This is a genomic window from Pseudomonas jessenii, assembly GCF_002236115.1.
Lineage (GTDB): Bacteria > Pseudomonadota > Gammaproteobacteria > Pseudomonadales > Pseudomonadaceae > Aquipseudomonas > Aquipseudomonas jessenii.
In genome coordinates this window covers 398,788-858,449 of the sequence record NZ_NIWT01000002.1, presented here as the reverse complement: position 1 = coordinate 858,449, position 459,662 = coordinate 398,788, and the positions used below count along the sequence as shown (strand labels likewise).

Sequence of the window (459,662 nt, the reverse complement as noted above, 5' to 3'; positions counted from 1 at the left end):
ATTCAAGGAATGGAGAAGCAGGTTCATGAAAAACCCACTACCGAGAGCCGTTGGCTGTGCGATGTTGTTGCTCGCCTCATTTACATCCACCTTCACCCACGCAACGGACATCACACCCGCCGAAACGAAAGCCATCGCCGAGGAAGGCTACATCTACGGTCTGCCCATCGTGATGAACTATGCGACCATGTACGACTATGCCGTGGACAAGAACTCCGGCCAGTACAAGGCGCCGTTCAACCACATTCACAACATGCACAATGTCTTTAGCTACAAGGACACGGCCATCGTCTCGCCGAACAGCGACACGCCGTATTCCTTGATGTTTATGGACCTGCGTAGCGAGCCGATCGTGCTATCAGTGCCGACGGTGGAGAAACCGCGGTACTACTCGGTGCAGCTCATCGATAACAACACCAACAACTTCGGTTACATCGGCAGTCGCACCACCGGCAGTGAAGCCGGCAATTACCTGCTGGTCGGCCCCGATTGGAAGGGTATGACCCCGCCGGGCATCAAGAAGGTGTTTCGTTCCCAAACACAACTCCTCTTCGTGATCTTTCGCACCCAGCTCTACAATCCGGCGGACATGCCAAACGTCGAAAAGATCCAGTCCGGTTATGCGACCCAGCCGCTATCGGCTTTTCTCAAGCAACCTGCGCCGCCTGCCGCGCCGGCGATCGACTTTCCGAAGTTCGACAAGGACCTCGTAAAGACCGACTTCTTCAAGTATCTGGGCTTTGCATTGCAGTTTGCCCCGGCCACACCGGAAGAAGTGGCGATCCGCGCGAAGCTGGCCCGTATGGGCATTGGCGCCGACAAGGACTTCAACTTCCAGGATCTCTCCGCCGAGCAAAAGACCGCCGTGGTTGAGGGCATGCAGGCTGGACATACGAAGGTCCTGGATGCGGTCAATCATCTCGGCACGCAGATCAATGGCTGGAACATCGTGAGTTCCGGCGGTGATGCAGCGTTCTACGATGGTGATTGGCTAAAACGTGCCGCCATCGCACAAGCGGGCATCTATGCCAACGACGCCGAAGAGGCTACGTATCCGATGGCCAAGATCCTGTCCGATGGGACGCCGCTTGACGGCAGCAAGCACAATTACACCATCACCTTTCCCGCTGGACAGCTCCCGCCGGTCAACGCCTTCTGGTCGGTGACGATGTACGACGGCAAGTCGCAACTGCTCATCAAGAATCCGGTCAATCGCTACCTCATCAACTCGCCGATGCTACCCGACATGAAGAAGAATGCAGACGGCTCGTTGACGCTCTACGTCCAGAAGGATTCACCCGGCACGGACAAGGAAAGCAACTGGCTGCCCGCACCGAATGATCTGATCTACATGGTGATGCGTCTGTATTGGCCGAAGACGGAAAACCCTTCCGTCCTGCCTCCTGGCAAAGGAACGTGGAGTCCGCCCGCGATCCTTAAAATCAATTGAACACCTGACGACCAGTGCAGCGGACGGCGCTCTACCGGGGGCGTTAGGGTTTCGCAGAGGCCTTGACCGTCCGCTGCGGGTCGCTTTCTGCCTCTCGCGATGGGCAGAAGTCGGCCAATAGCTGCCGATCAGCAGAGGCAGAAACCTGCCATTAGCGGTCATTGCTCACCTTAAAGAAACTGCGAAATATTCGCCATCGCACGCGTTATGTAAATGTCCTTCTCCCCCACTGGGGCAACGTAATGAAGCGCACTGCGTGCGGCCTCCTCACCTGCAAGACGCGAGATGAACCAGGCGGCCAGATACGGCGACGACAAGCACCCACCAGCGGTTGCGACATTGCCCTTGGCCACGAACGGTTGATTGAGCACCGCCACGCCAGCCTCCTCAACCCATGGTTTGGTGATTAGATCCGTGCAGGCCGGAACGTCGTCCAGCAGGCCCAGCTTTGCAAGTATGAGTGCGCCCGAGCACTGGGCGCCCAGGAGTTGGCGCGCAGGATCAAGCTTCAGGCGAGACATCAGCGCGGCATTCGCGACGACATCCCGGGTCATTCTCCCACTACCCACCAGCACAGCGTCCGCGCCGCATGCGTCCTCCAACGACATCTGCGCCTCGATCGTCAGGCCGTTCATCGACAGCACCTTGTCCGTGGGGCTGGCGATAGACACTCGCCAACCAGGCTGTTGAACCCGGTTGAGGATGCCGAACGCGATGAGCGAATCAAGTTCGTTGAAACCTTCGAAAGTAAGGATGGCGATGTGCATTGTGAGCCTCATACCAGAGAAATCTTGTGGCCCATCGTAGGATCTAACAACCAATATATTCAAAAAATTGTCATGGATACACTCTGACCCACTACCGCAATATGGCAGTAACAATCTGCATCACCGACTCCCGATAAAGATCTAGGCTTTGTACTAATTACGGACGTGGGCACAGGCGAATCTGATGGCATTCATCGACACATACGTAAAAGAAATTCTCGGCCTTGAGGTCGCTCTGTTCCATGCACGTAGTCGTCTGGAAGCAGAGACAGACAGCGAGGCCTTGCACGATTTAAGGATCGCCGTTAGACGAATCCGAAGCCTGCTAACGCCATGGCGCTCATTGAAGGAAATGACCGCACTTCGCGAGGCTGCCGCCGAGGTGGGTCGGCTGACGACACCGGCGCGGGATCTGGAAGTAATGGCCAGCGAACTTGAGCTTCGGGGCATGCCTGAAGCGGCGGCCACCAGGCTTTCTCGCTTAAAAACAGATTATCGAAAAATACTCAATGATCCCGCGCTGGATGGATTGTTCGCAGCCTTGGATCAATGGCCTTCTGCATTCAGGGCATCAGAACCAAGTAATGATTCAAGGGTAATGAAACAGGTCATCGTCAAGGCGCTGACCAAGCAAATCGACAAGCTCCATTGCGCTTTGGACGATGAGCAGTATGACCGGCACGAATTGAGAATTTTGGTAAAGCGCACTCGCTACCTTACCGAAGCATTCCCGCAATTGTCCCCGCTGTCGACGAAGGCGGCGAAATCCTTGAAGGCGGTGCAATCGGCACTGGGATCCTGGCATGACCATTTCCAGTGGTGTCTCAAGGTAAAACTTGAGCCTGATCTCAAGTCGCTGGAGCACCTGTGGGCGGAGGCTTCCACCGGTGAACTTCGACAAGCCGAGGACGAAATGCAAAAACTGAAAATGCTGCTTCCAAAAATCTCTGGCAAAAAAATGGCCGTCCCAAAGGTGGCCAGGAAAACAGGAGCTGATTCGAAGTAAGAGCTATCGATTGCGCGCGAGTTATCGTACTGGCATTTCGATTTCAATTTTATGTTCAGCGCACGAAATCAGATGGGGAGCCAAGGCATGCTATCCCATCGTCAAACGCTGAAATTTCAACCTTGCTCTTACGATCAACCGGCTCTTTCCAAAGCGGAAAACAGGCTGACGAATTCCAATGAAAGCTTATGGCGTGGCGCCAGGTGGATCATGGGCACCGACGCTTCATGGGACTCCCGCATTTTGACCGTGCTGCTCAAATAAACCGGCAACACGGGCAAGCCTTCGGCCACCAACTCGTCGATCAGCAGTTGGTGCACGCTGGCACGCGCCACAAATTGGTTGACCACCACACCTTCCACGATCAACGACTCATTATGGCCTGCTTGCAACTCGGCCACTTGGGCGATGACGTTGTAGAGCGCCTGACGAGAAAAGCTGTCGCAATCGAATGGAATCAACACGCGGTCGGCGGCGATCAGTGCGCTGAACGTATAGAAACTCAGGGACGGCGGCGTATCGATATAAATGCGTTCGTAATCTTCAGAAAGCTCCACCAACAAGCGACGCAGCTTGTTGATCTTGAATTTTGACTCAAGCTTTGACTGCAGGTCGGCAAGCTCGTGGCTGGCCGTGACCAGGTGCAGATTGTCGTAGCGAGTAGCAGTGATGGCCACCCGATTCTTTTTGCTGGCCGGGCCGCTAGATAAGGTTTGCTTGAAAAAATCGGCAATCCCCATGGGGATATCATCGCCGGTCAGCCCTGTCAGGTAGTGGGTCGAGTTAGCCTGAGGATCGAGATCTACCAGCAACGTCCTGCAGCCTTCGGCAGCACTGACAGCCGCGAGATTGCAGGCGATGCTGGATTTGCCAACGCCCCCTTTTTGATTGAACACAGCTCGACGCATGAGGGAGGTAACCTGAAAAAGATCTCCCTTGATCATAGGACTGAAACATTTCAGTAATATTTCTACGCGACAATTTTATTTCAGTTTTAAGACAGCGGCTGCCATGCCCTGACTGCGTCACCCGACTGCAGTTAATGAGAAATGTGTCTGTACTTATGGCATTACAAGGAGGTCGACAATGCAATGCTCGCCGGATGAAATACGCCACCAGATCCTGGACGCCGAATCTGTGTTGAAACGACTGGATATTGAGATGGAAGGGATCGAATTCGATCCGCTGGTGCCTTCAAGCGTCACTGCGGCCTATGCCAAGGTCGATCGGTTGAGCGAGCGCTGCCAGCTCCTGATGAGCGAATTGCGTTTCCTGGCGGACAGCAGCAAGCTTCCCTTTTTCTTCCTCGATCAGGCTCTGGACTTCCAAAACCTCCATGGCGCCGATCTTCTTAGTGAGCAATTGCAGCTCCGCATGGCGCGCCTGAAGGTCCGTAAGCTGGGCGTCCAGTTCATCCGCACGTTGCCGATGCGCTGGGCCTTTCCAATAGTCACTAAAAGACATAGGTTCCTTCCTCTTTACTGAATCGAATGGTTGTTCAGTTCCAACCGCTTAGATGCCTTTATAGCGTAATCCAGCGTCCACAACAGATTGGCAATCGCCTACGGCCAATTACAATAATTCGGTGAGTGCTGGAGTCTTGTGATTCCACGACCATTAGATGCACAACGGATCACACACCCTGCGTCCTCTGCTGACGACAGCCTAGGGTCGCTTGAAGACATTCGGGTATGGGCAAAGCGTGGCACAGTTTCCGGGGATATTTCGACGTCGTAGCGTCGCCGCGGCAAGGAATTTTATTGAGTTGGCATGGCTGGGGAATAGCAGTTGCGAGAGAAATAAATCTCATTCGCCATTTATCTGACGCTCGTCTGAAAAACGTCGGATAAATGGCGTTTCGCGTTGAGCTTTTACCCTCCTGACCTAGGCTCAAGCCATGTGGGGAGGAGGTGCAGTCCATGCGCAAATTATTGATTGGCTCGTCGATGCTGGCCTGTCTGGTGGTGCTGGGCGGCTGGTTGAGTCGACCACAGCCGTTGCCGGTCAGGCTGCTAGAGGTTGAGCGGGGGCCGGTGGAGACGCTGGTGGCCAACACTCGCGCGGGTACGCTGAAGTCCTGTCGACGCTCGCATCTGTCCTTCAATGTCGGCGGCCAGGTTGCCGAGTTGCTGATCGGCGAGGGCCAGCGGGTCCAGCCGGGTCAGGTGCTCATGCGCCTGCGGCAGGACGAGCAACAGGCCCGGCTGCAGGAGGCCGAGGCGCGGCTGGAGGCCCAACGCAACGCCCGCGAACAGCGCTGCCAGCAGGCCCATCTGGACCGACGCGACCTCGATCGCCTGGGCCATCTGGCCGACCGCAAGTTGGTTGCCGCCGATCGCCTCGATCAGGCCGAGACCAAGGCTCACCTGGCGAAGCTGATGTGCAGTGCCAGTGCCGTGCTGATCCGCGAGGCCGACGCCAGCCTGCAGTTGCAGCGTTCACTGCTGGAGCAGACGACCCTGCGTGCGCCATTCGCCGGCATAGTCGCAGAAATCAACGGCGAACTCGGCGAGTTCGTCACCCCTTCGCCGCCGGGTATTCCCACGCCGCCGGCGGTCGACCTGATCGACGACAGCTGCCTGTATGTCGAGGCGCCGATCGATGAGGTGGACGCTGCCCGGGTTCGCCCCGGAACCGCCGTGCGGATCAGCCTGGATGCCTTCCGTGGTCAGCATTTCGCCGGCCGCGTCAGCCGCATCGCGCCCTATGTGCGTGAACTGGAGAAGCAGGCGCGCACCGTCGATGTCGAGGTGCGCTTCGACCAGCCGCCGGCCGATCTGGTCCTGCTCACCGGCTATAGCGCCGATGTCGAGATCCTCTTGGAGCAGCGCGCACGTGCTTTGCGCATCCCCACCGAGACCCTGCTGGAGGGGCAGCGCGTGCTGCGATATGACCCGAGCGCCCGGGTGTTGCGGGAGGTGGAGGTGCAAACCGGGTTGAGCAACTGGCGCTGGACCGAGGTGCTCGCAGGGCTGGACGAGGACGCGCGTATAGTCGCCAGCCTCGAGCAGGAAGGGCTCAAGGACACCGTGGCGGTGATCCCGGTGGATGCGGCGGAGACTGAGCAATGATCCGCCTGCGCGGCGGCAGCCGCAGCTTCCAGTTGGGCGAGCAGCAGGTGATGGGGCTGGACGGCCTGGATCTGGACATCGCCGCCGGTGACTACATGGCGGTGATGGGCCCGTCGGGCTCGGGCAAGTCGACCCTGCTGAACATCCTCGGTTTGCTCGATGCGCCGAGCGCCGGCGAATACTGGCTGCAAGGCGAGGCCACGGCGACGCTGAGCGAGGCGCGGCGCGCTCAATTGCGCAGCCAACTGATAGGTTTCGTGTTCCAGTCCTACCACCTGATCGCACGGCTGACGGTGCTGGAAAACATCGAGCTGCCGATGGTCCTCGCCGGCATCGGCGCGGCGCAACGGCACAAGCGCAGCAGCCAATTGGTGGCGCGTCTGGGGCTGGGCGAGCGCATTGCCCACCGCCCGGCCGAGCTGTCCGGTGGTCAGCGCCAGCGCGTCGCCATCGCCCGGGCGATGGTCATGCAACCGGCGCTGTTGTTGGCCGACGAGCCCACCGGCAATCTCGATAGCCAGGCCGGCGCCGAGGTCTTCAGCCTGCTGGAGGAGCTCAACGGCGAGGGCCTGACCCTGATAGTGGTGACCCACGACGCCAGCCTGGGCGCCCGCGCGCAGCGCCAGTTACACATGCGTGACGGGCGGATCCACAGTGCTGCGCCGCAGCGGGCGCTGGCCTGATGCGCGCTGCCGATGCCCTGGGCTTCTGGCTCGGCGCCTTGCGTGGGCATCGCTCGCGCAGCCTGATGCTGCTGCTGGCCATCGCTATCGGGGTGGTTGCGGTCAATCTGCTCACCGGTCTCGGCGCGGGGGCGCGGGCCTTCGTCCTGAACGAGTTCTCGCTGCTCGGGCGCGACATCCTGATCGTTTTCCCGGGCCGCAAGGAAACCTCGGGGCGCATGCCGCCGCTCACCGGCCTGACGCCGCACGAGTTGACCTTGCAGGACTTCCAGGCCATCACCCAGTTGCCGGGCATCCGCCGGGTCGCGCCGCTGCAGGCCGGGCAGATGGAGGTGATAGTCGGCAACCGCAATCGTGAGGTGCTGACCCTGGGCACCACCCGGGACTTCTTCGCCATTCGCCAACTGACGGTCGTCCAGGGCCAGCCCCTGCCGGCGCTGGACCCTGAGCAGGCTGAGGCCGTCTGCGTGATCGGCGGCAAACTCCGGCGCGAGCTATTCGGTGCGCGCCCGGCCCTGGGTGAATGGTTGCGCGCCGGCGACCGGCGCTTCCGGGTGGTCGGCATCCTCGGTGAGCGGGGCGAATCCCTGGGGATGGATTTCGCCGAGATGTTGATCATCCCGGTGGCCAGTGCCCAGGCCTTGTTCAATCGCGAGGGGTTGTTGCGGGTGTTTGTCGAGGTGCGTGGTCCGAGCTTTCTCGACCGTAGCAAGCGGCTGATACTCGCCGCGCTCAAGGAGCGCCACGAGGGTGAGGAAGACATTACCCTGATCAGCCAGGACAGCCTGCTCAGTGCCTTCGACGAGATACTCGCGGTGCTGACCCTGGCGGTGGCCGGGATTGCCGCTATCAGCCTGCTGGTGGCAGGCATCCTGATCATGAACGTGACCTGGATTGCGGTGAGCCAGCGCAGCGCCGAGATCGGCCTGCTCAAAGCCATAGGTGTGACGGCGGCGCAGCTGCGCCTGCTGTTCCTCGGCGAGGCGGCGCTGCTCGCCCTGACGGGGGCGCTGGCGGGGCTACTTCTGGCCGAAACCTTGCTCTGGCTGGGGCGGCTGGCGTTCGATCTGCCGCTCTATGCACCCTGGTGGGCGCGGGCTAGCGCGGTGCTGCTGGCACTCGGCACGGCGCTGCTGTTCGCCTGGCTGCCGGCCGCTCGGGCCTCGGCGCTGGAGCCGGTGGCGGCGCTACGCCCGCCGGGAGCGCACTGATGCGCTGGCAAGATGGTTTCCGGCTGACCAGCTCGGCGCTGACCTGTCGACCCTTGCGCAGCCTGCTGACCCTGCTCGGGGTAGCGATCGGGATAGCCGCTGTGGCGCTGCTCACGGCCATAGGCGAAGGCGTGCGCGGCTATGTGCTGGAGAACTTCTCGCAGTTTGGTACGCGGATCATCACCGTGCGTCCGGGCAAGACCCAGACCAGCGGCCTCGGCGGTCTGCTCGGCAGCGTACGGCCACTGTCTATCAGTGATACCGACGCCCTGCGGCGCTTGCCGCATGTCGAGGCGGCGGTGCCGATCATTCAGGGCAGCGGGGATATCCAGTTCGGTCAACTGAGCCGGCGCAGCGACATTCTCGGTGGCGGCCATCAGCTGGCGCAGGCCTGGCGCATGCAGCTGAGCTTGGGCGAGTTCCTGCCCGTGGCCCGTGACGGTCGTTCGCCGCCCTATGTGGTGCTCGGCCATCAGCTGCGTGTCGAGCTGTTCGGTGCACGCAATCCGCTGGGCGAGCTGATCCGCGTCGGCGGCGTGCGTTTCCGGGTGATCGGCGTGATGGCGGAGAAGGGCCAGTTGCTCGGCTTCAACCTCGACGATATCGCCTACATCCCGGTGGATTGGGCCGAAAGCCTGTTCAACCGCACCGGGGTGGTCAAGGTCCATGTGGTGTTCGGCGCCGGCACCACTTCGCGGGCGTTGAGTCGGCAGATTCGCCAGGTACTCGGCGAACGGCACGGCGTGGAGGACTTCAGTCTGAGCACCCAGGACGACATGCTGCGCAGCTTCAACCGCGTTCTCGGCACCCTGAGCCTGGCCATCGGTGCCTTGGGGGGCATTTCCCTGTTGGTCGGCGCCGTCGGCATTCTCACCATCATGACTACCACTGTGGGCGAGCGCACGGCGGAAATCGGCCTGTTGCGGGCGATTGGTGCCAGTCCGCGGCAGGTGCTCGGGCTGTTTCTCGCCGAAGCGACGCTGCTGTCCCTGGCCGGTGGTCTGCTTGGTCTGCTGTTGATGGGCCTCCTGCTCGGGCTACTGCATCTGGCCATGCCGAGCCTGCCCTTGGCGCTGCAGCCGCTGTTTCTGCTGCTGGCGCTGCTGCTGGCGGCGGTGCTCGGCATTCTCGCCGGTCTGGCACCGGCACTGCGGGCGGCCCGCCTGCATCCGGTGGCGGCTCTGCGCAGTGAATAGCGGCCAGGCCAATGAGCCTGACGGGCTAGCTGTACGCTGCGTGACGATAACGAAAACGCCGGCGCTGGGCCGGTGATTTTAATTGGTTGGCGGCGGCAAAAACTGAGTGCAACACCTGACCGCTTCGGTAGGGTGTTGCCATGTATTATCACGAACTCAGCGTTGAAGAGCGCGTCACGATCCAGATCGGCCAACTGCACGACATGAGCCAGAGCGAGATCGTCCGTCTGTTGAACTTTGGCCCCGACTGGCGGGGCTTTCGTTAACCTGGGCGACATATCCTATTGGTTTGCCTTGTGGTTCGCTTCTTCGCGCCAGTTGCTTTCAGCGCTAGCCTTGGTGGAACCACGAACATCTATTAGGCCACCGCGAAATTCCGCATACGCACTGTATGACTTCCCATCCTTAACTACCCAACCCTGGATCTGCTCACCGTCAATCATGATTGAAAACTCAACTGCTGCGCTCATAGCCTACGGCCTCATGTGGTTACTGATGAGGCCAGCATGCCGTCACGACAGTGAGCAATGAGCTATTCCTCGAACTTCAGGCTTGGAATATTCCGGTGGTTCTGAGTCGATTGCGGTCCCACGCTCTATCAACAGCAGCTGGGAATTCATCAGATAAAATCCACAGGTCCCGATCGTCACGGCGGCGACAATCCCCATTGGGGAAACGCCAAGAATCGTTCTTCGCCACATACACGGGGTGCGCACCGTAGATATTCAGATGTTCAGCAGCCCCATGGGCACGCTCGGCGATGACGTAACGAACTCCGTCGACCAAGGCAGGCAATCGCGAGAAATCCCGCAACAAGTCCTCAGAATTCAGAGTGTCCATAGAGGATAAATTCCTACAGGTTTACGTTGATCGCGAACACCAGGACAGGCTCAGAGCCAAAGTGCGGGTGAGTGATAGTAGTCACGCGATATCCGCGCCATGGAGGAGACAATCGCCGGGTTTGATCACCACGCGCTGGGTAGCCCTTGGTCAGCTCGATGCGTTCATAGCTTCGGCCTTCCAAGCGCTTACGCCAATACGGCGTTAGCAGGCGAAATTCTTCAGGCTTGGTGCCCGCCTTGATCGCGTCGAAGTATTCGCCCTTGAGGGCCAGTGTCCGCGTAGCCAAGTGTGGATAGTTGATTAACGATTAAAAGTGGACCTCGGAAAGGCTCGCGAAAATGGACAGCAGCGTGCTAGCGCAATCCATCGTGCTTGGCTTTACACAGATCGTCATTAGCGTGAACGTCAACGCCCTGATTGCTGTCATGGCTGGCTCCATTTCGACATTCCTCGCAAGCAGGCCCGTGTGGCAGATCGTGCAGTGCTGACTGATGGGGACAGTTCTCGCGGGCTTGGCCATGCGCATGGCCGTCGAAGGGTGACGCTAAACCGGGCTGTTTGCGGTTAGCGCATCGGGCGCGCTAGAAAAAGATCCGCGCGGGTTTGCGTAAGCCACGCACTGGAGGATCGTCGCAAGTTCACCTTGCCCTCCTCCGGGATAAGCTATCAGGTGGGCAACGACGCCGTGGGAGAGCGCTCGTTCACCACCAGCGGTGCGAAGGTGTTCGTCATCGATTAAGCCAGGGCAACAGCGATGCAATCAGTGCGATCCGAATCGAATTGCCCTCTTTGGCTGTGAATTCTCAATACTGGTATCCAGCTTTTCTTCATACGCTGGATCGGGATGGGATGAGGACGACTAAATCTGTATCACCTATGTCGACACCAGCCTGTGAAAGCAGCGTAGTAACCTGGCCACGGTGATGGGTCTGATGGTTGAAGAAATGCATCACCAGGCCGTAAAAATCCTTGTCGGACACTACACCCTTCAAGCTGGCGTAATGGAGGGTATGGTCTAGATCGGACTCTGTAATAGAGTTAGCCCATTCGACGATTATCTGATCAAGCCTCTCTTGATATACTGAGAGTTCTCGAATAGTAGAGAACAACGCTTGGTCAAGGTTTTTCGGATCAGAAAGTCGCCTGACCGGCTCCAATGCCGAGTGGTTCGCTGGATGTTTGGCGAATCGCTTTAGCCACACAGTGTCTCCGGCTGCCACGTGGTTTAGCGTCCCGAGAATCGACCTGAAGAACGCTTTTCTATCAGCTGAGAGCTCATCATCGGACAAGCACCTGGCCGCTCCATAGATCTTTTCGTTCATCCATTTGTTATAGGTCGCCATCAGGCAGATATGGCCGGTACGGCTCATGTGCTCATCCTTTGAGTGGGTATTTGATAAGCGCTCCACGCTCCACGTTCATCGCAAAACCCAGTCTATTGCACGGTGACCCGTACGCAGTAGAGATCGTTATTGTTCCGATACTCACGGTTCACCCCCTAAGAGGCAACCTTCGACATTTTCTATGGATAGGGCTTCGAGAAGCACCTGCTCCAGGATGGCAAAAAAACATTTGATGTGGGCCTGCTTTAATGCCTGAGGCCGAGTCACCAGATAGACCTCCATATCTGGAAGGTGGAGATCCGGGAACAACCCGATCAGATCCTTCGCCAATATACGGGGCAGTACGGCCACCCCCATACCTCGCCTCACCGATTCGAGCTGCACGGCGAACGAGTTCACGCTGATCTGCGCGCGGTCCAGACCACCGGCCTTTGCCGCACGCATTTGCGGCAACATGTCCAGTGGGGGAAGCAAGGCAATATTGACCGCAGTGGCCGGGGTCACCCCCGGAAACCGCTTCAGATAACCTGCATCAGCGAAGACACCGTAGGCGAGCCGGCCTATTGGTCGATAAATCAGCGACGGCTCACCCAGATGAGCTGTACGCACAGCAATGTCTGCCACGCCGCGGACGATCTTGTGAAAGTCGGCTGTTACCATCAGCTCCACCGAGCAACGCGGGTGCAGAGAAGTGAAGCGACTCGCGGCCTCCAGCACACAAGACGAGAACCCCTCTCCTGCACTGACCAGGACACTGCCAGATAACTCTGTGTGCAGCTCGGATATGCCAGCAGCGGTTTGACGCCTCAAGCCAGCTTCCGCAGCCAGGGCAACTTCCACGAGGGATTGGCCCCGCGAGGTCAACCAGCATCCTTCAACGCCGCGCTCGACGAGTGGCTCGCCCAGTGCGACCTCAAGTTGGGTCAGGCGGCGGGACACGGTAGACGCCGCGATACCCAGCAACTGGCCAGCTTGAAGGAAGCTGCCACGCCGCGAGACTGCCAACAGCAGACGAAGATCGTCCCAATTTGCTTGCAACGCCATGCGTCCTGTCCTCCCTGGTCTGCATATGTGCAAATCCATTATGCAGTAGTCGCTGTTTTTCGGTAGAGGCCTCAAAGGTATATCTACAGGCCCTCGAAACGAATGGAATGGATTGTATGACTACTGGCCCCAACGACTATGCGGAGCGCGCCTCAAGAGCCTTCAATCACCGTGATGTGGAGGCGATGCTTGCGTTGGTTTGCGAAGACTTCATCTACCTCGATGGTATGGGGATTCAAACCGGTCGCGAATCCATGCGCAAACGAGAGACTGCGCTGTTCGAAGCGTTCCCTGATGCCCAAGTGACCTTCACCCCATTCATGGTCGCTGAAGATTTTTTGGCGCTGACTGCCTTACTGACCGGCACCTTCGCCGCACCTTTGGTGCTGCCAGGCCGGGTGATTCCACCCCACGGACGCCATATTACCGTGCACTACGCCGCACACTTCACCTTCAGAAACGGACTGGCCATCCGTGAAGAGGCCTTCTTCGACAGTGCGGTGTTGATGCCGTTAGCCGAACAGGGTGAGGGTTGAGCCATGCGTAGCGCATTTGTTACTGGAGCAACCGGCTTACTGGGCAACAACCTGGTGCGTGAATTGGTCGCTCGTGGCTACACGGTCAAAGGCCTGGTCCGCTCAAGAGCCAAAGGTGAACAGCAGTTCAACAATCTGCCGGGGGTGGAGCTGGTCGTTGGTGACATGGCCGATGTCGACGCATTCGCAGCATCGCTGCAAGGCTGCGATACGGTGTTTCACACCGCGGCGTTCTTTCGCGATAACTACAAGGGCGGCAGCCACTGGAAAGAACTTGAAAAGATCAATGTGTCTGGTACGCGGCGCCTGCTTAACCAGGCCTACCGCGCCGGTATACGACGGTTCGTCCATACGTCTTCCATTGCTGTGCTCGACGGCGCACCTGGTATGTCCATCGATGAGACATGTCTGCGGGCCGACGCCGACGCGGATGACTATTACCGCAGCAAGATCCTCGCCGACCGTGTCATCTTGTCGTTCCTGGAAGCACATCCCGAGATGCATGCCTGCATGGTCCTGCCCGGTTGGATGTGGGGTCCTGCCGACATTGGCCCGACCTCCTCCGGACAATTGGTCAACGATGTCGTGAACGGCAAGTTGCCCGGGCTGATCCCTGGCACCTTCTCCGTTGTCGATGCCCGTGATGTGGCAGGGGCGCTGATTGCTGCCGCCAAACATGGCCGACGAGGTGAGCGCTATCTCGCGGCGGGCCGGCATATGACGATGCGTCAGCTGGTCCCTGTTCTAGGACGTATCGCTGGCGTCAAGACGCCCGTTCGACAACTACCGCTGCCCTTTCTATACACCTTGGCGGTTGTGCAGGAGATCTATGCGCGCCTTACTGGCAAGCCCATTCTGCTGAGCATGGCCACGTTGCGCCTGTTGATACGAGAGGAGTACCGCACCTGCTTCAACCACCGCAAGAGTGAACAGGAGCTTGGCCTGAGTTTCCGGGCGCTAGAGCTGACCATCACTGACACCGTGGCGTGGTACCGCGATCACGGCTGGTTTGAAAAGCACAGTGCGCGCGCCTCGAAGAAAAAAAGCTCATCGGTCATGGTCGACAACTGACTTTCGCAGACGGGATTACCATCCAGTCCCAAAGCCGATAATCTCGAGCCTCATTGTGCGGTTTTATGCGGGTACGCTAGGCGTACCTTGAGCTCCCGAAACCGCACTTGCTGGTCATTTACCACACACCAGAACAAGGACGTAAAATGGTGAACAGGGAAATCATCCTGATGCGTCACGGCCAGCCAAAACTGGCCGCAACCGACAAAATCTCAGCGCTCGAGATGAATGACTGGATCGAGCAATACGACCGATCCGAAATTACCCACCACCCGGTCCCGCATGCCAGTATGCAACTCGCCGCAACCGCCACGGTGATTGTTTCAAGCAGCGCGCCTCGTGCGCTGACCTCCGTCCAGGCGCTCGGCCTGAAGCCTGCACTGGTCGACGCACTTTTCTGCGAAGCACAACTGCCTTGTGGTCATTGAAAACTGCCACGGCTATCGCCGTTTACCTGGGCATTTATCCTTCGAGTCTTATGGCTGTGCGGTTACTCACGCAACGTCGAATCCGCCGGCACTGCGAGGATCCGCGCCAGCACCGCAGCCAAACGATTGCAGTCCCTTGCCAGCGATGGACCGGTTCTGCTGCTCGGTCATGGCTTTATGAATCGAATGATCGCCAATCAACTGGTAGCCGACGGATGGGCTCGCCAAAAAGGTAACGGCAGCCAGTATTGGAGTGCGACCGTGTATCAGTACGGCGGTGTGTAATAGGCGGCAGATGGTCGGCGAACTTGGCCATCATGACGTGGGCTAGCAGACCCCCTGTCGGGAGGCCCTTGTCGATGACGTGCGCCGGTAGCGGCGCGTGGATATCGTAAGGGGCAGCGCGGTCGTTAGTGTTCATTGATAATCGGCACGCTGCAGCTGCATTAAGGGACGACTCATTCAAGGGAGAGAAGTCGTGTCGGCCACATCTGGGAACAGCAACATTTTTCGACTGGCAACCGCCCAGGCATTGGCGGGTGGTAACTCAGTCATCGTCTATGCAACCGACGCTATCGTGGGAGACATGCTTGCACCGGATAAAGCATTGGCGACGCTGCCTATCTCCATTTTTGTCGTGGGCATGGCGAGCTGCACGCTACCTGCCGGTGCCATTGCGCAGCGCTATGGGCGCAGTCTCGTGTTTATGCTGGGAGCGTTGTGCGGCATCCTGATGGGAGTGCTGGCTGCGATTGGCATTTATTTGTCTTCCTTCTTCATTTTCTGTACTGCGATGCTATTTGGTGGCGCTTATGCCGCTGTGGTGCTGACGTTTCGTTTCGCCGCCGCAGAATGCGTTCCAGAAAACAGGCAGCCCTGGGCGCTTTCAATCGTCATGGCTGCCGGGCTAGTGGCGGGAGTACTAGGCCCACAGACGGTCACCTATACAATGGACCTATGGGAGTCACACCTGTTTATCGCCACTTACGTTGCGGCCGCATTAATGGCAGTGGTTTCGGCGGCGGTGCTACTAGGTGTCAATTTGCCACGCCATGAGGCGGCTGTTCGTACTCCAGGTCGCCCGCTTGCGGTGATTGTTCGGCAGCCTCGACTCATCAACGCCATGCTCTGTGGCGTCATAACTTACACCTTGATGAATTTCCTGATGACTTCGGCCCCACTAGCGATGAAGCATGAGGATCTTTCACTGGAATCATCGAATCTGGCATTGCAGTGGCACGTAATTGCAATGTACGCACCCAGTTTTTTCACTGGAAATCTGATCCACCGTTTTGGGGCAAACCGCGTTGTGTTGATGGGGTTGATGTTAACCGGCACTTCTGTTGCTGTCGGGCTTGCCGGTGTGCAGTCCTACCACTTTTATCTATGTTTAGTGCTTCTAGGGATTGGTTGGAATTTCGGTTTTGTCGGCGCCTCTGCGCTCGTCCTTCAGAGCCATAAAACAAGCGAAAGAAACAGTGTCCAAGCGCTCAATGATTTCATTGTCTTTGGCGCCATGGTACTCGGCTCGTTTGCATCGGGAGGTATATTGAATCGATACGGTTGGACCGTTATCTGTGCGCTTGCCTTTGTACCTGTGCTGGTTGCTATAGCGACGTTGATGTTGAGCGAGCATCGCGTCAGGTATTCAACTAAGGAACGCACAAGCTAGTTCCGCGGGACTGGCTTAGCCTCCAGGGCTCACATGGGGCACTACAACTGACCGAGCCCTGGGGCATCCTTAGCGATGGCGTCAGAAAGGCGTGTTTGCCGAACGCTCCCCTCAATCGTCCGAAAAACTGGTCATGTACCCCTGTGAGTGATTGGTCAGCTGGGTGCATTGGGAAATGCCGCCCTATCCACTAGGCTTGCTTGCTTATTCGCTGTTTCAGTTTGACCCGTATTGACAGGACGAATCTTGAACCAGATGGAGTACATCGCTGGCAGGAACACCAGCGTCATGATGGTGCCGACGAACGTGCCTCCGATAAGGGTGTAGGCCAGCGTCCCCCAGAAGACGGAGTGTGTCAGGGGAATGAACGCCAGGATTGCCGCCATCGCAGTCAGTAGTACCGGGCGGGCACGTTGTACCGTGGCTTCGACCACTGCGTGAAACGGGTCCAGCCCTTCTTGAATGTTGTGATGGATTTGCCCAATCAGAATCAGCGTATTGCGCATCAGAATGCCCGAAAGGGCGATTAAACCGACCAGTGCGTTAATCCCAAATGGCTGCTGGAAAATGAGCAGTGTCGGCACTACGCCAATCAACCCCAGCGGCGAGGTGAAGAACACCATGATCATCGCCGAGATCGAACGGACCTGCAGAATGATGACCAGCAGCGTCATGGCAATCATGATCGGGAACAACGGCAACATCGCTTTACCGGCCTTGCCCGACTCCTCGATTGCACCCGCCTGCTCAATCCGGTATCCGCCAGGCAGCTTGTCGATGACTGGTTGCAGCTCCTTCATGATCACGCTCGAGACGTCCGGTGGCTGCAAACCTTCGGCAATGTCACCGCGCACTGTGATGGTCGGCGTGCGGTCACGACGTCGGAGGATCGGATCCTCCATACGCACATCGACCTCTCCTACCTGGGACAACGGAATCCGCTGACCCGCCGCGCCCACCAGCGTAAAGCCTTCTATCTTGGCGGGATCGAGCCGGATATCACCCGCTGCGCGACCAACCACCTGCACCGAACGAATGTCCTCACGAACCGCGGTGATCGGCACTCCGGCCAGCAGGAACTGCAGTTGCTGCGCGACTGAGTTTGACGTCAATCCCACCGCCTCCAAGCGATCCTGATCCAGAGCGAAATGCAGCGTCAGCGTCAGCGGTCCCCAATCGGTGTTGACGGTTCTCATCATCGGGCTCGACTGCAACACGTCCTGTACCTGGCCCGCAATCTCGCGCAACGTTGACGGATCAGGCCCCATCACCCGGTAGGCAACAGGGAATGGCGAGTACGGCCCAAAAACAAGCTGAGTCACCCTGACCCGCGCTTCTGGGGCAAGCCCCTCAGCAGCTGCCTCGCGGATACGGAACTTGAGGGCCTCACGCTCCTCCTGACTGTCCGTCAGCACCACAATCTTTGCGAACGACGGATCAGGGAGTTCCGGCGCCATCGCCAGATAGAAACGCGGCGCGCCTTGCCCGATATAGGCCGTGACGATTTTTGCCTCACCCTGCTTTTGCAGCCAGGCCTCTATCTTGGCAGTGGTGGCGCTGGTCTGCTCAATGGAGGTCCCATAAGGCATTTGCACTTCAATCAATACCTCGGGACGGTCCGAGGTAGGGAAGAACTGCTTCTTGACCAGGCTCATGCCGAGGATCGCCACGACAAACGAAGCGATGACAGTGCCGGCGACCAGCCATTTGCGAGCGATGACCCGCGTCAAAATCCGGCGGAAGCGGTTGTAGTTAGGGGTGCTGTAGATGGCCGCGTGCCCCCCCTCTACCTTCTTGATGTTCGGCAACATCTTCACCCCCAGGTACGGGGTAAAAGCGACTGCAACCACCCAGGAGGCGATCAGGGCAATGCCCACGATCCAGAACATGTTGCTGGTGTATTCGCCGGCGGTCGATTGCGCGAAGCCGTTGGGCATAAAGCCGATAGCGGTCACCAGCGTACCGGAGAGCATCGGCGCGGCCGTATGACTCCAGGCGTACGCGGAAGCTTTGATGCGGTCGTAGCCCTCTTCCATTTTCACCACCATCATTTCGATAGCAATGATGGCGTCGTCCACCAGCAGTCCAAGCGCCAGAATCAACGAGCCAAGGGTAATACGGTCAAAGTTCTTTCCGGTGGCCGCCATCACCACAAACACCACGGCCAACGTCAACGGCACAGCCGCAGCGACCACAACACCGACACGCCAGCCCATGCTGAGAAAGCAGACAAGCATTACCACAAGCAGCGCGACGAAGAACTTGACCATAAACTCGCCGACGGCCGAATCGATATTTACAGATTGATCGGTGACTTTGGAGAGCGTCATACCCAGCGGCATGCCTTCATTTATTTTGACTGTCTCCGCGTCCAACGCCTTGCCAAGGTCAAGACCGTTCCAGCCCTCACGCATCACGATCCCCAGCAACAAGGCCTCTTCACCGTTGTTACGCACGAGAAAGGTTGCTGGATCTTCATAACCACGTTCGATCGTCGCCACGTCAGAGAGTTTTAGCGTGCGCCCCTGGACCGCAATGGGTGTGTCACGAATCTTCTGCACCTTATCGAAGGCACCATCTAGCCGCAGGAAGACCTGAGGCCCATTGGTCTCGATGGAACCGGCGGGCGTGAGCACGTTTTGGTTATTCAGCGCGGCAAAGATGTCCTGAGGAGAGATGCCCAAGGTGGCCAACCGATCATGGGAAAAGGAAACAAAGATACGTTCGGGCTGCTCCCCAATGATGTTGACCTTCTTCACGCCCGGCACATGCAACAGTTGTTGGCGCAACGACTCTGCATCCCGCACCAACAGTCGCTGCGGCTCGCCTTTGGCTTTCAGGGCGAAAAGCGCAAATGTCACGTCCGAAAACTCGTCGTTGACCATTGGGCCGATGACACCCGCCGGCAGCTTCCGGGCCTCATCGTCGAGCTTTTTACGCGCTTGATAGAACTCCTCCTGCACTTGCGAGGGCGGCGTGCTATCGAGCAGTGACACCATCGTGAAAGCCAGCCCAGGACGGGTGTAGGTCTCCGTGCGGTCGTACCATTTCAGTTCTTGCAGGCGTTTTTCAAGTGGCTCTGCTACCTGATCCTGCATCTCCTGCGCCGTGGCGCCCGGCCACGCGGTAATGACCGTCAACTGCTTGACCGTAAACGGAGGATCTTCCGCGCGCCCCAGTTGAAAGAACGACAAGATGCCCGCAACGGCAATCAGGAAGATCAGAAACACCGTGATGGAACGCTCACGAACGGCGATCGCGGAAAGATTGAAGCGGCCCTCGCTCATGGACGACCCCCGGCAACTTTGGCGTCATCCTGTTGAGGCAGTCTCACCTCTTCACCCTCGCGCAACAGATGCGCACCTAACGCCACGATCTGCTCGCCGACCTTGAGATCGCCTGCGACTCGCGCTGAGTCGTCGCTCAAGCCCAAGACTTGAACAGGTCGCCAAGCCACCTTCGCAGGTGCGCCGACGATGACCCACACGCCAGTGCCTTTACCCGGGTCATAAACGGCAGCAATCGGCACCTGCATCGAATTTCCCTGCGCGGCGCTTTCAGCGATCCGAAGCGTGACCGTCGAACCTATCGGTGCATTGGCCAGCGCGCCCTCAAGCACATACCGCGCCTCAAAGGTGCGCGTCATACGGTCGGCCGAGTCAGACAGCAGCCTCAGCTTCGCTGTAACTGCACCCGTGGTATTGCCATAAAGCGTCGCCTGCGCGGTGGATCCTGCTGCGGGGCGCAACGTCTCGGGCAGGTGCACGATCGCTTCGCGTTGCCCTGCCCGCGCCAGTCGAACCACGGGCTGTCCCGGGCTGACAACTTGTCCGGGCTCGGCGAGCGTCTCCACCACCACGCCGTCGGAATCCGCAAACAGCACCGCATAACCAGAAGCATTGCGGGCTACATCAGCCTGCGCGTCTGCAGCGCTGAGCTGTGCTTTTGCCGTATCGGCTGCGGCTTTGATCTGGTCATAGGCCGATGCAGAAATAGCGCCTGCGGCAACCAGATTGCGGTATCGCGCCTCGTCATCTGCTGTCTGCTTGGCTCGGGCCCGAGCGGCTATGACCGACTCTTGCTGTGCTCGCGCCTGCAACCCCAGGTCGATTGGGTCGAGGCGCATGAGCGGCTGACCACGTTTAACGGTCTGACCGGTGTCAACCAGACGCTCAAGCACCTTTCCTGACACCCGAAAGCCAAGGTCGCCCTGAACGCGGGCAGCCACTACACCAGTGAAGGAACGCGAGACGTCGGACGAAGCCTGAACAGCAGCGGACCTCACCAAAGGGGCATTCGTGCGCGGATCTTCAGCGGTGGATGAATCACCACATGCCGTCAGGACGAGAGGCAACAAGCAAGCGGCAATGGGGAAAGGTAGAAGCCGGCGCATAGGTTCCCTTACTTAAAAATAGGACGAGCGTCATATTCTCGATCTAGTGACGATTTGTGTCAATGGTCACATCCTGTCAATCATTTTGGTTTTCAACCAAAGCTTATGAATCACCATGAACACGGAGAAAAAGGTAATCGCTTCAAAGAACGTCAATTGACAGGTCGTGACCATTACGTAATATGGTCACAAATATCCTCTATTGAAGGAATCTCAATGCCTCCCCTCCGTCCAATTGCACTTTTGGTCAGCGCCGGCTTAATGGCCGGTTGCGCAGTCGGTCCGGATTACCATCGTCCAGACGCTCCGCTTTCGGATCGTTACTTGGGTCAAGCTGCTGTCGAACAGCGGCCTGGAACGATGCCGGCCAGCCTTGTCGCTTGGTGGGAAGGCTTTGGTGATCCAGTGCTGACCGGGTTCATTTCCAAGGCACTAGAGCAGAATCTGGACCTGGCGCAGGCGTCGGCGCGAGTCACACAGGCGCAGGCCGGACTGGGTGCTGCAAATGCCGCGTTACTGCCTTCGGGGAATATCAGCAGCCAGGCTGCGCGCTCGTACCAGTCAATCGAGACGCCACTCGGCCAGGTGTTGAATTCGACACCTGGCTATGATCGGTACGGAAATTCCTACGAGGTTAACCTCGATGCCAGCTGGGAGGCAGATGTCTTTGGTGGCCTGCGACGCGGACGCGAGGCTGCTCTGGCCGAGTACCAGGCGTCCCAGGCGGGCGTCGCGGCCACACGACTGGCCATCGCCGCGCAGACCGCCGATGTCTACATCACTATTCGCGGATTGCAGACACGGCTGGACATTGCCAACAGGCAAGTCAAAACGCAGCAGGCGTTGCTAGAGAAAGTCCAATTGCTCTACAGCAAGGGACTCGCCGCCAACTATCAGGTTCGCCAGACCGAGGGTGAGCTATCACAGGTTCAAGCGACAGTGCCGGTCCTGCAAACCGGTCTGGATGCTGCGATGAATGCACTGGATGTCATGCTCGGCACCCCGCCAGGCACTCACCGCACACAACTTGCAATGGCAGCGAGCATTCCTGTAGCACCGCCGTTAAAAGCGATGGGAACGCCGGCCGATTTGCTGCGCCGCAGGCCTGATCTGATTATGGCCGAGCGCCGTCTTGCGGCCTCAAACGCACGCATCGGGGAGGCGATTGCCGAGTACTACCCGAAGTTCTCCCTTAGCGCATTGCTGGGCAGTGCCACGGCGGTGTCCGCCGGCAATCTTTTTACCGGCGGCGCCAGCCAATCGGCGGGCCTGCTGGGACTGCGCTGGAGGCTCTTCGACTTCGGTCGCATAAACGCCCAAATCGACCAGGCCAAGGGACAGAAAGCCGAAAACCTGGCGGCTTACCGTCAGTCTGTGTTGCGCGCCACCGAGGATGTCGAGAACGCGCTCTCCTCACTGGTGAATCGGGAGGCTCAAGCAACCACACTCACCGGGGGAGAGGCGTCTCTTACTCAGGCTCGCCAATCGTCGTTCATTGCCTATGAGAAAGGCACGGCCAGCCTGATTGATGTCCTGCACGCTGACGAGACGATGCTGCAGGCTTCCGATGCTCGGGCGCAAGCGCGAACGGAGTCGGCACGAGCGGCGGTAGCGGTATTCAAGTCACTCGGTGGTGGCTGGCAACCTCGGGATGTCACGGTGACGAGTCGATGAAGCTTGAGGGGAAAGGCCCGAGATGTGTGCTTGAAGGTCGGGAGGCAACGCGTGCTCCCGACAGGACACTTATCGTGTAACAGCACTCAACTAGAAGCGGTAACTCACAGAAGTACCGAGCCCGCTCGCACCGTTCTTATAGTTGGCACTGTATGCACCTCGGGTCGCCGAGGTGTCATTGACCTGAACGCTCTCCTCCCACAGGTAGGAGTAAGCCACATCGATCGTGACATTCTCTGCCGGAGTCCAGCCAGCACCGAAGCTGATCACCTTCCTGTCGCCCGTCGGAATGCGCGGTCCACGATTGATGTTATTGGTGGGTGACTGATCGACCGAAAAGCCTGCGCGAAGCACCCACTCATCATTCAGTTTGTACGCCGTGCCGATGGCGTGAGCCCACGTATCATGCCAGTTCTGCTCTTCGGTAATGGTGCCCAGCGCGCCGCTCAACGCAGGGGGTAAACCCGTGTTCTCGATGGTTAATTCTTTGAAGCGACTCCAGCGAGTCCAGGTGCTCCCCCACGTAAAGGGTCCAGTCATTATTAAGCTGATGAGTCACCGAGAGATCCACTGACTCCGGGGTATCCACATCCAGCGAAGCGTCATAACTCCGGCCGCTGACTCCCAACACGCTAAAGATGCCGTCAGTGACCTTGGTCTTGGCATCCAATTGATAACTGACCTTGGAATGGTAGGTCATGCCCAAACGGGTTCGGTCTGTAGCCTGCACCAGGATACCGGCGTTGAAACCGAGGGCAGTGTCGTCGCCAGTGCTTTTAAGTTTTCCGTCGTTGCGACCAGGACTGAGTGGGTTGGGCACCATACCGGACAACTCACCGCTGATACGGTTGATGGTCGGACCGAACCCGATCGAAACTTTGTCGTTAAAGGCATAGCTGATGGTGGGCTGGAACGTAAAAGTCGTGACCTCGCTTTTGTGGGCGTAGTAACGCCCGGCAAAACCGCTGCCATAGTCAGTGATCAGACCGAAAGGTACATAAAAACCCACACCAAACGCCCAATGCTCATCGATAGGTTTGACGTAGTACCCCATAGGTACCGTGGTGGTAGGCACCATGTCGCCGTCTTCCTGGCCTCCGAATGTACTGCGGGTATGGCTTATGTCGGACTTGGCAAAAAGAGTCGAAGCTCCCACGCTGACCTGCTCTCTTTTCAAGCGAGACATTCCCGCGGGATTACTGAATACCGTGCTCGCATCTTCAGCAGAGGAGGAGCGACCGGCAAACCCCTACCCCATCCCGCTGATGCTCTGTTCATTAAGAGCAAAGCCGCTTGCAAAAACGTTTGAGGATGCGAGCACGACAGCAAGGCCAAATGGGCTCTTGAGCACTATTTTTTTCATTGTTTGAACTCTATGGGATCACTGAGATGACGCAGTAGATGCGACGGACCACCATATTTACTCATGTGACAAAATCAGTCATTGGTCACGATACAGATAAATAAATGCCCTTCGCCGGATGGACGAAGGGCCAAGTGAAAAGCCGTTTGGAATCTGACGCGTACCGCCGTATGCATAAACCTTTAGCCAAAGGTCAAGGCATGAGGCTACGCAAGATGAGGTTGGAGGTGAGCGTGGGCGCCTCCTCGACGAAATCGAGGTTGTACTGCAGCAGCAAGGGGTTGACGAAGGGCCGTAGCGCGAGATGTATCGCTTCTACTGTCTCGTCCAGCGGAGTCTTGCGTTCAAATTCGCCAATCTCTCGCCCCTCCCGAACGATTTGCGACACGAAGCTTTTGATCTGTGCGTCATAAGCCTGCGTACTGGGCCAGCTTTCCGACGCCGCGAACGCTGCAATGTCATAGAGTTTTCGGTCGTTGAAGAACAGATTCACACCGGTGGCGATAACAGTTTTGACCAAACGTCGAAAGCGCTCCGTTGGAGACAGGCCTTCTACATTGATAGCCTGCTCCACTGCCGCGACGATTTCTGCCAGACAATTAGCGCAGATGGCCTCACCGATTGCTTGCTTGGAATCAAAGAATTTGTAGATGTAAGCCTTGGAAAACCCGATGGCCTTGGCCAGGTCGGAAACCGTGGTTTTGCTGTAGCCGTATTGACTGAAGTGCTCGTTGGCCGCCGCGACAATCTGGTCTCGAATGTCGTGATCGGCTGGGCCACGGGTGCTGGGCGAAGATGAAGATATTGATGGCTGATTCATGGAAATAGCTTACTCACCCTATCGAGGACTTACAAATTGTGACTAATTATATATATAGTCACAAATCGAACGTTTGAAAACCACAGTTGATCAGATTTGAAACGGGTTGACGTTTTGAGTAATCGCATATGGCGGATTAGCGTTCCAAAAGTTCCTTGTCGCTTACGCTAGACAGTCCCATCCCCTTCTCCTCGTGCTGGTGACGAAGCTCAGCCCAGTCTATAAGGGCAGTCATAGCCGGGCCGAGTGCATGACCCAGCACCGTCAGCGCGTACTCCACCCGCGGCGGCACCTCTGGGTATACGGTGCGTTGAACGATGTCATCCTGCTGAAGCCCTTTCAACTGCTGAATGAGCATCTTCTGCGTGACATCGGGAATGAGCTTTTCCAGTTCGGAGAACCGAAGCGGCCGGCCTTTAGCGGCCATCAGCTCATTGATGATCACAATTTTCCATTTGCCCTCCAAAACGCGAAGCGTAGCGTTTATAGCGGCTGACCAGGCCTGCCGTCGTAAAGGGTTCCCACATTCCCACTCGCGCTCCATCGATACTTACCTTTTGGTGGGTTACAGACTAAAACGTCGGTTCTTGCGGATCTTGCAGTGCTGATACTAACGTATCCGGACTTTGAATCCCTGGAGGCATTATGAAAATTGCGATCGTTGGTATTGGATCTATCGGCGGCCCCCTTACCCGAAAGCTTGTCACTGCTGGCCACGAGATCAGCGTCGCCAACTCTCGCGGAAAGGACTCGGTAAGCGCTTTTGCCAAGGAAGCGGGTGCTATTGCTTGCGATCTGAACGATGTCTTCGACGGCGCCGATGCTGTGATTATTTCCATTCCCCAACCAGCCATGGCGACTCTTCCCAAGAACCTTTTGGCCGCATTGCCATCCTCGGTTCCAGTGGTCGACACGAGTAATTACTACCCGGGCCTGAGAGACGAGCGCATCGCCGCTTTGGAAAATGGTCAAACCGAGAGCGTGTGGGTCAGCGAGCAGCTTGGCCGACCGGTAATCAAGGCCTTCAACAATATTCTTGCTTATTCGCTGGAAAATCTTGGTAAGCCAAAAGACGCCGAAGGCCGCCTGGGCGTAGCCGTTGCGGGGGACGATGAAAATCATAAGCGTCTCGTGATGCAACTTGTCGATGACGTTGGATTCGAGCCGGTCGACAGCGGCAGCCTCGAAGACTCATGGCGTCAACAGCCCTGCACGCCAGCGTACTGCTGCGATTACACCGCTGAAGAGATGCGCCCGGCGCTGAATGCTGCAGTCAAGGGAGCCGCCGCGCAGAAGAGAGAGGTGTTCAATGCGCAACTCCCTGCACTATTCGCCAAAAACCCTTCTCATCATGACGTCGTTGAATTTAATCGAAGCTTCAACGCGGCCAGTTGAACTCCTCGTAACCCACCGGCAGCTATCGGCCCAGGCACCCTGGTTGACCTTCCCGACGATCGCCAAGCGATGCTACGAAATCTAATGTCAGATCATTTCTACATCACCTCTGACGCCAGTCATCACCGCGACCACCTCGTGTAGGCAACCATAGCCCCTCATCATTCTGAGTGTCCGCAATGGGTTGTGGATTTAACCGGTCGATGTAGCCCCTTGTACGTACTGAAGGTCCTACCCCTGCCCTCGCAACGCCGAAATATCCCTCTTTGGGGGTACGCCAAACAGCCGGCTGTATTCACGGCTGAACTGCGATGGGCTTTCATAGCCGACCTTGAAAGCGGCACTGGATACGTCCTGGTGTTCATTGAGCATCAATCGCCTTGCCTCATTCAGTCGCAGCCACTTTTGATACTGCAAGGGGCTCATCGCGGTGAGTTGGCGGAAGTGGTGGTGAAAGGTCGGAGTGCTCATCTGCACTCGGGCCGCAAGTTCATCGACGCGAAGCGCCAAGGTGTAATTCAACTTCAACCAATCGATGGCTTTCGCGATCCGATAACCTTGGCCATCGACAGACGTTATTTGTCGAAGCCGGCTCGCCTGATCACTCTGCAAGAGACGGTAGTGAATCTCGCGCTGGATCAAGGGCGCAAGGACAGGGATGGACTCCGGCTCATCGAGCAGTGCCAGTAAGCGCTCAAATGAGGCCAGCATCGCTGGTGTCACGGCACCAATTCCTACCCCTTTCACAACTGATCGATCACGGGTTGGCGGCAGGTCACTTTGCGCTATCAGCTCAGCCAGAATGCGCAGATCGAGTTTCAACGTCAGCCCTAGGCATGGCTGTTCCGGGCTTGCCGCTAGCACTTCTGAATTGGCAGGTAAGTCCAACGAGGTGATCAGAAATCGCGACGTGTCGTAGGGGTAACCCTCGCCACCTACCCAGAGCTGTTTCTCACCCCGGGCGATGAGGATGATGCTTGGCTCGACCATGCAGACGATGGGCGGTGCTGGATGTTCGCGCCTGAAGAAGCCGAGACCTGTAATGGCCGTTCCGAAATCACCTGGTTTCGAGATCTGCGCGCAGATGATCTGCGCAAGCTTTTCTTGTGGCGATGTCTGTTGAGGAGCTGCGTCGGGGTTGTTGTTCATATTCGTCTTGTACCTCTTCACTGAACTCTAACTCGCCAGCTACCGACCGTCCTGCAAAAAAACAGAGACTCATAGAATCAGGCAAGTAATCCAGCGCAATGCACTACAGAGGGTCTGGGCAGAGCGGGAGAATGTTCATCCGACAAACCCATCGAGGATGCTCCCATGCTTGTCAAAGCCTACGGTGCTCACGCAGGCGAAAAACCCCTTGAGCCGATGCAGATCAACCGCCGCGAGCCGGCGGCCCATGATGTTCAGATCGATATCGCCTTCTGTGGCATCTGCCATTCGGATTTGCATCAAGTACGCGCCGAGTGGGCAGGCACGCAATTTCCCTGCGTACCGGGGCACGAAATTGTCGGCCACGTATCAGCGGTGGGCGCACATGTAGCGGATTTTAAAGTCGGCGATCTGGTCGGTGTAGGCTGCATCGTCGACAGCTGCAAACACTGCGACGACTGTGAGACTGGCCTAGAAAACTACTGCGACGACATGGTTGGCACCTACAACTTCCCGACACCGGACGCACCCGGCTGGACGCTGGGCGGCTACTCGCAAAACATCGTGGTGCATGAGCGCTACGTGTTGCGCATCCGCCATCCCGAGGCACAACTGGCTGCCGTCGCTCCGCTGCTGTGCGCGGGCATAACCACCTACTCACCTCTGCGCCACTGGAACGCCGGCCCAGGCAAGAAAATAGGCGTGGTCGGCATCGGTGGCCTGGGCCACATGGGCATCAAGCTGGCTCATGCGATGGGCGCCCACGTCGTGGCGTTCACCACCTCTGAATCCAAGCGCGAGGCGGCAAAGGCGTTAGGCGCCGATGAAGTCGTCGTATCGCGCAAACCTGAAGAAATGGCTGCACATACCAAGAGTTTCGACTTCATTCTCAACACCGTCGCAGCCCCCCACGATCTTGATGCGTTTCTGGTGCTGCTCAAGCGTGATGGTGCGCTGACGCTGGTCGGCGCGCCCGCCTCGCCACACCCATCGCCGAACGTATTCAACCTGATCATGAAGCGCCGAACGATTGCTGGCTCGATGATCGGAGGCATCCCGGAAACACAGGAGATGCTGGATTTCTGTGCCGAGCACGGCATCGTCGCCGACATCGAACTGGTTCGAGCAGACCAGATAAATGAATCCTACGAGCGAATGCTCAAGGGTGACGTCAAGTATCGCTTCGTGGTCGACAACGCCACGTTGGCTGACTAAACGCCTGAGTCAAAAACTCCAGTGAACAACCATTCAATCGAAAGGAATATCCAGTGAAAGGAATTTTGCTAGCCCTAGGGCTGCTTGTTATCTCTTTTTCTTCAAAGGGAGCCAACATGTCGAACGGCGCAGACAACTTCTACACCAGCGATAAAGTGATCGTGGAAAAGGTCAACTTCAAAAACCAATATGGCATGAAGGTGACAGGTAACTTGTTCACCCTCAAAGGACTCGAACCGCAATCAAAGAGTGCAGCGATAATCGTCGGACACCCTATGGGTGCAGTAAAGGAACAGAGCGCGAATCTTTACGCCACTAAAATGGCCGAGCAGGGATTTATCACGCTGTCACTGGACTTGTCGTTCTGGGGTGAGAGCGAAGGTACGCCTCGCCAAGCAGTTTCGCCTGATATTTACGCCGAGGACTTTAGTGCCGCCGTGGACTATCTCGGCACTCGCCCGATTGTTGATCGAGAGCGTATCGGCGTCATCGGTATCTGCGGCAGTGGCAGCTTCGCCATCAGCGCCGCCAAGATCGACCCTCGTCTGAAAGCCATCGCCACGGTCAGCATGTATGACATGGGGGCGGCCAACCGTAACGGTCTCAAGCACTCAGTCACGTTGGAACAACGCCAGCAAATCATTCGCGATGCGGCGCAGCAACGTAACGCGGAATTCTGGCGCGGCGAAGTTCGCTATACCAGCGGCTCACCACTAAAGCTGACCGGCAACGCTGTGGGTGACGAGTTCTATGATTTCTACCGCACTCCGCGCGGCGAGGTCACCCCCGCTAGCGCATCGCCGCAAACCACTACCATGCCGACGCTGACCAGCAATGTGAAGTTCATGAACTTCTACCCATTCAACGACATCGAGACCATCTCCCCGCGCCCACTGCTTTTCATTACGGGCGCCACGGCGCACTCAAGGGAGTTCAGCGAGGACGCCTACAAACGGGCGGCCGAACCCAAAGAGTTGCTGATCGTTCCAGATGCCGGGCATGTGGATCTTTACGATCGGGTCAATTTGATTCCCTTCGCCAAGTTGGCCACGTTCTTCAACAGTCATCTGAAGTAATCGGATCGGCGACCCACACGGGAACCGTTCCTCTCTCGCGGCTTCGCTTCTGGAGCCGCGACGCTTCACGCAATACAGGATTTTTCAATGCCCCATCTTCCCTCCTCCCATGAAGCTCAACATTCATGGGGCGCTGTCCTGGCCATGTCGCTCGCCGCCTTCGTGCTGGTGGCATCGGAGTTCATGCCCGTCAGCCTGCTGACACCAATTGCCGCCGATCTGCATATCACCGAAGGACAAGCCGGTCAGGGCATTTCCGTTTCGGGGCTGTTTGCCTTATTCACCAGCCTTCTTATCCCGCTGGTGGCGGCGCGGGTTGACCGTAAACCGCTACTTCTTTCACTGACGCTGTTGATGATCCTTTCCGGAACAGTGGTCGCGTTCGCACCGAATTACGGGGTATTCATGATCGGGCGCGCGCTGATCGGTGTTGCGATTGGTGGCTTCTGGTCACTGTCGGCGGCAACCGCCATGCGCCTTGTGCCTGATGACCAGGTCACACGCGCCATGGCAATCGTCAACGGCGGCAACGCTTTGGCGACTGTGATTGCAGCACCATTGGGCAGTTTTCTCGGTGCCTTGATTGGCTGGCGCGGTGCATTCTTGTGCGTCATCCCAGTCGCGATAGTCGCTTGTGTATGGCTGTCTGTAAGCCTTCCACCGATGAAATCGCAAAGCGGCTCAGGCACTGGAAACGTCTTCAGGTTGATGAAAAGCGTACCGGTCGCGCTAGGCATGGTAGCGGTCAGTGTGTTTTTCATGGGCCAGTTCATGCTGTTTACCTATTTGCGCCCATTCCTTGAAACGGTCACGCACGTCAGTGTCTCCATGCTGTCTTTTATGTTGCTCGTTCTGGGCCTGGCGGGACTTGCCGGAACCTTCCTGATTGAAGCGTTCTTGAAAAATGGCCTGCATCGAACCCTCATCGTCATCCCGATCTTTATGGCGATGATTGCACTGGCGCTTGTTTCATTCGGTAGCTCGACGGCCACCACGACCGTCTTGCTTGGCGCATGGGGACTGGTTGCGACTGCAGCGCCCGTGGGATGGTGGACATGGCTGGCAAGAACGTTGCCACACGCAGCTGAAGCGGGAGGCGGTTTAATGGTGGCGATCATCCAACTCGCTATTGCGTCTGGCGCAACCGTTGGCGGGCTGGTCTTCGACTCGAGCGGCTATCAAGCGACCTTCGAATTGAGCGCCACTTTGCTAGGCGTGGCGGCCGTTCTTGCCTTCCTGGCTGCACGCGCAGCATCGCGGGAGCCTGTTGCATCGGTAAGCATTGCTTGAAATAACCGCAAGACACGCCAAGGCATGTCTTGCGGTTTCGGTGGAGGAGACGCTCGAAAATTGGACGTGACCGTCAGCGTGCGCTGTCGATGATTTGCCCACCGTCCAATCCTATGAAGCCGCCACTGAAAAGGCGGCCTGCGAAAATCGCGAGGCCGCAATCAGGGGATCACCAGAGGGCGATGTCGTAGGTAAAGTAGATTCGGTTGCTATCTCGGCCACGGGAATAATCAGAGCGGTAAACGTAGTTACGCAACCGCACACCCAGCCCCTTGAAGGTGCCTTGTTGCACGACGTAAGCCAGTTCGGCATCACGCTCCCACTCCTTGACAGCGGTGTCGGACTTACCGTCGTTGCCGCTCAGATACCGGGTGGAAAACGTCAGACCCGGCACGCCGACGGCAGCAAAGTTATAGCCGTAATTAAGCATCCAGGTTTTTTCATCCTCCTCGACAAACTTGCCTATCCCGGCGTTGCTGAACGAATAAACCGTTGCGCCACTGATAAAAGGCAATCCGGCATCACCGCTGAGGGTCTGGTATCCGCCACCGAAGGTATGGCCAGAGATGGCGTAAGACAGTTGCCCGCTCAGCATGTTGTTGTCGATCTTGCCACCGAAGGCTGAGCCGGTATCGACACTGTTGAAGTAGCGTAAATCACTGGTCAGCACGCCGCCGCCCAAGGGCTGATCGTGCTGGATACCTGCAAAGTTCTGACGGTAAAAGTTTTCCAGTTCGCCGTAGAAGTAACTCAAACGAACGCTCTTTCCCAGCTTGTATTCGGCGCCTGCATAGCTGAAGTCGCCTGATTTATCTCCGCCGTAACCGTCGGGCACAATCGGCATGCTGTCGCTGGAATCACGCAGTTTGAATCGATCCAGGTAGCCCCCGGTGAGGGTGAGGTTTTCGATGTCGACGCTACTGATCTGAGTGCCTTGGTACGTTTGCGGCAACAGACGCGCGTCGTTATAGATCAGCACCGGAGTCTTGGGTAGCAAGGTGCCGTATTTGACCGTGGTCTTGGCCAGTTGGGCTTTGGCTGTCATACCCAGACTTGCGAATTCGTCAGCCGCACGACCGTCATCATGTACGGGCAACAAGCCAGTGCCGCTGCGGCCACGGCCGGAGTCGAGCTTGACCCCGAGCAGGCCAAGGGCATCAACACCAAACCCGATAGTGCCAGGTGTAAATCCCGACTGGTAATCCAACAGAAATCCCTGGGCCCACTCGGTTCGCTCGCTCTTCGCCGTCCTTGCTGATTTGGCACTCAAGCCATGCTCATCGCGGAAATTTTCATTGAAATAGACGTTGCGCAATTGCAGCTTGAGCTTGCTGTCGTCGATCAATCCTTCTGCACTGGCGCTGGCCAGCGGCAACAAACCAAGAAGTGAAAACAGCGCCCGCTGGGTATGCAAAGTGGTCATTGGCAAACTACTCATTGTTGTTATTTGGAGTGCAGAACAGCGCACGCCTCGCAAGCGAAGCGCGTCAGGAGAAACAGATGGTTGGGGTGAATCAGGAGAAGAGACTGATCGCCCCGGTCAACAGGGCTAGCGCGGTGACTACTAATGAAGTGAGTACCGCCCATTTGACGGTGGCTTTCTGGAAATCGCCGATATCACGATCGACCATACCCACCAGCAACAGGGTTGAGGCTACCAACGGACTCATCAGGTGTACTGGCTGACCGAGAATCGACGCGCGGGCGATTTCCACCGGGTCAATGCCATAGGCTGCAGCGGCATTAGCCAAGATGGGTACCACCCCAAAGTAGTAAGCATCGTTGGAAAGAACAAAGGTCAACGGCATGCTGGTGATCGCCACCACCAGTGGGAACAGGTGACCCCAGGATGGCGGAATCCAGTCCACCAGCGTTTGCGCCAGGGAGTCGACCATCTTGGTGCCCGAGAAAATCCCGGCAAAGATACCGGCGGCAAACACCAGCAGCACCACCGTCATCGCATTGCCGGAATGGGCGAGAATGCGCTCTTTCTGAATATCCAGTTGCGGGTAGTTGATCATCAGTGCCAGGACAAATCCGATCAGGAACAGGATCGCCGAGTGCATGATCCCCATTACCAGCGCGACCATGACCGCGATCACCAGCAACAGGTTCACGTATGCAAGTTTAGGCCGCTTGTGCGGGGTATCGCCCAGGATCTCGTCGATGTAGCAATTACCGCCACCGCTCTGTAGCTGCACATTACCGATGCGCTTACGCTCGGCACGGCCCAGGAGGAAAGCGGTGAACACCACCCACATCGCGCCGCCGATCATGGTCGGCAGCAAGGGCACGAAGTACTCGCCGGCATCCAGGCCCAGTGCCGCGATCGCCCTTGTAGCGGGCCCGCCCCATGGGGTCATGCCGCTCATGATGCTCAAGGACAACATGGCGATGGTCGCCAGAATCATCGGGTTCATGCCGATACGCTTGTACAACGGCAGCATTGCCGCGCAGGTGATCATGTAGGTGGTTGTGCCGTCGCCGTCGAGGGCTACCAGCAGTGACAGCAGCGCGGTGCCAATAGCGATTTTCATCGGATCGCCGTTTACACGCTTGAGGATTTTACGAATCAACGGGTCGAACAACCCGGCATCAATCATCAGGCCGAAGAACAGGATGGCGAACAGCAGAAGCGCAGCCGAAGGCGCAACCATCTTCAGGCCGTCGAGCATCATCTTGCCCGTAGTACCGCCAAAACCGCCAATCACCGCAAACACAATCGGCACCACCGTCAGGGCGACAATCGGCGATAGGCGTTTCGACATTATCAGATAGGTAAAAACCACCACCATGGCCAAACCAAGAAATGCGAGCATAGGTCAGTTCTCTTGTTCTTATCAGTAGCGTGGCCGATGCGCAGGCGCACGACCTCGAACCCGCCAGACGGTACGATCAGCCGTGCCTGGCGGGGAGTTGAATGAAATGTTTGTTGGGTGTTTCAGGCGTGTCCGGTCAGACGTGTTCCGTGACCTTGCGACCATCCCAGTTTTCACTCTGGGTTTGTGCCAGGGAGGGCGACGGTTCGCCGTCAAGAGTCCGCATCAGTGTCTCGCGATCACAAGCGTTCTCCGAGATGGACATCACCACGGTAGCCACGGCGTTGCTTGCCAGACTGGTCAAGGCCCGGGCTTCCGACATGAAGCGGTCAATACCGATCAGCAGTGCAAGGCCGGCCAAGGGAATGTCATGGATCACAGTCAGTGTCGACGCCAGCGCGACAAACCCGGCTCCGGTCACACCTGCTGCACCCTTCGAGGACAACAGCATGATGGCCAGCATGGTCACGGTCTGTGTCAGGCTTAGATCGATGTTGCAAGCTTGAGCAATGAATACCGCTGCCAGCGATAGGTAGATTGCCGTACCGTCGAGGTTAAACGAGTACCCCGTTGGCAGCACCAACCCCACCACGCCTTTTTTGCAACCCAGGGCTTGCAGCTTTTCCAACATCCGCGGCATCACCGGCTCGGTTGAGGAAGTCCCGAGCACCACCAGGAACTCTTCGCGGAAGTAGCGCAGCAACTTCCAGAGACTGAAGCCATTTGCCCGGCAAATGCTCCCCAGCACCACAAAGACGAAGAAGGCACAGGCTACGTACAAGGTCATGATCAGCTTGGCCAGCGAGCCCAACGATGTAATACCGTACTGGCCTACGGTGAATGCCAACGCGCCAAAAGCACCGATCGGAGCGAAGCGCATCAGATAGGAGAAAATCTTGAACACCATGTGCGAGGCGGATTCCAGTACATCCAGTACCGGCTTGCCACGCTCGCCGATGGCCGACAGTGCGAAACCGCAAAGCACCGCGATGAACAACACCGGCAGCACTTCACCCTTATTGAAAGCGCCGATGAAAGTGTCCGGGATGATGTGCATGAAAAACTCGACCACTCCCAGCTTCGCGGCGGAATCGGTGTATTGCGACAGTCCCTTGGTGCTCAACTGGGCGGGGTCAATGTTCATGCCCACACCGGGTTTGAACAGGTAGACCGACACCAGGCCTATGATCAAACTGATCACGGTCAGTGCCAGGAACAGCAGCATGGTCTTGCTCAACAGACGCCCGAGGGAGCGTTTGTCGCTCATGCCGGCAATACCGGTGACGATGGTGCAGAACACCACCGGAGCGATCATCATCTTGATCAACTTGATGAAGGCATCACCAAGCGGCTTCAAGGCGATGGCCTGTTGCGACCAAAAATGTCCGACCAGCACACCCAACAGCACGGCGAGGAGAATCTGGAAGTAGAGCGATTTTACAACTTTCATGGCATCACCCATTTTTAGAATTGTGCTGATGCAAGAACGGCAATGACCAGGGGAAATTATCCGGCAAGTCGTTGGGAAGCCGTGGCGTAGACAAAACCGGAGAACAGCCTGCGCGATGTACGCACCACTGAGGCACGAATTGTCTCACCCTGATCGCCGGTGTAGGACAATACGACATCTATCCCGCCACTTGGATGTTCAATGCGTACTTGCTTCAAGCGCGGCTCGCTAACCCCGCCGAGCAATTGCGTGACCACACTGCCTTCAGTGACACAAGCGGTGGCAAGGCCGATGGAACCGGTGATCGCCAAGGCCCGGTGGCAGTTGTGTGGCATGAAGTAGCGCACCTGAATTGTGCCGCCAGCCTTGGCCGGTGACACCAGTACAGGCTTGGGAATCACTTTGTCGCTGACGTCACCCAGGCCCATTGCCAAGCCGGCTTGCAGTCGCAAGGACTCGAGGCGACGCAGGAACTCTTTGTCGGCATCCAGTTCAGCAGGACTTTCATCGCCGCGCTTACCCAGTTGGCCAGCTTCGATGATCATCATCGGCATCGCCATGTCGATGCAGGTCACTGGAATACCGTCGATCAAATCCTGCGTTTGCCCAGTCGGGAAAAGCTTGCCGGTCTTGCTGCCCGCAGCATCCAGGAAGGTGAGTTGCACAGGAGCAGCGGTACCCGGCACACCATCGATGGCGGTGTCACCTTCATAGCTGACCTTCCCACCGGGCGTCTGTACCTCGGCGTTCACAAAAGTGCCCGTGTTGAGGTTGCGAATACGCACACGTGTCAGGTCTTTGGAGGCTTTTACCAGCCCCTGCTCGATGGCGAACGGGCCAACGGCGCAAAGCATGTTGCCGCAATTAGGCGCGGTGTCGACTCGACGCTGGGAGACCATGACTTGAACGAACAGATAGTCGACATCCGCCTCAGGATGCAGCGACGGGCTGACGATCGCCACCTTGCTGGTTTGTGGGCTACCGCCACCAATGCCGTCAATTTCCAGTTCATGCCCAGAGCCCATGAGGTTGAGCAGCAGTTCATCACGGTCTTCGATCGCAACAGGTAGATCCCAGTCGAGGAACACTGGGCCCTTGGAAGTACCACCGCGCATTAGCACACAGGGAATTCGTTGCATGAACACTAACTCTTGTTGATCAATCGGGGTAATTGATGTCTTGTGAGCAAGAGTCGCAGGCTTTAAAAATTGTTTCCAATGCAAATATCAGCCTGATTATTGCGTTTTACGAATGATGAATTTAGGCTGACTGGGCTTAACAACTCTCGGCTAGTGAGATAAAAAAGTGAATTATGAGCTCAATGACATCCGATCTTTCGTGAAGATCGCCGAACTTGGAAGCTTCCACGAAGCTGCCGATGCATTGCATCTCTCTCAACCCGCGCTGAGTCGGAGAATGAAAAAGCTTGAAGAGGGATTGGGAACAGCGCTTCTTGATCGCACGACAAGAAGGGTAAGCCTCACCAGCGTTGGGCGAGACTTCCTGCCCAAGGCACGACGCTTATTGGATGACTTCGACGACTCGATACTTAACATCCGAGAGTTGGCGGAGCGGCAGAGCGGCCGTGTAACCCTTGCCTGCATCCCAACCGCAGCCTTCTACTTCCTCCCTTCGGTAATCCGCCTCTACAACGAGCGCTATCCACAAATCCGCATTCGCTTGCTTGATCTCAGTGCGAACGAAGGGCTGGAGGCTGTTCTGCGTGGCGAAGCCGACTTTGGCATCAACATGATGAGCGGACAGCACCCAGACATAGAGTTCGTGCCATTGGTCAACGAGCCTTTTGTTTTAGCTTGTCGACGCGATCATGAGCTGGCCGAGCGTAGCTCGGTCACCTGGTCTGAACTTAGCAATTACCGCCTTATCGGGGTCGGTCGCCTGAGCGGCAACCGCATGTTGCTTGACCACGCTTTGTCCGGCTTGAGCTGGCGTCCACAATGGTTCTATGAGGTGCAACACCTGTCTACATCGCTGGGCCTGGTAGAAGCTGGCTTAGGAGTCTCGGCAATGCCGAGCCTCGCAATGCCTGCTGTGGATCATCCAACATTGGTAAGTGTCCCTTTGATAGAGCCCATAGTTAACCGATCGTTGGGACTGGTTTACCGGAGAGGTGCTTCACTCTCTCCGGCAGCGGAAAAATTCGTCTCAATACTGCTCGAACAATGGGAAAAATGACCTTACGCTCTTAAGTGCTGGTACGCGCACTACCCCACGAACGCCAACCTTCATCACGTGAACTGATCCCTGAATGAACCATTGGCTGCTAACTAACGTTTACCCTCAGAGCCCACTGACGACAGGGGAAATTGCTCATCTATTGGCGCGGGTAGGCGAGGATTGCCGAACCTGGTTGGCGGCAGAGTTACTGACCTTGGTGCGGGGTGAAATGCCGCTGGCTCAATGTACAATTTTCGCTTATCCGGAAGGCCAGGAGCCGCAGGTGTTGTCGTGTTCCGATCAGGCAAGACTCGTGCAGATATCGCGTATCTCTCGGGACTACGTCGAGCGTTTTCACAGCCTGGACGGCAACCGCCAAGCGATGCTCGGTCACCGGGCAAAATACGGCAGCGCGCGAATCCTGGCTCAGGTTCAGTCAGTTGAAGACATCACCCATCGTGACTATCGGCGGGTCTGCTACGAGCAACCGCAAATCTCCCAGCGCATGGCCTTGCTCAATCATCAGGAAGAGGGCGGGGCCTGGCTGTCGATCAACTTCTATCGAGGTCGTGAGCACGGCAATTTCAATCAGCACGAAATTGAATTTATCGAGTCGGTTGCGCCGTTACTGATTCAAGTCACGCGTTTGCACTATCGCGCTTTTATCGAAGCCAATCAGATGCCGTCCTTGTTAAGTCAACGCGTCGAGTTGCTCTATCCTGAACCGACTCGCCGGGACCGTGAACTGCTCAGGCATTTGCTCAGTGGCCTGGGGGCGGAAGACATTGCGCCCCTGATGGGCATCCAGCGCTCAAGCGCCGCTACCTACATCAAGCGACTTTATCGAAAGGTGGGAGTCAGCGGACATCGAGAATTGCTGGGGGCTGGTAGTGAGAGGTCGTTGGTCCTGAACAGGCGTTGAATACTGAGCATTGGCGAAAAACCGCGAGTCTTAGCATCTTTCATTCACCGCTAGCCATGGGTGGCTATTGCGACTTCGTAACTTGCGTGGCAAACGTTCAAGTATTTGAACAACAAATTCGCTGGGAGCAGCCACATTGGAATTGAGACAACTGCGCTATTTCGTAAAAATCATTGAGCTTGGCAGCCTGGGGCGTGCGGCACTTGAACTGGACGTTGGTGTGTCAGCCCTCAGTCAACAAATCTCCAAGCTGGAAAGCGAACTGTGCACCCGCCTCCTGAATCGAACCTCCACCGGTGTGACGCCCACTAGCGCCGGATTTGCGTTTTTACACCATGCCCAACTGACGCTACGCCAGGCGGAAAATGCCATCATGGCCGCCCATCGCGGGCGAATGAGCGGTTATGTCAGCGTCGGCTTACCACCGACTACCGCGACGGTGCTCGCGTTGCCGTTGATCAACGCAATGCGTGCGCGTTATCCGGACATACAACTGCATTTGGTGGAAATGCTTTCCGGCCACTTGGCGGCGCAGCTCAACGCACGGCAAATTGACCTGGCCATCCTGTTCCAGCTCGAAGGGGGTAAACGCTGGAGCGTGACTCCGCTGCTGGATGAAAAGCTGTTTGTCATTGCCTCGCCCAGCCTGCCTCAAGCGCCTTCTGGTGACAGCGTGCAGTTAGCCGACCTCGGCGGCCTGCCGCTGGTGATGCCCAGCGTGCAACATGGATTGCGCTCGGCATTGATGAGTGCGTTCGAGCGGGTCGGGCTAACACCCAATGTAATTATGGAAGTCGACGGTCTCGCTGTTTTGATGAACGCCGTTCGGGCCGGTCATGCGGCAACGATACAACCGGGGGCGGCCGCAGCATTGAAAGACGGGTCAGGGCTTTCACTGATCAGGATTGCCGATCCCCATGTGGGCCGGCGTAATCTTCTGGCGACGCTGGCTGACGACGAACTCTCTCCGGCGGCGCTGGCAACGCGGTTGGTCATTGTCGATGTGGCGCGACAGTTGGTCGTCGACAAACAGTGGCCTGGAGCTACGTGGATAGAAGGGTAGACGCGTAATCCTCGCTCAACCCCGGACATCTCCTGACGACAACGCCTTTAGAAAAACTAAACACCCCGCGTCAAAAGCAGCCTTTCGGCCACTCCTTCCCCACCCTATCGTTCTTCCCACTCGCAAGGAGCACTTCGTTCCCGCTTCCTTGCAAATCGAGGAGCGATAATGATCGATGTCTTAATCATAGGGGGTGGCAATGCTGCCTTGTGCGCCGCTCTGATGGCGCGAGAAGCGGGCGCCAGCGTGATGCTGCTGGAAGCCTCTCCGAAAATCTGGCGCGGTGGCAACTCCCAACACACCCGTAACCTGCGGTGCATGCACGACGAACCGCAGGGCGTGCTGATCGATGCTTATCCGGAAGAAGAATACTGGCAAGACCTGTTGAAGGTTACCGGTGGCCTCACGGATGAAAAGCTTGCACGCATTGCCATTCGGGCATCGTCTTCTTGCCGCGACTGGATGCGTTCACACGGCGTGCACTTTCAGCCACCGCTGTCCGGCGCGCTGCACGTGGCGCGGACCAATGCTTTTTTTATGGGCGGCGGCAAAGCGCTGGTCAATGCGTATTTCCGCAGCGCCGAGCGCCTGGGTGTAAAAGTTCGCTACAACACGCAAGTGACCGACATTGAGTTGGATGAGGGGAAATTCGTCGCCGCCCATGTGGGCGAACATGAGGTAGATGGACAGCGTTTCGCCGCAGAACGCATTGAAGCCCGGGCCTGCGTGTTGGCGGCCGGCGGCTTCGAATCCAACCGTGAATGGCTGCGCGAAGCCTGGGGACAGAACGAACGCGGTGAATGGCCATCGGATAATTTCCTGATCCGGGGCACCCGATTCAACACCGGCATTTTGCTACGGCGCATGCTCGAACTTGGCGCAGATGTGATCGGCGATCCGACGCAAGCCCACATGGTCGCGATTGATGCCCGCGCGCCGCTCTACGACGGCGGCATCTGCACCCGAATCGACTGCGTATCGCTGGGTGTGGTGGTCAACCGTGATGGCGAACGCTTCTACGACGAAGGTGAGGATTTCTGGCCAAAACGTTATGCGATCTGGGGGCGTCTGGTGGCCGGACAACCCGGTCAACAGGCGTATTCGATCATCGATCAACAAGCTATTGGCCGCTTCATGCCCCCGGTCTTTCCCGGAACCACCGCCAATACTCTGCAAGACCTTGCCCGCCAGTTGAAGCTGCCTCAAGAAAAATTCGTCAAGACTATCGAGGACTACAACAGCGCCTGCCGCGTTGGCACGTTCGATCACACGGCGTTGGACGACTGCCACACCCAAGGACTGTTGCCCGCCAAAACCCATTGGGCGCGGCCATTGGTGAAACCACCTTTCTACGCCTACCCGCTTAAACCGGGTGTCACGTTCACCTACCTCGGCCTCGCCACCGACGAAACCGCTGCCGTGCATTTCAACGGCAAAGCGAGCCCCAACCTGTTCGTCGCGGGTGAAATGATGGCCGGCAACATCCTGGGCAAGGGCTACACCGCCGGCATCGGCATGGCAATCGGTACTGCGTTTGGCCGCATCGCCGGTGTGCAGGCGGCCGCTTCGGTGGGCTTTGGCGTTTCATCTGCAAACACGGAGTCTCGACATGCAACTGTTTGATCCCCAAGCATCGGGCGGGTTGATCCCCGTGTTGAATCTTGACGAAAGTGAAGTCCAGCGGCAGATGACCATCTGTAATGCCTGCCGTTATTGCGAAGGTTTTTGCGCGGTATTTCCTGCGATGACTCGGCGTTTGGAATTCACTCAGGCCGACATCCATTACCTGGCGAACTTGTGCCATAACTGCGGCGCGTGCCTGCACGCCTGTCAGTACGCCGCCCCACACGAATTCGACGTCAACATACCCAAAGCCATGGCCAAAGTGCGCCTGGATACTTACGCCGAATACGCCTGGCCGCAAGTGATGGGCAGGTTGTATCAGCGCAACGGCCTGACCCTGGCGCTGGCTTCCGGTGGGGGACTGGCCTTGTTTTTATGCCTGACCCTGATGCTCATGGGCAACCTGTTCACGGCCATTCCCGGGGGCGACTTCTACAAGATTTTCCCGCATAACACCCTGGCGCTGATGTTCGGCACAGTGTTCGGCTTTGCGGTACTTGCCCTGACCATGGGTGTACGGCGCTTCTGGCGCAACGTTTCACCGGTCGCAGCGCCACTGCCGTTGAAAACGTCCGCTGCATTGGAGGCTACGGCCAACGTCGCGAAGCTCAAATACCTGGACGGCGGCCATGGCGAAGGCTGCAACAACGCCGACGATCAGTTCACCTTGTGGCGACGCCGATTCCACCACCTCACCTTCTACGGCTTCATGCTGTGCTTCGCCGCCACCGGTGTCGCCACGCTCTTTCACTATCTGCTGAAGTGGTCGGCGCCTTATCCGATCTTCAGCTTGCCGGTGATGTTGGGTATTGCTGGTGGCATCGGCCTGCTGATCGGCCCGGCGGGTCTTCTTTGGCTGAACCTGCGTCGCAACCCTGCGCACGGCGATGAGAAGCAAAAACCCATGGATCGCGGCTTCATCGCGCTGCTGTTTCTGGTCAGCGCAAGCGGACTGGCGCTACTGGCTTTGCGTGAAACCAGCGCCTTGGGCTTGATGTTGGCTATTCATCTGGGCCTGGTCATGGCGTTTTTCTTGACCATGCCCTACAGCAAATTCGCCCATGGAATATTCCGCAGCGCAGCGTTGCTCAAACACGCCATCGAGAAGCGTCAACCCAACCCGATCAACGCCGGCAGCGACTGACGGCTAAAGCACTCATTCCAAAAACAATAGTGAGCATAACGGTAGCCATGATGAAAACGACAACGGCAACAACCCGAGCCAAGGGGTCCAAATTGGGCGCCATTCTGCGGGTCACCAGCGGTAACTTTCTCGAGCAGTTCGACTTCTTTTTGTTCGGGTTCTACGCGACCTACATCTCCCAGACCTTCTTTCCAGCCACCAGTGAGTTTGCCTCGCTGATGATGACCTTCGCGGTATTCGGCTCCGGATTCCTGATGCGTCCGTTAGGCGCCATTGTGCTGGGGGCGTACATCGACAAGGTGGGCCGTCGCAAGGGGCTGATCGTGACGCTGTCGATCATGGCCGCCGGTACCGTATTGATCGCCCTGGTGCCGGGCTATACCGCCATCGGCGTGGCGGCACCGATTCTGGTGTTATTGGGCAGGCTGCTACAGGGCTTCTCCGCCGGCGCAGAAATGGGCGGTGTTTCCGTGTACCTAGCGGAAATTTCCACCCCCGGTCACACCGGTTTCTACACCAGTTGGCAATCGGCCAGCCAACAGGTAGCGATCGTCGTCGCGGCCGCGTTGGGCTACACGATCAATGCCACGATGCAAGCCGCTGAGATCGCCGATTGGGGGTGGCGAATTCCGTTCTTCATTGGCTGCGTGATCATCCCGTTCATTTTCATTATTCGCCGCTCACTGGAAGAAACCGTTGCCTTCACTGCGCGCAGCCATCGCCCAACCACTCGCGAAGTTTTTCGCTCGATGCGTGACAACTGGCGCACCGTGCTGGCGGGCGGCTTGCTGGCGTCCATGACCACCACCACGTTCTACCTGATTACAGTCTACACACCGACGTTTGGCAGGACAGTACTGAACTTGAGCACCACCGACAGCCTGGTGGTCACACTGCTGGTCGGCATCAGCAACTTTATCTGGCTGCCTATCGGCGGCGCCCTTTCCGACCGCATTGGCCGGCGCCCACTTTTGCTGGCGATATCGTTGCTGTGCATCTTCACCGCCTATCCCGCCATGCACTGGCTGGCAGAGGCGGCGAGTTTCGAACGACTGCTCGCTGTTCTGCTGTACTTCTCATTCTTCTTTGGCATTTACAACGGCGCCATGGTCGCGGCACTGACCGAAGTCATGCCACAGAACGTGCGGGTGGTCGGGTTTTCACTGGCCTTCAGTTTGGCCACCGCGGTGTTTGGCGGTTTTACCCCAGCAATCTCGACGCTGCTTGTCCAGGCCACGGGAGACAAGGCATCACCTGCCTACTGGCTGATGTTCGCGGCGGTGTGCGGATTCACGGCAACGACGATTCTGTATCGTCGGCAAAAAGCTTTGGCAGTCAGAACCGTTTAGTTCCTCAATCGCCGACGCTTGCCACGCGTCAATCCACGGCGGGAACCGAACTAATTTCGGCCGGTAACGTAAGGCAGAAACCGGCCAATAGCACCGTTAACATGCGACAGGGATTATCCCAAAAACAGTCGTCAATTCACTCATAAAGCAGGGACCATAGCCCTCCCCCAGGACACATTCCGGCCTTGATATCTGCTGAAGATTCCACCCAGAGCCAGTCGTTTTGTAGGGGTAAAAACGCAATAAAATAAAAAGGGGTCGCGAGATAAAATCTCGCAACCCCTTGAATTATATGGTCGGGACGGAGTGATTCGAACACTCGACCCCTAGCACCCCATCTCCTTTTTCATACTTCTTGAAAGACTCCGAAATTTCACTCTGGATTTTTCTAAGCTAGTATTTACTTGAGCTCCAGCGGTGTTCTGCTCTACGAGAGTCCAGTAACGTCCATCAAGAGCCGACGTTTTTGTGGGGGTAAAAGTAGGGGGAGTCCATTTCATGGCTAAAATCACCATCAAAGAACTCGAGTCGCTGACCGCCAATGATGCCGGCCGGATCCTCCGGGAGGATGGCAATCTCGCGGGTCGAATTTCCCTGCGTAAGGACGGCGTGTCGGTCAGCTTTTTCTATCGCTATCGGTGGGGCGACCAGAACAAAGAATACGCCTGCGGGTCCTGGCCACGCAAATCCCTGACGGACATCCGCAAGGCCCGCAACCAGGCTAGGGCGCTCATCGATGAGCAGATCAATCCCAACGAGCAGAAGAAAACCGCCAAGGCACAGGCATACGCCGCAGCTAACGTAGAGGCCGAACATGCAATAACGACGAAGGTGCAAACGCTGACCGTCCAGGATCTGGCCAGCGCCTGGCTGTTGGATGGCGTCGCGCGCAAAGACGGCAATGCCGAGTTGCAGCGCCGTTTTAACAAGGACCTATTCCCGGCACTTGGCAGGACCGCGGTGAACAATGTTTCCGAACACGATGTTCGGGCGCTGATCCGCACCGTGGTCAACCGCGGCGCTCACCGTCAAGCCATCAGCTTCTTCGCCGACCTCACCCAGATGTTCAGCTGGGCTAGAAAGCGCCAACCTTGGCGGGCGTTACTGGTTGAGGGTGATCCGACTGAGCTGGTCGACATCTCCCCCCTGATCCCTGCCGACTACGAAGCGGAAAGAAGCCGGATCCTTTCCCCGGCTGAGCTGTTGGAACTGCACACCCGCTTCCAGCAAATGACTGCCGATTACGACGCCCTCCCCGCGGGCCAAAAATACGACGGCATTCGACCGCTAAAGAAGGAAACACAGCTTGCGCTCTGGATCAGCCTGGGCACGCTATGCCGGATTGGCGAGTTGCTGCAGGCCGAATGGAAAAATGTCGATCTAGACCAGCAGACCTGGTTCCTCCCCAGCGAAAATGTCAAAGGCACCCGTGGCAAAAAACAAGACCACCATGTCTTCCTCTCCCCCTTCGCCCTGCATTTCTTTCAGGAACTCAAAATCCTGACGGGCGACTCGCAATGGTGCTTTCCGAACAAGCTGGATGATGGGCATGTGGATGTGAAAGTGGTGAGCAAACAGGTCGGCGATCGCCAGGCCCGGTTCAAAAACCGCAAGGCCCTCTCCAGACGGTGCCATGACGATACGCTGGTCCTTGCCGACGGCCAAAACGGCGACTGGACGCCGCATGACCTGCGCCGCACGGGCGCGACCATGATGCAGGCTTTGGGGGTCAACCTGGACGTCATCGATCGCTGCCAAAACCATGTGCTGGCCGGCTCCCGGGTGAGGCGCCACTACCTGCACCACGATTATGCCGAAGAGAAGAAGTGTGCCTGGAACCTGTTGGGCGATCGACTCAGTGCCGTGCTGTCCTCAACCTATAAGCACCCACCTTCCGAGTCGATGCTGTCTTTTCCAGCGTACGCCGCAACAGGATCCCTACCGCTGTTGGCGCCGACGCCGAATTAACCCCATTGCCGAGATGTCACTGACCCAGTCTATTCCACGCGAACTATTGCCTGTGCAGGATTTTTTCCGTTTTAGAGGTAGGTCAGTCTTGCGTCGGCACGTGGGTCAATTCGGCATCGGCGTCAACACCCTTGGAAATGATGCTTTGGTGCGTCATCTCCATGGCGTTTTTCCGGCGCATGTCGGCGTGGAATGTGGTCAGTCGCATGAACATCATGCTGCCCGGGCAACGTCCGCTGGTCGTGCCCAGCGCCGTAGTCCAGGCCCGTCAGCGATTGGGCAGCGAGGCCGTACGACAAGTCTTCGATCTGACGCAGAAAAGCTGGCATGAAGTAGCCAGCCAGCGGCAACAAACAACCCACAGTAGGTGCTTCATCAGTTACCTCCCCTCTCACGAACTGCTCCCACACCGCCCCGCCCACCTGGAAGAAACAGCAAAAACACTAACTTCAGAATAACCCGCACGAGCAGTTAGCTTGCTACAACAAGCAAAACGCTCAATGCAGCAAGCCATTTGCCAACTGGCACCTATGCATTGAAGGTGTAGCATTGAGTGAATAACACGAAACCAACTCCCCCTGCAAAAAAGTACTCAAAGGATGAAATAATGAAAACAACATTTTCTCACTTTGCCGCAGTAGGTCTCATTGCACTTGGCACTCAGGCTGTCGCTGCACCGCTGCTACAGGAGTACAACTTCAAGCAGGACGTAAATGCAACAATATCCCAAACAAACGCCTGGTTAGAGATCAGTAAATCTGCTTTCAAGCAAAATATCGAACTCGTAAAAAGCAGATTATCGAAAGGCAGTAGCTTGTGCGCTGTGATGAAAGCAGATGCTTATGGCCACGGTATCGCATTATTGATTCCGACGATCATAGAAGCGGGCATTAATTGCATCGGCATTGCGAGTAATGAAGAAGCGCGAATTGCCAGAAAAGAGGGCTACACAGGAAAAATAATTCGCGTTCGGCAAGCCACGGAGGGAGAAATCGTCAGCGCATTGCCTTATGACATTGAAGAGCTTATCGGCAATGCACAGGTAGCCCGAGCCATCAGCACGCTGGCAGAACACAATGGCAAGCCCATCAAAATTCATCTCGTTACCAATGCGGGCGCCATGAGTAGGAATGGCTTGGAGCTTGCCACCGAGCAGGGCAAAAAAGACGTGCTGGAAATCACCTCAATGAAGGGACTGAAGGTCACCGGGATCATGACGCACTTCGCCGTCGAGGATAAGGCCTTCGTCATGGAGGCCTATGACAAGTTCATGTCGGAGCAGGACTGGATCATCAAGACAGCACACTTGAACCGTGACGAAATTACCGTTCATTGTGCCAACTCGTTCGCAACGCTTGACGTCCCGGCAACCCACTTGGACATGGTGCGCGTGGGCGGAGCACTTTACGGCGATTTGATCGGCCGCGCCGAGCTGAAACGCGTCATGTCACTTAAAAGCAAGGTTGCTGCGGTCAACACCTATCCTGCCGGAAACACAGTGGGTTATGACCGCACCCTCACACTGACTCGAGACTCCAGGCTCGCCAACATCCCAGTAGGTTACTCAGATGGCTACCGCCGAGTGTTTACCAACAAGTCTTTTGTCGTTATCAATGGCGTGAAAGTGCCCACGGTCGGAAAAATCTCGATGAACACAGTTATGGTAGATGTGACCGACATAAAAAACGTCAAGCCCGGCGATACCGTAACGCTCTATGGCAAACAAGGCGATGCCGAGATTACACAAGCTGAATTGGAAGACATCAATAACGGTGCATTGCTCGCCGATGTTTACACCATGTGGGGCACCTCAAACATTCGAATACTGGTCGACTAAAGCAAGAGGCCCGTAGCATGTGATGAAAAGCCACCTCATCAGGGTGGCTTTTCATTGCGCAGTTGCACTGATCCGCCAGTTGGCCAAAAACCGCACCAGAGTTCAGTTGGCAACGGAGCTTCGGCCTGGGCAGCGGTCATGGTTTTTTCAGGACGTCTGTTCCGTCTTTCAGCTGGCGGCATTTTTATCCGATGCACGCTGCGGCGTTAGGGCATAAGCACCATCGCCACACAGCGCGATAGCAATCAGCACCACCGTCCAGAATGCCGGGTACTCCCAGCCCCCGCCGGTACTGCTGAACAACCAGCCATTACCCGAGTGCGCCCAGGTGGCACCCAATAAAACAGGAATGGCCGCCAAGGCCGCATAGCGAGTTTTAAAGCCCAGCACCAGCATTGCACCCGTGGTGACCTCAACTCCGAGAACCAGCCACGCCAACACACCCGGCAAGCCAATCGACTCAAAAAAACTTGAAGTACCTGACATTGTAAAAACGAAAACCTTTAAATATAGAGAGTGCGCCAGCAACGCAATACCAGCTGTCAGCCGAAGCAATAAAACACCATAGGAGATACCTTTAAAATCGTCCATACAACTTCCAAAATAACACTGACAGAGCACGTTGCGCTGCCTTCCGAATATATTGTTGCGAGTAATCAGCAACCCTACAATCTGCAATTTAGCTATTACGGACTGCATATATGCACACTTGGGACTGGGACGATCTACGCCTGATACTTGCCGTTGCCGAACACAAATCTTTTGCCGCTGCCGGACGCGCACTTCATCTTAATCACACCACCGTGCTGCGGCGTATCAATGCGTTCGAAAAACTTCATGCATTTCGACTATTTGATCGCCTCTCGACCGGCTACACAATGACTGACGCCGGAGAAGAATTACTGCAGACAGCACAAATCATGAATATCGCCGTCAGCGAACTGTCCCGCAAACTCGAAGGCAAGGATCTGCGATTAGAGGGCATACTCCGCATTACCACCTGCGATACTTTAATGGCATCCATTTTACCGAAGGCACTTGGAGGGTTCAGTGAACTCCATCCCGAGATATCACTTGAAGTGACCACCGGCAATTTCATCAGCGATCTGGCCCAACGGCATGCAGATGTAGCAATACGAACCAGTGACAGTCCTCCCGACGCATTGATCGGTAGGCGTATCGCCGATGTCGGGTTTGCCGTTTACGCTGCCAGGGGATTTTCTGAGCGTCATGGGAGCCTTGATCCAGCGCACTTCAATCGATGGCTTGCCCCGGATCTCGCACTTGGTCAAATGGATATTGCAAAATGGCTGCGTGCCAGCGTTCCTGCAACGTCCATTGTTTTCAAGGCCGACTCTTTGGTCACCCTTAGGCAAGCAGCGCTGGGGGGCTTGGGAATAGCCGCACTTCCCTGCTATTTGGGAGATTCAACCCCTGGGCTAGAGCGGGTCCCGTTCGTAGGACTCAACGCCCTCAAAACGGGACTTTGGGTCCTCACCCATCAGGACCTGAGACATACTGCTCGGGTGCAAGCCTTCACCCGCTTTTTGAATGAAGCACTTCAACGTTCCTGGCCTGGACCGACAACCACATGACCGTTGAGCGGAGTGACGTACTTCAGATGGAACGTAACCTTGCGTACCGTTCAATTGCGATTTTTCCGGACAGTTACTTTCTTTATTCATGGGGGGCTTGCCGGGGAGGCAATCCCTGGTTTTCACCAGTGCCGCAATCATTGCGCTGGTGACTGTGCTGCTGCTCCTGTCTCTCACTTACAAATGCTACTGGATCGGGTAAGTACTGCACCTGATCTCAACCAACTCAAACCAGAAACTGTTCAACTAACCGAACCCAGTAACTAGCCCCCGTCCCCAGGCAGTCATCGTTGAAGTCGTACCCAGGATTATGCACCATGCACCCCCCTTCCCCATCACCATTACCGATAAAGAGATAGCTGCCAGGACAATGCTCGAGCATCACTGCAAAATCTTCACTGGCAGCAATAGGTGCCATGTCTTGAATCACCCCCTCTTCACCCAACCAATCAACAGCGACCTGTCGGGCAAACGCAGTAAGCTGAGGATCATTGATCAAGGGTGGCAATGATTCTTCCCTATCAACCTCCACACTGACACTGGCACCGAAGCTAAGCGCCTGAGCTTGGGCAACCTGGACAATCCGCTTGAGAAGGTCGGCACGAACGTTAGGCTTCAAGGCGCGCACACATAGTTGGAGTAGTGCATGCCCCGGAATGACATTGGGCGCCTCACCAGAATGAAAGGAGCCCACAGTGATCACCGCCGTCTCCAGAGGATCCGTATTGCGCGACACAATACTCTGCAGTGCCATGACAATTGCCCCTCCAGTAAGTATGGGGTCAATGGCTTTATGTGGCATTCCGCCATGCCCGCCCGTACCATCAATTCGAATTTCAACCGTATCGGTGGAGGCCATGAACGGTCCGGCCCGAAAACCCAACTTCCCTACTGGCAACCCAGGCATGTTGTGCATACCGAACAACGCATTACAGGGAAATCGCTCCAGGAGACCATCATCCAGCATTTTCTGCGCGCCCCCATCGCTTTCTTCGGCGGGCTGAAAGATGACCACCAGCGTACCGTTGAACTGCCGGCTGTTGGCTAGGTGCTGCGCGGCAGCCAGCAGCATTGCAGTATGGCCGTCATGACCACAGGCATGCATAGCGCCTGGATGCTGGCTCGCATAAGGCAATCCGGTCTGCTCCTGAATCGGCAGCGCATCCATATCTGCCCGAATACCAATGACCTTACTTCCACAACCTTGCTGCAAACGCCCTACAACACCAGTCCCCCCAAAGCCACGATGCACCTCAAACCCCCACGACTCGAGCTTGGCAGCAACCAGATCTGAGGTTTTGAACTCCTTAAGGCTGAGCTCCGGATAAGCATGAAGCTGACGGCGCAACTCAATCATTTCAGCTTCAATGGCACGGATACCTGGCAACATGGGTCGAACGGTCATGGACTTCACCTTTTTCATGTAAGGGAGGCTCGCCTGCAAAGTGCGAGGATATAAAGCACATCAACGTTAAGTGCTGCAAACTCTGCTCAATCACAGGCAGGCAGCTGTATTGTCTCGCGAGTCGTGAAACGCATCATGACGCGCCTACCTCGAGCGAGTTTGTAGCGCGCAATGGTTAATACCTGAGCCGTCGCTGGTTGATCTGGGAGGTACGTTTCGCGCCTGCTATACACGGCCAAGAATGTTTCTTGTAGCAAGTCCTCGATTTCACTTGGTTAACGCTGAAGTCTATTACGCAGAAATCCACGCGCATGAACACTTAGTTCAGTATCAAGAACTCAGGGTTCCCACTGAGCAGGAAAAACCATTAATAATCAGCAGCGTTCGATGTATTCAACTTAAGTACGGAAGCTATCCACCAGATGTTTGAGTCGGCTGGCTTGTTGCTCAAGGTCATCACAGGCGAGCAAGGTGGCCTGGAGATTCTCCACGCCTTCTTGGTTGAGGGATTTGATCTCGGTGATGTCCATATTCAACGAGTCGATTACAGCGGTCTGCTCTTCAGTAGCAGTGGCTACAGACTGATTTATGCCATCAATTTCGCCAATACGCTGAGTAACGCTCCCTAGTCGCTCGCCAGCCTGGTTGGCGATAACCACACCTTCATGGCTATAGCGCTCGCTTTCGCTCATAGTGCAAACCGCCTCACGAGCGCCGACCTGAAGCTCCTCAATCATCGTATGAATTTCTTGTGCCGATGTCTGAGTGCGGTAGGCAAGACTGCGTACTTCATCCGCCACCACAGCGAAACCGCGACCTGCCTCGCCCGCGCGCGCAGCCTCGATAGCGGCGTTGAGCGCTAGTAGGTTGGTCTGTTCGGAAATGCCCTTGATCACTTCAAGGATCCGACCAATGCTCACCGTCTTACCATTCAGCGTCTCTATGTTGCTGCAGGATGCACGAATTTTTCCTGACAACTCGTTCATGGCGTTGATCGTCTGAGCTACCACTTGCCGGCCACCCTCAGCCTGAAGGCGTGCATCTGACGCCTGAAGTGAGGCATCACCGGCATTACACGCGATTTCCTGAGCGGCTGCACCCAACTCGTTGATCGCTGCTGCAATGCTGTTGGTGCGATTGGCCTGTTGGTCGGAGTTTGCTATGGATGAGCTGGAGGCAAGCATCACTCGCTTTGCCACTTCGTTGACTTGTTCGGTCGCTGATGAGACTTCGCGTATTGAATGTTGGATTCGCTCCACGAAAAGGTTGAAGTCGCAGGCCAATTCTCCAAACTCATCTTGAGAATGCACGGCCAAACGTCGGGTCAGGTCCCCCTCCCCATGGGCTATATCGCGCATGGCTTTGCCCATTAACCTCAGAGGTTGCATCAGTACGCGGATTAGTATGCCCAGCAGAAGCAACGTGATTAGCACGGCAATCAGAGTGGCGAAAATAGCTGAAGCGCGGAAATCGCCTAACGCCTGATAGGCTTTTTTCTTGTCGATGGACAAACCGATATACCAGTTGACCGAGGGCAGCCCCTTGATCGGCGAGAACATCAGAATATAAGGAACACCCGCCTGCTCAGGCTCACTGAAATGGGTGCTGATAGCGGGTGTGTCTTGCGGATAGATATCGATAAGATTTTTCATCACCAAGTCTTTATCCGGGTGAGCAAGTATCTTGCCGTCGGCACTGACCAGGAAGGCATAACCGATGCCGCCCAGATCGAGCGAACTGACAATTTTCGCCAGGGTATCCAAAGTCAGGTCACCACCGACCACACCGAGAGGTTGGTTTCCATGGTGAACCGGAGTAGCGATGGTCATCATCAACTGGCCAGTGGATGCATCCAGGTACGGCTCAGTCAAAGTCGTACCACCAGCTGCCAAAGCATCCTTGTACCAAGGCCGGGTACGCGGGTCATAATCGGCGGGCAATTCGTCTTTTGGTCGCATCGCAAAGCTGCCGTCGATACCCCCAAGATAGGTGAAGTTAAATGTTGAAAGCAGCGTCTTCTGTTCCAGCAGGCGCACCACACTGTCCGGCGTATTGTCGTTGGCAACAGTCTGAGCGACGGTGTCTATTAGCAAAACACGTCCAGACAGCCAAGCCTGAACATTGCTTGCAGCAATTTTGCTCATCCCCTCAAGGTGGCTTTCGAGGTTTGTATGTATAGCGTCACGCTGAAAATAATCGTTGTATAGTGTGAATAATGAGAATGCTGCAATGACTACGAGCGATGCGGCGAGCAGAACTTTGTGGCTGAACCTTAAGTGGACAGTCATTGGAAATTTACCCGAGATTAAAAATTTCTGTTTTTATTATTTAACTCCAACGGCAGGCCTTTAAGACCTGCGCCAGCTCATCTCATGCGTAGCCCGTATCTTTTACACTACACCGCTAGTCGTGGTGTGTGGACGAATGTTTAACAACAGCCAATTCAGGGTAGGCAACCAGTTTGTCGATACACAGGTCCTCATTCTCCAACCAAACTTCCGTAAGCGCACGATAGTGCTTCATATCTGTACAGTGCATACGCAGGCTGTAGTCGAACGGACCACTGATAAGATGGCATTCCAAAACCTGAGAACAGCTATCTACACATGCTTCGAAGGCTTTTTGTGCAGTGCGCCGATTCTGGCTCGATATAGCGACCAATACCTGTAGTGACAATCCCGGTGAGACCTTTTGCACATCGATGAACGCACCATAACCGCGAATCACCCCTAGCCTCTCCAACTTGCGTACGCGTTCCTGGCAAGGGCTTGCGGTCAGGTGCACAAGTGTTGCTAGTTTCTGGTACGTGATGCGCCCGTCATGGCGTAATACGTCAATGATAGCCTCATCAATACGCCCCAATGTTCGTGAAAAATCGGGATTTTTTTCCTTCCTTTTCATTGTTGACTCTATTCACTTCAGTCCATTAGACAGAAATTGTTGAAGGCGCTCGCTGCGTGGATTATCCAGAATCTCTGCCCCACCCTGCTCCTCGACTCGGCCTTGATGCAGAAACAGTAACTGGCTCGACACCTTGCGGGCAAAGCTCATTTCGTGGGTCACCATGATCATGGTCCGGCCTTCTTCGGCCAGGCCCTGAATCACCTTTAGTACTTCGCCCACCAGTTCCGGATCCAGCGCCGACGTCGGTTCGTCGAACAGCAGAACCTCCGGCTCCATCGCTAATGCTCGTGCAATCGCCACTCGCTGTTGCTGACCGCCAGAGAGAAATGCTGGAAACTGCTCCGCAACACGCGCTGGCAGCCCCACCTTGTCCAGATAACGTCGGGCACGATCTTCAGCATCTTTTTTGCTGACACCCAGCACCCTGCGCGGGGCCATCGTGATGTTTTCCAGAACGGTCATGTGGCCCCACAGATTGAAGTGCTGGAAGACCATGGCTAGACGGGTGCGCAGCCTTTGCAACTCAGCGGCATCGGCCACCTGCATGCCATGATGTTTTTTGACCATGCGAATCTGCTTGCCGTCCAGGCTCATGGCTCCGTCATTGGGTGTTTCGAGAAAGTTGATGCAGCGCAGGAAGGTACTTTTGCCTGACCCACTGGCGCCGATCAAACTGATCACATCACCAGTTTTGGCTTTCAGAGATACGCCCTTGAGTACTTCGTGGTTACCGTAACTCTTGTGCAGTTCTTCAACAGTCAATTTGTACATGTGCGCAATCATCCTCTAAGGGAAAATGTGGCGTCGCTGTGCAGCTGTGCCAGCCGGCGACAAAGCCCGAGGCCTAATGAGCGGCCATATGGAGTACCAAGCCCTAATGAGCCGGACCAAGGAAAGCCAACCAACGGCGCTCGGCGATGCGGAATAGTCCGACAAGCGCGAAGGTAACCATCAGGTAAATAAGCGCGGTAACACCGAACGATTGAAAGGTCAGAAAGGTCGCCGAGTTGGCGTCGCGAGCAACTTTCAGAATGTCCGGGACGGTTGCAGTGAAGGCCACGGTGGTCGAATGCAGCATCAGAATTACTTCGTTGCTGTAGTACGGCAACGAGCGGCGTAGCGCCGATGGCATGATCACGTAGGCATAGAGCTTCCAACCCGTCAGGCCATAGGCCTTCGCAGCTTCGACTTCGCCATGGGCCATGTTGCGAATTGCTCCGGCGAAAATCTCCGTGGTGTAAGCGCAGGTGTTCAGCGCAAACGCAAGGATGGTGCAGTTCATCGCGTCACGAAAGAATGCATCGAGCACCGGTTGTGCACGAACTGCAGCCAGGCTGTAGATCCCGGTGTAGCAGATCAGCAACTGGATATAGAGCGGCGTTCCCCGAAACAGGTAGGTGTAGAACTGTACGGGCCAGCGCAGGTAACACCTGGATGAAACCCGGGCAATGGACAACGGGACCGACACCAAAAAGCCGATGAAGATTGAGGCACTGAGCAACCACAAGGTCATGGCCAGCCCCGTGATCTGGTGGCCGTCGCTATAGAGAAAAGGCTTCCAGTAATCTTGCAAGAGTTCGATCATCGTACAGCCTCCCGGGAACCTGCCGCATAACGCCGTTCCAACCAACGCAGGACATAGTTTGAAGTACTGGTAATTACCAAATAAATAAGCGCTGCCAAGACCAGAAAATAGAACAATTGATAGGTGCTTTTACCAGCGTCCTGGGCTGCCTTTACCAAGTCAGCAAGGCCTATGATCGACACCAGTGCAGTGGCTTTGAGGATGACCATCCAGTTATTGCCAATACCCGGTAAAGCAAAACGCATCATTTGCGGGAAGACCACAAAGCGAAAGCGCTGAGTGCGACTTAAGCCATAAGCGGTGGCCGCTTCCACCTGTCCACGGGGCACAGCTAGCATCGCCCCGCGAAAGGTCTCAGTGAAATAGGCCCCGTAGATAAACCCCAGCGTGATGATCCCGGCAACAAACGGATTGATCTCTATGTATTCCCAATCCAGTGCCTGCGTGATCCCGGTCAACCAGGTTTGCAGGCTGTAAAAGATCAGTAGCATCAGCACTAGATCCGGCACCCCGCGAATCAGGGTTGTGTAGAGCTGTGCTGGCATTCGCAGGAGTTTGACACTGGAAAGTTTGGCACTGGCCCCGATAAGACCAAGCAGCACGCTCAACAGCAGCGAGAGTATTGACAACTTGACGGTCATCCAGGCGCCCCCCAGCAACAGAGGACCGAACCCTTTCATGCTGTATGTGGAGAGCCCGAGGGCCTGCAACAGTACTTCGAACATAATTCAGGAACCTATCGCGATAATAAAGCGCCCGCCCCAAGGACGGGCACCTGGGCCTTACTTGCCGCTGTAGAGATTCAGATCACCGAAGTGTTTTTTCTGGATTAAGTCATAGGTACCGTCATCGTGTAACGCTTGGATGCCCTTATCCAAAAAGGCCTTGAGGTCTTTGTTACCTTTAGAGATACCAATAGCTGTTTTGGCTGGCAGTAACTCGCTGCCAACAGGCTTGCTGACTTCATAACCAGTGCCTTGGGGGGAATTCAAAAAACCCAGCTGAGCTTGCAGCATGTCCTGGATCGCCGCATCGAGGCGACCGGAAACCAGGTCGTAATAAACCTGATCCTGGTTCTGATAGGCCTGAGTTTTGACACCAGCCTTATCCAGAACCGCTTTGGCATAGGCTTCCTGGATACTTCCTTGCAAATAGCCTACGGTCTTGCCCTTAAGGGAAGTAACCTCTTCGCTCAGACCAGAATTTTTCTTGAACACGTAAGAGGTTGCGCCGGAGAACAGCTCATTAGAAAAGTCAATGACTTTCTCGCGGGCTGGGGTCACCGTCATGGAAGAGAGAATACCATCGAACTTGTTGGCCTTCAGACCAGGAATCGTGCCGTCGAAATCGCTCTCGACCCATGTACACTTGACCTTCAATTTGGCACAGATTGCATTACCCAGATCGATATCAAACCCCGTAAGACTACCATCTGAGGCTTTAGACTCGAATGGTGCGTAAGAAGCATCAACGCCAAAACGCAGTTCTTTGTATTCCTTGGCCAGCGCGACATTCGCGCAAAGTGGGAAAAGTGCTAACACGAAGAGCTTTCGAAGCGAAATCATATGAGAATCCCTAGATGTTGTAGTTTGATTAAGGGCAGTTAACGATTTGACGACTTTAACGATTCTTCTTTTGGCAACTACATTTCGGATATAAGCCTCCGTAATAGTTGCATTGCTGCACGCCCATTTAAGAGCTGTGACAAGCGTTACTCAATCAACGGCAATAGAAATTTAGCTATACACCTCCGAAGAAATTTTATACTCAGTCATAATCAAGACCTCATATCCTTGCACTGAACACTGATAGTACGCCGATGGCTCGCTCATCCAAATATGGCAAACAGATCAATATTATGAGCAAACTGCTCGTAACAGAGAGCAATCTGCTTGACTGAAAACCTGTTTTGCAAAGGTAAACAAAAAATCAGCGCATGAAACCCCTCAGGAAATGTTGAGGCGTCACTCCAACCCTTATCATTTATTTTCTAACCGAAACAGAAAAAATCAAGCTGAAGCCAGCTTCATCATTACAAGACCGCTGACAATTAAGACAGCTGCGACAACTCGCATAAGGCTGGCAGGCTCCCCTAGAAAGATGATACCCACTGCAAACGCGCCAACAGCACCAATGCCAGTCCAAATTGTATAAGCAGTACCAAGCGGTAGACTTCTCATGGAAAATGATAGGAGCGCAAAACTTGCCATTAGCATTACCAAGGTAACAACAGTCGGCCCAAGCTTGGTCATACCTTCAGATTGCTTCATGGAGAAAGCCCAAACAACCTCAAGTATCCCTGCAAATATTAAACATATCCAAGCCATGATAAGCCTCCATTGAAAGATCCGTCACGACCAAGACGAATACAACCTACATGTATTGGGGCCGCGCCCCTGAAAATAAAAACAATGGATCGGGCTCTTAAAAAAGCCCCCGCTGGTACGGGGGCAAAGGAGGGTTACCGACCAGACCATATTTTGAGCAATGCCGTACATCCAACGCTAAAGGTGCCACCAATTTTTTTGCGTTCAGATCATTTGAATGTCTCGTCCAAGGCCAGGGAAATATCTTTGATCAAATCGTCCGGATCTTCGAGCCCCACCGAAAACCGAAGGTGACCGTAGGTACGGAACTCTTCAGGGTACTTGTCAAAGCCGCCTCGACCTTCCGCACCCACATGAACGATGAGGGACTCATCGTGCCCGAGGGATACTGCAGAAGTGATGATGCGCAGATTCGAAACGAACCGATTCTGAGTATCTGGATCGCCCTTTACTGCAAAAGCCATCATCGCCCCATATCCCTTGCCTGCAAATTGCCGACGGGCTAGTTCATGCTGCGGGTGGGACGGAAGCCCCGGATAGTAGATATAGGCTATACGATCATCCGAATTGAGAAACTCAGCCAATTTTTCAGCCGTATTTAGAAGTTGTTTCAGTCGCAGAGGCAGCGTGACTGAACCGCGCATTATCATCCAGGCGTTAAATGGAGAGATGGTCGCGCCGAGGTCAACAAGAGCGTCATTCTTGATCTTGGTAATCATCTGAGTGGAACCGATAACCACCCCGCCCATGGCATCACCATGGCCATTGATATACTTCGTCAGAGAGTGGACGACCAGGTCGACCCCGTGCTGACTGGCACGGAAAAACGGAGGTGGAGTGAAAGTAGCATCGACGGAAATCAGTGCCCCGTGTGCATGGGCAATTTCAGCCAGCGCAGCGATATCTGCAACCTTAGTGGTTGGATTAGCGATCGTCTCGGTATGGATCAGTTTGGTATTAGGGCGGATCGCTTGGCGAACAGCCTCTAGGTCACCAACGTCGACAAATGTGGCTTCAATGCCATAACGCTCAGGCAAAAGCTCCGCGAAAAGACGCCATACAGCCTGATACGTAATATCACTGACAATGACGTGGTCACCGCTTTTCAAGAAAGAGAAAAACACTGAATGCAAAGCGGCTACGCCGGTAGCAAATACAACCGCAGCCTCGCAGCCTTCGAGTGCAGCAAGTTTCTTTTCAAGGCATACCTGGTTATGCCCCTGGTTCCGTGTGTACACAAGGCCGTCTGGGCTAGACCAGTCCATCGTGGCCGGATCTTCAGGCAAGAGATAAGAGTTAGCCATCACCAGCGGAGTGCGAACAGCGCCAGTAGTGGTGTCGGTTACGTTACCACCATGAACTGCGAGTGTAGCCGCCGAAAGTGTGGACAGATTCTTTTTGTCAGGACGCATGTCTATTTCCTCCAAAGTTACTTTGTTGTTTGGTGTCATTGATTCTGAAGGTGAGTGAAAGAAGGACAGTTGGTCTGATCTGCTCGGACCAACTCTTGATTTTCGTTAAAGACTAATTCACCACTCTCAATTGCACGAACACGCCCACGAACCATGTACCAACCAACAACAAGAGCGGCGGCATAAAACGGCAGCGAAGCAATCGAGTACGTACCTACGGGATAATCGAATGCAATCAGAACCAGAACCAAACCGAAGAACCCCAAAGTCGCGTAACCACTGTAAGGCGCAAACGGCATTCGAAACCCCGGACGCTCCAGATCACCTTGCTGGGAGTATTTGAAGAGCTTGATTTGACACAGGACGATTGTTGACCACGAACCGATCAACATAACGGCAGTGAGTGTCAGCGCGATTTCAAAGGCTTCCCCCGGAACAATGGCGTTAAGTACGACACCAATTAGTGAAGCAACGGTCGTCAGCATGATGCCAGCGAACGGAACACCTTGACGGTTCATCTTGGCCAGGAAGCTAGGGGCTGATCCGTTGATTGCCAGCGAGCGAAGCACCCGGCCAGTGGAGTAAATGCCAGCGTTCAGAGAAGACACGGCCGCGGTAATCAAGACCATGTTCATAATCGCGTCTGCACCCTTGATCCCCAACGAGCCGAAGAAAGTCACAAACGGGCTTACCCCCGCCGAGTACGCTGTGTGGGGGAGCAGCATTGCCAACAGCAATACAGAACCAACGTAAAAAACAATAATGCGGAAAACAACTGCCCGAATTGCTTTCGGCATGACTGTAGCGACGTCTTGGGCTTCGCCAGCTGCAGTACCAACCAACTCCACACTGCCATACGCAAATATCACTCCCTGGATCATGATTACGGCGGGCAAAAGGCCTGATGGGAACCAACCGCCATTGTCAGAAATCAGTTTGAATCCGACCTCATGGCCTGGCAGCGGAGTGCCGAACAACACCATGTAAATGCCGATCCCAAGGAAGGTCGTTAATGCAGCCACCTTGATCAGGGCAAACCAGAATTCAAGTTCACCAAAAATTTTTACCGAGACGAGGTTAATCGCAGTAACAAAACCCAATGCTCCCAGTGCCAAGGACCATTGAGGGATGTCGCCCATGAAAGGGACATAGGCTTTGAAGAAATTCAGGTAGAGCGCTGTCGCTGTGAGATCTGCAATGGCAACCATTACCCAGTCAGTCCAGTACATCCATCCCACGGCAAAAGCCCATTTCTCACCGTAGAACTCTCGAGCATAGGAGACGAACGAGCCCGAGGATGGGCGATACATCACCAGTTCGCCCATAGCCCGAATGATGAACCACGCAAAAAAGCCACAGATTGCATAGACAAACACAAGCGAGGGTCCGGCTTCAGCGAGTCGTGCGCCTGCGCCCATGAATAGACCACTTCCGATTGCCCCCCCTATGGCAATCATCTGAACCTGGCGAGGCTTGAGCACCTTTTGATAGCCCGCATCTTCTGCGCTGAAGTCTCTCTTTCGAGTTACACCAGACGATGACACGCGTGTGGGATTAAGATCATTCACACTCATTTTGTTACCTTTTATTGTTGTATTGGGCAAGGCTCTACCGACCAGAAGAGCCTTGCCGAGGACCCGATTTAATCCTAGGGATTCACATCGATCCTTTAATCAACTTCCGCCAACACCGTTTAAGCAGATCACTTTTGGTTGCGTCATATCTTCATACGCAAAACGCACACCTTCACGCCCCATGCTGCCGTATTTGGAACCACCAAATGGCATTGCATCAAAACGATAGTCAGATGAGTCATTAATCATGACGCCGCCGGCTTCGAGTCGTTTAGCTGCTTTCATGGCGACATTCAAATTGCTGGTGAAAATACCCGCATGCAAACTGTATTCTGGTTCATTAGCCAGTGTCAGCGCCTCATCAAGCGAGGCCACGCGTTGAAGAATGACAACCGGACTAAATACTTCCTCACACCAAACTTTACAGCTTTGACTAACATTCTCCAGGACCGTCGGAGAGTAAAGCGAGCCTTGGCGTACATTACCAAATAACAGGTTAGCCCCTTTATCCATTGCTTCGATAACTACTTCTTCAGTGCGTTTTGCAGCAGCTTCAGTAATCATTGGCCCAACATCCGTGCTTTCGTCAGCAGGATTTCCCACGACTAAAGCACTTGTCTTCACAACGAATTTCTTTTTGAACTCCTCATATATTGTCTCTTCAACAAGAATTCGTTGGGTACCGATACAATTTTGCCCGGCCGCCCAAAAAGCGCCTGATACACAGGACTCAACGGCTTCATTCAGATCACAATCGCCCATGACGATAACCGGAGCATTGCCCCCCAAATCCATCGCCAGTTTTTTAAGGCCTGCATTGCGAGAGATCTGCTCACCGGTAACAAAACCGCCCGTGAAGGAAACCATACGTACCGCTCGATGAGCGACCAGTGCCTTGCCCAGCGCAGCCCCCCCAGTTGCAATGGACACGACCGCAGGAGGGAGACCCGCAGCGTTCAGGCAAGCCACCAGCTTAATGGCAGATAACGGAGAGAGCTCGGAGGGTTTGAGTACAACAGCATTACCGCCAGCGATCGCAGGCCCCAACTTGTGAGCGACCAAGTTGAGTGGGTCGTTGTATGGGGTAATTGCAACAATTACACCCAAAGGCTCCCGAGTAAACCATCCCTGACGGGACTCAGATCCTACATAGGAGTCAAACGGAATCACTTCGCCAGCATTACGCTTGGCCTCCTCAGCGGACAGTTTCAGCGTATTGACGCAGCGTAAAACCTCCTTTCTCGCCTGCTTGATCGTTTTTCCCGACTCGGCAACAATCAGACTGGCAAACGCCTCCTTGTCGCTCTCAACCAAAGCAGCGGTTTTTTCCAGTATGCGAGCACGTTCGTGCCTTGGAAGTTCTTTGGCAATCAACGCACCAAGCTTCGCCGTATCAATGATCGCAGTGGCAAATGAAGCGGGTATGTCCGTCACCTCTCCAACTGCAGCGCCATCATACGGACTCAAAACTGTTATGGTTTTATAATCAACAGCGAGCGAAAGACTCAAGCTATTCATGATCACTTACCTATCTTAGTTTTGTTCTTGTGAATGCTGACGATATCCGAGAGTAAGGCGAATGCTGTTTCAAACCGACCTGCACCCGCTCCGACAACCGTTACCGGACCCAGAACATTTGTATTAAATGTAATTGCATTCGTTGCACCACTCACACCGGCCAGTGCGTCCCCCTGAGGCAACAATTGAGGACTAACAGATGCAGTGATGGAGCCATTGCTCATTTTTTCCGCGCTGCCAATTAGTTTCCACCGGGCATTGGCTTTCGTTGCTTCGGCGATATCTTTTGACGTGATCCCCGAGATGCCTTTGCAAAGGACATCGCTCGGAGTCAACTTCGCCCCCAGAAGCTCATTCGCCAAAATGACTACTTTAAGACGAACATCATGCCCTTCCACGTCTGCAGTGGGGTCAGCTTCTGCGTAACCGAGTTCCTGAGCCTTGGCGACTGCATCAGAGAAGTCAAGACCTTCTTCCATGCTAGAAAGTACGAAATTGGACGTACCATTCAAGATGCCCTTAAACCCGCTGATTTCCGAGCCGGCCAGCGACTCTTTAGCCAGACGAATGACGGGGGTGCCGCTCATTACCGAGCCTTCAAACTCGAATTGGGCACCGGTGCTTCTGGCCAATGCTTTCAGGCTTTCAGCGTGCAACGCCACCGGCCCTTTGTTGGTGGTGACCACACTGATACCTTTTTCCAGAGCCCAGCGACAGAAAGTCGTAGCTGGCTCTCCATCTACAGGGTTGGTGAACGTCGCCTCGGCGATAAGATCGGCCCCCGAGAAACGGATAACCGTCTCATTGGCAGGCTCAGCACTGCCCGCTGGCAATGTTCTAAACCCCCCTTTTACAGCAGGAACTGCGGCCAATTCGTGGGCATCCAACCCGTTCTTGTTGATAATGGAGCCAAAGTAAAGGTCACTGATACCAACAATTTTTAGCTTAAAACCAAATTCATTAGCCCAGTGCTCGTTCTTATCTGCAATGAGCTGCGTCAACGCACGGTTTACACCACCAAAACCAAGCAAAGCAATTTTATATTCAGTCACGACATGGGCCTCATTGTTATGTTTTCGGTACTGAAATACTAAACTGCAGCAGCGCTCATACGAATATGGCAAACCGATCATTGTTGCGAGCAAAATGCTCGCAGGAGAGAGCATTTTGATTTCCTAGCAACCTACTTCGTGCAAGACAATACAAATGACGTAACCGTATTCAGAACTCCTGGCAACGTGGATATGTCGCTCCAGACCCGATGAATACAATCCGAACTTGCCGCTTCAACTGTCACTACAATATCCAGGTCACCACTCATCACATTGCAGGACACGATCTCAGGCATTGAGACAATTGAACGCACTACTTCAGCACCGCGCATTCGGTCTTTTCGATACACAAAAATAAGGGCATTAATTGGCGCAACCTCGGAAGGTGGCGCACCTTTGATTATGGTGTAACCCCTGATATATCCGTCCCTCTCCAACCGTTCAATCCTGAGCCTGACAGCATTCCTAGACAAATTAACTTTCATGGCAATGTCGTTATGCGCAAGTCGAGCATTACGAGTAAGCTCTTCCAGTATTTTTTCATCCGTCTTATCTAAAACGCGTTTCATCTCTAACTCCAGGATTATAGCGAGCGAGACTTCGTGTCTTGGGATATCGTCTTGATGAGTTCCGTAAGGATGCCAACATCATTGGAAATTGAAATGCATTCGTCATTAGAGAAGGGGTGAGCACTCACCACACTCATTGGAGATTGAACATCGGCTTCAGCCAGAACTGAGGCAGAGCTTGAAGGATGCGTCGTGGCCAAGCAGATCATTGGTGTCAGTAAGCTACGCCTGTTAATTCGCGCAGCTCGTAATCCAATCGCGGTATTAGGACTGATCAAGTAACCACTTTTAACAAAGACTTCATGAATACAGGAAAATGCCTCTGCATCCTCTACCGCCAAAGAATCAAATAGCTTTCGCGCCTCTAACCACTCATCCTGTTCCAGTTGAATTTGGCCATCCGTCTCTAGTAGCTCCATATTTCTAGCCACTTTATCACTGCACCTATTGAGAATGCTCCATTGCAGCCGCTCGAAATTAGAGGCTAACGACACATTCATGCAAGGCGTGTTGGTAATACGAATCTCATTACGCCTATAGAGGTTAGACTGAAGAAAGTCATGCAAACCCGCGTTGGTATTCGTTGCTACAATTAGCTGCCTGATGGGCAACCCCATTTCCCTTGCAATATAGCCTGCATAGAGAGCACCAAAATTTCCGGTAGGCACACTGAACGCCACCTCTCTTTTAGGCGCACCTAATTGAAGCGACGAGTAGAAGTAGAAGGACAGATGCGCCAGCACTCTCACCCAATTCACCGAATTGAAAGATATTAATTGTTGACCTGTTTCGTTAATGCCTCTGTGAAATTTTTCGCACAGCTGATGACAATCGGCGTAATCACCCTCAACCAAGATATTTACAACATTTTCTTCGGCAGCGCCTAATAAGCGACGCCGATGTTCATCTGTTATTCCTCTGGAAGGATGCAGAACAATCACAGTCACACCTTCCATGCCATTGAAGGCTTTGATGGCCGCGACACCGGTGTCTCCACCAGTGCAGCCAACGACAAGCGCTTTCTTTCCGGACTTTAGTAAAGAGTATTCAACCAGACGAGACATCAATTGGAGACCGAAGTCTTGATAGACCCCTGCCGGACCATGGAATAGTTCTAATACCCACTCATTGGTAGCCGTCTGATAGAGCGGCGCAACGGCGTTACTTTTAAAACGGTCAAATGTCTCCTCAAGAATTCGAGACAGTTCATTTTGAGGGATATAGTCACCTAGGAACGGCTCGATCACATGACGTGCCAGTTCGTGAAATGGTAGCCATTCAAGCTTCAGGAGATCATCGCTTTTGAAGCGAGGAACCTTGCTAGGAACGAAAAGCCCACCATCCGGTGCGTACGCTCCCATGAGGACCTCGCTGAACTCGAATTCTTTACCAGGCGTCCGTGTGCTGACGTACTTCATGATTTGAGACACCCTCTCGCCTTTTCTGAGCCTTCCACCCGTAAGGCGGCGCCCTGCTGAAATTCAGTGCTGCAGTGAGCCTTTCCTGTGAATGTGAGGCCTTCTTCTGAAGCGTTGAGCGAGATCATCGTCATCTGCAAACGCAGATGGTGAGGGGTCGCACATCACCCGCGCCAGGCCAATCACCCATCACTCAGCTACCACATGGCCACTTTCGTCGCTTGCCGTTCAAGCTACCAACTATTGACTAAAAAAGTCAATATAGTGACTATCCCATCTATCCGACCGTGCACGGCTATCCCCCTGCGGGAAGGAGCCCTATCCGCATTCCCATCAGAAGGTCCAGGGCAGCCAGAAAATTAGAAATCCAGGAGAACGCCATGAGTGCCACGAACCTTCTTCATTCGCTTTACAAATACAAGGCATGGTCTGAGGAGGAACTGTTCAAGTGCTTGAAAGCCCCCGCGGCAAAAAAATTTCCAACCGAAATGGAGGAAGCACTCTACTGGCTAGCCCATATCAATATTGTTGACCAACTGTTCATTGCCAGACTGCAGGGAAAACCGGATGAATTTGACTCCATCCTGACCGAACAGAAACAAGACCTGGGTCGACTGGAAGAGTGCTTTTCTTCAGCGAATCAATGGTTTGTGAACTACACCCAGTCGATCACTGCAATCGAACTGTCTGATCCGGTTGCGTTTATTTTCAAGGATGGAAAACCAGGCAACATGACGAAAGAGCAGGTTCTTGCACACGTGCTATCACACGGATTGCAGCATCGAGGAAGTGTGGCGACTATCTTGCCTCGTGAGCTCCTGCTGGATCACAAGGACCATTTCACAACGTTTTTGAAGCTCTAGGCACTGATGGGCCGGCCCATGTATGGCGATGATACGTAATAGGAAATCTTTCGATGTTCTGCATACCCGATCAAGCATCAGTTGCCCCCAATATGACGAGCGCTGGATGCATAAAAGGAACCTGAGACAATTCCGCTCAAATGTCGAACGAGGCTTCGGTGTGATTCAAACTGAGTAAGCCGGCCTGCCGGCCCGAAGCAGCGATCTCAAAAAAATGCCTCAGCAAGCCACCTTCTGCTGAGGCGTCCTCACTGCAAAGAAAATTCATAAGTGCCTACGATTTTTATGAGGAGCGTGTCACGAATAGAAATGCTCCTTTATTTCAGTAGGCGCCTTTTTGTAAGTGGGAAGGAAGATGCTAAATGTCTTTATTATCAGCGCACTCAAGCATGGCTAATCCAATTCCTCGCTCATTACGCGAGACCAAAGCATCGCCAGCACCTCGGATATCACGGGCTTCCTCATCCTGACCGAGCTTGAATTTCCCCACCAGCCTCGTGATTTCGATCTCGACCCCTACAATTTTTTTCAGCATGGCATCTATGTACTCCTTGGGACTATCGGTCATTTTCCAAGGTGTGGGCTGAGTTGCTTCATGAGACTTGGTCAGCTTTGCTACGACACGACGCACGTACTGTGCATCATCGTGAAACGTCACACGACCAAATGCGTGCACGACCCGGTAGTTCCAAGTGGGGACTTGCTGATGGAAATCCTGTTTGCTCGGATACCATTGCGGCGATATATACGCATCTTGAGCTCGAAATATCACCAACACCTCACTGCCCTGGGCGACTTCATGCCATAGGGGGTTATTCCGCGCCACATGCGCCTGCAGCACCCCAAGCGCTCCGCTGCGGAGTACAAGCTCAAAAGGTAGGTGATTGGCGTCAATCCCATCACCCGAACAAGTGACAAGTGACCCAAGCGGATTTCGCATAATGACTTCTTGCAAAACGCCAACACGAGACTCTTCAAACTGAGGGGGGATGTACATTTACTTTGCTCCTATAACTGATCTGCTCGCTCAACATTAGGGCCACTGCGCCGGTCAAAGCCGACTAAACATCGGCCCTACCGCGCCTGCTGAGCTGTATCATTGTAAAGATGCAGCTTGGCGTTTCGGATGCGTTCGCAGCACTTACTGCTCAGCTCAGTTCGAGCTCGTCGATCACCGCAGCAATTTGCTGACGCCCTGCTCCACTGATGGTTCTGAGTGGCAATGGCAAGCTCGGAGAGTGGGTGAATCCACGAAGCTCGGCCGCCGTTGCAACAACGCGCAAGCTTCCCCCAAATTGTGTAAAGAGGGCCCATAGAGGCTTCAAAGATTCGGAAAGGCGAGTCGCTTCTTTGGCGTTACCCGACAACGCAGCACGCGTGATTGCCAGGGCTGTTTTCGGGAACAAGCCCCCAATGACGGAGTACCAGACCTGACAGCCTGCGTTCAATCCAGTAGCAGCAAATACATCCCCGCTTACCCCGATCGTTACGTGCTCCGGAATCAGTGCCCGAAGGCGATCGACTCGTGCCTTGGCCTGATCTGGTGTTTCAGGAACGCCAGGGATCTTGATCGAGTGCACATTCGGCAGGTGGGCAATGCGCCCGTGAAGCTCATCAGTAAATTCGAAATGGGTGGTGCCGGGGTTGTCATAGACGCATAGCGGGACGGAGATATTGGCGGTGACCGTTTCGTACAGAGAAAAAACATCTTCAGCTGTTAGCTTCTGATAGGAAACGGGTGGCAGCAACAATGCTTTGACTCCCACCTTCTGCGCATCCTCTGCCAGCAACAGCACATCACGCGTCCGCAGCGACCCAATACTTACCATGACGGGAACATTCCCGGCTGCCTCTACTGCCAACTGCGTAACTCGTGAGCGTTCAATCCGAGAAAGGTACGCATAGCTTCCTGTAGATCCGAGCGCACCGATAGAATCCACTTTCGCAGCCACCAGTTGCTCCACAAGGCGAGCAAATGCTCCTTCATCCACACCCTGCTCATTCATTGGCGTCAAAGGAAATGCACTAAGACCGGTAAACATAGTTCAGGACTCCATTGTGTGATTCTGCAATTAGATCACCACAGGACGGACGGACTCCGAAGCATACATCGCTCAATAATCGACACCATGCGCCATGGAGATTTCTTCGATTCAGCTGCAGGCTTTTTCAAGGTGATGTGGGGGGCATGAATGCCACCGATAAAAAGGCTGCGTGCGAGGCGAGATTGGACATAACCCCGTATGCATCCCCACAAGCAGCCCGTACCCTCTCGCTTATGTACTAATTGGCACCTGGACCGATAAGCACACTCTCAATCTGAGCGCCTGGCATCATCAGTTGCAGGCCTTCTATCAGCTTGTCACCTGCCTCAGTCAATGCCTCGAGCGGCATTGTCGGCAGACTTTCCAGAATGAACCACATGTGCTTCGCATCTGCACTGAGCCGCGTTCTAACACCCTGACGCCAATTCCAACGACGGCAAGTCACCCCTTTATCGTCCCGCCAAACAACTTCGCCGGCATCAGGATATTCGTGGGCTGGAGCACCTTCTTTCATGGTGTCGAAAGGTTCCGATCCATCTGCAACAGCGAGTCGCGGCGAGCCCACATAGGCTTCGACGTTCTCACCGCCGACCGGAACTGCGTATTCAATGCTGATGGCGTTATAGAGATCAACCACTGGATCGATACTCGGCAGACTGCCGTCACGCAGGACGCGTTTGCGAAGAGCTTCAGCTGAGCAAGGGGTGCGCTGCGGCTTGGCACCGAACTTTCGGAAGAGATCCGCCCAAGCGGTCAGGTGAGCGTCTGCCCACAGTGCACCACCCGCCGTGACTGATTGACAGGCTCGAGCCAAAGCGTCCTTGCCAATATCTGGATTGGCGATTGGTGCAGCTTCGACCACAATGCTGAGCGCTCTGAACTCAGGTGCCAAATTGATTACGTCTTGGTCGATTGACGGCAGTACGGACAGCATCAGAGAATCCCTTTAATCCTAAATTTCACTTCATACTAGCGATCAATGACCAAAATAGTCAATATACCGACCAACACCGGGGCCGACGTTCAAACCGTTAGCGAGGCAGTTTCCCGTAGGCTCAAACAGGAACGGAAGAAGCGGAAAATCACTCTCGACGAGCTTTCCCGTCGCTCCGGTGTCAGCAAGGGCATGGTGGTCGAGATAGAGAAATGCACGGCTAACCCAAGCATCGCGATCCTGTGCAAAATCGCTGCTGCTTTGGGCCTTTCAGTTGCTGATGTCGTAAACGTGTCCGACGCCCCATCTGCCCACCTCATCGAGAGCAAGGATATTCCCACACTCTGGACAGGAAACATGGGAGGGACGGCTCGGCTCCTGGCTGGAACCAGTGGTCCGAACATGATTGAGCTTTGGCGCTGGGAAATGTTTCCCGGCGAAAACTTTGCCTCCTCAGGGCACCCTCACGGCACAACTGAGCTACTTCACGTGGAGAAAGGGACACTCCACTTCATAGTAGGAGATACCGAACTGAGCGTTTCTGCGGGTTGCTCAGCCGTAGCAAAAACAGATGTACCTCATGTCTACTCGAATAAAGGCAAATCAAAACTGATATTCACCATGTCTGTAACGGAGATCCACCAATCCGGGCGTGAAATTTAACGTTCAGACAGCATCGCGCTGAAGCTTACAGAGGAGTCCGCCGGGTTGGCTCTTATGGTCGGCCATCATCGCCCCGTCATAGGGCTCCTAATAACGGAGCCGCTGACTGGCATAGAACTTCGTTAAGGGGCTTTTAATGTCATTTGATTACCACCATCTCTTCCTCGTATTCACGGCCTATATTGTTGGAGCGGCGAGTCCTGGACCGAGCAACATGCGAATAATGGGCGTCGCGATGAACCAAGGCAGGCAGCCTGCACTCCTGCTAGCGGCAGGTGTGATCAGTGGTTCGATTTTCTGGGGATCGATGGCAGCCACGGGCGTCTCAGCCGTCCTGGCGCAGTATGCGCAGGCGCTGGGTGTTTTAAAAACGGTTGGCGGTGCTTACCTGCTCTTCCTTGCCATCAAAGCAGGCCGCTCTGCTCTAACGTCCAATGAGCGACTCGAGAAAGAGATAGCTGCCGCGCCAAAAGTCTCGGGCTTCAGTCTTTATCAGCGCGGCTTGTTCATGCATCTCACAAACCCTAAGGCGCTGCTCGGCTGGATCGCTACCATGACCCTTGGCTTGGGTCCGCACGCTTCGCCAAAAACGGTCGGGATTATTCTGACCGGTTGCGCCGTGCTTAGCGTCACTATCTTCTGTGGCTATGCGATCGTCTTCTCCACCGCACCCATGATTCGGGGATATCGCCGAGCACGCCGATGGATCGAAGGTACCCTTGCGCTAGTTTTCGGAGCGGCTGGAGTAAAGCTGATGTTCTCCCACTCCTAGCCCGGATCTGGACTGTTTATGCATGTAGAGTCTATTGATTGTGTAAGCCACTTGACCGCGCCTTGGGTAACGTTCAGACCCAGCGCCGACTGGCTGAAACTGCGATTCCGTGCGACTTCTTCAAAGACTCGCAGCATGTTGAGCGAGGGCATTTGACGCATGAAAGGATGACTCCGCACCAGCCTCAGTTGTTACGTGGGGCAGGTTTATTGTTTTTCTTGGGGTAGTGATTGTTCTGTAGGGCCTATCTGACTATCAGTGGATGGGCTGATGTAAGTATTGTTTGGACTGGCGAATTCGCGAGCGGGCTCGCTCCCACAGGTTATGCGCTAAACCTGTGGGAGCGAGCCCGCTCGTGAAGAGGAATTTAGGGCTGTTGCCAAAAAATCCGGATCAGAAGTAATAACCGATGTTCATGTACAACTGGTTTTCCCACTGGTTACTACCTCCAGCCCCCAGACTCTGGGTGAGGCTGCCGCCACCGATGACCGGATCATTCTTGCCGTACAACCATTCCGTGGCGATCCACAGTTTGCTGAGGGAGAACGAGGTGCCGAAAATCATCCGTTGCGAGGTCTTGAAATCGTCCGCGGATTTATCGAAGGCGCTGTAGTTGGCGTACAGCTTCACACCGCTGATCTGATCGAACAGATACTTACCGCTGACGTCGTAGCTCACATCCGCCACGTACAAGTTGCCGCGACTGGCGACGTTGAAGGTGCCGTCGTAACCGCCGAAAGTCACCAGTTCATCGGTGCCAGGGTTGCGCGGGGACATCTGCTGTCGCGCGGCTTGCAGTTGCACGCCCCACGGACCGTTTTTGCCGATGTAGTGCACCGCCATGGCATTGCGCCGGCCATCGTTGTTGGTGTCGCGGTTCTCCAGGGACGAGGTTAGGCCGGAGATCCCGACTTCGGACTTCCACGGCCCCAGGTCCAGCGCCTTGGCCACCCGCAGGACCACTGTGTTGCGTTCCTGGTTGTTACTGCCGTCGGTGACATAGCTGTCCGCTTCGGAGACCACGGTGGAGTAGGTTTCACCGTTGCTGGTGCCTTTGCCCTGCCAGGCCGGGCGCAGGTAATAACCGACCTGAACATTCCAGTCGCCGCTTTGCTGGATGTACTTGGCACCGACTTCTTCGATGTCTTCCAGTCCTATGACGCTGCCCAGGGTTTGATAGAACGTGCTGCCGAAGTACGGCTGCAAACCGAACGGCAGCTGGTTCAGGCCGACCTGGACCTGCTGGTCGGGGTTGAACTTGTAGCCGATCCACGCCAACTCGGCGAACTGGACGTCACCGACATTATTTGTGTACTTGTAAGGGTAGGCTCGACCGTAGAAACGGTACTTGGCTTCGCCAATCCAGGTGTCGGAGTTGTACTTGGCGCTGAGGATCGCGGTGTCGAAGTTGAACGTCTGGATGTCGCGATCCGGGTCATAGTCCCAACGCGCCCGGACGGCACCACCGAGATCAAGGTTATCGGTAACCTGGATCGCCATCGCAGGGCTGGAAAGGGCGCCCAATAGCGCCAGTGGGGTCAATGAGCGCAAGGCCCGGGTTGTATTCAAGTTCATGGTCGCTCCGTCTCTTCTCTAGGTCTTATTTTTGGCAACAGCTATCCCGGCCACGGCAAAAGCGCGGTCTGGATAAAAGGGGTAAGGCCCGCCAGGACGAAGGCTGTTAACAGCGTCCAGGTGCGGGCCGGGAGGGTCAGCCGCCGGCGGCCTGCAGGGTCTGGGTGTAGCTATGCAGAGCCTGTATATGGCACCTCTTCATTAAGGCTGGGAGGTGTCTGACAAGCCGCGGTCATTCATACTCCCGCGTCAGCTGCGTTGCAGTTCTTCAACTACTGCCGCACAGGCACGGAAGGTATTCAACGTCCACTCTGGATTGATAAAGTCCGGCCAACTGGAAAGTTTTACGATTGTCACTTCAGAGGCCGGATCCCAATAGATACTCTGCCCAAATACTCCGCGCGCCGAGTAGGTACCTAGTTCACTGTCCAATACCCAGCACTGATTACTGTATGCCGCGCCAGGAAAGCTCTTGACGTAAAAGCCATAGAGAACTTCAAAAGCCGGTGTGGAACCACGGCCGCATTCACGCACAAACTCCTCTGGAACAATCTGCTGGCCGTTGAAACGCCCCCCCTGCAGATACATTTGGGCAAAGCGCCCCAGATCACGCAGCGTGGCGCTCATCCCGCCATCGGCCAATGCAGTTCCAACGCTATCGAGGGTGATATTCGCGTCTTGCTCTGTCCCCAGTCTTGACCAGATTTCCCGGCTCAGTAAAACGGGCAGCCGCTCGCCGCAAGCCCGCTCACAAACCCAGGCCAACATGTCGGTATCCACTGAGCGGTACTCAAAGTACTGGCCATGCTCACGGTCCTTACTCAGCGACTTCAACAAACCATAAATGCTGTCAGGTGACTCTCGCTCTCCCCGTTCACGCCAACCCGAGGCGATATCCAACTGAATGAATTCAGCATCAGGATCGGTGTAGTCCTCCCTGAATCTCACTCCCGTGCGCATATCCAGCAGATCCTGTACCCGGGCGTCGCCATAACCGCTTGCCGAAAGTTCGGGCACATAGTCGCTTACAAGCGCTTGGGGATCGATTCTGCCCTGGCCGATCAACCTGCCGACCAGGCTACCGACGACGGTCTTGGATACCGATTGCAACAGATGCAACGTGTGCGGCTGCATACCGTTGAAATATTGCTCCGAAACCACCTTGCCTTGATGAAGCACCAAAAAACCATCGGTGTAGCTATCGGTCAAGAAGCTCGCCAGATCGGTTTGCCCGCCGTCGACCCGCTGGAAACGTACGTCGTCCAGTGAGCGTTCGTTGCGCTCGAGTTCGGTGACCGTCCCGGGACTGCGATGAATAGCGGCCACCGGAAACAGCTGGCTCATGTGCTGAAACGACCAGCGGTTATAGGGCGGACTGTCCCAATTATGCAGGCCAACTTGCTTTTGCCGGGGCGGCGGATAGCCCTGCATTAGCCTTAAGTCCTGATAACCAATGCCGGGGGCAGTCATGTCTTTTTTATTGTACATAGGGGTTCAGCTCTCATCGTTCAGAGGGTGGTGGCAAGAAAAGCGGTGGCCGTGATCCTGGGTCTCGGCTGGCACCTCTCGGCGACAACGCTCACTGGCCCGCGGGCAACGGGGCGCGAAGTGGCACCCGGCAGGCCGGTTCAAGGGGCTGGGGATCTCGCCACTCAGGATTTGCAACTGGTCACGGCGTTCCGGGTCGATGGAGGGCACTGAATTGAGCAGCGCACGAGTGTAGGGATGACGCGGTCGGCCAAACACCTGCTCCACAGGCCCGGCCTCGACGATGCGCCCCAAATACATCACCAGCACCTGCTGCGCCAGATACTCGACCGTCGCAAGGTCGTGGCTGATAAACAGGTAGCTCAGGCCATTGCTGGTCTGCAGCGTCTTGAGCAATTGCAGCACTTGGGCCTGGACCGACACGTCGAGCGCCGCCGTAGGCTCATCGAGGATCAGCAGTTTCGACTCCAGCGCCAGGGCCCGGGCGATAGCAATGCGCTGCAACTGGCCACCGGAGAATTCATGGGGATAGCGCTCCATGTGCTCCTCGCCCATCCCTACATTTCCCAGCAGCGTGAGAATGCGCACGTGCAAGGCGCTACCGCGCAAACCAAAGGCAACCTTCAGCGGCTCGGCAACAATCGCCTTGATCGTCATTTTCGGGTTCAGCGAGGCGTACGGGTTCTGGAACACCATACTCAAGCTCCTGCCCCGCGCCCTGGCATCAGTGGGCAGCGGCCGACCTTCGACCAGAATTTGCCCACTATCGGCTGGCAGCAGACCGAGCAAGGTCGCGGCCACCGTACTTTTGCCACAACCGGATTCCCCCACCAGCGCGACCGTCTCACCGACCTGCACCTCCAGGCTGATGTGGTCAATGGCCGTCACCAGACCATCGCGGCTGGCGTAGGTCTTGTGCAACTGATTGACGCTCAACAGTGCGGGCTGTTTGTTGTTATTCATAGCCGTTTACCTTTCAAAGAAGCCTCACACCTTGACCAATATGTTGTGGCAAGCTGCCCAGTGCTCCTTGCCGATGACAACCCTCGGCGCAGCGTGATTGCAGCGTCCGGTGGCGCGTTCACAACGTGGGTTGAAGGCACAGCCAGCCGGGGGAGCCGCCATGTTCGGCACCTGCCCCGGGATGAAGCCCAGGGCTTGGGGTCCCTGCCCCAACTTGGGCACGGTGCCCATCAACTTCAGGGTGTAGGGGTGTGCAGGTCGCTTGAACACCTCGCCCACCGGACCGCTCTCCACCACTTCGCCGGCATACATCACCGCCACCCGGTCACAGAGCGAAGCCACTACCCCCAGGTTGTGGGTGATAAACAGAATCGCCAGGTCCTGCTCCCGTGCCAACTTGCGCAGCAGAGCGATGATCTGCGCCTGCACGGTGACGTCCAGCGCCGTGGTCGGCTCATCGGCAATCAGCAGTTTCGGCCGACAGGCCAGCGCCATGGCAATCACCACTCGCTGCAACTGACCGCCAGACATCTGGTGCGGGTACTTGGCTAGCGCCAGAGCGGGGTCGGGCATGCTCACCGCTTCCAGCGAGCTCAGCGCCTCGGCGCGGATTTCTGCCTTACTCAGTTGCCGATGGCAGCCGATGACATCGATCATCTGCCGCCCGACGGTGAAGAACGGGTTGAGCGCCTTCATCGGATTCTGGAAGATCATCGCCGCGCCACCGCCACGCAAAACCGCCAGCTGCGACGCCGACGCGCCGTTGACCTGCTGTCCGGCGACCCTGACACTGCCTCCCAGCCGAGCGGCCTCAGGCATCAATCCAAGGCAGGACATGGCCGTCATTGACTTGCCCGAGCCCGACTCCCCCACCAACCCGAGGATCTCGCCGCGCCTTATCTTAAGGTCGATGCCGCGTACGGCCTGTACGGTCTTGAACAAACCAGGGAAGGACACCGTCAGCCCTTCCACCTCCAGCACCAGGTCTTGAGCTGCGTCGTTATTCGCAGCGGCGAGACGCTCAATAGTCGAATACTGCAAGGATTCGTCGATCATCAGCGCGTCCCCTTCTTTGGATCAAGCACATCGCGCAGCCCGTCACCTACCAGGTTGACGGCCAGCACCAGGACAAAAATCGCCACTCCGGGAAACAGCACCGTCCAGGGATTCTCGAGTAACTGCGAGCGCGACGCTGAGGCCATCAGCCCCCATTCGATCATGGGCGGCTTGGCCCCCAGCCCGATAAAGCTCAGCGAGGCAGCGGCGAGAATGGTGTAACCAAAGTCCATGGAACCCTGCACGATCACAGGCGTGGTGGCATTGGGCAGTACATGGCGAAGCAAGATACGGCCGTGACTGACGCCCATGGAACGGGCGGCATGGATATAGGTTTCTGAACGAACCCGTACTACCGCACCGCGCATGATCCTCGCGTACCAGGGAAACCAAGAGACAGCGAGCGCTAACATGGCGTTGGCCAATCCCGATCCCAGCGCAGCGGTGATAGCGATCGGCAACAACAGCGGCGGAAAGGCCAGGAACACATCTGAGAAACGCATCAGCAGCGTATCAACTCGACCACCGAAGTAACCGGAAACAAGCCCAATCGGAATCCCGATCAGCATCGCAATCAGAGTCACGCTCACTCCGATGATCAGCGAGGTGCGTGCGCCATAAAGTACCCGTGAAAGAATGTCGCGACCAAACTCGTCGGTGCCCATCCAGTGTACCCAGTTGGGTGCCAGCAATTTCTGGGAAAAGACAATCTTGTTTGGCTCATAAGGTGCAAGCCAGGGGGCGAAGACTGCCGCCAGGATGATCAGCAGCAATAACAGCGCGCCGAATACAAACAACTTGTTATCGCTGGCAAACGCCAGGGCCTTGATACGCCATGATGGGGCTCGCGAGGGCATGGACAGGGATACGTCTTGGATACTCATTGGACTCGCAACCTCGGATCAACAAGGTGATACAAGAGATCAACGATCAGGTTGATCGACAGATACGTCGTGGCCAGCACCAGGGTGGCGCCCATCACAGCGGGGAAATCATTCTGGGCAATCGAAAACACCACAAAGCCACCCAGGCCAGGCCAATCGAAAATGAACTCAACGACTACCGCACCACCGAGCAGGTAACCGAAGGTCAGGCCCACCACTGTCAGGAGCGGAATCATTGTCGCCTTCAGGGCATAGGCGTAATGGATACGCCACTTGGGTACACCGTAAGAAACGGCCGTACGGATGTACTCCTCGGATAGCACCTCCACCATCATGTTTCGGGTGATCCGGGTGACAGTGGCCAAGGTCACGATGACCAGGGTGAGCACGGGTAGCGTCAGGTGTTTGATGGCGCTCCACAGTGCTACGAAATTACCGGCCAGCAGAGTGTCGATCAGGTAAAAGCCTGTCACACGCTCAAAAGGGCTATCGAGAAGAATGGAAGCATCGATACGTCCTTGCAGGGGCAGCCAGTTGAGCTTGCCGTAGAACACCAACTGCAAGCCCATGGCCAGGATGAAAACTGGAAACGCCGTCCCGGCGATGGACCCCGCTCGTGCCACATTGTCGACCACAGAGTTCTGCCGCGCCGCTGAGATGACACCGATCGGCACCCCCAGCACCACCACCCAGAACATCGCCAGGAATGTCAGTTCAAAAGTCGCGCCAACCCGCCTGACCACTTCCTCCACCACCGGCCGCCCGGTGCGCAGACTAGTGCCAAAATCACCTCGGAGAAGATCGCCGATGTAATTGAAGTATTGGATCGGCAGAGGCTTATCCAACCCCAGATTTTCCCGTGCGACGGCAATCTGCTCCACCGTGGGGTGATTCCCCAGCATCATTTCTACCGGGGAACCCGGAAGAGCTCGGCTCAGAACGAAGGTGATGGTCAACACTCCCAAAAGAATGAAGAACATCACTATCAATCGCTGAGCTATATACTTCGCCATTTGGAATACCCCTTGTGGCTAAAAAACTTGACCCTGACTTCTTACGCCCAACATAAAAATCCCAAAAGCGGGTTAACCCTTGAGGGAATAACCAGGCAAATTAACTAACTGCCCGGTTATCGATTTACATGGCAAATCAGGCGTTACAGGTACAACTTCATCAAGGACGACTCAGCATTCAGCGATTCAAGTTGTAATAGAGAATCGCCTCATAAGCAGGATTCAGGCTCTTTTCCATACCCTTAATGTCTTTGCGGGAGACGCGTATCTGCTGCACGTCGGCGTACCAGATCGCAGGAGCGTCCTTGGCCAGTAGCTGCTGGGCCTGCACGTATTTTTCAGTGGATTTGGCCCGATCACTGCCTTCTAGCGCCGCCGCCTCTTCGATCAACTGATCAAAGCTTGGGTTGCTGTAGTGAGACAGATTGAATAGCGTGGTTTTCTCTGTATGGAACTCACTGAAAAGACAATCGCTGGGTGTCGGATACGTCGGCCACCAAGCCATAGATTGCAGGTTGGGAGCGGTATCCAGCTTCTTTGCCTTATCCCAGATCACACCCCACTCGCCGGGGAGTAACTCCACCTCAACGCCAACCTGAGACGCCGTCGCCTGGAATAGTTCTGCAGCGTTTGCATAGATGCCACTGATGTACTGCATCGAGACCTTCCAGTCCTGCTTAGGTACACCGGAGGCTTCCAACAATTGCCGGGCTTTATCCAGATCGTAAGAGGCCATAGGCACGCTGGCATGCCCCCAGATACTGGTGGGCAAAGGCCCCTTGGGAACACTGCCGTAGCCATGCAAAATATCTTTGGTGACACTTTCATAGTCCCAGAGGTATTGCAGCGCCTGACGAAATGCCAGGTTGTTCGTAGGGTACTTCTGGGTATTGATCAAAAATTGGAAGTTCTTCCACGAAGGCGCGGTGCTCACCTTGATGGAGGGGTCCTCTCCCAACACCTTGAGCTGATCAAGAGGGATATCCCAGGCGACACCGGCCTCGCCATTTTTGATCATCTGGGTACGGGTGGAGGCTTCGGACACGACCTTCACGATGACCCGATCAAATTGCCCTTCTTTCCAACCTCCCCAGTAGCCATCGAATCGCTCAAGCACCACTTGCTGGCCCTGTTCGACCTGCCCAAGCTTATAGGGACCGGTACCGATGGCGTTGGGAGCCATCATCCAGTCATGCCCTTTCTCCACCGCCGCCGGGGCAATGATGTAAGCGGCATACTGGCCTGCCGCGATCAGATTGGCTGGAGTGGGACTCTTAAACTTGAGCACTACCGTATCGTCAGCGAGGGCCTCGACGGTATCCAGACCGTTCCATACAAATGCAGCGCCCTGTTTCAGCTGCTTGACGTAATCAATGGACTTTTTGACCGCTGCAGCATTAAAGGCCGAACCGTCATGAAATTTAACGCCGTGCCGCAGCTTGAAGGTCCAGGTCTTGCCGTTGTCGCTGCTTTCCCAGGACGTGGCAAGCCCGGGGGAAAACTCCTCAGCACTGCCTGGCGCGTTATATACGACTAGTGTCTCGTAGATATTGCCCAGTACCCGCACTTCCTCCGAAAAGGCCGAGGCTGGATCCCAATCCTTGAAAGAGGCTCGATCAGCGACAACCAAGGTATTGTTTGCCGCATACGCCAAACCACTGGTCAACGGCGCAGCAACGGACAGCGCCATCAACCCCGCCATTAATGTTCTTTTTAACTTCATCGGTGTTCCTCTTATTTTTATGGTGGGCGCAGCGGATCACTTGTAGAAACAGGCACTCATTCAACTGGAATGAATGATGTGATTGGCCGTTAACGAAACTGACTTTTAAGTGGTGTATGGCATTATTGATCTGACGCACAGCCAGCTCAATTTCGCGAGCACGAATAAAAAAACGCCAGGTGACACCCAAAAGCGTCACCTAGCGTCTATTTTAAAAAAGACTAAAACAGCGGAGGGACCAGGTTGAACTCACCTTCTGATGGATGTACCAGCAGCCGCGCCCTCACCTCGTCGGGAATCTCAGGGGCATCAATCGGAAAACAGCTGCAACTGGTGAGAGCGTTACGCAGGTCGATCGACTCGCCTAGGTACTCAAATACAATATGGGCACCAAAAGGACGGCGGAAATTGTCACCCGAAACGCCGAGTACCAAGCCGTTGAGAAAACGGAAACGACTGCGGTAGGAGGGATAAATCGCTGACCAGATATAGCCCCGGGACGAGAGGTACTCGCGCTCGACGATGTAAATCAGATCCGATGAGGCAAAGCAGAACCCACGATATTTATTGATGCCGAAACTCTTCAGCTGGTCATCGCCCAACCTCATCCGCTCGTAGGTTTTACTCAGGATCTTTTCGCCGGAGCGGGTCAAGCGGGTAATCGACTTGATCACCTCCCCCGGCGCGGAAGGCGACAACAAATAGACAAAGTAGTAACCCTGGTACTTCGACAACGCCTGCGCGGAGCTCGGGAAAAAACCGGCTGGTACCGCACTGTCCGGCTCTCGCGTCGTGCGTTGCCTGTTAAGCAGAGTGCGGAAGGATTCATGCTCGGAGAATATTTCCTCCTCATCCACCCCAAAAAAAGCGCAGATCTTGCGCAGGGTAAAGGACGAGGGAGTCGCTTGCGCCCCCAAGTATTTGTTGAACTGCTGGCGGTTGATATCAAGGGAGCGGCACACCTTCGCCACCGACTTATAATATCCGCAGAGAAGGCGCAAGTTTTGACTGAAGTCTTGCATCGACTGGGATGAACTGGAACTGACCATAAAGAGTATTCCTAACGCCAGAATTGACAACACGCTGAACTAATCGTCGCTTGGGGTCACGGTTTCAAAAGCTGAGTGCAAGACTGTGCCTGAAAGTGGCGCAGAAGCTCGGCATTGCCAACCGGTGATTGACGCGAGCATTGAGCCCGACCATAGCGTCTCAACAAATACACAAACTTATCCAGCGATTCCTGACGCCTCGGTAGAATTACCATCGGCTGCATATTTGTAATTCGCGACTATGGCTACCCAAGATGTCACCGCTGTGGTCTTCATTAGCACCACCGGTGCGGGCGAGGCGGGGCCGGCACGTTGCGCCAGTCACCTGGATTGGTGCGGCAGCATCCGCGCATCATTGGCTACGCATGCAACGCCATCGAGCCCATGCCAGGATGCGGCAGCGAAGCCTGTCGCTTACGCGAAAAAACTTGTAGAACACGTGATCCTACCTGGCTCGGCCCCAGCAACGCGCTCAGTCCGATGGCGGCTGCAAGCAAGTAACCCTGCCCCTGCAACAATGAAATCAGCTGGACCGACATCGCCGTCATGATCACTGCGCCTAACGCAAAAATCAGTTTGAGCAACAGGTAGATCCGCAGGTCGATTGAGAGGTTTTCATCACCCGTTGAATGGCTTTGGGCGAGTGGCCCTACGCCACGCGCCAGCACCCAGAGATAAAGCGGTGCCACGGCAATGACCAATAACACCCCATACGCCACGCACCAGCCAACGTAATCGATGACCAGCGCCACCGCGGGCCATGACGGCGTTGTGGCGAACCCTGAAATAAGCGTGACCCCGGTAATCGCAGTGCCGGCCTGCTCCCCGTATAGAGAACCTAAAGCTGCGAACAGGGCTTCATACAACCCCAGCGCCATGCCGACGCCAATCACTGCCCAAGACAAAAGAAACATCGGTAACGAGGTCGAGCTGGCCATCAGAAATAATCCGATGGCGACACCCAGGCCGCTACTGGCCAGGATGGGGCGACCGCCGTAGCGGGCGATCAGCCGACTGGTCAATGGCGCCAGCATCGCGGAAACCAGAATGCTCAGAGACAGCGCGCCATATAAACAGGTCGGCGATCGCCAGGCCCGGTTCAAAAACCGCAAGGCCCTCTCCAGACGGTGCCATGACGATACCCTGGTCCTTGCCGACGGCCAAAACGGCGACTGGACTCCGCATGACCTGCGCCGTACGGGGGCGACCATGATGCAAGCCTTGGGTGTCAGCCTGGACGTCATCGACCGCTGCCAAAACCATGTGCTGGCCGGTTCGCGGGTGAGGCGCCATTACCTACATCACGACTATGCCGAAGAGAAGAAGCGTGCCTGGAACCTGTTGGGCGATCGATTCAATGCTGTCTTGTCCTCAACCTACGAGCATCCACCAGCCGAGTCGATGATGTCTTTTCCAACGTATACCGCGACTGGATCCCTACCGCCTTCATAAGTCACTACCGGTTGGCGATTTTCTAGCAGTTGGTCAATACCAGCGCTCAGAAAGATGTCCCCAGAAGGGGACATCTTTCTGAGCGCTCGGGTTTAGAGTGGCTCAAAGACAAAATTTGTCCCCGATAACAATAAGCCGGGAGCCGCCGGACCATGCATCAGCCTCAAATCGCACCCCATCAATCTCTGTATTTTCCCTATCAGGTTTATCCTGCTTTCGTACCGTCCCCAAGCATCGTCAATCGCTCGCCCGTTGCGATTGTGGGTGCCGGACCTATTGGCCTGACGCTGGCGCTCGAACTGGCGCGCTACGGGATCAGAAGCACTGTTCTGGGCGCTCAACAGCAAGTCTGTGAAGGTAGCCGCGCAATTGTTTTCACCCGTCGATCCATGGAAATTTTCCAGCAAGTGGGGGTCTCCGGGGTGGTGTCAGAACAGGGTCTGCCCTGGCGTTTCGGCAATTCGTACTACCGCGGCCAGCGCGTTTTTCGCATGGAAGCCCCGGTCGACGAGCACGATCGTTTTGCGCCGATGACCAACTTGCAACAGCAGTACCTCGAGCAACATCTGGTAGAGGCTGCCCAGGCACAACCACTGATCGAATTGCGTTGGGGCAACAAAGTCATCGATATCGAGCAAGGCGTCGACGGTGCGGTGTTACAAGTCGATACCCCGGGCGATACCTATAGCCTGGAGGCTGATTGGGTGGTGGCCGCTGATGGCGCCCGATCCGGACTGCGCTCGTTGCTGGGGCTCAAGCTTGAAGGGGCGTCCTATGAAGGGCGGTTCGTGATTGCCGACATCCGCATCAAGCTCGATCTGCCGACTGAACGCCTGGCGTTTTTCGATCCCGCCTGGAACCCCGGCAACACCGTGTTGATGCACCGCGAGCCTGGCGATATCTGGCGCATCGATTACCAGTTGCCCGTGGACGAAACGCCCGAGCAGGCGCTGCACCCCGACTCCTTGTGTGAGCGCATTGATGCGCAGTTGGCGATGCTCGGCGTCGTGAACCCGGTATGGGAGCTGGATTGGAGTTCGGTGTACTCGGCCCGGGCGCTGACCCTGGCGGAGTACATCAACGACCGCGTGATTTTCGCCGGAGACGCGGCGCACCTGTTACCGATTTTCGGCGTGCGCGGGGCCAATACCGGCTTCCAGGATTGCCACGACCTGGGCTGGAAACTGGCCCTGCACATCAAAGGCCTGGCCGGTGCCGGACTGCTGGCTTCTTACAGTGACGAACGGGTCAAGGCTGCTCGTGAAATCATTGAAGAGGCCGGTAAGAGCACGCGGTTCATGGCGCCGCCTAGCCGCGGTTATCGACTGCTGCGCGATGCGGTGCTATCGCTGTCGTTGACCCGGGAGTTCGTGCGCCCGCTCTATCACTGGCGGACTTCAAGGGCTCACGATTATGCCGATTCGCAACTCAACGCGGTGAACGACGATAATCAATTGTTTACCGGCGGGCCGCGCAACGGTGCACCGTTGCTGAATGTACGTCTGGCGGAGCAGCACTATCTCTTCGATGAGTTGGCGCCCGCTTATCATTTGATTTGCTTCACTGACGCGGCGGCACTTGATGTCGAAGCCGTTGCCCAAGTCCAGGCGCTGCGCCGTCAGGGAGTGCCGATTCAAGTGATCGCGATCGCCATGAATGGCACCAGTCAGGTGCAACACGCCGACCTGACTCTGGCCGATTGCGACAATCTGTTCAGCACACGTTACGGCGTGCAGCACCCGGGTGCAGTCTATCTGGCACGCCCGGACCAGCATGTCTGCGGCCGCTGGCTGCAGCTGGATGGCGAGCGTTTGCGCCATGGATTGAAACAGGCCCTTGGCCACAACGGGAGTGACCACCCATGAGCCAGTCAATGAACGTAACAGACCTCGAGCGCGCCTATGACCGACTTGCCAAGGCGATTGATCGTACGGGTAACGACAGCGAGTTGTTTCTGGTCAAGCTGGCGCTGCTGGCGGCCGAGGCACTGAACGATGCCGAGCGCTTCGACGCACTGATCGAATGCGCCGGGCAAGACCTGTGAAACTTCGCATCAGCCAATAATTACAAAAACAGGATCACCCTATGCCATCCCGTCCTGCTGTGAACTCTGGCAAGGAGGCCGGCGCTCAGCCGCCGGTCATTGCCAAAGTCTCGAAACGCCTGCTGTGGTTTCTGTTCATCTGCTTCGTTTTTTCATTTCTGGACCGTATCAACATCGGCTTCGCCGGTCTGACGATGATGGACGATCTGGGTTTGAGCAGTACCCAGTTCGGTATGGCAACGACGATTTTTTACCTGGCCTACATCGCCTGCGGAATCCCCAGCAACATGGCCCTGGCGAAAGTCGGCGCCCGTCGCTGGATTGGCAGCCTGATGATTGCTTGGGGACTCGCGTCGACAGCCACCCTGTTTGCGCATGACGCAGCCAGTCTGTATTGGTTGCGTGCGTTGGTTGGTATCACCGAGGCAGGTTTTCTGCCCGGTGTGCTGTTGTACATGACGTTCTGGTTTCCGGCGGCGTACCGGGCTCGTGCCAATGCACTGTTCATGATCGCCATGCCGTTTACCGCAGGCTTTGGCTCGGTCTTGTCCGGTGCCATTTTGGGGCTGGATGGCCACTGGGGTCTGGCAGGCTGGCAATGGCTGTTTCTTCTTGAAGGACTACCCAGCGTCGTACTCGGTCTGGCGGTGTACGGTTATCTGGATGATCAGCCGCGCAAGGCACGCTGGTTGAGCGACGATGAGAAGCTGCAGTTGGCCGAATTGATCGAGCGTGACCGTCAGGCACCTTCCCCTCACGCTCACTGGGGACGTGAGCTGCTGTCGCCATCGGTGATTCTGTTCTGTCTGGTGTACTTTTGCCTGGTCAACACCTTGGCGATGATCGCAGTCTGGACGCCGTTGATCGTCAAGAGCTTCAGCACTGGCCAGAGCAATACGCTGATCGGATTGTTGTCGGCAATTCCGCAAATATGCACCATCATTGGCATGATCCTCTGGGGCCGACACTCGGACCTGACCCAAGAGCGGCGTTGGCACCTGGCGCTTCCAATGCTGCTGGCTGCAACAGGCTGGTGTTGCACGGCCCTGTCGAGTGAGCCGATCGTGCAGCTGGCCGGGGTCTGCATGGCGGCGACGGGTTCCTATACGGCCATGTCGATTTTCTGGACCCTGCCGGATCGCTCATTGAGTTTTCAAGCCAGGGCGGTGGGCATCGCGGTGATCAATGCAGTGGGTAATCTGGGGTCTGCCCTAAACCCCTTAGTCGTCGGCTGGCTGAAAGACCTTACCCATACCTATACCGCCGGTTGTCTGTACGCTGCGCTGCTGTTACTGGTGGCTGCCATGCTGGTACGCACGCTACCCCACGAACGCCAACCTTCATCACGTGAACTCATCCCTGAATGAACCACTGGCTGCTTACCAACGCTTACCATCAGAGCCCATTGACGACGGGGGAAATTGCTCATCTATTGGCTCGGGTAGGCGAGGACTGCCGAACCTGGTTGGCGGCAGAGTTACTGACCTTGGTACGGGGTGAAATGCCGCTGGCTCAATGTACAATTTTCGCTTATCCGCAAGGCCAGGAGCCTCAGGTGTTGTCGTGCTCCGATCAGGCAAGACTTGTGCAGATATCGCGCATCTCACGGGACTACGTCGAGCGTTTTCACAGCCTGGACGGCAACCGCCAAGCGATGCTCGACCATCGGGCAAAATACGGCGGCGCGCGAATCCTGGCTCAGCTTCAATCAGTTGAAGACATCACCCATCGTGACTATCGGCGAGTCTGCTACGAGCAACCACAAATATCTCAGCGCATGGCCTTGCTCAATCATCAGGAAGAGGGCGGGGCCTGGCTGTCGATCAACTTCTATCGAGGTCGTGAGCACGGTAATTTCAATCAGCGCGAGATTGAAGTTATCGAATCGGTTGCGCCGTTACTGATTCAAGTCACGCGATTGCACTATCGCGCTTTTATCGAAGCCAATCAGATGCCGTCCCTGTTAAGTCAACGCGTCGAGTTACTCTTTCCTGAACTCACTCGTCGGGACCGTGAACTGCTCAGGCATTTGCTCAGTGGCCTGGGGGCGGAAGACATTGCGCCTCTGATGGGCATCCAGCGCTCAAGCGCCGCTACCTACATCAAGCGACTTTATCGAAAGGTAGGAGTCAGCGGACATCGAGAATTGCTGGGGCTGGTAGTGAGAGGTCGTTGGTCCTGAATAGGCGTTGATTACTGAGCATTGGGGAACAACCGCGAGTCTGAGCATCTTTCATTGACTGCTAGCGATGGGTGGCTATTTCGACTTCGTAACTTGCGTGGCAAACGTTCAACTATTGGAACAACACATTCGCTGGGAGCCGCCACATTGGAATTGAGACAACTGCGTTATTTCGTAAAAATCATCGAGCTTGGCAGCCTGGGGCGTGCGGTACTTGAACTGGACATTGGTGTGTCAGCCCTCAGTCAAAAAATCTACAAGCTGGAAAGCGAACTGTGCACCCGCCTCCTGAATCGAACCTCCTCCGGTGTGACGCCCACTAGCGCCGGATTCGCGTTTTTACACCATGCCCAGTTGACGGGCGAATGAGCGATTGTGTCAGCGTCGGCTTACCGCTGACTACCGCAACGGTGCTTGCGTTGCCGTTGATCAACGCAATGCGTGGGCGTTATCCGGACATACAACTGCACTTGGTGGAAATGCTTTCTGGCCACTCGGCGGCGCAGCTCAACGCACGGCGAATTGATCTGGCCAGCCTGTTCCAGCTCGAAGGGGGTATACGCTGGAGCGTAACTCGCTACTGGATGAAAATACTTACGTGCGAAAGTGACCGACCGCTGCATTCAACTCCTGATCCACTTGCTGGAGTTCGAGCGTCAATTGCTGCAATTTCACACTTTCCTGGGCGCTTTCCTCTGCCACCTCGCGCACCCGCACTATGTTCTGGCTCGCCTGTTGTGCCAAAACTTGTTGTTGCTCCGCTGCCGCCGAGATTTGTTTGTTCATCTGCTCAATGCTTGATACCGCGCGGGTAATACGCGTCAATGCCTGAGATGCCTGACCAGCAAGGATCACTGTTTCTCCTGTTAGTACATGACTCCCTTGAAGCCGCTCAGTTGCCTGATGGGCAACCCCACGCAGTCGACTGATCAAGCCTTCGATTTCCGCAGTAGAACGCTGTGTGCGGCGCGCCAATCCACGCACTTCGTCAGCAACTACCGCGAATCCACGACCATGTTCACCCGCTCGCGCAGCTTCTATGGCCGCATTTAATGCCAGTAAATTTGTCTGCTCTGCTACAGCCTTAATAACGTCAAGTACACCGCCTATGGCGGTACTTTCCAGCAGCAAAGATTGCATGGCATCAGTGCAGCCGGTCATTTCCAAAGCTAATTGATCGATCTTGGAACCCGCTTGGCGTGCCAAATCGTCACCTTCGCGCGCCTGGCCATCGGCAAGAGTGACAGCAGCACTAGCCTCCTTGACATTATGCGCAACTTCGCTGGCCATCGCGGTCATTTGCTGCATTGCGGTTGCGGCGATTTCAGTCTCCAGTCGTTGTCTTTCAACACCCCGGCTGCTGCGCTGAATGACTTCTGCCAGACTCCCTGCCGTTCCATTGAGCAGGCCTACCCCGGAACCAATTCGACCCACCAAGCCTCTCAAACTACCTAGCATGCCATTGACCGTATCCAATAGCTGCCCAAGCTCATCATGGCGACCGCTACTACCGTCAAGCGCACAATTCAGGTCGCCTGCAGCAACCTGTTGCGCCAAATGAACAACCCGACGTAAAGGCTGCAGTATCAAGTGGCGTATTAATAGACTGGCGCCAACACCCAACGCTAATGCCAGCAGGCTGATAAGGCCAAGCTGAAGGAATGCGCTGCGACTATCGCGTTGAATCGCCTGGCTCTGAAATTGGTTGGCCTTATCCAGCAACCCGCTGACTTGCTGGGTTTGCGTGTTCATCGCTTCGCTACTAAGTGCTATTTGCTTGCGGCTAGCAACGAACTGTTCGAAGGCTTTTCGATAATCTCCCAAAGCATTGCTTGCAGCCTGCAACGAAACCTTTTCCTGATCATCAAGATTGAGCACCTGCATTGAAGACAGCAGGTCGCTCATGCTCATCTCCCAATCGCTACGGAAGCGCTCCTCACCATCCAACGAATAATAGAGTTCGCTGTCACGGAGCTTCGCCAGCTTGTCACGCAGAGCGGTGGTCTGTTCCAGCAACAACAGTTTCCCACTGCCTGGAGAGGCTCCTTGTTGTTGTTGCTCGCTCAATGCATCCAGTTGATCGAGAAATACCAAGGTGAAGCTCTCACCCGCTGTCTGGGCGAGTGTTTGCATGCGCAAGCGAGCCTCGCGTGCTCGCTGAAGCGACTCGGCATAACTCAGGAATTGCTTTAAATAGTCGCTGGACGCATCCCGCATCGCTAACTCAGCGCTGTTTTTCTGGGGGAGATCATCAAAATGGCGAATGAGTTGGTCAATTGCACCTCGCACTTGATCCTGCGCCAGAGGAGAAAGATTTAGCGCATATTCTTTTTCCGCGATACGAGCCTGCAGGATCAACGTTTGAATCCAGTCCTCAGTACGGAGTTGTTCACCGCGCGCCCCCAACAAACTCAAAGAATGAAACGCGGCAATTCCCACCCCGAGAGTGAATAGCAGCACCAAGCCAAAACCGATCGACAGCTTGGCTCCCACCGAGAGATTACCCAGTAACCGGTTCACCAAAGACATACCCATCCCCTCTTCATGCTAGTGGTGGTGCGCCAGGGGACAGGGAAACATGTCCACTGAAGGAGTCGCTACGGGCTTCCCAACGTAGGCAGCGTCAATGGCCAGAAAAACCTGAACCAGGTCCAGGATTATCCGCGCGCTATATTCCCCCGCCGCAGTTGTTATGAAAGCCCTTGATCAACCGTAATACGCCGTGGCGCAATGATCAGGAGATGGCGCGGTGCAGACGCGGTGGATGACCTGAAGTGGGTTGTTCACTCAACGCCATGGGGTTGGCCACCTTGCTGCTGGAAGCCTCGCTCCGGGGGGTGGAAGGCAAAAGAAAGTAAGCCAGTGCCGGCAGCAGGAGAAGAGCCCCCACCATGTTCCAGACGAACATGAACGCCAGGAGAACACCCATGTCAGCCTGGAACTTGATGGGGGAAAATATCCAGGTACCAACACCTATCGCCAAAGTTATCCCTGTGAGCATTACTACCTTCCCAGTGGAGACCAACGCACGGTAGTAAGCTTCCGAGAGGCTTTTTCCTTCGCGCAAGAAACCCAGCATGATGGTCATTACATAGAGCGCGTAATCAACCCCGATACCGACACCTAGAGCGATTACCGGCAACGTCGCCACTTTTACGCCAATACCTAACCCGACCATCAATGCCTCACACAGTATCGACGTGAGCATAAGCGGAATTACGGCACACAAAGTCGCTCGCCAGGACCTGAAGGTGATGAGGCAGAGCAAAATAACCGCGCCGTACACCCAAAACAGCATTTCGCGGTTGGCCTCTTTGACCACAATGTTAGTTGCCGCCTCTATTCCTGCAGAGCCGGCAGCAAGCTGGAATTTGACTTCATCGGTGTCATTAGCCGCTGCAAAAGCTTCGACGTGATTAACCAGGCGCGAAAGGGTTTCAGCCTTATGGTCTTTGAGAAAAACGTAAAGCGTCAGCAGGCTGCAGGACTCGTTGTAAAGTCCACGTGGCGCGCTGGCGGTAATCATGTTGAGCATTGCCTGGTTGTTTTGCAGCTCGTACCACTTCGAGTTGCCCTCAGACAGGCCTACCAACATACGACGATTTAGCAGCGCCATGGAGTTGGTTGAATCTACACCGGGCAAACTACGCAACTGCCAATCTAGATCATCGACCTTGCGCAAGATGTCGTAGCGAGAGCAGGCACTCTTCGGCGTCTTCACCATTATGGCAAACAGGTCACTGCTGGCCCCGTAGCTGCGCGTCATGAAGGCATCGTCCAGATTATAACGCGAGTCTGGACGTAGCTCTGGCGCTCCCGCATCAAGATCGCCAATTGCCAGATGCAAGCTGACCATAAAGCCCAGCACAGCAGCCACCAGGCTGACAACTACGCTGATCAAGGCCCATGGTTTTCGAGTAAATAGATCAAGGAATCGCCAAAAAACGTGTCGCGCTTGCCCACTCTGCTCGGCCCGTTCGCTCTTGAGGCTTAGCTCGGCTGCGCAGCGATTGACGCCGACATAGGAGAGCAGGACGGGTAGCAAAATGAGGTTGGTGAAAATCAGAACCGCAACGCCGATGCTAGCGATAATGGCCAAATCTTGAATGACTTTTATCTGAATGATCATTAACACGGCGAATCCCACCGCATCACAAAGCAGTGCAGTCAGACCGGCGAGAAACAGGCGACGAAACGTGAAGCGCGCGGCAACCACTCGGTGCATGCCGCGACCAATATCCTGCATGATGCCGTTCATTTTCTGGGCGCCATGACTCATGCCAATGGCAAACACCAGAAAGGGCACCAGGACCGAATATGGGTCAAGCTCATACCCCAGCAACGGCAGCAAACCAAGCTGCCAGACAACTGCCACTACCGAGCAAAGCACGACCAGAAATGTGCTCCGTAGACATCGGGTGTAGCCATAGAGCACTACTGTCGTGATAGCAATGGCGGCGGCAAAGAACAGCATGATTTGCCCCAGGCCATCTATCAGGTCCCCTACCTTCTTTGCGAACCCCGTGATGTGAATGTCAATGTTGTCGCTTTGAAACTCGGCGCGAAGCGCTTCCAACTGAGCAGAAAGTTTGGCGTAGTCGAGGGGCTGGCCCTCCGGCGTGCGTGACAGCAAAGGAATGGAAATGATGCTGGACCGCTGGTCGAAGGCTACCAGTTGTCCTATCTCGTTGGACAACTGCACATTGCTTCGTAACTCAGCAAGGGATGCGGGGCTGCCGTCGTACTTGTCAGGAATGACCGGCCCACCATCGAGCCCATCTTCCGTAACCGAAACCCAGCGTGTGGAAGGCGTCCATAGCGACTTCATGTACACGCGGTCCACGCCCGGCAGCAAAAAGATACGATCGTTCATGGACTGCAAAGTACGCAGGTAATCAGTGTCGTAGATATCCCCCTTCTTGTTCGCAACCGCAATTCGCACCGTATTACCGAGTCCGGAGAGCTCCTTTTGATTGGCTAGATAATTGGCAATATAGGGATGACCAGTCGGGATCATCTTCTCGAAACTAGCGTTCAATCCCAGTCGAGTGGATTGCCAGCCGAGCAGGACCGTTGTCAGCAGACATAGCAGAAGCACCCAGTGGCGATGGTTGAATAGAGCACGCTCAACCAAGGTCCCTGACCTTGGATCAAATATGCCTGACTCAGGCAGGGAAGGATGACGAGCGGAATTCATATGCTCACTCCGAAACTTCAGTGGCGGGATGTGAAAAACGTGACAAACCAGCAAAACCGGAGGTAATCAGACTACCGTCGACCGCCTCAACAATGCTGCTCACGGGAATTCCCAGCGGGTTGCCCACCGGGTTAAGTGCTAAACCATTTGAGGTAGAGCTACTGAACAAATCACCAGTTTGATTGGCTAGCAATACACTTCCATCTGGCAATCGAGCGGAACTACTGATTGAACTCGGCCTAGAGACCTTCAATTGATTAAAGCTGGCACCATCATCAGATGACAAATAGGCATGGCCTTTAAGTCCCGCGATTAGCAGAGCTCCGTCACCCCGTACATTCGCAGTGAAAAAGCTACCGTTATATGGGCTTGGCAATTGTTTGAAAGACTTTCCGTCATCTGTTGAGCGAGCTACATAACCTTGTTCACCGGCAAGGAACCAAAGGTGGTCTTTCCGAGCAATCGCGTAGATGTGCACAAGCGACGGATTTTCGATGCTGCCTATTAGCGATTGCCATGTTGCCCCACCATCCTGAGTAGAAAAAACCATTCCGTAGGAGCCGGCTACGAGGCCGTGGTTGGCATCAAGAAAATGCAACGCCAGGAATGGTTTATCCGGCCCATCTGCTACCAGGCGTTCGGCATTGGAAATGCGCATATCAGCCGCGTCGGCATCGACTGCATTAGCTTTTATATCTTGAGCTGCCTTTAACTCAATCTCTGCAGCCTGTATACCCGTAAGCTGGAGGCTCCAGCGCTCACCACCGTCCGCAGTGGCCAACACTGTGCCACCGTGTCCGACTGCCCAGCCATGTTCGTCATCGATGAACTGAACCGCAACCAGACTGACTGAGACCGGTACCTGCACCTGTCTCCAGGACTGGCCATTGTCATCGGAAAGTACAATGACGCCTCTTTCACCAACCGCAATCAGTCGATCACCAGCACGTGCCAAATCAATCAGAACAGCATGAGCGGGTGTGGCGATTTGCATCGCCGATGAGCTCAGGACAGAGCCTACGGCTCCACCCTCAGCACAAGCAAGCGAAGCTAAAGCAGACAAAGCCAAAGCTAACGCCAAGGCACTTAAACGACTGTTTATTATCATTTTTATTATCTCTTGAACCGCGTGTCGCAAAAGCACCGACAACTGAGATTGTCGGTGCTTTTCAGAGAGTCTTAGCGTTAACGCACACCCTGCCCCGCCATTACTGTTGGCGAGAAGTCAGACTTCTTGAAACGCTCGACAATCCCCCATTGCGAGGACTGTCCAGTGAGCAGGTCAAGTACAAACCAAGTACCGGACATAAAGTCATAGAACCCCGACGAGACAGAAGCCTGGGCAGGAATATCTGGCATGACTGCCGGTAGCGCCCACAGCGTTTTGGCCAATTGACCACTTGCATCCCAACGATCGCCCAACAGCGCTTGCCAGGTATCTTCATCCAGGTAGTAACGGCTCTTAACCATTTGATGGCGCTCGCCAGGCTTCAGATTTGCCTCGACAACCCACACACGATGCAGTTCCCAGCGCAAGACGTCTGGATTAAGATGCCGCTTACCAAGTACGTCTTCCGGTTTGCCTGCGGTAAAGAATTTATTGGTGTTATAGGGAATATAAAGTTCCTTTTTACCTACTAACTTCCAATTGAACCGGTTGAGCCGCCCTTTATAAACGGACAGTTCATCATAGGCCATCACGCCTGCTGTTGAAGGCGCTGGCGTGTCGCAGCAGGAGTTAGGAACCTTGCGCACTCGCCGTTGGCCGGCAAGGTAGATATGCGTCTGTGATTTATCGGCATTGAGATTGGCCCGATCCATCGCCTGCTCACCAGCACGAATCGGTGGACCAATATTAAGCAGGCGAATCATCCAGTAATCGCCATCGAAAGTCTGCGCCGAGCCATCCTGAAAGTAATACGGCATCTCTTGGATAGCCTTACCATCGGTAGTCATTACCTGTTGACCATCAGCAGTCATCAAATAAAAGCGAGCGTCCCGCGTAATGGAAGTACCGCTCCAACTCAGCAGATGGTTCCACATCGCCTCGTCACCATTTTTCGGAATCGGAAACGGGATACCGCCATAAGCCCCTTCGGGCATTGGACCCGCGCTACCCTCTACCAGCTTGGCATTAACCGCATTCTTGGCTGTATTGTCATATACCCACTGCGGAGCCGCTGCTGTTCGACGTGTTGGGTAGATATCCATTCGATAGGTGTCTGGATACCGTTTGAACATTTCTTTAACACCATCGCTCAGCTTATCTGCGTATTGAGCCATGTTCTTCGAAGTAATGCTGAACAGTGGTTTATCCGCGGCGAAAGGATCGCCACGCTTACCACCCTTCTGATAAGACGGATCAACGGTGGTATATCCACCCTCCCATGCCGGGATAGTTTTATCCGCGTTACCAGCCCGTTCAGCGCCAAAGGGGGTCAGGCTTTTGCCTAAATCATCCACTCCGGTAGCCATCGCGGACGCACTAAAAGCAATAGCACTCATTATGAAAAAATAAGCAGCACTGAATTTAATTCGAGAAATCATGTTCAAGTCCTCTTAGAAAGTGCTCTTGATAGAGAAGGCCAGGTAATCCCGATCTTTAAATGATTGCTTGTAATTAAACTGGCTGGCCTCATTGAGCGTAGTGTCAGATGGACCGTAATAATGTGTGTACGTCAAACCACAAGTGACACGATCAAGGTAGGTGGCGGTTACACCGATATTGAAATCACCACCTTTATCAGGACCGAAAGCGCCAACTACAGCCGACTTACCCATTGGGAAGTAGCTGACACCTAGCGGAACACCAAGATCGATGCCCGGGAAAACCTGACGATAAGTTGGTGTATACACCAACTTTAGCCCTACCCCGTCATCTGTAGCATTCGGATCCAGTGCTGATCGGTTTTCAGTAACCTTCAACAAACGGTTCCAGGCAATTTCACCGATCAAGCTGGCCTCATTGGATATGAAAGTTGGCTCGAGAGATGCAAGCACGTTCAAATTCACGTGGGCAGTCCGCCCGACCGCGTAAAGTGGATGATTGTCATTGTCAGCGTCTACATCTGGCAGTACGACCTGACCATTCGATACCAGGGGCATATTCCAGCGCATAGACGCTTCCCCGGCAAAGTTATACTCACCAACTGACGTGGTAAAACTTGCGCCCAGTGCGCGTATATCCTCCGGATACACCCAGAAGAACTCACCTACTTGTCCGGTTGCAAAATTAGGGGCGCCTACGCCAGGACGGAGGTACAACTGCGGGGTTTTATCATGGTATTGGATAGCATAAAGCCCGTAATCAACAGTTTCAGCTGCATAGCGTAACTGCAGGCCACCCTGTCCAGAACTCCGGGCTTTTTTGTCCTTACCATGAAAAAAGGCCGCAGGGCTGCTTGGATTACCACCGAGAAAATCAGGGAATGGCTCCCCGACAATCAGGCGCTCAGCCCCCTCTCCCATCATATCGAGGGTGGAAAAATAGCTACCCGCCGCAGGTAATCGTGTTTCCTCCCACTCAAACTGATAGAACGCACCCAACGAAAGCGCATCAGTAAGTTGGTAGGAAGTAGACAACTGACTAACTGGTCTGGTGATTTCCTTAAACTGGGTGTTGGGTACTGAAATAGCCTTTACCACGTCCACCGGGGCCATTCCGCCAGCAATCCCGTTGGCCCCGAAAAACAGACTTTCCCCCCAAATCAGGCCATGACGACCCAAACGAAAGGACAAAGCTCGATCCGCAACTTCACCATTCCAGTAGACGAATGCATCTAATAACTCACCATCACCGCCGTGCAGATGTCGAGTGTCATCAGTGAATTCGTCATAGGCAACCGACACCTGATTCGCGCGCGCGGGGTTGTTGTTATCGTTGTCCTTCTGGTATTCGGTGTCGAACCAGGCTGCCCCGCTTAGACGACCACCAAAATTACGGTAACCGATATCCATTTCCGAGAGCAGGTCAAAACGGTTAGAGATAAGGCCCTTATCAAAAGCACGGTCACCGTCATCCTGGTTCAGGCTGACTTCGCTTTTCGAAAGCTTGCTGCTTGGGTCCTTCAGACGCCATGCAGAACTGTACTTGAGGGTGTTATCCCAGCGTGCACTAAGATCATTGTCGCCCGTATCAATTTGAAATGCACTTGCACTCATCGATATCACACTCAGCGCACCGCCTGCTAGAACGCATGATAGGAACTTTGGCCGCCCTGAAGGCGACGGATATGAGTACGCAGTAGACTTTATTACACGCATATACGAACCTCTTTTGTTTTTGTATTAGGCTTCGCTTAACTTAAATTTTACGCTACTTAACCGTTCCTTCCGAAAACTCATATACCTATTCGGGTCTCACCGAGCATCAGCGATATGACTATCCCCATCAAATTATACGATACGGGACGTTTCGTATATTTACAGCTATCAACCAGGCCTGTCAAGCCCGGGGTGATGTGTTTTGCCTACGGTTCCCTGTTGGGGGGGGGCTGGCATCTCGTTACCCAGGCAGCGTCTAAATCCGAGGATCCACCTACAGAAAGCGCTGAAAGACAGATAGTTGTGATCTTTTGAGGCTTGAAAGTTGCCGACCCCTTTCCTGCCGGGTGAACAGACAACGCGCAGGCACAATCTCACCGTTCATCTACTAAGCGGCGAAAATTACAAAAAAAACAGAACGTACCGTTTGGTACGTTTCCATTTGTTATGTTCTGCAAGGTAACTGCAAGAAAAGTTGAGGTTAAGAGTTCAACCTGAAAGGGACAAAATAGCGTCATGTATCGATTCTCTATACCTAAGAATCGACACGCGCTGAATGGCAGATGGCGTCAGGGGCAATAAAGCCAAATCGCCACAATGATTTTTTAAAAAAAACGCTTGCACTAGAAGCCAAGCGTAAAATTGCAGCACCTAATTAAAATTTAAACATTCCATTGAGCATCACTGTGTCGCCTTCCGAAGCATTTCGAGCATAAACATCTTTTTGATAGCCGAGTACTATGCCAAAATCCCGACTTGCGTAGCCCACTTGCGGGCCGACCTTTATGGATCTGGTTCGATTACCTACATCATTCCCGTGGGACTGGTCATCATTTAACTGAGTCGACAAATATCCACCAATACCTGCCAGCCAGTTCTGGGTCAGTCGATAGTTAAATCCATAGTCTGCAACGACCTGCACTCCAGATTTATAGTCAGTCTTTGGATTTTCGTAACTGTAGTTGACACTGATCTTCGAGCTGACCTCAACTTGCGGCATTGGAAACCAGGTAAAGGCGTAAGCAGCATAAATTGCCTTACTATTGTTTCCTGGATTAATCAAGGCGTGGTCATCATATTTGCCCCAAGGCGCTACAAAATCCAACTCCAGGTTATGAAGATAGGTTGGAGACTGCCAGCTGACCAAGGCACCGAATAATGGGTCGCCCATTCCATTCGAGGAGTCTCTACCAAATGCTCCCAATGCAGGAATATCCAGGTGACCGGCAACGTAAGGAACTGCGAGCTGCAATGAAACGTTCCCGCCAAGTAGTGTTGGCCCATCAAGCGTATGTACTAATCTCAAAGCATGAGCGTGAACTCTTCCTTTAGCCTTTTGAAATACCTTATCTCCTTGCCCATCTCGAATTGAATCTATGGCAACAGTTTTATTGTATGTATAGGCGTGGGTTTCACCTGGAGCACCTACTGCCCCACTCATGACAGTTACAATACCCAATGGATAACTGGAAGCACCTCCTTCAAGCGCCATCGATTTGGCGGCAAACAGCAGTACACCAAAAAAAATCACCAGGCGAAAATCAGCTGGAGTCTTCATCACACGTTCCTTTCTTGTTTTTGTTTTTGGCAATGGAAATTGACGCAATCAAATAATATAGGGATCTGCCAAAAATCCTCTGGATGCTACTCTTCCAGTAAAAATATTTCTTTCATCTCGGTAATCTCCAAACTCACAGGAGTCAAACGCAAGCCAATACAGGGCCCTTTTATGCACAACCCCGAACTAATTTCAAACAACGCACCATGACCACTACAAACGATATGACTGGACTCGCTGTCGAGATATCGATTCTTGCGAACTGGCATAGTTGAACCGGGCCAATGGGGACAAGAATTTTTATAGCCATAGATGTTTCCGCAGTCATTGACTAAAAAAATGTCGTCGGGACCTGTGCTTTCCTTCCTGAACCCCAAAGATTGGCCTGGCGCAATTTGCTCGAGATGGCAAAGCCTGCGGCGATCAGATTTTGCCACCTTCAACTTACCCCCCCTTATTAATCAGGCTTGCCGCCAGGAGCCCACTTTTCACGCCATTGGAAGAGGAACACCTGGGAGTTATCCATGATTGCAGGAGCTACGCGCGGCGACCAGTCATCGTCGTGCTGATCCATATCAGCGTCGTATTCAATGTGGCAGCCCAACGGGGTGTTGAAGTACCAGAACCAGTTAGACCCAAACTTATGTCGCCCCGGCCCCCAATATGACTCATAACCTTTAGCTGCGAACGCATAGCCGGCTTGCAGTACTTCCTGAGGCCCCCCCATATGGAAGGTAAAGTGCTCGCATCCCTGCAAATGCGGCGGGGTTTGAATGAAGAAAAGGGTGTGGTGGTCGAAAGTACCCGCAGGACGCAGAAATGGACCCATCCCGACAAATTTGTCGGTGAGTTTGAAGCCCAGACGATCCGCATAGAAGCGCTCGGCCTTTTCGATATCTGGAACGAAATAGACAACGTGAGAGAGCGTTCGTGGCTTGGGAGCGAGCTCGGAACTTTCATCCACACCGGTTTTGTTCGCAGGACGGTGAATATCTCCCGGCGCGTTTACGCGCTCGGCGGGCAGTTTGTGCGGCTTTCTGATCGAAACTTGAAAGCCCAGAGCGAATCCGAGATCGTCCACTAACTCCAGTGAACCATCGGCCAGAACCTTGACTTCACGCTCGCCCTCAAATTCCTTCCGGATGCTCGCGAGAGTCGCGATATCTTTTACGCCATACATTGTCTTGCGCAACATGTTTGCGGTCGGCAAATTCCAGGCAGGTAGCGACGGATCGTCACGATGTTTGATAACTACACCAGTTCCATCCAATGCCTCAAAGCGTCCGCCCCCAACCGGCTCAAGGCCGTAATCTTCCAGGAAGCGCTCACTTAGCGCGACATCGTCAACACCAAAATACAAAGTGTCCGGGCCAAGGATGTTCATTTCAACACCTATCAAAGAATGCGTTTTTGTTATGTCAGGCCCGAACCATTGCCGGGCCTGAAATCTCTGATGCGCGCGTGAGTTTTAACTACGCGTCACATGAATGGCTTGCGTTCTTCGGGCCACCAAAGATCCGGGATCGGTTGCCCCATTGTGTTGCGCAGGGTGCCGACCCCCTCAACGATCATTTCGACGACATCACCTGGTTGGAGCTTACGATCAAGCTCCAAAGCTGAACCACCGCCCATGGTACCCGAACCGATCACATCGCCAGGAACGATAACTTCACCAAGACTGGCCCATGCGATGAGTTCGCCAACCGTCCACAGCTTATTGGAGCTATCACCCTTACCCCAAGTCTCGCCATTGACGCGAACTTCCATACCGATCCGGTCCAGGTCTTTGAATTCATCGACTGTGGTAATCCAAGGCCCTATACCGTAGGCGAAATCTTTACACTTGGTGGGACCCATCCCAATCGGCATTTCGACCGCCTGACAATCGCGGGCACTGAAGTCGTTGAAGATGGTGATGCCAAACAGATGATCAAGCGCGTTTTCAGGACGCAGACTTTCTGCACGCTTGCCGATGACGTAACCAAGCTCAAGCTCGTAGTCCATGTACTGAATGTATCCCGGCCAAGGAACTTCAGCCTCATGCCCAATGACCGTATGCGGGGTTCCTTTGAAGTAGCCAGGCACCTTCAAAAGATTTGGAGTGGGAGGCGCGCCAATCTTTTCATGGAAGCCCTTGATATGGCCAACGAAAGTCAGCCCATCCCGCACCACTGAGGGATCCGAGGCTGGCAACCAATTCACGCTATCGAATGAGATTGAATGTGCATCTGGCCGCTTTGCGTTGATCTTTTCAGCAGCCTGGGTAAACGGTGTGCCCAGTGCAATTGCCGCCGACATACTGCCAGGGAAAACAGCATTGGCATATTGCAGAGCGGATTCCCGGGAAGAGCCTTCCTTGACCAACTGTTCATGGAGCGCGCGTTTCAGGTCGATGACCCGATTCTCTTCAGGAACTACCAGCACCAAACGGGCTTCGGCGCCGTCGGGCCCGTTAACAGAAATTCGGCCGAGCTTCATGTGATCTTCCTCTTTTTATTGACTCGAATGAACCTGAACCAGGTTTTCAGGACTCAAAGCTATACGACACGCACCGTTTTGTAAAGATCAAAAATGAGCGCTTTTCTCGATAGATCTGCCTCTATGGCCCCCGTTGCTTGGTCTGTTCTATCGGAATTTGGAACCTAACACCGAATTGGTAATTTTGTCTTGCAGCAAATATACTGATCGTCTCGTTTTGTTTATAAATGCACGCAATGAATCAGCCAGAACATCCCCAGGCCGCGGAGCCAAGGAACCCATCAATGCAGCTTAAGAACACCTCATCGCCTGCTGGACGTCCTCGTAGTGAAGCGACGCGCAGACAGATCCTGGAGGCTGCTATCAGCCTCCTTCAAGACAAATCGATTCAAGCGATTTCTATTGAAGCGATCGCTCGAGAGGCAGGAGTCAGCAAGGCGACCATTTATAGATGGTGGGAATCCAAGGCTTCTGTGGTAATCGATGCGTTTATTGAGCAGCATTTGATTAAAACAACGTTTCCTCGAGGCATGCGCCCACGCGACGCTATAGCACACCATTTCCATTCTTTGGTGAACCAATATTCAGGATGGCCTGGCCGGCTCGTCGCTCAAATTATCGCCGAGGGTCAATCTGATCCAGCCATCCTTCGCGTCTTCCGTGAGCGATTTCATTACGGCCGTAGAGCAGTCGTCAGAGAGATGCTTGACGAATGGAAAAACAGCGGCGACATTTCAAAAGGTTCAAATGTCGAAGTACTTATGGATTTGATCTATGGACCGGTTTATATGCGCCTGTTGATAGGTCACGCGCCTCTGGACGAATCCTTTGCTGAATCACATATCAATTACATATGCGAGTTGTTGGGCTCGAAACCCTAAAAATCGCCATGATTTCCATACTAAAAAGCCGACCTAATGGCCGGCTTGTATATTTCACAACATAAGGTGCGACTCACTGGAAGGAGCTGCTGGATAAAGAATTAGAAGTTAGTATTTGCCTTTCCTTTTAGCGCGAGCATTTCCCTTGCCTCTTGAGGCGTAGCGATTTCAAACCCCAACTGCTCTACGATACTTCGGATTTTCCGCACTTGCGCGGCATTAGAAACCGCCAGCTCACCGCGCCCAATGTACAAACTGTCTTCTAGACCCACTCTGACGTTGCCGCCCATAATAGCCGCGAGTGTCGCCAGCGACATCTGGTCCTTACCTGCACCTAATACCGACCAGTGATACTGATCGCCAAATAAACGATCTGCGGTTCGCTTCTGATGCATCACATCTTCGATATGAGCCCCCATGGCACCACGCAAGCCGAATACTGTCTGAATGAACAAAGGCGGCTTAACCAGTCCTTTATCCAGGAAATACTTCAGCGTGTATAGGTGGCTGACGTCGTAACATTCGAACTCAAAGCGGGTACCGGTATCTCCAATGGTTCGCAGGATCCATTCGATATCGGAAAAAGTATTGCGGAAGACCAGATCCTTTGTGGCATTAAGATGCTCCACTTCCCAGCTGTAACGCCACTCTCGATCCTTGCTGGCCATTTCGGAAAGGTTGAGGTTTATAGACCCCATGTTCAGGGAACACATTTCCGGCTGTAGTGCTACACCCGCCGCCGCACGCTCGCCAATTGCCATTCCCGGGCCACCACCGCCCGTAGAAATGTTCACGATGGCATCCGTTTCGGCCTTAATTCTCGAGACGAATTGACGAAAGATTTCAGGATCGCCAGTGGGGCGACCATCCTCAGGGTTTCGGGCGTGAAGATGAACGATCGCCGCTCCCGCTTTTACCGCTTCGATCGCCTGATCGCCAATCTCCTGAGGAGTAACCGGGAGATGAGGAGACATCGACGGCGTATGTGCCCCGCCCGTGATAGCGGCGGTTATTATAATTTTTCTCACAGTTCTTCTCCTTCTTTCAGCGCTAACAGGACGAACAGCATTCGACAGTTACGCCCGGAACGATTCGACCAACTGTGGTTGGTTGCGCGCTGTACCAGTACGTCTCCTGGCCGCATAACGGTCTCACCGTGATCCATCATCGCGACAATCTCGCCCTCGAGTACCACGGCGTAATCAAGGGATTGCGTTTTGTGGAACCAGAAATGTCGAGGCTTTTTCTTGTCGCGCACACCTTCACTATCAAGAAATTCGACCAACTTTTCCTGGTCATAAACTTCATCTGGCGGGAAGTCGACTATTCGAAGAAGCGAACCCTCATCAGAATGAAAACCAAATTTGTGTCCGGCTGGCGCTGGATCCAAACCGTCCGCACGCCCAACACCCGTTGCCCAGACGACCTGTGCAACCGGCTTACCAGCTTGTGCCAGAACATTTGGTGTATTGGCGTCACTGGTGATAATCGACTCACCAGCTTCGTTGTGACCAGTGACAATCCTCCGTACTGGCTTATAAGCCACTTCGGTAATGTTATTCATCATGCAACCTCAAAAACGGTTCGTTTAGTTTCGTTATTAATCAAATTTTTTGAGTCATACCGCCTTTAGGCGACTCACTGGCATAACCACAAACGTTGCTGACGAACTGGCGATCAGCACTTCTCGCTGAGGGTCATGAAGTTCGGCCCTGGCGAACGCAATTTGACGACCCACACGTTCAACTGTTGCCTTTGCTTTCAACAACGATGGCTTCGCAGCAGCCTGCATATTCACCGTAATGCTGGTAGTGGCACAGGTTTGCCCACAGGGCAGCGTGCTGAGTACTGCAAAAGCCATGGCATAGTCGAGCATGGTCATCAATGTGCCACCGGATACAACGTCATTTCCCTGAAGGGATGTTAATGGCGCTTCGAAACTAAGTTCGACAATGCCAAGGCCGCCATTAATCAACCTCGCGCCAAGTGCACTTAATCCAGCAGTCAATTCAAACGGGATGTCAAATTGGGCCTCTGAAATAGCACGCTCCAAAAAAGCTCGGTCTGGGTTGTCAATGATTTTTTGCACAAGACGTTACCTCAACCTGAATGACTGATGCAGTTCTGCCGTTGCGCACCCAGTCCGGCAATTGTGCCAACCATAATGTCGCCGTCGCGCAAGAAACGATTGTAATGAGTTCCATTACCTGCAGGGGAGCCTGTACAAATCACATCGCCGGGCAATAGCTTTGCGTACTTCGAGATGTATGCGATTTGTTGTTCAATCCCAAAAAGCATATCTGCCGTCGTCTCATCCTGCATTGTTTTACCGGACACTGTCAGTTGCATCGAGAGGTTGTGGGGATCTTCAACGAACTGCTTGGGAACCAGATACGGACCAAGCGGAAGAAAGCCTGGCTGCCCTTTCGATCTGAGCCAGTCAGTACCGAGCATCTTGTAATCAGTGCGTGGAATGAGGTCGCGAGCCGAAATGTCATTGACGATTGTGTAACCGGCTACATAATCCATGGCATCTTCCACACGGATATTGTACCCCTCCTTGCCTATCACTACGGCCAACTCAAGCTCCCAGTCAGGCTTGCTGGTAGTGGGAGGAAGAACCAAGTCGTCATAGGCTCCCGAAATGGCAGAGACGGGCTTGGTGAATACATAGGGCTCTCCATTAGCGACCCTGTCATCCATCATGTCTTCAGCCCAAGTCCTCAATTCTTCCTTGCTTAGCCCTTCTGGACCGACATTTGAATCGACGGTCAAATCCACTACATGCTTTCGATAGTTTGCGCCTGTGCAGAACACTTGACGCGGCAGATCAACTGCAGGGCGAAACGTGAGTTGATTTTCATCATACCAGGACGACGTAATGACTTTATTGACAATCGATTCGAGCGCGGAGTAACTGGCATTCCAGTTTTCAAGTAGCGACAGCACACTTTTTTCTCGGAGAATATCAACTCCGAACTCCTCAGCCACGCGACTGACTGGGATCACCTTTGCGTCAATAACCAGGCCAGCAAAGCGTTGCTGTGGATTGGCTTTTAAAGAAAATGTACCGAGCGAGAACTTTTTCAAGTGTACCTCCGAATTATTGTAAGAATGAGCCGTCGACAATTTGCTCATAGGTAAAATCCGCGCCGGGCAACCCTAGCAACGCCCTCTGCCCAATAAGAAGCTCAAGACCCTCGCGAGAAGGCGTCAGCGTTTCAGGAAATGTATTCACCATTGCTTTTACTGCTTCGACAGGCATGCCAAGCAGCTCCAAAGCCTCTGTCAGCTTTACCGTGTCGCCAGGCATGGTCGTAAGTGTTGCGTTGAGGATGCGTACCCACGCTTTCAGGGCGTCATTCGCCTGACTCGCCGACTTCCTCACGACCAGTCCTTGACCAGGAAAATTGGTAAATACACCCTGAATCGTTGCAATAGTCTTGAGTCCCCGCTGAACCGCCATGGTGTCGAACGGCGGCCCGAGCAAGGTCGCATCACCCTCCCCCGCAACAAGAGCCGCAAACCGCTCACGCACCCCGCCAACGGGTGTCAGGCGATAATCGTCAGCGCGGAGCCCTGCTTCCTTGAGTAGCGCTCGAAGGGCAATGACAAAACCGTTCTCGGGGGCGTCCACCAGAATGTTGGCACCGCGCAAATCTGCAGGAGCGGATAGCGCCGAGGAACCGACCAGTTGTAACGGCGTGGTGGTTTCAATCTGAGCAATCACCACGAAGTCTTGTGGACCTTGCCGGCGGTTCCAGTGCAAAACGTTGTCGATTGACGTTACGACCGCGTCGACCTCTCCGGCACAGAGTGACGAGTACTGCTCATCAGACGATTGAGTCATCGAAGACTCGATACGCAAATCCGCCGGCGTTTGCCACGAGGCTGATACCGCAATAGCAGGAGGGACAAACCACATCACTCGAAGAGAGTCGTTGGACATTTTTTTATTCTCGTTGAAATTACCCCATATATAAAACTATACGTACCGTATTGTCAACGAGGCGACCATCGCTTGATTAAGCCGTCAGAAGGGGGGGTATTACAGGTCTAACACCATACGAGGTGTCTTGCTTCCCGAGCAGCAGACAAAGAGCGTCTTGCCTGCCTGCTTTTCCGCCTCGCTGAGAATTGAATCGCGATGGTCTGGCGTGCCCTCCAGTACCCGCACTTCACAAGCACCACAGATGCCTTCGCGACAGGAATGCATCATCTCAACACCGTTTTCAATCAGCGCATCGAGTATGCTTTTGCCCTGCTCCATCCTGAGAGTCTTCCCGGTCCTCGCCAGTACGATCTCATACCCACCCGACGTCGCGGCTTCCTGCAGCGGTATAAAGCTCTCGAAGTGAACCCTGCCATCAGAGATGGACAGCGCCTTTGCTTGCTCGGAATAGACCTGAATCATCCCAGCCGGCCCACAACAATAGTAATGTCGGGTTCCATCATCACCACGGAAAACCTCCTGAATGTGAGCGACGGTAGCCTCCACGTCGTACCCCAACAGCAACTGGACCTTGTCCTGGGAGATGTGGCCTTGCATCGCGTCGATCAACGCGGCGTGGTTAACACTACGAGCGAAGTAATGCAGCTCCCAGTCAATTTTTTTGCTATTCAAGTACTGCGCCATACACCAAAGCGGCGTAACCCCTATCCCACCCGCGATCAGCACAGAACGGTGCTCGCCTTCAGCAAGGGGGAATAGGTTTCTTGGCTCGCTGACCTGCAACTTGTCTCCAGGACGCAAGCGTTCGTGAATCATGATCGATCCACCACGACTTTTAGGGTCTTTGGCTACCGCTATGACGTAACGATTTCTCTCGGAAGGATCGTTCAGCAAGGAGTAACTACGCAGAGGAATACCCTCTGCAATGACGTCAATGTGCGCCCCTGGCGTAAATGCAGGAAGCGTCACACCCTCCAGCCCTTTTAGCTCATACGCCAGTACCCCATCTGCCTCATGGGTGACTGATTTGATGTACACCTGGAATGTGTTTGGCATTTCGCAACCTAGCCCGAACCATGGATTGTTAGTGGAGCGTTCGGCCGCCAGCTCATCGAGCTGACGGCCTGACGGGCTCAGAGATAAGTCATTCTGCGTTCTTGACGCTTCTGCTCCGTGTAGTCCTGAATGACGGTCCCAACAGGAATCATGTCAGCCAACGCTCTCAATGAACGGTAGTCGCTCGCCTGCGCCTGGACGCTGTCTTCATTGGCTTCCGATTGACGAATCCGCTCCATCAATTCACGCCGTAAACGGACAATTGCGAGATCCCCGCTACCCAGGAACTCTCGCGTCCGATCGACAATGGGAATGCTCTCGGCAACGGCGTAATCCTCAAAAATAACGCCCGGAACGCCTGTCCAGCTCCGACCGGCACGCATTGCTTCGCGATCTTGCCCATAGTTGAGAAGACCTTGGCGGGACGCTGCGAAGTTGTCGTCGGATTCATCAGTACCATCCAGCGCGAAATCCGGGAGGTTTTCATCGATAGGTTGGCGCGAATCCCAATAGACATACCACTGAAGACTGCGCGTATTGTTAACCGGCACTACGATGATCAGAAATCCCGCTTCTTGTTCGGTGGTACCAATGAACGCGCTCGCCGGTGCTACAAACTCGGTCACCCGAAGGTAGTCCTGCTCCTGACCCGTGGTGCGCAACGAATACGACCGTAAGCCATACGGCTTGCTCTCGAGTGTGTACTTGGGGGTGTCGTTGCCAGTGACGAGCTGGAGCCCGGCCTGGGGAAGCTCCGGGTTCGCCGTGGTGTCATGGTGCAGCAGTCCGATATGGGCCGAGTCCATTAACGTTTCGACGTTTTGCAACCAGTTCGCTTCGTTATAGGAAGCCCGCGGTCTGGCGTGCTTACGATCAAAATAGGTGAATGCATAATCAGTGAAGGCCGGCGCTTCGCCCTCACCCAAGTACACCCAGACAATACCGCCACCCTCTCGCACCTCGAACCCTTGCCCCTTTACCTTTTTGCAAAAAGCCTGGTCCTTCTCGGTTGGCATTTTGGTGCAGTTGCCCTGCGTGTCAAAACTCCAGCCGTGGAAGATGCAAGTCAGCCGGTTACCTTCATTTCTACCGAGCGCGAGCGAAACGCCGCGATGGGGGCATGCCTCATGGAGGAATCCGACATGACCATCATCCGCGCGAAAGGCGACATATTTTTCGCATAGCAATTCGACACGTTGTGGCGTTCCTCCCGGCTCAAGCGCCTCACTGCGCAGCGCTGGAATCCATTGTCTTTTCCAATACCTGTGCAGAGGTGTGCCAGGGGAAACGTCCGTCAGCAGGCGGTTCTGTTCAGCGGTCAGCATAGCGAGCCCCGTTCTTGTTTTTTAGAAGAGCCGCAGCTAGGCGGCCAAAACTATCTTAATAACAAAGTATCTCAGTATTTAAGATAGTTTTAGGCTATTCTCGCTTTTAGAGCTCGTCAAGAAAATTCGTTAGCATGTTAACGCTTTGCCGTGAGCGCTCCGTCGACTCCCGTGCACTGAGGTTCATCGCCTCAATGACAGCCCTGGCAGCGCCATAGCGGCAGGGCACACCCGGTTCACACTGAGGTATGATCACCTCAAAGCCACCCGATGGATTTTGCATGAGCGATTTATTGTTTCCTGCCGCCAGCCCTGAGGCCGTTGCGCAAGCATGGCGTAACGAACGTCCGGATCTGGATCACCATGGATTGGCGATTACACTCCGAATCCGAAGCCTCGCCATGTTGATCGATCACCACATAGAGGTAATCGCGGACGACCTTGAACTGGGGATGAAGGATCTCATGCTGCTGTTCGCTTTACGGCGAAGCGGCCCGCCTTACTGCATGCGCCCTACCGATGTCTTTCGTCTGCTGAAGGTGACGTCGGGCGCCGCCACCTATCGAGCGGACAAATTGGTAGAACGCGGCGTCGCCAACCGTATTCCCGATCCACGTGATCGCCGAGGCCAATTGATTCAATTGAGTGAGGAAGGAATGCGTTTGGTAGATGTCGCTATCACCCGTCTGGCGGAATCGAGTTCAAAATGCCTCGATTCGCTCGATAGCAAAGAAGGTGAGCTTGATCAGATTGGCCATCTGTTGCATTCGTTGGAGGCCGGGTGGATGGAGATTACTCCCCTTAGTGAAAACCCGCTCGCACGCTCTGACGATTCTGGTCTGTGATGAGCAGTCCAAAACGGTGGATGAGTGGATGTCGCCGATTGGAAAAGCAGACACCCCTTTCAGGGCTTGATCTTTTTAAGATCTTCGAGTAATTCGAGCAGTTTCTGCAATTTTTTCTCACCAAACTGCCGCTGGATCTCGAGGTAATTGCGCTCCATCCCTTCGCTCATCGACAAAAAGCATTCATACCCTTGCTCGGTCAGATTGAGGAAAATGCGGCGCTGATCTTCAGCCGATTTCCTGCGAATGACCAGTCCGTCGCGCTCCAGGCGCTTGAGCACACCACTCATGCTGGGCTTTAGAATACAAGCCTGATGTGCCAACTGATGACTTTCCAGTTCGCCCTGTTGGCGAAGAATTCGAATGACTCGCCACTGCTGCTCGGTCAAGTCATGATCGTTCAGGCCAGGACGGAAAAACGTCATAACCGCTTCGCGAGCCTGGAGCAAAGTGAGTGTCAGGGAAGGTCTGGGATTGGGCATATTGAGTGGACTATGTGAACCAGCCAACAGCTTACGGTTGGTGCTTCAGTAGCGCAACCGGCCGGAGGTCGCCGCGCACCTGTCCCCAGAAACAACCCCGCTGCAGTCCCCCCTACATACAGGTCATTAGCGAAACCCCGAATGTCGCAGGCGATACTCTCCTGGCGTCATTTGTGCGTTGCGTTGGAAAAAACGATTGAAATACGCCGGATCCCTGAAACCCAGCAGGTAGCAGATTTCATTTGCCGAGCTGCCCGTGAACAACAGCAAACGCTTGGCTTCCTGCATGACCCTTTCGAACACCAGGCGTTTGGACGGCAAATCGGCAATACGCCTACAGACATCGTTAAGCCGAGCTTCGGTAACGCCAATGGCCTGCGCATAACGGCCAAGCGCCCAGTGCTCCAGATAATGCTCTTCAATCAGTGCATTGAATCGATGAAAGATCTGCAAGTCTTCACGTCGCGTAGGCGTCGCTTCGAGAGGGTTTGCGCAAAGCCTTAATACGCTGACCATGATCAGTCGAGTCAGGCTTAGCACCGCTGCGCTGTGACCGGCGGCCCCACCGTTCATCTCCCCTCGCAGCTCTTCGAATAAAAATGCCAGACGCCGCGATTCGCTTTGCTGCTCAGGCTTGAGGTGATCAAGCGCCACACAGGCTGCGGGAAGTTGCGGCCCCAATGCCAGCCCAGGATCGCTTTCGATCAATTGCCAGATCAACTGCTGGCGAACGGTGAGCACGTGGCCATCGCTGTCCGCCTCCGTCACGAAGGAATGGGGAATCGTCGGTGGGGTGAGAAAAAACATGGGGCCAGACTCGACGTACTGCTGATCATCGAGATAAACCCTCACCGTTCCGCTCATGACGTAATGCACCTGAAAAAATCGATCGTGGCGGTGCACTGGCATGTTGCGACCAAAGAAACCCGCCAGGTTGCCGAGCTTGTCGTAATGCACTTCGCTATCGCTGTAACGCTGATCGTAGACCTGGCCGATGTTGATGTTAGGAATTGGATACCGATCGTTCATCACACATTTCTCATTTTTCTTATCCCGACATCCCCCGCCCCCATGGTGCACTCGTTGCGAGTAAATCGCCATGAACGATAAGGCGCTTGACGATCATTAACATATTAATTATAACGATAACATGTTAACAATAATTAGGCCGGACACCTCCCGTCCCGCCACTGCCAGGAGAGAAGCATGAGCCATGCCTTGCATGACATCGCGACCGGCACCTTGCTCGGTGTAGTGCTGAACTACCAGGGATTGCTGCTGAAGCGCCTTTCTGAATTCGAGCAATCGCCGTATCAAAAGCCGCCCGTCAAACCGGTTCTGTTCATTAAGACGCCCAATACGCGCAACGTACATGGCGGCGCCGTGGTGCATCCTGGTGCAGGAATTTCATTGCAGCCTGGGCCGGCTCTGGGGGTGGTGATTGGCAAAGATGCGAGTCGAGTCAGTGCTGACGAGGCTCTGGATCATGTTGCTGGCTATACCATCGTCAACGAATTCAGCCTTCCGGAAGAGAGTTACTACCGCCCTGCCGTGAAAGCAAAATGTCGCGATGGTTTCTGTGCCATCGGCCCGGAGTTCGTACCGCGTGAACAGCTTGCCAATCCTCACGACTTGACCCTGCAACTACGAGTCAATGGCGAGCTTCGACAAGAAGACTCCACCGCAAACTTCGTACGCAAGATTCCTCAGTTGATCGCCGAAATCAGCGAGTTCATGACTTTGTATGCCGGAGATGTGTTGATCACCGGCACACCTTTGGGTCGTGTCGATGTCCTGCCTGGTGATCGCGTAGACGTAGAAATCCAAGGTCTGGGATGCCTGACCAATGTCATCGTTGCCGAGCAGGAGGGCACCGTATGAAACACGCTCGTATCCGATTCGAAAGTCAAATACATTCCGTCACGGTTGATGCAGACAACATCGTGCATCTGAGGGACGGCCGCTCCCTCGGCGAAGACCAGGTCGAGTGGCTGCCACCGGCCAATGGCACTATGTTTGCCCTCGGCCTGAACTATGCCGATCACGCTGCCGAACTCGCCTTCGCGCCGCCAACCGAACCGTTGGTGTTCGTTAAATCAACGGGCACCTATACCGGCCACAATCAGATCACCTGGAGACCTGACAACGTTGCCTACATGCACTACGAGTGCGAACTGGTTGCGGTCATCGGCAAGCCTGCGCGCAACGTCAAGCGTGAAGATGCGCTGAGCTATCTGGCGGGTTACACCGTATGCAACGACTACGCGATCCGCGATTTCCTGGAAAACTACTACCGCCCTAATTTGCGGGTAAAAAACCGTGACGCCACGACCCCGGTCGGTCCATGGATTGTCGATGTTGCAGATGTCCCCGAACCAGGCAATCTGAAACTGCGCACTTGGATCAATGGTGAGCTTCGCCAGGAAGGCTCGACCAAAGACATGATCTTCGATATCCCTTACCTGATCGAATACCTGTCCAGTTTCATGACCCTGCAGCCAGGCGACATGATCGCCACCGGTACGCCCGAAGGTCTTGCAGATGTAGTTCCGGGTGATGAGGTGATCGTGGAAGTCGAAGGCGTTGGACGCCTCGTCAATCGAATTGTCAGCGAAGCGGATTTTTTCTCCGCGCGTAAAGAGGCTTGAACATTATGATCAAACATTGGATCAATGGCCGTGAGGTCGAAAGCAAAGACACCTTCACCAACTACAATCCGGCCACCGGCGAAGCGATTGGTGAAGTGGCCAGTGGCGGTGCCAAAGAAGTCGCACAAGCGGTGGCAGCGGCCAAGGAAGCCTTTCCTAAATGGGCCAATACTCCAGCCAAAGAGCGTGCACGACTCATGCGCAAACTTGGCGAGCTGATTGAGCAAAACGTTCCTCATCTGGCCGAGCTGGAGACCTTGGACACGGGCCTGCCGATCCATCAGACCAAAAACGTGTTGATCCCCCGAGCTTCGCACAACTTCGATTTTTTCGCCGAAGTCTGCACCCGCATGGACGGCCACAGCTACCCGGTCGACGACCAGATGCTCAACTATACCTTGTACCAGCCGGTGGGCGTTTGCGGCCTGGTGTCCCCCTGGAACGTGCCGTTCATGACGGCGACCTGGAAGACCGCGCCGTGCCTGGCACTGGGCAACACTGCCGTGCTTAAAATGTCCGAGCTGTCGCCGCTGACGGCCAACGAGCTGGGTCGTCTGGCCGTCGAAGCCGGTATTCCGAACGGTGTGCTCAACGTCATCCAGGGCTATGGTGCGACTGCCGGTGACGCGCTGGTTAGGCACCCGGACGTACGAGCGATCTCCTTCACCGGCGGCACCGCCACCGGCAAGAAAATCATGCAAACCGCCGGCCTGAAAAAGTATTCCATGGAGCTGGGCGGCAAGTCCCCGGTGCTGATCTTCGAAGATGCCGACCTGGAGCGTGCCCTCGACGCGGCGCTGTTCACCATCTTCTCGCTCAATGGCGAGCGCTGCACCGCCGGTAGCCGTATCTTCATTCAGGAAAGTGTTTACCCGCAGTTCGTGGCTGAGTTCGCGGCACGTGCCAAACGCTTGATCGTCGGGGATCCGCAAGACCCGAAAACCCAGGTCGGCTCGATGATCACCCAGGCCCACTACGACAAGGTCACCGGCTACATCAAGATCGGCATCGAAGAAGGCGCCACCCTCCTAGCCGGCGGTCTGGAGCGTCCAGCCAACCTGCCAGCCCACTTGAGCAAAGGTCAGTTTATCCAGCCGACTGTGTTCGCCGACGTGAACAATAAAATGCGCATTGCCCAGGAAGAAATCTTCGGTCCGGTGGTGTGCCTGATTCCGTTCAAGGATGAAGCCGAGGCCCTGCAATTGGCTAACGACACCGAATACGGACTGGCGTCCTACATCTGGACCCAGGACATCGGTAAGGCGCACCGAATAGCCTACGGCATCGAAGCCGGCATGGTATTCATCAACAGCCAGAATGTGCGCGATCTACGTCAGCCGTTCGGTGGAGTGAAAGGTTCCGGTACTGGGCGCGAAGGTGGCCAATACAGCTTCGAAGTGTTCGCCGAAATCAAGAACGTCTGCATTTCCATGGGCAATCATCACATCCCTCGCTGGGGACTCTGAGCAGCCGATAGCCGCTGCTGAAGGCTGCGATGAGGCGCGCATCGGCTCATCGCAGTTTTCACTGGCCGCTGAATTGAACTGACAAGAATAATTTCAGGAGAATCATCATGGGCGAAGTCGTCCTGGCTGCAAAAGTCTGTCATGTCCCGTCGATGTACCTGTCCGAGCTGCCGGGCAAACACCACGGTTGCCGTGCTGCCGCTATCGCCGGACATAAGGAAATAGGCCGTCGCGCGCGCGAACTGGGTGCCGACACTGCCGTAGTGTTCGACGTCCACTGGCTGGTGAACAGCGGCTACCACGTGAACAACGGTGAGCACTTCAGTGGTGTTTACACAAGCAATGAACTACCGCATTTCATCAAGGATATGGTTTACCACTACCCTGGCTGCCCGGAACTCGGACAACTGATCGCCGAGGAAGCCAACGCAGCCGGTGTGCGTACGCTGTCGCATAACATCCCGAGTCTGGAGTTGGAATACGGCACCCTGGTGCCCATGCGCTACATGCACATGGATGTACCTGCAGCCGAAAAACTCAAAGTAATTTCCATCGCGGCCTGGTGTGCCTGGCATCGCCTGGAAGACAGCTTCACTTTCGGCGCCGCCGTACGCCGCGCAATCGAGAAGAGCGACCGCAAAGTCCTGGTGCTGGCCTCCGGTTCTCTGTCGCATCGTTTCTCTGACGATCGCGAGGCGGAAGCCAATATCCACAACTGGACGCGTGAATTCGACAAGCAGGTCGACATGCACGTGGTCAAGCTGTGGCGTGAAGGTCGATTCAAAGAATTCTGCTCGATGCTTCCTGATTACGCCGAACACTGCTTCGGCGAAGGCAAGATGCACGACACCGCCATGCTCCTAGGTCTGCTAGGTGGTCCGGACTACAACAAGCCGGTCGAAGTCCTCACGGAGCCCTTTGGCAGCTCCGGAACCGGCCAGATCAACGCCATTTTCCCGCTCTGAATTTCGCTCAAGCGGCAGGGACGCGCCCGCCGCTCAGCGCAACTACCTCCCAGGAGGGCACGATGCCGCACTTTATTGCTGAATACACCGACAACATCGAGCAACAGGCCGACTTGCCGGGCCTTTTTGAAAAAGTCCACGCAACACTTGGGAGCAGTGGTGTATTTCCGCTGGGGGGAATCCGTAGCCGAGGCGTTCGGCTGGATACGTGGCGTATGGCCGACGGCAAACACGATTACGCCTTCGTTCACATGACGCTGAAGGTAGGCCATGGTCGCGACCTGGCGACACGCCAACAGGTCGCTGAAAAGCTGTTCGAAGTCATTACCGCCCACTTTGCACCGTTGCAGACAGAACGCCTGCTGGCGCTGTCGTTTGAAATGATCGAACTGCACCCCGAGCTGAACTTTAAGCTCAACAACGTGCATGCCTTCCTCAAGCAGCAGGCGAATTAGCAAGCCCTCTCCCATCGGCCTCTCTCACAAAAAGTACAAAATCATGAGCTTAGCCACTTCCGCTACACAGCCTTTGAGCGATGCCGCAACGTCGACTCACCGCACGGTGACCTGGCGGCTGATGCCGCTGCTGCTGGTGTGTTATCTGTTTGCTCATCTTGATCGGATCAACATTGGTTTCGCCAAGATGCAGATGGGCGCCGACCTGCAGTTCAGCGATACCGTCTACGGCTTTGGTGCGGGCCTGTTTTTTATCGCCTACGCGATGTTCGGTGTACCCAGCAACATCGCTCTGGACCGCATCGGGCCACGACGGTGGATCGCTTTGTTGATGGTCGTCTGGGGGACCCTGTCGACCAGCATGCTGTTGATCAACAGCGCTGAGGGTTTCTACGCGTTGCGCTTCTTGCTCGGCGTCGCCGAGGCCGGATTTTTCCCAGGCATTCTGGTGTACCTGAATCGCTGGTATCCGGCCAGCAGGCGCGCACAAGTAACCGCGTTGTTTGCCATTGCCGTGCCGCTGGCCGGGGTCATCGGTGGCCCTCTATCGGGTGGTATCCTGCAAGGCTTTCATGATGTCGGGGGCCTACGTGGGTGGCAGTGGATGTTCCTGATTGAAGGCGCGCCAGTCGTGCTTCTCGGCTTGCTGGTACTTAAGGTGTTGCCTGACAACTTCGAGTCGGTCAGCTGGCTGAGCAACGAGCAGAAAAACCAACTGCGCAACCAATTGGCTAGCGAAGAGCAACGCAAATCCATTCTCTCGTTTGGCGCAATCCTGCGAAATCCGCAGGTCTGGCTACTAGTGGGCATTTATTGCGCGGTCATGTTGGCGGTCAACACGCTAGCTTTCTGGATGCCTACCCTGATTCATAGCTCCGGGATTGGCAGCGACGGCAAGGTAGGCCTGCTCAGTGCCCTGCCCTATCTGGCAGGCTGCGGTTTCATGATCGCCTGCGGACGCTCATCGGACCGGCGTCGCGAACGCCGGTGGCACTTGAGTGTGCCATTGCTCATGTCAGCTCTCGGTATCGCCGTAGCCGGACTTTTGCCTGGCGATCCCTTCATGGTAATCGGCGGATTGGTGATTGCGGGTATGGGCGCGAGCGCCGCACTGCCGATGTTTTGGCAGTTACCACCCGCATTCCTGTCAAACAGTACCCAGGCGGCGGGCATCGCCTTGATCAGTTCTTTGGGAAGCATTGCCTCGTTTCTGACACCCAATCTGATTGGCTGGATGCGTGACACCACCCACAACGCCAGTCTTGCCCTCTACGTCCTCGCGACCTTGATCGTCGCAGGCGCCTTTCTAGTGCTGCGCACGCCCGCCGCCATCGTCAATCCTCATTAAGAGATCCACGTCATGCTTGATCAAGAACTCATCCAGCAAGCCGCTGCTCAACTGGACAACGCCGAACGCACTCGTGAGCAAGTCGGGCAGTTCTCCCTCGCACATCCACAGATCACCATCGAAGATGCCTATGCCATTCAGCGAGCCTGGGTGGCGCAGAAAATAAAAAACGGACGCAAGCTGGTGGGGCACAAGATTGGTCTGACCTCTCGGGCGATGCAGGTTTCATCAAATATTTCAGAACCGGATTACGGGGCGTTGCTGGACGACATGCTGTTCGACGAAGGCACCGATATCCCCTTCAATCGTTTTATCGTACCGCGGGTTGAAGTGGAGCTGGCATTCATCCTCGGCAAGCCGCTCAAAGGCCCCAACGTCACTATTTTCGATGTGCTGGATGCTACTGAATGGGTGATCCCTGCCCTGGAAATCATTGACGCGCGAATTCAGCAGATCGACCCCGAAACCAAAGCCACGCGCAAGGTCTTCGACACCATTTCCGACAATGCGGCGAACGCAGGAGTGGTCATGGGTGGGCGTGCTGTGCGCCCTCATGAGGTCGACCTTCGTAAGGTGCCAGCGGTTTTGTACCGCAATGGCGTGATCGAGGAATCAGGGGTTTCTGCCGCCGTGCTCAATCATCCCGCGAAAGGTGTCGCCTGGCTGGCCAACAAGCTAGCCCCATACGACGTCACGTTACAACCGGGGCAAATTATTCTGGGCGGGTCGTTTACCCGTCCAGTGTCTGCCAGCCCAGGCGATACCTTCCATGTCGACTACGACATGCTGGGCTCCATTTCCTGCCGCTTCGTCTGACTCCTGGAGGACTGATTCATGGATATGCCCATCAACACATTCAAGCAACGCCTGAAAAGCGGCAAAGCGCAGATCGGCCTTTGGCTCGGCCTGGCCACCCCTTACTGCGCAGAGCTGGCTGCCAATGCCGATTTCGATTGGCTATTGATCGACGGCGAGCACGCGCCCAATGACGTACGCAGCATGCTCGGCCAACTGCAGGCGATAGCGCCCTACGCAAGTCATCCGGTGATCCGCCCTGTCGCTGGCGACACGACGTTGATCAAACAGATTTTGGACATCGGCACCCAGACTTTGCTGATACCAATGGTCGAAAGCGCCGAACAAGCGCGAGAGCTGGTGCGTGCCGTGCACTATCCACCCAGTGGCGTGCGCGGTGTAGGCAGCGCGTTGGCGCGGGCGTCGCGCTGGAACAGCGTGCCCGGCTACCTGGACAAGGCTGACGAGCAAATATGCCTGCTGGTGCAGATTGAAAGCCTGAAAGGCTTGGAGAATCTGGATGCCATCGTCAACGTCGAAGGCGTTGACGGGGTGTTTATCGGCCCTGCCGACCTCAGCGCTGCGATGGGCCATCGCGGTAACCCGGGCCATCCCGAAGTTCAAGCAGTAATTGAAGACACCATCATACGAATCCGCGATGCCGGCAAAGCGCCCGGCATTCTCAGCGCCGACGAAAGATTAGCCAGACGCTACATCGAGCTCGGCGCGGCATTCGTAGCGGTCGGCGTCGACACTTCCGTACTGATGCAAGGCCTGCAAGCACTGACAAGCAAGTTCAGAAATACCCCGGCCACGATCAGTACCGGCGGTGTTTACTGATTTCAGGTTAATTGCAAATGCTCGCCGCTAGCAGACATCAATGCCAGCGGTGACCACTCCGCCTCAACGCTTCAGTGTCTTCAACTCATTGAGCAACACCAACAACGTCTGCAACTTCTCCGCGCCGTAGCGCTCCTGCAAGCGCTCATAGTTCTCTTCCATGCGCCCGCTCATACTTTCAAAGCAACGCTCTCCGGCAGCGGTCAGTTTCACCAGAACTCGGCGCTGGTCGTGTTCTGAGCGCCGTCGTTCGACCAACTTTGCGGTCTCCATCCGCGCCAGTACGCCAGTCATGCTGGGCTTGAGAATACATGCCAAGTCCGCCAAGCGATTGATCTCCAGTTCGCCCTGCTGACTGAGAATCCGCACTACCCGCCATTGTTGCTCAGTGAGGCCTATATCTTTCAGAGAAGGCCGGAAAAAGCTCATGGCCACTTCCCGGGCCTGGAGCAGGTTGAGTGTCAGAGACTGTCGGTGCTTGGGCATTTAGAAACGGCTCAAAAATCAGTTAGCATGTTAATTATCTTATCACGCCGAAATAGCGATGACGTTTCTAGCGTCCATAAAAAAACGGCGCATTTATGCGCCGTCCATTTAATCGCTAACCAGAGCACGTCAGAGCCTGATAACCGCTTTCAACACAGTCTTGAAGGTTTCCAATTGGTCGTCGCTGAATTGACTGAAGACTTTTTCCTGCTGTTCTCGGGCTATTGTCCATAATCCTTCTGTTTCATCGATACCTTTAACGGTCAGACGCAAGCGCTTATCTTCTTCACAGACCAGCCCCTTACGAGTGAGATTGGCGACGGCCTCTTCGATTTCCCGCTCGGGCATCGCCACCTCCCGTTGCAGATCCGTGAGGCTCAACCCTGCATCGTTTTCCAGCACCATCAACATACGCGCCTCACTTGTCCGCAAACCTGTCGACAATTGCCGCGGCTGATAGCTTGCCTGATACGCGCGCAATGCTTGGGTCATGAGGTAGTACAAATTGTGGCTCAGCCTTCCTTGGAAGTGGCTGCTAGGCGGCTGACCTTCAGCACTTTTTGTCATGCGCGTGTGGGGCAACACCATGGAGTATGCGCCCTGGTGGTACAGCAACGGCGAACGACCAAAATCATCGAAAGCCACTACCTTACCGATCATGATCCAATGATCACCACCGTCCACCTGCTGATATTTTTCGCACTGAAAACGCGCGGAGCAATCAGCAAGAATGGGCGCCCCTCCGTGACCTGACTCGTATTCGATGCCAGCAAAACGATCGTCTTTCGGACGAGCGAAATTGTTCGACAAATCAATTTGATCTGCAGCAAGCACGTTCACGGCAAAGTGGGTAGCGGCAGCAAATACATCATGACTGGTTGATCGCTTATCGATACTCCAGAGAATCAACGGCGGATCGAGCGACACCGAGTTGAAGCTATTGGCCGTCACCCCCACTTTTCGGCCATCGTGATCGGCGGCTGTCACCACTGTCACACCGGTGGCGAAGTTACCTAAGGCGCGGCGAAATGCACGCGAATCGAAGGCAGAAGAAGCTGCAATTTCATTAATATCGGACATGCAAGACTCCCGAGCACGCCCCCTGGGCGCGCTCTGATTATTTTTATGAGGGGCTTGTGGCTTGAGGGCGAACGGCCTTAGGCCATTGAGGGATCGGGCTCAAGACCCATCAGTTCGCGACCAAGTATCTGTGCACAAACGTCATAGTCGGTATAGGCGTGCGCCCCCGTAAGATGTGCGTCGCGGAAAAGGCGTTGCAACTCGTTGGTTTCAAACCAGGCGCCGCCGCCGGCCGCTTCCATCAGACGGTCCACAGCCTGGATACACATTTTCGTGGCATAGCCTTGATTGGTACGCCAGAACGTGAGCGTGGTGCGGCTAGGGTACTCGTGGCGCTCGCTGTATTCGGCAATCTCTTCCCAGCTTTTTTCCAGCAACGCTCGGGCAGCCGCAACTTGATGCGTGGATTCGGCCAGGCGCATCAATGCCGGGGTGGCTGCGCCGACAGCGGCACCGGTGTAGGCACGGACGCGGTTGCGGGTTTTCTCGCGAAAGACATCCAGCATGCGCTCGGCAATACCCAGGCTGACAGTCGAAAAACCGCTGGCGAAATAAGGCCGATAAGGGGCGAAGAAAATCTTGCTATCCGGATACAAACCAAAGCCCGCCGACTTGCCTTCGATCATGTCCTTGGCTTTCTGGATTCGGTGCTCGGGCACGAAAGCATTCTTGACGATCAGGGTTTTGCTACCGCTGCCACGCATACCAACGGCAAACCAGTCATCACGAATTTCGTAGTCACTGCTTGGCAGCACCGCAAAACAATAATCCCGAGTGCCTTCGGCATTCTCACGAAAGAACCCCATGATGGCCCATTCGGCATGATCACAGCCTGAACTCCATCCCATCTCACCACTGAAAGTGACGCCTCCCTCCACCTCCTCGGTGCGCCCAAAAGGCGCGATGCTGCTACTGGCAGTAGCATCGGGGTCATTTCCCCACATCTCATCCTGCAGCTTGCTGGAAAACATTGCGATTTGATGACTGTGAGTACATAGAAGGCTCATGGCCCAGGCCGTGCTGGCACAGGAACCGGCCAACAATGCGATGCAGTCGGCAAACTGAGGCAGAGAGATCTCCATGCCGCCGTACTTTTTCGGCTGCAACGCATGGTGCATACCAATACCTTTGAGCAAAGCGATATTTTCGGCGGGAACACAACGCGCGCGTTCGGCCTCGAAGGCATTAGCCGCGATAGTAGGCAGAACACCTTTCAGGTCTTCCAGCAGCGGGTTTGGAGTTTTCATGGGCGGTCTCTTTATTATTGGATAGTGGCGCTCCGCTTGGCAGACGCTTGCGAACAGCGCCAGAAGGCACCGTACGCTAGATGGCAAGCGGGTAAGCGCGTCAGCACCCGGTCAGTATGAGGTGCTGGGGCACTACGAAAAATGCACGTTACAAATAGAAGATTGCACTTTTCATAGAGTCTTTAAGCAACGAACAAAACGCGAAGAAGAATGGACCTGAAAGTGATGTTCATCGCTGACTGTTTAAAGATGGCCGCTGCCCTTCCCTCCTGACTTGCCCCCCGCGCCGCCGACTTACCGACTACAGATCCGAGCGAAAAACCTCATACAAACGAAACGCAATGACTTGTAGAGCGTCGACCAAGCGAAGCAATTTTCACTGCAACAAAGCCTTCTGCTTGAGCACTCTAGACCGCGCTAAAAACAACAAAACAAGCTTATTACGAGCGAACATTTTCCTGCTGGATTGAGCACAGCCAAGGTAGAATTTTTCACGCACAGGCAATATACTAAACACTGCGTATACTAATTATTTCCTTGACGAGAGCCATCCTGGGCTTTTGTTTTTTAGAAACAAATGTACCTGGGTAAGGGATCTTGAAAATGTCGACTAACAAACCTGTATCGACCACCAAATCGATAGTGGGTCGCCCACGAAGCGAAGCTACACGCCGTCAGATCCTGGATGCCACCATCAGGCTGTTGCAGGAAAAATCCATTCAAGCCATCTCAATCGAGGCGATAGCACGAGAAGCTGGCGTTAGTAAATCAACCATATACCGGTGGTGGGACTCCAAAGCGTTAGTCGTTATCGACGCGTTCATAGAGAACCAAATGTTGAAGACAGCCTTGCCACGAGAACTGGGTCCGAGAGAGGCAATTGCTCAGCACTTCCGCTCCCTCGTAGACCAATACTCTGGTTGGGCCGGTCGACTGGTCGCACAAATACTCGCGGAAGGTCAGTCAGATCCCTCTACTTTGAGAGATTTTCGAGAGCGGTTTCATTATGGAAGGCGCGCGATAATTCGAGAAACGCTAGAGGAATGGAGGGTGAGCGGCGAGATATCTCCCGATACGGATATCGAGATACTGATGGATTTGATTTACGGGGCCGTTTACATGCGACTCATGATTGGACACGCCCCACTTAACCAAGCGTTTGCCGAGTCGCACATAAACTTTGTGTACCACTTACTGGGTGTCAAGAGCACTGACCCCGAGGCCTAGTCGTTATTGATCAAGTTCAGTGCGCAGGCGTTGAGTTGATCGGATACCGACGTCGAGCCATTGGAAACGAACACCCCGCTCATCTCGCTATAAGACTGATCGAAGTGCTCGCCCCAATTGGGTCATTTCTTTTGCGTAGCGCGGACGAGCTTATCGGCAACGCCCATCAGCACATTGTTACCGGCTACCCAGACGCCCAGGTTCTGAACCGGACTGGAACGTTTGGCTTTCGGATCCTCGCGTCCCATCTCCGGGTTTTTATGACAGGCAACCGGCGCGTTGAGTATCAGCCTGCGTAAACAGGAATTGGCATGGTCGCACCACACGATCTCAGCCTCACGACCTTCGATTACCTTCACCGCATAATCAGGGTCGGCCAGCATCTGCCGTGCCAGCATGCTTGCATCGACATCGCCGTCCCAAATAGCCGCCGCCGCTTGCCGGGGATCTGGAGTACTGGAAAGGAACAGGAGCACCCCGCTACCCAGTGCCTTGCGGAAGGCCTGCGGCCCCCCGTGGTTCAGCATGTTGCCGGAAGTACTCGGCACATTGTCACGCATCGACTCGTAGTTGCCCTCGCTTAGCGAGATGAAGTCCAGGCCGACCTCGGCGATGTGCGCTGCGACCTCAGCGTAACCCTCCGGCCCCTGGCCGTCGGGCATATGGTCATTCACACTCATGCGCACCCCCACCGGATAATCCGGGCCGACTTCGGCGCGCACTGCTGCAACCACATCGCGCAAGGCTCTAGCTCGATTCGCAACCGAACCACCGTATTCATCGGTGCGTTGATTGGCCAGCGGGGACAAAAAGGACGAGTAGAAGTAGCACATGTGTGCGCCAATCTCGACACCATCGAAACCACTAGCCTTGGCCCGGCGTGCACCGGCGACGACGCTCGCCTCGATGTCCTTGATCTCCTGGATGCTGGCCTCGTGTGGCACTGGTGTTATTCGGCCACCGGGGATATAGAGATGGTTGGGCAAGCCGCCAGCCCCCAGGTTCACCGGCTTCGGGCTGGCCGCCAAAATCCACTGACCGTTGCGCGGCACGCCCATGCGGCCGAAGCTCGGAAACAGCTGCGCGAACACTGCCGCACCACATTCATGTACAGCATCGGACACACGCTTGAGGTCATCGACGAATGCGTCTTTGTCAAAGCGAAGGTTTGGCGAAAACGGCGACTCATTCCAGGCTCGTTCGCTGCATACCGATCCACCAACGATGACCAGGCCCACCCCGCCCTGCGCACGACGCTTGAGGAAAGCAATGGTCTGCTCACTTGGGCGGCCGTCCTCGGTCGGGCGAAGTACCGCCATCGGCCCAAGGATAATGCGGTTTTTAATCTGCGATCCATTGATCTGCAGCGGGCTTGCCAGCACCTTGGCTGCATTGCTTGTATTCATCGAAATGTTGGTCATGGTCAAAAACTACTCTTGCCTGTATTGGGTCGGCTTGCCGGGTTCAATCAACTGAATCCGAATCGACTTACATGATTGAGCTGGCGCCACCGTCCACGGGAATATTGATCCCGGTGACCCATTTAGACTCATCAGAGGTCAGGTAAAGGCCTGCCCAAGCGACAGCGATCGGCTCGCCCGGCTTACCCGTCAGGGTGCGCTCCACGATCGGGGCCACGGGTGCCTTGTCGCCAAACTCCCGATACATCGCCTGAACCGGCGGGGTGTTCATTACACCAGGGCTGACCGAGTTAACCCGTACACCAACAGCGATGCCTTCTGCGGCCAGTTGGCGCGTGAGGGCAAGGACCGCACCTTTCGCCGCGGCATGTGCAGCCTGCGGAAGCGCTCTCGCTCCCTGCATGCCAGCACCGGAGCCGATGTTGACAATGGCACCTTTGGACTTCACCAGATACGGCCAGGCAAGCTGGCAAGCACGCCAGACAAGATCGAGTTCATTCTGGATGGTGAAGACATAGTCGGCGTCGCTCTGCACCGCAAAAGGCGCAAAACGCGGCAGACTGGCATTATTGTAAAGTGCGTCAATGCGGCCATGCCGAGCGGCAGCACCATCGATCCAACGCGCTACATCGTCGCGGTCGCTGAGGTCAACAGGAGCAACCACGTCGATGGAATGACCATCGCTTTCTACCAGTTTCGCGGTTTCTGCGGCCGTCTGCGGATTGATGTCGCAGCCGACGACGATCGCACCTTCGCTAGCGAACAGCCGAGCTGTCTCGCGCCCCATTCCACTGCCAATGCCGGTCAGTAAAACGACCTTGTCCTGCAATCGCTTGCTCATACCAATCCTCTAGTAAGGGACTTCATACTGTTGTTGTTTTTCATCACGCCTTACGGGTACCAAGGCGAAAGCAGAGGGCGGACAAAAGCCCCAATACCAACGCCGCCCAGCCCAAGCTGCCATAGCCAACATGCAGGGCGAGCACGCCCCCCAGGAGTGGGCCAGTAGCCGAACCCGCCATGACCATCACCGGAGTGGCTGCGACCACGCGACCGGACGGATCCAGACGCGCAAGTACCCCGAATGCGAACACATGGGTGAATGTGACGACGGCGATGAGAACTGAGGTCGCTACGATGTAAACCCCGTAACCACTGAACTGGGTCACAGCAACTGCAGCAGTGGCTTGTATCAGAGGACCCGCAATAACTACGCCCGAGGCCGGCAAGCGGCGTTCAAGGAGACTGGAAAGGGCGACAGGAACGAGATTCACGAAGCCACTGATGACAAGCACTGTGGTGATCTGCGCCGCGCTGAATCCGTGCCAGCCTCCTACACGCTCGATGAATCCGAAGACCATCGAATGGCTCACCATCAATAGACTCACGCCAGCGATGCCGAACCATACTCGCGTAGGCAACTTGGCGAGCTTGGATTGATCGTGCTGGATCGCACGGGCTACCTTCGGAAAAGCCAGCAGTGCGGCGAGTGCGGCAGTAAACATGATGCCCGACATTGTGTAGAAGAATATGTTCGGGCCGTTCTTGCCCACTAGCGGAGGCAGCGTCGCCATCACCAGGATGGACAGCAGGCTCAGCGAGCTAAATGCCATTGCCGCTGTGCGGTGCGGATTAGCAGTGCTACCCATCGTCCCGTGAACGATCGACAGGCCGCAGCCGACCGCCAGACCTGCCACGACATGCGCCGAAGCCAAAAGGGTATAGCTACCACTTACGCTTGGCATGCTGGCGAAGGCCATACCCGCCACGGCATAAGCCGCCGACGCAATGCGCTTGCGGTTGAGTCGGGATAGTTTTGGTGCAATACACAGGCTGCTAAGCACGACCGACCCGAGGAACAGAGTCAGCAAGAACCCGGCACGCTGCGGATCAAGTGCCAGTTGCCCGATCAGGACGATTCCAACCCAGATCGGCAAAGTGGTGATATCCATCAGGCCAGCGCAATGTCCGATGACGAGCGCCGCGGTACCGTGGCGGGCTTCCTTCCGGTTACCAGCAGCCTTCGTCAGAGTGTCAGAAACAGAATGTGAGCTCATTGGTCTTTGGCCTTTAGGTAGTCGACAAGCAATTCAAGGTCGGCGTCGGTTATTTCGGTTTTACGAAATGCCGGCATGATCAGTACGCCCTTGCGAACGAAATGTTCGATGAAGGCCGGAGGCATATCAGTGCGCTCTTCCAATGCAGCCGGTAAGCTGCCGCCGTACTTGGCCGCCAGTGAAGCAGTGCCGGGCATGCGTGGTGATGCGGCGTGACAAATCCCGCACCACTGATCGAAAATCTGCTTGCCGCGATGGGCTGGTACTGCTTGCTTGGCCGGTTCGGAGGCGACTGCGAGACCTGCCAACATCATCAGCACGATGAGGCGATTCGTCTTCATTGGGCGCCCTTCCTCAAGTGCCTGGGCCAGATGCCGTAGCGGCCCGGCGAAAGAATCCCGTTGGGATCAATGGCGTCCTTGATGACCTCGTTCAAGCGCAAGAGACTGTTGTTGTTATACGAATACAGGCCCATGGCCTGGTCCTGGAATTCCGGGTGGCAACGGTATTCGCCCCAGCCATGCTGTGCGCCGATATCGAGCAGTGTCCGATACGCCTTGATGGAGGCCTTGTTCATCGACGCATCATCGGTGATCGGGAACCCCACGATGAAAAGGAAAGCACGCTCGAAAAACGGCGCAGGCAATGCAAAAGGCCTGAGGTTCCAGATCGGTACATTCTGCAGCGCAGGCAGCGTCCGGTATGCCTCTTCGAAGACGCGATTGGCTTCAAGAATGCCTTGCGCAGTCTGTGGAATAACCGGAGAGAACCACATATGGCCGCGCATCGGATGCGGGTTGCCTCCTGCACGTGTTCCCATGCCGAAGAAATCCATATTCGGTACACCCACATCCTGAGGGTAAACCGTCCACTCAGCGGAAGCTTTGCGCGGATCGCTCTGAATCTGGCCAGCCTGAAAGCGAACACCCTTGATCGATTTTTCCGCCAGCTCCTGTACCGCCTCCCACTGGGCCTGGATCACCTTCGGTGGTCCGTAGAACTTCAGGTTAAGCACCCAGTAAGGAATGTTGTTGTCCAGCCCATACTTCTGCAGTTCAGCCGAGTAACCAACACTGGCTTTCGCAATCAGATCAGCATGCTGCTTCTGCAGCTGCGGCGGACCTTCGTAAAAGGCGTCTACAAGATGTTTCGTGTAATTGCTGATGCCGAGCAGTGGACTGCCCATTTCCGGCGCACCAGAGGCTAAGCCGGTGTTCTCGACGTACTTGAGCAATTCCACTACGGCGTGCAGATCGTCATAACGCGCGGCCATCACCATGCCGTGCATGAAGGCCTCGGGTGCCGGCATCAACCAGATGCCCATCTTGGTGACAACGCCGAAATTGGACTGGGAAAAAATGCCGTCCAGGATCGGCCCCATCCCCATCTTGAATTGTCCCCACGTCTGGGAACCGGGTAGCGCTCCCATTCCTGTGCGAACCATTTCCCCATTGGCCAGCACCACCTCCATGCCGCAGTGCGAATCGAAATGGTTGCGAAAGCGCGACAGCGTGTGACCTACACCATGGTCAAGCGCATTGCCAACCACACTGCCCCAGCCCGGGTCGGCGACATCCAACCACACTTTCAGGCCACGTTCCTGGATGTAGTTATACAGATCGAAATAGCTGACGCCGGGCTCCACGATTGCGTAGCCGTTGCTTTCGTTGACCTCAATGATGCGGTTCATCCGCTTCAGATCCAGCACAACACTGCCGCCATGATTGGGCGCTGAACCGCCGTAGCCGAGGTTTTTGCCGGTGGAAATCGTATAAAGCGGTATGCGGTGCTTATCGGCAATGCGCACGACCGCCTGCACCTCTTCAACCGAACCGGGCGCCACGGCAGCTGATGCGCTTCGATCCTCGGGCGTGTCGCGCAGCGGGGAATAAGAATCGCGGTAGGGAAACAGATCCTCGTCCTCAACGAAGACCCATTCTTTTCCGACTACACCAGCAAACGCCTGTAGTGCGACGGAAAAAACTTCGGGGGAAACATTCGGGGGTGTTCTCATAATTCACGCGATGATCCATGAAACCAAAGGATTGGGTTGGCTCGCCGGTACGTCGTACTGATGCAGCACAACCGTACGGCGCGACTGGCTGCGTGCTTGTTCTGCAAGGCAATGCCAAACCTCGCGCGTAGTGAGTCCGGCGACAGCGCCACCTTGCTCACGCCAAAACGGTACGAGCGATTCCTGCCAAAGCCTCGTGAGTCCATTTGTGACTTCAAGCCGCGCACTATCTTTTTTGGCATGCTCAATGGCGAAAGCAAGGCTTTGCGGCAATCGGCGGTCCGTCACGACAAAGCGAACATCAAACTGATTGGGGTCGAATGGTTCTAGAATGATCTCTCGGGATGGCTTCGCGAGCACCGGTAGCGCCCCCAGCATGGCGAGCGTCGCGGCACTTGCGGTGGACACGAGAAACTGGCGCCGCCCAAATCTAAGATTGGAAATATTGGGGATCGACATGCTCACTCCCCGAAAATGTTGAGGAATGTAGCGGAGCTCTGAACTCCGATTAAGAGACTGGGATCGGCGTCGAGGATCGAGCCGGTGGTATAGCGCGTCGAAGCAGCGTTGATGGGGAAGTTTTGGAAATCAGCGGGCGCGAAGTGCTTGTCGCGTTCAGCCACCTGTTCACTGGTCGAGTGCCAGATACGGCCCACAATGGTATCGGTCGCAACATCGCCTTTCAGGCTCGAACCCTGATGCATGTTTGTCTCCTCCGCGCGTTCTTGTTGTTGTGCCCGTGACAGGCTTCATATGCGCGAAACAAACATATACGATCCGTACCGTTTTGTGCAAGCTAACTGTTTACTATTTCGTCAGCTGGCAGCCTTCATCTGCCTACGGAGTCAGCCCCCACGGGCCTCCCGCATTCGCCCGGCCAGACTCAAAGCGTTTTTTACATTGCTTCTTGAGTGGTCTGTTGGCTACGATCAGAAACGCCTCAGCTTGATTTCAGCAGGCAGCCGCCCACGCAGCAGAGTGAGCACATGCAGCATTACGCTCCTGTTAAAATTAGTCATTTATTAAGGAATACTTTATGCAGGAGAAGTCTTTAGGACGACCACGCAGCGAAGCTACTCGGCTGCAAATACTGAATTCGACCATAAAGTTGCTACACGAGAACTCTATTCAGGCCATCTCGATTGAGGCAATTGCAAAGGAAGCCGGGGTCAGCAAAGCAACGATCTACAGATGGTGGGACTCTAAAGCGCTGCTCGTGATTGACGCATTCATTGAAAACCATCTTCTCAAGACTCCACTGCCAATTGAACTCGGCCCAAAAAAGGCCATCGCTGCTCATTTCCGCACACTGGTAGAGCAGTTTTCTGGTTGGCCAGGCCGAATCCTTGCTCAAATCATAGCCGAGGGACAATCTGACCCTTCTGTATTACGAGCCTTTCGAGAGAGATTCCACTATGGGCGACGCGCGATAGTTAAAGAAACACTTGAAGAATGGAAACGCAGCGGTGAGATCCCAAGCGATACCGATGTCGAGTCGCTTATGGACATAATCTACTCAGCAGTCTACATGCGCTTGTTGGTTGGCCATGCCCCATTAAACGAGGAATTTGCTAAGTCGCATATCGACTACATATACCACTTGCTGGGAGTAACGAACTCAGAAAACTGAACAGCACTGTTTGGCTGCTGATCGTTATAAAAGTATGAGTTGACTTAGTCCCCATTCACCCTGAGAGGTGAATCGGGACTCTTTGATAGATAGCGTCAAACTGACGGTTTAGATAGGCTGCCCCAAATATTGATAGGTTTTCAGCAATAGAGCCGCCGACTTCTCTCTATTTTTCAGTGGATCTTCCTGCTCAAAGCGACAAAGTTGCAATGACGCGTCACAAATGATTTTGCATCGTTCAAATCGGCGCTCGCTATACATCGCCAATGCCTCGTTAACCGATTGGGTCTTGGATACGCAGTCTGCAAGCACCACGGCATCTTCGATGGCCATCCCACCTCCCGACGTCATATGCGGCGTTGGAGAATGTGCAGCATCGCCGATGAGCACTACGCGGCCACGGTACCAAGGTGCCGGCACCAGAGTGATATCCAGCGGACGGAAGATAACCTGCTTGGCATCGGTCACCTGGTCAAGAGCTTCCAATACAGCGGGCGCGGTATATTCGGCAAGGCGCTCGCGAATCATCGCGCTCGCTTGATCCTCTGGTACCCGCAGAGGCTCCACACTGTTCTCGAGATAAAACAGGTAGCAGGTGTCCTCCGATGTCGGGAATGAACCCACTGTTTTCCCTGACGGGCTGCGGTACAAACAGAACCCATCAATCTGAGCCGGACGCGGCGCATTGAAACGCCATACACTCTGACCTGCAAAATGCGGCCTGCACTCGGCACCGAAAACCTGATCGCGGAGCTTGGAGTAGGCGCCATCTGCAGCCACAACCAAGTCATAGGTAGCCTCGCGACCATCCGAGAATTTAACTTCGACGCAGTCCCCATGGTCGTCGAGATGTTCAATCGTCAACCCTTTATCCAGAACCGCCCCTGCCCCTAGCGCTGCCGACTCCAGGATTCGAGCAAGTTCTGGCCGACGGATGCCACAGCTGGGAGGTGCAGGATCCGAACGCAGGAGCTGACCAGAGGAATCAAACTGCCGAAACGCGTCGAATCGCATACCACTGTCAAGACAAGGCTCCGCCAATCCGATCATGTTCAATGCCCGGACCGTGTTGTGTAACAGGCAAATGCCCGACCCTGCCGAGGGAATCCCCGGTTTGATATCGATACAGTGGACGTCCACTCCTGCCCTGCGCAGTGCATAAGCTGCGGTGGCACCGCCGATTCCGCTGCCTACAATCAAAACGCGTTTAACTTGACTCATTCTTGTCTCCTCTCCGCTTCTTTGGCGGGTGGTAACTGTTATTCAATGACACAGCTTGTTTGGCAGATTGGTGAATCGAAGTACGCCTCGGCTAGAGACATCCGCGACCGAACAAAGCCCTCGTTGTAGTCTTCTGCGGTGAGCCGAAGGCGTCGTGCAGATCACACGCTCAGTCGAATACACGCACCTGTAACGCGGTCGCCGAATCCATCCGTTGGTTAGCACCCTCCAGCTCCTCAATCACCCACCCTCCCAGCGTCATAGCGCTCCTCAGGCATCAGGGTTGCTGAACTCATATCAAATCTATACGTTCCGTTTTGATTTCGCAACCATCTCAAATCGAACCGAGCTTCAGGCCTAAAAGCCGTTGACAATAGCGTTACAAGCCAACAATACTTTGTATACGCATCGTTTTGTTTATGTTGTTTGAGTTAAGTTCACAACCCTACTCGGAGCGCGCCTCACTAGGCCGGCTCGCGTTTTACTTCAACTTTCTCTGCCTTTCCGGAGCTCGTCGTATGACCGTAAATTCCCAGTCTCCCGTGTTCGTTTCAAGCGCTGCCGCGCAGGAAGTTTTCCGTTGGAAAGATGCGATCGCCGCGCTTCAGGCCGCTTACGGGCAACACTTGCCAGCTAGGGCTACTCCACCCCGAACCGTTGCAAGTCTTGAGAAAACCTGGCTACGCACCTTGCCGGCTATTCCAGCAGGAGGACGTTACTTCGGTGCCAAGCTGATGGGCTCGAACATGGGGGATGCGCCACCGGGAATCGAGTACGTCATTGTCCTCTTCGACCGGACGACCAATCGCATTGCTGCTTTCATTGACGCAAATCTGGTGACTGGATTCCGGACTGCAGCTACGTCGGCAGCAGCCCTTGACCGCATCGCTCCACAGAAACCTGCTCGTCTTGCCGTCATAGGAAGTGGGTTGGAAGCTTCGATGCACATCCGTGCTTTCGCCAGCGTCCGCGAACTAACTGAAATTGTCGTCTTCAGTCCGACTCCCGAACGTCGCGAAGCATTTGCCGCAGCTGCGACACGAGATCTCGGTGTGCCCGCACGGGGTGTTGGCTCAGCACAAGAGGCCGTGGAAGGCGCCGACATTGTGCTCACCGCCGCACGCTCGCGTGATGAAAAGCCGATTCTGTTTGGCGATTGGTTGAAGTCGGGGGCCACAGTCGTTTCGATCGGCTCGACCATCCCGGAGCAGCGTGAAATAGACATTTCCGTCGTAGAGCGCAGTGACTTGATCATCTGCGACACCCTGGAAGAAGTGCTGGAAGAAACAGGAGACATGCTTGCTGCCCATACCGCCGGGATCGAATTTCGACACAAAGCCTTCAGCCTGTCTGACCTGATGAGTGGTGCCTGCAGTGAGCAGTTGAAGCAAGCCAAGGCCCCGATGTTCAAGTCAGTCGGCGGTGGTCTTCAAGACATTGTGGTAGCGGAACTCATCTTGACCAAGGCACTTGAAGCAGGGCTCGCAACACCACTGCCAATCGATTTTGAAACAAAGCGCTGAGCGAACAGCAACGACTATCACCAACCCTGACTAACAGGAGCCTTACATGGCCAATTACAATAAGAAGGACGCTCGAGACTGGGCACGCGAAAAACTCGTTGGGGTCGCCAACGTTACGATTCCAACAATGACCTCCGACTTCAAACGCATCAATGAGAAAGCCATTCGCCACGACGTAGAACTAGCAATCAAGCACGGCTTCGTCGGTTCGCTGTCCTGCTCGGAGGTAGCCATCACCCAAGAGCAGTACGGTGAGTTCTGTCAAATCATGGCCGATCAAGCAGCCGGCCGTCTCGTGATCGTTCACCACGCGGTGTTCAACACGCTGGAAGATAACATTGAGGCCGTGAAGCGAGCCGAAGCTGCCGGCGCCGACCTTGTACTGCTTGGCTATCCTCCGTTCTTCTATCCGAAGTCCTATGACGAAGTATTCGAGTACACCAAGGCGATCTGCGACGCGACGAACCTGGGCGTAATCATCTTCCCGCTGCCCGCCTGGGGTTTCAGCCGCTTGCACCCTGCCGATATTCCGCTGGCGGTGCTACGTCGCATGGTCGACGAGATCCCCAACGTCGTTGCAATCAAAGCCGAAGGCGGACTGCCTTACATCATGTCGGCGATCGAAGTTCACCGCGAATTCCATGAAGAAGTCGTTATCTCATCTCCGCTTGAATATGAGTACGTGCCTTTGGCACAAGTGATGGACATCCCATTCTGCGGAACCAACTACTCCTCTTACTACGGCCCATTGCTACCACAGATCCACAAGTTGATCCGTGCGGGCAACTACGATGAGGCAACTCAGCTCTGGTACAAAATGGATCCGGCACGTAAAGCGTTTGCAAGCCTGCCAATGGCGGCAAACGGGCTTCTCAATCGCATGATGTGGAAATACCAAGGCTGGTTGCAGGGTTACAACGGTGGTCCTATGCCGCACCCGACCCAACGCGTGTACCAGCGCGACATGGCTGTGCTACGTAAAGGGCTGGAAGCTGCTGGATTGAACCCGACCACCGACCTCGATGAAGCCTTCTTCATCGGTCGTAACTCCATTTGAGGTCTGCCCGATGAATAGCACCGCAACCTTGAATCTGAAAGACCCCGACCTGCTGCGTCAGGCAATGTTGATCGACGGCGAATGGGTCCAGGCAGACAGTGGTCAGACAATCGAGATCCGCAATCCAGCCACTGGTGAATTGGTAGCGCGCGTACCAAACGGTGGAGAGACCGAGACTCGCCGCGCAATCGCAGCGGCCGAACGCGCCATGCAGGGATGGCGCAAGACGCTGCCAAAGGAGCGTGCAAAGGTCCTGCGCAAGCTCTATGAGCTAATGCTTGAAAACATCGAGGACCTGGCGGTCATCCTGACGGCCGAACAGGGTAAGCCCTTGGTGGAATCCCGTGGCGAAATCCTTTACGCCGCAAGCTTCATCGAATGGTTCGGGGAAGAGGCGAAGCGCGTGAATGGCGACATCATTCCGCAGAATGTGGACGGTCGGCGCATTCTCGTGCAGAAAGCCCCTATCGGTGTTTTTGCAGCCATCACACCGTGGAACTTCCCCTCCGCGATGATTACACGCAAAGCCGGTCCGGGCTGGGCGGTTGGTTGCGCTGGAGTTATCAAGCCGGCCAGTCAGACCCCCCTTTCGGCACTAGCTTTGGCCGTACTCGCCGAGCGCGCCGGTCTGCCGCCTGGTGTGTGTAACGTCGTCACGGGCTCGGCCCGCGCAATCGGCGGGGAGCTCACCGCAAACCCGGTCGTTCGCAAGTTGTCCTTCACAGGTTCGACCGAAGTTGGATCGCTGCTGCTGGCCCAGTGCGCTCCGACCATCAAAAAGGCGAGTATGGAACTGGGCGGCAACGCGCCGTTCATCGTCTTTGACGATGCTGATATCGATGCCGCAGTGAAAGGTGCAATTGCCGCCAAGTACCGCAACACAGGTCAAGCCTGCGTTGCCGCCAACCGCATGCTCGTTCAATCGGGTGTTTACGATCAGTTTGCGAAGAAGCTCGCGGATGCAGCCGCTGCGCTCAGGGTCGGCAATGGCATGGATGACGGTGTGGTACTGGGTCCGCTCATCAATGGGGATGCAGTGCAAAAGGTCGAAGAGCACATTGCCGATGCGGTGGAAAAAGGTGCACGCATTGCTACCGGAGGCAAACGTCACCCCTTGGGCGGTAGTTACTTCGAGCCAACAGTGCTCACCGATGTGTCACGCGATGCACTGATATTCAATGATGAGACCTTCGGCCCTGTCGCTCCCCTCTTCCGTTTCGAGACTGAGGACGAGGCAATTGCGATGGCCAACGACACACCTTTTGGCTTGGCAGCCTATGTGTACGCACGTGACGTCGGTCTGATCTTCCGTGTCGTCGACAATCTTGAGTTTGGCATGGTGGGCGTCAACGAGGGGATGATCTCCACAGAAGTTGCACCCTTTGGCGGCGTGAAGAGCTCCGGACTTGGCCGGGAAGGCTCAAAATACGGGATCGACGACTACCTGGAAATCAAGTACGTCGCACTGGGCGGCTTGTAAGCCGGCGATAGTAGGTGAGGAGGTGTATGTCTATAAAACATGCGCCCTCACCTACACGCATTCATCACGGCGCTGTAAATTTTGCTCAATGGCCTCACTGATAAGACGTATCAGTGGGGCTCCAAACCCTCGTCTCGCTCTACGAGATCGACACAAGTTACGCATCTGATACCACGGCCAAAAGCAGACACTCGCTAGGCAATCTGATGAGATGCGGCGTGTAATGACATCCAGTTCAATAATTGAAGTCATGCCCCAACTCCGCCTGCATCCACTCCAGAAATCTTCTGACCCTTGGGAAGTTGGAATGCGCTTTCGGGAAAACCAGGTGGTGTGCAGTGATTGCCGCACTCAACTGCGGCACTACCTCGACCAACGTTCCACGCGCTAGATAGTCCTGCGCAAGCAGTGTGCTTTCCAGGGCAAATCCAAGTCCGTGGCTGGCTGCCTCCAGCGTCATATAGGAACGGTCAAAACTCAGTGTGTAAGGCTTTTCAGGGCGCGATAGACCATGTTGTGCAAACAACTGTGGCCACTTGATGAGCGTCGCCTCCGACAGAATCAGGTTGCAGTCCAGTAAATCCGCAACGGCACGAATGGGTCGTTTTTCCAGGAGTTTGGGAGACGCCATGACCGCGATTTTTTCATTGCACACCGTGCGCACTTCGAAACTGGGCCAGTTGGGCATTCCGTGGCGGATGTCCACGTCGATCTTGTCCCGGCTGAAGTGCAGTGACTCATAGGAACACGAAAGGTTGAGCTGGATGTCAGGATGACTCTGGCGGAATTGCTCCAGGCGCGGCATCAGCCACAGCAGTCCGAAACTGGGCGATGAGTGCAAGCGCAGGCAATCGAGGCTGAAGTCACTAGTCGCGCGCTCGGTCGCCACGGCAAGGCTGTGCAGGATGCCGGACACCTCGGTCAGATACTGCTCGCCCACCGGCGTCAGGGTCACACCTCTGGCGGTTCGGAAAAACAGCTGTCGCCCGATCATCGCTTCAAGCTTGGCCAATTGGTGGCTGACCGCCGAAGGCGTTAAATCCAGCAATTCGGCAGCGCGGGCGACATTGCCAAAGCGCGCTGTCTGCTCAAAGGCCTGAATGGCTTTCAGGGGTGGCAGTGTCGGGGGTACTTCGCCGGTTGAACGCATGGTGATGGTTTTTCCGCTGTAAATAGCCTGAGCCGGGCATCGAGCCATTCAACCATCCAACTGCACAAATGACGAGTGCTGAATTTTTTTCAGCACCCAGTGAAGTTCGCGTTATTGCTCAGGAACGGAGTGGAGCACAAGCTGAGTCATCGATTCGCTGCGGATCGACCCAATAGCACTCTCCAATAAAAACAATGAGGTACTCCCATGCTTCTCCAAGGCAAAGTCGCGATCATCACCGGTGCAGCCTCCGCACGTGGCATTGGCCGCGCGACAGCGACCACCTTCGCGCAACAGGGCGCTCACATCGTGATCCTTGACCTGGATGAATCCGCTGCCCGTGATGCCGCTGCTTCCTTGGGCGAAGGTCATCTCGGTCTTGCGGCCAACGTTGCTGACGAATCGCAGGTTCAGCAGGCCGTTGCCAAAATCATCGAACACTTCGGCCGCATCGACGTCCTCGTCAACAATGCCGGCATTACTCAGCCACTCAAGACTCTGGATATCCGCCCTTCAGACTACGACAAGGTGCTGGACGTCAGTCTGCGCGGCACCCTGCTGATGTCGCAGGCCGTAATTCCGCACATGCGCCAACAATCTTCCGGCAGCATTGTGTGCATGTCTTCCGTTTCTGCTCAGCGGGGCGGCGGCATCTTTGGAGGCCCTCATTACAGTGCGGCCAAAGCCGGTGTACTGGGTCTGGGCAAAGCCATGGCACGCGAACTGGGGCCGGACAACATTCGCGTCAACTCCATCGCCCCCGGTTTGATTCACACCGACATCACCGGTGGCCTGATGCAGGACGATCGCCGCCACGCGATCATCGACGGCATTCCCCTGGGCCGACTCGGTGCAGCACAGGATGTCGCCAACGCCGCCCTGTTTCTGGCCAGCGACCTATCCTCTTACCTCACAGGCATCACTCTAGATGTGAACGGCGGCATGCTGATTCATTGAGTACACCTGGGCGGGCCTTTGCGGCTCGTGCGGTTCTGGATCGATGACGTAGCCGGGTCTCATGGCCTGGCAGTCAATAAAAACAAGAGATCAGACCATCATGACTACCCTGTCGCTCGAAGCGGTTTCGACCGTGCGTTCCAACGCCTACCGGAAAACGGCCTGGCGCTTGATGCCCTTCCTGATGCTGTGCTACCTGTGCGCTTACCTTGATCGCGTCAACGTCGGCTTTGCCAAGCTGCAAATGATGAACGATCTGGCGCTTAGCGAAACGGTCTACGGGCTTGGCGCCGGCATGTTCTTCATCGGCTATTTCCTCTGTGAAGTGCCTAGCAACATCATCTTGCACAAGGTCGGGGCGCGGGTCTGGATCGCGCGCATCATGATCACCTGGGGCATCGTTTCCGCTCTGTTCGCCTTCGTCGAAACCGCCTGGCAGTTCTACGCCCTTCGCTTTCTTTTAGGCATTGCCGAAGCCGGTCTCGCGCCTGGCCTGTTGCTCTACCTGACCTACTGGTTTCCATCCTATCGTCGCGCACGCATGACCGTGTTGTGGTTCATCGCCATTCCTCTGTCGGGGATGGTGGGTGGCCCCCTCTCCGGCTGGATCATGAATCACTTCGCCGGCATGCATGGCTGGGCAGGCTGGCAATGGATGTTCGTGTTGGAGGCTGTACCCACGGTCGTTGTCGGTCTTCTGGTACTGAGCTACCTCAAAGACGGAGTGCATCAGGCCACCTGGCTCAATGACGAAGAAAAAGCCCTGATCACTCGGGAGTTGGCTGAAGACGATCAGCAGAAAGTCACCCATGCCTCAGTCGGTGAATTCATTCGCGATCGTCGTCTGTGGTTGCTGGCTGCCATCTACTTCTGTGTGGTGATGGGACAGTACGCAATCACCTTCTGGCTGCCCACTCTGGTACGCAATTCAGGCGTTTCCGATCCACTACACATCGGCTTTCTGACCAGCCTGCCTTACCTCTGCGCCATTGCCGCCATGCTGCTGGTTGGACGCAGTGGTGACAAGCATCGCGAGCGCCGCTGGCACCTCATCGTACCGATGATTGCTGGCGCTATCGGCCTTAGCCTAGCGGCGCTAATGGGGGGAAATCCAACCCTGTCGATCCTCAGTCTTTGCCTGGCCGCATCCGGCATTTTGTCTGCGACCTCATTGTTCTGGATGTTACCGACCACGCTGCTTGGGGGCGTTTCTGCCGCCGCCGGCATCGCAGCGGTCAACAGCTTCGCCAACCTCGCAGGGTTCTGCTCGCCTTATCTGATCGGCTGGATCACCACAATCACCGGCTCAAGCGCCATCGGCATGTACCTGATCACTGGTGTGCTGTTCGCGGGGGCCGCTCTGGTACTGCGCATCCCCGCCGCCTTGGTCAATCGTTGAGTTAATGGAGTTTCACCATGACTACTAATCCTTCACTCGCTTCATCTACGACCCTGGTTGAACGCGCGCACAACATTCGCCGCCACGCGCTGCGAATGGGCCAAGTACAGGGACAGGGCTATGTTGGCCAGGCCCTCGGTGCTGCCGACCTGCTGGCAGTCTCCTACTTCCATGCCATGAACCATCGGCCTGCAGATCCTGAATGGGAAGAGCGTGATCGCTTCTATCTCTCCATCGGTCACTACGCCATTGCGCTGTACGCGGCCTTGATCGAAGCCGAAATCATCCCGCTCGATGAGTTGGAAACCTACGGAGCGGATGACAGCCGCCTGCCAATGTCGGGCATGGCCGCCTACACCCCGGGCATGGAAATCACCGGGGGCTCTCTGGGTCAGGGCCTGGGTATCGCGGTAGGTGCCTGCTTGGGTCTCAAGCGCAAAGACTCGCCCTCCTTCGTCTACAACCTGCTGTCGGACGGTGAACTGAATGAAGGCTCAACCTGGGAAGCCGTGATGTCGGCATCGCATTGGAAACTCGACAGCTTGATCGCGATCGTCGACGTCAACAACCAACAAGCCGATGGTTACTCCAGTGAAATCCTGTCGTTCGAACCCATCGTCGATCGCTGGCAAGCATTTGGTTGGTTTACTCAGCGCGTCGATGGCAATGACCTTGATGCTCTCGTCGCCGCCTTCGATGCCGCGCGCAACCATCCAACCGCCCAACCCCGCGTGATTATCTGCGACACAAAAATGGGCAAAGGCGTGCCGTTTCTGGAAACCCGCGAGAAGACCCACTTCATCCGCGTGGAAGAACACGAGTGGGATCTGGCACTGAGCAACCTTGAAGAAGGAAAAGACCAATGAGCAACACCGCTAACACGCCGACTTCGACTGGCGAGCCAATCAAAAAACGCCTGACTACCTCGGCGATGATCGCTTCCATTGCCTCAGAAGGCCAAGCGACTAAATCGGCCCCGTTCGGACACGCATTGGCTGCATTGGCGGATCAGCGTTCGGACATCGTCGGTCTTTCTGCTGACCTGTCCAAGTACACCGACCTGCACATCTTCGCCAAGGCCCATCCCGACCGTTTCTATCAAATGGGCATGGCCGAGCAATTGCTGATGAGCGCGGCCGCCGGCATGGCCCGAGAAGGCTTCGTGCCGTTTGTCACCACCTACGCGGTGTTCGCTTCGCGTCGTGCCTATGACTTCATCTGCATGGCCATCGCCGAGGAAAACCTCAACGTCAAGATCGTCTGCGGCCTGCCCGGCCTAACCACTGGTTACGGCCCAAGCCACCAGGCTACGGACGACCTGGCGATCTTCCGCGCCATGCCTAACTTGATGATCGTCGATCCGTGCGATGCACTAGAAATCGAACAGGCCGTGCCCGCCATCGCCGCGCATCAGGGGCCGGTGTACATGCGTTTGCTGCGCGGAAATGTGCCACTGGTGCTGGACGAGTACGGCTACAAGTTCGAGATCGGCAAAGCCAAGACCCTGCGCACCGGTAACGACGTTCTGATCATCTCCACCGGCCTGATGACCATGCGCGCACTGGAAGCCGCCAAGGCACTGCAAACCGACGGCGTCGATGTCGCCGTGCTGCACGTACCGACGATCAAACCCCTGGATGTGCAAACCATTCTTGCCGAGGCAAGAAAGCCAGGTCGGCTGGTGGTCACAGCAGAAAACAGTTCGATCATTGGCGGTCTTGGCGAGGCCGTTGCAGGGGTGCTGCTGCGTAACGGAGTGACGCCAACTTTCAGGCAGATTGCTTTGCCCGACGCGTTCCTTGACGCAGGTGCCCTGCCGACGTTGCATGATCGTTACGGAATCTCAACTCAAGCCGTTTGCGCACAGATTAAAGGTTGGCTGTAACCGCACTCCAAAGGCACCTGCCCCCAGGTGCCGTTCAACTCGATGCAAGTTAGTAAACTTCCTCAGCCTCTAACGTCATGACTATGAAATCAGACGGGCTTCCTGATCCGGTAGCTCAAAGCAATCACCTGCAACGAGAGTCAACCGCCAACGCCCCTTGCCGTACCAGCACCCCGTTTATGAAATTGACGGCAGCGGCGAGCGCCTCACGCCCCTCGGAGAGCACCGGCGCATATGCCTGCCAGACATGAAACATACCGGGCCATACCTCCAGCCTGGTGTCCACGCCCGCTGATCCTGCGTTTCTCGCCAGACGTACTGCATCATCAAGTAGGATTTCACACTCCCCCACTTGAATCATCATTGGCGGTAACCCCTGCAGGTCAGCCTCCAAGATAGCAGTCTCGACTTGATCTACCAGGTAGGCGTCAGCACTGGCTTGCAACTTCTGAGGTGTAAGAAAGCAGTCCACTGCAATCTTGGTATGGATGCTTTCTCCGGTAAGAGCCAGATCCAGCCAAGGAGAAAACAGCACCACGCAACCTGGCAATTCCATTCCCATGGTCCTGGCGTGAATCAGGGCGGCCATGATCAAATGGCCTCCCGCCGAATCCCCCACCAATGCAATATCGTTTGCTCCTTCACATTTAGCGAGTAACGCCGCATACGCAGTCAGAACATCTTGCTGTGCAGCAGGGTATGCATGTTCAGGTGTCAGTCGATAATCAACCACGTAAGCCGTGGAAGATGTACCGGCAGCAAGCGTGCCGGCGATTCCCTCAAAACCTTCAGCGCTGCCCACCATGAAACCACCACCGTGGACATAGAGCAAAGAGCGCTGGGAATCCACACAGGTTAACTTCCGCACAGGAACTCCACCGAGTGTCGACGCCGTGGAGCTGCAATCAGGCGGAGGCGAAAAACGCTTGCACAAGTGGTCAAAACCTATGCGAGCCTGCTGCAGCGATCCGGGTGGATTTTCTCGTCGAGAGAGCAGCTCATTACGAATAGCATTCAGTTCACAACTACTCATTCTTGCCTACTCAATCAAAGAGTGACGTGGAGTGTCAGTCAGATATCAAGCACCAGTCTTGATGACTTGGCACGTGAAACACACTGCAGAATGACCGCATTGGAAGCACGCTCCTCTTCGCTGAGGACATAGTCCCTATGATCAACTTCACCCGCTAGCACCCGGCACTCACAGGTACGGCAAAGACCCTCCCGGCAGGAATAAGGCACCATTATCCCCACCTCTTCGAGTGCATCTAGAAGGCTGGTATCAGCTGGCACGGTTAACTCCATGCCACTGCGAGCAAATTCCACTACGAAGCTTTTGTTCTGTTCCTTCTCAGGTGCATCCGACTCAGGTGCACTAAACAACTCGAAATGCACCTGGCCGGAAGGCAGGTAAGCCTGTGCGGCATCCCGTACCGCATTCATGAGCGGTGACGGCCCACAGCAATAGAGGTGGTCCGTTGCCTTTGCTTGTCGAGTAAACGCCTGCAGATCGGGACGACCAACCATTTCGTCATCCGAGTGAAATACTAATTTTCCGCCACGAGGAAGATGCTCGATGTAAGCAGCCCGGGACCGGGATCGGACGCAATAGAGAAGTTGCCATGGTTTGTCATTCGCATCGCACCAACGAATCATGCTAAGAATCGGCGTAATGCCGATACCGCCGGCGATGAAAAAATAGGTGCTTGCGTCGTGTGCCAGCGGGAAGTTATTGCGAACCGCGCTAATTTCGAGCAGGTCGCCAACTCGCAGATGTGCATGAATGAACGCTGAGCCACCCCGTGACGGCTCAGACAATCCGACCCCAATTGAGTAGCTTCCGTCCGAAGGATCGTACCGGTGAACGGAGTATTGCCTGATCAGACCATTTGGCAGGCGAATATCAATGTGCGAGCCCGCGTCGGCCACAGGAAGAGGTTGACCGTCCAAGGCCAGCAAGCAGATATCCATAATGGCGTCAGCAGCTTTCACTATCGCCATCACTCGAACGCGGTTCCAGTCGCTCATCTCAGACCTCCTGGATCTTGACGGGATTGCTTATCGCCTGCTCAGCCTTATAAGCATTCGCCACCAGCCATCTAAAATACGAAAGAGCAGCATCAGCTCCGATCGGAATCATTTTGAAATCGGAAGTCAACTTCAACATGCGATCTTGCGCATGAATCATATCGCTGTCCTCCTGGAACGCTGTGACGACCTGGTTGTGGATTGCCAGCGTCACCTCGGGGTCATCAATGGCGAAATTATGAGGCTGCGAAAAGAAGTAGTGCGTGGACTCGTCCGTCTCCGGGGTCAGCGCCTGAGTGCTGCGGAACTCTGCAGCATTGACTCGATTTCCCGCCTTGGCATTGTGGCCACTGGGCTGCATTCCCGAATCCATCAGGAAGATGCTCGGCAGCACGAAATCGTAGATATTCCAACGATCAACGGCCCCCGGATAATTTTTGATTTTCTGCACGAACGGTGCAGGTTTAATACCTTCACCCCAACGCGTTACTCGTACGCCGTTCTCCAGCTTTTCGACCTGAGGTATACAAGCCGCATAGGCCTCATCACCGCCCAGCGTGTTCGGATGAACGTAGGGCAAATGTGCGAGATCAAGCAGGTTGTCAGCGATCAGCAGGTAGTTGGTGGTGTAATAGGTGTAACCCTCCAGGCTTCGCCACTCGGGGTCATCCAGCCAATGTGTATCAGGGATCTGGGACGGATCCGCCAGGCTGGCATCACCCACCCAGATCCAGATCCACTTATGCTTCTCCACGACTGGGAATGTGCGCACCTTAGCCTGCGGAGGAATGCGCTCTTGTCCGGGTATTTCGACGCAGCGACCCGTCGTATCAAATAGAAGACCATGGTACATACACCGAAGCTGATCGCCTTCCAAGCGTCCTTTCGATAGTGGAGCACCTCGATGACAGCAACGGTCCTCGAAAGCCACAACTTTTCCGGAGCTTTCACGCCATAGCGCCACTGGCACATTAAGAATCGTTCTTGCGAGAAGCTCGTCGACCGGAATTTCACTCGACCAAGCAGCTACATACCAAGCGTTGCGAAGAAGCATGACCTCGACCTCATTTCTTATTTTTGTTTTTGAAACTTTCCTTGCTGACCCCCATGCTAGAGGCGGATCATGTATGCGCATAGATCATGGAGCTAATACAGAACATGCATACCATTCATGGTAAGAAATTTGATTTAAATCTGCTGCTCGCATTCGACGCGCTTCTGCGAGAACGCAATGTATCTCGAGCAGCAGAGCATCTTGGCTTGACGCAGAGCGCCATGAGCCACGCACTGCGACGTCTACGGGAGTTCTATGAAGACCCCCTCTTCGTCCGTATTGGCGATGCAATGAAACCGACGCCGTTCGCAGAGGAAATGGGGGATTCAGTTCTGGAGATCGTTTCTGCCGTACAACACAAGCTGTTGGCACAGGCCAGTTTCGATCCTATGACGTCCACCAGGGTCTTCAGCCTATGTATGACGGATATGGGAGAGTTGGTCTTTTTGCCAAGGCTGATTGCAGAACTTCAAAAAGTGGCCCCTCATTGCCGAATTCGAACGTCTCAACTGCCCAGCGAGCATATTGTGAATTCACTGGAGAGAGGTGATACAGACTTGGCTATAGGGTCCCACTACATCCAGAACCCTAACCTTTTTCAACAAGAGCTGTTCGTGCACTCTTTTTGCACTATTATCAGCCGCGCCTATCCGGCCGACGAACTGAGCCTTGAAGAATTTTTGGGCATGAAACATGTTTCCGTTGTGCTGTCAGACAGCAGCAGCCGCTACGACCAATTCATCGATGAGCTGGGTCATCGAAGAGAAATTTACCTTACGACTCCACATTTCATAACAGTCCCGATGATACTGGAGAAAAACCCGAGCTTAATTGCGACCGTGCCCAGTGAGCTGGGGCAAACTTTTCTACGCTACAACGCGATCAAAGTGATAAAAACGCCGATCAATTCCCCCAGCTTACACCTGCGACAGTATTGGCACCCGCGCTATCATCATGACCCCGGAAATATATGGCTCCGCCAGTTGGTTAAGCATCTTTTCGACCAATATATGAGCTAAGGCTCATAATTTTTTTGAACTATTAACTGTAACACTTGGTTGTCGACAAGCTGACATTAATTAATCATTGCAACACGAAGGCTTTACCTCCGCCACCCAAATCGCTCACTACAGGGCACATGTTTCGGAGCACTCAAACTGCCTTAATGCAACTCGATCTTGTCGCGAATCTGGGTAAACGTTAGTGGAATTTTATCATCGGCGATGCCACCCACCATCTGCGTCCACCAAAAATATCAGGCTGTAGCATGGAAGCATGAATGTAAGCAAGCAGTACGCTTAGGGTCAAACCTTTACCATGAGCATCGTGCATATTTTGTATTTGTCACATGATATTGGCACGTAGACAATCATGCTCTATTGTATTTTTTCAATACATTATTTTCGCAGATTTATACTCCATGCACAAATCCGCTCCATACATCACCACGAATCTCAGAAAGCTGTTGCCAACGGTGTGAGATTACAAAACATGCTTACCAGGCAACCATCGCAGCGATCTTAACCCTTTGAACCCCGAAATTGACCACTATGCACAAAAACTAATTAATGATCCAAAAAAATCATGAAAGTCGCCAGTTAGGCACCTTGGCCATCCACATTACAACTAGACACGACTTCGGCGACTTCCCTTAAAGACAGGAGGTCATATACGTGCCTAGCCCAAATAACTTTGAATCCACACCAAAAGTTTTTTATCGCCCCATTGATGTAGCGATCCGATGGTGCAATTTGATGGCATACGAAACAACCATTCTTAGCGCGACTTCATTTTCTCCCCCGACGCTCGCTAAGCTATTCCCACAGTGGCCTTGCCTGCACGAAACAATCGAAATAATCCGCGACGCCATTGTTAATCATGAACTCCCTTATGGAGTTTTAGGAATAACAGTTGCGCCCGGAACGCCTACCGACTGCAACCTAACGACTATACGACACACCGACCTTAAATCGTGGATGACCCATCATTATCCTGAACAACGCCCAGCTTTCTTATTTGGACCTTCCAAATCGGACGAAAAAACAATGAGCATTGGCACCTACTTAACACTTCGCGCAGATAAAGACGCACTTGAGATAGAGTTAAAAAATACTAAAAACACAATTCAAATAATGATGGACGACATCAGAAATTTAAAATCAGAGAGAGAAAATTTGAATACACTTATCGACTTAAACAGCCCAATCAACGAGCAAAACAAAGGCAGTCTTCTGATTATTATTGGTGCATTAATCGAAACGATTCTTGGCTCCACTCAATCAGGAAGAAGGCACTCCATTTTTGACAGTCAAGCAGCAATTGTCGATTCAATAACAGCTCATTATCATGGAGTACAGGGCCTGAGCAAACGAACATTGGATGCAAAATTCGCTGCCGCAAGACGTAGCCTTCCTAAATCCTGAATGCATTTACAATGCTTATATAATTTGTAACACCCAAAGGAACAGCCGATCATACCCAAACCAAAAGAAAATAGTTTGCAGTTCGACTGAGCAGGCCCAGATCTGCTTCGACAATGATATAGGATCTCGAGTGGCGAGTAGCCGTAGGGTTGAGCGGAGTAAATTGAGTACCTATCTTGCAATCTACGGCATTGCATTGCAATACCCTAGATTGCAATGCAATGACTCTCCACCTACTTCTGTTATTCAATTCAGGTCACCTCCCACCACGCGCCAATAGGCGCCAGGAATGACCATCATGTCCAGTCAATCCTCACCAATTGCTGAAACCGCTCAACAACAAATAGAACGTCACATCATGCGTCGTGACGAGGTGGAGCGTAAAACCGGCTTCAAGCGTGCACACATCTACAACTTGATGAAGGAAGGTAAATTCCCCCAAGCCAAACGCATTGGACTGCGCGCCGTTGGCTGGGACTCGCTGGAGATCGAACGGTGGGTCGTTGAACGCTTGGGTCAGGCCTGATGTTATGCGTGTGGTATCGGTGATTTCCACCAAGGGTGGCGTGGGCAAAACAACAGTGGCCGCCAATCTTGGAGGTCTTCTAGCAGATGCTGGTCTGCGAGTCCTGCTGCTGGACTTGGATAGCCAACCGACACTCTCCAGCTATTACGCATTGAGCCACGAGGCTATCGCCGGTGCGTACGAGTTCATTGCGCTCAATCTGACAGATCCTGCGCAGATAATTTCCACAACTACGATCGTTGGTCTTGACCTGATACTTTCCAACGATGATCAAGGCCGACTGAGCACCTTGCTACTGCATGCTCCAGATGGGCGACTGCGTCTGCGTAATCTTTTGGATGCTTTTCGCCCCAATTACGACCTACTTTTGATCGACACCCAAGGCGCACGCAGCGTGCTGTTGGAGATGGCCATCCTGGCCTCCGATTTCGCCCTATCTCCCATAACGCCAGAAATGCTCGCTGCCCGCGAACTGCGCCGTGGCACTTTAAAGCTGCTCAGCGAACTAGAACCATTCCGCCACCTGGGCATTCCACCTCCACCCTTGCGGCTGCTACTCAATCAGGTGAACGCGATTCAGGTGGACACCCGAATGATCATCCGTGGCCTGCGCGAGACCTTCGTTGGGGCTACCGACATCTCGGTTCTAGATACCGTCGTTCCAGACCGAGTGGCTTATCTCAATGCCGCCTCCCTCGGCCTACCGGTCCACCGAATCGAAACGCGCCGGTCACCTAAGCAACGCTCGCCATCGGCGCTGGAAACCATGCAAGCGCTGGCCATCGAGTTGTTTCCGGAATGGCCCGAAGCGATCTCTACGGTGAGCAGATGCGCAGAGGTTCGATGAGACGAATCGCCCAGCCGGCATTTCTCGCCAAGTCATTTTTTATCGACCTTAATGCCAACAGCGTTTGGCCAGGAGAATTCTGATGTTGAATCAACGTCCCATCATCGCTCAACCATCTATTCGACCACACCACCCACCTTGCGAGGAGTACTGCACTGTGGTCCTTCGCCTGCAGGGTGGACGCTCGGCCATGGGTTGGCTCCTCGCAGAACTGTCCCACCATTTCGAAGGTTCGGGGACCGCCGAGATCGTCAAGTTCGAGGTCGGTGACCATTTGCGCAGCCGGCGTTAATTGAGGATGTTCTGATGAAGAAGCTCAGTCAGGAGGAGATCTCCGACAAGCTACACCAGGACCACTTCCCTCGGGGTCCAGAACTGGAGCGGCTGTCCGATCCAGTGATCGACACACCTATGCTGGTTACCCTGGAGCAGTTGCGACCCTACGAACACAACCCACGTTTCATCCGTAATCCGCTTTACGACGATATCAAGGCCTCAATCCGTGAACGCGGGCTGGATCAACCGCCGCCGATTACCCGCCGCCCGGGCGAAACCTATTTCATCATCCGCAATGGCGGTAATACCCGCTTGGCGATTCTCGGCGAGTTGTGGCAAGAAACCCGTGACGAGCGCTTCTTTCGCATTCATTGCCTGTTCCGACCTTGGAGCAATGAACTCAGCGCCCTGCTCGGCCATCTGGCCGAAAGCGATCTGCACGGCCAACTCACCTTCATCGAACGTGCTCTGGCGGTAGCCAAACTCAAAACCATGCTCGAACCAGATGGAGCTGTGCTCTCGCAACGTGAGCTGGCACGCCGTCTTGCCGCCGGAGGCTATCCGATTTCGCAGTCGCACATCAGCCGGATGCTGGACACCCTTGAACACTTACTGCCCGCCATTCCACAAACCCTGTATGCCGGTTTGGGCAAGCCCCAGATCGAACGCCTGATCGCTCTGCGTAGCCAGGCTGAACGAACCTGGAACCGCTACCCAACCGCCACCGTTGCGTTCGCCGAGTTTTGGCTCGATACCCTGGGCTACTTCGATGCCGATCCAGAATCCTTCGATCTTGAGCAGATCCAGGATGAACTGCTCGAACGCATGAGCCGCTTACTCGGACAGTCCTACCGCATGTTGGCCCTGGAACTGAGCGATACTCAACGGGTCATCTCGACGCCTAGCGTTGTCGTCACCACGCCCTCAGAGAACAGCCATCTGCCGAGCGTTGATGAAGCCGCGGTAGGACCTCCCTCCTCCGAGTCCCAACCCCAATCAACCGAGACCAGGACCCAGACCGAAACAGCGCGAAAGGAACTGCTTACACCGCCTGAAACCAATGTCGTTTCAGCGGTCAGCCCTCCGTCCCGCGTTCATCAGATTCGCAAACAGATCGAGCGCGAAACTGCCACCGAAGCAGCACCGACGGACGACGGCTGCACGATCGACGACATCTGGATCATCGCACCCACACTGGATAACCCCGAACAACTGCGTTTAGCCATTGCCGGACTGGCGCGGGAAATGGCGACCTATGCCGGACATCCCGAGAGCATCATCGATCAGCAGCTTGGCTTGGGTTTCACTCTGAACATCGAGCGACTTGATCTTGCCGCGCCTCGCGCGACCGGCGTTCACCTAATGCTCCTGGCCCTGTTGCGCGCTCAAGACGACGTGAACTGGGAGGATCGCAAGCAACTGCCCTCAGCCCTGTTCGGCCAACTGTTGTTGGGCATCTATCAACTCCCCCTGACAGATAGTCCCGCTGTGGAAGTGGGACTGGAGCGACTGCCCGACAGCCTGTTAATCAAACTGTATCGCCTGATCCGTCTGGCCCGTCGCCTGATCGACTTAAAACTTGCCCCTGAAGACGACTCACCGAAGGAGCTGCTATGAGCCTGTCCTTCAATGTGCTCAACCAGGCCATGCTGACCCAGGTGCTGCATGAACTGCGCCTGGGTAATCTGCAACGCTGCAAGGCACTCGGACTGGGTGAGGATGATATCTATCTGTTGCAATCCTTACCGCCCACCACGCTGTCGCGCCTGGCCCATGCCACTGTACCCTGGGTTGAGGTCAAGATTGACTCGCCGGTGCTGCATCGGTTGATCGAGCAAGCCGAACGCGACGAGCAGAACGAACGGTTGATCAACCGAGCGCTCAAGTTAGGTGCCAGCAGCACCATCATGTATCAGTGCTTCGGCTTGGCGCATTCGGAAACCGCCTTGCGTCGACGTCTGCTCAAGATAGAAACTCGTAAGGGCCGTCCTCAGCATTTGAGCGAAGCGCAGGAACATGCGCTCTGGCAGCGATGGTGCCAGCTACGCGCTCAGGACGGTACCGAGGATCAGCTCGATGCCATGATGATGCTGGCGGAGGAGCAACAGATTAGCTTGACCATCGTTTGGCAGCAGATCGACCAGTACAGCAACGGAACATGAACACAGCCCCTTCCAGTCGCTGGCAGCGTGTCCTGCAGCAATGCATCCAGCAGTTGAGTGAACGCTGGCCCGCACGCCCTACCACCGAACAACCGTCCAACCAGGCTCTGCAGGCTGGTTTTCTGTTCAGTGGCCAATCACACGAAGTCGTGCCGCGTCGGCTGCTGTTGGATAATCGGCTGACTCCATTGGAACGCAATGCCTGGCAGGTGTTTCGACTCATGCTGCAAGGTCAGGGCGTGGTCACACCACGCTATGAGGATTTGCAGCCTTACCTGTCGAGCGTGCCCTACGGCGCGTCAGCCTCCCGTGAAACCATTGCTCGTGTCTTGACGATGCTTAGACTGACGCGCTGGCTCAGCTTGGTGAATCGCGGACGCGATCAGCTCAGCGGACGTCTTCAAGGTTCTCTGTACGTCCTGCACGATGAGCCGTTAACCCCCGCCGAAGCCATGGAACTGGATCAGGATTACCTGGAGCTAGTCGGACATGCCCTCGGTCATGCGGCGAAGGCTGTGCGCATTGTCGCTCAGCACATTGTGGAGGAAGTCCGCCAGGACACGAATATTGATCGGGATCGGTTACCGACGCGGCTCGACAGCTGGGGCGAACACTGGACGCTGCAAGGATTGGATCAGGTATCCGATGACGCGTTACACGATTCCGAACTGGGGGAAGATCACCTAGCTCGGTATCGTGCAGGCCCTAGTTCGGATTCCGAATCGGGCTTGAATTCCAATGTTTCCGGCACAGTTCGGAATCCGAACGCCGCCTGTACTGTATTAAAAGCAAGTACTTGTACTGTACCGCGCGAGACCCTGGCGGTGGATAACCTGCACTGGCCCGATCAGCTGCACCTGAGTCCAAGCGAGCGTCAGGCCGTCGCCGTAGCGCTGAACAAGCTCAAGCCCGCGGATCGTCAGGCAGTGCTCAACGAGGCGGGGGCACGCTGTACGTCAGGAGGTATCCGCAAGCCAGCGGCATATCTGATGGGCCTAATCCAGCGCGCGCTGAAAGGCGACTTTCGTCCTTGGGCAGGTCAGACAGCCCCCCCACCCGTTGCAGCCCCCCCCCCAACGGCAGCCTCACGCCCAATCCGAAAAAAGGGCGAACCCGCATCCGCCCTCGCCCAAGCGTGCCTGAATGAGCTACGCCAACTGAGTGGCAAACGCCCTGGACGTCAGTAGATTTGATGCCAGTGGCATCAAATCTACTGACCTCTAATGGGAGTTCGCAAAGGATCGAATCTGCGCAGTCTGACCGGTACGGCCTTCGCCACCCATGGAAAAGATGCCATCGGTGTCACTCGCGAACGTCTACGAAATTAACCGTCTCAAACCAAACCGAATAGACCGCATTCAGCTTTTTGGCTGCCCTTGACCCTTATCTGTCGCAACGTTCCCGTCCAAGCTTATGCGAGGACAACACCGTGGCCGATCACTATCAACTCAACCTGGGATCATTGCGCAGCAGCATCACCCTAACTCTGCACACTCACCACGCCGCCCGTATCTGGCAAGGTCGAACCGCACGCGAAGGCGTCCACTCGATCATGGGCATGGCTGGCTACATCAGTGTCACCAACCTGATCAAACAAACCGCGGCCCAGGACGATCCCTATGCCGATTGGGCCATCGTGCAACTCGAAGAAAAACTGATGCAGGCCAAAGCCGGGATGCTGGAACTGACCCAACAGCTGGATCGGATCAGGCAGGACCTGCCGACACAGATCGACATGAGCGACAACCTCAACATCCACCCCGTCACCTTGCCGTTGTACATCGGCAGCCAGCTGGGTTTTCTGGCGGTCTACTTGCTGACCGACTACGACACCCTGGTGCGTCGTACCCTATTGGCCCATCACACAGCCCTGATTGGCCGCGTCGACATGGAAGCCTGGATCGACGACGGTGCCCATCTGCTGCGCAGCCTGTTCGGTCAGGCACAGCGCTATCGGCATGCAGGCGTCACGCGTGATGACATGGCGGCGAATAATGCCCATGCCAATGCGGCCATCGAGAAGTTGGGCTTGCCCCCGATAGACATCCTTGAGGGTCATCGCCGCTCCCAGTTCGCGCCACCGATCATTCGTCGCGGCGCTGTGCCAGTGGATGACGCTGACGCGCTGGCCGAGGAAGCGGGAGAATCGTCTGCGAAAGTGGATGAGACAGAGGACGGAGTATGAATCCCCTGACTTCGGCTCAACAGATGCCCTTCGAAACGTTGACACAAGATGCCTATCGACAGCTCGAACACGCAGCCTCCCTAAAAGGCCTTTTAAAGCCCTTTAAGGGTAAGGGGGAGTTGGAGCACCTGGCGCAGATGGCGAGGGAAATCGAGGCGCAGTTATGTGACTTGATGGAGGCTGTTGTACAGCAAGCCGGACAGCCCCCTTACTCACTGCTGGATATCCGATTGGTGCTGCAGAACACCAGCGCTGGCAGCACCTTTTTGCGTTGGCGCACCCGTGACTTTGCCCGTATGGGGGTCTCGGTCTGGGAACGCCAGGTCTGCAACAAAGCCGTGCCGCAGGTCGTACGCGAGGGATTACGCCGTTTCGAATGCAATCGCATCGCACTGAACCTACAGATGAGTGTGGTGCATTCGCTCTACCGCCAGGCCACGACCTGCGCGATCAAAATGGACAGTGCCGAACGGCTGCTGCGCCAGTTCACAACCGCAGTGGAGATATCACGATGAGTACTTTTTTCGTCGGCGAAGGCAACATCGGCAGTGCACCAGAGTTCCAGGAATTCGCCTCAGGCAATGACGAGCCACGGCGTTTGCTACGGCTGAATGTGTACTTCGACAACCCCGTGCCACGCGATGGCAGCTATGAAGATCGAGGTGGCTATTGGGCACCGGTTGAGCTCTGGCACCGCGAGGCTGAACACTGGAGCACCCTGTACCAGAAAGGTATGCGTGTGCTGGTCGAAGGCCGCACCGTACGCGATGAGTGGGAGGACAGCGAAGACAATGCGCGGGTGACCTTCAAGATTGAGGCCCGTCGAGTCGGCATTCTGCCTCACCGGGTGCACAGCGTGGTTATGCGGGAACGATCCAGTGAACCCGCGGCATCTGCGACACACGTCGGGAAAAGTACAGAACAGGCCAGTTCACCAGCGTCGAAACCCAGAAAGCGCAGTGGGCAGCCGCCTGCGGACTGACAGACTTCAGGCATAAAAATTGCGCCTTTGCGCGAAGTTGCTGGCGTGTTTCTACACGCTGCTCGTGAAGATCCACACTGCCGTCCAACCGCAACGGGTTAGCAGCCTCGGCCCATTCAAGCCTGCCCTCACCTTCTAATATGAGGAACCTGCAATTCAGGTTTCTCATATCTCGCAACTGCTGTTTCCAACAACGCTGCTCCGAACTCAATCCGGAGCAGTTCTATGCGCCTCTTCCTCTGCGAAAAACCTTCCCAGGGTCGGGACATCGCCAAGGTACTCGGGGCCACTCGGCGTGGTGATGGTTGCCTGATCGGCACAGAGACAACCGTCACCTGGTGTATCGGCCACCTGCTGGAGACAGCATCGCCTGAAGCCTATGGCGAGCAATTCAAGAGTTGGTCGTTGGATCATCTACCGATCATCCCCGCGCAGTGGATGGTCGAGGTCAAACCCAAGACTGCGGCACAGTTCAAAGTCATCAAGCGCCTGCTCAGTGAAGCCTCTGCTGTCGTCATCGCGACCGACGCCGATCGAGAAGGTGAAATGATTGCCCGCGAGCTACTAGAACTCTGCAAGTATCGAGGTCCCGTTCAACGTCTTTGGTTGTCCGCACTCAACGAGGCGTCGATTCGCAACGCACTTTCCTCACTAAAGTCTGGTCAGGAGACCTTCCTGCTTTACCACTCAGCCCTCGCCCGCAGCCGAGCCGACTGGCTGATCGGCATGAACCTGAGTCGTTTGTTTACCCTTCTTGGTCGGCGGGCGGGCTACGACGGTGTATTGTCGGTTGGACGCGTCCAGACACCCACTTTACGTCTGGTAGTCGATCGGGATCGTGCGATTGCCAGTTTCGTCTCGGTGCCCTACTGGGAAGTGGAGGTGCACCTGTCCTCAATGGGGCAACCATTCATCGCGTCGTGGTTACCACCCAGTTCAGGGCAGGACGAGGCAGGTCGTTGCCTGCAACAAGCGCTGGCCATTCAGGCGATCCAAGAGATTTCTAGCGGTAAGACCGCCACAGTACTCTCGCTGCAGACTGAGCGTTTCCGAGAACCTCCGCCCCTGCCCTTCGACCTGAGCACACTGCAAGAAGTCTGCTCGCGCAAGCTGGGACTCGGCGTTCAGGAAACCCTGAACATCGCCCAAGCCCTGTATGAAACCCACAAAGCCACCACCTACCCACGCAGCGATTGCCGTTATTTGCCAGAGAGTATGTTCAATGAGGTACCCGCGGTATTCGATGCCCTGCTCAAAACGGATCCGGCGCTGCAGCCCACATTCGGAAGACTCGATCGATCACTGCACTCCCGCGTGTGGAACGATGCCAAGGTCACCGCGCACCACGGCATCATCCCCACCACCGAGCCGGCGAACCTGGCGCGGATGTCCGAACAAGAACGTCAAGTCTACGAACTGATTCGTAGCCACTACCTCGCGCAATTTCTTCCGCATCATGAGTTTGATCGAACTCAGGTCGAACTGGAGTGCGGCGGAGAGCGTTTGACTACTGTTGGCAAACAGATCCTGATCCAGGGCTGGAAAGGCTTGCTCTACGAAAACACCGAGGAAGATGAGCCCAGTCAAAAGTCCCAAGTCTTACACGTCCTGCAACAGGGTACTCAGTGCGCAGTGAACGACGTCGAACTCAAATCCATGCGCACTGCCGCTCCCAAACCTCTCACCGAAGGCGATCTGATCAAGGCGATGAAAAACGTGGCCAAGCTGGTCAACGACCCACGCCTGAAACAGAAACTTCGGGACACCACCGGAATCGGTACCGAAGCCACGCGAGCCGGCATCATCAAGGGGTTGATTGATCACGGCTATTTGCTGAAGAAAAAACGCGCCTTAATGGCCTCCGCAGCGGCCCATACTCTGATCGAGGCGGTACCCGCTGCTGTCGCGGATCCGGGTATGACCGCGATCTGGGAACAGGCTCTGGACGAAATCGAAGCGGGACGACTGACCCTGGATGCGTTCGTCGCCAAGCAGGCGAACTGGATTGCACAATTGGTCGAACACTGTGGCGCACTCACCTTGGCGGTACCGGTCGAAGCCGGCCCGACCTGCCCCATTTGCAACGTCTCAATGCGCAGGCGAAAGGGGAAATCAGGGCCGTTCTGGTCATGCTCCCACTACCCCGACTGTAAGGGAACAGTGCCGATCAGAAAAGATACGCGTCGCTCATGACGCTTCACTGGAGATCGGCATGAGTATGGGGGTGATCAGTGCATCATCAACGGCGGCTGATCCCTCTCTAAGTCGATAAAGTGTTGTCCGATTTCACGGGTCAAGGCAAAGAAAGTGACCGCGCCTTTATCCTGGCAACCGTCGAACAATTGGCCGCTCATCTCGGCAGTAAGTAACCTCTTTCATCGTGCTCAATGTAGTGGCTTATGCGGGATCGCCCACTGGCTTGACGTGATCCCACCCTCTCTGCTGTAGTGCCTCAGGATCATCGCCAACGGCGACCCAAGACCGAATCGCTCCGGGCAGCTCGGTCGAACTCCTTGAGTTCGGAGCCTTCTCTTTCTGCGGAATTTCATTCCTGATTTGTGCTCGACCTGATCACTGTGGCGGATGACCACTGTTGCCTCTACCAGGCAATAGCGGTCATCCGCTTCAGCGATCGTATTCAGTTCCGGAGCCCACCGGGGAAACACTGGGCACCCTTTGTGCGCGGATGCGTGCCAGCATGTTCCGACCCGGGCCACGACAAGGGTCGGTTGGCGAAGCGTGACGCAGTGAATAAAGTTTTGCGAGGAGCTTGTCGACTGCGTACGACCGTCAAAGGTGGCTTTTCTCTTCTTCGCCTGGCACCCCGCCAGGCGCACTCTTCACTTTCTTCAGTCCAGTGACTCCCACTATATTCCGGCCATAAAAAATCGGGTGGCAGCGTCTTGACGCGCCCCTATGACAGGCTTATACAAAGGGCGTGGTTCGCTGTCGTTGACAGCCCAGCCCAGGTAGCCAGAACCTTCAAGGCTACGCCACGTTCGTGGTGGTTTACCCAAGTGCGATCAGCGTTCGGAAGCTCGCGCGGTTACCGCTTCAGCGGTGATGAATGCCCACTACCCTATGCTTGCGGATCACCACCGCAGATGCTCCTCTGCTGCACCGCTATTTCCCCAGACGCATCGTTCTGATCGTCATCGGCTTGCCGGTGCCGAGTCGTTCATCGCTCGCCTTCACCTTACCCACCCTGACGGGGGCTCACTTGCCCGTCAGGGGCTGTGCGTCGCCGTTTTCCCTTGAAACAGGAGAACCACCATGGCCCACGCCAACCACTCCCAGGAAGCGACCACTTACTTCAATCTGCACACCGTCGGTATCGGTTATCTCAACCGTGTTCGTGAAGTACAAGTCCGCCGCGGCCAGCCATTCATGGCTTGCGATATCGCAGCCCTGCACGGTGCCACCGATGCGGTGGAGTACACCCGTTTCGACTGCAAAGTCGCTGGGGGTGAAGCTGAACGCTTGATTCGTCTCTATATGGGCGCCGTCAAAGCCGAGAAAAAGGTCTTGCTGTCGTTCCGTATCGGCGACCTGTGGATCGATCCGTTTCTCTACGAGAAAGGCGATAAACAAGGTCAACCGGGCGCCAGCCTGAAAGGTCGTTTGCTGTTCATTGACTGGATCAAGGTCAACGGCACGTTCGAATACAAAGCGCCCGCCAGGCAGGAAGTAACAGCACCTGCTGAGCAAGCGCCAAACAATGAGCCATCTCCTTCATCGGCTGATACCGAAGCTGAGGAGACCGCAAACCCAACAGAGGCTCGGGTCGAACCTGAATCTCCACCCACTCCCCGCACGGCCCGCCGTGATGCCACCCGTACCGTTCAGTCCGCCTGAACAGTCCACGATGTTCCTCATCAAGGCGCTCCGTCGAGCGCCTTTTCTTCAATCCGCACAGGAGAATCAACATGGAATCCTTCTGGCTTTGCGACGACTGCCTGTTTGCTACTGCTTACGAGGACTACAGCACGTTATCGCTCTATTACACGACGGATGAAATTGAGAAACGCATCGCCGGCATCCATCGAGGACTGGTTCGGTTAATGCCCATCAGTGCCGACTTTGATCCCGAAACTGGCTGGGGAATAAAAGCCTTTTCCCTATTGCCCTGCGACGGCTGTGGTTCACCCCTGCACGGCCAGCGCCATCGATTCACGCGGCTGTAAACAGCGCGCCATCTGCTAACGCCGGCGACTTCTATATCCACCTCGGGGACACCACTCCCCACGGGCGTGTACCCCTGATTGTTCCCTTCGGAGGTACCACCATGAGCACTCAACTCACGCTGATTGAAACCTCGGATGTCGAGGCTGATCGTATCGTCCACGAAAACCAGGTGATTGACGAAGCGCTGCACATTCTGGATCGTCGGCTGTTCGCCCGCGGCCCTAACCTGACGTCGCCTGACGCCGTCGCCACATACCTAAAGCTGCATCTTGTGCAACAAGAGCATGAAGTCTTCGGCGTGATATTTCTCGATGCAAAACACCGAGTGCTGGCGTTCGAAGTCCTCTTTCACGGCAGCATTGATGGAGCCAGCGTTTACCCCCGCCAAGTCGTTAAACGTTCCCTAGCGCATAACGCTGCGGCCGCCATTTTTGTGCACAACCACCCCTCAGGTTGTACGGAACCCAGCCAGGCGGATCGCGTCTTGACCGCACGGTTGAAAGAGGCCTTGGCCTTGATCGAAGTGCGCGTACTGGATCACTTCATCGTCGGTGAAGGTCGTCCTCTCTCCCTTGCCGAACATGGCTGGCTTTAACCCTCACAGGCGCCTTCGGGCGCCTTGTTCATTTTCATCTGGAGAACGCTCATGAACCCCACACCCCGAGCCCCAGCTCTGCTGGCGGCCGCCAACCCATTTGCTCGCGGCTACGACAACCTGCATATCGAACGACTGCTACTGATCACCTACGAAAACGACTGCCCTCCCTGCTTTCGACCAGTGCATGACGCACAAACCCATCTGCCCGACGACGAGCTGCAACTGTTCCCCTGCCTGTTCAATGACGATTTCGCCGTGATCAGCGAAGGCCACTCCATTCCGGATAATTTGGATGAACGCTGTCAGTCCAGCGGGCTAGTGCGCCAAGTGATCTACGCTGTGATGGGCGAAATGCTCAACGAGCGGCATCACCTCGGTGATCTGTACTCCCTGGAAGAGGCCCAAGCCATGGTCCATCGCTTGAGCTTCGAAACGGGACACTACAGTCGAGCCTGGGAAATCAGTACCGCGCACCTTCCCGAAGAAGCGATGCTTTATCTGGAGGAGTGGGTCAGTAACTTCGCTCTGCGGCAAACCGGCCTCTTGTTCGAGCTTTTTACGCTGCCAGATTGCTGCGGTATCGGTTGCAAACTGATCGGCACGCCATGGACGGACGAGAACTTGCTGAACATTGAGGGCAATCGTTATTCGAGCTTGAGACAGGAACAACTCGACGCAGGCACACCGGAAGCCTTGGTCAACGTACTGTATTTGGCGGCATTGGCGGATGTGCGATTGTTGATCTTCGACCCCGACGCTGCCGTCTTGGATGGGCTCGCCATTTTCGATGAATAGCAACGTGTTCAGCGTTAACACGACCCACCTTGAATCAACTTTCTCACTGAATCGCTCCTTCACCTCATGTCAGGTTCTGCACTGAATCTGACATGAGGTTTTTTCCATGGAGCGTTTTTTCACGCCTGTCTGCCTGCTGGGTTTGTTGAGCGCCTGCACCGCGCAAATCCCCAACCCTTTGCCGACCAATCCAGAGATCGACAGTGGCTCCAATCGGGCCCAGCACTCGAAGGGCATAGCCGAAGAAAGCCATCCGGCAGAGCTTCGTTATGGCCGCTACACGCTGGTCAGCACCGAGCCCACCACGGAACAACGCGATCTTCTTACCCAAATCATTGACGTGAGCATCCCGTCCAGCCTGAACCCTTCGGTGCAGGATGCATTGCAATACGTATTGCAGCGCTCGGGCTATGCGCTCTGCCCCGTTACCGCGTCGGTGAGGGTGCTGTTTACTCGGCCCCTGCCCGCGGCCCATTACCGGCTCGGCCCGATCTCTTTGCGCCGCGCGCTCCAAGTGCTCGCTGGCCCCGCCTGGCAACTCACGACCGACGAAGTCAGCCGTTCAGTCTGCTTCGAACTGCAGAAAACGGAGGCCGGCGTCGCGCTGATCACACCCGTCTCGCCCCATCTGTTGGAGGCACGCCCATGAGAGCCTCGACGTTTCAAACCCTCATCATTGGGCTGCTTTGCTTGGCGGTCGCCGGCCTGAGCGGTGGTTTGTATAACAAGTATCAACGCGTGGCCGAACTGCAGAGCACGAACACCCAACACCTACAAACCCTGGACACCCTGCAACATGATTCAAGCGCCCTCAAGGATGCCCAGGAGAAGCTGCAGTACGCGCTGAAAGACCTGAAGCAGATGGTCGATACTGGTGAGCAACAGGCCAATACCCTCGATCCGATGTTGGATCAGTGGGCGCAAGAGATACAGGAACTGCGTGATGGTCTCGCAGCCCGCGCCACCCAGGCAGACCTGACAGCGCTGCGCGCACGCCTTGAACAGGTCGAGCAGCAGCTCCTGGAGCACAAGACCCAGCCATCACCCCCATCGCCGACGCCTTCTGCGACCAAACCGAAAAAGACCGCTCGCCCCAAACCCACCCCGCTCTCGCCACCGTTTTCAGTATTGAGTGTCGAGTCCCGCGGTGGTGAGCGCTTTCTGGCGGTCGCACCTCATGACAGTCGCTCGCTCACGGATGTCCGGCTGCTACATAGCGGTGAGCAGCAAGGGGCTTGGCGCCTGAAAATACTGGAGCCGAACTCAGCTATCTTCGCGGTGGCCGCTCAGCCAGATCAGACCGTGCACCTCCCTTGAGTAGTGATCATGAACAGAGCGCTACTGCCCACCGTTGTCTGTCTCGCTTCGCTACTGGCCACGGGCGCTGCGGTGGGCAACCCCGTCGCGACACAGTCACGGATCCAGGACACGCAGTCCGCTCCCCTGGGGCGCTCTGACTCTGAACAGGCGGCGAGCTGGGGTCTGACGGAGCAGGAGTGGACGCGCTTCGAACAGATCCAAGCCGGCCCGCGCGGTTTCTGGAGCCCGAACCTCGATCCGTTGACCGCACTCGGGGTCGAAGCCCAGACCGACCAAGAGCGCCAGCGCTATGCCGAATTACAGGTAGCGCTGGAAGCCAAACGCGCCGAGCGCGAGTTGGCTTACCAAAACGCTTACACCGCGGCCTGGACCAAGCTGTTTCCCGGGCTGCTGCCGATCCAGGGCATGGCGTCCCCGCCCCCTGCCAGCTCATCGGTCATGCCGCGCCAGGCCCTGTTTGTGGAGGACCACTGCCCGGCGTGCACCGACGAAGCGCAGCGTCTGCAAAGCAGCGACACGGCGTTCGATATCTACCTGGTGGGCAGCCAAGGCCAGGATGAACGCGTCCGTAGCTGGGCTCGGCAAGCGGACATCGATCCGGTCAAGGTCCAACGCCAGCAGATCACCTTGAACCATGACCATGGTCGCTGGTTCAACCTGGGTGCCCCGGGGCCATTGCCTGCCACATTTCAACAGGTGAATGGACAATGGCAACGCCTCGACTGAGTGGTATTACGCTCATGCTGACAATGCTCGCCGTCCAGGCTGACGAACTTCCGCCTCCTGCCTACCAATTGGCGGCGCATGACGCCGACATCCCTTCTACGGTGCTGTTCGCGATTGCCCTGCAGGAGAGTGGTATCCGCGTCCGTGGTCGACTGCTGCCCTGGCCTTGGACCCTGAACATCGCCGGAACACCCTACCGCTTCGCCACTCGCCAGGCCGCCTGTCACGCCTTGCTTCAGGCACTCGCCCGACATGACGCCAAGCGGGTCGATGCCGGTCTCGGGCAAACCAACCTGGGTTACCACGGACAACGTTTTTCCAGCCCTTGCGAAGCCCTTGATCCCTACCGAAATCTCGCCGTGACCGCCGCGCTGCTGCAGAAGCATCACGCTGCCACCGGTGATTGGGTCTTGGCTGCCGGGCGCTATCACCGTCCGGCAGGAGGCGCGCCGGCAGCACGCTACCGTGCTGGCTTTTCCCAGAGACTCGAACAGCTGCTGATTCCCTTTGAACAGGGCACACCACCATGAAGCGAATCCCCCTTACCTACTATTTCACCCTGCTCTTGGCACCTTTCGCCCAGCCGGAACTGACCGTAGCCGGGGATCAGCCTAGCGACTTCACCCGACCCCATTTTCAAGTTGCCAGGCCGTCATTAAACAACAAGACCCAGCCTGATCGGACCATGCATGCGGACCTGTCCACATTTGCCGATGAAGCCTGGATATTGCCCGTCCGCAGCTCTCACTTGAGCCCCGGCCAGATCACGTCTCGCGCCCTGAACATGCCGGGCTTGCGACCATTTTTCCTGGTCGGGGAGGATCCCCAGTCACTGGCTTGGTTGCGTCAACGCGCGGCCGAACTGCACGAAATGGGCGCGGCCGGCCTCGCCGTCGAAGTGGCCGACACCGAAGCTTTGGCGCGGATTCGAACAGCCGCTCCGAACCTCACCATCCTGCCGATCAACGGTAACGACATCGCCACCCGCTTGCAGATCGAGCACTACCCCGTCTTGATCACTGCCACCTCACTGGAACAGTGAGTCCAGGTCATGGCCGAGCATGCGATGGAATCCAAGCTCCGGCCAGCGGTGGAGCTGTACACCGTAGCGATCTGCATCGCGGCCGCGGTGTTGTGCGTGTACTCGCCCTGGGCTGTGGCCCTATCACCCGAGATCGGGCTGGTTGCGGCGCTGGCCTATTCCCTGTTCGGCCTTATCCGGCTGCGACAAGCTTGGGAGGTGCTGCGTTATCGGCGCAATATCCGTCGGTTGCCCCGCTACGAGCTGACCAGTCGGCAGATTCCGGTCAGTCGTAAGCGTTTGTTCATGGGGCGCGGCTTTCGCTGGACCCGCCTGCACACCCAGCGCTTGGTCGAGGCCCAAGATCCGGCTGTTGCTCAGTATGTCGACCAACCGACCCGCTACCGTCTGGCCCGTGGACTCGAACGTCGCCTGGAACATGCACCGTTTCCGTTCTCGACACTGGCCCGTGTCACGGCCTGGGACAGTGCCTTCAATCCATTGCGGCCTTTGCCCCCGGTAGGTGGCTCGCCGCTGTTGCATGGGGTCGAGCCCAACGAAACGGAAGTCAGTTTACCGCTGGGCGAACGGGTCGGACACACCCTGGTGCTGGGCACGACCCGCGTCGGCAAGACACGACTTGCCGAGGTATACATCACCCAGGACATTCATCGCATCGAACATGAGGTGGTTATCGTCTTCGATCCGAAGGGCGATGCCGACTTGCTCAAACGGATGTACGTTGAAGCCAAGCGGGCCGGTCGAGATAAGGAGTTTTATGTTTTCCATCTAGGCTGGCCGGAGATCTCCGCTCGATACAATGCGGTGGGACGCTTCGGGCGTATCTCGGAAGTGGCGTCACGCATCGCCGGGCAGCTCAGTGGTGAAGGTAACTCTGCGGCCTTCCGTGAGTTCGCCTGGCGCTTCGTCAATATCATCGCCCGTGCCCTGATCGAGCTCGGCCGGCGTCCAGACTACCTGCAGATCCAGCGACATGTGGTCAATATCGACGCGCTGTTCATCGAATACGCTCAGCAGTTTTTCGCCAAGACCGATCCGAAAGCCTGGGAAGTGATCGTCCAACTGGAAGGCAAACTCACTGAGAAGAACATTCCCCGGCATATGGTGGGACGCGAAAAGCGTGTGGTGGCCATCGAACAGTACCTGGCGGTGAAACGGGTATTCGATCCGGTGCTGGATGGACTGCGCTCGGCAGTACGTTACGACCGCACCTACTTCGACAAAATCGTTGCTTCGCTGCTGCCGCTGCTGGAGAAACTCACCACCGGCAAGACCGCCCAACTGCTGGCCCCCAACTACACCGACCTAGATGACCCGCGACCAATCTTCGACTGGATGCAGATCATTCGCAAACGCGGCATCGTCTACGTCGGCCTGGATGCGCTGACCGACGCCGAAGTCGCAGCCGCTGTGGGCAACTCCATGTTCGCTGATTTGGTCTCGGTCGCGGGCCACATCTACAAACATGGCATTGACCATGGCCTGCCCCCATCAGGCAGCAGCAGTGACAAGCTGCCGATTAACCTGCACGCTGATGAGTTCAACGAATTGATGGGCGATGAGTTCATCCCCCTGATCAACAAAGGTGGCGGCGCCGGTATCCAGGTAACCGCCTACACCCAGACCCTCAGCGATATCGAAGCACGTATCGGCAACCGCGCCAAAGCTGGCCAGGTGATTGGCAACTTCAACACCCTGCAGATGCTCCGCGTGCGCGAAACCGCCACCGCTGAACTGCTCACCCAGCAGTTACCCAAGGTTAACGTGCTGACCAAGACCCTGGTGTCGGGTGCGACCGACACCTCCGATCCTGAAGCCAATACAGACTTCACCTCCTCCTCGCAGGACCGTGTCAGCAGCACCAGTGTGCCGCTGATCGAGCCGGCTCACATCGTCAGTTTGCCCAAGGGGCAAATGTTCTCCTTCCAGGCCGGCGGACAGCTCTGGAAAGTCCGTATGCCACTGCCCAGACCCTCTCCCGACGATGCGATGCCCAAGGATCTGCAAGAGCTCACCCAGCGGATGCGCGCCAGCTACAACGAACAGGCGGGTCACTGGTGGAGTGCAAGTGGCGGCGGCCCAACGCTCGACTTCGATCCAGATCGGGTTACGCCTCCACGCACTTCTTCAGCGGTGGATGCAAGTGTTCCTGCTCAGGAGGCCCCATGACGCCGTCGGCCCTGCAGTGCATCTCGCGGAGTCAAGAAGGATGACTTCAGCTCAGAACTCTCCACCGCAACCCATCCAGCGCCCAGGGCTAATCATCTCGGCGATTAACCTGGTCCTGCACGTCATCGGTTTGCTGATCGCCTCGTTGCTGTTCTCGATTCTGATCGAGTGGGCCGGTCTGCTGCTGTTCTGGGGTGATCAAGGCTGGCGACACAGTCAGGCGATGCTGAGCAGCGAACTGGGCTGGCTCAGTGAGCACTTCACATCCTCACTGATTATCCAACAGCCTGGACAGACGATTGTCCAGTGGCTGGATTTCCTCCAGCAGTGGTTACTGGTCAAGACCGGTTTTACGGATTTCGCCCAGCAGGCGCGGGCGTCGAGCCAGGACAACGGCTTCTGGAGCGGACTCAATCAGCTGTATGTGAGCATCGAGGATTTTGTACTGGCGGCGGTGTATGTCACTTTCACTTTCGTGGTGCGTCTGACCATTCTGGTCTTGGCGACCCCCCTGCTTCTGCTGGCCATGTTCACCGGCTTCATCGATGGTTTGATACGCCGCGACCTGCGTAAATTCGGCGCTGGGCGCGAAAGCAGCTTTGTCTATCATCGGGCCAAGCGAGCGGTCATCCCACTGCTGATCGTGCCCTGGATTTTTTACCTGTCCCTACCCTTTTCGCTCAACCCAATGGCGGTACTTCTGCCTTGCGCCGTAATGCTCGGGGTCGCCATGGCCATCACGACGGCGACATTCAAAAAATATCTCTGAGTGCGACACGAATGCTTATCTGCGGAAGTGTTCAGGAGGCTAGCTCATGAGAGACCCAAGCTCCCGGTCGTAAGGAGCCGCCAGTCCCGCGTTAGTGGACAACCCTCACATGTGTTTGGCTTCGAGAGGAGTTTGATCATGGCATCGGTTGGTAGACGAGATGAGCGCAATTTTGGCTATGGCCGACAACTGAGTTATGCCGGACCGCAAGCCTTGCGCGATCTTTTTGGCGGCGGGCATTACGCCACGGTCAAGGCGCACAGTGATCGCTGGCAGGCGTTTGTCCGCTGGTGTCGTTCGGAGGATGGGCCGGGGTTTAACGATGCGCGACAGATAGATCGGCAGACCTTGCTGGACTACGCAGGGCATCTGCGCCAACAAGTTGAACAAGGCGCTATCGGCATCGCCACAGCGCAAAACCGGTTGTCCAGCGTGAACCGGACTATGGCGGCGCTTCGCGGCGATCACTCTGTGGCGGTGCCAAGCCCGAGTAAGGCCTTGGGAATGCGGCGTACCAGTGTTCGTCGCTCGACGCCGCAAGGCCAAGACCATGAGCAGGTGAAGCGGATCGTCGACGTGCTCTGCGAACACCAAATGCCGCGCGCGGCGGCCATCGTTCAGTTGGCGCGAGCCATCGGCATGCGCTTGCGCGAGGCGATTTTGGCCGACCTACCGCGCCTAAAACATGAGACCGAACACTACGGCAAAATCAACATCCGAGATGGCATCCAAGGTGGCCGCTCACGTACGTCGGCGCTTCGTTGGATTACGGTAAATGATCCTATTCGTGACGCGCTGAAATTTGCCGAACAGGTTTCACCCAACGGTAGCCGCAATCTGCTTGCACCGAACGAAAGCTATGTCGATTTACAACGGCAAATCGTCCGCCCCGCACAAGAGATCCTCCATTCGCACAACCTCAAAGGCTTCCACGAGCTTCGGGCCGCCTATGCGTGCGAACGCTATGAGCAGAGCACTCATCATCTTGCGCCCATCAACGGTGGCCGTTGCTACCAACTCGACCGACGCCTAGATCAGGATGCCCGAGTGCAAATCAGCTACGAGTTGGGACTCGGCCGTATCGACCTGTTATCGACTTACATTGGTGGTCGAACATGAGTAAGCCATTCGATATGAAGCCGTTGCTACTGCTCGCGAACGTAGTCCGACATGATCGGATCGGCCGTGACGTGTGAATTGTGCTGGTGGATCTTTGGGAATGGCATGGTCGCTTCCTACGTAGCTCAATGAGCTGGGTACGCGCTGAGTCAACAATGGTTTTTTCGAGCTGGTTCATCTGCCGCTGACCCTCAACGATTTCGCTGACGCGAAAACCGCGCCTCTCCTACTGCCGAAGCCCGCAAGCGCGGGCAGTGAGTGGAAGTCATTTCCTATCGTCGTGGTCGCACATAGCATAGTGTGCTGATTGCTTTGAATTGGGTGATGCTCACTGGCTAACTTTCTCGTGGGGAAAAATGGCATTTGAGACTGATAGTGCTCAATCTGCGCCTGTCGAGGGTGTACTCATACTCTCTCAAATAGATGCTGTGAGCTGATGGGCCGGCGATTATTGAATTCGCAGTTCCAGTAGTTTCCAAGATCACACCGCCTCTGCCTTCCGCGTTCAACCCACTGGCAAACATCTTGGCTACACTTTCTTTATCAGTCCAAGCAGTACCAATTCTTCCGAGTTCGAATCGATCTAAATTTTCTCCACGATAGAGGAGCAACTCAGATCCGTTGTATCGAGGCAACCACTTCCAGAGCATGTCCATCAACAGGTCATCGTCATCAACAAGTGCTCGGATGTGATGGTGTCCGACATGCCATTGGGTATGAAACCGATCAACAAGTACAGAGTTTGTAGGCGCACAAGCGGCCAAATCCCTGATGAAAGCACGCCACTCACTTCTATGTCTGGCGACATCGGGCCCGTTCAGAAGTGGCCCGTATTCATTGCCATTGAGAATGTGGCTTAAGAGGGGCGGGTAATCTGCTAGCCCAAGGTCAATCTCTGGCAAGTTTTTTCGCCATTTTAAAGCGCTCAAATCGATGTCAATGTACGAGGGGGCATTGTCAGCCTTCAGCAGCCTCTTCATCGCTCTTTCCTATACGTCTGGTGTGGTGTCACTTACGCCAAGTGATTCTTGAGCAAGAACCAACACATATTGAGCGCAAATGACCGCCCGAGCCGTGTCATCTGATCTTCGGGAATCCCGACTGGCCGATGAGCGCCTGGGCTTAAAAAGCCGAATACACCAGCAAGCCCCTTCTCCTCCTCAACTGTGATCTCACCACTTATGCGTAAAAACTGGATAACCATCCCCCATTTTGAAGGATCGTAGGGAGGTGGGTTTGTCATCCGTGAAGCTACATGAGCGGCGATATCGACTGCCAGTGTTTCAAGTGCCACTCGCGCATTCACGAGAGAAGCGTTGAAATCAGGCGGCGTCGCACGAAATGCAGAGGCCGAATCATTAATCCGCGCAATAATGTCGTCTTTGCGAGGAGCCCCTGAGTTTTGAAGCGCTAAGATCAGATCGTCTTCTATCGGTGGTGCGCTGGTGATGGACGGGTCTCCTTTAATGAGCGTCTTGTTGCTTACGATGTAACCATCCAGCAACAGGCATTGCGTGAGGTCATGCATACGCTCGTCAAAGCGATATTTCGGGTTGACCCTTGCACGCAGATCGCCTGGGGTTGCTATGACCTCGGCAAGTACATGCATGATGGTCCGCTCGTCGAGCGAACGCAGGATGTTTAGTAAAGCTGACAGCAAATGGTCATGCGGCAGTGAAAGATGCTGAACCCCATACTTGCTTAAGAGAACAACTGAAACGGTTGGAGGTTGCAGTTCTAAAAACTGTGCAAACGAATGACGTGCTCGAAGTCCTATCATATTGCCGCTTCCTTTTTTCTTTCGTGTCGTAGCTGCATTGGTAAAGCGCTCAATGACTGTCCCCGGCCAGCTTGATTGGGCAATGAACGCTTTCCGATGCAGCCCCGTAGGGCTGTTTGGCAATTCCTAGATCACTGGCCGTTTTTGCCTGGATGGCTAAGGGACGCATCTCCTGGCAGGAGATGCTTTGAGCGCCACTCAGCCAAGATCTTTGATGCCTCATTTTTTTGCTCCGCAGTTAACCTGTCTTCCAGAACATCAACGGCCTTCCTCGAATCAGTGAGCGCCGCTTCAACGGCCTCGCCCCTTTGAACGGCAGTAGCCAGTTTCTCCGAAGCATCACGACAAAGCGCCAAGGCGACGGAGGAGTCCTGCGGAACGCCTGCGCCTTTGTAATACAGCACACCGAGGAACATCGATGCCTCACCGACGCCCTGAATTGCCGCTTTCCTGGCAAACACATAAGATTTTTCTAGGCTCTTCTTTTGAACCTTGCCGTCGTAGTAAATTCGGGCGAGCCGAAGCTGTGCGCCCGAGTCACCCTGATTTGCGGATGCTTCAAGAAGTCTCACTCCAACGTACACATCCTGTTTTACGCCTTGACCTTCAAGGTACATCGTTCCCAGATAGAACTGGGCTGCCGCGTTACCTTTATCCGCTTCGGGCTTTAGCTCTTTGTATGCAAGGTCATACTGCCCTTTTGCCAAATAGCGGTCGCCTTCGACTAGCCCTGCATTCGCTTCAACACTCGCCGCAAGCAGGACAGCAGCGGCAAGTATCTTGACCTTCATCTGGAAGTTAAGCGGCATATGAATTTTTCCGTGCTACTTCGGTTGATCGTCAGTGGTCGTGTTTTCAACTGCGCGCATGTACACCGCCATATCACCCATCTGCTCTACGATGGCGGCTTCGCTTGCTTCGTGCACGGCGCTGATCTTGGCTTTCATTCTCAGGCACGAACCGCAATCGACGTGCACCCAGTTACTGGTGCCGTTGCTGGATTCCCCGAGCCAAGTGCCGCATGGCGCCTGATCGGCTTCGTCAGGATAGGATCAAAGTGCGTGGCCATCGTCGCTTTCCGAAGCGGTAACCAATATCGAACACACCATTGATCAGCCGCACTCGTGCCGCGCTTTATAAGTCGCGGTAGTCCTCCGGGTATTCAATCCCATGCAAGAACCATAGACTTTTGGCATTGCTCTCATGAGGTGCCTGATTAAAGATGAAGGCAGGGCATTCCTCATCTGCTTTGTCGATCAGCTTAGCCACCAGATCAGCGTTGCGGCGCTGTTGCACTGACAGCTTTGCACTCGCTTCTTCCAGGTGATCAATGCTGCACTTCTCCATAAAGCTGAAATGTTTACCCAGGAGCCCGCAGAGAATGTCCGAGATCTGTATGGCAGGTTCATTGTGTGAAATTGCGAACCGGTAGCTTACGGGCTGGCCACCCCACGCAATTTCGTTGCGCTCAAGGCTTTCCCGGACCCGCGGTTCTTCGTCAAATACGTGAACCGATCTCACGAATGTGGCAAGTCTATGGATGAAGGCTGTATCAAAACCACTCACCAGCTCATCCTTCTCGTTGCCGCAAAGATACACCAGCGTAGTGACCCTGGAAGCCTCTTGGAGAAGGTCTGAGAGCGCCATTCTTGCCATGTTTCTGAACGTGAAGCCGCCACTGAAGAGAAACTGGCGTACAGCTTTTAGGAATTCGGGTATTCGCGCTGACGGTACGTTCGGGTAGTCGAAGGTCTTTAGTAGCCGGAAATACCCAAGTGGCTCTAGCCTCACTATGGCGTGCAGTTCGTTTTTCAGATCGTCCCGAATGGATGTGTAGGTCTCGAATTGATCATGATCTAGCAGCGAGTCAATCAGGTCGACTATCGACCAGTTCAAGATGCTGAAGTTAGAGAAGTGAATGTAAGCTGGCGACTCCAGAAGCCATGTGAGGAACTGCTCCAGCTTGTTGGAGCTGAGGCAGGTGATGTAATCCCCCTGGGCCAGGTGCTTTAGCTTCAACTCTTTGACTGATGGCTGAATTCTCAATTTTGCCCTCAGGGCATTAATATCAGGCAGGCTGGCCCCTGGCCCCAGCGCTACACCCCCGAGTACAAAGCAATCCAGAACCTCATGATTGAGCCCGGTTCCAGTCAAGGATAGGCTTCGGATATTGTTCGTTTCGTCGTAATACAGCGTGTAGGCCTTATTGATGTTCTTCATCAAGTCCTGCCCGGGAAATCTAAACAGGCCGGCATCGATCACTATTTTTTCGGAGCTGTCATCAATCATGGGTCTACCTGAGGTCGGTTCCGGCTGGAGGCGAAATGACACCCTAAGCCGTTTCGCGATACTGCGCACGTTTTCCGTTCTATTTGCGCTATGGTGAAATTATAATTAGGTCGCCCTATTATGTCTGACGTCCATTAGAGTTCAGAATGCCGTTAGAAACCTCGTTATCTATCTCCATCTGGTCCAGAAACGCTCTCTCAGCCGCACTTGGTAATTTGAACCGATAAATAATGTCAGTAACATCTTTGATGTCCGAAATGCTCCGATCAATGTTTACAGACGCCTCAACTAATTGCTCCAGGTGAGCAGTAGTCGATTGGAACCTTTGGCTCTCGTCAGCACTTATGTCGTGAAGAACTGCAGTGGTCTGAATGAGCGACGAAATTCCGGTCTTTACTTGGGATACGTTGAAGAGGATTCCAAACGCAAGGATGCATATCACCCCCAAGAGACCAGCAATGAGTCCTAGCAAAACTCCAACCATGAGATTCTCCTATCAATCATCGTGGGGGCGATCAGAGCGCCCTGATACTGCTAAAAGGCCAATCCAGGGCAGGTGGTATGCAGCGATTTTTACTCTAACTTTCGGTGCATCTAGCCAAGGCGAACAGCCTGGTTTGTCACATGTTTTGATGCAGCGACCAGCCAGGAAACCGAGCATTAAGGCATCGAGTAATAGCCCGCTGCTCTAGTAGATTAAACTCAGGCGACGACCTAAGCTGTACAAGATCGCCCTCAGCTACCGAGTCCAACGCTCGCTTAAATTCCCTATACCCGCTCCAGGTACGTTTCATAGCGACGATTGCTGTCGAAGCTACTAGCCAAAGCATAGCGAGCATCATCCCGCCTGAAATCAAAGCAGCGATCTCACCCGTCTTCCGTGGGAGAAGGTTCCAGCAGAGTGCTGCACCAAACGAAAGGAAGCCAAGTGCGATAAGCTTTTTTATCAGCGGTCTGATAGGAATAGGCTTCACAAATGTCTTCATTTTCTGAACTACTAATTTTCTAGCCATGTTCATTCCTTTGATTTTTCCTACCCAACTAAGCCGTTCTCATGAACATGGCAGTAACCGCCTAGCAGAGCTACCCATCTGCTGGGTGAGTCGATAGCATTCCCCCCTGTAATAATATTTCGGCAGGGATTGCCTTCTACTGTGGCATCTGCACAGTAGACGCAATAAGAAGAACGATGCCAACTGAGGTACTGACTTTTTGTCACACCGTAATATTTAGCGGTGTACTCCACCGGATCACGGGAGTAAGCAACAACGTCTTCGGCGGGCAGCGGGATAGATTTACTTCCATATGGACCTGCATGAGTCGCCTGAAAAGTCACTCCTTTCTCAGCCAGGCCCCCAATAAATAACTCGTTACTCAAAGTAATTTCCTCGTCAATTAACTACTTCAAGAAGGAACGCGTATGAGACTCCCGGCCAGTACGACGCTCAAAATCCTTCCGTTTGGCCACGGCCAACAGGTAGCACTGTGTGCATGCCGCATCAGGCGCTGCAGCCTTGATCGCAGCAGTGGAGCGCAGTACGTAGCATCCACATACGCATTTACAAACCCATCGAGCTTTTCTGTCGGCAGAAATCCCGATTACAACCAGCCGTCCCAGCCGAATGGATGTGAAGTCTTTGAACGAGGGATTCAATAACTGAGCCTTAGTCGGCGCCGTTATCGGTAACGGTAGCTCGGAGTCCTGGTCAGTCTCATTCGCCCTGAACTCAAACGACTCACCGCCTGAAATCACTCGAGCGGCAGTAGCATCAACTGGTATTTCGTTCCCTAATTTCAACTCTGATTCCTCGCGTTTTGCTATCCATGGCATTCAAACGTACAAAAGAGTCGTCGATATCACTATGCCAGCGCAAGTTCAAATGCACGCCGAACTGCCTGCATATCCACCGTTAGGTAAGGCTTGCTGTGATCCAAGCATGCATGCCCTAGCATGGTCTGCACTATCTCGACATCGCCGGTGGCGGCCAAGACTTTTGCAGCAAGCGAGCGCCTACCACTATGCGAGGAGCCCTGTTTGATACCCGCTTGTCGATATAACCTGCTGATAGTTTGCTGCAGTGAATCACAGGCTCGGTACACCTCCGGCCCGCTGTCCAGCTGGCGATGTTTGAATGCCAGTTCAAAGGCTTGCCCTTTGTGTGTCATGACCAGCTTTGAGCCTGGCCGGAATCCTCGATACTCATCTATGCCTGAAAGCCCCCAGCGGCGCCGAGCGCGCACGCCAAACCACGCATCAAGCGCGGCAAGGCATCGAGCATGAGTCAGATACACGTTTCGCGGCCGACAGCCTTTGGTGATGTCTGCGCGCAAGTAGACCTCGGGCTTGATAGCACCGCTGGCATACAGCACGTCGCCAATCTCCAGCAAGGCCAACTCGGTGACACGAATGCCGGTGGTATGCGTGAGCCACAACAACATCACATCACGCTCCGGCATGCGGCCAGTGACAGAGGCTACGCGGATCAGGTGTTTGAATTGTCCAGGACGAAGGGATGCAGCACGGCGAGGATTCATAGGGGTGGGCTCTCTGTCAGGATTAGACGGGAATCAGGATCAATCCAAAGAGAGTTGGCAGCAGGCCTCCAGCAAAGCCTACCACCAGTGATTTCGCAATGCTCACGGAAAATGGGTTGTGACGATATCGTCATCAACGAAGCTCATCGAGAGTGGAATTTCCCTATAGCCTCAACCACTCTCTCCATCAAAGATCGAAGGACCACATAGCTGTAAGTAAACACCTCCAGTACCTCCCCAGAAAAAGCGATTCATCAGACCTCAGGTTTCTTACGGAAAAATTCGACCTCTAACTTGATTCTGCTCCCAGATCCATATGGGCCAGCATCATGCCAACTACCATCTTTCGCTGCTTGTTACTGCTCTCGCTGGCTATCGTCGATGGAAACAGCTATGCCGCATCTGGTCATGAGCAGGATCAGCTCAGCCTAGTCCAGCAGCAGCTCGATATTATCGAACGCCTTGCAACGCAAGCTGAGGCAGCCAGCACGGCTGAACCAGTCGAGCGCTATCGCTTCGACTATCTCCGTCTTTCCCAAGACATCCAGCGCATCCGCCACGGTGTGCAGGGCTACCTTTCCCCCTCCCGTGCTCAACCTCGCGATCCCAGTGAACTAGTCGGCGAATACCGCCTCGACACTCCGTCCGCGGAGCCGTCGCCATGAGCATGACTGACGCTCAGATCTCAGCGTTCCAAAACGCCTCCGGCGTCGCACCGCAGAGCAGCTCGACGCTCTGGCTATCCCTAGTTCTGGTTCTGGCTTTGCTTTGGTGCGCCTGGGTGATGTGGACGGCTTACCGGGGTTGGGCCACCGGCAGTGTGCGCTTCGGCGCGCTTGGCGGAAGTACCGCACGCGTGCTGCTCACCTTGTTGGTCCTGATGTTCTTCACCCTGTCCTAACCCAGGAGATCGCCACCATGCTCAAGTGCTTTGCCCCTCTGAAAAACAATCTGCGAGATCGTGCCAGCCAACGCTTGATCGGTCTGCTGCTGGTACTCGGCCCAAGCCTAGCTTTCGCCGAGCTCCCCACCATGGAAGCCCCTTCGCGCGGTGAAGGATCCGGATTGATCGAGACGATTAAAAACTACGCCTACGACGGCGGCATCTTGCTCGGTCTGCTAATCGCCCTACTCGCTTTCCTAGGTGTGGCCTGGCATTCCCTGACTGTCTATGCCGACGTGCAGAACCAACGCAAGACCTGGAAAGACTTAGGTGCGGTGGTCGGTATCGGTGCTCTGTTGGTGGTGATCATCATCTGGTTCCTGACCAAGGCTGCCGCGATTCTGTGAGGTCGGCATGAACGACACAATCGAACATCTTGCCGACGGCACCTTGGTCTTTCTGCCGGAGCGGCTTAATCGCGATCCTGCCGTATTACGCGGTTTGACCAATGATGAGATGTGGGTAGCGCTTGGAACCGGTGCAATCATTGGGCTGCTGCTGGGCGTTCCTCTAGCGATTGCCACAGCTTCCATTGCCATAGCGCCGACCGGCATGATCGCAGGCATGGCGCTGGTGCTATTTGCCGGTGGCACACTACTGCGTCGGGCCAAACGGGCCCGGCCCGAGACCTGGTTGTACCGCAAACTCGAATGGGTACTGGCCAGCCGTTGGCGCCTGGGTCGCGGAAGTCTGATCCTCCACTCCGGCGTCTGGACGGTTCGCCGTTCGCGTCGACTGCGCCCTGCCCTGTCCCGGTGGCAGCCATGAGCCGATTTCGGAACAAGGTGGATGCCCAACAGGCCCACATTTTCAGCCTGCGTCTGGCGGTAGTGATTCTGGCCCTGGTCTGTGCCGGACTTTGGTATGGCTGGCGCTCGGCACCGACCGATCTGACGGTGCATGTCCCCCCGGATCTGCGCTCGGGCAGTACTCGTAAGTGGTGGGATGTCCCCCCAGAGAATGTCTATGCCTTTGCCCTGTACATCTTTGGCCAACTCAACCGCTGGCCTTCGGATGGCGAGCAGGATTATCGCCGCGCCATCTATGGCTTGCAGTCCTACCTGACCCCCGCCTGCAAGGCCTTCCTCGACGGCGACTACGAGTACCGCAAAGCCGCCGGAGAACTGCGCCAGCGGGTGCGTGGCGTCTACGAAATTCTGGGCCGAGGCTACAGCGAAGATCCGGAACTCAGGGTCAAGCAACTCGACCGCGACAGCTGGCTGGTCAAGCTCGATCTCAATGCCGATGAATATTACGCCGCCGAACCGGTGAAACGGGTGGTGGTGCGTTATCCATTGCGCGTGGTGCGTTTTGATCTGGACCCCGAACGCAACAAGTGGGGACTGGCACTGGATTGTTATCAGGGCACGCCGCAAAAAATCTCCCTGCCTGGAGTTGCGCCATGAAGCGGATTTCTACCCAGGGACTCACCGTCGCACTGATGCTATGGGGAGCTGCAGCGCAGGCCGTCGAGCTGATGCACTGGGAACGCCTCCCCCTCGCGGTCCCGCTGGTGATCAATCAGGAACGGGTGGTCTTTGTCGATGAGGATGTTCGAGTCGGCGTGCCCTCAACCCTGACAGGCAAACTGCGTGTGCAATCAACCGGCGGCACGCTGTACCTGCGCGCGTCAGAAGCCATTGCCCCGACCCGACTGCAACTGCAGTCGATCGGGACGGGCGAGATCATCCTGCTGGATATCGCGGCCACTCCCGGCGATCAACCGCTGGAGCCCGTGCGTATTCTCAAGAATGCTCAGGTGCAAACTACCGAGGCTGAATCTAGCACCGTCCCTGTTCCAGAACGTACGCCGATCCCGGTCGCTTTGACGCGCTATGCCGCACAGAGCCTGTACGCGCCGTTGCGCACCGTGGAGTCCCTGCCCGGTGTACGCCGCGTACCACTCAAGCTACGCACCGAACTGCCAACCCTGCTGCCGACCGAAAACGTGTCCAGCACACCCATCGCCGCCTGGCGACTCGGTGATTACTGGGTGACGGCGGTGAAGTTGCGCAATCGTAGTTCAGAGACGGTACAACTCGATCCGCGTCGGCTTCAGGCTACGCTGTTCGCCGCGGCCTTCCAGCATGCTTTCCTGGGACCGGTCGGCAGTGCTGAAGACACCACGATTGCCTACCTCGTCACCCGCGGTGCCGGCCTCGAACAAGCGGTACTGCTCCTGCCCATTGCGCGAGGTGAAGATGATGAAAGCTAACGCCTTGCTCAAATGGCTGGTACCGGCTGCACTGCTTGCCGTGGTGTTGATTATCCTGAAAACCTGGGTCGCGGGCAGCAGCAGTTCCTCTCCAGAGAAACCAGTTGAGCAGAGCAACATTCAGTTATCCGCCGAGCAAGCCAAGTCGCTCGGCATTGCGGGCGATACCCCACGCGACACGGTCGCCACCCTGGTCGGCCAGGTGAAGGCCATGCGCAGCGACATGTTCGGTTTGAAGAAACACAACGATTCGCTGCAGACGGAAAACAACCGCCTGCGTGAGCGGGAAAACAGTGTCGATTCGCGTATCAAGACGGCGCTTGGCAGCGTGACCCAACAGGTCGACGAAGGCCGCCGACATGCCAACGAGGCCCGGCTCAAAGCAGAACAAGACAGTCGCCAGGCTCGCGGTCTGCTAACGCAATTGCAGGAGCAGTTGTCGGGGCTGACTGGCAAAAGCAAGGACATGCCGATCGGATTGGGGCTTGAGCCGAGTGACGGTGCGCAATTCGAGGGGCAACACTCTGCCAATAATGCGCTGCAGTGGATTGAACCCGCGGACGCTCCGTCCACCAACGCCCGAGGCAAAACCACGACCGCCTCCGCACTGAGTCTGCCCACTGCCTTCAACTCACTGGAAGGCTTGAAAGATAACGCGATTGATCGCGGCCAGAAACAGTTACGTGCGGTCACCCATGGTGAGCATGACCTGACGCGGTCCGTTGATCGTACCGAAGGGGCGAAGCCGGTCTATACCATTCCCGAAAACGCGACATTGATGGGCTCGGTCGCCATGACTGCGCTGATCGGCCGAGTCCCGGTGGACGGTACCGTGAATGATCCCTACCCCTTCAAGGTGCTGGTCGGCCCCGAGAACCTGACTGCCAACGGCATCGACCTGCCGGACGTCGCGGGGGCCGTAATGAGCGGCACGGCGTCCGGTGATTGGACCCTGTCTTGCGTACGCGGACAGGTCGAATCAATCACCTTTGTGTTTACCGATGGCACCATCCGTACGGTGCCTCAGCCGAAGGCGGTAGCCAGCCGTAATGCCTCCACCCAGAGCTCGAACATCGACAAGATCCGCGGTGGGCTCGGCTACCTGTCCGATCCGTATGGCATTCCATGCATCGCCGGCGAGCGCCGCTCGAATGCCCAGCGATACCTCGGCAGCCAGAGCCTGATCACTGCGGCCGGCGCCGGTGTCGCCGCCTTGCTCGGGGATGAGCAGAACAACAGCAGTGTGATCAATTCGGGCGGCAGTACGCTCGGGGTTACCAACAGCACGGGCAACAGCGCGCTGAATTCAATTCTCAGCGGTGGGGTCAGCGACATCCGCGAGTGGGTCAACAAGCTGTATGGCGAGGCCTTTGCGGCCGTGTACGTGCCACCTGCCGCCCAAGTCGCACTGCACCTCGACCATGAAATCACCATCGACTACGAGCCCAAGGGCCGGAGCGTTCGCCATGAAAAAGACCCTGCCTCCCTGCCTGATCTGGATTAGCGTGCTCTGCTGGGTCCTGGCGGGGTGCTCCACCGACAAGGACACGCTTCTGCCCCATGGCGAGCAAACCATGCTGGACATCTGGAACGGTGCCGGTTCGCAAGGCACTCAGCAGCAACTGCTGGATGCTCGGCAGCAGTTACGCCGCTCGTTGGCTCAAGCAGATTTCTCCGTTGCTCTCCAGGAACCGTACACGCGTACCGCGGCGAACGAGATCCGCAACCTGTTCCCTCGCTTGCCCAATCCCGATCTAGTGCTGTACGTGTATCCGCATTTAAGTGGCACCGAGCAGGCACCGATCCCGGGCTACTCGACAGTCTTTCCGTTCTACCAACGGGTGCAGTACGCGTTGCCTGGTGAACGTCAGGAAGACTTGTAGTGCGTACCGGCGATTCGGGCAACCGCACTTCTGCGTGGAAAGCCTGGCGCCACCCATTGCGCCCTCGCGCCACCTTGGCCGATGAAGCTGCACTGTATGCGCACAACCCCAGCTTCACCGATCACCTGCCTTGGGTGGAATACCTCGACACCGAACAGTGTTTTCTACTCGATGACAACCGCTCGGTGGGTGCGGTGTTCGAGTTACTGCCCATCGGCACCGAAGGGCGCGAACCTGATTGGCTGATGGCGGCTCGTGATGCCCTCGAAGATGCCCTGCAGGATAGTTTCGATGAGCTGGATCAAGCGCCTTGGGTGGCGCAGTTTTTCTGCCAGGACGACAACGACTTCACCCCCTACCTCACCCGGTTCACCGACTATATCCACGATAGAGCACGAGGCACGGTCTTCACCGAGGCATATTTGGCGCTCAGCCGCCATCATCTGAAGGCCATAGCCAAGCCTGGCGGTCTGTTTGAGGATAAAGTGGTGACACGCCTGCCCTGGCGTGGCAATAACCGCCGGGTGCGCCTGGTGGTCTATCGCTGGCTTGAGTCTGACGCTGAGGAGACAGGACTCACCCCGGTGCAATCCCTGCATCAGGCTTGCGAACGTATCGCGGCTTCGTTGCATGCATGCGGGGTGCAAACGACGCGAGTCGATGGCCGAAGTCTTTATGCCTGGTTAGTGCCCTGGTTCAATCCTGCACCCACGCTCACCTGTGAAGCACCCGAGGATTTCTACCGCCGCGTGGCCTTTCCGGAGTCGGGTGACGGCGAGTCGCTGGAACTGCCCTTCGATCATGACTTCGCCGAGCGCCTATTTTTCAATGAGCCTCGTTCCGATGTGCGACGCGGAGTCTGGTATTTCGATGGTCAACCTCATCGGGTCATGGTGGTGGATAAGCTGCGCCGGGCGCCCTTGATTGGTCAACTCACTGGCGAAACCCGCAAGGGCGACGCGATGAATGCCTTGTTCGACCAGTTACCCGAAGGTACGGTGATGAGTCTGACCTTGGTGGTCAAACCACAGGATGTGCTCGAGGATCAGTTGAACCGCTTGGCGCGCAAAGCGATCGGTGAAAACCTGGCCTCGACCCAGACTCGTCAGGATGTCGAAGAGGCTCGTGCGATCATCGGCCGCCAGCACAAGCTGTACCGAGGAACCCTGGCGTTCTACGTACGCGGTCAAGATGAACAGCAATTGCACCAGCGCTCCGTCAGCCTTGCTAACGCGCTGTTGGGCGCGGGGCTGCAACCTGTACGTGAAAGCGATGAGGTCGCCGCCTGCAACAGCTACCTGCGATGGTTGCCGATGGCTTACAACCCAGCCCGAGACACGCGCAACTGGTACACGCGCCTGATGTTCGCCCAGCACCTGGCGAACCTGGTTCCGGTATGGGGCCGCAGCACGGGCACAGGTCACCCAGGCATCACTTTGTTCAACCGCGGTGGTTCGCCACTGAGCTTCGACCCTCTGTCACGCCTGGACCGAGCCATGAATGGTCATCTGCTGTTGTTCGGCCCCACCGGCGCCGGCAAGTCGGCCACTCTGGTCACCCTACTGATGCAGGTCATGGCCGTGTACCGCCCTCGCCTGTTTATCGTCGAGGCCGGCAACTCATTCGGCTTGCAGGGTGACTACTTCGCGACACTGGGCCTGTCAGTCAACAAGGTCCAATTGAAACCTGGCGCCTCGGTCAGTCTCGCCCCCTTTGCCGATGCGTGGCGCCTAGTCGAGCAGCCGGATCAGGTCGCGAGTCTGTCGATTGATGAGCTGGACGATGAGGCGGTAGCAAGTCGCGAAGACCAACGCGATGTTCTTGGCGAACTGGAAATCACCGCTCGCCTGATGATCACCGGTGGCGAGGCCAAGGAAGAAGCCCGCCTGAGTCGAGCCGATCGCAGCCTGATTCGCGAGTGCATTCTCGATGCGGCGCAGACGTGTGTCGCGGCGGGTCGCCAGGTACTGACTCGCGACGTGCGCGACGCCTTGCTACGCGTCGCTGCCGACACGCACTTGCCGGAGAAGCGTCGCGAGCGTGCCCAGGAAATGGGCGAGTCCATCGATCTGTTTTGCCAGGGTTTCGAGGGCGAACTGTTCGATCGCGAGGGCACGCCTTGGCCCGAGAGCGATGTGACCATTGTCGACCTGGCCACCTATGCTCGTGAAGGCTACGAAGCCCAGATGTCCATCAGCTACATCAGCCTGATGAACACCGTGAACAATCTCGCCGAGCGTGATCAGTATCTGGGTCGGCCGATCATCATGGTCACCGACGAAGGCCATATCATCACCAAAAACCCGCTGCTGGCGCCATTCGTGGTCAAGGGCACGAAGATGTGGCGCAAGCTCGGCGCTTGGTTCTGGCTGGCGACGCAAAACCTTGCCGACTTTCCCACTGCCGCGCAGACCATGCTCAACATGATCGAGTGGTGGATTTGTTTGAACATGCCACCGGCCGAAATCGAAGAGATTGCTCGTTTCAAGAAACTCACGCCAGCGCAGAAAGCCTTGCTGCTCTCCGCCAGTAAGGAGCCGGGTAAATTCACTGAAGGGGTCGTGCTATCGAAGAAGCTCGAAACGCTGTTTCGGGCCGTGCCGCCTAGTCTTTATCTCGCCCTAGCTATGACGGAGCCCGAGGAAAAAGCCGAGCGCTGGGCACTGATGCAAAACAACAACTGCTCGGAGTTGGAAGCGGCTTTTCAGGTAGCTGAACACATTGATCAGGCCCGTGGAATCGGAACGTAAGTATCGATTTGAAGCCCAAATAGCGTTACATCTACAAAAGGCCTGTGCTGGATATGCCCGAACTATCTGAGTAGATTACTCGTCACCATTCAGCCAGCAGAAGGAGTCATAAATGAATAAAAACGATCTCGTCGAGGCCATAGCGAGCTCCGCCGATCTCCCGAAGTCCACTGCCGGACGCGCGCTGGAAGCCCTCACAACCATCATATCCACTGCGTTGCAAAGCGGTGAGAACGTCACCTTGGTTGGTTTCGGTACCTTTGCGGTGAAAGCGCGTGCAGCGCGCGACGGCCGTAACCCTCAAACGGGGGCCACCATCAAGATCGCAGCCGCGAAGACGCCTAGTTTCAAAGCCGGTAAGTCGCTGAAAGACGCGGTTAACTAGACGCTGGTGGCAATTACCCAGTACCAACTCTGCGAGAGCACTGGTATTGGGCTTCAGCAGCCGAAACGCTTGCTGAACGCCAGGAGCCGTTCAAGCCATGAGTATGAACGCGTCTTAAACGTCGTTTTTCTCAGCTTTGATTTGGGCTGGGTGACACACTGCTTAGCCGCTGCTGAATCCTCAACAAGAATCCGGCTTCAAAGGCATCCTGGCAGTCACCGACAGGAAAGGTCTTGCGGGTTTGCGCCAGCTCCCACCACAGCGGAATCTCGCCGGGAGTATCAAGCCAAGCCTGAGCGCATTGCACGCCACGTTCGATCATCGGGGCAAACTCGCTGCCCCAAGGCGTCAGAAGACTTGGGCAACCATCCGCCGCCGGAATTGAAATGTAGTTTTCGTCCATATACACCCTAGATGTCTGATTTATTGGTAGACGTTGGGGACAACTTTGAAAAGCTTAACGACGCCAAATGAACGCTCGATAACAGGCATGAGCATCAAACGGCCTAGATCAATGCCAATGTAGACTATATCCCGTGGATTGAGAGTCCCTCAAGGCGCAATTTGCGCGCATGACTCAAGACTACGAACAGCTTCGTCTGCAGCTGGCGGAAAACATCCGCTTGATGCGACGCGTGAAAAACCTCACCCAAGAGCAGCTGGCGCTCATGGCCGAGGTGGATCGCACCTACGTCAGTCAAATCGAACGATGCACGGGCAATCCGTCGCTGTTAGTCCTGTGCAAGCTCGCCAATATTTTCGAAATTACCGCAGATCAACTACTTACAGAGCCGGACATCCTGCGCAGCTCCCTTCACGTCAAATAATAGTCTCACGTCTCGCAAATCCGATACATCCACCTTCATTTTTTCCACTGACAGTCTTCAGTCCCTAACCGAACCTGCCCAGGCCATACACCAAGAGCCTGGATCATGCCTGTTGCCTACTCGTCAGTCCCGCCCACAAAGCTACGGCCCTTGGCGCTGAGCGTCCTGCTGGCGTGCGGCCCAAGCGTGGCGCTGGACACCGGCAGCATCACCGCCTCCGTGCTATCTCCAAACTGTCTCGACTACAGGGTCGTCGGCATTTGTTTTTGGCTCCTCTGCACGCCCTTCGGCTGCACAGTCAAAACCTCGACCAAGGTTCGTCATTTCATTCCTGAGTTGGTGGTCTCGAGCTACGCCACCACGGGCAATAACCCCTGGACCGAGATGGCCACCCTCTCCGCTCCCATCAGTGGTGCGGAAGGCGGCGGTAACCTGATCACGCCGAACACCCAGCGCGACAACCTACCCCGCTTCAAGAACGTCGATGGCATCGGTCACCCCGGTGGCTGGGCCGCAACACAACTGGCTTCGCAATCCGGCTATGCCTGCGCCAGCGGCGCTATTGCGTTCATGCCCTACTACCTAAGTACCCTGGACTCACTGGCCTGGCGCCATGGCATTCCGGAAAGTCTTTACCCCGAGTCGCTCATGCCGGGGCTCCGTGAAATCGGTAGTCAGGCCTCGGGAAACATGTGGGGAAACGTTTATCCTCGGCAGGGATTTCTGGTACAGCCCGACGACTTCAAGGCGGCCGCAGTCATGGCGCAACGGGCCGGCGATGTGATTACCCGCAATTGGCAGCCGCATGTGTACGTACCACTGACGCCCGCCAAACGCGACGGTTACTGGCCGCCTGGCCCGATCATTGAAAACGACGCGTCGACCCACAAATGGCAATTGCTCTACCCCCAGGTGCAGCCTACGTGCGCCATCTTCCCCAGCGATCCGGAACAAAGCGCGGATGGCGGCTACGCCTGGTCGCTGTGGCGTCCTTATAGCTGCTGCAAACGTGAGGGACAGACCTTCCTGTTCAGCATCGACTTCGAAGGCGGTGCTTCATGAGCCGGCTTCGCGCGCGACCCTGGTTGGGCACGATGAGTCTGGTTTTCTACGGACTGCTCGCCATGGCCACTCATGCCCGCGCCGCCGAAGGCGAATACCGCCTGGGCACTCAAGGCGAAGTGCTCGACGACCGGGTGATGTACACCATCGGTGGCGGCTCGGCAGTCGGCTCACCGAGCTCGCTCTACCGACCCAGCGGTCTCGGTGTCGGCGGCTCCTGGCGGGCGAACATGATGTGCGGAAACATGAGTCTCACCAACACCCTGCAAAACCAGCTGAACGGCGTCACCGAAGGTTTCCAGCAGATCATGGGCAGCATCGTGCAGAACGCGACCCAAGCCGTAATGTCGCTGCCGGCGCTGATCATCCAGCGCGCCAACCCCGGTCTCTATGAGTTGCTCAGTAATGGGGTGATGCAAGGTCGGATCGACTTCGACCGTTCCAAGCTGACCTGCCAGGCCATGGCCGAAAAGATGGCGGATAAGGTCGGTCAAGCTGGCTGGGGCGCGCTGGCCAAGAACCAGGAGATGCAGGGCAATCTGGAGCAAACTGGCGGTGATGCGGTGGCCGCGGTGAAAAACACCGAGGCCCATAACGGCAACAACGGGGTGTCCTGGGTCGGCGGTCAGAAGGCTGGAGGTAGCGGGCAGACCCCCATCCGTGTGACCTCCGACGTAGTGCGAGCAGGCTACAACTTGCTGCATAACCGTACGGTGGATGACAGTGCCTCGATCAGTAGCAGTGATTGCCTGGGAGGGGCTATTTGTCAGACATGGGCTTCGCCCCAGGAGGAGTCCGAGTGGGCCGTTCGGGTGTTGGGCGAGAGCGAAGTCGCGACCTGCGACACCTGCGAAACCCTGCGTGCTACCGCTGGCAGTGGGTTAACGCCGCTGATCCAGGAGGCCTATAGCGAACGCCTCAAGGCCCTGCAAGGGTTGCTGTCGGGATCACTGCCGCCTACCCCTGGCAACCTGAGTAAAGCCTCCAGCCCGATGCTGCCGGTGACCCGTGGTGTGGTTGAAGCCCTGCGCGACGATCCCGACCAAGATCTGTTGGCACGGCGCTTGGCCAGTGAGACGGCCTTGTCCGGCGTGCTCGACAAGGCACTGCTACTAATGCGCACGCTGCTGGCAGGCAGTCACGAGCCGAACATCGCTTCCGCCGAGCCGGCCCAGACCGCCTTGACGAAAAACATCGACGCTCTAGAGCGCGAAATACGCCTACTACAAACCGAGTTGCAGGTCCGGCAGATGCTGGCCACAAACACCGCCAGCCTTGTGCTCGATCGGCATGCGGGTGGTGCCGATGCTTCGCGTACAGTCGAGCAAGGCGACCCCGAGCCCGGTCGACTCAATGATGCTGACGGCAGGCGCAAGTGAGCCATGAAACGCTCACCGCTATTCACTTTGCTTTCAACTCTTGGGATTGCCGCAGTGATGATCCTGACCGCTGCACTGGTCGCCTGGATCGGCCGCACTGCGCTGGGTAGTTTCGAGGTCTGGCAGCAGGCATTCGAATCCGTACGACCCTACCTGCGGGGGTGGCGTGCCCTGCTCTACGGCGCCCTCTTTGCGCTCTGGTGGGATCTGTTTCAGCGCTACCGACATCGACCCCTGGATCGATTGCGCGTGAAGCGCATCGGAGCATTAGGGCTCGTGCTCGTTACTTGCGTCGAACTCACCCGACTGTGAGGCCACCACCATGCTCATGAGCACCAACAGCTACCTCGAGTTTTACCTCTCTCTGCTGGCCTGGATCATCAATAACGGCCTCTGGAGTGTCCTGTCCGACACCGGGCTATTCGCCGCGCCCTTTGGTGCAATCATCTTGCAGGAATGGTTGTCGGCCCGTCAGCAAGGCGCGGATGAAGGCAACAAGGGCCTGCTCTCGGTACCGCGGATCGAGAACCGGTTGTGGCTGGCCTACATCGTCGTATTGTTCGGCTGCGCGCCGGTCTTTCCGTTGAGCCTCGCCTCAATGGCGTTCGATGATGCAGCGAGTCAGCGCTGCGGCGTAAGTGTGGCCAAGCCAGCGGAAACCGCCTGGGGGACGACCTTCAATACCATCGGCGAACGCTCCGCCAACGTACCGATCTGGTGGTTTCTGGTGCATGCCTTGAGTAAAGGGGTAACCGCCGCAGCCACCGCTGCCATTCCCTGCGCACCGGATATTCGGCAGATGCGCATGGAGATCGACAGCTCGCGTATCAACAGCCAGGTACTGCTGCAGGAAGTCGCCGACTTCACCCGCGACTGTTATGGCTATTCCCGTTCTCGGCTATTCACCAACCGTCCGCAGTTGGACAAGGCACAAAGTCACGACGCGTCCTGGATCGGCTCAAGCTATCTTCTCGACACGCCCGGCTACTACGACACGGATCGTTCACGCACACCGCGAATCAGTTGGCCGTATGACGAAAGCCGCGATGTTTCCTTGCCGCGGCTGGAGAATGGCGCGGGCTACCCCACTTGCAAGCAGTGGTGGAGCGACAGCGGTGTTGGCTTGCGCGAGCGGTTGATCCAGCAGGTTGATCCCTCGCTACTGACTCAGCTGAAAGGTTGGTTGACTGGCCGTTCGAGCAACGAGATCGAAGATGCCACCCTGCGCGAACTGATCAGCCCGCGCCAGCAAACGATGTCCATGTCACCTGGACAGGTGTACCAGGACTATGGCTCTAGCGCTCGTGGCGGCTCTATCAATCAGGGGCTCAATAACCTGGCCACCAACACCGGCTTGGCCCTCGGTTCCTTCAGTAACTTCCCGGCGATGAATGCGCTACGCGCCGCTCTGCCAATGGTGCAGGCCTTCCTGATCATGGGCGTCATCATCAGCTTGCCGCTGATTCTATTGGTCAGTACCTACCAGCTGAAGACCGTCATGACGGTGACGTTCGCACTGTTCACACTGCATATGCTGAGCTTCTGGTGGGAACTGGCCCGCTGGGTCGACTCCAGCATGCTCGATACCTTGTACAACCAGGTTTCGGTGTCCAATCAGGTGCTGTTGTCGCTGCCCACATCCGGACTTATGGATGGGACGGTCACCGCGCAGGTGATCGAGTACGTGATGGGGGCAATGTTCGTCGTGCTTCCGATGTTGTTTTTGGCTGCAATGAGCTGGGCAGGATATAGCGTTGGCTCAATTGCCGACGGCATGCTTAGCAAAGGAGCAGCTCAAGCGCAGGACGCTGGTGCAAGAGGCGCTGGAGCTCTGATGTCTGCTGGAAAGGCCTTAAGGAAGGGGTGAAGAACTCGACTACAGGTCTTTTAAATCAGGCTGACCGGGTGCGCGGCCATACTCATACTCACTATATGGGTCGCCATATGCCTTGTACCGGAGAGCATCCTTAGGTTTGATAGGCGTTCCATTGGCGATGGCCCAACACAAGACAATAAGGATCATCACCGACACTGTGAACCATAAGCTAACTAGAAGGAGTCCGGCGGCTATTGCCAACTTGATAACTAGAAAACTCCCGCGAACAAGTAATTTACCTGCGGGCATTCCTGCCGTCTCCGCACGCTCAACCACGCGGGACTCAAACGCTTTCAATTTGCGATAACCACGCTTTACCGACATGCCACATGCGTACGCCCAGCGGTGGCCACGTGAATTCTGAACAGGCTGCTGAGTCGGCATGCTCTCGCCCTCTTCTGAGCGTTTTCATGGTTGAGACAAGAGTAATAGCGTACTACTGAAATCGGCCCGTCCCTGACCGTTTATCAGTTTGCCCCAGCCGAAAAATCTTCATTGGAAGACAGAGGACAAGCTCCGTGAAACAGCGTCTTTACAGTCATTGACCCATACAAATCGTCCGGTTAAATACAAGGTACGGATCGCTGTTATCGACAGCACCCTGCCCAGGTAGCCAGAGCCTTCAAGACTACGTCACTTCGGTGATGGTTCTCCCCAAGTGCGATTAGCGTTCGGTAGCTCGCACGGTGACCGTTGCTACGGTGATGAACGCCTACTGCTCTCCTGAGCGCCTTTCGAGCTTTGCTCGCCAGACAAACCTTCTTGTTTTTCTTCAACCCACCGCGGGGAAAATCTTTCCCTCCACGGGACAGGTTTCTTCGCGTTTTCAACGGAGACATACCATGCCCGACTCACTGACACCGCAAACACTGAACACCCTTCGGTTGCCCATCGTGTTCACCCCTTGCGCGTGGCAACGCGCAGCACTGCTCGAGCAATCCGATCACGCTGAGAAGCTGCAGGTCGATCGGTTGAGCCGCGTATTGCGCGCAGCCATCGAAGCCCACCTGGCCTATCCACACAAGCCCTGCGTGCTGTTCGAGGTAATCCACATTGAACCAACCGATCACTTAGACCACGATCCGTTGCTGCAATTGAGTCTGAGCCTACTCCAAGAACCGGGTCAGCCTGGCGCCTTGCTGATAGCCCTTGCAGGAGAACACCAGCGCTAATCGCAATGGGCGGCGCCCACCTCCACATTCGGACGGCATGCAAGACCTGCATCAATCCGGTACATCACCCAACCGGGGAACCCTCCCCGACGGGCACGGCGTTCCTCCGTTTTTCTCTCGAGGAAAATGCCATGCGCGATATCTACCAAGACGTGACAGACAAGATCGTTAAAGCTTTGGACCAAGGCGTTCCCCCCTGGATCAAACCCTGGTCCTCAAGTGGCTCAGCTGACGTCGGTCATCATCACACCTTCCCCATTAACGCCATCACGCGTCGTCCCTATTCGGGGATCAATTTACCGCTGCTCTGGGCCGAGGCCAGGTTGCAAGGGTTCACTCGAGATCGTTGGCTGACCTTCAACCAAGCCAAAAAGGCCGGTGGACACATCCGTAAAGGTGAGCACAGCACCCTGGCGGTGCTCTACAAGCCAATGGAGCGAGAGGAACAGACCGAGTCAGGCCAACCCGTACTCGATGAAAACGGCCAACCCAAGGTCGCTCATTTTGGCATTCTCAGGACGCATTTTTTGTTCAACATCGAGCAAACGGAAGGGCTCGAAACGCTCAACGAAACCTTGCTCGAAGCGGGCCCGACCGCCCCCGTCCTAGCCAACAGTGCTGCAGAAAATCTGCTCTTAAGTACTGGCGCAAACATCGTTCATCGATCTGCCGACGAAGCCTGTTACCACCCGATCAGGGATCTCATCCAACTGCCGACAAAAGCGCAATTCCACGATGAAGGTGGGTACTACGCCACCGCACTTCACGAGCTGACGCACTGGACCGGGCATCACTCTCGGTTGCAGCGCGAGGGGGTGACGTCAGCCTGTCCGTTCGGGTCGCCAGGCTACGCGTTTGAGGAGTTGATCGCCGAAATGGGCGCTGCGTTTTTATGTGCCTACACCGGTATACAGGGAGAACTTAGGCACGAGGGCTACATTGACTCCTGGCTCGGCCTGCTCAAGGCTGACAAACGCGCGATCTTCCGCGCCAGTGGCCAGGCCCGAAGCGCCTCGGAGTATGTACTCAACCTGGAGCAGCAACTGAAGCAAGCGGTCTTGGATGACTCGCTGTGCATGAACGATGGAGCTTGATCGTTACCTCACCGCTGCAAACGCTTCACAGGGCCCAACGCGAGTTGAGCCTTTTTTCTGTGCCTAGAAAAATCCGCATGCCGCGGGACTCTGACGCAATCTACAAGAGATGCGCGCACACCCGCAGCATGCCGTTACGAATCCAGATTCTGCGCTAGAAAATCCACCAACTCGAGCGGACTTCGGCTGTCGATCACCTTGTAGATCAGATCGCGTTTACTGCGCGGTAACTTCTTCACCACGCTCTTCGCCGAGGCCCTGACGGCTTCGTCTGTCCCATGGATACGTGCCGCGAGCAGCAGCACGAGCGTGGCGTCAGTGAGGTTCATGGCAAGACCCAAGAATATTTGCGCCGCAGTGTACCCATTTCATTCAGAACCAATCCAGCACTTGAACTTCGCGCATACCATGATTCGCTAGCCGGACGACTCTCCCTCAAGAAACACTAGAGCAGGCCGATATAAAGGGAGGGCGAACAGTCGCCTTAATTAACTCCCCGCCCCCTACAAAGATTGAGAGATTCTCCTTGAAAATCAATGTCGAAGCGACTCCTTATGCTGAGCGTTGTTTCCTAACAAAAAATCGTACTGCACTCATCTGGCCTTTTATCAACGTGCCTAAACAAGCTGGACCGTATGAACTGTTTCTAGACACCAATGCGTTCAGCAAAATTTCATGGATTGATGAACTGCCGGACGAAATTCGCAACCAAGCGACTTTTAACCCATGGCCAGCCTTGATGGAGCAATGGCTGTCTAACTCCGAACTCCATCTGAACCCAGTCAAGTGGATTGAAGACACTTTGGCCCCACTAGCAGCTAAAGGTGTCCGCTTCCGAGAAAACTATGCCAAGGAGCAGGCCAAGCTATTGAAGAACAACGAGGCTCAGCTAAAAACTCAGTGGAGCCTACTGTTTCCGTATGTGGCCATCATGAAGGTAATGGTACAAAAAAAAATCACCCCAGCCGATGCTCTTGCCGATCTGGAAGCACTCGTAAGGGCTGACGTGCCCCGGTTCACCGGCAATCTAATGCTAATGGCACTGATCGCCCTACTTAAATCACAGCAGACACTGAAATTCGCTAATGACGAGAAGCCAGCCTACTCATACTTGGAATCTTTTCTGGCGTTTCAGCCCGGCAAAAAAGACGAATCGGATCGTATCAACCTTCCCTATCTGAGAAACCGTTCCGGGGATCTTTCGCTGTGGTATACCCTTCCGACACTCTTGCAGAAAGGTTACAAAACTATTGGTGAGCCAATAATTGTAACGGGTGATAAAGCTCTGCATCGAGTCATATTCCGAGCGCTCCCACCCGTTGCGCACGAAAGCGGAAGAACAGCATTTACCATAAGCCCATTTGAGCTTAGTCAGTCCATGCAAACTAATATCTTGGAGTTGGCTACTAGCGTACAGATTCGAAGCTCGACCACCGTAAAAGAACGAGCAGGACAAATGGGTACGCTTTTTGAAATAGCGAAGTCTTATTGCACGTTCTCAGAGGAGAAAGATGCGCTGGACGAAGGATGGCATGAGTGGTGCTGTCCTGGCTTCGGTAAGGATTTCGTATTCGATTAAAGCCATTGAGACTAGGGGGTCATGTGTCCTTAAGTACATTTCGCCCAAACTCCTTACCTAGTGGAACGTTGAGCCCTCGAAACCATCCATCATCAATGAGCCAACTTAACGGGGTTTGGTAGAAGAGTTTTGCAGATGCTTACATACAGCAAACTTCCAGGAAATGGCTACGAATGGAATCGGATTACCTCTTTGCCGCAAAGGGCTAAAAAGGTAAAAGGCAAGTGTCCTAACGGAAGGGGTAGCAAGGGTAAGAGCGCTATCCGAAACGGCTAAAAGGCCACTGACTCAGCCACTTCCCGGAGGTCAAGATGCTCAACCTGTTTCGCCGCAAAAGGCAGAAGCCCCCTCCGCCACCGACCGTCAACGTTGCCGAAGGTTACCTGCCCATCGAGTCGGCTCACAGCTTGTTAGCCGCAGAGCACCGCCGCCAACTGATCGATCGCATCTGGCAGTACACCGCCCTCTCCCACGCCCAATTCACCCAACTCTATTTAAATCCGATCCATCGCTACGCCGAACAAGTCCAGCAACTCCCGGCCAGCGAGACGCACCACCATGCGTATCTCGGCGGCATGCTCGACCATGGTCTGGAACTGGTCGCCTGTAGTCTGAAACTGCGTCAGTCGTATCTGCTTCCCACCGGCGCCGCGCCCGAAGACCAAGCCGCCCAGACCGATGCCTGGTCGGCTGGCATCGCCTATGGCGCGCTGCTGCATGACAGTGGCAAGATCGCCGTGGACCTGCAGGTCGAGCGTCAGGATGGCCGTCTTTGGCATCCTTGGCACGGTCCCCTGGATCAGCCCTACCGTTTTCGCTATGTCAAGGGTCGCGACTATCACCTGCACGGCGCCGCTGCAGGTTTGCTTTACACCCAGATTCTCGACCGTCCGATCCTCGATTGGCTCAGTGGATTTCCATCGCTGTGGGCCAGTCTGCTGTACGTCCTGGCAGGTCAGTACGAACGTGCTGGCGTGCTCGGTGAGTTGGTGATTCAGGCCGACCGCGTCTCCACCGCGCAGAACATCGGTGGCAACCCGAGCAAGGCGTTACAAGCACCCATTCACTCGCTGCAACATCACTTGATCAGCGGACTGCGTCATCTGGTTCAACACGAGTTGAAACTCAACCAACCAGGTGCCGCGGGTTGGTTGACTCAAGACGCCCTCTGGCTGGTCAGCAAGACGGTCACCGACAAGCTGCGAGCCTATTTGCTGTCGCAATCAATTGAGGGCATTCCCTCGTCCAATATCGCCGTGTTCGACGAACTGCAATCGCATGGATTGGTCGAGTCCACCCTGGAAGGCAAAGCCATCTGGACTGCACTTGTCGCGCAGGGAAACTGGCAGCAGAGCTTTACCTTTCTGCGCCTTCAACCGGCGTTGATTTGGGGGAGCGAAGACCGCCCCGAGGCTTTTAACGGAACGGTGAGCGTTGCAGTTTATGACCACTCGACTGACGCTCAGACATCAGCACCGACGCCCAAAGCTGTCAGTAAAGGATCAGGTCAAATCCCATCGCAGCCAGATCCCGGGCTCATGGGGGACGCCGACTATCTCGGAACACTGTTGGATGTGTTCGAGTTGGAGGAGTCGGAAGTCAGTGACGCATCGTCAGAAAGCGCCCTCGAAGTATCAAGCCCGCCTTCGGACAACCCAGGCCAGGTCTTCCTGAATTGGGTCAAAGAAGGCATCCTGAGCCACACACTGATCATCAATGACAGCAAGGCCAAAATCCACACGGTGAGTGGCAGCGTATTACTGGTCACACCTGGCCTCTTCCAACGCTACGCGCAGGAGTTTCCTGGTATCTCACGGGGGGCCGATCTAGAAATTGAAGAATGGCGCTGGGTGCAGAAGCAGTTTGAGAAGCTGAAGGTTCACAAAAAGCGAGACAACGGTCAGAACATCTGGGTATGCCAAGTGCAAGGCCCGAGGAAGAAAACCACCTTGAAGGGGTATCTGATTGAGGTGCCAAAGCTATTTTTTGAATTGCCCCCTCCCGATAATCCTTTTCTTAAAATCGAAACAAATTAAATTTTCGAAGTGGCCCATATGTCGAAGATTGAGAGACTACCAAGCGGTTCGACGATGCTGTGGAAAGCCGACTTTGACCTTTTGAAGGCTCCGAACAACTACTTTGGGGTGATAGCTGCGCTTGAGGCAGGCACCTACTTGCCAAAAGCCGACTGTAGATAGGTATCTGCTGATGTCCTACGTTTGTCGATGCCGCAAGGCGCTTCGAGAGATGGGAATCGTCGATGAGTTGCCAGGCCCGTTTGACAAGGGTGCTCTGGTACCTCTGCCCGCCTGCCGGCGCACCTCTGAAGAAAAAATTGAAGCGGTGCTACGCTGCAGGACGAATGGCATGACTCAGAAAAGAAACGTTGGATACCTTGGGCATACCGACATCGACGGTGGATAGAATCTGGAAGCAGCAATCCTGATCGGCGATCCAGAATTTATCCTGAAATACCTGATTTCGGCCTGTCGGATGATGGTTGAGCCGATCTCTCATTGCCCCCTTTAAATGGCGAATTACGCTCATATGCTCATGATTAATATCAATATGTTTATAGATCCTCAGTATAGGCGTTTCTAGATAGAGCGTTTGGTAGCTGGTACAAAGCTTCAACGTTGAAGGAGTTGAGGTAAGTACCATGATTGAGTTAGCTCGCGAGATTGCTGGTATGGAACCTGGCAAAGTTATCGCTTTACTGGCATTTGCAGCTTTTGCTTTGGCCTGGAAAGCGTTGTCTGTCCTGGAAGCCCACTCCAAGAAGAAGGAGAAGGACAAATGAGGCCCTGGTCGCGGATGCCCGCCTGGTGGTCGAAGGAGATCTCAGACTTGCGCGGAGGAGCAGCGTCCGGACGCTCCCAGGCACTCCTACGTGTCATGCTCGCACTGGCGACAATGACCCCTAACGGCAAGTCGTACAGCGTGACCTCTTCGGTCAGCGTCTTGATGGACAGAACCGGCCTGAGCAGACCGATGGTGCGAGTAGCCATTGCTGATGCAACCCAGCGCGGCTGGATACGCCATACACCAGGCGGAGGCACGCAAAAATCCGAGTACACGTTGGTGTGCCCGCACTTTGAGGCTGAGGAAGACGGCTATTACTACAAAATCCCAAATGTAGAGGTCGTGAGCCTGATCCCGAAAATTTCGCACCGCGGCGAGAAAGCCCTGGCAGCGCTGAAGATCTACCTGATCCTGCTCATCGTCAGACCCAACCATTCACGGGTATCACTCATCAACGTGGAGAACCTGCGCGACCGGGCTGCAGTGCAGTGGCACTCGATGCGCGATGCACTTTCGATCCTCGCCACTCATGGCCTGATCATCGTCGACAAAGCGCCCGGCGAGGAAGGACTCCAGGTGAAGAACCAGTACATCATGCGCGGAAAGCTCGTGCGAGAAAGTATGCCAGCTTGAGCTCAAGTAGCCCGTGACTTCTGGTGTAGGTGTGGTGCGAGTTGCTCTGGCCCCCTGCCGCCGGCTCGATAGCGGATCCAATTAGCGCGCCTTACATCTCAATTGCTGCAGCGAGCGCGCCAGCGCCATCCCACACGGGGTAAGGGAGCCCTTTCACCTTCTTGTCCTCGACGAGGAAGGCCAGGCTATAGCGCGCGCGGGTGATCGCGACGTATAGCTTGTTTCGCGACTCCTCCGTTTTATCCTTGTCGAACACCTTGGCATTCCCGCCAACGAACTTCAGATGTTTATCTGGCGGGATCACGAGCACTCGATCAAAGCCTAAGCCTTTGCAGGAACCGAACGTGTAACAGATAAGGTTGCCCGGGAGATATCCAGCGCCGGTAGTTGACGACCAGCGCAGTACTTGGGGCTGAAAGGCTGCTAGGTAATCGCTCACCTGAGACTGCTTCACGATGAAGGTGCCATGGTGGTGCGATATCTCGTCTGGCACTTTCTCGACGCCCGATACTGTTTTGTCATACAGCCCCGGGTGGATCGTGTCGGAGAGGTCGCAGATTTCCTGGACGCACCTGCGATTCTTCGGCATCGAATGCTTTTCGAACTTCATTTTCCCGACGAAGTAATCGACCTTCTGCTGAGGCGTCTGCGGAGCCTTATGGCCGAACGTCGTGGTGTAGATTGTCTGTCGAAAGTCGCCCACACAACAGATCGAGTCGACCATGACCTTGTTGAGTGATTTGATCACGTCGTAGTCCCAACCGACCAAATCCTGTACTTCATCAAAAAAGACCCTTTGATAAATTTCCTTTAACCGCTTGGCCGGGGCATTTTTGGATAGCTTCGCAATGAGGGCCGCAAGCTTTGCCAACAATCCGGAGTACGCCTTGGTTTTGCAGGACGTCAGGTAATGCAGCGGATTAATCGTGCCGTCTTCTGATTTTTCAGCTCTGCCATCAATGTAGTAGGTTGTACCTGGTATCAAGTGAGGGTTGTTCTCAGTGAACGAGATGGTCGTGATCCGATCTGGAAATACCTCGCTCTGATAGGGACGTACCATATCTTCCAGGTAAAAAGAGAACAGCCCCTTGACGACGAAGTGCTCACAGCTGGCACCGTACAGTTCGACAAAACGAGCGCGCAGCTCTGCCTGATTATTGGTCGTGTAGGTGACTACAAGCACCCGCCCACCACCCTTGATGACCTCAATGGCGTCAGTAATGATCTTGTGCGTTTTCCCTGACCCGGCGCCAGCAACCCAGAGTTCGTTAGGCAAAATCGAGCACCTCGTCCAGGAAGACTGGGTACTTGAAGTCCAGGGCGCCATCGAACAGTTTGACCGCCGAATCGACCTTTCGAGCGCCTTTACCGTTGCCCTTTACGCTTTTGAACCAACGGATCAGATTCTCCCTTCGATCCTCCAGAGTGACCTCTGTATTGTAAATATTGAAGGTTTCCGTCGACAAGACTTCCTTCGCGAAAGCGTCAAGGGTCTTGATGTCAATTGCGTTGGCATAAATCATCGCAGGCTCAAGCGAAAATTCGGCGTTGTTCATCGACGAGAACAGCTGGATGTTAGGGAACGCCGCGTATTCCAGACGTCCTTGCACAACGTTACCGTTATAGTCGCCATCATTATCCCTGAGCACATGGATCTTGGTGCCGATCTCCTTGCCCACCTCGATGAACGTCTTGAACCCCACACCTCGCACCACGATGATATCGATCCCGTCCTGCTCAGGCAGTCGGTTATGTTTTCGCTGGTAGATTTTCTTGAGCACCAGTTCATCCGACGGCCCCTCGACCAGGATGACCTTGCCCGACAGTGCCACCCGCAAGGTGTCGTAGCCAGGGAGACGCTTGAGGGTCTTTACCACTTTGGGGTCTAGCGTGTGCAGCCTTTTGTACCCTGACTGCACAAGGCAAATCTTGTCGATACTCAGCTTGTTCAACACATACGAGCTGTGGGTGGTCAGGAACAGCTGCTTGTCGCCCCGCTGGGTTTCGATGTAGTGCACCAGCTTGTTCAGATTGGTGTGAGACAGATGGTTTTCGGGCTCCTCCATCATCACCAGATCGATGTCGTGGGATTTGTTCTGAATGGCCAGTTTGATCTGCACATTGCTCTGTTCACCCTTGCCTATGAAGTGAAACGGCACATCATCGACCTCAAGCTGCAGGCCGGTCTGTATGGAACCTACTGGTAACGTACTTGCTGCAATGGTGAGCTTGCTATCAGTGATGAGGTGATCCGAATCAAGGCTGGCGTTAACCGTCTTGACCTCCCCGGAGTTGTTAAACACCTGCAGGTTTTCACGATAATTGAGGGTCAGCTTGACGAGCTCTTCCTTCGCCAACGCGGTGTTGAGGATGCTCGATATGTACTGGTTCTTCCCCATGGTGGGGTGGATGCGTGTGGGGTCGATGTACAGCGCCTTGAACTTCTTGGCTATCGGCTTTATCGGGTTCCAGCCGAAATCGAGCCATTCCACCTTATAGAACTCGATCGGAATGCTGGTGATGTTCGGCTTGGTCAGCAGGTGGCTCTCGTACACAGCCTCCAGCGACGGGTCGAAACAGGCTTGTACCACGACGCCCTGGGCGTCAGCCTTGAGGCTGTTGTTCGAGCCTCGGTACTCAGGCACACCGTCAATGTAGGCCTCAATGATCAGACTGGGCAGGTGCTTGGAGCTCAAGTCGGAGGCGAGAAACCGAGTGACTGCGTCTTGATTGAAAAGATCAGGGGAGAATTCGCCGTTGAAGGGCCGTCCGCGATGGTTGTAATTGAGCACAATTTCCATTGCTTCCAGGATTGTGCTTTTACCGGCATTGTTGTCGCCGACGAAAATATTGACGTCGTCGTTGAACTCTAGAAGTTCGTCGCGGAATTTTTTGAAGTTGATCAGCTTGATCGATTTAACGTGCACTCTAAATCCCTCTAGACATCGTCGTGATGGCGCATCGCCACGGCGATTGAACGGTACCTTGGGTAGCGCCGGCTGTCCATATGACGAATGGCAACGAATACTAACCTACGGAGAAGGTTGGCCCGAGTGCAAAGACCATAATCTCATCCCCTATTCAGAAGCTGCCTTAGTTGCATCGCCACCTTGCTTTTTTTCCATATATTGAACCAGACCTCATTGGTCTGCCCTGCCCCTAAGCTTTGAACGCATCCTCCGCCGCTGCGCCACCGCGCGGATGCGAAAGAGGCAGAAGAGGTCGCGCTCGATGAGGAAGAAAACGACTTCCGGGCGATCAACGGCCTTATTGACGCCATCAGGGGCTCCGGCTTCCTGCCTGCGCCTCTTTCACGTACCAATGGGGTGCCGGATGGCACCACCGTGGTATCGACCTACCTCGACGAGATACGCACCACAAGCACGGCAAAATTTCTTCCTATCATCACTCGGACACGCGTCGGCGAAAAGCACTTGGAAGTCTCCTGAGTGGATGCTCAGTATGGAAATGCTCCACGGTGGTTCGAGTACCGTGAGGGCCTGTGCAGGATCCAGACAACCGCGAAATTGCTGACGAAAGACGAGGCGCAGCAACGGGTCACACAAGTGCTACTCGCGCCCACGGCGGTAGCCGACACGCCGCTGATGATCTACATGCATTCGGGCCTGAAGAAGATCTATCCCGTCTCACTGAAGGGCCAGGCAATTGACTCCCCAACCTTCCAAAGAAGACCTAGGCCATCCGCGCGCCAAAGAACCTCTTACGAGAGGTGAGCTGATCTTAATTTGCAACCTTCAGGCACGAAGGTAGCGGACGCGACATGAAGTAAGTGGAGATGTAGGCTGCACTTCCCGCACACTTGGTTACTCCATGAGTACACTGACCTTCGAGTCCGCATCACCGCTTCCGACATGGACTACTCAGGTGATGGGTATCGCGTTCAGTTACACAGCTACTGCCCGCTGAAGGGGTACAAGCGGTGCCTCGCTCCATCCGACAGCATGTACTCCACGCGTAAGTCCTGCCGCCCAACAATCGCTGCCAACATAGGCCTCCCATCTCTCCGAGAGGCCGCAAGCTTCTGCCACTCGCTGATATCCAGGCCAGATGGCGTCGGATGATCTTCAGGGTGCGTGTGCCACTCCCCGACATACCTGACCAGCCCGTTGCTATCTCGCCACCGGCGTTCGGCGATGCCTTGATGGCCATCGAGCAAGCGCTCGAAAAAGTACTTCAGCCGACGATCCTTTGGCGTGGGTACCGTGGCCTCTAGGATCTCCAGGTGGATACCACGAACATGACCAAGCAGAATGCCGCCCGCCTCTGCGTCGTTCTCGCCTTGGATGTACCGCTCGAAGACTTCGATCACCTGTGGAGCGAAATACACAAGCCGTTCGCTGGCTGGATCTTTCCAGGCGTTTATGAACCGCATGCGGGGCACCCTGGTCGTGGAAGGATCGTGACATCCCCCGTGGCAGGATCATGCGCCCGGCTGATGACGCGAGTGGATAAGGGAGCCCACAACGTGGCCCCTACCCAAGCCAAAGCAGCATCCAGGCCTAACGCTGCTGCCTGAACAGACACCGATGCAGGGTACGCCACGTACTGTCCCTCACAGCCTCCTCCAGCGAGGATCGGACGCACACCTCCGGCTACTGAAAGGAACCGCTGCTCGGCTTCGTAATCGCATAAGCAGCGGTAACAGCCCTCAGACCGATGCTGCTTGAGAAGCGCCCGCACTGCCTCACCAGAACCTTCAATCCAGACATGAAGGAGCGGAGTCTGCCATCCGCCATTCGGCAGACTACCATTCGCTTGTTGACCAGCCAGCCAGTTCCCGAGGCCCTGCTCACCGGTCGCATCGATGATCAGGTCGAACCCTGCAAGGTTGACCGAAAAGGCGTCCTCCGGGAGGGCCCTGACGTTTGCTGAGGGCATCCCGATTTTCAACTCTGTGACTAACCCTTGCGCCTTGTTCAGTTCTAACCGATTGGCGCCGAGTCGGTGACGTCCGATATTCCCAGGAGCAAGCTTCTGATTGTCGATCAGTTGCAACTCACCACCGCCCGTGCCGGCACCCGCCTTAACCAGCAAGTCCGCAAGGTAGCCGCCAATGGTTCCGCAGCCAACCAACGCAATCTTCTTGCCTGCGAGCGTTTTCTGCCCAGGAATGTTGCGCCCTACAATATATCGATCGTCCATCCTGACCATCTGCATCAACTCAATAGGCGCTTCGAAGATAGGAGCACCCTGATCCGCCTTGGATGTGCGTTTGTATTTCTGAAGATCTGTCACGAGAAACCCATACTGGATCGTAGGTGCGTCAATAACTACGACAATGGCTTGCTTGTCAGCACGGTAGGCCTTGATGATTCGGGCCAGGATCTTCCGGCGACATGGAGGATCCAGTTTCGATTGCCAGTCTAGAAGTTCACCGACAGTCTTTGGCGGCCAGGCACCAATCAAAGGACGAGGAGGAACCTTCGTCGTGATTTTTGCCGTGACTCCAAGGAGCGCCTCGACGCGACCTGCTCGGTAAGCAAACTTTGATTCTGCGCGTGCCAGATCATCGGTGAAAACGAGCCCCTGCCCTTTACCCAGACTCAGCGCCGCGACTTCGCCAGATTCAGGCCTCTCGATGTCGGTATAGCAGTAGTCACCACGCCAGAACGCGAAGAATTCCTCCTCCAGATCATCCACCCGCTCTTTGGCCATGATCTGATCGAGAACGACCGCCGCCCGCTTCAGGGCAGCGATCGTTTGGCTGATAGGTCTGTACATGTCAAACACGACTGTCCCCTCCGCTACATAGCAAAGAAAACCATCCGGCCCAACATGCGGCGCAAAAGGAAGCAGAAGCTCCGACAACGGTTGCTGGAGAATGATCGTCGGGAACGAACGAAGCTCGCGGTCAATGAATACGTCGCACGGCACCAAACCAAAGCGCGTCTCCAGCGCGCCTTCCACTGCCAGGTAGCCCGAAACGTCCTGGGATTTCTTACGACGGAATCCCAGGGGCTTAATTGATTGCAGCAGCTGAGGGATCACCATTGACCATCAACCCGACTTCGAACGTTTCAGCATTTCCAGTTCGCCGGGCTCCGGATCAACAGCCGCCATCGCCGCTGGCAGCGCTGCCACAGGCTTGTCATCAATCAGATCCGGCCGGTTCGGGAAACGATCACCCAACATCTCCCGCATCCAGCGACAAGCTGACACCTTTGCCTCAGAGCTCGCGTTGATCGCAGCATCAAGGTACTTCTCGAACGTTTCAAACTTCTCCGCCGCCGCTTGGAGCTCATCCTCGGACATCGCGGCCGTGAGGTAAACCTTGGAATCAATCGGGCTTAGAACGCCATCTCGCAGGGCCTTTGGGATGCCCCTCACTACGTTGAGCAGTGCCTGGTCATCGCGCTTGCTCTCGAGTTCGAAGAGTGGGCAGGCGGCCGCCATCAGCAGAATTGAGCTAGGCCCTTTATCATCCCAGTGCTGATCACGGAATCCCTTAATGTAGCGGATCACCCGGCGCAACTGTTCGCCCTTGTCCTGCACCTCCAACTCGAACCACTCCTTCATCGCCAGAGGGTCGGACTTGATCCAGCCACGATCGCACGCGAGCAAGATCTTGTCGGACGGGAGCTTCTTCCAGCTCTGGGTGGCGGCAGTGGCATTGATACCGTCCATGACTGGAACGCCACGCGCTTCCATACCCGCCTTCAAGAGCATGTACTGCACATCAGGGATCGCATAGAGCGGCAGGTCGATATGTGCGTAAGTCGAGATCACGACCCGCATGCAGTTGGGTTTGCGCTCCAGCGACCAACCGTTGACGTCGCACAACGGCTTCAGCACCTCGCGCACCGCATCAAAGAAGTCATCAATCGCCAGGTGGGGCTTTTCCTCCTCCTTCATGATGCTCAGCGGTAGGTACACCCCGTCGTCAACATCAGACTGTTGCGGCGGAGTCTGGCACGGGCGATTCAGCGTCTTGTACGCCCAGGAGCCTTGGATGTAAAACTTCGGCTCACACGTCTCACCTTCGTAACCTTGGTCCCGCAAGGCTTGGGGTAGGCCATCACGTAGTGCTTGGCGAATGTCCTTCCGCGCCGCGTCGATCTTCTGCTTCTCGTCGGTCGTGAGATCCAGGGACTTCAGAAATGTCGGGTGATCGGCGACTGTTCCGTCGCCATCGGGACGGTCTTTGGTGGTGTACAGCAAGGGGCTCAGGTTGGGCATGAAACATCTCCAGTCGATGGCTAGTGAGCACCGTGCCTGTCTTCATGCTAACCCTCGCGATGGGAACCCTTTCCCAAGAACCAACCTCTTCCGTGCTGCCACAAACCGGCAATGGATTCGTAGCCAAATAGCGCGCAACTGTAGCGAAGCGGACACAAGCTGGATCCAATACTGCCAGACACCTACATCTTGTGCAATACATGGGGCAACATAGGCAAAAAACACCACATATTGTGTAATCGCCACACGTTGGCTGTACTAGGTTGTGGCTAAGACCCTGAGAGCAATGCGCTGGGAGCAGCACCTTGATTATGACGGCTTCAGGCGAAGTGCCGATAACCGAATGCTCCCGGCAACCCCACAGTTCGCTCCTGGAATCCGCCCCTGTTAAGGAGGGAGCTCCAGCCGAGCGCCTCCCCCTCGAAAAGTGCTTCGAATAGGCGCCAGAAAGAGAGGGGTAACCAAATTTTATGATCGGCCCATCCAAGCTGGCCTGGCGAAGGCGCCAAGGCAGCGACTAACTCACTTCAGTCGCTCAAAGAAAATCATACCCGCTGTATTCAAGCCCTTGTTCCAGTTCCGATTCGTCCAGTACTCCCCATCAAGAGTTACCCCCCCATTCTCGTCATGAACCTCCACTCGCGCCGAACCATGATGGCAGCCGCTATCCGTTACCTCCGGATTCCGGGTGACGTTAAGGTATGAGTAGTTGAGTTCAATGGTTCCGTGCTCTGGATCGCGCCGTACGCCCACGATCGTAGTGCTCGACTTTGAGTACTTATCATCAGACTGAAACTTCATCCGCACGCTGAACAGGCGGGATGTGATGGTGACCTTGCCCTGCTTGTCGAAAAGCGCATCGCCAGCCGGTTGCCCCGTTAACTGCCTGACCACATTCCAGTTCGACCGGATGGTTACCAGCCAGTCTCCATCAATGGGAGGGAAAAACTTCCGGACCAAGGGCAGCTTGCAGATCCAGGGGAACATAGGTGTCTGACCCACGCCAAGCAGGACAACCGTTGCAACACCTACCGCTACTTTGGCTACAGACCAAAAAGCTGAAAAGTCACTGAACACCTCAGGCAGGCGCCAGAAGCTCAGCACCCCGAAAACGATGAAGCACAATAGGGCGAAGTAACCGAGACATTTTTGAATACCAAGCACCTGATACATGAACACACCTCTGCAACAAGCCAGCAGCCACAGTACACCGTTATGCATAACTGGCGCACACTCTGGGGGGGGCATTATAGAGCGGTTTTTTTGTGTGCCAGCAGCCTTCCAATACCGCCACATTCCTGACTCGATCGGGAGGGCCGCAAGCGTCCTGCCAAGTCACCTTGCGTGACTCAGGCAAGCATCCGCCGATGCGGCAGCAACTGGCTCACTCCCCCGTTCCGTCGGCAGCCGCGTCAGCACATCTTTGAGGTAGGCATAAGGATCATGCCCATTCATGCGCGCCGTCTGGATCAAACTCATGTTCACTGCCGCACGTTTGCCGCTGCTTAACGAGCCAGCGAACAACCAGTTCGAACGTCGCCCACGGCCGGATCTGGTTGTCGGGTAGTCAGACGCGGTTGCCCGCGTCCAACCCCCTAAGAACCGTGCATGCGAGTTTCCCAGCACACGGCTCAAGCCTCTACTAAGGCGCTATTGGGCACCCGGTTGTACATCGTCGACGTTGGCAAATTGCACATCCCTCGGGCAGCGCAGGTGGTAAATCTCAAGATTGGCGGCCGCATCCGTCCCTCCGTGACTCAGCTTCACAACATGGCGACTGTGCCACGGTGTGTCTTTGGTCACCGGCTTGAAGCATGCGCAGCACCTGCCTCCCTGTTGCACCCATACCCGATACAGCTTGGCTCGACCTTTTACGGAAGTGAGCATCCTCTTGCCCCAGCGGGATTCGAAGTACTCATCCCATTCAGGGTCGTGAGGGTTGGCAGCAGCCTTGATCTTGATATGTCGCACAATTGGCGTGTCCGAGGCGTCCAATAACGTGTACCGACGCTTCCGACCATCGGCGGATTTTTCAACACACGAGAATACCCATCGACGCGCCCCTTGTACTTTGAAATACCGATCCTTCACCCATCGGCGTGTCTTGCGAGGGTGGCGGCGTACCGCCCATCGCCAGAGCATTTCCCACACTGCGCTGTCCACCTGGTTGAAGACCTTCTTGGCGACGACATGACTGTGATAGTTCGCCCAGCCCCGTAGAACCGGGTTGAGCAAACCTATCAAGTTAGCCTGCCGTATCGTTTTGTTGGTCTTGATCAACTCTCGCAGCTTGGCAAGTAGAGCCCCGATGTTCGCCTTGGACGGCTTGATCAGGAGCTTGCCGTTGTACTTGCGCAGGTTCCATCCGAGGAAGTCGAACCCGTCCCCTATGTGCGTTACTTTGGTTTTTTCCGGAGAGAGGACAAGTCCACGCTCTGCCAAGAAATCAACCACAGCGGGCCTGACTTCATTCTCCAGCCACTCTTTCGAACAGCCTGTGATGATGAAGTCATCTGCATAGCGCACCACGCGCATTTTTCGGGCTGTCCACTTCGCGTTGGGAAATTTCTTCGCCAGCATCGTTTCCAACCCATCCAGCGTCATGTTCGCCAACACCGGGGATATGATGCCTCCCTGCGGGGTTCCGGCGTGGCTGGGGAACAGTTGATTCTGGTAGACATAACCGGCCTGGAGCCATTTCTGCAAAATCGCCTTATCCATGGGAATGTTGGCGATCAACCAGTCATGGCTAATATTGTCGAAACAGCCTTGAATGTCGCCCTCTAACACCCACTCCGCGTTTGCTTTTCGTGACAGCACACCAAAGCACTGTGCGGCGGCATCCGCAGTTGAGCGTTCCGGCCTGAATCCATAAGAGTTCGGGTCGGCGGTGGTTTCCGCTATCGGTTCCAGCGCCAGCAAATGAAGCGCCTGCATGGCCCGGCATTTCATCGCGGGAATTCCGAGAGGTCTAGTCTTACCGTTTTTCTTCGGAATGAGGACTCTCCGAAGCGGAAGCGGCGAGTAGCCTCGCCGCTTCAACGACGCTATCGCAGCGATCTTGGCCCTAGGCGTATTCCAAGTGACCTTGTCCACTCCAGGGGTATTTTTGCCTTTGTTTTCAGACACACGTTTCACGGCTAAAGCTTTGCCGCTGAACGAGTGAGTCAGCAGCCATTGCAAGGCTCTCGCCTTGTTATGCCTGCCGTCTTGTACAGCCTTCACAATACGCGCTTGCAGCCCTTTGACACGACGTTGCACGGCGATCCAATCGATGCCGTCCCACGACGTGCCGGAAGGTGCACACGCCAATGCTGCTGCGTTCATTTGCTCTCCTTCCGTTGAAAGGGTTCTACCAACTCTCGTGTGAAGAGAGACCATGAGGACGTCTGCCCGCTTTCGCGTGAAGTGATGTTTCAACTTCTATCCAACCCATTACAGGATGGCGTTCGCTTTTTCCTCGTTCCTTCGCCCGCACCGCCATGGGCAGTTTTTACAAACGGCTTTCCCTGACGGGAGCGATACGGGATTTCCACGTTCCGCCTACTGAAGTGCGTCGGGTTAGGTGCCTGCTATCGACCGGGAGGCATGTGGGTCACGAGTGCGTAGTCGAAAGACGCAATTCCCACCTCCATTACCATTTTGGTTCGAGCGTGTAAGCCATTTCCGCTCGCTCAACTTAACGATCGTTGCGCAGATTCACATGCGTTCACCATACCGACTATCTAGCCCTTGTCCGGCTATGGCTGCCAGAAGGGTACGCCTCTCACGATTGGTACCCCGCACCTTGCGGTGCCTCGTTCCATTGTCGAAGGCGCTCTTGATTCAGCCTTCTAGATTCACCCGGTGACACGGGTGGTTCCCGCTGGGGGGAACAACTTCATTAAGCGACTTCGTGTCGCACTTCGACTGCGTTGTTATCTATGGGCACAGCGCCATCCTCGGCATAGCGAGTCAGTGCAGCCCAGCGCTTGAGGCTGTAATCCAGAGCTTTGGCGATAGCCGACCCTTCGGGCACAAGATCGCGCGGGGCCAACATCCAGGTATGCAGTGCGCTGAGGATGGGTGCCGCTTTTTCCTGGCGTATTCGCCAGCGATCTTCGTTGGTCATCCGCTCGTCGTTCTCAAACTAAAAGTCGCCCCTAACCGGCAGTCTGCCTGTAAGGCGGGCCCATGTAGTGGAAGGTATGGGCGCGATCGTATCGTTCGGCGCATTCAAGCCAGAATAAGTTTTCGACATAGGTGCCGGACTGGCGCTGCCAGGCAGCCGAGAGGTTTTCCTCGATACGCAATAGGTTAATGGCCAGGCCGGTGGTGGCGGTGCCGAATGTCTGCCCGGTGACCTTGGCCTGCGAAGGTATGATGCTGCAGGTAGAAAAATCGCGCGGCGCGTTGGATGTCGGTGAGGGTTTCGAGGCGGGTCATCTTCTTACTTACACCAAAACTCGCGCGAAGCAGTGCCAAAGATATCGCTAGCTCACACGAAGCTACCTAGATCCAGAATATCCGTGGGAGTAAATGTGGGAGTATTTTTTCAGACATGAAAAAGCCCAACCGGTGAAGATTGGGCCAAGTCATTGAAAAATATGGTCGGGACGGAGTGATTCGAACACTCGACCCCTAGCACCCCATGCTAGTGCGCTACCGGACTGCGCTACGCCCCGACTAGGCGTGAAACCCATCCCTCATCTCGAGGAACGCTCAAGAATATATCGCAAGCTTTTGAAAACTGGAAGTATTTAAAAGCGAGAATTTATTTCTTGAGTACCACCAGAACATCTTCGAGCTCGGCGATCATCTGGCGGATCATTTGCTTGTATTGGGTGGTGTCGTCTTTGGCTTCATCACCGGACAAACGCAGGCGCGCTCCGCCGATGGTGAACCCCTGATCGTAAAGGAGCGCGCGGATCTGCCGGATCATCAGCACGTCCTGGCGCTGATAATACCGGCGGTTTCCGCGGCGTTTGACAGGGTTGAGTTGAGGAAACTCCTGCTCCCAGTAGCGCAGCACGTGTGGTTTTACCGCACACAGCTCGCTGACTTCACCAATGGTGAAGTAGCGTTTGCCCGGGATGACGGGGAGCTCGTCGTTATGACTTGGTTCCAGCATAAGCCTCAACTCGGGCCTTCAACTTCTGCCCTGGACGAAAGGTGACCACACGGCGAGCCGTGATCGGGATTTCTTCCCCCGTTTTCGGATTGCGGCCAGGCCGCTGGCGTTTGTCCCGAAGGTCGAAATTGCCGAAACCGGACAATTTGACTTGTTCGTTGTCTTCGAGAGCGTGCCTGATTTCTTCAAAAAACAGTTCGACCAATTCCTTGGCCTCCCGTTTGTTCAGGCCCAGCTCTTCATACAGACGTTCCGCCATCTCAGCTTTCGTCAGAGCCCCCATACGTCACTTCCTTAACGTGGCGTTCAACCTTTGTTCGAGCGAGGTGAGGATGTTTTGCGTTGCGGTATTCACCTCATCGTCATTAAGAGTGCGCGATGGATGCTGCCAGGTCAAGCCGACTGCGAGGCTTTTTCTATCAGGATCAATGCCTTTACCCTGATACACGTCAAATAGCCTGAGGTCTGTCAGCCATTCGCCTGCATTTTCACGGATTACGTCCAGTACAGCCGTGGCTGCAACGTCTTTGTGAGCAATCAGCGCAAGGTCACGACGCACTTCAGGAAAGCGCGATAACTCGTGGAATTTTGGCATTTTGCCCGACGCCACTTCCGCCAGAACCAACTCGAAGACGAAGACCGGACGGTCGAGACCGAGGGTTTTCGACAATTCAGGGTGGATCGCGCCAATGAAGCCGACCAGACGACCGTCACGCTCGATGCGCGCGGTTTGACCCGGGTGCAGCGCTGGGTGCTTGCCTGGCACGAAAGTGAACGAATCCAGAGCACCGGCAAAACCCAGCACCGCTTCCACGTCTGCCTTGACGTCGAAGAAGTCGACGGTATCGCGACCCTGCGCCCAGCCTTCCGGCAGGCGACTACCGCAAACAACACCCGCCAACATCGGCTCTTGCTTCAGACCTTCAAGCTGGCCAACGAAACGCAGGCCGCTTTCGAACAGACGCACGCGATCCTGCTGACGGTTCAGGTTGTGTTGAAGCGCCTTGACCAGACCCGGCCACAGCGACGAGCGCATGGCAGCCATGTCATTGGAGATCGGATTGGCCAGCAGCAACGGCTCCACACCCGGATTAAACAGTTCGAACTGTTTCGGATCGATGAAGCTATAGGTAATTGCTTCCTGATATCCACGGGCAACCAGCAGGCGGCGCAGTTCAGGCAGGTCGCTACGGGCTTCTGCCTTGGCTTGCGGCGCCAGGCGCGCTTGCGGATAACGAACCGGCAAACGGTTGTAGCCATACAGGCGTGCCAGTTCTTCGATCAGGTCCACTTCCAGGCTGATATCGAAGCGATGGCTTGGAACTTCTACACGCCACTGCCCTGCCCCATCGGCAGTAATGGTCAGGCCCAAGGCGTTGAGCAGACGCTCCACCTCGGCCGAATCCATTTCCATACCCAGCATCTGGGTAATACGCTGGGCACGCAGGGTGATCGGAGCAATTTTCGGCAGGTGCTGTTCGCTGACGGTCTCGATGATCGGACCCGCTTCACCACCGGTGATTTCCAGCAGCAAACCAGTCGCGCGCTCCATGGCTTCGCGGGCCAGCTGCCAGTCTACGCCACGCTCATAGCGATGGGATGCATCGGTGTGCAGGCCATAGGAACGGGCCTTGCCTGCAACGGCGATCTGGTCGAAGAAGGCGCTTTCCAGGAACACATCACGTGTGGTCGCGGAAACACCGCTGTGCTCGCCACCCATGACGCCGGCAATTGCCAGTGCGCGGGAGTGGTCGGCAATCACCAGCGTATCGCTACGCAGGCTGACTTCCTGGCCGTCGAGCAGCACCAGCTTCTCGCCCTCTTCAGCCATGCGCACACGGATGCCACCGTTGATTTCGGCGAGATCGAAGGCGTGCAGCGGCTGACCCAGTTCCAGCATCACATAGTTGGTGATGTCGACGGCAGCGTCGATGCTGCGCACGTCGGCACGACGCAGACGCTCGACCATCCACAGAGGCGTTGCTTTGGACAGGTCGACGTTACGGATCACACGCCCCAGGTAACGCGGGCACGCGGCGGGCGCCAGCACTTCTACCGAGCGCACTTCGTCGTGGGCGGCAGGAACCGAAGCCACCACCGGACGGACCACCGCAGCGGCGTACAGGGCACCCACTTCACGGGCCAGACCGGCCAGGGACAGGCAGTCACCACGGTTCGGGGTCAGATCGACCTCGATGCTGGCGTCTTCCAGGTCCAGGTAAACGCGGAAATCCTCGCCCACCGGCGCATCGGCAGGCAGTTCCATCAGGCCGTCATTGCCTTCACCAACCTGCAGCTCGGTTTGCGAGCACAGCATGCCGTTGGACTCGACGCCACGCAGCTTGGCTTTCTTGATCTTGAAGTCGCCTGGCAGCTCGGCGCCGATCATGGCGAAAGGAATCTTCAGGCCCGGGCGCACGTTTGGCGCACCGCAAACAACCTGGAAGGTTTCCGAACCGTTGCTGACCTGGCACACGCGCAGTTTGTCGGCATCCGGGTGCTGCTCGGTACTCAGCACCTCGCCAACGACCACGCCACTGAAAACACCGGCGGCCGGCGTAACGCTATCGACCTCAAGACCGGCCATCGACAGACGAGCAACCAGCTCGTCGCGACTTACCTGCGGGCTAACCCAGCCACGCAGCCATTGTTCACTGAATTTCATCCTGCTCTCCTAAGAATTCGTTACGACTAGCGAAATTGCGCGAGGAACCGCAAGTCGTTGTCGAAGAACAGACGCAAGTCGTTCACGCCGTAACGCAGCATGGCCAGACGCTCTACGCCCATGCCGAAGGCAAAGCCCGAGAACTCTTCCGGGTCGATCCCGGACATGCGCAGCACGTTCGGGTGAACCATGCCGCAACCCATCACTTCCAGCCAGCCGGTCTGCTTGCAGACGCGGCAGCCTTTACCGCTGCACATCACGCATTCCATGTCGACTTCAGCGGACGGCTCGGTGAACGGGAAGTACGAAGGACGGAAACGCACCGCCAGTTCCTTTTCGAAGAACACCCGCAGGAACTCTTCGATGGTGCCTTTGAGGTCGGCGAAATTGATGTCGCGATCGATCAGCAGGCCTTCGACCTGGTGGAACATCGGCGAGTGGGTGATATCGGAGTCGCTGCGGTATACACGGCCTGGGCAGACGATGCGGATCGGCGGCTGTTTCGACTCCATGGTGCGGACCTGTACCGGCGAGGTATGGGTGCGCAACAACATGTTCGCGTTGAAATAGAAGGTGTCATGCATCGACCGGGCCGGGTGGTGGCCAGGGATGTTGAGCGCTTCGAAGTTGTGATAGTCGTCTTCGACCTCAGGGCCTTCGGCGATGCCGTAGCCAATACGGGTGAAGAACTGTTCGACGCGTTCCAGAGTACGGGTAACCGGATGCAGACCACCGGAGGTCTGACCACGGCCAGGCAGGGTCACGTCAATGGACTCGGCGGAGAGTTTGGCAGCCAGATCGGCTTCTTCAAACAATGCCTTGCGCGCATTAAGGACCTCTGTGACACGCTCCTTGGCAACGTTGATCAGCGCACCGACCTGCGGACGCTCTTCTGCCGGCAAATTCCCCAGGGTCTTCATCACCTGAGTCAATTCACCCTTCTTGCCAAGGTAGTGAACCCGGATTTGCTCCAGGGCATTGATATCTTCAGCGCTTTGCACAGCCTCTAGAGCTTGAGAGACGAGCGCATCCAGGTTTTCCATGTACAGACTCCAGATACAAAATAGGGGAAGAGCTTGAAGGCTCTTCCCCTATTTATGACGTTTAACACCTGACCCCACAGATGCGAGGCCGGGTGACTGTCGGGGGTACTTAAGCCAAGGTGGCTTTAGCTTTCTCGACAATCGCAGCAAACGCCGCTTTTTCGTTCACTGCCAGATCAGCCAGAACCTTACGGTCGATCTCGATGGACGCTTTTTTCAGGCCGGCGATGAAACGGCTGTAGGACAGACCGTTGATACGAGCACCAGCGTTGATACGAGCGATCCACAGAGCGCGGAACTGACGTTTTTTCTGACGACGGTCACGGTAGGCGTATTGGCCTGCCTTGATTACCGCTTGCTTGGCAACACGGAATACGCGGGAGCGTGCGCCGTAGTAGCCTTTAGCAAGTTTCAGAATTTTTTTGTGACGCTTACGGGCAATGACGCCACGCTTTACACGAGCCATGAGTTACTTCCTCTATTCTTGACTAAAATTAACGAAGGCGCAGCATGCGCTCGACTTTTGCCACGTCAGACGGATGCAGCAAGCTGCTACCGCGCAGTTGACGCTTACGCTTGGTCGACATTTTGGTCAGGATGTGGCTCTTGAAAGCGTGCTTGTGCTTGATACCGTTAGCAGTTTTCAGAAACCGCTTAGCAGCACCACTTTTGGTCTTCATTTTTGGCATGTTCGGATACTCCGCATTCAGTTGATAAACATAATCAGAAGGCCTGCCGTGCCCTGTTGATTACTTCTTCTTTTTCGGGGCGATGACCATGATCAGCTGGCGTCCTTCCATCTTAGGATGCTGTTCGACCGAACCGTACTCGAGCAAGTCACCTTCAACTCGCTTGAGGAGTTCCATCCCCAGCTCCTGGTGGGCCATCTCACGGCCGCGGAATCGCAAGGATACCTTGGCCCTGTCCCCGTCACTCAGGAAACGTACCAGGTTGCGCAGTTTTACCTGGTAATCCCCTTCCTCCGTCCCTGGACGAAACTTGATTTCTTTAACCTGAATCTGCTTCTGGTTTTTCTTGGCCGCAGCAATCTGCTTCTTCTTTTCGAAGATCGATTTGCCGTAGTCCATCAGTTTGCAAACAGGTGGTACTGCATCGGCGGAAATCTCCACCAGATCCAGCTTGGCCTCTTCAGCCTTAAGAAGCGCGTCTTCAATTGACACAATCCCGAGCTGTTCACCTTCAGCCCCAATTAACCGAACCTCGCGTGCCGAGATATTCTCGTTGATCGGGGCTTTCGGTGCAGTTCGTTTATCTTGTCTCATTTCACGCTTAATAATAATTACTCCGAATCTTGGCGACCACGCCGGGAAACCGCTTGCGCGAGGAACTCAGCGAACTGGGCGACGGGCATCGAGCCCAGGTCAGCACCTTCACGAGTACGCACAGCGACAGTCTGCATCTCGACTTCCCGATCTCCGATAACCAAGAGATAAGGAACCTTGAGCAAAGTATGCTCGCGGATTTTAAAGCCGATTTTTTCATTTCTCAAGTCAGACTTGGCACGAAATCCGCTTTCGTTGAGGGTTTTTTCAACCTCGGCGGCGAAATCAGCCTGTTTGTCAGTGATATTCATCACCACTGCCTGGGTCGGAGCAAGCCACGCCGGGAATGCACCCTCGTAGTGCTCGATCAGGATTCCGACGAAACGCTCGAAGGACCCCAGGATCGCCCGGTGCAACATCACCGGGTGCTTGCGACTGTTGTCTTCGGAGACGAATTCGGCTCCCAGACGGACCGGCAGGTTAAAATCGAGCTGCAGGGTACCACACTGCCAGACGCGACCGAGACAATCTTTCAACGAGAATTCGATCTTCGGACCGTAGAACGCACCCTCGCCCGGTTGCAGATCGTACGGCAGGCCCGCGCTATCAAGGGCTGCGGCCAGCGCAGCTTCGGCACGATCCCAAAGCTCGTCGGACCCGACGCGTTTTTCCGGACGAGTGGACAGCTTCATCTCGACATCTTTAAAGCCGAAATCGGCGTAGACATCCATGGTCAGCTTGATAAACGCGGCGGACTCGGCCTGCATCTGCTCTTCGGTGCAGAAGATGTGGGCGTCGTCCTGAGTGAATGCGCGCACGCGCATGATGCCGTGTAAGGCACCCGATGGCTCGTTACGGTGGCACGCACCAAACTCGGCCAGGCGCATTGGCAGCTCGCGGTAGCTTTTCAGGCCCTGGTTGAACACCTGCACGTGGCAAGGGCAGTTCATTGGCTTGATCGCGTAATCGCGGTTTTCCGACTGGGTGGTGAACATGTTGTCGGCGTAGTTGGCCCAGTGCCCGGATTTCTCCCACAGGCTGCGGTCAACGACTTGCGGCGTCTTGATTTCCAGGTAGCCATTGTCGCGCTGAACCTTGCGCATGTACTGCTCGAGCACCTGGTACAAAGTCCAGCCGTTCGGATGCCAGAACACCATGCCCGGCGACTCTTCCTGAGTGTGGAACAGGCCCAGGCGCTTGCCGATCTTGCGATGGTCGCGCTTTTCGGCTTCTTCGATGCGCTGGATGTAAGCCGCCAGCTGCTTCTTGTCCGCCCATGCGGTGCCGTAGACGCGCTGCAATTGCTCGTTCTTGGCGTCACCGCGCCAGTAGGCACCGGACAGTTTGGTCAGCTTGAAGGATTTCAGGAAGCGGGTGTTCGGCACGTGCGGACCGCGGCACATGTCGACGTATTCTTCGTGATAGTACAGGCCCATGGCCTGCTCGTTCGGCATGTCTTCGACCAGGCGCAACTTGTAGTCTTCGCCACGGGCCTTGAACACTTCGATCACTTCGGCGCGCGGAGTGACTTTCTTGATCACGTCGTAATCTTTCTCGATCAGCTGCTGCATGCGCTGTTCGATGGCCGCCAGGTCGTCCGGAGTGAAAGGACGCTCGAAGGCGATGTCGTAATAGAAACCTTCATCGATGACCGGACCGATGACCATTTTGGCGGTCGGGTACAACTGCTTGACCGCGTGGCCAACCAGGTGGGCGCAAGAGTGGCGAATGATCTCCAGCCCCTCTTCATCCTTTGGCGTGATGATTTGCAGCGACGCGTCGCTGTCGATGATGTCGCTGGCGTCGACCAGCTTGCCATCGACCTTGCCGGCAACGGTGGCCTTGGCCAGGCCTGCACCGATGGATGCGGCGACCTCGGCTACGGAAACCGGGTGATCGAATGAACGTTGACTGCCGTCGGGAAGAGTAATAGTTGGCATGGCGCCTCCTCTCCTAGTGGTGACCCCTACCAAAGGTCACGTGGGTTGGGATGAGCCAGTACAAGATCCGGTCCAGGCCGTTCAATGACGAACGCCTGCCTTACAGCGGCAGGAGCCTTGCGGCCAACCGGGAAACCGAACCAGAGTGACTGGGATTCAAATCAGGGTTAATCGTGCATCTGCCGCCACCGGGACTGAAGGTCCGTCGGAGCCTGCAAACGCCCGAGCCACGCATGCTAGCACAGATGAACGGTTGCCACGGTGCGCAGGTTTTGCAGCAGGGTAAATTGGCTGTTTTTATGCCAGAGTGCTGAACTTGAAGCGCACTATCGCCCTCAGATAACAAGATATCTGACCCACAAGGAGTATCTCAGCATGCGTCTGAATCGTTTATTCGCCGTAGTCGCCCCCGTCATTCTCCTCCTGCCACTGGCCGCCCATGCAGAATGGCCAAAAGGCGAACGACAGAAATACATGGATCAGTGCGTTCCTGCCGCTGCCGAGAAGATTGGTACGCCGGCAGCAAAATCCCACTGCGCCTGCGGTGCCGATGCCATCAAATCGTACCCTGCCGCCGACATTCAGGCCCTGATGAACAACACGGCCAGCGACACATTGAAGCAGCAGGCACTGAGCAAAATTGCAGCCTGCAAGGCCACCAAAACAGAGCAAAAATAAGCCCGCCCCCACGCTTTCAGCCCCTGAAATACTGTTAAAAAGCCGCTGAAACAGGACCTTTCGTACAATTTATTCAGGTTTTTCAGCTTTTTTTATTGCCTTAACTTTCGGCCGAAAGCCTTATAGAACGGGGCTTTCAGCCGCTAAAGGACACAAAGAAAAAACGTCTGATTGGCAAACAGTGCGTCCGGGGGGCTCCCAAACCGAACATTTCGACTATGATACTCGGGTGTGCCCAGTTGGCCTGAGCAGCACAGTACTACTGAAAATATATGTTTCTTGGAGATACACCATGTCTAATCGCCAAACCGGCACCGTTAAATGGTTCAACGATGAAAAAGGCTTCGGCTTCATCACTCCTCAAGGTGGCGGTGACGACCTGTTCGTACACTTCAAAGCTATCGAAAGCGACGGTTTCAAAAGCCTGAAAGAAGGCCAGACTGTTTCCTTCGTGGCTGAGAAAGGCCAAAAGGGTATGCAAGCTGCTCAAGTTCGCCCAGAGTAATTTCCAGGCGCACTAAAAAAACCCCGTCCATGTGACGGGGTTTTTTATGGGTGAAACAAAAGTCGAACGATCAGCCGCAGTTGACGCGGGTCACTACCCGGCTGGCATCGGTGTTCAGGTTCAGGCGATCGGAACGGTACTCCAGCGTCACCATATCGGTTGGCAGCAGGAACCGTGCACTTTGCGCCCCGGCACGGGTACGCGCCTGCTCGAGCAGCTGCGGCGATGCCTGTTTGCCGATGGTGAACTCGGCAGCCTTTGCCTCACAGCGACTGTGACCCGTGTCAGTCGTCGCAACATCCGTTGTTGCCGACTCCGTAGAGGGAGTGCTGCAACCGGCCAGCGTGGCAACGGCCAACAAAGTACCCAATGACGCGAGCTTCCAAGGCATGAAGCCTCCTTATTCAATGATTAAGCTGAGATCGTGCGACAACCAGACTGGCGTTTGGTTTCACAGGGAGCACTGGCACCCTGCCCATGATCCGGACGAGCCGCGATTCTGCCTGAGCGTCGCCCTGCCCTTAATCACTGAATCGTGACTGAATATGAACGACGCTCAATAGACGTCGATGTAGTCGTAAGGAGGATTGGGCCAGTTCTCTTTCAAGGCATTGAAGATTTGCATGACCCAGACTTCATCGCTGGCCGCGACCCGCCCGACATAACCGGAGCCCTTGGCCCAGGTTTCGAGCCGGAACAACAACCCGTCGATATCGGTACCGCCCACGACACCCGAGGAGATGTAGGCAATGCCCCCCTTGGTGACCCGCAACTGGGTGTGCTCATCGTCACTGGCGCCAGCCAGCAACTGACGCACCGCCTCGAGGGTCAGGCCATCCGGGGAGTTCAAATCGATCTGCACAGCGCGTTCCTTGAATATTCGTCAGAGACCAAGTGTCGCACAGCCCTCCCTTCATGCCTAAGTCGACGTGTCAAAAGCCTCGCAAAATGGTTAACTCGGTACTCAGACTTCCCCGACCTCCCGAGTGCCATCATGACCACCGTAAGCATCGACGCTGCCATCAAGGCCAAGTGGCAAGACGGCCACAGCTCCTACAGCCCAAGCAGCACGGAAGAGCTCGCCATTATCGGTATCGACCTTCTGGTCAGGGACCTTGGAACCGAAGCCGCCCAATCGTTCATCGAGCAAATTTTCGAGAAACATCTATCGGACCAAAAGACCGAAGCGGTTAGTACGAGGGAGTAAAACCCGCAGGCAAGCACCTGCGGGAGATGATGCTTACTTCAGGCGGGCCAGGCGCTCGGTCAGCAAATCGAAGAAGCCCTGGGCGTCGCCGCTTTCTACCCAGAAGGCGTTCTTTGGCGCCTTCAAGCCGTCATACCAGTCGACGATGGTTTGTCCAAAGGTCAGTCCTTCGCGGCTGTCGACCACCACGTTGACCGAACGACCGCTGAACAATTGCGGCTTGAGCAGATAAGCGACAACCGTGGCGTCATGCACCGGGCCGCCCGGAAGGCCGTAGTGTTCCATGTCGCCCTTGATGTACTCATTGAGAATACTGCCCACCAGACGACTGGCGTTGTTGTTCAGCGCGGCAATCTGGTTCAGGTGCGCTTCGCTGGTAAGGATCTTGTGGGTCACATCCAGCGGCAGGTAGGTCAGCTTCACGCCACTGTTGAGCACCACTTCGGCGGCTTGCGGATCGGCGAACAGGTTGAACTCGGCCACCGGCGTGATGTTGCCGCCGTTGAAGTGCGCACCGCCCATGACCACCACTTCCTTGATGCCCTGAACGATACCCGGCTCCTGGATCAACGCCAGGGCCAGGTTGGTCTGCGGGCCAAGCATGGCGATGGTAATGCTGTGGGGCTCGGCAGATTTCAGGGTATCGATCAGATAGGTGATGGCGCTGCCCTTTGCCAGCCCCTTCCTGGGCTCATGCACGGCAATACCCGACAACCCTTCCTTGCCATGAATGTCCTCGGCGTAGATGGGTGTGCGCATCAGGGGTCTGGGCGCCCCCGCATAGACCGGCACCTCTTCGCGCCCCGCCCACTCCCGGGCCAGCCGCGCATTGCGTGAGGTCTTGTCCAGGCGAACGTTGCCGGCAACGGTGGTCAATGCCCGGACATTCAGTTCGTCCGGCGATGCCAGGGCGAACAACAGGGCAACGACGTCGTCAGCCCCCGGATCGGTGTCGATGATCAGGTCGATCTTTGGTGCCGCCTGGGCGTTGGTTGCGGTCGTCAGGGTCAAAAGCAGCAGGCTCCGGAGCAGTGGGTGCAGTTACTGAGCATAGCGATACGGGGCGCACGCCTTGTGCCAGGGACATCAAAACGCGGACAGCCAGTCAAAACGTAACCCCGGCGACCAGCACAATGTTGCAGTACGGCTGGCATTCGCCTGTACGAACAATCGCCCTGGCTTGTCGGCTCAGGACCTTGAATTGTTCATGGGTGAGCAACTCACGCCGACCCAACGCGCCTTCGCCATCCAGCGCTTCCAGCGTGACCAGGGCCGACGGCTTTTTATCGAAGATTTCCTGAGCCAGCACATGGCTTTCGACCTGCATTTCACTGAGCACGACCTTCAAGGTGCTGACAAAGTCCGGAATGCCATGGGTCAGGGCCAGGTCGATCAATTCAACGCCCGGAGGAACCGGCAGCCCCGCATCCCCGATGACGACCCTGTCGCCATGTCCCAATGAAGCGATCAGTCGCGACAGCGCAATGTTGAGCAGGGGTGTCTTTTTCATGGGGTTTTAAACGCCTGTACATCGCTCAAGGCGGGAATTGAAGGCTGCGCGCCGGCACGGGTGACCGACAGCGCCGCGGCCACCTGTCCGAAGCGGATCGCCTGCGCCTCATCGTTACCCGCCGCCAGTGCCGCAGCGAAACCGCCGACGAACGTATCGCCGGCCGCCGTGGTATCGACAGCCTTCACCACGGGCGCGGGGAAATGTTCGAAGCGTTGGCCATCGGCAAACAGCGAACCTTGCGCACCGAGAGTGATGATCACCTTGCCGGCGCCCAGGGCAATCAGGCGCGTTGCCGCGGCTTGTGCGGTGTCCAGGGAGTCCACTGACAGTCCGCTCAGGGCCGACGCTTCGCTTTCGTTGGGAATCAGGTAATCGATGGACGCGTACCAGTCCGATGGCAGCGGACGGCTGGCCGGAGCCGGGTTGAGGATGACTGTCTTGCCCAGCTCGCGGCCGCGCTTGAGCGCATGGCCAACAGACGCATCGGGCACTTCCAGCTGACAGATGAGCACGTCCGCCGCACGTATCACCGAATCAAAACGGTCAATGGTTTCTGCGGTCAATGCACCGTTGGCACCGGGGACGATCACGATGGAGTTCTGACTGCTGTCGTCGACCACAATCAACGCCACGCCGCTGGAACCGTCAACGGTGCTCACCGCCCGGCAATCGATCTGCTCGGCCAACAGCGCCCCGCGCAGTGCCTCACCATAAGCGTCATTGCCCACGCAGCCGATCATCGACACCTGGGCTCCCAGCCGCGCCGCAGCCACGGCCTGATTGGCACCCTTGCCACCGGAGACGGTGGTAAACGATTGACCAATCAGCGTTTCACCGCCCTTGGGCAAGCGCGAGGCCCGGGTCACCAGGTCCATGTTCAAACTGCCAATTACCACTACTTTTGCTGACATACATTGCTACTCATCGATTCTGTTTCGGCGGCGCTTTTGATTCAGCGGCTTTCTGTTTTCAACGGCTTTTTGTTTCAACGGAATTGGGCAAACACGCCGGCCAGCGGCGCCGTCGATTCACGCATGACGATACTCGGCGTCACGATCCGCTGACCGGTCGCCAGACCCGGCGTGGCGATTCGGCGCAAAAGCACTTCGGCAGCCATTTCGCCGAGCTGCAGGATCGATTGCCCGACCGTGGTCAGCGACGGGTAGACATACCGACTCATCTGGATATCGTCGAAGCCGATCACCGACAACTCGCTCGGTACGCGAATATTGCGCTCGGCGGCGGCCCTCAGCACACCGATGCCGATCATGTCGTTGGCCGCAAAAACGGCGGTAGGCGGATTGCTTTCCAGCAGAATCGCGGCAGCGCTGTAACCGCCGGTGCTGGTGAAATCGCTTTCCAGCATGCGCCCGGGAGAGACTTCGACGCCCGCCTCCTTCAAAGCCCTGCGATAACCCGCCAGACGCATCTGCGCCACACTGGTGCTTTGCGGCCCGCTGATCGTGGCGATATCCCGGTGCCCCAACTCCAACAGGTGCCGGGTCGCCAGATACGCTCCGTATTCATGGTCGATGCGCACCAGGTCCGCATCGACACCGTCCAGTCCGCGGTCGACGATCACCATTGGCGTGCGGACGCCTTTCAGGCCTTGTGCCAGGCCACTGTCGCCGCCGGCCGAGGCGACGATCAGGCCGTCGATGCGTTTTTCCAGCAGCACACGCAGGTAGCTGCGCTGCTTGTCCGGATTGTCGTCGGAGTTGCACAGGATGACGCAGTAGCCGTTTCGCTCGCAGTAATCCTCGATACCCCGGGCCAGTTCGGCGAAATACGGGTTGAGGCTGTTGGGGACCAACAGGCCGATGGTGGCCGTGGTCTTGGCCTTGAGCGAACGGGCCACGGCGCTGGGGACGTAGTCGAGGGTCTGGATCGCCGCTTCGACCTTGATCCGGACTTCTTCACTGACCGGCCGGGTCTTGTTCACCACATGGGAAACCGTGGTGTAGGAAATGCCGGCAAGGGCTGCTACATCTTTGATAGTCGCCATGACTCAGGTCCGCCGGCTTGCGCGCTGACTGCGATAAGTATCCAGCACCACCGCCACCACGATCACCGCACCGGTAATGATGCGCTTGGTCGGTTCGGTTGCCCCGATCTGCGCCAGCCCCGCGGCCAGCACGGAAATAATCAGGACGCCAAAAAACGTGCTGATCACCGAGCCGCGCCCGCCCATCAGGCTGGTCCCGCCGATCACGACGGCCGCGATCACCTGCAATTCAAGACCGGAGCCAGCATTCGGGTCGGCGGCTTCCAGGCGAGAAATCTGGAACAACGCGGCAACGCCGGCCAGCAACCCCATCAGGCTGAAGACCAGGACCTTGTAGGGCTTCGGGTTGATCCCCGCCAGCCGCACGGCCTCTTCGTTGGTACCAATACCGATCAGGTAGCGACCGAACACCGTCCGGGTCAACACGGCCTGAGCGACGAAAATGATCAGCAACGCAATGATGAACGACGGCGAAATGCCGAAGGCGATCGGATTGGACAACCAGGCGAACGCGTCGCCGATGTAGGCCGTACGCGAACCGGTCATCTGGTACGCCACACCGCGAGCCATTTCCAGCACGCCCAGGGACACGATGAATGATGGTATCCGCCACGCCACAGTGATCGAGCCGGTGATGGTACCGGCGAGCGCCGCGACGGCCATGCCCAGCAGCGCCGCCGGCAGAACGCCCCAGCCCCAGCCAAGAATCGCCACGCTCACGGTCGAAGCCGCCAGCGCCAGTACCGAGCCTACCGAAAGGTCGATGCCACCGATGATCAACACGAAGGTCATGCCGACCGCCAGCACCATCAGGTCCGGAATCTGGTTCGCCAGGGTGCTGAAAGTATCGTACGAGAGGAAATGACTGCTCAGCACCGAGAACAGCACGATCATCGCCAACAAGGCACCCGCCAGGCCCAGATAGGTGCCCAGGCCGTAGAAGTTGCCACTGCGTTTGCCGGCATAAGAAGCGGTATTCATGGAAGATCCCTAGGCGCGGCTTCAACGAGCTGCGCATCACGTTTTTGGTAGCCGGCGAAAGCAGCGGCGAGCAACTCATCCTGGGTCCAGCTGTCGCGATCGAAGGTATCGATCAGGCTTCCTGCCGACAGCACGCCGATCCGGTCGCAGATCAGCATCAGCTCGCGCAAGTCGCTGGAGACCACTACCAGCGCCTTGCCCTTGCGGGTCAATTCACCGAGCAGGTTGTAGATATCGAACTTGGCGCCGACGTCGATGCCGCGGGTCGGCTCGTCGAACAGCAACACCGAGCAATCGCGCTCCAGCCAACGGCCGATGACGACTTTCTGCTGATTGCCGCCGGACAACTCGGACACCAGTTGTGCCGAACCGGAACTGCGGATGCGCATGGCGTCAATCTGACGCTGGGCCAGGGCGCGCTCCTTATCGTTGTCGACAAAGCCCGCGCCGGAGATGCCGGGCATGTTGCCCAAGGCGATATTGGCGCCGATCGACTGCGTCAACAAAAGGCCTTCGCCCTTGCGATCTTCAGTGATCAACGCGATGCCATGCCCGACCGCATCCACTGGCGAACGCACATTGATGACCCGCGCCGGCGCCCCCAGGGCAATCGTGCCGCTGTCGGCGATATCCGCACCGAAGATCAGACGCAGCAATTCAGTGCGCCCCGCGCCGATCAAACCGGAAATCCCGAAAATCTCTCCGGCACGGACTTCGAACGACACGTCGCGAACCTTGTCGGACCGGCTCAGGCCCTTGACCGTCAACACCGGAGCGCCGATCTTGCGCGCCCCCATATCGATATGTTCGCCGAGCTCGCGGCCGACCATCAGCGTGACCAGTTGCTCGCTGTTGTAGTTGGCCATCGGCTCGACACAGACCAGGTTGCCGTCGCGCAGCACGGCAATGCGTTGCGCGACTCGCGCCAACTCTTCGAGGCGATGGGAGATGTAGATGATCGATACGCCGCGAGCCTGCAGGCGGGTGATCTGCTCGAACAGCATTTCGACTTCGCGGGCAGTGAGCATCGCGGTCGGCTCGTCGAGAATCAGCACATGACAATCGCCAATCAGGTTGCGGGCGATCTCCACCATTTGCTGGTGGCCGATGCCCAGTTCGCCGACCAGGGTGTCCGGGTCGATGGCGTCTAGCCCGACATGAGCCATGGCCTCGATGGCGGCCTTGCGCAACTGCTTGCGACTGATCCAGCCGCCTTTGCTGGGCAAGTTGTCGAGAAACAGGTTTTCCGCCACCGACAGGGTCGGCAGCAGATTGAGTTCCTGCATGACCATGCGGATACCCAGCGCTTCAGCCTGAGCCCGGCTACCCGGACGGTAGTCCTGCCCCTGATACTGCATCTGGCCGGTGGTCGGCGTGACCAACCCGCCAATAATCTTCGAAAGCGTGCTTTTGCCCGCACCGTTCTCACCGGTCAGCGCCAGCACCTCCCCGCGCATGAGCGTCAGGTCGATGCCGGCCAGGACCGGTTGGGCGTAAGTCTTGCCGATACCACTGACCGAAAGGACAGCGTTCGGAGCGCAAACTGACATAAAAACTCTCCATGCGCCCGTCCGGCTGGACGAGCGCCGTTACGTCGCCAGAAGGCTACTTGGTGACCAGTTCTACCGGCGTTTCGATCACGCCGTTGGCGCCGCCGTCGACCTTCTCGCCCTTGAGAATCTTCAATGCAGTCTCGATGCCGAACACCGCCTGTTTAGCCGCGAACTGGTCCGCAGTGGCCAGCACGCGACCATCCTTGAGCATAGGCTGGATGGCATTGATGTTGTCGTAGCCGACCACCTGCACCTTGCCGGCCTTGCCCGCGGCGCGCACCGCAGACACCGCACCGACCGCCATGCTGTCGTTGCCGGCCAACAGGGCCTTGGTTTGCGGGTATTCGCTGAGAATCGACGCGGCTACCTTGTTGCCCTTGTCGATCTCCCAGTCTCCGGATTGCAGGGACACGACCTTGATCTGCGCCGCCTCCATCGCATCCTTGAAACCTGCAGTCCGCTGCTGGGCATTGGTGGTGGTGGACACACCTTCGATGATGCCGACTTCGTCACCGGCCTTCAGCTGTTTGGCCAGGTAGTCCCCCACCAGCCGTGCGCCCTTGCGATTGTCCGGGCCTACGAACGGAACATTGATGTTTTTGCTTTTGACGACGGCGGGGTCCAGTTGGTTGTCGATGTTGATCACGGTGATACCGGCATCGATGGCTTTCTTGATCACCGGGACCATGGCCTTGGAGTCTGCCGGCGCAATCACCAGTGCATTGACCTTGGCCAGGATCATCTGCTCGACGATACGCGTCTGGCCTGCGGTGTCGGTTTCATCCTTGATGCCGTTGGAGATGAGGTCGAATTCGCCGGAGTGATCTTTCTGGTAGGCCTTGGCGCCGTCCTCCATTGTCAGGAAGAACTCGTTGGCCAGGGATTTCATGACCAGAGCGACTTTCGGTTTTTCAGTGGTTTCAGCAAAAGCCGAAGAGACAGGCAATGCAGCGGATGCAGCAGCCAACATAGCGACAGCGAGAAGACGTCCAGCGAATGGCAGCTTCATGGGTTCACTCCGATCTTATGATTATTGTGAGCAACGCTTGCGCTGGCGTAAGCTTCACGGCCCGCCGTGATGAAAAGCCATCATTGGAGCCGCGCAAACGTTTGCGTGAACCAAACTATGCGAACCCTGCCGGTATTTGTCAACGACCTGAAAAGCGCTTTCAGCTATGTTTGGCGAAAAACGGCATTCAGCTATGCCGTGGTATTGACCACCGATCCCGTGCCAGAACCCTTGGCCATTTCCTTGATCAGGCTCGCACTCACTTGCAGGATGGCGCCGTTGGTGTCGGCAACTTGCCCCTGTATGGCTGCTACTGCTGTGGTCTTGGCTTCCGGGGTTGGATAGGACGCTGCCTGGGCTTGTGCCAGTTGCTGCTGTTGCTCGCGCAATTGCTGCTGCAATTCCTTCAGACGCTTGAGCAAGACCTTCACCGCAACGCTGGTGTTATCGCTGGCTTCCGATTCGGCCTTTACGCCGGCACCCTCCCCCAGACCTACCGGGCCCGTCTTGACCTGGTTGCCATCGCTTTCCTTTGCACCCGGCGCTCGAGCAGCCGAATCAGCGGCTGCGTCGCTCAAGGCACGAAGGGTGGTGGCCGATTTTCCAGCGATGGTGATGCCGGCGGCATTGGGAATGCCAACAGATAACGACATGTGAACTCCTGAAGAAAAAGATCCCTTGAAGGAGCATCGACCGGCTCGGGCGTTTCTTTAGTCATGACGGATGATTTGACCCGTTTAAATCCTAAACAAGACCGCGATCCGTTTCGGAGAGCCGAACGCGAAAGTTAAACATGTTCGGCATTCCGGACGCCCAGCCTCGAAACCGCTCTGGACACAAACAGCAATACCGTTACAAATCATTAACTTAGATGTGTTTTTCGATTCAGCGTATTACTGGTACAGATCCTGCTCTTCCCCTCACACTCCCGGCGTTCAGATTCGCCCGGGGCGTATCTAGATGAACCTGCATCCGCACCGTCTCACAACTAGAAGAGAAAAATAATGACATCTGCACTCAAGACCTTTGTTCCGGGCGCCTTGGCCCTGCTGTTGCTTCTACCCACTGCCCTTCAGGCCAAAGAAGCCGAAACCCAACAAAAACTGGCCAACGTGGTGATCCTCGCCACCGGCGGTACCATTGCCGGCGCGGGGGCCAGCGCCGCCAACAGCGCAACCTATCAAGCGGCGAAAGTCGGCATTGAACAGTTGATCGCCGGCGTTCCTGAACTGAGCCAATTGGCTAACGTTCGCGGCGAACAGGTCATGCAAATCGCCTCCGAAAGCATCACCAACGAAAACCTGCTGCAACTGGGTCGCCGCGTAGCCGAGCTGGCCGATAGCAAAGACGTCGATGGCATCGTGATCACCCACGGCACCGACACCCTGGAAGAAACGGCGTACTTCCTCAACCTGGTGGAAAAAACCGAGAAGCCGATCATCGTCGTGGGCTCCATGCGCCCAGGCACCGCGATGTCCGCCGATGGCATGCTGAACCTGTATAACGCGGTGGCCGTGGCCAGCAGCAAAGACGCGCGAGGCAAAGGTGTACTGGTGACCATGAACGATGAAATCCAGTCGGGTCGCGACGTCAGCAAAATGATCAATATCAAGACCGAAGCGTTTAAAAGTGCCTGGGGTCCGCTGGGCATGGTGGTAGAAGGCAAATCCTACTGGTACCGCCTGCCGGCCAAGCGTCACACCATGGATTCCGAATTCGACATCAAGACCATCAAGAGCCTGCCTGACGTCGAGATCGCCTATTCCTATGGCAACGTCAGCGACACCGCCTACAAGGCCCTGGCTCAGTCCGGCGCCAAAGCCATCATCCACGCCGGCACCGGCAATGGCTCGGTATCGTCGCGAGTGGTGCCCGCCCTGCAAGCCCTGCGCAAGGATGGCGTGCAGATCATTCGTTCCTCCCATGTCAACGCCGGCGGTTTTGTACTGCGCAACGCCGAACAGCCTGACGATAAATACGACTGGGTCGTGGCCAACGACCTGAATCCACAAAAAGCCCGGGTCCTGGCGATGGTCGCGTTGACCAAAACCAATGACAGCAAAGAACTGCAACGGATGTTCTGGGAATACTGATTCGCCCTCGCCCTCGCCCGACCGGATCCGGTCGGGCACCCCGTGCGCCATTCGCCAGCCTTGGCGAGTGGCTGCCGCGGATCTTACAAAAAAAATCCCTTCGCCTTACGCCAAACGGAACAAATCGCTGTCAGAGGATTTTCTTGGTTTTTAAGCAGTTGCGAAATGGCCTACAGTTAAATACTGTATGCACGTACAGCTTAATAAGGATAATTCCGTGGACACCACCTCAGCCTCTCCCGACACCTATGTACGCATGGGCCTGCGCGTTCAGAAAATCATCAACTCCCCCACCGCACAAAAAGCCAGAGCAGCGTTGATCTTCCGCCTTCCCGACGAGCCGGTGGATGAATGGGAACGCTTGCTGGAAGAAATAGACGAAAACGACAACGTCACCCTCGCCTATCGCGACGATGGCGGTGTGCAGATTTTCTGGGTTGTGCCGAAGGAAGATTAAGTCGATGAGTGTCCGCTGGTTTGCTTTGCTGTTTCTGTTTTTTGTCATGGGGGCGCAGGCCGACGCGCCGCGCACTTTTACCGAAGCGAAAAAGGTCGCCTGGAAGCTCTACGCGCCCCAGTCCACCGAGTTTTACTGTGGCTGCAAGTACACCGGCAACCGGGTGAACCTTGAAGCCTGCGGTTATGTGCCACGTAAAAATGCCAAGCGCGCATCCCGCATCGAGTGGGAGCATATTGTTCCGGCCTGGCAAATCGGCCATCAACGCCAGTGCTGGCAAGAGGGCGGTCGCAAGAACTGCACCCGCTACGACCCGGTTTACCAGAAGGCCGAGGCTGATTTGCACAACCTGGTGCCCAGCATTGGCGAGGTCAATGGCGATCGCAGCAACTTCAGCTTTGGCTGGCTGCCCGAGCAGTCGGGGCAATATGGTTCCTGCCTGACCCAGGTCGACTTCAAGGCCAAGAAAGTTATGCCCCGCCCTTCCATTCGCGGCATGATCGCCCGGACCTACTTCTACATGAGCAAGCAGTATGGCTTGCGCCTGTCGAAACAGGATCGACAACTGTACGAAGCCTGGGACAAGACCTATCCGGTACAGGCCTGGGAACGCCAACGCAATCAGAGCGTGGGGTGCGTCATGGGGCGCGGCAACGAGTTCGTCGGCCCGGTAGACATGAAGGCCTGCGGCTGAATCCAGGACGGGACACTAAAACAAAAAAGGCCCCGGTGCTAAACGCCCGAGGCCTTTTTTGTTTCTTCAACGTCTGCGCTACGTTATTGAGCGGCTGGACGCTCAAGCACCAGCAATTCGATGTTCTGTTTCTTCGCGCGAGTGAGTGCCGCGCGAACTTCATCCTGTTTGGCTTCGGCTTCGGCTTTCGAATTGAATGGCCCCACCAGGATTCGGGTATTGCCATTCTCCTTGACGACACTGGACATGAAACTGTGCTCGATCAGCCAGCCACTCAGATCACTGACCGCCTGAGGGGTTTCACCTCGCACTTCAAGATCCCATTGCGGACCGGACACTGGCGCGGGTACGGCAGCCATGGCCGGCTTGGGCTTCGGCGCATCCACACGGCTGCCCTCGCCACATCCCGCCAGTGCCAATATCGCGATGATCAAAACCATTTTGCGCACGACGCTTCCCTCCAAATGCATAAAGCGGCGATTTTAACACCCATGAATACTTCACGAGTGCCGTAAAATGGGCTCAAAACAACGAGATTGATGATTGCGGCCTCTGTATAGTTACGCCTTGGGAATTAATGCCACATCTGCGCGTCAGAAAGAGGCACCCAAACCACGAGACTTCGCACTAATCTATACATACCACCGACCTCTGCACTGTCCGAATCAGGTGCCCCACAAAGCAATCAAGGAGAAGACCATGCTGATACTCACCCGCAAAGTCGGTGAAAGCATAAACATTGGTGATGACATTACGATCACCATCCTGGGCGTAAGCGGCCAGCAAGTCAGGATCGGCATCAACGCTCCGAAGGACGTTGCAGTGCATCGTGAAGAAATTTACCAGCGCATTCAGGCCGGCCTGACCGCCCCGGAAAAGCCGCAATCCTGAATCCTGTTGCAGTCAGTAGCCAGCCCGTTCAGTCCGGAATTACGGCTGGCTAAAGATTCAGCACCCCATCGCCCTGCGCTTTCGCCCCCACCCAACCCCCTGGGGCCGATACTAGCGGCAAGCTCCATCCTTTTGCTGTCAGACTTTTCTGGTTTACCCCAGGGAAGGATGCGTTCACTGCGCAGTCAACCAAGCATCACGCCTCGCGCCATGCCAGTCGCTGCCACCACCATCAGCAACACCAGCAGCGCCTCGATATGACTGATCCGTGCAAACAGCTTCGCACGGCCGGTATCGATCGCCACTTTACGGGCAAGCGCTATCCGCCATTTGATCAGCGTCACCATCGGCGCAATCTCCAGCAACAAGATCAGGACGAACAGCGTCATCTTCAGATGAAACAGCGGCTGATGCAGGTAATAGTCCGCGCCCTTCTCGTACCCGCCAAAGGCTCGCATCCCGCCACTGATCAATAAAACGACAGCTGAAATACCCCAGATATTGTCCGCCATCAAAACACTGCGCACCTCTGTGGCGCCATCGGCCAAACGCCGAAAAGCCGTGCCTCGAACCAATACCGCCCAGAATCCCAAGGCAAATGCCAGAAGATGAACCGCCGCCAGAAACCATTGAGTCAGCATCGAGAAACTCCTGCCAGGTCGAAGTTGTATGAGCCTGTCAGTAGTAGCCCATGAAATGGCTGCGTGCACGCCATCCGCAGACAATGCCCGGAACACAATATGACAGACCTACTAGACTCCACTGCGCCGGTATTGAGCGTCCGTGGCAGTACCCGCCCCAACAGCAACTCACTCTCACCCCATTGAACTGAGTAAACAAAATCATGTGTAAATCATGTGATTCAAGCTCTGCTTCAAATACAACAGGCCGTCGTCGTTTTCTTCAATTTGCCGGATTGAGCGCAGGCGCCCTGCTGCTGACCGGCACACTGCCCGGCAAGATCATCCAGGCAGCCGAAAAAGCGTCAGCCCCACCCAAACCTCAAAACGTAATCAGTCCCGACATGGCGTTGAAAAGACTGATGGAGGGCAATGCACGATATGTAGGCGGCACTTCCACGACGCACGATTTCAAGGCAGAGCGAGAGGCCTTGGTGTCCGGCCAAAATCCGTTCGTGGCCGTGCTGAGTTGCTCTGACTCGAGGATCGCCCCGGAATATGCGTTCGACACCGCGCGCGGCGATCTTTTCTCCATCCGCGTCGCGGGCAACTTCGTTACGCCGGAAGGCTTGGCCAGTCTTGAATACGGGGTTGCCGTACTGGGCGCCCCGCTGATTCTCGTACTCGGGCATGAGAGTTGCGGTGCCATCGAGGCCGGTATCAAGGCGGTCAAGGATCAGACAATTTTCCCCGGTCATATCCCGAAACTGACTGACGCACTCAAGTCGGCAGTCGAGGCAGTACTCAAGCAGCCGGGGAACCTGATGGAAAACGCCACCGCGCAAAACGTCAAGAATTCGGTCAACAGCCTGAAACAGGCCTCGCCATTGCTGACTGATGCGCAGAGCAAAGGCGCGCTCAAGATCGTGGGCGGTATCTATCGCCTGGCGAGCGGCAAGGTGGAGTTGATCGTCTGATCCGAAATGCGCACGCCCCCAGCATCGGTGCATGACCCCGCATGCAAAGAGCCCAGCGCGACGGCTGGGCTCTGGTTATCTTCGGTTTTGCATCATTTTATCCGCGAGGACTCTGGCCCTCTCGATCAACAGGTTCTGCCTGTCCTCGTGAGTAGCCTCGCCCACAATCGGGGCAGTCAGATTGCTTTCGGCAATCAATGCAGCGCAGAAATATCGATCCCAGACAGTCGTGTCCACAGGTGCCTGTTTGCTCATTTGATCGGCGTTCATAGGCGGCTCCTTTTGATAAGGTCGCCTTGCTAGTTTACGCCTGAATAACAAAAAATCCGGACCATCATTCACTGGTACCCGCCATTCGTCGCCTGCCGGAACACAACGAGGAATTCGCCCGTATCCGTGGCTTGAGGCTTGCTAAGATCGCCCGTAGCAGCGCCGGAATGACAGGATTCTGACGCCGCAGCCATTCAATCAATGCTTAAGGACGCCAGCGATACGCTTGGTCAGTCACCGGGAGATGTAACGTGTCAACGCTCAACGAAATCGCAATGAACCACGCGAGAATGGCCAAGGAAAAAGCAGGAAAGTCGACCGAACTGAGCGAGCGCCACCTCCAGATCGTAGGGAGCTTCGAAGTACCGTCCATTGAAGTACAACAGAACATCCCAATGCATCTGATCGCAGGAGCACAGGAAGGCCACCACGGCCTTGCAGCGACCTTTGCCCTCTGACGCCTATTGAGGCTGGCGACGATCTGAACGATTACCTGGCAATCACTGGTGGCCCGGTATCCGCTCAGCAATCGTCGCGCCCGCATCAACGTTCACATTGCCCAGCGTGAACGAGCCCGATACGTTGTGAACACCTGAAGAAATCCGGGACAACAAAAAGGGCCCACCTTTCGGTGAGCCCTTCCAGGCCGCCCAGCAGAGCGGACTTTATCTGGTACGCGCGATGGCCAATGGGTTGAAAGCTAAAAGTTATTTCGCGACATACTTCGCGCCGTGCGGGTCGTCAAGTTTTGCCTGCAATATCCCCCACTCGCGCTGAATGATCGAGTATGGAATAAAGATGCTGAGCCTCTCAGCCCCCTTTACGCCGGAGTGATTGCTCACATCGTTCAGGGTGGTTGAATAGAAACCAATATTGATGCCGACAATATGGCCGTCACTTGCAAGGACCGGCCCGCCCGACATGCCCTTGATCAGCGGGGCATCGTGGATGGCATAGAGATCACCGCTGTGTTCAGCGGCATTGACGAAAGGCGTTTCATACACCTTGCCCTTCCCGGTAGTGGTCATGAAGTAAGGACTCGCCCCAACGGCAGTTATGCTCTCGCCCACACGCGGTGCGCGCCATGACGGGTAGCGGCCGTTGGCCTTGTGCAGGATGAAGACGAGATCACAACCTGTGCTGCAGCTGTACTTCACGTTGGGGATGAACGGAGTGTGGCGAGTGGTTACGGCGTAGTCCTCGTTCCATTGCACGGCCGAGGCCATGTATAGATACGGTGCGGGAAAGCCCGAGTAGACTAAAAAATATGAATCATTCGCAGATCCCGAAAAGTCGGGTTTTACGATGCCGTTGCATCCTGCAGTTACAGCTCCTATTAAAAAGCAGGCCATGATCTTGATCATGATATATCACCGACTTAATAGGGAGAATGTGACTGTTTTTTGTTGTCAATATTTTGTCTTTTTTTGGGTTGCAGTACTCCTCGCCGCTTGTTCCAGTTTGACGCTTTCTTACTTATGGCTGAGATTGTAATGGGGCGTATGAATAAATCGCGCTAAGACCAATCGCTTTTCGATCAACTTAAAAAGTTCAAATATTTGGCGCCTGAAAAACGTTAAAGACGAGAATAAAAACCAAGAGTTTCTATGGACTCCCTCGTTAATTACGCCAACGGTCATGGGAAGTAGCACCTACCTGAATCATTCGCCACGCCCTTCACCCACAAAAGCAACAAGAAGCCTGAAGGCAATCCAGTTGTCCCGCACTACAGCGGCGCCGTAACTCACTAACGAAACTCAATATATGCTGACGGATCAGCACCCACCCTTTTTTTCTCACCCGTTAAGCCCGCCCATACGGGAGTTTTTCGCCTGCTACCTACAGTGTGCGCACCTCTTGGCTAAGATTTTTTTCATGGAGGAAGCGCGATGTCAGAATGTCTTACCGCCGCCCCGCTCAATCCTTCCGACGAAGACTTTATTGCACTGGATGAAGTTGCTGCCTGGATCGACCAGCGCAGCTCTAAGTGTGTATCTGATCGCATCAATAGGCCGACGTTACGGTGTTTAACAAACCCCAACGCCTATCTTCTAACAATCTGACGATTATCAAATTAACTCGCATGGAATGTGTAGTGCTTGATTTACTAACAAGCGGTGAGGAGCGTGTTATTGGCAACGAGGAAATCCTTATGAAGTTAAATAAGGACCCTTATAATTACAAAGGATTGCCCATGTGCCACAGTAGACTGCAAGCGAAATTCAAGAAGCTCACTAAAGGCAACAACTCCCTCCATTCAGTAAGAAGCCGTGGTGACTGCTTGATCATGTGCATCAATCATCACTTGAATGGCGTTTAGCACATGCGTCAAGGTGGTGAAGAGCATGCCGGACAACTGCATCGACAGGGTGCTGGCCGATCTGCGCAACTGCACTACCCAGTGCGCGCGGGGCATGATTATCCCCTTCGAACGGCTCTGGCGTGAGCACCTGCGGATCGCTAAACCGGAAGCGGCCATTGTGGCTACGTGACTTCAGCAAGCGGCAGCTCAAAGTCATGTTCTGTTTTTTTTGGGGGGGGGGAGGCGCGAATGCACCTTCGACGAGGCGAAGGATCATCTGCTTGAGGCTTTGGCCCAAGTAAAGAGGCCTTGCCGTTCGGATCGCCTTGCCAGGGCTTTGACTTCTCCGGCAGAGGCGGCCCCGACAAGGGGCGTGCGCTGAACGCCTGCAAGGTGCGAAAGCAGTGGCAGATCCGCCACGCTGAACTACTTGGTTTTTGTCGCCTGCACCTTGTCTCGAATTGGTGCCCACCCTGACCAGTTGCTGGCCATTCAGTAATCCATCTGAAACACACCAGGCCGGGCAAGCGGTAATGACTTTACCCAGCGCAACGCCAAGTGTCCCGAACACAACCCTGAAAAAAAATAACATTGAACCTGCAGGTGAACGGAGGGCGATGAAACGCTATGAGGGCCGCGCTACATGAGGTTGTCAGTGAATGCCGCGGTCGCCGCTGGCGTCACCGCGCCTGATCCACTACAGGCCCGAGGCCCGGGGGCGCCGCGCACACCTACGACCACGTACCGGCCGGCGAGCGCCCCACTTCTCATGAGATCCGAGCCTTGGGGACATGGCTGTACGAACGGTAGAAATTCCCACAGGAGTCCTTCCAAGCGCTGATGGGGCATGCAGACGAGAAGATGGCCGAGCACTACCAAGCGAGGCACGGTGATGAAGCGATGGTTTACATGAAGGTGAAAGCCGACCTGAAGATGTAGCGCGGTGGTCGTTTGCCCAAAATATTCCCAAAGTTTGCCCAAACACCAGACAACAAAAAAGGGCCCACCTTTCGGTGAGCCCTTCTAGACCGCCCAGCAGAGCGGATTTTGTTTGGTAGGCGCGATTGGACTCGAACCAACGACCCCCACCATGTCAAGGTGGTGCTCTAACCAACTGAGCTACGTGCCTGCTGTGAGGCGGCATTCTACGGAATTCCGGAGGGGTGTCAACACCTTTTTTCGCGCTAACCCTATGAATATGCAAAATATTTAATTTTGCCGGTACAAAGAAGATTTTCCGGGTGCTGGCGGGCGATTTTCAACTCGGGTAGGATCAACGCACTCGTAAAATATATTAAACAGAGGCTGCCGGATGGCTAACACTCCCTACCCAGAATCCTATTACGCCGCATCGGCCAATGCGGTTCCACCGCGCCCGGCGTTGCAGGATGATGTGGAGACCGATGTCTGTGTGATTGGCGCCGGTTATACGGGGCTGTCCGCTGCCCTGTTTCTGCTGGAGAACGGCTTCAAGGTCACGGTGCTCGAGGCTGCCAGGGTGGGTTTCGGGGCGTCCGGGCGTAATGGCGGCCAGATCGTTAACAGCTATAGCCGCGATATCGATGTCATCGAGCGCACGGTCGGTCCCAAGCAAGCCCAGTTGCTGGGGCAGATGGCGTTCGAGGGTGGGCGAATCATTCGTGATCGGGTCGCCAGGTACAACATTCAGTGCGACTTGAAGGACGGCGGCGTGTTCGCCGCGATGACCGCCAAGCAGATGGGTCATCTCGAATCCCAGAAGCGCCTGTGGGAGCGTTTCGGGCACACCCAGCTTGAGTTGATGGATCAACGCCGCATCCGCGAAGTGGTGGCTTGCGATCAATACGTCGGCGGGATGCTCGACATGAGTGGCGGTCATATCCATCCGCTTAACCTGGCGCTGGGTGAAGCGGCGGCGGTCGAGTCCCTGGGCGGGACAATTTATGAGCAGTCGCCGGCCATACGCATCGAGCGCGGCGCCAGCCCGGTGGTGCATACGCCGCAGGGTAAGGTCCGGGCCAAATTCATCATCGTCGCCGGCAACGCTTATCTGGGCAATCTGGTGCCGGAACTGGCCGCCAAGTCGATGCCTTGCGGCACGCAGGTGATTACTACCGAGCCACTGGGTGAAGAACTGGCCAAGACATTGCTGCCTCAGGATTACTGCGTCGAAGACTGCAATTACCTGCTCGACTACTACCGCCTCAGCGGCGACAAGCGTCTGATTTTCGGTGGTGGCGTGGTGTATGGCGCGCGGGATCCGGCGAACATCGAAGCGATCATCCGGCCGAAGATGCTCAAGGCATTCCCGCAGCTCAAGGACGTGAAGATCGATTACGCGTGGACGGGCAACTTCCTGCTGACCCTGTCGCGCCTGCCCCAGGTCGGACGCCTGGGCGACAACATCTACTATTCCCAGGGCTGCAGCGGCCATGGCGTGACCTACACGCACCTGGCGGGCAAGGTGCTGGCCGAAGCGCTGCGCGGCCAGGCCGAGCGTTTTGACGCCTTTGCCGACCTGCCCCACTACCCGTTCCCCGGCGGCCAATTGCTGCGCACACCGTTTGCGGCATTGGGTGCGTGGTATTACGGATTGCGGGATAAATTCGGGTACTAAGCGACACGCAATACATTGTGGGAGCGAGCCTGCTCGCGATATCGGTCTGGCAGCCAACGAATGTGTTGGATGTTACGACCTCATCGCGAGCAAGCTCGCTCCCACAGGTTTTGGGGGTTAGAGACGATCTCGTGGGATACCGCTTCGGATCCGCAAGATATCGGCCAGTACCGCCAGCGCGATCTCTGCCGGCGTCTTGCTGCCCAGGTTCAGCCCGATGGGAGCATGAATCCGCCCCAACTCGACATCCCCCAGACCACCGATGCGCCGCAACCGCTCGAAGCGCTTTTGCGAAGTCTGCAAGGAGCCCATCACTCCGATGTAAAACGCTTCGGTACGCACTGCCTCCATCATCGCCAAATCGTCGATACGTGGATCGTGGGTCAACGCCACCACCGCCGTGTCGCTGTGGCAACCGCCGTCAGCGATGAACACCGACGGCAGTTGACGGCGAATCTCCACGTTTTCCAGCACGACGCCTTCGAGCACTTCGTCCCGCGGGTCACACAGAATCACCTCGAACCCAAGCCCCACGGCAAACTCCGCACAGGCCTGGGCGACACTGGAATACCCCGCCAGCAGCAAGCGCTGGGCCGCGCCGACGCGTACACGCACCCGGTCGATTTCACGCTCGATACGCACACCCTGCTCACGATCATCGAACAAGCTGCGCGCACCGCTTTGCAGATCCACTTCGCGGATCAACCGACGTCGACCCAACAGCGCCGACTCCAGTTCCCGCAGATGCGCTTGCACCTCGCAATCGGCATCAAGCTTCTCGACCAGTACATCCAGAACCCCGCCACAGGGCAGGCTGACGCGTGAGCGTGGATCGTCGCCTTCGCCGTAACGAACAACGCTGACTGGCTCCAGAAACGCGCCCTCGGCGACCCGCTCGAGAAAGTCTTCCTCGACACAGCCACCGGACAGCGAGCCAATCCAGTGCCCCTGCGTGTTCACCGCCAGCAGCGAACCCGGTGCGCGCGGTGCCGAGCCGTAAGTGGCCAGCACCGTACACAGCCAGATGCGCTGACCAGCCGCCGACCACTCCAGCGCCCGACGCACCACTTGCAGATCCAGATGCTGCATATCAGTGGGCCTTGTGCTCGAGCGGCGGCGCATCGGCCCGCAACTTCTGCACGTCGTTCACTGCCAGATCATTCGGCTGACCACCCCAGCCCTGACGCAGGTAGTTCAGCAGGTCCGTGAGTTGTTCGTCATTCAGCTTATCGACAAACCCTGGCATCGGTTGCATGTGTTCGAATCCGGAGAACTTCTGCTCACCGATACCGTCGTCGATCACCCGCACCAGGTTGCGCGGATCTTCCAGGCGCAGCGTGGTGTTGCCGCGCATGGCGACGGCGATGTGCGGTTTGCCCTCACCGCCCGGCGCATGGCAACCGGCGCAGACATTCAAATATTCCTGACGGCCACGCTGGGCACTCGGGCTCAGTTTGTCCAACGGCACTTCGACGAGCACTTTCGCCGCAGGCGGCTGATCGCCGAGCAGGAAAGTCGCCATCGCCGCCAGATCCGGATCGCTGAGGCCCTGGGTGCTGTTGTGGAACACCGGGAACATCTCGTTGAACATCGTGCCCTGGGCGCTCATGCCGTGTTTGAGGAACGAGCTCAGGTCCTGATGATTCCAACCACGGGACGCCAGATCTGTCGCCAGCAGACTCGGCGCCAGATAACCATTGAGAATGCCGCCGGTCATGCGTTTGTCCATCTGCATAGCACCGGGCAGGCCGCGCGGGGTGTGGCACTCGCCACAGTGCCCCAGCACGTCGACCATGTACTGACCGCGCTTCCAGGCTTCGCTTTTGCCTTCAGCCGGTTCCAGCTTCACGTCCTTGCCGTACATCATGTTCCAGCCCATCAGGCCCAGGCGCACGTTGAACGGGAAGCTCAGGCTGGTGACCGGTGCCGCGCGTTCGATCGGCTCGACGGTTTTCAGGTAGGCATGAATCGCGTCGGAATCTGCACGCGGGATCAGGTGATACGAGGTGTAGGGCATCGCCGGATACAGGTTCGCGCCATCACGGCGCTTGCCTTCGGTCAGCGCGGCGAAGAACTCGTCATCGTTGTACAGACCGATACCGTGCTCTTTGCTCGGGGTGATGTTGGTGCCGTAGATCGTGCCGAACGGCGACACGATCGGCAGGCCACCCGCGTACGGCGCGCCACCCGGTGCGGTGTGGCACGCCATGCAGTCGGCGGCGCGGGCGAGGTACTCGCCTTGCTTGACCTGTGCATCATCGGCGTGAGCTGCCACCACAGGCGCAGCCAGACCAACCGCCAACGCCAGGCGGCTAAGTAGAAGCTTCATGCTTAACCCTCCTTGACCAGGCCGAGATCGGTCAGCACGTTGCGGGTGGCGCTGTAGTAGCGCACGTACCCGGTGCAACGGCAGATGTGATGACCGAGGCTGTCCTCGATGACTTTTTCCAGCTGGCTTTTGACGATGGGCTGACGCTGCAGCTTTTCCACCAGCACGGTCGCGGCATTCACGAAGCCTGGCGCGCAGTAGCTGCACTGGAAGGCGAACTCGTCGACGAAACGCTGCTGGATCGGGTTCAGCTCGGTGACCTTACCCTGCTCGTCGCAGGTCGCATGGCCTTCGATGGTCCGAACCTTCTTGCCTTCGAAATAGTGCGCGCCGGTGATGCAGGTGCGCACTTCTTCACTGGTGCCGTCCGGGTTGTCGACGATCACCACGCAGGCGTGGCAGATGCCCTGGCCGCAGCCCAGGCGCGAACCGGTGAGGTTCTTGTATTCGTGCAGGTAGTCGATCATCGGCAGGTCATCAGGGATGTCCACCGGGCCGACGGATTGACCGTTGAGGGTCAGTTGAAGCGGACGGTTAGCCATTGAGGGCCTCCTTGATGCGTGCAGAAGTGATAGGCAGGTCGCGGACACGTTTACCGATGGCATGGGCCACGGCGTTACCGATGGCACCGACCACCGGGATCATCACCACCTCGGCGATGCCCTTGGACGGGTCGCTCGGCGACAATGGCGGCAGGATTTCCGCGGTCTGTTTCCACACCGCGACGTGACGCGCCATCGGCAAGCGGTAACGGTTGAAGTTCCAGTCACCCTCCCCCGGCCCGCCTTCGTACAACGGCATCTCTTCCATCAGCGCATGGCCGATGCCCATGGCGATCCCGCCTTCGAGCTGACCCCTGACCAGTTCTTCCACCAGCACCCGACCGCACTCGACCCACGAGTGATGGTTGAGTACCGACACTTCGTTCGAACCCTTATTGACCTTCACTTCCACCAGCGTCGCGACCGGGCTGTAGTAAGTCACCGCCGCGTTGTTCAGCTGGGTTGCCGGGTAGGCGATGCCCTGCCGATCCAGCAGATGGAAACCGGCGCTGTTCATCTGCGCCTTCTTCGCCTTCGGTGCACCGTCGCCGTACTTCACGGCCAGACCGTCGAGCGGCAAGCGCTCACGCACGCCATCGATGCTGAACTCGGCCTCGGCCCAGCTCCAGCGGTTGAAACCGTGCACGGTGGCGCCGCTCACCAGGCCACGTTCGTGAACGCGCTTGGCCAGCATGGCGAAAGGCAGTGGCTCCATACCGTTGGCCGTGAGCTTGCCGTCGACCCAATGGGCGTCTTCGCGGCGCACCACGTAAGGGTTGGCCTGACCGCCGTAAGGGCCTTGTCGCCAGATTTCCAGCGCCGCCGGCCACAGGCCGTGGTTGAACAGCACGCGCGCCGCTTCACGGGTCGCGTGGCTGAAGTAGTACGCCGAGTTGGTGGCCGACGAAGCCGAAGCGACCTTGCCGACCCAGCGTGGATTGCGCAGGAAGTTGTCCTGCTCGGCCTGGCTCATGATGTACGGGTTGCCGCCACTGACCAGCTGCAACTCTTTCCATTCGGTTTCGCCGGTCTTCACTTCGTGCGCCGGAACACCGAGGAAATCGGCCACGACCATGGCCTGGGAGGTGGACATGCCGGTGCCGATTTCGATACCGATGTGGCGCAGGCTGATGCGACCTTCGGCGGTGAATTCAATGCTGGCCATCGGCGCTTCGGAACCGGTGCCGAAGTCTTTCTGGCAGATGGCGAAACCCACCCCGTACCAGTTGTCCGGATCGGCGGCTTCGCGTTGTTTCTTGATCGCGTCGCGGTTTTTCCAGGTGTCGTGGACCGCCGCCTTGTCGAGAATCTCGTGCAGGCGCAAGGCACCGGCCGGGATCGCGCCCTGGGTGTTTTTCATGCCCGAGCGCAGTGCGTTCTTGCGACGCAACTCAATGGCATCGACACCGAGGCGATCGGCGATTTCGTCGACCATCATCTCGGTCGCCGCCATGCTTTGCAGGGTGCCGTAGCCACGCATCGACCCGGCTTCAACGGCGCGGGAGTGATAAGCCGTGACCTGCAGATCGTTCTGCGGCATGTAGTAGATCGACTGTGCGGCCGTGGCGCCCACCGCAGCCACCGACGGGCTGTAGTTGATTCGTCCGCCACCGTCGACGCTCATCTCGGAGCGGAAAATCTTGAAGCTGTGGTCGTTCTTGTCCACCGCCAATTGGTAGCGAATGTCGAACGGGTGACGCTTGATGCCACTCTGGAACTGCTCGTAGCGGTCGTTGGCCAGGCGTACCGGTACACCGGCGCCGTACAACGCTGCGAGGGCTGCGTAGTAGACGAAAATGTTGTGGTCCTTGGAGCCGTAACCGACGGTGTAACCTGGGTGCATGTTCAGGTTGGCCAGGCCGAAACGCGACGGCGCGATCATCTTCGCGGTTTCGGTCGCGGCTTCCAGCGGACACTGGGTGGCGACGACGAAATGCAGGGTCTTGGTGGCCGGGTCGTACCAGCCGTTGCCGTTGTCAGGCTCCAGGGCGGCCGGTTCGATCGATGGGGTCTTGTAGCGTTCGTCGAACACCAGCCAGTTGTCCGGCGGCGTATCGATCTGCTGCTTCATGCGCTCGGCGTAGAACAACCCGCGCTCGGTCAAGTTGCCGTGCAGGTTCGGCTGGGAGTTCCACACCGGACGACGGTTTTTCAGCATCGGGAACAGAATCGAATCCTTGAGGCTGGCGAATTCGTCTTCGTCCGCCGAGGTCGCGCCGCCGACGCGCACGTAGCGGAAGCTGCCGTACGGATCGCCTTCGTAGAACGGCACCTGGGCACCGTAACGAATCGCCTTGTCATTGAATTTGAGTTGGTTCTTGGCCTGACGGAAGCGCTCGAAGTCGTTCCAGATCAGGATCGCCACCGGGTGGCCGATGAACATCGGCACCTTGCCGGCCGGCAACAGCGGATCCGGGGCGTGCTCCTCGGGGAACACGATACCGTCCTTGACCAGGTCTTCGGCGGTGACGATGCGGTCCGGTTGCAACTCGGCACCGAGCCACGACAGGTCGATGCCTGCAAAGATGTGGTCGGCCTTGATGGTTTTGAGCAGCATGGCGTGGCCTTGCTGCTGCGGCCAGCCCGGCATGTCCTTGGCGCGGATGTCGCGGGCAAAGACCTTGCTGCCGCAGACCTTGGACAAGGCATCGTTACGGGCGCGCGCCTTGCCATTGTTGCCAAGCCACTGCTCGGACGGCACGGTCACGCTGTTTTCCATCAAGGCGGCCAGCGCCTGGCTGCTCAATGGCGTGAGCGTCACGCTCACACCCGCTACCAGCCCGCCCTGAAGGAACGAGCGCCGGGATATATCACGGTTGGACATGGATCATCCTCTGGGCGGTTATGGGGTCCGCCCTTCTGGTTATGTTCTGGAAATCTCGAGTCTTGCAGAAGCCCTTTTCGACGATGCAAAGGGCTGTTGTTGACAGTGCAAAGCTGACCGAAAGGTTAAGTTTATAGGCTTATGCCTTCGCGGAAAACTAAAAACTGACCAAGAAATCAAAAAACCGCGGCTTTTCGTCGCAGCAGATCGATGAACAACCCCAACTCCCGGCTGATGTGCTCGCCCTTGCGCAACAACAACCCGAATGGCGCCATCTGCACATCCAGTTCCACCGGCAACGCCACCACCAGGCCCATTTTAAGATAGTCGCGCAATGCGGTTTCCGACAGCACCATGATCGCGTCGGTCAGCTGAATCAGTTGCTGCATGGAGTACACCGAACTGCATTCGATGATGTCTGCCGGCAACGGCAACGCCAGGCGCTGCAACGCCTGATCCAGACCGATGCGCGCCGGACTGGTTTCCGGTTGCAGGATCCACGGCCAACCGCTGACCAGCTCCGCCATCTCCAGTTTTTTGCGTCGCGCCAGCGGGTGGCCGGCGTGCACCACCACCAGCAAGCGTTCGTTACCCAGTTGCTCGAAGACGTAATGCTCACTGTCGGTGGCGGCATTGCGCCGGGCGATGGCCAGGTCGATGCGACCCTGTTCCAGCAACTGGATCACCTGATCGCTGGTGTCGCCCATGATGCGGATCCGCAGCTGCGGATTGAGCGACTTGATTTCAGCAATCGAATCCATCACCAGGCCCGGCGCCGCGCCCATGATGGTACCGATCGACAGATAGCCGTAGCCGCCCAGCTGCCGCGCCATCAGATCCTCGGCACAACGGTCGAGGCCACTGAGGGCCGACTCGGCAAAGCGAATCAGCTCCTGGCCCAACGCTGTCGGGCGCATCCCCCGCGGCAGGCGTTCGAACAGATCGCAGCCGAACATGTCTTCAATCTCATGGAGCATGCGGGTTGCCGCCGGTTGCGACATGTTCAGGCTTTGCGAAGCGCGGTGCAGGTTCTGGCTGCTGCTGAGCGTCACCAACATGTGCAGATGCTTGTAACGCAGGCGATTGAGCAGGCTGCGGGAGATGATCGGCGTGGTCATGACGGGCCTTTTTTATCGATACCCTGAAGGTATCAGTTGTGAGCTAGATTCGATTTGTAACGCATCGATCAGCGGCCGTACAGTCTTCCCCATAAGAACAAATGCCCTACCAAAGGAAAACTGCGATGAAGACTCTACCCGCGCCTCTGCTCGCCAAAATTTCCTGGCGGCTACTCCCGTTTCTCCTGCTGATGTACATCATGGCCTTCCTCGACCGCGCCAACGTCGGGTTCGCCAAACAAGCCTTTCAAGCCGACACCAATATCAGCGATGCCGCCTTCGCCTTCGGCGCCGGGGTGTTTTTCGTGGGTTACGCGTTGCTTGAAGTGCCGAGCAACCTGATCCTGCACCGCGTCGGCGCCCGCCTGTGGATGTGCCGGATCATGGTCACCTGGGGGCTGGTCTCCGCCGCCATGGTCTTCGCCCACACAGAAACCAGCTTCTACATCCTGCGCTTCCTGCTGGGCGTGGCCGAAGCCGGCTTCTTCCCCGGCGTGATCCTCTACCTCACCTACTGGTTCCCCAGCGCCGTGCGCGGCAAGGCCATGGGTTTCTTCTATTTCGGTGCACCGCTGGCGTTCATCTTCGGCAGCCCGCTGTCCGGCCTGCTGCTGGAGCTGGACGGCTTCGCCGGCTTCCACGGCTGGCAATGGCTGTTTGCCGTTGAAGGCCTGATGGCGACGGCTGTGGGCATCTGGGCCTACTGGTATCTGGACAACCGCCCGGCCGACGCCAAGTGGCTGACCGTCGAGGAACGCCAACAAGTGCAAAGCCTGCTCGATCAGGAAGACAGCCATAAACAGAACCACGGCCGCAGCCTGCTCAACGTGATCTGCCAACCCTCGGTGCTGTACCTGTGCCTGATTTACCTGCTGATCCAGGCCAGCGTCTATGGCGTGGTGTTTTATCTACCGAGCCAGGTCGGAGGGCTGCTGGGGACCAAGGTCGGGCTGATGGTCGGCCTGGTGACAGCGATCCCCTGGATCTGCGCATTGATCGCCGCCTACCTGATTCCCGGCTACAGCGACCGCACCGGCGAACGCCGCCGCACCGCGTGCCTGACCTTGCTCATGGCCGCCGCCGGGATCGCCTGCTCGGTGACCTTCAGCAACCCGCTGCTGGGGATCATCGCCCTGTGCTTTGCCGCCTCCGGCTTCATCGCCGTGCAACCAGTGTTCTGGACCTTCCCCTCCAGCTACCTCGCCGGCAGCGCCGCCGCGGCCGGGATCGCCCTGATCAACTCGTTCGGCGCTCTCGGTGGCTTCATCGCCCCGGTGCTGAAGAACTGGGCCGAAGGCGCCTTCCACTCACCGGCAGCAGGCTTGTACGTGCTGGCCGCTACCACCGTCATCGCCGCGTTGCTGGTGCTGGGCATACGCGCGCCCGGCCATAAAGCCTCGAACAAACCGGCCACCGTTTAAACCTGAGGAGTCACACCATGGGCATTCCAACCATCAAACACGTCCGCGCTTTCACTCTGCGAGGCGGCGGCGCGGATTATCACGACCAGGCCGACGGCCACTGGATCGACGATCACATCGCCACGCCGATGAGCAAATACCCGGAGTACCGCCAGAGCCGCCGCACCTTCGGCATCAACGTACTCGGCACCCTGGTGGTGGAAATCGAAGCCAGCGACGGCACCGTCGGTTTTGCCGTGACCACCGGTGGCGAACCTGCCGCGTACATCGTCGAGAAACACCTGGCGCGCTTCCTTGAAGGCGTCCGGGTCACCGACATCGAAAAAATCTGGGACCAGATGTACCAGTCGACCCTGTATTACGGGCGCAAGGGCATCGTCATCAACACCATCTCCGGCGTCGACCTGGCGCTGTGGGACTTGCTCGGCAAGATCCGCCAGGAGCCCGTGCATCAGTTGCTCGGCGGTGCGGTGCGCGACGAGTTGCAGTTCTACGCCACCGGCGCCCGTCCGGACCTGGCGCAGAAAATGGGTTTCATCGGCGGCAAGATGCCGCTGCACCACGGCCCGGCCGAGGGCGAGGAAGGCCTGCGCAAGAACCTCGAAGAACTGGCCACCATGCGCGAACGCGTCGGCCCTGACTTCTGGCTGATGCTCGACTGCTGGATGAGCCTGGACCTCAACTACGCCACCAAACTGGCGGTCGGCGCCCACGAATACGGCTTGAAATGGATCGAAGAAGCCCTGCCGCCGGATGATTACTGGGGCTACGCGGCTCTGCGCAATAACGTGCCCAAGGGCATGCTGGTGACCACCGGCGAACACGAAGCCACCCGCTGGGGTTTCCGCATGCTGTTGGAGATGGGCTGCTGCGACATCATCCAGCCGGATGTCGGCTGGTGCGGCGGCCTCACTGAACTGGTGAAGATCTCGGCCCTGGCCGATGCCCACAACGCGCTGGTCATCCCTCACGGCTCTTCGGTGTACAGCTACCACTTCGTCGCCACCAGGCATAACAGCCCCTTCGCCGAGTTCCTGATGATGGCGCCGAAGGCTGACGAAGTGGTGCCGATGTTCCACCCGCAATTGCTCGGCGAACCGGTGCCGGTCAATGGCCGCATGCGCCTGTCCGCGCTCGACCAGCCAGGTTTCGGCGTGACCCTCAACCCCGAATGCCAACTGCATCGGCCGTATAACCGCTGAGAAAGGAGTTCGACATGAACATGCCGCACAACGCGTTCAAGGCCGCGCTGAACAGCTCAGCGACCCAATATGGCATCTGGGCCGGGTTCGCCACCGGCTACGCCGCCGAGATCGTCGCCACCACCGGTTACGACTGGATGCTGATCGATGGCGAGCACGCGCCCAACACCGTGCCCGGGGTACTCGCTCAATTGCAGGCCGTGGCGCCTTACTCGACCGCGCCAGTGGTGCGCGCAGTGAATGGCGATGCCAACCTGATCAAGCAACTGCTGGACATCGGCGCACAGACGCTGATGATCCCGATGGTCGAAACCGCCGCGCAGGCACAGGCACTGGTGCGCGCCATGCGCTACCCGCCCCACGGCATTCGCGGTGTCGGCGGCGGCCTGACCCGCGCCACCCGCTGGGACGGTGTGCCGGACTACCTGAATACCGCCCACGAACAACTGTGCCTGATCGTGCAGGTGGAATCGCGCACCGGCGTGGAAAACGTCGCAGCGATTGCCGCCGTCGAGGGTGTGGATGCGGTGTTTATCGGCCCGGCGGATTTGTCGATCGGCCTGGGCCACGCCGGCAACCCCGGCCATCCGGAAGTCCAGGAGCGGATTCAATACGCCGTGAACGCCACGCTGGCAGCCGGCAAGGCCTGCGGCATCCTCGCCCCCAACGAAGAAGACGCCCGCCGCTACCAGCGCTGGGGCTGCCAGTTCATTGCAGTGGCCATCGACATCAGCCTGCTGCGCCAAGGTGCCATGGCCACCCTCGCCCACCACCGCGAACCCGCTGCCACTCAAGCGCCGTCACGCACTTACTGATCTGCCAAGGAGTCGCACCATGTCATCCGTGCCTGTTTACGAAAACTTCATCGACGGCCAGTTCGTGGCCAGCGCTGCCCACCTCGATGTGATCAACCCGGCCACCGGCGCCATGCTGTCGAAAGTCCCCGCCTCGACCGCCGAGGACGTCGAGCGCGCCCTCGCCGCCGCCCGTGCCGCCCAGAAAGGCTGGGCGCGCAAACCGGCCAATGATCGCGCCGGCCACTTGCGCCGGATCGCTGCCAAACTGCGGGAAAACGTCGCGCACCTGGCGCGCACCATCACTCTGGAACAAGGCAAGATCAGCGGGCTGGCGGAAGTCGAAGTCAATTTCACCGCCGACTACCTCGACTACATGGCCGAATGGGCCCGGCGCATCGAAGGTGAAATCATCACCAGCGACCGCCAGAACGAAAACATCTTCCTGTTCCGCAAACCACTGGGCGTGGTGGCCGGGATCCTGCCGTGGAATTTCCCCTTCTTCCTGATTGCCCGCAAGATGGCCCCGGCCCTGCTGACCGGCAACACCATCGTCATCAAGCCCAGTGAAGAAACCCCGAACAACTGCTTCGAGTTCGCCCGACTGGTCGCCGAAACCGACCTGCCGCCCGGCGTGTTCAACGTGGTCTGTGGCGACGGGAAGGTCGGCGCCGCCCTGAGTTCGCACAAGGGCGTGGACATGATCAGCTTCACCGGCAGCGTCGACACCGGCTCGCGGATCATGGCTGCCGCCGCACCGAACATCACCAAGCTCAACCTGGAACTGGGCGGCAAGGCACCGGCCATTGTGCTGGCGGATGCGGACCTCGACCTGGCGGTCAGGGCGATCCGCGATTCGCGCATCATAAACAGCGGGCAGGTGTGCAACTGTGCCGAGCGGGTGTACGTCGAACGCAAGGTGGCGGATCAATTTATCGAACGCATCGCAGCGGCCATGAGCGCGACCCGTTATGGCGACCCGATTGCCCAGCCCGACGTCGAGATGGGCCCACTGATCAACCGCCAGGGGCTGGACAGCGTCAACCGCAAAGTCCGCACCGCGCTGAGCCAGGGCGCAAGCCTGATCAGCGGCGGGCAGATGGCCGACCTGCCCAATGGCTTCCATTTCCAGCCAACGGTGCTGGCGGGTTGCCGCGCGGACATGGAGATCATGCGCGAAGAGATTTTCGGCCCAGTGCTGCCGATCCAGATAATCGACGACCTGGACGAAGCCATCGCCCTGGCCAACGACTGCGACTATGGCCTGACTTCATCTATCTACACCCGTGACCTGAGCAAAACCCTGCAGGCCATGCGTGAGCTGGATTTTGGCGAAACCTACGTCAATCGCGAGAATTTCGAAGCGATGCAGGGCTTCCACGCCGGCGTGCGTAAATCGGGTATTGGTGGCGCGGATGGCAAGCATGGGCTGTATGAGTACACCCATACTCATGCGGTGTATTTGCAAGGCTGATTGCCGAATACCAACAACCGAGCAGGAGCGTGCTTGCTCGCTCCTGCAGAATGGGTCGCAAAAACTTAAATCGCAGAAACAAAAAACCCCGGTCTTTCGACCAGGGTCTTTGCTATCGACTCGAAGTAACCAGTGGCTTCTTCGTAGCTCCAAGGCGTTCAGTGGGCCTCGGGGCAGATATGGCGCAGCGGACGGGACTCGAACCCGCGACCCCCGGCGTGACAGGCCGGTATTCTAACCGACTGAACTACCGCTGCGTATCGCTTTGAGCTGACGCTCAAGTAACTTGTCTGACTGAAAGCTCCGAGACTTTTCAATCTCTCTTTCAATCTCGAATCAAGGCATGCCTGACTCGGAAAATATGGCGCAGCGGACGGGACTCGAACCCGCGACCCCCGGCGTGACAGGCCGGTATTCTAACCGACTGAACTACCGCTGCGCGTCGGTGGAGGCATTTCAGCCTACCTCTTGCTTTCGCAAGTATCTCGGAAGTGGTGGGTGATGACGGGATCGAACCGCCGACATTCTGCTTGTAAGGCAGACGCTCTCCCAGCTGAGCTAATCACCCGTTTGCATCTCCGAGGCCGCGAAATTTACGCAGGTAGCGAACCTAAGTCAATAGCAGGATTGAAGTTTTTCTGAAAAAGACAAAATTATGTATGTGCAGCAAGTGCGCTTTCGCGAGCAAGCCCGCTCCCACAGGGGAATGCATTCCAAATGTGGGAGCGGCGGTGCGACGATTCGACTTGCTCGCGAAAGCAGCACATTCAACATCAATCCCGGAGCTTACTCGCTGTAAATCATCTTCTTGGTCATGCCGCCATCGACCACGAATTCCTGGCCGGTGACAAATCCGGCATTCCTCGACAGCAGCCAGGCCACCATCGCCGCGACATCCTCGACCTTCCCCACCCTGCCCGCCGGATGCTGGGCATGATCGGCCTCGGTCAAGGGTTCGGCACGTTGCACCGAGGGGTCGCGCGCATCGATCCAGCCAGGACTGACGGCATTGACCCGGATCTCCGGGCCAAGGCTGATGGCCAACGCATGCGTCAGGGCCAACAAACCGCCCTTGCTCGCCGCATAGGCCTCTGTGTCGGGCTCCGACTGCCCGGCGCGGGTCGAAGCCAGATTGACGATGGCGCCGCTGTGAGCGCGCAGGTACGGTGCACAGTGCTTGGCCAGCAACATCGGCCCACTGAGGTTCACCGCCAACACCCGATTCCAGTGAGCCAAATCGAGGCTTTCCAGGGTGATGTTGTGCGGATCGGCAACCGCTGCATTGCATACCAGCGCATCCAGGCGCCCGAACTGACCGAGCACCTCGGCTACGCCCAGCGCGACTTGCCCCTCGTTGGAGACATCCATGGCGATGAACCAGGCGTTGTCGCCCAGCACTTTCGCCACTTTCGAACCCCGCTCCCGATCCAGATCCGTCAGCACGACTTGCCAGCCTTCGCTGATCAGCCAGGCCGAAATCCCCAGGCCAATGCCCCGCGCCGCACCGGTCACCAGCGCTACGCGACCATTTGAGCCGGTGGTCGGCGCAGACAACTCGATCACAACGCAGCCAGGCCGCGTGCCAGATCGGCTTGCAGGTCCGCCACGTCTTCCAGGCCGACCGCAACGCGGATCAGGCTGTCACGAATGCCCGCCGCTTCACGCTCTTGCGGCGCCAGGCGACCATGGGAGGTGGTGCTCGGATGGGTGATGGTGGTTTTGCTGTCACCCAGGTTGGCGGTGATCGAAATCAGGCGCGTGGCGTCGATAAAGCGCCAGGCGCCCTCTTTGCCGCCCTTGACCTCAAAACTGACGACCGCACCGAAGCCCTTCTGCTGGCGCAGCGCCAATTCGTGCTGCGGATGGCTCTTGAGGCCGGCGTAATGGACTTTCTCGATACCGTCCTGCTGCTCCAGCCACTCGGCCAGTTGCTGGGCGTTGGCGCAATGGGCCTTCATCCGCAGGTTCAACGTTTCCAGGCCCTTGAGGAAGATCCAGGCGTTGAACGGGCTCAGGGTCGGCCCGGCGGTGCGCAAGAAACCAACCACCTCCTTCATCTGCTCGCCGCGACCGGCCACGACGCCGCCCATGCAACGACCCTGACCGTCGATGAATTTGGTGGCCGAGTGCACGACGATGTCCGCGCCCATTTTCAGCGGCTGTTGAAGCGCCGGGGTGCAGAAGCAGTTATCGACCACCAGCATCGCGCCTTTGGCGTGAGCGATTTTCGCCAGTTCGGCAATGTCCACCAGCTCGGCCAGCGGGTTGGACGGCGATTCGACGAACAGCAATTTGGTGTTGGCCTTGATTGCCGCGTCCCAGCCGGACAAGTCCGCCAAGGGCACGTAATCGACTTCGATACCGAAACGCTTGAAGTACTTCTCGAACAGGCTGATGGTCGAGCCAAATACGCTGCGCGACACCAGCACGTGATCGCCGGCGCTGCACAGGCTCATCACCACCGCCATGATCGCGGCCATGCCGGTCGCGGTGGCCACGGCCTGCTCGGCGCTTTCCAGCGCGGCAATGCGCTCTTCAAAGGCACGCACAGTCGGGTTGGTGTAGCGCGAGTAGACGTTGCCCGGCACTTCGCCGGCAAAACGCGCGGCGGCATCGGCGGCGGTACGGAATACATAGCTGGAAGTGAAGAACATCGGATCACCGTGCTCACCTTCCGGCGTACGGTGCTGACCGGCACGTACGGCCAGGGTATCGAACGCTACGCCTTCGAGGTCGCTGTCCAGCCGACCGGCATCCCAATCCTGACTCATGCTGTCACTCCTTGCCTTGCTCTTGATAGATAAAAGTCTTTTTGCCAGATACAAAACCGGCCCCTCAGGGCCGGTAGTTACTCAGTTGTTGTACAGATCGATGATCGCACTGACTGCCTGCGTCTTGACCTTGGAGGCATCGTTGCGTGCCTGCTCGATCTTGTTCAGATAAGCCTCGTCGACGTCGCCGGTGACGTACTGGCCGTCGAACACCGCGCAATCGAACTTGTCGATCTTGATCTTGCCGCCACCGACCGCTTCGATCAAGTCAGGCAAGTCCTGATAGATCAGCCAGTCGGCGCCGATCAGGTCTGCCACGTCCTGGGTCGAACGGTTGTGGGCGATCAGCTCGTGAGCGCTCGGCATGTCGATGCCGTAGACGTTCGGGTAGCGAACCGCTGGCGCCGCAGAGCAGAAGTAAACGTTCTTGGCGCCGGCTTCGCGGGCCATCTGGATGATCTGCTTGCAAGTGGTACCGCGAACGATGGAATCGTCCACCAGCATCACGTTCTTGCCGCGGAACTCCAGCTCGATGGCGTTGAGCTTCTGGCGTACGGATTTTTTCCGCGCGGCCTGGCCCGGCATGATGAAGGTCCGGCCGATGTAGCGGTTCTTCACGAAGCCTTCGCGGAACTTCACGCCCAGGTGGTTCGCCAGCTCCAGGGCCGCGGTGCGGCTGGTGTCCGGAATCGGGATGACCACGTCGATGTCGTGATCCGGACGCTCGCGCAGGATCTTCTCGGCGAGTTTCTCGCCCATGCGCAGACGGGCCTTGTAGACCGAAACGCCGTCGATGATCGAGTCCGGACGCGCCAGGTAGACGTGTTCGAAGATGCACGGGGTCAGGGACGGGTTGGTCGCGCACTGACGGGTGTACAGCTTGCCCTCTTCAGTGATGTAGACCGCTTCGCCCGGAGCCAGGTCGCGAATCAGGGTGAAGCCGAGTACGTCCAGGGAAACGCTTTCCGAGGCGATCATGTACTCGACGCCTTCGTCGGTGTGACGCTGGCCGAAAACGATCGGGCGGATGCCGTGCGGGTCGCGAAAGCCCACGATGCCGTAGCCGGTGATCATTGCTACGACGGCATAACCACCGACGCAACGGTTGTGCACGTCGGTGACGGCGGCGAAAACGTCTTCTTCGGTCGGCTGCAACTTGCCGCGCTGGGCCAGTTCGTGCGCGAACACGTTGAGCAGTACTTCCGAATCGGAACTGGTGTTGACGTGGCGCAGGTCAGATTCGTAAATCTCCTTGGCCAGTTGTTCAACATTGGTCAGGTTACCGTTGTGCGCCAGGGTGATGCCGTAAGGCGAGTTGACGTAAAACGGTTGAGCTTCAGCCGACGTCGAGCTGCCCGCGGTTGGATAACGCACATGGCCAATACCCATGTGACCGACCAGGCGCTGCATGTGACGTTGCTGGAACACGTCACGCACCAGGCCGTTGTCCTTGCGCAGGAATAACCGGCCATCATGGCTGGTCACGATACCGGCAGCGTCCTGGCCGCGGTGCTGGAGGACGGTTAGCGCGTCATACAGCGCCTGATTGACGTTCGACTTACCGACGATACCGACGATGCCACACATGCGACGCAACCCCTACTTAATGGATCTGAACTGAGCACTACTCACTGAGGCGTTTTGGCCATCGGCAAGAGTTGCTCCTTGAACGGAATATCAGCGGGTACGCTGATTCCGCTGGCAAGCCACTGACTGCTCCACCCGAGGATCAGGTTTTTGGACCAGTCTGCAACCAATAGAAATTTTGGCACGAGCTGTGACTCTTTCCACCACCCGTCCTGCTGTACCGGCCCCAGGCTCAACAGCCCGACGGCGATAACCACCAGCAACCCGCCACGGGCGGCGCCGAAGGCCATGCCGAGGAATCGGTCGGTCCCGGAGAGCCCGGTGACGCGAACCAGTTCGCCGATAAGATAATTGATCATTGCGCCTACGATTAAAGTGGCGACAAACATGATGGCACAGCCCGTTATTATACGTGCCGATGGCGTTTGAATGTACCCGCCGAGGTACTCGGACAGTGAGCCACCGAACATCCAGGCTACGACTCCTGCGATGATCCAGGTCAGCAGCGACAGTGCTTCCTTGACGAAGCCGCGGCTCAGACTGATCAATGCGGAGATGGCGACGATTGCAACGATCGCCCAGTCAACCCAGGTAAATGGCACAGTGCAGCCTACAGACGGATAAGGCGGCGCATTTTAGCAGAGCCCATGCTTATCGGTAAGCTGCGATTGTCAGTGCATTTCATATCGGGGAGATAGTTTTAGCCACGTTCCGGTTGAAAGCGCACCACAAACCCCTTGAGGTTCTGCTGGCGGTTGAGCAAGTCACGCAGCCGGTCGGCTTCGGCACGCTCGATCAGCGGCCCGACAAACACCCGGTTTTTGCCGTCGGCGGTACGGATGTAGGCGTTGTAACCCTGGCTGCGCAGGGTTTTCTGAAGTTTTTCCGCGCTTTCGCGGTTCGACAGGCTGGCCAGTTGCACCGACCAGCTGACAGACAAACCATTGGCATCGACACGGCTTTGCGTGGTGTCCGGCTTGCCCGGTGCCGCGGTGATCGGCTGGGCAGGCGCCGTTGCAGGCTTAGCCGCCAAAGCCGGGACCGGCGCGGGTGCAGCCGGCTTGGCTGCTGGCGCTGGAGCCGCAGGCGCTGGAGCCACCGGAACAGCTGGCACCGCCGATTCCTGCTGGGCGATTTCGTCATCGCTCGGCACGGGTTCCTGAGGCAGGGCTTGCGGCTCAGGCACCGCCACGGGCTCGACCTGTACCTGGGGCATCGCCGGCGCCTGCGGAGCCGCGGGCGCTTCGACCGTCACCTGGCGCTGTTCGTCCTGGCGGGAAAACAGCATCGGCAGAAAAATCACCGCCAGCGCGACCAACACCAGGGCGCCAACCATGCGCTGTTTGTATGCCTTATCCAGCAATGCCATTTGCCGCTTCCTCCGTGGAGCGCCGGGCCAGCCATTCAAGGGCCTCGGCGACACAATAAAATGATCCGAACAACAGGATTTCGTCGTCGCTCGTGGCCTGAGCGCACTGCCCTTCCAGGGCGGCCGCGACACTGTCGTATGACGTGACCGACGCACCAAGACCTTGCAACGCGGCGTGCAAATCCGCAACCGAACGCGCCCGAGGCGAATCCAGAGGTGCGACAGCCCAGTGCTGGACACTAGCATTCAATTCGCCGACAACACCACCCAGGTCTTTGTCCGCCAGCAACCCGAACACCGCCAGACGCTTGCCGACCGGCGGGCGGCTGGCCAGGCGGCGAGCCAGATACTCCGCCGCATGGGGGTTATGCCCCACATCCAGCAATAGATTCAAGCGCTTGCCTTGCCACTCGAACTCACGGCGATCCAGGCGACCGACCACCCGGGTGGCCCGTAGCGCCTCGATAATCTGCGCATCCGCCCAAGGCAAGCCGAGCAGCAGGTAAGCCTGCAACGCCAGCGCGGCGTTTTCCATCGGTAGATCGAGCAGTGGCAGGTCGCGCAGCTCCACCACGCGCCCTTGCCCATCGACACCGCGCCATTGCCAGTTGTGATCGGTCACACCGAGGTCAAAATCGCGCCCACGCAGGAAAAACGGACAATTAAGCTCGCGCGCCTTGTCCAGCAGAGGTTGTGGAGGATTCAGGTCGCCGCAGAGCGCAGGCGCGCCCTGACGGAAAATACCGGCCTTCTCGAAGGCCACGGACTCCCGGGTATCACCGAGGTAATCCGCATGATCGACACCGATACTGGTGACCAGCGCCATGTCGGCGTCCACCACGTTGACCGTGTCCAGGCGACCGCCCAGACCGACTTCCAGCACCACTGCATCGAGCCCGGAGCGCTGGAACAGCCAGAATGCCGCCAGGGTGCCCATTTCGAAGTAAGTCAGGGAAGTGTCGCCGCGCCCGGCCTCTACCGCGGCAAAGGCCTCGCACAGCTCGGCATCCGTGGCTTCGACGCCATTGACTGTTACCCGCTCGTTGTAACGCAGCAGGTGCGGGGAGTTGTAGACCCCCACTTTCAAGCCCTGGGCCCGCAGCAAGGACGCCACGAACGCACAGGTGGAACCCTTGCCGTTGGTCCCGGTGACCGTGATCACCCGAGGCGCCGGCTTGCCCAGTCCCATACGGGACGCTACCTGCTGCGACCGCTCCAGGCCCATGTCGATGGCTGAAGGGTGCAACTGTTCAAGGTAGGCGAGCCATTCGCCAAGGGTACGTTGGGTCATAGGCTGGCGGGTACCGGTGGAACCACGATCGGCTCGATAGGGGCAGCAACGAACTTCGGCGTCGGCAGGCCCATCATTTGCGCCAGCAGGTTGCCCAGACGCGGACGCAGCTCCTGACGGTCGATGATCATGTCGATGGCACCGTGCTCCAGCAGGAACTCGCTGCGCTGGAAGCCTTCCGGCAGTTTCTCGCGCACGGTTTGCTCGATCACACGCGGACCGGCAAAACCGATCAACGCCTTCGGCTCGCCGACAATCACGTCGCCCAGCATCGCCAGACTGGCGGAAACGCCGCCGTAGACCGGGTCGGTCAACACGGAGATGAACGGGATGCCTTCTTCACGCAGACGGGCCAGCACCGCGGAGGTCTTGGCCATTTGCATCAGGGAAATCAGCGCTTCCTGCATCCGCGCACCGCCGGAAGCGGCGAAGCAGATCATCGGGCAACGTTTTTCCAGGGCGTAGTTGGCGGCGCGAACGAAACGCTCACCGACGATGGCGCCCATCGAACCGCCCATGAAGGAAAATTCGAACGCCGAAACCACGACCGGCATGCCCAGCAAAGTGCCGCTCATGGAAACCAGTGCGTCTTTTTCGCCAGTCTGCTTTTGTGCAGCGGTCAGGCGGTCCTTGTACTTCTTGCCGTCGCGGAATTTCAGACGGTCAACCGGTTCCAGGTCTGCACCCAGCTCGGCACGGCCTTCAACATCGAGGAAGATGTCGATACGGGCGCGGGCGCCGATACGCATGTGATGGTTGCACTTGGGGCAAACGTCCAGGGTCTTTTCCAGCTCCGGACGATACAGCACAGCCTCGCAAGACGGGCATTTGTGCCAAAGACCTTCAGGCACCGAGCTCTTCTTGACCTCGGAACGCATGATCGAAGGGATCAGTTTGTCTACTAACCAGTTGCTCATGCTTTCTTTCTCCAGTACCGGCGGCCCGAACGCTCTGGTTCGCGGCCCCGTGTATGCCCTAGCGCTAAATTCATGTGTGCGGCGATGATCAGTGAATGGCCGGGTCAGCGAAACGTGACCTGCGTACCACCCCATGACCCTCAGCCGTTTTGTACAGTGCAGTGGACGGCGGCAGACTGCCAGCCGTCACATCAATGGGTGCTACCACGTACCGCTTTGATAAATGCCTGAATCCTTGCGTGATCCTTGATGCCCTTGCTCGCCTCAACCCCGCCGCTGACATCCACGGCATAAGGCCGAACGCGGGCAATCGCTTCGGCGACGTTATCCGGCGTCAGACCGCCCGCCAGAATGACCGGCTTGCTCAAGCCTTGCGGTATCAGTGACCAGTCAAACGCCTCCCCGGTTCCTCCGGGAACGCCTTCGACATAGGTATCGAGCAAGATTCCGCTGGCACTGGCATAAGCATCACAGGCCGCGGCGATGTCATCTCCCGCCTTGACCCGCAGCGCCTTGATGTACGGGCGGTGCCAACCCTCACACTCCGCCGCGCTTTCATCGCCGTGAAACTGCAGCAGGTCCAGGGGCACCGCGTCGAGGATTTCCCCCAGCTCGCAACGGCTGGCATTGACGAACAAGCCCACGGTGGTCACGAACGGCGGCAGCGCCTTGATGATCGAGCGCGCCTGCTGGACCGTCACCGCACGGGGGCTTTTGGCGTAGAACACGAATCCGATGGCATCCGCCCCGGCCTCGACGGCTGCCAACGCATCCTCTATGCGGGTAATCCCACAGATCTTGCTGCGAACGGCTGACATGTCGATACAACTCCAAGACAAATCCGGGAAAGTCCCGGATGGTAACAAAAGCGTTCGAGGGCGTCAGCCGCCAAGTTCCGAGAAGCCGGTCAGGAAGTGCGGACCGATGTAGCGCTCGGGCAACTCGAACTCGTCACGGTACTCGACCTGAACCAGATACAAGCCGAATGGATGCGCGGTCACGCCACCGGTCCGTCGAATCCGGCTCTCCAGCACCTCTTTCATCCACTCCACCGGACGCTCTCCGGCGCCAATGGTCATCAGCACACCGGCAATGTTGCGCACCATATGATGCAGGAAGGCGCTGGCGCGAATATCCAGCACGATCATCTTGCCGTGACGGGTAACGCGCAGGTGATGCAATTCCTTGATCGGCGACTTGGCCTGGCACTGACCGGCGCGAAAAGCACTGAAATCATGGGTGCCGAGCAGGTACTGGGCGGCCTCGGCCATGCGCTCGACGTCCAGCGGACGGTGGTTCCAGGTCACCTCTTCGTTCAAGTGCGCCGGGCGGATCTGATCGTTGTAGATCACGTAGCGATAACGCCGGGCAATGGCCTTGAACCGCGCATGGAAATGCGCCGGCATGACCTTGGCCCAACTGACACTGACGTCATGGGGCAAGTTGATGTTGGCGCCCATGGTCCAGGCCTTCATCGAGCGCTCGACCTGAGTGTCGAAATGCACCACCTGTCCGCAGGCATGCACCCCGGCGTCGGTACGCCCGGCGCACATCAGCGAAACGGGCGAGTCGGCGACTTTGGACAAGGCGTTTTCGAGGGTTTCCTGCACGGTGAGCACCCCGGACGCCTGGCGCTGCCAGCCGCGGTAGCGCGAGCCTTTGTATTCGACGCCCAGCGCGATCCGGAAAAAGCCGTCGGCTGCCATTTCGGCGGCCGGGTTATCTATATTTGCCAAGGAGGGACAGCCTGATGATGTACCAAAGGCGGGCATTATAAGGCCGCCGGGCGGGGATGCCAGAGAGTTCTCCATTGACTGTCCCGGCCTCATCGCGGGCAAGCCCGCTCCCACAGGTTTTGTGAACGACACAAATCTCTGTGGGAGCAGGCTTGCCCGCGATGAGGCCCAAGCAAACAACATCAATTAATGAGCCAAACAAAAACGGCAGCCTCAATGGGCTGCCGCTTTTTTTCAACCTGCCGATCAATCAAGCCAGGCGCGAAAGCATCTCCTCGGCTTCACTCTTCTGCTCGGCACTGCCTTCGCTTACCACCTCATTGAGGATGTCGCGAGCACCGTCGCTGTCGCCCATGTCGATATAGGCCTGAGCCAGATCGAGCTTGGTAGCGGCTTCGTCAGTGCCCGAGAGGAAGTCGAAGTCATCATCGCTATCCAGCGCGGCATCAGCTTCGGTAAAGGTCGGCTCGCCGATGCTGTTGGACAAGCTCTCCAGTTCGGCGTTGACATCATCCAGCTCTGCCGCGAACGCATCCGGCGCGTCCAGTTCCTCGGCCAGCGACAGATCGAAATCGGCCGGCAACTCCAGATCATCCAGCGCGACCTCAGGAACAGCCGGGGTTTCGGCAACCGGGAAATCCTTCACGCCCTCATCCAGATCCAGCAGGAAATCGTCTTCAGCCAGCATCGCCGGCGACGGTTGCGCACCGAGATCCAGGTCGAGGTCGAAGTCCGACAGATCGTCGAGGTTTTCCTTGATTTCAGTCTGCTGCTGCAACACCGACTCAAAGCTCAGATCGTCGTCCAGCGGGAACTCACCAAGATCCGGCAACGCCGCCACTTCAGGCTCCGGTGCAGGTGCAGGTGCAGGTGCAGGCGCCAAAGGCGTAATCGCGTCCAGATCATCCAGGCTCAGGTCGAAGGCGCTGTCGAGGTCATCCTCGAACGGTGCTGGTTCTGGTTCTGGCGCCGGTGCTTGCGGCTCATCGAGCAACAGCTCCTTGACGTATTGCGCGTCCAGCTCGGCAGCAACGGCGGCTGCGGCGATGCCACCGGCAGCCACCAGCGCCATGGCCGGGAAGCGACTTTTGAGTTTTTCAACCTGGGCGAAGTTGTCGCCATTGGCCACCAACTGACGCTCCTGGCCGACGAACGCATCGCGGTCGCCTTGCTGGCCGTAGACTTCCATCAGTTTCAAGCGCAGATCGCTGCGCTTGGGCTCTTGCTTGACGCCGTCCTCCAGCAACGCGGCGGCCTGATTCAGGCGACCGGCATTGATGTGCGACTGAGCCTGACCCAGCACGTCGTCGGAACGCTCGGCAGCCGGCGCCACCAATGGTGCGGCGATCGGCGTGGTCATCACCACCGGAGCAACCACCGGCGCTGGCGCGGGAGCAGGCGTCGGGGCGGTCGCCAGTTTCACGCTCGGCGGCGGAACTTCCAGGCCTTCGAAGCTGCTTTCCGGCAAGTCGAAATCGGCCGAGAACGGCTGATCTTCGGCCAAGGCACGGGCCATGCGCAGATGTTTCTCGGCTGCTTGCTGGGCTTTGCGTCGACGCGCCAGCAACAGCAGCAGGAGCAGGAGAATCACCGCACCGCCACCCACCAGGCCCAGCAGCACCGGGTTGGTCAGCAACTCATTGAATTTCTGATCGTCGGATGCCGCCGGTGTCGCCTCGACGGGCTTCTCGGCTGGCGCGGGCGTTGCCTCAGGGGCAGGCGCAGCGGCAACCAGTGCAGGCGCTGCCTCCGGGTTGGCAGCCAGCTCGGCCGACATTGCCGGCGCTGTCGCAGCCGCCGGTGCAGCTGCAGAGCCCTCGGTTTGCAACTTGGCCAGTTGATTGTTCTTCAACTCGAGCAGGCGCTGCAGCTTGTCCACCTGGCTTTGCAGATCGGCCATGCGGCTTTTCAGTTCGGCGTTATCACGACGACTGGTGTCGAGGCTTTCCTGGGTCACCGCCAGCTTGTTGCTGAGGGCCTTGGCATCTCCGGCAGCCCCTTTGCCAGGGCTCTTGCCGGACTCGGCAGACACCAGGCTCAACTTGTCGGAGGCCGCTTGCGCCGGAGCACCCTCGGTACGAGCGCGATTGGTGGCATCGAGCTGTTGCTGCCCTGCCCCGGGTTTTGCCACATAACGGCGACCCTGGCGCCAGGCCTTGTTCTGTGCGGCCACTTCGGCAATGGCCTTGGCTTGCGGCAGGCCAGTGCTCTGCGCCTGGTCCGGCATGCGCAGCACCTGGCCGGTTTTCAGGCGATTGATGTTGCCGTCGATAAAGGCATCCGGGTTCAACGCCTGGATGGCCAGCATGGTTTGCTGGATCGAACCGCCATTACGCGCCTTTGCGGCGATTTCCCACAGGGTATCGCGCGGTGTGGTGGTGTATTGGGACGGTTTGGTCGCACCGGTGACGGGCACGGCAACCGTCGAGGTCGGCTGCGCAGCCGCTTCAGCGGTTTGCGGCGAGAATTTGGACGGATCGAGCAGCACACTGTAGTCGCGCAGCAAGCGGCCGTTCGGCCACATGACCTGAACCAGGAACTTCACCATGGGTTCGGAAAGTGGCTTGCTGGAGGTCACGCGCAGGATGCTTTTGCCGCTGGCGTTGAGCACCGGGGTGAAGGTCAAGTCGTTGAGAAACGCCTGGCGGTCGACACCGGCCTTGGCGAAATCGTCTGGTGAGGCCAGGCTCGGTACCACTTCGGCGGCGGTGAGATCCTTGACATCGAGCAGCTCGATTTCCGCCACCAGCGGCTGGTTGAGCGTCGATTTCAGGGTCAACTCCCCGAGCCCGAGGGCATGCGCCATACCGGAGGACAGCGCCGAGGCGGCCGCTATTGCTAACACCAGTTTGCGAACTTGAACCATTAGCTCATCCTTAGTTTGAACATTCCTCGGCCAGCGAGAAGGTATTGATAGTCGCTGCCGTAAGGCATTGCACGCAACGGCGAGGGTCGTCGCGCGCGATCATTTCATTGATGCCCGGCAAAGCCCCGCAGAGTGGCTCTGCCTTCAGCACTCCGGCAAGCATAGGCTCGCGCGGAATCATTCGACAAATTGTTGCAAAGTATCTTTTACAGCAGGTCTTTTATCAACAACTCGGCCAGCTGCACAGCGTTGAGCGCCGCGCCTTTGCGTACGTTATCTGACGTCAGCCACAGATTAAGTTCCGACGTGTCGTCAATACCATGGCGAACCCGACCAACGTAGACCACATCCTGGCCTACCGCATCGCCCACCGGGGTCGGGTAGTCGCCGGCTTCCACCAGTTCGATGCCGGGAGCGTCTTCCAGGGCCGCATTGACTTTCCCCAGGTCGATTTCACTCGCGGACTGCAGGGTCACGCTATAGCTATCGCCAAAAAACACCGGGGCTTGAATGCAAGTGACGGAAATCTTCAATGAAGGCCGCGCCATGACCTGGCGCAGCTCACGCACCAGGCGTTTTTCCAGCAGCGTATGACCTTGCTCATCCGGTTTACCGACCTGGGCCAACAGGTTGAAGGCCATTTGCCGATCAAAGAATTTCGGCTCCAGCGGCCGCACATTCAGCAGTTCGGCGGTTTGCCGGGCGAGCTCGCTCACGGCTTCGCGGCCCTGGGCCGATACCGCCAGGCTGGCGGTCAGGCTGATGCGCTGCAAATCAAGCAAATCCATCAGTGGCGCGAGCACCACCGCCAGCGTGGTGGCCGACGGGCTTGGACTGCTGACCTGAAAGGGTTTGTTCAAGCCGGCCAACACCTGGGCATTGGCTTCAGGCACAACCTGTGGCGCCTTTTCGGCCGGCAGGGCACCGGAGAGATCGATAACCGAGCAACCGGCATCGGTCGCGCGGGAAGCGAAACTCAACGAAACCGCCGGGCCGGCGGCAAAGAATGCCAACTGCACCTTGCTGAAGTCGAACTGATCGACTTCCCGCACCCGCACGTTCTTGCCGCGAAACGGCACCGAACTGCCGGCCGACTCGCTGCTGGCCAACAGGTGCAGGTTGCCGATCGGGAAATCGCGCTCTTCGAGAATCTGCACGAGTGTTTCGCCGACAGTACCGGTGGCGCCGATCACGGCAATATCAATGGACTGGCTCATGGTTTGACCTCTGGCGAAACGGGGGGAGCGGCACTTTACCGGGTGGGTGGGATACAGGCAATTTCTGCCTGGGATTTGTAGTGTCTGTACCGGCCTCATCGCGAGCAAGCTCGCTCCCACAGGGGGTACGCATTCCAATGTGGGAGCAAGCTTGCTCGCGATGACGGAATATCAGGCAACCCATAAACATCAGGTTGCCGGGAATAAAAAACCCGCGCCTCTTGCAAGGCGCGGGTTCTTTCATTGCATCAACCGATCAACGCTCGAGCAGGATCCGCAGCATGCGACGCAGCGGTTCGGCCGCGCCCCACAGCAACTGGTCGCCGACGGTGAACGCGCCGACAAATTGCGAGCCCATGTTCAGCTTGCGCAGACGACCAACCGGGATGTTCAGGGTGCCGGTGACCTTGTTCGGGCTCAGCTCCTGAATGCTGGTTTCGCGGTTGTTCGGCACCAGCTTGACCCAAGGGTTGTGCTGGCTGATCAAACCTTCGATATCAGCGATCGGTACGTCTTTGTTCAGCTTGATGGTCAGCGCCTGGCTGTGGCAGCGCATGGCGCCGATGCGCACGCAGATGCCATCGACCGGGATCGGGCTCTTGAAGCGACCGAGGATCTTGTTGGTCTCGGCCTGGGCCTTCCACTCTTCGCGGCTCTGACCGTTCGGCAGTTCCTTGTCGATCCACGGGATCAGGCTGCCGGCCAACGGTACGCCGAAGTTTTCAGTCGGGTAAGCGTCGCTGCGCATGGCTTCAGCCACACGGCGGTCGATGTCGAGGATCGCGCTGGCCGGATCGGCCAGTTGATCGGCAACAGCGGCGTGGGTCGCGCCCATTTGCTTGATCAGTTCACGCATGTTCTGCGCGCCGGCACCGGAGGCCGCCTGATAGGTCATGGCGCTCATCCACTCCACCAGGCCAGCTTCGAACAGGCCACCGAGGCCCATCAGCATCAGGCTGACGGTGCAGTTGCCGCCGATGTAGTTCTTGGTGCCCGCGTCCAGTTGCTGGTCGATGACCTTGCGGTTGACCGGATCCAGAACGATCACCGCATCATCCTGCATACGCAGACTGGAAGCGGCGTCGATCCAGTAACCCTGCCAGCCGGCTTCACGCAGCTTGGGGAAGACTTCGCTGGTGTAGTCGCCACCCTGGCAGGTCAGAATCACGTCGAGGGTTTTCAGCTCTTCAATGCTGTAAGCGTCCTTGAGCGGAGCAATGTCCTTGCCCACGGACGGGCCTTGGCCACCGACATTGGAAGTGGTGAAAAACACCGGCTCGATAAGATCGAAATCCTGCTCTTCCAGCATCCGCTGCATGAGCACGGAACCGACCATGCCGCGCCAACCGATCAGACCTACACGTTTCATCGCAACTACACCTTCTTGAAATGTGGACCGCTGCCTTGTCTTGAATTTGGCAGCGGGCCCGAGAGATTACAGATTCCGCAGCGCGGCGACTACTGCGTCACCCATTTCCTGCGTACCGACTTTAGTGCAACCGGCCGACCAGATGTCACCGGTGCGCAAGCCCTGATCCAGCACCAGGCTGACGGCTTTCTCGATGGCATCGGCCGCGGCCTGCTGGTTGAAGCTGTAACGCAACATCATCGACACCGACAAAATGGTCGCCAGCGGGTTGGCGATGCCCTTGCCCGCGATGTCCGGGGCCGAACCGTGGCACGGCTCGTACATGCCCTTGTTGTTGGTGTCCAGGGACGCCGACGGCAGCATGCCGATGGAACCGGTGAGCATCGAGGCCTGGTCGGACAGGATGTCGCCGAACATGTTGTCGGTAACGATCACGTCGAACTGCTTCGGTGCGCGCACCAGCTGCATCGCGGCGTTGTCGACGTACATGTGGCTCAGTTCGACTTCAGGATAATCCTTGGCCACTTGTTCGACCACTTCACGCCACAGTTGGCTGGAGGCCAGTACGTTGGCCTTGTCCACCGAGCACAGCTTCTTGCCACGGACCATGGCCATGTCGAAACCGACACGGGCGATGCGGCGGATTTCGCTTTCGCTGTACGGCAGGGTGTCATAGGACTGACGCTCGCCGTTTTCCAGGGTACGGGTACCACGAGGCGCGCCGAAGTAGATGCCGCCGGTCAGCTCACGAACGATCAGGATGTCCAGGCCGGCCACGATTTCCGGCTTCAGGCTGGAAGCCTCGGCCAGTTGCGGGTACAGGATCGCCGGACGCAGGTTGCCGAACAGGCCCAGTTGCGCACGGATTTTCAGCAGACCGCGTTCAGGGCGGATGTCACGTTCGATGGCATCCCATTTCGGGCCGCCAACGGCGCCCAGCAACACGGCGTCGGCCGCGCGGGCACGCTCCAGGGTCTCGTCGGCCAACGGCACGCCGTGCTTGTCGATGGCAGCGCCACCGATCACGTCGTGGCTCAGTTCGAAACCCAAGGCGAACTTGTCGCTGGCCAATTCCAGCACCTTGACCGCTTCGGCCATGATTTCCGGGCCAATACCGTCACCTGGGAGAATCAGAATCTGCTTGCTCATGCTTTCCTCATGTCATCAGTCGGTGCGCCTTGGGCGCACCCGGAAAAATTCTATCGCTCGGCCATCAGTACCAGCACATCCGTACTGAACGAACCATCGGCCTCAATCTCAAAATATTCGCGTACTTCATTGCCCATCGACTGCTGCAACTCGCGGATCGCCGCGCGCATCACTTGCGGTGTGCGCATGCGCTCGACCCAGCTGTTGTATTCCAGGCGCAAGCGCTGACGGGTGGTACTGCGGGTGTGCAGCCCCGCCTCGCTGACCTGGCGCAACCACTCGCCAGCGGAATAATCGCGCACATGGCTGGTGTCGCGCAGCACTTCGACGCTTTGCAGGTAAGTGTCGAACAGCGGGCTACCCGGTGACAACACGTCGACGAACGCGGCCACACCGCCCGGCTTCAGGACTCGACGCACCTCCCGCAGGGCCACGCCCAGGTCGCTCCAATGGTGCGCCGAATAGCGGCTGAAGACGAAATCGAATTCGCCATCGGCGAACGGCAGGCGCTCGGCGGCACCGTTGACCGTGGTTACGTTGCTCAAGCCACGGTCGACAGCAGCGGCAGCGACCACGTCGAGCATTTGCTGCGACAGGTCGTAGGCCACCACCTCTTTCACCAATGAGGCTACGTGAAAACTCACGTGACCTGCGCCGCACCCCAGATCCAGGACCCTGGCCTCGCCCTGCCCCGCCAGTTCGGCCTGTAGCAGCGCGAATTCGGTGCCTTGAGCGTGTACGGCACTGCTCAGGTAGGCCGAGGCCTGTTCACCGAATTGCTTCTGGACTACCTGGCTGTGTCGGGCGGTGCTGGTCATGGGGACTTCCTTTTTGGGGTGAGTCTTGGGGTGTCTGTTCTGGCCTCATCGCGAGCAAGCTTGCTCCCACAGGTTTTGTTTACGCCGCAAATCCAATGTGGGAGCGAGCTTGCTCGCGATGGCGTCATTACGCCTTAAGCAAATTCAAGCGTCGCGAAACAACCAAGGCTGGCTCGCACGATGTTTGGCCTCAAATGCCGCAATCGCATCGCCGTCCTGCAAGGTCAGGCCGATATCGTCCAGGCCGTTCAACAGGCAATGCTTGCGAAACGCATCAATCTCAAAGCTCAACACCTTGCCATCCGGACGGGTCACGGTCTGGGCCTGCAGGTCAACCTGCAACTGATAGCCCGGATTAGCCTCGACCTGCTGGAACAGTTCGTCGACTTCGGCGTCGCTCAAGATGATCGGCAGCAAGCCGTTCTTGAAGCTGTTGTTGAAGAAGATGTCGGCATAGCTCGGCGCGATGATGCTGCGGAAACCGTACTCTTCCAGCGCCCACGGCGCGTGTTCACGGCTGGAGCCGCAACCGAAGTTCTCGCGGGCCAGCAACACGCTGGCGCCCTGGTAACGTTCGGCGTTGAGGACGAAGTCCTTGTTCAGCGGACGCTTGGAGTTGTCCTGGTAAGGCTGGCCCACATCCAGGTAACGCCATTCATCGAACAGGTTCGGGCCAAAGCCCGTGCGCTTGATCGACTTCAGGAACTGCTTCGGGATGATCTGGTCGGTGTCGACGTTGGCACGATCCAAAGGCGCGACAAGACCAGTGTGCTGGGTAAAAGCTTTCATGCTGCGCTCCTTCAGATCAATTCACGGACGTCGACGAAACGACCGTTTATAGCAGCGGCTGCGGCCATGGCCGGGCTGACGAGGTGAGTACGACCACCGGCACCCTGACGGCCTTCGAAGTTACGGTTGGAGGTCGAGGCGCAATGCTCACCAGACTCCAGGCGGTCCGGGTTCATCGCCAGGCACATCGAGCAACCCGGCTCACGCCATTCGAAACCGGCCTCGAGGAAAATCTTGTCCAGGCCTTCCGATTCAGCCTGGGCTTTAACCAGGCCCGAGCCCGGCACCACGATGGCCTGCTTGATGGTCGAGGCCACTTTACGGCCCTTGGCGATCACGGCCGCCGCACGCAGGTCTTCGATCCGCGAGTTGGTGCAGGAACCGATGAACACGCGGTCGAGCTGAATGTCGGTGATCGCCTGATTGGCGGTCAAACCCATGTACTTCAAGGCACGGACGATGGAGTCGCGCTTGACCAGGTCCATTTCCTTCGCAGGATCCGGCACGTTCTGGTCTACCGCCAGCACCATCTCAGGCGAAGTACCCCAGCTGACTTGCGGCTTGATCCGGGTCGCATCGAGCTCGACAACCGTATCAAACGTGGCATCGGCGTCAGACACCAGGTCTTTCCAGGCTTCAACGGCCAGGTCCCATTCCGCGCCTTTCGGGGCAAATGGACGGCCCTTGACGTAAGCCACGGTTTTTTCGTCCGCAGCCACCAGGCCTACGCGAGCGCCGGCCTCGATGGACATGTTGCAGATGGTCATGCGGCCTTCGACGGACAGGTCGCGAATCGCGCTGCCGGCGAACTCGATGGCGTGGCCGTTACCGCCGGCGGTGCCGATCTTGCCGATCACCGCGAGCACGATGTCCTTGGCGGTCACGCCGAACGGCAATTGGCCTTCGACGCGCACCAGCATGTTTTTCATTTTCTTGGCGACCAGGCACTGGGTGGCGAGCACATGCTCGACTTCGGAAGTGCCGATACCGTGGGCCAATGCGCCGAATGCGCCATGGGTCGAGGTATGGGAGTCGCCGCAGACCACGGTCATGCCGGGCAAGGTTGCGCCTTGCTCCGGGCCGATGACATGGACGATGCCCTGGCGAACGTCGTTCATCTTGAACTCGACAATGCCGTATTCATCGCAGTTGTCATCGAGGGTCTGGACTTGCAGGCGCGAAACCTGGTCAACGATGGCGTCGATGCCGCCCTTGCGCTCCGGCGTGGTCGGTACGTTGTGGTCCGGGGTCGCGATGTTGGCATCGATGCGCCATGGCTTGCGCCCGGCCAGACGCAGGCCTTCGAAGGCTTGCGGCGAGGTCACTTCGTGGATGATGTGACGATCGATGTAGATCAGCGCAGAGCCATCGTCGCGCTGCTTGACCAAATGCGAATCCCAGAGCTTGTCGTAGAGCGTTTTGCCGGCCATCAGACGGTTTCCTCATCAGCTTGTTTCTATGCCCTGGGTCTTGAGCGATTCAATAACCCCTTGGCTTGTGAGGCTGATCCTATGGGGTTACATTAAATAACTCAAATTCATATTTTTTATGCTTTGGATAACCAACTGGAATACTACTATGGACCTGGCCAACCTCAATGCCTTTATTGCCATCGCCGAGACCGGAAGCTTCTCCGGCGCCGGGGAACGGCTGCACCTGACCCAGCCGGCCATCAGCAAGCGCATCGCCGGGCTGGAGCAGCAATTGAAGGTGCGGTTGTTCGACCGTCTGGGTCGTGAAGTGGGCCTGACCGAGGCCGGGCGCGCCCTGCTGCCGCGGGCTTATCAGATTCTCAATGTCCTCGATGATACGCGCCGAGCCCTGACCAACCTCACCGGCGAAGTGACCGGCCGTCTGACCCTGGCCACCAGCCACCACATCGGCTTGCACCGTTTGCCGCCCTTGCTGAGGGAGTTCACCCGACTCTACCCACAAGTGGCTCTGGATATTCAGTTCCTCGATTCGGAAGTGGCCTACGAGGAAATTCTCCATGGCCGCGCCGAACTGGCGGTCATTACCCTGGCGCCAGAACCCCATGCGCTGGTCAAGGCCACCCCTGTATGGGACGACCCGCTGGATTTCGTGGTTGCCCCGGAGCATTCGTTGCTCAATAACGGCAAGGTCAGCCTGGCGGACATCGCCCGACACCCGGCGGTCTTCCCCGGTGGCAATACCTTTACCCACCACATTGTGCAGCGGCTGTTTGAAGCCCAGGGCCTGACGCCAAACATCGCCATGAGCACCAACTACCTGGAAACCATCAAGATGATGGTCTCGATCGGGCTGGCCTGGAGCGTTTTGCCGCGCACCATGCTCGATGACCAGGTGGCGCGCATACCTTTGCCGGGCATACAGCTCACTCGCCAGCTAGGCTATATCTTGCACACAGAAAGGACGCTGTCGAATGCTGCGCGGGCCTTCATGGCCTTGCTGGACGCTCAACTCGATCAGCCAGGGACTCAAGGCTAAGCTGTGCTAATCCTGTAGAGCCGCGAATTCCTGCCCCAAACGCCCATTCAGCCCAAGGCTTGCCAATGCCCAAATCTGTTGACCGTATTCCGCCAATGCCGCGTATACAGGCACTTGACCCGAAAAGCTCCGAACAGAGCTGGGAAAGTGCCCCGCAATTGTTGGCCGCGCTCAACGGCGCGCGCCTGGGTGCGTGGTATTGGGACATCGAGCGCGGGAAGATCAGTTGGTCCCGGGGCACGCAGGCGCTGTTCGGCTTCGATCCCCGCAAACCGTTGCCATCGGATCTGGAATACCTCGACTTGCTGCCTCCGGAGGATCGCGCGAAAACCGTTCGCGCGTTCCACGCAGTCATCGCTGGCGCACCGCTGGAGCAAGCGATGCATCACCGCATCCGCTGGCCCGATGGCAGCCTGCACTGGCTGGAAATCAGCGGCAGCCTGTTACCGGACAAGCACGGCCGGCCACGGATGATCGGTGTGATCCGCGAGATTACCCACCAGCGCCAGCGCGAACAGGCGTTGAGCAGCTCGGAAAAACGCTTCGCCACCCTGTTCCACCTGTGCCCCAACATGGTCCTGCTGACCCGCCAGGAAGACGGCCTGATCACCGAAGCCAACCAATATTTCGAAAGCCTGTTCGGCTGGCCGGTGCAAAACGCGATCGGCCGCACCACCCTGGAACTGGGCCTGTGGGTGCATCCCGAACAACGGGCCGAACTGGTCAAGGCCACCAAAGCCAAAGGCGACCTGGTCAGCATGGAAGTGCAGTTTCGCGCCAGCAATGGCCAGGTTCACGACGGCATCCTCAGTGCGCAAAAGGTCGAGCTCGAAGGCCAACCCTATCTACTGAGCACGTTCCTTGACACCACCGAGCGCAAAGTCGCCGAACAGGCCCTAAAGGACAGCCAGGAACGCCTCGACCTGGCACTGGACTCGGCGCAACTCGGCACCTGGGACTGGCACATTCCCAGCGGCATGCTCTACGGATCGGCACGGGCCGCCCAACTGCACGGTCTGGACGCCAAGCCCTTCCACGAGTCCTTCGACGAGTTCTTCGAAGGCGTGCCCGGCGAAGAACGCGACACCATGCGCGACGCTTACCGCAGTCTGCGTGAAGGCCCGGCCGGCAACTATCAATTGACCTACCGCGTGCAATTGCCCGACGGCACCTCGCGCTATCTGGAAAGCCGTGCCCGCCTCTACCGCGATGACAACGGTGTGCCGGTGCGTATGGCCGGCACCTTGCTCGACATCACTGATCAGGTGGAGCGCGAACAACGGCTGGTGGCCTCCGAAGAGAAATTCGCCACGCTGTTCCAGGTCAGCCCCGATCCGATCTGCGTCACCCGCCAGGACTCCGGCCAGTTCATTGAAATCAACTCCAGCTTCACCCAGACCTTCGGCTGGAGCACCGCCGATGTGATCGGCCGCAGCGCCGACGAAATCGGCCTGTGGGACGCTTCGGCGAAAAGCCTGCGACGAATCGAACAAGTGATCCGCGAACAAGGCCTGAACAACGTGGCCATTCTGGTCCAGCACAAGGAAGGACAGACCCTGACTTGTGTGATTTCCAGCCGCCAGATCAGCGTCGGCGACCAGCCCTGCATCGTCACCACCCTGCGCGATATCACCCAGCAACAGCGCTCGGAAGCGGCGCTCAAGGCCAGTGAAGAGAAATTCGCCAAGGCCTTCCACTCCAGCCCCGACGCCATCACCATCACGGAGCGCGACACCGGACGCTATCTGGAGGTCAACGACGGCTTCTGCCGCCTGACCGGCTACCGCGCCGAGGAAGTGGTGGGCCGCACGGTGTACCAGGTCGGGATCTGGGCTGAAGAAAAACAACGCTCGGCGCTGCTGGCCGAACTGCAGATCAAGGGGCGGGTTCATCACCAGGAAATGCTCGGGCGCAACAAGTGCGGCGAACTGCTGACCGTCGAAGTCTCGGTGGAACCGATCACCCTCAATGAAACCGCCTGCCTGCTGTTGACCGCGCGCGACGTCAGCCTGCTGAAAAACGCCGAAGCGCAGATTCGCCACCTGGCCTACCACGACCCACTGACCAATCTGCCCAATCGCGCCCTGCTGATGGACCGCCTGAGTCAGCAGATCGCTCTGCTCAAACGGCATAACCTGCGTGGCGCGCTGATGTTCCTCGACCTCGACCACTTCAAGCACATCAACGACTCCCTCGGGCACCCGGTGGGCGATACCGTGCTGAAAATCATCACCGCACGCCTGGAGGCCAGCGTGCGCATGGAAGATACCGTTGCGCGCCTGGGCGGTGACGAATTCGTGGTGCTGCTCAGCGGTCTCGAAGGCTCGCGCAGCGAGGTCAGCGATCAGGTTCGCCAACTGGCCGACACCATCCGCGAGCTGCTGTCCGAACCGATGTTCCTCGACGGCCAGCGACTGCAAGTGACACCCAGCATCGGCATTGCGCTGATCCCCGATCACGGCTCGACCCCGACCGACCTGCTCAAGCGCGCCGACATCGCGCTCTATCGCGCCAAGGACTCGGGTCGCAATACCACGCAGATGTACCACAACACCATGCAGAAGGCCGCGAGCGAACGCCTGCGCATGGAAACCGACTTGCGCCTGGCCCTTTCCCGGGGCGAGTTTCGCGTGCATTACCAACCCCAGGTCGACGCCCGGGGCGACCGCATCGTCGGCGCCGAAGCCTTGGTGCGCTGGAATCATCCAGAGCTCGGCGCGCAGTCACCCACCGAGTTCATCAAGGTGCTGGAAGACAGCGGACTGATTCTTGAGGTCGGCACCTGGATCCTCGACGAAGCCTGCCAAGCCTTCAAACGGTTGATCGACGACGGTCTGGTGAATCCGTATAAATTCAGCCTGTGCGTGAACATCAGCCCGCGCCAGTTCCGCCAGAACGATTTCGTCGAACGTGTCGAAAACAGCCTGAACACCTATGGCCTGCCCTGCTCCCTGTTGAAACTGGAAATCACCGAAGGCATCGTGATCCAGAACCTGGAAGACACTATCAGCAAAATGCGCCGCCTGAAAAAACTCGGTGTGAGCTTCGCCATGGACGACTTCGGCACTGGCTACTCCTCGCTGACCTACCTCAAGCGCTTGCCGGTCGACACCCTGAAAATCGACAAGTCTTTCATCCGCGACGCCACCAGCGACCCGAACGACGCCGAGATCATCCGCGCCATCGTCGCCATGGCCCACAGCCTGGATTTGAAAGTGATAGCCGAAGGGGTGGAAACGGCGGAGCAGCTTGAGTTCCTGCAGGGGCTGGAGTGTCACTTCTACCAAGGGTATTTGCACAGCCTGCCGTTGCCGGTGGAGGAGTTTCAAAAACTGCTGAAGTGACAGGCACAAAAAAGGGCGCCAATGGCGCCCTTCTTCTTGCTCCGACTCAGTGTTGCAGAGCCGGCTTTTGCGTCCCGTTGATCGGGATGCGCTTGGCTTTCGCCTCTTCCGGAATCACCCGTAGCAGGTCGATGCTCAACAGACCGTTGCTCAGGTCGGCAGCCTTGATCTCGATGTGGTCCGCCAGACGGAAGGACAGCTTGAACGCACGCTGGGCAATGCCCTGGTGCAGGAAGGTCACGCCCTCGTTGGCGTCACGTTTGCCACCACTGATGGTCAGCACACCCTTCTCGACTTGCAGCTCCAGGTCATCTTCCTGGAAGCCGGCGGCCGCTACGACGATGCGGTATTGATCGTCACCGTGTTTTTCCACGTTGTAGGGCGGGTAAGTGCTGCCTGGCTCATTGCGCAGGGCAGTTTCGAACAGGTCGTTGAAACGGTCGAAACCTACCGAGGAACGGAACAGTGGGGCCAGGGAAAATGCGGTACTCATGATTCAAATCTCCTGAAAACAATCAGCAAGGTTTTTTGTCTCCGCGACCCGAATTCGGCATCGCGTAACCCTTAGATAGGGACCGCTGATTGCATTTCAAGAGATTGTTTTCTGCTTTTTTTAAAAAGAGTTTCAGGCCGCTTCCGCCACCGGCAGACCCAGCAAGCGCGAGACGTTATCCAGCTCGGTCTCACGACGCAGCACGGTGAACAGCTCTACCGCCTCGGGATAATTGCGGGTCAGCATCGCCAGCCATTGCTTCAGGCGGCCCGGCGACTGGCGTGGTGTCATCTGCGCTTTGGCTTGCAGCCAGAAGTCCTGGATCAGCGGCAACAACTCGGCCCAGGTCATCTCGACCACCTCCTCGCCGGCCCGCGCCGCGGCGATCTGCCGGGCGAGATCCGGGCGCGAAACCAGGCCGCGACCGAGCATGATGTCCTCCACGCCGCTGATCTCGCGGCAACGACGCCAGTCTTCGACGCTCCAGATGTCGCCGTTGGCGAACACCGGCACCTTGACCACGTCCTGCACCCGCGGAATCCACTCCCAGTGTGCCGGTGGCTTGTAGCCGTCGACCTTGGTCCGCGCGTGCACCACGATGTGTTCGGCGCCGCCTTCGGCCAGGGCCGTGGCACACACCAGCGAGCCGTCCGGGCTGTCGAAGCCCAGGCGCATCTTGGCGGTGACTGGAATGTGCGCGGGGACGGCACGACGGACGTGCTCGACGATCTGGTTGAGCAGCTCGGGTTCCTTGAGCAATACCGCACCACCACGGGATTTGTTGACGGTCTTGGCCGGACAGCCGAAGTTCAGGTCGATCACTTCGGAACCCAGCTCACAAGCCAGCGCGGCATTTTCCGCCAGGCACACAGGATCGGAACCGAGCAGTTGCACACGCAGCGGCACACCGGAGGCCGTCCGGGCACCGTTGAGCAACTCCGGGCCGAACTTGTGGAAATAGGCAGGTGTGAGCAACTGGTCGTTGACCCGAATGAACTCGGTCACGCACCAGTCAATACCACCCACACGGGTCAGCACATCGCGCAGGATGTCGTCGACCAACCCCTCCATGGGCGCCAAAGCAATTTGCATGAAAAACACACTCGAGGAAAAACGTGCGGCAGTTTACTGGATAATCGAGCGAAAGACTTGCGCATACCCTTGTGGCGAGGGGGCTTGCCCCCGTTGGGTCGCGAAGCGGCCCCGGCATTTCGTCAGATAAATTGCATCGACAGGTTTTGCGACTGCTTCGCAGCCGAACGGGGGCAAGCCCCCTCGCCACAGGAACCAGTGTCAGGCCGGGGTTTGCAACGCCGGGCCATAACCATCGATGAACTCTGCCGGCATGCGCTTGGGCTTGCCGGTAGACAGCTCGATGCAGACGAAGGTGGTCTGCGCGCGCAATAGCGTGGTGTTGTCGCTGGGGCGCTTCAACTGGAAGTGCCGGGTCATTTTAAGGCGCTGATCCCAATCGACGATCCAGGTCGCCAATTGCAACTCATCGTCCTCATAGGCTGCCGCCAGGTAATCGATCTCGTGCCGCACCACCGCCATCGCCCGGTCCAGCCGCCGATACTCGACCAGGTCCAGGCCAAGACGCTGGGAGTGGCGCCAGGCACAGCGTTCGAGCCAGGTCACGTAGACCGCGTTGTTCGCGTGCCCCAACCCGTCAATGTCCTCGGCGCTCACTTGCAGATCAATGATGAATGGCGTTTCCCGATCCCAGCCCATGCCCGACTCCCTGGTCAGATAATTTCGACCGGGGCAGTGTAACGGAAGCTCAGGCGGATTGGCGTGATTGCAGACTGCGCCCGGCCAGCAGTGATAACACGCCATCAATCACCCGAGGGTCGGCCAACACTCGCTGATGACCACCGTCTTTCAAACGCAACAAGCGGCTGTCGAACCAGGCTTCATGGATCAGCTGGGATTCCTTCACAGAGACAAAGTTGTCGTCTTCGGCATGGACAATCAGGCCGGGCATGTCGAGTTGATAGTGCGCGACATCCAGCGTCGCGGCTCGCATGCCGACGTCTTGCTCGACCTGGCGAATGAACGCCGAGCGGGCCTTCGGTGGCAGCCCGACATAACGGGCAAAACCACGCAACACACCAAGAATCCTCGCCGGGGCCGCAATGCTGACCAGGGTTTCGGTGCGCAGGCCCAACTGGACCGCGAGCATCGCACTGGCGCCGCCCATGGAGTGGCCGATGACCGCTTGCAGGGGTGGCAGTTCGGCGGCCGCTTCCAGCATGGCGCGGGCGAACAGCACCACATTCGCTTCACTGCCCGGTGAGCGACCGTGGGCCGGACCATCCAGAGCCACGACCGAGTAACCGGCATCGACCAGCGCGGTGATGAGGCTGGCAAACTGCGTCGGCCGCCCTTCCCAGCCATGCATCAGCAATACTGCCGGGCCCTGACCCCAACGCAAGGCCGAGAGACCGAAACGCAGGGTGACCCGCTCGGACTTGGCCAACAGTGGCAGCTCCCAGTCACGCAGCGGCAGATCCCGTGGCGTCATGAACGCCTGTCGCATTTTGCTTGCGACCAGTTTCGGGGCAACCCAGCCCAAGGTGCCATTAACGCCACGAACCCACTTTAACGTGCTCATCGCATTCTCCTCAGGCCGCAGCCTTCAGGTCAACGCACCGCCGATTTGGCGGCGCGCAGTAATCGATCGGACAACTCTCCTGGCCCCAGCGCCCGCGCCAGAGCCAGCCCACCCACCATCAAGGCCATGTCGGCCAGGGCTTTTTCGGTTTCTTCAGGGCTGGCCGCCAACTGCGCGACCATCAATTCCACATGCTCATTGAGCGCGACACGAAACGCTTCCGGCAGCCGCCCCAGTTCGCCGACCGATGCCGGGATCGGACAGGCCGATTCGGAGGAATCACGGTGCTTGCGCGACAGATAGAACGCCGCCACCAGCGCGCGGCGCTCTTCGCCGGTCAACTCCGCGTCCATGTCGGCAATCAAGTCACGGCGGTGACCGAGCAATTGCCTGAACGCCTCCAGCATCATCGCGTCCTTGCTTTCGAAGTGGGCGTAGAAGCCGCCGACCGTCAGGCCCGCCGCGCCCATCACTTCGCCCACGCTTGGCTCGGCCGGGCCGCGCTGAATCAGCGCTGCGCTGGCAGCCTTGAGGATGCGTTCGCGGGTTTGGGCTTTTTTATCGTTCATCGTTGCCTCCGAATATTACGATTGAAATATTATTCTCATAATAAATTTTAGCAAGTCATGGGCGTGACCGCTGGTCTGAAGAACAGTTTTTTTGGAAATTTTGGAAATGGAGGAATTTGGCCAAACGCCAGACAAACAAAAGGGCCATTCAATAATTGAATGACCCTTATAAATCCCGCAGAGCGGGTAATCGTGGCGTCCCCTAGGGGACTCGAACCCCTGTTACCGCCGTGAAAGGGCGGTGTCCTAGGCCACTAGACGAAGGGGACACAAACCCTTCTATACAACTGATCAGTGCTGAGTGCTGATCGATTCAAGGCCGGTGTGGCCAGACCTTGAACTGTAAAATTGGTGGAGCTAAGCGGGATCGAACCGCTGACCTCCTGCATGCCATGCAGGCGCTCTCCCAGCTGAGCTATAGCCCCGGATTTTTCGCCTCGCGGCGGAGCGACATCTTGCAACATCGCTTCTGTAAAACTGGCGTCCCCTAGGGGACTCGAACCCCTGTTACCGCCGTGAAAGGGCGGTGTCCTAGGCCACTAGACGAAGGGGACGCAAACCCTTCTATACAACCGATCAACGCTGAGTGTTGATCGCTTCAAGGCCGGTGTGGCCAGACCTTGAAGTGTAAATTGGTGGAGCTAGACGGGATCGAACCGTCGACCTCTTGCATGCCATGCAAGCGCTCTCCCAGCTGAGCTATAGCCCCTCATCGTTGATGTCATCGCTGAGGACGGGGCGAATCTTAAGGGCGTATCGAAAGCCTGTCAAACTTATTTTTCAAAAAAATTAAAATTTTTTGCCGACATAACAATCACTTACCGCCCTCCCCCCCGAAAAATCGGGGTCTGAGGACCACTGCGCGCCCAACGACGGGCACACACAATGGCCATCAGCCCTTCATCAATCGCTTTAGGCAATCGCGCCCAACAGCTTTTCCCACTCCTTGTTTTCTTTCTTCGACACGCCGCCCAGCAGGTCAATGGCCTGGCGCAGACGGAAACGGGTCAGGTCCGGCCCGAGGATTTCCATCGCATCGAGCACCGACACCGAGCTGGCCTGGCCAGTGATCGCAGCGAACATCAGCGGCATGGCATCACGCAGCTTCAGCTCCAGGGATTCGACCACCGCCTGAATGGTCGCGGTGATGCTGTCCTTTTCCCACTGACGCAGGCTTTCGAGCTTCCACAGGATCAACTGCATCAACTGACGAACCTGATCACCCGACAGCTTCTTCGATTCGAACAACTTCGCATCCGGGTTCACGCCACCGGCAAAGAAGAACCCGGCCAGCGGTGCCACCTGGCTGAAGGTTTCGACCCGGCCCTGTACGTGCGGTGCGATCTTCATCATGTATTCGGAATTGAACGCCCACTTCTGCACGCGCGCGGCGAACTCTTCCACCGGCAGGTCGCGCAGCCACTGGCCGTTGAGCCACGACAGTTTCTCGATGTCGAAGATCGGCCCGCCGAGGGACACGCGCTTGAGGTCGAAGTTGTCGACCATTTCCTGCAGCGAGAACTTCTCGCGCTCGTCCGGCATCGACCAGCCCATGCGACCCAGGTAGTTGAGCATCGCTTCGGGCATGAAGCCCATGCGCTCGTAGAAGGTCACCGAGGTCGGGTTCTTGCGCTTGGACAGTTTGCTCTTGTCCGGGTTACGCAGCAGCGGCATGTAGCACAGCTCCGGTTGTTCCCAGCCGAAGTATTCGTAAAGCAGGATCAGCTTCGGTGCCGATGGCAGCCATTCTTCGCCACGCAATACGTGGGTGATGCCCATCAGGTGGTCGTCGACCACATTGGCCAGGAAGTAGGTCGGCAGGCCGTCGGTCTTCATCAGGACTTGCATGTCCATGCGGTCCCACGGAATTTCAACGTCACCACGGAGCATGTCCGGCACCACGCAGACGCCTTCGCTCGGTACTTTCATGCGGATAACGTGGGGCTCGCCAGCGGCAAGGCGACGGGCGACCTCTTCCTTGGACAGCAGCAGCGCGCGGCCGTCGTAACGCGGGGTTTCGCCGCGAGCCATCTGCTCGGCGCGCATCTGGTCAAGCTCTTCGGCGGTGCAGAAGCACGGGAAGGCATGGCCCATTTCGACCAGTTGCTGGCAATACTTCTGGTAAATGTCGCCGCGCTCGCTTTGACGGTACGGACCGTGCGGGCCGCCGACATCCGGGCCTTCGCTCCAGTCGATCCCGAGCCAGCGCAAGGCGTCGAAAATCTGCTGTTCGGACTCGCGGGTCGAACGCAGCTGGTCAGTGTCTTCGATCCGCAGGATGAACTCACCGCCGTGCTGCTTGGCAAAGCAGTAGTTGAACAAGGCGATATAGGCGGTACCTACGTGGGGATCCCCGGTAGGCGATGGCGCGATGCGAGTGCGGACGGTGGTCATGGCATGTCTCGAAAAGAATAAAAGCGAAGTTCAAACAAGGCGCGAATGGTAACAGGCGACACCCGCCCGGCTCCAGTGAACAGGGCATTTAAGCCAAGGTTGCGTCTGTAACGCCCGTACAGGGAGGTGAATGGCCGAAAATCAGCCGACAGCATTTACCGCTTATCGGCTGTATGCCAGATTTGCCCGCTGATAACTTCTCTTACAATTTCTCGACTACAGTTTGCCCCATGCCTGCCCAACTCAAGCGTCGCCTCTTCTCGTTCCTGCTGATTGTCCTGTTGGTTGCCGGGGGCCTGTTTGCCCATTGGCTCTTGAAGGGGCGCTTTTATGAAAGCACCGACAACGCTTATGTCCAGGGCGAGATCACCCGCGTGTCGAGCCAATTGGGCGCGCGTATCGATCAGGTGCTGGTGCAGGACAACCAGCATGTCGAGAAAGGCCAGTTGCTGGTCAGACTCGAAGGCGACGACTTCCGCCTCGCTGTCGACCGCGCCAATGCCGCCCTGGCCACCCGTCAGGCCGAACGCCTGCAAGCCCAGAGCAAACTGACCCAGCAGGCCAGCCTGATTGCCGCCAGCGAAGCGCAGGTCGCGTCCAGCCAGGCCAGCCTGGGTCGCTCGCAGATCGACCTGACCCGCGCCGAGACCTTGCGCAAACCCGGCTATATCTCGGAAGAACGGGTGACCACCCTCTCCGCCGACAACCACATCGCACGCTCGCAAGTGGCCAAGGCCCAGGCCGACGCGCAAAGCCAGCGCCAGCAGGTCAATGCGCTGAATGCAGAGATCAAACGCCTCGACGCGCAGATCGCCAACGCCAAAACCGACCTGGCCCAGGCCGAACTGAACCTGACCCGCAGCGAAATCCATGCCCCCATCAGCGGCCTGATCGGCCAGCGTGCAGCCCGCGAAGGCCAATATGTGCAGGCCGGCGCTTACCTGTTGTCGATCGTGCCGGACGAAGACATCTGGATTCAGGCCAATTTCAAGGAAACCCAGATTGGCCACATGCAGCCCGGCCAGGAAGCCGAACTGACCTTCGACGCCTACAGCGACACCCCGATCAAAGCCAGGGTCGACAGCCTGTTCGCCGCCTCGGGCGCGCAGTTCAGCCTGTTGCCGCCGGACAATGCCACGGGCAACTTCACCAAAGTCGTACAACGGATTCCGGTCAAACTGACCTTCGCCGCGGACAATCCGCTGCGCGGCAAGATCCGCCCGGGCATGTCGGTCACCGCCAAGGTGAACATCAAGGACGCCCCTGAAGAAATCACCCCCAAAGTGAGCCACAAAGACGCCCCTGACGATGGCCGGTGATCAACTGATCCGCCCGGTCGGCGAACCGACCCGGCGGGACTGGATTGCGGTGATGAGCGTGATGCTCGGTGCGTTCATGGCGGTGCTGGACATCCAGATCACCAACTCCTCGCTCAAGGACATCCAGGGTGCACTGTCGGCGACTCTGGAAGAAGGTTCGTGGATTTCCACCTCGTACCTGGTGGCGGAAATCATCATGATCCCGCTCACGGCCTGGCTCGTGCAGCTGCTGTCAGCCCGGCGCCTGGCAGTGTGGGTGTCCCTCGGATTCCTGGTCGCGTCCCTGCTCTGCTCCATGGCGTGGAGCCTGGAAAGCATGATCGTGTTCCGCGCCCTGCAAGGCTTTACCGGTGGCGCGCTGATTCCGCTGGCGTTCACCCTGACCCTGATCAAGCTCCCGGAACACCACCGCGCCAAAGGCATGGCCATGTTCGCCATGACCGCCACCTTCGCGCCCTCCATCGGCCCGACCCTCGGCGGCTGGCTGACGGAAAACTGGGGCTGGGAATACATTTTCTACATCAACATCCCGCCCGGCCTGATCATGATCGCCGGCCTGATGTACGGCCTGGAGAAGAAAGAAGCCCACTGGGAATTGCTGAAAAGCACCGACTACGCCGGCATTCTCACCCTCGGCGTCGGGCTCGGTTGCTTGCAGGTGTTCCTGGAGGAAGGCCATCGCAAGGACTGGCTGGAATCGAGCCTGATCGTAACCCTGGGCAGCATCGCACTGGTCAGCCTGATCAGCTTTGTGATCGTGCAGACCTCCAAACCCAATCCGCTGATCAACCTCGGCATCCTGCGCAATCGCAACTTTGGCTTATCAAGCATTTCCAGTGTCGGGATGGGGGTCGGGCTGTACGGCTCGATCTACCTGTTGCCGCTGTACCTGGCGCAGATCCAGAACTACAACGCCTTGCAGATCGGCGAAGTGATCATGTGGATGGGCGTGCCGCAGCTGTTTCTGATTCCGCTGGTGCCCAAATTGATGAAATACGTCTCGCCCAAATGGCTGTGCACACTGGGCTTCGGGCTATTCGGGTTGGCGAGTTTCTCTTCGGGCGTGTTGAACCCGGACTTTGCCGGGCCGCAGTTCAATCAGATCCAGATCATCCGCGCCCTGGGCCAACCACTGATCATGGTCACCATCTCGCTGATCGCCACCGCTTACATCCTGCCCCAGGATGCGGGATCGGCCTCGAGCCTGTTCAACATCCTGCGCAACCTCGGCGGCGCCATCGGCATCGCCCTGCTCGCCACGCTGCTGGATGCGCGGACCAAGGTTTACTTTGATTACCTGCGTGAATCCATCGTGCCGAGCAATCCGCAGGTCGCTGAACGGATCGCCTCACTGGCTGACAGGCTGGGCAATGAAACGGCAGCCCTGGGCAAACTCAGCGAGATCGCCCACCAGCAGGCGTCGATCATGGCCTACAACGATGCGTTTCATTTTGTCGGGATTGCGTTGGGGATCAGCATGGTGGCGGTGTTGCTGACCAAAAAGTTGCCGGAGGGGTTGAAGGCTGGGGAAGCACACTAATTGATACTTGCAGCGCCCTGACCGGTCTCATCGCGAGCAAGCTCGCTCCCACAGGGATCACACCGAACCTTGTGGGAGCGAGCTTGCTCGCGATGAGGCCAGTTCAGACACTACAAATCAAACAGTAATCAACCGCTCGCGCAACTTGCCAATCTCATCACGCATCTGCGCCGCCGCTTCAAACTCCAGATCGCGCGCCAACGCATACATCTTCTCTTCCAGGGCCTTGATACGCTTGGCGATCTCGCCCGGCGAACGCAATTCCGCTTCGTATTTGGCGTTCTCTTCCGCCGCCTTGGCCATGCCCTTGCGCTTCTTGCTGCGCGAACCCGGCACGGTGGCGCCTTCCATGATGTCGGCGACGTCCTTGAACACACCTTTGGGGGTGATGCCGTTGGCCAGGTTGAAGGCGATCTGCTTGTCGCGACGGCGCTCGGTTTCGCCGATCGCGCGCTCCATGGAACCGGTAATCCGGTCGGCATACAGAATCGCCCGGCCATTGAGGTTACGTGCCGCGCGCCCGATGGTCTGGATCAGTGAGCGCTCGGAACGCAGGAAACCTTCCTTGTCGGCATCGAGGATCGCCACCAGCGACACTTCCGGCATATCCAGGCCTTCGCGCAGCAGGTTGATCCCCACCAGCACATCGAAAGTACCCAGGCGCAGATCACGGATGATCTCGACCCGCTCCACGGTGTCGATGTCCGAGTGCAAATAGCGCACGCGCACGCCGTGATCCGCCAGATAGTCAGTCAAGTCTTCGGCCATGCGCTTGGTCAGCGTCGTGACCAGCACTCGCTCTTCCAGAGCGACGCGCTTGGTGATTTCCGACAGCAAGTCGTCGACCTGGGTCAGTGCCGGGCGAATCTCGATTTGTGGGTCCACCAGCCCGGTCGGGCGCACCACCATGTCAATGACGCGGCCAGCGTGTTCGGCTTCGTAGTTGCCCGGGGTCGCCGAGACGAAAATCGTCTGCGGGCTGATGCTTTCCCATTCATCGAAACGCATCGGCCGGTTATCCAGCGCTGAAGGCAAGCGGAAACCGTATTCCACCAGTGTCTCTTTACGCGAACGGTCGCCTTTGTACATCGCACCGACCTGCGGAACGCTGACGTGGGACTCGTCGATCACCAGCAAAGCATCGGCAGGCAGGTAATCGTAAAGGGTTGGTGGTGCCGCGCCGGCTTCGCGGCCGGACAGATAGCGCGAGTAGTTTTCGATGCCGTTGCAGTAACCCAGCTCGAGGATCATCTCCAGGTCGAAACGGGTGCGCTGCTCCAGGCGCTGGGCTTCCACCAATTTGTTGTTGGAGCGCAGGTATTCCAGACGCTCCTGCAACTCGACCTTGATGCCCTCGACCGCGCCCATCAGGGTTTCCCGTGGCGTCACGTAGTGGCTCTTCGGGTAGAAGGTGAAGCGCGGCAGTTTGCGAATGACTTCGCCGGTGAGCGGATCGAACGCCGACAGGCTTTCCACTTCATCGTCGAACAGCTCGATGCGGATCGCCTCGAAGTCGGATTCCGCCGGGTGGATATCGATCACATCGCCACGCACGCGGAAGGTCGCACGGGCAAAATCCATGTCGTTGCGGGTGTATTGCAGGTCAGCCAGGCGTCGCAGCAATTCGCGCTGGTCGAGCCGGTCGCCGCGATCCACGTGCAACACCATCTTCAAATAGGTTTCCGGACTGCCCAGACCGTAGATGCACGACACCGTGGTGACGATGATCGCGTCTTTGCGCTCGAGCAATGCCTTGGTCGCCGACAAACGCATTTGCTCGATGTGGTCGTTGATCGACGCATCCTTCTCGATGAAGGTGTCCGAGGACGGCACATAGGCTTCCGGCTGGTAGTAGTCGTAGTAGGAAACGAAATATTCCACCGCGTTGTTCGGGAAGAACGCCTTGAACTCCCCGTACAACTGCGCCGCCAGGGTCTTGTTCGGCGCCAGTACCAGGGTCGGGCGCTGCACCTGGGCGATCACATTGGCGATGCTGAACGTCTTGCCCGAGCCGGTCACACCGAGCAGCGTCTGGTGCGCCAGCCCGGCTTCGATGCCCTCGACCATCAGGCGGATGGCTTCCGGCTGATCGCCGGCGGGCTCGAAACGGGTGACTAGCTGGAATTCAGACATGAAATACCTCTGGATCACTCTTGCCGGCAAAACCGGCACGAACGAGAAAGACCGCAAACGACCGATGTCGCCCGAAGAAAAAACTGGATTGTGCTCAATGTGGAGCCGATTGCCAGTGCTTTCAAGGCAAACGTCCTACATCGCGCAAAACCTTTGCCGACGCCTTTCGACTAACGGTCGCAAAATAATCGGAAAAACTTACCTTAAAAGCCGAATAGCCTGTCGCCATTGATCGCGGATGGCCTCTATACTAGCTCCCCGTTTGTGCACCGCTCTAGTGCATTCGGCTGGAGCGCGACACGTCCCTCCACACTCCATTCAGAGCCGCCGCAATAATGAGCCTGTTCTCCGCTGTCGAAATGGCACCACGCGATCCAATCCTGGGCCTCAACGAAGCATTCAACGCCGATACCCGGACCAACAAAGTCAACCTGGGGGTCGGTGTTTACTGCAACGAGGAGGGGCGAATTCCACTCCTGCGCGCCGTTGTCGAAGCCGAAACCATTCGCGCCGCTCAACACGTTTCCCGTGGCTACCTGCCAATCGACGGTATCGCCGCCTACGACCAGGCTGTGCAAAAGCTGCTGTTCGGCAATGATTCGCCACTGATCGCTGCCGGCCGTGTAATCACCACCCAGGCCGTTGGCGGTACTGGCGCACTGAAAATCGGTGCCGACTTCCTCAAGCAACTGCTGCCGAACGCCGTTGTGGCGATCAGCGACCCGAGCTGGGAAAACCACCGCGCGCTGTTCGAAACCGCCGGTTTCCCGGTGCAGAACTACCGTTACTACGACGCCGCGACCCACGACGTGAACCGTACCGGCATGCTGGAAGACCTGAACGCGCTGCCAAACGGCTCGATCATTGTGCTGCATGCCTGCTGCCATAACCCGACCGGCGTGGACCTGAGCCCGGCGGACTGGAAAAACGTCCTGGACGTGGTCAAAGCCAAAGGCCACGTGCCGTTCCTCGACATGGCCTACCAGGGCTTCGGCGATGGCATCGACGAAGACGCCGCTGCCGTACGCCTGTTTGCCGAGTCGGGCCTGACTTTCTTCGCCTCCAGCTCCTTCTCCAAGTCGTTCTCGCTGTACGGCGAGCGCGTGGGTGCCCTGTCGATCGTCAGCGAATCGAAAGAAGAAAGCGCGCGCGTGTTGTCGCAAGTCAAACGCGTGATCCGCACCAACTACTCCAACCCGCCGACCCACGGTGCCAGCGTTGTCGCTGCAGTGCTGAACAGCCCGGAACTGCGCGCCCAGTGGGAAGCCGAACTGGCCGAAATGCGCCTGCGCATTCGTGGCATGCGTACCCAGATGGTCGACCTGCTGGCACAAAAAGCGCCTCAGCGCGATTTCAGCTTCGTCGGTCGTCAGTGCGGCATGTTCTCCTACTCCGGCCTGACGGTTGAGCAAGTTCACCGCCTGCGCAACGAGTTCGGCATCTACGCCCTGGACACCGGCCGCATCTGCGTGGCCGCGTTGAACCAGAGCAACATCAAGGTTGTGACGGACGCTATCGTCCAAGTCATCTGATGACACCTTGAAATGAAAAACGGGAAGCCATGTGGCTTCCCGTTTTTTATTTGTCACAGATAATTTTCGGCAACTAGAGCGAGCCCTCTAAACTGCACACAACTATCCACTGTGGGAGCGAGCTTGCTCGCGATAGCGATTGTCCTGCCAACATCAATGTTGAATGTGATGCCCTCATCGCGAGCAAGCTCGCTCCCACAGGTTTGAATACACCCTGGAATTCCTGCGAGAACCCACATGAAAAACGATGACCTGCGCGCCGACCGCGATGACCTGGATGACCTGGATCACTTCACCCCCCGCGCCCCGGCAAAACGCGGCAACAACCTGGTGATGCAAGTGGCCGCCGGTGTGTTTCTCGGCGGCCTGGCCCTATGGCTGGTGCAATTGGGTGCCACGGCGCTCTACGCCAAACTGATGCTTGGCACGATTACCTTCGGCGGTTAAGCCAGTTCGGTCGCACGCTGGCTGGCAGCGTCGTCGTAGGCGACATACAGCGATTCAGCGACCTGGCTCTTGATCGCTTTAGTGCTTTCCAGGCCCAGGACAAAACCTTCGGCCTTGCCGCCAGCACGGTTCAATGCTTCAGCGGTGCCGGCCTGAGTGATGGCGTCGAACAACTTTTCGGCGTGGGGGCTGACACCTTTGGGCAGGCTGATCTGAGAGATGCTCATGGGTGCATCCCGTGGTGTCGAGGTGTGAGGGTCAAATGATTCATGGCGCGTACCTTTTCGGCGAATGGCCGGCAGCGCGTGTCACCACTTCCGGGCAGCCATGGTAGACCTCTGGGGCGATCCTGGTAACCGCCAATCGCCGCTAAACCACCGCCCGTCCCGATGATTCGCTCAAATTGTTATTCGGTGCTTGACTTCTCTTTTTGAATCAGTAAGATACGCGCCATTCCGCGATAGCTCAGTTGGTAGAGCAAGTGACTGTTAATCACTGGGTCCCTGGTTCGAGTCCAGGTCGTGGAGCCAGACAGCAACATCGAAAAGCCCCTGAATCGAAAGATCCAGGGGCTTTTTTGTGGTCGATTGAAAAGCCAACGCCTGAAAAGCAAAAAGCCGATCTGTCTATTCGACAGATCGGCTTTTTTCAGTTGCCGTGAACGTCAGACATGCTCACTGCTTTTCGTGTGGACCGCCCGTGGTTCTGCCACGCCATGTTCCGATTCCAGCACCGGAATCTCCTTGCCGTCGCAATCGTGCAGTTTACCGTCGCTGAAGTAGTCCCCTTCACGCAACGCCGCCAGATCCTGATAACGCAGCACCCGCTCGGTACCGGCCGCAAACACCGATTGCTGGTCGGAGTTACCGGCAGTCAGATGGTTGAAGGTCAGGTTCAGCACGATGGCCATGATTGCCGAAGAACTGATGCCCGAATGGAAAATGGTCGCGAACCAGCTCGGGAAGTGATCGTAGAAGCTAGGTGCCGCGATCGGGATCATGCCGAAGCCAATCGAGGTCGCGACGATGATCAGGTTGACGTTGTTGCGGTAGTCGACCTTGGACAAGGTCCGAATGCCGCTGGCCGCGACGGTACCGAACAGCACGATGCCAGCGCCACCCAATACGGAGGTCGGTACGGCGGCGATGACCCGGCCCATGAAGGGCAGCAGACCGAGGATCACCAGGAACAGACCGCCGGTTGCCACCACGTAGCGGCTCTTGATGCCGGTGACCGCCACCAGACCGACGTTCTGGGCGAAGGCGCTCTGGGTGAAGGAACCGAAGATCGGCGCGAACATGCTCGACAGCATGTCGGCGCGCAGACCGTTGCCCAGGCGCTTGGAGTCAACCTTGGTGCCGATGATCTCGCCGACGGCCAGAATGTCCGCCGAGGTCTCCACCAGCGTCACCATCACCACGATGCACATCGACAGGATCGCAGCAAAGTGAAAGGTCGGCATGCCGAAGTGGAACGGCGTCGGGAAGCCGAACATCGGGCCCTGGGTTACGGACGAGAAATCCGCCATGCCAAGGAACACCGCGATCACCGTACCAATGACCATGGCCAACAGAATCGACAGGCGAGAGATGGTCGCACTGCCGATTTTGCTCAGCAGCAGTACCAGCACCAGCGTTACCGCCGCCAGACCGATGTTCGCCGTGCTGCCGAAGTCCGGCGCATGGCTGTTGCCGCCCATTGCCCAGCGCGCGGCTACCGGCATCAGCGTCAGGCCAATGGTGGTAATCACAATGCCGGTCACCAGCGGCGGGAAGAACTTGGTGATACGCGAGAACACCGGGGTTATCAGCAACCCGATCAGGGACGCCGCTATCACCGCCCCCAGCACCGATTGAAACCCGCCCTCCCCGCCACTGCTGACAATCGCCACCATGGTCGCGACGCCGGAGAAGGATACGCCCTGCACCAGCGGCAATTGACAACCAAAAAACGGTAAACCCAGGGTTTGCAGCAGTGTTGCCAGCCCCCCCGCAAACAATGAAGCAGCAATCAACAAACCGATGTCCGCCGGCGAGAGCCCGGCCGCCTGGCCGATGATCAATGGCACCGCGACGATACCGCCATACATGGTCAGAACATGTTGCAGGCCATAAGCCATATTCGCGCCGATCCCAAGATTTTCGTCCTCGGGCCGTTGGTGTGAAACATGGGGCGTTTTCATGGAGGGGGTTCCCTGGTTTTTGTTATGCGCACACTGTATGCAAGACATAGGACAAATGTCTATAGAGTTGTATACAACTTATCAGTCACAAAATGGATACTTGTCCATTTCCGCCTGACACCCACCCTCCTGGCCACGCCAAAAACCTTGAAATACATCCCTCGCCGCCCACACCCGCGTGCTGACTAGTCTTTTGAATTCCTGGCGACCATCGGTAAGGCCCGCCTCTTCTATATACATATAAAGTATGCATAATGAAGTCATTCGAAATTCAGTTCCACAAGGCCAAGAACGCAGCCAACAAACTCAAGCACCAAGGCATCAGCCTCGCAGAGACTGAACCGGTATTCCATGACGAGCGAGCGCTGACCATCGAGGACAATCACCATGATGAACAACGCTGGATCACCATGGGGCTGGACGCCAAAGGCCGGTTGCTGGTTGTCGTGTACACCCACCGCGATCCGAATTTCGTTCGAATCATTTCCGCGCGCATCGCCACCAAAAGCGAGCGTCGTCAGTACCTGGAGGCATGACCGATGAAAGACGAATACGATTTCAGTAACGCCAGGCGGGGGGCCGTGGCGCCTGCCAAAGGCAAGACCCGCATTACCATCATGCTCGATGATGCAGTCATCGAAGCGGCCCGCGCACTGGCAGAACACGAGGGGTACGGCTACCAGACGGTGATCAACAATACCTTGCGCCGAGCCCTGCTCAACGAAGGCAAGAGCGCACACCTGAAACAAACCCTCACCCCTGCCGAACTCAAGGGGCTGGAGCAGAAACTCGCAGAGGCCTTGCGCGAAATCCAACGGGTGATGGAGCCGGGTGTTCGGCCCTGAAACACAAAGGGCCGATCAATCGGCTCAGCTCTGTGCGATGTCCAGGATCAGCCTGTTACTGCGGTGCTGCGATCAATCGTTTCAGAGTCCGTGCCAATTGCGCCTGTTCCGGTACGCGAATGCCGAACTCGCTGCCCAGCAGGCCAATCAGTTCCTGAACATCCGTCACCTCCCGCCGCTCGCTGTCATGGCCAATCCGGTGAATCGCGTAGCTGCCATTGTTGAGCGTGCGTCGCCACCCCTCCCCGGTGCGTGCCACCATCAACTGCTTGACGAAAGACGACTCGGGGTGGGTCGAGACGTACCAGTTGCCCACAGCAAAATCGATATCTTCCTGGCGTTGCAGGTCGAAGATGTACATCGCTCGCCATTCACCCGCAACGTTGGCGCGCAGGGTAAAGCCGTCGACGTGCAGATCGATGCGATACGACTCGTGCGGGGTTGGTTGTTCGGCGCGGGTATCAAGCAACAGGGGCGCGGTCGGTACCATGCCGCCGAAGCCGACGTCGGTGATGTAGCGCACGTCATTGATGATGACCAGGCTCAGGCGGTGGGTCCGGGCAGTCCAGGAGCCCTCCGGCTGACCCATCACCACCCGGCCGCTGATGGCACGGGCGTCGAAACCCAATTCCTGTAGCAAGGCCAGGAACAGGTTGTTGAGTTCGTAGCAGTAACCGCCACGACCATCGTGCAAGACCTTCTGCTCTATGGACGGCAAGTCGATCAGCACCGGCTCGCCGGATAATGTGGTGAGGTTTTCAAACGGGAAAACGCCGGTATGGCGCAGTTGCAGCTGGCGCAAGGTTTCCAGGGTCGGTGCTGGAGGTGTATCGAAGCCCAGGCGTTGCAGATACAAAGCACGGTCGGTCAGGCGTGGCTCGCTCATCGTTCAGTCCTTTTGCACGCAGCGGCGGATTGCTCCGCCAGTGGCCGCTATGTATACGGGATCAAGCATTGCCGCCGACAATTGATTTAGCCAATCACCCGGCATGAAAACACTCAACGCCGCTTGTGCGAGCCCAATTGAATCCAGGTGGGCGCGTGGTCGCTGGCATGGGGCTCGTTACGCACCCACGCATCCACCCCGGCATCTTGCAGATACGGACTCAGGGCCGGGTTGAGCAGCAGATGGTCAATGCGCAGCCCCGAGTTTTTCTGCCAGTGCTGACGGAAATAATCCCAGAACGTGTAGAGCCGATCCTGTGGATGCAAGTGCCGCAATGAATCGGTCCAGCCCTGGTCCAGCAACCGTTGGTAGCACTCGCGACTTTCCGGTTGCAGCAAGGCGTCCTTGAGCCAGGAGCGCGGGTTGTAGATGTCCAGGTCGGTGGGCACCACGTTGTAGTCCCCCGCCAGCACCACCGGATGTTCGCTTCCTTCAAGCGTCTGCGCGTAACGGATAAGCCGTTCGAACCACGCCAGCTTGTAATCGAATTTCGGCCCCGGTTGCGGGTTGCCGTTGGGCAAATACAGGCAACCCACCAGAACTCCGTGGACAGCGGCTTCCAGATACCGACTATGGTTGTCGCTGTCATCGCCGGGCAACCCGCGTCGGCTTTCCAGCGGCTGCGCATCCCGCGCCAGGATCGCCACGCCGTTCCAGGACGCCTGACCCTGCCAAATGGCACCGTAGCCGGCCGCTTCAAGCTCAGCCGCCGGGAATGCGCTGTCCACTGCCTTCAATTCCTGCAGGCAGGCGATATCCGGTTTTTCCCGCTCAAGCCAGGCCAACAGATTCGGCAGGCGTGCGCGCAGGCCATTGACGTTGAACGTGGCGATCCGCAACTTTTTCATGAACGGACACTCCTGAGGACGAGGTGCCTGACGTGTGACACCGGCAGGTTTCGCAGGTTGCGTCAGCGATCCCGGGGGCGCTAGCACCTTGAGCGCAAGCTGGTCGATCATAGGCCTTGCTGACGCTGAGAGCTGTGTGGGAGCGAGCTTGCTCGCGATGGCGCCGTATCAGTGGCCAACCATTTGCCTGACCTGTCGCTTTCGCGGGCAAGCCCGCTCCCACAGGGTTCTCGTTTGGCCATGGATCGGTGGCCCCCTGAGGCCCCGTGCCACTCGTCAACCGGGGCGGCACCAACCGCGTGACCCTTCACACTAACATCAGGTAACGACTCATCCCGGGAGACGACCATGGTGAACAGAAAAATGACTTCGCTGGTCATGGCCGGATGGTTGTCGGCGACGTCCCTGGCAACGCTTGCCGCGTCCGGCGATGGTCCTGGCGCGACCGGTGCGGCACCCGGCGCAACCCGCAATTCAACTCTGCTGCCAGACAACAACAGGCCCAGCGACCCCTCGAGTAATAACGGGCGCGGACAGAGCCCCGGTTCGTCAAGCGGCAGCACCGGCGTCAATGGCCCGGGCAGTGGCGCGGGCGGCGGCACCGGTGCGCCCGGTGGCGGAACCGGCGGTGCTGGCGGCGGAACGGGTAGCTGGACAGGCAAAAGCCGCCAATGACATGCCGTCATTGGCCGCTTTTTGTCACCTGAGGCCTACATCGGCTTGACCGCTGGCGGGTTCCACTTGCCATTCAGCACCTCGGCTTTCGGGCCGTACAGACGCATGGTCAGGTTGAACGGCCCTTTGGGTGCCGGCAGCCAGTTGGCCTCCAGGTCCTTGCCAGGGCTTTCGTTCTGGAAATAGAGATCCAGCGAGCCATCGGCGTTGTCCTTGAACGGCATCCAGCTACTGACCGCAAAGCGATTGAGTGAGTTGGCGACCTGGAACCCTTCCGGGTCATACAGGGTGATCGACCAGAAGGCATTCACTGGCGGCGCCTCGCCCTTGTTGAAATGCAGCACGTACTTGTTTGCGCCCTCGAGCGGCTTGCCATTGCTGTCGCCGATGTTCAACGGATAAATTGCGTCCTCGGGCAGGTTGGCACCGAGCCCCACCTGCGTAACGATGGCGCGCTTGAGGTAGTAGTTGCCGTAGACGCCCATGGTGTCAGTGTTCATCGACCAGCCATTGACCTCCCGCGCCAGGGTCGGCACTTTCCAGGTCATCAAGGCCTGCGCATCCTGGGGCACGCTTTGCAGCGCGGCCTGGATTTGCGGATCCAGCGTGTCCATGTCGAACGACTTGCCGGGTTCGATGCCGATCCGTTTGATCTGCGCCAGCATGGGCTGGTCGGTGCTGTGCGGCGGATTCACTTTCAGCAGTTCGGCAGCGTAAGTGAAGTAGTTGGCAGCCGACATGGAATCGACCTGAATCTTCGGTGGCGTTTTCATGTCCACCGCCGGGTCGACCTTCACGGTGACGGCTTCAGGCTCCTTGCCCAACCGGGACAACGGCGTAACCGTGTAACCGGCCTGGATCTTGTGCACCGCCGCGTAATCCGCCGCGCCATCAGTCTTGGTACGGCCGATGACCCAGACAAACGGAGTTGGCGCCGGCAGGTGGCTCATCCCGGCGGGCACCGTCCCGGTCCATCCCGGCGGCGTCACCAGAAATTGCCCGGCCTCAGTGCCCGTGGTGCGCCAGCCCGGCGAAGCGAATACGTCGGTCCACATATCCAGCATCGGTAACAGGTAGAAACGCCCATCGGTATCGGGCGCGGCGATCACCAGCGGTTCCTTGGTCAAGTCCAGCCAGGCAATCGAATACAACGTGTCGAAATTAGAGCGCACCACCCCTCTGAAATCGGCAGGCGGGTACTGCGGCACACTCACAAACATGTTCATCGGGCCTTTACCGAACTCCTTGCCCGGCTCGATGTTGGTGAACTGCTTGCGAGTGATGTCCATGCTCAGCAGCGGGTAAAAATAGATGTAGGCATCCACGCCGATCGAGTGAGCTTCTTCGGCGGTGATTTTCGATTGCGCGTGGCTGGCCAGCGGAAAGATGGCAGTGGCTGCGACGGTCAAAGCAACGGCTGTCAACGTTTGAGGTATCAACATGTTGGCGATCGTCCATGCGAGTGGATGTCTGCCGGGATCGACAGAACAATCGGAACTCTAGACGATCAATTCTGCCAGGCCAGGGAGACAGACCACCGGCAGCAACAGCACCTCAACGGTCGGAGCGCATCAACGCCTCGACGCCACCGGCCATCGACAACGTTGCCACGCGGTTTCTCCCCGAATGCTTGGCCTGATACAACGCCGCATCCGCCCGCTCGACAAACACATCCATGCTGTCACGCCCCGACGGCACGAACGAATAGCAACCAAGACTCACCGTCACGTAGCCATTGGGCGAGCCGGTGTGGCTGATGTTCTTGTCGATGACGCTGCGGCGGATCTGCTCGGCAATCGTCATGGCGCCGTGGATGTCGGTGTCCGGCAGCAGCACCGCAAACTCTTCGCCGCCGTAACGCACCGCCAGATCGGCCTTGCGGTGGCAGCAACTCTTCAGCGCGCGTGCCACTTCGGCCAGACAGTGATCCCCCACCACGTGGCCGTAGGTGTCGTTGTAGCGCTTGAAGTAATCGATATCGAGCATGATCAGGCTCAAAGGGCTCGCCTGCCGGGCGCCGCGCCCGAACTCGACGTCCAGCGCCCGCTCGAACAATCGGCGGTTGGCCAATCCGGTCAGGCTGTCGTGGGTGGCGATCAGCTCCAGCGCTTGCTGTGCCCTGCGCAAATCCGACTCGACCCGCTCGCCAACACGCACCTGATGCAGGAACACCCACCCGAACAGCCCCACGCCCAGCAATACCAGGGCAACAATGAGACTGGAGCGAAACGCCGTGTCGTACCAGCCCGCGAGAATGGATTCCGTGGACGACGCCGCCGTGACCACCAGCGGATACGCCTCCAGCTGTCGGTAACCGTAAAGGCGTGTCACACCATCGATGATGGATGTGAACATCGCATTGCCGGAGCTGGCCAGTGGCAGGGACTTCTGGAAAATCTCGCTCTGGGCCAGCGACGCGCCAATCTGCGCCTCCACAAAAGGTCGACGCGCCAACAGCGTGCCATCGGTCAAGCCGAGAAACATCGAGCCGTTGTCGTCGAGGCTGAAGCTTTTGAAGAACTGGTCGAAGTACGACATCTTGATCCCGGCCAGCAATACGCCCTGGAAACGGCCGTTCTTGTCGTTGACCCGTTTGGAAACCGGAATGATCCACTCACCGTTTTCCCGACTGCGAATGGCCGGGCCGATATGCGCCACCGACGATACGTTCTGCTGGTGATACTTGAAGTACTCGCGATCGGCGACGCCGGGCCCCCGAGGCAGATTTTCAAACGAGGTCACCACCCACTGGCCCTTCTGGTCGAACAGCAGGATGCCGTGCAACTGATCCAGCGCCAGCACGCGCCGAGCGAAGGTCTGCTGCAAGCGTGGCTGTTGGTCCGGGCCGAACCCGTCGACCTGAATCCAGTCCACCAGGCTGGTCAACACCAGGTCGGCCTTCATGAAAGTGTCTTCGGCTTGCTGCGCCATGGCCCGCGTCAGGTTCGAAGACGCCACTTGCGCCAGGCTCAGGTCGTGGCGACGGGACTGTTCCAATTGCAGGTAGAGCAAACCGCACAGGCACAGGCACACCGTGGCAATGAACAAGACCGCGGCCTTGCGCAGCGGTATGCGTTTCAATGCGATGCCAGGGGCGTGGTCCGGGTCGTTAAAGCGCGTGGGCAAAAGTTCATCCTGTCGGGGGCAAGGCATGGGCAACGACCCAAAGCCCTCAGTCTTCTTGGGGCCTAGTTTACGGGGTTATCCATGAAAAATGGGCGATCACTTGCCCAGTGGTCACACTTGCCCGGTGGTGCTGCAAACATGACCCAGGACAGCGCTGCCTGCTCGCCAACGAGCTACGATTAAATTGACCTCAATACAGGGAATCGACATGAGCAAGGCAGACGAGCTCGCGGCAAAATTGAAACAAACACGGCTTGCCAGCGCGGATCAGGCGATCGATACCTGGCCGGGCCAGGTCTACGAACTGTATCAACGGATAGAGACCTGGCTGCAGCCCTTGACCGAAGTTGGCCTGGTCCTGCGGCGCAACCCCACCCATGTGATCGAGATTTGCCCGATCCGGGGCACTTACCGCTATGCCATCGACCAGTTGGTAATCTCCGGCAACGCCCACAGCCTTACCTTTGACCCGGTTGCACGCTTCACAGCCGATGGCGAGGGACGGGTCGAAATTCACTCACAACCCAAAGAGTTCGCCCTGTTGCGCACCGTGGACGAACACGGTGAAACACACTGGTGGCTACAAACGATCGAGCAGGCCACAGTACAACTGGACGCGGTGGCGCTGACGGAAAGCGATCTGCTTTTAGCGGTGCAACAAGGGCTGGCGCTTTAGGGTGATTGCCGAACGGCTTGGTAATACCTGTAGGAGCGAGCTTGCTCGCGATGGACTCAAGGGCGCTGCGTTTAGCCAGTAAACACGCGGTATCGTTAACGACCATCGCGAGCAAGCTCGCTCCTACAGTATTAGCATTAGCCCATAGCGCCCGTTTCCAGTCTTTCGCTACAGCTTGTTCTGCCCCGTCACCACCAGCGGTATCTCTGCGCGACGCAAGTCCAGAGCTGGCAATTTCGTAGGCTGACTCAGGCCCTGCAGCACCCTGGCATCGTAATCATAAATGTCGGGCTTGAACGTCACCCGCCCGTCATTGCTCAGGTCCACGGTCCAGTAAGCCAACAACACCGGCACTTTCACCGGTAGCGGGATGTTCTCGGTCCTGCCATTGGCCAACTGTTTTTGAATCCCGGCGCTGTTCCAGCGTACCGGGTCGTTAAACAACAGCTCGACCAGTTGCAAGGGGTTTTCCACGCGGATGCAACCTGAACTGGTGGCCCGGACTGTCTTGGCAAACAGCTCGCGGTGTGGCGTGTCATGCAGGTAAATCGCATAGTCGTTGGGGAAGCGGATCACCACCTGCCCCAGCGAACTGTCGGGGCCGGCATCCTGACGCAGGTGGATGCCTCGCGGGTTGCTCCAGTCAACACTCGACGGATCGAGCACATTGCCTTCGCGATCCAGCACGCGAATCCGGTTGGCCGCCAGATAACCCGGATCGTTCTGGACTTTCGGAATCACGTCCTGCTTGAGGATGGTCGGCGGTACGGTCCAGGTCGGGTTGAACGTGATGTAGGTGATTTCGGCCTGGAATACCGGCGTACTGCGCACCGGCTTGCCAACCTGCACTCGCGAACGCCAGATCGGCAGACCGTCACGGTACATCGCCACCTTGTATCCGGCGATATCGACGATCACAAACGTGCCCTGCAGTTTGTACAAAAGCCACCGGGCGCGCTCCATGTTGACCCGCACCTGATCGATCCGCGCCTCGACCGGCACGTTCAGCGCCGCCAACGTCACCGCCCCCGCCACGCCATCGGCCCCCAGGTATTGCTCGGCCTGATACTTCTTCACCGCGGCAATGACCTTGTCGTCGTAACCGGCTTTTTTCGACAGGTGCGCGTCCAGGTAACCGCCCGCCACCAGACGCGCACGCAATTGAGCCACCGCCACCCCGTCCATGCCGGGCTTGAGCGATTGCCCTTCAGTGACTTTCGGCCAGCCGCCCGCATCATGGACCTGGCGCAACCGGGCCAGGCCTTCACGCAAATTGCGGTAAATCTCTTCCTGAGGAGGCGCATCGGCGAATGAACGCGCAACGTCATGGGCATCGAGGGCGGCGAACAGGTTGTTCATGTCCTCGTGGGCATTGCCGCCGGCAGGATCGAAATTCCAGTGAATGTCCAGCCGCGACGGATCGACTTTACCCCGGCGCAGTTGCAGCAGCGCGGTGATGAACGTGCGGGTCGCCGCCATATCGAACATCGCCCGTTGCGCCGTGGAAGGCATGGCAGCCACCAGCGACTCATGGGCCTGAGCCAGTTCGGTGATGCGGAAATCCGCCGGATTCAGGCCGTCGATCCGGGTGGCTTCGAGGCTCTTGAGTAATTGCGCCACATCACGATCATCCGTCCACGCGGCGCGATAGTTGCGATGCATATAGAAATCCAGCACCACCCGACTGACATCCACACGCTGATGGCGCCTGGACGTGAGCAACGGCGGAAAGGCCGATCGCAGCGGTTCCAGGGTCGCTTGAATCGCTTGGCCGACCGCGTCGTCGGGCGCCGCGGCATCGATTGTGCTGCTCGCCGCAGATACCGGCTCAATCGGCGAAACTTGCCCAAACGCTGCACCGCTGATCAGAAAGCCCATAAAAAATATGCGGCTTATGACGAATGACCTTGTTAACTGCACCATGGATAATCCTTAATCCCCCGTTTCAAACGGCTAGTTTTCCGCTCGCTGCTAGACTCGAAATTATCATGATGAGACCCGACTATGGCGCTAATCCGCTTTGGCCTTTTATTTGCCATTTTACTGACGTGCCTTTCAGTAACGTCAGCCTACGCCGATTCGCTTGAAAACGCGCTGGTCAAAGCAGCACCCGGCGCCGACGCCAAAGTGATTGCCCTGGCCGTTCGTGCCACTCAATGCAGCCGTACCCAAGGTGTCGCCCCCGCCCAACGACTGGCGGTGATCGATTACTCCCTGCCCTCGACCGAACAACGCCTGTGGGTCTTCGACCTTAAACGGCGCAAGTTGCTGTTTCACGAACTGGTCGCCCATGGCCGCAACAGCGGTGAAAACATGGCCACGCTGTTCTCCAACCGCAACGAAAGCCACGCCACCAGCATCGGTCTGTTCCGCACCCAGCAAAGCTACCTCGGCCAGAACGGTTACTCGTTGCGCATGGAAGGCCTAGAGCCCGGCTTCAACGATAACGCCTTTGACCGGGCCATCGTCATTCACGGCGCGCCCTATGTCAGCCCGGTGCTGGCCCGCGCCAATGGCCGCATCGGCCGCAGCCTGGGTTGCCCGGCCGTCAGACCGGCGATTGCCCATCGGCTGATTGATTCGATGAAGGACGGGCAGTTGTTGTTTTCCTACTACCCGGACCAGCGCTGGTTGAAGTCGTCTTCCTACATCAACTGCGGCGACACCGTGGCCTCAAGGGAAAAGTCCACTTCAAGCCAGAAAGCGACGCCCAACCTGTCAAAACTGTAATCTTCGCCTCAGCCAGCTGAAAGGCACCGCCTGCTAGCCTCATCGACAAGTTCAACAGGCTGACGGGCGGAACAGACGGCATGCACTCCCACACTTCAAGACGCACCTTCGTCAAAGGCCTGGCCATCGGCGGGCTCTTCGGCGGCCTCGGGTTATGGCGCACGCCGGCCTGGGCAATCAGCAGTCCCGGCGAACCGCAGGTGTTGGCCGGTAATGATTTCGACCTGTTCATCGGCGAATCCCCGGTCAACTTCAGCGGCAACCCACGCACCGCGATGACCATCAACGGCGGCATCCCCGGCCCGCTGCTGCGCTGGCGTGAAGGCGATACGGTGACACTGCGGGTGCGCAACAGACTCAAGGACAGCACGTCCATTCACTGGCACGGCATCTTGCTGCCGGCCAACATGGACGGCGTGCCGGGGCTGAGCTTCAAGGGCATCGAGCCCGGCGGCATGTACGTCTACCAGTTCACGGTGCGCCAGAACGGCACCTACTGGTATCACAGCCATTCGGGGTTTCAGGAACAATCCGGCGTCTACGGCCCGCTGGTGATCGACGCCAAAGATCCGGAGCCGTTCCAGTACGACCGCGACTACGTCGTGATGCTCAGCGACTGGACCGACGAAGACCCGGTCGGCCTGATGAAGACGCTGAAAAAACAGTCCGATTACTACAACTTCAACAAACGCACCGTGGGCGACTTCATCCACGACGTCAGCGAAAAAGGCTGGGGGCCAGCCGTCGCCGATCGCAAAATGTGGGCCGAGATGAAGATGAACCCCACCGACCTGGCGGACGTCGGCGGCGCCACTTACACCTACCTGTTGAACGGCCAGGCGCCGGATTCGAACTGGACCGGGGTGTTCCGCCCCGGGGAAAAGCTGCGGCTGCGCTTCATCAACGGCTCGGCCATGACCTACTTCGACGTGCGCATCCCCGGCCTGAAAATGACTGTGGTCGCCGCCGATGGCCTGTACGTCAAACCCGTGAGCGTCGACGAGTTTCGCATCGCCGTGGCGGAAACCTTCGACGTTATCGTCGAACCGACCGAAGCGGCCTACACCCTGTTCGCCCAGGCGATGGATCGCACCGGATACGCACGGGGCACCCTGGCGGTGAAGACAGGACTGGTTGCGCCGCTGCCGCCACTGGACCCGCGCCCCCTGGTGACCATGGATGACATGGGCATGGGCGGCATGGACCACGGCAGCATGGCGGGCATGGATCACAGCAACATGGACATGGGCGATATGCCCGGCATGCAGTCCCACCCGGCCTCGGAAACCGACAACCCGCTGGTGGACATGCAAGCCATGTCCACCTCACCGAAACTCGACGACCCCGGCATGGGCCTGCGCAACAACGGGCGCCGCGTACTCACCTACTCCGACCTGCGCAGCACCTTCGAAGACCCGGACGGCCGCGAGCCTGGCCGTACCCTTGAGCTGCACCTGACCGGCCACATGGAAAAATTCGCCTGGTCGTTCAACGGCGTGAAGTTCTCTGATGCAGAGCCGTTGCGCCTCAAGTACGGCGAGCGGCTGCGGATCGTTCTGGTCAACGACACGATGATGATGCACCCCATCCACCTGCATGGCATGTGGAGCGACCTCGAAGACGAGAACGGCCAGTTCATGGTGCGCAAACACACCATCGACATGCCACCGGGCTCCCGGCGCAGCTATCGGGTCACGGCCGATGCGCTCGGCCGCTGGGCCTATCACTGCCATCTCCTGTACCACATGGAAATGGGCATGTTCCGTGAAGTTCGCGTGGAAGAATGAGGTGCGCCCCATGATTCGATTCACCCCGGTTTTTTTCGCACTCGTGACCTCGACGGCAATGGCCGCCAGCGATGACATGCAAGGCATGGATCACAGCCAGATGGACCACGGCCAGATGCAAGGCATGGATCATAGCCAGATGAACCACGACCAGATGCAAGGCATGGACGAGGGCCAGATGCAGCCCGCCGCCCCCAGCGAAAGCCGCACGCCGATCCCGGTGCTGACCGATGCCGATCGCGCTGCGGTGTATGCCGATCCCGCCGGCCACCACGTACATGACAGCACGCTCAACTCCTTTTTCCTCGCCGACAAACTGGAATGGCAGGACGCCGATGACGGCAGCACCCTGGCCTGGGACTTGTCCGGTTGGGTCGGCGGTGACATTGATCGCCTGTGGCTGCGCTCCGAAGGCGAGCGCACCAACGGCGTGACCGAGGACGCGGAAATCCAGGCCCTGTGGGGCCACGCCATATCCCCGTGGTGGGACGTCGTCAGCGGCGTGCGCCAGGACTTCAAACCCGGTGCCCCGCAAACCTGGGCCGCGTTCGGCGTGCAAGGCATGGCGCTGTACAACTTCGAGGCCGAAGCCACGGCCTTCATCGGCGAAGGCGGTCAGAGCGCCGTGCGGCTGGAGGGCGACTACGACATCCTGCTGACCAATCGGCTGATCCTGCAGCCGACCGTCGAGCTCAACGCCTACGGCAAAAACGATCCGCAACGGGGCATCGGCGCGGGGCTGTCCAACACCGAGGCTGGTTTGCGCCTGCGCTACGAAATCCGCCGGGAATTCGCGCCCTACCTCGGCGTGACCTGGAACCGCACCTACGGCAACACCGCCGACTACGCTAACGACGAAGGTGAGGACCGCAGCGAAACCCGCCTCGTGCTCGGTGTTCGGATGTGGTTCTGAACAGACTCACCCAAAACCAACAACAACCGCTTCGAGCGGTAAAGGACCTTGCATGCGCATCTTCAAACCCACCGCTATCGCAGTCGCGTTGCTCAGCGGCCTGCTTGTTAGCACCCTCGCTCAAGCGCACCCCAAACTACTCTCTTCCACCCCGGCGGAAGGCGTAGAAGGTGCATCACCCGACAAGATCGAACTGCACTTCTCCGAAAACCTCGTCACCCAGTTTTCCGGTGCAAAACTGCTGATGACCGAAATGTCCGGCATGGCCCACGCCCCAATGCCGGTCAAGGCCAAAGTCAGCGGCGGCAGCGATCCGAAGACCATGTTCATCATCCCGGCAGCGCCCCTGGCTGCCGGTACCTACAAGGTCGAATGGCGCGCGGTGTCGTCGGACACCCACCCGATCACCGGCAACGTCACCTTCAAAGTGAAATGATCGATGAGCGACTCGGCCAACGTCGTGCTGCGGTTTGTGTTGTATGTGGATTTGATGTTGTTGTTTGGTGTGGCGCTATTCGGGCTCTACAGCTTCAAGGGACAGGAACGGCAATCCGGGACAGTCTTGCCCTTTCGCCGGCTATTGACGGGAACAGCCGGGCTCGGCGCGCTGCTGTCCATCGCCGGCATGGTGCTGATGGTCCGCGTCATGAGCGGTGAATCAGACGTTACCGAGTTGCGCCCTCACCTCGAAATGATGCTGTTCGAGACGGACGTCGGGTTGGCCTGGGCCGTGCGGATGATTGCATTAGCGGTCGCGGGTTTGGCGTTGATGCTCAACCCACGCGCCCCCGGCATCAGCCTGGTGATCGCCGCCACGGCCGGCGGCATCGCCCTCGCCAGTCTGGCCTGGAGCGGGCATGGCGCCATGGACGAAGGCAGTCGCCGTTACTGGCATTTCGCTACGGACATCCTGCACCTGTTGGTGGCGGGTGTCTGGCTCGGCGCGTTGTTGGCGTTTGCGTTGATGGCGCAACCCCGGGCCCTGCAAACCGAAGCGCACATACGGTTGCTGGCTCACGCAGTCAGGCGATTTGAGCTTGTCGGTGCGCTGGTCGTTGTGATCATCACCGTGACGGGCGTGGTGAACTACCTCTTCATTGTCGGGCCGAAACTCGATGAGGTTTTACTCAGCCACTACGGAATTTTGCTGGCGATCAAAGTACTGCTGTTTGCCGGGATGCTGGTGTTGGCGGCGCTGAACCGCTTTTATCTTGGCCCCTTGCTGGAGCGGTCGTTGCGAGAGGGCCAGTATCGCGTGGCAGCCCATGCACTTCGGCGCAGTGTGTTGGTGGAAATGGCCGCGGCGATATTGATTGTGGGGTTGGTGGCGTGGCTGGGTACGTTGAGCCCGGAAGTGGAATGAGTCATCTTCAGGGGCGTTGATTTTTCACACCGGTGAAAGTTTCACTACACTCCCCTTTCAAAACCACTCCAGCACAAAAGCCCGATAACAATGACGAAAATCAAAAGAGCAATGATGCTCGGCGGCTTGCTCGCACTCTCCCTTGGCGCCCAGGCAGAACCTTCGCATCTGGACAGCGTCATGCAACAGGGACAGCTGCGCGTCTGTACCACCGGCGACTACAAGCCCTACACCCTCAAAGCCGAGGACGGCGAATACTCCGGCATCGACATTGCCATGGCCCGCGCCCTGGCCGACAGCCTTGGCGTCAAGGTCGAGTGGGTGCCCACCACCTGGAAAACCCTGATGCCCGACATGCTCGCCGGCAAGTGCGACATCGCCATGGGCGGCATCTCGGTCACCCTGGAACGGCAGAAAAAAGCCTTCTTCAGCAGCATCCTGGACGTCGACGGCAAAATCCCGCTGGTGCGCTGCGAAGACCAGGCGCTGTACCAGACCGTCGAACAGATCAATCAGCCAACGGTTCGCCTGGTCGAACCCGCCGGCGGTACCAACGAAGCCTTCGTCCACGCCTTCCTGCCCAAGGCGCAATTGAAGTTGCACGACAACGTGACCATCTTTCAGGAACTGCTGGATAAAAAAGCCGACGTGATGATCACCGACGCATCCGAGGCGCTGTATCAGCAGAAGCTGAAACCGGGCCTGTGCGCGGTCAACCCCACGCACTACATGCAATACGGCGAAAAAGCCTACCTGCTGCCCCGCGACGACATCACCTGGAAGCTGTACGTCGATCAGTGGCTGCACCTGGCCAAGGCGACAGGCAACTACCAGAAGATTCTGCGCCAATGGCTGGCGGTGCCTGACGCCAAGTAACGGATCGTTTTTTTCGCACAACAAAGGCCGCCCCCAAAGGAGCGCCCTTCTTCATTGCGGACCGCGTATCAATCATCGTGCAGCAAACCTGAACCGTATTCGCCGAAGCTATTGCCGAGCGCACTGCCATGGAAATTCATCTTGTCGGGATTGCTGCTGGTCGGCCCCGGGCCAAACCCGGCTGGCTGCACCGAGTCGGCGGAATAATCACGATGAGAACTCACACCCGAACAGGCGCTCAACAACAAAGCACCGGCAAGCAGCGAGACTTTGACGAGGTTTGCGATCATTTTTTGATTCCTGTGGGTTGAAGCGCGCGGCATGGCGTTTGGCGGTCATCCTATGCCTCGTCTGTGCCGGGCAACATGAAACTTTGGGGGGTGACAGCGTAGGTTCAGGAACCGTGCGCACCTGGCGATCTCTCACATCCACTACTTTGCGGATCGACATTATCCAAGGCTCGATTTACCAACAACTCCCCCACCACCGCCAGTTGCTGAATCGACAGCGCCAAACTGCGTGTTGAACCTTCGAGCGAACAAGCAAAGTCTGGGGTGGTAGCTGTGCACGGGTGTGGAAGACCAGGGATCCAGGAGCCCGGCGCACCCGAAAGTGCCCCGCGCACAGCCGCCATTGTTTTAACAGCAGACATGAAAAAAGCGCCTGCTTATATTCAGGTAGCGCACTGTGCGCCAAGATCTTGTGAAGGGTTTCCAACCCCTTGTCGCTGGATTTTCAGCGACGGAGGGAGGTTAGCTGGGTGATCAGAGTGAGGGCAATATGGGTAATGGGGACGCGATTTGAGGGAAATCTCCTACTTTTTCGTGATGTTATCAACGCAATACCCAGCACCGGCTCAATCGTCCTGAGGCATGCCCAAGTCCCACCGGCCCATTCCTGATAAACTCCCCACCTCCCAGCCTCACCGATTCCAGATCCCCCATGTCCGTAACCACCGCCACACCCGCCCCGCTCTCCCGCCGTTTCTCCGTCGCGCCGATGATGGATTGGACCGACCGCCACTGCCGCTTCTTCCTGCGCCTGCTGTCGAAAAACGCCCTGCTCTACACCGAGATGGTCACCACCGGTGCCCTGCTCAACGGTGATCACGAGCGTTTCCTGCGGCACAACGAAGCCGAGCACCCGCTCGCGCTGCAACTCGGTGGCAGTGTGCCGCTGGACCTGGCCGCGTGTGCGCGCATGGCGCAGGAGCATGGTTACGATGAGGTGAACCTGAATGTCGGCTGCCCGAGTGATCGGGTGCAGAACAATATGATCGGCGCGTGCCTGATGGGACATCCGCAGTTGGTGGCCGATTGTGTGAAGGCGATGCGTGATGCGGTGTCGATTCCGGTGACGGTCAAGCACCGTATCGGGATCAATGGCCGGGACAGTTACGAGGAGCTGTGTGATTTCGTCGGCACGGTGCGGGATGCCGGGTGCACCAGTTTTACCGTGCATGCGCGGATCGCGATTCTGGAGGGATTGTCGCCGAAGGAGAACCGTGACATCCCGCCCCTGCGTTATGACGTGGCAGCGCGGTTGAAGGCGGATTTTCCTGAGCTGGAGATTATCCTCAACGGCGGGATCAAGACGCTGGAGGCTTGCCACGAACATTTGCAGACGTTTGACGGAGTGATGTTGGGCCGCGAGGCGTATCACAACCCTTATGTGATGGCCGAGGTGGACCAGCAGCTGTTCGGCAGCGCGGCGCCGGTGATCAGCCGGGCTGATGCGCTGGCGCAGTTGCGTCCTTATATAGCGGCGCACATCGCGGCAGGTGGTTCGATGCACCACATCACTCGCCATGTGCTTGGACTGGGCACCGGGTTCCCGGGAGCACGCAAGTTTCGGCAGTTATTGTCGGTGGATATTCACAAGGCCAAAGAGCCTTTGGCGTTGCTGGATCAAGCGGCGGAGTTGCTTGAGGGGCGTTAACGGTTAGCCCCTGCGACCAGGCTGCATGTCCTGCAGCCTGGTGCAAGTGTCAGAGCGCTGCAGCCTCGGTCCAGTCAACCCAACCGAATACCCACGTTGCCAGAATCAGCAAACCGAATCCGATCCGGTACCAGGCGAACACGGCGTAACTGTGGCTGGCGATGAACTTGAGCAAACCACGCACGGCGATCATGGCGAAAAAGAACGCCGTCACGAAACCCAGCGCAAATACCGGCAGGTCGCCAGCCTGAAACAGATCCCGATACTTATAGCCTGAATACACGGCGGCACCGACCATGGTCGGCATCGCCAGAAAGAACGAAAACTCCGTAGCCGCCTTACGCGACAGGCCAAACAGCAACCCGCCGATAATCGTCGATCCGGAGCGCGAGGTGCCCGGGATCATCGCCAGGCATTGCGCGAAACCGACCTTGAGGGCGTCGGCCCAGCGCATATCGTCAACATGCTCGACAGACACCACATGTTCCCGCTGCTCGGCCCACAACATGATGATGCCACCCACCACTAATGCCACTGCTACAGTGATTGGATTAAACAGATACTCATGGATCTTATCGGCGAACAACACCCCCAGGACCACTGCCGGAAGAAAACCGATTAATAGATTCAAGGTGAAACGTTGTGCATTGCGTTGAGTCGGTAAGCCGGTAACGATCTCGAGAATCTTGCGACGGAACTCCCATACAACTGCCAGGATCGCGCCCAATTGAATGATGATGTTAAAAGCCATGGCTCGCTCGCCGCCGAAGCTGAGCAAGTCCGCGACAACAATCTGGTGCCCTGTACTTGATATCGGCAAAAACTCCGTCAGACCTTCGACCATCCCTAAAACCAACACTGATATGGTTGTCCAAAGATCCATTAATTCCTCCCTCAACGACAAATACCCATGCGTCGACTTCGCTCTGATTCAACGCCAACACGAAAGTAAAGCGCATTAGACAAATTAATAAAACTCAATGTTATGAAATGTCCATGGTCAACACCACCAACATGAACGTTATATAACGGTTAATATTGGATAGTTCCGAGCCAAACAAGAGCAATCACTCGCACTTGAATCAACAAAGCCCTACCGCCTCATGGCACCCAATGAAAAAAATCAAGCCGCGGGAACTTTAGCGACATGCACGGTCGTATTGATGCGAAAAACCGGGACGCCGGGACAAAAGATGGCACAATGACATGATCTGTCAGCCCGCGAGATTCCAATAGGCCATCAGGCCTCCTGAGCCATTGGCGAGCAAACGATCACGTGAGAATCACCTGCAACGTTAAAAAAGGTAGCGACCGCTTGAAAAACGAGTGAAATGTTACCAATTGTCAGTCACAACCGAGAATGAGTGCTTTAACATTCAAATGCCAGCACCCATCCGAGTCAAAGCATGATGCTTACAGGGAAAATAACGACTACAGACCACAGCTACGCGAAGGAGGAGAAAGGTATTCTCACCGTTGGGCGAACCCACACGCTAGCTGAGGGCTTTAGGGAATTAGTCGCAAGCCACGTAGGCAAGGATATTGCCGTTGATGCAATGTGCTATAGCAACTCATTCAAAAGAAACAAGAATACTGATTCATACCGTGCAATTTTTATCGTAATCGACAGCCCTCAAGCATTTGTTGAAAGCCTCACCACGGTAGAAAATATTCGCGCCGAAAATCTGGCGTCAATAATTTTCGTAGCCATCACCGGTAGAGGCACCTACAACAAGATGAAGTATTACTTTGCCGGGGCCGACTACTGTATTAATTGCGATACTTTTGCAGACAAAAAATGTGACGTACTGTCCGAATTTTTTAACAGTCCAGAATGGCAAAAAAAGCATAATCTGCTTTTGGACCCTACTCGCATGTGCCTGATTGGCGAGTATAAAAAACTGGATGTATCGTTTGCAGAAATGAAAATTCTTGAGGCTTTTTCTCAGACCAAAAACCAAATATTGAGCCATGATGAAATCGCCAGGATCATGGGGCTGAATATAAATTTTTATGACCCAAGAGCCTTGGAAAAGTCGATCAGTCGCCTTCGCGGCAAAATAAAAGGCATGTATGGAACCAACGCCATTCAAAGTATCCGTGGGCATGGATATCGTTTAATCAGGGGTCTGATCTCGACAACCTGATTCTTAATGTAAAAGGGAGTTTCTGTTTTATGAACGCAACAGGGAGCGTGCGATTCTACGATCACGCAGAGCATTACCTGTCTCGACAATTGATCCTCACTCGGGATGACTGCCCGTTTGCCAGCGAGATCAGAATACATTTTGACGATTCTGCTTCCGCGCCCTGCGCGCCAGAGGCGTATCAGATGAGTGGGATCTACAGTGAAGTACTGATGCAAACCAGGCTGATTGCGTTCTCACTAAAAGATCGCGACACCACTAACGGGAGCAAGTACTTAAGCCGTAGTTTTGTTTGCGTAAAACAGTCGGACCTCGCCAACTCTGCGCTCACGGAAGAGTTGATACAGTCCGGGGCTGCTCTGCGCGAATTTGGCCAGACACTGGTTATCGCGCTCAATGAACTACCCCTCTCGGCAGTCAGCTTCGCAGAAAAAAAGAAAATCCTTCATAACGTGTATCTATTGAAAGATCACGGCATAGAAATCGCGCTCGACGATTACAACATCGATGATGAAAGTATCGAAATCTTTACAACCCTGAATCTATTCGACTATATAAAGATTTCCACTTCCTCTCTAGACTTGAGTCTCAAGCTCAGCGGCAATCCAGAATTATTCAATCGCCTCCACGAACGCATGACCATGCTCACTCACAACACAAAAGTCTCCTTTATAGCGGACAGAGTCGAGCATGCTGCCAGCCATATACTGGCACGTGCGCTGCCCTTTGATTACTTCCAAGGGAGCCATTACTCCCCTGCCGACAACCTTTAAATCAACACCCAGATGTGCAAATCAGGAGAGAGCCATGGATAGCAGCACAAACCTCCCTAGAAAATACTTTGTCGTGGTTACTCACAACCCCGCACTACAACTAGAGCTTGAGGCATTACTGACCAGCAAGCGATATAACAGTTACGGCACGTCACAGGCAAAGATGTTTTATGAAGGCGTTGCCCCACCCACTTCTGCCCCCAAGCTTATGGAATTTATTTCCCCGCAGGTAGCCAAGATGGTTCCTCCGGTTATCAAGCATGATACCCAGCGCATCCTTTCGACGTTCAAGTCCGAATGGCAAGCAGTCCAATCCGTAACGAAATTTACTCACTTCACATCAACTGCGGACAACGCCAGAGATGACACCAGGGAATGCGTCTCCCAGGCGGCCAAACCGCACGCTCCACTGACTGAAACCTGGCGACTGAGCGATGCCAACGGCGCGCTGACCAAAGATGGCGTGGAGATTGCCTTGACTGGCCTGGAGGCCACGCTGCTCAAAAAAATGCTGCACCATGAAGATCGCGTGGTCAGCAAGGACGATCTTATCCGCAGTATCGGCAGAGAACCTGAACACTATCGGGGTCTCGAAATGTGCCTGAGCCGACTACAGGAAAAGTTTAAAAACGCCAGCAACGGCGAACGTCTTTTCCGTGCAGTAAGGAATCGTGGGTACTGCCTGATACAAAAAATCGTGCGCGTAAAAAAATCAGCCTGAACCATTCAGGCGTTCGCCCTGGCAGTGCAATACAACAATAAAAAAGCACGCCAATTTATCTCCCCCCCTCTCCACCCGCCCCCCTTCTAAAAAGCCGTGTTAATAAAGTTTAATCCAGACTATTTCTAACGCCGCTCTCGCCCAGACATATCAACCATATACACCGCCCACTCGTTAAAAGTCGTCAGACAGTGCTCCCCCTAATAACTTAATCTATCCATTGATGACGGCGCCGCCCTCTTGGCGTTTCGATCATCAATGCTCCGCCATCTAATATGAACAATAACTCTTATTTCATTAATTTTGGCTTTTGTCTGTCGAAACGCGAATGGACGTATTTTGGGGATAACGTATGGTTAACAATCTTCGTATCAATCGAAATACCACTCTCAAAGGACTGACCTTCTGGGGACAGTGGGCTCTTGGCCTGGGCTTTGTTGTTGCCCTATTGTTAATACTGGTTTATTACAAGACGGGTACGGTTGAGTTCTATTATCGAGTATGCGCAACCCTTACTGTACTTGCATCGGTTCCAGCCTATTCCTGGTGTGGCGTCTACGCCAAGAAGGACAACTACCTAGAGGGCCTGGTAAGACTTCTGATGGGTTGGTCAATGACACTGGCAGCGCTGGCTATTGTCGCCTTCCTCTGTAAGGCCAATGAACTGTTTTCTCGTCAAATCATTCTGATATGGGCTATCTGCAGCTACCTCGGGCAGGCGCTGTTGTACGTCCCACTGCATGGTTTTTCGAAGTACTACCAACGGGCGCTTCAAGTTGAGCGCAGAACGCTGATTGTGGGTACTGGCGAGCTGGCACTGGGATTGGCTAACAAGCTTCGTGCCCTCGAGCACTTCCCATTGGTCGGCCTGGTAAGCTCCGACACCACTCCTTTGCTGGAGACCGGCGCACCACCGGTTGTAGGCCCGCAAGAGGAACTGCTCGAACTGATCAAGACTCATGACATCCGACGTCTGTACATCACGCTCCCCCTGAGCGAAGCGGTACAAATCGAAGAAATGTATGTCGACTTGCTGGATGCCCACGTCGATGTTGTCTGGGTCCCGGACTTGAACAGCCTGACGCTGCTCAATCACTCGGTCAGTGATGTGGATGGCATGCCGGCAATCCACTTGATTGAATGCCCGCTTTCCAGCCAACCCACTGCCGCATTGAGTAAAAGCCTGTTCGATAAAAGCGTGGCTCTGATGGCCATTATCGCTCTAAGCCCGTTACTGTTGATCATTGGCCTGGCCGTCAAATTCACCTCCCATGGTCCGGTATTTTTCAAACAGGACCGCCACGGGTGGAACGGAAAGGTCATCAAAGTCTGGAAGTTTCGATCCATGCGCGTGCACGACGATCACGAGGTGAAGCAAGCCAGTCGTAACGACTCGCGAATTACCCCGATCGGGCGCTTTATCCGTCGCACTTCCATTGACGAGTTGCCGCAGCTGTTCAATGTATTGCAAGGTCATATGGCGCTGGTCGGACCTCGCCCTCATGCCGTTGCGCACAACAACTACTACTCCGGCAAGATTCTCGCCTACATGGCTCGCCATCGAATCAAACCGGGAATCACCGGGCTGGCTCAAATCAACGGTTGCCGCGGCGAGACCGACACCATCGACAAGATGCAGAAGCGCGTCGAGATCGACCTCAAGTACATCAATAACTGGTCGTTGTGGCTGGATGTGAAAATCCTGGTGAAGACGCCGTTCACCTTGCTGTCAAAAGACATTTATTGAGGGGACGCCTGCAGGCTAACCAGGGGACGCAAGCCATTTACCCAGTGCGCTTGCGCCGTCACTAGTGGCTGGGTTTTCCCAGCCATGCCTGCAACTGCACCAACACCGGCAGGTTGTTCTGCTGTCGACTCTCGTGACGATACTCATCGCCAACTTCTTTTAAGTCTCCGCTCGATACCGTACGGCTTTATGACCAGGTTCAGGGCGATATCGGCACGCCCGGGCTTACCTTCAGGCAGGCGCAACGGCAGCAGTTGACCGCTAAAAAGTGGATACCGGGTAATCGCGTGACGACAAACACCGTATTAGCGAACGGGAGCGTCAGCCATGCCGTAAAGCTGCGGCCCTGGCCGAGACCGCTGCTTTCCTGGTGCTGCGACAAAAGCTTAATGCCTACAGGGGGGAACTAAGACGACGGCAACTGACCTTGTTGCCAGGCGGTATCTGCTTGTTGATTGGCAGGCCGGGAGCAACGCTCCGTGTCAATGCTTACTGATACCAACCAAGGGCATGCTGATTCTTTGCTCACGTTGCAGCAATGTCATCAGGAGCAACACTCGCTGCTCGCCCTCCATCGCCAGGAAGATCGCTTCCACATCGACAAAAGGCCCCTCATTGATACGCACCCGCTCTCCACAGGCAAACCGAGCCTCCACAGGGGCTCCGCTATCGTGCTCATGAAGTTGTGCGATCAAGTCATCACCTACGGGTACCGGTTTGCCTCCAAAACTGACAATTCGCAATACACCGCGAGTAGAACGCAAAGGCGCCCAACTCTCACCTAAGCCGAGCTGGATAAACAGATAACCCGGAAACAGCGATTCGCGAACAACCCTCCTGCGCCCCTGCATATCACGCTCGCGCCGATGCGTAGGGCGAAAACAGGTATACCCCTGGTTAACCAGATTGATCTCTGCACGCTCGTCCTGGCTCGCCTTGCATTGCACCAAATACCATGCGCTAGAGGTGAGACCCTCAGGCAAGGTCATTTGAACAGCCGAAGCACTATGGATGGACACAATCAGCCCCTTCTGCACCTGTGTGGTCAAGTAGCTCCGTGGTTTTCTCATCGATCTTGCGACGATTTTCTCCCAAGGATGGAAATGCACCTGAAAAACGGAGTTGGCCGATCATGGAAACGTAACCCTTCAAAAACATACGAAACTTATTAGCAATACAGGAACGCTAGTGAACCCTTCGCCCAAGGCAAAACCCCGAACATCATTAGCATCAAATTACGTATCAAGACGTTTAACACACTCCAATACAGGACAACACAAAAAAGCCAAAAACGTTAAAAACCGTCAGGCAGAAACCAACAATGTTATTTAACTGTTATTTAATATCTGGCTTTATATATGGAATTTTTTTTGCCATATGCTTTCAATGCTCGCGTGGCATTTAATGGTTGATGTTGTCGTGGGTTGCCAGTTATGATTTTTAGCATAGCAACTGTCAAGCACATTCCAAGTCCGGATTCCAGCAGGCCAGAGTCTTCGCAGTCAAAAGCTTCATCCAGCACGGTAACTCCTCACGGAAAGAGGCACACACCCAATAGCTGCAAGCCGTCACAAAAGTGCCATTGAAGAAAAGCATAGTTTTAGTCTTTCCAATTGCACATCACCACAAGTGTGGAATTTCCAGGGAGGTTGCCTTGTTTAACAAGATTCTAATCGTTTGCATTGGCAACATTTGCCGAAGCCCCACTGCCGAACATTTGTTGCGAGCAGCACTGGGGCAGTCCGATATCGAAGTTAGCTCTGCCGGTCTTGGCGCACTACAAGATCACCCGATCGAACCCACCGCCCGGATCGTACTGGAAGAGCATGGCCATCTGCCAGAAGAGCACAAAGCCAATCAATTGACCCATGCAGCCATCAGCGAATCGGATCTGATTCTGGTGATGGAGCAGTCGCACATAGACCGTGTTCTCAAGATCGCACCTGAAGCGCGAGGCAAGGTCCTCTTGCTGGGCAAGTGGCAGAACAACCGCGAAATCAGCGACCCCTACCGTCAAGGCAAACCTGCTTTTGTGCATGCATACGCGTTGATTGAAGAAGCAGTAACCGCCTGGGCAAAGCGTCTCGCACGCTAAACCATTCCTCGATACCTGTTAAAAAAGAACTCACTTATGCAGCAAACTCCAGCATTAACCTCACATGACGATGATGAAATCGACTTGATGGGCCTACTCGGGACACTGGTCGATCATAAATGGTTGATTGCCGGGATCACTGCTGCCTCCATGGCCGTTGGCACGGCCTATGCGGTGTTGGCCAATCCTGTTTACCAGGCAACTGCCTTGATACAGGTGGAGGCAAAGAAAAATGACATGCTCGGCTTCTCCGATATCAACAGCATGTTGGGTAAAGAGTCACCTTCCGCCACAGAAATTGAATTAATCAAATCGCGCGCCATCATTGGTAAGGTTGTCGACAATCTATCGCTCGATATCACTGTCGAGCCGAACCGTTTTCCGGTGATCGGCGACTTTATTGCTCGTCGGTTCAAACCAGACGCTGTTAATACGGTCGCGACGCCATGGCTTGGCATGAACAGTTTTGCCTGGGGTGGCGAAACCCTGAAAATATTTCAGCTCGAGCTCCCACAAGAGCTTCTGGGTCAGGAATTAACTTTCATCACCGGTGAAAGTGGCCACTTCACTTTGCTGGATGAAGACGACAATGTCCTGATCGAAGGCCAAGCGGGCCAAGCCTATGACCAGGACGGCATTAAACTGCAAGTCGAAGTGTTGCAGGCTAATCCTGGTACAACGTTCAGCATTGTGCGTGACCCACGTCTGACCAGTATTTTGAAGTACCAAAAGGTACTTGATGTATCAGAGCGCGGTAAAGAATCCGGCATGATCGGGCTTGCTCTTGAAAGCGAGAAACCGGCTGAAGCCATTCAAATCCTCAATGAAATCGCCAAGCTCTACGTACGGCAAAATGTCGAGCGGACTTCGGCCGAAGCCGCTCAAAGCCTGGAGTTTCTAAAAGATCAACTGCCTCAGGTCCGAAAAGACTTGGAAAAAGCCGAAAACGCCCTGAACAAGTATCAAATTCGTAGTAAATCCATCGATATCAGCCTGGAAGCCAAAGCCATTCTCGATCAGATCGTGGCGCTTGATACCAGCATCTCCGAACTGAAATTGCAGCAAGCGGAAATGGATCGCAAGTTTACCCGTCAACACCCTGCCTATCGGGCTTTGCTCAGCCAATTAGGCGAACTGACAGCCAAGCAGGATGGCCTGGCCAAAAAAGTCGAGGGCCTGCCTTCAACACAGCAAGAACTCCTTAGCCTCACCCGCGACGTAAAAGTCAGCACCGAAATTTATACCCAGCTCCTGAATAAATCCCAGGAACTGGATGTAATGCGTGCCGGCACTGTGGGCAACGTGCGCTTGATCGATACCGCCGATGTGGATCTGAAAAAGCCCGTTAAACCCAAGAAGCCCCTGATCGTTCTCATCGCCACCCTGCTCGGGGCTTTCCTGGCGACTGCAGTGGTGCTTTTTCGCAAAGCCCTTAGCCGCGGCGTGGAAAATCCGGACCAAATTGAACAGCTGGGGTTGCCGGTGTACGCATCCATTCCTTTCAGCACGCTGCAAAAAACTGAAGAAAGCAAAACCTTCCGAAGTGGCCGAGGCCGTGCTAACAACACCGCCCCCATACTGGCAAGCAGTCACCCCACCGACCTGGCCATAGAAGGATTGCGCAGCCTGCGCACCAGCCTTCACTTCGCCATGCTCGAAGCCAGCAATAATCGTCTGATGATCTCCGGCCCGAGCCCCAAGGTAGGTAAAACGTTCGTTTCCGCCAACCTCGCCGCAGTCATCGCGCAGACCGGCCAGCGTGTATTGCTGATCGACGTGGATATGCGTAAAGGGTATTTGCATAAGGTATTTGGAACCCCCGCTGAAAACGGACTTTCTGATCTACTCGTCAAGCGCTGCGACCTGGCAACCGCGATCAATAAAACTGAATTCGAGCACCTTGACGTTATCGGTCGCGGACAAATACCGCCCAACCCTTCAGAACTGCTAATGCATGCGAACTTCAGTGCCTTTCTGGAGCAAGTCAGCACCCAGTACGACTTGGTTATTCTGGATACCCCACCTCTGCTCGCAGTAACGGACGCGGCGATTGTCGGCCGCCAGTCGGGCACAAGTTTGATTGTGACGCGTTTTGCGCTTAACCCGGTTCGTGAAATTGAATTGACCATGCGTCGCTTTGCTCAAAATGGCATTGATTTGAAAGGCGCTATTTTCAATGGCGTTGAAAAACGCGCCTCGGCCAAATATGGCTATGCCGATTATGGGTACTACAACTACGAATATAAGTCAGAGAGCGTTTAGTTAGCTAAATGTTATGAGTATCCCGCTACCGTCGAGCTGAAGTGCATGGCGGTAGCCGTATCAGCTCCACCTTGCTACCTGCAGCTGAAAAGAGATGCAGACACATTAATAAATAATGACGCTCTCAGGGACTGGCAATTAATCCTGGGGCGGTAGCGTGGCGAAAAACAAATTCGTGCTATCCCACGTCGATGGTTATCCGTTAATTCGGCGCACATCTCTGGATCAACAAAGGTTGGGCCACAGTTGTTTTATAAAGCATCGATCTGAAACGACATTTGTTATGTCAGTCCAAACTTCCCACTACCTTCAGCTACGAACATAGCAATGGATCGCCCTATGAAGACCCTATGCATTTTTGGTACCCGTCCTGAGGCCATTAAAATGGCTCCACTTGCATTGGCACTGGCGGCAGATGAACGCTTTGAGGCGAAAGTCTGCGTCACCGGCCAACACCGTGAAATGCTCGATCAAGTACTGGGGTTGTTTGCCATTGAGCCAGACTTCGACCTGAACATCATGAAACCCGGTCAGGACCTGACCGATGTGACCAGCGCGATCCTGCAAGGGCTGAAGAAAGTCCTGGCAGAATTCAAACCCGATATCGTGTTGGTTCACGGTGATACCGCCACCACCTTTGCTGCCAGCCTCGCGGCCTACTACCAGCAGATTCCGGTTGCGCACGTAGAAGCCGGTTTGCGCACGGGTAACCTCTACTCTCCGTGGCCGGAAGAAGGCAATCGTAAACTCACCGGGGCGTTGGCCAACCTGCACTTCGCGCCAACCGAAACGTCAAAAGCCAATCTGCTGCGCGAGGGCGTTGATCCAGACACGATCGTCGTCACTGGCAACACAGTGATCGATGCCCTGCTGGATGTCGTCAAACGTCTTGATCAGGACCAGGCACTGCTTGCCCAGGCCTCTGCACCGGCGGCCTTCCTGAACCCTGCTCGAAAATTGATTCTCGTGACAGGCCATCGCCGGGAAAGCTTCGGTGACGGCTTCGAGCGCATTTGTCAGGCATTAATGGAGGTTGCCCAGCAACATCCAGAGGTCGATATCGTCTATCCCGTGCACCTCAATCCCAATGTGCGCGAGCCCGTCAATCGTCTACTGACCGGCATTGACAACATCTACCTGATCGATCCCCTGGACTACCTGCCTTTCGTTCACATGATGAGCCGTGCGCATATCATTTTGACCGACTCCGGAGGCATCCAGGAGGAAGCGCCGTCACTGGGCAAACCTGTGCTGGTGATGCGCGATACCACGGAACGGCCAGAGGCTGTTGCCGCTGGCACCGTGAAACTGGTCGGCACCGAAACCGCCGATATCGCCCGCGAGTTGAACCGTTTGCTGACCGATACGGTCGCCTACCGCACCATGAGTTACGCCCATAACCCCTACGGCGACGGTAACGCCTGCCAGCGCATCATCGAGGCGCTGCTCGCTCGTTAACCCCCTCCCTTACTTAACAGCCGTTGCGTTGCGCGGCTGTTATCTCGCTTGAAAAACGTATCTACACAACACCATTCAAGGACGTCCCATGCCTTTCAAAACCATCTCCGTCGTTGGTCTCGGGTATATCGGCTTGCCCACTGCGGCTGTCTTCGCTTCGCGAAAAAAACAAGTGATTGGCGTCGACGTTAATCAAAATGCAGTCGATATCATCAACCGTGGACAGATTCATATCGTTGAGCCCGACCTGGACATGGTTGTGCATGCGGCCGTGACTGAAGGCTACCTGCGCGCCACCACCCGTCCGGAACCCGCCGATGCTTTTCTGATAGCGGTGCCCACGCCGTTCAAGGGCGACCATGAGCCCGACCTGAGCTACATCGAATCTGCCAGTAAAAACATCGCTCCGGTGTTGAAGAAAGGCGACCTTGTCATTCTTGAATCGACCTCCCCGGTCGGCGCTACCGAACAGATGGCCGCCTGGCTCGCCGAAGCCCGTCCAGACCTGAGTTTTCCGCAAACCCACGGTGAAAGCTCCGACATCCGCATTGCCCACTGCCCGGAACGGGTACTGCCCGGTCATGTGCTGCGCGAGCTGGTGCAGAACGATCGGGTTATTGGTGGCATGACACCGAAGTGCTCCGAATTGGCCATCAGCCTTTACAAGGTCTTTGTCCAGGGCGAATGCATCGTCACCAACGCCCGCACTGCGGAAATGTGCAAACTCACCGAGAACAGCTTTCGCGACGTGAACATCGCCTTCGCCAACGAACTCTCGATGATTTGCGACAAACTGGATATCAGCGTCTGGGAACTGATCCGCCTGGCCAACCGTCACCCAAGGGTTAATATCCTGCAACCCGGCCCAGGTGTCGGCGGCCACTGCATTGCTGTAGATCCTTGGTTTATCGTCAGTAAAACACCGGAACAGGCACACCTGATCCGTACCGCCCGGGAAGTGAATGACGGCAAGCCACAATGGGTGATCGACAAGGTCAAACTGGCGGTCGCCGAGTTTTTGCAAACCAATCGGGATAAGACTGCAAGGGAAGTGACCATTGCTTGCTTTGGTTTGGCGTTCAAGGCGGATATTGATGATTTGCGGGAAAGCCCGGCAATTGAAATCATTCAACGAATTATTGCTGCCCACCCCGGCCCGGTACTTGCGGTCGAACCAAACATCGTTGAACTACCAAGTAGTCTAAGTGAAAAAACCAGTCTCACCAGCATTCAAAGTGCCATAAATGAAGCGGACGTACTGGTACTACTAGTTGACCACAAAGAATTCAAAGACATGTCAAAAACGGCTGATAAAGCCCATGTCGATACCCGCGGCCTCTGGCAGTAACCAAAAACCTGTGACATCGCTCACGTCAAAGTAAAGCTCACTGATTCAACCTTCGGGCACCAGGCAAATGAAGTTCAAAGATTTACTATCACCCAACCAACTATTTGCTTTACTAGCCAAGGGGCTCGAAGGAACAAAAGTAATTGTAGCGAGCATAATAGTCGCAAGATTTTATGGTCCAGAAGATTTTGGACGGTTCGCCTTCATCATCGGCGTAACCTCTATCGTTGCAATCATTGCCGAATTTAGACTGCAGAATATTCTTGTAAAAGAGTTATCTTTGGGAGCGCTTCCCAAAGAAGCCATACTGGGATCTGCGCTTACTGCCAATTTCATTTTTGCGGCAGTCGGAATGCTAGGCATCTGGGCCTATACGTTATTTGAGTCCGATCAATTAATTGCAACTGGACTATTGATCTATTCGCTTATTTTTATCTACAAAATACCCAGGGCATTTAGATCTCAACTAATATCGAACGAAAACAATAAGTCGATCGCAAAATGCGAAGCGGTATCATCGATTATCAGCATCTCAGCAATGATCACAGTTTCTACTCTTCATTTGAATTTGTTATGGGTACTTTTTGCCCGCTCATTGGATTTCCTTTTTATCTCGATATTTTTTATCATTCTTTATAAAAAACAAAATCCAGAAAAACTAAAATCAAGCTTTAAAATAGTAAAAAAATTATCATACTCATCTGCTCCATTGGTTTTTTCTGGGGCAGCGATGATTTTGTTTCAGAGAGCTGACCTGATAATAATCAAAACAACTCTTGGAGAGTATGCAACTGGACTCTACAGTAGCGCGACGACGCTCATGCTGCTTTTTTCCCTTGCCCCAATGGTTATCTCTGAATCCCTCGCTCCTAAAATCTTTCGAAATGAAAAACTCATAAACTCCGACGAGGCGAGACAGAAGTTTTCGGACATTATTATTTTCATCGGATTAGCGATGTCCGCATTAATGTTCGTCTGCGTCGGATGGGGCCTACCCTATCTTTACGGTGCAGAATATCAGGAGGCAATTTATTCAGCATATATCTTGTCTGCGTGTCCTGCTCTGATCTCATTAGGCGCCGCGTCCGGCCAGTTGATTGTTGCCGATGACAAACAAGGAAAAACCTTTATTAAAAGCCTTGGCGCCTGCTTGATCAACTTAATAATGAACTTTTTGTTAATCCCGATTTTGGGTATAGAAGGAGCTGCAATATCTACAGTTTGTGGCTTGGCCCTTGCAAACTATATGGCCCATGGCGTGATGCCCACCTATCATTACATCTTTAAAATACAGAACAACAGCCTTGTCAACCTAACACTAAAAGGACTTCGTTTCTCGAGGAGCAAAAATGTTTAAGTTAAAATTTAGCCTTAGAAACCTAAATAAATTTCAAATTGAAAGCGTCACCGATAAATATTTCAGCTTTACTGAAAATGAAGAGTTATCACTACTTAAAAACTATGAACTAGGCAATAACTACTTAATACTTGGCGGAGGAAGTAATATTCTTCTACCTTGCGAATTCAATGGAGTTGTAATTCAACCAAAATCGCAAAAAATTCAAATTATAGAACAATCCAAACATCGCATAATCGTGCGCAGCGACGCGGGGTTGGACTGGGATGAGTTTGTAGCCATCACCATAAAGCGTGGCTGGCAAGGCCTGGAAATTTAACTTTAATTCCTGGTAATGTAGGAGCATCTCCGGTACAAAACATCGGTGCTTATGGAGCGGAAGTAAGCGAAGTCATAGAAAAAGTAAACTGTTATGACTTGAAAAATCATACTTTCCTCACACTCAACAACCAAGAGTGTGAGTTTTCATATCGTCAAAGCATTTTCAAACGTCGGCCTGAGCTTCTGGTCTTATCAGTAGATTTCATACTTCTACCAAAGCCATTTACTCAGCTTTACGCCAACAGAAGCTTACTATCATGTACACGAACGGTGATTAAAGAGGCTGCCCTGGCAGTACTGCTGATAATAAAATCAATTCGCATTGGAGCTTCTACATCATGGAAGCTTAAAATGAACTTTGATTACGTTAGACGATTCTTGGCGTTGAGCATAATAAGCCCTACAATCAAAAGAGCCATGGTTAAATACATTCGGCAAAAAACCATGCCCGACCCTAAACACATAGGCAATAATGGTTGTTTTTTTAAAAGCCCGGTAGTAGAGCGAAAAGAAGCGGCAAGAATACAATTGATAGACCCTGCAATAAAAACATATGAGGAGTCAGATTCTCACTTAAAGATTTCAGCAGGTGATTTAATTAAATCATGCGGCTGGGCCGGGCGCAGAATCGGCAACGTAAGCATTGATAAAAAACGACCACTTGTCATATTAAACCATGGTCAGGCTTCATCGGTGGACATCTTGAATTTTTCATTGCTAGTTCAATCTAGCGTAACTCAAAAATTTCAATTAAAAATTGAACCAGAAGTGGTAATTGTTGCGGAATAATTATGAAAAAAGTCTATGTCATCACATTCCAGAAAGCATTAAATTATGGTGCTGCTCTACAGGCTTATGCACTTGCGAAATATCTTCGCTCATCGAATTTTGAGGTGGAAATAATAAACTATGCACCGACATACTTTCTTCTTCAGACATATCGACCGGCAAAGGGGATAAAGAAAAGCTTCGACAAGCTCAAGAAAATTCTCGCTTTCAGTGCTTTTTCTTCAAAGCACTTACCGCTAACAAAAAACATATACTTTACATCAAAATCTATAACAAAAATAAGCGATGGCGATGCGTTCATATGTGGCAGCGATCAAATATGGAATTACCGTCTGACCGGTGGAAAATTCGATAAGGCTTTTTTCTTGGATTTTGTGCCAGCTGATTCTCGTAGGATTGCGTATGCCGCCAGCGCGGGTAGTATACGAGTCCATGACCATATCTCCGAGGTTAAAGAATTAACGTCAAAATTCCATGCAATAGGGGCACGTGAAGAAACGCTGGCCTCTGACTTAGAAGGCATGATCGATAAAACCCGCTTAACGGTTGTCGTTGACCCATCACTGTTGATCAAAGACTACGTCGACGTGTTTGATCAACGGCGCATACCAGTTACAAAATACATCTTGAGCTACGTTGTTGGCTCAGGAGAAATGTTGGCTAGATATGAGCAGGCGGTAACAGAACTCAAAAAGACTACGGACATCCCAGTCATTCACATTGGCGCCAAGCATGTAAACTCCGCAGACATTAATATATTAGATGTCTCCCCCGGCGAATGGGTATCCTTTATTAAAAATGCGGATTTTGTTATAACAAATTCATTTCACGGCACTGCATTTTCAATAAACTTCGAAAAACAATTTATATTTATCCCCCACATAGTTGAAAACCTGAATGCACGCCAAACAACCCTTCTTGCGAGGGTAGGCTTAATGAACCGATGTGCCCTTCACACGAAAGATATAAAATTCGACAAGCAAGCCATTAACTACAGCGAAGTAAGTCCAAAGCTAGAATCCGTTGTACATGCCTCTAAGCAATTTCTGCTTGAGTCACTAAGGTAAGTCAAGATGAAATTTGATTTAAAAACCTGGACACTAATAATATATTTATCTTTTGCTTTTGATTCCCTGCTGAAGCTGAATATGGGTGTACAACTCCATATAGGCATTTGCGCAATATTATTGACCAACGTCGTATTCCTCCTTACATCGCCCAACAAAACAATAGCCCCCCTGAAAAGAGACTATAGTTTTTCTATACTTATCGTCTATTGCTTTTTAAATGGAATCTACTTTAGTCAGCCAGGTTTTTTATCAATCCTTACCTACCTAATCATAGCAACCAATGTAATGATTTACTGCGCTAACACCTTTAGATTTTTAGACGGGAAAGTGCTCCACTATTTTCAAGTCATTATGATCATAACGGGGATTGGCCAATATCTCAGCTTTAAGCTTTTCGGAATTCAATTAAGCTTTATCAACGCAGAGCACTACGAAAAAGGTTCATCCGTTTCATATCGCCTGCGTGGCTTTTTTATTGAACCCAATTGGTTCGCCATATCCTTTGCATTCAACACGTTATTATTAATAAAAACCAACATTATTGCCTTTATAAAAGAAAACAAGGTGCTTTTTCTTGCCACTGTATTAACTATAATATTAAATGGATCACTTACAACCATTGCAATTTTAGTAGTCATATATACGCTACCTTTAATGAAGAAATCCCCTGCAAAAGGAGCACTCGTTTCTGTCCTTATGATTTCCGTTTTAGCCGGGGTATTTTCATTTAGAGGCGCAATAAATCAAAAAGACGATAATGATAGCATTCTCAACCAAGCTTCGCGATGGATTCCAATTACTCGAGTAATTGATTTTTATGCAGAAAAAAACTATGAAAATCTCTTGATCGGTCATGGGCTAGGGAGTTGGGGAACAGTAGCGGTGAAGAACCGACTTTCAGTACTGGTGTATGATATTGATGACGACGCTCGCGATGGTAGTGAAACACCCGTTATCCTCTTTGAACTTGGACTTATTGGACTGATAATTATAATCTGGGACTCCCTACGATTATTTTTAAAGTGTCCCCGCAGTGAGTTTCATATAAGAGGGGGTATTATTTTATTTATTGCCTGCCTAGCCTTCTATCCGACGCTTAAGTTTTGGATGTATATGCCTTACTATTTCTACATGAGAAGAATTGCCTACGAACCTAAACCTCTATCATCTTCTCAAGCAAGACCTCGAACTAATCCACTACCAAACAGCTGGAAAAATCAGACATCACAGTATTAAGAATATTCACAAGAGCGAAATCTTTGGTATTCGGATCCATTCAGCTAGATACCAGAGTCTTATACCAGCACAGATTGTTTGTTCAAAAAATCTTGAAAACTCATTAAAGTTCGACACAATCCAATCGCGAGTGGCTCTTCAGTAACATGAAAAAGAATTATATGAATTACAGCGTTTGGCATTTGATAAACGATCCGGACCCTACGCGAGGCGGGGCACAGCGTATTCTTGATCTGTTAAATAGGAACTCCGTTCAAATATTCAGCAAACTAAGCTCCGGAGGTGTGTTCACGAAATTTTTGCCCAAAAAAATCAGATGGGCTCTGCACCTTTCGTTACGCACACTAGCGAAACCGCCTCAGGTGGTTTATATACATAGCCGGTGTTTCTTACCATTCGTTTATTTGTTTAACATTCTTAATGTGCGTACTGTTTTTTATGGGCACGCACATTATCGGACTGGCAACTGGATGTTCAGAGTTTTCAAGTGCCGGGAATATATCGCAGTGTCAAAATCAGTAAGAGATTATTTCGTTGAGCTCGGCATCCCCGCCTCTAAAATCGAGGTCATTTATAATCCGTATATGGGAGGCGATTATATTCAACCTCCTCCCCCCGCCACGTCGCCGTTAAGAGTAGGATCCATTGGAGGTCTACATACATGGAAGGGTTTCGACAAAGCCATTAAGCTACTGGAGCGGTTTGCGAGAAACAATGAACTACCCCTTCAGTATAAAATAATCGGCCGAGGCCCCGAACTGGATAACCTTTCCAGGCAGGCTTCAGTATTACCACCTGAAATCAATGTCGCTTTTTTGGGTTACAAGCAAGCCCCTTACTCATGCCTTATAGATACGCCCATCATTATAATCCCGTCCCTTGAGGAGGGCTTTGGGCTCATAGCGATTGAAGCAATATATCAGGGTAAAATTTTATTATTCTCGGATATTCCCGCTCTCCGTGAAATATGTTCAAACGACCCAATTTCATTTGCTTTCAATGTGCACGCCCCAGAAAGCTTCTCTTTAGCTCTCAAGTCCGCCGTGACCTCGCTGCCTAAAATTCAGAACATTGAATTAATTGAAAATCGAAAAGCTTACATACTTGAAAAATTTGGTATGGAGCGTTTTCTTAATAGCCACCAGCTATTTCTAGAACGTCAACTCCAGACAAGCTCGACTTAATTGTATAATTTATAGCGCAGGCAACCAAAGTGAATCCACTGTTCGTTTTTGGCATGAAAGCTAACTCCATCTCAATGTCTGAATCTGTTAGCTATATAAAAAATCGGATTAAAGACGGAACATTTACGCAACATTGCGTGATAAACGTTGCAAAGGTCGTCAACGCCCAGTCGGATTTAGAGCTAAAGGAGTCTGTTAATAGCTGTCATATTGTAAATATTGATGGGATGGGTGTCGTTTTGGGTGCCCGCTTTCTCGGCCACTCAGTGCCCGAGCGCGTCGCGGGTGTCGACCTGTTTCATGAATTGCTGGAGATGAGCGCCACCAACCAATTTTCGGTGTTTTTGTTGGGCGCCAAGGACGAGGTCGTTTCCACCGCCGCCAGCAAGGTGAAAGCGCTTTACCCAGGGCTGAAAGTCGCCGGGTATCACCATGGCTATTTCTGGGACGACGAAGCCGCACTGGTCGAGAAGGTTCGGGCTTCAGGTGCGCAGTTGCTGTTCGTCGCCATCACCTCGCCGATGAAGGAAAACTTTATCAACCGCTGGCGCGATCAGTTGGGGGTCACCTTTGTGATGGGGGTGGGCGGAACGTTCGATGTGGTCGCGGGGAAGGTAAAACGTGCGCCGCAATGGATGCAGAATTACGGGCTGGAATGGCTGTACCGTGTTATCCAGGAACCCGGCAGGATGTGGAAGCGCTACTTGACCACCAACAGCAAGTTCGCCTGGTTGCTTATAAAAGAAAAGCTTAAGCGGTCTTGAATATCATCGCCGTACTCGTGGCGCGGACGGGTAATGTTAGAAACAGTGGGTGCGCGTTATAAAACGTCAGACCTGTCAGGCGTCCTACGCAGGTATTCTTAAGGCAATAATCGCAAGATAAACCTCATTGAGGATCGAACCAGAGGTCCACTCTCATCGAGTTCGAATCAATACTATCCTTAACGTTAATGGACGCTCAGCGTTTTTGGCCTTGCACGCTCGCTTCTTAGTTTCACCGCCAATACCGACGATGCATCAAAAAGGAATCTACCATGACCAAACTTCTTGCTTCCGCTCTATTGCTGTCTTTAAGTGCCTCCGCTTTAGCCGCTGAGCCCCCTGCAGCGTCTTCCGCTCCAGGCACACCTGCAAAAAACACTTCTTTGAATCAGTCCACCCCTCTCGTGGGCAGCCTGTCCACAGAGGCTGCTCTCGGCCTCGGCGCCGTGGTTGTCGCCGGAGCCGCTGCACTGTCATCCAGTGGTGGCAGCAGCAATGGCGGCGGCACTACCGGCACTACTGGTACTACCGGCACCACCGGTACACGCTAAGCGTACCGCGAGGTCGATAGCCTTCCACCACCCGGAGCAATCCGGGTGGTTCAGCTCTGATGTGTTCCCTCCACAAGTGTCCTCAATCATGATTCGTAGTTTGTCGCTCGCTGTGCTTGCAGGCGTAGCCCTGCAAGGCTGTATGTTCTCACCCGGTCAACACCTGGATACCAGTCAGGTCGGCCGTGATGGCTCACCGGAAAGCAGTCGGATCGAGTTGATTCCGATAACGCCCAAACTGATTGCCCAGAACGCGGCGACAAAAGTGCAAGCCTCGGTGCCAGCCGAGTTGTTGGCGTTCAAGCCGGGGGCTTACCGGATTGGCGCCAATGATGTGCTGTACATCACGGTGTGGGACCATCCTGAGTTGACTGCACCATCGGGTGCGCAACAGCAAATTGATGCGAACGGTCGCCTGGTACGCCCGGACGGCACCATGTTTTACCCCTATATCGGCAATATTCATGCCGCAGGTAAAACCATCGAGGAGCTACGCGGTTTTATTGCCGAGCGCCTGACACAATTCGTCGACAGCCCCCAGGTTGACTTGAGTGTTTTGCGGTTTGCCAGTCAAAAAGTCGTTATTTCCGGCGCCATTTTAAAAGCCGGTCAACAACCCATAACCACGTCGCCACTCACTGTCGTCGAAGCCATGGGTATTGCGACTGTCGATCCATTGAATGCCGACCTTGCAGGCCTGACACTGACCCGGGACGGACGTGAGTACCCTCTCGACCTGGACTCGCTAAACAGCAAAGGCTCGCTGTTGCATAGCGTCTATTTAAAAGACGGCGATCAGTTGTACCTGCCCTACAACGACCGGAAAAAGATCTACGTCATGGGTGAGGTCAACCAGCCACGGGCACTCACGTACAAAATCAACCGGATGAATCTGGCGGATGCGATCGGAACGGTCGGTGGACTGAACCAGACCACTTCCAACGGCAATGCACTGTATGTCATTCGAGGTGCGGAAAGCCTTGAAACCGAGCCGGCAAAAGTCTTTCAGCTGGACGCCGAATCGCCGACCGCGTTTGCTCTCGCCACCCGCTTCGATCTGCAACCCCAGGACATTGTCTACGTCGGCCCTGCAGGCGTGACCCGCTGGAACCGCTTGATCAGCCAGTTGCTGCCCTCGGCCGCTATCCTGGGTACCGGAGCGGCAGCTCAAAACAATCTCAGTGAAGCCAGCAGTCGATAAGGTTTGAGCCGCTTTGAAAACTTTGCGTAACAGTTCATGCCTGGCGGTGGGTTTACTGCTGTGTGGCTGCAATCCGTTGATGCAGGCGTCCCTGGATACCTTTAAAGCCGCCACACTGGGCGTCCAGCCGCTGCAAGTGACTGCAGCGCAAGTGGAGGCCGTGCCCTATGCGCAGATCAAGGTCACCACGGACGTCAGCGAAGGTGTGCTGGCGAAGCTTCGCCAGCAGGACGACCTGGAGTTCTGGGTCGCCTCCGGCAAGCAAGTGCTGTTGATGCGCGATGGTCTGGTCGTGCGCACTGTCGGCCTGAGCATCAATCTCGATGGCACGCGCTTCGACGGTGAGTCGCCGTTCAAGCGTGGCTTGCAGCAATTGCCCGACGGTTACAGCAGTACCCGCTGGATTGATGTCTATCAGGGTCCGCGGGTCGGACTGGCTGTTAACAGTCGTTTCAGTCGACAGGGCATCGAAACCGTCACCATCCTGGACAAGGACTATGCGTTGCAGCGCATAGATGAACGCGTCGACATCCCCGAGCTGGGATTCAAGGCCACCAACCGTTTTTGGGTCAGGCCTGACGATGGCTTGATCCTGCAGAGCGAACAATATCTCACGCCGGAACTTTTCTTGAAGATTGTGCAATTGCGCCCTGACCGGGAGACGGCTCGGTGAGATATTCGAAAACGCTGTCGGCTTGCCTGTTGCTGGCAAGTTCTACGATGACTCAGGCCGCTGTCACGGTCACGGGTGATGTACAAGACGCCGGATCCTTCACGTTCGTGCCAGGCACGCGCTTGCTCGATGCCGTCAGCGAGGCACGCCCGAACGCCGAAAGTTACTGGTTGGCCGCCGCCTGGCTGCACCAGCCACTGTTGGAGCAGCAAACCCGCCTTAAGGCCGGCGTGCTGTTCGATCTGAAGTTGCTTCAACGTGGGGCCTTGCTTGAAGAAAAAAGCAGCCTTGCGGCCCTGGCTGCGCGTCTGTTTGAAGAGGTCAGCCGACTGCCCGTTACCGGCCGCAAAGTCGCGGTGCTCGACCCCGTGGCGCTGGAGGTTGGGTTCGCCCGCAATTACTCGCTCAGTGACGGTGACCAGCTGATTTACCCCCTACGCCCGACGACGGTCACTGTCCTGGGTGCAGTTGAACAGCCCTGCACGCTGCCCTATCGCGCCCTGCTGCCAGCCCAGGAATATCTCAAAAGCTGTCTGCCGGTGACCGACGCAGATGCCGATTACCTGTGGTTGATTCAGCCCGATGGCCTGGTCAAGCGAGTCGGCAACGCCGCCTGGAACCGCGAAGATGGGGTGATTGCCGCCGCCGGCAGCACAATTCTGGTGCCCGTGCGCAACGATGATCTGGATTTGCCCACACCCGACTTGAACGAGCAGCTTGCTCAGTTTCTCGCCACCCAACCGCTGCCCGAGGTGGCCCCTTGAAGTTACGTTTTGCCGCCGTAGTGTTGTTGCCCTACAGCTTGGCTCATGGAGAGCCGCGTTTTACCCAGAATGATTTCGGTGGTGTGGGTTTGTTGCAAACCCCTACCGCACGGATGGCACCCGCCGGCGAATTCAGCCTGAACGCCAACCGGACAGACCCTTACTCGCGCTATAGCATTTCAATACAGCCCCTCGATTGGCTGGAAGGTAGTTTTCGTTATACCGCTATCAGCGACCGTAAATACGGGGCCGAATCATTCAGTGGCGACCAGAGCTATAAAGACAAGGCGGTCGATGTCAAAGCCCGCCTCTGGAAAGAAAGCCACTGGTTGCCCGAGGTCGCGCTCGGTTTTCGGGATGTCGGGGGCACCGGCCTGTTTTCCAGCGAATACTTTGTGGCGAACAAACGTTACTACGACCTGGATTTCAGCCTCGGCGTTGCCTGGGGTTACATCGGTAACCGTGCGGACCTCGAGAACCCGCTGGGGTACATCGACGAGCGCTTTGATACACGCCCGGTAAACACCGGCGCGGACGCGGGCAACGTCAATACCGGCTCGTATTTTCGCGGCTCGCCCGCGTTGTTTGGCGGTGTGTCCTATCAGACGCCCTGGGCGCCCTTGAGTTTGAAACTCGAGTTCGACGGTAACGACTACAAGCACGAGCCGCTGGATAATAGCCTGAAGCAGGACTCGCCCATCAACATCGGGGCGGTCTTCAAGCTAAGTGACTCTGTCGATCTGACCGCCGGTTGGGAGCGCGGCAACACCGCGTTGTTCGGCATCACTTTTCATACCAATTTCGCCAGCCGCAAGGCGCCGGCCAAGCGCTACGACCCCGCTGTCGAAGCGCTGCCGGCACACGCGCCAACTGCGCCGCTCGACCAGGTCGACTGGGCGGGGGTTTCCAAACGATTGGAAAACAACGCCGGTTATAAGGTCGAGCGTATTGCTCAGCGCGATTCCGAGCTGATTGTGTATGGCGAGCAGTCGCGCTATTTCTACTCAGCCAAAGGTGTGGGCCGGGCCAGCCGGATTCTGGACAACAGCGCGAATGACGAAATCGACTGGTTCACGCTGGTGAACAAGCGTTACGACATGCCCGTTGAAGAAACCAGTGTGCCCCGCGAAACCTTCCGGGAAGTGGTGAATAACCAGCAAGACCTTACTGACCTGCACCGCACCACCGAATTGAACCGGGCCACGCCACACATTGAAAACACGCTGTACAGCCAGCCCCTTGAGCGTTTTACCTATGGTATCGGCTTGGGTTACAAGCAAAACATTGGTGGTCCCGACGGTTTGCTGTACCAGTTGACCGCTGATTTGGACGCAGAATACCGCTTTACCCGCAACACGTGGACGAGCGGGGTCATAAGCACCAATCTCCTGAACAACTTTGATAAGTTCACGTACGACGCGCCGAGCAATCTGCCCCGAGTGCGGACCGATTTGCGCAAGTACGTCATCACCTCTGATGTAACAATGCCGACATTTCAACTCAACCATGCCAAGCAACTGGATCAAGACTTGTATGGCATGGTGTATGGCGGTTATCTGGAATCAATGTTCGCCGGGGTCGGTGGTGAATTGCTGTACCGCCCCATGGGCGAGCGTTGGGCCGTGGGTGCTGATTTGAACTTTGTACGCCAGCGTGACTTTGACCAGGGTTTTGGTCTGCGCGATTACAACACCACGACCGGTCACATCACCACCTATACCGAACTGCCGTTCGACTTGCAGGCTGCGGTCAGTGTTGGACGCTACCTGGCGCGCGATTGGGGTGCCACGATCGATCTGTCGCATGAGTTCACTAACGGCGTGAAGTTCGGTGGCTGGGTCACCCGCACCACGGCCTCGAAAGAAGAGTTCGGCGAGGGTAGCTTCGACAAAGGTATCTATATCTCGGTCCCCTTCGACGAGTTGATGAGCGTTTCCACGATGCGTCGCGCCAACCTGGTCTGGGCTCCGCTGACCCGCGATGGTGGCGCGCGTCTGAACCGCCAATATTCGCTGTACACAATGACCAATGGCCGCGACAAAGATGCGTTCTATAAGAACTTTGAGAAAATCACCGAATGAGTTCGTTGTTCCTGGGCATAACACAACTTCCCCAATGGATACGAACTCTGATTTTCATCAGCGTTGGCGTGGTCTTGCTGGCAGCCGGGTTGCGAGCGCAGCCCATTCCCGAAGCCTTTGTCCAGGAAGACAAGCTGCATCACTTGATAGGCTTTTTCGCTTTGTCGTTTAGTTGCCGGCTGGCCTTCCTGCGGGTCAACGTGCGCTGGATCGCCTTGGGCTGTCTGGTGACGGGTATCCTGATCGAGTATGCACAAGGACTAATGCCGCTGCGCACAGCATCACCTTACGACGCCCTGGCGAATGCTGTCGGTGTGCTGATCGGCTTGATTGTGTGGCGTTGTAAGCACCCAATCAAACAGTCCGCAGAGCTCCCGGGCACTTAAGACCATGGCTTCGTCCGTGAGCATAGCGAGAATTGGGAGGCTCTGCCCATTGGCGGGGGCATCTGTGCTGTCCGCAGAAAATGACGGCTTCTCTTATACATTGGAAAAAAGGACGCTTCTATGATCCGTAAATGTCTATTCCCTGCTGCCGGCTATGGCACGCGCTTTCTGCCCGCCACCAAGTCGATGCCGAAGGAAATGCTGCCGATCGTCAACAAGCCGCTGATCCAGTACGGTGTTGAGGAAGCACGGGATGCCGGCCTGCAGCACATGGCGATCGTCACCGGGCGCGGCAAGCGGGCGCTGGAAGACCATTTCGATATCAGCTACGAGCTGGAGCATCAGATTCGTGGTACCGACAAGGAGAACTATCTCAACGGTACTCGCGAGTTGATGGATACCTGCACCTTCTCTTACACCCGTCAGGTGGAGATGAAGGGGCTTGGGCACGCCATTCTCTCTGGCCGTCCGTTGATTGGTGATGAGCCGTTTGCAGTGGTACTGGCGGACGACCTGTGCTTGAACCTGGAAGGCGATGGTGTGTTGTCGCAGATGATCGCGCTCTATAAGCAGTTCCGTTGCTCGATCGTGGCCATTCAGGAAGTACCCAACGACCAGACGCACAAGTACGGCATCATCGCCGGCGAGCAGATTCGCGAAGGTATTTACCGGGTTAACAGCATGGTTGAAAAGCCTAAACCGGAAGATGCCCCGTCCAATCTGGCCATTATTGGTCGTTACATTCTGACGGCCGATATCTTTGACTTGATTGCTGATACCGAGCCCGGCAAGGGCGGTGAGATCCAGATCACTGACGCGTTGATGAAGCAGGCACAAAGCGGTTGTGTCCTGGCATACAAGTTCGAAGGTCACCGCTTTGACTGCGGCGGAGCGGAAGGTTATATCGACGCGACCAATTTCTGTTATGAGAATTTGTATAAGAAAGGCCTGTAACCGGTAATTTTCAGCTCTTGGGTGCCGCGTTTCTGAGCGGCCATAAACCTTTTGCAAGGCAGACCACTATGAACGCTTCCAGATCACCGATCGACTCTGTCTATAAATCGCTGGACCCTTTTGCACCGGGCAATATGGTTTTGGGGCAGGAGTTCACCGAGGGCAACAGTGGATTGATGGCCTGGTTGCGGACGTACGAAAGAGCACCCTCCTCTACCTCCCCTCAACCCAGATTGCTGGTGGAACGCATCGGGCTTTTCCCCTCCTCCGGGGACATTCGATGTGCAGTCAGTAATCCGACTGCCGTACTGACGCATCTTCGTTCGTTGTACGCCAGTAAAGCGCTGGACGTAGACGAGAGCGACGGCCTAAGCCTGACGTTCACTGAATGGCGCTTCAAGATCCACCTCTCGCAGACCGAGCCAGAAATCGTGCTGAACGTTGAGAGTCGTGGTGATGTTGCGCTGATGCAGTTGAAAACTGCAGAGCTGCTGGCCCGGATTGATGAGAAAAGCAGTAGTGAGTCCTAGCTCCACCCTCTTGCCGGGACTCAACATCACGCCAATCGCTATAACCGTGACGGCCCGCCAGAACTGCGCCAATGAGGCTGCATAAAAGCCTTTTCTGCCCCCGACAGAGTCACTGCCAGCGAGTTCAAGACCCCCTCGGCGGTGTACTTGGGAATGCTCGTACTCAGTAGAATCCCCGCTAGCCCCAGCGCCAGGGCCGGCAAAGGAATCTTGCGGATTTCCCTTCTCTCCAGCCTGAAAAGAAAGACGCACGCCGCGGCTGATCCCACAACCGCCCCGGCAATCGCTTCCGGCAGAGGATGAATCGTCTGACCGACATACTGGATGCTGAACCACCAGGTCGACAGCAGCCCCGCTCCCAGCGCCAGCCATCGAAGGCGATGATCCAGTTGGCGCAACAGCAAACTCAGTACAACGGTCGACACCAGGCAAGCGTTCATTGCGTGGCCACTGATGACCGCGATATCCAGGCTTTCCAGGCCGATTCCCCAGCCCTTGAAAAGCACTTTACTGAAACCTACGACGAAATAGGCTACGAACAGTACGCCTAGCCATAAGAGGGCGAGTTTTCTGGATGCCGTGCACCATAACCAACCCGCGACGACCATGGCCGCTGGAAGCATGACTGTGATTCCGGCGTATTGTGCGATGTACAGTTTTGACTCCAATCTACTTCCTCACGCCTGATGCAATTTTCCAGTGTAATGGACACTGGGCGCGTGTTCAGTAGATACAGCGCTCATCGATCCGAAAAGCACTTCAGACGGTTCTCTACGACAAGCACCGAATAACTCGCGATGTGCATTGCCAGTCCGTCCTCTACCAGCGCGTCCAGCAAGGCAGCCTGTGCCGCGAAGCGCAGGTCGCGGTTGAGTTTTCGAGAGGCGTGCATCTGATCGATCAGAACATGCGTCACTTGATAAGGAGTGTTAACCCTCAGACGTCCCAGCCAGACAGGTAGTTTTTTTGCAGTTTTAGTCTGCTTGATATCCTGTACGCCTGTTGCCTTGTCCGAAGAGGGGCTTTTCGAAACTTCCACGATCTCTTCAAACACGTTGGTCAACTTTTTTAATGCGTAGCCGAGCATCAGATCATCAAACGCATCCAAAAACATATACCTCTTCACTTTGTGAAGTCATTTCCACCATGCAAACACTTGCTATTATCACACTACACTTTATTCGCTTTATATATTTGACGTATTCTAACGATCACACCTTATTAGATAACACCCCACCAACAACAAGATTACCTTTGCGGCAACTTAGTGGACTTTTTATAACAATCACTGAGGGCGCAACCAAACTATATAGAATTCAAAAATTTAGCGGCATTACACCCAGGGCACAGTGGGCGTTATCAGAAGATTCAGGTGTCAGGTGATCTGATTGCAAGGCGATAACCGTCAGCTGAGTTGAACCTGTGAGCCCGCCTGGCATCCTATTTATCGATACCGCCCCCCACCTTTCAAACACCTGTTTTCAGGTTGTTGCCATGGGGGGCATTGATACACGTACACGCCCTTGAGTGGCTGTCAGCGCTCGGGTAATGTCATCAGACCCATAGGACAGAGCACGCCCATGACTTCCAAGCTGGAACAACTCAAACAAATGACAACCGTGGTTGCCGACACCGGCGACTTCGAAGCTATCGCTCGCGTTAAACCCGTGGACGCCACCACCAACCCTTCCCTGCTGCTCAAGGCCGCGGCCATTCCTGCGTATGCCGAGCTGCTGAACGCCTGCGTCAATGACTGCAAGGGCGATGTGGGCCTGGCCAGCGACCGTTTTGGCGTGGCCGTGGGGCAAGAAATCCTGAAAGTGATTCCGGGCCGCATTTCCACCGAAGTGGATGCGCGCCTGTCGTTCGACACTGATGCCATGCTCAAGCGTGCGCATCGCCTGATCGAGCTGTACGACAAGGCCGGTATTGGCCGCGACCGCGTGCTGATCAAGATCGCGTCCACCTGGGAAGGCATCCGCGCTGCCGAGATCCTGGAAAAGGAAGGCATCCAGACCAACCTGACCCTGCTGTTCTCCTTTGCCCAGGCGGCCGCTTGTGCCGACGCCGGGGTGTTCCTGATTTCGCCGTTCGTGGGCCGTATCTACGACTGGTACAAGAAAGCCAACGGCAACGACTACACCGGCGCGGATGATCCGGGCGTGCAGTCGGTGACGCGTATCTACAACTACTACAAGGCCAATGACTACAAGACCGTGGTCATGGGGGCGAGCTTCCGCAACCTGGGCCAGATCGAGCAACTGGCCGGCTGTGACCGCCTGACCATCAGCCCGGACCTCATCGACAAGCTGGCCGCGGATACCGGCAAGCTGGAGCGCAAACTGGCGCCTGGCCATGCCGGTGAAGCGCGCCTGAGCCTAAACGAATCGCAGTTCCGCTGGCTGTCCAACGAAGATGCGATGGCGACCGAGAAACTCGCCGAAGGCATTCGTCAGTTCGCGCGGGATCAGGAGAAGCTCGAGGCGTTGTTGCAGGCCAAGCTGTGAGCTGAGCGGGTGTAATGCAAAAAGGGCGAACCTGTGAGGGTTCGCCCTTTTTTGTATGTGCTTGGTGACTGGCAGGACGCCATCGCGAGCAAGCTCGCTCCCACAGGAGTTCGCGGGATGACTGAGGTCGTGTGCTAAACGAGGACCTGTGGGAGCGAGCTTGCTCGCGATGGGGGTCTGGCTGACCCACATCAATTCAGGGGATCAATGGCGTTCGAGCGCATTCACCAGGTCATGGAAGGCTTCACGATTGGTGTCGTTCAGGCCCATGAGGATCTTGTGCGCTTCGAGCACCTTGATCCGCACCACTTCTTCGGACTGATCCTGGTCTGGCAGGTCGTCCAGGCATTCCGGGCACGGCACCGGCTTGTCAACGATGTTGAACACCTGCTCGAAGCCCATGGACTGCAGCAGCCGCGTGATGTCTTCGTGGGTGGTGACGACGGTCGGCAGCAGGCCAACCTTCTGCCGCGACAGGATCGACAGCTTGGCCAGCAGGCCAAGTGTGGTGCTGTCGATGCTGCGGGTTTCGGTCAGATCGATCACGATCGAATTGAAATTCAACGCGCTGAAGATCCGCTCAATAGTCGCATCCAACGCCGAACACAGGGTCAGGCGAACTTCACCGACGAACTTCAGGACGAAGGTGCCATCCTGCTCGGCGAACTGGATTCTACCGGTACTCATCAAAGATTCCTGCTCAACACCAACAGGGCGATATCATCCGGCATCTCCCCTAGCGTGGCCAATCCAAAAACCTGCCGCAGCCCATCCAGGGTGCCGCCCGCTGCCTTGACCCGTTGGGGCAACGCCGCTTCTTTCTCTTTGAGTGTGGGTTCTGGCAAAAGATCCAGAATGCCATCAGACATCAGCGTCAGGCTGAACGTCGGTGGCAGTTCCAGCACGTGGTCTTCGTAGGTGGCTTCGTTGAAGAGGCCCACCGGCAGACCACGCCCTTGCAGATAACGAACACTGTCTGGCGTGTACAACACTGGCAACGGCAAATGACCACCGATGCTATAGGTCAACAAACCGGTCTCCTCGTCGATGACTCCACCGACCATTGTGACGTGTTTACCCAGCTTACAACTGATCAGGCCCCGGTTGATATGACCAAGAACCTCTGAAGGCTTGAATTCCGGCAGGGTGCCGCTGCGCTTGGACTCGAACAGCAAGCGCGTGGTCATGAACTTCAACAGCACGGTGACGAAGGCTGAGGAGGCGCCGTGACCGGAAACGTCCGCCAGGTAAAAGGCGACCCGGCGCTCGTCGACCCGGAAGTAGTCGACGAAATCACCCGACAGGTACAGCGACGGGATGATCTGGTGAGCAAACTTGAACTCGTCGATGGTCCAAGGACTGACCGGCAGCATGTTCATCTGCACCTGGCGACCGGCGTTCTGGTCCTCCTGGAGCAGGTTCAGGCTGGCTTCGAGCTCGCGATTGGCCTTCTCCAGCTTCTCGCGGTAGCGCTGGTTCTCCAGCAGCAGGCGCGCACGATCCAGGGCCCGGCGCACAGAGTGCTCGAGCACCGCCAGATCTTCGAGAGGCTTGATCAGGTAGTCCGCCGCGCCCAGGCGCAGGGCTTCGACCGCGTCATTCATAACGCCGGCACCCGACACCACGATCACCGGGGTTTGCGGCGACAGTTCGGTGACCTGGCGAATGAGTTCGAGACCGCCCATCTGCGGCATGCGCAGATCGCAGATGACCAAGTCGGGCTTGTCTTGCTCGAATACCTGAAGACCCTGCTGACCATTGCTGGCCTGCAAGACGCTGAAACCACTGTCTTCCAAATAGGCGGCGAGGCTCGCGCGCACTACTTCGTCATCATCGATTATCAGCAGCGTGGCACTGGTTTTTGGCATGTGGGCAAACGGCGCCAGAATTAGGTTGGCGTAGCAGGCGGGGATTTTGGCCCGGCGCTGACTACTGGATTCGCTTTCTAGCCTCTCTGTAGCACCGCTTTCGGGCAATTGCCCTACACACGTGTTCACCAGAGGTGCCCTTCTAAGGCGCAGACGGTACTCCCATCCGCGGGGCGTTTCAAGCTCACGCCGATGGTCGCTTGACGTCTTTATTTGTCAAATCACCGAGAGTTATAAGAACAGGCAAATCCGTAACCCAATGGAAGGTTAGAACCCACGAGTCAAACCGGCCGGGACTACAGTGAAAACCGCGATTTCATCCGCATGCGGGTCTTCGCAGACAAAAAAGGCGGCCTTGATGGCCGCCTTTTTCAGTTTACCGGTCGAGATCAAAAATCGTCTTCGACCTGACCGTCTTTCACCTTGAATTCACGGTTCTGCAAGTACGCATTACGGATGAAGGTGTACTTGTCGCCGGTGATCAGCTTCTCGCTCGACAGCAGGTTGGCACGGGTATCGATGATGTCCAGGGCGTAGAACGAGTTACGCACCGGAACGTCGTTTATGTAACGATAAGCGCCGGTGTAGCTGTCGACGTACTTGGACGGCGCATCACGCAAGGTGCTTGGCCCCAGCAGCGGCAGCATCACGTAAGGGCCGCTGCCGACACCCCAGTAGCCCAGCGTCTGACCGAAGTCTTCGTCATTGCGCTGCAGGCCCATTTTCGTGCCGACATCAATGACGCCCAGCAAGCCGAAGGTGGTGTTGAAAATGATTCGCGCGGTATCAACGCCTGCGGCACGAGGTTTGGCCTGCAGGATATCGTTGGCCAAGTTGCGCACATCGCCGATATTACGGAAGAAGTTGTGAACGCCGTCTTCGACAAACTGCGGCGTCACGTACTCGTAGCCCTGGGCCAGGGGTTTGAGCGCGTAGGTGTCGATCACGTCGTTGAACTTGAAAATCGGGCGGTTGACGCTTTCCCAAGGATCCTCTTCCGTGGCGGCCTGGGCAGCGAACGGAACCAGCATCACACTGGCGCATACACAAATCCTGGCTAGATGATTGCTCCAGCGCATAGAAAAAAAACTCCTTGGTTTGTACTGGCTCGGGCACTTGGCCCAGGCAATAAGTTGGCAAGTATAAGACGTAAACGCCGTTTAACGCACTTTGTACGAGATCCACACGGAAGGAATCGTGCCAAATGTGAGCGTTTCACATCCATGTCATTCAACTGTCACCGTCGTCCACTAGCCTTCAGGCTATTTCAGGGACGTCCACATGCCGCTCGCCGAAGCCTTGCCCCAAACCGCACCCAGCCTGACCGCCGTACTGTTCGGCCTCAGTGGCTGCCTGGTGGATTTCGGCGCGCACACGCACCGGCACGGCAGCCACTCGGCCGAACACGCCGAGGCCACGCCCGGCGCACTGGATAGCCTGCGCAGCTTGCAGCGCCAGCAAATCCCCTGCGCCTGGCTCGATGAACTGCCCCCTGCCCTCAGCCAATCCCTGGCTGCGGCGCTGCCGGAATGGATCAAACCCTCGCAACATTCAGCTACAAACAACCCATGGCCCGCCCCGAATGCCTGCTGGCACGCCTTGATGACCCTGAACGTCGAGCGACTCGATGGCTGCGTACTGGTGAGCGGCGAACCCCGTTTGCTGCAAGCGGGGCTCAATGCCGGGTTGTGGACCATCGGTCTGGCGTCCTGCGGCTCGCTGTGCGGGCTGGCGCCCGAGCAATGGCAAGCGCTGCCCCCGCAGGAGCGCGACATCAAACGCGCCAAGGCGACGATGCAACTGTTTGGTCTGGGCGTGCATTCGGTGATCGATCACCTCGGTGAACTCGATACCTGCCTGGCCGATATCAGCTTGCGTCGGCTCAAGGGCGAAAAGCCCTGATCGAGATCATGCACGTTGGGCGCGAGTGGATTAATCTAAAGGTCAGACATCGACCTTTGGCCTGCCGCCATGGTCTATGCCAGTGCCTATCGATAAAAGAAGGAAGAACGCCATGCCTGCCCGCGAACTGCAAGAACAGCTCAATGCCCTGCGCGAGCAATTGGAACAGAATCCTCCATTGTCCGAAGCCGAACGCGCAGAGTTGAACGAACTGATGCAACAGATCGAGTTGAAGCTTGAACTCGAAACCAAAACCCAGGATTCCAGCCTCGCCGATGGCGTCAACCTGGCCGTGGAACGCTTTGAGCTCGAACACCCTACCCTTGCCGGCACCCTGCGCAACATCGGGCAGGCCTTGGCCAACATGGGGATCTGAAACCAACAATGCCTTTGCAGGAGCGAGCTTGCTCGCTCCTGCAGGGTTTCGTTACTGACGGACCAGGCGATGGTTCGGCAGCTGCACCTCTTCAGTGCTGCGATACGGGTTGATATCCAGCCCGCCACGACGCACATAACGCGCATACACCGTCAGTTTCTCTGGCTTGAGCAACCGCTGCAGGTCGAGAAAGATCCGCTCTACACACTGCTCATGGAAGTCCGAGTGCTGGCGGAAGCTGACGATGTACTCGAGCAGGCTCGCATGATCCAGCGCCGCGCCACGGTACTCCACCGCGACGCTGCCCCAGTCCGGCTGGCTGGTGACCGGGCAGTTGGACTTGAGCAAATGGCTGTGCACGCTCTCCTCGACAATGCGCGAATCATCGCAACGCAGCAGTTCCGGCCGTGGATGCTCGTAGTTGCTGACGCTGATATCCAGTTCATCGATGCACACGCCCGGCAAGGCCACGACGCCTTCGCTCTCGACCTCCTTGAGACTGCGAATGCGTACACCCACCGGCTTGCCCGCAGCCGCCGACAAGTCCTTGGCCAGCGTCGCCTCAAGGCTCGCGGTATCGGCAAACGGCGTCTGGTTCAGGGAGTTGAGGTAGAGCTTGAACGACTTCGACTCGATGATGTTCGGCGAATCCGCCGGAATGCTGAATTCGCCGATCGCCACCACCGGCTTGCCCGACGGCAGCAGCCAGGACAGCTCGAAGCAGTTCCAGAAGTCCACGCCTTTGTACGGCAGGGTTTGCGCCGTCAGGCCCAGCTCCGCCCACTTCGCGGTGCGCGGGATCGGGAACAGCAAGGACGGCGTGTAGGTGGCGATGTATTCGCTGGACTTGCCCAGCGGCGAGTGTTCGGCTGCGGGATGCATGGCGGAAACCTGACTGAAGAATCAGCGGATTCTATCAGCCTTTGCTCCCGCCTTTGAGTGCTTACTGACTGACAGTCAGTTTGCCGACCATGCCGGCCTGGTAATGACCGGGAATATTGCAGGCAAACTCAAGGCTGGTGGCCTTGCTGAAGGTCCAGGTCAGCTCGGCGGTCTTGCCCGGTTCCACCAGCACGCTGTTGGGGTCATCATGCTTCATGCCGTGGTCCATTTTGCTGTGATCCATGCCGGCCATTGCCTTCATTCCGGTTGGCGCCAGCATGCCGCTCTGTTGCATCTGCAACATTTCCTGCTGGTGCCTGGCGTGCAACGCCGCATCCCCCAAGTTGAACTCATGCAGCAACTGGCCTTTATTGACCAGCACGAAGCGCACGGTTTCCCCGGCCTTGATATCGAGGGACTTCGGCGCGAAGGACATGTCCCCCATCTCCATCTCGATGCTGCGGGTCGCCTTGGCCGCCGAGGCCGGTTGACCGAAATCGTAGGTATGCCCGGCGTCTGCCCACACCGGTGAACTCAGCGCCAGCAAACATAGGATTTGCGCCACGGATTTGCGTAAAAACATCGTCATACTCCAACAAGTTAAGGCTCAGCATGCGCAAAACTCTAAACTGCTGCCACTGCCCGTAACCTGACAGCCAGATTACAACTTTGTCAGGTTGCCCTGTGCGAATGCTGCCCACGGTATAAAGCCTTCGTTCCACTTGCCATGAGTCGCCCATGAAACTGCTGATCGTCGAAGACCAACCGAAAACCGGCCATTATCTGCGCCAGGGCCTGACCGAGGCTGGGTTCAACACCGAACTGGTGGCCGACGGCAACACCGGTCAGCAATTGGCCCTCAGCGGCGAATATGCCCTGCTGATTCTTGATGTGATGCTGCCGGGTCGTGATGGCTGGCAGATTCTGCAAGCGGTGCGCAGCGCCGGCCTGGACACGCCGGTACTTTTTCTGACCGCCCGTGACGCCGTGGAGGACAGGGTTCACGGCCTCGAACTGGGCGCCGATGACTATCTGGTCAAGCCGTTTGCCTTCTCCGAACTGCTGGCCCGGGTCCGCAGCCTGTTGCGTCGTGGCAGCGCCACGCCTCAGGAGACCAGCCTGCAACTGGCCGATCTGCGCCTGGACCTGATCCGGCGCCGGGTCGAACGCAGCGGCCAGCGTATCGACTTGACCGCCAAGGAATTCGCCCTGCTGGAAATGCTTCTGCGCCGCCAGGGCGAAGTCCTGCCCAAGTCGCTGATTGCGTCCCAGGTCTGGGACATGAATTTCGACAGCGACACCAATGTCATCGAGGTGGCGATCCGTCGCCTGCGCCTGAAGATCGACGATGAATTCCCCAACAAGCTGATCCATACCGTACGCGGCATGGGCTACGTCCTTGAAGAGCGTCCCGCCTGATGCGCCGTCTCTCCTTGAGCAGCCGCCTGGCCCTGCTGTTTGCCGCATGCACCGCTGTGGTCTCGTTGTTCGCCGGGGTGCTGTTCAGCCGCGCCAGCGAGGCGCACTTCGTTGAACTCGACCAGCAACTGCTGGACGGCAAGCTGATTGGCTTGCGTCGGGCCCTGCACGACTTACAGTCGAGTGACAGCGAAGTGAAACTGGCCGAGGAGTTGAGCCGGCAGGCTGACCTGTCCCTGCGAATCACCGGCAGTGACGGCCAGCGCTGGTATGACAGTTCGACCAACATTCCCCAGGCACTGCCGCGCCGGTCCGGATTGTCGACGGTGAGCCATGAAGGCACAGATTACCGCGTCCTCAATGCGCCGCTTTTCGCGGACAAACCCGAGTCACCGCAACTGACCCTGCTGTTGGACATCACCCATCACCAGCACTTTCTGCAACGCATGCAGCATTTGATCTGGCTGACCGTCGGCCTGTCAGCCCTGGCCACCGCACTGCTGGGCGCCTGGGCGGCACGCAGCGGTTTGCGCCCGTTAAGGCGGATCAGCGCGGTGGCCAGTGGTGTTTCCGCGCAATCGCTGAACTCGCGACTACCTGAAGAAAACATGCCGCCGGAACTGGCGGAAATGGCCCACAACTTCAACGCCATGCTCGGACGCCTCGACGACTCGTTTCAGCGCCTGTCGGCCTTCTCCGCCGACATTGCCCATGAACTGCGCACGCCATTGTCGAACCTGCTGACCCACACCCAGGTCACCCTCACCCGCCCTCGCCCCATCGAGGACTACCGCGAAGCCCTGCACAGCAACCTCGAAGAGCTGCAATGGATGGCGCAACTGGTCAACGACATGCTCTATCTGGCCAAGGCTGACCATGGACTGTTAATCCCCAAGCGCGAACCGCTGGAACTGGGACAGGAAACGGATCTGCTGCTGGAGTTTTTTGCGCCGCTGGCGGAAGACGCGCAGGTAAAACTGAGTCGCGACGGCAATGCCCGCATCGAAGGTGACCGCAGCATGTTGCGCAGGGCACTGTCGAACCTGCTGGACAACGCACTGCGGTTCACGCCGGTCGATGGCGAGGTTCGGGTGCGAATCGTCGATCAGCCCAAAGAGTTGCGCCTGACTGTTGAAAACACCGGCCAACAGATTTCCAAAGATCTATTGCCGCGCCTGTTTGACCGGTTCTACCGGGCCGATCCTGCGCGTCGTGAAGGCAGTAGCGAACATGCGGGACTGGGACTGGCGATCACCCAGTCGATCATCCGTGCCCATGGCGGGCAGATTCGTTGCGAATCGGAGAATGGGTGGACGCGGTTTGTGATCGAGTTGCCAAGGGGGGATTGAGGCCGGCAGGTACAGCCCCATCGCGAGCAAGCTCGCTCCCACAGTTGACCGAGTTGACTCAGATCTACTGTGGGAGCGAGCTTGCTCGCGATGGCGGTGTTACTGGTTACGAATATCTAAGTGCATGAGCCGGCTCGATCTTCGCCGCACGCCAGGCCGGGTAAACCGTGGCCAGGAAGCTCATGACAAACCCCGCCGTGCAGATCAGCGCCACATCCGCGCCTTGCAACTCAGACGGCAGGTTACTGACGAAGTACACGTCGGAACTGAAGATGTGCTGCCCGCTGACCCGCTCGATCCAGCCCACGATCTGGCTGACGTTCAGCGCGGCGATCACGCCCAATACACCGCCAATCAAGGTGCCGACGATGCCGATCACCGTGCCCTGCACCACGAAGATCGCCATGATCTGCCGTGGCGTGGCGCCGATGGTGCGCAGGATCGCGATGTCCGCACCCTTGTCGTTCACCACCATGATCAGGGTCGCGATGATGTTGAACGCCGCCACCGCGACGATCATCAGCAACAGCAGGCCGATCATGGTTTTTTCCATCTTCATCGCGCTGAACAGGCTGCCCTGGGTGTGGGTCCAGTCGTCAGCCTTGTAGGCGGCGCCCAGTCCCGTGGCGATGTCGTTCGACACTTGCGGCGCGGCATACAAGTCCTTCACCGCCAGGCGCACGCTCTGCACCTGATTCGGCTCCCAGTGCTGCATCTGCGCGGCATCGGCCATGTGGATCAGCGCCATGGTGCCGTCCAGTTCCGCACCGACCTTGAACACGCCGACCACATTCAGCCGCTGCATGCGCGGGGTAATGCCGCCCGGCGCATTGCTGACCTCAGGCACGATCAAGGTGATCTTGTCGCCCACGTTCAAGCGGAAGCGGCGCGCCGTGATCTGCCCGATCACCACGCCGAATTCGCCCGGCTTCAGGGCTTCCAGGCTCCCCTGAACGATGTGCTTGGCGACGATCGACACCTGGCCTTCCAGCGCCGGGTCGACACCGCTGACCTGGATCGGCTGCATCGTGCCCTTGTAGGACAGCATGCCCTCCATCTCGGTGAACGGCACCGCCGCCGTCACTTCCGGGTTTTTCATCGCGGCCGCCGCCACGGGCTTCCAGTCGTCAATCGGGTTCACGCCGACGATGGTGGCGTGCGGCACCATGCCAAGGATGCGCGAGCTCATTTCGCGCTGGAAGCCGTTCATCACCGACAGCACCACGATCATCGCCAGCACGCCGAGGGCGAGGCCGATCATCGAGGTCATCGAGATGAAGGAAACAAAGCGATTGCGGCGCTTGGCGCGGGTATAGCGCGTGCCGATAAAGATCGATAACGGTCTGAACATTCGCTGGGGCACCGTATAAAAATAAAAGACCCGACGCACCTTTCGGTCGCGTCGGGTTTCAATCCGTTAGATGGGAGTCAGGCAACCTTCCTGCAAGTGCAGGACGCGGTCCATCTGGCGGGCGAGGTTCATGTCGTGGGTCACCACCAGGAACGCCGTACGCATCGAGGTGCTGAGCTCCAGCATCAAGTCCTGGATCCCCTGGGCGGTGTGGGAATCGAGGTTGCCGGTCGGCTCGTCGAGCATCACAAGGCCCGGATTGTTCACAAGGGCGCGGGCGATGGCCACGCGCTGACGCTCACCACCGGACAGTTCGGCCGGCTTGTGCTCCAGGCGATGACCCAGCCCTACCCGCTCCAGCAACGCCTTGGCACGCTGACGCGCTTCGGGGATCGCGGTCTTGCCGATCAGCAACGGCATGCAGACGTTCTCCAGGGCGGTGAATTCCGGCAGCAGGTGGTGGAACTGATACACGAAGCCGAGGGCGCGATTACGCAGCAGGCCGCGTTTCTTCTCGCTCAGCGCCGACAGTTCTTCACCGTCGAGCCAGACGCTGCCCTTGGTCGGTGTATCGAGGCCACCCAGCAGGTTGAGCAAGGTACTTTTGCCCGAGCCCGACTTGCCGACAATCGCCACACGCTCGCCCGGGTGCAACTCCAGTTGCAGGCCGGCCAACACTTCCACCGATTCCGGGCCTTCCTCGTAGGATTTGCCCAGGCTGCGGCAGCTCAAGATTGCTTTATCACTCATGCCCGACTCACTCATAACGTAGCGCCTCCGCAGGCTGGGTGCGCGCGGCACGCCAGGCTGGATACAGGGTGGCGAGGAAACTCAGGACCAACGCCGCGGAGCAGACCATCACGACGTCCTGGCTCTGCACCTGCGACGGCAGGTAATCGATGAAATACACGTCGGCGTTGAGGAACTTGTGCCCGATCAGGCCTTCGAGGGCCGAGATCGCGGCGCTGACGTTCAGCGCGGCGAAGATCCCGACCACCGCGCCGATCGCGGTACCGACTACGCCAATGACAGTGCCTTGCACCATGAACGTGCGCATGATCGTGCCCGGTGTGGCGCCCAGCGTGCGCAGGATCGCGATGTCGCCCTTCTTGTCATTCACCACCATCACCAGCGTGGAAATGATGTTGAACGCAGCGACGGCAACGATCAGCAGCAGCAACAGGCCGATCATGGCTTTTTCCATGCGGATCGCCTGGTACAGGTTGCCGTGGGTGCGAGTCCAGTCGCGGGCGTAGTAGCGGTCTTCGCCGAGGTCGCGGGCGATGCTCCACGCGGTGCGCGGCGCCTGGAACAGATCGTCGAACTTCAGGCGCAGGCCCTGGACCTGATCCGGTTTCCAGCGGTGCAGCCGGGCCAGATCCTGCAGGTTGGTGACGCCAAGATAACCATCGAGCTCACCGGCGCCAACATGGAAGATGCCGACCACGGTAAAGCGTTTCATGCGCGGGAACATCCCGGCCGGGGTCACCGTGACTTCGGGCGCGACGAAGGTCAGCTTGTCGCCGATGGCCGCACCGAGCTTGGCCGCGGCCTTGTCGCCGATGACGATGCCGAACTCACCCGGCACCAGGTCGTCGAGTTTTCCCTGGGTCATGAATTGATCGATGATCGACACCTGGCGCTCTTGCGCCGGGTCAATGGCATTGAGCAGGACTTTCGAGACCTTGCCGTTATTGGTCAGCAAACCCTGCATTTGCGTAAACGGCGCCACGGCCGTCACCTGCGGGTTCTGCTTGATCTTCGCGGCCAGGCCTTGCCAATCGCTGATCGCCTCACCGGACTCGATGGTCGCGTGGGGCACCATGCCCAGCACGCGGGTGCGCATCTCATGATCGAAGCCGTTCATCACCGACAGCACCACGATCATCACGACCACGCCAAGGGCGAGCCCGATCATCGAAGTCAGGGAAATGAATGACACAAAATGATTGCGACGCTTTGCACGGGTGTAACGCGTGCCGATAAATACGAAGAGAGGTCTGAACATGTCGGGGCTTGTTCGGAGGGAAAAGGAACGTCCTTGTGGCGGGGGTCGATAACCAGCTTTACACTCAGACCACCGCCGCTACCATGGGTTCGCCATGTCGACATTAGATGAAGAAGATCGCCGCGAATACTACCGTATCGAGGATACGATCGCACTGGAAATTCGGCCCCTGTCCGCTACTGAAGCCACAGGCCAGGAAGTGTTGCAGGATGCTTCCCCGCTCTTCAACTTGCTCAGCGAACTGCACCTGAGCGAATTCGAGTCGCAACACCTGTTGCGCCAGATCAGCGAACGCGACCGGAACCTCGCGGCGTTCCTCAAATCCCAGAACAAACGCATCGACTTGCTGAGCCAGGTGATCGCCATCACCGTGCTCGGGCAGATCGGCGAACCGCAGCCGGTGATCATCTCCGAAGGCGGCATCGACTTTCAGCATCCATCGCCCATTGCCGCCGGCGCACTCCTGTCGGTCAAACTGGTGCTGATGCCGCAGGCCCTGGGCCTGCTGCTGCGCGCCCGCGTCACCCATTGCGACCGCAAGGGCGACGGCTATGACGTCGGCACCGAGTTCGAACACCTGACCGACGCCCAACGCCAACTGCTGGCCCGCCACATCTTGCAAAAGCAGGCCCAGGAACGACGCCTGGCCCGCGACCAACTCGAATCAGGCAATTAAATTAAGGAAGAACCGTGACCCTCATCTACGGCCATCGCGGCGCCAAGGGCGAAGCACCGGAAAACACCCTGACCAGCTTTCAGGAATGTCTCAAGCACGGCGTGCGTCGCTGCGAACTGGACCTGCACCTGTCCATGGACGGCGAGCTGATGGTCATCCACGACCCGAGCCTCAAGCGCACCACTGACCGTCGCGGCAAGGTCGTCGAACACACGGCGGCCGAGCTTGTGACGTATGACGCACGCAAGGGTGGCCCGGGCTGGATCAAGCCATGCCCGATTCCGACACTGGAAGAACTGTTCGAGAAATGCGACTTCGATCACTGGCAGCTGGAAGTCAAAAGCGCATCACGGATGCGTGCCGCGACCACCGTGCTGGCGATTCGCGAAATGGTGCAGCGTCATGGCCTGATGGACAAGGTGACCATCACCTCGAGCTCCCGTGAAGTGCTCAAGGCTGCGCTGGAGTTGGTGCCGGACGTATCCCGCGGGCTGGTGGCCGAGTATGCCTGGCTTGACCCACTGAAGGTCGCCGCCAGCTATGGCTGTGAGATTCTGGCGCTGAACTGGACCCTGTGCACGCCGGAACGTCTGCAAAGGGCGCAACGTCAGGGGCTGCATGTGTCGGTATGGACCGTCAACGAGCCCGCGCTGATGCGCAGACTCGCCGACTTCGGCGTTGACAGCCTGATTACAGACTTTCCCGGTTTGGCCACCGCCACGCTCGAGAATTGCTGAAATCGGTCTCCCCGGCCGGCTCAGGCCACCGGCCGGAGCCCGTCAAAAAAGCCGGTTGAGGCCGTCGTACGCGGCTACCCGATAGGCTTCGGCCATGGTCGGGTAGTTGAACGTGGTGTTGACGAAGTACTTCAACGTGTTGAGTTCGCCCGGCTGGTTCATGATCGCCTGACCGATGTGCACGATCTCCGACGCCTGATAACCGAAGCAGTGAACACCCAGCACTTCCAGGGTTTCACGGTGGAACAGGATCTTCAGCATGCCTTGCGGCTCGCCGGCGATCTGCGCCCGCGCCATGCTCTTGAAGAAGGCCTTGCCCACTTCGTACGGCACCTTGGCCTGGGTCAGCTCCTGCTCGTTCTTGCCGATCGAGCTGATCTCCGGAATGGTGTAGATGCCGGTCGGCACGTCATTCACAAAGCGCCAGCTACCGTTATCGACGATGCTGCCGGCGGCCGAGCGACCCTGGTCGTGGGCGGCACTGGCCAGGCTCGGCCAGCCGATCACGTCACCGGCGCCGTAGATGTTCGGCACGCAGGTGCGGTACGCCTCGTCGACTTCGATCTGGCCACGGCTGTTGACCTTCACGCCGATGTTTTCCAGACCCAACTGATCGGTGTTGCCGGTACGACCGTTACACCAGAGCAAGGCGTCGGCCTTGATCTTCTTGCCGGACTTGAGGTGCAGGATCACGCCGTTGTCCACGCCTTCGACGCGGTCGTAGTCTTCGTTGTGGCGAACCGTGATGTTGTTGTTGCTGAAGTGATAACTCAGGGCCTGGGAAATTTCCGAGTCGAGGAAACTCAGCAGTTGCCCACGGTTGTCCACCAATTCAACCAATACACCCAGACCGCTGAAGATCGAGGCGTATTCGCAACCGATCACGCCGGCGCCGTAAACGATGAGTTTACGCGGGGTGTGGCCGAGGCTGAGGATGGTGTCGCTATCGTAGATACGCGGGTGGTGGAAATCGATGTCCGCCGGGCGATAAGGACGCGAACCGGTGGCGATGATGATGTGCTTGGCCACCAGTTTCTCGACCACGCCGTTGGCGCAGACCACTTCGATGGTTTGCTCGTCGGCGAAGCTGCCGGTGCCGAAGAATACGTCGACGCGGTTACGGGCGTAGTAGCCGGTACGCGAAGCGACTTGCTTGGAGATGACTTTCTCGGCGCTTTTCAACACGTCCGGGAACGAGAACCAGCGCGGCTCACCAATGGCCCGGAACATCGGGTTGGTGTTGAATTGCATGATCTGCCGCACCGAGTGACGCAGTGCCTTGGACGGGATGGTGCCCAAGTGAGTGCAGTTGCCGCCGACCTGGCGACGGCTATCGACCATCGCCACCTTGCGCCCTGCCTTGGCGGCGTTCATTGCCGCGCCTTCCCCTGCCGGGCCGGAACCCAACACCACCACGTCGTAGTTGTAGACAGCCATGCGTACTCCTCAGAACAGGCCGCGGCACCCTCGGCACCTGCGGCTAAATCACGCCAATGCGTGGCATGAAGGAACAATTTGGGGCCAGTGCAGAACCCGGACACAGTCTATAGAAGCGTCAACGCCGCGCACATTAACCCTTGGTCGCGTCGTAGGCTACTTTTGCCTGCGCTACAACGCCAGTTTTCAATGCTCAAATCGCCGAAATCATTCGGTTTTTTTGCCACTGAGGCGTTCAAAAGCGGGACTGCTGCGTGTGACGAAACCTGTATCGGCACGAATCACAAAAAATGCGCCGATATCGTGTTTTTCTGCGTAGTCCCAACCGCGCTCCGGGCCGAGAATCAGCAACAGTGTCGATAAGCCATCGGCCATCAACGCAGAAGGATGAATCACTGTGACGGACGCCAGGGGGTGTGAGACCGGCGCACCGGTGTGGGCATCGAAGGTGTGGGAAAAACGCTGTCCGTCCTGCTTGAAATAATTCCGGTAGTCGCCGGAAGTGGACAGGCCGTAGCCGTCGACAACAATGACCCGCTCCGCCACCTGCCGGTCATCCCGCGGCTCTTCCAGGGCAATGCGCCACGGCGAGCCGTCAGCTTTCTTGCCGGACGCCTTGAGCTCACCCGTGGCCTCGGCGAGGTAGTCATGGATACCCATCGCCTCGAGTCTTGCGGCAATCGTGTCCACTGCATAACCGGCGGCGATGCTGTTGAAGTCGACCTCCACGGCGGCGTCCTTGCACAACCGGTCACCATCGATGCGCAAGTGTTCATGACCGACGCGCTTGCGGACTTCGGCGAGCGCGTCGGCGGTCGGGACTTTTTCCCCGCGGGCCTGCGGACCAAACCCCCAGAGGTTCAGCAACGGCTCCACCGTCAGGTCGTAGGAACCGTCGCTTTGCACTGACAGTTGCTCACCCACGCGGACCAATTCGAGGATCGACGCCGGCATTGCCTGACAGCCGTTGGCCGGCAATGCATTGAAGCGCTCGATGTCCGAGTCGCTGCGGTAGGTCGACATTTGCCGGTCAATATCAGCGAGGATCTGCTCGACCTGGACACGGACTTCGTCCGGCGCCGGAAGGCCGGCATGGCGCACATACTTGATCGAATAAGTGCTGCCCATGGTCGGGCCGCCGAAGCTCTCCAGAGTGTCGCCGTTGCCGCAGCCTGATAGTGCGCCGAGCAGCAAAAATGCCACCCCCTGCCACCTGATCATCAATTCCCGAGCTCCCCAATGCATCCCCTGACACACCGCCAGGGCCAGCCATTATGCGATAGAACCGTGGGAGCGGGCTTGCTCGCGAAGAGGCCATCACATTCAGCATTGATAGCTCTCTCAGACCGCTATCGCGAGCAAGCTCGCTCCCACATTGGATAGCTGGCGTGATCACTACCGTGCAAGCACCACCATACCCTGTGGGAGCGAGCTTGCTCGCGATGAGGCCAGCGCGAACAACACATCCCCCAACAGACAAAAGCAGCACAAACAAAAACGCCCCGACCAAGGCCGGGGCGTTTTCATGTGCAGCTAAGGCTTAGCGCGGGAATGCTGGCGGGTTTACACCGGCCATGTCTTCCATCACGCGAACCACCTGGCAGCTGTAACCGAACTCGTTGTCGTACCAGACGTACAGAACAACGCGGTTATCCTGGGTGATGGTCGCTTCAGCGTCCACTACGCCTGCGTGGCGCGAGCCAACGAAGTCGGTGGAAACCACTTCCTGGGAGCTGACGTAGTCGATCTGCTTGTGCAGATCCGAGTGCATGGCCATCTGGCGCAGGTACTCGTTGATCTCTTCGCGAGTGGTGGCCTTTTCCAGGTTCAGGTTCAGGATAGCCATCGACACGTTCGGCGTAGGAACGCGAATCGCGTTACCGGTCAGCTTGCCCTTGAGCACTGGCAGAGCCTTGGCGGCTGCAGTGGCGGCACCGGTCTCGGTGATTACCATGTTCAGCGGCGCGGCGCGGCCACGACGGCTGCCCTTGTGGAAGTTGTCGATCAGGTTCTGGTCGTTGGTGAACGAGTGAACGGTTTCGACGTGGCCGTTGACGATGCCGTACTTGTCATTCACAGCTTTGAGCACCGGCACGATGGCGTTGGTGGTGCACGAAGCGGCCGAGATGATCTTGTCGTCAGGGGTGATTTCGCCGTGGTTGATGCCGTGCACGATGTTCTTCAGCGCGCCCTTGCCAGGTGCGGTGAGGATTACGCGGGCAGCGCCCGGGCAAGCCAGGTGCTGGCCCAGACCATCGGCGTCACGCCATACACCGGTGTTGTCGACGATCAGAGCGTTTTCGATGCCGTACTGGGTGTAGTCGACTTCGGCCGGGCTCTTGGCGTAGATAACCTGGATCAGGTTGCCGTTGGCGGTGATGGTGTTGTTGGCTTCATCAATGGTGATGGTGCCATCGAACGGGCCATGAACCGAGTCGCGACGCAGCAGGCTGGCACGTTTGACCAGGTCGTTCTCGGCGCCCTTGCGGACCACGATGGCGCGCAGACGCAGGCCGTCGCCACCACCGGTTTTCTCGATCAGGATGCGCGCCAGCAGACGACCGATACGACCGAAGCCGTACAGGACAACGTCGGTGCCTTTGCGGGCGGAAGCGTTCTGCTGGCCAACCACGTCGGCCATCTCTTCACGGACGAACTGCTCGGCACTACGGCCATTGCCTTCGGCCTTGTATTTGGCCGCCAGCTTGCCCAGGTCTACCGAAGCGGCACCGAGCTTGAGCTCGCTCATCGCCTTGAGTAGCGGGAATGTTTCGTGGACGGAGAGTTCGGTTTCGTCGGTCTGGCGATGACGGGCAAAGCGGTGCGCTTTGAGGATCGAAATCACCGAGCGGTTGATCAGGCTGCGGCCATAAATCGAGCTCACCACGTTGTTATTGCGGTAGAGCTGACCGATAAGCGGAATCATCGCTTCTGCGAGTGCTTCACGGTCGATCCATTCACCAAGACACTGGTCGGGCTTCTGAGTCACGGGAACCTTCCACATGTAGGGGCAGAAAAAAGGGGCTACATTATGCCGCCGAGTGACGGCCGTAGCAATGCGCGCCCGTCGTGCTTTACGTAACAAATCGTCGTTCAAAAAAATTACGCCTCGCTCCAGCCCAGTAAAACCGGGGCTTTCAGCACAGTCAATTTTTTGGAGCCAAAGTCTCGTTATCCGTAACCCTCCGTAACACTCGTTGTTTTTGCCACTACATATTCATTAATTTTAGGTAAAAAAGCGCAGAATTTTGTCTTTACCACTACATTTCGCCAAACCCGTGCTTTAGACACAGTCAGCAACTGACAGGCGGCATCGTAGACCGCTACAATTACCGACTTTGTCGCAACGCTTGGAGCTCAACCTTCCGTGCCCGTTCTGCGTCTACCGCTTCTCCCTGCCGCGGCAGGTAAACAGCACTGGGGCAACCTGCCCGGTGCCGCCCTGAGCCTGGCCATTGCCGAGGCCGCCAGCGCTGCCAAGCGCTTTACCCTGCTGCTGACCGCCGACAGCCAAAGTGCCGAACGGCTGGAACAGGAGCTGGCTTTCTTCGCCCCGGATTTGCCCGTATTGCATTTTCCCGACTGGGAAACCCTGCCCTACGACCTGTTCTCACCGCACCAGGACATCATTTCCCAACGTATCTCGGCGCTCTATCGACTGCCGGAGTTGAGTCATGGCGTGCTGGTGGTGCCGATCACCACGGCCCTGCACCGCCTGGCGCCCACCAAATTCCTGCTCGGCAGCAGTTTGGTGTTGGATGTCGGCCAGAAGCTAGACGTCGAGCAAATGCGCACCCGGCTTGAAGCCACCGGTTATCGCTATGTCGATACCGTGTACGAGCATGGCGAGTTCACGGTCCGCGGCTCGTTGATCGACCTGTTCCCGATGGGCAGCAAACTTCCATACCGCATCGACCTGTTCGACGACGAAATCGAAACCCTGCGCACCTTCGACCCGGAGAATCAACGCTCCATCGACAAGGTCGACTCGGTCAAACTGCTGCCGGCCAAGGAGTTCCCGCTGGAGAAAGAAGCCGTGACCCGCTTCAAGGCGCGTTTTCGCGAGCGCTTCGATGTCGATTTCCGTCGCTGCCCTATCTTCCAGGACTTGAACAGCGGGATCACCCCGGCCGGTATCGAGTACTACCTGCCATTGTTCTTCGAAGAAACCTCGACGCTATTCGATTACCTGCCACAGGACACGCAAGTGTTTTCCCTGCCGGGCATCGAACAGGCCGCCGAGAATTTCTGGAACGATGTGCGCAATCGCTATGAAGAACGCCGTGTCGATCCTTCCCGTCCTTTATTACCGCCAGCCGAGTTGTTCCTTCCAGTGGAAGACTGCTTCGCGCGCCTGAAGAACTGGCCGCGCGTGGTGGCCAGTCAGCAGGATGTAGAAAGCGGTGGCGGTCGCGAGCGCTTCCCGGCTCGCGAGTTGCCCAACCTGGCGATCGAAGCCAAGGCCACTCAGCCAATGGCGGCACTGGCCGGCTTCCTCGACCAGTTCCCCGGTCGCGTGCTGTTTACCGCCGAATCGGCAGGCCGCCGCGAAGTGTTGCTGGAGCTGCTGGAACGCCTGAAGCTGCGACCGAAAACCGTCGACAGCTGGCCGGACTTTGTCGCCGGCAAGGAACGGCTGGCGATCACCATCGCCCCGCTCGACGAAGGCTTGCTGCTCGATGACCCGGCCCTGGCCCTCGTCGCCGAAAGCCCGCTGTTCGGCCAGCGCGTGATGCAGCGCCGTCGCCGCGAAAAACGCGCCGATGCCAACAACGATGCCGTCATCAAGAACCTCACCGAGCTGCGCGAAGGTGCGCCGGTGGTGCACATCGACCACGGTGTCGGCCGCTACCTGGGCCTGGCGACCCTGGAAATCGACAGCCAGACCGCTGAATTCCTCGCCCTGGAATACGCCGAAGGCGCCAAGCTTTATGTGCCGGTGGCCAACCTGCACCTGATCGCCCGCTACACCGGCAGCGACGATGCCCTGGCCCCGTTGCATCGCCTGGGCTCCGAGACCTGGCAGAAAGCCAAGCGCAAAGCCGCCGAACAGGTGCGTGACGTGGCCGCCGAGTTGCTCGACATCTATGCACGTCGCGCTGCCCGCGAAGGCTACGCTTTCGCCGATCCGAAGGCCGACTACGCCACCTTCAGCGCCGGTTTCCCGTTCGAAGAAACCCCGGACCAGCAAACCACCATCGAAGCGGTGCGCGAAGACATGCTTGCGCCCAAGCCGATGGATCGCCTGGTGTGCGGCGACGTCGGCTTCGGCAAGACCGAAGTGGCAATGCGCGCCGCGTTCATTGCGGTGCACGGCGGTCGCCAGGTGGCGATCCTGGTGCCGACCACCCTGCTCGCCCAGCAGCACTACAACAGCTTCCGCGACCGCTTTGCCGACTGGCCGGTGAGCGTGGAAGTGATGAGCCGCTTCAAGTCGGCCAAGGAAGTGAATGCGGCGGTCGCGGACCTGGCCGAAGGCAAGATCGACATCGTCATCGGCACGCACAAGCTGCTGCAGGACGACGTGAAGATCAAAAACCTCGGGCTGGTGATCATCGACGAAGAGCACCGTTTCGGTGTCCGTCAGAAAGAACAGCTCAAGGCCCTGCGCAGCGAAGTCGACATCCTGACCCTGACCGCCACGCCGATTCCGCGCACGCTGAACATGGCGGTGTCGGGCATGCGCGACCTGTCGATCATCGCCACGCCGCCGGCCCGTCGCCTGTCGGTACGCACCTTCGTCATGGAGCAGAACAAGAGCACGGTCAAAGAGGCCTTGCTGCGTGAGTTACTGCGTGGCGGCCAGGTCTACTACCTGCACAACGACGTGAAGACCATCGAGAAATGCGCTGCCGATCTGGCCGAACTGGTACCGGAAGCACGGATCGGCATCGGCCACGGGCAGATGCGCGAACGCGAACTCGAACAGGTGATGAGCGACTTCTACCACAAGCGCTTCAACGTGCTGATTGCCTCGACCATCATCGAGACCGGCATCGACGTACCGAGCGCCAACACCATTATCATCGAGCGTGCCGACAAGTTCGGCCTGGCACAGTTGCACCAGTTGCGCGGTCGGGTCGGACGCAGCCACCACCAGGCGTACGCCTACCTGCTGACGCCGCCACGCCAGCAAATCACCCCGGACGCGGAAAAGCGCCTGGAAGCAATTGCCAACACCCAGGACCTCGGCGCGGGCTTCGTGCTTGCCACCAACGACCTGGAAATCCGTGGCGCCGGCGAACTGCTCGGCGACGGCCAGAGCGGGCAGATTCAGGCCGTCGGCTTCACGCTGTACATGGAAATGCTCGAGCGCGCGGTGAAGTCGATCCGCAAGGGCGAGCAGCCAAACCTCGATCAACCGCTTGGCGGCGGTCCGGAAGTCAACTTGCGGGTACCGGCGTTGATCCCGGAAGACTACCTGCCGGATGTCCACGCTCGCCTGATTCTCTACAAGCGCATTGCCTCGGCCACCGACGAGGACGGCCTCAAGGATTTGCAAGTGGAGATGATCGACCGTTTCGGCCTATTGCCGGAACCGACCAAGAACCTGATCCGCATCACTGCATTGAAATTGCAGGCCGAGCAACTGGGCATCAAGAAAGTCGATGGCGGCCCCCAAGGCGGTCGCGTCGAGTTCGCCGCACAGACGCCGGTCGACCCGTTGACCCTGATCAAACTGATCCAGAGCCAGCCAAAACGCTACAAATTCGAAGGTGCCACGATGTTCAAATTCATGGTTCCGATGGAGCGCCCGGAAGAGCGCTTTAATACTGTAGAGGCGCTTTTCGAGCGCCTCGTTCCGAAAACTGCTTGAAGGACGCCGCATGCGCCTGTTTCGCTCACTGACCCTGTTGACCCTGCTGATGCCAGCGCTGGTCGCACCCACGGCATATGCCGATGACCTGTATCAGGTCGAAATGATTCTGGTCCGTCAAAACGCCGTACCGGCAATCGTCAGCCGCGCCGCGCCGGAAGACTGGGCCGCTGGCGCCCAACCGGTCAGCCCCGACAGCCTGCGCACGCCAAGCCTCAATGGCGAGGTGGAAAAACTCACCAGCAGCGCTGACTACACGGTGTTGCTGCACAAGGCCTGGCAACAGCCCCTCGGCGAAACCGCCAGCAAAGTGGCGATCAGCGACGGCAAGGAACAGTATGGTCAGTACCCGATCGAGGGCACACTGAACATGAAACTGGGGCGCTTTACCGACGTCGACGCCGATTTCTGGGTCAACCAGATCGATGCCAATGGCATGGTGACCGCCAGCGAGCGCTTGAAACAGGAAAGCCACACCAAAAACGGCCAATTGAACTTCCTCGACAACGGCCACCTCGGCCTGCTGATCAAGATCACCTCGCTGACCGCCCCCGCCCCCCGAGCAGCTCCCGAAGAAATTCCGGACTGATTCCCAATGTCCGCGACCCTGAGCAAACCCCTGGCACCGTCCTGGGTCAGCCGATTCAAGGAACAGAGCCTGGAGCGTGGCCGCCGCTACGCGCTGGAGAATCGTGTCAGGATCGTCGAAGCCGGCGACGCAACCATCGTCGCCGCGTGTGAAGGCTCGGGCGGTAACGTTTACCGTCAGACCATTCGCCTGCGCGAGTCAGCCAAGGGCACTTTGCTGATGGTCGACGCCACCTGCTCCTGCCCGGTCCACAGCAACTGCAAACATTGCGCGGCCGTGCTCCTGCAAGTGCAGGAAACCCTCGACTACCCCGCTGCCGCCAAAGATGCCGAACTCCTGGAAAAACTCCAGGCAGTCCTGGAAAACCGCAGTCCGAAAGCACCGCCGCAAGTACTGGTGGACAATGTGCAGCCCGTTCCGCGCCTGTGGCTGGCCAGCATCGAGTTCAGCGCGTTCGAACCGCGCAACGGTCGAATGCAGCGTTACATCCAGCATCGCGCGGCGCTGTCTTTCAGTTACCTGGACGAGTACGTTTCCGGGCAGAAAAACACCGACATCCTGATTCGTCAGGAAACCCAGACGCTGCGGATAAAACGCCACCCGGAAGTGGAACAGTCCTACCGAGAGCAACTGCGAATCCTCGGCTTCAAAATCGCCACCCGGCAAAGCAAGGCCCTGCCGGAAAGTGCCGGCGAGCTGTTCGAGATGGTCAATGACAGCGCCTGGCTGACCTTTACCCTCAATGAACTGCCGAAGTTGCGCACCCAGGGCTGGGAATTGCAGATCGACGAGGACTTCGGTTTCGACCTGACGGCGGTAGACGACTGGTACGCCACCGTCGAACAGGCACCGGAGCGCGACTGGTTCGACCTGGAACTGGGGATCATCGTCAACGGCGAACGCCTGAGCCTGTTGCCGATCCTGCTCAACCTGATGCGCTCCCACACCGAAATCCTCAACCCGGAGCGCCTTGCCCGACGCCGCGACGACGAGCTGATCCTGGTCAATATCCCCAATCGCCCGAACTCCGGACACGGCCCGCTGCAAGTCGCCCTGCCCTTCGGCCGCTTGAAACCGGTGCTGGCCACCCTCGGCGAGTTCTACCTGCAGGAGCCCGGCGACACCACGCTGCGCCTGAGCAAGGCCGATGCCACACGCCTGAACCCACTGGAAGACATGCCACTGCTCTGGGAGGGTGGCGAACAGATCCGCACCTTTGCCCAGCGCCTGCGCGACATCAAGGACCACACGGCCGTCGCCCCGGACGGCCTGAATGCGACGTTGCGTCCGTATCAGCTTGAGGGGTTGAGCTGGATGCAATCGCTGCGGCAGCTGGAAGTAGGTGGAATCCTTGCGGATGACATGGGTCTGGGCAAAACCCTGCAGACACTGGCGCACGTCCTGAGCGAGAAAAACGCCGGTCGTCTCGACCGGCCGTGCATGGTGGTGATGCCGACCAGCCTGATCCCCAACTGGCTCGACGAAGCTGCGCACTTTACGCCGCAGCTCAAGGTACTGGCGCTGTACGGTGCCAGCCGCAAAAAGCACTTCGACAAGCTGGCCGACTACGATCTGATCCTGACCACCTATGCGCTGCTGCCCAAGGATGTCGAACGCCTGGCGGCGCAGCCCTTGCACATACTGGTGCTGGACGAAGCGCAATACATCAAGAACCCGACCAGCAAGGCCGCCCAGGCTGCCCGCGAGCTCAATGCCCGGCAGCGCCTGTGCCTGAGTGGCACGCCGCTGGAAAACCATCTCGGTGAACTCTGGTCGCTGTTTCACTTCCTGTTGCCCGGCTGGCTGGGCGACGTCAAAAGCTTCAACCGCGATTACCGCGTGCCGATTGAAAAACGCACCAGCGAGGTCAGGCTCCAGCACCTCAACGGCCGGATCAAACCTTTCCTGCTGCGCCGCACCAAGGAACAGGTTGCCACCGAGTTGCCACCGAAAACCGAGATCATCCACTGGGTCGAACTCAATGAGGCCCAGCGCGACGTGTACGAAACCATGCGCCTGGCCATGGACAAGAAAGTCCGCGACGAGATCACCCGCAAAGGCGTGGCCCGCAGCCAGATCATCATTCTTGAAGCCCTGCTCAAGTTGCGACAGGTGTGCTGCGATTTGCGCCTGGTCAACGAGGCGACCCTGCCAAGCCGTGGCAGCACGTCAGGCAAGCTCGATAGCCTGATGGAAATGCTCGAGGAATTGTTCGAGGAAGGTCGGCGGATCCTGCTGTTCTCGCAGTTCACTTCAATGCTGTCACTGATCGAAGACGAACTGAACAAGCGCGGCGTGGCCTACGCTCTGTTGACCGGCCAGACCCGCGACCGCCGCACACCGGTGAAGGAATTCCAGAGCGGCAAGCGTCAGATTTTTCTGATCAGCCTGAAGGCCGGTGGCGTTGGCCTGAACCTGACCGAAGCGGACACGGTGATTCATTACGACCCGTGGTGGAACCCGGCGACGGAAAACCAGGCGACCGACCGTGCGTATCGCATCGGCCAGGAGAAGCCGGTGTTCGTCTACAAACTGATCGCGCGCGGAACGGTGGAAGAAAAGATTCAGCACCTGCAAAAGGAAAAATCCGACCTCGCGGCCGGCGTATTGGATGGGCGCAAGGCCGGGGACTGGAAACTGCAGAGCGATGATATCGAGGCGCTGTTTGCGCCGCTGCCGGAAAACCTCGAAAAACGCTGAAATCTGCAGCGCTTTTTAGTCCGCCATCGCGAGCAAGCTCGCTCCCACAGGTTCAGTGGTGTCCGCAAAAGTTGTGTTCGACGCGGACACTGTGGGAGCGAGCTTGCTCGCGATGAAGTCAACTCGGTATCAAGCAGGCCTCAGCCCTTGAGCACCCGCGCCAACGTCGACTTCACCTTGCCCATGCCGTCATGCAACGCCTGCTCGATCTCGGCCATGGTGATCACCGCCGTCGACTTGCCCGCCGCCGGGTTCACCACCAGCGCCAGACAGGCGTAATCGAGTTCCAGCTCGCGGGCCAAGGCGGCTTCCGGCATACCGGTCATGCCGACGATGTCGCAGCCATCGCGCTCCAGCCTGGCGATTTCAGCCACCGTCTCCAGGCGCGGCCCTTGAGTGCAGGCATACACGCCATGACTGCTGTAGCCCACGCCTTCCACCGCCAATGCCGCAATCAGTTGCTGACGCAACGGCTCGCTGTAGGGGTAGCTGAAGTCGATATGGGTGACGTGCTCCAGGTCATCGGCAAAGTAGGTGTGCTCACGACCGCTGGAGTAGTCGATCAACTGATGCGGCACGCAGAAATGCCCGGTGCCCATCGCGGCATGGATGCCGCCCACGGCGTTGACTGCCAGAATGGCTTCGGCACCGGCCTGCTTCAGCGCCCAGAGGTTGGCGCGGTAGTTGACCTGATGCGGTGGAAAACGATGGGGATGACCGTGACGCGCGAGGAACAGTACTTCCTTGCCGGCATACTCGCCGATCTGAACGTCGGCCGAAGGTGCGCCATAAGGCGTGTCCACTGCCAGTGACTGGCGAATGCTCAGGCCTTCGAGTTGAGTCAGGCCAGTGCCACCGATAATCGCGTAAACCGTCATAACGAACAGTCCTTAATCAATCAATTGAGCTTCTTTGAGCGCGCCGACAGCGGCCAGCCAGCGCGGGTCTTGACGGTATTCGGTGCTGGCAAACGACTGGCCGCGCATCCGCGCAATGCGCTCGGAAGGCTTGACCTTCAGACGCTGGGCAGCGCTCAGGGCCAGTTCGGCGGCCGCACGGTCGTTGCACACCAGGCCCATGTCGCAACCGGCAGTCAGCGCCGCTTCGATACGGCTGGCGGCATCGCCGACCACGTGAGCGCCCGCCATGGACAGGTCGTCACTGAAGATCACGCCATCGAACTGCAATTCGCCACGCAGGATGTCCTGCAACCAGCGGCGGGAGAAGCCGGCGGGCTGGGAATCGACTTGTGGATAAATGACATGGGCCGGCATGACCGCGGCCAGTTGCTTGCTCAGCTTGGCAAACGGCACCAGGTCATTGGCACGGATCTCGTCGAGGCTGCGTTCGTCGTTGGGAATCGCGACGTGAGAATCCGCTTCAGCCCAGCCGTGGCCGGGGAAGTGCTTGCCGGTGGCGGCCATCCCGGCGCTGTTCATCCCGCGGATGAATGCACCCGCGAGCAAGGCTGCGCGCTCGGGATCACCTTCGAACGAACGGGTGCCAACAACGGCGCTGCGCTGGTAATCCAGGTCCAGCACCGGGGCAAAGCTCAAGTCCAGGCCGACAGCCAACACTTCGGCGGCCATGATCCAGCCGCACTGCTCGGCCAGGTATTCAGCGTTCGGGTTGTCGGCAATGGCGCGCATGGCGGGCAATCGCACGAATCCCTGGCGCAGGCGCTGCACGCGGCCGCCCTCTTGATCCACCGCCAACAGCAGATCGGGACGAATGGCGCGAATGGCCGCACTCAGCTCGCGCACTTGACGCGGATGCTCGATGTTGCGGGCAAAGATGATCAGGCCACCCACTTCGGGCTGGCGCAACAATTGGCGATCTTCAGCCGTCAGCCAGGTACCGGCGACGTCCACCATCAACGAGCCTTGCAAGCCAGCAGTCATAGAAATTCCTTGATAACAGAAAACCCGGCCCACACGAATTCGCCGCCAGACGCTATGCCCGGCAGGTCGGCGATTTCAATGGGAAACGGGTTCAGAACGAGAGTCGGCATGGGCGGCTAGCTTAGCGGATGTCAGCTGCCGCGCCCACCCGTGTGCGGTTAAACCTTGGCGGCAACCGGTGTCGATTTACTACGCGGACGCAACTGGGCCGTAGCCATGGCCGTGTCGGTAACGCCGGATTCGGCGCGCATGCCGGCAGCCAGGAACGGCACCATCAGGCGCATGACCTGCTCGATCGAGGTGTTCACGCCGAAATCGGTTTCGGCAATCGCGCGCAAGGCCTTGATACCGGACATGCTGAACGCCGCCGCACCCAGCATGAAGTGCACGCGCCAGAACAGTTCGATAGGTGGAATACGTGGCGCCGCTTCGTTGACCAGCATCATGTAGCGGCGAAACACCTTGCCGTACATGTCTTCCAGATAACGACGCAAGTGCCCCTGGCTCTGACTGAACGCCAGTCCCAGCAAACGCATGAAGATAGACAGGTCGTTGCCACTACGCGGCTGCACCACCAGTGCCTGCTCGACGAGGATTTCCAGCAACTCTTCGAGAGTCGGCTTGTTTTCAGGCTTGGCCTGACGCCGCTCCAGCTCTTTATCGAGGCTGATGCAGAATGGCCCGAGGAACCGCGAGAAAACCGCTTGAATCAACGCCTTCTTCGAACCGAAGTGATAGTTCACCGCTGCCAGGTTGACACCCGCCTTGCTGGTGATCAGACGCAACGAGGTTTCGGCGAAACCTTTTTCCGCGAACAACTGCTCGGCGGCATCAAGAATGCGTTCAACGGTTTCCGACTGGGCCATGGCTACTCCGCCTGACAAACACTTGTTTGAAACATACGTTTCAGCCTGTGCATTGTCAAGTCTGGCAGTTCGTTTCGGGAATGGTCGGTCAGACATTTAACCACACAACGGCAAAGCTTCAATCCATCGGCTGTTTGACCGTCCGGCGGCGACTGAAAAATGGAGCATTGCCAAGACCGACTTACTGTATATAATCCCAGTCACTGTATAAAAAAACAGAGCGATCGATATGCTAAAGCTGACGCCACGACAAGCAGAGATTCTGGCCTTCATCAAGCGCTGCCTGGAAGACAACGGGTATCCACCCACCCGCGCGGAAATCGCTCAGGAACTGGGTTTCAAGTCACCCAATGCGGCGGAAGAACACCTCAAGGCACTGGCCCGCAAGGGTGCAATCGAGATGACGCCTGGCGCCTCCCGTGGCATCCGCATTCCCGGCTTCGAAGCCAAGGCCGACGATTCCACCCTGCCGATCATTGGCCGGGTAGCAGCCGGCGCCCCGATTCTTGCGCAGCAACACATCGAAGAGTCCTGCAACATCAATCCCGCCTTCTTCCATCCGCGCGCCGACTACCTGCTGCGCGTCCATGGGATGAGCATGAAGGATATCGGCATTTTCGACGGCGACCTGCTGGCGGTCCACACCACCCGCGAAGCCCGTAACGGCCAGATCGTCGTTGCGCGGATCGGCGACGAAGTGACCGTCAAGCGCTTCAAGCGTGACGGCAGCAAAGTCTGGCTGATCGCCGAGAACCCCGAGTTCGCCCCTATTGAAGTGAACCTTCAAGACCAGGAACTGGTGATCGAAGGCTTGAGTGTCGGCGTCATTCGCCGCTAAAGGAGGCACCATGCAGTTCCCACAGACATCACCACAGCAAACCCAACTGCCGTTGTTCGAAGCGTTCATGGCACAGCCATTGGCGCCGATCCTGAAAGACGTAGTCGAGTCCCCCTGGAGCGCCGAACCTGACGTTTTCAGCGAGCTGTCACTGCGTGGTGCAGCCGGGAACTGCCTGAGCCTTCTGGCACCGATCCTCAGGGAATTGAGCCAGGACCAGGACGCACGCTGGCTGACACTGATCGCGCCACCCGCCAGCCTGACTCAAGCCTGGCTGCGAGATGCCGGCCTTAACCGCGAGCGCATTCTGCTGCTGCAACCCCGGGGCACCCAGAGCGCCCAGCAACTGACTTGCGAAGCCCTGCGCCTGGGTCGTAGCCACACGGTGGTCAGCTGGATCAACCCGCTGAGCCCCCAATCGCGACAACAACTGATCAGCGCCGCCCGTACCGGGGACGCTCAGAGCCTGAATATTCGACTGGGTTAACCGGCGGACAAACGCGTGATTCACCGCGCAAGGCTTCTCCAGGGACAGAGAAGCCGATGAGTAACGACATCAGGAAAAACGACAGGCGGCGGTCAATGAAGAACCCGCGACCCCTCTTCCTTGTCGAATTCGCCTTCAACCAGGCGACCGGCCATCTGAACACCGACGCTCAACATCGCCTTGGCGACTTCCACGTGCTGCCCTTGCAGGAATGCCTTGGCGTCCTCGGAGAAATCCAAAGTAACCAGAGAACCCTCGTCCTCGGCCCTGCGCAGCTCGATACGGCCGTCTGGTAACTCGACAATTTCTAGAAAGGACGTTGGCATAAAGGACTGTTCTCCACGAAAGGCGGGGATTATATAGGCATCGGCCAGGCTTCGCTCGGGATCTTGACCAGATGCCATCCCAAAACTGTTTCTGTCAGCACTCGTTCAGGCCTTCGCGAAAGCGGATCGCCAACCCCTTCAGGTTCTGACGCCAACTCTCCAGCTCTTCCCGACTCAGCTCTTGCGGCGCCTCCTCTTCATCCAGATTGACAGCCTGAATCAGTGGCTGGGTTACGTCCCCTTTCGGCTTGTGGGGCGCGCGCGGCGGCTGAAACAACGCAGCATGGGCAGCCAACAACTTGGCCAGCCAGGTTTCCGGGTTATTGGCCAGCTCGACCAGCTCAGCCATTTCCGGAATGGCGATGGTGTCCAGCACCTCGCGAGTCAGCAACAACTCTGCACGGGGCGCATTGGCCTGAGGCAAGCGATAGAAACCGGCGATCTCGTGACACAGGCCCAGCAGCGCGCCGTACAGATGAAACAGCGCGGATTCGCGCCCAGCCTGGATCAGCGCCAGCGAATTCATCGCCCGCCCCTCTTCAGTGCGGGCCAGCGCTTCGAGCGACAATCCGGCGAAATAAATCTTCTGATTGGTGCGGGTATACAGTTCGTGGGCCATGACGGCAGCCTCCACAACGAAATAATTGCTTCACGCAGGTTTGACAGTGTCATGGATCAGCCGATCCGACCGCAAGCCCAAAACAAAAAAGCCGCATGAAAACCCGAGGGTTCTCATGCGGCCTTGCGCACTGTAGGAGCGAGCTTGCTCGCGATGGACCTGAGAGCAACGCGGGCATTCTGAAGGCCCGCGTCATCGTTGACGACCATCGCGAGCAAGCTCGCTCCTACAGGGGGCGCGGCTTTAAGCCTTGGCTGCCGGACGCTTGTCTTCAACCGTCCACTTGCCACCGTCGTAGTAAGCCTTCCAACCGGTTGGCTTACCGTCAACTTCGGTCTGCACGTACTGTTCCTTGGTCTTGCGGCTGTAACGGATCACGGCTGGCAGACCATCCGGATCTTTCTTCGGCGCTTCGCAGAGGAAGTGATACTTCGGATCGATCTCATCCTTGTGCGGGATGATTTCCATCACCAATGGAGCACGAGTCTCGCGGTTTTTCGGGAACTGGCTGGCCGCCAGGAACAGACCGGATGCACCGTCGCGCAGAATGTAGGTGTCGTTGACCTTTTCGCACTTCAGCTCAGGCATCTTCACCGGATCCATCTTCGGCGGCGCGGCATCACCACTCTTCAGCAGTTTGCGGGTGTTCTTGCAGGTGGCATTGGTGCAACCGAAGAACTTGCCGAAACGGCCGGTCTTGAGCTGCATCTCGCTACCGCACTTGTCGCACTCCAGGCTCGGACCTTCATAGCCCTTGATGCGATAGGTGCCCTCTTCGATTTCGTAGCCATCGCAATCCGGGTTGTTACCGCAGATGTGCAACTTGCGCTTTTCATCGAGCAGGTAGGCGTCCATCGCCGTGCTGCAGATCGGGCAGCGATGCTTGCCACGCAACACCAGCGACTCCGACTCACCCTCGTCGTCCGCTGCGATTTCATCGCCCGGCACCAGGTTGACGGTGGCCTTGCAGCGCTCTTTCGGCGGCAGGCTGTAGCCCGAGCAACCGAGGAACACGCCGGTCGACGCGGTACGGATCTGCATCGGCCGGCCGCAGGTGGTGCACGGAATGTCAGTCATGACGGGCTGATTGGCCCGCATGCCGTGTTCCGGGCTTTCGGCTACTTCGAGTTTCTTCTTGAAGTCGCCGTAGAACTCGTCGAGCACGTTTTTCCAGTCGCGTTCGCCCTGGGCCACGTCATCGAGATGCTCTTCCATGCCGGCGGTGAAGCCGTAGTCCATCAGGTTGGAGAAGCTTTCGGCCAGACGCTCGGTGACGATGTCGCCCATCTTTTCCGAGTAGAAACGACGGTTGTGCAGCGCCACGTAGCCGCGGTCCTGAATAGTCGAAATGATCGCCGCGTAGGTCGAAGGACGACCGATGCCGCGTTTTTCCATTTCTTTTACCAGGCTGGCTTCCGAGTAACGCGCCGGCGGCTTGGTGAAGTGCTGGGTCGGATCAAGCTTGATCAGCTTCATCGCGTCGCCCTGGGCCATGTCCGGCAGTACGTCGTCATCGCCTGGCTTGGCGATTTGCGGCATGACACGGGTGTAACCGTCGAACTTCAGGATGCGGCCCTTGGCGCGCAGCTCGAAGTCGCCGGCACCGACAGTGACCGTGGTCGACAGGTATTGCGCCGGCAGCATCTGGCAGGCGAGGAACTGGCGCCAGATGAGCTCGTAGAGGCGCTCAGCGTCACGCTCCATGCCCGACAGCTTGCTTGGCTCAGTATTGGCGTCGGACGGACGAATCGCTTCGTGAGCCTCTTGTGCGCCTTCCTTGCTGCTGTAGACGTTCGGGGTTTCCGGCAGGTATTTCTTGCCGAATTCGCCTTCAATATAGGCACGCGCCATCGCCACGGCATCAACCGAAAGGTTGGTGGAGTCGGTACGCATATAAGTGATGTAGCCAGCTTCGTAAAGACGCTGGGCCATCATCATGGTCTTCTTCACACCGAAGCCCAGGCGATTGCTTGCGGCTTGCTGCAAGGTGGACGTGATGAAGGGTGCCGACGGCTTGCTGCTGGTCGGCTTGTCTTCGCGCTTGACGATGCTGTAGCTGGAAGCCTTGAGCTTCTCCAGCGCGGCCATGGCCTGGGTTTCATTGAGCGGCTTGAAGGCTTCGCCTTTCTCGCGGGCCACGTCGAAGCGCACGGTCGCGCCTTTTGCGGTGCCGAGGTCGGCGTGAACTTCCCAGTACTCTTCCGGGTTGAACGCGCGGATTTCACGTTCGCGCTCGACCACCAGCTTCACGGCAACCGACTGCACGCGACCAGCGGACAGACCGCGAGCGATCTTGGCCCACAGCAGCGGCGAAACCATGTAACCCACCACGCGGTCGAGGAAACGACGCGCCTGCTGGGCGTTGACGCGATCGATATCCAGCTCGCCTGGTTTCGAGAAGGCTTCCTGAATCGCCTTCTTGGTGATTTCGTTGAACACCACGCGCTTGTAGCGGGTATCGTCACCACCAATGGCTTCGCGCAGGTGCCAGGCAATGGCTTCCCCCTCGCGGTCCAAGTCGGTTGCGAGATAGATGGTGTCAGCATCCTTGGCGAGCCGGCGCAGCTCTTCGATGACTTTTTCCTTGCCCGGGAGGATCTCGTACTTGGCTTTCCAGCCATGATCCGGATCGACACCCATGCGCGCGACCAGCTGCTTGCGCGCTTTTTCTTTCGGCGACAGTGCCGGCACTTCACCCGCAGCAGCCTTGCCGCGCTTGGCGGCTGGCTCTTTGCTGGCGCTAGCCGAACCGCTGGTGGGCAGGTCTCGGATATGGCCGATACTCGACTTCACCACGTATTCGTTGCCCAAATACTTGTTGATGGTCTTGGCCTTAGCCGGGGATTCCACAATGACCAGCGATTTGCCCATGGATCAGAAAATTCCTGAATTCGAGAAGTGAAAGGCGGTTGGCGCCTGACGCGGCACCGCTATATATAGTGGCTACAAGATGAGGTCAAGCGCAGGGCTCTGCGCGCACTCCCCTTATGGCTGCGGAAAAACGCTCGGTTCGGCCTGCACCAAAGCAAAGCGTGGCACCTGTTCGCCGTCAACCTCGACGGACTCCAGGAACATGCTCAAGGGACGCACCCAAAAGCCGTAATCGCCATACAGGGCTTGGTAGAAGACCACTTCTTCTTCGGTTTCCGAATGCCGCGCAACACTGAATACGCGGTACTGCGGACCTTTGTAATGTTGGTAGAGCCCAGGTTGTATCGGCATGCTTTGGCCCTCACTCAAATTTTTTCAAAATAAAAAATAAATCCGGAAAAACAAAAACCGGGGCACTTGGCCCCGGCTTCCATCAACGAGACGCTTAAACGCGTTCGAAGATGGTGGAGATGCCTTGGCCGAGACCAATGCACATGGTGGCTACCCCGAAGGTACCGCCATTCTGCTTCATCACATTGAGCAAAGTGCCGGAGATACGCGCACCGGAGCAACCGAACGGGTGGCCCAGGGCGATCGCGCCGCCGTGCAGGTTAACCTTCTCGTTCATCTTGTCGAGTACTTTCAGATCTTTCAGCACTGGCAGGGCCTGTGCGGCGAAAGCTTCGTTGAGCTCGAAGAAGTCGATGTCGGAAATGCCCAGACCCGCGCGCTTCAGTGCTTTTTGTGTGGCCGGTACTGGACCATAGCCCATGATTGCCGGATCCACACCTGCCACTGCCATCGAACGAATCACCGCCAGAGGCTGGATACCCAGATCCTGTGCACGCTGCGCCGACATCACGATCATGCACGAGGCACCATCGGTGATCTGCGACGAGGTACCGGCTGTCACGGTGCCGCCCTTCGGATTGAACGCCGGCTTCAGAGCCGCCAGGCTTTCCAGGGTGGTTTCCGGACGAATGGTTTCGTCGTAGTCGAAGGTTTTCAGGAAACCGTTCTCGTCGTAGCCCTGCATCGGGATGATTTCGTCTTTGAACTTGCCTTCCACGGTCGCCTTGTGGGCGAGTTGGTGGGAGCGCACGCCGAAAGCGTCCTGCTGCTCGCGAGTGATGCCGTGCATCTTGCCCAGCATTTCCGCGGTCAGGCCCATCATGCCCGAGGCTTTCGCCGCGTACAGCGACATGTGCGGGTTCGGATCGACACCGTGCATCATGCTCACGTGACCCATATGCTCGACGCCACCAACCACGAAAACGTCACCGTTGCCGGTCATGATTGCTTGCGCGGCAGTGTGCAGAGCGCTCATGGACGAGCCACACAGGCGGCTGACAGTCTGGCCGGCCGAAGTGTGCGGGATCTGGGTCATCAGCGACGCCATGCGCGCGATGTTCCAGCCCTGCTCCAGGGTCTGGTTCACACAGCCCCAGATCACGTCTTCGACTTCGTTCGGGTCGACCTTGACGTTACGTTCCAGCAGTTTGCTGATCAGGTGCGCCGACATGTCTTCGGCACGGGTGTTGCGGTGCATGCCGCCCTTGGAGCGGCCCATCGGAGTACGACCGAAGTCGACAATCACGACGTCTCTAGGATTCAAGCTCATAAGTTCACTCTCACTCTAGTTGGGGGCGCTTAACCGAAGAAGCTCTGGCCGTTTTTGGCCATTTCGCGCAGCTTCGCGGTCGGGTGGTACAGCGCGCCCAAATCAGCGTACTGGTCAGCCAGGGCAACGAACTCTGCCACACCGATCGAATCGATGTAACGCAGCGCACCGCCACGGAATGGAGGGAAACCAATACCGTAGACCAGACCCATGTCGGCTTCGGCAGCGGTTTCGACGATGCCGTCTTCCAGGCAACGCACGGTTTCCAGGCACAGCGGGATCATCATCCAGTTGATGATGTCTTCGTCGGTGACTTCGCGCTGCTCGTAAACGATCGGCTTGAGCACTTCCAGTACCGAAGGATCGGCAACCTTCTTCTGCTTGCCTTTCTTGTCGGTCTCGTAGGCGTAGAAGCCCTTGCCGTTCTTCTGGCCCAGGCGCTTGGCTTCGTAGAGCACGTCGACGGCCGAGCGACGGTCGTCCTTCATGCGGTCCGGGAAGCCTTCGGCCATTACGTCACGACCGTGGTGACCGGTGTCGATGCCGACCACGTCCATCAGGTAGGCCGGGCCCATAGGCCAGCCGAATTTTTCCATGATCTTGTCGATACGGACGAAGTCCACACCGGCGCTGACCAGCTTGGCGAAACCGCCGAAGTACGGGAACAGGACGCGGTTGACCAGGAAGCCCGGGCAGTCATTGACCACGATCGGGTTCTTGCCCATTTTCTTGGCGTAGGCAACGGTGGTGGCAACAGCCAGCTCGCTGGACTTCTCGCCACGGATCACTTCCACCAGCGGCATCATGTGCACCGGGTTGAAGAAGTGCATGCCGACGAAGTTTTCCGGACGCTTGAGGGCCTTGGCCAGCAAGGTGATGGAAATGGTCGAGGTGTTGGACGCCAGGATGGTGTCCTCCTTGACCTTGTCTTCAACTTCGGCCAGTACCGCTTGCTTGACCTTCGGGTTCTCGACGACCGCTTCGACCACCAGATCCACGTGACCGAAGTCGCCGTAAGACAGGGTTGGACGGATGCCGTTGAGCACTTCAGCCATTTTCGCGGCGGTCATGCGACCTTTATCAACGCGGCCGACCAGCAGTTTGGCGGCTTCGGCCAGACCCTGCTCGATACCGTGCTCGTTGATGTCCTTCATCAGGATCGGCGTGCCTTTGGAGGCCGACTGATAGGCGATACCGCCACCCATGATGCCGGCGCCCAGTACGGCGGCCTGCTTCACGTCCTTGGCGATTTCGTCGTAGGCCTTGGCCTTTTTCTTCAGTTCCTGATCGTTCAGGAACAAGCCGATCAGGCTCTGCGCAGCAGAGGTCTTGGCCAGTTTGACGAAACCTGCAGCTTCAATTTCCAGCGCCTTGTCGCGACCGAAGTTCGCGGCTTTCTGGATGGTCTTGATCGCTTCAACCGGCGCCGGGTAATTCGGACCAGCCTGGCCGGCCACGAAACCCTTGGCGGTTTCGAAAGCCATCATTTGTTCGATGGCGTTCAGCTTCAGCTTTTCCAGCTTCGGCTGGCGCTTGGCCTTGTAGTCGAACTCGCCGGAGATGGCGCGCTTGATCAGTTCCAGCGCGGCATCCTGCAGTTGCTCAGGAGCAACCACGGCGTCGACGGCGCCGACTTTCAGCGCGTCTTCAGGACGGTTTTCCTTGCCGGCGGCGATCCATTCGATGGCGTTGTCGGCACCGATCAGGCGCGGCAGGCGCACAGTACCGCCGAAGCCCGGGTAGATGCCCAGCTTGACTTCCGGCAGACCGATCTTGGCCTTGGTGGACATGACGCGGTAGTCCGCCGCCAGGCACATTTCCAGACCGCCACCCAACGCGATGCCATTGATCGCGGCGACGGTCGGGACGTTGAGGTCTTCGAAATCGCTGAAAATCTTGTTGGCTTCGAGGTTGCCAGCAACAAGTTCTGCATCCGGCAGCTTGAAGTTGTCGACAAATTCGGTGATGTCGGCGCCGACGATGAACACGTCCTTGCCACTGCTGACGATCACGCCCTTGATCGAAGCATCTGCCTTGATGGTGTCTACGGCCTGACGCAGTTCGTTCAGGGTTAGACGGTTGAACTTGTTGACGGACTCACCCTTGAGGTCGAACTTCAGTTCGACGATGCCACTTTCAAGAGCCTTAACCGTGATGGCTTTACCTTCGTAAATCATCAACTGATCTCCACGATATGGAAGCTGAACAGTACACGTCGGACGCAGGCGAACGGCTTGGCAGGGACGTTGATCGTCAATGCTACGCCCATTCCCCCGGCACACCCGCCAACGCGATAGTCGGGATTCTGTAGGAGCGGTCTGAAATACAAACGCTCAATTCATACGCCCGTTTGATTTGGGTACGTCACCTTCACGGAATTCCCGACAATTGTCAATCGCCCGAAACACGGGTTGAAACGCGACTTTCCGGTCATATCCGTACTGCGAAGACCTTAAACACGCTTGAGCATGCAAGGTCATTCATAGAATCAATTGTTAGAAAGTTCGCCCTAATTCGCTGCAGCCCGTGTTTAACAAGCTACGCTGGCGGAACCCAGGGGAAAATTTTGAACGCTTTTGGCGAATGCCCAGCGTAAGATCAGCCAACACCGTTTTTACCGGCCTGCCTGGCCAACTCCAGCCCGATGATGAATGTCGGGCTTTTTATTGCCTGCGAAAAACACCTGTAGGAGCGAGCTCGCTCGCGATGGACGTCAACGATGACGCGGGAAGCCTGGCACCCCGCGGCGCTCTCAGGTTCATCGCGAGCAGGCTCGCTCCTACAGGGGATCGGGTTTCAGGCGAGGGCTTTGAGGGTGGCGTCGATCTGCTGCAACACCTCGGCCTCGCCCTTCTCGCCCCAGTACAACGTGATCATTTGCTTGTCCGCCTCGACTTTGTAGACGTTGGCCGGCAATTTTTCGAAATGATCGAGCAGTGCCCTGTCTTCACAGATTTCCTGCCATTGATTGACCCAGACACCCGGTGATTTTTGCCAGTAACTCCAGCACGCCGGCTGATTGCCACGGCGAGGACGATGGTACTGGGCGCAGGGGCTCGGCGGCTCCTGGCTGAGCCAGTGCGGCCACTCCTGAGGCGCCAATTGCATGGCCAGCCCGATGCGCCGAGCCTCCATCCGCAAGGCGATGCGCCCGCTCTGAACTCGCGACGGCCGCAACCATGCCAGCGGACTCAGCACCACCAGCAGGATTGACACCACTATCCAGACCGTCATATCTGTACTCCCGAATTTGAATGAGCCCATTGTGTCACTTTGGAACCAATGCGCTTGAAACCAGCCATACTTACCAATATTGCATCCCCCAGGAGGAGCACCTCATGCCCTACAACCACATTCTGGTCGCTGTAGATCTGACCGAAGAGTGCGACCCTGTGATTCACCGCGCTCGCGAACTGTCGGTGAGCAACGGTGCGAAATTGTCGCTGGTGCACATTGTCGAGCCGATGGCGATGGCCTTCGGCGGCGACGTGCCGATGGACCTGTCACAACTGCAACAGCAGCAGTTCGATCAGGCCAAGGAGCGCCTTGACCGCTTGATCCTGAAATACCCGGAGCTCTCCAGGGAATACAGCCACCTGACCTACGGACAGCCACGCCAGGAGATCCACCACCTGGCCAAGGAGCAAACCTGCGACCTGATCGTGGTGGGCAGCCATGGCCGGCATGGTCTGGCACTGTTGCTGGGCTCCACCGCCAATGACGTGCTGCATGGCGCGCCTTGTGATGTGCTGGCGGTGCGTCTGCAAAACAAAAGCTGACAACACGCCCCTGTAGGAGCGAGCCTGCTCGCGATGAACCTGAGAGCGCCACGGGGTGTCAGGCTCCCCGCGTCATCGTTGACGACCATCGCGAGCAAGCTCGCTCCTACAGGGGGATTGCATTTCATATGAAAAGCCCGGCGTTCATCACTGAACGCCGGGCTTTTTTTGTTACCGGGTCAATCAGGCATCCAGCTCGGCCCAACGCTCGACCATGATGTCGAGTTCAGCCTGCAACTGCTCCAATTGAGCAATCACCGCAGCCGTTTCGGCCGCCGGACGCTGATAGAAGCCGGCATCCGCCATCTGTGCTTCAACGGCGGCAATCTGCTGCTCCATGGCCTCGATCTGCCCCGGCAACGCTTCCAGTTCGCGCTGTAATTTGTAGCTGAGCTTTTTCTTCGCCACTGGCGCTTCGACAGCTGCAGCAACCGGCGCAGGCTCGGCCTTCACCACTGCGGAGTTCAGGTCGGCCTTGCCGGACTTGCTCTCGGTCACACCCAGCAGACGCGGCGAGCCGCCCTGGCGCAGCCAGTCCTGGTAACCACCGACGTACTCGCGAACCTTGCCTTCACCTTCGAAGACCAGGGTACTGGTGACCACGTTGTCGAGGAATGCCCGGTCGTGGCTGACCATCAGTACGGTGCCGTTGAAGGTCAGCAAGACCTCTTCCAGCAGTTCGAGGGTTTCGACGTCGAGGTCGTTGGTCGGTTCGTCGAGTACCAGCAGGTTCGCCGGCTTGCTGAACAGCTTGGCCAGCAACAGACGGGCACGCTCACCACCCGACAGCGCCTTGACTGGCGTGCGGGCACGCTGCGGGCTGAACAGGAAGTCGCCGAGGTAGCTCAGCACGTGGCGGCTCTGGCCGTCGATATCGATGAAGTCGCGACCTTCGGCCACGTTGTCGATCACGGTTTTTTCCAGATCCAGCTGATGGCGCAACTGGTCGAAGTAGGCGACATCGATCCGGGTGCCCTCTTCCACTTTGCCGCTGGTCGGCTGCAAGCCGCTGAGCATCAGCTTCAGCAGGGTGGTCTTGCCGGTACCGTTGGCGCCGAGCAGACCGATACGGTCGCCGCGCTGCAGCACCATGGAGAAGTCCTTGATCAGGAACGGACCGTCCGGGTGAGCGAAACTCACGTTATCGAGGACCATTACCTGCTTGCCGGACTTGTCGGCGGTTTCCAGCTGGATATTGGCCTTGCCGGTACGCTCACGACGCTCGCTGCGCTCGACGCGCAAGGCTTTGAGCGCACGTACGCGACCTTCGTTACGGGTGCGACGGGCCTTGATGCCCTGGCGAATCCACACTTCTTCCTGGGCCAGGCGCTTGTCGAACAGCGCGTTGGCGGTCTCCTCGGCCGCCAGTGCGGCTTCCTTGTGCACGAGGAAACTGGCGTAGTCGCCGTTCCAGTCGATCAGGCCGCCGCGATCCAGTTCGAGGATGCGGGTTGCCAGGTTCTGCAGGAAAGAACGGTCGTGCGTGATGAACAGCACGGCGCCCTGGAAATCCTTCAGCGCTTCTTCAAGCCAGGCGATGGCACCGATGTCCAGGTGGTTGGTCGGTTCGTCGAGCAGCAGCAGGTCCGGCTCGGACACCAGGGCCTGGGCCAGCAGGACGCGACGACGCCAGCCGCCGGACAACTCGGCGAGGGTCTTGTCGGCCGGCAGTTGCAGGCGGCTCAGGGTGCTGTCGACGAGGGTCTGCAAGCGCCAGCCATCGCGGGCTTCGAGGTCGTGCTGGACGTGCATCAGCTTGTCCAGATCGGCGTCAGTGACGATGTTCTGGCTCAGGTGGTGATATTCGGCGAGCAAGGCGCCAACGCCGTCCAGGCCTTCGGCCACCACGTCGAACACTGTCCGCTCGTCGGCCACCGGCAATTCTTGCGGCAATTCGCCGATCTTGAGCCCGGGTGCGCGCCAAACGGAGCCGTCATCGGGCTTCTGGTCGCCCTTGACGAGCTTCATCATGCTGGACTTGCCAGTGCCGTTGCGGCCGATGATGCACACCCGCTCACCACGGGCGATCTGCCAGGACACCTTGTCCAACAACGGCATAGCGCCGAAAGCAAGGGACACATCGCTGAATTTGAGCAGGGTCATGAGCTTCTCCAAAAACCGGGCGCGCATTCTACCTGACTTGAGGCTTCAGAAGGCCGGCAATTTCACTCTCGTAGCACTCTGCATGACAAATGTTGCGAACTGATGCGGGAAGACCCGCAAAGCTTTCACCGGCTGCTGGCAAAAGGCTAAGCTACAGACAATTCAGCGCGGGCCTGGCCCGCGCTTGTCATGATTTTTCTCTGCCCGGACGTCTCATGCGCAGTCGCCTTTTCAATCTTTTATCTGCTTTTTTACTGTCTGCAGCTGCCGTTCAATCCGCCCAGGCGGTGGACCTGTCCACCCAACGCCAGTATTACGATGAAGCCAAGCGCGCCCTGGCCAAGGGCGATAGCGGACCGTATTTCCGTTACAGCCAGGCCCTCGCCGATTATCCGCTGGAACCCTACCTGGCGTACGACGAACTGACCGCGCGCCTGAAAACCGCGAGCAACGCCGAAATCGAGAAATTCCTCGCCGAACACGGCGACCTGCCCCAGGCCAACTGGATGAAGTTGCGTTGGTTGCGCTGGCTGGCGGAACGGGGCGACTGGGCGACCTTCGTCAAGTACTACGACCCGAAAATGAACTTCACCGAACTGGACTGCCTGAATGCGCAGTACCAGATCAGCCACAACCTCAAAGCCGAAGGTTACGCCAACACTGAAAAGCTCTGGCTGACCGGTAAATCCCAGCCCGAAGCCTGCGATGCCCTGTTCGGCATGTGGGCCGCCGATGGCCAGTTGACCGAGCAAAAACGTTGGGAACGCGCCAAACTCGCCGCCCAGGCGCGCAACTATCCCCTGGCCAACAGCCTGATCAACGGCATGACCACCCTCGCCCCTCGCGGCCGCTTGCTGGTGGACGTGGCGCAGAAACCGGAACTGCTCAACCAGCCGTCACGCTTTACCCCGGCCGATGAAGCCATGTCCGATGTGGTCAGCCTCGGCCTGCGCCGCCTGGCTCGTCAGGACCCGGACAGGGCCATGAATCTGCTCGACGGTTACGCCAGCAGCATGCATTTCTCCCGGGATGAAAAAGTGGCGATCGCCCGGGAAATCGGGCTGACCCTCGCCAAACGTTTCGACAGTCGAGCCCTGGACGTCATGACCAAATACGATCCGGAACTGCGCGACAACACGGTTTCCGAATGGCGCTTGCGCCTGCTCCTGCGCCTGGCGCGCTGGGACGATGCCTATCAGTTGACCCGCCGCCTGCCCCAGGACCTGGCCACCACCAACCGCTGGCGTTACTGGCAGGCCCGCACCCTGGAGCTGGCGCAACCGCAGAACCCGGAAGCCCAGACCCTGTATCGAAGCGTGGCTCGTGAGCGCGACTTTTATGGGTTCCTCGCGGCGGATCGCTCGCAGTCACCCTATTCGCTGAATAACAAGCCGCTGGTGATGAGCCAGGCGCTGATCAACAAAGTGCGCAACACCCCCGGCATACGTCGCGCCCTGGAGTTCCACGCTCGCGGGCAAATCGTCGACGGGCGCCGCGAGTGGTACCACGTCAGCCGTCACTTCAGCCGCGACGAAATGGTCGCCCAGGCCAAACTGGCCTACGACCTGAAATGGTACTTCCCGGCCATTCGCACCATCAGCCAGGCGCAGTACTGGGACGATCTGGATATCCGTTTCCCGATGGCCCACCGCAACACGCTGGTGCGTGAAGCGAAGAATCGCGGCCTGCATCCGAGCTGGGCGTTTGCCATCACTCGCCAGGAAAGCGCCTTCATGGAAGATGCCCGCTCCGGGGTCGGCGCCTCGGGCCTGATGCAACTGATGCCCGCCACCGCCAAGGAAACCGCACGCAAGTTCAGCATTCCCTATAGCTCGCCACAGCAACTGTTCAACCCGGACAAGAACATCCAGCTCGGCGCCGCATACCTGAGCCAGGTGCACAGCCAGTTCAACGGCAACCGCGTCCTCGCCTCCGCCGCCTACAACGCCGGCCCGGGCCGAGTGCGCCAATGGCTGCGCGGTGCGGACCACCTGAGTTTCGACGTGTGGGTGGAAAGCATTCCGTTCGACGAAACCCGCCAGTACGTGCAAAACGTGCTGTCGTATTCGGTGATCTATGGCGAGAAGCTCAACTCGCCGCAGCCAATCGTGGATTGGCATGAGCGGTATTTCGACGATCAATGATCACTGCAGGAGCGAGCCTGCTCGCGATGGACATTAGAGTGCCGCTGGGTGTCAGGCATCCCGCGTCATCGTTGACGACCATCGCGAGCAGGCTCGCTCCTACAAGAGTTCCCCAGCGTTAATCAATCCATCACTGAACTGCAACGCCGCCAACCGCGCATACAACGCATTGCTGGCAATCAGTTCCAGATGCGTGCCCACCGCCACCAGTTTCCCCTGATCCATCACCGCGATTCGGTCGGCGTTTTTCACCGTGGCCAGGCGATGGGCGATCACCAGGGTGGTCCGGTTTTTCATCAGTGTCGGCAGCGCCTGCTGGATCAGGTGTTCGCTTTGGGCGTCGAGGGCGCTGGTGGCTTCGTCCAGGAGCAGGATCGGCGCATCCATGAGCAACGCACGGGCGATGGCCAGGCGTTGGCGCTGGCCGCCGGACAAGCCGAGGCCACCGTCTCCCAGATGAGTCTGGTAACCATTGGGCATGGCTTCGATAAAGTCATGGGCGTAAGCGATTTTTGCCGCTTCCTGTACCTCGGCCAACGTCGCGTGCGGATTGCCGTAGCGAATGTTTTCTTCAATGCTGCCGAAAAACAGCGCCGGGGTTTGCGACACCAGGGCAAAACAGCGACGCAGGTCCAGCGGGTCGAGTTGAGTCAACGGCACGCCATCAAGCAGGATGCGCCCCTCGGCCGGGTCGTAAAAACGCAGCAGCAAGTCATACACCGTGGATTTTCCGGCCCCCGATGGCCCGACCAGCGCCAGCGTCTCACCGGCATTGACGGTCAGGCTCAACCCGTCAACAGCATAATTTTCCGGCCGCGACGGGTAGGAAAAACGCACATTGTGCAGTTGTAGTTGGCCATTGACCCGCTCCGGCAGCTTCACCGCGCCCGCCATCGGCGGCAGGATGATGTTTTCCGAACGCAGCAACTCGGCAATCCGCTCGGCCGCGCCGGCTGCCCGCTGCAACTCGCCAATCACTTCGCTCAACGTGCCGAACGCGCTGCCGACAATCAGGCTGTAGAACACGAACGCCGCCAGCTCGCCAGCGGAAATTCGCCCGGCGATGACGTCCATGCCACCAACCCAGAGCATCACCCCGACCGCACCCAAGACCAACACGATCACCAGGGTAATCAGCCAGGCCCGCTGGAAGATGCGCTTGCGCGCGGTGTTGAACGCCTCTTCCACCGTCACGGCAAACCGTCGCTCGTCCTGGGCCTGATGGTTGTAGGCCTGCACGGTCTTGATCTGCCCCAGGGTTTCGGACACATAACTGCCGATATCGGCAATCCGGTCCTGACTCAGGCGTGAGAGGTTACGCACCCGGCGTCCGAAGATCAGGATCGGCGCGATCACCAGGGGCAAGGCAACCACCACGATGCTGGTGAGTTTGGGGTTAGTGATGAACAGCAGGACGATCCCACCGATCACCATCAGCAAATTGCGCAGGAACAATGACAGCGAAGAACCGATAACCGATTGCAGCAGCGTGGTGTCGGCGGTCAGGCGGGACTGGATTTCCGAGCTGCGATTGTCTTCGTAAAACCCCGGGTGCAGGTAAATCAGATGATTGAACACGTTGCGGCGGATATCGGCGACGCAGCGCTCGCCGATCCACGACACCAGGTAAAACCGTGCAAAGGTTCCTATCGCCAATCCCGCCACCAGTAACATGAACAGACCGATGGACTGATTGAGCAGATGCGGTGACTGGGTCATGAACCCCTCGTCCACCAGCAGGCGGATGCCTTGCCCCATGGACAAGGTGATGCCAGCGGTGACGATCAACGCCAGCAAAGCGCCAAAGGCCTGCCAGCGATATGGCGCGATGAAGCGACTGGCCAGGCGAATGGCACGGCGGTGACGGGCAGAGAGCATCGTAATCATCCTGGACAAGGCAATCATTAGGGTCAGCCTATACCGCTCAATGGGGTGGCTTGCTGCAAATCACAATGAGTCGGGTTAATTATGTCCGCCAACACTAGAGGCTAGACGCTATTGGTCTAAAGTTCGGGTAGCCACGTGGTGGCATTTCTGGTGGACTGGTTCTGCCCCCCAGGAAAGATCGCAGGGAGTTGTCATAGCCCGGTCACCTGGCGGTTCTACAGTAAGCACACAACCTGATGAGGAGACAGGCCATGTCCTTGCAACACAGCAGCGATGACAAGATTCAAGTGATCCGCACGCAACCAGACCAGTCTCTGGGTTGCTCGATTATTGACGAGCAGGGTCGCGAAGTACCGATCACTGAAGAAATGATCCAGAAAGCTTGCAGCGAACTGGATAAGCGATTGGTCAAACCTGCCAAACAAAAGTGATATAGCCACCGTCTTCTTGACCCGGCCCATTGTTGGCCGGGTTTTTTATGGGCGCCTGTCCGGACATTGTGGGGCGCCCTTCGCGGTCTATCAGACTGCCGTTGCCCCCAACGCCGCCACAATCCTCTGCAACTCAGGCGCATCCCCCTCGATCCGCACCTGCAATCCGTCGATCTCTCGACGCGAAGGATAATTCTTGCGCAACGCATCAAATGCCGTTCGCTGTTCGCTGACACTGCCGACAAGGCTGCGACGGAAGTCCGCATCGTCACGTCGCGGGTCATACACGCCACGGCACAGCATCGCCAACGCCCAGGCCGGGTCACTTTGCGCATTGAGGGTCACGTGCGACAGCCACGGCGCCGGCAGCAAATCGCCCAGGCTGACCCGGGCTGGCTGCCCAAGGAAATCGCAATAGGCCTGATAAATCTGCGCGGTGCCCCGCTGCTTGCCGTCGAGGCTGTAGCCGGCAATGTGTGGCGTTGCCAGCACGCAGAGTTCGGCCAGCGCCACGTCGACTTCAGGCTCGCCTTCCCAGACATCGAGCACCGCTTGCAGGTCTTCGCGCTCCAGCAGCACGTCGCGCAGTGCTGCATTGTTGACCACCGGCCCGCGACTGGCATTAATCAGCCAGGTGCCGGACCTGAGCTGGTTCAGGTGTTTTTCATCGAACAAATGCCAGGTCGATTGCTGACCCTGTTTAGTCAATGGCGTGTGCAGACTGATGACGTCGCACTCGTCGATGATCTGCTCGAGGCTGACGTAGTCTCCACCTTCCGCAGTTTGCCGTGGCGGATCGCACACCAGCACCTTCCAGCCCAGGCCTTGCAATACCTTGACCAGGCGTCCACCCACTTCGCCGGCACCGACCACGCCGTAGGTACGCCGGGTCAGGTCGACACCCTCGATTTCGGCAAGGGTCAGCAGACTGCCGAGCACATAGTCGACCACACCACGGGCATTGCAGCCCGGCGCGCTGGACCAGGTGATACCGGCCTGCTGAAAGTAATTCAGGTCCAGATGATCGGTGCCGATGGTGCACGTACCGACAAAGCGCACCTTGCTGCCCTCGAGCAGCGCGCGATTGACGTTGGTCACCGAGCGCACCAACAGCACATCGGCCTGCTCGACCGTGGCACGGTCGATGGCGCGACCCGGTACCCGGCGGATTTCACCGAAGCCTTCGAAGAAGGCATCGAGCAGAGGGATATTTTCGTCGGCAACAATCAGCATGGCAGGCTCCTTTGGCGGGTTGGCAGTGTAGGCGCAGAATTCATCTCTGTGTAGGAGCGAGCATGCTCGCCATGGGCGTTAACGATAACGAGGGCTGCCTGAATGAACGCGGCGCCCTCACATTCATCGCGAGCGAGCTCGCTCCTACAGGGAGAGCGGAGCGATTACAAATACCCAACACAGTCTTTTCCTGACCGAAGCGTCAACGCGTAGAATGCGCAGCCCTGCGCATCAAAACCTCTGGACGCTTCGCTTGTGAATTCCGTGACTGACACTACCGCCGCCCCACGCACGACCCCGGTTCGCCTGGAACTCAAGGGCCTGCTCGGCCTGGCCCTGCCGATCATGATCGCGCAACTGGCCACCACGGCCATGGGCTTCGTCGATGCGGTGATGGCCGGCCGCGTCAGCCCACGGGACCTGGCATCGGTGGCCCTGGGCAACTCGATCTGGATTCCGGTCTACCTGTTGATGTCCGGCGTCCTGCTGGCAACCACACCCAAGGTCGCGCAACGCTTTGGCGCCGGGCAGTTTGACGAAATCGGCCCGCTGGTACGCCAGGCGCTGTGGCTCGCATTGTGTGTCGGGTTGATCGGCAGCGGCCTGTTGCTCGGTGCCGAGCCGATCCTGCACTGGATGAAAGTCGATCCGCAATTGATCGAGCCGAGCATGGGTTACCTGCACGGGATCGCCTTCGGCTTGCCGGGCATGGCGTTCTATTACGTGCTGCGCTGCTACAGCGATGGCATGGGTCGGACCCGTCCGAGCATGGTCATCGGCTTGTGCGGCCTACTGCTGAACATCCCGCTGAACTACACGTTGATCTATGGCCATTTCGGCGCACCGGCCCTGGGCGGTGTTGGTTGCGGCTGGGCCAGCGGCATCGTGATGTGGTTCATGGCGTTGAGCATGGCCGGCTGGACCTTCTGGGCCCCGTTCTATGCCCGCACCCGTGTACTGGTGCGCTTCGACCGGCCGAAATGGGCCGTGATCAAGCGCCTGGTCAGCATTGGTCTGCCGATCGGTATCGCCGTCTTCGCCGAGTCCAGCATCTTCGCGGTCATCGCCCTGTTGATCGGCAGTCTCGGCTCCACCGTGGTGGCCGGGCATCAAATCGCCCTGAATATCAGCTCGTTGCTGTTCATGATTCCTTATTCGCTGGGCATGGCGGTGACCGTGCGGGTCGGCCAGGCACTGGGGGCCGGCAATCCTTGGCAGGCGCGCTTCGCGGCGAAGGTCGGGCTCGGCGCGGCACTGGTGTTCGCGGCGTTCTCGGCGGCACTGATCCTGCTCCTGCGCGAACCTATCGCCTCGATCTACACGCCTGACAAGGCCGTGATCCAGATTGCGTCGATGTTGATTGTGTATGCCGCGCTGTATCAGTTTTCCGATGCCATCCAGGTGATCTGCGCTGGCGCGCTGCGTGGGTACCAGGACACACGGGTGACGATGATCCTGACCTTGTTCGCCTATTGGGGCATCGGCCTGCCGGTCGGCTACGTGCTGGGACTGACCGATTGGTTCGGTCCGGCCAGCGGCCCGAGCGGGCTGTGGGAAGGGTTGATTGCCGGTTTGAGCTGTGCGGCGCTGATGCTGTCGATCCGACTGACGCTCAGTGCGCGCCGGCGGATTCGTAACAGCCAGGGTTGATCGCCACAACCCTGTAGGAGCGAGCTTGCTCGCGAAGGTCGTGAACGATAACGCGCGAAAACCAGATGCCCAACGGCGCCTTCGTTATTTTCGCGAGCAAGCTCGCTCCTACAGGGGGCTTGTTGGTTAAACAGACTTCTTGCGAATCCAGTAGAGGTAGGTGCCCTCATCTTCGTGCTGTGCCACCAGTTCATGGTCGAGAAACACACAGAACTTGGGAATGTCGCGACGGGTCGACGGGTCAGTGGCGATCACCTTGAGCAGGCCGCCGGGCACCAGATCACGGATGTGTTGATGCAGCATCATCACCGGCTCGGGGCAGTTGAGGCCGGTGGCGTCGAGGGTGCCGTCTACCGGCGTATCAAGCATTTCACTCATGATTCACTCCTGAAGCTGGCCGGCATTGTCGCGCATTGCCGGGTGTAACGTCATCTGTGGCATTACGCCGCCCCCTTGTAGGAGCGAGCCTGCTCGCGATGATCGTCAACGATGACGCGGGAGACCTGACACCCCGTGGTGCTCTCAGGTCCATCGCGAGCAGGCTCGCTCCTACAGGGGATTGCGGTGTTTCAGCGGGACTTGGGTTTCTTCACGTCCAGTCGACGCAAATGGCAAGTCACTTCCTCGCGGTCGTGGTACAGCTGCTTGCAGCCAATCTCGACCTTGATACCCCGGGCCTTGAAGCCATCGGCAATGCGCTCGAGCAAACGTTTCACTTCGGCATAGCGCTGTTTCATCGGCAGTTTGAGATTGACCACTGCCTCGCGGCAATGGCCGTCGCCGATCCACTCTTCCAGCATCGCGGCGTTGCGCGCCGGCTTCTCGACGATGTCGCAGACCATCCAGTCCACCGGTTGCTTGGGCTTGAAGGTGAAACCGTCAGCCATCAAGTGCTGCACCAGACCGGTGTCCATCAGGCTTTCGGCCATCGGGCCGTTGTCGATGGCCGTGACCAGCATGCCACGGTTGACCAGTTGCCAGGTCCACCCACCAGGGGCGGCCCCCAAGTCAACGCCGGTCATGTCGCCATGCAGGCGCTCGTCCCACTGGTCGCGCGGGATGAAGTGGTGCCAGGCCTCTTCCAGCTTGAGGGTCGAGCGGCTCGGCGCCTCGCGGGGGAACTTCAAACGGGGAATGCCCATCGGCCACATCGCCGAGTTGTTCGACTCCGCCAGGCCCATGAACACTTCACGACCGCTCTTGAACGTCAGCAGCAAACGCGGCTTGTGGGCATCTTCCACCAGCTTGCCGGCCGCCATCAGCGCCTTGCGCAGGTGCACTTCGAATTTCTTGCAGAAGTTCGACAGTTCCTTGCCGTCGTTGGTGTCGACCATTTCCAGCCACAGGCTGCCGCACAGCGGAAAGTCCGCCATATGGGCGAGGATCACGCTGATGCGGTCGGTTTCCGGCAGATCGATGAAAATCCCCCGGGCCCACTGGCGCGGGAAGATCAGCTCGGCAAAACGCTGCCCGCGCATCAGGCGCTCGGCGCCGTCTTCTTCGGTGCAGACAAACTCGGCGCAAGCAGTTGCCGCCTTGGCCTTGGCATAACCGGCCACGTTCAAGCGCGCGGCGAGGTCGGAAATCTCGGAACAGACTTCGCCTTCGAAGCCCGGCCGGCAATGCATAAAGAGGGTGTTCATTAATACTCCTGGACCCTGTAGGAGCGAGCTTGCTCCCACAAAGAGAGACCGCTTGCCCTGAAGCAAAGCCTGTCACGAAAACCGGCGCATGATAGCCGAGATCGGAAGCTGGAGCTTGTCGATAGAACCCGGTTATTAGCCAGCTACTGAAAACAGAGCTAGGTTTAATGTTCTGCCCATCCCCTCAGTCCGTAGCCGTGCGGACTCAAAGGAGTGATTGCAATGCCGTCCCTCGATAGCCTGAATACGCTCAAGACCCTGCAAGTCGGCAACAAGACCTACCACTACTTCAGCCTGCCCGATGCCGCCAAAAGCCTGGGTGATCTGGACAAGTTGCCGATGTCGTTGAAAGTCCTGCTGGAAAACCTGCTGCGCTGGGAGGACGAAAAAACCGTCACCGGTGCCGACCTCAAGGCATTGGCCGCGTGGCTCAAGGAGCGTCGTTCCGACCGCGAGATCCAGTACCGCCCCGCGCGGGTGCTGATGCAGGACTTCACCGGCGTACCAGCGGTGGTCGACCTGGCCGCGATGCGCGCGGCGATGGCCAAGGCCGGCGGCAATCCGCAACGGATCAACCCGCTGTCGCCGGTGGACCTGGTGATCGACCACTCGGTGATGGTCGACAAGTTCGCCAGCAGCAGCGCCTTCGAGCAGAACGTCGACATTGAAATGCAGCGCAATGGCGAGCGCTATGCGTTCCTGCGCTGGGGCCAGAGTGCCTTCGACAATTTCAGCGTGGTGCCGCCGGGCACCGGGATCTGCCACCAGGTGAATCTTGAATACCTCGGCCGCACGGTCTGGACCAAGGACGAGGACGGCCGCACTTACGCCTTCCCGGACACTCTGGTTGGCACCGATTCCCACACCACCATGATCAACGGCCTCGGCGTGCTTGGCTGGGGTGTCGGCGGTATCGAGGCGGAAGCGGCGATGCTCGGGCAACCGGTGTCGATGCTGATTCCCGAAGTCATCGGTTTCAAACTCACCGGCAAGCTCAAGGAAGGCATCACCGCCACCGACCTGGTGCTGACCGTGACCCAGATGCTGCGCAAGAAAGGCGTGGTGGGCAAATTCGTCGAATTCTACGGCGACGGCCTTGCCGACCTGCCCCTGGCCGACCGCGCGACCATCGCCAACATGGCCCCGGAATACGGCGCCACCTGCGGTTTCTTCCCGGTGGACGACATCACCCTGGATTACCTGCGCCTGTCCGGCCGGCCCCTGGAAACGGTGCAACTGGTCGAGGCCTACAGCAAGGCCCAGGGCCTGTGGCGCCTGCCCGGCCAGGAACCGTTGTTCACCGACAGCCTGGCGCTGGACATGGGCAGCGTCGAAGCCTGCCTCGCGGGGCCGAAACGCCCGCAGGACCGGGTGACGCTGCCGAATGTCGCGCAAGCGTTCAGCGACTTCACCGACCTGCAATTCAAGCCCACCAGCAAGGAAGAAGGCCGTCTGGAAAGTGAAGGCGGTGGCGGTGTTGCCGTCGGTAATGCCGATATGGCCGGCGAAGCGGATTACGATTACGAAGGCCAGACCTATCGCCTGAAAAACGGCGCCGTGGTCATCGCCGCGATAACCTCCTGCACCAACACCTCCAACCCCAGCGTGATGATGGCCGCCGGGCTGGTGGCGAAGAAGGCCGTGGAAAAAGGCCTGAAACGCAAACCCTGGGTGAAGAGCTCGCTGGCCCCCGGCTCGAAAGTGGTTACCGACTACTACAAGGCGGCCGGCCTGACCCAGTACCTCGATGAATTGGGCTTTGCCCTGGTCGGCTATGGCTGCACCACTTGCATCGGCAACTCCGGGCCGCTGTCGGAGCCCATCGAGAAAGCCATCCAGCAAGCCGACCTCACCGTGGCCTCCGTGCTCTCGGGCAATCGCAACTTCGAAGGCCGGGTGCATCCATTGGTGAAAACCAACTGGCTGGCCTCCCCGCCGTTGGTGGTGGCCTATGCGCTGGCCGGCACGGTGCGCACCGACCTCAGCCGCGAACCGCTGGGCGATGGCAAGGACGGCAAACCGGTGTACCTGCGGGACATCTGGCCAAGCAGCAAGGAAATTGCCGACGCCGTGAATCAGGTCAACACCGCCATGTTCCACAAGGAGTACGCCGAAGTGTTTGCCGGTGATGAACAATGGCAGGCGATCAAGGTTCCGCAGGCGGCGACCTATGTCTGGCAGGACGACTCGACTTACATCCAACACCCGCCGTTCTTCGACGACATCGGCGGCCCAGCGCCGGTGGTCAAGGATGTCAGCGGCGCCAGGATCCTCGCACTGCTCGGCGACTCGGTGACCACCGACCACATTTCCCCGGCCGGCAACATCAAGGTCGACAGCCCGGCAGGACAATACCTGCGCGACAAAGGCGTGGAACCGCGGGACTTCAACTCCTACGGCTCGCGGCGTGGCAACCATGAAGTAATGATGCGCGGCACCTTCGCCAACATTCGCATACGCAACGAAATGCTCGGCGGCGAAGAAGGCGGCAACACCCGCTACATTCCCACCGGGGAAAAAATGTCGATCTACGACGCCGCCATGCGCTATCAGGCTTCGGGCACGCCGCTGGTGGTGATCGCCGGCCAGGAATACGGCACCGGCTCGAGTCGCGACTGGGCGGCCAAGGGCACCAACCTGCTGGGGGTGAAAGCGGTCGTCGCCGAAAGCTTCGAACGGATTCACCGCTCCAACCTGGTGGGCATGGGCGTGCTGCCGTTGCAATTCAAGCTGGATCAGAACCGCAAGAGCCTGAAACTGGACGGCAGCGAAACCCTGGACATCCTCGGCTTGACCGGCGTCGAGCTGACGCCACGGATGAACCTGACGCTGGTCATCACCCGCGAAGACGGCAGCCGCGAGAAGATCGAGGTGTTGTGCCGCATCGATACGTTGAATGAGGTGGAGTACTTCAAGTCCGGCGGGATTCTGCACTACGTGTTGCGGCAGTTGATCGCGTCTTGACCGACCGCTGACAAAGACACCGCCTTCGGGCGGTGTCTTTGTTTGGGGCACGAAAGTCCATGTGGGAGCGAGCTTGCTCGCGATATGGACATAACATTCAACATTGTTGCCGACAGTCGGTAAGCTATCGCGAGCAAGCTCGGTCCCACAGGGGTTTGGCGGTGCATCGCAAATCCCGACAAAAGGACTTCAAATGATTGCCCTGCCATGGACGCTTCTGGCCCTGCTTTCCTTCGGCTACGGCCTGGCGCTGACCTACGGCCATCTCGGCTGGCTCTCGGCAATCTCGGTGTTCCTGTTGCTGGTCGCAGGTGTCGCCGTCCGCCAACGCGACATCCCTTTTGCCCGCAACCTCGGCCACGGCCTGTTCATCGTTCTGGCCCTGGCATTGGCGACGCATTGGCTACCCGGCTTCTATAACGGTCGCGCCATCGACCCCCAGCGTTTTACCGACAATGCCGTGTCATTCGCCATGCACCTGAACCTGGACAAACCGCTGATCGGCTTCTGGCTGTTACTGGTTTGCCCGTGGATTGTCGGCCGCCGTTCGCTTCGGTTGTCACTGTATGCCACCGTACTGGCCCTGACCTTGAGCGCCATGCTGGCATTGGGTGGCGCGCTGTTGCTGGGCGTAATCGCCTGGGCGCCGAAATGGCCGGATCAAGCCTGGCTGTGGTTGCTGAACAATCTGCTGCTGGTGACGCTGGTCGAGGAGGCGCTGTTCCGTGGCTACATCCAGGGCGGCCTGACCCGGTATCTCAAAGACCGGCCCTACGGTGAACACCTCGCCCTGCTGCTGGCGTCATTGGTCTTCGGCCTGGCCCATGCCGGCGCGGGATGGCAGTGGGTATTGCTGGCAACGCTGGCCGGGGTCGGCTATGGCCTGGCCTATCGGTTCGGGGGGCTGGGTGCCGCCATCGCCAGCCACTTTGGCCTGAACCTGCTGCACTTCGGTCTGTTCACCTATCCGATGCTCGCCGGCTGACGCAAGGGTCATTTTGCGACGCATTGCCGATTATCGAAAAATAATCTCAACAATCCGCCAGCCTTGCCGATACAGCACTTGAAAGCCTTGCGGATTAAAAAAGCCATGCGTAACAACCAGCCAATTACACAACGCGAGCGGACCTTCCCGGCTCAGCAACGGTTGATTTCCACCACCGATGCCAAGGGCATGATCACCTACTGTAACGACGCTTTCGTCGAGATCAGCGGGTTTTCCCGAGAGGAATTGATCCGTGCACCGCACAACCTGGTCCGTCACCCCGACGTCCCGGCGGCGGTGTTCGCACACATGTGGGACACGCTGAAACAAGGCTTGCCATGGATGGGCATTGTCAAGAATCGCTGCAAGACCGGTGATCATTACTGGGTGAACGCCTATGTGACACCGATCTTCGAAGGCAATCAGGTGATCGGTTATGAGTCGGTGCGTGTCAAGCCCACCGCCGAACAGATCCGCCGTGCCGAAGCGCTCTACCAGCGCATCAACCAGGGCAAGTCAGCCATTCCCTCCTCGGATAAATGGTTGCCGATCCTGCAGGACTGGCTGCCGTTCATTCTGGTCAGCCAATTGAGCTTCATGATCGGTGCCTCGTTGAACTCCCACTGGGGGTTTGCCCTGGCTGCCGGTCTTTCGGTGCCACTGGGCCTGATGGGCCTCCAGTGGCAACAGCGAGGCCTCAAGCGTTTGCTGCGCCTGGCGGAGCAGACCACCTCCGATCCGTTGATCGCACAGATGTACACCGACAGTCGCGGCGCCCAGGCGCGTCTGGAAATGTCCATCCTCAGTCAGGAAGCACGCCTGAAAACCTGCCTGACGCGTCTGCAGGACACGGCCGAACACCTGACCGATCAGGCCCGACAGTCCGACGCCCTGGCGCACAACAGCTCCAGCGGCCTGGAACGTCAACGGGTCGAAACCGAGCAAGTGGCCACAGCGGTCAACCAGATGGCCGCGACCACCCAGGAAGTCGCCAACCACGTGCAACGCACCGCCGACGCCACCCAGGAAGCCAACCGCCTGACCGGTCGTGGTCGTGACATCGCCGGGGAAACCCGCGAAGCCATCCAGCGCCTGTCGGTAGTCGTCGGTGAAACCGGCGTGACCGTGACCCAACTGGCCAAGGACAGCAACGAAATCGGCGGCGTGGTCGACGTGATCAAAGGCATCGCCGACCAGACCAACCTGCTGGCCCTGAACGCCGCCATCGAAGCGGCCCGTGCCGGCGAAATGGGTCGTGGTTTTGCGGTGGTGGCCGACGAAGTCCGTCAGCTGGCGCAACGCACCAGTGAGTCCACCGGGCAGATTCACGCACTGATCGCCAAGCTCCAGCACACCGCCGGCACTGCCGTGCAAACCATGGAAGCCGGGCATCGTCAGGCGGAAGAAGGCGTGGCGCGGGTACTGGAAGCGGACCAGGCCCTGGTGGGGATCAGCGAAGCGGTGGCCAACATCACCGACATGACCACCCAGATCGCCGCCGCGACTGAAGAGCAAAGTGCCGTGGCCGAAGAGATCAGCCGCAACATCAGCAACATTTCGGAACTGGCGGACCAGACCTCGGAACAGGCACAGAACTCGGCGTTGCTGAGTGAAGAGCTGACCAAGACTGCCAATACACAGTATTCGTTGGTGGAGCGGTTTAACCGCTGATTGCTGCTGGAATGATAAAAACCCGGACAGTGAGAGCTTCCGGGTTTTTTATTGAGCCGGTGACAGTGATGTTGTCTGGTAGTCCCCCATCGCGAGCAAGCTCGCTCCCACAGGGTTTTGAGCCACACCACAAATCACTGTGGGAGCGAGCTTGCTCGCGATGGGGGCCTTACAGCCCGCACAAAACCTCACTGAAGGAATGAAGCCACCTTCTGCGCCGCAGCCGCCAAATGCTGCTCATGGTTAAACCCCGAAGCCTTCAGCGGCTTCAAGTCATGATCCCCCGCCACCAGCCAGAACACCTCGATACCCGGCGATAGCGCGTAACCCTCAACCGCCTCCCGGTTGCCCAACGCATCGCGCTCACCTTGCACAATTAAGGTCCGCGCCTTCAGCGCCGCCAAATGCTCAACCCGTGGCTTCTCCGGTTTGCCCACCGCATAGAACGGATAACCCAGGCACACCAGCCCATCCGCGCCCAATTCGTCCGCCAGCAGACTGGCCATGCGCCCGCCCATGGACTTGCCGCCGATGGCCAGCGGCCCAGTGACATGGCGTCGCACCTGGGCATACACCTCACGCCAGCATTCCAGCAGTTTCGGTGCGGGGTTCGGCGGGCGTTTACCGCCATCGAGGCGCCGTTGCGCCATGTAGGGAAACTCGAAGCGCAACACGTTGACGCCTTGAGCGGCGAGGCGTGCAGCCATGTCGCTCATCCAGTCGCTGTCCATCGGTGCGCCGGCGCCATGGGCGAGGATCAGCGTCGCCGCAGCCTTGCCAGCGGCAGCATTCCACAACCATCCATGATCCCGCACGCACTGCGCCCATTGATCCCCGTCAATACCGGCCTTGTGCCCTTTGTCCATGCTTGCCTCGCTTTTAGTCTGCCTATAACTCCGGCCGAAGGGTGCACTGCCTTGCGCTGCGCGCTCACTTCGGCTGAACCGTGGATGGGGAACCATGAACACTTCTATCAGTACCGCCTACAACTACAAGGTGGTCCGCCAATTCGCCATTATGACGGTGGTGTGGGGCATCGTCGGCATGGGGCTCGGGGTTTTTCTCGCTGCCCAGTTGGTCTGGCCCGAACTCAACTTCAATTTGCCGTGGACCAGCTTCGGCCGCCTGCGCCCACTGCACACCAACGCCGTGATCTTCGCCTTTGGCGGCTGCGCGTTGTTTGCCAGTTCGTTCTATTCGGTGCAACGCACCTGCCAGACCCGGTTGTTTGCGCCGAAAATCGCCGCGTTCTGTTTCTGGGGCTGGCAGCTGGTGATCCTGCTGGCGGCCATCAGCCTGCCGCTGGGCTACACCAGCTCCAAGGAATACGCCGAGCTGGAATGGCCGATCGACATCCTGATCACCATTGTCTGGGTCGCCTACGCCATCGTGTTCTTCGGCACGATCATGCAGCGCAAGACCAAGCACATCTATGTCGGTAACTGGTTCTTCGGTGCGTTCATCGTCACCGTCGCGATCCTGCACATCGTCAACAACATGGAACTGCCGGTCAGCTTCACCAAGTCCTACTCGCTGTACTCCGGCGCCACCGATGCGATGGTGCAATGGTGGTACGGACACAACGCCGTAGGCTTCTTCCTCACCGCCGGTTTCCTCGGAATGATGTATTACTTCGTGCCGAAACAGGCCGAACGTCCGGTGTACTCCTATCGTTTGTCCATCGTGCACTTCTGGGCACTGATCACCCTTTACATCTGGGCCGGTCCGCACCACTTGCACTACACGGCGCTGCCGGACTGGGCGCAGTCGCTGGGCATGGTGATGTCGCTGATCCTGCTGGCGCCGAGCTGGGGCGGGATGATCAACGGCATGATGACCCTGTCCGGTGCCTGGCATAAGTTGCGCAGCGACCCCGTCCTGCGCTTCCTCGTGGTGTCGCTGGCGTTCTACGGCATGTCGACCTTCGAAGGGCCGATGATGGCGATCAAGACGGTCAACGCCCTCTCCCACTACACCGACTGGACCATCGGCCACGTACACGCAGGCGCCTTGGGCTGGGTGGCGATGATCTCCATCGGCGCGCTGTACCACATGATCCCGAAAGTCTTCGGCCGCGAGCAGATGCACAGCATCGGCCTGATCAACGCGCACTTCTGGCTCGCCACCATCGGCACCGTTCTGTACATCGCCTCGATGTGGGTCAACGGCATCGCCCAGGGCCTGATGTGGCGTGCGGTGAACGAGGACGGCACGCTGACCTACTCCTTCGTCGAAACCCTGGTGGCCAGCCACCCAGGCTTCGTCGTGCGGCTGGTGGGTGGCGCGATCTTCCTCAGCGGCATGTTCCTGATGGCCTACAACACCTGGCGCACCGTGCGGGCCTCGCAGCCTGCCGAAGTCGCCGCTGCCGCGCAGATGGCCTGAGGAGTCCGCCATGAAACACGAAACTATCGAGAAAAACGTCGGCCTGTTGCTGCTGCTGATGATCCTGGCCGTGAGCATCGGCGGCCTGACCCAGATCGTCCCGCTGTTCTTTCAGGACGTGACCAACAAACCGGTGGAAGGCATGAAGCCCTACACCGCGCTGCAACTGGAAGGTCGCGATATCTATATCCGCGAAGGCTGTGTCGGCTGTCACTCGCAGATGATCCGTCCGTTCCGCGCCGAGACCGAACGCTACGGGCACTACTCGGTGGCCGGTGAAAGCGTGTGGGATCACCCGTTCCTGTGGGGCTCGAAACGCACCGGGCCGGACTTGGCCCGTGTCGGTGCGCGCTACTCCGATGACTGGCACCGCGCGCACTTGTACAACCCGCGCAACGTCGTGCCGGAGTCGAAGATGCCGGCGTACCCGTGGCTGGTGGCCAACCCGGTCGACAGCAGTCATACCGAAACCAAGATCAAGGCCATGCGTACCCTGGGCGTGCCGTACACCGACGAAGACATCACCGGCGCCGTCGCTTCACTCAAGGGCAAGAGCGAAATGGATGCGTTGGTCGCCTACCTGCAAGTGCTCGGCACTGCCATCAAGAGCAAGAGGTGAGCCATGCCCCTGTCTTTTACAGAGATCGAATTGAGCACTGGAATGATCCGCGGCCTGGGCACCGTCTTGGTGTTCGTGGCCTTCGTCGGCCTGACACTGTGGGTATTCAACGGCAAGCGCAGCCCGGAATTCGCCGAAGCGCGCCTGCTGCCGTTCGCCGACGAGCCACAACCCGACATCACTGACGAATCAGCAACAAGGAGTACCCGGCCATGACCACCTTCTGGAGTACGTGGATCTGCGTACTGACCATCGGCAGCCTGATCGGCCTGACCTGGTTGCTGCTCAGCACCCGCAAGGGCGAAACCAAGGGCAGTGTCGACCAGACCATGGGCCACAGCTTCGACGGTATTGAGGAGTACGACAATCCGTTGCCGCAATGGTGGTTCATGCTGTTCGTTGGCACCTTGGTGTTTGCCGTCGGCTATCTGATCCTCTATCCGGGCCTGGGCAACTGGAAAGGCATCCTCCCCGGCTACGAAAACGGCTGGACCGGGGTGCACGAATGGGAAAAGGAAATGGCCAAGGCTGACACGAAGTTCGGGCCGATCTTCGCCAAATTCGCGGCAATGCCCGTGGAAGAAGTGGCCAAGGACCCGCAGGCTCTGAAAATGGGCGGCCGCCTGTTTGCCTCCAACTGCTCGGTGTGCCACGGCTCGGACGCCAAGGGTGCATTCGGCTTTCCCAACCTGACCGACAGCGACTGGCGCTGGGGCGGCAACCCGGAAACCATCAAGGCCACCGTCATGGGCGGCCGGATGGCGATGATGCCGGCCTGGGGTGAAGTCCTGGGGGAGGAAGGTGTGAAAAACGTCGCCGCTTATGTGCGCCATGATCTGGCCGGCCTGCCGTTGCCCGCCGACAGCAAAGCCGACCTGCAAGCTGGACAGCAAGCCTTCAGCACCACCTGCGTCGCCTGTCACGGAGCCAACGGCCAGGGCACTGAAGCCATGGGCGCACCGAACCTGACCCACCCGGCCGGCTTCATTTACGGTACAAGCCTGACGCAGCTTGAACAGACGATTCGGCATGGTCGCCAAGGCCATATGCCGGCGCAGAACGAACTGCTCGGCAACGATAAGGTGCAGTTGCTGGCTGCGTATGTGTACAGCCTGTCGCACGGTTTGAATACCGAGCGCCTGCAGGCTGAAGACAACCGCAAATAAATTTCGACCGCTCTGCTGCCGCATTCTCCCGGATGCGGCAGTTCCCTGCCCCTTTGCGACCCATTGTCGCACACTCGCACAGACTTTCTTTCGGAACCCCGGATTCGAGTCTAAGCTTCCCCCGATGCGGACTGGCCGGTGCCGGTTCCAGGTCGACCCTGAACGATGTGTTCGACGAATCTGCCCGATGACAGGCCGCAAAGGCTGGTAGATACCGGCTGTCGCGCCAGTTGCCTTCGGTCAGCCAAACGTTGCGTTTGAACACACCGCGTTACATCCGACCTGACCCCCTCGCCTGATCAGTCCGCCGGGACGTTTTGCCCACGGGCAATTTTGTCCCTACGCGGCGCATGGAAAGGCCGCAGAATCAGCTTTTGAAAGCATTGACCCAGGTCATGGCGCGTTGCAATGACCCCCTGCTTTCTCCATACTTGCGGCCGATTTTTAATCCTAATAAAACACCCAAACCGTGGAACCTTAGAATGAGCACAGCAATCAGTCCGACTGCTTATAACTATAAGGTAGTCCGCCAGTTCGCCATCATGACGGTGGTCTGGGGGATCCTTGGCATGGGGCTTGGTGTCTTCATCGCCTCGCAACTGGTCTGGCCGGAGTTGAACTTCGGTCTGGCATGGACGAGCTTTGGACGCCTGCGCCCGTTGCACACCAACCTGGTGATTTTCGCCTTCGGTGGATGTGCACTGTTTGCCACTTCTTATTACGTCGTGCAGCGAACCTGCCAAACGCGACTGATTTCCGACAGCCTCGCCGCCTTCACCTTCTGGGGATGGCAAGCGGTGATCGTCGGCGCGATCATTACCTTGCCGATGGGTTTCACCACCACCAAGGAATACGCGGAACTGGAATGGCCCCTGGCTATTCTGCTGGCCATTGTCTGGGTCACCTACGGTCTGGTGTTCTTCGGCACCATCGTCAAGCGCAAGACCAAGCACATCTATGTGGGTAACTGGTTCTACGGCGCGTTCATCGTCGTGACCGCGATGCTGCACATCGTCAACCACATGTCGCTGCCGGTCAGCCTGTTCAAGTCCTACTCGGCCTACTCGGGTGCGACGGACGCGATGATCCAGTGGTGGTACGGCCACAACGCCGTGGGCTTCTTCCTGACCACCGGCTTCCTGGGCATGATGTACTACTTCGTGCCGAAACAGGCCGAACGTCCGATCTACTCCTATCGCCTGTCGATCGTGCACTTCTGGGCGCTGATCACCCTGTACATCTGGGCCGGTCCGCACCACCTGCACTACACCGCGCTGCCGGACTGGGCTCAGTCCCTGGGCATGGCAATGTCGATCATCCTGCTGGCGCCAAGCTGGGGCGGCATGATCAACGGCATGATGACCCTGTCGGGCGCCTGGCATAAGCTGCGCACCGACCCGATCCTGCGCTTCCTGGTCGTCTCCCTGGCGTTCTACGGCATGTCGACCTTCGAAGGCCCGATGATGGCGATCAAGACCGTCAACTCCCTGTCGCACTACACCGACTGGACCATCGGCCACGTACACGCCGGCGCTCTGGGCTGGGTTGCGATGATCTCGATCGGCGCCATCTACCACATGATCCCGAAACTGTTCGGTCGTGCGCAGATGCACAGCACCGGCCTGATCAACACGCACTTCTGGCTCGCAACCATCGGTACCGTGCTCTACATCGCCTCGATGTGGGTCAACGGCATCACCCAGGGCCTGATGTGGCGTGCAATCAACGATGACGGCACCCTCACCTACTCGTTCGTCGAAGCGCTGCAAGCCAGTCACCCGGGCTTCATCGTCCGTGCCCTGGGCGGTGCGTTCTTCGCCACCGGCATGTTGTTCATGGCCTACAACGTATTCCGTACCGTACGCGCCTCGAACCCGGCTGAAGCCAAAGCCGCCGAACAGATTGCCGTAGTTGGAGCTCACTGATGAAGCATGAAGCAGTCGAGAAGAATATTGGCCTGCTGGCCTTCTTCATGGTCATCGCCGTCAGCATCGGCGGCCTGACCCAGATCGTTCCGCTGTTTTTCCAGGATGTCACCAACAAGCCGGTCGAGGGCATGAAGCCCCGCACCGCCCTTGAACTGGAAGGCCGGGACGTTTATATCGCCAACGGTTGTGTCGGCTGCCACTCGCAGATGATCCGCCCGTTCCGTGCTGAAACCGAACGCTATGGCCACTACTCCGTCGCCGGTGAAAGCGTCTGGGACCACCCGTTCCTGTGGGGTTCCAAGCGTACCGGTCCGGACCTGGCCCGCGTCGGCGGTCGTTACTCCGATGACTGGCAGCGTGCGCATTTGTACAACCCGCGCAACGTGGTGCCTGAGTCGAAAATGCCAGCCTACCCGTTCCTCGTGGAAAACAAGCTCGACGGCAAAGACACCGCCAAGAAAATGGAAGTCTTGCGCACGCTCGGCGTCCCTTACACCGACGAAGACATCGCCGGTGCCAAGGATGCTGTGAAGGGCAAAACCGAAATGGACGCGCTGGTGGCCTATCTGCAAGGCCTGGGCACCATCATCAAAAGCAAACGGTGATCTAAATGGATATCGGGATGATTCGTGGCCTGGGCACCGTCGTTGTGATGGTGGCCTTCATCGGTCTGGCGCTGTGGGTATTCAGCCCCAAGCGCAAGTCTGAGTTTGAAGACGCGACCTTGCTGCCTTTTGCGGATGATCCCGAAGCCATCAAGCACGTCGAGCAAGCTTCTAGGAGTAACAAAGAATGACTACATTCTGGAGTCTGTACGTCACAGTCCTCAGTCTCGGTACGATCTTTTCCCTGACCTGGCTGTTGCTGTCGACCCGCAAGGGCCAGCGCAGCGAGCAGACAGACGAGACCGTCGGGCACTCCTTCGATGGCATCGAGGAGTACGACAACCCGCTGCCGAAATGGTGGTTCATGCTGTTCGTGGGCACCATCATCTTCGCACTGGGTTACCTGGTGCTGTATCCGGGCCTGGGTAACTGGAAAGGCCTGCTGCCGGGTTATGGCTACCTCGACAACGAGAAGCAGACCCCGTTCGCCAACGGCCAGACCGGCTGGACCGGCGTTCACGAGTGGGAAAAGGAAATGGCCAGGTCGGACGCCAAGTTCGGTCCGATCTTCGCCAAGTTCGCGGCCATGCCAATCGAAGAAGTGGCCAAGGACCCGCAAGCCCTGAAGATGGGCGGCCGCCTGTTCGCCTCCAACTGCTCGGTTTGCCACGGTTCCGACGCCAAGGGCGCCTACGGCTTCCCTAACCTGACCGACGCCGACTGGCGCTGGGGCGGCGACGCGCAAGCCATCAAGACCACCATCATGGGCGGCCGTCACGCGGTGATGCCTGCGTGGGCTGAAGTGATCGGCGAGCAAGGCGTGGCCGACGTGGCCGCGTTTATCCTGACCAACCTCGATGGCCGCAAGCTGCCGGAAGGCGCCAAGGCCGACCCGGCTGCCGGGCAGAAACTGTTCGCCACCAACTGCGTGGCGTGCCACGGTCCGGAAGGCAAGGGTACGCCAGCGATGGGCGCACCTGACCTGACTCACCCGGCAGCGTTCATCTACGGCTCGAGCTTCGCTCAACTGCAGCAGACCATCCGTTACGGCCGTCAGGGCCAGATGCCTGCGCAAGAGGCAATGCAGGGTAACGACAAGGTTCACCTGCTGGCCGCTTACGTCTACAGCCTGTCTCACGGTGAGAAGGCAGCGGACGCCGAGTAAGGCAAACGCTTGAAGCAACAAAAAACGGCCCCGCCAATGTGAATTGGCGGGGCCGTTTTCATTTCAAGTCTACGCACGCTTATTTGCGCATAGTTCCATGGACTTGCTGGCGAGTCATCCGGGTTATTATTTTTCACGCACTCTTCGATCAACCAATGTAAAACGGCTTCGCCATTTTTAGTTGGCAAAACCGTTTTAGACGCTCATGAACACACTTCGCATTCATGCGTATTGGTTGTAATCAAGGAAGGTTACCGCCACCCAGACTATCCAGACCACCAGTCCCTTTCTTGTTGCCTGAAGAGCGATTTTCCTGAACTTTTTTCGCCGTCGGCGCCACCATATCCACAGTCGTGGCTGGTGCCGGAATCGTGCAGTCTGTACCAGGCTCATGAGCTTCGACAGTGACTGGTCCAACAGACTGAGTTGCCCAGGTGCAATCTTTATCATTAATAGACATTTTTACTTATCCTTAAGTAGATTTTTAAATATACGACACGCAATACCACAATCAAATCTTATTGCTGCCGCAGTGACAACTTATTAAAACAAGAACCAAACATCCATCGACCAACAATCACAAAGTATGACCAAAGTTAAAAACATATTCTTTATACAGCAGACTTTTGATATCTCTTTCCACCCAGGCACCCGTCGACGCTCGACGGAGAAAAAAGATAAATCGTCTATAGTCAATTGACCTGCATCATGTTTTGTTACATCTGCTACACCATTCATGATTTTTCCCCAACGCGACCAAAGGTCGCACCCGCAGGCTAGAGCGACAGGCGTATCATTGCGCCACTGCAACACCCCTTTTTGACCGCGGTCGGCACGTACTGACCGAGGCATTTTTCCACTGCCGTGGGATGCAATGATGAGCAACCAGATTCCGGTACACGACGTCACTCCACCCACCAAGAACGCGAACAACAGCGTCGACCTCTACGCCTCCAGGGAAAAAATCTACACCCGCGCCTTCACCGGCCTGTTTCGCAACCTGCGGATGACCGGCGGAGCCCTGTTGTTCCTGCTGTACTTCGGCACGGTGTGGCTGGATTGGGGCGGTCATCAGGCCGTGTGGTGGAACCTGCCGGAGCGCAAGTTCTTCATTTTCGGCGCCACCTTCTGGCCTCAGGATTTCATTCTGCTGTCCGGCATGTTGATCATCGCCGCCTTCGGCCTGTTCTTCATCACCGTGTACGCCGGACGGGTCTGGTGCGGCTATACCTGCCCGCAAAGCGTCTGGACCTGGATTTTCATGTGGTGCGAAAAAGTCACCGAAGGTGACCGCAACCAACGCATCAAGCTCGACAAGGCGCCGATGAGCGCCAACAAGTTCGTGCGCAAGTTCAGCAAACACAGCTTGTGGCTGTTGATCGGCTTCGTTACCGGCATGACCTTCGTCGGCTACTTCTCGCCGATCCGCGAGCTGGTATTCGAATTTTTCACCGGCCAGGCGGATGGCTGGTCGTACTTCTGGGTCGGTTTCTTCACCCTCGCCACTTACGGCAACGCCGGCTGGTTGCGCGAACAGGTGTGCATCTACATGTGCCCGTACGCACGCTTCCAGAGCGTGATGTTCGACAAGGACACCCTGATCGTTTCCTACGATCCGCGCCGTGGCGAAGGCCGTGGACCGCGTAAAAAAGGTATCGACTACAAGGCCCAGGGCCTGGGCGACTGCATCGACTGCACCATGTGCGTCCAGGTCTGCCCGACGGGCATCGACATCCGCGACGGCCTGCAGATCGAATGCATCGGTTGCGCCGCCTGCATCGATGCCTGCGACGCCATCATGGACAAGATGGACTACCCGCGCGGACTGATCAGCTACACCACCGAGCACAACCTGTCCGGACAGAAAACCCATAAACTGCGCCCGCGCCTGATTGGCTATGCCATTGTGCTGCTGGCGATGATCAGCCTGCTGGTAACGGCATTCTTCATGCGTGCGCTGGTGGGTTTCGATGTCAGCAAGGACCGCGTGCTGTACCGCGAGAACGCCGAAGGCCGGATCGAAAACGTCTACAGCCTGAAAATCATGAACAAGGACCAGCGCGACCATACCTACCTGCTCGAAGCATCCGGCCTGCCGGATCTCAAATTGCAGGGTCGACGCGAGATCAAGGTTGCGGCCGGCGAGATCGTCAGCCAGCCTGCCGAGCTGTCCGTTGCACCGGAAAAACTGCCGTCGAGCACCAACGAGGTGAAATTCATCCTCAAGGACGCCGATGACGACAGCGTCCACATTGAAGCCAAGAGCCGGTTCATCGGCCCACAGAATCGTTGAGAGAACTGAACATGCCCGCAGCAAATGCCGCAAGCCCCTGGTACAAGCACCTCTGGCCGTGGATCATCATCGGGATCCTGGCCTGCTCGGTGGCCCTGACCTTGTCCATGGTGACCATCGCGGTGAACAACCCGGACAACCTGGTCAACGACAACTACTACGAGGCTGGCAAAGGCATCAACCGCTCCCTCGACCGTGAGCTGCTGGCCCAGACCCTGAAAATGCGCGCCAGCGTTCATCTCGACGGCATGACTGGCGAGGTTGACCTGCGCCTGAGCGGCGACAGCCAGCCCAAGACCCTGGAGCTGAACCTGATCTCGCCGACCCAGCCGGAAAAGGATCGCAAGATCACCCTGACCCGCAGCGAAACCGAACAGGGCCGCTACATCGGCCAATTGAGTGACAAGATCGAAGGCCGGCGTTTTGTCGAGTTGCTTGGCACTCAGGACGAGCACATCTGGCGCATGTTCGAAGAGGAACCGGTCAGCCATGACAAGGATCTGCTGCTGGGTGACGAACCGCTGCAAGGTGCTGAAGACCTGAAAAAGTAAAGCCGCGCTTCGCGCATCGCGAGCAAGCTCGCTCCCACAGTTGATCCCTGTGGGAGCGAGCTTGCTCGCGATGAGGCCCTATCCGACGATAGAGATTCAGCAGTACTAGTGAATACTCCATGACCACCACCCCACTCCCCTGCTACCACTGCGCCCTGCCCGTCCCGGCCGGCAGCCGCTTCACCGCTGCGGTCCTGGGGCAAACCCGCGAATTCTGCTGCCCAGGCTGCCAGGCCGTGGCCGAGGCCATTGTCGCCGGTGGCCTGGAAAGCTATTACCAGCACCGCAGCGAAGCCTCGGCCAACCCTGAAGCGCTGCCGGTGCAACTGGTGGATGAACTGGCGCTGTACGACCGCGCCGATGTGCAGCAGCCCTTTGTCCGCCACGATGGCGAACTGGCCGAAACCACGCTGCTGATGGAAGGCATCAGCTGCGCGGCCTGCGGCTGGCTGATCGAAAAACACCTGCGCACGATGCCGGCGGTAGCCGAAGCGCGCCTGAACCTGTCCAACCATCGCCTGCACGTCCGCTGGGCCGATGGGCAGTTGCCGCTGAGCCAGGTCCTCAGCGAACTGCGTCACATCGGGTACGCCGCACACCCGTATCAGGCCGACCGGGCCAGCGAACAACTGGCCAGCGAAAACCGCCTGGCCCTGCGCCAGCTCGGCGTGGCCGGTCTGCTGTGGTTCCAGGCGATGATGGCAACCATGGCCACCTGGCCTGAATTCAACATCGACCTCAGCCCCGAACTGCACACCATCCTGCGCTGGGTCGCGCTGTTCCTCACCACCCCGATTGTGTTCTACAGCTGCGCGCCGTTCTTCAAAGGCGCCATGCGCGATCTGCGCACCCGCCATCTGACCATGGACGTTTCCGTGTCGCTGGCCATCGGCAGCGCCTACATCGCCGGGATCTGGACGTCCATCACCGGGGTCGGCGAGCTGTATTTCGATGCCGTCGGCATGTTTGCCCTGTTCCTGCTGGCCGGGCGTTATCTGGAACGCCGCGCCCGCGAGCGCACCGCCGCCGCCACCGCGCAGCTTGTGAATCTATTGCCCGCCTCGTGCCTGCGATTGACAGCCGACGGCCAGAGCGAACGCATTCTGCTCAGTGAACTGCGTGTCGGCGATCAGGTGCTGGTTCATCCGGGCGCCATTCTCCCGGCTGACGGCAAGATCCTCGACGGCCAGTCGAGTGTCGACGAGTCGCTGCTGACCGGCGAATACCTGCCGCAACCACGCACCCTCGGCGACGCGGTCACCGCCGGCACAATGAACGTCGAAGGCGCACTCACCGTCGAGGTCCAGGCCCTGGGCCAGGACACTCGCCTCTCGGCCATCGTTCGCCTGCTCGATCGTGCCCAGGCGGAAAAACCGCGCCTGGCGGAAATCGCCGACCGCGCCGCGCAATGGTTCCTGCTGTTGTCGCTGATCGCCGCCGCCGCGATTGGCCTGTTGTGGTGGCAGTTGGATGCCTCGCGAGCCTTCTGGATCGTGCTGGCGATGCTGGTGGCGACCTGCCCGTGCGCCTTGTCGCTGGCGACGCCGACCGCCCTCACCGCCGCCACCGGCACACTGCACAAACTCGGTCTGTTGCTGACCCGCGGCCATGTGCTGGAAGGCCTGAACCAGATCGACACGGTGATTTTCGACAAGACCGGCACCCTCACCGAAGGACGCCTGGCGCTGCGCTCGATCCGCCCCCTCGGCGCGCTCGACAGCGATCAATGCCTGAGCCTCGCCGCCGCCCTGGAAAACCGCTCCGAACATCCGATCGCCCGCGCTTTCGGTCGTGCGCCGACGGCTGCCGAAGAAGTCCACAGCACACCGGGCCTTGGCCTGGAGGGGCTGGTTGATGGGCGGCGTCTGCGTATCGGCCAACCGGGTTTTGTCTGCGAACTCAGCGGTGCCATGGTGCCATCGATGCCCGAAGAACCCGGCCAATGGCTGCTACTGGGCGACAGCGAGGGGCCGCTGGCCTGGCTCGTCCTCGATGATCGCTTGCGTGCCGATGCGCCCGCGCTGCTCGCCGCTTGCAAGGCCCGTGGCTGGCGCACGCTGCTGCTGTCCGGCGACAGCTCGCCGATGGTCGCCAGCGTGGCCGCGGAACTGGGTATCGATGAAGCCCGCGGCGGCTTGCGTCCGGACGATAAACTGCAGGTCCTGCAACAACTCCACAAGGAAGGCCGCAAGGTGTTGATGCTCGGTGACGGGGTCAATGACGTGCCGGTGCTGGCGGCTGCGGATATCAGCGTCGCCATGGGCTCGGCCACCGACCTGGCAAAAACCAGTGCCGACGCCGTGCTGCTGTCCAACCGCCTCGACGCGCTGGTGCAAGCCTTCAGCCTGGCGCGGCGCACCCGCCGGGTCATTATCGAGAACCTTCTGTGGGCCGGGTTGTACAATGGCCTCATGTTGCCCTTCGCCGCCCTCGGCTGGATCACTCCGGTATGGGCGGCGGTGGGCATGTCGATCAGTTCGTTGACCGTGGTGTTGAACGCGCTGCGCCTGACTCGCATGCCGAGCGCGCCCGCCCCCGGCACCACGCCAGAAACCCGCCCGCTGCCGGCCTGAGCCGCGCGGGCATGGAGTCCAGATGCCAGCTCTTTACGTGATGATTCCCGCTGCGCTGCTGATCGTGGCCATCGCCGTCTATATCTTCTTCTGGGCGGTGGACAGCGGTCAGTACGACGACCTTGACGGCCCGGCCCACAGCATCCTGTTCGACGACCAGGACCCGAACCACACCGCCGCCGTCGACGAGGCCAGCGGCCAACCGGCCAAAACGGACGACAAGGCCCCGCCCCATGCTTGAATTGACGCCACTGCTGGTGTCTGCGGTGATCCTCGGCTTGCTCGGCGGCGGCCATTGCCTGGGCATGTGCGGCGGCTTGATGGGCGCGCTGACCCTGGCGATTCCCAAGGAGCAACGCAGCCGCCGCTTTCGTCTGCTGCTGGCCTATAACCTGGGCCGGATTCTGAGCTATGCCTGTGCCGGACTGCTGATCGGCCTGGCCGGATGGGCCGTGGCCAGCAGCCCGGCGGCGATGTTCCTGCGCATCCTCGCCGGCTTGCTGCTGATTGCCATGGGCCTGTACCTGGCCGGCTGGTGGAGCGGCCTGACCCGTATCGAAAGCCTCGGTCGAGGCCTGTGGCGGCATATCCAGCCAGTCGCCAACCGGTTACTGCCGGTGTCGAACGTTCCGCGTGCGCTGCTGTTGGGCGCACTCTGGGGCTGGCTGCCGTGCGGTCTGGTCTACAGCACCTTGTTATGGTCGGCCAGCCAGGGCGACGCGCTGGACAGTGCGGTGTTGATGCTCGCGTTCGGGCTCGGCACCTGGCCGGTGCTGCTGGCGACAGGCCTTGCCGCCGAGCGCATCACCGCACTGTTGCGCAAGCGCAGCGTGCGGATGGCGGGTGGGATGCTGGTGATGCTGTTTGGCATCTGGACGTTGCCGGGGCCGCATCAGCATTGGTTGATGGGGCATTAAACCGGCGGCGCGCCCATCGCGAGCAAGCTCGCTCCCACAGGGGAGTCGCTGCGTACACAAAACCTGTGGGAGCGAGCTTGCTCGCGATGAGGCCCTCACAAACGACAAAGATTCTGACCTTGATGCAAATCAAGATGCCCCACCCCGCCCTCGCATAAAGTGGCCGACACTGCCAGCCTATCCGGGGGAATGCCCGCATGATGCTCGACGCCATTCGTTGGGACACCGATCTGATCCGCCGTTATGACCTGGCGGGACCACGCTACACCTCGTACCCGACCGCCGTGCAATTCAACAGCCAGGTCGGCACCTTCGACCTGTTTCATGCCCTGCGCGACAGCCGCAAGGCCCAACGCCCGTTGTCGCTGTACGTGCACGTGCCGTTCTGCGCGAACATTTGCTATTACTGCGCCTGCAACAAGGTCATCACCAAGGATCGCGGGCGGGCGCAGCCGTACTTGCAGCGTCTGGAACAGGAAATCCAGTTGATCGCCTGCCACCTCGACCCAACGCAGAAAGTCGAGCAACTGCACTTCGGTGGCGGCACACCGACCTTTCTCAGCCACGACGAACTGCGCCAGTTGATGGCGCATTTGCGCAAACACTTCAATTTGCTGGACGACGACTCCGGCGACTACGGCATCGAGATCGACCCGCGCGAGGCCGACTGGTCAACCATGGGCCTGCTGCGCGAACTGGGTTTCAATCGGGTCAGCATCGGCCTGCAAGACCTCGACCCGGCCGTGCAACGTGCAGTCAATCGCCTGCAAAGCCTGGAAGAAACCCGCGCGGTGATCGACGCCGCCCGCACCTTGCAGTTTCGCTCGATCAATATCGACCTGATCTACGGCCTGCCGAGACAGACACCGGAGAATTTCGCCCGCACCGTGGAAGAGGTCATCCGCCTGCAACCGGACAGATTATCGGTGTTCAACTACGCCCACCTGCCAGAACGCTTCATGCCGCAGCGGCGCATCAACAGCGATGAACTGCCGACACCGGCGCAGAAACTGGAAATGCTGCAGCGCACCATCGAGCAACTGATCGGCGCCGGTTACCGCTACATCGGCATGGACCACTTCGCCCTGCCCGACGACGAGCTGGCGATTGCCCAGGAAGAATCGACCCTGCAACGCAATTTCCAGGGCTACACCACCCACGGTCATTGCGACTTGATCGGCCTCGGCGTGTCGGCAATCAGCCAGATCGGCGACCTGTACTGCCAGAACAGCAGCGACCTGAACCAGTACCAGAACGCGCTCGCATCCATGCAACTGGCCACCAGCCGCGGCCTGCTGTGCAATGCCGATGACCGGCTGCGGCGTGCGGTCATCCAGCAATTGATCTGCAATTTCAGTCTCGAATACGCTGACATCGAGCAGGCCTTCAACATCGATTTCCAAGGCTATTTCGGCGATCTCTGGCCCCAGTTGCAATACATGGCCAAAGACGGGCTGATCGAACTCGATCGCGACAGGATCACCGTCCTGCCCGCCGGGCGACTGTTGGTGCGCTCGGTGTGCATGGTGTTCGACGCGTACCTGGAACAACACAGTCGCCAGCGATTTTCACGGGTAATCTAATTCTGCAAGCTAGCGCCCCAGACTGGCCTCGATATCCTATGGTGAGTTACCCTTACGTCTTATGTGTGAATTCCCACAAGGATTGAAGAAATGTCCGAGCCAGTAAAACTGCGCGCTCATAATCAAGCCCATTGCAAGGATTGCAGCCTGGCCCCTCTTTGCCTGCCACTTTCGCTGAATCTGGAAGACATGGATGCGCTGGACGAAATCGTCAAACGTGGCCGGCCGCTGAAAAAAGGCGAATTTCTGTTCCGTCAGGGCGATACCTTCGATTCTGTCTACGCGGTCCGTTCTGGCGCCCTCAAGACCTTCAGCCTGAGCGACACCGGTGAAGAACAGCTCACCGGCTTCCACCTGCCCAGCGAACTGGTCGGCCTGTCGGGCATGGACACGGAAAAGCACCCTGTGTCGGCACAAGCCCTGGAAACCACCTCGGTGTGTGAAATTCCTTTCGAGCGTCTCGACGAACTGGCCCTGCAATTGCCGCAGTTGCGCCGTCAGCTGATGCGGGTGATGAGTCGCGAAATCCGTGACGACCAGCAGATGATGCTGCTGCTGTCGAAAAAGACCGCCGACGAACGCATCGCCACCTTCCTGGTCAACCTTTCGGCACGTTTCCGCGCCCGGGGTTTTTCCGCCAATCAGTTCCGCCTGAGCATGTCGCGTAACGAAATCGGCAACTACCTGGGCCTGGCGGTGGAAACCGTGTCCCGCGTTTTTACCCGCTTCCAGCAAAACGAGCTGATTGCGGCAGAAGGCAAGGAAATCCGGATTATCGACCCGATCCAGCTGTGCGCCCTGGCCGGTGGCTCACTGGAAGGCTGAAACAAAACGTTGCGGCTGAGCGAAACGGTTCAGCCGCCGTTATACTGCGTCGTTTGCAGCCCTGCCAGGACACCACGACGATGGTCTTCGACTCCTTCGACATCAAATCCCTCATCCGCCCTGTCATCGACTTCCCGAAACCGGGTGTGATCTTTCGCGACATCACCCCGCTGTTCCAGTCGCCCACGGCCCTGCGCCTGGTGATGGACAGCTTCGCCCACCGTTATGTCGAGGCTGACTTCACCCACATCGGCGCGATGGACGCCCGTGGCTTCCTGATCGGTTCGGTACTGGCCTATCAGTTGAACAAGCCGCTGGTGCTGTTCCGCAAGCAAGGCAAGCTGCCAGCCGACGTGCTGGCCGAGGGCTATGCGACCGAATACGGCGAAGCCTTCCTGGAAGTGCACGCCGACAGCCTGTGCGAAGGGGATTCGGTGGTGATGTTCGATGACCTGATCGCCACCGGCGGCACCCTGATTGCCGCCGCCAACCTGATCCGCCGCATGGGCGCCCGGGTGCATGAAGCGGCGGCGATCATCGATCTGCCGGAGCTGGGTGGCTCGCAGCGTCTGGAAGACATGGGCATTCCTACGTTCTGCCTGACGCAGTTTGCGTTGAGCGACAAGTAAGCGGCGCCGGTCAGACCGCCATCGCGAGCAAGCTCGCTCCCACATTCGACCGCGTTCTGTCAGAAAGAATGCAATCCACTGTGGGAGCGAGCTTGCTCGCGATGGCGTCAGCGGCAACACCACTAAATTCAAGATCGGTTCAAAGCCCCATCTGCTTGCTGATGATCTCGTTCATCACTTCCCGCGTCCCGCCGCCAATCGACAGGATGCGGTTATCGCGATACAGCCGCTCCACCAGGCTCTCGCGCATGTAACCCAGCCCTCCGAGTATCTGCACCGCATCGTTCACGATCCGGTCCGCAGTATCTGTCGCAAAATTCTTGGCCATGGAAATCTCCTTGATCACGCTCTGCCCCGCCGCCATTTTCGCGGCCTGGCGGTAAGTGAATTCCCGGGACACCTCCAGCGCGGTCGCCATCTCGGCGAGGCGATGCTTGATCACCTGAAACTTGCCGATCGGTTTGCCAAAGGCTTCGCGCTGGCGCGCCCATTTCAGGCTCTCTTCCAGCGCCAGCTGTGCGGTCATGTTGGCCATCAATGCCAGGGCCAGACGCTCGCTCTGGAAGTTGCCCATGATGCAGGCAAAGCCCATGTTCTCGGCGCCGATCAGGTTTCCTGCGGGCACTGGGCAATCATCGAAGAACAGTTCAGCGGTGTCTGACGCCCACCAGCCCATTTTCTTCAGCTGCCGTCCTACGGTGAATCCCGGTGTGCCCTTCTCGATCAGTAACAGGCTGATGCCACCGAAACCCGGTTCGCCCGTTCGCACTGCGACGGTATAGAAATCCGCGCGCACGCCGCTGGTGATAAAGGTCTTGCTGCCACTGACCCGGTAAAAGTCACCGTCGCGCACGGCACGGGTTTGCAGGTTGGCGACGTCGGAACCGCCGCCGGGCTCGGTGATGGCCAGGGCGCTGATCTTCTCTCCCGACAGCACCTGGGGCAGCACTCGGTCCCGCACTTCGGGTCGGGCCCACTTGAGGATGGGCGGCAAGCCGATATCCAGCGACCCCAGGCCGGCAACCAACCCGCCTGAGCCACAACGCATCAACTCTTCACTGGCGGCAACCTTTGCGAACAGATCCCCTTCGTGGCTGCCTCCGTAGGCCTCCGGGTACCCGATGCCGAGAATCCCCGCCGCGCCGGCCTTGAGGTAGAGCTCGCGAGGAAAGCTTTCGGCTTCTTCCCACTGCGAGACGTCAGGAAGAATCTCGCGTTCGACGAAACGTCTGACGCTGTCGCGGACCAATTGGTGGCTGGGGTCGAAGTATTCCTGAAAGGCAGACATCGGCGAGCTCCACTGAAGGGGTCAGTGAAGTTAACCGAGCGCTTGCTTGGTTTTCAACAGGATTGTGTCATTCAGACGGACTGCGCCGCCTGCATCGCGAGCAAGCTTGCTCCCACAGGGGTTCTGCGGTGCACACAAAACCAATGTGGGAGCGAGCTTGCTCCGGGCGGCGATCCGACGATGGCGTCAGCATGGACGCCACATGAACTCAGAGCGAAATCGGCTTACGCCCGGCAAACGAATGCGCCAGCGTCCCGCCATCCACCAGCTCCAGCTCGCCACCCAGCGGTACGCCATGGGCGATGCGCGAGGCGATCAGGCCTTTGCTGCTGAGCAATTGGGCGATGTAGTGCGCCGTGGCTTCACCTTCCACGGTCGGGTTGGTGGCCAGAATGACTTCGGTGAAGGTGCCGGCCTCTTCGATCCGTGCCATCAACTGCGGAATGCCGATGGCTTCCGGCCCCAAGCCGTCGAGCGGCGACAGATGGCCCTTGAGCACGAAATAGCGCCCGCGGAAACCGGTCTGCTCCACCGCATAGACGTCCATCGGCCCTTCCACCACGCAGAGCAAGGTATCGTCGCGACGGGTATCGGCGCATTGCGGGCACAGATCATCTTCCGTCAGCGTACGGCACAAGCGGCAGTGACCGACCCCTTCCATGGCCTGGCTCAGGGCCAGCGCCAGGCGCGAGCCGCCGCTGCGGTCACGCTCGAGCAACTGCAACGCCATGCGCTGGGCGGTTTTCTGACCCACGCCTGGCAGAATTCGCAGGGCGTCGATCAGTTGGCGAATCAAAGGGCTGAAGCTCATGGTGGAAAAGTCCGACAAAACAACGAGACGCGGTTTATACCCGCGCCTCGGTTGAGCGTCAAATTGCAGCGTGAATTACTCAGTCCCGGGAAACCCGAACCACCAATTTACCGAAGTTACGCCCTTCCAGCAGGCCGATGAACGCATCGGGTGCCTGTTCCAGGCCATCGACCACGTCTTCGCGGAACTTCACCTTGCCATCGCGCACCCAGGGCGCCATGGCACTGAGGAATTCCGGCTGGCGATCACCATAGTCATCGAACACGATGAAGCCCTGGATGCGCACCCGCTTGGTCAACAGGGTGCGCTGCAACAGTGGCAGGCGATCCGGTCCGCTCGGCGCCTCATGGGCGTTATAGGACGCGATCAAGCCACACAGCGGAATCCGTGCCTTGGGATTGAGCAATGGCACCACGGCTTCGAATACCTTGCCGCCGACGTTTTCATAATAGATGTCGATGCCCTTGGGACAGGCTTGCGCCAGTTCGTCGGCAAAGTCCGGGCTCTTGTGGTCGATGCAGGCGTCGAAGCCCAACTCGTCGACCACATAACGGCACTTTTCCGCACCGCCTGCCACACCGACCACGCGCAACCCCTTGATCTTTGCCACCTGGCCGACCACCGAGCCCACCGCCCCGGACGCCGCTGCGACCACCAGGGTTTCGCCGGCTTTCGGCTGGCCGATGTCCATCAGGCCCATGTACGCGGTCATGCCGGGCATACCCAGCACCCCGAGGGCCATGGAAGGGCTTGGCAGCGCGGGAATCGGAATGATGCTGCGACCGTCATTGATGCTGTGGCTTTGCCAACCGGTGGCACCGACCACCAGGTCACCTTCCTGAAACTTCGGATTCAGCGAACGCTCGACCCGGCTGACAGCGCCCCCGGTCATGACTTCGCCGATTTCCACCGGTGCGGCGTAGGACGGTGCGTCACTCATGCGCCCGCGCATGTAGGGATCCAGCGACAGGAAAACGGTCTTGAGCAGCACCTGACCGTCGGCTAGGTCCGGCAGCGCCACCCGCTCCATACGGAAGTTTTCCGGCGTTGGCGCGCCCACCGGGCGAGAAGCCAGGACAATGCGTTGATTGAGGGTCATGGGGTCGGACATGGCAGCGTCTCCTGTGATCGATGAGGTTCAGTGATGTAGGGAGCAGACCTTTGTGGCGGTATGGCGTTCGATGTTTATTCAGCAAGACCGAGGCGACTTCTTCGCGGGCAAGTCGGATCGCCGCACCGCCGCTCCCACATTTGGAATGCCCCCCCCTGTGGGAGCGAGCTTGCTCGCGATGACGGCATTCCAGACACTACATCTCCAATGCCGAAAACAAAAATGCCAGGCGCTATGCCTGGCATTTTTGTAACTCATCTGCCGCCTGAAGGCGAATCAGAATGGCAGTTTCATGCCCGGCGGCAGTTGCATGCCGGCAGTCATGCTGCCCATTTTGTCCTGGCTGTTGGCTTCGATCTTGCGCACGGCATCGTTGACCGCGGATGCGATGACCGCTTCGAGCATTTCCTTGTCGTCTTCGCTCATGCCTTCGACCAGGCTTGGGTCAATGGTCACGCTCTTGACGTCATGACGACCGGTCATCACCACGGTGACCATATCGCCACCGGCCTTACCGGTGACTTCGGCGTTGGCCAGTTCTTCCTGCATCTTGGCCATTTTTTCCTGCATCTGCTGCGCCTGCTTCATCAGGCCGGCCATGCCACCTTTCATCATGGTAATCACCTCAAAAGTACTTGGATTAAAACAGCGCCCGGCCCATGCGGCCAGGTGCCTTCAGTTATTAGCCCTGAGTGACCAGGGCGTCGACAGGTTCAATAGTATCGTTACGGACCACCGCACCGAACTGCTGCATCATTTGCTGGATGAACGGATCACCGTGGATCGATTCCTCTGCCTCGCGCTGACGGTTGGCGCGGCGGCGCGAAGCCGCTTGTGCCGGGGTTTCCTGCTCGGGCTTGATCAGCTCGATGCTCAGGGTCAGCGTGCGCTGGTGATACTGGTTCAGCGCATCGTTGAGGCGACGCTGTTGAGTGGCGTTGAACAAGGCACTGTGGGCCGGGTCCAGGTGCATCAGCCAATTGTCGCCATCGACCGCGATCAGCGTGCAGTTGGCGGCGATACTGCCGGTCATGCCGGAGATCGGCAATTTCGGGAACAGCTCCAGCCATTGCAGGGCCAGACCGGTGGCCGGCATCGCCGCGGGCTCAGGCTCGGGCTCCGGAGCCGGGTCGGCGGCATGCTCGCTGGCCAGTTCGTCGAGGTAACTGTAGGCCGAATCCATGTCCGGCTCGATGTAATCCTCGTCCAGCGGCGGCTCGTCATCCAGGTCCATGCCCGGCGTCGCGGCATCGACGTCGGCCACCGAAGGTTCCGGGATCGGCGCGGCGGCCCACTCCGGGGCGTCCGGCACCACGCTGTCCGGCGTCGGCAACGGCATTGGCGGTAATTCGGGTTGTTCGCTGGCGGTTTCCAGCACCGGCTCTGCCGCCGGTTGCTGGACGGGCGCTGGCTCGACCGGGTCATTCCACGGCAGGTCGACAACCTCTTCGACCACGACCGCTTCAACCACAGGCACAGGCGCAGGTTCTGGCACAACGACCGGCGCAACCGGTTCCGGTGCAGGTGCTGGAGCTGCCACTGGCGCAGCCGCTATCGGCGCAACGGCCGCAGCGACTACCGGCGCAACAACCGGCGCGGCAGCCACTGAGTTTGCGGAATCAACTGTGGCCTGGCTGATCCCCACTGGCTTTAGCGGTTGCCTCGGGGCATCCGCGGTGTCTGCGGGCCGGAACGCCAGCATCCGCAGCAACACCATTTCAAAACCGCCCCGGGGATCCGGCGCCAGCGGCAGGTCGCGGCGCCCGATCAGGCCCATCTGGTAGTAGAACTGCACGTCTTCGGCCGGCAACGCCTGGGCCAGTGCCAGCACGCGATCACGGTCGCCGTGACCGTTGTCGACACCTTCCGGCAAGGCCTGGGCGATGGCAACGCGGTGCAGCACATTGAGAATTTCCGAAAGCACGCCGTTCCAGTCCGGGCCTTGTTCGGCCAGGTGGCGGACGGCTTCGAGCAACGCCTTGGCATCGCCTTCGATCAGGGCATGCAGGACGTCGTAGACCTGCCCGTGATCGAGGGTCCCGAGCATCGCCCGCACGTCGGCGGCCATGACCTTGCCTTCACCGAAGGCAATCGCCTGGTCGGTCAGGCTCATGGCATCACGCATCGACCCGTCGGCGGCACGGCCCAGCAGCCACAGCGCATCGTCTTCGAACGGCACGTTCTCGACACCCAGTACATGGGTCAGGTGCTCGACAACGCGTTCCGGCGTCATGTTCTTCAAGGAGAACTGCAGGCACCGCGACAGAATCGTTGCTGGAAGTTTCTGCGGGTCAGTGGTCGCCAGGATGAACTTGACGTAGGGTGGCGGCTCTTCGAGGGTTTTGAGCAGTGCGTTGAAGGAATGGCTGGAGAGCATGTGCACTTCGTCGATCAGGTAGACCTTGAAGCGCCCGCGGCTCGGGGCGTACTGCACGTTGTCGAGCAATTCGCGGGTATCTTCGACCTTGGTGCGGCTCGCGGCGTCGATCTCGATCAGGTCGACAAAGCGGCCTTCGTCGATTTCGCGACACACCGAGCATTCGCCACAGGGGGTCGAAGTGATACCTGTCTCGCAGTTAAGGCATTTGGCAATGATCCGCGCGATGGTGGTCTTGCCGACCCCACGGGTACCGGTAAAGAGGTAGGCGTGGTGCAGCCGCTGGCTGTCCAAGGCATTGATCAGAGCCTTGAGCACATGGGTCTGGCCGACCATTTCGCGGAACGAGCGCGGACGCCATTTACGTGCAAGAACCTGATAACTCATCGAAAACCGTCGCAGCGAAGGAAGCAGAAGCGGCTAATGCTAGCGGAGCAAGGGACAAATTGCATCCGGTGCGCTCGTGTATTGTGGCTAAGCTGCACATCGGGGGCTTTTAACGGAGTGTTTATGCGGCTGGCCTTGGGGGCATTGCTGTTGATCAGCCTGGACGGCGTGGCTGCGCAAGCACCGCTGCGCTTCGTGATATCCGACAGCTGGACCATGCCCATGGTGCAGCTTGAACGGGGCAAGCCGACCCAGGGCATCCTGTATGACGTGATGCTCAGCCTCGCGACTCAGGTCGGCGTGCCGGCCGAATTCCATGTATTGCCTCGCGGGCGGGTGGAAAACGCCATGGCGCAAGGCGAGGTCGATGTCCGCTGTTATGCCGCGCAATCGTGGCTGCCCGATCAGCCTGACGATTATCTCTGGAGCATCCCGCTCTTCATTCAACCTGACTTGTTGATCACCCGGCATGCGCCGCCCGGCGCAGTCAACCCCGCCGACTTGCCGGAACAGCCCATTGGCACCGTGCTCGGTTACAGCTACCCGACCCTGCAGCCGCTGTTCGACACCGGCCAACTGCAGCGCGACGACGCACGCAATCAGGAACAAGTGCTGGAAAAGCTCCTGGCCGGCCGCAATCGCTATGCCGTCAGCAATCAATGGAGCCTGGACTGGTTCAATCACCGCCTGCTGCCGGAGCAGCAACTGCAAGGCGTGGCAGTGCTGCAGGAAAACCAAATCGGTTGCTACGTTCGCAACGACCCGAAGATCCCGGTGCAGAGCATCCTGCGCACCCTGGCGCGGATGAAGATGTCCGGGGAGATCGATGAGGTTGTTCGGCTGTATATCGGTGGCGAGCCTGCGGCTGTGGATAAACCGCAAACGGCAAAAAACCGCCCCGGACAAGATCCTGGCAGCTAGCGAAAGTCTGATTTCAGAAGGATAACGCGAGAGAACACTCGCGTGGCGTTAAGGTGGTAACCCTACCAGCCACACCCCGGCACACAATGTCACCGCTGCGGCTGCTCCCTTCCAGGCCTGACCGGGTTCACGGCTGATCGTTGCGGGGGGACCGATAGGGTCACCATAACGACGCTCACCTGTCGGCGAGCCGCGCCATTGTACCTATCTGAGGCGAAGTTACAACCGTTGGTTTCGGATTAAAAACATGAGGGGCTTCAAGCACTTGCTATTGCGCCTCAAGCACCTCGTCCGCCCTGCCGCCCTCCTGCTGAATCACCAGGTGAATAAAGTGCAGCTTGGCAATGACCGCTGGCGGCAGGACGAACGGATAGAAATCCGGCTGCCCCATGCTGCGTGACAATTCGTTGAGCATTCCGGCCAGTTCGATCCAGGCATTGACGAACGACAGGAACGCCGCGCCGCCAGGATGCTGCGGATCGTAAAGGGTTTGAGGTGGAAACGGCTGATAGTCGAAGTCCATTTCCCGGGCACTCATGCCAAACCCCAGCGCGGTGTCCACCGCATCCATCATGTGCAGGTAATGCGCCCACGTTTCCGCCCAGTCTTCCCACGGGTGCATGGTGGCGTAGGCGCTGACGTAGTGCTGCTGCCAGTCGAGCGGTGCGCCCTGCTGATAATGCCGTTCGAGGGCTTCGGCATAGCTGGCGCGCTCATCGCCGAACAACCCGCGAAAAGGCTCAAGCCACTGGCCATGGGCAATCAATCGATCCCAGTAGTAGTGCCCGACTTCGTGACGAAAATGCCCGAGCAGCGTGCGATAGGGTTCGTGCATTTGCACTCGCACCTGCTCGCGGTGCGCATCGTCGGCTTCCTTGATGTCGAGGGTGACCAGGCCATTGGCGTGCCCGGTAGTGGGTGGTTTGCCTTCGAGGTCCACGCCGATGAAATCGAAGGCAAGGCCCGTGTCTTCATCGACGGCTTTGGGAATCACCTGTAACCCCAGGCTGAGCAGTTGCGCCACCAGACGCCGCTTGGCGGTTTCCACCTTGCGCCAGCGCTCGTGGTTGTCGGCTATCGATAGGTCAGGAATGGTGCGATTGAGGCTGCAGGCAATGCACAAGACGTCACGGTCATTGGCAGGCAGCAACCAATTACAGGCCGCCGGGGAGTCGAGATTGGCGCAGCGTCGAAACAGGCCCGCCCCGGGATCGGCATCCAGCCACCATGTGCCTGCCTGCACACCCGGTTGCAGCGCAGACAAGCGACTCTGCTCCGGCTGATAACCCAACGCCGCTGAACAGGCCAGGCACTGGCTGTTGCGAAAGAACAGCGACTGCCCGCAACGACAGGACCAGACCTTGCTGTTGCGCGAGCTTTCGCCCATGAACGGCGCGGCGATGCGCGAGCTGAGTTGCTCGAAGAAAGGGTACATGGCGATCTCTCCCTGGGGCTTGCCAAGACTAGATCATTTCCAAGAAATGATTGCTCCCATGGTGCGAATGGAATGCTTGCACCTGATAGCAAGTCGAGCGCAACACCTGTGGGAGCGAGCTTGCTCGCGATGGCGGCAGATCAGCCAATATTAATGTCGGCAGTAACGCCCTCATCGCGAGCAAGCTCGCTCCCACATTTAAATCGCGCCTTTAATCGGTCTTGCCATACTCGCGCAACGTTTTGATAAGTGCCTCTTCATCCAGCACTTTCAAGCCCAGCTCATTGGCCTTGGTCAACTTCGAACCGGCACCCGGCCCTGCCACTACGCAATGGGTCTTGGCAGACACCGAGCCGGCGACCTTGGCACCGAGGCTTTCGAGTTTGTCCTTGGCGATATCGCGGCTCATCAGCTCCAGGGAGCCGGTCAGCACCCAGGTCTGCCCGGCCAGCGGCAAGCCTTCGACGACCTTCTTCTCGCTCTGCCAGTGCATGCCGAAATCGGCCAGTTGCTTCTCCGCCGCTTCGGCCAATTGGCGATTGGCCTCGACCGCGAAGAACTCGCGCACCGAATTGGCCTGTTTTTCCGGCAGCGCCTGGCGCATATCCAGCCAGTCAGCATCGATCACCGCCTGCAGCGAGCCGAATTTGTCCGCCAGTTTCTGCGCCCCGCCCGGCCCTACCAAGGGGATATGCAGCTTGTCGAGGAAACCGCCCAGCGTGGTGCTCGCCGAAAACTCGGCACCCAACTCGCCCTGATCCTGAATCTGCAGGCCATGCCTGAGCAAATCAGCGATCACCTGCTGGTTATGCTCATCCTCGAAGAAACTGTGGATCTCGTGCGCGACTTCCAGGCCAACATCCGGCAAGTACGTCAGCACCTGCGGCAAGGCCTGTTGCACCCGCTCCAGCGAACCCAGGGAGCGGGCCAGGACCTTGGCTGTCTCCTCGCCGACATCAGGAATCCCCAGGGCGTAGATGAACCGCGCCAGCCCCGGCCTCTTGCTGTCTTCGATGGCGCCGAGCAGGTTCTTGCTCGACAGTTCGGCAAAACCTTCCAGATCGACGATCTGCTCGAAGGTCAAGGCGTACAGATCCGCAGGCGAGCTCACCAGGCCTTCGTCGACCAGTTGCTCAACACTCTTCTCACCCAGGCCTTCGATGTCCATGGCGCGCCGGGACACGAAGTGAATGATTGCCTGCTTGAGTTGCGCGCCACAGGCCAGGCGGCCGACGCAGCGGTACACCGCGCCTTCGCTGACCGTCTCGCGGCCCTTGCTGCGCTTGATCAGTTGCGTGCGCTCGACATGGGAACCGCACACTGGGCACTGCTCGGGAATCTGCACCGGCCGGGCGTTTTCCGGACGACGCTCGATGACTACCTGCACCACTTGCGGAATCACGTCACCGGCACGGCGGATGATCACCGTGTCGCCGATCATCAGGCCCAGGCGCGCGACTTCGTCCATGTTGTGCAACGTGGCGTTGGCCACCGTGACGCCCGCGACCTTGACCGGTTTCAGACGCGCCACCGGCGTCACCGCCCCGGTGCGGCCGACCTGGAATTCCACATCGAGCAGCTCGGTGAGCTCTTCCATCGCCGGGAATTTGTGGGCGATGGCCCAGCGCGGTTCGCGGGCGCGGAAACCCAGTTCGCGCTGGGAGGCAATGCTGTTGACCTTGAACACCACGCCATCGATTTCATACGGCAGCGCGCTGCGACGCTCACCGATGTCGCGGTAGTAATCCAGGCACTCGGCGATGCCGTGCGCCAGTTTCAACTCATGACTGATCGGCATGCCCCAGGCCTGGAGTTGCTGCAAATTGCCGACGTGCGTATCGGCGATGTCCGCCGACACCTGGCCGATGCCGTAGCAGCAGAACTCCAGCGGGCGATTGGCGGTGATCTTCGAGTCCAGCTGGCGCAAACTGCCCGCCGCCGCGTTGCGCGGGTTGGCGAAGGTCTTGCCGCCGACTTCCAGTTGCGTGGCGTTGAGACGCTCGAAACCGGCCTTGGACATGAACACTTCGCCGCGCACCTCCAAGGTCGCCGGCCAGCCGGTGCCGTGCAGCTTGAGCGGAATGTTGCGTACGGTGCGCACGTTGACGCTGATGTCTTCGCCGGTGGTGCCATCGCCGCGGGTCGCGCCGCGCACCAGCACACCATCCTGATACAGCAGGCTGACGGCCAGCCCATCAAGCTTCGGCTCACAGCTATATTCAACGGTTGCGCCGCCACCGAACAGGTCGCCCGCCGGCAGGTCCAGGCCTTCGGTCACCCGGCGGTCGAACTCACGCATGTCGGTTTCTTCGAAGGCGTTACCGAGACTGAGCATCGGCACTTCGTGACGCACCTGGGTAAACGCCGACAGCGCCGCGCTGCCCACTCGCTGGGTTGGCGAGTCACTGGTGATCAGTTCGGGATTGGCCGCTTCCAGAGCCTTGAGCTCGCTGAACAAGCGGTCGTATTCGGCGTCCGGAATGCTCGGTTCGTCGAGCACGTGGTAACGATAGTTGTGCTGATCCAGCTCAGCGCGCAGCTCTAAAATACGGTTCTTGGCGGCGGTCATGGGTGTTCTCTCATAAAGCAAAAGAGCAGCCGAGGCTGCTCAATCTGTTTTGCCGATCATCCCGCGCACCGCGCGGGAATAACCATTTCAATCAACGTTTCTGGGTCAGGGCGCGGCGTTCGAACTCGACAATGCGCTGACGGTAGTGCTCGATCGTCTGGGCGGTCAGCACGCTGCGCTGGTCGTCCTTGAGCTCACCGTTGAGCTCCTGGGACAGTTTACGCGCCGCTGCCACCATCACGTCGAAGGCTTGCTTCGGATGGCGAGGACCCGGCAGACCCAGGAAGAAACTCACCGCCGGGGTGCTGAAGTGGTCGATGTCGTCCAGGTCGAATACGCCAGGCTTGACGGCGTTGGCCATGGAGAACAGCACTTCACCGTTGCCGGCCATGCTTTCGTGGCGATGGAAAATATCCATCTCGCCGAAACGCAAACCGCTCTCCAGAATGTTCTGCAACAGCGCCGGGCCCTTGAAGCCGGCAGCGTCGCGGCAGATCACGCTGATCACCAGCACTTCTTCAGCTTGCGGCTGATCCTTGTCGTTGACCGCTGGCGCGGACTTGGTGTCGTCCGGGAAATCGTCGTCGCGGCTGCTGAAGCTCGGGCCGCCGTCCAGATCCAGGCTGAGGTTCATGTCGCCCTGGGAAGGCTCGCTGTGGCCACGCTTGCCACGTTTGGAGCCCGACTCGCGAGGCTCCCGGGCCGGCATGCTCACCGACGGCAGATCCTGCTCGTCCAGTTGCGGCTCTTTATGTGCGTCCAGCACGCGCGGCGGGCCCAGCAGCTCGGCGCTGCTGTCCTCGTCCGGCAGGTTGGACAGACTTCGATCAAGACGGAACTTCAGTTTTCCCTTGCCGCCGCGCATACGGCGCCAGCCATCGAAAAGAATACCGGCAATGACAATAATGCCGATGACGATCAGCCACTCGCGCAGACCGATTTCCATGTAATCCCGTGCCTCTATAAAAAATGCTGAAAAATAAGGGGTTTACAACCTGCAAACCGCTTTAAAACGTGGCGCCAACTCTATGTTCTGACAGGCGTTTTGCCCACGTATACGAAAAATTGACATTAAACTAGCACGACCAAAGGCAACTTTACACCGTCTACCACGTTGGCTAGCGCGAATATGTCGATTGGCCAGCAAGTCGAAGCCAGGAAAAGAGTCCTACAAACCGCAAACACTCTTCCTACAACCACGACTCAGGCATCCACCATCGCCATCGCCTCCTCGACATCCACCGCCACCAGACGTGAACAACCGGGTTCGTGCATCGTCACACCCATCAGTTGTTCGGCCATTTCCATGGCGATCTTGTTGTGGGTGATATAGATGAACTGCACTGTCTGTGACATCTCTTTTACCAATCGCGCGTAGCGTCCAACGTTAGCGTCATCCAGTGGCGCGTCAACCTCATCGAGCATGCAGAACGGCGCCGGGTTCAACTTGAAGATCGCAAAAACCAGAGCCAATGCGGTCAGGGCCTTTTCGCCGCCGGAGAGCAAATGGATGGTGCTGTTCTTCTTTCCTGGCGGCTGCGCCATGATTGTTACCCCTGTATCGAGTAGATCTTCGCCCGTCAGTTCCAAATACGCGCGGCCTCCACCGAAAACTTTTGGGAAAAGCGCCTGTAAACCGCCATTGATCTGATCAAAGGTATCCTTGAAACGGTTGCGGGTTTCCTTGTCGATCTTGCGAATCACGTTCTCAAGGGTTTCAAGGGCTTCCACCAGATCGTCGTTCTGCGCATCCAGATAACGCTTACGCTCCGATTGTTGCTGGTACTCATCGATGGCCGCCAGGTTGATCGCGCCCAGACGCTGGATCCTGGCGGCGATGCGCTCGAGCTCTTCCTCGGCTTCCTTCTCGCTGGCCTCGGCAGTCAGTGTCGCGAGTACGCCGTGGAGATCGTAGCCGTCTTCCAGCAATTGGTCCTGCAAAGTCTTGCGGCGTACGGTCAGGGCTTGCCATTCCATGCGCTGGGTTTCGAGCTGGCTGCGAATCAACTGGGATTGCTGTTCGGCCTGGCTGCGGCGCTTCTCGGCGTCACGCAGTTCGCGGTCGGCATCTTCGAGGGCGATCTGCGCGGTCTTGAGTTCTTCGTCGACGGTCATGCGCTTGTCGAGCAATTCCTCGAGTTTCAGGCGCAGCTCTTCCAGCGGCGCTTCGCCCTCCTCCAGATTGAGGCTCAGTTGCTCGCGTTTTTCGGTCAGGCGCTCGGACTGCATCTCCAGACGCTCCAGCGCCTGGCGCGTCGAATCATGCTGCGCCTTGAGCGAGCCCAGACGCACCGCCAGCTGATGGGCGTGATCCTTGTGCTGCCGCGCTTCCTGACGCACCCGGTCCAGACGCTCACGCAGGCTGTCGCGCTGGGCCAGCAGCAACTCACGCTGCTCGGTGTCCTGCGCCATGCTGTCGAGGGCTTCCTGCAATTGCAGGCGCGCTTCGCCGATGTTTTCGTGTTCCAGCGCTCGCTGCTCATCGAGTTCGATGAGCTCTTCGTCGAGGCGGGTACGGCGCAGGGTCAATTGTTCGGCCTTGGCCTTGCCGGCAGACAATTGAGCCTTCAACTCACCTTGCTGACGTGCTTCGTCCTGCAGCAAACGGCGCAGATGTTCGCGACCGTTCTCCTGCTGACGCTGCTGCGCCCTGAGATTCTGCAGTCGGGTTTCCAGGGTTTCGACAGCGGCTTCAAGCGCTTCGCGCTCCAGGCCCAGTTGCTGGATTTCCTGACCCCGGGCGAGCACGCCGCTTTCCGCTTCACTGGCCCGACGCACCCGCAGAAAATGCCGACCGACCCAGTAACCGTCGCGGCTGATCAGGCTCTGCCCGGCAGCCAATTGACTGCGCAAGGCCAAGGCCTGTTCGAGGCTGTCCACCGGCTTGACCTGCCCCAGCCATGGCGACAGATCGAGCTGCGCCTCGACCTTGTCCAGCAGGCTGCCCGGCACCCGTACGCCATCGCTGGACGGGCTGAGCAAGCGCAAGTCGCCCTGGGCAAACCCGGACAGATCGAAATCGTTGAAATCGTCCACCAGCACCGCTTGGAGGTCGGCACCCAGCACGGTTTCCACCGCCAGCTCCCAACCGGCCTCAACCTTCAGGCCTTCGGCCAGGCGCGGGCGATTCGCAAGATTCTGTTCACGCAGCCATTCGGCGGTACCGGTGCCCGGGTCAAGCGCGGCTTGCTGCAAAGCTTCGAGTGAAGCCAGTCGACCGTTGAGGCGCTGCAAATCGCCTTGCGCCTGCTGCTGCGCGGTCAGCGCTTGCTGCAATTCCTGACGCAACTGCTCAAGCTTTTCGACCTGGGCTTCTTCGCTGGTCTGCAAATCCTCGAGTGTTGCTTCGGATTCCGCGAGTTGCTCGCTGAGCGCCATGATCGCCGCGTCTTCCGGGTCCGCCGAGAGCAAGGCGCGTTCTTCGCCAAGACGCTTCTGGCGATCGGCCAGGCGCTCCAGGCTGGTTTCCAGTTGCTGGATCCGCGATTGCTGCACTTCGGCCTGACGGCGCGGCTCGGCGGCGGTGAGGTTGAACGTATCCCACTGCTCTTGCCAGCCGTGCATGGTGGTTTCGGATTCTTCCAGCGCGGCAGCGGCCTCTTCGGCGGCGGCGCTGGTGACTTCCTGCTCCGGGGTGAGCATGTCCAGCTCTTCGCCGAGGGTCAGTAGCAGCGTGCGGTCGTGACCCAGGTGCGATTCGGTTTCCAGGCGCGCGCGCTCGGCCTCTTTCAGGTCATCCTGCAACTGGCGCAAACGCTGCTGACCGTGCTGGATGCTCTGCTCGACCCGGGCAATGTCGCCGCCGACCGAGTAGAAGCGCCCCTGCACCAGGTTGAAGCGTTCCGACAGGTCGTGGTGCCCGTCACGCAGGCGCTCGATGCTTGCGTCGGCATTGCGCTGTTCGGCCACCAAGGCTTCGAAAGAAACTTCCTGGTTGCCGATGATCGCTTCACGCTGGCCGACCTGATCGTTCAGCGCCTGCCAGCGCAGGGCCGACAGCTGGGCCTTGAGCTGACGCTCCTCGCCCTTGAATTCCTGATACTTCTTGGCGGCCTCGGCCTGGCGGTGCAAGCGTTCGAGCTGACGCTCAAGCTCTTCGCGCAGGTCGGTCAGGCGCTCAAGGTTCTCGTGGGTGCGGCGGATGCGGTTTTCCGTCTCGCGCCGGCGCTCCTTGTACTTGGAGATACCCGCGGCTTCTTCGATGAAGTTGCGCAGGTCTTCGGGCTTGGACTCGATCAGCTTGGAGATCATCCCCTGCTCGATGATCGAGTAGCTGCGCGGGCCAAGGCCGGTGCCGAGGAAGATGTCGGTGATGTCACGGCGCCGGCATTTGGTGCCGTTGAGGTAATAGGTTGTCTGGCTGTCGCGGGTCACTTTGCGGCGAATGGAGATTTCCGCATAAGCGGCGTACTCCCCGAGCAAGGTGCCGTCGGAGTTGTCGAACACCAGTTCGATGCTCGCCTGGCTTACCGGCTTGCGGCTGGTGGAGCCGTTGAAGATGACGTCGGTCATCGATTCGCCGCGCAGGTTCTTCGCCGAACTCTCGCCCATCACCCAACGCACGGCGTCGATGATGTTCGATTTGCCGCAGCCATTGGGCCCGACCACCGCCGCCATGTTACTGGGGAAGTTCACCGTGGTCGGGTCGACGAAGGATTTGAACCCCGCCAGCTTGATGCACTTGAGCCGCAAGATCAGGCGTCCGTCAAGGCGGATATCACCAGATCGCAACTGCGCTGGGCGTAAGCCGTCAGCACTTCGCGAATCTGCACAAAGTCACGGGCCAGCACCGCAGCGAGCAAGCGTTCGAACAGTTCGAGGAATTCGCTCATCGACGCTTTGCGCTGCTCCAGCGCGAGAAAATACGCACGGCTCATGGCCGGCTGCAGATTCTCGACTGTCTCCTGCAAGTACGGGTTGTTGGCGAACGGGTACGCGGCGCGCATCACATTGAAGCTGTCGTCGACGAAAGTGCGGATGTCCTGACGCTCGTAGCTGGCAGTCAGGCGTTGCTGGATCTGCACGAACGGCGCCATGTCGGCCTGGGTTTTCCAGCCGCTGGCCACGGAGTTACCGAGCAGGATATAGAGTTCGCTCATCAGCGTGCACAGGCTCTGCACCTTGTGCGGCGTGAGCTCGGTGACGTGGGCGCCACGTCGCGGCAGGATCGCGATCAGGTGCCGACGCTCGAGGATCAGCAAGGCCTCGCGGACCGAACCGCGGCTGACGTTGAGGGCCAGCGTGACCTTCTGTTCCTGGATGCGCTCTCCGGGCTTCATTTCGCCGCGAATGATGCGTTCGGCGAGGTGGTGAGCGATTTGCTCGGCGAGGCTGTCCGGCGCCTTGAACGTCATGGTTGTCCTTCAAACTCTTTGATCTGTACAAGCGGCGCAGTGTAGCGCAATTGCTGCGTCAGGGCGGAGTGCCCGCCCGGAGGTTTTTGGCACGATTCAAGCAAATTCAAGCAAAAAAGCAGGCTATCGAACCAGCGACAATAATTAAGGAACAGGTGGTTAATCGACAAATTGCAATTTCCTGACCTTTAAGTCAGAAAATCATTGACCGAAAAGTCAGACCTGCTAAATTCAGTTCCTATCGGTTAACAACAATAATGAGTCTGTGAGGCCTTCCGTGATCCAGTTTTTACTAAACCAGGAACTCCGTAGCGAGCACGCCCTGGACCCGAACCTGACCGTGCTCAATTATCTGCGCGACCATGTGGGCAAACCCGGCACCAAAGAAGGCTGCGCCAGCGGTGACTGCGGCGCCTGCACCGTGGTGGTCGGCGAATTGCAGACCGATGATGACGGCCGCGAACACATTCGCTATCGCAGCCTCAACTCGTGCCTGACCTTCGTGTCGTCCCTGCACGGCAAACAACTGATCAGCGTCGAAGACCTCAAGCACAAAGGTGAACTGCACAGCGTGCAGAAAGCCATGGTCGAGTGCCACGGCTCGCAATGCGGCTTCTGCACCCCCGGTTTCGTGATGTCGCTGTTTGCCCTGCAAAAGAACAGCGATGCACCGGATCATGCCAAGGCCCACGAAGCACTGGCCGGCAACCTCTGCCGTTGCACCGGCTACCGGCCGATCCTGGAAGCAGCCGAGCAGTCCTGCTGCGCCAAGCAACCGGACCAGTTCGACGCCCGCGAGGCCGACACCATCGCACGCCTGAAAGCCATTGCCCCGACCGATATCGGCGAACTCAATAGCGGCGACAAGCGCTGCCTGGTGCCCCTGACCGTGGCCGACCTGGCCGACCTCTACGACGCTTATCCACAGGCCCGCCTGCTGGCCGGCGGTACTGACCTTGCGCTGGAAGTCACGCAGTTCCACCGCACCCTGCCGGTGATGATCTACGTCGGCAACGTCGCCGAGATGAAGCGCATCGACCGCTTTGACGATCGCCTGGAAATCGGCGCCGCCACGTCCCTGTCCGATTGCTACGAGGCCTTGAACGCCGAGTACCCGGACTTCGGTGAATTGCTGCACCGCTTCGCGTCCTTGCAGATCCGCAACCAGGGCACCCTGGGCGGCAACATCGGCAACGCCTCGCCGATTGGTGACTCGCCGCCCCTGCTGATCGCCCTCGGTGCGCAAATCGTGCTGTGCAAAGGCGAAACCCGCCGTACCCTGGCGCTGGAAGATTACTTCATCGATTACCGTGTCACTGCGCGCCAGGAAAGCGAGTTCATCGAGAAGATCATCGTGCCCCGCGCCAGCGTCGAAAAACTGTTCCGTGCCTATAAGGTTTCCAAGCGCCTGGACGATGACATCTCGGCAGTCTGCGCCGCCTTCAACATTCGCCTGGAAAACGGCGTCGTCGCTGAAGCCCGCGTCGCCTTCGGCGGCATGGCCGCCATCCCGAAACGCGCCGCAGCCTGCGAAGCCGCGTTGCTCGGTTCGCCATTCAACAACGCCACTATCGAACGCGCCTGCGCTGCCCTGGGCGAAGACTTCACACCGCTCTCAGACTTCCGCGCCAGCAAGGAATATCGCCTGCTCAGCGCACAGAACCTGCTGCGCAAATACTTCATCGAACTGCAAACACCGCACATCGAGACTCGGGTGACCGCTTATGTCTAATCATCACGCCGTAGAGAAGACCCAAGCCGAATTGGCTGAACTGTTCGCCAAGGACCTGACCACCGGTGTCGGCCGCAGCGTCAAGCACGACAGCGCCGCCAAGCATGTGGCCGGTGAAGCGCAGTACATCGACGACCGCCTGGAGTTTCCGAACCAGTTGCACGTTTATGCACGCATGTCGGACCGTGCCCACGCCCGGATCATCAGCATCGACACTTCGCCCTGCTACGCCTTTGAAGGCGTGCGCATCGCCATCACCCACGAAGACGTGCCGGGCCTGAAGGACATCGGTCCGTTGCTGCCGGGCGATCCGCTGCTGGCGATCGATACCGTGCAATTCGTCGGTCAACCGGTGATCGCCGTGGCGGCGAAAGACCTGGAAACCGCGCGCAAGGCGGCGATGGCCGCAATCATCGAATACGAAGACCTGGAGCCTGTGCTGGACGTGGTCGAAGCCCTGCGCAAGCGCCACTTCGTACTCGACAGCCACACCCACAAACGCGGCGATTCGGCCACTGCGCTGGCCACTGCCGAACATCGCATCCAGGGCACGCTGCACATTGGTGGCCAGGAACACTTCTACCTGGAAACCCAGATCTCTTCGGTGATGCCGACCGAAGACGGCGGCATGATCGTCTACTGCTCCACGCAAAACCCCACCGAAGTGCAGAAGCTGGTGGCCGAAGTGCTGGACGTGTCGATGAACAAGATCGTCGTCGACATGCGTCGCATGGGCGGTGGTTTCGGCGGCAAGGAAACCCAGGCGGCCAGCCCTGCATGCCTGTGCGCGGTGATCGCGCATCTCACCGGCCAGCCGACCAAAATGCGTCTGCCACGGGTCGAAGACATGCTGATGACCGGCAAGCGTCACCCGTTCTATGTCGAGTACGACGTGGGCTTCGACAGCACCGGGCGCCTGCACGGCATCAACCTGGAACTGGCCGGCAACTGCGGTTGTTCCCCTGACCTGTCGGCGTCGATCGTCGACCGCGCGATGTTCCACTCGGACAACTCGTACTACCTGGGCGATGCGACCATCAACGGTCACCGCTGCAAGACCAACACCGCGTCGAACACTGCCTACCGTGGTTTCGGCGGCCCGCAAGGCATGGTCGCCATCGAAGAAGTGATGGATGCCATCGCCCGTCACTTGGCCCTTGATCCGTTGGCGGTGCGCAAGGCCAACTACTACGGCAAGACCGAGCGCAACGTCACCCACTACTACCAGACCGTCGAGCACAACATGCTCGAGGAAATGACCGCGGAACTGGAAGAAAGCAGCCAATACGCCGAGCGCCGCGAAGCGATCCGTCGCTACAACGCCAACAGCCCGATCCTGAAAAAAGGCCTGGCACTGACCCCGGTGAAATTCGGTATTTCCTTCACCGCCAGCTTCCTCAACCAGGCCGGTGCCCTGGTGCACGTCTACACCGACGGCAGCATCCACCTGAACCACGGTGGCACCGAAATGGGCCAGGGCCTGAACACCAAGGTCGCGCAAGTCGTGGCCGAAGTGTTCCAGGTGGAAATGGACCGCGTGCAGATCACCGCGACCAACACCGACAAAGTACCGAACACCTCGCCGACCGCCGCTTCCAGTGGCGCCGACCTGAACGGCAAGGCCGCGCAGAACGCCGCCGAAACCATCAAGCAACGCCTGGTGGAATTTGCGGCGCGCCAGTACAAGGTCAGCGAAGAAGACGTGGAATTCCACAACGGCCACGTGCGGGTTCGCGATCACATCCTGACCTTCGAAGCGCTGATCCAGCAGGCGTATTTCGCCCAGGTGTCGCTGTCGAGCACCGGCTTCTACAAGACCCCGAAAATCTACTACGACCGCAGCCAGGCTCGCGGCCGTCCGTTCTACTACTTCGCCTTTGGCGCAGCGTGCTGCGAAGTGCTGGTCGACACCCTGACCGGCGAATACAAGATGCTGCGCACCGACATCCTCCACGACGTCGGCGCCTCGCTGAACCCGGCCATCGACATCGGTCAGGTCGAGGGCGGTTTCATCCAGGGCATGGGCTGGCTGACCATGGAAGAGCTGGTGTGGAACAACAAGGGCAAGCTGATGACCAACGGCCCGGCCAGCTACAAGATCCCGGCCGTGGCGGACATGCCGCTGGACCTGCGGGTGAAGCTGGTGGAAAACCGCAAGAACCCCGAAGACACGGTGTTCCATTCCAAGGCCGTGGGCGAGCCGCCGTTCATGCTCGGCATCGCCTCGTGGTGTGCGATCAAGGACGCCGTGGCGAGCCTGGGCGATTACCGGCATCAACCGAAAATCGACGCCCCGGCGACGCCGGAGCGAGTGTTGTGGGGCTGTGAGCAGATGCGCCAGTTGAAGATGGCGAAGGCTGTCGAGACTGAGACCGAGTTGGCTTCGCTCTAGGACCGAGGTGCGGCTATCGCGAGCAAGCTCGCTCCCACAGGGTTATGTGCTGACTGATGGACCTGTGCAAATCCAATGTGGGAGCGAGCTTGCTCGCGATGGCGGACTAACAGACACACAGATGTCGAGGTGAACATGTACAACTGGATCGACGCCCTCGCCGACCTGCAAAACCAGGGTGAGCCCTGCGTGCTGGTTACCATCATCGAAGAGCTCGGCTCGACGCCGCGCAACGCTGGCTCGAAGATGGTCATCAGCGCGAACCAGAGCTTCGACACCATCGGTGGCGGGCACCTGGAATACAAGGCCATGAAGATCGCTCGCGAGATGCTCGCCAGCGGCAAGCAGGACACCCATCTGGAGCGCTTCAGCCTCGGCGCCAGCCTCGGCCAGTGCTGCGGTGGCGCGACCGTTTTGCTGTTCGAACCGATGGGCCAGGTTCAAGCGCAGATCGCCGTGTTCGGTGCCGGCCACGTCGGCCGCGCCCTGGTGCCACTGCTGGCCAGCCTGCCTTGCCGGGTGCGCTGGATCGATTCGCGGGAAGATGAATTCCCCGAGCAGATCCCCCATGGCGTGCGCAAGATCGTCAGCGAAGAACCGGTGGATGAAATCGATGATCTGCCGGCCGGCAGCTACTACATCGTGATGACCCACAACCATCAACTCGACCTCGAACTGACCGCTGCGATCCTCAAGCGCAACGACTTCGCCTACTTCGGCCTGATCGGTTCGAAGACCAAACGGGTGAAGTTCGAACATCGCCTGCGCGACCGCGGTTTCGACAATAGCGTCGTGCAACGCATGCGCTGCCCGATGGGCATCGGCGAAGTCAAAGGCAAGCTGCCTGTGGAAATCGCCATCTCCATCGCCGGCGAAATCATCGCCACCTATAACGCGAACTTCGGCCAGCAAACCTCCAGCGCCGGATCGATTGCCAAACTGCTGCCTGCCTCACGCCGCAGCCAAGCCTCCAACTGAGAATTCTCATGCCTCTGACTCGCAAAGCCTACCGCGCCGCCATCCTGCACAGCATCGCCGACCCAGCCGTCGTTGGCATCGAAGCCTCCTACGAGTATTTCGAAGACGGCTTGCTGGTTGTGGATAACGGCCAGATCAGCGCCCTCGGTCACGCCAGCGAACTGCTGCCGACCCTGCCGGCGGACGTCGAAATTACCCACTACCAGGATGCACTGATCACCCCCGGCTTCATCGACACCCACATCCACCTGCCGCAAACCGGCATGGTCGGCGCCTATGGCGAGCAACTGCTGGACTGGCTCAACACCTACACCTTCCCGTGCGAAAGCCAGTTCGCCGACAAGGCCCACGCCGACCAGGTCGCGGACATTTTCATCAAGGAACTGCTGCGCAACGGCACCACCACTGCGCTGGTATTCGGCAGCGTGCACCCGCAATCGGTGAACTCGTTCTTCGAAGCGGCCCAGCAGCTCGACCTGCGGATGATCGCCGGCAAGGTGATGATGGACCGCAACGCCCCGGACTACCTGACCGACACCGCCGAATCCAGCTATGTCGAAAGCAAGGCGCTGATCGAGCGCTGGCACGGCAAGGGTCGCCTGCACTACGCGGTCACCCCACGCTTCGCACCGACCAGCACCCCGGAACAACTGACCCTGGCCGGCCAGTTGCTGACTGAATACCCGGATCTGTACATGCAGACCCACATCAGCGAAAACCTCAAGGAAATCGAGTGGGTCAAGGAGCTTTTCCCGGAGCGCAAGGGTTACCTGGACGTCTACGATCACTACCAGTTGCTCGGCGAGCGCTCAGTGTTCGCCCACGGTGTGCACCTGTGCGATGACGAGTGCGCGCGACTGGCAGAAACAGGTTCGGCCATTTCGTTCTGCCCGACCTCGAACTTCTTCCTCGGCAGCGGCCTGTTCAACCTGCCGATGGCCGAGAAGCACAAGCTCAATGTCGGCATCGGCACCGATGTGGGTGGCGGCACCAGTTTCTCGCTGCTGCAAACCCTCAACGAAGCCTACAAGGTCATGCAACTGCAAGGTGCACGCCTGAGCCCGTTCAAGTCGCTGTACCTGGCCACCCTCGGCGGCGCCCGCGCATTGCGCCTGGAAGACAAGATCGGCAACCTGCAACCGGGCACCGACGCCGACTTCCTGGTGCTGGACTACAACGCCACGCCGCTGCTGAGCTATCGCCTGAAGCAGGCCAATAACATCGCCGAGACATTGTTTGTGTTGATGACCCTGGGGGATGACCGGACTGTGCAGCAGACCTATGCAGCGGGGAATCTGGTGCATCAGCGGTAAATTTCTTCGGGCATAAAAAATCCCCCGCAATCGTCAGATTCCGGGGGATTTTTTATGTCCTGTAGGAGCGAGCTTGCTCGCGATGAACCTGAGGGCGCCACGGGATGTCAGGCTTCCCGCGTAATCGTTAACGACCATCGCGAGCAAGCTCGCTCCCACAGATCAGATTTTCGCGGGCGAACGCCCAGGCTTCTTGGTCTGCAGCAAATGCGAGAACACCGCATGCAGATCATCCGACGCACTTTCCTCATCGAGGTTGAGTTTGCTGTCGATGTGATCCATGTGATGCATCATCAGGTTCACCGCCAGTTCAGCGTCGCGCTTTTCGATGGCGTCGATCAACTGGGTGTGCTCGTCGTAGGAGCAATGGGAACGGTTGCCGCTTTCGTACTGGGCGATGATCAGCGACGTCTGGGACACCAGGCTGCGCTGGAAGCTGATCAACGGGGCGTTCTTCGCCGCTTCGGCCAGTTTCAGGTGAAACTCGCCCGACAGACGGATACCGGCACCGCGATCACCGCGCGAGAAGCTGTCGCGTTCATCGTTGACCATCTGGCGCAACTCGGCAATCTGCTCGGCGGTAGCGTGCTGAACCGCCAATTCGGTGATCGCACGCTCGACCAGACGGCGGGCCATGAACACCTGACGGGCTTCTTCGACGCTCGGGCTGGCGACCACGGCGCCGCGATTCGGACGCAGCAGCACCACGCCTTCATGGGCCAGGCGCGACAAGGCGCGGCGAATGATGGTGCGGCTGACCCCGAAAATTTCCCCCAGCGCTTCTTCGCTCAACTTGGTGCCGGGCGCCAGACGCTGCTCGAGGATGGCCTCGAAGATATGCGCGTAGACAATATCGTCCTGGGTACCGCTGCGGCCGGCTTTGCCTGCTCGCGGTTGTTTCTTTAGGGGTTGCAACTGTTCGTTCATGGGCACTCGAGTCGGAAGAACTGCGGCGAATTGACCGTGACTGTAATACGGCACAGTGGGTCGCTGGCAAGTATCGCGTAAAAAACACTGCGATTGTACACAATGGAGGGTGGCAACACGACTGTACGGCTGAATGTTGCCTCGGCTGTATCGCAACGTCTGGTTACTTTTGAGTTTAGGCTTGTTCACAGAATCCGCCCTTGTAACGCGATCCCTGTGGGAGCGAGCTTGCTCGCGATGGCGGCGTCACATTCAGCACTTCTGTTGGCTGATCCACCGTTATCGCGAGCAAGCTCGCTCCCACAGAGTTCGTGTTGCAGCGGACATCTTCATCTGTAAAAGGAACACCGCCGTCATGAACGACGCCACCCACACGCAAATCCGCCCGTTGGCCGACACCTCGCCCTCGGCCATCGTCGCCGGCTTCATCGCCATGATGACCGGCTACACCAGCTCCCTGGTGCTGATGTTCCAGGCCGGGCAAGCGGCGGGCCTGAGCAGCGGGCAGATTTCTTCGTGGATCTGGGCGATTTCCATCGGCATGGCGGTGTGCTCCATCGGCCTGTCCTTGCGTTATCGCACGCCGATCACCATTGCCTGGTCGACCCCGGGCGCAGCGCTGCTGATCACCAGCCTGGGCGGCGTGAGCTACGGCGAAGCCATTGGTGCCTATATTACCTGCGCGGTGCTGGTGACGATTTGCGGGCTGACCGGCAGCTTCGAACGACTGGTGAAAAAGATTCCGGCATCCCTGGCCGCCGCCCTGCTGGCGGGAATCCTGTTCAAGATCGGCAGCGAGGTTTTCGTCGCAGCGCAACACCGCACTGCCCTGGTACTGGGGATGTTCGTCACTTATCTGGTGGTCAAGCGCCTGTCGCCGCGCTATGCGGTGTTGGCGGCACTGCTGATCGGCACGGCATTGTCAGGCTTCATGGGGTTACTGGACTTCAGCGACTTCCACCTGGAAGTGGCCACGCCGGTCTGGACCACACCGCACTTCTCCCTGGCCGCGACCATCAGCATCGGCATCCCGCTGTTTGTCGTCGCCATGACCTCACAAAACATGCCCGGCATCGCCGTATTGCGCGCCGATGGTTACACGGTACCTGCCTCGCCGCTGATCACCACCACCGGCATCGCCAGTTTACTGTTGGCACCGTTCGGTTCCCACGGGATCAACCTGGCGGCGATCAGCGCAGCGATCTGCACCGGGCCCCACGCCCATGAGGATCGCAACAAGCGCTACACCGCGGCGGTCTGGTGCGGGATTTTCTACGGGATTGCCGGCGTGTTCGGCGCGACGCTCGCGGCATTGTTTGCCGCACTGCCCAAGGAACTGGTGCTGTCGATTGCGGCGCTGGCGCTGTTCGGCTCGATCATCAATGGCTTGAGCATCGCCATGAGCGAAGTGAAGGAACGTGAAGCGGCGCTGATCACCTTCATGGTCACGGCATCGGGGCTGACGCTGTTTTCCATCGGTTCGGCGTTCTGGGGGATTGTCGCGGGGGTGGTGACACTGCTGATTCTGAACTGGAGGAGCGAACCTGCTCGCGATGGTCGTCAACGATAACGCTGGAAACCTGAGACCCTGCGGCGCTCTCAGGTTCATCGCGAGCAAGCTCGCTCCTACAAAAAAAGCATAAAAAAACGGCGACCCTTGGGTCGCCGTTTTTTCTGGAACATCAAGCTACCGGATTGATCGGCTTTTCCGGGTACCAGACGTCCAGCAGCGGGCTGACTTCAACGCTGGTCAGCTCGGTGCGGCCTTTGAGCCAGGCTTCAACGGCAGCGCGCTGTTCAGCGCTGACCGAGCCACGCTTCTGCAGGCAAACCAGACCGTAGTCGTCGCCGCCAACATAGCCCAGACCGTTGGCTTCCATGGCTTCTTTGAGGAACGCGTCGAGGAAAGCATCAATGGCTTCATCAGCCAAATCTTCTTTGAAATCCAGGTTCAGTTCGAAACCCAGCTCTTGAAATTCATCGACGCACAGTTTTTTGCGCAGACGCTGGGAACGGTTAGTCGCCATTGGAACAATCCTCTTAAGTAATAACGGGCGGCACTTTAGCAGTTTAAGCCGCCGATTGCCTGACTCTCTGGGCCACCACGCCTACCGTCGGTAAAAAAATAGCCGATCAGGATGCTCGCGCACGGCACAAGCCGTGACACCTTGGGGCATAATGCCGACACTTTCATGACCATTGAGGGAATTTATCTCCATGCCCTCTTTATATTTCCCCCTCGGCTGTAGGGTTTTATTTCAGATGATCAAATCTTTGCGTCCTTTGCTGTTGGCCGGTTTTCTTCTCCCACTGGCCCTCGCCGTTTCCGCCGCTCCAATCAATACCGCGTTGTCGCCCAACGTTGAAAAAGCCCTGAAAGCCAGCAAGCTGCAGGACAACGCCCTGTCGCTGGTGATGATCCCGCTCACAGGCCCCGGCACCCCGACGGTGTTCAACGCTGACGTGTCGGTCAACCCGGCATCGACCATGAAACTGGTCACCACCTACGCGGCGCTGGAAATGCTCGGCCCGAACCACCAGTGGAAAACCGAGTTCTACACCGACGGCACCCTCAGTGGCGGCATTCTCAACGGCAACCTCTACCTCAAGGGTGGCGGCGATCCGAAGCTGAACATGGAAAAACTCTGGCTACTGATGCGCGACCTGCGCGCCAACGGCGTGACCCAGGTCACCGGCGACCTGGTGCTGGATAAAACCTTCTTCGTGCAACCGCAACTGCCGGAGTTCAATGACGACGGCAACGACGATAACAAGCCGTTCCTGGTCAAGCCCGACTCGCTGCTGGTCAACCTCAAGGCGCTGCGCTTCGTCGCGCGCAATGACTCGGGCAAGGTGCTGGTCTCGGTGGAGCCGCCGATTGCGAGCATCCGCATCGACAACCAGGTCAAGGCCCTCAACTCCAAGCAATGCACCGGTGGCGTGCGCTACAACCCGGTGGCTCAGGCCGACGGCAGCGTGACCGTGACGGTCGGCGGCCAACTGGGTGAAGGCTGCAGCTCACAGACTTACCTGTCGCTGCTCGACCACGCGACCTACACCGCCGGCGCCGTCCGCGCGATCTGGAAGGAGCTGGGTGGCAGCATTCAGGGCAGGGATGTGCTGGCGCCAACACCGAAAGACGCCAAGGTCCTGGCCCGGGCGTTCTCGCCAGACCTGGCGGAAATCATCCGCGACATCAACAAGTACAGTAACAACACCATGGCCCAGCAGTTGTTCCTGAGCCTGGGCCAACGTTTCCGCACCGATGCCGATGGTGACGACGCCAAGGCTGCCCAGCGTGTCGTGCGTCAGTGGCTGGCGAAAAAGGGCATCACCGCGCCGCACCTGGTGATGGAGAACGGCTCCGGCCTGTCCCGTGCCGAGCGTGTCAGCGCCCGAGAAATGGCCTCGATGCTGGAAGCTGCCTGGCACAGTCCGTATTCCGCCGAATACATCAGTTCGATGCCGATCGCCGGCACCGACGGCACCATGCGCAAACGCCTGAAGACCACTGCGATGCGCGGTGAAGCCCACGTCAAGACCGGCACCCTGAACACCGTGCGGGCGATTGCCGGTTTCAGTCGCGACGTCAACGGCAACACCTGGGCGGTGGTGGCGATCCTCAACGACAAGGCCCCGTTCGGTGCCTCGTCGGTGCTCGATCAGGTGCTGCTGGATCTGTACCGCCAACCGAAAACGCCGCAAACGGCGTCGGTGTTGTAACCGAATCTAGAAAGCTCCAGAGATCTACTGTGAGAGCGAGCTTGCTCGCGATGGCGGCATGACAGTCAGCATCAATGTTGAATGTAAAACCGCTATCGCGAGCAAGCTCGCTCCCACAGGGTCTGCGTACAACCCGGGTTAACTCATCTCCCCCTCTACCCGATCCCTTCCTGCCTGCTTCGCCGCGTAAACCCCCGAATCCGCGCGCAACAGCAAGGCATCGGCGCCCTCCCCGACCCGCCAACTGGCAATCCCGAAACTGGCAGTGACCGTACCGACACCTTCAATGGGTGAACTGCGCAGGCCTTGCCACAATTGCTGGGCCAACATATAGGCCTGTTCACCGCTGATATCCGGGCACAGCACCATGAACTCCTCACCGCCCAAGCGGCAGAACACATCGGTGCGACGCAGCCGGTGGCCGATCCGTTGGCACACGGCCTGCAACACCCGATCACCGATGGCATGACCATGCAGGTCATTGATGCGCTTGAAATGGTCGATATCGAGCATGATCACCGACAGATCCCCACCGCCACGCTCCACCCGGGCCATTTCGATGGTCAAGCGCTCCTGGAAATAACGCCGATTGTGGATACCGGTCAGGGAATCGGTGACCGACAACGCGCGCAACTCTTCTTCCACCCGCTTCCTATCGGAAATGTCCGAGATGTAGCCGTGCCACAGCACACCGCCACCGGGCAGTTCCTCTGGCGTGGCCTCGCCACGCACCCAACGCAGACCCCGTTGCGGCAATTGCACGCGGTATTCCTCGCGCCAGGGGCTGAGGGTGTCGGCCGAGGCACGGATCGAGGCACGGACACGGGTGCTGTCCTGGGGGTGAATCCGGGTGAAGATCGCTTCGGCATTGAGCAGCAGCACGTCAGGTTCCAGCTCGTAGATCTCGCGAATGCCGTCGCTGGCGTAGATCACGCTGAAACGCCCGTCGAACTCCATCTTGAACTGGTAGATGCCACCGGGCACGTGGGCGCTGAGTTTCTTCAACAACAGATCCCGCGCCGCGAGCGCCTCATGGACCCGCTTGCGTTCGGTGATGTCGATGCACACCGCCAGGTGCCCGACCCACAGGCCTTGCTCGTCGAGCACTGGCGTGGCGAGCATGTTGACTATCAAATGGCTGCCATCGCCACGTACCAGCGTCCACTCCCGCGCCTCGTGGCTGCCCTGCGCGTCGCCTTCGACCAGCATCGCCTGGCAAGTCGGCACCGGTTTACCATAGCGTGCGCTCAACTCTGCCGAGCGAGCGACCAGCTCCCGGGGCAGGTGCAGGCTCTCCAGGGTCATATGCCCCACCACCTCGGCACTGGTATAGCCAAGCATCTGCTCAGCACCGGCGTTGAAGGTACTGATGACTCCGCGCAGGTCGGTGGCGATGATCGCGACCTGGGTGGCGGCATTCAGCACACCACGCAACTGACCATGGGTGCCGCGCAGCTCCTGCTCTCGATCCCGTAGCTCCTGGGTACGTTGCTCGACCATTTTCAACGCCCGCTGCCGCTGGCTGACCAACACATACAGCAAGGCACTGAGCATCACGCTGAGCATTCCACCCAACACCACCACACTGGTCACGGAGGAATGATTGGCCTTCACGAACGCATCGCTGGGCTGGATATCGACTTGATAGTCATGGTCGGCCATGCGCAACAGGCGCGTGGCCGACAGCTCGCTGATGGCTGGCGGGTTGGGTGACTCGAACAGCACCTCGTGCTGGTCATCGATCGACAAATCGAGGATGCGCACCGAGAGATAGTCATGGCTGGCGTCCGGCAGTCCGTCCGCCAACAACTGGCGCATGCTGATCACGGCCATGACATAACCGTAGGGCTTCGTGGATTTGCGGTCCTGACTGTTGCGCTGCATGAGCGGCGCGACCAGCAGCACGCCGCGCGCATAAGCCGGTTCGATACTTACCAGATGCATCGGTTGCGATACCGCCATACCGCCACGCTGATCGGCCCGAGCGAGCGTGGCACGCCGCAGCGGCTGGGCCAGCAAGTCGTAACCGAAGGGAGCGCCGAGTTTGCTTTGCGTCTGGCTGTACAGCACCGCCACGTACTCATCTCGCTCGCCGGCCAGTTGCAATTGGCCGTCGGCGTTGAGCTCCCTCAGGGTGAAGTTGTTCAAGCCCTCGTCTCGCACCCGGCGCTCGAACGCCACCCGCTCGTCACGAGTGACCCGCTGAGCATAGGAATACGCTTGGGTTCGCAGCAGCAAAGGTAGGGTGTAGCCGTCGAATTCCGCTCGAGACACCGAATCGGAATTGGCGAAAAACCGGCGCAGGCCGTCGAGGCGCTGCTCCTGATCTTCGAAACGCTCTTCGATACGGCTGTAACGTTCACTGGCCAGCAGTTGGAAACGTTGCCGCAATTGATGGTGAAACAGATTCAGCGTCGACCACGCCAGCAACCCGGTGAGCACCCCGCCAACCAGCAATACCAGCAGCGCGACCAACCAGGCCGAGGCATCTTCGCTGATTATTCCCAGGATCCTGGGGCGCACGGCGTGCAACGACATAAAACGCAAACTCAAAACGCCAGGTGCGGAGAAGCCCTTTGGCCATGAACTGAGTTATAGCTATTAGCCACTAATTTGACCAGCACTGAAACCCTGTAGGAGCGAGCTTGCTCGCGATGGACTCAAGAACACCGCGTGCATTCAGAAAGCACGCGTTATCGTTATCGACCATCGCGAGCAAGCTCGCTCCTACAGGTGGATCCACGCTTCAACGAGCCGTGATTTTCCAGGCGCGATGGATCTTGGCGTTGCGGGCAAAATCCGGGTCGATGGTCTGGGCGGTGATCTCCTCGACTGCATAACGCTCGCCGAAGCACTGTAGGAGCGAGCTTGCTCGCGATGGACTCAAGAACACCGCGTGCATTCAGAAAGCACGCGTTATCGTTATCGACCATCGCGAGCAGGCTCGCTCCTACAGGTGGATCCACGCTTCAACGAGCCGTGATTTTCCAGGCGCGATGGATCTTGGCGTTGCGGGCAAAATCCGGGTCGATGGTCTGGGCGGTGATCTCCTCGACTGCATAACGCTCGCCGAAGCACTGTAGGAGCGAGCTTGCTCGCGATGGACTCAAGAACACCGCGTGCATTCAGAAAGCACGCGTTATCGTTATCGACCATCGCGAGCAGGCTCGCTCCTACAGGTGGATCCACGCTTCAACGAGCCGTGATTTTCCAGGCGCGATGGATCTTGGCGTTGCGGGCAAAATCCGGGTCGATGGTCTGGGCGGTGATCTCCTCGACTGCATAACGCTCGCCGAGGTTGGCTTCCAGTTCAAACTTGCGGAAGTTGTTGGAGAAGTACAACACGCCACCGGGCGCCAGTCGCGCCATGGCCAGGTCGATCAGTTGCACCTGGTCGCGTTGCACGTCGAAGACACCTTCCATGCGCTTGGAGTTGGAGAACGTCGGCGGGTCGATGAAGATCATGTCGTACTCGTCACGACTGGCTTCGAGCCACGCCATCACATCACCCTGCTCCAGACGGTTCTTGTCGGAGAAACCGTTCAACGACAGGTTGCGACGCGCCCAGTCCAGATAGGTTTTCGACAGGTCGACACTGGTGGTGCTGCGCGCGCCGCCCTTGGCCGCATGCACACTGGCCGTCGCGGTGTAGCAGAACAGATTGAGGAAGCGCTTGCCGGCCGCCTCTTTCTGGATACGCATGCGCATCGGCCGGTGGTCGAGGAACAGACCGGTGTCGAGGTAGTCGGTGAGGTTCACCAGCAGCTTCACGCCACCCTCATTGACCTCGACGAACTTGCCCTGTGCCGCCTGGCGCTCGTACTGCTTGGTGCCGCTCTGGCGCTCGCGGCGCTTGACCACCACACGGCTCTTGTCGATGTTCAACGCCTGCGGGATGGCTGCCAGGGCATCGAACATGCGGGCCGAAGCCTTTTCCGGATCGATTGATTTCGGCGCGACGTACTCCTGGACATGCACCCAATCGTGATACAGGTCGATGGCCATGGAGTATTCTGGCATGTCGGCATCGTACACGCGGTAGCAGTCGATGCCTTCACGCTTGACCCACTTGCCCAGGGCCTTGAGGTTCTTTTGCAGGCGGTTGGCGAACATCTGCCCGCCTTCGCTCAGGCGCGGCTGCTCGACCACTGGAGCCGGTGCCGGCGCCGGTTTGATCGGGTTGCCGTTTTTGTTGAACTTGCGTTCCTGCGGTTCGTTCGGCGCCTGATCGTAGGCGGCTTGCTCGCGCTCGACCTGGCGCTGCTCCGGAGTACGACGCTCGCCGGTGACGAATTGATCCGGCAACACCTTGATCAGCAACAGCTTGCACGGCAAGGCGCCGTTCCAGAACGAATACTGCTTGTGGCTGCGGATGCCCATGCGCTTGCCCAGGTCCGGGGCGCCGGTGAACACCGCGGCTTCCCAGTTGAGGCAAGCCTGACGCAGGCGTTCGCCAAGGTTCTGGTAGAGGTAGAGCAGGCTCGCCTCGTCGCCCAGACGCTCGCCGTATGGTGGGTTGCAGATCACCAGGCCTTTCTGGTTCTGGTCCGGACGCGGCTCGAAGGTCGCGACTTCGCCCTGGTAGATCTTGATCCACTCACTGAGGCCGGCACGTTCGACGTTGTTGCGGCCCGGTTGAATCAGGCGCGGGTCGGCTTCGTAACCGCGAATCCACAGCGGCGGCTTGGCCAGGCCGGCCGCGGCGCGTTCGGTGGCTTCTTCGTGGAGTTTTTTCCACAGCGCCGGTACGTGACCGAGCCAGGCGGTGAAGCCCCACTGCTCGCGACGCAGGTTCGGCGCCATGTCGGCGGCGATCATGGCGGCTTCCACCAGGAACGTGCCGACGCCGCACATCGGGTCGGCCAGAGCGCCGCCTTCGGCCGCGATACGGGGCCAGCCGGAACGGATCAGGATGGCGGCCGCGAGGTTTTCCTTGAGCGGCGCCGCACCTTGCTGCAAGCGATAGCCGCGCTGGTGCAGGCTGTGACCGGACAGGTCAAGAGACAGAATGGCTTCGCCACGATCCAGGCGCAGGTGAATGCGCAGGTCCGGGTTGAGCTTGTCGATGGACGGACGGTCGCCTTGCGGGGTGCGCAGTTTGTCGACGATGGCATCCTTGACCTTCAGCGCGCCGAAGTGGGTGTTGTCGATACCTGAGCCATGGCCGCTGAATTCGACGGCCAGGGTGCCGTCATTGAGCATGTGGTCTTGCCACTCGATGTCCAGCACGCCGTGGTACAGGTCTTCGGCGTCCTTCATTTGGAAACGCTTGAGCACCAGCAGCACGCGGTTGGCCAGGCGTGACCACAGGCACAGGCGATAAGCGGTTTCCATGGTGGCCATGCCGCGCACGGCAGAGGTGTGCTCCCGCGCTTCCTCAAGGCCAAGCCCGACGGCTTCCTCGATGAGCAGGCCTTCAAGGCCTTTTGGGCAAGTGAGGAAGAGTTCGAAACGATCGGACATGGGAATTCCAGAACCTTTAGCTAAGTGACCGGGCAACGCATTGCCGGTCCGGTTTTCAATCAGGCGCTTTTCTCGAAGAGCGCCCGCGTGGCACGAAGGTGTGCCGTTCCACCCCTGCTGCTCGGGTTAAATGAGCTTAGATGCAAGGACAGATAAAAAAGTTGATGCAACAAAATGTCATAAGTCGACCCTTCGTCGAATAGTGCTTCCCGGCAACGGGAGCCATTCTCACTAAAGGATTAGGCCCATCATCCAGCGCAGAGCCGATCATACCGGGGTTTGGCCAATAAATACGCTACAAACGCTCTGTTACTTATGGCGTTAGCACATGAACGGTTACGTCCTTATGACAAAACGATCATTCCCTCGATGTGACGCATTGGTTAGAACTCAATACAGGTTGGCGCCGCAATGACGCCAACACCTTGGCTCGTCACGCCGGCAACGAGCCCCCAACGGCAGAGTTTTTCTGCCAGACCTCAATAGAGGTCGACGCGATAAATACAGTCAACAAGTGAGGGCAACACCCTATGAGAAGACTTAAGCGTGATCCGTTGGAAAGAGCATTTTTGCGCGGATATCAATATGGCGTTGGTGGTAAATCCCGTGAGCTTTGCCCATTTACTCTACCGTCGGTACGTCAAGCCTGGATTAACGGCTGGCGAGAAGGACGCGGCGACAACTGGGACGGTATGACCGGCACTGCGGGAATCCACAGACTCAACGAACTTCACGCCGTCGGCTAATTACAGGGCAGAACACTCCGACACGACAATCTGATTTGTACTGAATTAACCATGCACGTCCCATCCGGACGGCGGGCTCCGGCCCAGGGGCTCCTTTAAAGGGGCCCTTTTTTATGCCTGCTTCAAATTCAGCGACGATACCTTTGTGGCGAGGGGGCTTGCCCCCGTTGGGTCGCGAAGCGGCCCCGAAACCAATCGACTCGGTGACACAGGTAAAACACAGTGGCCGGAATTGCGGCTGCTTCGCAGCCGAACGGGGGCAAGCCCCCTCGCCACAAAAGCTCGCTAGCGTAGTGCTGCGATGGCGTCTACCGACTCACGAATCAGCGCCGGGCCTTTGTAGATGAAGCCCGAGTAGATCTGCACCAGGCTCGCGCCCGCGGTGATTTTCTCCGCTGCGTGCTTGCCTTCGGTAATACCGCCGGCAGCGATGATCGGCAGCCGACCACCCAGCTCCGATGCCAGCACTTTCACGGTGTGGGTGCTCTTGTCGCGAACCGGCGCGCCGGACAGACCACCGGCTTCTTCGCCGTGCTCCATGCCTTCGACGCCTACACGGCTCAGGGTGGTGTTAGTCGCAATGACCGCATCCATCCCGGTTTCGATCAGCGCTTGCGCAACTTGTGCGGTTTCTTCGTCGCTCATGTCCGGCGCGATCTTGATCGCCAGCGGTACATGTTTGCCATGACGCAAGGCCAGTTCCGCGCGGCGCTCGGCCAGATCGGCCAGCAACTGCTTGAGCGAGTCACCGAATTGCAGGCTGCGCAGGCCCGGCGTGTTCGGCGAGCTGACGTTGACCGTCACATAGCTGGCGTGGGCGTAGACCTTGTCCAGGCAGATCAGGTAGTCGTCCACGGCACGCTCGACCGGCGTATCGAAGTTCTTGCCGATGTTGATGCCCAGCACGCCCTTGTACTTGGCCGCCGCCACGCGGGCCAGCAGGTGATCGACGCCGAGGTTGTTGAACCCCATGCGATTGATGATCGCCTCGGCTTCCGGCAGACGGAACAGGCGCGGCTTCGGGTTGCCCGGCTGCGGACGCGGCGTGATGGTGCCGATTTCGACAAAACCGAAACCCAGTTGGGCGAAACCGTCGATGGCCGCGCCGTTCTTGTCCAGGCCGGCGGCCAGCCCCACCGGATTCGGGAAGTCCAGGCCCATGACATTCACCGGCGTCTTCGCCGGGGCCTTGCACAGCAAGCCGTTGAGCCCAAGACGCCCGCCCGCTCCGATCAGGTCCAGGGACAGATCGTGGGAGGTTTCCGGGGAGAGTTTGAACAACAGCTGACGGGCCAGGGTGTACATGGGCGGATTTGACTCGATTGGCGGCGAATTGAGGCGGCGATTATAGCCGGGCAACGGGGTGGCAAGCGAGGCGCGTGATCAAATCAACGGATAATGGCATATGCCTTGCACCACTCTGGGTACCAGCACCCATGCCAACGACCGAATGTGTGCAAAGACAATGGCGTCGTCCCCGACCTGCTCATGCAAGAACTCGGGACGACGTTTTTTTTGCAAGGTGAACACGCGATGAACGAACCATCAGCCGGCCCTCTGGCCTGGGTCAATGGCAGCGATGCCCCGGAAAAAACCGAAATCAATCTCGGCTTCATGGCTCTGAGCGACTGCGCCTCGGTGGTTGTCGCCGCCACCCAGGGCTTCGCCCAACCCCATGGCTTGACCCTGAACCTCAAGCGTCAGTCGTCCTGGGCCAACCTGCGGGACAAACTGGTCAGCGGCGAACTCGATGCCGCCCACAGCCTCTACGGTCTGGTTTACGCCGTTCACCTGGGCATCGGTGGCGTGGCCGCGACCGACATGGCCGTGCTGATGGGCCTGAATCAGAACGGCCAGAGCATCAACCTGTCCCGTGGTTTGCAAGCGCTTGGAGTGACCAGTCCTGAAGCACTGGAACGGCACGTGCACCAAACTCGCTCAAAATTCACCTTCGCCCAGACGTTTCCAACCGGCACCCACGCCATGTGGCTGTATTACTGGCTCGCCAGTCAGGGCATTCACCCACTCCTGGATGTTGACAGCGTGGTGGTGCCGCCGCCGCAAATGGTCGCGCACCTGCGGGCCGGGCGTATCGACGGGCTCTGCGTCGGCGAACCCTGGTCCGCCAGCGCCGTGCAACAGGACCTCGGCTTCACCTTGGCGACGACCCAGACCATCTGGCCCGATCATCCGGAAAAGGTCCTGGGCTGCACCCGCGCCTTCGTCGAGCAATACCCCAACACTGCCCGCGCGTTGGTGATGGCGATTCTGGAGGCCAGTCGCTTCATCGAAGAAAGCAGCGAAAATAGTCGCAGCACCGCGCAATTGCTCAGTGCAGCGCAATACCTCGATGCGCCGCTGGAGTGCATCGAGCCGCGCCTGCTGGGCGACTATGTCGATGGTCTGGGCAATCGCTGGCAAGACCCACACGCCCTGCGCTTCCACGGTGAAGGCGAGGTCAATCTGCCGTACCTGTCCGATGGCATGTGGTTCATGACCCAGTTCCGTCGCTGGGGTTTGTTGCGCGACGACCCGGATTACCTCGCCGTGGCCCGTCAAGTCCAGCAACTAGACTTGTATCGTGAAGCGGCCAGCGCTGTAGGTGTCGCGGCACGGGGCAAGGAGATGCGCAGCAGTCAGTTGATCGACGGCAAGACCTGGGACGGTTCGGACCCGGCCGGTTATGCCCGCAGTTTCAAACTGCACGCCATGAGCGACAGCTCGCACCGATCCGCCAGCCGCTGACAGGAGACCATGAACATGCTGCGTATCCTGCTGATCAATGACACCGCTAAAAAAGTCGGGCGCCTGAGGGCCGCCCTGACCGAGGCCGGGTTCGAAGTGATCGATGAATCAGGCCTGACCATCGACCTGCCCGAACGCGTCGAAACGGTGCGTCCGGATGTGATTCTGATCGATACCGAGTCACCGGGCCGCGATGTCATGGAACAAGTGGTGCTGGTGACTCGCGACCAGCCACGACCGATTGTGATGTTCACAGACGAACACGACCCCGATGTGATGCGACAGGCGATCAAGTCCGGTGTCAGCGCCTACATCGTCGAAGGCATTCACGCACAACGCCTGCAGCCGATTCTCGATGTGGCCATGGCACGTTTCGAAAGCGATCAGGCCTTGCGTGCCCAACTGCATGCCCGCGACCAGCAATTGGCCGAGCGCAAGCGCATTGAACTGGCCAAGGGACTGCTGATGAAAATGAAGGACTGCAACGAGGAAGAGGCCTACACACTGATGCGCCGCCAGGCGATGAGCCGCCAGCAGAAGCTGATTCAAGTGGCGGAGCAGATTATTGCCATGAGCGAGTTGCTCGGCTGAAGTTCCGTGGCGAATGTTCTATCGCCTTCGCGAGCAAGCCCGCTCCCACAAGGGCGCTACGCCGAACACGAATCACCTGTGGGAGCGGGCTTGCTCGCGAATGGCTGCAACACGGTTTCGGTTGTTGGCACAGATCTCGCTAAGTAATCAACACAGGTAACCAACGGCGGTTGCCCCACCTACGACAAAGACGTCGCTCACCTCATTTGCCCTTGGCGGATCGGGTAGCGGCGTTTTTTCGTTTTGGCCCCACAGCACGGGGCCGGTGGTGCGGCCGTATCGGCGCCCCACCTGCAAGCTCATGACTCCTTTCGAGACTCTTCACAGCTGAGGTGCGCAATGAATTCAAGCTTCTGGAAATCCGGCCATACACCCACATTGTTCGCAGCTTTCCTCTATTTCGACCTGAGCTTCATGGTCTGGTACCTGCTCGGTCCTTTGGCGGTACAGATCGCCGCCGACCTGCACCTGACGACGCAGCAACGCGGGCTGGTGGTGGCCACGCCGATTCTGGCCGGGGCGGTGTTGCGTTTTGTCATGGGGATGCTGGCTGATCGCCTGTCGCCCAAAACCGCCGGCCTGATCGGTCAGGTCATCGTGATCTGCGCGCTGTTCGGCGCCTGGAAACTCGGGATCCACAGCTACGAGCAGGCGTTGCTGCTGGGCCTGTTCCTCGGCATGGCCGGCGCTTCGTTCGCCGTCGCCCTGCCCCTGGCCTCGCAGTGGTATCCGCCGCAGCATCAAGGCAAGGCCATGGGCATCGCTGGCGCGGGGAACTCGGGCACGGTGCTCGCCGCATTGATCGCCCCGGTGCTGGCGGCGGCGGTTGGCTGGAGCAACGTGTTCGGTTTCGCCCTGATTCCGCTGATTCTGACCCTGATCGTCTTCGCCTGGCTGGCCCGCAATGCCCCCGAGCGGCCAAAAGCCAAATCCATGGCCGACTACTTCAAGGCCTTGGGCGATCGTGACAGCTGGTGGTTCATGTTTTTCTACAGTGTGACATTCGGCGGCTTCATCGGTCTGGCCAGTGCCCTGCCCGGTTATTTCAACGACCAGTACGGCTTGAGCCCGGTGACCGCCGGCTACTACACCGCAGCCTGCGTGTTCGGCGGCAGCCTGATGCGCCCCTTGGGTGGCGCGCTGGCTGACCGGTTCGGCGGCATTCGGACTCTGCTGGCGATGTACACCGTCGCGGCGATCTGCATTGCCGTGGTCGGCTTCAATCTGCCGAGTTCTTACGCCGCACTGGCACTTTTCGTCTGCACCATGCTCGGTCTGGGCGCAGGCAATGGCGCGGTATTCCAATTGGTGCCCCAGCGTTTTCGCCGGGAAATCGGCGTGATGACCGGCCTGATCGGCATGGCCGGCGGTATCGGTGGCTTTGCCCTCGCGGCCGGCATGGGCGCGATCAAGCAAAGCACCGGCAGCTATCAACTGGCACTGTGGTTGTTCGCCAGCCTCGGCGTTCTGGCCTGGTTCGGTCTGCACGGCGTAAAACGTCGCTGGAGAACCACCTGGGGTTCGGCCGCCGTGACGGCAGCGCGAGTCTGACGCCCCGATGAGCCTGCAACTGAGTTTCGCCGAAGCCAGCGCCATCGGTCCTCGCGAGGAAAACCAGGATGCCCTGCGCCTGGTCACGCCGGCTCCGGCGCTGGCCGCGAGCAAGGGTTACCTGTTCGCGATTGCCGACGGTGTCAGCCAATGCGTCGATGGCGGTCTGGCTGCCCGTTCGACGCTGCAGGCCCTGGCGCTGGATTACTACGCCACGCCGGAAACCTGGAGCGCCGCACAGGCACTCGATCGCCTGCTGCTGGCGCAGAACCGCTGGTTGCAGGCCAATGGCGGCGGACAACCGCTGCTGACCACCCTTAGTGCGCTGGTCCTGCGCGGCCGGCGTTTTACCCTGGCTCATGTCGGCGATTGTCGGGTGTATCGCTGGCACGCCGACCAATTGCAGCGAATCAGCGAGGATCACGTCTGGGACCAGCCGGGCATGCAGCATGTGCTGAAACGGGCGCTGGGGCTCGATCAACACCTGGTGCTGGATTTTCTCGACGGTGAGTTGCGCCCCGATGAATGCTTCGTCCTGCTCAGCGACGGCGTCTGGGCCGTCCTGGGCGATACCGCCATTGCCGCGATCCTGCGCGATCAACCGGACTTGCACAGCGCTGCGAACACCCTGGTCAATGCTGCGCACCTGGCGGGCAGCCAAGACAACGCCAGCGCCCTGCTGGTGCGGGTCGATGCCCTCGGTGAAGCGAGCATTGGCGATGCGTTGATGCACTTACAGCAATGGCCACTGCCGCCTGCCCTGAAACCGGGTCAGGCGTTCGAGGGCTGGCAGGTCGAAGGGATCGTCGCACAGAGCCAGCAATCACTGCTTTATCGCGTTCGCGACAGCCAGCAACAACCCTGGCTGTTGAAAACCCTGCCCGGTCGCCTGCACGACGATCACCAGGCCGGGCAAGCGTTACTGTCGGAAGAATGGTTTCTCAAACGCGTGGCCGGTCGACATTTTCCTGAAGTCCACTCCGCCAGTCAGCGTCAGCATTTGTACTACGTGATGCGTGAATATTCGGGCGCTACCCTGGCCCAACGACATGAGCAAGGCGGACCGCTGCCGCTGCCCCAGTGGCAAGACATCGCCGAACGCTTGCTGCGAGCGGTCGGCCTGTTGCATCGACGGCAGATCCTGCATCGCGATATCAAACCGGAAAACCTGCTGCTGGGGGACGATGGTGAGTTGCGCCTGCTGGATTTCGGCCTCGCCTACTGCCCCGGGCTTTCGCAAGATCTGCCCTGGGCGCTGCCGGGTACACCCAGTTACATCGCGCCCGAAGCCTTTCGCGGCGAAGTACCGACGCCACAGCAGGACTTGTACGCCGTCGGAGTAACCCTGTATTTCCTGCTCACCGGGCATTACCCCTATGGCGAAATCGAAGCCTTCCAGCGCCCGAGGTTTGGCCTCCCGGTCAACGCCAGCCGCTACCGGCCCGACCTGCCGGACTGGATCGCCCATAGCCTGGAGCGCGCCGTGGCGGCGACCCCCGACCAGCGTTTCGAAACAGCGGAAGAATGGCTGCTGCTGATCGAACAGGGCGAGCGCCACAGCTTGAGCGTGCGCCCCCGGCCCTTGCTGGAGCGCGAACCGCTGAAAGTCTGGCGAACATTGGCGCTGGTATCGTTGCTGCTCAATCTGGTGCTGCTGATGGTTGCGCTCCATTAGCGGGCAAAGCGCCTTGAATCGGTGCACTCCCTCACGGTTCTGCCCTTGTGAACGGGGAAAATGCCAACAAACACGGGATTTGAGCGACTTGGCATAACCACTGCATTACCTCTTTCAACAGACATACAGCGCAGGCTTCAACGACGAAGGTTGCACTTCCCGAGAGAACGGGACCAGGACAAAGGCGTCCTCGCTAGGCAACTAGCGGGACGCCTTTTTTTGTTTGCGCAAAATTTGTCGAGCATGGCCTGCCACTGATGAGGCAGGCCCGAGCTCCCCGGAGAACCTGATGAAAAAACTAAAACTGGTGATGATCGGCAACGGCATGGCCGGGGTCCGGACCCTGGAAGAGCTGCTCAAACTGAGCACGGAGCTGTACGACATCACGGTCTTCGGTGCCGAACCGCACACCAACTACAACCGCATCCTGCTGTCGCCGGTGCTGGCGGGCGAACAGACCTTCGAAGAAATCGTGCTCAACGACCTGGACTGGTACCTGGAAAACAACATCAAGCTGCTGCTCAACCGCAAGGTGGTGGAGATCGACCGAGTCAAGCGCCGGGTCATCGCCGAAGACGGCAGCGAAGCCGAATACGATCGCCTGCTGATCGCCACCGGCTCGACGCCTTTCATCCTGCCCATTCCCGGCAATACCCTTGACGGCGTGATCGGCTACCGCGACATCGCCGACACCCAGGCCATGATCGACACCGCGAAAACCCACCGGCACGCCGTGGTGATCGGCGGCGGCCTGCTCGGCCTGGAGGCCGCCAACGGCCTGATGCTGCGGGGCATGCACGTCACCGTGGTGCATATCGGCGAGTGGTTGCTGGAGCGGCAACTGGACAAGACCAGCGGCCAGTTGCTGCAAACCGCGCTGGAATCTCGCGGCCTGCACTTTCGCGTGTGCGAGCAGACCCAGGCCTTGCACGACGCTGGCAACGGCCGGGTCGGTTCGGTGCAATTCAAGAACGGCGACATCATTCCCGCTGACCTGGTAGTGATGGCCGCCGGCATTCGCCCCAATACCGAACTGGCGGAGAAATCCGGCATTCCGTGCAGCCGCGGGATTCTGGTCAACGACACAATGCAAACTTACGACCCACGGATCTATGCCATCGGCGAGTGTGCCAGCCACCGCGGTATCGCCTATGGTTTGGTGGCGCCGCTGTTCGAACAGGCCAAAGTCTGCGCCAACCACCTGGCCCAACTGGGTTTTGCCACCTACAAGGGTTCGGTGACCTCGACCAAATTGAAGGTTACCGGTATCGACCTGTTTTCCGCCGGCGACTTCATGGGCGGTGAAGGCACCGAGACCATTACCCTCTCGGACCCGATTGGCGGCGTCTACAAGAAACTGGTGATCAAGGATGACGTGCTGGTTGGCGCCTGCCTGTACGGCGATACGGCAGATGGCGGCTGGTATTTCCGGCAGATCCGTGAGAATCACGCCATCGGCGAGATCCGCGATCATTTGATGTTTGGTGAAAATGCACTGGGCGACGTAGGACATCAAGGCCAGGACAAAGCCATGAGCATGGCCGACAACGCCGAAGTCTGCGGCTGCAACGGCGTGTGCAAAGGCACCATCGTCAAGGCGATCCAGGAGCACGGGCTGTTCAGTGTCGACGACGTCAAGAAACACACCAAGGCTGCCAGCTCCTGCGGCTCGTGCGCGGGTTTGGTGGAGCAGATCCTGATCAACACCGTGGGCGGCGCCGCCGACGTCAAGCCGAAAAGCGAAAAGGCCATCTGCGGCTGCAGCGATCTCAACCACGGGCAGATCCGCCAGGCCATCCGCGAGCAGCACCTGCTGACCATCGCCGGCACCATGAGCTACCTGAACTGGCGCACACCCAACGGCTGCGCCACCTGCCGCCCGGCGCTCAACTACTACCTGATTTCCACCTGGCCTGGGGAAGCCAAGGACGATCCGCAATCACGCCTGATCAATGAACGCGCCCACGCCAATATTCAGAAGGACGGCACCTACTCTGTAGTCCCGCGGATGTGGGGCGGTGTGACCAATCCTTCAGAGCTGCGGCGCATTGCCGACGTCGCCGACAAGTACAACGTGCCGATGGTCAAGGTCACCGGTGGCCAGCGCATCGACTTGCTGGGTATTCGCAAGCAAGACCTGCCGGGGGTGTGGAAAGACCTGGACATGCCGTCCGGCCACGCCTATGGCAAATCCATCCGCACAGTGAAAACCTGCGTCGGCAGCGAGTTCTGCCGCTTTGGCACCCAGAATTCAACACAGCTGGGCATTGAACTGGAACATGACCTGTTCAACATGTGGTCGCCGCACAAGGTGAAACTGGCTGTCTCCGGTTGCCCGCGCAACTGCTCGGAAGCCGGTATCAAGGATGTGGGAATTATCGGTGTGGACTCCGGCTGGGAGATGTACATCGGTGGCAACGGCGGGATCAAGACCGAAGTCGCGGAATTCTTCGTCAAACTGAAAACCGCCGAAGAAGTGCGCGAATACAACGGTGCATTCCTGCAGCTCTATCGCGAAGAAGCCTTCTACCTCGAACGCACCGTGCACTACCTGCAACGGGTCGGCATGGAACACATCAAGAAAGCCGTGCTGGAAGATCCGGAGCGGCGCAAGGCGCTCAACGATCGCCTGCAGTTCTCCCTGTCGTTCGAACAGGACCCGTGGAAGGAACGCCTGGAACAGCCCCAGCTGAAAAAAGAATTCGACGTCATCCCCGTGAAAAACCTGGAGGTGCTGGCATGAACTGGCTGGATATCTGTGCACTGGAAGAGATCAATGCCCTGGGCTCGCGGATCATCGCCGGGCCAAAGGGAGACATCGCGATTTTCCGTACCAGCGACGACGAAGTGTTCGCCCTCGACGACCGCTGCCCGCACAAGGGCGGCCCGTTGTCCCAAGGTCTGGTCTACGGCAAGCGTGTGGCCTGCCCGCTGCACAACTGGCAAATCGACCTGGAAAGCGGCGAAGCCCTGGCCCCGGACATCGGCTGTGCCCATCACCATCTCGCCCGGGTGGAAAATGGCCGGGTGATGCTGGCCCTGCGGGATGCAGGCTGATGGACCGCCAGATCACTGCGTCCACCTGCTGTTACTGCGGGGTCGGTTGCGGGGTGCTGATCGAGCACGACGGCGAGCACATCCTCGGCGTCAGCGGCGACCCGGCGCACCCGGCCAATTTCGGCAAACTGTGCAGCAAGGGTTCGACCCTGCACCTGACCGGCGACTTGACGGCGCGGGCGTTGTACCCCGAACTGCGCCTTGGTAAAAGCCTGGCCCGCCACCGCACCGATTGGGATACCGCCCTCGATCACGCGACCAGCGTGTTTGCCGCGACCATTGCCGAACATGGCCCGGACAGCGTGGCGTTCTACATTTCCGGGCAACTGTTGACCGAGGACTACTACGCCTTCAACAAGCTGGCGCGTGCCCTGGTAGGCACCAACAACATCGACAGCAATTCGCGCCTGTGCATGTCATCGGCGGTGGTCGGCTACAAGCGCAGCCTGGGTGCCGACGCCCCGCCCTGCAGCTACGAAGACCTGGAGCTGAGCGATTGCGTGATGATCGTCGGCAGCAACATGGCCTACGCCCACCCGGTGCTGTTTCGCCGCCTGGAAGCAGCCAAATCCCGCCGGCCGCAGATGAAGGTCATTGTCATAGACCCACGTCGTACAGATACCTGCGATCTGGCTGACCTGCACCTGGCGATCTTGCCGGGCACCGATGTCGCCTTGTTCCATGGGATTTTGCATCTGCTGCTGTGGGAAGACTGGATAGATCGTGACTTCATCAGGGACCACACCGAAGGCCTGGCCGAGCTGAAAAACCTGGTGCGTGACTACACGCCGCAAATGGTTTCGCAGCTCTGCGGTATCAGCCTCGGGCAATTGCAGCAATGTGCCGAGTGGATCGGCACATCACCGAGCTTTCTGTCGCTGTGGTGCATGGGGCTTAACCAGTCCACCGCCGGCAGCGCGAAAAACAGTGCATTGATCAATCTGCACCTGGCCACCGGGCAGATCGGTCGCCCCGGCGCCGGACCTTTCTCCCTCACCGGTCAGCCAAATGCCATGGGCGGGCGGGAAACCGGCAGTTTGTCCAACTTGCTGCCCGGTCACCGTGACGCCGCCAATGCACAACACCGTGCGCAAGTGGCGTCCTACTGGGGCGTCGAGCAACTGCCGGACAGCCCCGGGCTCTCTGCGATCGAATTGTTCGAGCAAGTGCGCAACGGCAAGATCAAGGCGTTGTGGATCGCCTGCACCAACCCCGCGCAATCCATGCCGGACCAGACGGCCGTGCGCGCAGCTCTGCAAGCCTGCCCGTTCGTGGTATTGCAGGAAGCCTTCAGCACCACTGAAACCGCGAAGTTCGCCGACCTTCTGCTGCCCGCCGCCAGTTGGGGGGAAAAGGAAGGTAGCGTGACCAACTCAGAGCGGCGCATTTCCCACGTACGCCAGGCAATCGTCGCACCGGGTGAGGCGCGGCCGGACTGGGCAATCACCGTAGATTTCGCACAACGCCTGGAAAAACACCTGCGTCCCGGCCAAGCCAGCCTGTTTGAATTTGATAATCCCGCTCAGGTCTTTGACGAATACAAACAACTGACTCAAGGTCGCGACCTGGATCTGTCCGGTATCAGCCATGCACTGATCGATCGTCTCGGCCCGCAGCAGTGGCCCTTCCCTGCGGGTGCCGTTGAAGGCACGGCCCGGCTGTACGTCGACGGGGTATTTGCCACTGCCAATGGGCGCGCGCAGTTCGTGGCCGATCCATACCGTGCCGCCAAAGAGCAACGCGATGCTCGCTTCCCGCTAACCCTGATCACCGGCCGGCTGCGCGATCAATGGCACGGCATGAGCCGCACCGGCACCGCTGCGCAGCTGTTTGGCCATGTCAGCGAAGCGGAGTTGAGCCTGCACCCGGACGAACTGCGCCGCCATCGCCTGCAGCCGGGGGATCTGGTCAGCCTGAAAAGCAGGCGCGGCGCAATCGTCGTCGCGGTTGCCAGCGATGACAGCGTGCGCCCGGGCCAGGCCTTTTTACCGATGCACTGGGGCGACCGTTTTCTCAAGGGCGGGGTGAACAGTCTCACTCTGCCCGCATTCGATCCTTTGTCGAAACAGCCCGAACTTAAACACAGCGGCGTTCGCCTGGATCCGGTGGATTTGCCCTGGAAACTATTCGCACTGATCGAGGGCGATGTTCAACGGCATTTTGAAACGCTACGACCGCTCTGTGAGGCGTTTTCCTACGTCAGTCTCAGTCTGGTTGGCCGTGAGCGCCCTGCCCTGCTTGTACGGGCTGCCAATACTTCAGCACCTTCGGCAGAGTTGCTAAGCGAAATCGATAAAAACCTGGCGCTCGATGACGGCCCGGTACTGGCTTACGACGACCCTCGACGGGCCATAGGCAAGCGCGTGCGGATCGAAAATGGCCGGATCACTGCCATTCGACTGGCCGGTGAAACCCTTGCCCAGCACTGGTTGCAGGGGCTGTGGCTCGAAGGTCGCGCGGACCAGCAACTGCGGCGCTGGCTGCTTGCGCCGCTGAGCGCACCACCGGGCAATCTCGACACGCCCTTCAACTCGAACAAGATCCTGTGCAATTGCAAGAACGTCGGCCAGAACGCGATCTGCGCCGGCATCAGCCGTGGCCTGGACTTGCAGGGGCTCAAGCAAGAACTGGGTTGCGGCACGCAATGCGGGTCCTGCGTTCCGGAAATCAAACGCCTGCTGGCTGCTACGGCGCAGCCAGCCACCGTCTTCTCGTGAGGAAAACACTATGAGTGCAAAAGTCTGGCTGGTAGGTGCGGGTCCAGGTGATCCGGAGTTGCTCACGTTGAAGGCGGTACGTGCCTTGCGCGAGGCAGATGTGGTGCTGATCGATGACCTGGTCAATGTCGCGGTACTCGAGCATTGCCCTGGGGTGCGGATCATTCCGGTGGGCAAGCGTGGCGGCTGCCGCTCTACCCCGCAAGCGTTCATCCATCGCCTGATGCTTCGTTATGCCCGGCAGGGTAAATGCGTAGCGCGGCTCAAGGGCGGCGATCCATGCATTTTCGGTCGCGGTGGTGAAGAGGCGCAGTGGCTGCGTGAGCGTGGGGTCGAAGCCGAGTTGGTCAACGGCATCACTGCCGGGCTGGCGGGGGCAACGCAATGCGATATTCCGCTGACTTTGCGCGGTGTAGCCCGTGGTGTCACGCTGGTCACCGCACACACCCAGGACGACAGCCAATTGAACTGGCAGGCACTGGCCCAAGGCGGAACGACGTTGGTGATTTACATGGGAGTGGCCAAGCTCGGTGAAATCCGTGAGCAGCTATTGGCCGGCGGCATGGCGACGGATACGCCCGTGGCCATGATTGAAAATGCCTCCTTGCCCCATCAACGGGAATGTCGGAGCACTCTCACAAACATGGATGAAGCGGCCTACAGATTCCAGCTGAAAAGCCCTGCCATACTGGTGATCGGTGCAGTGGCAGCCAGTGCAACTCAATCGCTGTGGGAGCGTGAATTGCCTGTGATGGCGGCAGATCAGTCAGCGTAGTTTCAACTATTTCACCAAATTGCAGACAAAGAAAAGCCCGGCCTGAGCCGGGCTTTTCAGAGCTGTGAGCTAATTACTTAGCTTGAGCTTCAACCTGCGCTTCTACGCGACGGTTAACTGCACGACCAGCGTCAGTTTTGTTGTCAGCAACTGGGCGGGATTCGCCGTAGCCAACAGACTGAACGCGGGACGATTCAACACCGTACTGGTTGGTCAGAACTTGTTTAACGGCGTTTGCACGACGCTCGGACAGTTTCTGGTTGTAAGCGTCAGGACCGACGGAGTCAGTGTGACCTTCAACAGTAGTGCTGGTGGATGGGTACTGCTTCATGAAGTCAGCCAGGTTCTTGATGTCGCCGTAGCTGTTTGGCTTGACTACCGACTTGTCGAAGTCGAACTTCACGTCCAGCTCAACACGAACAACTTCAGCAACTGCCGGGCAGCCGTCAGCGTCAACAGTTACGTTGGCTGGGGTGTCTGGGCACTTGTCAACGTTGTCGCAAACGCCATCGTTGTCGCTGTCAGAGCAAACTTCCGGAGCTGGAACTGGAGCAGCAGCTGGCTTGCTGCCGCCGCCGAAGTTCACACCGATACCGACGCTAGGAGCCCACTCGGTGTTGCCCTGGTCGATGTTGTACTGAGCTTCAACGCCAGCACGGGCGTAGAAGTTGTCGGTGAAGTACAGCTTGGCACCGCCGCCAACGTTGGCGAAGGTGGAACGGTTACGACCGTTCGAGCCGTTCTGGTCGATGCTCTGGTCGGAGAAACCGCCCGAGACGTAAGGACGCAGCATGTCGCCTGGGTTGTTGAAGTGGTACAGAGCGTCCAGAGCGGTGTTCGCGCCCTTAACGTTCTTGCCATCGTTTGCACGGGCATTGTGCACTTCGTCGTAGGCCAGACGCAGTTCAACGTCGTCTGTCAGGAAGTAACCGATCGAACCACCCGGCAGGATGCCGTCGTTCTTGAAGTTACGGTCGCTATCGAAATATTGCTTCTTTGCGTAGCCTTCGATTTCAACTGCGCCTTGGCCCTGTGCCAGAGCGCCGATGGAAGTGGCGGCAATAAGAGAACCAATGGCCAAGCCCAAGGTGTTTTTCAGTTTCATCCGTTAAATCCCCATCTGGTGATTGTGAAGCAGTCCCGCAAACCGGGGGACAACTCGGCGGCAAGTCTAACAGAACTTGCCTACACGTAAGAGATATTTGCGCTGAACTAAGTTTCAGCAATGCCTGCAAATTTCTCACGCAATTTATCTAGAGCGCGTTTGTACCGCATTTTTGTTGCGCTCAAACCCATATGCATGATGTCTGCGATTTCCTGAAACTCCAGCTCTGCGACAAATCGTAGCACCAGAATTTCACGATCAATCGGGTTCACATACACCAACCAGCGATCAAGTCCGCCTTTTTCCTCAGGTTTCGGCGTCTTTTCTTCGGACGCTTCCTCGAGGGGGTCAAGACTCAATGCGTCCATCAAGCGACGCTTTCGCCGTTCCTTCCGATACTGTGTGATGCACTCGTTGTACGTGATGCTATATAGCCACGTCTTGAACTTCGATTTACCTTCGAAGTTCTTCAGGCCATACAGCACCTTCAACATGACCTCCTGACAGACATCGTCTGCGTCGCGATCGTTCCCTAGATATCGTGCGCACACGTTAAATAATGTTCGCTGGTAACGCCGCATCAGTTCTTCATAGGCGCGTGTTACGTGAAACAGCTCGGTATGCGAGCGCGCGACCAACTCCTCATCAGAGAGCTCGCGGGGGTCGTAGCGCATGGATAACGATTGGGCTTTATTCAAAACAAGTCGGGCCGACAGTCAGGTCAATGTCCGCCGCAGCCAGCGTGAGCAGGCATTTTGCGGCGGCATACATTAGCAGGGTTTGCCGGGTTAGCGGCTACTCACATGCTGCTCAAGGAGGATCCGATTGGAAAGAGAGACTAGCTCACCCTCATCGGTCAGCAATGTGGTTTTAACCGTGCCGATCTCTTCGATCTGGCCTTCGACCTCGCCAACACGCACTTGTTGCCCAACCTGGTACAGCTCACGCACGTAGATTCCCGCAAGAATCTGGCCGGCAATTTCCCGGCTTCCCAACCCCATGGCCAGCGCTACTGCCAGACCAACGGTTATCAACACAATCACGATCACATGGTTCAGCAGGTCGGTCTTGACCTCCAACTGGCTGATCGCAACCGAAATACTGATGATGATCACCAGGCCCTGGGCAATCCGTCCAAGCCCTGAAGCATAGTCCAGCCCCACGCCTTCTGCCGCTCCGCGCACCAGCCCGTTGGCCAGTTGCGCCAGCAAGACACCGACCAGCAACACCAGCGCCGCGCCGAACACCTTCGGCAAATACAACGCAAGCATGTCCAGCGTAGCTGAAACTCGCTCAAGGCCAAGGGATTCTGCGGCAGAAACCAGAAAAATCAGCAGAACGAACCAATAGACGATTTTGCCGATCAGCGTCGAAATAGGAACTTGCAACCCTGCACGGGACAGCAATTTGGTCAGGCCGGTGCCACCCATCAAGCGATCAAGGCCCAGTTTGGCGAGCAACTTCGAGAGCAAGGTGTCCAGCAGTTTGGCCACGACAAAACCCAACAGCAGCACAACCAGTGCGCCGAACAGGTTCGGAATGAAGTTCGCAACCTTGGTCCACAACGCAGTCATTGCAGTGACGAGGCTCTGAGTCCAGAGATCAAGTTCCATATTCAATCAGCCTTATCAGCAGTGCGAGCAGTAGGTTTACGAAGACGGGATACCGGCGCGACATGGGCCGATCCGTTATTCAGGGCGATCATCAGTGCGGGCAACCAGCGCCCCAGCAGGCTGAACAGATCACCGGCGCCGACCTGGCGGTTGGCGGTTTTCAGCACACGCCCCAGGCACGCATCGTCGTCCCGGGTGGACGGTGAGGCGTTGAGCATGTCGCGTAAAGACTGTTCAAACGGATCGTGCATACGCACCTCTCGTGATGTCTGTGGGAGACGCGGTCAGTTTTGGTCGGGTCACATGGTTTCCCTCAGACCCAGCGCAAACGTCGGAACAACCACCACTGCCCCAGCGCCACCGAGACCATCATCAGGCAAGCGATCAGAAAGCCGTAAGGGCTGGCAGAGAATGGAATTCCACCGACGTTGATCCCCAAAAGCCCGGCCAGAAAACTCATCGGCAAAAAGATCCCGGTGATGATCCCGAAGCGATACATCGTGCGGTTCATGCGCACGCTCAAGCGACGGTCTTCAGCCTCCAGGACCAGCCCCACCCGCTCCCGGGTCAATTCCAGCTCTTCGAGGTAGCGGGTCAGGCTGTTGTTCAATTCGTTCCAGTAATCACCGTCATCCTCGACGAACCAGGGCAACTTGATTCGCGTCAACTGCCCGAAAATGTCCCGCTGCGGAGCCAGAAAGCGCTTCAACGCAGCCGCCCGGCGACGAATCTGCAAAACCGCCCCGTGCTCAGGAGTATACCGTTCGTCGGCATCCAGCTTTTCTTCTTCCTCATCGACCACTTCCGAGAGACAGCTGACCAGATCCTGCACCTTGTTGGTGAGGTACTGCGCCATGCAAAGGATGAGTTCGGAGGCAGTTTTCGGCCCCTTGCCCTCGGACAGTTGCACCAGCAACTCGTCAGTGGCACGCAAAGGACGCAAACGCAGGGAAATGACACGCTGGGCAGAGCCGAAAATCCGCACCGACACCATGTCTTCCGGTTCGGCGCCAGGGTTCAGATTGACCCCGCGCAAAAATAGCAGCAGTTCGCTGTCCGAAAGCTGCAAAAGTCGCGGACGGGTGTTTTCTTCAAGTAACAGGTCACAGCTGAATTCGCTCAGACCGCTGGATTTGCGCAACCAGGTCCGGGTTTGCGGATGACTGCGATCCCAGTGCAGCCACAGGCTTTCATGGGCCTGCAGCTGCAAGTCATCGAGTTCAGTCCGGGCAATCGAACGCGCACCGCCTTTACCGTCCAGCACCAGGGCATGCACCAGCCCCCATTGCGCGTTTTCTTCCTCGAACATCCGCACTCCTTTGGTCAACCGGCGCTTTATTCAGGCATTTTCAGCGGGCTGGGCGAGATGATCACGCCGTTGTTGTCCGCATAAATGTATTCGCCTGGACGGAACGTCACGCCGGCAAACGTCACCACAACGTTGAGATCGCCGAGCCCGCGCCTGTCGGATTTCCTCGGGTGGCTGGCGAGGGCCTGAACGCCCAGATCGGTCTGCGCGATGATATCGACGTCGCGGATGCAACCGTAGATCACCAGCCCTTCCCAACCGTTTTTCGCGGCTTTCTCGGCCAGCATGTCACCGAGCAACGCATGTCGCAGGGAACCGCCACCGTCTACCACCAGCACTTTGCCATTCCCCTTGAGCTCGACCTGCTCCTTGACCCGCGAGTTGTCTTCAAAGCATTTGATGGTCACGATTTCGCCGCCGAAGGAATCACGGCCGCCGAAATTGCTGAACATCGGTTCCAGCACCTGCACCAGCTCCGGATAGGCGTCGCACAGGTCAGGCGTGATGTAATGGTTCATCGAGAAACTCCTGTAAGAGGAAGACAATCGAGGATGTCGGAAAGTGACCAGAACAGCTCAATGCGTCATATCTTAGCCGCAAGCCGACCGGAGCGAAATGCCCTTGTCAGAGCGTCAGGCTCAGATCGCCGCGACCAAATCCTGTTGCGCTCCCGGCAAAGGTGTCTGTTGATCGGCCAACCAGCGCGTCACCAAAGGCCAGACTTCAGCCTGGGCTGCCTTGCTGACGAGCATTTCCACGTGACCGAAATTGTCGCCGAAGCCCTGCTCGCGCCCCAGGTTGATGAATTGCTTGTGCTCGGAACCGAACTGCTCGAACAGCTTGCGACACGCCCACGCAGGATCCTGATGATCACCCGCAGCGCTCACGGCAAGCACCGGCAACTTGACCTCGGCCAAACCCGCCCACCAGTTTTTATCGGCATCGCCAAAGCGCCCGAACAGACCGTACCAGCGCATGCCTTCCAGGGCCAGGCCGATGGGCTCGTCCTCCGGACCACGCTTGAGCCTTGAGCCGGACAACTGGGCAAAACGCTTGAGAATGAAGCGACCGCTCCACTCTACCGGCGGAATCTTCAATGGCCAGTAGGTGCGACTGACTTGTGTACCGAAAAACGCCGCCGAGGCCACGACCGGCTCACCGATGTACTCGCCACCCAGCGCTGCGGCCAGTGTAATACCGCCCAGTGAGTGACCGATCCAGTGTGGCACCTGCCCGCTCTGTTCGCGCACGAACGCGCCAATGGCCGGCAGGTCATAGCGTGCGTAGTCGGCAACACGGTTCTTGCGGTAGTCGTGGTTACGCTGGGACAGGCCGTGACCGCGCATTTCCGGAATCCAGACATCGAACCCCAGACGGGCCAGGTAAGCGCCCAACCCCAGGCCTTTGGGAGAAAACCAGAACCGGCGATTGGAAAAGCTGCCGTGCAGCAGGATCACCGGCACGCCACGGGAGGACGACTCATCGGCCATGCCAAGGCGTGTCACAGCCAATTCGACGGTGAAGTCGGGACTGTTACCGGGTTTCAAACGATACACATCTTCGCTCAGATCACCGCGCCGTTCGGCACTGATCAGGGCGACAGGAAATAGGTTGCTGCTGCTTTGCATAATCTCTTGCACAAAAAAGGGCGGCATCCAGATGGAGCCCGCCCTGCTTGAATCTCATAAAGACCGCTCCCTGTAGGAGCGAGCTTGCTCGCGATGGACGTCAACGATAACGCGTTCATCCTGGATAAACGCGGTGTCCTGAGGTTTTTCGCGAGCAAGCTCGCTCCTACAGAGAGAGCGGCCCGTTTACACCGGATCAGGCCGAAGCTTGACCTTCCGCCAGGAAGAACCAGGTTTCCAGTACGGAGTCAGGGTTCAACGAAACGCTTTCAATGCCCTGCTCCATCAGCCACTTGGCCAGGTCCGGGTGGTCCGAAGGACCCTGACCGCAGATACCGATGTATTTGCCGGCCTTGTTGCACGCGGCAATCGCATTGGCCAGCAGCTTCTTGACCGCCGGATTACGCTCGTCGAACAGGTGGGCGATGATGCCGGAGTCACGGTCCAGGCCCAGGGTCAGCTGGGTCAGGTCGTTGGAGCCGATGGAGAAACCGTCGAAGAATTCGAGGAACTCTTCAGCCAGGATGGCGTTGGACGGCAGTTCGCACATCATGATCACGCGCAGGCCGTTCTGGCCACGAGCCAGACCATTTTCCGCCAGCAGATCCACCACCTGGCTCGCTTCGCCCAGGGTACGGACGAACGGCACCATGATTTCGACGTTGGTCAGGCCCATCTCGTTGCGCACGCGCTTGAGGGCGCGGCATTCGAGCTCGAAGCAGTCGCGGAACGATTCGCTGATGTAACGCGAGGCACCGCGGAAGCCCAACATCGGGTTCTCTTCTTCCGGCTCGTATAGCTTGCCGCCGATCAGGTTGGCGTATTCGTTGGACTTGAAGTCCGACAGACGCACGATGACCTTTTTCGGCCAGAACGCAGCCGCCAGGGTGCTGATGCCTTCGACCAGTTTCTCGACGTAGAAGCCGACCGGATCGTTGTAGCCGGCGATGCGCTTGTCGACGCTTTCCTTGATGTCCAGCGGCAGGCCGTCGTAGTTCAGCAGTGCCTTGGGGTGCACGCCGATCATGCGGTTGATGATGAACTCCAGGCGGGCCAGGCCCACACCGGCGTTCGGCAGCTGTGCGAAGTCGAAGGCGCGGTCCGGGTTACCGACGTTCATCATGATCTTGAACGGCAGCTCAGGCATGGCGTCCACGGAGTTCTTCTTGATGTCGAAGCCCAGTTCGCCTTCGAAGATGAAACCGGTGTCGCCTTCAGCGCAGGAAACAGTCACGCCCTGGCCATCTTTCAACAGCTGGGTGGCGTTGCCGCAACCTACTACCGCTGGAATACCCAGCTCACGGGCGATGATCGCCGCGTGGCAAGTACGGCCGCCACGGTTGGTGACGATCGCGCTCGCGCGCTTCATGACCGGCTCCCAGTCCGGGTCGGTCATGTCGGAAACCAGTACGTCGCCTGGCTGGACCTTGTCCATCTCGGACACGTCCTTGATGATGCGCACCTTGCCGGCGCCGATGCGCTGGCCGATGGCGCGACCTTCCACCAGCACGGTGCCGGTTTCTTTCAACAGGTAACGTTCCATGACGTTGGCCTGGGTGCGGCTCTTCACGGTTTCCGGACGGGCCTGCACGATGTACAGCTTGCCGTCGTCACCGTCCTTGGCCCACTCAATGTCCATCGGGCACTGGTAGTGCTTCTCGATGATCATCGCCTGCTTGGCCAGTTCGCTGACTTCGGCGTCGGTCAGGCAGAAACGTGCGCGCTCAGCCTTGTCCACGTCGACGGTCTTGACCGAACGACCGGCCTTGGCCTCGTCGCCGTAGATCATCTTGATGGCTTTGCTGCCCAGGTTGCGGCGCAGGATCGCCGGGCGACCCGCGGCCAGCGTGCCTTTATGGACGTAGAACTCATCCGGGTTCACCGCGCCTTGTACGACGGTTTCACCCAGGCCGTAGGCGCCGGTGATGAACACCACGTCACGGAAGCCCGACTCGGTATCGAGGGTGAACATCACGCCGGCGGTGCCGGTTTCGGAACGGACCATGCGCTGCACGCCAGCGGACAGGGCAACCAGCTTGTGGTCGAAGCCCTGGTGCACGCGATAGGAAATGGCACGGTCGTTGAACAGCGAGGCGAACACCTCTTTGGCGGCGCGAATGACGTTTTCGACACCACGGATGTTCAGGAAGGTTTCCTGCTGGCCGGCAAAGGATGCGTCGGGCAAGTCTTCGGCAGTGGCGGAAGAACGCACGGCCACGGCCACGTCAGGGTTGCCGGCGGACAGCGTGGCGAACGCGGTACGAATTTCGGCATTCAGTTTTTCAGGGAACTCGGCTTCCATGATCCATTGGCGGATCTGGGCACCGGTCTTGGCCAGCGCATTCACGTCATCGACGTCCAGGGCATCGAGCGCATCGTGAATCTGCTGATTCAGGCCGCTCAGTTCCAGGAAATCACGATAAGCCTGAGCGGTCGTGGCGAAGCCACCGGGCACCGATACACCGGCACCTGCAAGGTTGCTGATCATCTCGCCCAGGGATGCGTTCTTGCCCCCCACATGCTCAACATCGTGTTTGCCGAGCTTATCGAGGGAAACTACGTACTCTACCAAGGTGATCTCTCCACTAACTGTGTTGGAAAAGCTCAGAAACCGGCTGCTTAAGTGAGCATTTGCCGGTTATATGGCCTGGACCTGGAAAATAAGTGAGAATGCGGGCCAATGGCGGCCGGCAAATCGCGCCTATCATATCCAAGATTCGTCACTAGCTTAAGGCCCAAGGTGCAAATGAAACGATCTGCTTTCTTTATCTCCGATGGTACCGGCATTACCGCCGAAACCCTGGGTCAAAGCCTTCTGGCGCAGTTCGAAAACATTACCTTCAGCAAAGTCACGCGGCCGTACATCGACAACGTGGACAAAGCGCGGGCCATGGTACAACAAATCAACAAAGCCGCCGAAACCGACGGCTTCCGTCCGATTATCTTCGACACCATCGTCAATCAGGACATTCGTGAGATTCTCGCAACCTCGAATGGTTTCATGATCGACATTTTCTCGACGTTCCTGGCACCGCTTGAACAGGAACTGACCGAGCATTCTTCCTATACCGTGGGCAAGTCCCACTCCATCGGCGCCAACACCAACTACATGGAGCGTATCGAGGCCGTTAACTTCGCCCTCGACAACGACGACGGCGCCCGCACGCACTATTACGACAAGGCCGACCTGATACTAGTGGGCGTGTCGCGATGTGGTAAGACGCCGACGTGCCTGTACATGGCGATGCAGTTCGGTATCCGTGCAGCCAACTACCCGCTGACCGAAGACGACATGGAGCGCCTGCAACTGCCGTCCGCCCTGCGCGCCCACCAGCACAAGCTGTTCGGCCTGACCATCGACCCGGACCGCCTTACCGCGATCCGCAACGAGCGCAAGCCCAACAGCCGCTATTCGAGCTACGCCCAGTGCGAGTTCGAAGTTCGCGAGGTGGAAAACCTGTTCCGCCGCGAGAACATTCCGAACATCAACTCCACGCACTTTTCCGTAGAAGAAATCTCCGCGAAGATTCTCGTGGAGAAAGGTGTGGAGCGGCGTTTCAAGTAGTTCTTTATTGCCTGTTCGGCCCTCATCGCGAGCAAGCTCGCTCCCACAGTTGATTTGTGTTCACCGCAGATCTCCTGTGGGAGCGAGCCTGCTCGCGATGAACGATAACGCGGTCTCCTAGATAACAAACAAATCCACAAACCGGTTTACCGGTGTCGCCTCAAGTTTCTGCTGATCCCTGCACAGTGCAAAAATCTCCTCGCTACGCTGCCCGGTGAATCGTGTCAGCAAGTTCGCCCTGAACTTGTCCTCCAGCAACGGAATGCCTTCGACCCGACGTCGACGATGCCCAATCGGGTATTCCACCACCACGTTTTCAGTACTCGACCCGTCCTTGAAAAACACCTGCACCGCGTTGGCAATGGAGCGCTTGTCGGACTCCAGATACTCACGGGTGAAACGCGGCTCCTCAACTATCACCATCTTGTCGCGCAGCACATCGATGATCGGATGCGCCTTGTGGAAATCATCTTCGTAATACTCGGCAACCAGATTGCCAAAGGCCAGCGGCACGGCAGTCATGTACTGGATGCAGTGATCGCGATCAGCGGCATTGGCCAGCGGGCCGACCTTGGAAATGATGCGAATCGCCGACTCGTGAGTGGTGATGACGATCCGGTCGATTTCGTGCAGACGATTGCGCACTTGCGGATGCAGGGTTACCGCCGCCTCACAGGCCGTTTGCGCATGGAACTCGGCCGGAAAACTGATCTTGAACAACACGTTTTCCATCACATAACTGCCGTACGGTCGCGAGAAACTGAACGCACGCTTGTCTTCAGGCTTGAGCGCCAGATCGTTGTTGGTGTGGCTGAACAATACGTCGTAAAACCCCCACTGCCTGGCACTCAACACACCGGGAATACCCATTTCGCCGCGCATCGCCATGTCCGCCAAACGCACGCCACGACTGGACGCATCCCCCGCCGCCCAGGATTTACGCGAACCGGCATTCGGCGCATGCCGATACGTGCGCAATGCCTGACCGTCAGCAAAGGCGTGAGACAACGCCGACAACAACTGCTCGCGATTGGCACCCATCAGCTTGGCGGTGACTGCGGTCGAGGCCACTTTCACCAGAATGACGTGATCGAGGCCGACACGGTTGAACGAGTTTTCCAGGGCAATCACGCCTTGAATCTCATGGGCCATGATCATCGCTTCAAGCACTGTACGCACGGTCAGCGGTGCCACACCATTAGCCAGGTGCTTTTGTGATAAATGGTCGGCTACCGCGAGAATACCGCCGAGGTTGTCCGACGGATGCCCCCACTCCGCCGCGAGCCAGGTGTCGTTGTAGTCGAGCCAGCGCACGATGCAGCCGATGTCCCACGCCGCCTTCACAGGATCGAGTCGGTAACTGGTCCCCGGCACCCGGGCGCCGAACGGCACGACAGTGCCTTCTACCACTGGCCCCAAATGCTTGGTGCACTCGGGAAAACGCAGGGCCAGCAGGCCGCAACCCAAGGTATCGATCAGACAGTTACGCGCAGTATCCAGCGCCTCTTTTGACTCGATCTTGTAGTTGAGGACGTAATCGGCAATGTCCTGCAGGACCTTGTCGTAGTCGGGGCGGTTGTTCAGGTCGACGTTGGCACTCATGTTCGATTCACTCTGCGGTGTTCGTTGATGGGACCTCGGTTCAGGGCAATCTCAGTCAATGACAAATTCTTATGATTGAAATGCAGGCCACTGTGGGAGCGAGCTTGCTCGAGATGGCGGTGCATCAGCCAGCACACGTATTGAATGTGTTGGCCCCATCGCGAGCAAGCTCGCTCCCACAGGTGTTTGGATGATCTTAGAAAGAATCACCCGGCACACGGACAAACCCTTCCATCAACACCCGTGCACTGCGGCTCATGATCGCTTTGTTCACGGTCCACTCGCCATTGACCTGGCTGGCCTCGGCGCCGACGCGCAAGGTACCGGACGGGTGGCCGAAGCGCACCGCGTTGCGTTCGATACCGCCTGCCGCGAGGTTAACCAGCGTACCGGTGATCGCTGCCGCCGTGCCGATTGCCACCGCAGCAGTACCCATCATCGCGTGGTGCAACTTGCCCATGGACAGTGCACGCACCAGCAGGTCGACATCACCCGCCGCAATGGCCTTACCACTGGACGATACGTAATCCGCCGGTTTGGCGACGAAGGCCACCTTCGGCGTGTGCTGCCGCTTGGCCGCTTCGTCGACGTTCGAGATCAGGCCCATGCGCAATGCCCCGTAGGCGCGGATGGTTTCGAACATCAGCAAGGCTTTCGGGTCGCCGTTGATCGCGCCCTGCAACTCGGTGCCCTTGTAGCCGATGTCTTCGGCATTGACGAAAATCGTCGGGATGCCGGCATTGATCATGGTCGCCTTGAAGGTGCCGACGCCGGGCACTTCCAGGTCGTCCACCAGGTTGCCGGTAGGGAACATCGAACCGCCGCCGCCCTCTTCGTCCGCCGCCGGATCGAGGAACTCGATCTGCACTTCGGCCGCCGGGAAGGTCACGCCGTCGAGTTCGAAATCGCCGGTTTCCTGTACTTCACCATTGGTGATCGGCACGTGGGCGATGATGGTCTTGCCAATGTTGGCCTGCCACACGCGAACCACCGCCACGCCGTTGTGCGGGATGCGGCTGGCGTCCACCAGGCCATTGCTGACGGCGAACGAACCGACCGCCGCCGACAGGTTGCCGCAGTTGCCGCTCCAATCCACGAAGGGCTTGTCGATGGACACCTGACCGAACAGGTAATCGACATCGTGATCGGCCTTGATGCTTTTCGACAGGATCACGGTTTTGCTGGTGCTGGAAGTCGCGCCACCCATGCCGTCGATTTGTTTGTCATACGGGTCGGGGCTGCCGATCACCCGCAGCAGCAAAGCATCGCGGGCCTGGCCCGGGACCTGTGCAGCTTCAGGTAAATCCTTCAGGCTGAAAAACACGCCTTTGCTGGTGCCGCCGCGCATGTATGTCGCTGGAATTTTGATCTGCGGTGCATGAGCCATGGTGCTCGTTACTCCTAATCTGAAAGCAGATACGGGACTTGAAGTCCCGTATCTGTACTGCGCGTGTTAAACGGCAACCGCCGACTCTTCGAGGAAGTCCTGGGCGAAGCGTTGCAGCACGCCACCGGCTTCGTAGATCGACACTTCTTCAGCAGTGTCGAGGCGGCAGGTCACCGGCACATCGACGCGCTCGCCATTCTTGCGATGGATCACCAGGGTCAGCTCGGCACGCGGGGTGCGGTCGCCAATCACGTCGTAGGTTTCGCTGCCGTCGATGGCCAGGGTGTGGCGGTTGGTGCCCGGCTTGAATTCCAGCGGCAACACGCCCATGCCCACCAGGTTGGTGCGGTGAATGCGCTCGAAACCTTCGGCGGCAATCGCTTCCACACCCGCCAGGCGCACGCCCTTGGCCGCCCAGTCGCGGGACGAACCCTGACCGTAGTCGGCACCTGCGATGATGATCAGCGGCTGCTTGCGATCCATGTAGGTTTCGATGGCTTCCCACATGCGCATCACTTTGCCTTCCGGCTCGACGCGGGCCAGCGAGCCCTGCTTGACCTTGCCGTTTTCCAGAACCATTTCGTTGAACAGTTTCGGGTTGGCGAAGGTTGCGCGCTGCGCAGTCAAATGGTCGCCCCTATGAGTCGCGTAGGAGTTGAAGTCCTCTTCCGGCAGGCCCATTTTCGCCAGGTATTCGCCCGCGGCGCTGTCGAGCATGATGGCGTTGGACGGCGACAGGTGATCGGTGGTGATGTTGTCCGGCAGCACCGCCAGCGGGCGCATGCCCTTGAGCGGACGGGCGCCGGCCAGTGCGCCTTCCCAGTACGGCGGACGGCGGATGTAGGTGCTCATCTCGCGCCACTCGTACAGCGGCGCGACTTTGGGACCGGTGTCTTCGTGGATGGCGAACATCGGGATGTAGACCTGACGGAACTGCTCAGGCTTGACCGAGGCTTTCACCACAGCGTCGATTTCTTCGTCGCTCGGCCAGATGTCCTTCAGGCGGATTTCCTTGCCGTCGACAACGCCCAGCACATCTTTTTCGATGTCGAAACGGATGGTACCGGCGATGGCGTAAGCGACCACCAGTGGCGGCGACGCGAGGAACGCCTGCTTGGCGTACGGGTGAATCCGGCCGTCGAAGTTACGGTTACCGGACAACACAGCAGTGGCGTACAGGTCACGGTCGATGATCTCTTGCTGGATCACCGGGTCCAGTGCGCCGGACATGCCGTTGCAGGTGGTGCAGGCGAAGGCCACGACGCCGAAACCGAGCTGTTCCAGCTCATCGGTCAAACCGGCTTCATCGAGGTACAGCGCCACGGTTTTGGAGCCCGGTGCCAGGGACGACTTGACCCACGGCTTGCGGGTCAGGCCGAGCTTGTTGGCATTGCGCGCCAGCAGGCCGGCAGCGATCACGTTGCGCGGGTTGCTGGTGTTGGTGCAGCTGGTGATGGCGGCGATGATCACCGCGCCGTCCGGCATTTGCCCCGGCACATCGTCCCACTGACCGGAGATGCCTTTGGCGGCCAGATCCGAAACCGCCACACGGGCGTGCGGGTTGCTCGGGCCAGCCATGTTACGCACTACCGAGGACAGGTCGAACGTCAGGCCGCGCTCGTATTGCGCGCCTTTGAGGCTGTCAGCCCACAGGCCGACCTGCTTGGCGTAGTTCTCGACCAACTGCACCTGCTCGTCTTCACGGCCGGTGAGCTTGAGGTAGTCGATGGTCTGCTGGTCGATGTAGAACATCGCCGCGGTGGCGCCGTATTCCGGGGCCATGTTGGAGATGGTCGCGCGGTCGCCGAGGGTCAGCGCCGCAGCACCTTCACCGAAGAATTCCAGCCACGCGCCAACCACTTTTTGCTTGCGCAGGAACTCGGTCAGCGCCAGCACCATGTCGGTGGCGGTGATGCCCGGCTGCAGCTTGCCGGTCAGCTCGACGCCGACGCTTTCCGGCAGACGCATCCACGATGCGCGGCCGAGCATTACGCTTTCGGCTTCCAGACCACCGACACCGATGGCGATCACGCCCAACGCATCGACGTGCGGGGTGTGGCTGTCGGTGCCGACGCAGGTATCAGGGAAGGCCACGCCGTCACGCACCTGGATCACCGGAGACATTTTCTCCAGGTTGATCTGGTGCATGATGCCGTTGCCCGGCGGGATCACGTCGACGTTCTTGAACGCCTTCTTGGTCCAGTTGATGAAGTGGAAACGGTCTTCGTTGCGACGGTCTTCGATGGCGCGGTTCTTCTCGAACGCTTCCGGATCGAAGCCACCGCGCTCGACGGCCAGGGAGTGGTCGACGATCAGTTGGGTCGGCACCACCGGGTTCACTTGCGCCGGATCACCGCCCTGCAGGGCGATGGCGTCACGCAGGCCGGCGAGGTCGACCAGCGCGGTCTGGCCGAGAATGTCGTGGCACACCACGCGGGCCGGGAACCACGGGAAGTCGAGGTCGCGCTTGCGCTCGATGAATTGCTTCAGGGATTCGGTGAGCGTGGCCGGGTCGCAGCGACGCACAAGGTTTTCCGCCAGTACACGGGAGGTGTACGGCAGGGTGTCGTAGGCGCCAGGCTGGATCGCCTCGACCGCTGCGCGGACATCGAAGTAATCCAGGTGGCTGCCGGGCAGCGGTTTACGAAATTGTGTGTTCATCGTCAGGACTCGGTCACGGTAGTTACAAAAGGTGGGGCCTGGCACCAGACTTGAAGTGAACACAATCCACTGTGGGAGCGAGCTTGCTCGCGATGGCGTGTCAGTCGACACCAATGTGAATGACACTCCATCGCGAGCAAGCTCGCTCCTACAGGGATCTGCGTTGCATTCAGATCCCGGTGCCGGCCGCCACCATTCAGCGTTGTTCGATTGGTACGAACTTGCGCTGCTCAACGCCGGTGTATTCGGCGCTTGGACGGATGATGCGGTTGTTGGCACGTTGTTCGTACACGTGGGCGGCCCAGCCGGTCAGGCGCGAGCAGACGAAGATCGGTGTGAACAACTTGGTCGGGATGCCCATGAAGTGGTACGCCGAGGCATGGTAGAAGTCGGCGTTCGGGAACAGTTTCTTCTGCTCCCACATGGTCTTGTCGATGGCTTCGGACACCGGGAACAACACCTTGTCACCCACTTCGTCAGCAAGCTTTTTCGACCAGCCCTTGATCACCTCGTTACGCGGATCGTTGTCCTTATAGATCGCGTGGCCGAAGCCCATGATCTTGTCCTTGCGCTCGAGCATGCCGAGGGTGCCCTTGATCGCGTCTTCCGGCGACGAGAAACGCTCGATCATTTCCATCGCCGCTTCGTTGGCGCCACCGTGCAGCGGACCGCGCAGCGAGCCGATGGCCGCGGTGATGCACGAATACAGGTCGGACAGGGTCGAGGCGCAAACACGTGCGGTGAAGGTCGACGCGTTGAACTCGTGCTCCGCGTAGAGGATCAGCGAAACGTTCATCACCTTGACGTGCAGCTCGCTCGGCTTCTTGCCGTGCAGCAGGTGCAGGAAGTGGCCGCCGATGGACTGCTCGTCACTCACGCAATCGATGCGCTTGCCTTCGTGGCTGAAGCGATACCAGTAGGTCATGATCGCCGGGAACGCGGCCAGCAGGCGGTCGGTCTTGTCGTGTTGCTCGGAGAAGTTGCTCTCCGGCTCCAGGTTGCCCAGGAACGAGCAGCCAGTGC

411 protein-coding genes, 10 tRNA genes, 1 other RNA gene and 16 pseudogenes (1 of these 438 running past the window's edge) are annotated in these 459,662 nt (G+C 57.5%); 209 read left to right on the top strand and 229 right to left on the bottom strand.

Going from position 1 to position 459,662, the window contains the following annotated elements; all coding sequences use genetic code 11:
• Positions 1–25 precede the first annotated feature (25 nt).
• Positions 26–1,450, top strand: coding sequence for a DUF1254 domain-containing protein (locus PSJE_RS08700; RefSeq protein ID WP_090454550.1), 1,425 nt, complete (start codon positions 26–28; stop codon positions 1,448–1,450).
• A gap of 170 nt (positions 1,451–1,620) precedes the next feature.
• Here PSJE_RS08700 and PSJE_RS08695 read toward each other — a convergent pair whose 3' ends face one another.
• Positions 1,621–2,217 (bottom strand): DJ-1/PfpI family protein, encoded by a 597-nt coding sequence (locus tag PSJE_RS08695; RefSeq protein WP_090457822.1) that lies wholly within the window; start codon positions 2,215–2,217, stop codon positions 1,621–1,623.
• A gap of 184 nt (positions 2,218–2,401) precedes the next feature.
• On the opposite strand from PSJE_RS08695, the gene PSJE_RS08690 reads away from it, so the two are divergent.
• Entirely contained in the window at positions 2,402–3,223 is an 822-nt protein-coding gene (locus tag PSJE_RS08690; RefSeq protein ID WP_090454548.1) for a CHAD domain-containing protein, read from the top strand.
• Between the two features lie 134 nt (positions 3,224–3,357).
• On the opposite strand, the gene PSJE_RS08685 is transcribed toward PSJE_RS08690, so the two are convergent.
• Complete coding sequence (locus tag PSJE_RS08685) at positions 3,358–4,131, bottom strand: ParA family protein (protein ID WP_090454547.1); 774 nt, start codon at positions 4,129–4,131, stop codon at positions 3,358–3,360.
• Positions 4,132–4,309: 178 nt separating this feature from the next.
• Here PSJE_RS08685 and PSJE_RS08680 point away from each other — a divergent pair, with 178 nt between their 5' ends.
• The 6 genes from PSJE_RS08680 to PSJE_RS30430 all read left to right on the top strand — a co-directional run bounded on the left by PSJE_RS08680 (position 4,310) and on the right by PSJE_RS30430 (position 9,650).
• Complete coding sequence (locus PSJE_RS08680; RefSeq protein ID WP_090454546.1) at positions 4,310–4,708, top strand: hypothetical protein; 399 nt, start codon at positions 4,310–4,312, stop codon at positions 4,706–4,708.
• A 434-nt stretch (positions 4,709–5,142) separates the two neighbouring features.
• Entirely contained in the window at positions 5,143–6,294 is a 1,152-nt protein-coding gene (locus tag PSJE_RS08675; protein ID WP_090454544.1) for an efflux RND transporter periplasmic adaptor subunit, read from the top strand.
• A complete protein-coding gene (locus PSJE_RS08670; protein WP_090454543.1) occupies positions 6,291–6,977 on the top strand; it encodes an ABC transporter ATP-binding protein in 687 nt (228 codons plus the stop codon). The genes PSJE_RS08675 and PSJE_RS08670 overlap by 4 nt, the downstream gene beginning before the upstream one ends.
• Positions 6,977–8,188 (top strand): ABC transporter permease, encoded by a 1,212-nt coding sequence (locus PSJE_RS08665; protein WP_090454541.1) that lies wholly within the window; start codon positions 6,977–6,979, stop codon positions 8,186–8,188. Before PSJE_RS08670 ends, PSJE_RS08665 begins: the two co-directional genes overlap by 1 nt.
• On the top strand, positions 8,188–9,384 hold the full coding sequence (locus tag PSJE_RS08660) for an ABC transporter permease (RefSeq protein WP_090454540.1): 1,197 nt from the start codon (positions 8,188–8,190) through the stop codon (positions 9,382–9,384). The genes PSJE_RS08665 and PSJE_RS08660 overlap by 1 nt, the downstream gene beginning before the upstream one ends.
• Before the next feature lie 140 nt (positions 9,385–9,524).
• On the top strand, positions 9,525–9,650 hold the full coding sequence (locus tag PSJE_RS30430; RefSeq protein WP_169721036.1) for a helix-turn-helix domain-containing protein: 126 nt from the start codon (positions 9,525–9,527) through the stop codon (positions 9,648–9,650).
• 280 nt (positions 9,651–9,930) lie between these two features.
• On the opposite strand, the gene PSJE_RS08650 is transcribed toward PSJE_RS30430, so the two are convergent.
• Entirely contained in the window at positions 9,931–10,224 is a 294-nt protein-coding gene (locus PSJE_RS08650; RefSeq protein ID WP_090454537.1) for a hypothetical protein, read from the bottom strand.
• 350 nt (positions 10,225–10,574) lie between these two features.
• Between PSJE_RS08650 and PSJE_RS08640 the strand changes: the two are divergent.
• Positions 10,575–10,715: pseudogene (locus tag PSJE_RS08640) on the top strand (LysE family translocator); the annotation flags it as partial.
• A gap of 339 nt (positions 10,716–11,054) precedes the next feature.
• Here PSJE_RS08640 and PSJE_RS08635 read toward each other — a convergent pair.
• Positions 11,055–11,597 (bottom strand): DinB family protein, encoded by a 543-nt coding sequence (locus PSJE_RS08635; RefSeq protein WP_090454533.1) that lies wholly within the window; start codon positions 11,595–11,597, stop codon positions 11,055–11,057.
• 114 nt (positions 11,598–11,711) lie between these two features.
• Positions 11,712–12,614, bottom strand: coding sequence for a LysR family transcriptional regulator (locus PSJE_RS08630; protein ID WP_090454532.1), 903 nt, complete (start codon positions 12,612–12,614; stop codon positions 11,712–11,714).
• A 116-nt stretch (positions 12,615–12,730) separates the two neighbouring features.
• Between PSJE_RS08630 and PSJE_RS08625 the strand changes: the two genes are divergently transcribed.
• The 4 genes and pseudogenes from PSJE_RS08625 to PSJE_RS08605 all read left to right on the top strand — a co-directional run bounded on the left by PSJE_RS08625 (position 12,731) and on the right by PSJE_RS08605 (position 16,321).
• A complete protein-coding gene (locus PSJE_RS08625; RefSeq protein WP_090454531.1) occupies positions 12,731–13,150 on the top strand; it encodes an ester cyclase in 420 nt (139 codons plus the stop codon).
• 3 nt (positions 13,151–13,153) lie between these two features.
• Entirely contained in the window at positions 13,154–14,221 is a 1,068-nt protein-coding gene (locus PSJE_RS08620) for an SDR family oxidoreductase (RefSeq protein ID WP_090454530.1), read from the top strand.
• Between the two features lie 170 nt (positions 14,222–14,391).
• Positions 14,392–14,934: pseudogene (locus tag PSJE_RS08615) on the top strand (histidine phosphatase family protein).
• Positions 14,935–15,127: 193 nt separating this feature from the next.
• Entirely contained in the window at positions 15,128–16,321 is a 1,194-nt protein-coding gene (locus PSJE_RS08605) for an MFS transporter (RefSeq protein ID WP_090454527.1), read from the top strand.
• A gap of 155 nt (positions 16,322–16,476) precedes the next feature.
• Here the strand turns inward: PSJE_RS08605 and PSJE_RS08600 are convergent, their stop codons facing one another.
• Positions 16,477–19,608 carry an efflux RND transporter permease subunit gene (locus PSJE_RS08600; RefSeq protein WP_090454526.1) on the bottom strand — a complete coding sequence of 1,044 codons (3,132 nt, stop codon included), beginning with the start codon at positions 19,606–19,608 and terminating at the stop codon, positions 16,477–16,479.
• Positions 19,605–20,714, bottom strand: coding sequence for an efflux RND transporter periplasmic adaptor subunit (locus PSJE_RS08595; protein ID WP_090454524.1), 1,110 nt, complete (start codon positions 20,712–20,714; stop codon positions 19,605–19,607). Before PSJE_RS08595 ends, PSJE_RS08600 begins: the two co-directional genes overlap by 4 nt.
• Positions 20,715–20,930: 216 nt before the next feature.
• Here PSJE_RS08595 and PSJE_RS08590 point away from each other — a divergent pair, with 216 nt between their 5' ends.
• Complete coding sequence (locus PSJE_RS08590; RefSeq protein WP_090454522.1) at positions 20,931–22,388, top strand: efflux transporter outer membrane subunit; 1,458 nt, start codon at positions 20,931–20,933, stop codon at positions 22,386–22,388.
• Between the two features lie 90 nt (positions 22,389–22,478).
• On the opposite strand, the pseudogene PSJE_RS08585 reads toward PSJE_RS08590, so the two are convergent.
• The 3 genes and pseudogenes from PSJE_RS08585 to PSJE_RS08575 all read right to left on the bottom strand — a co-directional run bounded on the left by PSJE_RS08585 (position 22,479) and on the right by PSJE_RS08575 (position 25,115).
• Positions 22,479–23,751: pseudogene (locus tag PSJE_RS08585) on the bottom strand (OmpP1/FadL family transporter).
• A 193-nt stretch (positions 23,752–23,944) separates the two neighbouring features.
• Positions 23,945–24,571 (bottom strand): TetR/AcrR family transcriptional regulator, encoded by a 627-nt coding sequence (locus PSJE_RS08580; RefSeq protein WP_090454520.1) that lies wholly within the window; start codon positions 24,569–24,571, stop codon positions 23,945–23,947.
• A 136-nt stretch (positions 24,572–24,707) separates the two neighbouring features.
• Complete coding sequence (locus PSJE_RS08575; RefSeq protein WP_090454518.1) at positions 24,708–25,115, bottom strand: winged helix-turn-helix transcriptional regulator; 408 nt, start codon at positions 25,113–25,115, stop codon at positions 24,708–24,710.
• A gap of 101 nt (positions 25,116–25,216) precedes the next feature.
• On the opposite strand from PSJE_RS08575, the gene PSJE_RS08570 reads away from it, so the two are divergent.
• A complete protein-coding gene (locus tag PSJE_RS08570; RefSeq protein WP_090454517.1) occupies positions 25,217–25,966 on the top strand; it encodes an NADPH-dependent F420 reductase in 750 nt (249 codons plus the stop codon).
• Between the two features lie 231 nt (positions 25,967–26,197).
• On the opposite strand, the gene PSJE_RS08565 is transcribed toward PSJE_RS08570, so the two are convergent.
• A complete protein-coding gene (locus PSJE_RS08565; RefSeq protein ID WP_090454515.1) occupies positions 26,198–27,115 on the bottom strand; it encodes an AraC family transcriptional regulator in 918 nt (305 codons plus the stop codon).
• A gap of 165 nt (positions 27,116–27,280) precedes the next feature.
• Between PSJE_RS08565 and PSJE_RS08560 the strand changes: the two genes are divergently transcribed.
• The 3 genes from PSJE_RS08560 (at position 27,281) to PSJE_RS08550 (ending at position 30,696) form a co-directional block, all read left to right on the top strand.
• Positions 27,281–28,330: an NAD(P)-dependent alcohol dehydrogenase gene (locus PSJE_RS08560; RefSeq protein WP_090454513.1), complete on the top strand. Its 1,050-nt coding sequence runs from the start codon at positions 27,281–27,283 to the stop codon at positions 28,328–28,330.
• Positions 28,331–28,383: 53 nt separating this feature from the next.
• Positions 28,384–29,406: an alpha/beta hydrolase gene (locus tag PSJE_RS08555; protein WP_090454511.1), complete on the top strand. Its 1,023-nt coding sequence runs from the start codon at positions 28,384–28,386 to the stop codon at positions 29,404–29,406.
• Positions 29,407–29,493: 87 nt separating this feature from the next.
• The gene (locus PSJE_RS08550) at positions 29,494–30,696 is read left to right on the top strand and encodes an MFS transporter (protein WP_167362855.1); all 1,203 of its coding nucleotides are present in this window, start codon (positions 29,494–29,496) and stop codon (positions 30,694–30,696) included.
• A gap of 169 nt (positions 30,697–30,865) precedes the next feature.
• On the opposite strand, the gene PSJE_RS08545 is transcribed toward PSJE_RS08550, so the two are convergent.
• The 4 genes from PSJE_RS08545 to PSJE_RS08530 form a co-directional block, all read right to left on the bottom strand.
• Positions 30,866–32,119 (bottom strand): OprD family porin, encoded by a 1,254-nt coding sequence (locus tag PSJE_RS08545; protein ID WP_090454509.1) that lies wholly within the window; start codon positions 32,117–32,119, stop codon positions 30,866–30,868.
• A 91-nt stretch (positions 32,120–32,210) separates the two neighbouring features.
• Positions 32,211–33,515, bottom strand: a complete 1,305-nt coding sequence (locus tag PSJE_RS08540) for a CitMHS family transporter (RefSeq protein ID WP_090454507.1) — start codon at positions 33,513–33,515, stop codon at positions 32,211–32,213.
• 136 nt (positions 33,516–33,651) lie between these two features.
• Complete coding sequence (gene dctA / locus PSJE_RS08535) at positions 33,652–34,977, bottom strand: C4-dicarboxylate transporter DctA (RefSeq protein WP_090454505.1); 1,326 nt, start codon at positions 34,975–34,977, stop codon at positions 33,652–33,654.
• Between the two features lie 44 nt (positions 34,978–35,021).
• Entirely contained in the window at positions 35,022–36,104 is a 1,083-nt protein-coding gene (locus PSJE_RS08530; protein WP_090454503.1) for a 4-oxalomesaconate tautomerase, read from the bottom strand.
• A gap of 166 nt (positions 36,105–36,270) precedes the next feature.
• On the opposite strand from PSJE_RS08530, the gene PSJE_RS08525 reads away from it, so the two are divergent.
• From PSJE_RS08525 to alr, 9 genes and pseudogenes are all read left to right on the top strand, one after another.
• Positions 36,271–37,161: a LysR family transcriptional regulator gene (locus PSJE_RS08525; RefSeq protein WP_015095835.1), complete on the top strand. Its 891-nt coding sequence runs from the start codon at positions 36,271–36,273 to the stop codon at positions 37,159–37,161.
• Positions 37,162–37,456: 295 nt separating this feature from the next.
• On the top strand, positions 37,457–38,065 hold the full coding sequence (locus PSJE_RS08520; protein WP_235863941.1) for a helix-turn-helix transcriptional regulator: 609 nt from the start codon (positions 37,457–37,459) through the stop codon (positions 38,063–38,065).
• 136 nt (positions 38,066–38,201) lie between these two features.
• Entirely contained in the window at positions 38,202–39,128 is a 927-nt protein-coding gene (locus PSJE_RS08515; RefSeq protein WP_090454499.1) for a LysR family transcriptional regulator, read from the top strand.
• 168 nt (positions 39,129–39,296) lie between these two features.
• Positions 39,297–40,751, top strand: coding sequence for an FAD-dependent tricarballylate dehydrogenase TcuA (gene tcuA, locus PSJE_RS08510; RefSeq protein WP_090454497.1), 1,455 nt, complete (start codon positions 39,297–39,299; stop codon positions 40,749–40,751).
• A complete protein-coding gene (tcuB, locus tag PSJE_RS08505; RefSeq protein ID WP_090454495.1) occupies positions 40,738–41,895 on the top strand; it encodes a tricarballylate utilization 4Fe-4S protein TcuB in 1,158 nt (385 codons plus the stop codon). Before tcuA ends, tcuB begins: the two co-directional genes overlap by 14 nt.
• Before the next feature lie 47 nt (positions 41,896–41,942).
• On the top strand, positions 41,943–43,244 hold the full coding sequence (gene tcuC, locus PSJE_RS08500; RefSeq protein ID WP_090454494.1) for an MFS transporter: 1,302 nt from the start codon (positions 41,943–41,945) through the stop codon (positions 43,242–43,244).
• Positions 43,245–43,742: 498 nt separating this feature from the next.
• The gene (locus tag PSJE_RS08495) at positions 43,743–45,212 is read left to right on the top strand and encodes a tyrosine-type recombinase/integrase (protein ID WP_090454492.1); all 1,470 of its coding nucleotides are present in this window, start codon (positions 43,743–43,745) and stop codon (positions 45,210–45,212) included.
• 128 nt (positions 45,213–45,340) lie between these two features.
• Positions 45,341–45,541: pseudogene (locus tag PSJE_RS08490) on the top strand (transposase domain-containing protein); the annotation flags it as partial.
• Positions 45,542–45,819: 278 nt separating this feature from the next.
• Positions 45,820–47,049, top strand: coding sequence for an alanine racemase (alr, locus tag PSJE_RS08485; RefSeq protein ID WP_090454490.1), 1,230 nt, complete (start codon positions 45,820–45,822; stop codon positions 47,047–47,049).
• Positions 47,050–47,217: 168 nt separating this feature from the next.
• Here alr and PSJE_RS08480 read toward each other — a convergent pair whose 3' ends face one another.
• Complete coding sequence (locus PSJE_RS08480; protein ID WP_090457819.1) at positions 47,218–47,640, bottom strand: DoxX family protein; 423 nt, start codon at positions 47,638–47,640, stop codon at positions 47,218–47,220.
• A 110-nt stretch (positions 47,641–47,750) separates the two neighbouring features.
• On the opposite strand from PSJE_RS08480, the gene PSJE_RS08475 reads away from it, so the two are divergent.
• Positions 47,751–48,644, top strand: coding sequence for a LysR family transcriptional regulator (locus PSJE_RS08475; protein ID WP_090454489.1), 894 nt, complete (start codon positions 47,751–47,753; stop codon positions 48,642–48,644).
• Between the two features lie 226 nt (positions 48,645–48,870).
• Here the strand turns inward: PSJE_RS08475 and PSJE_RS08470 are convergent, their stop codons facing one another.
• From PSJE_RS08470 to thrC, 15 genes and pseudogenes are all read right to left on the bottom strand, one after another.
• Positions 48,871–50,049 (bottom strand): M20 aminoacylase family protein, encoded by a 1,179-nt coding sequence (locus tag PSJE_RS08470; protein ID WP_090457817.1) that lies wholly within the window; start codon positions 50,047–50,049, stop codon positions 48,871–48,873.
• A gap of 398 nt (positions 50,050–50,447) precedes the next feature.
• A complete protein-coding gene (locus PSJE_RS32145) occupies positions 50,448–51,233 on the bottom strand; it encodes a methyl-accepting chemotaxis protein (RefSeq protein WP_408003802.1) in 786 nt (261 codons plus the stop codon).
• 72 nt (positions 51,234–51,305) lie between these two features.
• Positions 51,306–52,337: pseudogene (locus tag PSJE_RS32140) on the bottom strand (HAMP domain-containing protein); the annotation flags it as partial.
• Between the two features lie 115 nt (positions 52,338–52,452).
• Positions 52,453–52,950: an Lrp/AsnC family transcriptional regulator gene (locus tag PSJE_RS08460; protein ID WP_064676935.1), complete on the bottom strand. Its 498-nt coding sequence runs from the start codon at positions 52,948–52,950 to the stop codon at positions 52,453–52,455.
• A gap of 12 nt (positions 52,951–52,962) precedes the next feature.
• Positions 52,963–53,724 carry an ABC transporter ATP-binding protein gene (locus tag PSJE_RS08455; protein ID WP_090454485.1) on the bottom strand — a complete coding sequence of 254 codons (762 nt, stop codon included), beginning with the start codon at positions 53,722–53,724 and terminating at the stop codon, positions 52,963–52,965.
• 103 nt (positions 53,725–53,827) lie between these two features.
• Positions 53,828–54,538 (bottom strand): ABC transporter permease, encoded by a 711-nt coding sequence (locus PSJE_RS08450; protein ID WP_024777149.1) that lies wholly within the window; start codon positions 54,536–54,538, stop codon positions 53,828–53,830.
• On the bottom strand, positions 54,535–55,263 hold the full coding sequence (locus PSJE_RS08445) for an ABC transporter permease (RefSeq protein ID WP_090454484.1): 729 nt from the start codon (positions 55,261–55,263) through the stop codon (positions 54,535–54,537). The genes PSJE_RS08450 and PSJE_RS08445 overlap by 4 nt, the downstream gene beginning before the upstream one ends.
• Positions 55,264–55,320: 57 nt before the next feature.
• Complete coding sequence (locus PSJE_RS08440) at positions 55,321–56,103, bottom strand: transporter substrate-binding domain-containing protein (protein WP_090454482.1); 783 nt, start codon at positions 56,101–56,103, stop codon at positions 55,321–55,323.
• Positions 56,104–56,547: 444 nt separating this feature from the next.
• Positions 56,548–56,865 (bottom strand): DMT family transporter, encoded by a 318-nt coding sequence (locus PSJE_RS08435; protein ID WP_024777146.1) that lies wholly within the window; start codon positions 56,863–56,865, stop codon positions 56,548–56,550.
• 209 nt (positions 56,866–57,074) lie between these two features.
• Positions 57,075–58,277, bottom strand: coding sequence for a trans-sulfuration enzyme family protein (locus PSJE_RS08430; protein ID WP_024777145.1), 1,203 nt, complete (start codon positions 58,275–58,277; stop codon positions 57,075–57,077).
• A gap of 35 nt (positions 58,278–58,312) precedes the next feature.
• Positions 58,313–59,851 (bottom strand): amino acid permease, encoded by a 1,539-nt coding sequence (locus tag PSJE_RS08425; RefSeq protein WP_090454480.1) that lies wholly within the window; start codon positions 59,849–59,851, stop codon positions 58,313–58,315.
• Between the two features lie 99 nt (positions 59,852–59,950).
• Positions 59,951–61,369 (bottom strand): aldehyde dehydrogenase family protein, encoded by a 1,419-nt coding sequence (locus PSJE_RS08420; protein ID WP_090454478.1) that lies wholly within the window; start codon positions 61,367–61,369, stop codon positions 59,951–59,953.
• Positions 61,370–61,371: 2 nt separating this feature from the next.
• Positions 61,372–62,421, bottom strand: coding sequence for a homoserine dehydrogenase (locus tag PSJE_RS08415; RefSeq protein ID WP_090457814.1), 1,050 nt, complete (start codon positions 62,419–62,421; stop codon positions 61,372–61,374).
• A gap of 131 nt (positions 62,422–62,552) precedes the next feature.
• Positions 62,553–62,990: an Lrp/AsnC family transcriptional regulator gene (locus PSJE_RS08410; protein WP_090454476.1), complete on the bottom strand. Its 438-nt coding sequence runs from the start codon at positions 62,988–62,990 to the stop codon at positions 62,553–62,555.
• Between the two features lie 14 nt (positions 62,991–63,004).
• On the bottom strand, positions 63,005–64,408 hold the full coding sequence (thrC, locus tag PSJE_RS08405; RefSeq protein ID WP_090454474.1) for a threonine synthase: 1,404 nt from the start codon (positions 64,406–64,408) through the stop codon (positions 63,005–63,007).
• A 380-nt stretch (positions 64,409–64,788) separates the two neighbouring features.
• Here thrC and PSJE_RS08400 point away from each other — a divergent pair, with 380 nt between their 5' ends.
• Complete coding sequence (locus PSJE_RS08400) at positions 64,789–65,271, top strand: DinB family protein (RefSeq protein WP_024777140.1); 483 nt, start codon at positions 64,789–64,791, stop codon at positions 65,269–65,271.
• 358 nt (positions 65,272–65,629) lie between these two features.
• Here the strand turns inward: PSJE_RS08400 and PSJE_RS08395 are convergent, their stop codons facing one another.
• The 3 genes from PSJE_RS08395 to PSJE_RS08385 form a co-directional block, all read right to left on the bottom strand.
• The gene (locus PSJE_RS08395) at positions 65,630–66,268 is read right to left on the bottom strand and encodes an FMN-binding negative transcriptional regulator (protein WP_090454472.1); all 639 of its coding nucleotides are present in this window, start codon (positions 66,266–66,268) and stop codon (positions 65,630–65,632) included.
• Positions 66,269–66,419: 151 nt separating this feature from the next.
• On the bottom strand, positions 66,420–67,313 hold the full coding sequence (locus tag PSJE_RS08390; protein WP_090454470.1) for a dihydrodipicolinate synthase family protein: 894 nt from the start codon (positions 67,311–67,313) through the stop codon (positions 66,420–66,422).
• Positions 67,314–67,554: 241 nt separating this feature from the next.
• Positions 67,555–68,250: a B3/B4 domain-containing protein gene (locus PSJE_RS08385; protein WP_033034163.1), complete on the bottom strand. Its 696-nt coding sequence runs from the start codon at positions 68,248–68,250 to the stop codon at positions 67,555–67,557.
• A 45-nt stretch (positions 68,251–68,295) separates the two neighbouring features.
• Here PSJE_RS08385 and PSJE_RS08380 point away from each other — a divergent pair, with 45 nt between their 5' ends.
• Together PSJE_RS08380 and PSJE_RS08375 are read left to right on the top strand one after the other, a co-directional pair.
• A complete protein-coding gene (locus PSJE_RS08380) occupies positions 68,296–68,913 on the top strand; it encodes a helix-turn-helix domain-containing protein (RefSeq protein WP_090454468.1) in 618 nt (205 codons plus the stop codon).
• 136 nt (positions 68,914–69,049) lie between these two features.
• Complete coding sequence (locus PSJE_RS08375; protein WP_090454466.1) at positions 69,050–69,685, top strand: LysE family translocator; 636 nt, start codon at positions 69,050–69,052, stop codon at positions 69,683–69,685.
• 53 nt (positions 69,686–69,738) lie between these two features.
• Here PSJE_RS08375 and PSJE_RS30420 read toward each other — a convergent pair.
• The 10 genes and pseudogenes from PSJE_RS30420 to PSJE_RS08330 all read right to left on the bottom strand — a co-directional run.
• Positions 69,739–69,846 (bottom strand): annotated as a pseudogene (locus PSJE_RS30420) (LysR family transcriptional regulator); the annotation flags it as partial.
• A gap of 232 nt (positions 69,847–70,078) precedes the next feature.
• On the bottom strand, positions 70,079–71,260 hold the full coding sequence (locus PSJE_RS08370; protein ID WP_090454464.1) for a hypothetical protein: 1,182 nt from the start codon (positions 71,258–71,260) through the stop codon (positions 70,079–70,081).
• A gap of 249 nt (positions 71,261–71,509) precedes the next feature.
• The gene (locus PSJE_RS08365) at positions 71,510–72,748 is read right to left on the bottom strand and encodes a serine hydrolase domain-containing protein (RefSeq protein WP_090454463.1); all 1,239 of its coding nucleotides are present in this window, start codon (positions 72,746–72,748) and stop codon (positions 71,510–71,512) included.
• Between the two features lie 6 nt (positions 72,749–72,754).
• A complete protein-coding gene (locus tag PSJE_RS08360) occupies positions 72,755–73,711 on the bottom strand; it encodes an ABC transporter ATP-binding protein (protein WP_090454461.1) in 957 nt (318 codons plus the stop codon).
• Between the two features lie 24 nt (positions 73,712–73,735).
• Positions 73,736–74,767: an ABC transporter ATP-binding protein gene (locus PSJE_RS08355; protein WP_090454460.1), complete on the bottom strand. Its 1,032-nt coding sequence runs from the start codon at positions 74,765–74,767 to the stop codon at positions 73,736–73,738.
• A complete protein-coding gene (locus PSJE_RS08350; protein WP_090454458.1) occupies positions 74,767–75,651 on the bottom strand; it encodes an ABC transporter permease in 885 nt (294 codons plus the stop codon). The genes PSJE_RS08355 and PSJE_RS08350 overlap by 1 nt, the downstream gene beginning before the upstream one ends.
• Entirely contained in the window at positions 75,648–76,664 is a 1,017-nt protein-coding gene (locus PSJE_RS08345; protein WP_024777129.1) for an ABC transporter permease, read from the bottom strand. Before PSJE_RS08345 ends, PSJE_RS08350 begins: the two co-directional genes overlap by 4 nt.
• Positions 76,665–76,842: 178 nt before the next feature.
• On the bottom strand, positions 76,843–78,387 hold the full coding sequence (locus PSJE_RS08340; RefSeq protein WP_090454457.1) for an ABC transporter substrate-binding protein: 1,545 nt from the start codon (positions 78,385–78,387) through the stop codon (positions 76,843–76,845).
• 221 nt (positions 78,388–78,608) lie between these two features.
• Positions 78,609–79,436 carry a helix-turn-helix domain-containing protein gene (locus PSJE_RS08335; RefSeq protein ID WP_090454455.1) on the bottom strand — a complete coding sequence of 276 codons (828 nt, stop codon included), beginning with the start codon at positions 79,434–79,436 and terminating at the stop codon, positions 78,609–78,611.
• Positions 79,437–79,846: 410 nt separating this feature from the next.
• Positions 79,847–80,509: pseudogene (locus PSJE_RS08330) on the bottom strand (MFS transporter); the annotation flags it as partial.
• Here PSJE_RS08330 and PSJE_RS08325 point away from each other — a divergent pair.
• The 6 genes and pseudogenes from PSJE_RS08325 to PSJE_RS08300 form a co-directional block, all read left to right on the top strand.
• Positions 80,508–80,888 (top strand): annotated as a pseudogene (locus PSJE_RS08325) (site-specific integrase); the annotation flags it as partial. The pseudogenes PSJE_RS08330 and PSJE_RS08325 overlap by 2 nt on opposite strands.
• Before the next feature lie 152 nt (positions 80,889–81,040).
• The gene (locus tag PSJE_RS08320; RefSeq protein ID WP_090454452.1) at positions 81,041–82,753 is read left to right on the top strand and encodes an FAD-dependent monooxygenase; all 1,713 of its coding nucleotides are present in this window, start codon (positions 81,041–81,043) and stop codon (positions 82,751–82,753) included.
• A gap of 8 nt (positions 82,754–82,761) precedes the next feature.
• Positions 82,762–82,932: a DUF2783 domain-containing protein gene (locus PSJE_RS08315; RefSeq protein WP_235863940.1), complete on the top strand. Its 171-nt coding sequence runs from the start codon at positions 82,762–82,764 to the stop codon at positions 82,930–82,932.
• Between the two features lie 41 nt (positions 82,933–82,973).
• On the top strand, positions 82,974–84,299 hold the full coding sequence (locus PSJE_RS08310; RefSeq protein ID WP_090454448.1) for an MFS transporter: 1,326 nt from the start codon (positions 82,974–82,976) through the stop codon (positions 84,297–84,299).
• Positions 84,296–85,114, top strand: a complete 819-nt coding sequence (locus PSJE_RS08305) for a helix-turn-helix transcriptional regulator (RefSeq protein ID WP_090454446.1) — start codon at positions 84,296–84,298, stop codon at positions 85,112–85,114. The genes PSJE_RS08310 and PSJE_RS08305 overlap by 4 nt, the downstream gene beginning before the upstream one ends.
• A 147-nt stretch (positions 85,115–85,261) precedes the next feature.
• A pseudogene (locus PSJE_RS08300) lies at positions 85,262–85,715 on the top strand (LysR family transcriptional regulator); the annotation flags it as partial.
• Here PSJE_RS08300 and PSJE_RS32135 read toward each other — a convergent pair.
• The 10 genes and pseudogenes from PSJE_RS32135 to PSJE_RS08255 all read right to left on the bottom strand — a co-directional run bounded on the left by PSJE_RS32135 (position 85,709) and on the right by PSJE_RS08255 (position 98,610).
• Positions 85,709–86,572: a methyl-accepting chemotaxis protein gene (locus tag PSJE_RS32135; protein ID WP_408003801.1), complete on the bottom strand. Its 864-nt coding sequence runs from the start codon at positions 86,570–86,572 to the stop codon at positions 85,709–85,711. The pseudogene PSJE_RS08300 and the gene PSJE_RS32135 sit on opposite strands and share 7 nt — an antisense overlap.
• Positions 86,567–86,866 (bottom strand): annotated as a pseudogene (locus tag PSJE_RS32130) (HAMP domain-containing protein); the annotation flags it as partial. The gene PSJE_RS32135 and the pseudogene PSJE_RS32130, both read right to left, overlap by 6 nt.
• 982 nt (positions 86,867–87,848) lie before the next feature.
• Positions 87,849–90,311 carry an efflux RND transporter permease subunit gene (locus PSJE_RS08290; RefSeq protein WP_090454444.1) on the bottom strand — a complete coding sequence of 821 codons (2,463 nt, stop codon included), beginning with the start codon at positions 90,309–90,311 and terminating at the stop codon, positions 87,849–87,851.
• 4 nt (positions 90,312–90,315) lie between these two features.
• Positions 90,316–91,419 carry a WD40/YVTN/BNR-like repeat-containing protein gene (locus PSJE_RS08285; protein WP_090454442.1) on the bottom strand — a complete coding sequence of 368 codons (1,104 nt, stop codon included), beginning with the start codon at positions 91,417–91,419 and terminating at the stop codon, positions 90,316–90,318.
• A 77-nt stretch (positions 91,420–91,496) separates the two neighbouring features.
• The gene (locus PSJE_RS08280; protein ID WP_235863960.1) at positions 91,497–92,816 is read right to left on the bottom strand and encodes a DUF1329 domain-containing protein; all 1,320 of its coding nucleotides are present in this window, start codon (positions 92,814–92,816) and stop codon (positions 91,497–91,499) included.
• A gap of 54 nt (positions 92,817–92,870) precedes the next feature.
• A complete protein-coding gene (locus tag PSJE_RS08275) occupies positions 92,871–94,574 on the bottom strand; it encodes a DUF1302 domain-containing protein (protein ID WP_090454438.1) in 1,704 nt (567 codons plus the stop codon).
• A 655-nt stretch (positions 94,575–95,229) separates the two neighbouring features.
• A complete protein-coding gene (locus PSJE_RS08270; protein WP_090454436.1) occupies positions 95,230–96,132 on the bottom strand; it encodes a SphA family protein in 903 nt (300 codons plus the stop codon).
• An 86-nt stretch (positions 96,133–96,218) separates the two neighbouring features.
• Positions 96,219–96,569, bottom strand: coding sequence for a Rieske (2Fe-2S) protein (locus PSJE_RS32125; RefSeq protein WP_095152447.1), 351 nt, complete (start codon positions 96,567–96,569; stop codon positions 96,219–96,221).
• Positions 96,570–96,589: 20 nt separating this feature from the next.
• Complete coding sequence (locus PSJE_RS08260; RefSeq protein ID WP_056723238.1) at positions 96,590–97,516, bottom strand: VOC family protein; 927 nt, start codon at positions 97,514–97,516, stop codon at positions 96,590–96,592.
• A gap of 95 nt (positions 97,517–97,611) precedes the next feature.
• Entirely contained in the window at positions 97,612–98,610 is a 999-nt protein-coding gene (locus tag PSJE_RS08255) for a fumarylacetoacetate hydrolase family protein (protein ID WP_090454432.1), read from the bottom strand.
• 284 nt (positions 98,611–98,894) lie between these two features.
• On the opposite strand from PSJE_RS08255, the gene PSJE_RS08250 reads away from it, so the two are divergent.
• Positions 98,895–99,491, top strand: coding sequence for a TetR/AcrR family transcriptional regulator (locus tag PSJE_RS08250; RefSeq protein ID WP_208601454.1), 597 nt, complete (start codon positions 98,895–98,897; stop codon positions 99,489–99,491).
• Between the two features lie 101 nt (positions 99,492–99,592).
• Here PSJE_RS08250 and kce read toward each other — a convergent pair whose 3' ends face one another.
• The 7 genes from kce to PSJE_RS08215 form a co-directional block, all read right to left on the bottom strand.
• Positions 99,593–100,519: a 3,5-dioxohexanoate:acetyl-CoA acetone transferase gene (gene kce, locus PSJE_RS08245; protein WP_090454430.1), complete on the bottom strand. Its 927-nt coding sequence runs from the start codon at positions 100,517–100,519 to the stop codon at positions 99,593–99,595.
• Positions 100,516–101,055: a cupin domain-containing protein gene (locus tag PSJE_RS08240; protein WP_139212660.1), complete on the bottom strand. Its 540-nt coding sequence runs from the start codon at positions 101,053–101,055 to the stop codon at positions 100,516–100,518. The genes kce and PSJE_RS08240 overlap by 4 nt, the downstream gene beginning before the upstream one ends.
• Positions 101,056–101,109: 54 nt before the next feature.
• Positions 101,110–101,580 (bottom strand): PaaI family thioesterase, encoded by a 471-nt coding sequence (locus tag PSJE_RS08235; protein WP_090454426.1) that lies wholly within the window; start codon positions 101,578–101,580, stop codon positions 101,110–101,112.
• Between the two features lie 11 nt (positions 101,581–101,591).
• Entirely contained in the window at positions 101,592–102,581 is a 990-nt protein-coding gene (locus PSJE_RS08230; protein WP_208601453.1) for a fumarylacetoacetate hydrolase family protein, read from the bottom strand.
• A gap of 13 nt (positions 102,582–102,594) precedes the next feature.
• The gene (locus tag PSJE_RS08225) at positions 102,595–103,440 is read right to left on the bottom strand and encodes an ABC transporter substrate-binding protein (RefSeq protein WP_090454423.1); all 846 of its coding nucleotides are present in this window, start codon (positions 103,438–103,440) and stop codon (positions 102,595–102,597) included.
• 99 nt (positions 103,441–103,539) lie between these two features.
• Complete coding sequence (locus PSJE_RS08220; protein ID WP_090454422.1) at positions 103,540–104,499, bottom strand: PDR/VanB family oxidoreductase; 960 nt, start codon at positions 104,497–104,499, stop codon at positions 103,540–103,542.
• A 77-nt stretch (positions 104,500–104,576) separates the two neighbouring features.
• Positions 104,577–105,824: a Rieske 2Fe-2S domain-containing protein gene (locus tag PSJE_RS08215; protein ID WP_090454420.1), complete on the bottom strand. Its 1,248-nt coding sequence runs from the start codon at positions 105,822–105,824 to the stop codon at positions 104,577–104,579.
• Between the two features lie 281 nt (positions 105,825–106,105).
• Here PSJE_RS08215 and PSJE_RS08210 point away from each other — a divergent pair, with 281 nt between their 5' ends.
• Positions 106,106–106,669: a MarR family winged helix-turn-helix transcriptional regulator gene (locus tag PSJE_RS08210; protein ID WP_056723253.1), complete on the top strand. Its 564-nt coding sequence runs from the start codon at positions 106,106–106,108 to the stop codon at positions 106,667–106,669.
• A gap of 59 nt (positions 106,670–106,728) precedes the next feature.
• On the opposite strand, the gene hpaR (PSJE_RS08205) is transcribed toward PSJE_RS08210, so the two are convergent.
• Both hpaR (PSJE_RS08205) and hpaA read right to left on the bottom strand, forming a co-directional pair.
• The gene (gene hpaR, locus PSJE_RS08205; protein WP_056723258.1) at positions 106,729–107,151 is read right to left on the bottom strand and encodes a homoprotocatechuate degradation operon regulator HpaR; all 423 of its coding nucleotides are present in this window, start codon (positions 107,149–107,151) and stop codon (positions 106,729–106,731) included.
• A gap of 126 nt (positions 107,152–107,277) precedes the next feature.
• Positions 107,278–108,180, bottom strand: a complete 903-nt coding sequence (hpaA, locus tag PSJE_RS08200) for a 4-hydroxyphenylacetate catabolism regulatory protein HpaA (protein ID WP_090454418.1) — start codon at positions 108,178–108,180, stop codon at positions 107,278–107,280.
• Positions 108,181–108,357: 177 nt separating this feature from the next.
• On the opposite strand from hpaA, the gene PSJE_RS08195 reads away from it, so the two are divergent.
• The 8 genes from PSJE_RS08195 to hpaI all read left to right on the top strand — a co-directional run bounded on the left by PSJE_RS08195 (position 108,358) and on the right by hpaI (position 115,668).
• Positions 108,358–109,032, top strand: a complete 675-nt coding sequence (locus tag PSJE_RS08195) for a fumarylacetoacetate hydrolase family protein (RefSeq protein ID WP_090454416.1) — start codon at positions 108,358–108,360, stop codon at positions 109,030–109,032.
• Complete coding sequence (locus tag PSJE_RS08190; protein WP_090454414.1) at positions 109,029–109,799, top strand: fumarylacetoacetate hydrolase family protein; 771 nt, start codon at positions 109,029–109,031, stop codon at positions 109,797–109,799. The genes PSJE_RS08195 and PSJE_RS08190 overlap by 4 nt, the downstream gene beginning before the upstream one ends.
• 5 nt (positions 109,800–109,804) lie before the next feature.
• A complete protein-coding gene (gene hpaE / locus PSJE_RS08185; RefSeq protein ID WP_090454412.1) occupies positions 109,805–111,265 on the top strand; it encodes a 5-carboxymethyl-2-hydroxymuconate semialdehyde dehydrogenase in 1,461 nt (486 codons plus the stop codon).
• Positions 111,266–111,372: 107 nt separating this feature from the next.
• Positions 111,373–112,230, top strand: a complete 858-nt coding sequence (gene hpaD / locus PSJE_RS08180; RefSeq protein ID WP_090454411.1) for a 3,4-dihydroxyphenylacetate 2,3-dioxygenase — start codon at positions 111,373–111,375, stop codon at positions 112,228–112,230.
• Positions 112,231–112,292: 62 nt separating this feature from the next.
• The gene (locus tag PSJE_RS08175; RefSeq protein WP_090454409.1) at positions 112,293–112,685 is read left to right on the top strand and encodes a 5-carboxymethyl-2-hydroxymuconate Delta-isomerase; all 393 of its coding nucleotides are present in this window, start codon (positions 112,293–112,295) and stop codon (positions 112,683–112,685) included.
• 43 nt (positions 112,686–112,728) lie between these two features.
• The gene (locus PSJE_RS08170) at positions 112,729–114,033 is read left to right on the top strand and encodes an MFS transporter (protein WP_090454407.1); all 1,305 of its coding nucleotides are present in this window, start codon (positions 112,729–112,731) and stop codon (positions 114,031–114,033) included.
• A gap of 12 nt (positions 114,034–114,045) precedes the next feature.
• Positions 114,046–114,849: a 2-oxo-hept-4-ene-1,7-dioate hydratase gene (gene hpaH / locus PSJE_RS08165; protein ID WP_090454405.1), complete on the top strand. Its 804-nt coding sequence runs from the start codon at positions 114,046–114,048 to the stop codon at positions 114,847–114,849.
• An 18-nt stretch (positions 114,850–114,867) separates the two neighbouring features.
• Positions 114,868–115,668 carry a 4-hydroxy-2-oxoheptanedioate aldolase gene (gene hpaI / locus PSJE_RS08160; RefSeq protein ID WP_090454403.1) on the top strand — a complete coding sequence of 267 codons (801 nt, stop codon included), beginning with the start codon at positions 114,868–114,870 and terminating at the stop codon, positions 115,666–115,668.
• Positions 115,669–115,731: 63 nt separating this feature from the next.
• Here the strand turns inward: hpaI and hpaR (PSJE_RS08155) are convergent, their stop codons facing one another.
• The 3 genes from hpaR (PSJE_RS08155) to PSJE_RS08145 form a co-directional block, all read right to left on the bottom strand.
• A complete protein-coding gene (gene hpaR / locus PSJE_RS08155) occupies positions 115,732–116,154 on the bottom strand; it encodes a homoprotocatechuate degradation operon regulator HpaR (RefSeq protein ID WP_090454401.1) in 423 nt (140 codons plus the stop codon).
• Between the two features lie 129 nt (positions 116,155–116,283).
• Positions 116,284–117,234, bottom strand: coding sequence for a p-hydroxyphenylacetate 3-hydroxylase reductase component (locus PSJE_RS08150; protein ID WP_090454399.1), 951 nt, complete (start codon positions 117,232–117,234; stop codon positions 116,284–116,286).
• A 77-nt stretch (positions 117,235–117,311) separates the two neighbouring features.
• Positions 117,312–118,481, bottom strand: coding sequence for a p-hydroxyphenylacetate 3-hydroxylase oxygenase component (locus tag PSJE_RS08145; protein WP_056723282.1), 1,170 nt, complete (start codon positions 118,479–118,481; stop codon positions 117,312–117,314).
• Positions 118,482–119,084: 603 nt separating this feature from the next.
• Here PSJE_RS08145 and PSJE_RS32120 point away from each other — a divergent pair.
• On the top strand, positions 119,085–119,708 hold the full coding sequence (locus PSJE_RS32120) for a TetR/AcrR family transcriptional regulator (protein WP_056723284.1): 624 nt from the start codon (positions 119,085–119,087) through the stop codon (positions 119,706–119,708).
• Between the two features lie 122 nt (positions 119,709–119,830).
• Here the strand turns inward: PSJE_RS32120 and PSJE_RS08135 are convergent, their stop codons facing one another.
• From PSJE_RS08135 to PSJE_RS08105, 7 genes are all read right to left on the bottom strand, one after another.
• Positions 119,831–121,129 (bottom strand): oxidoreductase, encoded by a 1,299-nt coding sequence (locus PSJE_RS08135; RefSeq protein WP_090454397.1) that lies wholly within the window; start codon positions 121,127–121,129, stop codon positions 119,831–119,833.
• A 67-nt stretch (positions 121,130–121,196) separates the two neighbouring features.
• On the bottom strand, positions 121,197–121,970 hold the full coding sequence (locus tag PSJE_RS08130) for an SDR family NAD(P)-dependent oxidoreductase (RefSeq protein ID WP_090454395.1): 774 nt from the start codon (positions 121,968–121,970) through the stop codon (positions 121,197–121,199).
• A 43-nt stretch (positions 121,971–122,013) separates the two neighbouring features.
• Positions 122,014–123,186, bottom strand: a complete 1,173-nt coding sequence (locus PSJE_RS08125) for an MFS transporter (protein WP_090454393.1) — start codon at positions 123,184–123,186, stop codon at positions 122,014–122,016.
• Positions 123,183–123,527 carry a c-type cytochrome gene (locus PSJE_RS08120; protein WP_090454392.1) on the bottom strand — a complete coding sequence of 115 codons (345 nt, stop codon included), beginning with the start codon at positions 123,525–123,527 and terminating at the stop codon, positions 123,183–123,185. Before PSJE_RS08120 ends, PSJE_RS08125 begins: the two co-directional genes overlap by 4 nt.
• The gene (locus PSJE_RS08115) at positions 123,524–125,200 is read right to left on the bottom strand and encodes an FAD-binding oxidoreductase (RefSeq protein ID WP_090454390.1); all 1,677 of its coding nucleotides are present in this window, start codon (positions 125,198–125,200) and stop codon (positions 123,524–123,526) included. Before PSJE_RS08115 ends, PSJE_RS08120 begins: the two co-directional genes overlap by 4 nt.
• 3 nt (positions 125,201–125,203) lie before the next feature.
• Positions 125,204–125,659: a hypothetical protein gene (locus PSJE_RS30415; protein ID WP_139212656.1), complete on the bottom strand. Its 456-nt coding sequence runs from the start codon at positions 125,657–125,659 to the stop codon at positions 125,204–125,206.
• Between the two features lie 2 nt (positions 125,660–125,661).
• Positions 125,662–125,904: a hypothetical protein gene (locus tag PSJE_RS08105; protein ID WP_090454386.1), complete on the bottom strand. Its 243-nt coding sequence runs from the start codon at positions 125,902–125,904 to the stop codon at positions 125,662–125,664.
• Positions 125,905–126,236: 332 nt separating this feature from the next.
• Between PSJE_RS08105 and PSJE_RS08100 the strand changes: the two genes are divergently transcribed.
• The gene (locus PSJE_RS08100) at positions 126,237–126,830 is read left to right on the top strand and encodes a TetR/AcrR family transcriptional regulator (protein WP_056723297.1); all 594 of its coding nucleotides are present in this window, start codon (positions 126,237–126,239) and stop codon (positions 126,828–126,830) included.
• Positions 126,831–126,938: 108 nt separating this feature from the next.
• On the opposite strand, the gene PSJE_RS08095 is transcribed toward PSJE_RS08100, so the two are convergent.
• On the bottom strand, positions 126,939–128,051 hold the full coding sequence (locus tag PSJE_RS08095) for an FAD-dependent oxidoreductase (protein ID WP_090454384.1): 1,113 nt from the start codon (positions 128,049–128,051) through the stop codon (positions 126,939–126,941).
• A gap of 518 nt (positions 128,052–128,569) precedes the next feature.
• On the opposite strand from PSJE_RS08095, the gene PSJE_RS08090 reads away from it, so the two are divergent.
• Genes PSJE_RS08090 through PSJE_RS08080 form a run of 3 tightly spaced genes read left to right on the top strand, consistent with a single transcriptional unit; the run spans position 128,570 to position 132,111 of the window.
• Positions 128,570–129,574 (top strand): ornithine cyclodeaminase family protein, encoded by a 1,005-nt coding sequence (locus tag PSJE_RS08090; RefSeq protein WP_090454382.1) that lies wholly within the window; start codon positions 128,570–128,572, stop codon positions 129,572–129,574.
• A gap of 46 nt (positions 129,575–129,620) precedes the next feature.
• On the top strand, positions 129,621–130,631 hold the full coding sequence (locus PSJE_RS08085) for a dihydrodipicolinate synthase family protein (protein ID WP_090454380.1): 1,011 nt from the start codon (positions 129,621–129,623) through the stop codon (positions 130,629–130,631).
• Between the two features lie 28 nt (positions 130,632–130,659).
• Positions 130,660–132,111 carry an NAD-dependent succinate-semialdehyde dehydrogenase gene (locus PSJE_RS08080; protein ID WP_280523324.1) on the top strand — a complete coding sequence of 484 codons (1,452 nt, stop codon included), beginning with the start codon at positions 130,660–130,662 and terminating at the stop codon, positions 132,109–132,111.
• 235 nt (positions 132,112–132,346) lie between these two features.
• On the opposite strand, the gene PSJE_RS08075 is transcribed toward PSJE_RS08080, so the two are convergent.
• Complete coding sequence (locus PSJE_RS08075) at positions 132,347–133,261, bottom strand: LysR substrate-binding domain-containing protein (RefSeq protein ID WP_090457808.1); 915 nt, start codon at positions 133,259–133,261, stop codon at positions 132,347–132,349.
• Between the two features lie 207 nt (positions 133,262–133,468).
• Between PSJE_RS08075 and PSJE_RS08070 the strand changes: the two genes are divergently transcribed.
• The 4 genes from PSJE_RS08070 to PSJE_RS08055 all read left to right on the top strand — a co-directional run bounded on the left by PSJE_RS08070 (position 133,469) and on the right by PSJE_RS08055 (position 137,502).
• The gene (locus tag PSJE_RS08070) at positions 133,469–134,218 is read left to right on the top strand and encodes an SDR family NAD(P)-dependent oxidoreductase (RefSeq protein WP_090454377.1); all 750 of its coding nucleotides are present in this window, start codon (positions 133,469–133,471) and stop codon (positions 134,216–134,218) included.
• A gap of 100 nt (positions 134,219–134,318) precedes the next feature.
• Positions 134,319–135,617: an MFS transporter gene (locus tag PSJE_RS08065; protein ID WP_090454375.1), complete on the top strand. Its 1,299-nt coding sequence runs from the start codon at positions 134,319–134,321 to the stop codon at positions 135,615–135,617.
• 17 nt (positions 135,618–135,634) lie between these two features.
• Complete coding sequence (locus PSJE_RS08060) at positions 135,635–136,483, top strand: transketolase (RefSeq protein ID WP_090454373.1); 849 nt, start codon at positions 135,635–135,637, stop codon at positions 136,481–136,483.
• On the top strand, positions 136,480–137,502 hold the full coding sequence (locus PSJE_RS08055; protein ID WP_090454371.1) for a transketolase family protein: 1,023 nt from the start codon (positions 136,480–136,482) through the stop codon (positions 137,500–137,502). The genes PSJE_RS08060 and PSJE_RS08055 overlap by 4 nt, the downstream gene beginning before the upstream one ends.
• Positions 137,503–137,626: 124 nt before the next feature.
• Here the strand turns inward: PSJE_RS08055 and PSJE_RS08050 are convergent, their stop codons facing one another.
• From PSJE_RS08050 to PSJE_RS08040, 3 genes are all read right to left on the bottom strand, one after another.
• Positions 137,627–138,370, bottom strand: a complete 744-nt coding sequence (locus tag PSJE_RS08050; RefSeq protein ID WP_169721038.1) for an alpha/beta hydrolase — start codon at positions 138,368–138,370, stop codon at positions 137,627–137,629.
• A gap of 203 nt (positions 138,371–138,573) precedes the next feature.
• Entirely contained in the window at positions 138,574–139,530 is a 957-nt protein-coding gene (locus PSJE_RS08045; RefSeq protein ID WP_090454368.1) for a PDR/VanB family oxidoreductase, read from the bottom strand.
• Between the two features lies 1 nt (position 139,531).
• On the bottom strand, positions 139,532–140,584 hold the full coding sequence (locus PSJE_RS08040) for an aromatic ring-hydroxylating dioxygenase subunit alpha (protein WP_090454366.1): 1,053 nt from the start codon (positions 140,582–140,584) through the stop codon (positions 139,532–139,534).
• A gap of 104 nt (positions 140,585–140,688) precedes the next feature.
• On the opposite strand from PSJE_RS08040, the gene PSJE_RS08035 reads away from it, so the two are divergent.
• The 24 genes from PSJE_RS08035 (at position 140,689) to PSJE_RS07920 (ending at position 162,708) form a co-directional block, all read left to right on the top strand.
• Positions 140,689–141,603: a LysR family transcriptional regulator gene (locus PSJE_RS08035; protein WP_090457806.1), complete on the top strand. Its 915-nt coding sequence runs from the start codon at positions 140,689–140,691 to the stop codon at positions 141,601–141,603.
• 654 nt (positions 141,604–142,257) lie between these two features.
• Positions 142,258–143,007: a hypothetical protein gene (locus tag PSJE_RS08030; RefSeq protein ID WP_090454364.1), complete on the top strand. Its 750-nt coding sequence runs from the start codon at positions 142,258–142,260 to the stop codon at positions 143,005–143,007.
• Between the two features lie 298 nt (positions 143,008–143,305).
• Positions 143,306–143,533 (top strand): AlpA family phage regulatory protein, encoded by a 228-nt coding sequence (locus tag PSJE_RS08025; RefSeq protein WP_090454362.1) that lies wholly within the window; start codon positions 143,306–143,308, stop codon positions 143,531–143,533.
• A 4-nt stretch (positions 143,534–143,537) separates the two neighbouring features.
• Positions 143,538–144,380, top strand: coding sequence for a ParA family protein (locus tag PSJE_RS08020; RefSeq protein WP_090454360.1), 843 nt, complete (start codon positions 143,538–143,540; stop codon positions 144,378–144,380).
• 82 nt (positions 144,381–144,462) lie between these two features.
• Positions 144,463–144,672: a hypothetical protein gene (locus tag PSJE_RS32020; protein WP_090454358.1), complete on the top strand. Its 210-nt coding sequence runs from the start codon at positions 144,463–144,465 to the stop codon at positions 144,670–144,672.
• Between the two features lie 14 nt (positions 144,673–144,686).
• Entirely contained in the window at positions 144,687–146,273 is a 1,587-nt protein-coding gene (locus PSJE_RS08010; protein ID WP_090454357.1) for a ParB family protein, read from the top strand.
• Entirely contained in the window at positions 146,270–146,818 is a 549-nt protein-coding gene (locus tag PSJE_RS08005) for a DUF2857 domain-containing protein (RefSeq protein ID WP_069551380.1), read from the top strand. Before PSJE_RS08010 ends, PSJE_RS08005 begins: the two co-directional genes overlap by 4 nt.
• Positions 146,815–148,005 carry an STY4528 family pathogenicity island replication protein gene (locus tag PSJE_RS08000; protein WP_093999523.1) on the top strand — a complete coding sequence of 397 codons (1,191 nt, stop codon included), beginning with the start codon at positions 146,815–146,817 and terminating at the stop codon, positions 148,003–148,005. The genes PSJE_RS08005 and PSJE_RS08000 overlap by 4 nt, the downstream gene beginning before the upstream one ends.
• 242 nt (positions 148,006–148,247) lie before the next feature.
• Positions 148,248–149,003 (top strand): PFL_4669 family integrating conjugative element protein, encoded by a 756-nt coding sequence (locus PSJE_RS07995; RefSeq protein WP_090454356.1) that lies wholly within the window; start codon positions 148,248–148,250, stop codon positions 149,001–149,003.
• Positions 149,000–149,518, top strand: a complete 519-nt coding sequence (locus tag PSJE_RS07990) for a DUF3158 family protein (protein WP_090454354.1) — start codon at positions 149,000–149,002, stop codon at positions 149,516–149,518. Before PSJE_RS07995 ends, PSJE_RS07990 begins: the two co-directional genes overlap by 4 nt.
• Entirely contained in the window at positions 149,515–149,985 is a 471-nt protein-coding gene (locus tag PSJE_RS07985) for a single-stranded DNA-binding protein (RefSeq protein WP_090454352.1), read from the top strand. Before PSJE_RS07990 ends, PSJE_RS07985 begins: the two co-directional genes overlap by 4 nt.
• A gap of 225 nt (positions 149,986–150,210) precedes the next feature.
• On the top strand, positions 150,211–152,178 hold the full coding sequence (locus tag PSJE_RS07980) for a DNA topoisomerase III (RefSeq protein ID WP_090454350.1): 1,968 nt from the start codon (positions 150,211–150,213) through the stop codon (positions 152,176–152,178).
• Positions 152,179–153,258: 1,080 nt separating this feature from the next.
• Positions 153,259–153,840, top strand: a complete 582-nt coding sequence (locus tag PSJE_RS07975) for an STY4534 family ICE replication protein (RefSeq protein ID WP_090454348.1) — start codon at positions 153,259–153,261, stop codon at positions 153,838–153,840.
• Between the two features lie 71 nt (positions 153,841–153,911).
• Positions 153,912–154,169, top strand: coding sequence for a hypothetical protein (locus PSJE_RS07970; RefSeq protein WP_090454346.1), 258 nt, complete (start codon positions 153,912–153,914; stop codon positions 154,167–154,169).
• Between the two features lie 101 nt (positions 154,170–154,270).
• The gene (gene radC / locus PSJE_RS07965) at positions 154,271–154,765 is read left to right on the top strand and encodes a RadC family protein (protein ID WP_090454345.1); all 495 of its coding nucleotides are present in this window, start codon (positions 154,271–154,273) and stop codon (positions 154,763–154,765) included.
• 51 nt (positions 154,766–154,816) lie between these two features.
• A complete protein-coding gene (locus PSJE_RS07960; protein ID WP_090454343.1) occupies positions 154,817–155,563 on the top strand; it encodes a DUF5983 family protein in 747 nt (248 codons plus the stop codon).
• A gap of 106 nt (positions 155,564–155,669) precedes the next feature.
• Positions 155,670–156,212, top strand: a complete 543-nt coding sequence (pilL2, locus tag PSJE_RS07955) for a PFGI-1 class ICE element type IV pilus protein PilL2 (protein ID WP_090454341.1) — start codon at positions 155,670–155,672, stop codon at positions 156,210–156,212.
• Positions 156,209–156,880, top strand: a complete 672-nt coding sequence (locus PSJE_RS07950) for a chemotaxis protein (RefSeq protein ID WP_090454339.1) — start codon at positions 156,209–156,211, stop codon at positions 156,878–156,880. Before pilL2 ends, PSJE_RS07950 begins: the two co-directional genes overlap by 4 nt.
• A gap of 9 nt (positions 156,881–156,889) precedes the next feature.
• Complete coding sequence (locus PSJE_RS07945; RefSeq protein ID WP_090454337.1) at positions 156,890–157,609, top strand: TIGR03759 family integrating conjugative element protein; 720 nt, start codon at positions 156,890–156,892, stop codon at positions 157,607–157,609.
• Positions 157,591–158,139, top strand: coding sequence for a lysozyme family protein (locus PSJE_RS07940; RefSeq protein ID WP_090454335.1), 549 nt, complete (start codon positions 157,591–157,593; stop codon positions 158,137–158,139). Before PSJE_RS07945 ends, PSJE_RS07940 begins: the two co-directional genes overlap by 19 nt.
• Positions 158,136–158,651, top strand: a complete 516-nt coding sequence (locus PSJE_RS07935) for an integrating conjugative element protein (protein ID WP_090454333.1) — start codon at positions 158,136–158,138, stop codon at positions 158,649–158,651. The genes PSJE_RS07940 and PSJE_RS07935 overlap by 4 nt, the downstream gene beginning before the upstream one ends.
• A gap of 9 nt (positions 158,652–158,660) precedes the next feature.
• A complete protein-coding gene (gene traD, locus PSJE_RS07930) occupies positions 158,661–160,820 on the top strand; it encodes a type IV conjugative transfer system coupling protein TraD (RefSeq protein ID WP_090454332.1) in 2,160 nt (719 codons plus the stop codon).
• Positions 160,821–160,860: 40 nt separating this feature from the next.
• Positions 160,861–161,589: a TIGR03747 family integrating conjugative element membrane protein gene (locus tag PSJE_RS07925; protein WP_090454330.1), complete on the top strand. Its 729-nt coding sequence runs from the start codon at positions 160,861–160,863 to the stop codon at positions 161,587–161,589.
• Positions 161,590–161,727: 138 nt separating this feature from the next.
• Positions 161,728–162,708: an integrase domain-containing protein gene (locus PSJE_RS07920; protein WP_090454328.1), complete on the top strand. Its 981-nt coding sequence runs from the start codon at positions 161,728–161,730 to the stop codon at positions 162,706–162,708.
• A gap of 335 nt (positions 162,709–163,043) precedes the next feature.
• Here the strand turns inward: PSJE_RS07920 and PSJE_RS07915 are convergent, their stop codons facing one another.
• From PSJE_RS07915 to PSJE_RS07880, 7 genes are all read right to left on the bottom strand, one after another.
• Positions 163,044–163,688: a hypothetical protein gene (locus PSJE_RS07915; RefSeq protein ID WP_224793941.1), complete on the bottom strand. Its 645-nt coding sequence runs from the start codon at positions 163,686–163,688 to the stop codon at positions 163,044–163,046.
• A 32-nt stretch (positions 163,689–163,720) separates the two neighbouring features.
• Positions 163,721–164,611, bottom strand: coding sequence for a hypothetical protein (locus tag PSJE_RS07910; protein WP_208601452.1), 891 nt, complete (start codon positions 164,609–164,611; stop codon positions 163,721–163,723).
• 8 nt (positions 164,612–164,619) lie between these two features.
• Complete coding sequence (locus PSJE_RS07905; protein WP_090454324.1) at positions 164,620–165,297, bottom strand: tetratricopeptide repeat protein; 678 nt, start codon at positions 165,295–165,297, stop codon at positions 164,620–164,622.
• 15 nt (positions 165,298–165,312) lie between these two features.
• Positions 165,313–165,435 (bottom strand): hypothetical protein, encoded by a 123-nt coding sequence (locus PSJE_RS31920; RefSeq protein ID WP_268876095.1) that lies wholly within the window; start codon positions 165,433–165,435, stop codon positions 165,313–165,315.
• 187 nt (positions 165,436–165,622) lie between these two features.
• Positions 165,623–166,777: a DUF3800 domain-containing protein gene (locus PSJE_RS07895; RefSeq protein ID WP_090454322.1), complete on the bottom strand. Its 1,155-nt coding sequence runs from the start codon at positions 166,775–166,777 to the stop codon at positions 165,623–165,625.
• 620 nt (positions 166,778–167,397) lie between these two features.
• The gene (locus PSJE_RS07885) at positions 167,398–167,790 is read right to left on the bottom strand and encodes a hypothetical protein (RefSeq protein WP_090454319.1); all 393 of its coding nucleotides are present in this window, start codon (positions 167,788–167,790) and stop codon (positions 167,398–167,400) included.
• Positions 167,791–168,637: 847 nt separating this feature from the next.
• Positions 168,638–169,312 (bottom strand): site-specific integrase, encoded by a 675-nt coding sequence (locus tag PSJE_RS07880; RefSeq protein ID WP_090454317.1) that lies wholly within the window; start codon positions 169,310–169,312, stop codon positions 168,638–168,640.
• A 329-nt stretch (positions 169,313–169,641) separates the two neighbouring features.
• Between PSJE_RS07880 and PSJE_RS07875 the strand changes: the two genes are divergently transcribed.
• The 10 genes from PSJE_RS07875 (at position 169,642) to PSJE_RS07830 (ending at position 177,488) form a co-directional block, all read left to right on the top strand.
• Entirely contained in the window at positions 169,642–169,977 is a 336-nt protein-coding gene (locus PSJE_RS07875; RefSeq protein ID WP_090454316.1) for an integrative conjugative element protein, RAQPRD family, read from the top strand.
• On the top strand, positions 169,974–170,213 hold the full coding sequence (locus tag PSJE_RS07870) for a TIGR03758 family integrating conjugative element protein (protein ID WP_090454314.1): 240 nt from the start codon (positions 169,974–169,976) through the stop codon (positions 170,211–170,213). Before PSJE_RS07875 ends, PSJE_RS07870 begins: the two co-directional genes overlap by 4 nt.
• A gap of 17 nt (positions 170,214–170,230) precedes the next feature.
• The gene (locus PSJE_RS07865; protein ID WP_046509162.1) at positions 170,231–170,602 is read left to right on the top strand and encodes a TIGR03745 family integrating conjugative element membrane protein; all 372 of its coding nucleotides are present in this window, start codon (positions 170,231–170,233) and stop codon (positions 170,600–170,602) included.
• 7 nt (positions 170,603–170,609) lie between these two features.
• Entirely contained in the window at positions 170,610–171,023 is a 414-nt protein-coding gene (locus PSJE_RS07860) for a TIGR03750 family conjugal transfer protein (protein ID WP_090454312.1), read from the top strand.
• Positions 171,020–171,661: a PFL_4703 family integrating conjugative element protein gene (locus PSJE_RS07855; protein WP_090454310.1), complete on the top strand. Its 642-nt coding sequence runs from the start codon at positions 171,020–171,022 to the stop codon at positions 171,659–171,661. The genes PSJE_RS07860 and PSJE_RS07855 overlap by 4 nt, the downstream gene beginning before the upstream one ends.
• Positions 171,658–172,470, top strand: coding sequence for a TIGR03749 family integrating conjugative element protein (locus tag PSJE_RS07850; RefSeq protein WP_090454308.1), 813 nt, complete (start codon positions 171,658–171,660; stop codon positions 172,468–172,470). Before PSJE_RS07855 ends, PSJE_RS07850 begins: the two co-directional genes overlap by 4 nt.
• Entirely contained in the window at positions 172,460–173,974 is a 1,515-nt protein-coding gene (locus PSJE_RS07845; protein ID WP_090454306.1) for a TIGR03752 family integrating conjugative element protein, read from the top strand. The genes PSJE_RS07850 and PSJE_RS07845 overlap by 11 nt, the downstream gene beginning before the upstream one ends.
• Complete coding sequence (locus PSJE_RS07840) at positions 173,937–174,353, top strand: TIGR03751 family conjugal transfer lipoprotein (RefSeq protein ID WP_090454304.1); 417 nt, start codon at positions 173,937–173,939, stop codon at positions 174,351–174,353. Before PSJE_RS07845 ends, PSJE_RS07840 begins: the two co-directional genes overlap by 38 nt.
• Positions 174,353–177,103, top strand: coding sequence for a conjugative transfer ATPase (locus tag PSJE_RS07835; RefSeq protein WP_090454303.1), 2,751 nt, complete (start codon positions 174,353–174,355; stop codon positions 177,101–177,103). Before PSJE_RS07840 ends, PSJE_RS07835 begins: the two co-directional genes overlap by 1 nt.
• A gap of 112 nt (positions 177,104–177,215) precedes the next feature.
• Positions 177,216–177,488, top strand: a complete 273-nt coding sequence (locus PSJE_RS07830) for an HU family DNA-binding protein (RefSeq protein WP_090454301.1) — start codon at positions 177,216–177,218, stop codon at positions 177,486–177,488.
• Positions 177,489–177,618: 130 nt separating this feature from the next.
• On the opposite strand, the gene PSJE_RS07825 is transcribed toward PSJE_RS07830, so the two are convergent.
• Positions 177,619–177,891 carry a LasR-specific antiactivator QslA gene (locus PSJE_RS07825; protein WP_090454300.1) on the bottom strand — a complete coding sequence of 91 codons (273 nt, stop codon included), beginning with the start codon at positions 177,889–177,891 and terminating at the stop codon, positions 177,619–177,621.
• A gap of 169 nt (positions 177,892–178,060) precedes the next feature.
• Here PSJE_RS07825 and PSJE_RS07820 point away from each other — a divergent pair, with 169 nt between their 5' ends.
• From PSJE_RS07820 to PSJE_RS07800, 5 genes are all read left to right on the top strand, one after another.
• Positions 178,061–178,315, top strand: a complete 255-nt coding sequence (locus PSJE_RS07820) for a helix-turn-helix domain-containing protein (RefSeq protein ID WP_090454298.1) — start codon at positions 178,061–178,063, stop codon at positions 178,313–178,315.
• A gap of 105 nt (positions 178,316–178,420) precedes the next feature.
• Positions 178,421–179,377: a TIGR03756 family integrating conjugative element protein gene (locus tag PSJE_RS07815; RefSeq protein WP_090454296.1), complete on the top strand. Its 957-nt coding sequence runs from the start codon at positions 178,421–178,423 to the stop codon at positions 179,375–179,377.
• Positions 179,374–180,756 carry an integrating conjugative element protein gene (locus tag PSJE_RS07810; protein WP_090454294.1) on the top strand — a complete coding sequence of 461 codons (1,383 nt, stop codon included), beginning with the start codon at positions 179,374–179,376 and terminating at the stop codon, positions 180,754–180,756. Before PSJE_RS07815 ends, PSJE_RS07810 begins: the two co-directional genes overlap by 4 nt.
• A 3-nt stretch (positions 180,757–180,759) precedes the next feature.
• Complete coding sequence (locus PSJE_RS07805) at positions 180,760–181,068, top strand: hypothetical protein (RefSeq protein WP_090454292.1); 309 nt, start codon at positions 180,760–180,762, stop codon at positions 181,066–181,068.
• 10 nt (positions 181,069–181,078) lie between these two features.
• A complete protein-coding gene (locus tag PSJE_RS07800; protein ID WP_090454290.1) occupies positions 181,079–182,623 on the top strand; it encodes a conjugal transfer protein TraG N-terminal domain-containing protein in 1,545 nt (514 codons plus the stop codon).
• 9 nt (positions 182,624–182,632) lie between these two features.
• On the opposite strand, the gene PSJE_RS07795 is transcribed toward PSJE_RS07800, so the two are convergent.
• Entirely contained in the window at positions 182,633–183,016 is a 384-nt protein-coding gene (locus PSJE_RS07795; RefSeq protein WP_090454288.1) for a DUF3742 family protein, read from the bottom strand.
• Positions 183,017–183,474: 458 nt separating this feature from the next.
• Between PSJE_RS07795 and PSJE_RS07790 the strand changes: the two genes are divergently transcribed.
• Positions 183,475–183,804: a hypothetical protein gene (locus PSJE_RS07790; protein ID WP_090454286.1), complete on the top strand. Its 330-nt coding sequence runs from the start codon at positions 183,475–183,477 to the stop codon at positions 183,802–183,804.
• Positions 183,805–183,935: 131 nt separating this feature from the next.
• Complete coding sequence (locus tag PSJE_RS07785; protein ID WP_090457803.1) at positions 183,936–184,898, top strand: ArdC family protein; 963 nt, start codon at positions 183,936–183,938, stop codon at positions 184,896–184,898.
• 134 nt (positions 184,899–185,032) lie between these two features.
• Here the strand turns inward: PSJE_RS07785 and PSJE_RS07780 are convergent, their stop codons facing one another.
• Positions 185,033–185,227, bottom strand: coding sequence for a DUF7740 domain-containing protein (locus PSJE_RS07780; RefSeq protein WP_090454285.1), 195 nt, complete (start codon positions 185,225–185,227; stop codon positions 185,033–185,035).
• A gap of 197 nt (positions 185,228–185,424) precedes the next feature.
• Here PSJE_RS07780 and PSJE_RS07775 point away from each other — a divergent pair, with 197 nt between their 5' ends.
• The 4 genes from PSJE_RS07775 (at position 185,425) to PSJE_RS07765 (ending at position 189,912) form a co-directional block, all read left to right on the top strand.
• Complete coding sequence (locus PSJE_RS07775; RefSeq protein ID WP_208601451.1) at positions 185,425–186,477, top strand: hypothetical protein; 1,053 nt, start codon at positions 185,425–185,427, stop codon at positions 186,475–186,477.
• A 311-nt stretch (positions 186,478–186,788) separates the two neighbouring features.
• Positions 186,789–188,513, top strand: a complete 1,725-nt coding sequence (gene mobH / locus PSJE_RS07770; protein WP_090454283.1) for a MobH family relaxase — start codon at positions 186,789–186,791, stop codon at positions 188,511–188,513.
• Between the two features lie 623 nt (positions 188,514–189,136).
• A complete protein-coding gene (locus PSJE_RS31265) occupies positions 189,137–189,277 on the top strand; it encodes a hypothetical protein (protein WP_159439177.1) in 141 nt (46 codons plus the stop codon).
• Positions 189,274–189,912, top strand: a complete 639-nt coding sequence (locus tag PSJE_RS07765; protein ID WP_090454281.1) for a hypothetical protein — start codon at positions 189,274–189,276, stop codon at positions 189,910–189,912. Before PSJE_RS31265 ends, PSJE_RS07765 begins: the two co-directional genes overlap by 4 nt.
• Before the next feature lie 91 nt (positions 189,913–190,003).
• On the opposite strand, the gene PSJE_RS07760 is transcribed toward PSJE_RS07765, so the two are convergent.
• From PSJE_RS07760 to thrS, 19 genes and pseudogenes are all read right to left on the bottom strand, one after another.
• Positions 190,004–191,188 (bottom strand): UvrD-helicase domain-containing protein, encoded by a 1,185-nt coding sequence (locus tag PSJE_RS07760; RefSeq protein ID WP_090454279.1) that lies wholly within the window; start codon positions 191,186–191,188, stop codon positions 190,004–190,006.
• Positions 191,181–192,839 (bottom strand): ATP-dependent nuclease, encoded by a 1,659-nt coding sequence (locus PSJE_RS07755; RefSeq protein ID WP_090454277.1) that lies wholly within the window; start codon positions 192,837–192,839, stop codon positions 191,181–191,183. The genes PSJE_RS07760 and PSJE_RS07755 overlap by 8 nt, the downstream gene beginning before the upstream one ends.
• Positions 192,840–193,825: 986 nt before the next feature.
• Positions 193,826–194,305, bottom strand: coding sequence for a Mov34/MPN/PAD-1 family protein (locus PSJE_RS07745; RefSeq protein ID WP_090454273.1), 480 nt, complete (start codon positions 194,303–194,305; stop codon positions 193,826–193,828).
• Positions 194,293–195,924 carry a ThiF family adenylyltransferase gene (locus PSJE_RS07740; protein WP_090454271.1) on the bottom strand — a complete coding sequence of 544 codons (1,632 nt, stop codon included), beginning with the start codon at positions 195,922–195,924 and terminating at the stop codon, positions 194,293–194,295. The genes PSJE_RS07745 and PSJE_RS07740 overlap by 13 nt, the downstream gene beginning before the upstream one ends.
• A 6-nt stretch (positions 195,925–195,930) precedes the next feature.
• Positions 195,931–197,109: a CBASS cGAMP synthase gene (locus PSJE_RS07735; protein WP_090454269.1), complete on the bottom strand. Its 1,179-nt coding sequence runs from the start codon at positions 197,107–197,109 to the stop codon at positions 195,931–195,933.
• A 522-nt stretch (positions 197,110–197,631) separates the two neighbouring features.
• Entirely contained in the window at positions 197,632–198,282 is a 651-nt protein-coding gene (locus PSJE_RS07730; RefSeq protein WP_090454267.1) for a Cap15 family cyclic dinucleotide receptor domain-containing protein, read from the bottom strand.
• Between the two features lie 162 nt (positions 198,283–198,444).
• Positions 198,445–198,670 (bottom strand): annotated as a pseudogene (locus PSJE_RS07725) (transposase domain-containing protein); the annotation flags it as partial.
• Between the two features lie 89 nt (positions 198,671–198,759).
• Positions 198,760–200,436, bottom strand: coding sequence for a group II intron reverse transcriptase/maturase (gene ltrA, locus PSJE_RS07720; RefSeq protein ID WP_090454265.1), 1,677 nt, complete (start codon positions 200,434–200,436; stop codon positions 198,760–198,762).
• A 577-nt stretch (positions 200,437–201,013) separates the two neighbouring features.
• Positions 201,014–201,220, bottom strand: a pseudogene (locus tag PSJE_RS07715) (IS66 family transposase); the annotation flags it as partial.
• A gap of 34 nt (positions 201,221–201,254) precedes the next feature.
• Positions 201,255–201,540: pseudogene (locus tag PSJE_RS07710) on the bottom strand (DNA adenine methylase); the annotation flags it as partial.
• 156 nt (positions 201,541–201,696) lie between these two features.
• Positions 201,697–201,773 (bottom strand) — tRNA-Pro (locus tag PSJE_RS07705).
• Between the two features lie 89 nt (positions 201,774–201,862).
• On the bottom strand, positions 201,863–202,219 hold the full coding sequence (locus PSJE_RS07700; RefSeq protein WP_003179985.1) for a MerR family transcriptional regulator: 357 nt from the start codon (positions 202,217–202,219) through the stop codon (positions 201,863–201,865).
• Entirely contained in the window at positions 202,200–202,502 is a 303-nt protein-coding gene (ihfA, locus tag PSJE_RS07695; protein WP_002553164.1) for an integration host factor subunit alpha, read from the bottom strand. The genes PSJE_RS07700 and ihfA overlap by 20 nt, the downstream gene beginning before the upstream one ends.
• A gap of 3 nt (positions 202,503–202,505) precedes the next feature.
• Entirely contained in the window at positions 202,506–204,884 is a 2,379-nt protein-coding gene (gene pheT / locus PSJE_RS07690; protein ID WP_057715538.1) for a phenylalanine--tRNA ligase subunit beta, read from the bottom strand.
• A gap of 26 nt (positions 204,885–204,910) precedes the next feature.
• Positions 204,911–205,927 carry a phenylalanine--tRNA ligase subunit alpha gene (pheS, locus tag PSJE_RS07685; protein ID WP_007975711.1) on the bottom strand — a complete coding sequence of 339 codons (1,017 nt, stop codon included), beginning with the start codon at positions 205,925–205,927 and terminating at the stop codon, positions 204,911–204,913.
• Between the two features lie 109 nt (positions 205,928–206,036).
• Positions 206,037–206,393, bottom strand: a complete 357-nt coding sequence (rplT, locus tag PSJE_RS07680) for a 50S ribosomal protein L20 (protein ID WP_007905879.1) — start codon at positions 206,391–206,393, stop codon at positions 206,037–206,039.
• A gap of 28 nt (positions 206,394–206,421) precedes the next feature.
• Positions 206,422–206,616 carry a 50S ribosomal protein L35 gene (gene rpmI / locus PSJE_RS07675; RefSeq protein WP_002553160.1) on the bottom strand — a complete coding sequence of 65 codons (195 nt, stop codon included), beginning with the start codon at positions 206,614–206,616 and terminating at the stop codon, positions 206,422–206,424.
• 60 nt (positions 206,617–206,676) lie between these two features.
• Complete coding sequence (gene infC / locus PSJE_RS07670; protein WP_172435703.1) at positions 206,677–207,228, bottom strand: translation initiation factor IF-3; 552 nt, start codon at positions 207,226–207,228, stop codon at positions 206,677–206,679.
• Positions 207,228–209,150 carry a threonine--tRNA ligase gene (gene thrS, locus PSJE_RS07665; protein ID WP_090454263.1) on the bottom strand — a complete coding sequence of 641 codons (1,923 nt, stop codon included), beginning with the start codon at positions 209,148–209,150 and terminating at the stop codon, positions 207,228–207,230. Before thrS ends, infC begins: the two co-directional genes overlap by 1 nt.
• 375 nt (positions 209,151–209,525) lie before the next feature.
• Between thrS and PSJE_RS07660 the strand changes: the two genes are divergently transcribed.
• Both PSJE_RS07660 and PSJE_RS07655 read left to right on the top strand, forming a co-directional pair.
• Positions 209,526–209,828: a hypothetical protein gene (locus PSJE_RS07660; protein ID WP_090454261.1), complete on the top strand. Its 303-nt coding sequence runs from the start codon at positions 209,526–209,528 to the stop codon at positions 209,826–209,828.
• A 292-nt stretch (positions 209,829–210,120) separates the two neighbouring features.
• Positions 210,121–210,333 carry a cold-shock protein gene (locus tag PSJE_RS07655; protein WP_003179963.1) on the top strand — a complete coding sequence of 71 codons (213 nt, stop codon included), beginning with the start codon at positions 210,121–210,123 and terminating at the stop codon, positions 210,331–210,333.
• Positions 210,334–210,403: 70 nt separating this feature from the next.
• Here the strand turns inward: PSJE_RS07655 and PSJE_RS07650 are convergent, their stop codons facing one another.
• A complete protein-coding gene (locus tag PSJE_RS07650) occupies positions 210,404–210,724 on the bottom strand; it encodes an I78 family peptidase inhibitor (RefSeq protein WP_008047240.1) in 321 nt (106 codons plus the stop codon).
• A 165-nt stretch (positions 210,725–210,889) separates the two neighbouring features.
• Entirely contained in the window at positions 210,890–211,195 is a 306-nt protein-coding gene (locus PSJE_RS07645; protein WP_007975706.1) for a hypothetical protein, read from the bottom strand.
• A gap of 132 nt (positions 211,196–211,327) precedes the next feature.
• On the opposite strand from PSJE_RS07645, the gene PSJE_RS07640 reads away from it, so the two are divergent.
• Positions 211,328–211,540 carry a hypothetical protein gene (locus PSJE_RS07640; RefSeq protein ID WP_057715541.1) on the top strand — a complete coding sequence of 71 codons (213 nt, stop codon included), beginning with the start codon at positions 211,328–211,330 and terminating at the stop codon, positions 211,538–211,540.
• A gap of 33 nt (positions 211,541–211,573) precedes the next feature.
• Here PSJE_RS07640 and PSJE_RS07635 read toward each other — a convergent pair whose 3' ends face one another.
• The 8 genes from PSJE_RS07635 to PSJE_RS07600 all read right to left on the bottom strand — a co-directional run bounded on the left by PSJE_RS07635 (position 211,574) and on the right by PSJE_RS07600 (position 219,254).
• Complete coding sequence (locus PSJE_RS07635; protein WP_090454259.1) at positions 211,574–212,581, bottom strand: nucleoside hydrolase; 1,008 nt, start codon at positions 212,579–212,581, stop codon at positions 211,574–211,576.
• A gap of 64 nt (positions 212,582–212,645) precedes the next feature.
• Positions 212,646–213,050: a D-ribose pyranase gene (gene rbsD / locus PSJE_RS07630; RefSeq protein ID WP_057715542.1), complete on the bottom strand. Its 405-nt coding sequence runs from the start codon at positions 213,048–213,050 to the stop codon at positions 212,646–212,648.
• Entirely contained in the window at positions 213,047–213,964 is a 918-nt protein-coding gene (gene rbsK, locus PSJE_RS07625; protein ID WP_090454257.1) for a ribokinase, read from the bottom strand. Before rbsK ends, rbsD begins: the two co-directional genes overlap by 4 nt.
• Positions 213,965–214,038: 74 nt before the next feature.
• Entirely contained in the window at positions 214,039–215,058 is a 1,020-nt protein-coding gene (locus PSJE_RS07620) for a LacI family DNA-binding transcriptional regulator (protein WP_090454255.1), read from the bottom strand.
• A 3-nt stretch (positions 215,059–215,061) separates the two neighbouring features.
• The gene (locus tag PSJE_RS07615; protein ID WP_057715545.1) at positions 215,062–216,039 is read right to left on the bottom strand and encodes an ABC transporter permease; all 978 of its coding nucleotides are present in this window, start codon (positions 216,037–216,039) and stop codon (positions 215,062–215,064) included.
• The gene (locus PSJE_RS07610; protein WP_090454253.1) at positions 216,036–217,589 is read right to left on the bottom strand and encodes a sugar ABC transporter ATP-binding protein; all 1,554 of its coding nucleotides are present in this window, start codon (positions 217,587–217,589) and stop codon (positions 216,036–216,038) included. The genes PSJE_RS07615 and PSJE_RS07610 overlap by 4 nt, the downstream gene beginning before the upstream one ends.
• 55 nt (positions 217,590–217,644) lie before the next feature.
• Positions 217,645–218,601, bottom strand: coding sequence for a sugar ABC transporter substrate-binding protein (locus tag PSJE_RS07605; RefSeq protein WP_057715547.1), 957 nt, complete (start codon positions 218,599–218,601; stop codon positions 217,645–217,647).
• 191 nt (positions 218,602–218,792) lie between these two features.
• Positions 218,793–219,254, bottom strand: a complete 462-nt coding sequence (locus PSJE_RS07600) for a hypothetical protein (protein WP_090454251.1) — start codon at positions 219,252–219,254, stop codon at positions 218,793–218,795.
• Between the two features lie 351 nt (positions 219,255–219,605).
• Between PSJE_RS07600 and PSJE_RS07595 the strand changes: the two genes are divergently transcribed.
• From PSJE_RS07595 to PSJE_RS07585, 3 genes are all read left to right on the top strand, one after another.
• A complete protein-coding gene (locus PSJE_RS07595) occupies positions 219,606–220,694 on the top strand; it encodes an asparaginase (RefSeq protein ID WP_057715549.1) in 1,089 nt (362 codons plus the stop codon).
• Positions 220,695–220,881: 187 nt separating this feature from the next.
• On the top strand, positions 220,882–221,151 hold the full coding sequence (locus PSJE_RS07590) for a DUF1654 domain-containing protein (protein WP_046041595.1): 270 nt from the start codon (positions 220,882–220,884) through the stop codon (positions 221,149–221,151).
• A gap of 4 nt (positions 221,152–221,155) precedes the next feature.
• Positions 221,156–221,845 carry an endonuclease gene (locus PSJE_RS07585; protein WP_057715550.1) on the top strand — a complete coding sequence of 230 codons (690 nt, stop codon included), beginning with the start codon at positions 221,156–221,158 and terminating at the stop codon, positions 221,843–221,845.
• An 83-nt stretch (positions 221,846–221,928) separates the two neighbouring features.
• Here the strand turns inward: PSJE_RS07585 and PSJE_RS07580 are convergent, their stop codons facing one another.
• Positions 221,929–222,294, bottom strand: a complete 366-nt coding sequence (locus PSJE_RS07580; protein WP_057715551.1) for a hypothetical protein — start codon at positions 222,292–222,294, stop codon at positions 221,929–221,931.
• A 250-nt stretch (positions 222,295–222,544) separates the two neighbouring features.
• Between PSJE_RS07580 and csrA the strand changes: the two genes are divergently transcribed.
• Positions 222,545–222,736, top strand: coding sequence for a carbon storage regulator CsrA (csrA, locus tag PSJE_RS07575; protein ID WP_007975691.1), 192 nt, complete (start codon positions 222,545–222,547; stop codon positions 222,734–222,736).
• A 185-nt stretch (positions 222,737–222,921) separates the two neighbouring features.
• Here the strand turns inward: csrA and PSJE_RS07570 are convergent, their stop codons facing one another.
• Positions 222,922–223,377, bottom strand: coding sequence for a DUF2214 family protein (locus PSJE_RS07570; protein WP_057715552.1), 456 nt, complete (start codon positions 223,375–223,377; stop codon positions 222,922–222,924).
• A gap of 203 nt (positions 223,378–223,580) precedes the next feature.
• On the opposite strand from PSJE_RS07570, the gene PSJE_RS07565 reads away from it, so the two are divergent.
• Entirely contained in the window at positions 223,581–224,333 is a 753-nt protein-coding gene (locus tag PSJE_RS07565) for a carbonic anhydrase (RefSeq protein WP_090454249.1), read from the top strand.
• A gap of 75 nt (positions 224,334–224,408) precedes the next feature.
• Here PSJE_RS07565 and PSJE_RS07560 read toward each other — a convergent pair whose 3' ends face one another.
• Positions 224,409–224,603, bottom strand: a complete 195-nt coding sequence (locus tag PSJE_RS07560) for a hypothetical protein (RefSeq protein WP_057715554.1) — start codon at positions 224,601–224,603, stop codon at positions 224,409–224,411.
• A gap of 251 nt (positions 224,604–224,854) precedes the next feature.
• Here PSJE_RS07560 and PSJE_RS07555 point away from each other — a divergent pair, with 251 nt between their 5' ends.
• Positions 224,855–225,061 carry a hypothetical protein gene (locus PSJE_RS07555; protein ID WP_057715555.1) on the top strand — a complete coding sequence of 69 codons (207 nt, stop codon included), beginning with the start codon at positions 224,855–224,857 and terminating at the stop codon, positions 225,059–225,061.
• A 249-nt stretch (positions 225,062–225,310) separates the two neighbouring features.
• Here the strand turns inward: PSJE_RS07555 and PSJE_RS07550 are convergent, their stop codons facing one another.
• A complete protein-coding gene (locus tag PSJE_RS07550) occupies positions 225,311–225,967 on the bottom strand; it encodes a trypsin-like peptidase domain-containing protein (protein ID WP_057715556.1) in 657 nt (218 codons plus the stop codon).
• Positions 225,968–226,948: 981 nt separating this feature from the next.
• Here PSJE_RS07550 and PSJE_RS31260 point away from each other — a divergent pair.
• Complete coding sequence (locus PSJE_RS31260; protein WP_159439176.1) at positions 226,949–227,095, top strand: hypothetical protein; 147 nt, start codon at positions 226,949–226,951, stop codon at positions 227,093–227,095.
• Between the two features lie 862 nt (positions 227,096–227,957).
• Here the strand turns inward: PSJE_RS31260 and PSJE_RS07535 are convergent.
• Positions 227,958–228,034: transfer RNA gene (locus tag PSJE_RS07535), tRNA-Val, on the bottom strand.
• Positions 228,035–228,217: 183 nt separating this feature from the next.
• On the opposite strand from PSJE_RS07535, the gene PSJE_RS07530 reads away from it, so the two are divergent.
• Entirely contained in the window at positions 228,218–229,501 is a 1,284-nt protein-coding gene (locus PSJE_RS07530) for an NAD(P)/FAD-dependent oxidoreductase (RefSeq protein WP_090454245.1), read from the top strand.
• Positions 229,502–229,618: 117 nt separating this feature from the next.
• On the opposite strand, the gene PSJE_RS07525 is transcribed toward PSJE_RS07530, so the two are convergent.
• The 5 genes from PSJE_RS07525 to PSJE_RS07505 form a co-directional block, all read right to left on the bottom strand.
• Complete coding sequence (locus PSJE_RS07525; protein WP_090454243.1) at positions 229,619–230,590, bottom strand: XdhC family protein; 972 nt, start codon at positions 230,588–230,590, stop codon at positions 229,619–229,621.
• Between the two features lies 1 nt (position 230,591).
• Entirely contained in the window at positions 230,592–231,830 is a 1,239-nt protein-coding gene (locus tag PSJE_RS07520) for a cytochrome c (protein ID WP_090454241.1), read from the bottom strand.
• A gap of 2 nt (positions 231,831–231,832) precedes the next feature.
• Positions 231,833–232,372 carry a (2Fe-2S)-binding protein gene (locus tag PSJE_RS07515; RefSeq protein WP_015095868.1) on the bottom strand — a complete coding sequence of 180 codons (540 nt, stop codon included), beginning with the start codon at positions 232,370–232,372 and terminating at the stop codon, positions 231,833–231,835.
• Positions 232,365–235,196, bottom strand: coding sequence for a xanthine dehydrogenase family protein molybdopterin-binding subunit (locus tag PSJE_RS07510; protein WP_090454239.1), 2,832 nt, complete (start codon positions 235,194–235,196; stop codon positions 232,365–232,367). Before PSJE_RS07510 ends, PSJE_RS07515 begins: the two co-directional genes overlap by 8 nt.
• A gap of 176 nt (positions 235,197–235,372) precedes the next feature.
• On the bottom strand, positions 235,373–236,314 hold the full coding sequence (locus tag PSJE_RS07505) for a LysR family transcriptional regulator (protein WP_057715562.1): 942 nt from the start codon (positions 236,312–236,314) through the stop codon (positions 235,373–235,375).
• A gap of 125 nt (positions 236,315–236,439) precedes the next feature.
• Here PSJE_RS07505 and PSJE_RS07500 point away from each other — a divergent pair, with 125 nt between their 5' ends.
• The 4 genes from PSJE_RS07500 to aldA are packed head-to-tail and all read left to right on the top strand — an operon-like array spanning position 236,440 to position 241,205.
• The gene (locus PSJE_RS07500) at positions 236,440–237,735 is read left to right on the top strand and encodes an MFS transporter (protein WP_090454238.1); all 1,296 of its coding nucleotides are present in this window, start codon (positions 236,440–236,442) and stop codon (positions 237,733–237,735) included.
• 17 nt (positions 237,736–237,752) lie between these two features.
• On the top strand, positions 237,753–238,937 hold the full coding sequence (rhmD, locus tag PSJE_RS07495) for an L-rhamnonate dehydratase (protein ID WP_090454236.1): 1,185 nt from the start codon (positions 237,753–237,755) through the stop codon (positions 238,935–238,937).
• Between the two features lie 14 nt (positions 238,938–238,951).
• Positions 238,952–239,752 (top strand): aldolase/citrate lyase family protein, encoded by an 801-nt coding sequence (locus PSJE_RS07490; RefSeq protein WP_090454234.1) that lies wholly within the window; start codon positions 238,952–238,954, stop codon positions 239,750–239,752.
• Between the two features lie 19 nt (positions 239,753–239,771).
• Positions 239,772–241,205, top strand: a complete 1,434-nt coding sequence (gene aldA, locus PSJE_RS07485; protein ID WP_090454232.1) for an aldehyde dehydrogenase — start codon at positions 239,772–239,774, stop codon at positions 241,203–241,205.
• Between the two features lie 180 nt (positions 241,206–241,385).
• Here the strand turns inward: aldA and PSJE_RS07480 are convergent.
• The 19 genes from PSJE_RS07480 to leuC all read right to left on the bottom strand — a co-directional run bounded on the left by PSJE_RS07480 (position 241,386) and on the right by leuC (position 260,514).
• A tRNA-Asp gene (locus PSJE_RS07480) sits at positions 241,386–241,462 on the bottom strand.
• Positions 241,463–241,567: 105 nt separating this feature from the next.
• Positions 241,568–241,644, bottom strand: a tRNA-Asp gene (locus tag PSJE_RS07475).
• Positions 241,645–241,697: 53 nt separating this feature from the next.
• A tRNA-Val gene (locus PSJE_RS07470) sits at positions 241,698–241,773 on the bottom strand.
• A 218-nt stretch (positions 241,774–241,991) separates the two neighbouring features.
• Positions 241,992–242,768 carry an SDR family oxidoreductase gene (locus tag PSJE_RS07465; RefSeq protein ID WP_090454230.1) on the bottom strand — a complete coding sequence of 259 codons (777 nt, stop codon included), beginning with the start codon at positions 242,766–242,768 and terminating at the stop codon, positions 241,992–241,994.
• Positions 242,765–243,976 carry an O-succinylhomoserine sulfhydrylase gene (locus PSJE_RS07460; RefSeq protein ID WP_057715568.1) on the bottom strand — a complete coding sequence of 404 codons (1,212 nt, stop codon included), beginning with the start codon at positions 243,974–243,976 and terminating at the stop codon, positions 242,765–242,767. The genes PSJE_RS07465 and PSJE_RS07460 overlap by 4 nt, the downstream gene beginning before the upstream one ends.
• A gap of 81 nt (positions 243,977–244,057) precedes the next feature.
• The gene (gene purF, locus PSJE_RS07455; protein ID WP_007975670.1) at positions 244,058–245,563 is read right to left on the bottom strand and encodes an amidophosphoribosyltransferase; all 1,506 of its coding nucleotides are present in this window, start codon (positions 245,561–245,563) and stop codon (positions 244,058–244,060) included.
• 41 nt (positions 245,564–245,604) lie between these two features.
• On the bottom strand, positions 245,605–246,165 hold the full coding sequence (locus PSJE_RS07450; protein ID WP_007975669.1) for a CvpA family protein: 561 nt from the start codon (positions 246,163–246,165) through the stop codon (positions 245,605–245,607).
• 98 nt (positions 246,166–246,263) lie between these two features.
• Positions 246,264–246,932, bottom strand: coding sequence for an SPOR domain-containing protein (locus PSJE_RS07445; protein WP_090454228.1), 669 nt, complete (start codon positions 246,930–246,932; stop codon positions 246,264–246,266).
• Positions 246,916–248,223, bottom strand: coding sequence for a bifunctional tetrahydrofolate synthase/dihydrofolate synthase (gene folC, locus PSJE_RS07440; RefSeq protein ID WP_090454226.1), 1,308 nt, complete (start codon positions 248,221–248,223; stop codon positions 246,916–246,918). The genes PSJE_RS07445 and folC overlap by 17 nt, the downstream gene beginning before the upstream one ends.
• On the bottom strand, positions 248,220–249,140 hold the full coding sequence (accD, locus tag PSJE_RS07435) for an acetyl-CoA carboxylase, carboxyltransferase subunit beta (RefSeq protein ID WP_008047319.1): 921 nt from the start codon (positions 249,138–249,140) through the stop codon (positions 248,220–248,222). Before accD ends, folC begins: the two co-directional genes overlap by 4 nt.
• Before the next feature lie 191 nt (positions 249,141–249,331).
• Positions 249,332–249,958: a phosphoribosylanthranilate isomerase gene (locus PSJE_RS07430; RefSeq protein ID WP_090454225.1), complete on the bottom strand. Its 627-nt coding sequence runs from the start codon at positions 249,956–249,958 to the stop codon at positions 249,332–249,334.
• A gap of 63 nt (positions 249,959–250,021) precedes the next feature.
• A complete protein-coding gene (gene truA / locus PSJE_RS07425; RefSeq protein WP_032829430.1) occupies positions 250,022–250,846 on the bottom strand; it encodes a tRNA pseudouridine(38-40) synthase TruA in 825 nt (274 codons plus the stop codon).
• A gap of 280 nt (positions 250,847–251,126) precedes the next feature.
• Positions 251,127–253,742: a motility hub landmark protein FimV gene (locus PSJE_RS07420; RefSeq protein ID WP_090454224.1), complete on the bottom strand. Its 2,616-nt coding sequence runs from the start codon at positions 253,740–253,742 to the stop codon at positions 251,127–251,129.
• Positions 253,743–253,948: 206 nt separating this feature from the next.
• A complete protein-coding gene (locus tag PSJE_RS07415; RefSeq protein ID WP_090454222.1) occupies positions 253,949–254,959 on the bottom strand; it encodes an aspartate-semialdehyde dehydrogenase in 1,011 nt (336 codons plus the stop codon).
• Positions 254,960–255,215: 256 nt separating this feature from the next.
• The gene (gene asd / locus PSJE_RS07410) at positions 255,216–256,328 is read right to left on the bottom strand and encodes an aspartate-semialdehyde dehydrogenase (RefSeq protein WP_057715575.1); all 1,113 of its coding nucleotides are present in this window, start codon (positions 256,326–256,328) and stop codon (positions 255,216–255,218) included.
• Between the two features lie 66 nt (positions 256,329–256,394).
• Positions 256,395–257,477, bottom strand: coding sequence for a 3-isopropylmalate dehydrogenase (gene leuB, locus PSJE_RS07405; RefSeq protein WP_007997553.1), 1,083 nt, complete (start codon positions 257,475–257,477; stop codon positions 256,395–256,397).
• 50 nt (positions 257,478–257,527) lie between these two features.
• The gene (locus PSJE_RS07400; protein WP_057715576.1) at positions 257,528–258,295 is read right to left on the bottom strand and encodes a class I SAM-dependent methyltransferase; all 768 of its coding nucleotides are present in this window, start codon (positions 258,293–258,295) and stop codon (positions 257,528–257,530) included.
• Positions 258,296–258,439: 144 nt separating this feature from the next.
• On the bottom strand, positions 258,440–259,084 hold the full coding sequence (gene leuD, locus PSJE_RS07395; protein ID WP_015095895.1) for a 3-isopropylmalate dehydratase small subunit: 645 nt from the start codon (positions 259,082–259,084) through the stop codon (positions 258,440–258,442).
• Positions 259,085–259,095: 11 nt separating this feature from the next.
• Complete coding sequence (leuC, locus tag PSJE_RS07390; protein ID WP_090454220.1) at positions 259,096–260,514, bottom strand: 3-isopropylmalate dehydratase large subunit; 1,419 nt, start codon at positions 260,512–260,514, stop codon at positions 259,096–259,098.
• Between the two features lie 148 nt (positions 260,515–260,662).
• Between leuC and PSJE_RS07385 the strand changes: the two genes are divergently transcribed.
• Both PSJE_RS07385 and PSJE_RS07380 read left to right on the top strand, forming a co-directional pair.
• The gene (locus PSJE_RS07385) at positions 260,663–261,553 is read left to right on the top strand and encodes a LysR family transcriptional regulator (RefSeq protein WP_057715578.1); all 891 of its coding nucleotides are present in this window, start codon (positions 260,663–260,665) and stop codon (positions 261,551–261,553) included.
• Positions 261,554–261,618: 65 nt separating this feature from the next.
• Positions 261,619–264,897: a PAS domain S-box protein gene (locus PSJE_RS07380; protein ID WP_090454218.1), complete on the top strand. Its 3,279-nt coding sequence runs from the start codon at positions 261,619–261,621 to the stop codon at positions 264,895–264,897.
• Between the two features lie 46 nt (positions 264,898–264,943).
• On the opposite strand, the gene PSJE_RS07375 is transcribed toward PSJE_RS07380, so the two are convergent.
• The 10 genes from PSJE_RS07375 to gltX all read right to left on the bottom strand — a co-directional run bounded on the left by PSJE_RS07375 (position 264,944) and on the right by gltX (position 270,967).
• Positions 264,944–265,390, bottom strand: a complete 447-nt coding sequence (locus tag PSJE_RS07375; protein WP_090454216.1) for an Hsp20 family protein — start codon at positions 265,388–265,390, stop codon at positions 264,944–264,946.
• Positions 265,391–265,522: 132 nt separating this feature from the next.
• Positions 265,523–266,482, bottom strand: coding sequence for a tRNA dihydrouridine synthase (locus PSJE_RS07370; protein ID WP_008050845.1), 960 nt, complete (start codon positions 266,480–266,482; stop codon positions 265,523–265,525).
• Between the two features lie 201 nt (positions 266,483–266,683).
• Positions 266,684–267,121: an acyl-CoA thioesterase gene (locus PSJE_RS07365; RefSeq protein ID WP_090454214.1), complete on the bottom strand. Its 438-nt coding sequence runs from the start codon at positions 267,119–267,121 to the stop codon at positions 266,684–266,686.
• A 49-nt stretch (positions 267,122–267,170) separates the two neighbouring features.
• The gene (locus PSJE_RS07360; RefSeq protein ID WP_090454212.1) at positions 267,171–268,004 is read right to left on the bottom strand and encodes an alpha/beta fold hydrolase; all 834 of its coding nucleotides are present in this window, start codon (positions 268,002–268,004) and stop codon (positions 267,171–267,173) included.
• 29 nt (positions 268,005–268,033) lie between these two features.
• Positions 268,034–268,573, bottom strand: coding sequence for a TetR/AcrR family transcriptional regulator (locus PSJE_RS07355; protein WP_057715584.1), 540 nt, complete (start codon positions 268,571–268,573; stop codon positions 268,034–268,036).
• Positions 268,574–268,766: 193 nt separating this feature from the next.
• Positions 268,767–268,842 (bottom strand) — tRNA-Glu (locus tag PSJE_RS07350).
• Between the two features lie 80 nt (positions 268,843–268,922).
• Positions 268,923–268,998, bottom strand: a tRNA-Ala gene (locus tag PSJE_RS07345).
• A 53-nt stretch (positions 268,999–269,051) separates the two neighbouring features.
• Positions 269,052–269,127 (bottom strand) — tRNA-Glu (locus PSJE_RS07340).
• 79 nt (positions 269,128–269,206) lie between these two features.
• A tRNA-Ala gene (locus PSJE_RS07335) sits at positions 269,207–269,282 on the bottom strand.
• A 203-nt stretch (positions 269,283–269,485) separates the two neighbouring features.
• On the bottom strand, positions 269,486–270,967 hold the full coding sequence (gene gltX / locus PSJE_RS07330; RefSeq protein WP_090454210.1) for a glutamate--tRNA ligase: 1,482 nt from the start codon (positions 270,965–270,967) through the stop codon (positions 269,486–269,488).
• A 230-nt stretch (positions 270,968–271,197) separates the two neighbouring features.
• Between gltX and PSJE_RS07325 the strand changes: the two genes are divergently transcribed.
• Complete coding sequence (locus PSJE_RS07325; RefSeq protein ID WP_090454208.1) at positions 271,198–272,286, top strand: HlyD family secretion protein; 1,089 nt, start codon at positions 271,198–271,200, stop codon at positions 272,284–272,286.
• Positions 272,276–273,826 carry an MDR family MFS transporter gene (locus PSJE_RS07320; RefSeq protein WP_090454206.1) on the top strand — a complete coding sequence of 517 codons (1,551 nt, stop codon included), beginning with the start codon at positions 272,276–272,278 and terminating at the stop codon, positions 273,824–273,826. The genes PSJE_RS07325 and PSJE_RS07320 overlap by 11 nt, the downstream gene beginning before the upstream one ends.
• A gap of 117 nt (positions 273,827–273,943) precedes the next feature.
• Here PSJE_RS07320 and uvrB read toward each other — a convergent pair whose 3' ends face one another.
• Positions 273,944–275,959 carry an excinuclease ABC subunit UvrB gene (gene uvrB, locus PSJE_RS07315; protein ID WP_057715588.1) on the bottom strand — a complete coding sequence of 672 codons (2,016 nt, stop codon included), beginning with the start codon at positions 275,957–275,959 and terminating at the stop codon, positions 273,944–273,946.
• A gap of 335 nt (positions 275,960–276,294) precedes the next feature.
• Between uvrB and PSJE_RS07310 the strand changes: the two genes are divergently transcribed.
• Together PSJE_RS07310 and PSJE_RS07305 are read left to right on the top strand one after the other, a co-directional pair.
• Positions 276,295–277,491: an amino acid aminotransferase gene (locus PSJE_RS07310; RefSeq protein WP_057715589.1), complete on the top strand. Its 1,197-nt coding sequence runs from the start codon at positions 276,295–276,297 to the stop codon at positions 277,489–277,491.
• A gap of 237 nt (positions 277,492–277,728) precedes the next feature.
• Positions 277,729–277,938: a hypothetical protein gene (locus PSJE_RS07305; protein WP_057715590.1), complete on the top strand. Its 210-nt coding sequence runs from the start codon at positions 277,729–277,731 to the stop codon at positions 277,936–277,938.
• Here the strand turns inward: PSJE_RS07305 and PSJE_RS07300 are convergent.
• Positions 277,935–278,165 carry a hypothetical protein gene (locus PSJE_RS07300; protein WP_090454204.1) on the bottom strand — a complete coding sequence of 77 codons (231 nt, stop codon included), beginning with the start codon at positions 278,163–278,165 and terminating at the stop codon, positions 277,935–277,937. The genes PSJE_RS07305 and PSJE_RS07300 overlap by 4 nt on opposite strands.
• Before the next feature lie 227 nt (positions 278,166–278,392).
• On the opposite strand from PSJE_RS07300, the gene PSJE_RS07295 reads away from it, so the two are divergent.
• A tRNA-Asn gene (locus PSJE_RS07295) sits at positions 278,393–278,468 on the top strand.
• Positions 278,469–278,602: 134 nt separating this feature from the next.
• Here the strand turns inward: PSJE_RS07295 and PSJE_RS07290 are convergent.
• Entirely contained in the window at positions 278,603–280,120 is a 1,518-nt protein-coding gene (locus PSJE_RS07290; protein WP_090454202.1) for a nucleobase:cation symporter-2 family protein, read from the bottom strand.
• 254 nt (positions 280,121–280,374) lie between these two features.
• Here PSJE_RS07290 and PSJE_RS07285 point away from each other — a divergent pair, with 254 nt between their 5' ends.
• Both PSJE_RS07285 and PSJE_RS07280 read left to right on the top strand, forming a co-directional pair.
• Positions 280,375–280,656 (top strand): BrnT family toxin, encoded by a 282-nt coding sequence (locus tag PSJE_RS07285; protein WP_090454200.1) that lies wholly within the window; start codon positions 280,375–280,377, stop codon positions 280,654–280,656.
• A gap of 3 nt (positions 280,657–280,659) precedes the next feature.
• Positions 280,660–280,965, top strand: coding sequence for a BrnA antitoxin family protein (locus tag PSJE_RS07280; protein WP_090454198.1), 306 nt, complete (start codon positions 280,660–280,662; stop codon positions 280,963–280,965).
• 55 nt (positions 280,966–281,020) lie between these two features.
• On the opposite strand, the gene PSJE_RS07275 is transcribed toward PSJE_RS07280, so the two are convergent.
• Positions 281,021–281,851: an arylamine N-acetyltransferase family protein gene (locus tag PSJE_RS07275; protein WP_090454196.1), complete on the bottom strand. Its 831-nt coding sequence runs from the start codon at positions 281,849–281,851 to the stop codon at positions 281,021–281,023.
• Positions 281,852–281,964: 113 nt separating this feature from the next.
• Positions 281,965–282,759, bottom strand: a complete 795-nt coding sequence (locus tag PSJE_RS07270; RefSeq protein WP_090454194.1) for an exodeoxyribonuclease III — start codon at positions 282,757–282,759, stop codon at positions 281,965–281,967.
• Positions 282,760–283,107: 348 nt separating this feature from the next.
• Here PSJE_RS07270 and PSJE_RS07265 point away from each other — a divergent pair, with 348 nt between their 5' ends.
• The gene (locus PSJE_RS07265; protein WP_090454192.1) at positions 283,108–283,434 is read left to right on the top strand and encodes a hypothetical protein; all 327 of its coding nucleotides are present in this window, start codon (positions 283,108–283,110) and stop codon (positions 283,432–283,434) included.
• A 35-nt stretch (positions 283,435–283,469) separates the two neighbouring features.
• Here PSJE_RS07265 and PSJE_RS07260 read toward each other — a convergent pair whose 3' ends face one another.
• Complete coding sequence (locus PSJE_RS07260; RefSeq protein ID WP_090454190.1) at positions 283,470–284,876, bottom strand: DUF1254 domain-containing protein; 1,407 nt, start codon at positions 284,874–284,876, stop codon at positions 283,470–283,472.
• Positions 284,877–284,988: 112 nt separating this feature from the next.
• A complete protein-coding gene (locus tag PSJE_RS07255; protein WP_408003760.1) occupies positions 284,989–286,587 on the bottom strand; it encodes a sensor domain-containing diguanylate cyclase in 1,599 nt (532 codons plus the stop codon).
• A 181-nt stretch (positions 286,588–286,768) separates the two neighbouring features.
• On the opposite strand from PSJE_RS07255, the gene PSJE_RS07250 reads away from it, so the two are divergent.
• Positions 286,769–287,236 (top strand): hypothetical protein, encoded by a 468-nt coding sequence (locus tag PSJE_RS07250; protein ID WP_090454186.1) that lies wholly within the window; start codon positions 286,769–286,771, stop codon positions 287,234–287,236.
• A gap of 168 nt (positions 287,237–287,404) precedes the next feature.
• Here the strand turns inward: PSJE_RS07250 and PSJE_RS07245 are convergent, their stop codons facing one another.
• A complete protein-coding gene (locus PSJE_RS07245; RefSeq protein WP_090454184.1) occupies positions 287,405–289,159 on the bottom strand; it encodes a L,D-transpeptidase family protein in 1,755 nt (584 codons plus the stop codon).
• 81 nt (positions 289,160–289,240) lie between these two features.
• Here PSJE_RS07245 and PSJE_RS07240 point away from each other — a divergent pair, with 81 nt between their 5' ends.
• From PSJE_RS07240 to PSJE_RS07215, 6 genes are all read left to right on the top strand, one after another.
• The gene (locus tag PSJE_RS07240; protein ID WP_090454182.1) at positions 289,241–289,966 is read left to right on the top strand and encodes a murein L,D-transpeptidase catalytic domain family protein; all 726 of its coding nucleotides are present in this window, start codon (positions 289,241–289,243) and stop codon (positions 289,964–289,966) included.
• Between the two features lie 80 nt (positions 289,967–290,046).
• Positions 290,047–291,753, top strand: a complete 1,707-nt coding sequence (locus PSJE_RS07235; protein WP_090454181.1) for a copper resistance system multicopper oxidase — start codon at positions 290,047–290,049, stop codon at positions 291,751–291,753.
• 10 nt (positions 291,754–291,763) lie between these two features.
• Positions 291,764–292,666 carry a copper resistance protein B gene (locus tag PSJE_RS07230; RefSeq protein ID WP_090454179.1) on the top strand — a complete coding sequence of 301 codons (903 nt, stop codon included), beginning with the start codon at positions 291,764–291,766 and terminating at the stop codon, positions 292,664–292,666.
• A gap of 52 nt (positions 292,667–292,718) precedes the next feature.
• Positions 292,719–293,102 (top strand): copper homeostasis periplasmic binding protein CopC, encoded by a 384-nt coding sequence (gene copC, locus PSJE_RS07225; RefSeq protein ID WP_090454177.1) that lies wholly within the window; start codon positions 292,719–292,721, stop codon positions 293,100–293,102.
• Between the two features lie 3 nt (positions 293,103–293,105).
• A complete protein-coding gene (gene copD, locus PSJE_RS07220) occupies positions 293,106–294,029 on the top strand; it encodes a copper homeostasis membrane protein CopD (RefSeq protein WP_090454175.1) in 924 nt (307 codons plus the stop codon).
• 90 nt (positions 294,030–294,119) lie between these two features.
• A complete protein-coding gene (locus PSJE_RS07215) occupies positions 294,120–294,905 on the top strand; it encodes a transporter substrate-binding domain-containing protein (protein ID WP_090454174.1) in 786 nt (261 codons plus the stop codon).
• A 68-nt stretch (positions 294,906–294,973) separates the two neighbouring features.
• On the opposite strand, the gene PSJE_RS07210 is transcribed toward PSJE_RS07215, so the two are convergent.
• Both PSJE_RS07210 and PSJE_RS32115 read right to left on the bottom strand, forming a co-directional pair.
• Positions 294,974–295,195, bottom strand: a complete 222-nt coding sequence (locus PSJE_RS07210; protein WP_090454173.1) for a hypothetical protein — start codon at positions 295,193–295,195, stop codon at positions 294,974–294,976.
• Positions 295,196–295,299: 104 nt separating this feature from the next.
• A pseudogene (locus tag PSJE_RS32115) lies at positions 295,300–295,461 on the bottom strand (DUF6124 family protein); the annotation flags it as partial.
• A 386-nt stretch (positions 295,462–295,847) separates the two neighbouring features.
• Between PSJE_RS32115 and dusA the strand changes: the two are divergent.
• A complete protein-coding gene (gene dusA / locus PSJE_RS07200) occupies positions 295,848–296,843 on the top strand; it encodes a tRNA dihydrouridine(20/20a) synthase DusA (RefSeq protein WP_090454169.1) in 996 nt (331 codons plus the stop codon).
• Between the two features lie 49 nt (positions 296,844–296,892).
• On the opposite strand, the gene PSJE_RS07195 is transcribed toward dusA, so the two are convergent.
• Positions 296,893–297,726: an undecaprenyl-diphosphate phosphatase gene (locus PSJE_RS07195; protein ID WP_057715616.1), complete on the bottom strand. Its 834-nt coding sequence runs from the start codon at positions 297,724–297,726 to the stop codon at positions 296,893–296,895.
• Between the two features lie 523 nt (positions 297,727–298,249).
• Here PSJE_RS07195 and PSJE_RS07190 point away from each other — a divergent pair.
• From PSJE_RS07190 to PSJE_RS07175, 4 genes are all read left to right on the top strand, one after another.
• On the top strand, positions 298,250–298,990 hold the full coding sequence (locus tag PSJE_RS07190; protein ID WP_167362854.1) for a winged helix-turn-helix domain-containing protein: 741 nt from the start codon (positions 298,250–298,252) through the stop codon (positions 298,988–298,990).
• Positions 298,991–299,019: 29 nt separating this feature from the next.
• Positions 299,020–299,763 (top strand): EAL domain-containing protein, encoded by a 744-nt coding sequence (locus tag PSJE_RS07185; RefSeq protein ID WP_057715618.1) that lies wholly within the window; start codon positions 299,020–299,022, stop codon positions 299,761–299,763.
• A gap of 34 nt (positions 299,764–299,797) precedes the next feature.
• Positions 299,798–300,484 carry a winged helix-turn-helix domain-containing protein gene (locus PSJE_RS07180; RefSeq protein ID WP_090454167.1) on the top strand — a complete coding sequence of 229 codons (687 nt, stop codon included), beginning with the start codon at positions 299,798–299,800 and terminating at the stop codon, positions 300,482–300,484.
• Positions 300,485–300,836: 352 nt separating this feature from the next.
• Entirely contained in the window at positions 300,837–302,231 is a 1,395-nt protein-coding gene (locus PSJE_RS07175) for an undecaprenyl-phosphate glucose phosphotransferase (RefSeq protein WP_090454165.1), read from the top strand.
• A 482-nt stretch (positions 302,232–302,713) separates the two neighbouring features.
• Here PSJE_RS07175 and rfaH read toward each other — a convergent pair whose 3' ends face one another.
• Positions 302,714–303,220 carry a transcription/translation regulatory transformer protein RfaH gene (gene rfaH / locus PSJE_RS07165; protein WP_090457798.1) on the bottom strand — a complete coding sequence of 169 codons (507 nt, stop codon included), beginning with the start codon at positions 303,218–303,220 and terminating at the stop codon, positions 302,714–302,716.
• 350 nt (positions 303,221–303,570) lie between these two features.
• Positions 303,571–303,753 carry a hypothetical protein gene (locus PSJE_RS30405; protein ID WP_139212654.1) on the bottom strand — a complete coding sequence of 61 codons (183 nt, stop codon included), beginning with the start codon at positions 303,751–303,753 and terminating at the stop codon, positions 303,571–303,573.
• Between the two features lie 132 nt (positions 303,754–303,885).
• Here PSJE_RS30405 and PSJE_RS07160 point away from each other — a divergent pair, with 132 nt between their 5' ends.
• From PSJE_RS07160 to PSJE_RS07070, 19 genes are all read left to right on the top strand, one after another.
• On the top strand, positions 303,886–304,326 hold the full coding sequence (locus PSJE_RS07160) for a low molecular weight protein-tyrosine-phosphatase (protein WP_090454164.1): 441 nt from the start codon (positions 303,886–303,888) through the stop codon (positions 304,324–304,326).
• Between the two features lie 36 nt (positions 304,327–304,362).
• A complete protein-coding gene (locus tag PSJE_RS07155) occupies positions 304,363–306,588 on the top strand; it encodes a polysaccharide biosynthesis tyrosine autokinase (protein ID WP_090454162.1) in 2,226 nt (741 codons plus the stop codon).
• A gap of 339 nt (positions 306,589–306,927) precedes the next feature.
• Positions 306,928–308,046 (top strand): non-hydrolyzing UDP-N-acetylglucosamine 2-epimerase, encoded by a 1,119-nt coding sequence (gene wecB / locus PSJE_RS07150; RefSeq protein WP_090454160.1) that lies wholly within the window; start codon positions 306,928–306,930, stop codon positions 308,044–308,046.
• 88 nt (positions 308,047–308,134) lie between these two features.
• The gene (gene wecC / locus PSJE_RS07145; RefSeq protein ID WP_090454158.1) at positions 308,135–309,394 is read left to right on the top strand and encodes a UDP-N-acetyl-D-mannosamine dehydrogenase; all 1,260 of its coding nucleotides are present in this window, start codon (positions 308,135–308,137) and stop codon (positions 309,392–309,394) included.
• Positions 309,395–309,461: 67 nt separating this feature from the next.
• Positions 309,462–310,751, top strand: coding sequence for an oligosaccharide flippase family protein (locus PSJE_RS07140; RefSeq protein WP_090454156.1), 1,290 nt, complete (start codon positions 309,462–309,464; stop codon positions 310,749–310,751).
• Positions 310,744–311,070, top strand: coding sequence for a UDP-N-acetylmuramate dehydrogenase (locus PSJE_RS07135; RefSeq protein WP_090454155.1), 327 nt, complete (start codon positions 310,744–310,746; stop codon positions 311,068–311,070). Before PSJE_RS07140 ends, PSJE_RS07135 begins: the two co-directional genes overlap by 8 nt.
• A gap of 98 nt (positions 311,071–311,168) precedes the next feature.
• Complete coding sequence (locus PSJE_RS30400) at positions 311,169–311,861, top strand: UDP-N-acetylmuramate dehydrogenase (RefSeq protein WP_139212652.1); 693 nt, start codon at positions 311,169–311,171, stop codon at positions 311,859–311,861.
• A gap of 2 nt (positions 311,862–311,863) precedes the next feature.
• Positions 311,864–312,928 carry a polysaccharide pyruvyl transferase family protein gene (locus PSJE_RS07125; protein ID WP_090454151.1) on the top strand — a complete coding sequence of 355 codons (1,065 nt, stop codon included), beginning with the start codon at positions 311,864–311,866 and terminating at the stop codon, positions 312,926–312,928.
• A gap of 6 nt (positions 312,929–312,934) precedes the next feature.
• Positions 312,935–314,167: a hypothetical protein gene (locus PSJE_RS07120; RefSeq protein WP_090454149.1), complete on the top strand. Its 1,233-nt coding sequence runs from the start codon at positions 312,935–312,937 to the stop codon at positions 314,165–314,167.
• Between the two features lie 146 nt (positions 314,168–314,313).
• Entirely contained in the window at positions 314,314–315,351 is a 1,038-nt protein-coding gene (locus PSJE_RS07115; protein ID WP_090454147.1) for a glycosyltransferase family 4 protein, read from the top strand.
• A gap of 29 nt (positions 315,352–315,380) precedes the next feature.
• A complete protein-coding gene (locus tag PSJE_RS07110; protein ID WP_280523321.1) occupies positions 315,381–316,115 on the top strand; it encodes a WecB/TagA/CpsF family glycosyltransferase in 735 nt (244 codons plus the stop codon).
• 383 nt (positions 316,116–316,498) lie between these two features.
• Complete coding sequence (locus PSJE_RS31545) at positions 316,499–316,666, top strand: hypothetical protein (RefSeq protein WP_224795414.1); 168 nt, start codon at positions 316,499–316,501, stop codon at positions 316,664–316,666.
• 88 nt (positions 316,667–316,754) lie between these two features.
• Positions 316,755–317,867, top strand: coding sequence for a polysaccharide biosynthesis/export family protein (locus PSJE_RS07100; RefSeq protein ID WP_167362853.1), 1,113 nt, complete (start codon positions 316,755–316,757; stop codon positions 317,865–317,867).
• Between the two features lie 13 nt (positions 317,868–317,880).
• On the top strand, positions 317,881–318,540 hold the full coding sequence (locus tag PSJE_RS07095; RefSeq protein WP_090454141.1) for a YjbF family lipoprotein: 660 nt from the start codon (positions 317,881–317,883) through the stop codon (positions 318,538–318,540).
• Positions 318,537–319,304 carry a capsule biosynthesis GfcC family protein gene (locus PSJE_RS07090; protein WP_408003759.1) on the top strand — a complete coding sequence of 256 codons (768 nt, stop codon included), beginning with the start codon at positions 318,537–318,539 and terminating at the stop codon, positions 319,302–319,304. Before PSJE_RS07095 ends, PSJE_RS07090 begins: the two co-directional genes overlap by 4 nt.
• Positions 319,301–321,385, top strand: a complete 2,085-nt coding sequence (locus PSJE_RS07085; protein WP_090454137.1) for a YjbH domain-containing protein — start codon at positions 319,301–319,303, stop codon at positions 321,383–321,385. Before PSJE_RS07090 ends, PSJE_RS07085 begins: the two co-directional genes overlap by 4 nt.
• Positions 321,382–321,771 carry a VanZ family protein gene (locus PSJE_RS07080; RefSeq protein ID WP_090454135.1) on the top strand — a complete coding sequence of 130 codons (390 nt, stop codon included), beginning with the start codon at positions 321,382–321,384 and terminating at the stop codon, positions 321,769–321,771. Before PSJE_RS07085 ends, PSJE_RS07080 begins: the two co-directional genes overlap by 4 nt.
• A gap of 120 nt (positions 321,772–321,891) precedes the next feature.
• A complete protein-coding gene (gene galU, locus PSJE_RS07075) occupies positions 321,892–322,725 on the top strand; it encodes a UTP--glucose-1-phosphate uridylyltransferase GalU (protein ID WP_057715631.1) in 834 nt (277 codons plus the stop codon).
• Positions 322,726–322,793: 68 nt separating this feature from the next.
• The gene (locus PSJE_RS07070; protein ID WP_090454133.1) at positions 322,794–323,255 is read left to right on the top strand and encodes a phosphohexomutase domain-containing protein; all 462 of its coding nucleotides are present in this window, start codon (positions 322,794–322,796) and stop codon (positions 323,253–323,255) included.
• A gap of 38 nt (positions 323,256–323,293) precedes the next feature.
• On the opposite strand, the gene PSJE_RS07065 is transcribed toward PSJE_RS07070, so the two are convergent.
• Together PSJE_RS07065 and PSJE_RS07060 are read right to left on the bottom strand one after the other, a co-directional pair.
• Positions 323,294–323,923 (bottom strand): hypothetical protein, encoded by a 630-nt coding sequence (locus PSJE_RS07065; RefSeq protein WP_408003758.1) that lies wholly within the window; start codon positions 323,921–323,923, stop codon positions 323,294–323,296.
• Between the two features lie 71 nt (positions 323,924–323,994).
• Positions 323,995–324,369, bottom strand: a complete 375-nt coding sequence (locus tag PSJE_RS07060; RefSeq protein ID WP_235863938.1) for a hypothetical protein — start codon at positions 324,367–324,369, stop codon at positions 323,995–323,997.
• A 466-nt stretch (positions 324,370–324,835) separates the two neighbouring features.
• Between PSJE_RS07060 and tal the strand changes: the two genes are divergently transcribed.
• Positions 324,836–325,762 carry a transaldolase gene (gene tal, locus PSJE_RS07055; RefSeq protein ID WP_057715632.1) on the top strand — a complete coding sequence of 309 codons (927 nt, stop codon included), beginning with the start codon at positions 324,836–324,838 and terminating at the stop codon, positions 325,760–325,762.
• A 204-nt stretch (positions 325,763–325,966) separates the two neighbouring features.
• Here tal and rssC read toward each other — a convergent pair whose 3' ends face one another.
• The 3 genes from rssC to PSJE_RS07040 form a co-directional block, all read right to left on the bottom strand.
• Positions 325,967–326,449 carry an anti-sigma factor antagonist RssC gene (gene rssC / locus PSJE_RS07050; protein WP_057715633.1) on the bottom strand — a complete coding sequence of 161 codons (483 nt, stop codon included), beginning with the start codon at positions 326,447–326,449 and terminating at the stop codon, positions 325,967–325,969.
• Positions 326,449–327,630, bottom strand: coding sequence for a two-component system response regulator RssB (gene rssB, locus PSJE_RS07045; protein ID WP_057715634.1), 1,182 nt, complete (start codon positions 327,628–327,630; stop codon positions 326,449–326,451). Before rssB ends, rssC begins: the two co-directional genes overlap by 1 nt.
• Positions 327,631–328,019: 389 nt before the next feature.
• Entirely contained in the window at positions 328,020–328,709 is a 690-nt protein-coding gene (locus PSJE_RS07040) for an MlaA family lipoprotein (protein WP_090454130.1), read from the bottom strand.
• A 202-nt stretch (positions 328,710–328,911) separates the two neighbouring features.
• Here PSJE_RS07040 and pcrP point away from each other — a divergent pair, with 202 nt between their 5' ends.
• Complete coding sequence (gene pcrP, locus PSJE_RS07035; RefSeq protein WP_057715636.1) at positions 328,912–329,532, top strand: HAD superfamily inactivated hydrolase PcrP; 621 nt, start codon at positions 328,912–328,914, stop codon at positions 329,530–329,532.
• 112 nt (positions 329,533–329,644) lie between these two features.
• Positions 329,645–329,908, top strand: coding sequence for a DUF4404 family protein (locus PSJE_RS07030; RefSeq protein ID WP_057715637.1), 264 nt, complete (start codon positions 329,645–329,647; stop codon positions 329,906–329,908).
• A gap of 51 nt (positions 329,909–329,959) precedes the next feature.
• Here the strand turns inward: PSJE_RS07030 and queF are convergent, their stop codons facing one another.
• Together queF and copI are read right to left on the bottom strand one after the other, a co-directional pair.
• Complete coding sequence (gene queF / locus PSJE_RS07025) at positions 329,960–330,790, bottom strand: NADPH-dependent 7-cyano-7-deazaguanine reductase QueF (RefSeq protein WP_090454128.1); 831 nt, start codon at positions 330,788–330,790, stop codon at positions 329,960–329,962.
• 61 nt (positions 330,791–330,851) lie between these two features.
• A complete protein-coding gene (copI, locus tag PSJE_RS07020) occupies positions 330,852–331,373 on the bottom strand; it encodes a copper-resistant cuproprotein CopI (protein ID WP_090454126.1) in 522 nt (173 codons plus the stop codon).
• A gap of 155 nt (positions 331,374–331,528) precedes the next feature.
• On the opposite strand from copI, the gene PSJE_RS07015 reads away from it, so the two are divergent.
• Together PSJE_RS07015 and PSJE_RS07010 are read left to right on the top strand one after the other, a co-directional pair.
• Positions 331,529–332,209 carry a heavy metal response regulator transcription factor gene (locus PSJE_RS07015; RefSeq protein WP_090454124.1) on the top strand — a complete coding sequence of 227 codons (681 nt, stop codon included), beginning with the start codon at positions 331,529–331,531 and terminating at the stop codon, positions 332,207–332,209.
• On the top strand, positions 332,209–333,558 hold the full coding sequence (locus PSJE_RS07010) for a heavy metal sensor histidine kinase (protein WP_090454122.1): 1,350 nt from the start codon (positions 332,209–332,211) through the stop codon (positions 333,556–333,558). Before PSJE_RS07015 ends, PSJE_RS07010 begins: the two co-directional genes overlap by 1 nt.
• Before the next feature lie 106 nt (positions 333,559–333,664).
• On the opposite strand, the gene PSJE_RS07005 is transcribed toward PSJE_RS07010, so the two are convergent.
• From PSJE_RS07005 to PSJE_RS06995, 3 genes are all read right to left on the bottom strand, one after another.
• Entirely contained in the window at positions 333,665–334,909 is a 1,245-nt protein-coding gene (locus tag PSJE_RS07005; protein WP_090454120.1) for a lipoprotein-releasing ABC transporter permease subunit, read from the bottom strand.
• 66 nt (positions 334,910–334,975) lie between these two features.
• The gene (lolD, locus tag PSJE_RS07000; protein ID WP_167362852.1) at positions 334,976–335,659 is read right to left on the bottom strand and encodes a lipoprotein-releasing ABC transporter ATP-binding protein LolD; all 684 of its coding nucleotides are present in this window, start codon (positions 335,657–335,659) and stop codon (positions 334,976–334,978) included.
• Positions 335,660–335,666: 7 nt separating this feature from the next.
• A complete protein-coding gene (locus PSJE_RS06995; protein ID WP_057715643.1) occupies positions 335,667–336,917 on the bottom strand; it encodes a lipoprotein-releasing ABC transporter permease subunit in 1,251 nt (416 codons plus the stop codon).
• Between the two features lie 94 nt (positions 336,918–337,011).
• On the opposite strand from PSJE_RS06995, the gene PSJE_RS06990 reads away from it, so the two are divergent.
• Positions 337,012–337,593: a PilZ domain-containing protein gene (locus PSJE_RS06990; protein WP_090454116.1), complete on the top strand. Its 582-nt coding sequence runs from the start codon at positions 337,012–337,014 to the stop codon at positions 337,591–337,593.
• Between the two features lie 14 nt (positions 337,594–337,607).
• Positions 337,608–338,330: a glycerophosphodiester phosphodiesterase gene (locus PSJE_RS06985; RefSeq protein ID WP_090454114.1), complete on the top strand. Its 723-nt coding sequence runs from the start codon at positions 337,608–337,610 to the stop codon at positions 338,328–338,330.
• Between the two features lie 42 nt (positions 338,331–338,372).
• On the opposite strand, the gene sthA is transcribed toward PSJE_RS06985, so the two are convergent.
• The 3 genes from sthA to PSJE_RS06970 form a co-directional block, all read right to left on the bottom strand.
• The gene (gene sthA, locus PSJE_RS06980; RefSeq protein WP_007984277.1) at positions 338,373–339,767 is read right to left on the bottom strand and encodes a Si-specific NAD(P)(+) transhydrogenase; all 1,395 of its coding nucleotides are present in this window, start codon (positions 339,765–339,767) and stop codon (positions 338,373–338,375) included.
• Between the two features lie 207 nt (positions 339,768–339,974).
• Positions 339,975–340,988, bottom strand: coding sequence for an FAD:protein FMN transferase (locus PSJE_RS06975; RefSeq protein ID WP_090454112.1), 1,014 nt, complete (start codon positions 340,986–340,988; stop codon positions 339,975–339,977).
• A gap of 319 nt (positions 340,989–341,307) precedes the next feature.
• On the bottom strand, positions 341,308–342,771 hold the full coding sequence (locus tag PSJE_RS06970; RefSeq protein WP_090454111.1) for a glyceraldehyde-3-phosphate dehydrogenase: 1,464 nt from the start codon (positions 342,769–342,771) through the stop codon (positions 341,308–341,310).
• 363 nt (positions 342,772–343,134) lie between these two features.
• Between PSJE_RS06970 and mfd the strand changes: the two genes are divergently transcribed.
• The 3 genes from mfd to PSJE_RS06955 are packed head-to-tail and all read left to right on the top strand — an operon-like array spanning position 343,135 to position 349,873.
• Positions 343,135–346,584 (top strand): transcription-repair coupling factor, encoded by a 3,450-nt coding sequence (mfd, locus tag PSJE_RS06965; protein WP_090454109.1) that lies wholly within the window; start codon positions 343,135–343,137, stop codon positions 346,582–346,584.
• A gap of 10 nt (positions 346,585–346,594) precedes the next feature.
• The gene (locus tag PSJE_RS06960) at positions 346,595–347,173 is read left to right on the top strand and encodes a CsiV family protein (protein ID WP_090454107.1); all 579 of its coding nucleotides are present in this window, start codon (positions 346,595–346,597) and stop codon (positions 347,171–347,173) included.
• Between the two features lie 6 nt (positions 347,174–347,179).
• Complete coding sequence (locus PSJE_RS06955) at positions 347,180–349,873, top strand: DEAD/DEAH box helicase (RefSeq protein ID WP_090454106.1); 2,694 nt, start codon at positions 347,180–347,182, stop codon at positions 349,871–349,873.
• A 140-nt stretch (positions 349,874–350,013) separates the two neighbouring features.
• Here the strand turns inward: PSJE_RS06955 and PSJE_RS06950 are convergent, their stop codons facing one another.
• From PSJE_RS06950 to PSJE_RS06940, 3 genes are all read right to left on the bottom strand, one after another.
• Entirely contained in the window at positions 350,014–350,751 is a 738-nt protein-coding gene (locus PSJE_RS06950) for an S-methyl-5'-thioinosine phosphorylase (protein ID WP_090454104.1), read from the bottom strand.
• 12 nt (positions 350,752–350,763) lie between these two features.
• Positions 350,764–351,774, bottom strand: a complete 1,011-nt coding sequence (nagZ, locus tag PSJE_RS06945; RefSeq protein WP_090454102.1) for a beta-N-acetylhexosaminidase — start codon at positions 351,772–351,774, stop codon at positions 350,764–350,766.
• 158 nt (positions 351,775–351,932) lie between these two features.
• On the bottom strand, positions 351,933–352,640 hold the full coding sequence (locus PSJE_RS06940) for a TetR/AcrR family transcriptional regulator (protein WP_056857021.1): 708 nt from the start codon (positions 352,638–352,640) through the stop codon (positions 351,933–351,935).
• 229 nt (positions 352,641–352,869) lie between these two features.
• On the opposite strand from PSJE_RS06940, the gene lexA reads away from it, so the two are divergent.
• Together lexA and sulA are read left to right on the top strand one after the other, a co-directional pair.
• Positions 352,870–353,478, top strand: coding sequence for a transcriptional repressor LexA (lexA, locus tag PSJE_RS06935; protein ID WP_007995278.1), 609 nt, complete (start codon positions 352,870–352,872; stop codon positions 353,476–353,478).
• Positions 353,479–353,488: 10 nt separating this feature from the next.
• Positions 353,489–353,965, top strand: a complete 477-nt coding sequence (sulA, locus tag PSJE_RS06930; protein WP_007991406.1) for an SOS-induced cell division inhibitor SulA — start codon at positions 353,489–353,491, stop codon at positions 353,963–353,965.
• A 92-nt stretch (positions 353,966–354,057) separates the two neighbouring features.
• On the opposite strand, the gene PSJE_RS06925 is transcribed toward sulA, so the two are convergent.
• From PSJE_RS06925 to PSJE_RS06895, 7 genes are all read right to left on the bottom strand, one after another.
• Positions 354,058–354,291 (bottom strand): hypothetical protein, encoded by a 234-nt coding sequence (locus tag PSJE_RS06925; RefSeq protein WP_046041430.1) that lies wholly within the window; start codon positions 354,289–354,291, stop codon positions 354,058–354,060.
• Positions 354,292–354,385: 94 nt separating this feature from the next.
• Positions 354,386–354,910, bottom strand: a complete 525-nt coding sequence (locus tag PSJE_RS06920) for a DUF6586 family protein (protein ID WP_057715652.1) — start codon at positions 354,908–354,910, stop codon at positions 354,386–354,388.
• A gap of 243 nt (positions 354,911–355,153) precedes the next feature.
• Positions 355,154–357,781 (bottom strand): type I DNA topoisomerase, encoded by a 2,628-nt coding sequence (gene topA / locus PSJE_RS06915; protein ID WP_090454100.1) that lies wholly within the window; start codon positions 357,779–357,781, stop codon positions 355,154–355,156.
• 114 nt (positions 357,782–357,895) lie between these two features.
• Positions 357,896–358,132, bottom strand: coding sequence for a DUF1653 domain-containing protein (locus PSJE_RS06910; protein WP_057715655.1), 237 nt, complete (start codon positions 358,130–358,132; stop codon positions 357,896–357,898).
• Positions 358,133–358,226: 94 nt separating this feature from the next.
• Positions 358,227–359,402 (bottom strand): acetyl-CoA C-acyltransferase FadA, encoded by a 1,176-nt coding sequence (fadA, locus tag PSJE_RS06905; RefSeq protein WP_090454098.1) that lies wholly within the window; start codon positions 359,400–359,402, stop codon positions 358,227–358,229.
• Positions 359,403–359,431: 29 nt separating this feature from the next.
• A complete protein-coding gene (fadB, locus tag PSJE_RS06900) occupies positions 359,432–361,579 on the bottom strand; it encodes a fatty acid oxidation complex subunit alpha FadB (protein ID WP_057715656.1) in 2,148 nt (715 codons plus the stop codon).
• A 619-nt stretch (positions 361,580–362,198) separates the two neighbouring features.
• Positions 362,199–362,636, bottom strand: a complete 438-nt coding sequence (locus PSJE_RS06895) for a hypothetical protein (protein ID WP_090454096.1) — start codon at positions 362,634–362,636, stop codon at positions 362,199–362,201.
• Positions 362,637–362,740: 104 nt separating this feature from the next.
• On the opposite strand from PSJE_RS06895, the gene PSJE_RS06890 reads away from it, so the two are divergent.
• Complete coding sequence (locus PSJE_RS06890) at positions 362,741–363,181, top strand: universal stress protein (RefSeq protein WP_046041383.1); 441 nt, start codon at positions 362,741–362,743, stop codon at positions 363,179–363,181.
• A gap of 183 nt (positions 363,182–363,364) precedes the next feature.
• Here the strand turns inward: PSJE_RS06890 and PSJE_RS06885 are convergent, their stop codons facing one another.
• Positions 363,365–365,284, bottom strand: coding sequence for an ATP-binding cassette domain-containing protein (locus tag PSJE_RS06885; RefSeq protein WP_008022990.1), 1,920 nt, complete (start codon positions 365,282–365,284; stop codon positions 363,365–363,367).
• A gap of 215 nt (positions 365,285–365,499) precedes the next feature.
• Here PSJE_RS06885 and PSJE_RS06880 point away from each other — a divergent pair, with 215 nt between their 5' ends.
• Entirely contained in the window at positions 365,500–367,428 is a 1,929-nt protein-coding gene (locus PSJE_RS06880) for a transglycosylase SLT domain-containing protein (RefSeq protein WP_057715658.1), read from the top strand.
• Between the two features lie 99 nt (positions 367,429–367,527).
• Here the strand turns inward: PSJE_RS06880 and PSJE_RS06875 are convergent, their stop codons facing one another.
• On the bottom strand, positions 367,528–369,315 hold the full coding sequence (locus PSJE_RS06875; protein WP_167362886.1) for an ABC transporter transmembrane domain-containing protein: 1,788 nt from the start codon (positions 369,313–369,315) through the stop codon (positions 367,528–367,530).
• Positions 369,316–369,566: 251 nt separating this feature from the next.
• Between PSJE_RS06875 and PSJE_RS06870 the strand changes: the two genes are divergently transcribed.
• The gene (locus PSJE_RS06870) at positions 369,567–369,746 is read left to right on the top strand and encodes a PA1571 family protein (protein WP_057715660.1); all 180 of its coding nucleotides are present in this window, start codon (positions 369,567–369,569) and stop codon (positions 369,744–369,746) included.
• Positions 369,747–369,836: 90 nt separating this feature from the next.
• Here PSJE_RS06870 and pdxB read toward each other — a convergent pair whose 3' ends face one another.
• Entirely contained in the window at positions 369,837–370,979 is a 1,143-nt protein-coding gene (gene pdxB, locus PSJE_RS06865; protein WP_090454092.1) for a 4-phosphoerythronate dehydrogenase PdxB, read from the bottom strand.
• A 255-nt stretch (positions 370,980–371,234) separates the two neighbouring features.
• On the opposite strand from pdxB, the gene PSJE_RS06860 reads away from it, so the two are divergent.
• Positions 371,235–372,629, top strand: a complete 1,395-nt coding sequence (locus PSJE_RS06860) for an MATE family efflux transporter (protein ID WP_057715662.1) — start codon at positions 371,235–371,237, stop codon at positions 372,627–372,629.
• 126 nt (positions 372,630–372,755) lie between these two features.
• Here the strand turns inward: PSJE_RS06860 and tusA are convergent, their stop codons facing one another.
• Both tusA and rlmM read right to left on the bottom strand, forming a co-directional pair.
• A complete protein-coding gene (gene tusA, locus PSJE_RS06855) occupies positions 372,756–373,007 on the bottom strand; it encodes a sulfurtransferase TusA (protein WP_056721984.1) in 252 nt (83 codons plus the stop codon).
• Positions 373,008–373,198: 191 nt separating this feature from the next.
• Positions 373,199–374,272 (bottom strand): 23S rRNA (cytidine(2498)-2'-O)-methyltransferase RlmM, encoded by a 1,074-nt coding sequence (rlmM, locus tag PSJE_RS06850; RefSeq protein ID WP_057715663.1) that lies wholly within the window; start codon positions 374,270–374,272, stop codon positions 373,199–373,201.
• Positions 374,273–374,494: 222 nt separating this feature from the next.
• Between rlmM and acnA the strand changes: the two genes are divergently transcribed.
• The 3 genes from acnA (at position 374,495) to PSJE_RS06835 (ending at position 379,892) form a co-directional block, all read left to right on the top strand.
• Positions 374,495–377,236, top strand: a complete 2,742-nt coding sequence (gene acnA, locus PSJE_RS06845; protein WP_090454091.1) for an aconitate hydratase AcnA — start codon at positions 374,495–374,497, stop codon at positions 377,234–377,236.
• A 193-nt stretch (positions 377,237–377,429) separates the two neighbouring features.
• Positions 377,430–378,221, top strand: coding sequence for a CPBP family intramembrane glutamic endopeptidase (locus PSJE_RS06840; protein WP_090454089.1), 792 nt, complete (start codon positions 377,430–377,432; stop codon positions 378,219–378,221).
• A gap of 105 nt (positions 378,222–378,326) precedes the next feature.
• Positions 378,327–379,892: a methyl-accepting chemotaxis protein gene (locus tag PSJE_RS06835; RefSeq protein ID WP_090454087.1), complete on the top strand. Its 1,566-nt coding sequence runs from the start codon at positions 378,327–378,329 to the stop codon at positions 379,890–379,892.
• A gap of 188 nt (positions 379,893–380,080) precedes the next feature.
• Here the strand turns inward: PSJE_RS06835 and PSJE_RS06830 are convergent, their stop codons facing one another.
• A complete protein-coding gene (locus PSJE_RS06830) occupies positions 380,081–380,758 on the bottom strand; it encodes an alpha/beta family hydrolase (protein WP_090454085.1) in 678 nt (225 codons plus the stop codon).
• Positions 380,759–380,852: 94 nt separating this feature from the next.
• Here PSJE_RS06830 and ccoN (PSJE_RS06825) point away from each other — a divergent pair, with 94 nt between their 5' ends.
• The 8 genes from ccoN (PSJE_RS06825) to ccoP (PSJE_RS06790) all read left to right on the top strand — a co-directional run bounded on the left by ccoN (PSJE_RS06825) (position 380,853) and on the right by ccoP (PSJE_RS06790) (position 387,760).
• Positions 380,853–382,277 carry a cytochrome-c oxidase, cbb3-type subunit I gene (gene ccoN / locus PSJE_RS06825; RefSeq protein WP_057715668.1) on the top strand — a complete coding sequence of 475 codons (1,425 nt, stop codon included), beginning with the start codon at positions 380,853–380,855 and terminating at the stop codon, positions 382,275–382,277.
• Between the two features lie 10 nt (positions 382,278–382,287).
• Positions 382,288–382,896 carry a cytochrome-c oxidase, cbb3-type subunit II gene (gene ccoO / locus PSJE_RS06820; RefSeq protein WP_057715669.1) on the top strand — a complete coding sequence of 203 codons (609 nt, stop codon included), beginning with the start codon at positions 382,288–382,290 and terminating at the stop codon, positions 382,894–382,896.
• A gap of 3 nt (positions 382,897–382,899) precedes the next feature.
• Complete coding sequence (locus tag PSJE_RS06815) at positions 382,900–383,112, top strand: cbb3-type cytochrome oxidase subunit 3 (RefSeq protein WP_090454083.1); 213 nt, start codon at positions 382,900–382,902, stop codon at positions 383,110–383,112.
• Positions 383,109–384,062, top strand: a complete 954-nt coding sequence (gene ccoP / locus PSJE_RS06810; protein ID WP_090454081.1) for a cytochrome-c oxidase, cbb3-type subunit III — start codon at positions 383,109–383,111, stop codon at positions 384,060–384,062. Before PSJE_RS06815 ends, ccoP (PSJE_RS06810) begins: the two co-directional genes overlap by 4 nt.
• A gap of 482 nt (positions 384,063–384,544) precedes the next feature.
• Positions 384,545–385,987, top strand: a complete 1,443-nt coding sequence (gene ccoN / locus PSJE_RS06805; RefSeq protein WP_008050393.1) for a cytochrome-c oxidase, cbb3-type subunit I — start codon at positions 384,545–384,547, stop codon at positions 385,985–385,987.
• Positions 385,987–386,595, top strand: a complete 609-nt coding sequence (gene ccoO / locus PSJE_RS06800) for a cytochrome-c oxidase, cbb3-type subunit II (protein ID WP_009042961.1) — start codon at positions 385,987–385,989, stop codon at positions 386,593–386,595. The genes ccoN (PSJE_RS06805) and ccoO (PSJE_RS06800) overlap by 1 nt, the downstream gene beginning before the upstream one ends.
• A gap of 5 nt (positions 386,596–386,600) precedes the next feature.
• The gene (locus PSJE_RS06795; RefSeq protein WP_003175465.1) at positions 386,601–386,786 is read left to right on the top strand and encodes a CcoQ/FixQ family Cbb3-type cytochrome c oxidase assembly chaperone; all 186 of its coding nucleotides are present in this window, start codon (positions 386,601–386,603) and stop codon (positions 386,784–386,786) included.
• Complete coding sequence (gene ccoP, locus PSJE_RS06790) at positions 386,783–387,760, top strand: cytochrome-c oxidase, cbb3-type subunit III (protein WP_057715672.1); 978 nt, start codon at positions 386,783–386,785, stop codon at positions 387,758–387,760. The genes PSJE_RS06795 and ccoP (PSJE_RS06790) overlap by 4 nt, the downstream gene beginning before the upstream one ends.
• Before the next feature lie 241 nt (positions 387,761–388,001).
• Here ccoP (PSJE_RS06790) and PSJE_RS06785 read toward each other — a convergent pair whose 3' ends face one another.
• Entirely contained in the window at positions 388,002–388,220 is a 219-nt protein-coding gene (locus PSJE_RS06785; protein WP_131726882.1) for a hypothetical protein, read from the bottom strand.
• 417 nt (positions 388,221–388,637) lie between these two features.
• On the opposite strand from PSJE_RS06785, the gene ccoG reads away from it, so the two are divergent.
• From ccoG to PSJE_RS06745, 8 genes are all read left to right on the top strand, one after another.
• Complete coding sequence (ccoG, locus tag PSJE_RS06780) at positions 388,638–390,053, top strand: cytochrome c oxidase accessory protein CcoG (RefSeq protein ID WP_090454077.1); 1,416 nt, start codon at positions 388,638–388,640, stop codon at positions 390,051–390,053.
• Positions 390,054–390,064: 11 nt separating this feature from the next.
• On the top strand, positions 390,065–390,604 hold the full coding sequence (locus PSJE_RS06775; RefSeq protein WP_057715675.1) for a FixH family protein: 540 nt from the start codon (positions 390,065–390,067) through the stop codon (positions 390,602–390,604).
• 119 nt (positions 390,605–390,723) lie between these two features.
• The gene (locus PSJE_RS06770) at positions 390,724–393,177 is read left to right on the top strand and encodes a heavy metal translocating P-type ATPase (protein WP_090454076.1); all 2,454 of its coding nucleotides are present in this window, start codon (positions 390,724–390,726) and stop codon (positions 393,175–393,177) included.
• A 22-nt stretch (positions 393,178–393,199) separates the two neighbouring features.
• A complete protein-coding gene (gene ccoS / locus PSJE_RS06765; RefSeq protein WP_056721958.1) occupies positions 393,200–393,418 on the top strand; it encodes a cbb3-type cytochrome oxidase assembly protein CcoS in 219 nt (72 codons plus the stop codon).
• Complete coding sequence (locus PSJE_RS06760; protein ID WP_090454074.1) at positions 393,411–394,094, top strand: sulfite exporter TauE/SafE family protein; 684 nt, start codon at positions 393,411–393,413, stop codon at positions 394,092–394,094. Before ccoS ends, PSJE_RS06760 begins: the two co-directional genes overlap by 8 nt.
• Before the next feature lie 200 nt (positions 394,095–394,294).
• Positions 394,295–395,677, top strand: a complete 1,383-nt coding sequence (gene hemN / locus PSJE_RS06755) for an oxygen-independent coproporphyrinogen III oxidase (protein WP_090457792.1) — start codon at positions 394,295–394,297, stop codon at positions 395,675–395,677.
• 90 nt (positions 395,678–395,767) lie between these two features.
• Positions 395,768–396,502: a fumarate/nitrate reduction transcriptional regulator Fnr gene (gene fnr / locus PSJE_RS06750; RefSeq protein WP_046041331.1), complete on the top strand. Its 735-nt coding sequence runs from the start codon at positions 395,768–395,770 to the stop codon at positions 396,500–396,502.
• An 80-nt stretch (positions 396,503–396,582) separates the two neighbouring features.
• Positions 396,583–397,131 (top strand): adenine phosphoribosyltransferase, encoded by a 549-nt coding sequence (locus PSJE_RS06745; protein WP_008057870.1) that lies wholly within the window; start codon positions 396,583–396,585, stop codon positions 397,129–397,131.
• Positions 397,132–397,270: 139 nt separating this feature from the next.
• On the opposite strand, the gene PSJE_RS06740 is transcribed toward PSJE_RS06745, so the two are convergent.
• The 5 genes from PSJE_RS06740 to dnaX all read right to left on the bottom strand — a co-directional run bounded on the left by PSJE_RS06740 (position 397,271) and on the right by dnaX (position 403,105).
• Positions 397,271–398,419 (bottom strand): acyl-CoA dehydrogenase family protein, encoded by a 1,149-nt coding sequence (locus tag PSJE_RS06740; RefSeq protein WP_090454072.1) that lies wholly within the window; start codon positions 398,417–398,419, stop codon positions 397,271–397,273.
• 208 nt (positions 398,420–398,627) lie between these two features.
• Positions 398,628–399,230 carry a recombination mediator RecR gene (gene recR / locus PSJE_RS06735; RefSeq protein WP_057715679.1) on the bottom strand — a complete coding sequence of 201 codons (603 nt, stop codon included), beginning with the start codon at positions 399,228–399,230 and terminating at the stop codon, positions 398,628–398,630.
• 79 nt (positions 399,231–399,309) lie between these two features.
• Complete coding sequence (locus PSJE_RS06730) at positions 399,310–400,341, bottom strand: NADP-dependent oxidoreductase (protein ID WP_090454070.1); 1,032 nt, start codon at positions 400,339–400,341, stop codon at positions 399,310–399,312.
• 276 nt (positions 400,342–400,617) lie between these two features.
• A complete protein-coding gene (locus tag PSJE_RS06725) occupies positions 400,618–400,956 on the bottom strand; it encodes a YbaB/EbfC family nucleoid-associated protein (RefSeq protein ID WP_007971455.1) in 339 nt (112 codons plus the stop codon).
• A 67-nt stretch (positions 400,957–401,023) separates the two neighbouring features.
• Complete coding sequence (gene dnaX, locus PSJE_RS06720) at positions 401,024–403,105, bottom strand: DNA polymerase III subunit gamma/tau (protein WP_090454068.1); 2,082 nt, start codon at positions 403,103–403,105, stop codon at positions 401,024–401,026.
• 123 nt (positions 403,106–403,228) lie between these two features.
• On the opposite strand from dnaX, the gene PSJE_RS06715 reads away from it, so the two are divergent.
• On the top strand, positions 403,229–404,026 hold the full coding sequence (locus tag PSJE_RS06715; RefSeq protein ID WP_090454066.1) for a substrate-binding periplasmic protein: 798 nt from the start codon (positions 403,229–403,231) through the stop codon (positions 404,024–404,026).
• A 60-nt stretch (positions 404,027–404,086) separates the two neighbouring features.
• Here the strand turns inward: PSJE_RS06715 and ffs are convergent.
• The 6 genes from ffs to PSJE_RS06685 all read right to left on the bottom strand — a co-directional run bounded on the left by ffs (position 404,087) and on the right by PSJE_RS06685 (position 413,384).
• Positions 404,087–404,183: signal recognition particle sRNA small type (gene ffs / locus PSJE_RS06710), an RNA gene on the bottom strand.
• A gap of 111 nt (positions 404,184–404,294) precedes the next feature.
• Positions 404,295–405,461: a zinc-binding metallopeptidase family protein gene (locus PSJE_RS06705; protein WP_090454065.1), complete on the bottom strand. Its 1,167-nt coding sequence runs from the start codon at positions 405,459–405,461 to the stop codon at positions 404,295–404,297.
• A 211-nt stretch (positions 405,462–405,672) separates the two neighbouring features.
• Positions 405,673–408,030, bottom strand: a complete 2,358-nt coding sequence (gene ligA / locus PSJE_RS06700; RefSeq protein ID WP_090454063.1) for an NAD-dependent DNA ligase LigA — start codon at positions 408,028–408,030, stop codon at positions 405,673–405,675.
• Positions 408,031–408,121: 91 nt separating this feature from the next.
• A complete protein-coding gene (gene zipA / locus PSJE_RS06695; protein ID WP_008050196.1) occupies positions 408,122–408,976 on the bottom strand; it encodes a cell division protein ZipA in 855 nt (284 codons plus the stop codon).
• 257 nt (positions 408,977–409,233) lie between these two features.
• On the bottom strand, positions 409,234–412,722 hold the full coding sequence (smc, locus tag PSJE_RS06690; protein WP_090454061.1) for a chromosome segregation protein SMC: 3,489 nt from the start codon (positions 412,720–412,722) through the stop codon (positions 409,234–409,236).
• 2 nt (positions 412,723–412,724) lie between these two features.
• Positions 412,725–413,384: a GntR family transcriptional regulator gene (locus PSJE_RS06685; RefSeq protein ID WP_057715686.1), complete on the bottom strand. Its 660-nt coding sequence runs from the start codon at positions 413,382–413,384 to the stop codon at positions 412,725–412,727.
• A gap of 277 nt (positions 413,385–413,661) precedes the next feature.
• Between PSJE_RS06685 and xdhA the strand changes: the two genes are divergently transcribed.
• From xdhA to guaD, 4 genes are all read left to right on the top strand, one after another.
• Positions 413,662–415,116, top strand: a complete 1,455-nt coding sequence (gene xdhA / locus PSJE_RS06680; protein ID WP_090454059.1) for a xanthine dehydrogenase small subunit — start codon at positions 413,662–413,664, stop codon at positions 415,114–415,116.
• Positions 415,109–417,508: a xanthine dehydrogenase molybdopterin binding subunit gene (gene xdhB, locus PSJE_RS06675; RefSeq protein WP_090454058.1), complete on the top strand. Its 2,400-nt coding sequence runs from the start codon at positions 415,109–415,111 to the stop codon at positions 417,506–417,508. The genes xdhA and xdhB overlap by 8 nt, the downstream gene beginning before the upstream one ends.
• A 135-nt stretch (positions 417,509–417,643) precedes the next feature.
• Complete coding sequence (gene xdhC, locus PSJE_RS06670) at positions 417,644–418,486, top strand: xanthine dehydrogenase accessory protein XdhC (protein WP_057715689.1); 843 nt, start codon at positions 417,644–417,646, stop codon at positions 418,484–418,486.
• 8 nt (positions 418,487–418,494) lie between these two features.
• Complete coding sequence (gene guaD, locus PSJE_RS06665; protein WP_090454056.1) at positions 418,495–419,799, top strand: guanine deaminase; 1,305 nt, start codon at positions 418,495–418,497, stop codon at positions 419,797–419,799.
• Positions 419,800–419,961: 162 nt separating this feature from the next.
• Here guaD and PSJE_RS06660 read toward each other — a convergent pair whose 3' ends face one another.
• The gene (locus PSJE_RS06660; RefSeq protein ID WP_007971481.1) at positions 419,962–420,726 is read right to left on the bottom strand and encodes a GntR family transcriptional regulator; all 765 of its coding nucleotides are present in this window, start codon (positions 420,724–420,726) and stop codon (positions 419,962–419,964) included.
• A 355-nt stretch (positions 420,727–421,081) separates the two neighbouring features.
• Here PSJE_RS06660 and PSJE_RS06655 point away from each other — a divergent pair, with 355 nt between their 5' ends.
• Positions 421,082–422,296, top strand: a complete 1,215-nt coding sequence (locus tag PSJE_RS06655; protein WP_090454054.1) for a benzoate/H(+) symporter BenE family transporter — start codon at positions 421,082–421,084, stop codon at positions 422,294–422,296.
• Positions 422,297–422,408: 112 nt separating this feature from the next.
• On the opposite strand, the gene PSJE_RS06650 is transcribed toward PSJE_RS06655, so the two are convergent.
• The gene (locus PSJE_RS06650; protein ID WP_007971486.1) at positions 422,409–422,753 is read right to left on the bottom strand and encodes a YggL family protein; all 345 of its coding nucleotides are present in this window, start codon (positions 422,751–422,753) and stop codon (positions 422,409–422,411) included.
• Positions 422,754–422,988: 235 nt separating this feature from the next.
• On the opposite strand from PSJE_RS06650, the gene dacB reads away from it, so the two are divergent.
• Complete coding sequence (dacB, locus tag PSJE_RS06645; RefSeq protein ID WP_057715692.1) at positions 422,989–424,449, top strand: D-alanyl-D-alanine carboxypeptidase/D-alanyl-D-alanine endopeptidase; 1,461 nt, start codon at positions 422,989–422,991, stop codon at positions 424,447–424,449.
• 138 nt (positions 424,450–424,587) lie between these two features.
• On the opposite strand, the gene PSJE_RS06640 is transcribed toward dacB, so the two are convergent.
• From PSJE_RS06640 to rlmKL, 4 genes and pseudogenes are all read right to left on the bottom strand, one after another.
• Positions 424,588–426,987: a sensor domain-containing diguanylate cyclase gene (locus tag PSJE_RS06640; protein ID WP_090454052.1), complete on the bottom strand. Its 2,400-nt coding sequence runs from the start codon at positions 426,985–426,987 to the stop codon at positions 424,588–424,590.
• Between the two features lie 208 nt (positions 426,988–427,195).
• Positions 427,196–427,291: pseudogene (locus PSJE_RS31255) on the bottom strand (hypothetical protein); the annotation flags it as partial.
• A 127-nt stretch (positions 427,292–427,418) separates the two neighbouring features.
• Positions 427,419–427,514 (bottom strand): annotated as a pseudogene (locus tag PSJE_RS31250) (hypothetical protein); the annotation flags it as partial.
• 127 nt (positions 427,515–427,641) lie between these two features.
• Entirely contained in the window at positions 427,642–429,912 is a 2,271-nt protein-coding gene (gene rlmKL, locus PSJE_RS06630; protein WP_057715695.1) for a bifunctional 23S rRNA (guanine(2069)-N(7))-methyltransferase RlmK/23S rRNA (guanine(2445)-N(2))-methyltransferase RlmL, read from the bottom strand.
• A gap of 530 nt (positions 429,913–430,442) precedes the next feature.
• Here rlmKL and rmf point away from each other — a divergent pair.
• The gene (gene rmf / locus PSJE_RS06625; RefSeq protein WP_003223300.1) at positions 430,443–430,658 is read left to right on the top strand and encodes a ribosome modulation factor; all 216 of its coding nucleotides are present in this window, start codon (positions 430,443–430,445) and stop codon (positions 430,656–430,658) included.
• 285 nt (positions 430,659–430,943) lie between these two features.
• Here the strand turns inward: rmf and PSJE_RS06620 are convergent, their stop codons facing one another.
• Positions 430,944–431,963: a quinone-dependent dihydroorotate dehydrogenase gene (locus PSJE_RS06620; protein ID WP_090454050.1), complete on the bottom strand. Its 1,020-nt coding sequence runs from the start codon at positions 431,961–431,963 to the stop codon at positions 430,944–430,946.
• A 228-nt stretch (positions 431,964–432,191) separates the two neighbouring features.
• Here PSJE_RS06620 and PSJE_RS06615 point away from each other — a divergent pair, with 228 nt between their 5' ends.
• From PSJE_RS06615 to cobA, 8 genes are all read left to right on the top strand, one after another.
• Entirely contained in the window at positions 432,192–433,403 is a 1,212-nt protein-coding gene (locus PSJE_RS06615; RefSeq protein ID WP_090457790.1) for a CmpA/NrtA family ABC transporter substrate-binding protein, read from the top strand.
• A 15-nt stretch (positions 433,404–433,418) separates the two neighbouring features.
• A complete protein-coding gene (locus tag PSJE_RS06610) occupies positions 433,419–433,994 on the top strand; it encodes an ANTAR domain-containing response regulator (RefSeq protein WP_090454048.1) in 576 nt (191 codons plus the stop codon).
• Between the two features lie 339 nt (positions 433,995–434,333).
• The gene (locus PSJE_RS06605; protein ID WP_057715698.1) at positions 434,334–435,545 is read left to right on the top strand and encodes a nitrate/nitrite transporter; all 1,212 of its coding nucleotides are present in this window, start codon (positions 434,334–434,336) and stop codon (positions 435,543–435,545) included.
• Positions 435,546–435,552: 7 nt separating this feature from the next.
• On the top strand, positions 435,553–437,220 hold the full coding sequence (locus PSJE_RS06600) for a bifunctional protein-serine/threonine kinase/phosphatase (RefSeq protein ID WP_090454046.1): 1,668 nt from the start codon (positions 435,553–435,555) through the stop codon (positions 437,218–437,220).
• Positions 437,221–437,509: 289 nt separating this feature from the next.
• Positions 437,510–439,963, top strand: a complete 2,454-nt coding sequence (nirB, locus tag PSJE_RS06595) for a nitrite reductase large subunit NirB (protein WP_090454044.1) — start codon at positions 437,510–437,512, stop codon at positions 439,961–439,963.
• On the top strand, positions 439,960–440,277 hold the full coding sequence (nirD, locus tag PSJE_RS06590) for a nitrite reductase small subunit NirD (RefSeq protein ID WP_046042889.1): 318 nt from the start codon (positions 439,960–439,962) through the stop codon (positions 440,275–440,277). The genes nirB and nirD overlap by 4 nt, the downstream gene beginning before the upstream one ends.
• On the top strand, positions 440,277–442,994 hold the full coding sequence (locus PSJE_RS06585; RefSeq protein ID WP_090454043.1) for a nitrate reductase: 2,718 nt from the start codon (positions 440,277–440,279) through the stop codon (positions 442,992–442,994). Before nirD ends, PSJE_RS06585 begins: the two co-directional genes overlap by 1 nt.
• 10 nt (positions 442,995–443,004) lie before the next feature.
• Complete coding sequence (gene cobA / locus PSJE_RS06580; RefSeq protein WP_090454041.1) at positions 443,005–443,769, top strand: uroporphyrinogen-III C-methyltransferase; 765 nt, start codon at positions 443,005–443,007, stop codon at positions 443,767–443,769.
• Positions 443,770–443,842: 73 nt separating this feature from the next.
• Here cobA and PSJE_RS06575 read toward each other — a convergent pair whose 3' ends face one another.
• From PSJE_RS06575 to ppsA, 8 genes are all read right to left on the bottom strand, one after another.
• On the bottom strand, positions 443,843–444,874 hold the full coding sequence (locus PSJE_RS06575; RefSeq protein WP_057715703.1) for an OmpA family protein: 1,032 nt from the start codon (positions 444,872–444,874) through the stop codon (positions 443,843–443,845).
• 107 nt (positions 444,875–444,981) lie between these two features.
• Complete coding sequence (gene sigX, locus PSJE_RS06570) at positions 444,982–445,572, bottom strand: RNA polymerase sigma factor SigX (protein WP_015096065.1); 591 nt, start codon at positions 445,570–445,572, stop codon at positions 444,982–444,984.
• A 90-nt stretch (positions 445,573–445,662) separates the two neighbouring features.
• Positions 445,663–446,487 carry a mechanosensitive ion channel family protein gene (locus PSJE_RS06565; RefSeq protein ID WP_008048604.1) on the bottom strand — a complete coding sequence of 275 codons (825 nt, stop codon included), beginning with the start codon at positions 446,485–446,487 and terminating at the stop codon, positions 445,663–445,665.
• A 2-nt stretch (positions 446,488–446,489) separates the two neighbouring features.
• A complete protein-coding gene (locus tag PSJE_RS06560; protein WP_008017601.1) occupies positions 446,490–446,738 on the bottom strand; it encodes a hypothetical protein in 249 nt (82 codons plus the stop codon).
• Between the two features lie 62 nt (positions 446,739–446,800).
• Complete coding sequence (locus PSJE_RS06555; RefSeq protein ID WP_057715704.1) at positions 446,801–447,796, bottom strand: zinc transporter ZntB; 996 nt, start codon at positions 447,794–447,796, stop codon at positions 446,801–446,803.
• A 26-nt stretch (positions 447,797–447,822) separates the two neighbouring features.
• Positions 447,823–448,314 carry a ribonuclease E activity regulator RraA gene (gene rraA / locus PSJE_RS06550; RefSeq protein ID WP_008027412.1) on the bottom strand — a complete coding sequence of 164 codons (492 nt, stop codon included), beginning with the start codon at positions 448,312–448,314 and terminating at the stop codon, positions 447,823–447,825.
• Between the two features lie 120 nt (positions 448,315–448,434).
• On the bottom strand, positions 448,435–449,424 hold the full coding sequence (locus PSJE_RS06545) for an alpha/beta fold hydrolase (protein ID WP_090454039.1): 990 nt from the start codon (positions 449,422–449,424) through the stop codon (positions 448,435–448,437).
• A 196-nt stretch (positions 449,425–449,620) separates the two neighbouring features.
• Positions 449,621–451,996, bottom strand: a complete 2,376-nt coding sequence (ppsA, locus tag PSJE_RS06535; RefSeq protein ID WP_090454035.1) for a phosphoenolpyruvate synthase — start codon at positions 451,994–451,996, stop codon at positions 449,621–449,623.
• A 174-nt stretch (positions 451,997–452,170) separates the two neighbouring features.
• Here ppsA and ppsR point away from each other — a divergent pair, with 174 nt between their 5' ends.
• Positions 452,171–452,989 (top strand): posphoenolpyruvate synthetase regulatory kinase/phosphorylase PpsR, encoded by an 819-nt coding sequence (gene ppsR, locus PSJE_RS06525; RefSeq protein WP_008048584.1) that lies wholly within the window; start codon positions 452,171–452,173, stop codon positions 452,987–452,989.
• 117 nt (positions 452,990–453,106) lie between these two features.
• Here ppsR and prpD read toward each other — a convergent pair whose 3' ends face one another.
• From prpD to prpC, 4 genes are all read right to left on the bottom strand, one after another.
• Positions 453,107–454,591 (bottom strand): 2-methylcitrate dehydratase, encoded by a 1,485-nt coding sequence (gene prpD / locus PSJE_RS06520; protein ID WP_090454033.1) that lies wholly within the window; start codon positions 454,589–454,591, stop codon positions 453,107–453,109.
• A gap of 196 nt (positions 454,592–454,787) precedes the next feature.
• Entirely contained in the window at positions 454,788–455,978 is a 1,191-nt protein-coding gene (gene prpF / locus PSJE_RS06515) for a 2-methylaconitate cis-trans isomerase PrpF (RefSeq protein WP_090454031.1), read from the bottom strand.
• A 66-nt stretch (positions 455,979–456,044) separates the two neighbouring features.
• On the bottom strand, positions 456,045–458,639 hold the full coding sequence (acnD, locus tag PSJE_RS06510) for a Fe/S-dependent 2-methylisocitrate dehydratase AcnD (RefSeq protein WP_057715708.1): 2,595 nt from the start codon (positions 458,637–458,639) through the stop codon (positions 456,045–456,047).
• A 196-nt stretch (positions 458,640–458,835) separates the two neighbouring features.
• A protein-coding gene (gene prpC / locus PSJE_RS06505; RefSeq protein ID WP_090454029.1) for a bifunctional 2-methylcitrate synthase/citrate synthase crosses the window boundary here: on the bottom strand, positions 458,836–459,662 show its 3' portion. It continues 301 nt past the right edge of the window; the window shows 827 of its 1,128 coding nt (coding positions 302–1,128); the start codon falls outside the window, past its right edge — the gene reads right to left on this strand; its stop codon occupies positions 458,836–458,838.

What these genes read in the sequence shown, in the direction of transcription:
- PSJE_RS08395 (WP_090454472.1), bottom strand. Translation starts at nt 66,268, where the DNA reads ATGTACATCCCCCCTCAGTTTGAAGAGTCTCGTGTTGGCGTTTTGCAA.
- PSJE_RS07840 (WP_090454304.1), top strand. Translation starts at nt 173,937, where the DNA reads ATGAAAAAGACCCTGCCTCCCTGCCTGATCTGGATTAGCGTGCTCTGC.
- PSJE_RS06600 (WP_090454046.1), top strand. Translation starts at nt 435,553, where the DNA reads ATGAGCCTGCAACTGAGTTTCGCCGAAGCCAGCGCCATCGGTCCTCGC.
- PSJE_RS06715 (WP_090454066.1), top strand. Translation starts at nt 403,229, where the DNA reads ATGCGGCTGGCCTTGGGGGCATTGCTGTTGATCAGCCTGGACGGCGTG.
- PSJE_RS08290 (WP_090454444.1), bottom strand. Translation starts at nt 90,311, where the DNA reads ATGAATTCCGCTCGTCATCCTTCCCTGCCTGAGTCAGGCATATTTGAT.
- PSJE_RS07215 (WP_090454174.1), top strand. Translation starts at nt 294,120, where the DNA reads ATGACGAAAATCAAAAGAGCAATGATGCTCGGCGGCTTGCTCGCACTC.
- PSJE_RS07745 (WP_090454273.1), bottom strand. Translation starts at nt 194,305, where the DNA reads ATGCGGTTCATAAACGCCTGGAAAGATCCAGCCAGCGAACGGCTTGTG.
- PSJE_RS07275 (WP_090454196.1), bottom strand. Translation starts at nt 281,851, where the DNA reads ATGAGCGAGCCACGCCTGACCGACCGTGCTTTGTATCTGCAACGCCTG.
- PSJE_RS08600 (WP_090454526.1), bottom strand. Translation starts at nt 19,608, where the DNA reads ATGAGCGAGGGCCGCTTCAATCTTTCCGCGATCGCCGTTCGTGAGCGT.
- PSJE_RS07780 (WP_090454285.1), bottom strand. Translation starts at nt 185,227, where the DNA reads ATGAACCTCACTGACGCCACGCTCGTGCTGCTGCTCGCGGCACGTATC.
- PSJE_RS07905 (WP_090454324.1), bottom strand. Translation starts at nt 165,297, where the DNA reads ATGCCGCTTAACTTCCAGATGAAGGTCAAGATACTTGCCGCTGCTGTC.
- PSJE_RS07600 (WP_090454251.1), bottom strand. Translation starts at nt 219,254, where the DNA reads ATGTCGTTATCTGTTGGCATTCCCAATGCCGCCGGCATCACCATCGCT.
- PSJE_RS08630 (WP_090454532.1), bottom strand. Translation starts at nt 12,614, where the DNA reads ATGGCGTTGCAAGCAAATTGGGACGATCTTCGTCTGCTGTTGGCAGTC.
- PSJE_RS07100 (WP_167362853.1), top strand. Translation starts at nt 316,755, where the DNA reads ATGATTCGTAGTTTGTCGCTCGCTGTGCTTGCAGGCGTAGCCCTGCAA.
- wecC (WP_090454158.1), top strand. Translation starts at nt 308,135, where the DNA reads ATGCCTTTCAAAACCATCTCCGTCGTTGGTCTCGGGTATATCGGCTTG.
- PSJE_RS07135 (WP_090454155.1), top strand. Translation starts at nt 310,744, where the DNA reads ATGTTTAAGTTAAAATTTAGCCTTAGAAACCTAAATAAATTTCAAATT.
- guaD (WP_090454056.1), top strand. Translation starts at nt 418,495, where the DNA reads ATGCCTCTGACTCGCAAAGCCTACCGCGCCGCCATCCTGCACAGCATC.
- PSJE_RS06775 (WP_057715675.1), top strand. Translation starts at nt 390,065, where the DNA reads ATGCCCGCAGCAAATGCCGCAAGCCCCTGGTACAAGCACCTCTGGCCG.
- PSJE_RS07620 (WP_090454255.1), bottom strand. Translation starts at nt 215,058, where the DNA reads ATGGCGACTATCAAAGATGTAGCAGCCCTTGCCGGCATTTCCTACACC.
- ccoP (WP_057715672.1), top strand. Translation starts at nt 386,783, where the DNA reads ATGACTACATTCTGGAGTCTGTACGTCACAGTCCTCAGTCTCGGTACG.
- ccoN (WP_057715668.1), top strand. Translation starts at nt 380,853, where the DNA reads ATGAACACTTCTATCAGTACCGCCTACAACTACAAGGTGGTCCGCCAA.
- copD (WP_090454175.1), top strand. Translation starts at nt 293,106, where the DNA reads ATGAGCGACTCGGCCAACGTCGTGCTGCGGTTTGTGTTGTATGTGGAT.
- ltrA (WP_090454265.1), bottom strand. Translation starts at nt 200,436, where the DNA reads ATGAACGCAGCAGCATTGGCGTGTGCACCTTCCGGCACGTCGTGGGAC.
- ccoO (WP_057715669.1), top strand. Translation starts at nt 382,288, where the DNA reads ATGAAACACGAAACTATCGAGAAAAACGTCGGCCTGTTGCTGCTGCTG.
- PSJE_RS08365 (WP_090454463.1), bottom strand. Translation starts at nt 72,748, where the DNA reads ATGTACAATAAAAAAGACATGACTGCCCCCGGCATTGGTTATCAGGAC.
- leuD (WP_015095895.1), bottom strand. Translation starts at nt 259,084, where the DNA reads ATGAAAGCTTTTACCCAGCACACTGGTCTTGTCGCGCCTTTGGATCGT.
- leuB (WP_007997553.1), bottom strand. Translation starts at nt 257,477, where the DNA reads ATGAGCAAGCAGATTCTGATTCTCCCAGGTGACGGTATTGGCCCGGAA.
- PSJE_RS08595 (WP_090454524.1), bottom strand. Translation starts at nt 20,714, where the DNA reads ATGCGCCGGCTTCTACCTTTCCCCATTGCCGCTTGCTTGTTGCCTCTC.
- PSJE_RS08540 (WP_090454507.1), bottom strand. Translation starts at nt 33,515, where the DNA reads ATGCTCGCATTTCTTGGTTTGGCCATGGTGGTGGTTTTTACCTATCTG.
- PSJE_RS06770 (WP_090454076.1), top strand. Translation starts at nt 390,724, where the DNA reads ATGACCACCACCCCACTCCCCTGCTACCACTGCGCCCTGCCCGTCCCG.
- PSJE_RS07490 (WP_090454234.1), top strand. Translation starts at nt 238,952, where the DNA reads ATGAACATGCCGCACAACGCGTTCAAGGCCGCGCTGAACAGCTCAGCG.
- PSJE_RS07115 (WP_090454147.1), top strand. Translation starts at nt 314,314, where the DNA reads ATGAAAAAGAATTATATGAATTACAGCGTTTGGCATTTGATAAACGAT.
- PSJE_RS08635 (WP_090454533.1), bottom strand. Translation starts at nt 11,597, where the DNA reads ATGAGCCGTACCGGCCATATCTGCCTGATGGCGACCTATAACAAATGG.
- PSJE_RS06950 (WP_090454104.1), bottom strand. Translation starts at nt 350,751, where the DNA reads ATGACGGTTTACGCGATTATCGGTGGCACTGGCCTGACTCAACTCGAA.
- PSJE_RS08480 (WP_090457819.1), bottom strand. Translation starts at nt 47,640, where the DNA reads ATGGACGATTTTAAAGGTATCTCCTATGGTGTTTTATTGCTTCGGCTG.
- PSJE_RS08450 (WP_024777149.1), bottom strand. Translation starts at nt 54,538, where the DNA reads ATGATCGAACTCTTGCAAGATTACTGGAAGCCTTTTCTCTATAGCGAC.
- PSJE_RS07925 (WP_090454330.1), top strand. Translation starts at nt 160,861, where the DNA reads ATGACTTCAGCTCAGAACTCTCCACCGCAACCCATCCAGCGCCCAGGG.
- rbsD (WP_057715542.1), bottom strand. Translation starts at nt 213,050, where the DNA reads ATGAAAAAGACACCCCTGCTCAACATTGCGCTGTCGCGACTGATCGCT.
- sulA (WP_007991406.1), top strand. Translation starts at nt 353,489, where the DNA reads ATGCAGTTCCCACAGACATCACCACAGCAAACCCAACTGCCGTTGTTC.
- PSJE_RS07525 (WP_090454243.1), bottom strand. Translation starts at nt 230,590, where the DNA reads ATGCAGCATCTGGATCTGCAAGTGGTGCGTCGGGCGCTGGAGTGGTCG.
- rfaH (WP_090457798.1), bottom strand. Translation starts at nt 303,220, where the DNA reads ATGACCTTGCCTGAGGGTCTCACCTCTAGCGCATGGTATTTGGTGCAA.
- PSJE_RS06910 (WP_057715655.1), bottom strand. Translation starts at nt 358,132, where the DNA reads ATGCCGATACAACCTGGGCTCTACCAACATTACAAAGGTCCGCAGTAC.
- PSJE_RS07300 (WP_090454204.1), bottom strand. Translation starts at nt 278,165, where the DNA reads ATGAGCATCTCTCAGATCAGCCTGCCCAAAGGTGTCAGCCCCCACGCC.
- PSJE_RS07210 (WP_090454173.1), bottom strand. Translation starts at nt 295,195, where the DNA reads ATGATCGCAAACCTCGTCAAAGTCTCGCTGCTTGCCGGTGCTTTGTTG.
- PSJE_RS08345 (WP_024777129.1), bottom strand. Translation starts at nt 76,664, where the DNA reads ATGGCGAAGTATATAGCTCAGCGATTGATAGTGATGTTCTTCATTCTT.
- PSJE_RS07015 (WP_090454124.1), top strand. Translation starts at nt 331,529, where the DNA reads ATGAAACTGCTGATCGTCGAAGACCAACCGAAAACCGGCCATTATCTG.
- ccoO (WP_009042961.1), top strand. Translation starts at nt 385,987, where the DNA reads ATGAAGCATGAAGCAGTCGAGAAGAATATTGGCCTGCTGGCCTTCTTC.
- rssB (WP_057715634.1), bottom strand. Translation starts at nt 327,630, where the DNA reads ATGCCAAAAACCAGTGCCACGCTGCTGATAATCGATGATGACGAAGTA.
- pheS (WP_007975711.1), bottom strand. Translation starts at nt 205,927, where the DNA reads ATGGAAAACCTGGATGCGCTCGTCTCTCAAGCTCTAGAGGCTGTGCAA.
- ppsR (WP_008048584.1), top strand. Translation starts at nt 452,171, where the DNA reads ATGAAACGATCTGCTTTCTTTATCTCCGATGGTACCGGCATTACCGCC.
- PSJE_RS06565 (WP_008048604.1), bottom strand. Translation starts at nt 446,487, where the DNA reads ATGGAACTTGATCTCTGGACTCAGAGCCTCGTCACTGCAATGACTGCG.
- PSJE_RS08085 (WP_090454380.1), top strand. Translation starts at nt 129,621, where the DNA reads ATGGCCAATTACAATAAGAAGGACGCTCGAGACTGGGCACGCGAAAAA.
- PSJE_RS07895 (WP_090454322.1), bottom strand. Translation starts at nt 166,777, where the DNA reads ATGATTGATGACAGCTCCGAAAAAATAGTGATCGATGCCGGCCTGTTT.
- fadA (WP_090454098.1), bottom strand. Translation starts at nt 359,402, where the DNA reads ATGAGCTTGAATCCTAGAGACGTCGTGATTGTCGACTTCGGTCGTACT.
- fnr (WP_046041331.1), top strand. Translation starts at nt 395,768, where the DNA reads ATGTCCGAGCCAGTAAAACTGCGCGCTCATAATCAAGCCCATTGCAAG.
- PSJE_RS08190 (WP_090454414.1), top strand. Translation starts at nt 109,029, where the DNA reads ATGAAACACGCTCGTATCCGATTCGAAAGTCAAATACATTCCGTCACG.
- PSJE_RS07510 (WP_090454239.1), bottom strand. Translation starts at nt 235,196, where the DNA reads ATGTCCAACCGTGATATATCCCGGCGCTCGTTCCTTCAGGGCGGGCTG.
- PSJE_RS08495 (WP_090454492.1), top strand. Translation starts at nt 43,743, where the DNA reads ATGGCTAAAATCACCATCAAAGAACTCGAGTCGCTGACCGCCAATGAT.
- PSJE_RS07255 (WP_408003760.1), bottom strand. Translation starts at nt 286,587, where the DNA reads ATGCCTTGCCCCCGACAGGATGAACTTTTGCCCACGCGCTTTAACGAC.
- PSJE_RS07285 (WP_090454200.1), top strand. Translation starts at nt 280,375, where the DNA reads ATGAAGTCATTCGAAATTCAGTTCCACAAGGCCAAGAACGCAGCCAAC.
- xdhC (WP_057715689.1), top strand. Translation starts at nt 417,644, where the DNA reads ATGTACAACTGGATCGACGCCCTCGCCGACCTGCAAAACCAGGGTGAG.
- PSJE_RS08220 (WP_090454422.1), bottom strand. Translation starts at nt 104,499, where the DNA reads ATGCCAAACACATTCCAGGTGTACATCAAATCAGTCACCCATGAGGCA.
- PSJE_RS08255 (WP_090454432.1), bottom strand. Translation starts at nt 98,610, where the DNA reads ATGAAGCTCGGCCGAATTTCTGTTAACGGGCCCGACGGCGCCGAAGCC.
- nagZ (WP_090454102.1), bottom strand. Translation starts at nt 351,774, where the DNA reads ATGACTGCTGGCTTGCAAGGCTCGTTGATGGTGGACGTCGCCGGTACC.
- PSJE_RS07325 (WP_090454208.1), top strand. Translation starts at nt 271,198, where the DNA reads ATGCCTGCCCAACTCAAGCGTCGCCTCTTCTCGTTCCTGCTGATTGTC.
- PSJE_RS08685 (WP_090454547.1), bottom strand. Translation starts at nt 4,131, where the DNA reads ATGCGTCGAGCTGTGTTCAATCAAAAAGGGGGCGTTGGCAAATCCAGC.
- PSJE_RS08270 (WP_090454436.1), bottom strand. Translation starts at nt 96,132, where the DNA reads ATGAAGACTCCAGCTGATTTTCGCCTGGTGATTTTTTTTGGTGTACTG.
- PSJE_RS07605 (WP_057715547.1), bottom strand. Translation starts at nt 218,601, where the DNA reads ATGAAGCTGCCATTCGCTGGACGTCTTCTCGCTGTCGCTATGTTGGCT.
- PSJE_RS08115 (WP_090454390.1), bottom strand. Translation starts at nt 125,200, where the DNA reads ATGAGAACACCCCCGAATGTTTCCCCCGAAGTTTTTTCCGTCGCACTA.
- PSJE_RS07445 (WP_090454228.1), bottom strand. Translation starts at nt 246,932, where the DNA reads ATGGCATTGCTGGATAAGGCATACAAACAGCGCATGGTTGGCGCCCTG.
- PSJE_RS08680 (WP_090454546.1), top strand. Translation starts at nt 4,310, where the DNA reads ATGCAATGCTCGCCGGATGAAATACGCCACCAGATCCTGGACGCCGAA.
- dctA (WP_090454505.1), bottom strand. Translation starts at nt 34,977, where the DNA reads ATGGGTGATGCCATGAAAGTTGTAAAATCGCTCTACTTCCAGATTCTC.
- fadB (WP_057715656.1), bottom strand. Translation starts at nt 361,579, where the DNA reads ATGATTTACGAAGGTAAAGCCATCACGGTTAAGGCTCTTGAAAGTGGC.
- PSJE_RS07415 (WP_090454222.1), bottom strand. Translation starts at nt 254,959, where the DNA reads ATGAGCCAGTCCATTGATATTGCCGTGATCGGCGCCACCGGTACTGTC.
- PSJE_RS08135 (WP_090454397.1), bottom strand. Translation starts at nt 121,129, where the DNA reads ATGACCAACATTTCGATGAATACAAGCAATGCAGCCAAGGTGCTGGCA.
- PSJE_RS07515 (WP_015095868.1), bottom strand. Translation starts at nt 232,372, where the DNA reads ATGGCTAACCGTCCGCTTCAACTGACCCTCAACGGTCAATCCGTCGGC.
- PSJE_RS31920 (WP_268876095.1), bottom strand. Translation starts at nt 165,435, where the DNA reads ATGAAAGCCAAGATCAGCGCCGTGCACGAAGCAAGCGAAGCCGCCATC.
- rmf (WP_003223300.1), top strand. Translation starts at nt 430,443, where the DNA reads ATGAGAAGACTTAAGCGTGATCCGTTGGAAAGAGCATTTTTGCGCGGA.
- PSJE_RS06960 (WP_090454107.1), top strand. Translation starts at nt 346,595, where the DNA reads ATGCGCCTGTTTCGCTCACTGACCCTGTTGACCCTGCTGATGCCAGCG.
- PSJE_RS08210 (WP_056723253.1), top strand. Translation starts at nt 106,106, where the DNA reads ATGAGCGATTTATTGTTTCCTGCCGCCAGCCCTGAGGCCGTTGCGCAA.
- PSJE_RS07460 (WP_057715568.1), bottom strand. Translation starts at nt 243,976, where the DNA reads ATGAGTCAGGATTGGGATGCCGGTCGGCTGGACAGCGACCTCGAAGGC.
- PSJE_RS08035 (WP_090457806.1), top strand. Translation starts at nt 140,689, where the DNA reads ATGCATACCATTCATGGTAAGAAATTTGATTTAAATCTGCTGCTCGCA.
- PSJE_RS08355 (WP_090454460.1), bottom strand. Translation starts at nt 74,767, where the DNA reads ATGATCGACGAATCCTTGCAGTATTCGACTATTGAGCGTCTCGCCGCT.
- PSJE_RS06585 (WP_090454043.1), top strand. Translation starts at nt 440,277, where the DNA reads ATGGACCGCCAGATCACTGCGTCCACCTGCTGTTACTGCGGGGTCGGT.
- PSJE_RS07980 (WP_090454350.1), top strand. Translation starts at nt 150,211, where the DNA reads ATGCGCCTCTTCCTCTGCGAAAAACCTTCCCAGGGTCGGGACATCGCC.
- PSJE_RS08695 (WP_090457822.1), bottom strand. Translation starts at nt 2,217, where the DNA reads ATGCACATCGCCATCCTTACTTTCGAAGGTTTCAACGAACTTGATTCG.
- acnA (WP_090454091.1), top strand. Translation starts at nt 374,495, where the DNA reads ATGCCGTCCCTCGATAGCCTGAATACGCTCAAGACCCTGCAAGTCGGC.
- copI (WP_090454126.1), bottom strand. Translation starts at nt 331,373, where the DNA reads ATGTTTTTACGCAAATCCGTGGCGCAAATCCTATGTTTGCTGGCGCTG.
- PSJE_RS08470 (WP_090457817.1), bottom strand. Translation starts at nt 50,049, where the DNA reads ATGACCGTTCGACCCATGTTGCCAGGTATCCGTGCCATTGAAGCTGAA.
- folC (WP_090454226.1), bottom strand. Translation starts at nt 248,223, where the DNA reads ATGACCCAACGTACCCTTGGCGAATGGCTCGCCTACCTTGAACAGTTG.
- PSJE_RS08285 (WP_090454442.1), bottom strand. Translation starts at nt 91,419, where the DNA reads ATGATAATAAACAGTCGTTTAAGTGCCTTGGCGTTAGCTTTGGCTTTG.
- dnaX (WP_090454068.1), bottom strand. Translation starts at nt 403,105, where the DNA reads ATGAGTTATCAGGTTCTTGCACGTAAATGGCGTCCGCGCTCGTTCCGC.
- PSJE_RS07125 (WP_090454151.1), top strand. Translation starts at nt 311,864, where the DNA reads ATGAAAAAAGTCTATGTCATCACATTCCAGAAAGCATTAAATTATGGT.
- PSJE_RS32120 (WP_056723284.1), top strand. Translation starts at nt 119,085, where the DNA reads ATGTCGACTAACAAACCTGTATCGACCACCAAATCGATAGTGGGTCGC.
- PSJE_RS08065 (WP_090454375.1), top strand. Translation starts at nt 134,319, where the DNA reads ATGACTACCCTGTCGCTCGAAGCGGTTTCGACCGTGCGTTCCAACGCC.
- PSJE_RS08620 (WP_090454530.1), top strand. Translation starts at nt 13,154, where the DNA reads ATGCGTAGCGCATTTGTTACTGGAGCAACCGGCTTACTGGGCAACAAC.
- PSJE_RS07080 (WP_090454135.1), top strand. Translation starts at nt 321,382, where the DNA reads ATGAGTTCGTTGTTCCTGGGCATAACACAACTTCCCCAATGGATACGA.
- PSJE_RS07570 (WP_057715552.1), bottom strand. Translation starts at nt 223,377, where the DNA reads ATGCTGACTCAATGGTTTCTGGCGGCGGTTCATCTTCTGGCATTTGCC.
- PSJE_RS07190 (WP_167362854.1), top strand. Translation starts at nt 298,250, where the DNA reads ATGATGCTTACAGGGAAAATAACGACTACAGACCACAGCTACGCGAAG.
- PSJE_RS08360 (WP_090454461.1), bottom strand. Translation starts at nt 73,711, where the DNA reads ATGAATAACAACAAACAGCCCGCACTGTTGAGCGTCAATCAGTTGCAC.
- PSJE_RS08090 (WP_090454382.1), top strand. Translation starts at nt 128,570, where the DNA reads ATGACCGTAAATTCCCAGTCTCCCGTGTTCGTTTCAAGCGCTGCCGCG.
- PSJE_RS07240 (WP_090454182.1), top strand. Translation starts at nt 289,241, where the DNA reads ATGGCGCTAATCCGCTTTGGCCTTTTATTTGCCATTTTACTGACGTGC.
- PSJE_RS07880 (WP_090454317.1), bottom strand. Translation starts at nt 169,312, where the DNA reads ATGAATCCTCGCCGTGCTGCATCCCTTCGTCCTGGACAATTCAAACAC.
- PSJE_RS07370 (WP_008050845.1), bottom strand. Translation starts at nt 266,482, where the DNA reads ATGCAAATTGCTTTGGCGCCCATGGAGGGGTTGGTCGACGACATCCTG.
- hpaR (WP_056723258.1), bottom strand. Translation starts at nt 107,151, where the DNA reads ATGCCCAATCCCAGACCTTCCCTGACACTCACTTTGCTCCAGGCTCGC.
- PSJE_RS08350 (WP_090454458.1), bottom strand. Translation starts at nt 75,651, where the DNA reads ATGAGTATCCAAGACGTATCCCTGTCCATGCCCTCGCGAGCCCCATCA.
- PSJE_RS07810 (WP_090454294.1), top strand. Translation starts at nt 179,374, where the DNA reads ATGAGCCGGCTTCGCGCGCGACCCTGGTTGGGCACGATGAGTCTGGTT.
- wecB (WP_090454160.1), top strand. Translation starts at nt 306,928, where the DNA reads ATGAAGACCCTATGCATTTTTGGTACCCGTCCTGAGGCCATTAAAATG.
- PSJE_RS08455 (WP_090454485.1), bottom strand. Translation starts at nt 53,724, where the DNA reads ATGTACAAATTGACTGTTGAAGAACTGCACAAGAGTTACGGTAACCAC.
- PSJE_RS08550 (WP_167362855.1), top strand. Translation starts at nt 29,494, where the DNA reads ATGCCCCATCTTCCCTCCTCCCATGAAGCTCAACATTCATGGGGCGCT.
- PSJE_RS07010 (WP_090454122.1), top strand. Translation starts at nt 332,209, where the DNA reads ATGCGCCGTCTCTCCTTGAGCAGCCGCCTGGCCCTGCTGTTTGCCGCA.
- PSJE_RS06560 (WP_008017601.1), bottom strand. Translation starts at nt 446,738, where the DNA reads ATGCACGATCCGTTTGAACAGTCTTTACGCGACATGCTCAACGCCTCA.
- PSJE_RS08700 (WP_090454550.1), top strand. Translation starts at nt 26, where the DNA reads ATGAAAAACCCACTACCGAGAGCCGTTGGCTGTGCGATGTTGTTGCTC.
- PSJE_RS08010 (WP_090454357.1), top strand. Translation starts at nt 144,687, where the DNA reads ATGAAGAAGCTCAGTCAGGAGGAGATCTCCGACAAGCTACACCAGGAC.
- galU (WP_057715631.1), top strand. Translation starts at nt 321,892, where the DNA reads ATGATCCGTAAATGTCTATTCCCTGCTGCCGGCTATGGCACGCGCTTT.
- PSJE_RS08385 (WP_033034163.1), bottom strand. Translation starts at nt 68,250, where the DNA reads ATGCTGTCCGTACTGCCGTCAATCGACCAAGACGTAATCAATTTGGCA.
- PSJE_RS06655 (WP_090454054.1), top strand. Translation starts at nt 421,082, where the DNA reads ATGAACGACGCCACCCACACGCAAATCCGCCCGTTGGCCGACACCTCG.
- PSJE_RS07920 (WP_090454328.1), top strand. Translation starts at nt 161,728, where the DNA reads ATGGCATCGGTTGGTAGACGAGATGAGCGCAATTTTGGCTATGGCCGA.
- PSJE_RS08005 (WP_069551380.1), top strand. Translation starts at nt 146,270, where the DNA reads ATGAGCCTGTCCTTCAATGTGCTCAACCAGGCCATGCTGACCCAGGTG.
- PSJE_RS07365 (WP_090454214.1), bottom strand. Translation starts at nt 267,121, where the DNA reads ATGGGCTGGGATCGGGAAACGCCATTCATCATTGATCTGCAAGTGAGC.
- PSJE_RS08530 (WP_090454503.1), bottom strand. Translation starts at nt 36,104, where the DNA reads ATGCAACGAATTCCCTGTGTGCTAATGCGCGGTGGTACTTCCAAGGGC.
- PSJE_RS08675 (WP_090454544.1), top strand. Translation starts at nt 5,143, where the DNA reads ATGCGCAAATTATTGATTGGCTCGTCGATGCTGGCCTGTCTGGTGGTG.
- PSJE_RS07825 (WP_090454300.1), bottom strand. Translation starts at nt 177,891, where the DNA reads ATGGACGAAAACTACATTTCAATTCCGGCGGCGGATGGTTGCCCAAGT.
- PSJE_RS06545 (WP_090454039.1), bottom strand. Translation starts at nt 449,424, where the DNA reads ATGCAAAGCAGCAGCAACCTATTTCCTGTCGCCCTGATCAGTGCCGAA.
- PSJE_RS07735 (WP_090454269.1), bottom strand. Translation starts at nt 197,109, where the DNA reads ATGCCCAACCTGAGCCCCTTGCTGTACACCACCAAAGACCGTCCCGAT.
- rlmKL (WP_057715695.1), bottom strand. Translation starts at nt 429,912, where the DNA reads ATGTCCGATCGTTTCGAACTCTTCCTCACTTGCCCAAAAGGCCTTGAA.
- PSJE_RS07320 (WP_090454206.1), top strand. Translation starts at nt 272,276, where the DNA reads ATGGCCGGTGATCAACTGATCCGCCCGGTCGGCGAACCGACCCGGCGG.
- PSJE_RS06885 (WP_008022990.1), bottom strand. Translation starts at nt 365,284, where the DNA reads ATGACCCTGCTCAAATTCAGCGATGTGTCCCTTGCTTTCGGCGCTATG.
- PSJE_RS07740 (WP_090454271.1), bottom strand. Translation starts at nt 195,924, where the DNA reads ATGGTGATCCCTCAGCTGCTGCAATCAATTAAGCCCCTGGGATTCCGT.
- lexA (WP_007995278.1), top strand. Translation starts at nt 352,870, where the DNA reads ATGCTAAAGCTGACGCCACGACAAGCAGAGATTCTGGCCTTCATCAAG.
- PSJE_RS07250 (WP_090454186.1), top strand. Translation starts at nt 286,769, where the DNA reads ATGAGCAAGGCAGACGAGCTCGCGGCAAAATTGAAACAAACACGGCTT.
- PSJE_RS07595 (WP_057715549.1), top strand. Translation starts at nt 219,606, where the DNA reads ATGACATCTGCACTCAAGACCTTTGTTCCGGGCGCCTTGGCCCTGCTG.
- PSJE_RS07520 (WP_090454241.1), bottom strand. Translation starts at nt 231,830, where the DNA reads ATGAAGCTTCTACTTAGCCGCCTGGCGTTGGCGGTTGGTCTGGCTGCG.
- rraA (WP_008027412.1), bottom strand. Translation starts at nt 448,314, where the DNA reads ATGAACCATTACATCACGCCTGACCTGTGCGACGCCTATCCGGAGCTG.
- hpaH (WP_090454405.1), top strand. Translation starts at nt 114,046, where the DNA reads ATGCTTGATCAAGAACTCATCCAGCAAGCCGCTGCTCAACTGGACAAC.
- topA (WP_090454100.1), bottom strand. Translation starts at nt 357,781, where the DNA reads ATGGGCAAATCGCTGGTCATTGTGGAATCCCCGGCTAAGGCCAAGACC.
- PSJE_RS08570 (WP_090454517.1), top strand. Translation starts at nt 25,217, where the DNA reads ATGAAAATTGCGATCGTTGGTATTGGATCTATCGGCGGCCCCCTTACC.
- PSJE_RS30430 (WP_169721036.1), top strand. Translation starts at nt 9,525, where the DNA reads ATGTATTATCACGAACTCAGCGTTGAAGAGCGCGTCACGATCCAGATC.
- pdxB (WP_090454092.1), bottom strand. Translation starts at nt 370,979, where the DNA reads ATGCTGATTGTTGCCGACGAAAATATCCCTCTGCTCGATGCCTTCTTC.
- rplT (WP_007905879.1), bottom strand. Translation starts at nt 206,393, where the DNA reads ATGGCTCGTGTAAAGCGTGGCGTCATTGCCCGTAAGCGTCACAAAAAA.
- ccoG (WP_090454077.1), top strand. Translation starts at nt 388,638, where the DNA reads ATGAGCAACCAGATTCCGGTACACGACGTCACTCCACCCACCAAGAAC.
- PSJE_RS06940 (WP_056857021.1), bottom strand. Translation starts at nt 352,640, where the DNA reads ATGGCCCAGTCGGAAACCGTTGAACGCATTCTTGATGCCGCCGAGCAG.
- zipA (WP_008050196.1), bottom strand. Translation starts at nt 408,976, where the DNA reads ATGGAAATCGGTCTGCGCGAGTGGCTGATCGTCATCGGCATTATTGTC.
- sthA (WP_007984277.1), bottom strand. Translation starts at nt 339,767, where the DNA reads ATGGCTGTCTACAACTACGACGTGGTGGTGTTGGGTTCCGGCCCGGCA.
- PSJE_RS08240 (WP_139212660.1), bottom strand. Translation starts at nt 101,055, where the DNA reads ATGAATAACATTACCGAAGTGGCTTATAAGCCAGTACGGAGGATTGTC.
- PSJE_RS06730 (WP_090454070.1), bottom strand. Translation starts at nt 400,341, where the DNA reads ATGTCCGACCCCATGACCCTCAATCAACGCATTGTCCTGGCTTCTCGC.
- PSJE_RS08000 (WP_093999523.1), top strand. Translation starts at nt 146,815, where the DNA reads ATGAACACAGCCCCTTCCAGTCGCTGGCAGCGTGTCCTGCAGCAATGC.
- PSJE_RS07590 (WP_046041595.1), top strand. Translation starts at nt 220,882, where the DNA reads ATGCACGTACAGCTTAATAAGGATAATTCCGTGGACACCACCTCAGCC.
- PSJE_RS31260 (WP_159439176.1), top strand. Translation starts at nt 226,949, where the DNA reads ATGCCGGACAACTGCATCGACAGGGTGCTGGCCGATCTGCGCAACTGC.
- PSJE_RS07785 (WP_090457803.1), top strand. Translation starts at nt 183,936, where the DNA reads ATGCGCGATATCTACCAAGACGTGACAGACAAGATCGTTAAAGCTTTG.
- PSJE_RS07790 (WP_090454286.1), top strand. Translation starts at nt 183,475, where the DNA reads ATGCCCGACTCACTGACACCGCAAACACTGAACACCCTTCGGTTGCCC.
- rssC (WP_057715633.1), bottom strand. Translation starts at nt 326,449, where the DNA reads ATGAGTACCGGTAGAATCCAGTTCGCCGAGCAGGATGGCACCTTCGTC.
- PSJE_RS07040 (WP_090454130.1), bottom strand. Translation starts at nt 328,709, where the DNA reads ATGCGCTGGAGCAATCATCTAGCCAGGATTTGTGTATGCGCCAGTGTG.
- PSJE_RS07505 (WP_057715562.1), bottom strand. Translation starts at nt 236,314, where the DNA reads ATGACCACGCCGATCATCTCCCGCAGCCTGCTCAATCGCCTGCGTTAC.
- PSJE_RS07385 (WP_057715578.1), top strand. Translation starts at nt 260,663, where the DNA reads ATGGACCTGGCCAACCTCAATGCCTTTATTGCCATCGCCGAGACCGGA.
- PSJE_RS08545 (WP_090454509.1), bottom strand. Translation starts at nt 32,119, where the DNA reads ATGACCACTTTGCATACCCAGCGGGCGCTGTTTTCACTTCTTGGTTTG.
- PSJE_RS08320 (WP_090454452.1), top strand. Translation starts at nt 81,041, where the DNA reads ATGCATCAGCCTCAAATCGCACCCCATCAATCTCTGTATTTTCCCTAT.
- PSJE_RS08145 (WP_056723282.1), bottom strand. Translation starts at nt 118,481, where the DNA reads ATGAAAACTCCAAACCCGCTGCTGGAAGACCTGAAAGGTGTTCTGCCT.
- rbsK (WP_090454257.1), bottom strand. Translation starts at nt 213,964, where the DNA reads ATGTCAGCAAAAGTAGTGGTAATTGGCAGTTTGAACATGGACCTGGTG.
- csrA (WP_007975691.1), top strand. Translation starts at nt 222,545, where the DNA reads ATGCTGATACTCACCCGCAAAGTCGGTGAAAGCATAAACATTGGTGAT.
- PSJE_RS08380 (WP_090454468.1), top strand. Translation starts at nt 68,296, where the DNA reads ATGACCAAAATAGTCAATATACCGACCAACACCGGGGCCGACGTTCAA.
- cobA (WP_090454041.1), top strand. Translation starts at nt 443,005, where the DNA reads ATGAGTGCAAAAGTCTGGCTGGTAGGTGCGGGTCCAGGTGATCCGGAG.
- PSJE_RS06925 (WP_046041430.1), bottom strand. Translation starts at nt 354,291, where the DNA reads ATGCCAACGTCCTTTCTAGAAATTGTCGAGTTACCAGACGGCCGTATC.
- PSJE_RS07820 (WP_090454298.1), top strand. Translation starts at nt 178,061, where the DNA reads ATGACTCAAGACTACGAACAGCTTCGTCTGCAGCTGGCGGAAAACATC.
- PSJE_RS07950 (WP_090454339.1), top strand. Translation starts at nt 156,209, where the DNA reads ATGAGAGCCTCGACGTTTCAAACCCTCATCATTGGGCTGCTTTGCTTG.
- acnD (WP_057715708.1), bottom strand. Translation starts at nt 458,639, where the DNA reads ATGAACACACAATTTCGTAAACCGCTGCCCGGCAGCCACCTGGATTAC.
- PSJE_RS07245 (WP_090454184.1), bottom strand. Translation starts at nt 289,159, where the DNA reads ATGGTGCAGTTAACAAGGTCATTCGTCATAAGCCGCATATTTTTTATG.
- hpaD (WP_090454411.1), top strand. Translation starts at nt 111,373, where the DNA reads ATGGGCGAAGTCGTCCTGGCTGCAAAAGTCTGTCATGTCCCGTCGATG.
- PSJE_RS07310 (WP_057715589.1), top strand. Translation starts at nt 276,295, where the DNA reads ATGAGCCTGTTCTCCGCTGTCGAAATGGCACCACGCGATCCAATCCTG.
- uvrB (WP_057715588.1), bottom strand. Translation starts at nt 275,959, where the DNA reads ATGTCTGAATTCCAGCTAGTCACCCGTTTCGAGCCCGCCGGCGATCAG.
- PSJE_RS06575 (WP_057715703.1), bottom strand. Translation starts at nt 444,874, where the DNA reads ATGAAACTGAAAAACACCTTGGGCTTGGCCATTGGTTCTCTTATTGCC.
- PSJE_RS08260 (WP_056723238.1), bottom strand. Translation starts at nt 97,516, where the DNA reads ATGAACATCCTTGGCCCGGACACTTTGTATTTTGGTGTTGACGATGTC.
- PSJE_RS07655 (WP_003179963.1), top strand. Translation starts at nt 210,121, where the DNA reads ATGTCTAATCGCCAAACCGGCACCGTTAAATGGTTCAACGATGAAAAA.
- PSJE_RS08060 (WP_090454373.1), top strand. Translation starts at nt 135,635, where the DNA reads ATGACTACTAATCCTTCACTCGCTTCATCTACGACCCTGGTTGAACGC.
- PSJE_RS07875 (WP_090454316.1), top strand. Translation starts at nt 169,642, where the DNA reads ATGCCAACTACCATCTTTCGCTGCTTGTTACTGCTCTCGCTGGCTATC.
- PSJE_RS08100 (WP_056723297.1), top strand. Translation starts at nt 126,237, where the DNA reads ATGCAGGAGAAGTCTTTAGGACGACCACGCAGCGAAGCTACTCGGCTG.
- aldA (WP_090454232.1), top strand. Translation starts at nt 239,772, where the DNA reads ATGTCATCCGTGCCTGTTTACGAAAACTTCATCGACGGCCAGTTCGTG.
- PSJE_RS07960 (WP_090454343.1), top strand. Translation starts at nt 154,817, where the DNA reads ATGAACCCCACACCCCGAGCCCCAGCTCTGCTGGCGGCCGCCAACCCA.
- PSJE_RS07060 (WP_235863938.1), bottom strand. Translation starts at nt 324,369, where the DNA reads ATGTTTTTGGATGCGTTTGATGATCTGATGCTCGGCTACGCATTAAAA.
- leuC (WP_090454220.1), bottom strand. Translation starts at nt 260,514, where the DNA reads ATGGCCGGCAAAACGCTCTACGACAAGCTCTGGGATTCGCATTTGGTC.
- PSJE_RS08565 (WP_090454515.1), bottom strand. Translation starts at nt 27,115, where the DNA reads ATGAACAACAACCCCGACGCAGCTCCTCAACAGACATCGCCACAAGAA.
- purF (WP_007975670.1), bottom strand. Translation starts at nt 245,563, where the DNA reads ATGTGTGGCATCGTCGGTATCGTCGGTAAGTCGAACGTCAATCAGGCG.
- PSJE_RS08315 (WP_235863940.1), top strand. Translation starts at nt 82,762, where the DNA reads ATGAACGTAACAGACCTCGAGCGCGCCTATGACCGACTTGCCAAGGCG.
- PSJE_RS08275 (WP_090454438.1), bottom strand. Translation starts at nt 94,574, where the DNA reads ATGCGTGTAATAAAGTCTACTGCGTACTCATATCCGTCGCCTTCAGGG.
- PSJE_RS06815 (WP_090454083.1), top strand. Translation starts at nt 382,900, where the DNA reads ATGCCCCTGTCTTTTACAGAGATCGAATTGAGCACTGGAATGATCCGC.
- tcuA (WP_090454497.1), top strand. Translation starts at nt 39,297, where the DNA reads ATGATCGATGTCTTAATCATAGGGGGTGGCAATGCTGCCTTGTGCGCC.
- PSJE_RS07990 (WP_090454354.1), top strand. Translation starts at nt 149,000, where the DNA reads ATGAATCCCCTGACTTCGGCTCAACAGATGCCCTTCGAAACGTTGACA.
- PSJE_RS06840 (WP_090454089.1), top strand. Translation starts at nt 377,430, where the DNA reads ATGATTGCCCTGCCATGGACGCTTCTGGCCCTGCTTTCCTTCGGCTAC.
- nirB (WP_090454044.1), top strand. Translation starts at nt 437,510, where the DNA reads ATGAAAAAACTAAAACTGGTGATGATCGGCAACGGCATGGCCGGGGTC.
- PSJE_RS08390 (WP_090454470.1), bottom strand. Translation starts at nt 67,313, where the DNA reads ATGTTTACCGGTCTTAGTGCATTTCCTTTGACGCCAATGAATGAGCAG.
- PSJE_RS07855 (WP_090454310.1), top strand. Translation starts at nt 171,020, where the DNA reads ATGAGCCGATTTCGGAACAAGGTGGATGCCCAACAGGCCCACATTTTC.
- PSJE_RS06620 (WP_090454050.1), bottom strand. Translation starts at nt 431,963, where the DNA reads ATGTACACCCTGGCCCGTCAGCTGTTGTTCAAACTCTCCCCGGAAACC.
- PSJE_RS08070 (WP_090454377.1), top strand. Translation starts at nt 133,469, where the DNA reads ATGCTTCTCCAAGGCAAAGTCGCGATCATCACCGGTGCAGCCTCCGCA.
- copC (WP_090454177.1), top strand. Translation starts at nt 292,719, where the DNA reads ATGCGCATCTTCAAACCCACCGCTATCGCAGTCGCGTTGCTCAGCGGC.
- PSJE_RS07915 (WP_224793941.1), bottom strand. Translation starts at nt 163,688, where the DNA reads ATGAAGAGGCTGCTGAAGGCTGACAATGCCCCCTCGTACATTGACATC.
- PSJE_RS08045 (WP_090454368.1), bottom strand. Translation starts at nt 139,530, where the DNA reads ATGAGCGACTGGAACCGCGTTCGAGTGATGGCGATAGTGAAAGCTGCT.
- PSJE_RS08120 (WP_090454392.1), bottom strand. Translation starts at nt 123,527, where the DNA reads ATGAAGACGAATCGCCTCATCGTGCTGATGATGTTGGCAGGTCTCGCA.
- PSJE_RS07155 (WP_090454162.1), top strand. Translation starts at nt 304,363, where the DNA reads ATGCAGCAAACTCCAGCATTAACCTCACATGACGATGATGAAATCGAC.
- pilL2 (WP_090454341.1), top strand. Translation starts at nt 155,670, where the DNA reads ATGGAGCGTTTTTTCACGCCTGTCTGCCTGCTGGGTTTGTTGAGCGCC.
- PSJE_RS07610 (WP_090454253.1), bottom strand. Translation starts at nt 217,589, where the DNA reads ATGTCAGTTTGCGCTCCGAACGCTGTCCTTTCGGTCAGTGGTATCGGC.
- prpF (WP_090454031.1), bottom strand. Translation starts at nt 455,978, where the DNA reads ATGGCTCATGCACCGCAGATCAAAATTCCAGCGACATACATGCGCGGC.
- PSJE_RS08130 (WP_090454395.1), bottom strand. Translation starts at nt 121,970, where the DNA reads ATGAGCAAGCGATTGCAGGACAAGGTCGTTTTACTGACCGGCATTGGC.
- PSJE_RS07935 (WP_090454333.1), top strand. Translation starts at nt 158,136, where the DNA reads ATGAAGCGAATCCCCCTTACCTACTATTTCACCCTGCTCTTGGCACCT.
- ccoN (WP_008050393.1), top strand. Translation starts at nt 384,545, where the DNA reads ATGAGCACAGCAATCAGTCCGACTGCTTATAACTATAAGGTAGTCCGC.
- PSJE_RS08280 (WP_235863960.1), bottom strand. Translation starts at nt 92,816, where the DNA reads ATGAGTGCTATTGCTTTTAGTGCGTCCGCGATGGCTACCGGAGTGGAT.
- PSJE_RS08660 (WP_090454540.1), top strand. Translation starts at nt 8,188, where the DNA reads ATGCGCTGGCAAGATGGTTTCCGGCTGACCAGCTCGGCGCTGACCTGT.
- PSJE_RS08215 (WP_090454420.1), bottom strand. Translation starts at nt 105,824, where the DNA reads ATGCTGACCGCTGAACAGAACCGCCTGCTGACGGACGTTTCCCCTGGC.
- hpaR (WP_090454401.1), bottom strand. Translation starts at nt 116,154, where the DNA reads ATGCCCAAGCACCGACAGTCTCTGACACTCAACCTGCTCCAGGCCCGG.
- PSJE_RS07195 (WP_057715616.1), bottom strand. Translation starts at nt 297,726, where the DNA reads ATGGATCTTTGGACAACCATATCAGTGTTGGTTTTAGGGATGGTCGAA.
- truA (WP_032829430.1), bottom strand. Translation starts at nt 250,846, where the DNA reads ATGGCAGCCGACGGCTTTTTCCGGATCGCGCTGGGCGTCGAATACAAA.
- prpD (WP_090454033.1), bottom strand. Translation starts at nt 454,591, where the DNA reads ATGAGTGCCAACGTCGACCTGAACAACCGCCCCGACTACGACAAGGTC.
- tcuC (WP_090454494.1), top strand. Translation starts at nt 41,943, where the DNA reads ATGATGAAAACGACAACGGCAACAACCCGAGCCAAGGGGTCCAAATTG.
- PSJE_RS31265 (WP_159439177.1), top strand. Translation starts at nt 189,137, where the DNA reads ATGATTGAGTTAGCTCGCGAGATTGCTGGTATGGAACCTGGCAAAGTT.
- PSJE_RS32135 (WP_408003801.1), bottom strand. Translation starts at nt 86,572, where the DNA reads ATGCTAGGTAGTTTGAGAGGCTTGGTGGGTCGAATTGGTTCCGGGGTA.
- PSJE_RS06615 (WP_090457790.1), top strand. Translation starts at nt 432,192, where the DNA reads ATGAACGAACCATCAGCCGGCCCTCTGGCCTGGGTCAATGGCAGCGAT.
- PSJE_RS08195 (WP_090454416.1), top strand. Translation starts at nt 108,358, where the DNA reads ATGAGCCATGCCTTGCATGACATCGCGACCGGCACCTTGCTCGGTGTA.
- PSJE_RS06870 (WP_057715660.1), top strand. Translation starts at nt 369,567, where the DNA reads ATGTCCTTGCAACACAGCAGCGATGACAAGATTCAAGTGATCCGCACG.
- PSJE_RS08475 (WP_090454489.1), top strand. Translation starts at nt 47,751, where the DNA reads ATGCACACTTGGGACTGGGACGATCTACGCCTGATACTTGCCGTTGCC.
- gltX (WP_090454210.1), bottom strand. Translation starts at nt 270,967, where the DNA reads ATGACCACCGTCCGCACTCGCATCGCGCCATCGCCTACCGGGGATCCC.
- PSJE_RS08560 (WP_090454513.1), top strand. Translation starts at nt 27,281, where the DNA reads ATGCTTGTCAAAGCCTACGGTGCTCACGCAGGCGAAAAACCCCTTGAG.
- PSJE_RS06880 (WP_057715658.1), top strand. Translation starts at nt 365,500, where the DNA reads ATGCGCAGTCGCCTTTTCAATCTTTTATCTGCTTTTTTACTGTCTGCA.
- ligA (WP_090454063.1), bottom strand. Translation starts at nt 408,030, where the DNA reads ATGACCGCCGCCAAGAACCGTATTTTAGAGCTGCGCGCTGAGCTGGAT.
- PSJE_RS07945 (WP_090454337.1), top strand. Translation starts at nt 156,890, where the DNA reads ATGAACAGAGCGCTACTGCCCACCGTTGTCTGTCTCGCTTCGCTACTG.
- PSJE_RS08625 (WP_090454531.1), top strand. Translation starts at nt 12,731, where the DNA reads ATGACTACTGGCCCCAACGACTATGCGGAGCGCGCCTCAAGAGCCTTC.
- PSJE_RS07870 (WP_090454314.1), top strand. Translation starts at nt 169,974, where the DNA reads ATGAGCATGACTGACGCTCAGATCTCAGCGTTCCAAAACGCCTCCGGC.
- PSJE_RS06705 (WP_090454065.1), bottom strand. Translation starts at nt 405,461, where the DNA reads ATGTACCCTTTCTTCGAGCAACTCAGCTCGCGCATCGCCGCGCCGTTC.
- PSJE_RS07175 (WP_090454165.1), top strand. Translation starts at nt 300,837, where the DNA reads ATGGTTAACAATCTTCGTATCAATCGAAATACCACTCTCAAAGGACTG.
- pheT (WP_057715538.1), bottom strand. Translation starts at nt 204,884, where the DNA reads ATGAAATTCAGTGAACAATGGCTGCGTGGCTGGGTTAGCCCGCAGGTA.
- PSJE_RS06875 (WP_167362886.1), bottom strand. Translation starts at nt 369,315, where the DNA reads ATGATTACGATGCTCTCTGCCCGTCACCGCCGTGCCATTCGCCTGGCC.
- queF (WP_090454128.1), bottom strand. Translation starts at nt 330,790, where the DNA reads ATGCATCCCGCAGCCGAACACTCGCCGCTGGGCAAGTCCAGCGAATAC.
- PSJE_RS06835 (WP_090454087.1), top strand. Translation starts at nt 378,327, where the DNA reads ATGCGTAACAACCAGCCAATTACACAACGCGAGCGGACCTTCCCGGCT.
- PSJE_RS07860 (WP_090454312.1), top strand. Translation starts at nt 170,610, where the DNA reads ATGAACGACACAATCGAACATCTTGCCGACGGCACCTTGGTCTTTCTG.
- radC (WP_090454345.1), top strand. Translation starts at nt 154,271, where the DNA reads ATGAGCACTCAACTCACGCTGATTGAAACCTCGGATGTCGAGGCTGAT.
- recR (WP_057715679.1), bottom strand. Translation starts at nt 399,230, where the DNA reads ATGAGCTTCAGCCCTTTGATTCGCCAACTGATCGACGCCCTGCGAATT.
- PSJE_RS08340 (WP_090454457.1), bottom strand. Translation starts at nt 78,387, where the DNA reads ATGAAGTTAAAAAGAACATTAATGGCGGGGTTGATGGCGCTGTCCGTT.
- PSJE_RS07865 (WP_046509162.1), top strand. Translation starts at nt 170,231, where the DNA reads ATGCTCAAGTGCTTTGCCCCTCTGAAAAACAATCTGCGAGATCGTGCC.
- PSJE_RS06830 (WP_090454085.1), bottom strand. Translation starts at nt 380,758, where the DNA reads ATGGACAAAGGGCACAAGGCCGGTATTGACGGGGATCAATGGGCGCAG.
- PSJE_RS07850 (WP_090454308.1), top strand. Translation starts at nt 171,658, where the DNA reads ATGAAGCGGATTTCTACCCAGGGACTCACCGTCGCACTGATGCTATGG.
- PSJE_RS07795 (WP_090454288.1), bottom strand. Translation starts at nt 183,016, where the DNA reads ATGCCGACTCAGCAGCCTGTTCAGAATTCACGTGGCCACCGCTGGGCG.
- PSJE_RS07985 (WP_090454352.1), top strand. Translation starts at nt 149,515, where the DNA reads ATGAGTACTTTTTTCGTCGGCGAAGGCAACATCGGCAGTGCACCAGAG.
- PSJE_RS07815 (WP_090454296.1), top strand. Translation starts at nt 178,421, where the DNA reads ATGCCTGTTGCCTACTCGTCAGTCCCGCCCACAAAGCTACGGCCCTTG.
- PSJE_RS07885 (WP_090454319.1), bottom strand. Translation starts at nt 167,790, where the DNA reads ATGGCTAGAAAATTAGTAGTTCAGAAAATGAAGACATTTGTGAAGCCT.
- PSJE_RS07765 (WP_090454281.1), top strand. Translation starts at nt 189,274, where the DNA reads ATGAGGCCCTGGTCGCGGATGCCCGCCTGGTGGTCGAAGGAGATCTCA.
- PSJE_RS08370 (WP_090454464.1), bottom strand. Translation starts at nt 71,260, where the DNA reads ATGAACTTGAATACAACCCGGGCCTTGCGCTCATTGACCCCACTGGCG.
- PSJE_RS07940 (WP_090454335.1), top strand. Translation starts at nt 157,591, where the DNA reads ATGGCAACGCCTCGACTGAGTGGTATTACGCTCATGCTGACAATGCTC.
- PSJE_RS08310 (WP_090454448.1), top strand. Translation starts at nt 82,974, where the DNA reads ATGCCATCCCGTCCTGCTGTGAACTCTGGCAAGGAGGCCGGCGCTCAG.
- PSJE_RS07305 (WP_057715590.1), top strand. Translation starts at nt 277,729, where the DNA reads ATGAAAAACGATGACCTGCGCGCCGACCGCGATGACCTGGATGACCTG.
- PSJE_RS07030 (WP_057715637.1), top strand. Translation starts at nt 329,645, where the DNA reads ATGCCTGCCCGCGAACTGCAAGAACAGCTCAATGCCCTGCGCGAGCAA.
- PSJE_RS06640 (WP_090454052.1), bottom strand. Translation starts at nt 426,987, where the DNA reads ATGTCGTTGCACGCCGTGCGCCCCAGGATCCTGGGAATAATCAGCGAA.
- PSJE_RS08575 (WP_090454518.1), bottom strand. Translation starts at nt 25,115, where the DNA reads ATGGAGCGCGAGTGGGAATGTGGGAACCCTTTACGACGGCAGGCCTGG.
- PSJE_RS08425 (WP_090454480.1), bottom strand. Translation starts at nt 59,851, where the DNA reads ATGAGTGTGAATGATCTTAATCCCACACGCGTGTCATCGTCTGGTGTA.
- PSJE_RS07700 (WP_003179985.1), bottom strand. Translation starts at nt 202,219, where the DNA reads ATGCTGGAACCAAGTCATAACGACGAGCTCCCCGTCATCCCGGGCAAA.
- PSJE_RS08020 (WP_090454360.1), top strand. Translation starts at nt 143,538, where the DNA reads ATGCGTGTGGTATCGGTGATTTCCACCAAGGGTGGCGTGGGCAAAACA.
- PSJE_RS08375 (WP_090454466.1), top strand. Translation starts at nt 69,050, where the DNA reads ATGTCATTTGATTACCACCATCTCTTCCTCGTATTCACGGCCTATATT.
- PSJE_RS07560 (WP_057715554.1), bottom strand. Translation starts at nt 224,603, where the DNA reads ATGAACGCCGATCAAATGAGCAAACAGGCACCTGTGGACACGACTGTC.
- PSJE_RS07180 (WP_090454167.1), top strand. Translation starts at nt 299,798, where the DNA reads ATGGATAGCAGCACAAACCTCCCTAGAAAATACTTTGTCGTGGTTACT.
- PSJE_RS07845 (WP_090454306.1), top strand. Translation starts at nt 172,460, where the DNA reads ATGAAAGCTAACGCCTTGCTCAAATGGCTGGTACCGGCTGCACTGCTT.
- PSJE_RS07530 (WP_090454245.1), top strand. Translation starts at nt 228,218, where the DNA reads ATGGCTAACACTCCCTACCCAGAATCCTATTACGCCGCATCGGCCAAT.
- PSJE_RS08055 (WP_090454371.1), top strand. Translation starts at nt 136,480, where the DNA reads ATGAGCAACACCGCTAACACGCCGACTTCGACTGGCGAGCCAATCAAA.
- PSJE_RS06740 (WP_090454072.1), bottom strand. Translation starts at nt 398,419, where the DNA reads ATGTCTGCCTTTCAGGAATACTTCGACCCCAGCCACCAATTGGTCCGC.
- tcuB (WP_090454495.1), top strand. Translation starts at nt 40,738, where the DNA reads ATGCAACTGTTTGATCCCCAAGCATCGGGCGGGTTGATCCCCGTGTTG.
- PSJE_RS06555 (WP_057715704.1), bottom strand. Translation starts at nt 447,796, where the DNA reads ATGTTCGAGGAAGAAAACGCGCAATGGGGGCTGGTGCATGCCCTGGTG.
- rhmD (WP_090454236.1), top strand. Translation starts at nt 237,753, where the DNA reads ATGGGCATTCCAACCATCAAACACGTCCGCGCTTTCACTCTGCGAGGC.
- PSJE_RS08400 (WP_024777140.1), top strand. Translation starts at nt 64,789, where the DNA reads ATGAGTGCCACGAACCTTCTTCATTCGCTTTACAAATACAAGGCATGG.
- hpaE (WP_090454412.1), top strand. Translation starts at nt 109,805, where the DNA reads ATGATCAAACATTGGATCAATGGCCGTGAGGTCGAAAGCAAAGACACC.
- traD (WP_090454332.1), top strand. Translation starts at nt 158,661, where the DNA reads ATGGCCGAGCATGCGATGGAATCCAAGCTCCGGCCAGCGGTGGAGCTG.
- PSJE_RS06975 (WP_090454112.1), bottom strand. Translation starts at nt 340,988, where the DNA reads ATGATCAGGTGGCAGGGGGTGGCATTTTTGCTGCTCGGCGCACTATCA.
- PSJE_RS32020 (WP_090454358.1), top strand. Translation starts at nt 144,463, where the DNA reads ATGTTGAATCAACGTCCCATCATCGCTCAACCATCTATTCGACCACAC.
- hemN (WP_090457792.1), top strand. Translation starts at nt 394,295, where the DNA reads ATGCTCGACGCCATTCGTTGGGACACCGATCTGATCCGCCGTTATGAC.
- xdhB (WP_090454058.1), top strand. Translation starts at nt 415,109, where the DNA reads ATGTCTAATCATCACGCCGTAGAGAAGACCCAAGCCGAATTGGCTGAA.
- PSJE_RS07975 (WP_090454348.1), top strand. Translation starts at nt 153,259, where the DNA reads ATGGCCCACGCCAACCACTCCCAGGAAGCGACCACTTACTTCAATCTG.
- PSJE_RS07420 (WP_090454224.1), bottom strand. Translation starts at nt 253,742, where the DNA reads ATGGTTCAAGTTCGCAAACTGGTGTTAGCAATAGCGGCCGCCTCGGCG.
- PSJE_RS06920 (WP_057715652.1), bottom strand. Translation starts at nt 354,910, where the DNA reads ATGGCCCACGAACTGTATACCCGCACCAATCAGAAGATTTATTTCGCC.
- alr (WP_090454490.1), top strand. Translation starts at nt 45,820, where the DNA reads ATGAAAACAACATTTTCTCACTTTGCCGCAGTAGGTCTCATTGCACTT.
- PSJE_RS06970 (WP_090454111.1), bottom strand. Translation starts at nt 342,771, where the DNA reads ATGTGGAAGGTTCCCGTGACTCAGAAGCCCGACCAGTGTCTTGGTGAA.
- PSJE_RS06725 (WP_007971455.1), bottom strand. Translation starts at nt 400,956, where the DNA reads ATGATGAAAGGTGGCATGGCCGGCCTGATGAAGCAGGCGCAGCAGATG.
- PSJE_RS07970 (WP_090454346.1), top strand. Translation starts at nt 153,912, where the DNA reads ATGGAATCCTTCTGGCTTTGCGACGACTGCCTGTTTGCTACTGCTTAC.
- PSJE_RS08040 (WP_090454366.1), bottom strand. Translation starts at nt 140,584, where the DNA reads ATGCTTCTTCGCAACGCTTGGTATGTAGCTGCTTGGTCGAGTGAAATT.
- PSJE_RS07400 (WP_057715576.1), bottom strand. Translation starts at nt 258,295, where the DNA reads ATGACCAGCACCGCCCGACACAGCCAGGTAGTCCAGAAGCAATTCGGT.
- PSJE_RS08440 (WP_090454482.1), bottom strand. Translation starts at nt 56,103, where the DNA reads ATGATTTCGCTTCGAAAGCTCTTCGTGTTAGCACTTTTCCCACTTTGC.
- pcrP (WP_057715636.1), top strand. Translation starts at nt 328,912, where the DNA reads ATGCCGCTCGCCGAAGCCTTGCCCCAAACCGCACCCAGCCTGACCGCC.
- PSJE_RS07140 (WP_090454156.1), top strand. Translation starts at nt 309,462, where the DNA reads ATGAAGTTCAAAGATTTACTATCACCCAACCAACTATTTGCTTTACTA.
- PSJE_RS08650 (WP_090454537.1), bottom strand. Translation starts at nt 10,224, where the DNA reads ATGGACACTCTGAATTCTGAGGACTTGTTGCGGGATTTCTCGCGATTG.
- PSJE_RS06990 (WP_090454116.1), top strand. Translation starts at nt 337,012, where the DNA reads ATGTCGACATTAGATGAAGAAGATCGCCGCGAATACTACCGTATCGAG.
- PSJE_RS07355 (WP_057715584.1), bottom strand. Translation starts at nt 268,573, where the DNA reads ATGAACGATAAAAAAGCCCAAACCCGCGAACGCATCCTCAAGGCTGCC.
- PSJE_RS06795 (WP_003175465.1), top strand. Translation starts at nt 386,601, where the DNA reads ATGGATATCGGGATGATTCGTGGCCTGGGCACCGTCGTTGTGATGGTG.
- asd (WP_057715575.1), bottom strand. Translation starts at nt 256,328, where the DNA reads ATGAAACGTGTAGGTCTGATCGGTTGGCGCGGCATGGTCGGTTCCGTG.
- PSJE_RS08420 (WP_090454478.1), bottom strand. Translation starts at nt 61,369, where the DNA reads ATGAATAGCTTGAGTCTTTCGCTCGCTGTTGATTATAAAACCATAACA.
- ihfA (WP_002553164.1), bottom strand. Translation starts at nt 202,502, where the DNA reads ATGGGGGCTCTGACGAAAGCTGAGATGGCGGAACGTCTGTATGAAGAG.
- accD (WP_008047319.1), bottom strand. Translation starts at nt 249,140, where the DNA reads ATGAGCAACTGGTTAGTAGACAAACTGATCCCTTCGATCATGCGTTCC.
- PSJE_RS08175 (WP_090454409.1), top strand. Translation starts at nt 112,293, where the DNA reads ATGCCGCACTTTATTGCTGAATACACCGACAACATCGAGCAACAGGCC.
- PSJE_RS07565 (WP_090454249.1), top strand. Translation starts at nt 223,581, where the DNA reads ATGTGTAAATCATGTGATTCAAGCTCTGCTTCAAATACAACAGGCCGT.
- PSJE_RS06890 (WP_046041383.1), top strand. Translation starts at nt 362,741, where the DNA reads ATGCCCTACAACCACATTCTGGTCGCTGTAGATCTGACCGAAGAGTGC.
- PSJE_RS08335 (WP_090454455.1), bottom strand. Translation starts at nt 79,436, where the DNA reads ATGGTCAGTTCCAGTTCATCCCAGTCGATGCAAGACTTCAGTCAAAAC.
- PSJE_RS07640 (WP_057715541.1), top strand. Translation starts at nt 211,328, where the DNA reads ATGACCACCGTAAGCATCGACGCTGCCATCAAGGCCAAGTGGCAAGAC.
- PSJE_RS07185 (WP_057715618.1), top strand. Translation starts at nt 299,020, where the DNA reads ATGAACGCAACAGGGAGCGTGCGATTCTACGATCACGCAGAGCATTAC.
- nirD (WP_046042889.1), top strand. Translation starts at nt 439,960, where the DNA reads ATGAACTGGCTGGATATCTGTGCACTGGAAGAGATCAATGCCCTGGGC.
- hpaA (WP_090454418.1), bottom strand. Translation starts at nt 108,180, where the DNA reads ATGAACGATCGGTATCCAATTCCTAACATCAACATCGGCCAGGTCTAC.
- PSJE_RS08025 (WP_090454362.1), top strand. Translation starts at nt 143,306, where the DNA reads ATGTCCAGTCAATCCTCACCAATTGCTGAAACCGCTCAACAACAAATA.
- PSJE_RS07615 (WP_057715545.1), bottom strand. Translation starts at nt 216,039, where the DNA reads ATGAATACCGCTTCTTATGCCGGCAAACGCAGTGGCAACTTCTACGGC.
- PSJE_RS08125 (WP_090454393.1), bottom strand. Translation starts at nt 123,186, where the DNA reads ATGAGCTCACATTCTGTTTCTGACACTCTGACGAAGGCTGCTGGTAAC.
- PSJE_RS08075 (WP_090457808.1), bottom strand. Translation starts at nt 133,261, where the DNA reads ATGCGTTCAACCGGCGAAGTACCCCCGACACTGCCACCCCTGAAAGCC.
- hpaI (WP_090454403.1), top strand. Translation starts at nt 114,868, where the DNA reads ATGGATATGCCCATCAACACATTCAAGCAACGCCTGAAAAGCGGCAAA.
- dusA (WP_090454169.1), top strand. Translation starts at nt 295,848, where the DNA reads ATGTCCGTAACCACCGCCACACCCGCCCCGCTCTCCCGCCGTTTCTCC.
- PSJE_RS07660 (WP_090454261.1), top strand. Translation starts at nt 209,526, where the DNA reads ATGCGTCTGAATCGTTTATTCGCCGTAGTCGCCCCCGTCATTCTCCTC.
- PSJE_RS06895 (WP_090454096.1), bottom strand. Translation starts at nt 362,636, where the DNA reads ATGACGGTCTGGATAGTGGTGTCAATCCTGCTGGTGGTGCTGAGTCCG.
- thrS (WP_090454263.1), bottom strand. Translation starts at nt 209,150, where the DNA reads ATGCCAACTATTACTCTTCCCGACGGCAGTCAACGTTCATTCGATCAC.
- PSJE_RS06685 (WP_057715686.1), bottom strand. Translation starts at nt 413,384, where the DNA reads ATGACGTTCAAGGCGCCGGACAGCCTCGCCGAGCAAATCGCTCACCAC.
- PSJE_RS07235 (WP_090454181.1), top strand. Translation starts at nt 290,047, where the DNA reads ATGCACTCCCACACTTCAAGACGCACCTTCGTCAAAGGCCTGGCCATC.
- PSJE_RS07265 (WP_090454192.1), top strand. Translation starts at nt 283,108, where the DNA reads ATGGTGAACAGAAAAATGACTTCGCTGGTCATGGCCGGATGGTTGTCG.
- PSJE_RS07800 (WP_090454290.1), top strand. Translation starts at nt 181,079, where the DNA reads ATGCTCATGAGCACCAACAGCTACCTCGAGTTTTACCTCTCTCTGCTG.
- PSJE_RS08150 (WP_090454399.1), bottom strand. Translation starts at nt 117,234, where the DNA reads ATGTCCGATATTAATGAAATTGCAGCTTCTTCTGCCTTCGATTCGCGT.
- PSJE_RS07430 (WP_090454225.1), bottom strand. Translation starts at nt 249,958, where the DNA reads ATGTCAGCCGTTCGCAGCAAGATCTGTGGGATTACCCGCATAGAGGAT.
- PSJE_RS06650 (WP_007971486.1), bottom strand. Translation starts at nt 422,753, where the DNA reads ATGGCGACTAACCGTTCCCAGCGTCTGCGCAAAAAACTGTGCGTCGAT.
- PSJE_RS08690 (WP_090454548.1), top strand. Translation starts at nt 2,402, where the DNA reads ATGGCATTCATCGACACATACGTAAAAGAAATTCTCGGCCTTGAGGTC.
- PSJE_RS08095 (WP_090454384.1), bottom strand. Translation starts at nt 128,051, where the DNA reads ATGAGTCAAGTTAAACGCGTTTTGATTGTAGGCAGCGGAATCGGCGGT.
- PSJE_RS07290 (WP_090454202.1), bottom strand. Translation starts at nt 280,120, where the DNA reads ATGAAAACGCCCCATGTTTCACACCAACGGCCCGAGGACGAAAATCTT.
- PSJE_RS06955 (WP_090454106.1), top strand. Translation starts at nt 347,180, where the DNA reads ATGTCCGCGACCCTGAGCAAACCCCTGGCACCGTCCTGGGTCAGCCGA.
- PSJE_RS06785 (WP_131726882.1), bottom strand. Translation starts at nt 388,220, where the DNA reads ATGTCTATTAATGATAAAGATTGCACCTGGGCAACTCAGTCTGTTGGA.
- PSJE_RS07380 (WP_090454218.1), top strand. Translation starts at nt 261,619, where the DNA reads ATGCCCAAATCTGTTGACCGTATTCCGCCAATGCCGCGTATACAGGCA.
- tusA (WP_056721984.1), bottom strand. Translation starts at nt 373,007, where the DNA reads ATGAGTGAAATGCTTGATACGCCGGTAGACGGCACCCTCGACGCCACC.
- PSJE_RS07805 (WP_090454292.1), top strand. Translation starts at nt 180,760, where the DNA reads ATGAAACGCTCACCGCTATTCACTTTGCTTTCAACTCTTGGGATTGCC.
- tal (WP_057715632.1), top strand. Translation starts at nt 324,836, where the DNA reads ATGACTTCCAAGCTGGAACAACTCAAACAAATGACAACCGTGGTTGCC.
- PSJE_RS07650 (WP_008047240.1), bottom strand. Translation starts at nt 210,724, where the DNA reads ATGCCTTGGAAGCTCGCGTCATTGGGTACTTTGTTGGCCGTTGCCACG.
- PSJE_RS06605 (WP_057715698.1), top strand. Translation starts at nt 434,334, where the DNA reads ATGAATTCAAGCTTCTGGAAATCCGGCCATACACCCACATTGTTCGCA.
- PSJE_RS07280 (WP_090454198.1), top strand. Translation starts at nt 280,660, where the DNA reads ATGAAAGACGAATACGATTTCAGTAACGCCAGGCGGGGGGCCGTGGCG.
- PSJE_RS08590 (WP_090454522.1), top strand. Translation starts at nt 20,931, where the DNA reads ATGCCTCCCCTCCGTCCAATTGCACTTTTGGTCAGCGCCGGCTTAATG.
- PSJE_RS07070 (WP_090454133.1), top strand. Translation starts at nt 322,794, where the DNA reads ATGAACGCTTCCAGATCACCGATCGACTCTGTCTATAAATCGCTGGAC.
- rlmM (WP_057715663.1), bottom strand. Translation starts at nt 374,272, where the DNA reads ATGAACACCCTCTTTATGCATTGCCGGCCGGGCTTCGAAGGCGAAGTC.
- PSJE_RS08665 (WP_090454541.1), top strand. Translation starts at nt 6,977, where the DNA reads ATGCGCGCTGCCGATGCCCTGGGCTTCTGGCTCGGCGCCTTGCGTGGG.
- PSJE_RS06745 (WP_008057870.1), top strand. Translation starts at nt 396,583, where the DNA reads ATGGTCTTCGACTCCTTCGACATCAAATCCCTCATCCGCCCTGTCATC.
- PSJE_RS07550 (WP_057715556.1), bottom strand. Translation starts at nt 225,967, where the DNA reads ATGATCAAGATCATGGCCTGCTTTTTAATAGGAGCTGTAACTGCAGGA.
- PSJE_RS07585 (WP_057715550.1), top strand. Translation starts at nt 221,156, where the DNA reads ATGAGTGTCCGCTGGTTTGCTTTGCTGTTTCTGTTTTTTGTCATGGGG.
- PSJE_RS08305 (WP_090454446.1), top strand. Translation starts at nt 84,296, where the DNA reads ATGAACCACTGGCTGCTTACCAACGCTTACCATCAGAGCCCATTGACG.
- PSJE_RS07500 (WP_090454238.1), top strand. Translation starts at nt 236,440, where the DNA reads ATGAAGACTCTACCCGCGCCTCTGCTCGCCAAAATTTCCTGGCGGCTA.
- PSJE_RS07230 (WP_090454179.1), top strand. Translation starts at nt 291,764, where the DNA reads ATGATTCGATTCACCCCGGTTTTTTTCGCACTCGTGACCTCGACGGCA.
- PSJE_RS06760 (WP_090454074.1), top strand. Translation starts at nt 393,411, where the DNA reads ATGCTTGAATTGACGCCACTGCTGGTGTCTGCGGTGATCCTCGGCTTG.
- lolD (WP_167362852.1), bottom strand. Translation starts at nt 335,659, where the DNA reads ATGAGTGATAAAGCAATCTTGAGCTGCCGCAGCCTGGGCAAATCCTAC.
- PSJE_RS07005 (WP_090454120.1), bottom strand. Translation starts at nt 334,909, where the DNA reads ATGTTCAGACCGTTATCGATCTTTATCGGCACGCGCTATACCCGCGCC.
- ccoP (WP_090454081.1), top strand. Translation starts at nt 383,109, where the DNA reads ATGACCACCTTCTGGAGTACGTGGATCTGCGTACTGACCATCGGCAGC.
- PSJE_RS08435 (WP_024777146.1), bottom strand. Translation starts at nt 56,865, where the DNA reads ATGGCTTGGATATGTTTAATATTTGCAGGGATACTTGAGGTTGTTTGG.
- mobH (WP_090454283.1), top strand. Translation starts at nt 186,789, where the DNA reads ATGCTCAACCTGTTTCGCCGCAAAAGGCAGAAGCCCCCTCCGCCACCG.
- PSJE_RS07270 (WP_090454194.1), bottom strand. Translation starts at nt 282,759, where the DNA reads ATGAAAAAGTTGCGGATCGCCACGTTCAACGTCAATGGCCTGCGCGCA.
- PSJE_RS08430 (WP_024777145.1), bottom strand. Translation starts at nt 58,277, where the DNA reads ATGCGTCCTGACAAAAAGAATCTGTCCACACTTTCGGCGGCTACACTC.
- thrC (WP_090454474.1), bottom strand. Translation starts at nt 64,408, where the DNA reads ATGAAGTACGTCAGCACACGGACGCCTGGTAAAGAATTCGAGTTCAGC.
- PSJE_RS07830 (WP_090454301.1), top strand. Translation starts at nt 177,216, where the DNA reads ATGAATAAAAACGATCTCGTCGAGGCCATAGCGAGCTCCGCCGATCTC.
- PSJE_RS07120 (WP_090454149.1), top strand. Translation starts at nt 312,935, where the DNA reads ATGAAATTTGATTTAAAAACCTGGACACTAATAATATATTTATCTTTT.
- PSJE_RS08170 (WP_090454407.1), top strand. Translation starts at nt 112,729, where the DNA reads ATGAGCTTAGCCACTTCCGCTACACAGCCTTTGAGCGATGCCGCAACG.
- PSJE_RS07375 (WP_090454216.1), bottom strand. Translation starts at nt 265,390, where the DNA reads ATGAGTACCGCATTTTCCCTGGCCCCACTGTTCCGTTCCTCGGTAGGT.
- PSJE_RS07730 (WP_090454267.1), bottom strand. Translation starts at nt 198,282, where the DNA reads ATGTATCAGGTGCTTGGTATTCAAAAATGTCTCGGTTACTTCGCCCTA.
- PSJE_RS06995 (WP_057715643.1), bottom strand. Translation starts at nt 336,917, where the DNA reads ATGTTCAGACCTCTCTTCGTATTTATCGGCACGCGTTACACCCGTGCA.
- PSJE_RS08460 (WP_064676935.1), bottom strand. Translation starts at nt 52,950, where the DNA reads ATGAAAAGGAAGGAAAAAAATCCCGATTTTTCACGAACATTGGGGCGT.
- PSJE_RS07260 (WP_090454190.1), bottom strand. Translation starts at nt 284,876, where the DNA reads ATGTTGATACCTCAAACGTTGACAGCCGTTGCTTTGACCGTCGCAGCC.
- PSJE_RS32145 (WP_408003802.1), bottom strand. Translation starts at nt 51,233, where the DNA reads ATGCTTGCCTCCAGCTCATCCATAGCAAACTCCGACCAACAGGCCAAT.
- PSJE_RS08105 (WP_090454386.1), bottom strand. Translation starts at nt 125,904, where the DNA reads ATGCATCAGGGTTCGAGCCTGAAAGGCGATGTTGCGACCGATACCATT.
- PSJE_RS06660 (WP_007971481.1), bottom strand. Translation starts at nt 420,726, where the DNA reads ATGAACGAACAGTTGCAACCCCTAAAGAAACAACCGCGAGCAGGCAAA.
- PSJE_RS30415 (WP_139212656.1), bottom strand. Translation starts at nt 125,659, where the DNA reads ATGTCGATCCCCAATATTTCCAATCTTAGATTTGGGCGGCGCCAGTTT.
- ccoS (WP_056721958.1), top strand. Translation starts at nt 393,200, where the DNA reads ATGCCAGCTCTTTACGTGATGATTCCCGCTGCGCTGCTGATCGTGGCC.
- PSJE_RS07360 (WP_090454212.1), bottom strand. Translation starts at nt 268,004, where the DNA reads ATGAGCACGTTAAAGTGGGTTCGTGGCGTTAATGGCACCTTGGGCTGG.
- PSJE_RS08250 (WP_208601454.1), top strand. Translation starts at nt 98,895, where the DNA reads ATGCAGCTTAAGAACACCTCATCGCCTGCTGGACGTCCTCGTAGTGAA.
- PSJE_RS08225 (WP_090454423.1), bottom strand. Translation starts at nt 103,440, where the DNA reads ATGTCCAACGACTCTCTTCGAGTGATGTGGTTTGTCCCTCCTGCTATT.
- PSJE_RS06610 (WP_090454048.1), top strand. Translation starts at nt 433,419, where the DNA reads ATGCTGCGTATCCTGCTGATCAATGACACCGCTAAAAAAGTCGGGCGC.
- dacB (WP_057715692.1), top strand. Translation starts at nt 422,989, where the DNA reads ATGATCAAATCTTTGCGTCCTTTGCTGTTGGCCGGTTTTCTTCTCCCA.
- PSJE_RS08445 (WP_090454484.1), bottom strand. Translation starts at nt 55,263, where the DNA reads ATGTTCGAAGTACTGTTGCAGGCCCTCGGGCTCTCCACATACAGCATG.
- rpmI (WP_002553160.1), bottom strand. Translation starts at nt 206,616, where the DNA reads ATGCCAAAAATGAAGACCAAAAGTGGTGCTGCTAAGCGGTTTCTGAAA.
- PSJE_RS08410 (WP_090454476.1), bottom strand. Translation starts at nt 62,990, where the DNA reads ATGAAACGCGTTTTAGATAAGACGGATGAAAAAATACTGGAAGAGCTT.
- PSJE_RS08580 (WP_090454520.1), bottom strand. Translation starts at nt 24,571, where the DNA reads ATGAATCAGCCATCAATATCTTCATCTTCGCCCAGCACCCGTGGCCCA.
- PSJE_RS08670 (WP_090454543.1), top strand. Translation starts at nt 6,291, where the DNA reads ATGATCCGCCTGCGCGGCGGCAGCCGCAGCTTCCAGTTGGGCGAGCAG.